Below are 461,373 nucleotides of genomic sequence, written 5' to 3' on the forward strand. Positions count from 1 at the left end.
TATGCTTGTCGGGGCAGAGCGAGTCGCTTCCACTTTTCAAATGTCTAGTTTCAGCGACTTGCCCCTCGAGTCATAAGTCAAATCTCATGAAAGTTAAAAAGCAACTTTCACTGATCTTCATCTTATGCTTGTCGGGGCAGAGCGAGTCGCTTCCACTTTTCAAATGTCTAGTTTCGGCTCCTAGCTCCTCGAGGTCATAAGCCAAGGACCATTAAAGGTAAAAAGCACCTTTATTGCTCCTTGTCTTATGCTTGTCGGAGCTGACCAGTCGCCTCCACATTTCAAATGTCTAGTTCCAGCGACTTGCCCCTCGAGTCATAAGTCAAATCTCATGAAAGTTAAAAAGCAACTTTCACTGATCTTCGTCTTATGCTTGTCGGGGCAGAGCGAGTCGCTTCCACTTTTCAAAATAGGCTATTCCCTTTTTTTATTTGATTGGAAAATGACAGACAATTATTGTGCTTTTGCATAGTATACAGTAAAAACGTATGAGCCACGACGGATGTAGAAGGAGGTTAAAGAGGATGACAAAGAAAAAACAACCTAAATATAACGTAGATGATATTGTCGTGATAACGTTATATGGGACTGTCGGTAAGATTACAAATATCAAACTGATGGACGGCATATTTGTTTACGAAGTGAATAATCATGATGGTTTGTATGTTGAAAATACTCTTCAGCTTCTGAATGAATATGATGGCAAAAAACTTGAAAAAGAGTGGATTGAGGTAAATTATTCATTTTCTTTTGGGGATTTAGTTCAGGTGAATGGATATGAAAAAGAGATTTTTCGTATTGTTGGTTATCGTACAGAGGTTTGGCGTTATAAAAATGATGCTTGGGAAGACACAATTTATGAACTTGCCCGTATAACAGATGGTGAATGGTTAGAGGCAGATGAGACTGATTTAACCTTAATTGCGACAGCACAAACTGCTAATACAATTCTAAAAAAACTTAGAAATGATAAAAATGGCATTACAAAATTAGACTTAGAAAAGCTTCGTTCAATGAATGATTTTAATAAAAATAGAAATAAGACGACGAAATTAGAAATTATAGATGGGCTATTAGATATATATAATGATTATGCTGTTCTATATTCTATTTTTCAAGATGAAGAATATAAAATCGTGATGGATCTTGTTTTAAAAAATTTAAATAAATTTTCAGAAAAGAAAACAAATTGAGAGAGGATATTCTACAATAATTGTAGAATTATATGAATCATAAAAGGTATGCCTAACCCTATTAAAATGAAAAAGATAACAGAAGTAAATTTTTCTACAGTTGCTTCAAATAATTCTTCATTAAACATTAGTTCTTTCATTTTTAAGCTTGAGTTTGATTGCTTGTCCACTTTTAACATTGAAATCATTCTCCTTTAACATGTTTTATTTGAATATATGCTTGTCTTTGTTGTATTATGCTAAAGGTTACATATTAATAATTTAAGTGCTTGGAAAGGTTTTTTTCATATTTTCTCATTTTGAACATATTAACTAGTAAGGGGTGATGCTAGTGAAAGAAATTGAAGTAGTGATTGATACGGAAGAAATTGCAGAATTTTTCTATCAACAGCTCATTCAGCGAGGATATGTGCCTGAAGAAGAGGAAATTGAAGAATTGGCCGATATTACTTTTGAATACTTATTGGAAAAATGTATGATTGATGAAATTGACGAAGAAGATGAATAGTCATGAAAGTGGCGACGGGTGCTCTCGTCGTTTTTCTCTATGTATTCAATAGTACAAGCGGGTGACCTATCTATTTTTAAGTCGGGGGAGTTTATGAAAAAAAATAATTGGATAACCGTTTTTACTGCAATTTTGTTATTTGTTTTGTTAGGATTGATTTATAAAACAAGTATGGTCAAAACAATCGACGATGCATTTTTTGACTTTTTTGTTTCGGTGCGTTCAGATGCCCTAGATTCATTTTGTTTATTTTTAAGAGACTTTGGTTCTTCTAAAATGTATCTAAGTTTTGCTGTAGTTTTATTAATTTTTTCTATTATTCGTAAACGTATTTGGACAGGGATTTACTTATTAATCACTTTGCTTACTGCTAGATTAGTAGTTCAAATCGTCAAAGGTATCTATGAACGACCACGACCAGCAGCAATGTATTATGTAGAAGACGGATTTAGTTTTCCAAGTGGTCATGCTGTAATGGCAACAAGCTTTTTTTTAACATTAAGTTTCATCTTGATCATCTTAGATACTAATTTATTAAAACAAAGAAAAATCATTCAAGTAACTGCTTTAGCCATTATTTTATTAATTTCATTTAGTAGAATTTATTTACATGTTCACCATTTTTCGGATATTGTCGCTGGATGGTTAGTCGGCTATGTATGGTATAGCATTTGTAAAAATGTATTTATCTTTTTACATGAACGTAAACAAATTTAAATTTTAAACACCTTATTTGTTATATAGTTTATCTATATTCCAACTAGGGTGTTTTTTTAATTGATTATACAAAACATAAATTTTATAAAGATCTTTTATGGATAACATCCAAAAGGACAATATCCTTGTTGTAAAAATAATGTATATCTAATCGTCGCGTCAGTTGCTTTATCAAACTCTCTAGAACGATATCCAAATGTTATGACGACATGCACTTCATAAGGTGATTTGATTCGAGCGTATGTATCAACTGTCGTTCTAAAGAACATGGCCTTCTTGGTCGGAAAATCCATAATCTGTACCACTTAAAACAGAATTTGCTTTGTAAATTTTATATGGGTATGTTTTAAAGACTCGAGTAATCGTTCTACCGCCTGTTATTTTTTCTGGAAATCTAACAACATCTTCTATCATGTTTAGCATATTACACCACCTCAAGTGATGTATATGCATCTATTCAAGTCCAAATTGCCTATAATCATGTAAAAAAACCTGCACTTACGATAAGAGCAGGTTTTTTAGGTAATTTCTATTCCTATTTTACTGAATTACTCGAATTTCGTTAAAAATTCTTCAACTTGTTCTGGCGTTTTAGCATTGGCACTATGTAAGTGACCAATTTTTTCTCCATTTTGATAAACAAGTAAGCTAGGAATTCCCATAACTTGTTGTTCACTAGCGATTTCTGGGAACTCATCTCGATCCATCGTATACCATTCAAACGATGGATGCTCTTCAATTACTTCTCCAACAAACGCATCAAGACGTGAACAATCTGGGCACCATGTAGCATAGAATTTTACGACTACTGGTTTTTCACTACTAATAACTTCCTCATATTTTTTTACATCAATAATTTTTTCCATAAAGGCCTCCCTAGAGTCTAATAATTATATTTTGAATGATATCTTATAGTATTTCAATTATTTTGACCACTATAATCCATTTTTTAAACTTCAAATGAAAAAAGCATACAAACGTTCGTATGTTGATGTAAAATAGAGTAAACTAGAAGTTCAAATGAGGTGTAAAAAATGAAATTTATTCATACAGCGGATTGGCACCTTGGAAAAATTGTTCATGGTGTTCATATGACAGAAGATCAACGTTATATTTTAAAAGAATTTATTAATATCATTGAAGAAGAAAATCCAGATGCAGTAATCATTGCTGGCGATTTATATGATAAGAGTATATCTCCAACTGAAGCCATTGAATTATTAAACGAAGTATTACATCAAATTGTTATAGAATTAAACACACCAATACTAGCTATTGCTGGGAATCATGATAGTGCAGAAAGAGTTGAATTTGGAAGCAGTTTTATGGAAAAAGAAGGCCTTCATATTGTAGGGAAATTTCAAACCCCTTTTAAGAAGGTCATAATGAACGATGAATTTGGAGAAGTTCATTTTTATTTAATTCCTTATGTAGAACCAAGTATTGTAGGTTATGTATTACAAAATGATGATATCCACTCACATGATGATGCGATGAAAGCAATCATTAATAAAATTAGAGATGAAGAATTAGATTCTTCAGCAAGAAATGTTTTTGTCGGACATGCATTTGTCACGAATAATGGACAGCCATCTGATGAAGAAACTGAAGGCGAACGTACTTTAGCAATTGGTGGTGCTGAATACGTATCTCACCATAATTTCCAACATTTCAATTACACAGCATTGGGTCACTTACATCGTGCGCATTATGTTGGAAATCAATCTATTCGATATTCAGGATCTCCTTTAAAGTACTCTCTTTCTGAGGAAAACCATAAAAAAGGATGTTTAATTGTTGAGTTAGATGCTGAAGGTGAAGTATCTGTAACCAAAAGAGACTTTAATCCTAAGCGTGATTTGAGAACTGTTGAAGGAACGATTGAAGAAATAAGGAAGCATCCAATCAATGAAGATTATGTTTTCGTAAAATTGACCGATGAGCATATGGTGGTACAACCGATGGAACAAATCCGAACGGTTTACCCAAATGCTATGCATGTCAGTAGAAAAAGAATTAATGCTGAGAGCACGATAGAAAGTAAAAAATACGTTGAAAAACAATCAAAAAATCAACTTGAGCTATATCAATCATTTTATAAAGAAATGACAAATGATGAATTAAGTGAAGAAAATGAAGAATTTATGAAAGAAATACTACATGATATTTTTGTAAAGGGAGAATTAGAATGAGACCATTAGAAGTTATTTTACATGCATTTGGTCCATACAAGGACAAAATCCATGTAGATTTTAATCAATTAAATGAAAAAGGGTTATTTGCGATAACTGGTCCGACCGGAGCAGGTAAAACTACAATCTTTGATGGTATTTGTTTTGCACTATATGGTGAAGCGAGTGGCGAAAACCGAAACGACCAAACTTTATTACGAAGCCATTTTGCAGATGATGAAGTATATACAAGTGTTGACTTAACATTTGAACTGAAAGGAAAGCACTACAATATCTTTAGGCAAAAAGGTCATCAAAAGAAACAAAATAAAGGTATTACAGGTGACAAAATAGAGTTTTATAAAATCGAAAATAGTGAAAAAGTTCCATACTGTCAAGAATTTAATAAAACTACGATTGTTAATAAAAAGGTTGAGGAATTACTGGGGATTAATGCAGATCAATTTAAACAAATTGTTCTACTCCCTCAAGGTGAATTTCGGAAATTATTAGTTTCTGATACGAAGGAAAAAGAAGAGATTTTACGTAAAATCTTTAAAACAGAATTATTCGATAAAGTGAAAGATACAATTGGAATTGCAAGATCTAAAATGGAATCAAATTTTAGAAATCTAAAGCAAAAAATTGTCATTAAATTAGAAACGATAGAAGATTTGCTATTAGATAAAGGTATTAATATTACTGAGGATGCTCAAATAAACATTCATATCGTTAATGAAATTTTAGGTGAACATATTTCAACAATTGACGAAGAAATAAAGCAACTTGAAGAGAAAGAAAAAATACAAAAAGCTCAAAAAGAAGTTCTCCAACAAAAATTATATGCCGCTGAAACGCATAACAAAAACATTTACAGATTGCAAGAGTTAAATGAATTGATCACATTATTAAATGATCAACAAGAAGGAATTAAACAAAAGAAATCAAAATTATCAATGGCTACTAGAGCAGAAAAGGTACTGCCACAAAAGAATGAACTTGCCAAGCTGAACGATTTGATTGTACAAGCTAAAGAAAAATTACAAAAAGAACATCATTCGTTAACCGAAATCCTTCAATTAATCGAAACGATTTCATTAAAAGTTGATACACTTCCTGAAAAAAATAAAGAGTTATCAAATTTTGAACATCGTTATAGTCAATTATTAGAACTGAAAGATAGTATAGTGAACTATCAAAAACTTGAAGAGATTTATGTAATGAAAACCAAACAGTTAAAGCAACTTGAATTAGATGGACAAAAACTTCGAGATCAAATAACGAAAGAAAATGAAGAGCTTTATCAATTAAAAAATGAGTTTATTAAATTTGAAGGTATATATGAACAGTGGAATCAAATCACTCTATTGAAACAGCAAGTACATCAAAAAGGTGGCTTCGCAAAAAGAATTGTCTTTGCAAAAAACGATTTAGATGGAAAGTTAAAAGATTATGACGTTAATGATGCCATTTTAAAAGAACATGTAAATAAATTAAATAGTTTAGAAATGAACATGTTACAACAAAGAGCAGCATATTTAGCAAAGGATTTAAAAGATCAAGAAGAATGTCCAGTTTGTGGAAGTACCCACCACCCTTCAATTGCAAAATTTGCAGGCGATGTAAATGAACATGAAGTTGAGGTATTAAAAGCTAAAGTAACTACATTACAAAACCAATTAGCAACAAAACATGGTGAAATTAAAAATTTAGAAAATACAATCCAACTTGATCAACAATCGTTTATCGAGGAATATGGATTTTTTGAATTTTCAAATGAAGGTCTACGTTTATTAGCTAATGAATTTAAAGAGATTGATGCGAACTTATCAAGTATTTCAGAACGAAAAGAATCCTTTGAAAAAATTCAAAAAGCTTTAAAAGAAAAAGAGCAATTTATAGAAAGTTTAACAATAAAGGCAACTGAATTAGGTAATGTAGTATCAGAGTGCTCAACAAAAATCAATGAACTAAAAGTTGAAAAAGTTCAAATTGAGACGATGTTACCTGAAACGACTAGAACTTATGAAGCATGGAATCAAGATGTACAAAAATACGAAAAAAATATACAGGTACTTCAATCAGAAATACTAGAAATTGAAGGAAGTTACAAACGACTTTCAGAACAAAAAACAATTAAAGAAACAACTTGTTCTCATCTTGAACATGAAATAAATCGCCTAACTTCTGAAATCAAAATTTCACAAAATTCCTATAAAGAAAAATTGAGTGAGTATCAGTTTAGTCATGAAGAAGAGTTTTTGATTGCCATTGAATTAATTCAGTTTATTGATGAATATCAAAATGACATTTCAAAGTATGAAGAAAATAGCCAGAGATTAATAACTGAAAGAGACATTCTCGAAAAACAAGTGCAATCAAAAGAAAAAATCGATGAGAATGAATTAAGGCAATCGTTGCAAGTAATCGCCCAACAAGCCGATCATATTTTAAATGATATCATTCGAATTCAAGAATTATCTAAACGATTATCACAATTACGTATAGACTTACAAACATATCAGGAAGAGTACGTGAAAACAGAAAAGAAATTGGCTGGATTAAATGATCTTTATAAAGTTACTAAAGGTGATAATGAAAAAATGATTTCATTTGAACGTTATGTACTTTTAGACTACTTTGAGCAAATTATTGAGTCTGCCAATGTACGCTTGGATCATCTGTCAAATGGACAATTCCAATTACAAAGAAAAGATTCAGTTGAAAAAGGAAGAAAACAAAGTGGATTAGGACTAGAAGTGTATGATTCATATACTGGTCTTGCAAGAGATGTTAAAACCTTATCAGGGGGCGAACAGTTTAATGCTTCACTTTGTTTAGCACTTGGTATGGCGGATATTATCCAGGCTCATAAAGGTGGCGTTTCAATTGATACGTTGTTTATTGACGAAGGTTTCGGTTCATTGGACGATGAGTTACTTGCAAAAGCAATTGACACACTCATCCAACTCCAAAAGTCTGGTCGATTAATTGGTGTTATTTCACACGTTCAAGATGTAAAAGACGCAATGCCAGCGGTTATTGAAGTTCATAAGACAAATCATGGATACTCTGAAATATCTATTGTCGTTAAATGAGTTTAATATGAGTTGGGTTGTCCGAATAAGCGGATTTTTCACTTTTAATGAGATAAGTAACGAATATTATATTTTTTCGTTCATTAAAGGACCTTGTTAATTCAAAAAAGAATTAACAAGGTTTTTTTTGTGGTAAGGCATTTCTTTATAGTCTAACAGCTTATAAAACATGGTGTAATTTGGACACTCTTGCTTAAATATGATGCAACTTAAGTCTAAGTTGACTGAATCGAGCAAGGAGTCAACATTTTCATATAATATCAGTTTAACAACATCTTAATATCATTCTCCTCAACAGTAATCAACATATCACTACAACAACACATGATGACGCATCACTATTGACACACCGTTCGATATTCCCCCGAATTTTAATTTTAAATTCAAAAATCTAAAATATTTTTCCTGTTAATAACTTGAAATTCGATTTTATTATTGTTTTATTGACGATTTTTTTAACGAAAATTTTCAATATATAAGTCTATCTAACTATCTTTAATCACCCAATTTACAGTGAATTATGGTGTATGTACAATTCAATTAGTATTTATTTACTCAGAATGGTTAGTAAAATGACATTTTATTAAATTACTAATCTCATAAAAGTAGTGAAATAAATATAAAACTTAATCAAATAAAAAAGGAGCAATGTTAATGACCAAGAGTAAACTGAAGGCATTTAAAGTGATGACTACTGCAGCTGTAACATCCTTACTTCTTTCAACATTCACAGTTTTTGCGGAAACGAAGGATACTTTAACCGAATCATTAAATACAGACGATGTAGCAGTACAAACTTTCATTAAGCAAGCGAGTGAAAAAAGTTGGTTAAAGAATCAAAAGACTGAAAAAACGCAGTCGGATGTAGACCAAGCCCACAAGCCAGTTGATACTCAATATGCTCCAAATGATATGGTCCGAGTGATTGTGGAAATGACAGGAGAACCTGTACCCATAGCCAAAGGAAATGCAACTGAAAAGAAAAAATTAAAGCAAGATCAGCAATCATTGATAAAAGACTTTAAAGAAACGAAAAAGTGGAAAGTGAAAGAACGGCATCACTTTGTGACAGGTATTAATGGTTTCAGTATGGATACAGAGTTCAAACATATCAAAGAAATTGAAAAATTACCTGAAGTGGCGCGTGTTAAAATTGCACAAACCTATCAACAAACGATGAGTTCTAGCCAATCCATGGTACAAGCAAAAAAAGTATGGGAAGAATTAGGCTATCATGGTGAAGGAATGCTAGTTGCAGTTGTCGACACGGGAGTAGATTATCGCCATCAAGATTTAACGATGTCTGACAATGGAAAAAAGAAAGCCAAATGGACTTCTTCAACTATAGAAGCAAAATTAGCCGAAACAGCAGTAAATGATCGCTGGTATACAGATAAAGTACCAGCTGGTTACGATTGGGCTGACCGAGATCAGGATGTTCTCCCATATGCTTCATCACATGGAATGCATGTTGCAGGAACAATTGGAGCCAATGGGACAGATGAAGTAGATGGAGTAAAAGGAATTGCACCTGATGTTCAGATCTTAGCTGAAAAAGTTTTTTCTGATGTTAATTGGGAGGGGGCATATGCAGACGATATTATAGCCGGAATCAATCATGCTATTGAAATGAATGCTGATGTCATTAACTTAAGCTTAGGGACTGACGGTGCGTTTGTGGATGAAGAAGCTCCGATTCAAAAGGCAGTTCGTACTGCTACAGAGCAAGGGGTATTAGTGGTAGCAGCAGGTGGGAACGCATTCTACAGTACCAAAAGTGGTTCCTCCCAATATAATCATTCCCCCTTTGCTCAAAATCCTGATATTGGAGTAGTAGGAGCACCTGGTTCTAGTCCATATGCTTTCCAAGTAGCTTCTTATGAAAATGATCAAGTTCATATGGACACTCTTGCTCTTTCAGATGGGAAATCACTTATTTACCAACGTCATCCAGGTCTTCATTTGGCAGATGTTTTTGCTCAAGAGGAAGAGATTGAGTTAGTTTATGTAGGTTATGGTCGATATGAGGATTTCGAAGGAAAAGATGTAACAGGCAAAATCGTGGTTGCCGAACCAGAATATGATGGTAGTGAATCCTCCATACAAGTGAATGCTTACTATAGGGGAGCAAAAGGAGTGATTGTGGTTCCTTTAGCGGAAAAAGGAGATTATGCTAGATTACAATTTTATCCTTTTGCCATCCCAGCAGCTACTATACAGATCGGCGAAGGCAATTCTTTGATTCAGCGATTGAAAAATGGTGAAAAGATTACGGTTCGCGCGGGTAAGGGAACGAGAATTGATAATAAAAACAAAGGGACAATGTCTGGATTCTCATCGTATGGAGCACCGCATACTCTTGATTTTAAGCCTGAAATCACCGCACCTGGTGGTAAGATTTATTCTACTGTTTATGATAACAATTATGATACATATAGCGGAACTTCGATGGCTTCACCACATGTTGCAGGTGCAGGAGCTTTGGTACTACAGTCACTCTATGAAAAAGGCGTCACCAAAGGTTCACATGCGGTCTATCAAGCGAAAACAGCTTTGATGAATACAGCTCAAATCGTAATGGATCCTTCAACAGACGGGAAAATTCCATATTCGCCACGTAAACAAGGCGCAGGGATGATGCAGATAGCTAATGCACTGCAAACACCTGTTTTAGTAAAAGATAAGTTTGCTAAACCAGAAAATGCAGCTGCAGTGGAGTTAAAAGAGATTAAGCAAGATAAAATGAAATTTAGCCTTGAGATTGAAGCGTTAGCTGGAAAATCTTCTCCTGACGAGATGATCTATGATGTGTATTTAGATCTTTTAACAGATGATACAAAACAACAAGAAGTAGATATAAATCGTGATGGGGAAAACGATAAGACGATGGAAGTATTAAAGCTAAACAGTAAGCGGATCGAAGGAGCAACAGCGAAGATTAACGGAAAAGATTTTAGCCATACAAAACCTGCCACCTTTACAGTGAAAAAAGGTCATCTGCAAGATTTAGCGGTGGATATTAAACTACCAGATGGATTGAAGAAAAATATTTTTGTTGAGGGATTTGTTCGCTTTGTTCCGAAAAATGGTAAACAAGCTTCGATTCCGTCTTTATCAATTCCATATATGGGATTTTATGGTGACTGGGATCAACCTCAGAACTTAGATGCACCGATGTGGAACCAAAATGCATTTTTACAAGAAACAGCTCTATTTACGGACTATGGTGATAACTGGCTTGGTAATCCAGAGAAACCACTTGGTTTTGATTATGTGACTAAATCATTCATAGAAGAAAGAATGGCCAACTCACCATATGCAGCGAATCAAGGTGTTTACTCAATTTTTACTGCTTTGCGCAATGTAAAACGGGTAAACATGTACATTGAAGATGCATCAGGGAATCGAGTTCGTGAACTTGGAGATTACAGCGAATTTACTGAAACAGGAGAACCATGGAAATTTCGTAAAAATGTAATGTCTAACAGCGAGTTTTATTATGGTGGTTATACATGGGATTTGAAATCAGAAGATGGAAAAGTGGTTCCAGACGGAAAGTATCAATATATTATTGAGAGCACATTAGATTATGAAGGAGCTAGGCCGCAAAAGATTAAGTACCCGATTAATATAGATTCTATTGCTCCAAAAACAGAAAATATTCAAGTAAACAAAACACTAGAAAATAAGTATCAGATTAGTTGGGACATGTCGGATAATACAGGGGGAAGCGGCTTAACAAAATCTTATGTTTGGATCGATGACAATTATGAAGCTATTTCTGCAACACAAACGTCACTAACCGTTAATGCCGAACCGAAAAGTGTAATCATAATGGCAATTGACTGGGCTGGCAATGTCAGTTATGAATTTTACGGTGACCGCTCTAATGTAAAAGAGGAATTATTCCTATCAGTATTGGATGTTTGGCAAAGACCGATATCGTCACAAGAACCAGGATATATTTTAGGAGTAGGAATTAAAAAATTAAACTGGACCTTTACAATCCAAGATCCTCAAGGAAAAGTAATCGAAACCTGGTCAGAAAAAAATACAGAGTCTGTATTAAAAGAATGGACTCCTTCTCCTGATTTACCTAGCGGTAATTATAAAGTAACCTGTGAAATGGAAGATGAAACGGGTCTAAAGATCAATGCTACTCCACGTTATTTGAATGTGGTACAACAACCTTAAATACAAAACCATAAGATAAACCTCAATCCTTTATGAAGATTAAAGGATTGAGGTTTTTTATTATTCGAATCTGGGAAATTGGCCGCACTTTAGAGGCTCTAAATCTATTCTTTTTAAGAATACGGAACAATTGTTTTTTAATAAAAGTACATGTAAGAGTGTTCTTTTTATTTTGGTGAAATTTATCGGTAAATTTTTGCTTTAAAATATTTTAAATATTCTAATTGTATTTATTGTTATAATTTATTATAATACAAGACATAACAAATAAAGTTTTTTCGGAAAGGGTATGAAAATATGAATTATTGAACTTTTAAGTATCTACCAGTAAACCCATTTAAAAGCTTGGCCAAGAAAAACGAAAAACTTTTAACTTAACTTCATAACAATTCTTCGATCCTTACAATACGGCAACCAATTTTGAAATTTATATTAGATTATACGAGATTACTAGTCTTGTAATTTAAATTGGGAGGAACTCAATATGAGTAAAGGCACGCTCACACGAAAGCTGGGTTTTTGGTCTGCTTTAGCTATTGCTGTTGGAACAACTGTAGGTTCAGGTATTTTTGTCTCGTCTGGAGATGTTGCAAAAGCTTCCGGAACACCTTCAATCGCTATTTTAGCTTGGATCATCGGTGGAATTATTGCAATTCCTCAAGTTATGGTATTAGCTGAATTATCGACAGCTTATCCTGAAAACGGAAGTGGTTACGTGTATTTGAATAAAGCGGGTTGGAGACCGTTAGCTTTCCTTTATGGTTGGGCGGCATTTTGGGCCCTGGATCCACCTTCAATTGCCATTATGGCTTTAGCGATTGTTTCTTATGTTTCTACCTTTTTTCCATTTTTCTCTGGAATGGCAGGTAAATTATTAGGAATAGCTATTATTCTCATCATTACTTCTATTCATTATCGAAGTGTAAAGGTAGCGGGTATTTTTCAAGTAATCATCACTGCGATTAAAATCATTCCTTTTTTAATTGTTATTTTTTTAGGATTTATGTACATGAATACTGGAAACTATTTTTATACGCCAACAACTGGAGAAGTGGAAACAAGTTTAATCGGTGGCGTGTCTGCGACTACTTGGGCTTACACAGGAATGGCGGCTATATGTTTTATGGCTGGAGAATTTAAAAATCCAGGTAAAGTTCTACCTCGCGCTTTAATTAGTTCTGTATTCATTGTCATGATTTTGTATACACTTCTTGCTGTTTGTATTATTGGCTTAATGCCTTTTGAAAATTTAATGAGCACAAACGCAGCTGTCTCAGAGGCAATTAAGTATATCCCTGGTTTATCTGATATTGCATCGTCATTTGTAGCTGTAACAGCAATCATAGTTATTTTAGGATCATTAAGCTCTTGCATTATGTTTCAGCCTCGATTGGAATATGCAATGGCAAAGGACGGGCTATTTTTTAAACGTTTTGCTCAGGTTCATCCAAAATATGAAACGCCAAACTTTTCAATCATCGTTCAAGTACTATATGCCTGTATTCTTGTGTGTTCTAGTAATTTAACTGCATTACTCGGATATTTCACACTTACTCAATTAATGATTAATATTATGGATTTTGTAGCGGTATACAAATGCCGTAAGAGAGAAGATTATAAACCAATTTATCGTATGCCGGTTTGGAGAGTTACGACAATATTGGCTATTCTTGGCGCATCATGGCTTGCTTGGGGAACTTTTACTTGGGCACCTATACAAGGTATGATCGCGGCATTTATTGTCATCGCAACAGGTCTACCAGTCTATTTTTACTGGGAAAAAAAATATGGAGTAAATGTTAAAAATCATAAGGATCATACGATAAACGATTCAATTTAAGGAGGAAAAGCTTATGTTAAAATTTGATGAAGAGTTATTTGTAAAGGTGGTAGAAAAAGAAGGTCTATCATTTCAAAGCCAAATAGAAGAAATTGTTGATCACATTTGTCATAAAGGTTACAGTAATATTTTCTTGATTGGTGCCGGCGGAACAATCGCTATGATGTATCCTTATGAATACATATTAAAATCGCAGTCTACTATTCATGTTCATGCGGAAATTGCTGCAGAATTTATCGTAATGAACCATCAACATTTAAGTGAAGATTCTGTTTGTATTTTTACATCAGTATCTGGAACAACTGAAGATACGATTGCGGCTGTTGAGTATTGTCGTAAAAAGGGTGCTACTACGATTGCTTTAGTAGCTGAGCCAAATACTCCATTAACAAAAATGGTGGATTTTTGCATCACAACAGGTTCAGAGAAACATTCTTTTGATACATTCTTCATGCTTCTCTATATGTTTGTTTTTCGCTTTATGTATAACAATAATGAGTTTCCTCAATATGAACAATTTACGAAAGAAGTATCTTTGCTCCCGCAAGCGATTCTAAGCGCAGTTAAGTCATTCGATCAAAAAGCAGAGGAGTTTGCAATCAAATATAAAGACACAGAATACCATATGATGGTTGGTTCAGGAAACTTATGGGGAAACACTTATTCATATGCGATGTGTATATTAGAAGAAATGCAATGGATCCATGCAAAGTCAATTCATGCCGCCGAGTTTTTCCATGGAACGCTTGAACTAGTTGTGGAAGATACCAGTGTAATTTTATTAAAAGGAGAAGATGAAACAAGGCCATTAGTAGATCGAGTAGAGAGATTTGCTGAAAAAATTACAAACAACTTAACGATTATAGATACAAAGGACTTTACTCTTGATGGGATTAGTGAAGAATTTAGAAAACATTTTGCCGTGAGTATCAACTGGGCGGTTTTGAGCCGAATAAGTGTTTATCTTGAGCGGGAAAGAAATCATCCATTAGAGCTAAGAAGATATTATCGTAAAGTTGAATATTAATAGATGACAAAACTGGCAACTACGTAAACTTAAAAAGTTTCACTTTATCTAAAATAGTAATAATGCAAAACAGACTATACCAATATTGGGTATGGTCTGTTTGTTTTATTACAAGAGATTTCACCAGAATTGCAAAGATATAAGCTGTTTTTTGTAGGGAGTGCAAGACGCCTATCACCAAACGTAAGTCTTTGGATGGGTAAAAACCTCTCTTGCACAGATTGAAGGAAATTAAACGCTCGCATATTAGTAGGTTAGCAAAGATGTATATAAATTAAAATGCTTTTTTAACAGAGCATATTTCAAGTAATTTAAAATTAAATATCTTTGTTCATGAAGAGTTCATAATAATTTTATAGTATGAAAGTATCGAACAATCAAAGGGGAATATTGCATGAAATCTAAAAAAAGCTGGTGGGTTTTACTCATCGTATCTATTGGGGGTATGATCCCTTTTATAACACCTTATTTAACAATAAATTCTACTAATAGTAGAATGCCTACTATTTGTTAAATGGTTTTTCTTTGCCAGGGGAAAGAGAGCAAATGGTAGAAGAAGTGTTAAATGTAAATATTTGGGTAGGTTTAATCATAAATGTAATCATCATAGAATGGGTTATATTAAATAAAAAAACGAATGAAAACAAATAAACTAGAACACTATGAAAACAAGAAAAGCCCCCTCAAAATAATGTTTGAAGGGGCTTAAGATTTATAATTGCTTACACTTTAGTAAGATTAACTTGCCTTACTCTTTTGTTCATTTTTATAATTGCTTTTTAATTTAAAATAAACTGGTAAACCAATAATTGCGATACCAATTGAAATCAGTGCATCTACTGGTGAGTTAATTAAAGTACTAACAATTATATAAAGTGTACCAACGATTGCAACGATTGGCGTTAAAGGATATAAAGGTACTTTATATAAAGTTTTATCATTATTCACTTTTTTACGTAAAATGAAAATAGCACTAAATGCCAGACCATAAAATAAAAATACTGCGAAAATTGCCATATCAGATAAACGGTCAGGATTCCAAAAAATCATCATTGCTAAAGCGATTATAATTTGTATGATTGTTGATCCAACAGGTGTATTAAATTTAGGATGAATGCTTGATAAAAACTTTGCACCCGGAATCATTTTTCTCTCAGCCATAGCAAAAGTAATACGTGGGAATGTAAGAATTTTACCATTTAAACATCCAAAGATTGATACTAAAATACCAATTGCAAGAAGTTTACCACCAAAATTACCAAATACTGATGTTGCTGCTGCAGTTGCGGCATTCGGACCTAATTCAACAATTTCTTTGGCAGGTAATAAATGAAGCATCGCTATATTTACAGATAAGTAAGCTATAATAACAATCAGAATTCCAGAAATAATTGCTCTAGGCAAAGTTTTTGATGGATTCTTCATTTCGCCAGCCATAAACCCAACGTTCATCCAACCATCATATGCCCATAGTGTTGCTAATACAGCTGCACCCATACTAATCGTTTGCGTAGTACTGCCGCTGTCAGCATTAAAGACAGTTACATCTCCTTGGAAAATACCAAATACAGCAATAAGAATAATCGGTACAAGTTTTCCTACTGTGGAAATTGTTTGGATGAATCCACCAAAATGTGTACCAAGTAAATTTAATGATCCTAATAAAATAATCGTTAGAATACCAATAAGAACTTTACTACTATCGTCAAATCCTAAGAAATCTGCAAGTAACGATCCAAAATATAGGCTAAGTGCGCCCATTACTGCAGGACCATATATTAGCGTTTGAACCCAACCACATAAAAAGCCCCACATCTCGCCATATACTTCTTCAATATAGGCGTATAATCCACCCGTTTTTGGAATTTTTACACTTACTTCAGCGATTGTTAGACCACTAGCGAGTGTAATAATTCCACCAATAATCCAAGCTAAAAGAGCCATTGTGGAATTAGCTGTTGATGACAGTACCACTCCTGGTTTCATGAAAATACCAGAACCAATAACTGTGCCGATTACTAGAGATGTTGATACGAAAAAGCCAATATTTTTCTTCAAATTTACTTCCTTTTCCACTTGCTCCACCAACTTTCAAAACAAATTTTAAAAATTAGAAAAATTATACCACATTAATTTTCTGTAGCTTTTTTTTCAGAAAAGTTAAAAATTTATTTGATACTTTTCAACTATTGTTGTTCAATTAATTAAAAGAACTATAGTCTATTAACTTTTGAGATTTTGTTTAATGAAAGAGTAAATAGTGCAGTGAAACTAACAAAAGTTGCTAATTTATGAAGGATAAAAAAAGGCTAATTTAATCTGTTTATTAATATAGTAATAACTTTATATCATGATAGATTTAATCGTAACCGAGTATTTTACACCTAAACCTAAGTAATTTAACAGGAGGATGAATCTAATGTTCCCAGGAGACTATATTTTTCTAATTCTTATTTATTTAAAGCCACTATTATTTATTGCCATTATTATTTGGTTGTTTTTTGAAAATAGAAAGAAAAAGTTTGAAATACAACGTTTAGAAGCTAAAATAGATAAAATATTGGAGACATTGAACAGGAAGGATTGAGGATATCAATGCAATGTAAGACAACTAGGATATACTGGCTGGCAAACTAACAAAGGTCTATTTCTTTTTGAAAAAGACCAAGTAAATTATTCTCATCATTACTGACATTTAAAAGGCCATATCCCTATTATTGGGGATTGGTCATTTTTTAGTTTAAGCTTGGCGAACCGATAAAAAGTAAGCTTAAACTAAAAATTTTACATTTCATCTTTTGAAAATTTGAAGTAATAAGGAAAGTTTTAGTAAAATGTATTAAATATATTAATGACCTTTTTAGGGGTGTGTAAATGGACAGTAAAAAACTAGCTGGTGAAAAGGCGGTTGAATTTGTTGAAGATGATATGATAGTTGGGCTAGGAACTGGTTCAACTGTTTATTGGACCATTTTAAAACTTGCAGAACGAATAAAAGAAGGATTAAAAATTAATGGCGTACCTACTTCAAAAGATACTGAACAACTTGCAATTAAATTAGGAATACCTTTAGTGGATCTTTCCGTGTTAAGTAAAGTAGATCTAGCGATTGATGGTGCTGATGAAGTGAATCCTAATTTAGCATTGATCAAAGGTGGAGGTGGAGCTTTATTACGTGAGAAAATGATCGCGTCCATTTCTGAGAAATTTATTATTGTTGCAGATGGATCAAAGTTTGTTCAGTCACTTGGTACATTCCCTTTACCGATAGAAGTTATACCATTTGGATGGGAATTGACAAAAAAACAGATTGAAAAAATAGGACCAATCAATCCAATTCTTCGTTTGAAAAATAATACCCCTTTTATTACAGATAATGGAAATTATATTTTAGACTGCTATATGAAAAGTATTGAAAAACCAGAGGACTTAACAGTTCAATTAAATATGATTCCCGGTGTGGTTGAGAATGGTCTTTTTGTTAATATGTGTGACTTTGCTATTATTGCTGGGAACAATGACACAATCGAGATTAAATATGGTTGTTAGATAACCTAATTTTATAAAAGAAAGCTGTAAAAAAAGAGTAAACACATTCTATGTTTGCTCTTTTAATTTTGTCTCAATTAGAGAATAATGTTGAAATTTTCCTTTTCAAATAACAGGTAGTAGATCCGATTACTGTAGATGTTTAAACAAAATACTTACGGTATGTTCAATCTTAAAATATCTAATGATAAAGACCTATTTCCCCCAAGTTTATATAAACTCTAAAATATACATCTTAATTAAATCATTCTAAAAGGTGAAATTTCATAGGGATTTCTACTTAAATAAATAATGAATGTCATATTTCGACAGAATTACCATGCCAATTATAGTAGCTTTTCAAGATAATTCCCCCAATTTACTGTCATACAGTAGACAAGTAAAATATGAATATGTAAAACTACTTGATTTACATAATATTGAACATTTCCTATCCCCTTCAATGATTACATCAAACATTCTTCTCATATACTATTATTTTTTCCTTATAGTGCTCATTTTACTGCTTAAAGACGAATTCAAAAGTATAAGGCAAGAGCACTTTCTCACTATCATTCATTCAGCTTTTGTAGTTTTACTGTTCTATTGAGTAATACATTGCTACAGATGATTCTGGAGCACAATTTTAACTGCATATTCGAGAGGAGAGGAATGAATGAAGCACTTTAAAAACAAGTCCTTAAAGGTACTTGCTACTGCTACTTTGACATCTATGATATTCTCACCATTTACTGTTATTGCTGAAAGCCCTGAAAACAACACTGTATCATCACCAACTATCGAAGAAATTGTTAAACAAGGGAGGCAAATACTTTTAGATAAAGCAAAAGCTTCCACTGGTAATGATAAGGATAAATTAGGTTACAAAGACCTAAAAGAAAAAGGATTAATTAAAGCCTATAAGCCGAATGAAAAAGTCCGAGTAATTGTAGAAATCGAAGAACCTTCAGCTGATGAAAAATCAACAAAAAGTAAAAAAGAATTATTCAAACAAAAACAGGATCAAGTCATGAATCAAATACCAACTGGAAAATCAAAATCTCCAAATAAGCTTAAGCAACGATTTTACGAAGGGTTTAATGGTTTCAGCTTAGAAACAGAGTTTCAGAAAGTCAGTGAAATACAGTCAATTCCTGGTGTATTAAATGTACATATTGCAAGAACATTTAAACCTTCTATGGGAGCAAGTAAGGAATTAGTACAAGCTCAAAAAGTGTGGAATCAATATGGATATGAGGGTGAAGGTTTACTAGTTGCAATTATTGACTCTGGGATTGATTATACGCATAAAGATATGAAATTGACTGATAAAGGCAAACAAAAAGTGAAATTAACTCAAGATGGCTTAAAAGAAAAATTTTCTGAAACAGCTGTTAACGATGTTTGGTATAGCGACAAAGTTCCAACAGGATATGATTGGGCTGATGGTGATACAGATGTCATTCCAGGTGGTTCTGGTAGTTCCCATGGTACGCATGTAGCTGGTACTGTTGGAGCAAATGGTGATGAGGCAAATGATGGAGTCCAAGGTATTGCACCGGGTGTTCAATTATTAGCAGAAAAAGTATTTTCTGATTATAGTAGTGCTGCATACGAGGATGATATCATCGCAGGAATTGAACATGCGGTCACTATGGGTGCAGACGTCATCAACATGAGTTTAGGTACTGATGCAGGCTATGTTGGAGAAGAAAATGACCCAATTCAAAAAACAATTCGTCAAGCAACTGAGCAAGGTTCACTTGTTGTAGTTGCTAGTGGTAACGCATCATATAGTTCAAAAAATAATATTATCCCTTCATCTTTGAAACCATATGCAGAAAATCCTGACATCGGGATCGTTGGTGAACCATCTGTAAGTCCTTATGCTATTTCAGTTGCATCTTACGAAAACTCAAAAATTCATTTAAATACTTTAGCAGAAACAAATGGTATTCAGTTACCGTTTCAAGATCAAACTCAATTTCCATCATCTTATAACTTTAAATTATCTAAGTCATTAACACCTGGAGAAGATTATGAAATGGTCTACGTAGGAGAAGGAACGAGTGCTTCTGATTATCAAGGTAAAGACGTAAATGGTAAAATAGTAGTAGCGAAGCTTTTAGATACATATAGCTATTATTCTTCTATGCAATATGATGCCCAGCGAAAAGGTGCCAAAGCACTAATCATCATTCCACCTAGTAACAATAATGATATGGCCGATTATCCTTACTTAGGGTTAAGTCCATACTCAATCCCAGTAGCAACTACTGGTAAGGTTCCTGGAGACGCATTAGTTAGTAAGTTGACAAGTGGACAAGTTGTAAAAATGCATTTATCAAAAGGGACTTGGGTAGATAATTCAAATAAAAATTCAATGTCTGAATTTTCATCGATTGGATCACCACATACATTAGATTTTAAACCAGAACTTTCCGCACCTGGAGGTAGTATTTACTCGACAGTGCCAGGAAACGATTATGAGATTATGAGTGGTACTTCAATGGCATCACCTCATGTAGCTGGTGGTTCAACATTATTACTACAAGCTTTATATGAAAAAGGATTTTCTCATTCAAAAAATACAGCATTGAAAGCAAAATTAGCTTTAATGAATACTGCAAACGTAGTTATGGATCCACGAACAAACAACCAAGTACCTTATTCGCCACGAGTTCAAGGGTCTGGTTTAATGCAGATTCAAAATGCTATTAATACACCTGCGATCATTACTAGAAAAGATACCCCACTTGAACAAGCAGGAGCAGTTGCTTTAAAAGAAATTTCGAATGGAAAAGCAAGCTTCAAATTAAATTTAGAAGCTTTTGATAATCCTAAAGACAAAGACAAAGATAAAAAAGATCTAGAATATAAAGTATTTGTTGATATTATGACAGATCAAACTGAAGTGAAAGATTTTGATTTAGATAATGATGGTAAATTGGATTCCAAAGAATATTTAACATTAACTAGTAAACATGTTAAAGGTGCCGAAGTGAAAGTAAATGATAATAAAGTGTCTAACACAGATGGGACTATTATAAAAATTAAACCAGGTCAAACTAAAAGCATTACTGTAGATTTATCATTGCCACATACATTAAAGAAAAATAGTTTTGTAGAAGGGTTTGTAAGACTTGTTCCAACAGATAAAGGTAAAGCAGTAACTTTAACAGTTCCATACATGGGCTTTAACGGAGAATGGGATGATCCTCAAAATATTGACCCAGCTGCATGGGAAAAGGATGCATTTTTAGGCTATACGGCACTTTGGGATGAATTGTCTGAACGTTACCCTATGGGATACGACCCATCTACAGGAAGATTTGATGTTAACCATATAGCTGTGTCACCGAACATGTATATAAATGGTGCTTATGCTACGTTCACTACATTACGTAATTTACAAAAAACAGAAATGTATATAGAAGATAAAAATGAAAATAAGATTCAATATCTAGGTGACTTTAGTGAATACACAGGCAAGCCATGGAAATTCCGAAAAAACATTATGGTATATGGAGACTATATGTACGGCGGATATATGTGGGATATGAAAGATCAAAATGGCAATATTGTACCTGATGGAGATTACAAATATGTTATTAAGACTACTTTAGATTATAAAAATGCTAAACCTCAGGAAGTAAAATTGCCGATAAAAGTAGATTCGATTGCTCCAACAGTATCTGATATTCAAGTAAAACCAAAAGATGGGAAATATGAAATTTCCTTCAAAGCAGAAGATACAACAAACGGAAGTGGTTATAATGTTGGGATTATTTGGTGCAATGGTCAGTTTATTGAACTACAAAGAGGGGAAACATCAATCATTGTAGATGATGAACCGAAGAGTGTAGTGGTGCTGGGTGCTGACTACGCTTATAATCAGGGTTACACAGTTTGGGGAGATCCATCTTATATCAATGAATATATGGTTATCTCATTTTCATATGTAGATCCAGTAACCGAAGTGAACAAAGACAACCCAGCAAATATTATTAGTTATGCTTATAACCGAGTAGACTGGACGATCAATATTAAAAATAGTAATGGGGATTTGATCGATTCGTTTGAAGTGAAAAATGAGCATTCCCTTCGAACTCAATGGGCACCTAAGACCGATCTCCCAGACGGGACATATTATATTTCACTTGATGTTGTCACAAAGAGCGGTCTAAAAGTCACAACAACTCCTGAAGCAGTTACTGTTCGTCAATAACAATATAAATAAAGTATTCTCTAATAGTTCTTTAATCGACTTACATTAGTAGCTGGTTGGTGAAGAAAACCTTGGGTTATTTACTCACACGTATAGTGTGTTTTGAATTTCTCCAAGGTTTTTTTATTTAAAAAGCAGTACAAATGTAAAAATCATTGAATTTTAAACAATCAATCTAGCAATACATTAAAAGCAGGAAGCAGAGAATTATTTGTCGAAGTAAGTTTAAATATGAAGAAGATATTTAGAGAAAATATCTTAGCAAGATTTACTAATGAAAATCGGAGAGTGAATCTATATGAATATATCAGTTTTAGGTTGCGGCCGTTGGGGTACTTTTATAGCATGGTATATCAATAAAGTTGGTCATCAGGTTATGTTGTGGGGTAGAGAAAACTCTAGAAATTATCATTCACTAAAAGAAAATCGAAAAAATGATTACCTTTCTTTACCAGATACAATTGAATTGAACAATTCATTAGAAACAGCAGTTTCATTCGCGGACACAATTATCATATCGATTAGTGCACAAGAATTACGTTCATTTGCAAAACAATTACATGCTTTAAGTGGTATTCAAGGAAAAACGGTTATTTTATGTATGAAAGGCATCGAAGCAAATAGTGGAAAAAGATTAACTCAAGTTTTTAGTGAAGAAGTCGGAAAACACGTGAATGTTGCTATATGGGTAGGCCCAGGACATGTGCAGGATTTTGTGAATGATATACCGAATTGTATGGTCATTAGCTCAGAGAATATTGAAGTAACAAAAGAGATTGTTAATGCTTTTAATAGTGATTTAATTCGATTTTATTATGGACAAGACCTTATTGGAAATGAAATTGGAGCGGCTACAAAAAATGTTATGGGGATCGCAGCAGGCATGTTAGATGGACTACATTATAGTAGTTTAAAAGGCTCACTTATGGCTCGAGGTACCAGAGAAATTTCTCGCCTTGTCAGAGCAATGGGAGGAAATGATATTACCATTTACGGGTTAAGTCATCTCGGAGACTATGAAGCTACATTGTTTTCAGATCATAGTCATAATCGTAAATTTGGTCAAGCCTACGCTCAAGGTGAAAAATTTGAGAAATTAGCAGAAGGTGTTTCAACAGTAAAAGCTTTAAAAGAGTTATCCGTTAAATATGACGTTGAACTCCCTATTAGTTCTGCTTTATATGAAATATTATTTGAAGAAAAAGATGCTAAAGAAACATTAGTGAATTTATTTTTAAGACCAGTAAAATTTGAGTTTTAATCCAATTATTAAATAGGATACTAGAATACGGAAACGGCTGTACCTTTTTGGACAGTCGTTTTTACTATGATTCTTTAATTGAGATCTATTAAGGTAAATAAATTGTGTAAGTTTATTTGTGATGCTACCTCAATCGATGAAGGATACGTACATCCTGAAACCTTACTAGAGAAGGTCAAAATAAAAGGTAGAGGTGGTACAATCCTTCAACCTGGTATTGATATGATTGAAAGTGCAAAAGATTTAGGTGCAAGACTACCATTTATCCCGCGCGGTGAAGTTTTTAGAATGAAATAATAAAGCAAATTTACTATTCTATTTTTCTAAAGCAGTTCTTAAAGAACTGCTTTTTTGTATGTATATACTATTAATATAGTAGGGTTTAACAATCTTTGACATGGTATTGCATAAATAAACAAGAACAGATATAATTATTTAAAGTCTAAATATAGTAAATATTCTATATATTTAATTAAATCGGTAAATTTATAAAAGATAGTATTACATAGGGGGAATTTAAATGAAGAACTTTAAAAAAATGTCATTTGCTTTTGCTGTTTCAACGGCACTGATTCTATCTGCTTGCGGAAAAGATTCAAAAACAAGTGGTACTGAAAATCAAAAACCTTTAAGAGTTGTTACAGATGCGGCTTATGCACCATTTGAATATCTTGATAAAGGTAAAATCGTCGGATTCGATGTTGATTTTACAAATGCAGTTGCAAAAGAAGCTGGGTTGAAAATTGATATTGTAAACGTTGGTTGGGACCCATTATTCGCAGAAGTTGGAGACAAGCTAGCTGATATTGGTATGTCCTCTATTACAATCAATGATGATCGTAAAATTAAATATGATTTTACTGTTCCTTACTTCCTTTCAACAAATAAGATTTTAGTACCTGAAGGCAGTGATATTAAATCTGCAGAAGATCTAAAAGGGAAAGTCGTAGCAGTGCAAAATGGAACAACTGGTCAAGAAGCAGTTGAATCATTATTAGGTAAAAACAGTAAGGATGTTAAAAAATTCGAAAATAATAATCTAGCAATTCTTGAATTAAAAAGTGGCGGAGCAGATGCTGTAGTTGCTGATAATGCAGTAGTAGAAACATATGCAAAAAATAATCCGAATGAAAAATTAGTCGTAATTGAAGATAAAGATAGCTTTGCTGCAGAGTTTTACGGCTTAATGTTACCTAAAGGAAGTAAATATAAAGAGAAATTAGATAAAGCAGTAAAAGAAGTTGTTGAGAATGGAACTTATGAAGATATTTATAAAGAACATTTTGGTACTGAACCTGATCTTGAAACGTTAAAAGCTGAACAAAATAAATAGAAGTCTAAAAATTGCGTAACCTCACCAGTGTTACGCAATTTTAGATAATTGGGGGAAGAATTTAGATGGGATTTAATTGGGATGTAATCGTAGAATATTTGCCATTTTTCTGGGAAGGCACATTGTTAACAATTGCCCTATCTTTAGCGGGAATCGTATTAGGTACAATTATTGGTTTATTTATCGGATTAGGAAAAATGCAATCGAATAAATGGTTAGCTTTACCGTTTGTATGGTATATCAATTTCTTCCGAGGAACACCATTATTCGTTCAAATTCTATTAATTCATTTTGGGGTAGTACCTTACTTTATAGGAGAGACGAATCCAATTGCCGCTGCAATTATCGCATTATCATTAAACGCTGCAGCGTATATTGCGGAAATTTTCCGCGCAGGAATACAGTCAATTGATAAGGGACAAATGGAAGCTTCTAGATCACTTGGTATGACACATGTACAAGCTATGAGATATGTAATATTACCTCAAGCGATTAAAAGAATGATTCCACCACTTGGTAATGAATTTGTTGTATTAATCAAAGAGTCTTCTATTGCTGCAATTATCGCAACACCAGAAATCATGTATTGGAGCCGTGCGATGAATGGTCAATACTATATTGTTTGGGAGCCATATTTAATGGCAGCATTCATTTACTTAATATTAACGTTATCGTTAAGCGCAGTATTAAATCGTATTGAAAGAAGGCTGACAACAGGATGATAAAAGTAGAAAAATTAAAAAAATCATTTGGTGCGTTAGAAGTTTTAAAAGATATAAATATTACGATTAATCATAAAGAAGTTGTCGTTGTCATAGGGCCTTCTGGTTCTGGTAAATCAACATTTCTACGATGTTTAAATATGTTAGAGACGATTACTGATGGTAGTGTTTTAATTGAAGGTGTTGATATTACAGATAAGAAAACGAATATAAACAATATTCGTACAGAAGTTGGTATGGTATTCCAACACTTTAATTTATTTCCGCATCTTACAGTATTAGAAAATATTATGTTAGCACCAACAAAAGTTCGAAATACTTCAAAGGAAGATGCAAAAGAAAAAGCTTTGGAACTATTAAAGAAAGTTGGACTAGCAGATAAAGCTAGCATTTATCCAGATTCATTATCAGGTGGTCAAAAACAGCGTGTTGCGATTGCAAGAGCTCTTGCTATGGAACCAAAAATTATGTTGTTTGATGAACCTACTTCAGCACTTGATCCAGAAATGGTAGGCGAAGTATTAGAAGTAATGAAGCAGCTAGCAAAAGAAGGTATGACGATGGTTATCGTTACGCATGAAATGGGATTCGCTCGTGAAGTCGGAGATCGAGTCATATTTATGGATCAAGGCTATATTGTTGAAGAAAACGAACCAGTACAAATTTTCGATTTTCCAAGGCATGAACGCACGAAGAGTTTCCTAAGTAAAGTTTTATAATTATTAATTTTAAAAGATTATTAGTTTAAGGGAGGCCACAAAAGTGGTCTTCTTTTTTTGAACCCAAATGTTAGAAAATATATTAATAGCAGTTACACATAAGAATTCCCTTCATTTTCATAATTTACTAGAATCGTAATATCATAAAATTCCATTTTCTCACCTATATTAAAGGAAGAGTATTTGAAACAAGACTTTGTATCTGCAGTCATTAGAAGTAGTGTAATAGGGCTGTTTTTAATTCAAAATTTCTAATATAGGAGTAGATACTATTGAAGCTTCCACAATCTGTCGTTTTAAATGAGATTGGACCAAGATTACAATTACAAAATAACCTACATTTATCCAATGAACAAAAACTCAATTGGATTCATTTGCTTGCCGAAAGTGGTGTACCTAATATTGAAGTGTCTTCCTTTGTAAGGACTAATCAAAAAAAAGATTTCAATGATGCAGCGGAATTAGTTTTAAAGTTAAAAAAGAAAGAAAGCTGCCATTACAGCGTCTTAATACCTAATAAGCGCGGATTGACAAGAGCTTTTGTTGTTGATGCAGATCAAGTAAATATGTTTATCTCTAGTAGTGAAACTTATAATCAATTTACGAAAGAAGCGACTATTCAACAAACTGTGCAAGAAATAAAGAAAATGGTAAATGAGTGTAAAGATCATGGGAAAAGTACTAGAGTCTATATTACAACCGTATTTGGTTGCCCATTTGAAGGGAATATAAGTATTCAAAAAACAATTAAATTAGCTAATCAACTTATAGACATTGCTATAGATGAAATCTCCTTTGTAGATTCCGTTGGTAAGGCCACTCCTCCACAAATTCAACTATTCTTAGAAGATTTATTGAAAACAGTTCCATCAGATCGTTGTTCAATGCAGTTTTATAATACTTACGGTCGTGCAATTTCAAATGTTTATACATCTTTGGCATATGGAATTCATCGCTTCGATTCGTCAAATGGAGGTTATGGGGGACTATTTCCTTCAAATGAAAAAAATCAGATGGTCGCAACAGAGGATATTTTATCATTATTGACTCAACTAGGGATCTATACGTCAATTGATGAACAAAGTCTTCAACATGCTACTCAGTACATCGTGAACGAATTAACAGTAGATCCAACTAGTAAACTTTTTTCAGTCATGAAAAACAAAAAGCATCCGAAATGATGCTTTTTTGTAGGGAATTAATCATTAATATGTGTACAAAATAACTGAGTTTTGGACAAGATTACTTAATTTCAGCATATACTTTACTAGTTTAGTTGAAAGGGGAAACGTAAATGTCTAGTATTGAAGCATTTATTTTAGGAATTATCCAAGGACTTACTGAATTTCTTCCAATCAGTAGTACAGGTCATTTGTATATTGGGCGACATTTATTTGGACTTGATGAAGCGGGGTTATTATTAGATACACTTATGCATATTGGTACGTTATTAGCGGTGTTTGTATTTTATCAAAATGAATGGAAGCAATTAATCAAAAAACCATTTTCTAAATTAACTTTATTGTTAGTTGTCGGTACATTACCTGCTGTAGTCGTTGGTTTATTATTTAAAGACTTCTTTGATGCAATTTCAGTTTCTGGAAAAACAATAGGCTGGGAATTTATTTTTACTGGCATTATTTTGTTTATTGCAGATAAAAAACGAAAGGGTACAAAAACAATGGAAGAGTTAACTTGGAAAGATGCACTATTTATCGGTTCATTCCAAGCACTTGCCATTTTTCCAGCAGTATCACGCTCCGGTCTTACAATTGCCGCTGCATTGTTTAAAGGAATGGAGCGGAAAAGTGCAGCATATTTTTCGTTTTTACTTTCAACTCCAGCAATTCTTGGTGGCATCATTTTACAAGGTAAAGATGTATTAGGAGGCAAGGTAGAGCAAATCTCATTTTTTCCACTTTTTATTGGTACATTAGCTTCAGCTTTATTTGGTTATCTTGCAATTAACTGGATGATCAACTTATTAAAGAAACAATCACTTAATGTATTTGGTTATTATGTTGTCATCCTTGGCGTTAGTATAGTGATTCTCCAATATTTACATGTGTTTTAATCAATTTCATTTTTCAATTGAATAAACTCAGTTACATGATGGCGAATATAATTACTGATCGAGCTTGTTGTTTGTTGTGATAGCTTTTGAGCTGCATTAAATGAAGATACGACCATTGACTGCAAAACAAGATCTTTCTTTAAAAGTGAAAGTGATGGATTTTCACCATCTATATCCCATGATTGTATATGAGAGATAAACTGTTCTAAATGGTGAATCATTGCTTGATCGTTAAAGAATTGTAAAGCCTTTTTAAGCTCTGTCCATGCCTTTCTAAACATTAATAAATGTACTGTCCACCAATAAAACTCTTCTTTAGATCTTAATGCATGCTTAAAATAAACGGTATACATAAATAGTGCTTGTTGTCCTTTGGAAAGATTTCTATAATGAGACTCTGTAAAGTCTATTCCTTTAGATTGTTTATAAGCAAGGATAGAAGGTTCTATACAAGCCCAACATAAATCAGCATCACTTAATGAATTGAATTTAATTTTAGATAACGTAACTAACATGAAACCACACTCCTCAATGCATATTGTACTGTAATCATAGATATGGAATGATATGTTTTTCCTACATACGATAAAATTGAGTTACATAAAGTAGAAAAAGATGCTTAGAGCACATGACCTCTAAGCATCTTTTTAAGTTTATAATTTCTTAACTTTTTCCTCATCACCAGTCAATGCGTTTACATAAATATCATAAGTATCATTGTCTAAAGTACCAATAAATTCATAACATAGTACTTCTTTATTAAAGTCATTTAGAAGGATCGCTAATCTTTCCTCTTGTACTTTTACATTTGGATTAACTTTTTTGCGTGCCTGTACTTTTGTTAATTTAGGTGTTGGTATGTTGCGTTTATGATTTGAAACTACGTAAGATTTCGCATTAAAACCGATAACTTTCCCATTATCCAACGCAACTTTTAGTTGGATTGATTCAGGGTATATACGAACATCATTAACAGTTTTAACAAATTGAAATACGCCAATTGTATCGTATTGAGAGCTATCGTATATTTCCATATCCGTATATTTTTGTTTCTTTAAGTAATTTGCGCCACTTTTACCAGCATCTTCAAGACTAATTTGCTGCTTTTTAATATCTCTATTCGTAATAAAAAATAATGGGTGACCACCCGTTTCAGTTATTTCCATATAAGAATCAGCCTTTGGATTTTTATGCTCCATTGAAACAGAATAGAAGGGCTCACTGCTACCATCTAAACTCTTATTTACAGCAATATCTTTATAATTTTTAATAGGGAAGTAAGATTTTGCGATTTTTTTCGCTTCACTCTCTGAAATTTTATCACCTGTAAGTTTCTTTAACTCTTTTGACTGCTCAGGTCCAGTAGTGAAGGTAGGTCCAAAATCTTGATCAACTGTCGATTTGGTTTGCTCAACATGTTTAAAACCATTGATAATCACATTATCTCTTGGCGCTTCTTTTTGAGCGGATACAGTCTGTACATCAATCCAACTTAGGTTTTTATCAATAATATCCGACTGAACATTACGAAGACCATTTTGAACACTTTCTGATTTTTTATAGATGGCTTTAAGGGTGTTATATTCTTCATCAGTTAACGGTTCTTTTTCTAAGTCCCGAACTGCTGTTCTGTAACTGAAATTTGCTATTTTCGTTAAAAAAGCTTGTGTTTTATCAAAGGGTAAAAATTTCAATGGTAATTGTGCGATATCTGATTTGGACTCAATTGATAATCTCCATACATCTGCAAGTGCAGGGGATAGGGAGGCTTTAGAATTCATCGCAAGTGTAGCACCAATCTTATCATGTAATAAATCAACATCATATGTTAATTCATTATAGGCCCTTTGGTAACTATTTTCTGCTTGATTATGCATTTCTTGAAGGTCACGATGTTTTGTATATCCCCAATAGCCTGTACCAATTAAGGCGACAGACAAAGCTCCAATTATGATAGCGTTTTTCATATTCACACCTCAATTTAGTTTATTTGCAAAAAATATGTTCACCAATCGTTAAGATTTTAGGACGTTTTCGAATCCATTTATTTGTTGCAGTTTTAGGATTATAATAATAAATACATCCAGTAGTTGGATCCCAGCCATTGATAGCATCAAGTACCGCTTTTTTAGCGTTAGCATTGGGTGTTAAGTTAATTTGACCATCTGCAACTGCTGTGAATGCACCAGGCTGATAAATGATACCTGAAATTGAATTTGGGAAAGATGAACTGCTTAGGCGATTTAAAATAACCGCTGCTACTGCGACTTGACCAATATAAGGTTCGCCACGAGATTCACCATAAACAGCATTTGCCATCAATTTTATATCATTGTTCGTATAACCATTCGGCGCGTTTTCCACTTGTTTCTTATTATTATTTTTATTTGAGCTATTACTCGTTTTCGTTATTTTACTGACGATATTGTTAGATTTCTTAGTATTCGTATTGGATGCTGTGCCCGAAGCTTTATAATTCTTTGTAGCCTTTACTAATTTTTCTTTTAGCTTAGGTCCAGCAACACCATCAACCTTCATTCCAAATTCCTTCTGGAAAGTCCTTAATGACCAATAAGTACCCCAGCCAAACACACCATCAACTTTACCTTTAAAGAAACCGATAAATTTTAAACGTGACTGAAGCTCTTTTACATCCTGTCCAGTGGATCCTCTAGTCAGTACTTGGCTAGTAAAAGCGTTTACTTCATCTTTAGGTAAATACGTGTTTACCATTAAAAATGACAAGCATATTATGCAAAAGATTATGAAAGTTGCTTTGATTTTATATTTTTTTTGCAAAATAAGTCCTCCTTAAAAAGCATTTAAACTTACTATTTGTAAAAAATTTCTTTTTATTAACAGAAACAGTAAAAAATGATATTTTTTGTCGTAGAGATCAGTGAATAGTTTAGATAGAGCGGTCGAATAGTATGGAAAAGAGAAGAGGAGGAGATCTGATGAAAAAAGCATTTAAACTTATCCTTATTTTTTCAGTTTTATTTTCAATCTTTATGAAATTGTCTCCTGCACATGCAGCACCTGTATATGAACCTCCATATGCAAAATGGGGGAAAATTGCTGTAGAGAAGACAAAAGAGCAATATCCACAAGCCGATATAATTGATTATTTACATATAGGTAGAGAATGGAAATCAACAAATGTAGCGGTAGAGAAATTTAAATTATGGTTAAGGGTAAAGAGCGGGACTAGAGAATTTGGGGTATTTGTGAATGTTGAATTTGAACCAAGTACAGACCGATATTTAGGGATTTCTTATAGAGAGACTGATCGTTAATTGTAGTACAGCATACTTACAATTTGTTTTACAAAAAAATGAATGCAAAAGATCAATATGTAACGTAAATCTTGAATCGAAACTAAATAAACTGTTAATAAAATATGCACGAACGAATTAAGATTTAATAGAATTAGGATCCATAGATAGTAAACCAGCTTTAATGATTGGAATTATAAAAATTAAATTCGAAGGCAGTTAAAAATCACTAAAAATTTTAGATTAACTAAATTTAGTAAAAAAATTTAAAATCACTTAAAAATTTCTAATCCGTCTCAAAACTCTAAGAATACTTATGAATTGAGACGGATTTTCTTGTTTTATCATTAACTTCCTATAATATATATTATGTAAACTAGAAATAACTTATATGGAACAAGGGGTTTCTTATTTAGTTCCGATAATATCCGTTATTAGTCGCCTTCTACCGATAAGTTCCTCGATAAGGATTATGATGAACTTATTATGTAGTTTCATCTTTCGGATAAGTTTTTGAATTCGTTGGTTTTTGTCTAATGTTTGATGAGTTTAATTTGAGGATAAATAATTTAATTGGAGTTGATCTATCTATGTTGGTTATTCAAGCGATTGATGAGTTTTTGCTGTATCTTGATATTGAAAAGAAATGTTCTCCTAATACCATTCAGGGTTACACTAAAGATTTGCTTCTTTTCAATGAATATTTAAAAGAATTTCGGCAAGATCTAGATATTGCAAACATTACACGTGCTACTGTTCGGCGTTTTGTTCAATATCAAATGGTCCATAAACATAGTAGTTCCAGATCTATGAACCGTCGTATTTCATCACTTCGTTCATTTACTAAATTTTGTTTACTTGAGAAGTATATAAGTGATGATTTTATGGCTACTATTGAACGTCCTAAAATAAATACTCCGCTTCCTATTTATATGAATCTACAAGAATTACAACAATTATTCCTAAGTTTAGAACATGAAGCCTTTGGAGGTAGTTATCTTAGTATTCGAAATCATTTTCTGTTTAAATTCATTGCACTTACAGGAACAAGACGACAAGAAGTTTGTGATCTTACCTGGAAACAATTTGATTTAATGAATCAGACTGTAAGAATACGTGGTAAAGGAAATAAAGAACGATTATTACCTCTCCACCCTACTCTACTACCGCTGATTCATGCTTATAAGGACGTTTTAAAGCCGTTTTTAACACATTCTAATTTAAATGTATTTTATAATCATCATTACCATTCAATTGACCCTAGAGGCTTACATAAAGTGTTTAAAGAAGTTTTAAAGAAAGCCGGGTTAGATCCTAAACGTTTCTCTCTCCATCATTTACGTCATACCTTTGCGACATTAATGTTACAAGAAAATGGTGAGAATATTGATTTGAGAGTCCTTCAGGATTTTTTAGGTCATGAGAGCCTTGCAACAACATCGATCTATACACATGTTGATTTTAAACAAAAGCAAAAGGCAATTAATACCTTTTTAAGTTCAAAAACTTGAACTAATTTAAAATTTGATTTGAGAAGATGTTAAAAACAATTTTTAATTAATAACACTAAAATAAAGATAAAAAAGAGACCAGGTTTTCATTCTCTGGTCTTTTTTGTATATTTTTATATTCATTAAATTCTTCTACTATTACTGGACATTTATGTAAAACTACTCTAATTTAAGTGGTGTTGAATTCTAATATTGCTAACTCAACATTTAAAATTTATGTGGTTTGTCAAATTCTACAATATGACATTCGTAAGAATATTCATAATTCTATCCCATTATCAGTTTTTATTACAACTTAATAATCATTAAAGAAATTATTCACTATTTCCTATCAGTAGGTTCTTCTATTTTTGTTTTATTTTTTTGTTGCTGCAATTGTAATCTTGGATCAAATTTAATACCAACTAAATCACAAATCCTCTGCTTTTCTGCGCGGTTTACTTCTACCATATATAAATATCTTCTTACTATTGATTGAAGAATTTGAACTGCGATTTTATTATGATAGTTATTCTTTATGAAATCAGATAACTCTTGGTAAGGAAACTGATCATAATATTCAATTTTAATATACAAGTTTATTAATTCAACAGAATTATATGGAAGTTTTTGTTTTACTCTGTTAAATGTTCGATCTAAGTCTTGGGTTCCAATTGTCATTCCAATTTTTTCAATCATGCCTTGTGCTACAAAACCACCAATACTATAAAGTAATCTTTTAGCCATTCTCTCTGCTCGATCAGGATGTTCAATACCCTTCTCAATTATAATTGAAGATATGTAATGTACTAGATTCTCGTTCTGATTGCTTAAGTCTTCAATAAAACTATAACTGATTCTTAGTCCTAAAAGGTAATGTTCTTCGCAAAGATTTTGTTTGTCAATTCCACTCATAGAGCCGTAGTAATTTCTAAGTATTTGGCCAATGATTTCAAGCATTTTGAATCCTTTATTCATCATATCAATTTGTTCCATAACTTCACTGATGTCATCTAACTCTTCATCATCAGTAAAATCAGTTGCAGCAATTTGTTCCAATGCAGAATCTAATGAGAATTGTTTCTCTTTATTACGATCAAGTTCATCAAGTTGTTGATTTATTTTTTTTCGATGTTCTCGAACATTAACATCCTGTAAAACAATTGGTGATAAATCATCGCATAATTCATTAATAATGCTTACGTCTCCCTCTATTTTTAAAGGGGCAGATTTAATGAAAATTTGTTTAGCAGCACTTAAAACTTCATCCTTAATAAATTCGTCCTTTGACAAGTGGGTTAAAAACATAATTATATTTGCATTTTCTGTAACATGAAGTTTTTTACAGAGTTCAGAAATTTCTTCTCTGACTTTGACTCTATTAATATTCCTAGCAAAATATTGTGCTATAAAAAAGTAAAAGACATAAGGGTAATAAAATTCATAACTTGAATGTTTATTCCGAATAACCTTTTCTTTTTCTAATTTTGATTGGATCTCTCTAAAAACTAATTGGTCCTCGTTCATATCGTAATAATTTAAATGAGAATTATGGAAATCTCTCCACTCCTGAGTGGTTAAAGAATTTTTGGATTTTTGTAGCATTTCATATGCTAACTCAGTCAAATATTGATAAATCTTATCTGTTTCATTATTTTCGATTTCAATAGATGCTAATGAGTCCTTAATTAATATTTCAAAGTAATAACCGTTTGAACTTTTTTCTAGGTTATGAGGGGTTCCACTTTCTATGGTCTTTAAGATTATTAATAAATATAAAGGGAACTTAGGGACAAAACTTTGCATAATTACTGGCTGTATCAATCTTTTTAGTCTATCAATTTCTTTAATGAGTTCATTGCTTTCTATTGTTTCAGTTTGGCCTAAAGATACCCATTTTTCAATAAATTCATCACGTTTTACATGACCAAATTCATTTATAGTAAAATGTCTGAAATTATATTGATCATCTTTAGATGTAAGTTCTATAGTGTTGGTTACATTATCGTTGATCTCAGAGAAAAAAATGACTTGTTTAAAGTATTTGCTTACCTCTGATAAGAATCTTGTTTTATTTTGACTATTTAATTTCGTACGATGCCAGTCATCAACAATTAGTATTCTGTCATTTCTTGATAATTGAAGATAGATTTCTAACTGTTCTTCCGCATAAACGTTTTGTATATTTTTCGATATTAAAAGCGCTGTATTTCTAGATAATGAAGGTGTGATTGTTTCACCATCAATATATAATGGATAGCAACATTCATTTCTAAAATGACGAAAAAGCATTTTTGCTAATGTAGTTTTTCCAGAATCTTTATCTCCGGTGAATAATAAATGTGCCTCTCTCTCGCTTTTAAGTAATTCAGGCACATCTTTATGTCCCATTAGGACTTCGGATTCTTCTTGATAAATGATTTCTTCAACATTAGGGAAAACATAAATATCTTGTAAAGAAAGATTTGCAATTCTTGGATGAGAAATTGGGATTGAAATATCATCAAGAAACTCTTCAAAACTATCATTAACTTGTAAAAATTTTGGATTATTCGATTTTACAGTTGTTCCTTTCAACAAGGATTTCCAATCATCAGTTGTTATTTCTGAACCATAGTAAGATGATTTCCAAATAATATTTTTAACTTGAAATAATTCCTTTTTCAAATCAAATTTTATTACATTGTAACCACTTTTGTCAGGGGAACCTAGTTCCTGCAATGCATTTCCTTCAATAAAATGTATTTCTCTTTGATTCCAATCAGTTAAGGTTACTTTTGTTGGTACATGTTCATGACCTGATAATATGAAATCAGAAGTAAGTTGCAATAGTGATTCGACTTCCCTTTTATTGTTAGGTTCCAACCAATGAGTAGGATGATGTAAAACAGATATATTTACATCGCCAATTAAATCGGGACTCGAATTAATATATTCGCTTGGAAAATACATTTGACCAGGTTTTTCATTGAGAGTTGAAATCCACGAAGTATTAAATAAATTAATAATTAGAGTTTTATCGTTAATATTGACTCTTATTTTATTAATTAATTCGTTAGATTCAAGAAGTTCGCACATTTCCCAATCATCATGAAAGATACTAATAAACTCCGAATAATGATTCTGAGTTATGATACTGCGTAAAAACTTTGGATTATTTGCTTTATCGGGGTTGCTAATAACTGCGCTAATTAAATCATCACGTACCTCCATTTCATTTTTATCACTAAAGTCACAGTCATGATTACCAGGAATAAATAATAAATCACAAGGAATGTGTGGTAGTTCTTCTTTTAATGCTGATTTTAGATCAGCAAAGAATGGTAATGCTATTTCGAGATATTCGTATTCCACACCAAAATTAGCAGTATCACCAGTGACACATATAATAATGTGACTTGAGTCTCTTGCTTCAGATATAACTGATTTAAAAAATGATTCTTTTTTTTTCAGAATATCATTCTCATATATTTTAGAAAAATGAATATCTGAAAGGTGGAATATTGATAACATATTATCATTAGCCACTCCTTTCCATAATTTGTAATTTTTTGTCAGTTATAATTATACAGTAATTTAAGGGAATATTTAGATTATTTTTTACTCTTTAAAAAACAAATATTATTTTGTGAACAAAAACCTAAAATAGATATATTTTTATATAAATCTTTTATAGATACATTTTATAAATTCAAATAAAAAAAGACCTAAATGGTCTTTTTTTAAGTAAAATTTTTGATAAATATTTAAAAATCCACAAAACGATAATCATAATCCATATTTATTAATAGTATTGTTTCTCTCTGTTGATACCCCTTTAGATGGAAATTCATACTCGTTTAAAACATTTGAATCCTGTAATGGTACACTATTTAAAGTTTGAAAATTCCATTCATTATTTATGTAGTTATTATTTAAATTCATATTATCCATATTTTCTTGTTTTAAATAACCCTCACTCTCATGTGTTATATAATTTTGATTTCTATTAAAATCTCTAGAAAAATCAAAACGATTGTTATAAGGGTTAGGTTGATAAGATTGTCCAAAATGACCAGATACCATTTGTTCATTAGTATTAGGATAATTAACTGCATTATTAAAATCTAAATTGTTTCTTATTATATTACTCTTAGCATAATAATCAGGTTTACTTCCAGGGAAAGCATTATGAAAAATACTAGAAATAGAATGTCTTCTATACTCAATATAAGAAAATTTATTTAAGAAATATACCATATCTTTTAAATATAATTTTAACTTATGTACCCAAATTTGATTGGAGTGATTTTCAATACTTTCAACATCATTAATAGATGCAATTACTTGTGAAAGGATATCTTTTTCATAAGTAAATATCCAAGATTTTAAAATTTCTTGTTTAAATTGAGTGTCTTTTACATAACGTTTTGTAACTGATTTACTCTCATTATGGCCCAAAAGGAATGCTAAAGTACTTTCATCATTTAATGACAATTGAAAGTGAGTACTTATTGAGTATCTAAACCCATGTGGGGTAAAAGAATCATTCAAATTCCAACCTAATTGAATACATATTTTATTAACAATACTATTGATATTCTTTTCACCTAATGGATTATTGTGTTCATTATAGAACAGCGGATCATTTCCACTAATATTTCTGTTTTGAATATGAAAATTAAGTACACTTAACAGAAATGGTGGAAGTGGAATAGTATTCACAACATGTTTTGCATTAACAGTTCGTACAATTCTTCGTAATTGTCCTCTTTGAAAGTCTATATCGTTTACCTTCAAATTTATCATATTAGTGCAACGTAAACCTGTTAGCATTTGTGTCAAAACAATTGCTAATGTGTCTCTTTTTTCCATACTATCTAATTTTAATGCTTGGGATAATACTTTCCCTAACTCAATAACATTTAGACTGCGACTATGGGATGACGACGGATCTAAATTAACCCGAATATGTTTAAATGGGTTACCTTCTATTATCCCAGCATTTACAAAAACATTAAATAATGATTTTAAACTATCAATCATTCTTTTTATTGTGCTCGCAGAATAGAGATTGTTAATACTCATTTCCTCTTTCCACTTCTTCATCGTTTCAAAATTTACATTTTCAAGTGTAGGATTAATTCCAATTTCATTTAGAAAATATAATAGTTTTTCCAGATCTTTCGAATATGCCTTTACTGTATTATCTTTCCAACTCATCCTCTCTCTCAACTGTTCAAATGCTTCAATAATCAAACTGTTTGAGTTAATAATTTTACCTAATGGAATTTGTTTATAATCTTCCTTATTAAATTGGTGGCCTTTAAACATCTTGTACTACTCCCTACTTCTTATATTTTGAAGTAAATAAATCTTGTTGTATTAATCTACTGGTAGAGTAACAGCATTTAATGTGTCGGTTTTTCAAAAAGAATATAAAATCTAAAATAAAAGAAAAAAGATTGGAGAAAATTAATATCTCCAATCTTTTTTCTTTTTATCTACTATTCTCTCAAGTTATCCACATTGTTCGACTTTTTCCGTCATAGATTGAAATTGAAGTTATAAATATATATACTTAGTTCACACTTGGAAAATAATACAAAAAATACAAAAAAAATTCTCCATTTTTGTATCACATGTAAATTTCCCTGTTAACCTATATAAAACTGATTCTTTAAGAATCTCAAAAAATTATTCGAAAGGAGCGTGAGGACAATGGCAGAAAAAATGTATCGTAAACATGTTGAATCAATTCTATTAGATGCTAAAAAAGATCGTACATTAGATGTGTTTTTTGCTTTAGTTGAAATGGCTAACCAATTCAATTTACCAAAGGCTAATCCTCACGCTCCACAGGAGTATCTATTTACTGTAGAATCTGAAGTTCAAAGTCTATATAGTCTTTGCCAAGCAATCTGTAATCAAGTAGACCATTTTGATTTTGATAATAACCGCTCAACGATCCATTATGCTTTAAAAGATTTGGAAGACTTGGGTATTTTAGCATGCCATGAAGAACATGGCTACTACATGAAGGATATGGAAGAAATGGTTAAGACAGGTAGCAAAGGTTATGTATACCTTCGACCAGTTTTCTTTACAGAGCATTTCTTTAAGATGAAAGTTACTCACCGTCGTTTATTCACTTACATGTGCTACGTATTAGATACAGGTGATGCAAACGCAAAATTCTTCAAAGAATATGGTGTTGACATCATTATCAATCTAGCAAAACAAGATAAATCTAAGAAATTAAACTGGCTATCAGTTTTACATACTGAAAATGTATATTATGCAAGAGCAGTTATTGCAGAGTTAATTGATACATATAAGCACACTTTTGTATTAGATGAATCAAATGCTAGACGTGCAGATAAATTCACCCACAGAAAATCTCGTCATATCAAATCATACTTTGCATTCTTAGTATATCCAATTCTTAAGAAAGAGCGTGTAACGGCTGAACAAAAGATGAAGGATCTAAAAGAACGTCATATGACTCTTGCAAATATGATTGAGGTATATGAAAAGGATTATAAACTAAAAATGCCAACCGGAGTATTTAATATCCTAGTTAGCAAACTAGCAAAATATAGTCGTGCTGTTCATGAGCGTGTTATCCATACAATGTTCAATAAACTACATTCGGAAGATATCAAACCATATCTAAATGTAGCAGGATTAGAATGGGCTTTACCAAATTGGGCACCATTTATTACTTCAATTATCCGAACGAAAGTAGCAGAAATGTAACCTTAAGTCCCTATTTTTAAAAATAGAGCGATTTTAAGGTTATTCGAGTTTGTGTAAAATCCTATTCAAATATCTCAAGTGATCACCTTATGAGTCTCCAGTAACAGGAGGCTCTTTTTTTTTTGAAGTCATTGTGTGAATGTGTGAAAAGATTTGTAATAACACCTTGATAATTTGATCATTTTTCAAAATTCACTCCAATTTTAGCAACCATCCGTTCGACATTGTTATATTTGGTGTGCGAGATTGTTTAATTAGTAGTTTTAGATTCTTTAATAAGGGGATAAGGTACGTGTGAGATTCTTTATTATGTGAATAAAGCACGTAGTAGATTGTTAAAATCAAGAGTCCTCCAATTCCGCATGGTTGTAAGGTGGATCTCGATTTTCAAATTCCCATGTATGTTGGTCTTTTTATATGTATGTTAGTCATTTATTATGTATGTTAATTTACTATGTATATAAGTCATATAAGGATAGACGCACTTTGAGGACTTTAGAAGAAAAGTGTAAAAATGTAGTTAATTCATTCTAACAGGATACAGTCGTCTTGCAAATAAAAAAACACCTATCATAATTATATAAAAAAGTAAGTAGATCATTTTAATTTTACGAATTGTTTATTATTTAAATAAATATTGTTAATATAATATCTATAGTTTAATACCTCTAATCATTTCAGTACAATAATGATAGACATCTTATGAATGGAGCGATTACATGCCCGAAATTCAATTTGGTAATACAACAATTGAATACACCTTAAATATAGTTAAAAACGATGGACAATTCCCCTCTGATGAGATCAGTATTGTCGTTGAATGGTTAGATGGAGTTACTGTTACTACCACAGATAGATTAACTATCAATGAAATTGAAAGTATGTTGTATAAAAAGGCAAAGTGGATTTTAGATAAATGGGAAGCGGTTAATGAGATTGTTGAAGCACCTCCCCACCGAGAATTTATTTCAGGTGAGAAACTTCCTTACTGTGGTAAAAATTATAAAATAAAAGTTTTACAAAATAACAAATTAAATTCTATTTCAATTAATTTTTTACAAGGAAAATTTCTTATAGAAACGCCATTTAATCCAAAAACTACTGAACACAATGAACAGGTCAAAGAAAGAATTATTAAATGGTATATAACTCATGCCCAGTCGAAAGCAATTGATAGAGCAAATTATTATTCACAATTGATGGGCGTTACTCCAAAAAGTATCAAAGTTAAAACGCAGCATATGCGTTGGGGTACATGTACTCCTAGTGGTAATATTTATCTTAATTGGAGATTATTCATGGCCCCTATTTCAGTCATTGATTATGTTATCGTTCATGAATTAGCACATCTTAAATACCCTAATCATTCAAAAGATTATTGGAGTTTTGTTCAAACTATATTACCTAATTACGAAGAGAAAAAAGATTGGTTAAGAAAGAATGGTCCATTACTAACGTTATAAAAGAAGTAGAGATAGAAGTAACAACTTCTATCTCTACTTCTTTTATTTTTCTCTGTTAATTATAGTCAACTCTAATATCTGTTGTGCCAATAGATCTAATTTCTCACGAGGTGCCTTCGCTTTACGCAATATGCCCTTTATTTCTGCTCTTGCTTGTCGTTTAAGGTCTTCCTTGTCAGAAATCCCTTCATCTATTAAGTATTCTGATAAAGACTCATTAATTGTATCAGTAGTTTCTTTAACTTTTTCATTGTCTTCATAAGAGTTGGTCCATTCTAATTGTAAAAGTTGAAATATAGGACGCGTTTTACTAGTTAATCCATCTGATTCTTTATCACTATTTTGCTTACGAACTTCTTCAATTACTTGTTCTAGTTCCCAAGCCAATTGTGCATCATTAATACGTTTTTCTCGATGCCTATTAATTAACTCTTCTAATCTTTCTTTTAGTGATGAATAAAAGACTGGGTTTTCTTTCATTTTCACTTTTATTTCATGGCGAATAGCATGTTCCATTTCAGAAGCCTTCGCTTGATCATTAGTCATGCCTTTAACCTTGTAGTCAAAGTTCTTTTCAAAGATACTAATAGGTTTGTGTAAGGACTCTACATCTATACTAATAATATAATCCTCTATTAACTTACGTACCTTTTCTCCGCAATCAGAAATATCAAGTTTTTCATCCCGGTAACGATTTTTGGCGTATTGTCTTAGTTTTCCCAGAAATTTCAAATCTTCTCGATATGGAGCAGCAACTGGATTTGGCATAATCATATCCATACTTTCAGAAAATCGCTTAAAATGTTTCTCAAATTGATGACGAACATCTTCAGGCTCAAGTATCTTAATACAATCCTCAATGTTATTCTTGTTCACCTTATCAAAGAAACGCATTGCTGAACAATGTCTTGTCTCAAGTCTTGGTATTTCTGCTGAGATATTTGTAAGTGCTCCTTCAACATCAGTTGAAGTGAAGATTGCTAATGCTTTCTTTAAGAATAATGAAACTCCATAATAATCAACAATTAATCCATAAGTCTTTTTATCATAGGTCCTGTTGGTACGTGCAATCGCTTGAAGTAGATTATGTTCTTTTAATGGCTTATCTAAATACATTACTTGTTCAATTGGTGCATCGAAGCCTGTTAAGAGCATGTCACATACAATAATAAATGACAATCCATCTTCTTTTAGTGGTTTTTTAAATCGTTCAATAAAGGCTTTTTGTTGTTCTTTAGTAGTATGATATTTTTTCATTTTTTCCGAATCATTGTTGTTGCCTGAAAAGATCACAACCGATTCCGGACCATTTAATTCATCAAGTATCTCTTTATATAACACAGCAGTTTCTCGATTTATTGCTACTATCTGGGCCTTAAAGCCGTTCGGTTGAATATAATTTTCATAGTGCTGAATAATATCTAAACACACCTGACGAATTCGTTGTGATGAACCTATAATTGACTCTTCGTTTGCATAACGTTTCTTAATACGTTCTCTGTCTTCTTCTGAATAGTCAATGAATACTCGGTCAAAAATAGCATCAAGACTCTCACCTTCAACCCTTAGTTCCGGTAAGCGAGATTCATAGAATATAGGTAATGTAGCACCATCATCTACCGCCTGTTGGATACTGTAGGTATCTATATAAGGTCCGAATGTTTGTAATGTAGAACGATCTTCTTTGTCAATTGGTGTACCAGTAAACCCTAAATATATAGCGTTAGGTAAAGCAGTTCGCATGTTCATTGCAAGACCAGCATATTGTGTTCGATGTGATTCATCGACCATTACAATAATATTAGAAGCATCATTTAAAACTTCAAGTCCAAGTTCTTCTGCACTTTCTTGAAACTTTTGGACAGTTGTCATAATCGTGTCACCATTAGCATGAGTTAGAAAATCTCTTAATTGAACAACTTTTGATGCTTGTTTAGGATTAGGAAATCCACATCTTCTAAATGTCTTTGTAATTTGATCATCTAGATCAGTTCGATCTGTAACAATTACTATTGATGGTTTGTTTAACTGTTTAAGTCGGCGAATTTTCGTAGCAAGATAAACCATTGTTAAAGACTTACCGCTGCCTTGAGTTGCCCAGATAACTCCACCTTTATCTTCATTAAGAATTCGATTAATTGTCTTATTTGTTGCTCGAAATTGTTGATAACGAGACACCTTTTTGATTGTGCGTCCATTTTCAACTTCATATACAACAAAATTTCGAATCATATCAAGCAGGTTTTCTTTCGTCAACATGCCTGCAACAAGGATATCTTGAGGAGTTGAATTACTACCCACATCATTTTTCAGTAATGGATAAGTATCTTTCCATTCCCCATAGTGACGAGCCTTTGATCCGATCGAACCAAATTTTGCTTGGACATCACAACATGCGATCATTACATGGTTGTACCAAAATAATTTTTCAACATCTCTTTGATACCGGGTTAACTGACTTATTGCACGACTGATTGGTTCAGTTACTGTTGCACTTTTACATTCGATTACAGCAATCGGTAAACCATTAATAAAAACAATAACATCAGGTATGATAGTTTCTGATGGACCATTTATATGAAATTGATTTACTACCAGGAATTCATTGTTAGCAATATCTTCAAAATCAATTAAACGAACAGTTTGATTTTTCTTTCCTTGACCTAAATCCTGTGGGACAGATATTGCATTTACTAGATATCCAAATAATGCCTCATTATTTTCCATCAAACTTGGTGCATCTAAGTGAGTAATAGAACGTATTACTTTATGAATGTTATTATCATCGATCCATGGATTTAATCGTTTCACTGATTGACCTAATCTTTTTTCCAAAACTACATCACTTTTTGAAGTACGCTCACTTTCAAGAGAACCCCCGTGGAGATAGGTGTATCCATAAGACTCTAGTTGATGTATTATTTTATATTCAACTGGGCGTTCCTTTGCCCATTCTAGTGTCATTACTTAAACACCCCCTCTTGTTCTACAATGTTTACCCTAACTTTTCCGGTTAGCAAATCCTTCATGAGTCCTTTTTTTATTAATATTAATTGACTTAAATATTGTTGTTCAAAATCTAACTTATCAACAATACTATCTAAAATAGTTACAATCTTAGATTGTTCCTCTATAGGAGGGATTGGCAACTTCATCTCACGTAATATTGGCATACCTACTATATTCTTTATTGTCGAGCCATGTGACATATCTAATAATTTGGATTGATAAGAATCAGAAATTAATAAGTAGTTTAAATATTCAGGTGTAATTATTTTTTGATCGCACCTAATTCTAAGTAATGCTTGATTTATTATCCCTTCTGGTGCATTAAAAGGTACAATTGCCACTCTACCAACAGTTCCAGAACAACTAATAAGCAGATCTTTAGGTTTAATCTTAAAGTTTTCCATCTCATTAAATTTTTCCTCTGAAATGAAATACCTAAATTTATTGAAATCATTGTAAATAGCATGTTGTTGTTCGTATATGGAATAGCCAGTTTGGACGAAAATCTCTTTCTTAAGGGCACCACCAAATGGTCCTCTTCTTAAACCTTCTTTCGGTAATGTAATATTTTGCAAACTATCTACTTCCCAATTTTTAGGTATTTCACCAATCTCTGTTTTCTTAAACTTTGTTTGGCTAATACCTTTTGTGAATAATACCTGCATCATACTTTTTTTAACCGTTTCAGTTTGAGCAATTATGGCCTCTGTATACTCAATGGCTTGATCTACAGTTGAAAGAATTGCGGCAATTTTTCTTTGGTTTTTTAAATCTGGAACCCATAATTCTAATTCATTTAATTGCTCTAATCTTATTCCTTTTACGGTTGTTCCTGATGATATACTCTCTAGAAAACTTTTGCTTTTAATAATTGAATATAACAAAAACATTGGATCTACTTTATCATTTGGAATTAGTGCTTTTAAATCTTGATTAATTGCCATATCAACTTTATTCAAAAACGCCCTTCCTACACCAATTCTAGTAGCAATTATTACGTTACCTTTAGGAATAATATTAGTGGAACTATTTTTAACGGCTATATTTGTAATATATTCTTGAGTTTCTACCAATACATTTGAATTCATATCTTTCACTGTTGCCCAAGGTATGTCGCCGTTATAATAGGAATCGTTCTCCCTTGATGGAGTACCTCCTCCAATTATCTTTTTAACTAAATCCTTTACCTTTTTCCACTCACTCATAATAACCTAACTCCTTCATGAAGCCAGACAAGACTAATTCAATATCAATTCGTTTTTTTTCAAGATCCTTAAGTTCTTTTATTGCTTCAGTAACATCAATTTCTTCTAATTCTTCGGATGAATCTATATATATAGAAATGTTTAAATTGAATTCATTATTTTTAATTTCTTCCATCGATACTAAACGACAGAACTTATCTTCCATTTCATAATTATCAAATGCTTGAATAATTTTTGTAATATCATCTTTGCGTAGCGTATTTTGATTCTTTCCTTCTTGATACCCTTTTGATGCATCTATGAACAACACTTTTCCTTTTCGTTCCTCAACTTTGTTACGATTTATTATTATGATACATGCAGGAATACTCGTCCCGTAGAAAAGATTTGATGGTAATCCAATTATTGCTTCGATTAAATCTTTTTCAAGTATGCACTGACGTATTTTCCCTTCAGCACCACTACGGAATAATACACCATGAGGCATTACAACACCCGCTATACCATTTCCGTTTAGTGTAGCAATCATGTGCTGAATAAAAGCAAAATCCCCTGCATTTTTAGGAGGTAGACCAAATCCAAAACGTCCATATGAATCACTTTCAGCCTCTTCACGTCCCCAATTTTTTAAAGAAAATGGAGGATTTGCTATCACTCTATCATATAAATTTAATTCACCATTTTCATCTAGCAATTTAGGTTCCCGAATTGTATCTCCACGTTCTAAGCGATGATCAAATAATCCATGTAATAATAGGTTCATCTTTGCTATAGCCCAGGTGTTTAAATTCTTTTCTTGTCCATGAAGTGTTATACGAACTGGACGGTTATCATTCTCTTGACGCTTTGATTTTACGTAATCTACAGATTGAATTAACATCCCCGCTGAACCGACAGTTGGATCGCATACTCGCATTCCTTCCTGGGGCTTAATTAATTGAACTAATAAATTTACTACCTCAGTTGGCGTATAAAATTCGCCACCTTTTTTACCTGCATCATCTGCAAACATCTTAATTAAATATTCATATGCTCGTCCCATTAAATCAGGCTCTGATAGATTTTCATTCATTAAATTTAGTTGGTTGTAGTGTGAAATTAACTGAAGTAATACATGATCAGGTAATCGTTCCTTATCATTAAAATCAATACTTGAAAGCACCCCTTCTAATTTAAGCGGGTTTTCTTCTTCAATTGACTCAAATGCGGTATTTAACGCATTGCCTATATCACTTGTTAATTTATTTAAATGTTCCCATCTAGCACGTTCAGGAATCCAAATAGAATGCACATCACGATCGGACCAACCATAATCGTCATCTTCTTCTTTTTCAATTCTTAATGCTGTTTCCACAAATACATCATTCATTCTTTTTAAAAATAACATACCAAATATATAGTTTTTATAGTCGCTGCTATCTATTGACCCGCGAAGAATATCAGCACTCTTCCAAAGATGACCCTCTAATTCTTGTAATGTTAACTTGCTCATTATTTCTCCTCCAATAATTCTATACACAAAAATATGAAGTAAATATTTTTTATTACCTAATTATTATAGCCTTATTCTTCATGAGAGTATATTCATCTCTTATACAATTGACTAAAAAACACTATCTGATCATAATTATTTTTTACTTATTCAGAAATAAGGCTGTAAAAGAATCAAATCTATAAAGTTTAACTAAATGTACATTTTATTTCTTTATCCTTATATGACTTGTATAATTATGTTAGGAAATTTCAGTAAATTCTTATGATAAGGGAGAAAAAAATGAGCCAGTTACTTTTAGTTGAAGAAATAGATGAAATTAAAAAAAATATAACTCAATTTAATCAAGATATAGTATCGAATGATAATTTAAGAAAGAAACTTGCTCAATTTGCTCAATGGTATTATATCGAACAATTAGATATGTTCGCTCCTAGTAAGTACATTGGTTATAAAGATATGACAGCAGAGGTTTATCTTGAGAGTGATTTTTTAGAGTATGCGGATGGTAGGTCTACAGAACATAAATTAGATAAATGGTTTGTTAAAAAAGACATACCTTCTTTATTAGATAAGTTAAGAAGAACTCTTGGTTTGTATGGCCGAATACGAGTTAATGCTGAAGTTCATATTTTAAAATCAGAGATATATAGTTTTGAAGATGAAATTTTATATAATTACGGGATATTCTATGAAAATGATGAAGATAGGGTTGGTGTACCGGCAATAAGAGTTTTACCTATGTCAAGTCAGGACCCTGCTTTCGCTAATAAATCAATTATAGAGACTCAAGAGTGGTTTTTATATAATTTGCCAAATAGACATTATCAATATAAAAATGGATTAAACACACCAAGCGGTTCGTTATTTTTATTTCAATATCAAAGTCATATAATAGCAGCGGCTAAACTCTTACATAAAGAAAGGTATGAACAAGTAGCAGATGGTGGGTATAAAGGTTATTATTTATTTAATCCATCAACTATTTGCATCTTTAACCCACTCACAATTGATGACATGAAGTTAATTTGGGATGGAATAGGTCCTCTAAAGAACGCGCAGCACAACCTAAATAAAGATAAATATGAAGACTTTATGAATCTTATTTATTCTAAAGACATTCGCTTCGCTTTAGATAATGATATGGATGAGGAAACTTTTCAAAGCGAGGTTGAAAGAGTAGTCATTATTGATACTGAACCAATAGTAGATGAGCCTAAAGAAAAGTATAATTCTTCTTCTACAACTACATGCAAAAGTAATAGAAATCGAACTGTGTCAAAAAGGGCAATTAAAGTAGCAAATTACTTGTGTGAAGTAAGTGACTCCCATAAGTTCTTTATTTCAAAAGGAACAGGTGAAAACTATGTTGAAGCCCACCATTTAATACCAATGGAATTCGAAGAAGAATTTGAACATAATCTGGATGTTGAAGCGAACGTTACATCGTTATGTCCTTTATGTCATAAAAAGATTCATCATGCTACTTACGAAGAAATAACTCAAATTATCACACCTTTATATGAAGAAAGAAAAGAAAGATTAAGAAGATGCGGATTAAACATTAGTCTTGAGCAACTCCTAGAATATTATAAATAACCGTTACATTTAAATTTAAATTTAAATTGTTTTCCTATAAAAAAACCACTACTTATGTGGCCTATACGTATGAATTATCTAATCTTAGTCTCTCGTGCGCTTAATCATTTTTATGTGATTAAGCGCACTTGCTTCATTCGACTGACTAATTTTATATCTGAAATTTGAAGATCCGTAAGACTTAATTTTTCAGTTTAAAATCACTGTCGTACCTCGATTCGATTATATCTTCACAAGTCTTACATTTTATACGATTACTAGTTAATTTTATTTTAATTCACGCCTTTTTGTGCTCGAATGTAATCATAAAGGACGGTTCTCGATACACCTGTGGCTTCACATATTTCTTTAATCGTTAAAGACTTCCCCTCATATAGTTTCACAGCCTTTTTAAGTACTTTTTCATCAGTACGCTTTCTGCCACCAAGTCTACCTCTTGCTCTTGCAGAAGCCAAACCAAATTTTGTACGTTCACTAATTAAATCTCGTTCAAATTGTGCAATAACAGCCAACATTCCAAACATTGCTGTGCCTGTAGGGGTAGTTGTATCAATCCTGTCTTTTAAAGAGACTAACTGTACTCCTTTCGCTTTAAGTATTTCAAAGATTTCGATTAAGTCTTTAGTTGATCTTCCTAATCGAGATAATGACTCAATTACGATTGTATCTCCATTTTCAACATGATTAAGGAGTTCCATCAGTTGTGGACGGTCTTTTTTTGTACCAGTGATTTTTTCACTGAATATGTGGATTGGACGAATACCATAATCAATTAATTGATTTATGTATTTATCTAAATTTTGTTCGTCTGTAGAAACTCTGCAATAACCAAATGTAACTGGTTCTCTTTTTTCTTCAGTCAATTTTACCAAATCCTTTTTTTTCTTTAAAGTGTACTAAAACTCATATTTATTTTCAATATTTCGTACATAGTTTTTAGAATGAGTTTTAGTACTGAAAATGAATTAAAAATACCTTAAAATTTACTTACTTAAAAAGTACACGAAAAACGAACGTTTTTAGTTCTATTTCAACTTTAAAAAATGCGATAATATAAAAGTCATAAAAACTATAAAACTTGTAAAATATGTAAAAATATAAATCTATTTAATGGAAACGAGCGTGTGGAGAAATTTGTGGCTTGATTTTCAAGTCCTTAAAATGAATACTACAAAAAAAACCAGCCTATTACTGACTGGTTTTTTTAGAGTAAAGCAAGGGGAATTTTTTTGTAATATCTTTTAATTGTTTCATTAATTCATAATGTTTATACTTTTTATTTTTTAAAACAAATCTTCATCCTCATATTTATCTGCAAGGTAATCTAGCATACCCTTATCTAAGTCTGGCTGCTCATTCAATGCTTTAATAACATCTTGTGCTCTATCATCAGATATAGAAAATAGTGTATCTCCAGGTAACGGTCTGATATCTAATCCAACCTCTTTAAATTGTACACCAGGTTTTGGACCAACAATCCACACTAAATCGATTGAGTAAGGCCATCTATCTACATCTACTTTCTTAATTGAAGAAATAACTTTTGTTAATCCAATGATTTTCTTTTCTGGTGAGGTTGCATAGATAAACATATATTGACCAACTTCAATTTTTTCAGCAACAGTTCTTCTATTTTTCGGAAAAGCCGCTCTTGGCTTATCTTTACTACGATAAATGCCTGGATAGACAACTTTGATCATATACTTTGAAACAGAATTTCGTTTCCAATGTGGAACTTCTTTAAAAATTTCTTCAACTGGTTGTTGATTTGTTTGTTGCAGTAAATTCACTTTCACATTTAATTGCTCTACCACATTTTCTAATACTTCTAATCGTTTTAACATTTCATTCATGACAATCCCTCCATAGTTGTTAGTGAGTCACGTATACTTAATAGTTCACTTGTATTAAGTGAATACTTAATTTATATTGTCACTTATCTTGTTTTATTCTTATATTAAAAAATTTTCGAACGATATTCACTTCAACATTCAGTCCGTTTTACAAAGTGATAGGATTTTAATACTTTGATTACTTCCTCCAGTGTCATGATACCCATTCTTTTCCTCTCATGTTTTATCAAATTTTGTTCAGTTTTTTCTCATTTTATCTGATTTTGTTCAATTTTTACGACTTTTTACAAAAAAAATCTGTTTATATTCGATTTTATCAATTTTTTTCGAGTTTTTACGGATTTTGTTCAGTTTTATCAGATTTTTTCGGATTTTGTTCAAGATGGGTAAGATTGCCCTTAAAAAACCCCCTAAAAACCGCAATATCCGACCGTATAGGCGCAATATAGTGCCAAAAAGTGGGTTTAATTCCGTTTCAAGCGCTCTGAATCGCTCTAGGCGTGTTTCAAGCGTTTTTGTTGCACTTGACCAACTTTTTCTCACCTGTGTTTCCTTCTTATCTATCTATATAGTAATAGGAAAGAGATGCAGTTGATGATTTCAGAAGGAATAACTGGTACTGATACGAAAAATAAGAATATATAGGAAAATGGTAGAGGAAGTGAATCGTGCCATATAGAGGATTGTCAGTAAAAATGCACTATGGTATGGTAATGATTGTTGTTAATCAATATTAATACAGTAAATTGGTGTTTGGAATCCTCGTGTGGAAAGCGCAGGATTCTCTTTTTTCACCAAAAAAGCAGCCACTCATGAATAGTCACGAATGGCTAGCGTTTTATTATTCTTTGATTGTTGTCACTACTCCATCATCAAAATAGATGTAACGATCAAAACTACTAGTTTATTGATATAGAAGTTCTTTAATAACTAAGATGCCAGTTCAAAAATACGTTTTTGTGTTCTAAGATAACTCTGTAATTTAATTACTGGATTGTCAGATAGTGAATGTATATCTTTTTCTATTATAGTTAGTTCAATCGAATTATTTGCTGCAAGTAGTTTTGTATACTCAAAACTACAATTCAAAAGCAAATTAATCTCTTCAAACGAAAAAATGTTTATTTTTTCAAAGTTAGGTAGTGTTTTAAAATCATCTAAGCGTTTCATAAATTCTTCAACTATTCCCAATGTAAGAGAGTCGTTTTCCAGAGCATTTCGATAGATCTTTAGAGACTTTTTAAGTTTATTACAAATATCATGTTTATGTTTTTTAATTTTTGCTAGTGTTATACTTAACTTAGTTCCTGCCCAAACGGTATCTCTGTGGTTCCATGCTAAACGTAAAGCCTTTACCGCAAGTGCTCCTGGCTTAATTTCAATAGAGTTAACAGGGTCATACATTTTTGCTATTTGTCCCTTTTGCTTACCTGTATTATGCCGTATGACCCCACCACTTCTGCTTAACTCTCCAGTTTCACACTTACTAGCAACATCATCCTCAATTATATATGTATCTTGGAAAACTCTCATTTTTTCATCTCCTGTTATCTATCTCACTAGTTAACTTTCTAACTTTATACTCTTATATTAAACGGTATTTATTAAAATATCTAACGGGAATTAGAATTATGTAACATATTCAGTGAAATTTACATATGTTCCTTTAGGAAAAGAGGGGTTTTTGTTTTCCATTCATTTTTTCTCCGTTCAAACCTTCCTATTTCCACGTAGAGCGGATTAAGTGGGGTTTTCGGCAGTATATCGTACCAATTCAGTCGGTTATTGCACCTCTAGCGGTAAGATATTGACTTCTATTTCCTGTAAGGAAAGTGATTCTTGAATCGCATTCCCATTGTTGTTTTCAATTATCCTGTTTCTACATACACTTTCTTCTATATATATTTGCCTGGGTTCTTAAGGTAACGTTTATTAAATTATTCATACTTAAAAAAATACAGAAATGAAAAAACTACTTTTTCTTTAATATTCATTCATTAATTTTAATCGAGATATTTAGAAAAGATCTTCCGAAATAATACAGAAACTTTTTAGAATAAATGAGAGTTTTAAGATATAAATATTTTTTTATTTTTTGAAGGAAACTTCTTGGAGAATTCTCTCATAGTCTTCCTTAAACATCCATTTGTATCCAACAGCAGTTTCTCTTTTTCCATAACAACATTCTGAAATCATTGAACGTTTAGATATGTTTTGGGCGCGTGCTGCTTCAGAGATACTTGCATATTCTGTAATAATCTCACCATTTAAAGATAATTGAATTATTTGTTTTGAAATGTGAAAATAAGGAACATAATTACATAACGATAATGAGTCTCCATTTTTCAAGTAATTATGTATGGTATTTTTTGATAAACCAAATATTTTTCCAATCTCTTCTTTGTCTTTAATACCTTCATTCCACAGTTCGCAAGCGGATATAACTAAACTATTACATGCAAATTCATGGCATTCGTTCCAATTTATATTCGAGAGATCAAAATAACTGTTTAGACTACTATTTAATATGCTATTCTTTATCCAATTAAGTTCGGAGTGCCTACAGTCAATAACTATATATATTTCAATTCCATTTTCTTTTGCTAATTTTTCTTTTAATATATCATTTTCTAATTCTTCAACTAGCCTTCTTCCGCCAAATCTCTCAAAACTTGGGTAAAAATGTTGTAACCCATGAATTTCAATTATCATTTTCATATTTTGAATATAGTTATCATATCTTTTAGTTCCACTTAAACTAGAGTTATGATAAATGATATTTTTCGACCAATTAAAAATTTTTTGCGTTTCAAAATCAACATTTAAAGCCTTTAATAGTTTAAATATAAACTTTTCCCCGTAAGGTATACCATCTCCACATATTGAACAAGTAAAACCCTTATTTGCCATACTATAAATTGTTTTCAATTGTTCATGCGCACAATTTGGACATATAAAACATTCTTTTTTAGAACTACCAGATGTTAATTCATAGCCTTTTTGAGGATCTTTTAAGTGTTTAGCAATATGAGGACTTGTAGTCCAAAGACAATTTGTATGGTTTACTTTTCTACTATTACAATATGGACAATTTCTACTACGTCTACGCTCTGGCGTCATTTTATATTCACTTTTGCATTTTTGACATTCCCATAAATAAAGAGTTTTGGAACCATAATTTATTTCACATGGTTTCTTTTTATTTTTATTACTAAATTCAATCATTAAAAATTCTTTTCCATTTATTTTGGCCCAATATTCCAATGATTTCTCATATAAAACATCAACATTATTCTTTTGAACAAATACTCTCCTTTTAGTTGCACATTTAAAACATCTATCCTTACCATCCCCTCTTTCTCTACTAAGATGAATTTTAAAATAAGGAAGATTTTTAGTTTTTTTACCGCATTCATCACAAACTTTAGTTAATTTTTTTTGACTAAATTTGGGTAAATCATTTATTAATACTAATATTTTTGTTCCTTTCCTTATTACCATTTTGTTTTTTGACCCATCAAATGTACGAGGTATTCTATATCCTAAATTTTCGTAGTGTTCAAATGTATTAGAACTTAAAGTTACCCAAATTTTTTCCTCTAATATCGACATCTAGATTCCCTCAAGAGTTCAAATTTTTTTTATAGTTTTCCATATTTTCCTAAAATTATTTATGGTTTTTACTAAATGGTGAGTGTACATTTACCCAATTGTATACCTTGTAATTTATAATTTTGTGAGATAAATAAATTCCCTATAATAATTTTCTGCTAATTTAAATTTTTTCTCCAAATTATTTATTTTATTATTTTATTTTTTCCATAAGTATTTTCATTTCTAGAATTTATAATAACGTTATATCCAAAAATTTTATTTTTAAACCAAGTTTTTATACAAATCTATTAATCTATGCGCGAAACATTTGTTTCGCGCATAGATTGAAAAAAATAACGAGTCTCTATTTTTTATATTTAAAAAGTCACTACCTTTTTTTAGATAGTGACTTTGAACTTCTTTATATACCTTATTTACTTTCTTATACTCTTTTTAATTTTTGAGGTAAGAAGTTGAGAAGTTTAATAAGTGAATTATAAACTTGTAATTATCATAGAATATTTTAAAAAAAGAACTACCTTCTGAAAAAGTAGTTCTTTTTTACTTATAACCTAATTTTTAGGATAATGAAATAACATCACTGCTAAATCTAATTCTTTATTCGGATCTCCTTATAGATGGAACTTGAATTGATACCATCCATCCCCTTGATGACCCTTGTAATCAAGGTTTCTTTTCACCGTTGTAATTTGTTTTGACCTTGGCAACTCGCTGCTTGTGTTCTGCGTATAGAAATATACCAACTGCTGCTAATTCGATATGTCAAAAAATAGAACGATCATATTTAATTAGTATTAATTATTAAAAAGTACAAAGAATTTTCAAAAAAATTATATGATTTTTCTTAATTCATATTTGAAGATAAAATTAGTTTGAACACAGTCAATAAAGTATTCTAGCATATAATCGAAATTTTCATCTATACATTCTTCCCAAATTAAGTTAATAAAATGAACTAAACTGGACAAATTCTTTGAAACCTCTGCACATTCGAATGGTGGTACTATTCCACTAGTCATTTTATTATAAAAATCTAAAAAATTTTCTATTGGCATTTTTTTTGATTTTATATTTTTAACTTTTATTTTTAGATTTTCTTCTGTAAGATTGTTATCTGTATATAAATTAATAATTTCATAGAGTTCATTATAAAAATACAAAAATTCTGTATAAACTTTTTCCGTAATTTCCAAATAATTTTCTTTTAAGATTTGTTTAGTCTCTATTCTTCTAGCAAAATACTCATGCCCTATAACCCATTGTATTAATATATCATCAATTTTTTCGTTAACATCTATTATTCCCCAATAATTTTCTTTTGATTGCTTTATCTTCCAAAGCGTTCTACAAAAAGGTATTCCAAAAACCGATTGCTGTATGTCAGAAAAATAATCAATCCATATTTGATCACTTTTGTATTTATTTCTTAAATTTTCATTGATATACTTGATTGCAATTCTCATTGCATCTTTACTAGAAGCCAAAGTTTTATCTATACTAATTTTAATTCTAGTAAGATTTATATTTTCATCATTTTCTATTCTTCTCTCTTTTAATAATAAAAAATATTGCTCAGCAATTTTTGCTTTTCTAAAATTTATTATTTCATTAATTCCTGTTGAAGATATTTCAGTTAGTTGATTATAGAAATGATCTTCATGAATTATGAGATTATCTTTAGGAATTTTTATTCTTACTTTAGAAGCATTTAGCCTCCATGTTGGGTTTTCACGTTCTAAAGTTTCATAAATATACTTTTGTACAAAGAGCCAATATGCTTGACCTCCACTAGTGTTGTCGTCATATAAAAAAATAAGTACAGGTACTTCACAAATATCACAAAAATTTAAGAACTTTACTGGACAATCGTAGATTACTTCCCCAAGTTCTTCTTTAATATCGATATCTTTAGTAGATTTTAATTGTACTTTTATGAACTTTGCTGTTGTTATTCTTTCTTTAAAAATTTCTATTTCTACATCTATATCGTTATCGTTTTCAGTTTTTCTAAACTTCCATCCCTTTTTTACAAAAAAACTCTCTACATAGTTTCTCGATATATCTTCTCGTTGTTGATTTTCTGTATATTGAGAAAGTAGAGTATCGCTCTTTGACATATTTAATTTACCCCTTTTTAACATGACTTTGTGATTCTTAACTTTTTACGACTTATTTTATAAATTTTCGATAAATTTTGTCAATATTAACTTTAGATAGTGCTTTAAATCACACATGATAGTTCTTTTGAAGATTAGTTCTTCTGAGTTAAATGTTTGTATTAGTTTAATTCATTCAATAACTAATCCCTATTGTAAAAGATAGTTTTTGAATGTACAGTTATGAATATATAACTAGTTTAGAAGAGGAAGATGAATAACATGTATACAGATTATTCAAAAAAAATACAAAGTAATATTATATATTTACATCAGTTAAGAGTCGAAGGAATAAAAAATGCAAAAAAAATTATTGGTAAATCTCTCTTTTTAGAGGATATATATTTTTTAAGTTTAGTAGACAAGTGTCTTAGATTAACTGATGGTTTCTTAAAAATGATTGAATCGAGAAATTTGACTTGCTCTGGATTCATGTTAAGAATACAGTTAGATATTTGTATGAGAACTTACGCTATTTTCATCGCTGAGGATAAAGATAAAGTTCAAAAAAGTATTTTTTCAAATAAATATCAACTTAATAAACTTAAAAGCGAAGAAGGAGTAAAAATGACAGATGGTTACTTAAGTGGAAGACTAAATGAAATAGATCCTACATTTAAGGAAGTCTATAAAAATACTTCTGGATATATCCATCATTCTGAGCAAGCGTTTTATTCAATAAATCGTTCCGATACGGTATTTTCAAATCAAATAGCATTTGATATTGGACACGAACTTCCTCATTCTTTTGACAAAATTCTAAATGAATGTATTGAGGCTTTTAATTATTTTGTAGAGTTTTTTTACAAATTACTAGACCCAGTTATAAAATCCAAAGAAAAATTTGATAATGAAAACCAATAAAATTAATCCTGCGATAAACCACTAGGCAATCATTTTGAATACTTGAGTCTATATTAAACTTATTGCTAAATATTAGCATGTTTTAATCGTTAAACGAATCCCTAAAAATATATATTTCACATAAGACATTGATCTTGTAAGTTGTAAATAAAAAAGATAGCTAAACTTAAAGTTTAGCTATCTTTAATTTATTTCGCGATAGGGTGAAACACAATATAAATCGTTATTTTATACGATACCACTTAAAGATATGTAATTCTGTGTTTGAACAAGACTATATTAGTAATTGGTATATTTTTGTTGAATATCAGCAAATTTTATTTGGCAGTAACTCCAATTAAATCTGTCATACAGCATAATCTCTTCATTTAACTTTTGCTTTAGATTAATATACGATTTTCTCAATTTTATATGATATTCTTCATTTAGAACTTGCTTATTTAGCCATCCAATTTCATTAATAATGGAATGGAAATATGAAAAATGCTGATAATCAATAATATTTTGTGAGTCTTCAAGAAAATTATATAACTGATCAATTTTATTAATTAGTAGTTCTACAGACATTGAGCCATTTTGTAATTCAAATCTATTCAGATTCATAATAGGTATTTTCAAGACTAGTTGAATTAGTTTATTCTTTAATATATATATTTGGATAAAACTATTAATCTTCTCATCATAATGCTCAAATGCGTCTAAAATCTCACTATTATTTTGATGGATATTAATAATTTTTGTTTTTATTAAATTATAAATATCATTAAATAACTCAATTGAATTAATAGAATTAGTAAGTTCTTTCTTTTTATTGTCTTCCAATAAAAGACTTATTAGTAATTCATTCATTACCTTTAAAGATGTTATTTTTTCGAATGATTCTTTTAAACTTCCATGATTATACTGATTCTCTTCAAATAAATATAACCAACAGACCATATGCAAATAACCTGTTACATCTAAGATTATTTGTAGTTCTATGTTTTCTAGATAGTATAATGAAGTTGATTTTTCATTGTTATTCAAAAATTCAATATTTGATTCTTGTAACAATAAACTAGTTCTTTCAAGAAAATCAGGATATTTCACAATAGGGTTTCTATTTTGATTCCCTATTAACTCAAATATTTGGGCTAATGTAATTTTATTTTCATTTGTCAAATCCACTGTTATATCAGAGAAAGTTTTTATTCTACGAGTTAAAATATTTGGACTTACTTTTTCTTGTGAATAATTTATGGCTACTAGCATTTCTGTAAGTTTAGTATAATTCCAATGTTCACTTTTTATTTCCTCCATCGAATCTAATTCTTCTAATAATTCCTCATTTTTAGTTTTAATTTTTGAGAATATGTCAGATGATATTTTATCTGAATAAATTAGTTTGTTATAAAATTCATATTCCCTACTTTTTAAAATTTGCTGAGTTTCATAAATTAAGATTTTACTTGTTTCTCTAAAAAATGACTTTAAAAATATATCAGTATTATTGTCTACAAAAAGACCTATATCGCCTGATTTAACAATCTTTTCGTAGATCTCTTTGAATATTACTTTAAAGATATTTAATTTAAAGATTAGTAAATTAATATTTATAACATCATTTTCTAAATCAAAATTCGAACTACTACTGTTAAAGTTATTTTCAACAAAAATGAAACTCTCTCTAACTCCTGAGACGATTTTTTTTATGTATCTTGGATTACTAAGTTTACTGTTAAAATCTTTCAATTGCTCATTAATCTTATTGATGTCATCTGATAATACTTGATAAATTACTTCTTTTTTGTCAATTTTCTCTAACTTCTTTTTATCTTTTTCGATTCCTTCTTTTATATTGGTTGAAATAACTTCCAAATAATCTTTATATGACGACTTTAATTTCTGGAGTTCACTCAAAATAAAGGTATCTTTAAATTCTGGAAAAAGAGTTTCAAAATAATGTTTAAATATTTCATCATTTTCAATTTTTTTTAATTCAAATTTGGTATTAATAAACTTCTCTAAGTAAGCAACCGAAATTCTTTCAGATACAATTTTTTCATAATCGACAATTAATAAAACAATTACTCCTTTTAAATCAACAATTTCTTTAATAAATGTTAAGGTACTATAAATAGTCTCTTCTTCAACTCTGTCTAAATCATCTATAATAATAATAATTCTCTTTTGTAAATCAAGCAATTTTTGAATATTAATCTCTAAATTTTCCTTAAATTCCCGTAAATCCTCTTTTTTATCTTCTGGAAATAAGTCAAAAAAATTTACAATGTTATTAATGTTTTTATTACCTACTAATTTAAGTAATAAATTAAAGTAATTCTGGTATGGACTCCCTTTACCAGTATAAATTTCATTTTGATTCATTATTGTTTCTAATTGACCGAAAACATAGTTTATCAATTTCTCTCTCGTATCTATTATCATTGGCTGTACAAAGATTACTTCGTTACTATCTTCTTTTAAATTTTCAATTAAAGCATTTACAAAACTTGTCTTCCCTTCTCCCCATTCTGCACTAATTGCTAATGCATAAGGATCATATATATCCAAATCATTCAAAAAACCATAAATCCTATTAAACTCTTTTTTTCTTGTAGGGAATAACTCATCTAATGACCTGACTGGTAAATCGGAAAGTTCCGTATGTTTAGAAATAATTTCAACTTGTTCATCAAATGCATAGAATATCCATACGATTATTAACGCCAAGAAAATAAATAGAATAGATTCTATTTTACTTTGTAGTATAATTGACAGTGTTAATGACACTAACAATAAGAAATATATAAAATTTAAGTAATTTTTTATTACCTGTTTAACGGTTTTTCTATAAAAAAATAATTCTCTAAAAAAGATTAACGTCATTAAAGTAAATAGAATCAATCCTATTTTTGCAAAATAAGAAAGAGTAATTCCTGTAAATAAAGTACTTGCAATACCTCTAAAAACTATACCATTAAAGATCGCTAAAACTAGATAAAATATAAAACTAATAATTTTTTTTCTTTCAATATTACTTTCCATTTTCCATACCTCAAACTTTTTAAATTTAATTCTTTTAGACTAAAATTAATTAAATATTATTTGCAATTTCTACCTTTTAAATATATCACCAATTGTATATTTCAAGTAGAATTACTTTATTATTAGATAAATCAAGAAAAATATAAATACTACACAAATTTAATATGTCTCCCCCTAGCGATTATTGTTCTATTTTAAGTTGAGATGTTGTTGTGCCATCCCTTTACGGATTTTATAATTTGTACCGGGCTCATGCCCGTTTAATTTTGTTTTTTATCTCTAAAAATAACCTTACCCAAAAGTGAAAAAGAGACTGATCCATCAGTCTCCTTAACAACAATTCTTCCTTTAGAAAAACATCTAGCACAAAACATAGTATTAATTACATTCAAAAATATTGAAAAAATATCAACCCTAGATTAATATATGATTATCCTCATAATATACTATACAATCATCATAATTAATAAATTTTCAAATAAATTTTGTAATCTTCCGATAAGTTTCCATATTCTTCGGCTTACTATATATTATGTAAACTAGAAAAAGTGAAGCGTACCAATAACTACAGTTACTCACTTCCGATAATTTTCGTTATTAGGTAGTTCTTGGTATCACTTTCACAATAAGTAACGGATATTACCCATAATCTTTAAGGTCATTACATTAAGTATTTGGTTCGGTACATAATTCTCGGCTGCATCCTTATAACCAAAATATTAGGAGGTTTTTTGCAAATGAATATTCAACATACTGTTGATGAATTTTTATCTTACATTAAAATTGAGAAAAATTTATCAAACAATACTTTCAACTCATATGAGAATGATTTGCACTGTTTTATTCAGTTTCTAAAGAAACATAATGGATCACTCGTTCTTTATGAAGTTACATTATCTACTTTATGATGATGAAGAAGTAAAATTATATCTTTCTAAACAACTACTCTTAATGCATTTAGACGATGAATCAATAAGGATTACTTATTAATTACGACTCTTTTTATTATGTTTATTAAAACAGGTATAAGGAAAAAACAGGGTATCTTTTCCTGAATCCTAAACCCTATTTCTTCTTATCCTGCACTATTAGTTTTTATAAATAAAGTAATCAAAATCGGCATGAAGATTCTGTCCAGTTGTATCCTGACATTGCATACCAACAAATGCACCTGTAAAGAATCCTCCGCCTTGAATATAATCATCAGAAAGCTTATAAGAGTAGAAAGTTACTGGTAGAACTGTCCAGTTTTCACCGTCAAATGAATAAGAATATTGGTAAATATTCGTTTTCACATCAACTCGTAGATATACATACTCAACATGCTCTGGAATTACGATTTCATTTCCTTGAAGAGGTTGATCAAACGTGAAATTATCACATGAAACAAACTCTAAAATTCGACCTTTGCTTTCATTCCAAGTAATTTGGCATGAAGACCAGTTTTGCGTATTATAATAGTTTACTAGTCCCGCAGATTGATGGAATGTATTAGGATAAAACGCAACTTTTGTCTCAGCCGTAAAATTAAAATGCTGCCAGCGTCTTGCTACGAATGCTTGAGTGAATTTAGATGTCAATGATTCCTTACCGTATAAACGTAAATGGCCTGGGTTATCCTTTAGTGAAACTACGTTTTCACCAAGAGGAATTCTTAATTTTTGAAAATGCATGTTTAAGATTTCTGAGTTAAAGTCGTCTTTTTCCGGATAATCACGTTCCCACTTTACTTCTTCAATACTTGGTCCTTCTATTTCAAGTGAAGGATGATTTCCTCCAACTACATATGGCCAGTCGTTTTTCCACTCTAGTCTTTGAATAGCAGTCTCTCTTCCAAGTGGACAAAAGCCTCTTGGATCTAATAATGGTTGCCCTTCTCTTGGTAAAGGTCTTCCAGTTAAATGAACAAGAAACCATTCATCTGTATGGGTTTGGACAATTGATGCATGACCCGCTTTTTGCAGTGGAATTCTTGGTGAATGGAATGACGAAATTAATGGATTTTCTGGATGAACCTCATACGGTCCCTTTAATTGTTTGGATCGTGCAATTGTAGCTTGGTGATCATATTTCGTACCACCCTCAGCTGTTAATAAATAGTAGTAACCATTCATTTTATATAAGTGTGGTGCTTCTGTTAGCTTAATATCCGTTCCTTTAAAGATCACTTCCGATTTACCGATCAGTTTCTTTTCTTCAACACTATATTCTTGTAAAGAAATACCATAAAAATTATGATTTCCTAAACGATGGTCCCAAACCATATTAACTAAATACTTCTTACCATCTTCATCATGAAATAGAGAAGGGTCAAACCCTGTACTGTTTAAATAAATTGGATCAGACCATTCACCATCGATTGTCTCGCAAGTTGCAAGGTAATTATGACAATCCTTCCATTGTCCTTCAACTACTTTTACATCCGTATAAATTAACCAAAACTGTCCGTCACGATAAGATAATGCAGGGGCCCAAATACCGCCTGAATCGGGATTTCCCGTCATATTTAATTGACTCAAACGATTTAATGGTCTAGAGATTAGACGCCAATTTTTTAAATCCTTTGAATGATAAATTCCAACACCTGGAAACCATTCAAAAGTAGAAACTGCAATATAATAGTCTTCCCCTACTCGACAAATACTTGGATCCGGATTGAATCCCGGTAAAATCGGATTACGAATGATAGCCATTTTACACCCTCCATGTTTATCTATTTATTTCATGCCATTATTAATTTTTACTGCCGTGTCAAAAAAGTTCACACTACTTTCTAAATTCAAAAAGCTGCTGATTTAGCTCTTTTGTTTGTAAATAGACCTGTTTATAGATGATGTAGAGCTTTTCATACATTTTTACATTCTCTAAAACTGGCTTATATTCATTAACTGGTTTAATAAATTCCTCTGCACAATTCTCTAATGAATCAAACCAGTTGCATCCGTATGCGGCAATCATTGCAGCGCCCATTCCTGGACCTTGCTCACTTGATAGCTTAATAATTGTCGCGTTAAATATATCTGCCTGCATTTGTAGCCAAACTGGATTTTTTGCTCCGCCACCAATTGAAATGATTGAATCAATCTTTTTACCATTCTTTCGAAAAATTTCAATTGATTCATTTAATGAGAATGTAATTCCTTCCATTACTGCTCGTGCAAAATCACATCTTTTATGTGATGCGTCCATTCCAATAAAACTTCCTCTAATACTAAAATCAGCATGTGGAGTTCTTTCTCCAACTAAGTAGGGAGTGAATAATAAACCATTTGAACCAATTGAAACTTGGTCAACATCCTCTAGTAGCTGTTGAAAACTTTCATTTTCAGCGAATGTATCCTTAAACCAGCTTAATGAAAATCCAGCCGCCAACGTAACACCCATCGAGTAATAGGCATCTTCTTTTCCATGATTGAAATAGTGAACTTTTCCTTTAAAGTCTTGATCTCCATGTTCTTCGTAGGAAAGGACAACACCAGAAGTACCGATACTACATAATGTATTACCTTCAGTTAAGATTCCGGAACCAATAGCCCCACATGCATTATCTGCGCCACCTGCGAACACTTTAACTTCTGGACTTAAACCTGTTTGATTTGATACTTCCTTTGTAATCGTTCCAATAAAGTCGTGTGACTCTACTAAAGGCGGACAAATCTCTAAGGAAATGCCTAACTTATTACAAATTTCCTCGCTCCATTGCTTATCCTTCACATTTAATAGTAATGTACCTGCTGCATCAGAAAATTCAGTGTGTATTCTTCCAGTTAAGCGATAACGAAGATAATCTTTTGGAAGTAAGAAAACTGCTGTCTGATTAAATAGTCCTGGTTCATTTTCCTTTACCCATAAAAGCTTTGGTAAAGTAAATCCTTCTAACGCAGGGTTTTTCGTTATTTCAAGTAAACGATTCTTTCCTACTACTTCATTGATAAATTCACATTGTTTTGTTGTTCTTGTATCATTCCATAAAATAGCATTTCGAAGATACTTATTTTCTTTATCTAGCAGAACCAATCCATGCATTTGTCCTGAGAAGCTAATGCCTTCAATATCATTTATATCTCCATCAAATCCACTGATTAAAGCAGATAGTCCATCAATCGTTTTTTCAACCCACTCTTCCGGATTTTGCTCACTATACCCGGATCTCTCTTGTATCAGTGGGTAGGCACGTGTAACCTCTTGACATACTTCTCCAGATTGATTAACTAATAAGATTTTTACTGCACTTGTACCTAAATCAATACCTAAAACGTATTTCATTCCACTCATCCTTTTGTCGTTTTTGAGAGTACAGTATGAGAAAAATGTGCTGGAAACATTGAAATTCCCAACACATTATATGGCAATCCTCGATGTTCTTAGACTGTAGCGAATTCAGAAATCACTTCTAGTAAATATTGGTTTAATACTGATTTTAAGCGTTCTTCTCTGCCAGATTTGTTTTGGATTTCTCCTAAATTTAAAGCATAAGCTTCAAGGGAATTGAAATTAGCTTTGTTCTCTACAATTTCTTTACCAATACCATAAGTAAAGCTGTTATAGCGATCCTCGATAAAGTTTTCAAATACTTTATCTTCAATTAGCTTATTCGCTACTAATGTTCCAATCGCAAAGCTATCCATTCCTGCAATATGTGCATGGTACAGATCTTCCACGTCGAATGATCCTCTTCTTACTTTTGCATCGAAGTTTAGACCACCTCTACCTAAACCTCCATTTTTTAAGATTTCATACATTGCTAATGTTGTAGAGTAAAGATCTGTAGGGAACTCATCTGTATCCCAACCGATTAGCTTATCACCTTGGTTTGCATCGACTGACCCTAGCATTCCATTAATACGAGCAACACGTAATTCGTGTTCAAACGTATGTCCCGCAAGTGTTGCATGGTTTGCTTCAATATTAAATTTGAAATGTTTATCTAGGTTATTTGCTTGTAAAAACGCTAGACCTGTTGCTACATCAAAATCATATTGATGCTTAGTTGGTTCCTTTGGTTTTGGTTCAATTAAGAATTGACCATCAAATTCAATTTCTTTTGCATAATCTACTGCCATGTGGAAGAAGCGGGCTAAGTTATCTTGCTCAAGCTTCATATCTGTATTCATAAGCGTGTCATATCCTTCACGACCACCCCAGAATACATAGTTTATTGCACCAAGTTCTTTTGCAATTTCTAATCCTTTTTTCACTTTTGCTGCTGAATATGCAAATACATCTGCATTATTAGAAGTAGCTGCACCATTTACATAACGAGGATGAGTAAACATATTAGCTGTATTCCAGAGTAATTTAGTTTTGCTTGTTTTCATATAATCTTTTATCATTTCAACAATGATATCTAGGTTTTTGTATGTTTCACCTAGTGTATTTCCTTCTGGAGCTACATCTGAATCGTGGAAACAGAAAAACGGGACGTCTAATTTCTCATAGAACTCGAATGAAGCTTCTACACGTGCTTTAGCAAGATCCATACCTGTTAAATGCTTCCATGGACGTTGCATTGTTCCAGCTCCAAACGGGTCTGATCCATCTGCTGTAAATGTATGCCAATATGCAACAGAGAATCGTAGTAAATCTTCCATTTTTTGACCGTTAATGATTCTTTGTGGATCATAATACTTAAAAGAAAGTACATTTTTTGACTTTGGACCTTCAAATTTAATTTTATTAATGTTAGAAAAATAACTCATGTTTATTTCCTCCTAAAATAGTAGTTTTGGAATCTAACTTTTTATGTGAAACAACAATCCATGTACGCACTATTTTCTTATCTCCTGGCTCAATCCCTTGAATACCCGTCAATTCTGCTTTTACATTAAGGTTTGGTGCATTTGTTACCCATGTATAGGGTTCTGGACATAAGAATCCACTTTTTCCATCTTTGTTATAAACAACCCAATGTTTAAAGCTTTGATCAACGGTATAGTTAATTTCAATTCCTGATGAACCATATAATAGTTGAGCAGTTTGCAATCCCTTGTTGTTAGGATTAGATAAGAAAACATCATCTAACTTCATACCACTCAAACTCATCCCTTTGTTTAATTCATCACGGAATGAAATGTCTTCTAGTTCTCCCGTCGGTAAAAATCGTTCATTTAACTTCCAACGTTTATCGACTGAAAGCTTGAACAATGAGGTCTCTACAGGGAATAAGAAGCTAGTATGATAGCCAAATCCAAATGGGAGAACTTCACTACTTTTATTCATAATTTCTGCTTTTTTAGCAAATAAATTATCGTTTAATATATAGCTCATTCGTATAATAAAATGATGTGGAAATTGGACCATTACATCCTCATGCTTACTTGAATCAAATTTAGTTATAATGGAAATCGTTTCTTCATTTACCTCAATTTTAGAGACATCCCATTTTCTTGTATGAACAAAACCATGAATATGATTTTGTTTGTCTTGCTCATTAATATCAAATTGGTATGTTCTTTCACCAAAATGAAACTTACCCTTATCAATTCGATTAGGTGGGAATAAAATAGGTGTTCCAAACAGAACTGGGTATTCCCAAAATTCCGCTGAAGAGGAAGGAACTCTTAATAGCTCTGTATTTGTTTTTTTATCAACCATCGATATCAAATTTGATCCCCATCCAGGAACAATGATGATCTCTAATTGTTCATTCCCAGCTTTGATGGCCGCCTCTTCTAAAAAAGAGATTTCCTCGACATAGTTTTTCATCAATCTTCCTCTCCCAACTTTTCGTTCAAAAAACTCATACTTTACTAATCTTATTTTGCTTTATTCCAATTCGATTAAAGCTATACATTCCACAAAACATTAGAATCCATGCTACTGATACCATACTAAAAAATGGAATAAAGCCTGGTTGATAGACTAGTAAAAATAGAATCGCTAGTAAACTAATCAGCATAAGTAAGGTTATATGAAAGTGAAAAATGCTTAAAAACAACGCATTTTTCACATAATCCATCAGTTTAAATTCGTAATGGACATAAATCGGGAAAATGTAAAGTGTAATCATAAGATAAATAGCTGTAATGATTAATAGTGGTACGATCAATACGAATTGGACTGTTCCTTCAATCATTCGTATGAAAAAAACATCAAATAATATAAAGGCTCCGCTAAAAATGAGTAGCATTCCTAGTTTATTGGAGTTTTTAAATTCCTTGCGATAAACAGTAAGAAATGTTCTCCAAATTGGAAAATCTGTTTCTTTTAGTATCCACTTACGAACGATTGTAAAAAGCGCTACTGTAGCTGGGAAAATTCCAAGGACGATTAAACCTGCTATAGAAAACAGGAACCATAGTAAATTGACGTATGCAAACCTCATAATCCATTCACATATCGTAAACAGTTTCCCCATTGTTTTACCAAATAGCATCAAATCATCCCCTTTTTCTTAACTCATTAATCGCTTTATCTTTTGTCTTACCCTTTTACAGAGCCAGATGCGATCCCTTCAACAATTCGATTACTTAAAATAAAGAAAGCAATTAGTATTGGTAGGATACTAATGACTAAGGTTGCGCCTATAGCTCCCCAATCTGTCGTATATTGCCCAATAAAGTTTTGTATACCAACTGTTAGCGTTTTAAATTGATCTGAGCTAATGAATGTGTTTACAAAAACAAATTCATTCCAGTTGTAAATCATATTAATAATTGCCGCTGTAGCAATTACTGGTGATGTCATTGGCAACGTAATCTTAAAAAAGATATGGTTAATTGATGCCCCATCCATGATTGCCGCTTCCTCAACCTCCCTTGGAAGTGCCTCATAAAAACCAATTAGAATCATGATTGTGATTGGTAAGTTAAAGGCTGTATATGCAAGAATGACCGAAAGTGGGTTATCAATTAAGTTTATTTTTGTAAATGTATTAAATAATGGTATCAGCGTTGAATGAACTGGAATCATTAAACCGACCATAAATAATCCAAGGACAAGCTTACTTGCTTTCCAATTCATTCTTGTAATCGCAAAGGTTACCATGCTCGCTAAAACAACTGTCAAAACTACTGCTGCAATTGTATAAGTTACACTGTTAAAGAAATAGAGACTAATGTTTCCTTCAGTCCAAACCTTTGTGTAGTTCTCCCATTTGGGATTCTCTGGTAAAGAAAAAGGAGACATGTTGAATACTTCTTGGTTATTTTTTAATGAAAAAAGAAATAGCCAGATGATCGGAAAAATTTGAAATACCGCTACGACTATAAGGAAAAGATACATAAGCCCATATGCAATTCGACTCAGCGTACTACTTTTGTCTAGACTTGTTTTCTTTTCTGATACAATGGCTTGAGATCCTGTAGCTTTTACCGTATCCACCTAAAATCCCCCTTTCTTTTAATAAATGTCATCATTCGATTCAGTAAATTTACGTATAACCCAAGTAGCAACTAAACAGATAACTAATAAGAAGAATCCAATTGCACTTGCATAACCAAAGTCAAATCCTTTAAATGCTTTTTGATACATATAGGAAGCCATTACTTCACTAGAACCATTTGGACCTCCACCAGTCATTACGTAAATTAAGTCAAAGTATTTAAGTGATCCTACAACAGCAAGAACAATTGTTACTTTTACGACGTTCATTATTAAAGGTAATTTTATTTTTAAGGCAATTTGTATTGGGGTTGCCCCATCTATTCTCGCAGCTTCAATCAGTGAATCTGGGATGTTTTTAAGTGCTGCATAGTAAATAAGAATGTAGAACCCAGCATACTGCCAAATAATCGGAATAATGATCGCATATAAAGCTAAATTTGTTTCCGCTAACCATGCAGGCGGATTATCTACTCCAAGAGATACAAGGAGACTATTTAATATTCCATTTGTTGGGTGATAAATCTTTAGCCAAAGCTGAGCAATTGCAACAGAGGCAAGTAGCATTGGAATTAAATAAATTTTTCTCAGCAGGTCTGCACCTTTAATTTTTCCAGCAAGTATAAATGAGATGAACAAGTATCCTATTAAACTAACTGCCGAAAATACTGCTAATAAAAATGAGTGGAAGGCACTTTGCCAAAAAAGAGGATCATATAATAAGTGGGAATAATTCTTTAAGCCAATGAATTCCTTTTCCCCAATCCCATTCCATTTCATTAAGCCAAAATATCCCGTTTGTGCGATTGGAACATAAATCAAAGCAAGGATTAGAAAAAGAGCTGGTGCAATATAAAGAGCAATTATTTTTTTATTAGACATAGCTTTATTCATTTCGTTTCAACTCCTTCCCCTGTATTTGAAGAAAAAGGGACATACCAAAACGTAATCGATATGCCCTATTTAAGTAATAACTGCTTTCTTAACTTTGTTACCATTTAGGAAGTATGTTCGTTTTTTTCCACTCCAGTATGCTCGTTTTCCTTGGGGAGGGCTAAGCTACCTCGGCGTTTAGCTCCTGGGAGGATTCACAGGAGTCTCGCCCCTTACGCTACGATCAACGATTCATATTAAAATCAGAAATTATTTTTCTTCAGCTTTTAATGCTTCCTCATGTTGTTTTGCAAAATCTTTTGGTTTTACTTCATTTCCAAATAGGGATTGAATTAAGTTTAAATGTGTTTCTGCAACTGATGCGCTCATCTGAACGTCAGCAAATAGTGTTAAGTTACTTGCGTTATTTAATTCGTTTAATACATCAATATAAAGTGGTGGTAAATCAACTTTTGAAGTATCAACCTTTGTAGCTGGGATTACACCTGCTTTTTCAACAGATTGTTCTCCCCATTTTTCAACAAAGAATTTTACAAAGTCTTTTGCTTCATCTTTTACTTTTGAATGTTCTGCTACGAATAAACCAACACCAGGTCCGCCTACCCAGCTATTTACGTTACCTTTTCCACCTTCATAAGTAGGGAATTTAAAGAATCCTACATTATCACGGAAATCTTTTGGAATTTCTTCATTCGTTGTAAAGTTTGGAAGCTCCCATGTTCCCATTAAGTACATCGCAGCATTTCCATTTAAGAACTCAGATTTTCCTTCATCATTAGATAACCCATTGAATCCTTTATTAAACGCATCTTTTTTCACTAGGGTTTGAACTTCTTGTGCAGCCGATACAAGTGCTGGATCTTCAAACGATCCTGTACGATTAATTGCTTTGTTTAATACTTCAGCTCCACCAATTCGGTCAGCTAAGTACATATACCATAATGAACCTGTCCAACGATCCTTGTTTCCAAGGGCAATTGGAGCAACTCCATTTTTTTCTAACGTTTTTACAACATTTTGGAACTCGCTATAAGTTTGAGGCACTTCAAGATTGTATTTTTCAAAAATAGCTTTATTGTAATAAATTGGAGCGATGTTCAATTCTAGAGGTAAGCCATATGTTTTACCGTCTAGTGCGTAAGCTTCAGTCGTACCACTTACAAAAGAATCTTTTAAACCGTCATTTAACACATCATCTAAATCTGCAAAAAGACCACCTTGAACAAAAGGAGTCATATATCCTGCTGCCCATGTAAACCCGACATCAGGAAGTTCGTTAGAAGAAGAAAGTACTTTAATTTTGTTCTTGTATTGTTCATTTTCAAGAACCTCTACTTCAATTTTTACATCCTTGTGTTCTGCTTCATATTGCTTAATAATGTCTGATACAATTAAATTTTGCTGTTTAGAACTGCCAGCTGGCCAAAGGTGCATAAACTTAATCACTTTTTTGGAATCGCTTTCAGTAGAGGCATTATTAGAACTGCCACAGCCAGTTAAAACAGCCGTCAAAACTAGAACAAGTGCAAGCATTAATGAATACGCTTTCTTAAACATGTCAAACCCCCATTTTTTTAGATTTTCGTTACAATTAAATTCTAGCATTAAAAAAAAATCGCAGTAAGGTAACCGCGATTGGATAAAATTCCACTATTTTTGGATTAAAGGTTCATCAAGCTCTGTAATCTTTCTAAATTTACTTGGAGTAATTCCCTCGTAATCTTTAAAGATTTTGATAAAATATTTAGCTGTTTGATACCCTACTTCTAGAGCAATCTCTTCAATTTGCAGGTCAGTTGTTAATAAACGATTTTTTGCAAGTTGAAGTCTTTTTCTTGTCAAATATTCACTAAATGTAAGACCGATTTGCTCTTTAAATAAAACACTAAAATAGCTTGCATTTAAATGCACTGCTTCTGAAACTTCTTTTAACGAAATTTGTTTATTAATATTTTCATTGATAAAATTCTTTGCTTCTTTAATTGAATTTGATTGGTTCTCTGAACGATCAATTTTTAATAATTTTTGATCAGCTACCTTTTCCATATATTCAATACGTTCAATACTTGCTTCTCTTTCCAAAGCCTGCTCTATTGCTTCAATTAACTTTTGCTTACTGACTGGTTTTAATAGATAATTTACAACTCCGAGCCGTATGGCTTCCTGTGCATATTCAAAATCAGGATGACCCGAAATAATAATCGATACAAATTTATGACCTTTATTTTTAAGGGTTTCTAAGAGCTTTAGGCCATCCATTTCAGGCATGCAAATATCCGTAACTAGTAAATGAATTTTTGTTTTGCTCATCAAATCAAATGTATCTTGACCATTTGCAGCACTTAAAATTTCATATGTACCACTAGACCATTTTTCTAAAGTTTTCTTTAGACCTTGTCTAGTAGCTTGTTCATCATCAACAATCAGAATCGTCTTGGAATCCATTTTTACTCGCCACCTTTATCCGGAATCTCAAATATAACCATTGTTCCCTTTCCTACTTCACTTTTTAATCGAATACCTTTTAGGTCATAATGATCGTAATAGAGCTTAATTCTTTTATTTACATTCGTAAGTGCCATTCCCATTCCCTTAAAAGATGACACATTATCATTTTTAATTGCTAGATTAAGAGTTTCTAGTGTATCTTGTTCTATTCCTGGCCCATTATCTTCAACAGTGACCAGGATGTTTGAGGTATTTGCGATTCTTTGAATTTTTACAATCACACTACCCTGTCCTCGATTATTTTCGATTCCATGCATAATTGCATTTTCAACTAAAGGTTGAATTAGTAATTTAGGAATTTTAATGTCTAAAAGGTCAGGAGTGACTATTATTTCCGACATTAATCGTTTTCCAAGTCTCATTTTCATAATTTGTAAATATCGTTCAATATGCTCTAATGCTGCTTTAATCGTTACCCATTCGCCACTTTTTTCGTTTCCGATTGTATAACGGAATAAGCCTGACATTGCAATGACAATTTCCGCTAATTCCTCTTCACCTTTTTCATCTAATGACCAATAAAGTGCATTTAATGTATTGTAAAGAAAATGAGGATCTATTTGAGCTTGCAATGCTTTTAACTCAGTCTGACTACGTAATAATTCTTTCTCGTACACTACTTGAATTAAATGATTCGTATTTTCTACCATCTGATTATACGTTTTATTTAATTCAATAATTTCTAATGAAGAAGCGCTTTCTGTATTAATCTTTAGCTCGTCCATTTTTGCATTCTTCATAGTATTTGTTAGTTTTTTGATTGGTCGGGTAATCATCGTTGCTAGAATGATAGAGAAGACAAGAAAGATAATGAAACCAATTGCACCAGAGAATAGTGTCGCCTGTCTTACTGTTGAAACTCGCTCTTTTAAAAAGCTAGTAGGCTTCAATATAACAAGCGTCCAACCCGTTTTTGATGATGGTTGTTTAACAATCATATAGTCGGTTTTGTTTACCTTTATTGTTTCATACCCTTCAAGTAGAATATTCTGAATATTTATTCCGTAATGATCCGTTATAGGTGTTAAATCGCGATCAAGTAGCATCATATAACCCTTCTCATCTGGATTAAAATTACTTTCTTCTACTTGAAAATAACTATTCGCTATTTTTACAACTAAGTAGCCACCGTTTGAAAACCATCGATCCATTAAGCTAACTCTTCTTATTGCATAAGAATAATTACTATTTTTGGGATCCTTTCCTACCCAAACCAATTTTCCCTTTTCAGATTCCGCTAGATTTACCCACTTTTTATCTATTACAGTAGATAGTTTCTTATCTCCAAATGGATAAATTCTTTCACCTTCTGACGAATATAGTTCAAACGAAGAAATACCATTTGAATAAGCAAGGAAATTGTTTATCACTCTTATTAGCGATTGTCTTTTTGAAAAATCAACACTCTCACCATTCTTCAGTCCAAGTAATATTTGTTGTACTGTCCCATTTGTCATTAATTGATTAGATAATGTATCAATCTGCTTATAAAGAGTTTCCATTCTCCCGTTTGCCTCGATCGCAGTTTGTTTGATTTGCTTCTCTGTCGTATCTTTCATCAAAGTCCCAACTTGGTTATATACCATGATTGAAACAATTGATAATACGATCATCATGACAAACAAGAAAACGGCAAATATTTGATTTCGTAATGTGTTTAAGCTTTTTAACCGTAATTTGATGTTGACGATCGTTATCACCTTTTTCAATTTTAATTAATGTAAGGGTTTTCTTTGTTTTTATCATACTATATATTCCGAAAAATTAAATAACAAAAAACCTATCTGCTAATAACTTACAGCGATAGACTCTTTCTCAAAACGAATAGTTAATTAGTAATAGGCTCTTTAGGGTACTGATTAGAAATAAAAAATCCTGTCATTATTAAGGACAGGATTTTTACTAGTATAAATTTCTCATTAAGCTAGTTTATTTTAGTCATCCACCCTCTCTTTTTTAACATTATAAAAACACGAACCTTTTTGTGAATCATTTCACTTAAACTATACTGCCATTTAGTTTAAATGACAAACTTCACATTATAAAGTCACCACAGATACTTACTTGAAATCATATAACCACTTACCTTTTTCATTAAATCTGGTCATTCATTATTTGATTGTTCATTCCATAAGGAAAATGCACAATGACAAATTTATTACTTACTATGTCTATACTTAATACTTCTAATTTTACTTCAATAAAATAGGATGTATTTAAGTGTCCATCATGGTCAATTGAATACATCCTATTTATAATCGTTAATTCTACTCATTAAATGATTTGGGATTTTTTCTATTTTAAATAATCAATGATCCCAGCAACGATTGAATTTGTTGTGTTTGTTTGAAATTCATCTGAAGTCATACGCGCTTCATCAGTTGAATTTGAAATATAACCAAGTTCCAATAAGATTGATGGTCTTGAGTTTTCTCTTAAAACATAGTAGTCTCCTAAACTTACACCACGATCTCTAGCATCTAAGCCATTTTTAAAAATATAATCAAGAATTAATGCTGCTAATGGCTCGTCCGAATTTTTATTATAGTAACTTGTTATACCTTCAACTTCTTTCGTAAAAAAAGCATCGAAGTGAATACTAAGAAATAGATCTGCATTACTTTCTTCAGCAATATTCACTCGATCAGTAAGCGATATTTTCACATCATCATCACGGGTTAAGATAACATTAGCACCAGTTCGATTCATTAATTCATTTTGTATATTTTTAGCCATTGTTAATGTTAGGTCTTTTTCAATTGCTCCCCTTTGTCCACTTGCACCTATATCTTTTCCACCATGACCTGCATCAAGGACAATTGTTTTACCAGTTAATATCTTTTCAGAGGATGTATTTCTTTTATTTCTATTTTTAGTCGATGCGTGAGCTGAATTTTCTTTATTATTTATTAGTCCATTATCTTTAAGTTTAACGATTAAACCTACTATCATAATTGATAAGATTATAAATAAGAAGTTTCTAGACTTCTTTTTTTTCTTACGATTCATAGAATTTTCCCCCCAAGTTTTCTATCTTTTAGATATTAAATAGTGTAATTCTTATTAATGAAGACAAAATCAACTTTAGATAAAGATGAAATGAAAATTTAAAGTTCAAAGACGTCGATCATTCCAAAAATTTAATGAAAAGTGTTCGTTCTGGTTATATACCTTAAATGCATATCCTTTTGCTCTTAAATAGCTAATAATTTCAGGAAGTGCATCCAAGGTTGCCTGTTTTTCGTGTAGTAAAATGACTTCATTATTTTTGGTTGCTTGCTTCTTCACTTCATTAATAACTGTCGAAGCGTTAGCAGTGTTCTCCCAATCATGTGTATCTACATTCCAATCCCAAATTTTCAATCCAGCGTTAGCCGAATCATGACGAAGTTTTAAACTCAAACCTGGTCTCGACCCATAAGGAGCACGAACTAATCGAGTATTTTCTCCAGTCAAATGATTGATAATTGATAATGTTTGTTCCATTTCTGACACAAAAAAACCTTGTTTGTATAATCGGTTATAGTTATGAGTCATACTGTGAGCGCCGATATAATTCCCTTCTTGAACCGCCCTTTTTACAGCCTGCTGATGGTCATACAAGTTTTTACCAATCATAAAGAAAGTCGCATGTATTTTTTCCCTGTTAAGTACATCAAGGATTTGGTTTGTCAACGCACTCGGTCCATCATCAAATGTCAGATAGACTACTTTCTGATCTTGATTAATTTGTTGCTTGTTATTTGATTGATTGTTTTTATTTTGTTGCTCTTGAAGATTTGTCTTTTGACCATTTTGTTTTGGTTTAATTAGTTCCCCGACCTCTGATTTCTTAGCAGTTGATTGTTTAACACTGTTTTTAGAGGTCTTTATTTGTACCTGTTCGCTTACTGCACTTTTTGCTACATTCTCAACTGCAAATTCTTTCAATTTACCAATTAAATAGTAAATGAGTGAGAATATAAGAAAGACCGCACATAAACTTACAATCGCTCTTTTTATCATCCTTTTTTTCTTTCTTTTACGGGATTTCATCTCTCTTTCACCGCACTCTCCACTCCTTGAATATCATTACAATAAAGATAACGGTTCAAAATAAAGATGAGATGAAGATGAGATGAAGTATCAATTAAGATTGATATAAAATGAAAAAAAGACCAAAAATCTGGTTTTTACTATTTTTGGACATACAAAAAGAGACCATTTTTGAATGGTCACCAAAAGTTTTTTCTACTCGTTTAATAAGGTTATTACTCTGTTCTGTATAATTTCTACGTATCAAAAAAGCTTGGTGTTTCCAATGAAGTTTTTTTAAAAAAATGATGAAATTTTAAACTAAATAAAGTGTGGTTAATTCAAGGGATGTTAGCTTGAAATAAAAAATCGCCCTTTTAACAAGGGCAATCCAACAAAAGAATAGTATAGGTAATTTTCCCAAACACATTTTCATTATTTTTTATTTAAATAAAAGTAAAATAATACGCCATCCGATGTATTCATGACCCCGTACTGCGCACCATGTAGTTCTAATATATTTTTCGAAATGGCAAGCCCTAACCCAGTACTTCCTTCTGAACGATGTCGAGACGTATCACCGCGATAAAAACGGTCCCAAACCTTATCTAATTGCTCATTTGGAATATGTGATCCTTTATTTTCGACGCAAACTTTCACTAGTTCATCGTCTATTGTCGTTGATATATAAATATGTTCATGATTTGAAGTATAACGGATCGCATTTGTCATATAGTTCGTAATGACTTGTTCAATTCGATGTTGATTTGCGAATACTTCGATTGATACTAAATCTTTATGAATGGTAAGTTCCTTTTTTTCAATTTCTAAAGATAATTGACTACAGATCAGATTAATTACTATATCAATAAAAAATGTTTCCATTTTCATTTTATACGTTCCAGACTCGTATTTTGCTAGTTCAAGCATATCGACAATTAATAAATTCATCTTGTCGACTTCTTTTTCCATCGCTTCAAAATAGTAGTCCTTCTTATGACTAGCAACACCATCTTTTAAGATTGAAATACAGCTTTTCATAATACTGAGCGGGGTCTTCAATTCATGTGAAACACCTGAAATGAATTCTTTTCTTGTATTTTCCAATTGTTTTTCTTTCTCAATATCTTGCTTTAGTTGTGAGATATGAGAATGTAGTGTATTTGAAAGTAAATTTATATTCTGAGATAAATCGCCTATTTCATCTTTCGAATGATATTCTATTCGTTCCGAAAAATCTAAGTGCGCAATTTTTCTAGTTGTATCGTTAATTCTTAATAATGGTCTCGCAATTTTAAATGAATAGTAAATGGACGCTAAAATTGTAAGAAGTAAAACAAACGCAATTATATAGACAAAATAATCTTTTACCATTTGTACTGCCTCGTCTACTGGTTGTAAGGAGGCCATTGAAAAAATATAATTTGTTTCACCATTTTGATTTTTGATTGGATCGATAAAAAGTTTATATTTAATGCCATTTTGTTCATAATCAAGCGTTTTGAATGTTGTGTATTTGTTTTCTTCTTCAAATAATAAGCTCGATTGGAATTCATTAATACGATCCATTAATAAACTATTACTATATATGATGCTTGAAACATCATTCCGATTAGGAATTCTTACATCTTGTATAATTCCTTTTAATCGATTGATTTGGAAATTAGTTTTATATTTTTGAGTTAACTCCATTTTCTGTTTTAGATTAAATTTTTTACTATCAGATTGAATCTCCTTATCAATGTTAGTCCAAATAAGCTGATTTACCCAATATGTATCAGTCTGTAAAGAATATAGATAGAATGGAATCATTTTATTATTTTTTTTAATCGTAAAAAGATCAACAGACTCACCTTTTGAAATGGTAGGAGGATCTTTTAACATATCTTCGGTTTCTATTAAATGATAAAGCGGTATCTTTAATATTTGATTTGTATTCTTTTTATCTCCTTCTATCTTAATTTCTGCATAATAATCATTTGCGGTTTTTATATTCCCATTTTGATCTAATGTAGTAATCCATGTGTTTTGTGCACGATAAAAGTCTTGCTCTAATTGTTGGATTGCTTGAACATTACCTTCGCTTTTAAGGTATTGTTTCTCAAATGATTTGATACTTGATTTCAGATCATTTACTTTTCTATTCGCATAGTATTGTTTAAAAAAGATTGTTTGACCAATATAAATAGATCCTGTAATTAACAAGCATAAAGTTGTTGTTAATAAAAACAGTTTTAAAACTATCCCAAATTTCATACACTTTCCTCAAACTTATAACCTGTTCGAATGATCGTTGAAATCAGTTTTGATTTACTACCTAATTTCGTCCGTAAATTACGTATATGTGTGTTAATTGTTCGATCATCACCGTTGTAGTCATAGCCCCAAACCTTTTGCACGAGTTGTTCCCTTGTAATCACGATCCCTTGGTTCTGCATTAAATAGGTTAATATTTCAAATTCAGTATGGGTTAAATTAATATTTTCACCATCTACTTGGACTTTTCGTGAAGAAAAATCGACTGATATTCCATGTTTAGATAATGTATCTTTTAAGGTCTCATTCTTTTTATATCGACTTTCAAGCAAACGTTTAAGTCTTGCCAGCAAAATTGGAGGACTATAAGGTTTTGTAACATAATCATCGGCACCTAACTCAAATCCAAGTAATGTATCATCTTCATCCACCCGTGCTGTTAACATGATGATTGGTACATTTGAAGTTTTACGTATTCTTCTACAAACTGCCCATCCATCGACTTTTGGCAACATGATATCAAGAATAATGAGATGAAATTCTTGTTCTTGAAACAATTCCAATGCTTGTTCACCATCGATCGCTTCAATTACTTCGTGACCTTCATTTACTAAATAATCTTTCACTATTTCACGTAAAATCGTTTCATCTTCTACGATTAAGATTTTATATTTCATGGTATTTACACGCTCACTTTCTATGCTCTCCCATACTTATATTTTATCCAACATGGAATTTTATTAATTAGTGATGTATCTATTAATCCTTGGCTCCTGATAACTGTATTCCTTTGATTAAATATTTTTTTGTGAATCCAAATATTAATAACATTGGCGCCATATAGAGAATAGATGCTGCGAAACCAATACCTCTTGTCTCTTCTATTATTTGAGATAAATAAAGTGACAATGGAAATTTAGAAGGATCATCTAGAAAAATAAGTGGTTGTTCAACCATGTTCCAATAATCGGCGAATAATAAAACGACTAGCGCAGCAAGTCCTGGTCGAATGAGTGGCAATATGATCTTCATAAATATGGAAAAGTGACTTGCCCCATCTATTTTTGCAGCCTCGATATAAGAATAAGGAATCGTCATGACGAATTGTCTAAGCATAAATACACCAAACGCTCCAAATACTCCAGGGAAGATGATCGCGCCAAAGCTATTTAAGAGCCCTAACTTGTCCGCTATCAGATAATTCGGTACAAGTGTTACTTGAAAAGGCATCAGCATGGTTACCATATACACCAAAAATAACGTATCCCTTCCTTTGAACTTTAGTTTTCCAAAGACATATGCCGCAAGTGATGCAACAATCAGTTGACCAAGTATGATTGGGAATACCATTAATACTGAATTCCCATAAAATTTCATATTTGATTGTTCTTTGTCTATGAATGATTGTTTCTTGTCAAAAAAGGCTTTATATTGTTCAAACGAGAACTTTTCAGGGAACAGCTTCAAATGGCCGAACGACTCTTTGTGTGCAATGTTATCTTGTTGAATTTCACGATCAGATGGATAGTTTTGACTAATTTCATTCTCTGTCATAAAAGAATTTGATAATGTAAAAACGACTGGAAAAACCATCATTGCTGCCATAAGCAATAAAAAAAAGGTTAAAACCCATTTACGAATTAAAGTATTTCTTTTCACCTTCTTCACCTCTCTTCTTAACTCATAAACCTTCGATATCGACGTTCAATTGCGAAGAACACAAACACTAGCATTAAAATACATAAGACCATTAATGACGCAGCAGCAGTCAGTTTTTGAACATTCAAAGATGCAAACATATTGTTCATATAGTGCTGAATCATATAAATTCGATCAAAAGGATAATCTCCTGCAATTAGATAAGTTTCACGAAATACTTTAAAGGAGTTAATAATGCTCATTAAAAGTACAAAAAACATTGTTGGAGTTAAGTATACTAACGTTATCTGTCTAAATTTAAAGAAACGACCTGCGCCTTCCATGTCGGCTATCTCATAGTAATCTTTTGGTATATTTTGAAGGCCAGCCAAGAATATGATCATGTTGTAACCAATGTTTTTCCATAAATAAACAACTGATACAACAGCGATCGACCAATCTGATTTCATCCAATCGATTTGAGAAAAGCCTAAATTCACCAACCAAGAATTAAGAGTGCCGTTCCAATCAAATAATATTTGCCATAACATCACAATTGAAGCGACTGGGACAACAATTGGTAAGATGAATGAACTGATAATCACATTTTTAAACAGTACTGTTTGATGTAAGCAAAGTACCAGTAGTAAAGAAATGCCGATTACAAGTGGGACATTGATCGCTTTAAACCAAAATGTATTTGACGCTGCCTTTAAAAATGAGCTACTTGTTAATAGCTCTTTATAATTGAAAAATCCAACAAATGAACCACCAACCGCTCCATCTTTAAATGAATAGATCGTACCTATTACAAATGGAATCAGATAGAAAAGGGAAAAACCTATCAAACTAGGTAATAAGAAAAATGCTGCAACCCTACCGTCGTTATTTAATCGTTTATGCATGTTCATGTACTCACTTCTTTCTATTACTGAGTATTTATAATTTGAGAAATAATTCTGCTCGGAAAGAAGTATATCCTAATGAGATAAAGATGAGATAAAGATGAAATAAAGATTTGGCGAAATGTATTTAAGCAACAAAAATAAAAGCTAACAAATTGTTAGCTTTTTAAACTTTATTTTTTATTTTTTTATATCTAATGTTTTTCGCTATCTGATTCAAATATAGGCATATCACTTCAATAAAAATAACAATTTTTATTATCTACATAGGTCTACTTACTAAACATATCTATATAATATAAATTTGCGCTTATTACTTTCTTTGAATGGCTAGCAGATCAAAAACTATGCAATCCTAATGTAACTAATATAACTCTTGGAGAATTAGATGTTCTCTCTACAACATAAAAAAAGATCCTTCTTAAAAGAAGGATCTTTTTTATGTTAATTATTACAATTACTTCATCTTAAACCGTTACTGACTGGTTTGTTACATATTTTACAATATTACTTGAGACTTTATCTCGCAATAATTATTCAAACAAAGCTTTATTTAATTAGGTTTAACTATAACAGGAATAATTATTTTAATTCCTTCATATTCCGCAAATATCACAGCCGCTCCTTCTGATTTCGCTACTATCCTATGATCAGCGGTCACTTCTGCTACTTCCGGACTAGACGTACTCCATGTAACTTCAGCCGTAACTTCTTTAATCGTTCCATCACTAGACATAGCATGAATAGCTACCTCATTTGTTGAGCCTATTGAATTTACGATATAACCCGGCGAAGAACTTATTCCTAAAGTAAATGTAGGATACTTTTCTACGACTTCCACATTAATTGTTGTTGAAACACCATAAAAGGTAGCAGTTATCGTAGTTTTTCCAACAGCATGCCCAATGATATGTCCATCTGCTGAAATCGTTGCAACTGATTCGTCCGAAAATGTCCATTTTACTTGGTTAGTAACCTCAAAAAGGTTAACGCCAATTCGTGGAACAAAACCAAAAAAAGCATATATAGCTACATCCTTTGATTTATTAGGTTCTAACATTACATTTGGAGAATTTGAAAATAAAAGATTAGGCTTAACGTTTCTTATCCAAACAGAATCTTTCAAACCTCCATAATTGAAATAGATGTATGCTTGACCAGGACCTACCCATGTAACGACCCCGTTTTGATCAACAGTTGCTACGCTCTCATCGGAAGATTCCCACTTACCTTCTAAATCAACCTGAGTTATATTATGATCTGTATATTCCGCATAAGCGTTCACATCTACTACAGGAGCACCTGCCTCAGGCTGATTATCTACTCATTAATTTTTTATAATCTTTATGGTTTAACGATAACAGGTATAATTATTTTAGAACCATCATATTCCGCAATGATTACAGCGGCTCCTTCAGACTTCGTTTGGATCTTATGATCAGCGGTCACTTCCGCTACTTCCGGATTGGAACTAAACCATTTTACATCAGCTGTAACGTCTTTTATCGTTCCATCGCTTGACATAGCATTAATGACTATATCATTTTTTGAACCTGCTGAATTTACGATATAACCAGGCGAGGAACTTATACCCCTAGTAAATGTAGGATACTTTGCTACAACTTCAACATCAATTGTCTTTGACATTCCATAAACAGTAGCAGTTATTGTCGTTTTTCCTACAGAGTGAGCAATGATATGTCCATCTGCAGAAATCGTTGCAACCGATTCGTCCGCCACCGTAAATTTTGCTTTGCTATTAAGATTATAACAATCACAATTTCCATCTCTGCCATGATGACCAAAGAAGCCATTAATTGAGATGTCAGTGGACTTATTAGGTTCTAACATTACATTTCTAGTTGTCCATTTATTGTTTTCAGCCCAATATAAATCTACAGGTATAGTGTTTCTTACCCAAATAGCATCTCTCAAACCATAATAATTGAACCAGATGTATGCTTCACCAACGCCGACCCATGTAATGACTCCGTTCTGGTCAACAGTTGCTACACTTTCGTCGGAAGATTCCCATTTCCCTTCTGTATCAACCTGAACGATATTCTGATCTGTATATTCAGCAAACGCGTTCGCATCAATAGTTCCTTCTTCAGGGTGTAATATCATCCCATTGCTACTATTAGTTATCGCTTCTACTATATTTCCTGCTTCAGGCTGTATTATCATCCCCGCGCTAACAATTCCTACTAAATTTACTGGTCCAGCTTGATCTTGTACTTTTACTGGAATTTTAATAGAAGAGAAACCTGCAATTGTTGCACTAACCGTCGTTTTTCCAGTATTCATTCCAATAAATTTCCCGTCGTTAACACTTACAACTGTAGGATCCTCTGTTGTCCATTGAATTGACTTCGTTATTTCTTTTTGAGTTCCATCATTGTATTGAGCAAAAACATGTACTGGATATAGCTTATCTTTTTGAACAACAATATCCAATGAGGAAGCAAGCAAGGACTCAATTTTTAAATCTTTTATTGACGCATCATTCCCAGAAAGAATTGAAACATTCAAGATTTTTGTGCTTGTTCCGTAATCGATAAGTACCTGAGTTGTTCCTGCTGCTACTGCTGTAAGGACCCCATTCTTAACTGTAACTTTGTCCGGGTCTAATGTTGTGAATCTTGAGTCTGATGTAACGTCAGCAGTTGAACCATCCTTATATTTTGCTTTTACAGAGAACGAATGCGTGTGCTCAGATAAACTAAAGGTAATATCATTTTCACTAGGAATAAGATCAACAATTTTATTTGCAAAATCTTTAGAAGGTTCATTTGAAACGACAATTGAAACCTGCTTTGAGTATCCAGAGCTATCTACGGTAATGTTTGTTGTACCAGTGCCTACAGCTGTAAGCAGGCCATCCTTATTTACTTTAACAACATCAGGATTAGATGATTTATATACCGCATATGAAGTCGAATTTGATCTGTCTGAATAGGTCGTTTTTACCTCTAATTGCTGCTGTTGATTTACTACCATATTTTTCATATCTGGTGTAACAGAAATTGATTCAGGGTTTGGAGCCTGCTTCTGACCGTCTTTATCCGTGACTGCCACCGGGATATCTACAAAGTAACGAAAATCATTATAGATAGCATGCAAGACAGTTGTGCCACTTAATTGACCAATAACTTTTGATACACCACCATATTTTCGGGAAACTGAAGCTACGTGGAAATTGTCGCAGTACAATTCAACGGAATCTGTTACATCCTCAGTACTCCCATCACTATAAATCGCATTTATTTTAATAGGCGTTTCTTCACCTATTCCTAAAGAGAGGTTTGGTTGAGAAGCTGTCAAACCAATAACTCTAGGAGTTGTAAGCTTATTGGTGACAGTAACCTCAATTTTAACTGGAGGAAGAACATCTGAACGATAGGAAGCTGTCACAAACGTTTTACCTGTCTTACCTCCAATGATATATCCTGAATCAGTAACCGTTGCAATGCTGTTATCTTCGACTGTCCATTTGACATCATTAGGATTTACATTTTCAACTAAAGTCATACCACCTTCTGATATTCCATTAGTGAATACTTCGGTTAAATTAATAGGCCAATTTTGTCCTGGCATTAGTTCAACTGTAGGTTCATCAGCTATAAGCTTTGTAGGCTTAACAACATTAACAAGTACAGCACCAACCAACTTATCATATTTAAAATAAATATAAGCTTGGCCGATTCCAACTGGGGTTATTTGACCATCTTTACTTACCGTAGCTACATTTCGATCTGTCGTTGTCCAACTTCCTAAAGAAGTAACCTCTTTATTCCCCTCCCAGGGGTTCTTTGTACTGGCACCTACTTGAACCGACTTATCAGAGGTTTCTAACCTCAACATGTCAGCCGACATGTACAACGCCGTTACATTTTCAGGAATATCTCTTATCGAAGCAAAGAAATTTATTTGTGGAAAATTTGCGTAAGTTACTTTCATTGAAACATTACCTGGTGAAATTCCTTTTAATACACCTTTTTCAACCAATGCAATTGAAGGATCTCTTGATTCCCATTTAGCTAATTTCGTTACGTCTTCCATCGAGCCATCGCTATAAAGCGCTTTCAATGAAATAGGGCGCTCTTTCCCTTCATCTATGTATGTAACTTGATTCGCCTCTAAAACAAGCGATACAATTTTTTTACTTTCTGAAGGATTTGACAATTGACTTAAAACTTGAGCATTTTTCGTAACATTTACTTCTATGTTTAAGACTGCATTACCAAGACTGAATTGTAAATTTGTAGACCCAACATTTACTGCTGTTAGTCTTCCAGTTTCAACAGTTACAACTTTTTCATCTAGTGATGTCCATTTTCCTAACGCTGTAACATCTGCTTTACTACCATCCTTATACTCTGATTCAACTTTTAAATCGTGGTGACCTTGAGAAAGAGAGAGCGAGACTGTTGATTCACTCGGAATGAGTTTTACAATCTCCTTCGTTGGTGGGCTATTAGTTGCTCCAGCTGCCTTTTCAGTTGAGGCGAAAACCAAACTACTAAATAGAGACATGAATAAGGTTAGTACGAGTGTTAATGAAGTAATTCGTTTTGTCATCTTTGTTCTCATTTGTTAACCTCCAAATTTTTTTTATATTGGTCAACCTGTAAATACTGGCTGATAATATTCATAGTACGAATCATTAACTTGTGTTTGCTGCTGTATTGTTTCTATTTTTCAGCATAATCTAACGAAAAAAATTATACTATTCAAAATGTTAAGGTAATTATATGGTGATATATTTTTTTAGTAAATGACATTATCGTTATCATAATGATTCATTTCAGTTATCAATAAAGGAGAATAGGACGAGATTAATGGAGGAAAAATCCATATAAGTCTAAGCTTTTAAGTTTCTTTGACTACAAACCAATTTAATTTGTACAATGTTTTAGTAGCTTGGGTAGTTAGCTATTTAATAAAAAATAGATAATTTGTCACATGTTGCTTCAATTTAGTTTTAATAAAAAAACCACCTTTCTCAGGTGGTTTTAAATATACTTCCAATCGATATTCTTCCCATCGTAACTTAAAAGCACTGACTTCCCTTGAATATTCGTCTCCAAATTAACGCCTCTACTCGATAACTGATGAATATATGGCAATACTTTTCAACATATTTCGCATCTGGCTCAGTTTTCAATTTACGGGGTTTCGAAAACTTTCTTCTTTTAAAACCTCGTAGAATGCTTGTCAAAATGTGTAAATAAAATGCAAAGATAATGATTTAAATACTCTCACCATGATCAAGCTTCCTTTTTTGCCACAATAACTTGCTTGACCATCTTTTTATTATTTAAGAAACGTGATAATCCAAAAGTTGTAATACTTGCAAACACAACACTTAACGCACTGAACCATGTAATTGAAGATAATGATATTTGCCCCACAATTACACCACCTAAACCTGCACCAACCGCAAATCCTAATTGCATCATCGATTGGTTCAGACCTAGCAACACATCTGAGGATTCAGGTGATATCGTTGCTAGATTATATTGCTGAGTTGCACCTATTGACCAGCCTGCAAATGACCAGACTGTCAAGATAATAATTACTGCAATAATTGAATGAGAAATGAATGAAAGCACGACTATAGACGCTAAGTTTACAAGTAAGCCTCTTTTTAATGTAAAAATTATGCCTCTTTTATCTGCACTTATGCCACCTAATTTTGAACCAAATAAGCTTGCAACTCCAAGAACAAGTAAAGTAATGCTTAAAAGATGATCACTCATACCTACTGTATTTACAAGGAATGGAGATAAATAAGTAAAAATAATCCCGTACCCTGTCATCGAGAAGAAGGTGATAGACAATGCTAAAGCAATTTTTGGTTTTTTGAACATTGCAATTTGTCTCGTTAAAGGGACTGATGCATCACCATTCATTTTTGGTATTGTATTTAAAACAATTAATATGACAATTAAAACTAATAATGCGATACCAATAAATACAAATTTCCATCCATAAGTAGATGTAATAAAACGTCCAATAGGAACACCAATGATTAATGATGCGGTAAACCCCATGACAACTGTTGCAATTGAACTTGCTTTTTTATTAGCAGGTGCTATCTTTGCTGCGATACTTAAAACTGTAACGATAACTACTCCTGTACTTAAAGCCATAATAATGCGAGCAATCATAAATAATCCATAGCTTGGAACAATTACCGAAAGAAAATTCCCTATAATAAAAACAAACAACATATAAATCAGTAATTTACGTCTTTCCATTTTAGCCGTTAATACCATTAATATAGGTGTACCGATTGCATAGGCTAATGAAAAGACTGTTATTAATTGGCCGGCCGCTCCAATTGACACTCCTAGAACATCTGCCATTTTATCCAAGTTACCTGAGATGTTGTACTGTGATGTACCAACTAAAAAACTTATTAATGATAAAATATAAATCTTTGCTGTATTTGACATGTGAAATTTTCTCCTCAATAACGTATTAATTTCTGTATTTCTATAAACACTGAAATAAAGTGTGAAATAAAAGAAGCTATATAAGCTTCTTTCTATTCTAGAGCTTTAAATTAATGTATTAAGATGCTTTTTAACATCGTATTCTACTATTTTTTTCCCATTTTTTAAACGATGTATAAAATCAGGATTAGAAATTAATGGACGACCGAAAGCAGCAACATCAATTATTCCTTCTTCAATCGCCTGATTCGCCATTTCTGGATTTAATGTGCCTACCCCAATAATCACACCATCCCAGTATTTTCGAACTAATTGATGCATCGTTTTTCCATTTGCAAGCACTCGATCAAAATGCATAATCGAAGGGTGAATCATCGTTGCACCCGCTTCTTTAAATGCTTTAACAAATGTACGAATAGCCATTTCTGGATCTTCCCACATGTAATTTGGTATATCTGCTTTATGAGCAGAGAATCGAATCATTGTTCGGTCTGTACCGATTGCGGCGATAACTGCTTTAATTACTTCCTTCATGAACGTTAATCTTTGATTAAGGTCTCCACCATATTTGTCTGTACGATGATTTGTTATATCTGAATTAAATTGGTCAATTAAGTATCCGTGGGCACCGTGAATTTCCACACCGTCAAAACCTGCTGCTATTGCATTTTTCGCAGCTTGTGCATATTGATTAATTACTTCATTAATATCTTCAAGTGTCATTTCTTCTGGAACATCATATGGCTTACGGAAACGAGAGACAAGACCTTCAGCTGGAATAATTGATGGTGCTTGAGGTGGCAGATTTCCAGCAAGCTCGTGATGAGATAAACGACCAACATGCCATATTTGAGCGATCATTGTTCCTCCCTCTTTATGCACAGCTTCAGTTACTTTTTTCCATCCCTTAATTTGTTCGTCTGAATAAATGCCTGGAACTCCAGGATAACCTTTACCACGAGGACTAATGACCGTTCCTTCTGAAATGATTAAACCAACTCCATCGGCAGCACGTTTTCGGTAATATTCAACAATATCATCTCCTACTACGCCCGTCTGATCATCTGCAAAAGTTCTTGTTAAAGGGGCCATTGCGATTCGAGAGCGTAAATTCCAAGCACCGATTTTTATCGGTTCAAACAATTTACTTTCTAAACCATCTTTTAAATAACCCCAAGTATTTGTTTCTTTGCTAATTTGACTCATATTTTTTCCTCCGTTCATTTTAATTATTCTGTATTTCTACAAATACTGAAATAGAAATTAAAATAATTCCGCTTTAACATTAAAGTAAAGCGGGGGCGTATTGTGCAAGGACCTCTCGTTGTAAACTGTAATATCTGAAGGTTCCCTCTCTGCGAACTACTAATAATCCGCAATCGAGTAATGGTTTTAAATGATGCGTTAATGTTGAATTGGCAGGACCATTTAATTGATTTGCCATTTCCAGGCAAGCTAACTCTGATTGCCCTGCAAGTAATTTAACGATTTGTAAACGAGTTGATTCACCTAGTGCCTTGTAGACTTTTACTGCAATATCATCATTCACCGTTAAAAACCTCCTTTCATCATTTATTATTTCAGTATTTCTAGAAATATTGTATTTAATTCGAGATAATATGTCAAGAGAGTGGTTTATAATTTACCTACTTTCTTTTTTCAATTTATATCAAAATCCCCTTTTGTTCTTAACTATATTTTAAATTGCACTCGATTATTGAGATAAATACACCCTGTTAATGGTATTTTTGTAAATATACATCATTTTCACTAAGTTAGTTGATGAACTAATTAAGAAATTATATACAAAATTATTATTCAATATTTAATTAAATGTCCCTGTTCTTATTCAACTATCCTGCCAGATAGTTTCATAAAAAATGTTTCTTTACGTTCAGAGTTTAATAAAGAAATTTCAACACACCAACTTAGACACTGTAGCTATTAGCTGATTTTATTGAAGAACGATAAACAAATATCTAAAATAATTGTAAAACCTATTGCACCAGACTTTGAGTTAGGTTTTATTTATATCTTCTAATAAATGCTAAAGTAAACTACTCCCCTTGCTTAACAATTTGGTCCAATCGTGGATAAACGTGCTTGAATTTAGGTTATACAATATAAAGATACGATTCAACTTGTGAATGTTCTCACTTAAACTAAACTGCCATTAGTTTAAGTGTAATTCTTCATAATATAATACTAAATTAATAATCAATTTCTGTTTAATAAGAAAAAGATTTTTTGCAAAATAAAAAACAACTTGCTAAGATTTCGATACCTAACAAGCTGTTTAATACAGACTATATTCAAAGTGCAGTTTCATCTTTATTTGTCATATACAATTTATTCTTTAACTACTCTCAATGTTACTTCAAGCATTTTTTGAAGCATATTTTTGCCAACAGTATCTTGAAGCATATCTTTGCAAAAGCGGCAAAATTGATTCAAATTACATTTGCTTGACTTTCAATAAAATTATACCAGCAACTAGGGAAAGCCTCTCTTTGAAAATGAGTTAAACTGCCGCCGAGTGCAACAACTCATTTTTAACATAGATGAAAAAAACACCCTTCCATTTAGTGTATCTAAAACACTTCAAATATTTCAGTTAACCTTCAGAGAGTGGAACTTACCCTCTCCATTAGGATGCTAAATCACCTTCCAGGTTTTACCTCTTCAACTTTTTTTTGAACCTTAATATTTTATGACTACCTATGGCGCGTGTTTAATACTAAACATATCTAAGGCCTATTTTATTATTAAATATTTGGTTTTTATTTTTAAAGATAAATGATCCGTTTAAATAATCTATTACTAATTGATTATCATACACTTCTTCAAAGTCATTATTAACTAAAAATTCAATGTTATCTACTGTTAAAATTTTTTCATATGCGTCATTTGGTCTTTTGTTAATAACTTTCATTTCGTAAATATTATTTACTATGTCACAGCTTCCACGATCAAATGACAATTGAATAAATTGATTCTCATCCATTTTATTGCTCAATACTTCCTTTGCAGAATCAGTTATTTGAAAATCCACTTATAACCCCTCCTTACGTAAGGATATTGTTCTAACAACAAACCATAATAACACTATTCATATCCATACGATTTAGCTTGCTTAATTAATTCACCATTTAAATACTCTATAATAAAACCTGGTTACTTCTTGTACTTTTTCTCTTAGTACTTGGGGTTACGATCACCTCTTATTTACTTTACAATCATTACAGCACAATTCGCATGCTGGACCACTTTATGGCTTACACTTCCCAAGAGCAGTTCTGAAAAGAGGCTAAGTCCCCTGCTACCCATTACGATAATATCGTAATCTCCCTCTTTTGCCTTCTTGCATATCATTTCTGCAGGATCTCCAATATGGTATTCGCTATCATATTGTATAGATGACCCTGAAAGGACTTGTGCGGATTCATCTAAAATCCTCCTAACTTCCTCTACTTGCAATTGTTCAATATCAATATCCACTCCGAAAGCAACTGTATTGATATTGTTACTAGGAATGATATGAAGAAGCGTTATTCGGGCATTTATCCCCATGTTTTGCGCCAACCTTTTTGCCGATTTCAATGCATGTTTAGAGTGTTCGGATCCGTCAACTGGAACCAAAAATCGTTCATACATATTGTCACTCCCCTTATTATAAAATCTTATTAAACCCATGAAGGTGATTATCTTTTTTATTAATCAGATCTGATCCTCCGCTTTGATGACAAAACTTGATGGCGATCGTTAATAACATATTTTAATTTGATGCTTTTTAATAGAATCCCTCAAAGATTTTCCATTGTATGCGCAACTTTTTCATTGATCGCGAAATCATAGGGGAGATTCTCCTTTCTATAAAACCATATTTGCAGTTGCTTTAATCGTAACTAATAGCTGAAGACCCAACTTGAGAACGTTCATTCTCAAATATCCAAATAAAAATTAATGGTTTGTTTGCATTCCCCCTCTCCGTTCATTATTACATATCATCTTGAAGCTCCTTTATTTGGAACTGTTGTACTATATGTCTCACGTTTAAATCTAACTGAATACAACAATACATAAACAACAATCAAGGAAGAAAACAGATTTAGCACGATAAGAGAAATGTTTAAACTGTAAATTTGTGTAAGTGCTCCAACAACAACTGGAGGCACAATGAATCCTATATACGCACATATCCAGAAAGCCGAAATCACACGTGGTTTAGCTTCAGGTTCAGGCAGTTGCCCTGCAAAAAATAATGCATTTTGGAAAGTCCACCCAGCACCAAGTGCTTGTATGAATATACTGATCCATAATAATGGTAAACTTGCTGTAAAACCAGATGTAACAATCAACCAAGAACCAATACCTAAAAGCAAGATCCCCCATCTAATACGTGTAACCGGTTGAGAAGGTTTAGGAATAAACTGTGCGAATGCACCACCACCTAATAGAATTAAAAAGATCAAACCAGAAATAAATAAATTAGATGTATGAATAACATTTTTCACGAAAGTAGGAATTAGAGCAAGAGCTGTTCCTTGAATCGTAAATACTGTAAAAATAGATAGTCCAGACATCGACCAAAAGTGAGAACGTATTTTTTTTGGAACCCCAAGAGATATCTTATGTTTTGCAAGCTTTTGTTCTTTCGAAACTACATCCTTTGGTAGAGATTCTAGTATGATAATCGAGAAAATTAATAATGCAATTAATATCCAAAATGGTAATCTAAGTGGTTGAATAGGGAAATATTGTAACATAAAAGCCGCAATAGCTGGTCCAAGTCCAAAGCCAACAAGTACAGTAACTCCTGAATATTTAATAGCTTTACCTATTTTTTTGGGATCTGATTGTCTAATTAGAAAAGCTACAGACGTACCAGTAAACGAACCATACGCAATTCCCTCTAAACTTCTTCCAACATATATCATCCACGCTTCTGTACTACCAATCATGAGCAAAGTTGAAACTATTGAAATCAAAATACTAATGCCAAGAACTTTTTTCAGTCCCCAAGCACTACCTTTTGCCCCCACAACAAGAAGAGTCGGTAACAGGAATGCTGCATAGATAGCAAACAAAATCGTAATTTGCAAACTGTTTAATTGATAATATTCACTATACAGCGGAAATAATGGAGTTACAAAAGTTGCTCCACAAGACATCAATAATATAACTAATAACATTCTTTTCACATTCATTTTCCTTTCTAATGCTTAATTTTAATTCTTATCTTTTTTAACAATTTTCTTACTCTATAGCTATTCGTTCCTCTTTTGAGAATGTTCGTTCTCAAATATACAAACCTCCACAACTCCGCGATTAACAAAGGATATACTAACGTTTCGGTAATATTACGATTTGTGAAAGTTCGCAGTTTTCATTAATATAAAAATTTCAGGCTGAATTCGTGATCCAATAATTGTATTTTTAATTAAACAATTATTAACTCCCTTCGACGTTTATATTTATAACATATAGAGAACGAATGGTAAAGAATTATTTTTTACCGTTCGTTCTCTAATGACTATTAAAAATAAATAGCAACAAAAAAAGTTAACTGATTTTAGTTAACTATTTTTCATTCACAATTAAAGATAGAAATCCAGTCCTATTATATTGAATTTAATTATTTTTCAATTGTATACTATACCCCCTTCAGTTATTTTAAAAAAAGACCTTTAAGGTAAATTCGATCAATTTTAAATAATTAATCTAATACAGAGAGTGTCGTATCAATAATATTTTTAAGTTTATTTTTATCGTTAGTTGTTTTGACTAAAACTCGTAAACCTACAAAAGAATTATGAATAAACTGTGATAATTTTTCTATATCATGGTGTTTAGGAATTTCTCCTGAATTTTGTCCACGTAATAGTAATTCAAGTATAATTTTTTCTGTCTTAGAAAAATTTTGTTCAATTTTTTCTGCTACTTCTTGATCATGTAAAGTCAACTCAACTGCACTATTAATTGTCAAACAACCAACTGTTTTTTCGTTATCTTGGGAAATGGCCATTTCTAATATACTTCTAATAGCATCTTTCGCAGTTGATGAATTCTTTACTTGTATATCCATATTTTTCTTCATATTGTTATCATAATGTTCCAACGCTTTTAAAAATAATGAATGTTTGTCACCAAATGTATCATATAAACTTCTTCTGTGAATCCCCATATGAGAAACAAGATCTTGCAATGAGGTTTTTTCGTAACCTTGATACCTAAATAGTTCCGTTGCTTTTTGTAAAACTTCTTTTTCATCATATTCCTTATGTCTGGCCACGCTAGTACCTCCTTTTGAAAGATTATAGCATATTTAAAAATAAAATTTGAATAATCAGTAATACACTTTTTAAAAGGAGTGTGACAGATAAAGGTTTCTTATTTCTTATTTGTTGCTGTATTATTGGGAAATCTAGAAAAATTATTACTATTTCTTTAAAAAGATAACTACCATTGTTTTTGAATTTGTTCTTTTGCTATACGGAATATTTTTTCTTGTGGTGTGCCCTTTTGAACAATTACTTTGGTTTGATAATTCTTCCCTTTATATTTAAGGTTCACTGTTACTTCTAGCATTTTTTTCACCCCTTTAGTATAAAAATCGTATATGGTCAACAAAAATTAAAGTTTGGTCTGGCAGTGTTGTTGTTTTTTATAATCTTATTTACTATACGTAATATAAAAAATAAAAGTTAACCACACTATTGTTTAAATACAATTAAATTTATTTTGAACTCAAGATATTCATATTTCGAATTATAACTGCAATTGATTCCTTTTTATAAAAAAGTACTTAAAGCAGTTTTCATTTTGAATTATTTTATCTTTAATTCGAGATAAATATACTATGCGATATTTTATCAGTCAAATAGCAGTTTTTTCCTATATCCTTTTTTTAACACAAGCCTTAGCCCCGAAACTCCTGCATAAAACTCTATATTTAGTTGAGAATTATTTATCATTGCAGATATATGACTGATATCCGCTGTCTTTTAACATCTAAGTTTCTCCATTTCATCTAAGGGATAGATATTATAAGGAATTGAATTATTTTTTTTAAAAACATTTTCATTAATGGTTGCAAAGAGAGTGTTGAGAAGAATTACTATTTCCTTAATAAAACTCCTGAGTTGTTGTTTCTATGTTCAATAGTTTATTATGGGAATGACCAGTCTTTTATTTAGTTTTTCTCTTAATAATAAATTAGTACATTAAATAAAATCATCTAGAATAGAGAGAAGTGAAATCATGGAATTAAGGGAATTGGAATACTTTATAGCTATTTGTGAGGAATTACATTTTACAAGGGCAGCAGAGAAATTAGGAATTTCACAACCTGCTTTAAGTCGTCAAATGAAAGCGCTTGAAGATAGATTAGGGGTTCGTTTATTTGATCGTTTAGGTAAAAAAATTGCCATTACGGAAGCTGGTAAAATTCTAAAAGAAGAATCCGAAAAAATATTCTCCAATTTACAATTAATCTATGAACAAATCGGAGAGCTCCAAAAGGTAAAAAGAGGAAAACTGATTATTGGTACAATGTCGGAAGAGTTGAGCCAACTTGCATCTGTAGTTTTTCAAGAACTTCATCGAAAGTTTCCAAATGTTCAATTAAAGATCATTCAGTCAGATGATATTGAAGATAAAGTTATTCAAAATGAAGTCGATATAGCTCTGACAATGCCTTTAGCGAATGAACAGTTAACAAATATTCCTTTATTTAATGAAGAATTTTATTTAGCTGTACCATTTGATCATCCTTTGGCTGAAAGGGATAAGGTTGATTTTGAAGAGATTAAAGACCTACCACTAGTATTAAGTCCTTTAAGCCACAATTGCCGAAAAGTAATAGATATTGCCGCTAATTCTTTGGGATTTGTCATTCAACCAATCATAGAATTATCTGATGTAAAATCTATTTTGAGTTTAGTGAAAGCAAGTATTGGAGCAACCATTCTACCAAGTACACTACTCGCTTCAAAGGATGCTGAGACCCTCAATATAATTAAAATAGTAAACCCTGTAATTTGTAAGGAAATTGCTATTGTGCATCATAAAGATAAATATATTGGAAATGCTGCTAGAAATTTTATAGAATTGTTGTTTAATTATGTGAAAGAGACAAGTCTTTATGTAGAGGATACTGAAAAAACTTTTATTAATTCCTGATTGATTATATAAAAAAACTCCCCCATTCAAAGAAGCGGAATGGGGAAGTTTTTTTAATGTTGTTTTTTAGCTAATTTCATTCGGTGTACACTGCCACCCTGTGTTCCGACAAATAAATATTCTTCGTCGGGAGAAAGTTCAATTGCAGTAGCATTTCTATTCTCGAGAGCCCCGGATATATTGGTCCATGTTTTTCCTCCATCCACACTTTTTAACACACCGCGACCTCCCTTAAGTAAGCCATATTCATAAAAGGAACCCGTGGCTGCATAAACGATATTATGGTTATTAGGAGAAACTATCATATCATTTACATATATGTTGAGCTCATCAACACCCGCACCTTTTGCTGTTTCTAATGTTTTACCACCGTCAGTGCTAATATATAAATGATTTCCACCGACCACTAAATGACTAGGATTGTATGAGTCAATAGCAATACTGCTTACGGGTACATTTTGAATTTTTTGGAATGATTGACCCATATCGTTGGACAAGAATAGACCCTCATTTCCACCTGCCCAAATCCGGTTTGGATTGTTAGGATCAGCGGATGCTAAAGTTATAAATTTGTGTTCTAGCTTAATATTTTTCCAATTCTCCCCAGAATCTTTACTAATATAGATACCTGATTCACTAGTTCCTGGAATATAATAAGTGATCATAATTTGCTTGGAGTCGGCTGGGTTAATTAGCATATCAGATGGGACTCCTCTATCTTCAAATTTTAATTCCCATTTTTCACCGCCATCGTTGCTTCGGTATACATTAGTATTCCCAACCGCACTATAGCGTAGTTTGTAAACAACATTATGTTCTATTGGAGAAGTAGCAATCTGATACACTTGTTCTCCTACTCTTCCTTCACCTTCCGCTGCTCCCCATTCTAATGTTGTGGAATCAACCTTGTTTTGAATTGGTAACGCAGTCATGTAAGTGTTTGAGTCAGTCCCGGCAAGTAACTGATATCCTTTAGAATTCCGCGAAATAGCCATGTCGTAAACCGTTGCTCCAGGAATACCGATTCGTTTATATGATTCGCTGCTATCCTGTGTACCATATATCCCTGCCTGTTCAGAAGATACATAAATTGGTCGAATCCCTTTAGGAGAAGATTTTGGTCCAATGGCGAAATCGACTTCATAGGAGTTAGACCCAGGAAGAGGTTTTTTCCAAGTTTCCCAAGTTTTTCCTTTGTCGTGACTCACCATTATTCCATCATACCCAGTGCCTACATAAATATCCCCATCTAGAATCTCTAAATGAGATACATTATTAAATGGTATTTGAGAGTGAGTAAGTTCTTTCCAGTCTTTACCTTCGTTATATGAAGCGTACAATCCGCCACCAAAAGTGCCAACAACTAGCATACTTTCATTGCCTTCAATTTCTTTTGTACTTCTAAAAGGAAAAGGTGGCTGATATAATAGTTCAGATTTAGCTGATCCAGAGAATACATCTTTAAATAAGTAAACACCATCATAACCTGCTGAAATATATAGGTCGTTATTCAGAAGAATTGCATTATTAAGAAATCCCCACCATCCAGGTAGCATCTCCCAACTAATTCCTCTGTCCAAGCTGATATAAACTTCGTTACTCGAAATAGCAACCAGTTTTTTCCCACTTTTATCAATTACTAAATCAGTTATCTCTTTGTTCGGAAAAGATAAAGTGTTCCATGTTTTTCCACCGTCTTTGCTAGCTAATATCTTTCCAATATAAGTTGGATCATTATTTTTAGAATTAATAGCCACATACATATTTTTTTCATCGGTAGGATCAGCCACTAGTTCAGCAGCTACTCCTCCTGCTACAGGGAAATTTCTAGACTCATGCCAAGTTTCAGCCCTATCTTCAGTACGGAACAATGATAGAGTCGATGAAGGTAAAACTGTCATGTCCTTAGAATTTTTTAAGTCAAAATTCATCAGTCCTGCATTAGAGTATGGGCCAATAGATTTCCATGTTGAAGCATGTTCATTATCTGTAGGTAATTTTTCCAGATAACCAGAACCTATAATTGTAGATTCCACATTAGATGAATTTTTGACTGTAGTACTTGCATCGATACGATATATTCCCGCTTCATTTGTCTGAACCTGCAATTTCCACCATCGATCATGATCTAATACAGCAGTCACTTCATTTGTTTTTCCACTTGGAGTTCGTACGGTTACTTTAGGAGCTTGTGTCAGATTAACCGGGCTATAAATAAAGGCACTTGTTTCACTCACTGTTGCTGTTATTGGATCAGGTGATGCAGTAATGCGGAAATGCCTTGCAATTAACTTGTATGGCACGCGTAAGTGCTGCGATTCTTTTGCAGATTGAATATTTCCTTCTACCCAGCCCAAGATATCGATATCCTGATCCGGTCGAGTCATGTTAATATTTACTTCAACATTAACCTGTTTACCTGGTTCAATATGAATATGGGAAGGATTCACAGTAACGGTTGCCCCGGATTTTTTATCTTCTTTAATAGTAAAATCCATATCAACTGGTACATCGCCTTGATTGTTCAAAGATAATGAAGCGTTTCTATGAATCTCCGAATCTTTTAAATCAGCTAATCCTAAATTTAGTACATTGGGAGAGGCTATAACATTTGTTTCCGCTGCAGCCTTTACATCCAATCTGCCTGTCCCTTGTGTAAGCACATCATATGATGACAGTGGTTTAGCAGTTTCTTTTAAAGCGCTGGAAATCTCGCTAGCATTCCATGACGGTTTAAGTTGTTTCAGAAGTGCAGCTGCACCCGCCACATGAGGAGCAGCCATGCTAGTCCCACTTAATTTTGTATATCCTGTATCATTACTCTCATTCTTAACGAACGTCGAGTTGATTTCAACGCCTGGCGCGACTAAATCAGGCTTTGCTCGAAATTCGGAATGTCCACGCGAACTAAAGTTTGCAATTTGATCCGTTATGTCTTTTCCTGTAATCGTAATTTTAACAGGTCCTTTATCCAAGTAAGACTTTAATTCCCCAGCTTTACTTGCACCAATTTTCATAGCGACTAACGATTCTAACTGGCTATTTACATTAGAACCTGTTAAGAATTGATGTTGTGATTCTAACTCTGAATAAGGGTTGGATGTAAATTGAGATGGAATAGTATCTCCTATTTTAAAAGAAGGTCCGGGTTGCTCAGGCACGAAAAATATCGCAGCGTCTGCCCCTTTTTCTTGTGCTGTAATCGCCTCTGCACGTCCATCTGAACCTACTGGTGGTTGAATTAGGACAATCTTTCCTTTTACATCTAATCCATTGTAGCTTTCCATTCCACCTTCTCCAACGTCTACCAGATCTTGGGTAATTGCAGTATCATGGGGATTAGCTGAAAAACCTAGACGGGTAACGGTTAAATTCTCTACAAGTGGGGCAACCATTTTCGCGTCGGGTACTTTGATACCGCTTACACTTGCTCCAACAGCAAGTACTCCCTCAGCAATTGCTGGAGCACCAATCGTACCGTAACTAGGGCCTTCATTCCCGGCTGCCGCAACAACAACAACTCCTGCATCTACCGCATTTTGGGCAGCTTTGGAGATGGGATCAGTACCATCACCAGGACCACTCAGACTCATATTAATGACATCTGCTGGGAATGGGTTGTCCGGTGAAATAGAAGCTTCTATAGCTGCCATGATATCGGATGTTGTCCCCATACCATCTTGATTCAAGACCTTATAAGCTGTAATCGAAGCGTCAGGTGCCACCCCCTTCAAATTTCCATGTGCTCCAATGATTCCAGCAACATGAGTACCATGGCCATTGTCATCCATAGGATCATTATCATTATTGACAAAATCATATCCCCCAACTACTTTATGCCCTGAGCCTAGCGCCCCGCCAAGGTCAGGGTGATCATAGTCTACACCAGTGTCAATCACGGCGACTGTGACTCCTTTGCCAGTAACTGCTTGATTTTCATTGTCGTGCTTTGACCAGACATCTGGAGCACCTATCAAGGGAACGCTTTTGTCTAATTTTGCGTGATATTCTTGATCGGGATATATAGCCTTTACTCCTGGAAGTGAACGTAATTCATCCAATTTGTTTTTAGGTACTTGTAATGAAACTCCGTTAAATATGTACGTATATTCATTAGACTTTTTGAATGGAATCTTCTTTTCTATTATTTCTTGTATTACTTTCAAGTGAGATTTTTTCAAATTCTCAGTTTGATCTTTTATCATTCTTCTTAATGTTTTGGAAACGGCTTCAACATGTACTGAATGAGGCATGGTTTGAATGGCAGGAGTTCCTTCCATTTCAACCACAACACGTGTCATCGCATCATCGGGACCAGATCCTTGCGCCTTACTTAATGGAGTATCAAAAATAAATTTAGCATTAGAGATTACTAGGGCTGTAGCAACCATATAAGTCGCAGTTCTTCCCTTATACCACTTCGTTCGTTTTTTCATCTTTTGCATCACCTCTACCACAAATTTCATTTAAGGACAGCGGAATTAACCTATTAAAAACAGATAAATAAGACTATTCTAAATGTTAAGGTTATTATATGGTGATATATTTTTCTGGTAAATGACATTATTGTTATCATAATGATTCATTTTAGTTATTAATAAAGAGGAATGAAATATAAAACTATAGCAGGAAAACAAATATAACTCTATGCACATTATTAAGATGAGAGTTAGATCCTTTCTAAAAACGAATTCTAAGAAAATCAAAAAACCTGCTCCGATTTGAGAACAGGTTTTTTCTTAAGATAGTTTAGCTTTTTAATTACTCATATTATTATTAGTCGTTTCAAGTGTAGTAAGGTAATCTCTTAAGAAGCCAATAGACCGATTTATATAAATGGTGTCATCATATAGCTTTGTCATCATTAGAGATCCTTCAATTGTCGATATAAATATTGTTGTAAACGTTTCAGAATCTATCGTAGGAATGATTTCTACTTTTTTTATCCCATCTCGAAATATTCGAAGGATCATTGAATATAAATCATTCATGGCCATTACTGTCGCCTCCCGTAAATCGGGATGTGCATCATCTGACTCTATTGCTGCATTTAAGATCGGACATCCTCCAGGAATAGGCTTTCCTTCTACTAGAAACAAAAAAACATCAAGTATAGCGTTCAACTTTTCAACAGTAGTATTTTGGTTTTCAATTGCTTTTTGAAAAGTCATGGACATTGTATTAATTGCGTAAGAAAATGCATCCAATGAAAGTTCTGCTTTACTTTTAAAATGATTATATATTCCTCCTTTTTCCATCCCGGTTTTTTCCATGATAGAAGTTATAGGAGTACACATATAACCTTGTGTATTTAATAGTCCTGAGGCTTTTTCAATAATCATTTGCTTAGTTCTTTCGCCTTTGCGCATTTTTTTGTCCTCATTTCTGACTAATTTTTCAAACTGAGTAGTCTGTTAAATTTAGTATAACGTTATCAGTCCTCAAAATCACATTATTTTTATCTGAACATTTCGATTATATTGACAAATCATGTCTCCGATAATATATAATAAAAACAGACCGTTTTGTATTTTTTATAATGGAGGGATGTTAAAATGAGTAAAAAAGTTTATCTGCAAAAATTTATGAATGGTGAGTTTCCACCTCCGCCCATTGCAAGGTTAATTGGAGCGGAACTTGTAAATGTCGAAGAAGGAAAAGCAGTTTTTGAATTACAATGTGATACAGAAAAACATGCAAATCCTATGGGTACAATCCACGGTGGGATTTTATGCGATATTGCAGATATGGCGATGGGTGTAGCCTTTGTTAGTACATTAGAAATTAATGAATCATTTACAACCGTTGAACTTAAAATTAACTATTTAAAACCCGTCTGGAACGAAAAAATTATAGCAAAAGCAGAGGTTATGAAAAGAGGAAATACGATAGGTTTGATTAAGTGTGATGTTTTTGATGAAGGAGGTTCTTTAGTCGCCCATGCTTTAAGTACGTGTATGATTCTTAGAGGTGAAAAATCAGCAGGAAGATAGGAGCACAATTTTAGCTAATCGAATAACGAACCTTATTAGTGACAGAATTCAATAACCATACGTGTAAAATATTTGATATTTAGTAATTTATGATACTTACTTTAATAAAAAGAGGGAATATAGTTCCCTCTTTTTTGGCAACACAAATCGCTACATTTAAATATACTTTTTCAACAAAATAGCTGAATTGTGGCCCCTATACCAAATGAGTTTGATATACCAATGTTCAATTCTTTCTTACTTCCCCCTTCCGATACATAGTCTAAATCACATTCTGAATTAGGATGAGTTAAATTGATGGTTGGAGGAATAATGCCTTCCTGTAGACTTTTCAATAAGGCAATTGTCTCTACACCCCTGCTGCACCAAGCATCGATTTATAGTTTTTATATCAATTTAAAGTTAATGAAAAAATGCCAGCTCGTAGAATAAGAGACTGGCATTTTTTCATTCTATTATTGTACTACAGTAACAGTTTGTGGAGTTGTCGTAACTTTAAAGCCTTGTTTATTTACAACGTCTGCTGAAACAAAATACGTACCATTTGGAACATCTGACTCAGGCGTCCAGTTCAAATGGATTTCAGTTTCATTTTCAACTTTCATAGAATCAATTACTATTCCATTAATATCTTTTATATTGATTGTCCAATTTACATTGTTACTAGCAAATGCATTGATTCCTGCAGGTGTACTTGCAGAAATATTTTCATTTGGCCATACACTAAAGTAACTGACCAGCATTTCCTCATTAATATATGAAGGGTCTCCCCAAACTGAGTATCCATGATTATAAGCATAATCATAGCCCAATACGACTACGCTCTTCGGCTCTTCTTCCACAAGGACTGAGGTATGTCCAATCTTTAATGGCATATATTGACCGTTAAACCAAATAATTGCCCCTTTAAATCCACTACCATGTTTGTTGTCAACTGCTTTGAAAGAGATTTCAAATTTTCCATCTTTCGGTTGTACTTTAATATCCGAAACAACTGGAGCAACAGAATCCACTTGGATAGGTAGTTTTACAATTTGTGGTTTAGCATCCTTATAATCTAGTGTTGTTTTTATGACATAATTATAATTACCATCATTGACTACCTGCCCATTTTGATCTTTTACATCCCACCAATATCCACCATTCATATAGTTTTGATAAGACATAATATTTTTACGGAATTTCCATGGCTTACCAGTATATTCACTAAAGTCACCAAGATATTGAATCCTTTCACCATTTTCATTCTCAACATACATTTCAGTCTTTTGTAAGTTTCTTAGTGTCGTAAAAGTTGAGAATACTTTTTTTAAGTATGCATTTGGAGAAATAACCATTCGACTTTTGTTAAATGTTCCAGTCTGCGGATCATACCCTAATGGGAAGGTACCTTCTGAACCTAGTTCATCATTCCAAAGAACTGTGTAACCTAAGAAAGCATTTTTATCCCATGCCACAGGGTCAATATTTTGTGGTTGTTCCCATTTTCCGTAGTAGCCCATATATGGTATAGAAATTGAAACAGCTAAATCTGCGTTTTGACCTGTTGGAACTAGTCGTACATATCCCTCAACAAAAATTCCTTTCTTTAAATTAGTTGGTAATTCAATTTGAATATCGAGATTCTTATTTTGCCCTGACTTAATTTTTATTATATTCCCACGAGAGTTACTTACTTTTTCTCCGTTCACAGAAGCTATAGCACCTTGTATTCGCTCATTTTTTAATGTTAAATAATCTTTTGAATCTAATGTACCATCATTGTCTAAGTCAAATTCTTTCGTTTCTTTGCCATCTTTTAGGACATCTACATAAACTCTATATTCAAATTCTTCTTTATCTTTATCTTTATCTTTATCTTTATTGTTTAAAAGTGCTTCTAAATTCAATTTAAATTGGACATTATTGCTATTAATCTCTTTTAATGCAACTGATCCTGCTTGTTCTAGAGGAGTTTGTTCTCTTGTCACGAGTACAGGTGTTTTAATTGCATTTTGTATTTGCATCAAACCGGACCCTTGAATTCGTGGTGAGTAAGGAACTTCAGAATTTGTCCGTGGATCTTGTATAATTTTAGACGTGTTCATTAATGCAATTTTAGCTTTTAAAGCTGTTTTCTTTGAATGAGCTAAACCTTTTTCATATAAGGATTGTAATAATAGTGCAGAGCCACCTGCTACGTGTGGAGTTGCCATTGATGTTCCGCTCATAATCTCATACTCATTGCCTGGAACAGTTGAATAAATATTACCACCAGGTGCTGATAACTCAGGTTTAAAGTCTAATGTATGTGGTGTTCCGTAAGATGAGAAATATGACATTGTATCTTTATTTGGATTATCAATATAAATTCCTTTTGATAATTTCATTTTAACGATATAACCACTTGTTAACTTAGATATTAAAGTATTACCAATTGCTTTGCCTGTTGTTGCCGCTGTTGCATAATAAGGGCTAAAGTAGACAAATGGATAGTCAACATCTGTATTCGATGGTACTAAAATAACCGCTTTAGCACCCTTTCTACTTGCTTCGTATTGAATATGACTGTATGATCCATATATTTGGTCTGGTTTTGCAATAACAATTTTATCTGTGACATCTTTATTATTAAAATCTTCAGTTCTACCTTCACCTACATAAATCATCTCGTAACTTTCAAATGGAGATAAAACTTTAGAAAACTTAAAGTTAAACTGGGTTTGATCTTGATATGGAAGCTGATTTCCATTTTCTTCTTCAAGGGTGTTCATATGAATTTTCGAATTTTCATATGAAGCTACAGAAATTGCATATGGACTAATACCTGGTTCACCCACTGTACCAATATCTGGATTTTCAGCATAAGGTTGTAAAGAAGATTGCAGTAGTTCATTTTTGGTACTGTAAGCAGAGTTCCCACCAGCAACTACTACAAGTGTGCCATTCTCTGTTGCTACGTGAATTGCTTTCTGCATCGGATCGTTGTCACCAACAAAGCCAGCATCAGTTCCTAAACTCATGTTAATAACATCTGCTCCCAATGATACTGCGTGCTCAATACCGGCGATAATGTCATCTTCATAAGCTCCTCCACCATTGTCAGAAAACACTTTTTCAGCTAAAAGTTGCACACCAGGCGCAATCCCTTGTGCACCATCATTTGTTTCGTCACCATTTGCTCCTACTGTACCTGCTACATGTGTACCATGAGGGCTTCCATATTCACCATGAGGAATTACATCACTATCATCATCCGCCCAATCATAACCTGTAGGTACTTTATCACTATACCATTTCTCATTTACTGCAGTTTCAGTAAACTTATTTTGGATATTCGTCTCTGTCCATTTTTCATTTTTTTTACCTTTTGCAGTAAGTGTCATATCTTTATGAGTATAATCAATTCCAGAATCTATAACCCCAACAAGTAACCCTTCACCTTCATAACCATATTGATGCCAGACATTTTGAGCTTGTACCAATTCTTTGCTTGCACCCATAGATGGTTCAAAAGTTCTTGCAATATGTACATTATCAACCCCAGGTGTGTTTTGTATTTCTTTAACATTACGAAATTCAGTTTCAACACTAAACCCATTAAAGCCTTCAAAAAAACGATTTTTTACCTTGGAAACAGATCTTTGCATTGAAATTTTTGCTATAACGTTATCTTGCTTTTGTTTTTGTTGCTTCTTTTTTTCTTTAGGAGAAATATCAATAGATTCTGGTTGTTCTACCTCAACTATTAATCGTACTTGTTCATTTGGGTTATAAGCTTTAACAATACCATTTTCACTTAAATCCTTATAATCTAGTTCATCTACTTGATCCTCATTTAAATGTTTCTCTTCATCTAAGAAAATTTTTTGACCTTTTTTTACAATGTCCTCAATACTTGGAGCTGTATCCGTGTTACTTTCTGTTTCTTCTGCAAAACCCGTTGACGTTAACAATATTGCTGCTAAAGTTGCTGTAGTAATTACTTTGAAATGAATACCATTTTTCTTCCTCATCATCCACTTACCTCCTACTTAACTCATCTAGAATTTGACCTAAAACAAGTGCGTCTTTAGTAATATTTATTTAACGTTTAAAACAGCAGTTCCAAGATTAAATTCTACATGTGTAGACCATACTTACACTGCACTAAACTGTTACAACTTTCTCTTCTAGTAAAGTCCATTTTTACTTCTGCAGAGAACGATCCTTATCATGTGTTTCCCCCTTTAAATTGTAGTGACTTTTGAGAATGGGAGTGCGAGACTGGTGATTCAATTGGGAGGGTTCTATGATGCTTTTAGTGAATTTTTAATTGAGGCAAAAAACTAACTACTAAATTGAAGAATTGAATAAGGTTAGAACATGTGCAAATGAAGTAATTCGTTTTGTCATCTTTGTTCTCATTTGTTAACCTCCATATTTTTTATATTGAACAACCTGTAAATACTGGCTGATAATATCAACAGAACGAATCAATAACTTAGTGTTTGCTGCTGTTTGTTTCTATTTTTCAGATAATCTAATGTTTTCTAAAGCATGAGCTCTAACATAAATTGCATTTTGGGATAGTGGAATTAAATCATTAATAAATAAAGGGGAATTTAGACTATTCAAAATATTAAGGTTATTATATGGTGATATTTTTTTTTAGTAAATGACATTCTCGTTATCATAATGATTCATTTCAGTTATCAATAAAGAAGAATGAGAGAAGATTATAGGAGGAAAATCAGTCAGTATTCAGAAAAACGAACAATACTTTATTTTAAATGATAGTGATTGATATTTTAGATGATAATAAATTAATATTTTTGTAAAATAGTATAGAATCAATAAGGTTAAATCCAATCTTAGAGCTAATAGGTTTAATACTTATTTGATTTAAAAATTAGTTTATTTTCTATCTTTGAGATTTCTTTTTACTCATTTATTTTATTTAAAAGTTGATTTTAACTGATATATAAAAGTAACATTTCAGCTTTTCAAAATACTATTTACGTGTGTAAATACTTCAATCGATTCCCTAGCTGAGCGACCGATTGAAAAAAGAAAAAAGGAACTTCTCATGAAACGAAGTTCCTTTTTTCTTAAGTAACTTAGGCATGCGTTAGTTACTTAAGTTTTTTCTATTAATCCAACGATTTCTCTTTGTCCTTGTTCTATTGCAAAAGTTAACGCGTTGTATATCTATTCCAATCTCAAATAGTTTTTTTACTATAGCGAGTTGTCCCCTTGAAGATGCAAAATGAAGCCATGTACCAAAAGGAGTCATTTTTTGTACTTTGAATTATACTATTTTGTAATTAATTAATAAGCTATTTTAATAGAATAAAACAATATAGTAGTTATATTTGTTCTCGCTTATATTCAGGAAGATTTAAAAATTCTAAGTAAAAACAAAAATAAAACTGCTTTTGAATTTGAAAGGTAAAAGTTGTAGCCTCCTAATGGTTTTTATAGTATGAAAGCAGAACTTACATTTTCTGCAAAAACATTTTCATTGAATTCCTAGATGTTCATACTACTGTTATGTCCTTCATAATTCATGAACAATTAATTAAAATATAATCCTTTTCCAACAGGTTGCACAGTTTCTAATACAGTGTTTACCATATCTTCACCTACTAAGGTTCTAATAATCCAAGCTGAAAGTTCCTGAGCAGCGAAGCAACCAGCAGCAGTTGAAACATTTCCATTATTAACAAAACTTTGTTCAATAACTTCTACATCAAATTTTTTAAGTTGTTCAACTACCGTTGGATAAGTAGTAGCCTTTAGACCTTTTAACAACCCTTTGGCTCCTAAAATTAAAGATCCAGAACACATGGACCCAATCAATTGACTTTTTGGGTCGAAGTTTATTTTGTTTAAATACTGTTGATTTTGAAATAAATGCTGAACACCTATACCACTTGCAAATATTACAGCATCAGCTGATGGAATCTCAGATATATTCCCTGTCATTGGAATTCTTAATCCTGCCATAGAAAAATGTGTTTTATCAGTTCCTAGAAGTTGGACATCCCAATCACTAATACCACCAACCAAACGTACACGATTTAACAAATCCCAAGGTAAAAATACATCAATATCTGTAAAATTATCAAAACAGACAATAGCAATTTTCAAATTTAACTCCTCCATTTAAGCGAATTAACTTTTCAAATTTATTCTTGATTAGGATAGCTCCAATTTATTTACTCATATTATTTTTAGCAATTTCTGGATTATAAATGGAATAATGATCCAATTTTATATTTTGATTCTTTAAAGGAAAAACAAATTTAAGCATATTGGAACTAATGGAATAAGTTATTATTTTTTCGTTATTTGAAGTAATATACTCTGAACTTGGAGATCCAAAATGATTTTTTATATCATTAATAGATAAATATTTCAAACGTGGATCAAAAGATCGTAATTCAAATATTTTATGGCCTTTTTCATATCCAAATACTACGTTTTTCTTAAGATAAGTGCTATATGTTCCTTTAGCAGCAGCAACATAAGCACTACTATCTTCTTTTCCCCATTTATTCCAAATTGTTTCTATATTTGTATTCATTACATTAAATTCTGCATTTATGATTTTTCCGTCTTTAGCCTTAGTTGCAATATTCTTTTTAAGAGTGATTTGTATATTACTAGTTTTATTGTTATTAGCAATAGTTTGTTTAATTTGTTTATTTAAACTCATAACATTCACAGGTGGTACATTATTATTATTCAGTTTATATTTTTGTTTTAAAGATAGAATCTTATATACACTTTTATTTATTTTATCCTCTGATATTGTGTGATTTTGAACTGCTTTGTATAAACTGTTGTAAACTGATCTTACATTTTGGTTTCCATGCCCAATTAAAATAATATTACTACCAGCATTTATAGACCTTACTGCCGCATTGTTTAAGGTATAGTGTTTTGCAATAGCTCCCATTGACATATCGTCAGTTATAATTACTCCATTAAACCCATATTGCTTTCGTAAAAGATCAGTAATGACTGTTTTTGACATTGAAGCTGGATACTTAGAATCTATTTTCTTTACTAATATATGTGCTACCATCACCATATCTGCATGATTCTTTATTGCATTGCTGAAAGGAATTAATTCGAATTTTTTTAAACTTAATAAATCTTTATTAACTATAGGAAGTTCTAAATGTGAGTCTACGGAAGTATTTCCGTGCCCAGGAAAATGTTTAATAACAGGAATCGTATTGCCTTTACGAATTCCCTCCATCATACTCTCACCCATTTTAGAAACAACACTTGAACTTGAACCAAACGAACGATCTCCAATTACTGTATTCTTAGGATTACTTTGTATATCCAATACTGGTGAAAAATCAGTATTGAATCCAAATGAGGATAGCTCTTTTGAAATCATATTCCCTATATTAAATGCGTATTTTTCATTATTTTTATTTCCAATTGTTCTTGCAGAAGGAGTATTTAAAACCGTTGAAGGCATTCGATTTACCCTGCCGCCTTCCTGATCGACAGAGACAAACAAAGGAACCTTGTTATTTTTATTAAATGTTTTTATTTCATTTGTTAAATTTACTAATTGACTTGTACTTTTTACATTAGGTCCAAAGAATATAACGCCTCCTAATTTATAATTTTTTATAAGATCCTTTGCATTACTTGATGTTGTTCCATCAAATCCAGCAATAATCATTTGTCCTATTTTTTCTTTAAGTGTTAATTTATTAACTTCATCCTGTATTGAGTCTAATTTAGAAGTAATATTGCTTTGTTTTCTATATGCTGATGTATTCTTAAGATTTACATTGTCCTTACTTTCATTTTTAGCGTTAACTTCTATACAACCAGATAATAGTAAGAAACTGCTAATGGCAATCATCGATAATTTTCTAATGTTTTTTTTCAAAACTTCACCTCTAAATTCTAAATGGTTTAAAAGTCTTGATGATATTAACCTCGAAAAAATAATAGCAAAGAGATGTTTCAAAAATATAAACATTTTGTAATTTTTTAATTAGATTGTTTTAAAAGGTCAAATACAAGAAATTAAAGTTATCAATAATCATTAAATCTAGATAGTTAGTAGCTTTGTACGCAATTAAGAAGCTTTCATTAGACTGGATGAATGCCCTATTTTTTTGAATACTTTTTTATGACGATAAAATACAAAAGTTGCAAGTATAATACTGACTATCGCAATGATAATATCTAACCAGAATACAGCGGATACACCGATATTTTTTGCTATTAACCCTGTAATATAAGGTATTACTATGAATGCAGAACTTGATGCAGTGCTAACATATGCCGATTTTGTCGCTTTATTTTTAGGGAAGAATTCTACTATTACTGTAATACATAATTGAAATAAACCAGCAGTTGAAAAACCTATAAGAAAAGAACTTATTATTAACAAAATTGGTTGATGGCAAAATAATAAAATCAATACAGATAAAGAAGTTAAAAAAGGATACAAAATTAAAATTACTATTGGACTTACAAACCGATTTATAACGATTGCTAGTATTAAAACGGAAATAAGAGATCCAATGTTGAAAAAACTCAATAACTGAATGGAATCAGTTTTACTCATACCAAGTATATTAAGTCCATATGTTGGGAGCCAAACTTGAACGACCATAAATAAAGTAGTGGTAGTAAATCCCATAAAAATAGTAGCTAAGCCTTCAAGCCAGATGATAGGTTTTGTTTTGAATCGAAGCGCTTCATAAATGGTATCTTGATCACTATAATTAGAATTTTTTGGAAAACGAACTATAGATAAGAAACTTCCGTTAATAAAAAACATAAAAGCAAGTATAAAAAAAGAATATCCATAAAAAATATTATGATTCATAATATATGAAATTATGATTGGTAAAATCATAGCCCCAATTGATATAAATGCTTTTATTAGTACTGTAGATATCCCTGTATTTTTAGGAAATGCTTCAATAAGTGCAGGATATGATCCTGAGTCTAATATTGAATTACTTACCCCAGCAATAATGGCAATAATAAACGCTATTTTATAAGTAGGTGCTAATGGTATTCCAATCAAAAAAATAAGATATAGAAATGAAGCTGTTAACACAAGTGGCTTTCTGCCAAATTTATCTGAAAGCCTACCAGACACACTTAAAGTGATTAATTTTCCAATCCCTATACCTGAAACTAAGAAACTTATACCTGTATTATCTGTATTTAATTGTGTTGTTAGAAAACTCATATTTGATGTAAAAATGATATTAATCATACCTAAAAGGAAGTAATTAATATATAACCCTATTGTCATTCCAAAATGTTGAGTTTTCATTTAAATCCCCCCATCTAATTTACTTTTTCTATTAATTACTACAAGACAATTTTTCATAATTTAGTATTTAGTATGATATTTTCATACCTATTTAAATATTATCTCGAATTCGAGATAATATTAATACTTATCAACCCTTGAAGTCAATATTATTTATATTTTTATAATATAGAAATATTTTTTGAATTTTCGCATTTTTCATTAGAAGCTATTTACAGATAAGCTTTTAAGTCTTTTCTTCTTCAATTAAGTTCGTAGTATCGCCAATAACCCTAATTTTAAAAGTATTCTGAAAAATATGTGATACAGAGTTTTAGATAATAATATTTCGATAATTTTCAACCATATTAACAGACCACAATTTAATTTTGATTCTGGCGTCCATCCTTCAAAAGCAAAAAAACACCCCCTTTTTTATAATGGAGATGCGTCTTTGATTTAATATTTTTAATGTCGTGCCAGAATTCTAAAGTCCAACCTTCTTTAGATCTAGGTAACCAATGTTATCCTTTCTTGTGCCACTGTTTGTTACAATAATTTCCCTATTATCACATTTTCTATATGGTCTTCTTATTTAATCCCATTGGATAATTACATATTCTTACTACTAAATATACTTCAGAACCATTTCACAAAACTGGGACTTGATTTAGCCTTATTCCAACAGCTCTTCAAACTATTGAAAATTTAGACATGGATTTCATAATTTCCCTTATCGTCTTTATAAACCATTATTTGTGGAAAAAAGTTCCTGTGAAACTATATGTTTGGCGGTCATGAAGGTAAATAATTAGATTAAGAAAAATTTACCATTATGGTTATACCTTGTTAAGTAGTTACAAAAATATGCAGCCTTTACGCCAATCACTATTGGACTTAGGTTGCATATTTTTATGTAATTCTATAAACAGTAATACACTTCCATATTAATCGGTATTGATGTTTTATATATTTAAATTAGTAATTTCTTTTCAGATATATCTTTAATTAAAGATAAAATAATTATCAACCTTATTGTCAATTACTACCATTTATCAGTTTACTCCTTATTTTCTTTTATTTAATTTTTTATAGGTTTTTTTATTGCTATCCCCTCACCTAACTATAATTTTCCTTTTTGGTAACATTTTATTAGCCAAAATTGTTTCTGCAAAGGGATAGTATTAATATTGGGATCAATAAATAAACACTTTTTAAAATTTTCTTTATTCTTTTCTTCCTCTATCTGTAAGTGTAACCTTTACTTTTATTGTGCCAAGAGATTTTGGTGTTAGAAGAAATTTATTTTTTTTAGTAATTGATTTCCAAGATTTATAGTTATTTCTATATAAATCTTCTTCTAAATGAAATACATCTAACTTTTTATTTATTCCTTCCAAATAGGTCGTACTAATTTCCTTTTTTATTTTCTTTTTAACTTCCCTTATTAATACTTTATTGCTGACTTGGGAATTTAACTGAGTTATAGTCGCTTGCACTTTTATATCCATATTAAATTTTGGAACACCTGATTTGCTAACCATAGAATGAATCTTAACATCTGGATTTTCAATTGGAAGCAATGCTTTTATTTTTCCGTTTTTTTCGTTAAGAGATAGAGGTGTACGTTCAGTATTCTGATCAACCCAACGCAATCCTATTAAATCATTTTTGGATATCCATTGTGGTTTTTTCGCTTTATAAAACAAAAATGCTCCATTTACATTCATCATTGGCATATTTTTGTCATCTTTTTTCCACAGTTTATCATCTAAACCAAGTGTAGGTACGATAATTGAAGCACTGGGTTCATTTATAAGTGCAGCGAATTCAACTAATTTCATCGGTGATATTAATGAATGTTGTTCATAGTTTCCATTCGGTAAATGTAATAAAGTCATAATTGGTGAATTAGGTAACATAGGTTCTACTGCAAAAATTTTATCAATCGGTTCTTTTGTTGTATAAATCCAAGGTGTGAGTCTTGCATCTACGAATCGCTCTAAAGTATCCAAGGATTCTTCTACTTGTTTTTTACCTAAGGCTGATTCTTTAAATACGATTGAACTAATTTGACCAAATAGTGTCCTTTGTTGGGTGCTATTGTATAAGTCGTTCCAAGCATTTGCAAAAGTCGGACCTTTTCCTTTACCAATCCAAATGTTAGGCCCTTCAGTTCCACTACTTCCTTGTTCTGATTTACCTATTTTGGATATATCCAATACTTGTACATATAAAACATATTCATTATTTACATAATCTACTCCTAAAGCTGAAACATATGTTAATTGATTTAATTGTTTTATATCCCAGCAACCGGTTAAAAGTAAAATAGGAGCAATTAGTAGTATTAGCCTCCGGTTCAATTTGACTTATCCCCCTGTTTTCGTCCAAGTTTCGTATATAAAAATTTTGGAGTCTTTTTCGTGAATGTTTTCGGAAGCTGAATTAAACCTTTTATGTAGTCACTGTCACTTGGATTAAAAAATGAAGACATGTATGGCACTCCAAAAGATTTTAACGTTGAGATATATATTAATATTAGAAAAAGAGCAAGCATTAAACCTGGCAAACCTAGAATACACGCCATTATTATACTTATAACTCTCATTAAAATAACAGCACTTCCAAAAGACTGGTTTACAATTAGGAACTGAGATATCAATGTAATTGCAACAAGGACAACTACATTCGGAGAAGTAAGTCCTGATCGAATCATAGTTTCTCCAACTATTAACGCTCCTACCACTGTAACTGTTTGACCCGTTGATTTCGGCAATCGCAAACCTGCTTCGTACAGAATTTCAAATAGAATAGTCATTATGATTACCTCCATCCCTGGAGAAAATGGTATCCCTGTAGTATTTAGTGAGATTGTTGCAAGGGCTGGAAAAGGTATCTGGTCTTGATGAAAAGATACCATTGCAATGTATAACCCAGGAAGTAAGACCGAAATTAATAAACCTAAATATCTTAATATTCTTTCAAGTGTCACAAAATAATAAGGCATGTACAAATCTTCAGCAGATTTTAATAAAAATTGTAAATTAATTGGAGCTATTAATGCTGCTGGAGCACCATCTATTAATATACAAAAGCGTCCTCGTTGCAGTGACTCAACCACCATATCCGGCCTAGTATTATAAGTTAAAGAAACGATAATCGAATAAGGTGAATCTGATAGTAACTCCTCAAGAGGAGAAACCCCATTTAGAATGTCTACATCTACTGAATTAAGTCTTTTTCTTGCTTCCTCAATAATACCCTCATTTATTACATCTGAAAGGTAGAGTAATGAAACGCTAGTTTGACTTCGTTTACCAATCGTAAATATTTCATTGCATAATGTCGTACTACGTACTCGTTTTCTAATCAATGCCACATTTGTTTCTAGAGATTCTGTAAACCCGTCACGAGCACCTTTAATTGAAACCTCATAAGTGGACTCCTCAGGTTGACGTTGTGGAATTTTTGATATATTTAATGAACAAAGTTCACCAGTTTCTTCAAATAATAATATTAATTCACCAGAAAAAACTTTCAATATGATTTGTTGATCAGTATCTTTTTCGTTACTAATTACTGGTATTAATTGTAAAGTATTATTTTGGAGATTAGGTAAAACAAACTGATTCATATGAATAGTATCAATCATTCCACTAGAATAGACAAATAGCACTCGTTCATTTTTCGAATCATTGTATAAGTTATGAACTTTTATTTGCACATCTGCACAGGTGCTGAAGAGTTTTCTTATTTTTTGTTCGTTTATTTTTGAAATGAGAATCACCCCACTTTTGGTTTTACCTTAAATTTTATAACAAAGAGTACTAATAAGATCGATATGAAAAAGATAACTGGTACAAATATAGGGAAATAATTATTTTTAATAAATGAATGAAGCTTTAAATTCGTAATTGGTATACAGGCGACTACAAATAACGCAAAACTTATAGACCATAACAAATTTTTTTGGTTACGTTTTGATTTAATATTTAAAATATCTATAGATAAGTATATAGTTAAAGCAATTCTAATAAAGGAACATGACATAAATTGATAAACAGAGATAAAGTCTACATGTTGAATGAATTGACCAATTCCGAGAAGTCGCCATTGCTCATAAACTGGGAACCTCATTTTTTCAGATAATTGGGGTCCAAATAAAGAGATTGAATAAAACAATGGAAAAAGTGATGAAAGTAATATCAAACTTCCTAAAAATAATAATTGCCAGAATTTAACTCGCTTTTTGATATTGTGTTGAACTAGTAATATAAACAAGAGTTCAATATAACCTCCTGCAATGTAAAAGCTTCCTTTTAAAATAGGGTTCCAACCATTTTGTAACATCGGTTTCATCCAAGTTATGTGCATAAATTGGATATTTGCTCCATCAAGAAAAAGCTCAAAAAATAGAATAAAAGGAAAAAGAAATACCGATATAACAGCTAGGGATGTTATGCCGGCAAAAGCACAATAAGTACAGATAATTAATAAACAAACTTCAATAACCATTTGTGGCGTTTTAGGTAAATAAGTTATCGCAATCCAAGATGAAATACTTTTTAAAGCAATGTATGAATTTATCAATAAAAAAGCTAATAATGGAATTACAATTATATAATATGCTATATTTCCATATCGCTGTTTTATCAGTAAGGTAATAGATTTTTGTTCTGTTTTTTTCATGATATAGTATAAAATACAAAGCCAGACTAATAGAGCTGGAAAAGCAATTACTACCGATATCCACGCATCTCGACCCACTATGTCAAATAGTGCTGGAATCATTAGAAAATGGTTCATAAGTATACTGGAAAGTAGTACGAGGATTAATGCTGCACTAATGAAAATTTTTTCATTATTCATTTTCGAATAATACCTCCCAATATCTACTAGTGATTTATTTCATTAATATGAATATATTTTCCATTGATACACTAACCTATTCATCAACAAAGCTTTCCCAAATAGTGAAATAGGAGCCGATTATGAAGTGAACTCAAAAAGTTAGACAAATAGTTTTTATGAAGCTAAAGAGGAGTGGACTCTGTAACTTCTCAATAAACTGATCCATACTGCTAAATTCCTCATCATATTTACACTACACTGCCAATTTGCACAATAAAAGGCTGCTAAGCAGCCTTTCTTGTAATACAACTAACATATTCTCCATCATAAAATAATTGAGTAATAACCTTGTTGAAATGGTATTAAATTTGAGAATTATTTAATCCTAAATTCTGTTAAAAGTAATTTTTCCGTTTGAAGTATTGATATACCTAAATGCCAACATCCCATTCCGGCCAAGCCATATTTTTTGGCTAAACGAAATTTTGAAAGTAAGCTTCTTGGATCTTCAAACCATACTTCGTGTTGAATGCCATTTTTATCGATATAACGAAAAGCAGGTGAAGATGCATTTTGATCAAAGTATACTTGGCTTTCATATTTTTTATACATTTCAATTGCATTTTGCGTAGAATAGGCACTCCCTTTTCGATTTTCACCAGTAATTGGCCAATCATATGCGTATTGAGGTATTCCTAATAGTAACTTGGATCTTGGTACTACTGAAACTGCATATTGTAAAGTTGTATTTATTTTATCTAATGGAGCAATTGGACCAGGAGGACCACTTGGCCAATGCCAGTTATAAGTCATTAAAAACATTTTATCTACATATTTACCAATTGTTTTGTAATCGTAACCATTATAGTAATCCGGAATTCGATCCCCTTCTTTTGGCGGCATTGCAATTAACACTTCCATTTTTGAACGATGTAACTTTGTAGACAATTCTTTTATAAATAGGTTTAAGTAATTTCGATCAGTTGGTTTTACCATCTCAAAATCTATACTTACGCCTTTATAATCATTACGATCTAATAATGCATATATATTATTTATAAATTTCTTACGTAAAGTTATATTACTTATTAATTTATGAATTAAATTTGGATCAAAGCCTTTATAACTAAGATTCGTTAATGTTGCATATGGAATAATTCCTTTTTTCCATGCAAGCTTATTCGATTCCTTCTCATTTACTTGAATTAAATTTGCATTAGTAGTTGGATGGTATTCAAAAACGAAAATTCCAGTAACCGCATTTTTAGAATGCTCGAGTATCCAATTATTGTAATGTTTATCCTTTGGAACGAAATATGTGCCTGTCCAAATAGTTTTTTTCGGAGACGAAGGGATTATTAATTTTTGCCCAGGTATTAGGGTGTCGTTCGTCATTTTATTTCTATCCTTTAATTTGCTTGTGCTTAATGAATGGCGATAAGCGATGTCCCATAAAGTTTCACCACTTTTTACATAATACGTTGTACCTGGTAATAACAGGGCCTGTCCAATTACAAGTTTATCGTCTCGTTTTAGACCATTGAGTTTAGAAATATCCTTAGAATTTCCCTTATATTGTTTTGAAATTTTATTTAAACTATCACCTTGTTTTACTTCATAAATTACTAATGCCTGAGCTGAAAATAAAGGAATAAAAAAAACAAAAAGCATTGTGAAAAATAAAATACATTTATGTTTCAATATGAAATACCTCCTAATTTTATGGAGATGTTCGTAATCCTGACTTTTATTTTCTTAGCTTTCACCAAAGATAAAAAATTCATTAAAAAAAGTGGCTTGCCAAATGAAGATGACGTTCTCTATTGGAGTGCTCGAAACTATAAAATCAGGTAAAATGTAAGTATAATATCATTAAATAAGCAGTGGGTCGATCATCATCGACTCCTGAATTTGTTCAACTATCGCATGCGTAAGTTGAATAAGAATTATTTAGTTATAAATTAAGTTTTATTATTGATGGTCCACTTGAAATAATATCTCTTGTTCCTAATTCTATTCATGGAAACTTTATCAGTGTCCAAACAATTGAAAAGATTAAGATACCATTAATCCAAAAACGACAAATTTAATTCTATAATTTTATTTAATTTTTCTCTATCCGATGTCGTCTTTGCCTTCACCTGAAGTCCTATTATTGAATTATATAAAATCATAGACATATCTTTCGCGTCTAGCAACTTGGAAAATTCTCCTGATTGTTGGCCATCCAGAATAAGTTCACATATTAATTGTTCTGCAAAATCCCAGCTCCGCTGAACCCACTGTCTGGATTCAGCATCATCTTTTGCCAACTCAACTGCTGTGTTGACTATTAAGCAGCCCAAGGGAAAGTCTTCTTCTTGTTCGATTGCCCAATTGAAAATGAATCGGATGGCTTCCTTTGCAGAATTGGTTTCAGTTATTCCTTTTTCAATTATTTGTTGGCCCATTTCGAAATAATGTTCCAATGAGTTTACGTACAATGTATGTTTATCACCAAAGGTATCATACATGCTCCCTTTATGAACGCCCATTTGTGAAACAAGTTCTTTCATAGACGTCTTCTCATAACCTTGCTCCCAGAATAACAACATTGCTTTATGTAAAGCGTCGTTTACATCGAATTCCTTTTTCCTTGCCATCTAAAAAATCCCTCCTTGAAAACAAATTTAACACTATATAAACAAACGAAAATCATTTTTGAACAAACGTTCTTAATATGAGAGGTTTTATTATATCTCAACCTCATATTTAAGTCCAATTATATGCAAGTTATCTATTATGAATTTTTTTTGCATAAAAAAGTCTCCTTGCTGTACTATCAAATAATCATTATCAAGGGTTGAACGGAATCAATGCGTACTGTTAAAATAGAATCATTTTATTGTCCAAAAAAAAGAGAATCTACCCTAAAAACGGATAGATTCTCTTCTATTATACCCAACAACAAAAAATGGTTTTGCAACTTATAGAATTGTCTCTTTGTATCTTACAAAAGATTATTTTCTCTTTCTTTGATTTCTTGAAGTAATTTTCTCAATTTTTCGTGTTTCTTTACGATTTTTAGGTCTATTTCATCTAAAGCATTTTGATCATTATTAATCATTTTTTTATTTTCTTCTATTAATTCATAAAATGTCTTCTTTTTAAGTCTTCCCATAATACCCTCGCTTCCTCTACTTTACTTTTAAATTGATTGTCTAATGGCTGTTTGAATCAATTTAAAATTGCAACATAAAAAACTAAATAAAATGCAGCCCCAATTATTATTGAGGCTGCATTATTCTCTTAACGTTCAAATCGAATAAAAGCTTTGGTTCACTTAGTGGATCAAATTTTACTTCGATTAGCGTAGCTTCTTAAACGCTGTGCGTAGTTCTGAAGTAATGTGTTCTGGTTGCTCCCAAGCAGCGAAGTGTCCACCCTTAGGTAGTTTGTTGTAATGAATTAGATTTGGGTATGCTTTTTCTGCCCAGCTCTTCGGTGCTTCGTATAGCTCATCTGGAAAAACGCTTACAGCAACTGGAATTTTTACACCTTTGACGCCGAAGAATGAGATTCCAGCAACTGTGTTCTCCCAGTAAATACGAGACGTCGAAACTCCAGTATTCGTAAACCAGAACAACGAGATATTATCTAGAATGTCATCGATTGTTATGCCTTCTTCAATTCCAGCAATAGATCTCGACTTCATAGCAAGACTCTTCCAATCATGGTCAAGTAGGAAGGCTGCTAATCCGACAGGCGAATCAACCAATCCTGTCATCGTCTGTGGACGCGTTCCCAATATAGCTGCGAATGCGAATTTATTTTCTCCAACTTGTGCAGCAGCTTTTTTCTCTTCGTCTGAAAGACCAGATGGTAATGGATTACCAGTCCAAATAGCCGCATCAACTTCTGGTGGAATTACGCCAGCCATGTTAGTGTGAATTCCGATTAGTCCTTCTGGCTCCTGAACTCCCATGAAGTCAACAACAATCGCACCCCAGTCACCGCCTTGTGCAGCATATTTCGTATATCCAAGTCTAGTCATTAGCTCACTATAAGCACTAGCGATGCGTTTAGGATTCCAGCCCGTAGTTGTCGGTTTGCCAGAGAAACCATAGCCTGGCATAGATGGAATAACCACATGGAAAGCATCTGAAGCACTTCCTCCATATGCAGTTGGATTAGTAAGTGGTTCAATTAACTTCATCTGTTCGATGATTGACCCAGGCCATCCGTGTGCAATGATAAGCGGCAAAGCATCTTCATGCTTCGAACGAACGTGAATAAAGTGAATATCCAAGTCATCGATTTCTGTAATGTAATTTGGATAGGAGTTTAATTTTGCCTCCATTTTGCGCCAGTCATATTCATTCGCCCAATAATGAGCTAGTTTTTGAATTGTCTCTAACTGTACACCTTGTGATTGATCCGTTACCGTTTCCTTCTCAGGCCATCTAGTTGCGTTAATTCGTCTACGTAATTCGATTAATTCCTCTTCAGCGATATTTACATGAAACGGGCGAATTGCTTTTTTGTCAGTCATAGTTGTCATTTTTAAATCTCCTTTAATCACATTTTTTTGTTTTTTACTTAAAGTTTCACGGTTTACCGTATTTTCAATCAGTAGATAATGATAAGTTTTTTGTTCATAGAAAGGTCGAATTCTCAGGGCGTAATTATGCTTGTATTTTCTGTTTTGCAGTAACCTTTAGTTCCAATCTATTTATTTCAAGATTTTGGCTAGATGCTTTCCTTAATTTCAAACAAATATTGATTGTATCCTTGTCAGAATAAGTATGTCCCCATGAAACGATTATTCTGATTTTTCTGATAACTAAACTTACAATACCAATATTTTATATACAAGGCTTGATTATCTAATAAGGTATATTCTATTTACTAAAATTGATCCACCTATTATAGGCTTGTCCTTAGCATTGGGTATTTTTCTACCCTGTTCGCGGAATAAATGAATGAATGTTTTACAAACAAACATTTAATACTGAGCTCCCTACTTCTTATCAACTATATGTTTGTCACCTCCTTGTGAAATAAATATAGCATATTCAAGAACGAGCGGTCAAGAATTATCTTGACCAATCGTTCTTGAATTTATCAAACTCTAAAATAGCTGTTGTTATGAAGCTAAGTTTGATCTAAAACACCTAATAGCCCTTATCTCAATGGAAAATAAAAAGAATCCATTTTGAGTACAAGATGTTCAAAATGGATTCTTCAATAGCAGTTTTTTTAGTTTCAGTTTTATAAAAAAATTTAATCATTTATTCTAAATCATGTACATACCCATAGTTATTTATGAGCTGAGCTGTATAGAGCCATGTGGAATTTATCGCCTATTAAATATTCCATTAAGGAAATCTAGAGCATCTTTTTATCACTAAATAATACTACAGGTATCTCCGGTTTGCTCTCGCTCTCCCTTTAATTCCTCACGAATGACACACCAAAGCGGTTCCAAAATTGGATCTTGAAATTCGCTTTGTATCTCCTCAAGCGTTCCAATTCCTCTTGATAGCCCATTTAACCTAGCTGCTAAGGTTGATTGAACAAGTGATTCTTCCCCAAAATGAAGCTGGCACCACTTTTTATAAACTGGTTTCCACCGTTGAAGATAATATTTTTGATGCCTAGTTACTTCTTCGTAAAATTGCTCAAGTGGCTCTACAGCAGTATAGATAACTCCATACTTTTGTAGCATTTCCTCTACTTTTTGATACATTTTCTCTTTCTGTTCTTCGTTTTGATAAAATAAAACAGATCGATACTTATTAGAATACGGTGCTCTTGTCGAGTTATGCTGTTCAAAAAATTGAGTTAGTAATTGATCTAGACTTAGTAGCTCTGGATCATATTGGATTTGCAAAACCTCAGTAAAATCTAATGTGTTTTTCGACGTAGGTTGACCTTCTTTTCCACCTGCATACCCAACTCTGGTTTTGACAACACCAGGTAGATAACCAAAGCGTGCTTCCGGTCCCCAAAAACAGCCCATTCCAAATGTAATAGTATCCAATAAAATCACTCCTATAAAAATTCAAATTAAAGTAAATAAAAAATGCCTGATTTGTTTGTAGATAAGTGTATAGTCAAGTTTTTGCTAGTTTAAAAAAAGTCCTTGGTGAAATCACCAAGAACTTTACTATATTTATTTAAAAAGATAAGGTACTCGTTACAGCCACCTTCTTTTAGCTTCTCTTTTGGTTTTCTCGAATAAATTGTGCTCTTCCGGAACCTTCCTTGTAAAGTTTATAGTGGAAGGAATTTTTTTTATAATATTGTTGATGATTTTCTTCAGCTGGATAAAACATAGACGCTTCTTTGATTTCGGTTACAATTGGCTTATTATATTTATTACTATCTTCTAATATTAGCTTAGATTCTTCTGCCATACGTTTTTGCTCCTTATTATGATAGAAGATAGCTGTTCTATAAGACTCGCCTCGATCATTAAACTGACCAAAAGCATCAGTTGGATCAATTTGTATCCAGAAAAGCTCTAATAACTTTTCATACTCAAAAATGTTCGGATCGTATGTGATTTGGACTGCTTCATAGTGGCCAGTTGTATTAGAGCATACTTCATTATAAGTCGGATTATCCTTATGTCCTCCTGTATAGCCAGAAACTACCTTAATAATGCCAGGTAACTCATCAAATGGTTGAACCATACACCAAAAACATCCACCAGCAAAAGTAGCTACTTCATAATTTGTTACCATAAATATATACCTCCCTATCAGTTAATAACAGAATGAATCACCAAGGAATATTCTTAAAGGAATTGCACCTTTGTCATTTCCTCCTAAGTCTTTCTACTTATATACAATAACGTCCTCACACCTTTGGTGCGCCTCCACCAAAAGGGTTCGAGCCCAATGTTCTAATTAAGTTTGCACTTCATTTATTTTTAAATTTTTTTTTCACCAAATTGCGCAGCATAAGCGCCATATCCTCTATTTTCAAGATCTGCTTTCGGAATAAATTCCATTGCTGCAGAGTTCATACAGTATCGCAGTCCTCCTGTTGGTTCTGGCCCATCTGCGAACACGTCACCTAAGAAGGAATCAGCTTTCTGGCTTCTTACCTCGGCCCCCAACAAAAATCCTTTACGTTTAAGAACAATATTTTTTTGATCAATAGGTTTTGTAAAACTTGGCCAACCTGTACCCGCATCATACTTGTCCTTCGAGCTAAACAATGGCTCACCTGAAACAATATCAACGTAGATACCTTCTTTTGTGTTATCCCAGTATTCATTATGAAACGGTGCCTCGTCCATGCCATTCTGAGTTACGTTATATTGGATATTCGTCAGCTTCTTCAGCTTTTCTTCCCTGTTAAAATCTTTATTGAAGTCTTGCTTTGAACTATGTTTCATATTGATAACACTCCCCCAAATATTTTTTCAAAAAATAACCGTAACCCAATCGGTTTATCTAAGAAATCTGAACGGTTATCCTTTCGAAACAAATTTACCACATTCAAGAACGTTCGGTCAAGAATTATTTAATACCGATCATTCTTAAATGTGTAAATGTGTGTACCCATAAATTCATCTTATTGCAGTTGTCGAATTATGAATCCCTGATAAACAAAGTCTGCTGAGGTAAACGACCCATTAAGCAACAAAAGAGCATATACAGCTTGTTCCACGCCAGCAGTCATTTTCATGCTTCATCATTCTTTTTTATGATTGTTTTTTCTGTTCTTTTTTCAATTTTTCAGGTGTAACATCATTACCTAAAGGGTCTAATATTGTTAACCCTGTAACTGTGCTGATTACTTGTCCACGAATAATTTGAAGATAGTCTTTCCGTAATGATTGCCGCTCCTTTAATTCTATTTGTGTTAAACCATCTTCTTTTTGTTTTTTAGCTAATATGTTAATACGATTTAAAATTTCAATCATTTCTTTCTCCGCCTTTCTTTTTATAAAAGTTCTTGTGCAAGTAATCGATAAGACTGTAGTCTTGCTTCATGACTATGACTGATTGTCCCAATCACTGCTTCATTAATACCAAAATTTTCATCATGTGCACGTAAAGTATTTGCAACATTTTTTGCACTCCCCACTAAGAATCGTTTACGGTTATTCTGTATATGCATCTTATCCATTTCGGTATAAGAATAATTTAAAGCTTCCTCAGGAGATACTACTTGAAAAGGCATCCTTTTATCTAAGAATAATAAGTTTAAATCTAAACTAGCTGCATGATATTCAGCTTCTTCATCTGTTTCTGCCGCCATTACGAAATAACCAACATTAATTTGAGGGTTTTGCATAAACTCTGATGGAATAAAATTAGAACGATAAGACTCCAATGTTTCGGCAGATAATTGTCCACTAATGAATTGAGCAAACGAATATCCAATACCGAATCGTCCTGCTTGTACAGCGCTGTCGCCACTTGATCCTAATAACCAAACTTCAGGTAATGGAGCACCCAATGGAGCTGCCAGAGTACGATTATATAGATGGTCAATAGGCATCGTTTCTGACATAAACATCATCGTTTCTACTAATTTATCGTACTGGTTGAACAGGTTCGGTTGTTTTCCTTCATGTAATGCAAGAGTAGAAAATTGGTCACCACCGGGTGCACGGCCAACACCGAAATCAATTCTATTAGGGTATATTGTCGTTAATGATTTAAATATTTCTGCCATTTTTAATGGTGAGTAATGCATCAGCATGATTCCACCAGAACCAACACGAATTTGCTTTGTTACTGATGCAATATGGGCAATCAATATTTCAGGTGAAGCACTAGCTAAGTTTGCAGATCCATGATGTTCGGAATACCATACCCTTTGATATCCTAAACCATCTACTAATTGAGCTAATTCAATTGTATTTTGTATAGTTTCATGAGCAGACTGCCCATTTGAAACTGGAGTTTGATCCAATACGCTTAATCTCATAAAAAAACCTTCTTTCGTAACTAATTTAGATACTTAATATCGATAATTAGTAATTATTTTCATTTCATATTGATTTAATAAAAGTTTTTATAGAGCCTGTGATTAAAAACATATTTTTGATTGCGCATTTAGTGTCAGGGGAATCTCTTTATCGGTGGTGTCCCCCTGCTATAGTAAATATATTGTAAAATAGTGATGTTTAAAGTTTTCCATTCCAGTAAGTTACTTCATTAACATCTAATCTTTCCGTTGGGGATCCTACTACTCTTGATTTACCAACAGCATTCATTAAGTTAATAACTAAATTTTCTTTCCAACCGCTCTGAAATCATTAATTAATCCACTGAACAATATCCTTCATGTCTCTTCTTCCTCTAGGGAATAATGTAGAATCATTTGCTCGGTATCCAAATGCGACCATAGCCGAAACAGCTAGGTAACCATCCTCTAGTAAGTTTTCTTCGGCAAGGAGTTTTTCTACCTTATCGATATAAAACCCTTCTATAGGACAAGAGTCAATTCCAAGTAACGCTGCTACAGTCATCATATTGGCAAATGGAAGAAAAGTTTGTCTTTTATTCCAATCCAACGCTTTTTGCTCATTTTCTAACACATTTAGTTGGTTTACTTGGAAATTTCTTATACTCTCTATTACTTGATCCGACATTTCTGCTGGGAAACCCGTAACATTAAGCACTTGATTTTTTACATATTCTGAGTCGTACCTAGTATCCTTACTTGTTCTTGAAAGAATGATAACGAAATGGCTCGCAGTTGGCAGATGACCTTGTGCGCCTGGAGAAATTTCTTTTAGCTTTTCTCTGAATTCCTGATTTTGGACAATGAGGAATTTCCAAGGTTCAAGACCACATGAGCTTGGTGAAAGACGGGCTGCTTCTAATATGACATTAAAGTCTTCCTCTGAGATTTTTTTTGTTGGATCAAAAGTTTTTATTGCACGTCTAAAATTAAACGCATCAAGAATTTCTTGTCTTTTTACTACTTTTTGTGTCATGTTGAAACACTTCCTTTTCTTAAAATATTTATAATGGATTCTTCCATCGCTATTCCCAACAAGTTTATGATCAGAATTCTCTTCGCAAGATAGAACTTAAACAACACGTGTTGTATAATTGATTCTAAAATAGAATTCATCTAGTCTCAATCATCAATGTTGGTGTTTTATTGCTTAAGCAACAAATAAAGAAAAACGTTGTGGATGTATAGAAAGAGAGGTATTAATATGAAAGATAAAAAAGTAGATCCTCGTAGTATTAGAACAAGAAGACTATTAATAGAGGCCTTTTTAAGATTAACTACAAAAAAAGATTTCAAGGAAATTACGATAAAGGACATTACAGATGAAGCAACCGTTAATCGTGCTACTTTTTATTCTCATTTTCTAGATAAATACGACTTAATGGATGCTGGCATTATTGAAGATATAATAGAGAACGTTGTGAAAAATTTGAGCCAATACGATCAGTTAAATGAAGAGTCTATTATAAATATCTTTGTTACATTGACTAAGTTTCACACAGACCTAGCTACACAATTTGACACACAATGTAGAAGAAGTTATGCATCTTTTAGTTCAATCATTGAACAAAAATTAAAGAAAGAATTGGAAAAAGTATTTTATTCTCTCTTTTTAAAACAACAGTCTAAGCTAGATTTGAAAGACTTAAAAATTGGTGCCGCTGTGATAGGTTGGGGAATATACGGAGCCTCAGTGGATTGGAAAGATAATAGTTCCTTATCAGCTGAACAATATATTAATATAGCCTTACCTTTTATAGTAACGGAAGTAAATCATTTTAAAAGATGATTATTGACGATGTATTTTTTTACAATAACCATTTATCATAGTAAACGTTACAAACGATTGGACGCTTTTCTTTAATAAGAAGGCATACTTGAATATACTGGTAAAATGTATTTATGTGCAGAAATGTATTCGATATCTTATTGTCAAAATCACCTACCACAATTATTAATGCACATAAGAAAAAGGTACAATCCACTACTATTTTAGTAGAGATTGTACCTTTTCCAATTTATCTAACACTTTCGATAACCTTACAAAGAGTGGTTTTTCTCACCTTCGTTGTTACTGGGATAACATTTTTTTGTAAGCTGTGATGATTCCAAAATGTAATCCTTCATGATACAAATTATAACTGAGTAATTCCATTGGACTATGCAAATCTAGTCCCGTTGACGTTGTAAGAGCAGGTGTGCTTTCGTTCATACGTCCAGTCAGTAACTTGCGAAGTCGCTCATACTGTTTCTTTAAAAGGTTATCTAGCTCTGGTAATGTAGGCATTGGGACCATTTTGTCAAGATCGTCCAATGGCGATGTACCGGTTATAAAACGCTTCATAAACCCTTCCGTTAGTTTCATAGGAAGCTTTAATTAGAAAAACGCCAATAATTCAGTAGCAGTAAAGATGTGTCTTAGTTGCCAACGGATATTATTGCGGAAATTTGCAGGAATTCGATCTGCTAACTCCTCCGTTACACCCTCCATAGCTTTTAGTGTTTAAGTTCTGATGATTGCTAATTGGTAAAACAGATTTAGATCGTCCTTTTCATCAAACTCTTCCATAATTTTAGACATTTCTCCCAATGATCTTCCTGGCTAGCTTGTTGATACAAGTATTGCTCATAATACATAGTTAATTCGGTCATTTCGCTTGTAGTAAAAAGAGAATCTATATATTTTGCATAATTTCTTAGTGTTTCGTTTTCGTTTCGCTTTAATCCATAACGAGCTAATTGACGTAATAATGTTAGGTAAGCTGATTCTAGTCTATTTTCCTTCTTACTAAAACGGTAAATTAACATGAAATAGTACGGTAGCCATTTTCTACGATTTAGATATATGATACCTACAATGGTAATGATTAATCCTAAATAAAGAATCATCTTTTTCCAATCACTTTTAATTGAGAGTTTAATCTTATTCCAGAGACTAGAAAAGACATTTGTTTTTTCAATTTTCTTTGATTCTTCACCAGCTACTTCTAGGTCAGGCTTCGGTTTATTTTTAATTGCATTTGTAGGTAATTCTTGCTGTTCGGTAGTTGATGAGTTATCGCTGCTGGTATTGATAATGGGTTCATTCGAAAAGCCTTTAGTTGGTTCAAATGCCACCCATCCTTGATTTGGTAAAAATACCTCAACCCATGAGTGAGCATTGTTCACAGTCACTTCGTAAATTTGTTTTGATGAGTCTTCTTTACTGTTGTTAGCAAAATTCCCGCCAGTGAATCCTTTAACCCAACGTGTCGGTATCCCTAGTGTTCTAAGCATAACTGCCATCGATGATGAAAAATTATTACAATAACCAGTTTTTGTGTCAAATAAAAATTGGTCGACATAATCAACATTCGGACCTGGAAAAGCTACATTCTTTTGAGTATATTTGTAGTCTTCTTTATCAAAGTAATTCTCTATTGCTTTCGCTTTGTCATACCAATTTGTTTTTCCTTTTGTTATTTGCTGCGCCAACTCACCTATTCTCTTAGGTAAATTTGCTGGTAATTGAGTATAATTTTGGTAAAAGACAGCATTAATCAAATCTGAATCAAGTTTTACTGTTTTAATTAAATCTTCTAATTTATATCTAGGTATTTCATATTCTACTTCAAGCTTGGCTGGAATTTCTGGAATGCTATCTTTTTTGAAATAGCTTATTCTGTCAATAGTTGTATCAACTTTGAAAACATTTATACCGGATTCATATGGTAGGATGTTTACTACTTTATTAATTCCTTCTGGATACATAATATAGTTATATTGGTAGTTATCATCGATTGTGATTTTTGCTGTTTCAATTTTTGTTTCAATCGCATCAGAATAACTATTTAACATGACAAAATCTTCTTTTTGCATAGGACGCTGCGTCGATGCAGAATCAACCCAACCTCGACCTGTATATGTATCTTTAGTTTCCATTTTCCAGTATGTTCTTTGATTAGATTCATATTGAAAAACTGGGTCATCATTACTTTTTACTGGCCCACCTAGTATTGAATCATCGGTGTCGTACCCAACCGACTTTGTTCCTCCTCCAGAACCACCCTTGGCATCCTGTTTTGATCCTGGGAAAGACCAATTTGAGAAAGTTTTGATTGGAGAATGCTTAGGCGCCAAAGAGCCAATAAGGACAAAAAGAATAATTATACTAACGAGTGGAATCATCCATTTTTTTACATATTCTGAATAATAATGAACTCGTCCCTTATCCAATAGATTGTCAAAAGTTAAAAGTCCCATAATTGTAAAAGCAAGTAAAACAGTTCGAACAATAGCAAATTTGGCTTCGTAGGCAGTAAACGAATCTAATATAGAAATATATATAACAGTCAAAAGTAATAAGTAAAATAACCAATTGCGATTTAAAAAGAAATTGATGGAATAGGCGATTATAGAAAGAAAAAGTAAGAATAAAAATGTCTTAAATTCATAAGTCAATTCATTTAATTGGCCAGTTACAAGCCAAATCATGTTTTCAACTATATGCGAAATGAAAATGAATATCCATTTAAATTGAAAGAAACCTAAATCGTAATGGAATCGATTAACAAAGACTAAAACTAAAAATAAGTTTATAAGCCATTGTAGGATTTTTTTTACTTTAAAAAAAGATAATGTAAAAACGATTAACATGTAAAACATGAAAATTTTCATATGATAAGTAGTGGTTAATTGTTCAATAGGCCTTACCCATTCCAATAACAGCAAACAGCCATATGTATACAACAAAAATAAGGTGAAATTACTTTTTATCATCGTAAATCTCCCCCTGTAAAGGCTGCATTAAAATTACCTTCACGTACAATGATTGTTCTCACCCCGCGTGCATTGGCGATTGAAATGAGTGATTTTTCACTTTCTGATACGACCATAGACTCTGCCTTAATGACAAACATTGTAAATGAGCCTTCTCTATTTTTAATAAAACTAGCTTTTTCGACCAAATTTTTTGATATATTGGTGGTTATTAAGATATAAGATACATTTTGTTGAATGAAACGAAGGTCTTTTTCTAAAACCATCTCAATTGGTGAAGTATTATTTGCCTCTATTTTTGCAAGATGGTATAAAAGCTTTTGGAAATGGCCTTCACCCCCTCTAATTGGAAAGGAATCTCGTTTTTTGTTATTTGTTAAAAGTCCAACTTGAATACCTTTTTTCAGTACAGTATGCAGGAAAGATGCAGTAAACGAGACAATTGATTCAAAAAGTTCATTTTGAGTACAATCCATTATGACAAACAGGTCGTTTGATTGTAATTCTTCAAATTCTTTTGTCATCATCTCATTTCGTTTTGCTGAAGCTTTCCAATTAATCCAGGAAAACCGGTCTCCAGAGCGATATTCTCTTATTCCAACAGCCATTGATATATCCCGCTGGTAGTGATGACTTGAAATTGTCGATCCTTGATTATTCTGATGCTCAAGTGCACGATAATAAAGCTCCGAATACTGAGGAAATACTACGAACCTATTAACAATATTGAATTTTATTTTCGATTCAAAAATACCAAGAGGGTCACCAATCTTTATTGTTAAGGAATGAATAAAGTATTCTCCTCGTGGTAATTTTGGAATTATATAATCAAAGGAACATTCCTTTTTAAAGCCAGTTAATATTAACTCCTTTGTAAATCCTTGCTGATCAGTAGTATGTAAATTATTTGAGAAATTTTCTTCTATTAAAAAATAAAATACTGGTAAAAAAAATGATTTTTTTACGGTTACAATAACTTTTATCGGATCACCGACCTTGAAAACGTTTTTAGGGAGCTCTCTAGTCACTTTCAGATTTTCCAAAGGATAAAATGATAACGCTACACAGTATAAGATAAACGGTAGACAACTATAGAATAAAAACCAACTTACAAATCCTCCTTGAAACAAGGCATACAAAAATAGTAATGGTATTAGAAATATCAATAGATATTTCCTAGCTTTATTGAGGACACGTAATTGCATTTTCATTATAATTTCACTTTCCTTTGAACAGGTACAGAAATATTTTTAACAATATTTTTAATAATTCTTTCAGCAGTAATTCCTTCAAATTTTGATTCTGAATTTAAAATAATTCTGTGGGACAATACAAATGGTGCAAGATATTGAATATCATCAGGTAAAACGTAATCACGTCCGTACATGAATGCATATGCTTGTCCCGCTTTCATTAGCGCGAGTGAACCTCTTGGGCTTGCACCCAAATACACATTTCCATCCTGTCTCGTACTATTAACAATACTCACAATATAATGCTTAATGGATTCATCGATAAAAACATTCTTCATTTCCCTTTGAAGTGATAATAAATCGTCAATATCAATGACAGGTTTTAACTGATCAATTGGAGGGATATTTTGGTACCTATTTAATATTTCTAATTCTTCATCTATAGTCGGATATCCCATTGTAATCTTTAACAAAAATCGATCTAGCTGTGCTTCAGGAAGAGGATATGTACCTTCATATTCAATTGGATTTTGTGTCGCCATAACAAAAAAGGGCTTCGGTAGTTCATAGGTTATCCCATCAATTGTTATACTTGCTTCCTCCAATCCTTCTAATAGTGCAGACTGAGTTTTTGGAGATGTTCGGTTAATTTCATCAGCCAGGATAATATTCCCCATTAATGGTCCTGGATGGAACTGAAACTCCATCTCTTTTGGATTATAAATAGAAACCCCCGTTACATCTGAAGGCAACAAGTCTGGGGTAAATTGAATTCTACGGAAATTTGCATTAACGGATTTGGCAAGTGATTTTACCATCATTGTTTTCCCAACACCCGGAACATCTTCCAGTAAAACATGCCCCCCTGTAAGAAGGGCTACCAAACTTAGTTCGACTACATTTCTTTTACCAATCATAACTTTTTCCATATTTGTAATGATATTTTCGATTTCAGGATGCATTTTTTCGTTGACCACTTTTTTACTCCTCCTTAAAGTTTAGTAGATTGTTAGAATAGTAAATTTTGATTTCGTCGTTCGATTCCGACTAGGGATATGTTCAAGGAGTATTTAAATATAATAAATAGTTACTTTAAATTCTTCTTCGTTGACAGACTCATTTAATAAAAATTGTAATGAATACAAATTGAATTGTAAGTGGTTAGAAGCAAAATAATCACTAAACTTCAGTTTTACAATACAAGGTAATTTAAAAGTACACTTTTCATCCTCCATATAATGAACATGCTGACTATTGGAATCATTATCAATAGTATAGTATAATTTTAAAAAAATTTCGATAATTAAAAATACTTTTTTGGTAAATAATTCCATTTTATTGATATTTTTTAGAGGTTATTAATTGATAGGTAACCTGGCACTAAAAATATTCATTGACAAATAGTTTGGTTCACCGTACATCAGTTTTTTCCTTTCAAAATCATTTGTTAACCCACTTACATGTATTAATATTTAAAATAATATTCAACGAATAACCAAACATTTGAATAAAAAAGCGGAGATCAAAAACTTGATCACCGCTTCATAACCATTAATTTAGGTTTTATTTAATATTCGCCTTTAATGACAAAATATGAGCCACGAATTGTTCCAGCTAGTTTAGATTTCTGTCTAGCAAACTTAAACTTTTCTTCTAGCTCCTTTGGTACTTCCATCCCCTCAGAAAGCTTAAAGCCAACAGCACGCTTCTTTGGGTCATCAACCGTATACATGACATTAATCGCAAGACCGTCTTCATAAAAGACATAAGCAAATTTAATATTTTCTACTTGAAAACGTGACGTTTCTAAAGGTTTAGCTGCAAACTCGATATCGCGCTCTTTTAATATTTGGTTTACATAATCAAGTGTATCTTGACTTTCGCTAGCTGGTACAACCGTAAATTCATGTTTGTATTTGGTCATAAAGTATCGTGCTTCGTGAGCACGTAAGCCAGCAAGTGCTTCTACAACAGGTGATGACTCTAAACCAATTGTGGACACATTTTTAAAATCAACGATATATGACATTTACATCTCTCCATTCAATTTTTTAAAACTTCATAAATTGATAACTAATCTAACAAAATAAGATTCAAGTGACAATCCCAAAAACAGATGTATGTTAGAAACCATTTTTTCTTGTTCATGATATTTGTCTCTCGCTAAGAATATGTCTTCTATATCATTCTAGGCTTATATTGAAGAACCCTTCTAATTGAACCGTTTTTACAGTTGATTCAATAAAAAAGTTCAAGATTTCTTACTCCAAAGAAGAACGTTCCATAATTGTCTGTATTCTAGGCTCTTGTAAAACTCTTTTGTACAAAATTGTTTATGCATTATTTAATTCATAAACTTCATATCCTATTGTTAAAAAACATTATGTTTTCCTTGATGTTATTGCCATTCGAAACAATCCAACGCACGTATAGATCGTATAAAATATCAAATAATAAGGTTTGTCAAATTATGCCTACCATTTTTGTATTTGGAAATTTAGAATTGATCAGTTTGTATATTAAAACCCTTTGTCAAAACGACGATTAGATTATAAGCTAATGACTCATTTAAAGTGAGGGTGTTAAATGGATAAATCAACTAAGCGAAGACTACAAATCATTAATATTTTAAGTAGTAACGATAAGTGGTACACATCAGAGGAATTGGCAAGTGAATTATCTTGTACTGAAAAAACGATACGGAATGATATACAATCAATAAACTTAGATTTACCAAATGGATGGGAAATTGAAACAATTAAAGGTAAAGGGATTTATATAAAAAAACCTATTTCGGCATCAATCAATGAAATTCGCTCATTATTTGTAAGAAATTCAGTAACATTTAGAGCAATACTGTACATTCAATTTAAACAAATAAAAAATATAAGTGGCTTAGCATCAGCTCTTTATGCCCAAGAACAAGCTATTTATAAGTTACTAGGACGTGTTGAAGCTTTACTTAATTCTTATAGTTTGCAACTGAAGCGTGGACCACTTCAAATAATCGGAAGAGAATTTGATATACGATTATTATGCTGTGATATGTTAGATGTATTAAATGATCACACTGCCCACACCTTAGATAATTGGCCATTCGAGAACATCTCATTTTCAAAGTTGAAAGAAATTGTTACAACTACGACTGATAAATATAAATTATTTATATATCCTGCGACAACAAACAAATATATATATTTCCTTGCTACGATGTTATACCGGATCAAAAAAGAAATTGATCTAAACTTAAATAGTGAAACAAGAAAAAGAATTGCTGATTCTCATTTCTTTAAAATCTCAGATGAAATTTGTAACGAAATAGAAAATGTTTTTAATGTTAATATTTCATTAAATGAAAGAATTGCATTTACATTATCTATTACTACATTACCTTATTATAGCTTTGATGAAACCGAAAAATCTGAATTTTTAACACTATTTTATAATAAAAAAACGTCTTACTATAATGACATGTATCAGCTTGTAGAAAGACTAGAAAAAAATTTAGGAATACCATTACTTAATGATGAAGATTTTCTTTATACATTTCAAAGTCAATTTAAAAGATACTCACTAGTTTTATACTCAATTGAAAAAATAGAGCCCTCTTATCCATTGGATCGATATACTAATGAGAATTATCCTGAATTATTTAATCAAGTAAGAAACATTTTGTTCGAATGGACAAATGAAAGGTCATATCCTGAACTTACAAAAGACGGTGTTGCTAAAGTAACATTGAATATCCAAGCAACAAAAATTAAATATGATATGGTGAAACAAAATATATTATTACTAACAAGTAATGGTCCGGGAGTTTATCGATATATTTCCACAAAACTGATAAAGGAATTCGGCCATAAAATGAATATTCTTCAGCCTAAACAAGGTGATTTTGAGCCACAAAACTTAGATAAACTTCCTATTGAATTTATCATTGCAGACTTTCAATTAGATATTAATACAGTCCATCCAGTTATTATTATTGATCCAACTCTCACACAACGGGATATAAACCAAATTTCTATTTTATTTCATTCAAGTATCGATCATAAAAAAAATAGGCACATATAATGTGCCTTTAGAATGACTCTCGTTAGCTTACGTTCTTTCGCCTGCTTAGTTATACATATACTTTTAAAAAGTAACTTCGTGTCTCATCAGATTTCCTTCCACTAAAAGCCGAGCGTTATCGAAGTGGCTGCCATTTCTAATTTTTAATATGTGACACAGAATAGTTTATTTTACCTTTCAAGTTTATTTATCTATTTTTACCTCTTCTTGAATCTGATCATCATCAAATTCTATAAAATTGAATTCATCACAGATATAATTAAAGTTATCCATTCATTGTAACTCTCCTTATTACATACTCGTATATTTTTACCTTGTTTTTATTGAGAAATAAACATTTGTGTCCATGCATTTGAACGTGAATCAAATCCAACTCCAATTTGATCTAAATTACTGTTTAAAATATTTGCTCGATGTCCTGAACTATTCATCCATGCTTTTACGACTTCTTCCGGTGTTTTCTGACCCTTAGCGATGTTCTCTGCCGCAGTTTTATATGAAATACCAAATTTTTTCATCATATCGAATGGAGAACCATATGTTGGACTGTTATGATCAAAATAATTTTTATCTGTCATATCTTGTGATTTGATACGAGATACTTTTGATAATTCATTATTTATATTAAATGGTTTTAGGCCTGCTTTTGAACGTTCAACATTTGTTAGCTCAACAACTTTCGTTTCAAATGCTGATAATGTAGATGAGTTTGTATTTGAACTTGATTGTTTATTAGTTGGAATTGTTTGAGTTGTTGGTTTAGTTGTTGGTGTTGAAGTAGACGATTTTTTTATATACTTAACCATAGCCCAACCTTTTGTTTTACCGGATGTAATATATACCCACTGAGTTGATTTACGTGTCACCTTTACTGTTTTACCTTTTGATAAGGTACCAACAACTTTATATTTTGAACTAATCCCTGAACGAACTTTTAACGTTTTTGCAGTAACCTTTCCTTTATAGTTTACATTTGTGTAATTACTTTTAGTTTTTGATGCTGCATCAACTGCTCCAACGTTAGTTCCTAATAGAAGTGATCCAACCAAAACGGATAAAGTCATTAATTTTTTCATTTATATATTCCCCCATTAATTTAATTAATTTACTTTTGTTTTGCACTTGGTTCAACACATTATTTGTTTGTGTGTCCCGCTGAACACTTACTAATTTAGCATGATATCAGAATCTCTACACTAGCACTTTTCACCTTTGCCAACGGTAAATGTATTCCTTGTGAAATGAATCACATTAATATAGAAAGCATATTAAACAAAATGAATGTAGATATTTATTAAGAAAGCCAAAAAATTTTACATTAAGCTTAATCGAATTTATGAATGTCGTAATTCTACATAGCTTTTTTCAATGGGAAAATTTTGTTTAGAATTAAATCGTTCAATTTAGTCGTTTTAGTTGCATGCTTAAAAATTATAGAAATACCTTTTACTGAATATTGTTATGATCGAAAAAAACTCCCCTGCCTTAGGCTGAGGAGTTTTGAAAAGGTTTATGGAGCATCAATTAAAGTCCAATTGATATCTGTAGTATAGGTTCCAATCGTTACTTCAGTCATATCAGGTTTCAATAAAATCCCTTTATCTGCATCCCACTTTACAGGAGTAACTGGGATCGTATCCGTAACGTGTTCAAATACTTTTAATGGTGACTGGCTTAAAGGAACCGTCCCATTTTGATCAACGTACACAATTGCATTTGTTAACACTTTTGACGGATCATCAACTTTAGTTAAAGGTTTTTCTATTGAAGCGGTTAGAATCCATTTTCTACCAGGTAGGTCCGATGATACTTTCATATTCCAAATAGCCTCATTCCTTTGAATTAAGGTTTCGTTTGACTTAATTGTTGATGTCTGAAAACTAATTGTTTCAGGTACGGTTTGAAACGATAGAAAGCCTTTTGTATATTGTGATATTTGTCCGGAGAAAGTTGTAATTGCTTGTCCGATTGTTAATGTTGTATTCCATGTTAGTTTATTATCTCCTGGAGAACTCCAAGTAATTTGGTTATTTTCATACCTCCCAGTTCCATAGCTCCAGGTTAAACCAGGTGTACTACCATCAGGATTTTTTAAGTAATAGGTGGTAGGTATTCTGATCGTCCCTTGACTTAACACTACTTTTTGGTCAGATAGATTACATAAAGTTAAATTCAATAAATCAACTAATGGACTAGTATCATTAATTTTATTACTGGCCAAATTTAAATCCTTTAGATTGATTAATCCTGATAATGGACTTACATCGCTTATCTGATTTTGCGATAAATTTGCACTTTTTAGGTTGGTCAAATATTCCACACCACTTAAATTTTCAATGTTCTTACCACTAGCATGATCTAAATTTATAATCGATGCTAAGTGTTCCTCACTTACTCTACTTGTTACTTGTAAACCTAAATAATTGGCAATAACAAGTGATAAATTTGGATCAGGAAAAATTTCTTGAATCGTTTTTTTTATAGACTTTACACTCACTCCTCTAATTTCAAGAGTACGTATATCACCATTACTAGTAAATGAACTTGTTGGTTTGAATCCCATAGTTACATAAGTTGTTGATGTCGTAGCTTTGAATTGAAAAGTTATAGTGCCTGTTTCAGTGCTTGCAATAGCCTTTTTATTATTCGCTAGGATTACTTGATTTGAGTCAAATATTCCCCATTCAATTTCCTGAGTTTCTCCACCCTTTTCATTTAGAATGGTATGCTTATATGGTAATGTAACTTGATAAGTTTCACCTATAACTGTTGAAATAGGAGTTGCTGCACCTACAGAACTATTAACAGATCCTGTAAAAGCATCCCAGAAATTAAACAAATAATCTCTTCCATTTTCTACAGTAACAAAGCAATAAGAGCCTATTATAGGTAGATATGCATAACCACTATTTGGTGTTAACATTGAATGGCCAGCAAATGCTGCTAATAAGAGTGAATTTGCATAAGTTACATTCGTAAATGTTCTTTTACCATTAGGTGTATCGACATAATATGCATCTCTTATTAATTCTTCCCCTTTTAATGGTATTAGCGTTTGAACTAGTTTATTATTCACTCCCTTTAGGTTTGTTTCGGCTAATGAATGTGAGGGTATTAAATGATTCGAAGTGATAAGAATTATCGTGATGATTAATTTGAAAGTTAGATTTCTTGGCTTTAGATTTTTTATTTTCATTAATATCATTTTAACGCTTCTCCTAGATACTGAAAAATTAAGTTATGTCTATTAGATGATTTTTAAGGATCTATTCTTTTCTTTCCTTCTTCCTTTTCTTTGCAATAAAGAAAAAAAGGATGCTTAGGACTAAAGTTAAAAAGATCCCGACACTAAAATACAACCAGAAATAATTTTGCTTTACTTCAACTGCTTTATCATTTAATTCTTTTGCTTCGTTTCCAATTTTAAACACTTCATCCCATACCCACATCTGATCTCCAATGATTGCTTTCATTTTTAAACGATATATTCCAGGTTGAATTTGATTATTTTTTAAATCAATCGCATAATCAAAATTTGAATTTGGCGCCATACTTAATCCTGTTTTATTCGAACTATATAAAATTTTATTTGAACCATCTTTAAAAATTTTTGAATCGATTTTCATACCTTGAACAATAGTTGGTTCACTATTTTGGATTTTGGCTATAATTGCAGTATGATAATTGACTAATTTGGGCTTGATTTTTATAAGATGCAACTCTGGCTTTACTTTTTTTATTGTTTCAGTCAATTTGACACCAATAACATAAGCGTATTGATTATTAATTTGAATCGTTTCTGATGATTTTTTAGTTTCAATTTTATCAATCTTCTTTTTAAAATGGATTGATCCTAAAAGTACTCCATTAAATTTTTGTTTAGGCATTTTAAAAGTGAATGTAACAGTTCTTGATTTACCCGGAGGAATGACAATTTCTTTATGAGGTTCATTTACAAGGTCTACAATTGGAAATTTTAAACTTTGATCTGCTTTTTTAACACTTTTAGGAGAATAATCAATTAGACCATTATCATTTGTTGTTGCAAAAGTGACATCTGCAATAAATGTTTCAATTTTCGTACGGTTGTTATTAAAAACGTCAATCTCTACAACTTGAATTTGTCCAGGATTCATTTTTAAATCAAAATAAGATTTCGTCTTATCAATTTGATTTTCTGGTATCTTAGCTTGAACTGAAAAATCGACTATATTTGACGAAGCTTGAACGGATGTCGGAAATAAGGAAACGATTATGGCAGCTGATAATAAGAATAGTACGATTTCAAGTTTCGTGTTCATATTTCTACCCCTTTTATATATAGTTAAAAAACAGAGGGTCTTTTTATAGGCCCTCTTCATTTGATTTTTATTAATAAATAATAAATAAGAATACTTTTCTCTCTACACTCCTGGTGCGTCTGTTAAAGTCCATGTAATCGTAGCTTCATGATTTCCAACGGTTGCAGAACCCGCTGGTATTGTTAGTGTTACATTGTTATTTAGTTCTCCGTCTTTTACATCTGGATTTATACCAAGCCAACTCGTTAACCAAGTTCCTAATCCAGTACCTGTAGATGCTGATACAACTGATGACGCAGTACTTCCATCAGTACTTAAGGCAACTGTTTGTACTGCTGACGGTGAATTTCCTGTTCCGATTGAATTGACTGTAGCATTTTTAAATGATAAAACTGCTCCTGGTAATGTTTCAATTGTTCCATTTGTAAACTTACTAGCTTTTGCAATAACTGACCATCCTGCACCTGTTCCTCTTCGATCAGATACTTGAATAAATGGTTTTTTTGATGTAGCTGAATATGCTACAGTTGTATTTGAGATTTCATGTGATCCAAACTCTACTGATGAAACATAGTCTAAAGTTAAAGGACCAGTATTACCAGTTGGTACGTCAGTTGGGTCAGTTGGGCCTCCTGGAAATAATGGATTTGTTGGATTCGTTGGGTTACTTGGTTCTACCGGTCCTGATCCGGCAGTAAATGTAATGGCAGCCTTTGAACTACCTGCTGATTCTTCTCCTGCGGCATAAGAGTGATTTACTCCTACCAAACTTGAAAATGCAAATACAGTGATGAAGGTAAGTCTCGTAATTTTCATAATTAATGCTCCTTTAAAGATTTATTGTGATAGCACAAAACTGATTATAACGTGACAAAACATTTATTAGTTATTACTTCGTTTACCGTTGGCTTAGGTAAAAAGAAAAATATTGTTGACATTAATTGTTCACAAAATACAATTTATTTTTTTGTAGAATATGATAATGAAGTTGAATGGAATGACCCGTGGGAGTAAAAATACTTACATAATTAATACGGATTAAAAAGGACAAATAGTGTACAAATAGCAATTCCTTAAAAATTTAATGCTAGAAGTTAGCTAATTTCTTCTTTACGATTTTTAAAAACTGGATATTTAAATCAACTTAAACGCTATGTTTTTTTAGTTTGGAACAAAAAAAAGAACCGTCCTAATATGGACGGTCCTTTTTCTATTTATCATCTAGATTTAGTAAGAACATAATGAAAAAACTTTTGAGGTGTTCCATAACGCATGATGTCTTGGATTAATTCAGTATCTTCCTCTGAAATTGTATTTATTACTGGACCATTGTCTTCTTGAATTGAAACTGGAATTAAATTTCCATTAATATAGTCAAAATTAATAACTTTACCTATACTCTTTCCTTTTACACTTAAGCTAATTCCCTCATTTAACATTGCATATCCAACGATTTCATACTTTTTACTAAAGACTTCTTCAATTGCATCAAAAGAAATAAATTCTTTTTCTCCGTCATTGTAGACTGTATCTTTATCAAATGTAACCTGTATTCCTACTGGTTCTGAACCTCCTTTTGCATCATTTCCATAGACGATTTCATTGAGGGTTCCAGAATGATAAAGTGGTTCTTCATGATTAATACAATATTGATCACTTCTCAAAATAATTTCTACACGTTCACCTTCATTTACTTCTAGCTCTTTTTTATTGCCAAAAACATTATAGTATTCCACTTTCTAGCCTCCAAGATTAAAGTAGTGAATGTAATTCGCTAGTAAAAATATTACCCTCATTAGAATTTGAATAAAGATTGTATTCCATACAAAAAATAAACTCAACCATTAAACTGGATGAGTTTACTTACTATCTATTTGGTCATTCTCGTAATGACACTTTTGTTATATTGTAACTACACTGTTTGATTCGGCGGCTTCAATAATACCTAAAATTACTTTAAGTGAAGAAAGGGCATCTTCACCTGTCACAAGTGGGTCCTCATCAAGCTGTATACATTTAATAAAAGCATCAATTACACCACTTGTTGTTTGGTTATCATTTGTTTGAATATTTTCTAGTTGATAAAATACCTTCTCGCCATCTTTTGTAATGACCTCAATTTGATATTCATTAGTATTGTATATTTTAATAATCCCTTTTTCGCAGTAGATAATTGTACTATTGTCTTCTTCTCCATAATAAGTCCATGAGAATGAAGCTGTACCTAAACGTCCTTTTTTTGTTTTTAAACTGCAAACAATATTATCGCAAACCTCAATTGGTTCTCCGTTTTCATTGACTTTATCTAGTGACCCTTGAAATGCACTTACAGATGCGATTTCATCATCAAGTAAGTAATGTATTAAATCAACTTTATGGATTCCTAAATCTCCAGCAACTCCAAGCCCTGAACGCTCTTTTTTAAAGAACCATGTAGAATTTGATTTATTTACACCCCAATGTTCCGGTCCTGCGTGTCCAAAAGTCGTTCTAAAGGTTAAAACTTTTCCTAGTTCTTTAGTGAGGATGATTTCTTTTGCTTTTTGATGTGCACGTGTAAAACGTTGATTATGATCTACCATCAATTTTTTCCCAGATAACTTTTGGGCGTCTACTATTTCTTTAGCATGTTCAATTGTAAGTGATATCGGCTTTTCACATAAAACATGCTTTCCACTTAGTAGAGCTTTTGTAGTAATTAAATGATGCTGTTCATTGGAGGAACAATCACTGATCATATCTATAGAAGGATCCGCTAATAATTCTTCTATAGAAGGAGCTGTCTGTCCGTCAAACATGTCCGCTAAATTCCTTGCTCGTTCGATATTTCGGTCGTAAAATACGATTTCATTCACAAATTTATTGGCTTTATATTCTGGGGCATGACGAAATTTAGCAATTGAACCACATCCGATAATGCCTACTTTCATATTTAGCTACGCCTCCTACTCTTTCTTTTGAAATACAACTGCAATGATGATGATTAATCCTTTTACAAATCCTTGAAGATGCGGAGAGACGTTCATTAAATTCATCATATTATTTAAGATACCTAAAATTAAAACACCAAAAAATGTTCCAATAATCTTCCCTCGGCCACCTGTCATTCTTGTTCCACCAATGATAACTGCAGTGATTGCATCTAATTCATATTGAACCCCCGTACTTGAAGAAGAAACAGAATTTAATCTAGATGCTTCAATGATTGCGGCTACACTGACTAATAAGCCTGCAAAACTATAAACGCCAATTTTAACGCGATCGACTCTAATAGCAGACAGAAGCGCAGCTTTTTCGTTACTTCCGATTGCATACACATATCTTCCAAATCGAGTCTTGTGCATTAATATATAAACAAGTGCGGTCATAACGAAGAAAATGATAATCGGGTAATCAATCATACCTAAATTATTATTTGCGATTGCTGTAAATCCAGTTACTTTTCCAGAAATACTACCGCCCTCAGTTATATATAAGGCGATTGAACGAGCTGCCGCCATCATCCCCAATGTAGCAATGAACGAGGCAATTCTTCCTTTTGCAACCATTAATCCATTTAAAAATCCAGCGAATGAACCTACTAAAAGTGCAGTTACGATTGCTACAAATATGCTACCAGTTGCATTTAAAGCTAACACCGTGCAAACACCGACTAATACTAGTACTGAGCCAACAGATAAGTCGATTCCTCCTGAAAGCATGACAATCGTCATTCCTAATGCAACAATTCCTATGATTGAAACTTGCATTAAAATATTGAGTTGGTTATTCATATCAATAAATCTAGGATTCATAATTAATGCTGCGATAAAAATAATTAAAAAAGCAATAATGACGCTATACTCTGACCAAAGCCAAGAGAGGCGATTTTTTGTATTTGAAGTTTGTGGATTATTTTCATTTAATACGACATTAGCCAATTTTTTCGACCTCCCTTTTCGATCCAGTTGCATAACTCATAATTTCATCTTCAGTAGCTTCTTCTCCATTGAATCTAGCAGTTATTTCTCCTTGATACATTACATTAATGTTATGACAAATCTTTAATACCTCTGGGGCTTCTGAAGAAAGAATGACAACAGCTTTACCTTGTTCTGCTAGTGAAACGATATGTTGATAAATCTCTTGTTTTGCTCCTACATCAATCCCTTGAGTTGGGTTATCAAAAATGATAATATCTGTATTTACTTCAAGCCATTTAGCAATAATCACTTTTTGTTGATTCCCACCACTTAATTTGTCAATTGTAATTCGTGGGTTGTGTACTTTGATGTTTAATTGATTTTTATAAAAATCGAATTTCTCCTTCTCAAGCTTTTCTTGGATGAACCCTGCATTTTCAAAATGCCCTATTGAAGAAAGACTCATATTATGAATGACACTTAAATCTTTTATAATCGCATTTTCTTTTCGATCTTTTGGAACAAGTCCCATACCAGCTTCTAATGCTTTACGTGGATGATCTATTTTTACCGACTGGTTATTGATTCGAATCTCACCAGTGTATTTTTTTCGATAACCAAATAAGCTTTCAAAAAGTTCAGTTCTACCATCTCCAGCTAAACCAGTAAAACCAACAATTTCTCCCTTACGAACTGAAAAATTGATATCATTAAATAATCTTTGACTGGTTAAGTTTTTAACTTCTAATAATACAGGACCAAATGTCCCTTTTTGAACGATTCGATCTTCTGAAATAGATTTTCCTACCATAAGTTTTGTTATTGAATCTAAGTTTTCATTTTCTATACTTCCAGTTCCAACAACTTCACCATCACGTAATACAGTATAACTGTCGCAGATTTCTTTTATTTCTTTAAGCTTGTGAGAAATATAAATAATTGAAACACCAGAATTTTTTAGGTTTTTCATTAGTTCAAATAACCGATTTACTTCATGTTCTGCTAAGGATGCTGTAGGTTCATCCATAATAATAAGCGTGGATTTATGTAATAGTGCTTTTGATATTTCTATCAATTGTTTATAAGAGGTATCAAGATTTCTAACATATTCTTTAGGATTGATGTCAACGCCTAGTTTTGCTAATATCTCACTAGTTTTGCTACACATCTCTTCTACTTTTAAAAAACCTATTTTGTTGCGAAGTTCAGAACCTAAAAACATATTTTCATAGACTCTTAGATCGGAGACTACATTTAATTCTTGGTGAATAAAGCTAATTCCATGTTCCTGCGATACTCTTGGATTCAGCATTTTACTATCGATTCCATTGATCTGAATTGATCCGTGATCAGGTTGATGAACGCCACCAAGAATATTCATTAATGTCGATTTTCCCGCTCCATTTTCTCCTAATAATGCATGAATTTCACCTTTCTCAACTTGAATTGAAACATTTTTTAATACCTGGTTACCGTTAAATGATTTTTCAATATTGTTCATTGTCATTAAAGGATTCGTAGACAAGGCTTGATCCCTCCTTTATAGGAAAATAGGAAATACAATATCTGTATCGACAATTATTGTATTTCCTCTCGATTATTTAGAATTTAGAATCTGGGTTATAGTACTCTTCAACATTATCTTTTGTAACTTGAGTTGCTTCTTTTACAATCATATTTTCTTCTGGTTCATTACCTTGGGCGATTTCTGCTGCAATTTTTACTGCATCAGCGACCATCGTTGGCGAATATAAGAATGTTGCTGTAATTAAACCGTCTTCCTTCATGTTATCAAATACAGCCTTACCACCGCCGGCACCTGTGATGAATTTGATATCTTTACGTCCAGCTTCTTTAATTGCTTGGAGTACACCAAGTGCCATGCCATCATCCTGAGTGAAAACTGCATCAATATGAGGGTGCGCTTGTAAAATATTTTGCATAACTTCTAATGATTTTTCAGTAGAAAAATCGCCACTTTGTGAAGCGATTACGTCAATACCAACAGCAGCTTCCATTGCTTCTTTGAAACCAGAACCTCGTTGCTCTGTAACAGAACTTGGTGGACCTGTAATTTCAACTACTTTCCCTTTGCCATTTAATTTTTCTACAAAATATTTACCAGCATTAACGCCAATGCCCTCATTGTCTCCTTTTACAACTACAGTAGCAGCATCATTTTCTAACTCGCGATCTACTATGACTAAAGGAATACCAGCATCTTTTATCTTTTGACCAACTGGAGTAAGTGCAGCAGACTCAATTGGAAGCATGACAATAACATCTACATCTTGTGCAATTAAATCATCAACATCGTTTGCTTGCTTGTTTGGATCTGTTGCATTGGTCATTACATACTCAATACCATCACTCTCTTTTAATTCCTTTGCTTGTTTTTCAGCACTATCAATTAATGCACCCATCCAACCATGTGTTGCAGATGGTAAAGAAATACCGATTTTCAACTTATCATCTTCTTTTCCACCAACACTACTGCCTTTATCATTACAAGCTACCAACCCAAATACTGTTACTAAAGACATTCCAGCCACTAGTAATTTTCTCAAAACCATTCACCCCTTAGTATTTGTTTAATAAACTCCCCTTTTATGTAATCGATTACATTTAAGGTCAGCGCTCTACTATTAACCTCTTTTAATAACAGAGCGCTGACCTTACATCGATTTAACCTGAAGTAGACTCTCGAATGACTAATTCATGATCTAATATGATACTTTCAACCTTTTCACCTTTAATCTGATCAATTAACATTTTCGCTGCAATGGTTCCCATCTTATGCATTGGTTGTGCAATCGTTGTAAGAGTAGGGTTTGTCATATTTGAAAAATCAATTTTATCAAAACCAACTACTGCAATATCATTTGGAACATGTAGTCCATTGCTATTGATTTCTTTTAATGCGCCAATTGCTAAAAGGTCAGATACAGCAAAGACCGCTGTTGGTCGATCTTCTATGTTTAATATTTTTTTCATTGCCTGCTGTCCGTACTCGAATCCTAAATGTTGAGTATGAATGATATATTCATCCTTTACGGCAATCCCGTGCTCTTCTAATGCTTTTTGATAGCCTTTTTTTCGTTGTCTTGCATATAAATATTTTTCATCAGAGTTCATTAGGGCAATTTTTGAGTGACCAATTTTAATTAAATGTTTCACTGCTCGATAAGAAGCTTCCTCATTATCAATCGTTACATAAGGAATACCACTGTCCTCTCCATATTCACTACATTGAATTATTGCATGATTTTCTGCTAGCTTTTTTAATGTGTCTACATTTACTGCAGGATCCATTGAAATAATCCCATCTGCCATCTTTTTTCTGACTAGATCAAAATAAATATTCTCTTTCTCAGGATTTGAATCCGTCTCACAAAGTAAAATATTATAATTTTGGCTGATTGCAATATTTTCAATACCTTTGATAATGTCCAAATAAAATGGGTTAGAGATCGTAGGAATTAAAATTAAGATAATTCTACTTTCGGAGTTTCTTAAATTCCTCCCTAACATACTTGGTTCATAATTTAATTTATGAATGGCTTCTTCTACTTTAATTCTTGTTTTAGAGGAAACTGTGTTTTGTCCGTTTAATACTCTTGAAACTGTTGCTACAGAAACTCCTGCTTGTTTAGCAACCTGTTGGATGTTTGCCATCTTTTTATCCTACTTTCTGTAAAATCACTGTATGTAACCTTCTGAAATCGATTACATTTTTATGTTAATATGTTCTGAATTATCTGTCAATAAAATATTTTAATCTAAATAAAACTATTGATTTACGTGAAAAATTTCTATATGTTAGAAATGTAATGGATTACATAACAGTATATTCTGACAATTATTGTTAAGGAGGGAATTTGCATTGAAATTAGGTGTCTTTACAGTTTTATTCTCCGATCGAAGTTTTGATGACATGTTGAGCTATGTTTCTTCTAAAGGTGTAGAGGCTATTGAGCTAGGCACTGGGGGTTACCCTGGTGATGCTCATTGTCAAATTGATGAGCTATTAAACAATGAATCTAATATAAAAAAGTTTAAGCAAAAAATAACTGATCATGGATTAATAATTAGTGCTTTAAGTTGTCATGCAAACCCCCTTCACCCACAGAAAAAAATTGCAAAGCCAGCTGACGATCTTTTAGAGAAAACAATACGTCTTGCTTCCGCATTAGAAGTCCCTGTTGTAAATACATTTTCTGGATGTCCCGGTGATCACGAAAATGCGCTTTACCCTAACTGGCCAGTAACTGCATGGCCACATGATTTCCAAGAAATTTTGAAATGGCAATGGGAAGAAAAATTAATACCATATTGGAAAGAAAAAAATGATTTAGCAATAGCGCACAATGTAAAAATCGGTTTAGAGCTACATGGAGGATTTTCCGTTCATACACCAGCGACAATGTTACGATTAAGAGAAGCTTGCGGTCCTGCAATTGGGGCTAATCTTGATCCTAGTCATATGTGGTGGCAAGGAATTGATCCAATTGAAGCAATAAAAATTCTCGGTCGTGAAAATGCCATCCACCATTTCCATGCAAAAGATACGATAATTGACCAGCAAAACATGAATCGAAATGGACTCACAGACATGACAGACTATTCAGAAATGCGCGATCGTGCCTGGTATTTTAGAACAGTTGGCTTTGGTCATGATCAAAAAACTTGGGCAGATATAATAAGTACTCTTCGTCTCTATGGTTATGACTATGTTGTTAGCATCGAACATGAAGATGGATTAATGTCTATTAATGAAGGATTTACAAAGGCAGTCGAAAATTTAAAACCGCTTATTGTAAAAGAATCTGTCGGTCAAATGTGGTGGACATAGTTTTTAGTCTCCGTTTCTCGCAATGATTAAGAAAAAGCTAATGAAAGTAATGTTAGCTTTTTCTTTCATTTATTTGTGTGAATCCATCTTAAGTCTTCCCCTATCGTTTCTTGATGATCAGTAACGGATAAAGAATGTGAATTCCTTATACATTCATTATTTTTTATAACTGATAATACTTTTAAAGTATTCTACTTCTGATTTTTCTAGTTTTCTAAAATCTATTATATTTTCACCGTTATTCACCCCAATTATCACAGTATTATCATTAAACCAAATCATAGAATTAAGTATCCTCGTTCCTTGTCTGGGACTGTTGATGATTAAAACAGCATCCGGATGATTATGATCAACATTTGGACTAGTAATACGATTTGACCCCCAAAAGATTCCTTCAATATAATCAACCGCATTTTGATCATCTTCATCTGTAATAATCTTATTGAACTCAATCTGATCCATATTGTTCGAAATCAGATACCCTATTTGAATTTGCCTTGATGGTATTGGATTTTGGACTTTTTTATAAATAAATACTGTCGTGAAGCTGGTGATCAGTATAATTACTAGGATATAAAGAATAATAGCTTTTTTCATATTCTCCCCCAATACTTAAAAAAATGAATGTTCATTTTACCCTCTCAATCTATTAAAAATAGCCTCTGCTTTCCTCTTTTTAAAATATATATGTTATTTCATTAGTTCGAATTTGTCATACTTGACAGTAATATAAATAACTTTAGAAGGAAGGTAAGAATCTAAAATAATCAGAGTTCAAGTAAAATGTGCCTAGTTTTCATCATTAAAACGATAGCTACTTGATTAATTATTTAGTCTTTTGCCAGTATGATTTCAATTTACTGAAATGAGGAGGAATAAATTTGAAGGCTATTGTATGTAAGAAATATGGTTCACCTGACGTTCTTGAACTTTCAGAAGTAGAAAAACCAATTCCAAAATCCAATCAAGTACTAGTAAAAATAAAAGCAACTTCCATAAATTATGGAAATCTTGTACTTTTAAAAGGCGAACCTTTTTTAGCTCGTATTGCTTTTGGTATTCTCAAACCAAAATACGTAATACCTGGTGGAGATATAGCAGGTTTAGTTGAAGCTGTCGGTAAAGATGTTAAGCACTTCCAACCAGGCGATGAAGTGTTTGGAGACTTATCATCTTGTGGTTGGGGTGGTTTTGCAGAATACGTAACTGTACCCGAAAATGCTTTGGCATTCAAACCAGTAAATTTGTCTTTTGAGGAAGCAGCAGCTGTTCCTATGGCAGGAGTTACAGCATTACAGGCTATTAGAAACAAAGGTAAAATTCAGTCGGGACAGAAGGTATTAATAAATGGTGCTTCAGGTGGTGTAGGTACTTTTGCAGTACAGATTGCGAAAGCATTTGGAGCTGAAGTAACTGGTGTGTGTAGTACAAGAAATATAGATATTTTACAATCAATCGGTGCAGACCATACAATTGACTATAAATTGAAAGATCTTAAAGAATTAAAAGAGAGTTACGATCTAATCATTGCTGTTAACGGCTACCAATCAATATCAACTTATAAGCGAGCACTTAATCCCAATGGCAATTATGTAATGGTAGGAGGTTCTGGGGCTCAATTAACCGAAGCGATGTTGTTCGGTCCTTTGATTTCACTAACTGGGAATAAGAAAATGTGTAGCATGTTACAAAGGGCAAACCAAAAAGATTTAATTTTTTTGAAAGAACTTATTGAAGAAGACAAAATAAAACCCATAATTGATCGCTGTTATAAATTAAGTGAAGTACCTGAGGCTTTCAGGTATTTTGAACAAGGTCACGCTCAAGGTAAAGTTATCATTACTGTATAAATAACTCTCATATGGTATATGTACATAAAAAAGGCTGAGGTTCAGCCTTTTTAAATTTTTTGTATTGTCGTATTAGCAAATGCTTGTTGAAGGTCGTCCACAATATCCTCCCATGCTTCTAAACCGACTGACATACGAATCATATTATCTGTAATCCCCATTTTTTGCTGTAATTTTTTTGGCACAACAGAATGTGTCATTGTAGCTGGATGTTGAATTAATGTCTCTGTATCACCAAGACTTACTGCAATTTTAATCATCTTTAGGTGATTGAGGATCTCTTGTGTTTCCTCCTTCGAACCATGCACCGTAAAAGCGATGACGCCTCCACCTTTTCTCATTTGCTTTTTAGAAATGTAGTAGTCCGGATGATTCGAATCTCCCGGATAGTACACTTCTTTCACAATTGGATGAGAGTGTAAAAATGCAAATACTTTTTCTGCATTATCACAATGGCGTTCCATTCGAACTGCTAAAGTTTTTAATCCACGAAGTAATAACCATGCATCAAACGGAGACATTATTCCACCAGTGTCCTTCCTAACAGGTAACATAGCATCAGCCAGTTCTTTTGTTTTACACACAACGATTCCTGCGATGACATCCCCATGTCCGCCAATATATTTCGTTGCACTATGCAACACAATATCACAGCCAAGACTTAAAGGATTTTGTAAATATGGTGAACAAAATGTATTATCTACGACTACTATAATGTTCTTTTTCTTCGCTACTGCTACTACCTTCTCAATATCAATGAGTTTCATAGTAGGGTTAATTGGGGTCTCAATAAAAATAACCTTTGTATTTTCTTGGATTACTTCATATAGCTCTTCTTCAGTGGACATATTGCAAAAATCATGTTGTACACCAAACCGATTTTCTAACATTTCTAATAATCCAAATGTACATCCGTATATTCCTTTTGAGCATACAATATGATCTCCAGCTCTGATTAATGAAAACAAAGTAGTCGAAACAGCGGCCATACCAGACCCAAAAGCAAGTGCAGCTTCTCCTTCTTCCAAAGTAGCCATTCGTTCCTCTAAAATATGAACTGTTGGATTCCCTAGTCTTGAATAAATATAACCATTACTCTCCCCACTAAAACTTTGTTCACCGTGTTGTGCAGTAGGAAAAGTAAAAGTGGATGTCTGAAATAACGGTGGTGTTAAACTACCTTGGTACTCACTTGATTCATAACCTTCATGAATTAGCATCGTCTCAATCTGTTTTTTCTTCATATAAATTAGCCCCTCTCCATTTGCGTTCTTTTTTTCATAAATGAGCATGCATGCTTTGGATGTTATTGAATTTGATGAGGTTCTAGCAGATTTTTAGTAATATCTATTCAAAAAAATAAATGGTTTTGAGAAATAGATAATGCTAAACCTTACTCAAAGATTGTAAATGCAATTTTAAAATATATGTAAGCGCTTTACTATTTATATTTTATTAGCCTATTTTGATGGAAATACATATTTTCAATAATAAAATGAGTAGCTATTAAAGAAATCCTTAATTTATTCGTAATGGTAGTTTAAATAAAAAAAAGAACTACCCTAGTAGTCCTTTTTTTTATCATATGTATGTGTTTTTGTATCTTGGCATTTCATTCTTTATTTGAAATAGGTGAATCTCCTTTTTCTAAATATAAAATTGCAATTCTATGATGATAAAGCACCAATGATGATTGAATTACTTTTCATATTTAAAACATTTGATCGTTATGTATGTGGACCCTGTAAAAAGTTGATTTGCTTGTTCTAGTTTCAATTATATGTAGAAGTTAACAAAATGATTTTCTTTCGTAGCCTAAAAAAAGATGTAGCTCTTGCTACAGTACTACTTTTACAAACTATATTCTTCAGTTGGTATTTTGCCCGTAAGTATATCATATTCAGCTTTCATTTCACCGAATTTTTGAGGATTCCCTTCATTTAAGGCATAATCTGGATGCCACAATTTTGTATATTGTCTCATATGCTTCTTCCAAACTTCTGCACCATCTTTAGGATTGAAGTATTTAAATTGATATGTATGATTTTCTTTAATTGTAAATGAATAGTCTCTAAAATAACGTTCCCATTCTTTTGCCCAATCATCTAGTTTTTTCTTAAATCTTTCGGCTTGCATACTGTTTTTCATCTTCTCTTCGTTCTTCCAATATTCCATTCTTTGGTTAAATTCATCTAACCCAGTATTAGCGTTCTTCCAGCGTTGCTCATCATCTTTTAGTTCTTGGTCTAATTCTTGATCTAAAGAGGTTTCATTTACCTTATCATCACTAAAAATCTGTTTTACACCTGTATTACTTAAATGAATGGCGTACTTTTCGTTGATCATTTGTTCCAACAGTTCTGCCATAGTTGTACCAGTTAGTTGGGAAAGCTGATCTAACTTATTCATACTTTCTTGATGTAGTTTATGTGTAACATACACTTTTTTAGGTTTCTTTTTCAACCAACTCAACTCCTTAACTAAATGTTACTATACAAGAATGTAGCAAACCATTAAAATATGGAGTCAATCTTGTTACAAAATATCATCAAATCACTAAAAAATTGGTAAATGAATCAATTGGAGTATTGTTTTTAAAATCATTGTTCCTGAGTGTTCAAATTATCATTATACAAAAAACACTTTAACTAATTGTTAAAGTGTTCAAATTAACTGATCTGTTTAAGCATTGTTTTCAAATGGTACGCTGTAATCTGCTTTTTGTCTATATACAACTTTGCCTACTTGGGTTTTCCCTTTTACGTCGGCGGTTGCTTTTACACCTACTAGTTTTACATGTTTCGTTAAATCCTTTTTGGAAACCATTTTTTTCACGTCTTTGAAATCAATATATCTTGTCATTTAGAACCACCTCCAAATAGATAATCGATTGTACTCATTAGTCTTGAGTTCGCTACTATTAAAAGATCTAGTTCCTCATCTTTTAATTCTGCTTCATCATCAGTAGCGGTGATTGTCACCGTTAGAACGCCCTCTGTTCCCATAGGATAACATATTAAATAACTTTTATACAAGTTATCTCTTGTTAACAAGAACAGTATATTGCTCTTCAAATAACTATCTACTACTAGAATTCGATCCCCAGAATCTTCCTCGATACCATCATTCACATTAAACTCATGAAATTGTTTACTTGGTATTTCTCCAATAATATGTCTTAATCCTTCTGAACCTTCCCTTTTCCAAAAACCAATATCGGTTAGTTCGAATCCTCTTGGAACACCATACTTTGGCTTTAGGGTTTCAACTATGTATTCATGAATATGTTCAGGACTTGTTTTCATCAGTTTTATTGCGATGTCTGCAGAAAATTTTGAAGCTACGTTTAATGCACTGATCCTAAGAGTTGCTTGTTCATAAAGCTCTTTATAGTCAACAAATGGACCGGTTTGTTGAATGATTTCAGCAATTTCACCGCAGGCTACTCTTACTGCTGCTTTATTGTTAACTATATCTCTTATTTCATAAGTAAGATGATTTATGCCAACTAAATCAGAAAGGAAATGAAAATCTAACAGTTTCAGTTCTTCTTCGACTTGAATTTTCTTTGTTTTATTTGGGATTAAAAAAAATACTCGACCTCTACGTAGTTTCCCCCAAAACAAGCCCATTTCAAACAAAGTATTATCTCGAGTAATTAAACATTTATTGCCTCGAATAGTAATGACATCATCAGGAGAACATATAAAGACGCCATAATCATTTTGATCTAGTTGTTTTTCTAAGTCTTCCATCGTATATTTATTAGTCGTAAAGGCAGAATTCCAAGGTGTAACTTCTGCAACATAACTTAGATGATATTGTACTGCATCAACATATGGCATGGCTTCCCTAGATGAACCAATAAAAACTCTAGATCTTCTCTCTTCCATAAAACCTCCAACTTAATTAGTAAATATTACCACAGATTATATCATAAAATTCTAATAATTTGATTGCGAACATTAAATATAAACGAAAATGGTTCAAAGTACCTTGACAAGTTTGAAAAATGATATCATAGGCTCTTTTATTTAGGATATTTCGTATTATTTTATTGCGAATTAAGCAAGAGTTTTTAATTCTAGCTCAAGATTGCTACCATTCCGTAGGTAATCAAAAAAAGCTAACAATATGTTAGCTTTTTATAATAGATTTAAGCTGAAAATACAGATTTTAATGCTTCGAGTCCATCTTGGTAAATCCCATTAAATAATGATGTAACCTCTTCCTCAGTCACCCCAATTGGAGTAAAGCTACCAGACCACTCAACTAAGGCTTCTTTACTACCATTATGTTCACGAACACGTAAAGTTGATTGATAGTTAGTTACTGGAAATGGTGCTTTCATAATTGAGTAAGTGTAGAATTGATCTTTGTCATTGAACGCTTCAAGACGTTCCACTATTACATCTCCATCAGGATTTGCAAGATGTCTTACGCGTCCACCTTCACTTAATTCACTGTTAGGGATATAGGGTAGCCAATCTGGAAGTGAATTAAAGCCACCGATTAATTTCCATACTTTTTCAGGTGATGCAGGAATGATCATTGTTACTGTTGTGTTTGCCATTTTCATATCTCCTTTTTAGCGTCTGTTGGAAGTGGTGCGTTTTCCGCCACTAGTTTTTGTTCGCGCATTTCCATCCAAAACTCAGCAGGAATTACTTCATTTAATGCAGCTTGATCCTCGATAATTCGCTCTGGACGACTTGCTCCTGGAATAACAGCAGTAACCGCTGGATTGGCTAACGAAAATTGTAGAGCAGCTGCCTTTACGCTAATATTGTGGCGTGTTGCAATACCCTTGATTTTTTCAACTTTTGAAATAATATCAGGCGATGCTTTCTGATACTCGAAATGAGTACCACCGGCTAGGATCCCTGAACTGTATGGACCACCAACAACAATATCAACGTTTTCCATAGCTGCAGTTGGCATTAATCGTTGAAGAGCGCGATCATGATCTAATAATGTGTAACGGCCTGCTAATAAGCTAATGTTTGGCTTTGTTTCGCCAAGTTCTAAAGCAAGTTCAATTGGCTCTACTTTATTCACGCCAAGACCCCAAGCTTTAATGACCCCTTCTTCACGTAATTGTGTCAAAACGCGAAATGCTCCAGTTCGAGCAATTTCAAATTGTGATAGCCATTCGTCTCCATAGAAGTCCTGTGCAATATCATGTACATATACAATGTCTAAGCGATCAGTTTTTAAACGGTTCAAACTTTGCTCGATTGAACGTAACGTCGCGTCTGCACTGTAGTCATTTATCATCTTATTTTTACGTCCGAATTCGAATAATCCACCTTTTTCACCTAAATCACGTGTTGATGGGTCCTCTAGTTCGTCCAAAATTAAGCGACCCACTTTCGTGCTTAATACGAATTCATCTCGATTATATTTTGACAATGCTTCACCTAGTCTAATCTCAGCTAGTCCTGCTCCATAAAATGGAGCTGTATCAAAATATCGTATTCCATTGTTCCAAGCTGCATCTACAGTCGCAAGTGCTTCTTCTTCTGGAATATTTCGGAACATATTCCCAAGTGGTGCAGTACCAAAACCTAATTTTCCTTCAAACATATTTTTCATCATAATCCTCCTATAAAATATATTACAAGTCTTTATAGACTTAATAAGTTATTTCATTAATGTTTATAGTGAGATCTCACTTGTCTTCTATTACGTATTTCTTAAAAGTGATTACTCTCTATATTGGTATTATGAAATAATGTGAAAAAGAAAAGAAGGACGTACTTTCAAGTGCGGTAGTAACCCTACTGTTCTTAAGGCACTTTTTAGTTACTTAAGAACTAAATAGGTATAAATAATAATATCGATTGTTTATTATCATATTTAGAATCAATTGAATGATAAAATTAAGCGTTTAAAAGTAAAATCTATTTAAAAAAATTTTGAATTATTTTTAGGAACCCTAGCCGTATAAAAGAAAAAAGGTAGGGAATCCCTACCTTCTGTACTATTCATTAAGAATACTTACTTCTAATACATCATCTTTATTTCCGTATTTTTTTATGATATGACTTTCTCCCCATACACATAATGAATGTAAGATTTCATTCAAGCTGACTCCATAGTCTGATAAAGAATATTCAACTTTAGGCGGTATTTGATTATATACAGTACGATTTATGATTCCGTCTTCTTCAAGTTCTCTAAGTTGTTGTGTGAGCATTTTTTGAGTTATACCAGGCATTGCTCGTTTTAATTCACTTGTTCTCCGTGTCCCTAGCTTTAGATGGCACAATATCACGACTTTCCATTTCCCGCCAATTACCTCTAATGCTGCTTCAACCGGTATGTTATATTTCTTCATTAACAGATCTCCTTAAAAACAATATAGAAGTTCTAATAAATAATCCTCACTAAATAGCGAGGATTATCATACTTCTATTTTTATATATGTATCCAAGTTTATTATTTTCCTTTCATGAATTAATCATTCGTAGGAAAATAGCTTAATTTGGCATATAACTTTGATTACTAATTATTTTAAAATCCTGTAGTGTATTGTCTTGGAATAATTGTCTCCTTATTTAACTTAGAAGCAGCTTCTAATGTCCAATAAGGATTTCTCAACATCCCTCTACCTACTGCAACTAAGTCAGCGTCATCATTACCAACTACAGCATTCGCAAGGCTTGGCTCGTCTAATCTTCCAACTGCAATGACAGGCACATTAAGAGCTTGTTTAATTTCTCTTGCAAGAGGTACTTGATATGCTACATGTGTGCCAGGTCTGCCGTGAGCTGCAATTTGCCCTTCACCACCAGAGCTTACATGGAAAATATCTACTCCTGCATTTTGATATTCTTTAGAAAAATCAATACTATGATCAATTCCATATCCACCTTCAACATATTCAATGGCAGAAATACGCATAATTAAAGGCATTTCTTCTGGCATCACACTTTTTGCAGCCTGAATGACTTCTTTACCGAAAAGAGTTAAATCCTTTCCGTACTCATCTGATCTACGATTTGTTAATGGAGATTGAAATTGATGGATTAAGTAACCATGTGCACCATGTAATTCAATCGTGTCTACCCCGATTTTGACTGCACGTTCTACAGCTAAACGGAACTTTTCAACCATATCCTTCACTTCTTGTGTTGTCAGTTCTCTTGGAGTTTTTGATTTTTCATCGAAAGGAATTGCAGATGAAGATACAGGAACTTGTGCATCTACAGCTTTACGTCCTGCATGAGCAATTTGAATACCGACTTTTGCTCCGTGTTGCTTGCATGCTTCAACAATTCGTTTTAAAGCTGGAATTTGATCATCTGACCATAATCCTAAATCAAAATCTGAAATTCGACCATCTGGTTCTACATCAGTCATTTCAATAATGATTAACCCAGCTCCGCCTATTGCTCTACTTACATAATGAGTGTAATGCCAATCAGTTGCAATCCCATCTTTGTTTGTAACTGAATATTGACACATTGGAGGCATAACTACTCTATTTTTTAATTCTAACCCTTTTATTTTAAATGGTGTAAATAAATGATTCATTCTCATTACCTTCCTTTTGGTTTCCCATTATTTTAATGTAAATTTACTTCATTCCTAAACTGAATAAAAGTTTTTTGCTTATAAAGAAAATTTACGACTGGAAAATACTCTCATTTCTTCGTATCAAAACAATGGAAAAAAGCTGTTAAATCAACAAATAAAAGTATTTCCTAAAACTGCAAAAAAAAAATACAGTAAATTAATTTACCGTACAGATTTAGAATATGTTGGACAAAAAAGTAGTTATTAGAATGTTAACTAAGACTAAGTACTAAAAAATTCTAAAAAAAATCATAGAAAAAGCCTTGTATTTTATACAAGACTTCACTTAATTAACTATATCTATATTACTTTTAACTTAATTTTTAATGTTCTTCCTCATCACTTGTAAATGTATTTTTAATAAATTCTAAAATTTTTTGTTCGTATTCTATTGGTTCTTCTTGATATGAAGTTATATGACCATAGTCTGTCAACCAAATTGTTTTGTCACTTTCTTTTGGAATTTGCGCTAAAATTAATTGGCTACTAGTAAATGGTACGCGTTCGTCATTTTTACCGTGTATAAGCAAGTAGCTTGTGTTGTGACCTTTTTGGACTTCTAGGATCGGAGAAACTGTTTTCGGGTCTATACGTAATAAGTGTTTCATCGATTGTATGATAATTGGTGTAAATGGCTTTTTCGGAAGTTTTGACCAAACATTTAAATTCTCTTCCAAATAAGTTTGTAAATCATGAAACGGACTGTCAGCTATAACACCTTTAACAAAAGGATGTCGACTTCCAACGAGTAAACTTGTAGCAGCACCCATACTCCAACCTAACAAAATAACTGATGATTGCCCTTTTGATTTTAGTACAAAATCAACTGCAGCTGATAAGTCATGTTGCTCGTAATAACCTATTCCTGTACTACGGCCACCTGATTTTCCACTATTTCGAAAATCAAACATAAGTACATTAACGTTAGTGTCATGTAGTTTTTGAATAAGACGTAACGATTGAATCGTTTTTTGACTCCGCTCATCAGTATAACCATGTGCAGTTATGACCGTATTTGTAGTAGGTATTTTAGAAGGAATCCACCATCCTCTTAGTGTAACCGCTTGAAAATCACTTTTAAATTCAACCTCATCGTAGGCTAATCCATAATCAGCAGGTGTTTCCTCAGTTTTCCTTCTTTTGGGATGTGTTAAGATCAAGCCAACTAATATTGGTAAGATGAAGATGACAAAAGGTGTAAACATTAATGCCCAGATTACAGTTTTTTTGATATTATGTCTTTTCATCTGGTACACACTCCTTTCAATCTAAATCAACATGATCTATTTTCAAAAAATTATTTCAGATGATTCAAGATTATTTTCTCTGTTCATATTCTATTTATGAAGGATTTCTGACTTATGTTCAAGTGAATTTTTATAAAAGCCCAATATTTTTATATAAAATTCTTTTTAAATTTTTTAATTATTATTTTATTTAATACAAATAATAAAACCCAACTACATAAGTAATTGGGTTTTAATAAATTTATCAATTATGAAGCTTGAGCAATTCCCTTAACATGTTTAAGATTGATATCCTGAGGACCTTGCTTAAATGTCACTACTAAAAGTGTAATGATTGCAATTAAATATAATAATAGCATTGTGCAGAATCCAATAATTAAGAACATATAATTACCACCTTTTACTTTGATGAGCTTCGTTCTTACAAGAACAATGTAACATATTAAATTCATAAAACACTCTCTACTTCGTGAACATTTTGTGAAGTTTTTCACAAATGATTTTGAAAAATAAAAAGTAAGCATAAAAAACTGCTCACTTTTTTGGTTATATCTTGTTTTTGGGAATTTATTTTAAGATTCCACTTGTTTATCATTATATAAATTGCTAACATCTTTTTCTTTCTTTCCATAACGAGACCAAATGACAACAGGAATTAATAAAAGTGATAGCGTACCACCGGCTAAAGCAAGTGTTGCATAACTTGAATTTGCGACAACCATGCCTGACATTGCCCCTCCCGTAGCTCCTGCTAATGCAATAAAAACATCAATCAACCCTTGCGTTTTTGCACGAGTTGAAGAGTTTGTTGAATCAATGATCTGTGCAGTACCGCTAATTAATCCAAAGTTCCATCCTAAACCTAATAAAGATAGTGCAATAATTAAGAATACCATAGAATCACTTGGTGCCATTGCGGCTAATAAACCTGCAAATAGTAAGGTAATTCCAGCGGCGATTGACATGGCAATTCTTCCAATCTTATCTACAAGAATCCCAGTTACAAGTGATGGAAGATACATCGAACCAATGTGGAAACCAATGACTACACCAACATCACTTAAATTATGTCCATGATGCTTCATATGTACTGGGGTCATAGTCATGATTGCAACCATCACAATCTGAGTTAATACCATAATAGAAGCACCAACAACTATTCCTCGTTTATTATTTGATTCTAATGCGTGCGACTTGTTGTCTTCTATAACTTCATTTTCCCGCTTATTAGATTCTATGAATCTTGCAAAAATGAGCGGATCAGGTCGGAGCATGATGTAAACAACTAAACCAGCTAATATAAATGCGATTGACGAGAGAATGAAAGGTCCGGCAAGTGCAGGCACTCCTATTGAATTTGCAAAATTGCCCATAACACCGACTAAACTTGGTCCTGCTACCGCACCAAATGTTGTTGAAACCATTGCAATACTGATTGCAGTCGCTCTCTGGTTCTTATCAGCTAAGTCAGTACCAGCATATCGAGCTTGCAAGTTGGTTGCAGTTCCTGCTCCGTAAACTAGTAATGAAGGTAATAATATAAAAATATTATTTGTAATTGCTGCGATCACAACTCCGATTGCCCCAAAACCACCAGTGATAAAACCTGCAGTAAGACCTATACGACGACCAAAACGCTGGGAAAGCCTGCCTACTAATAATGCTGCGATTGCTGAACCTAAAGTAAATAATGCAGCTGGTAAACCTGTAACTGAATCAGATCCGAGCATTTGCTGTGCAAGAAGTGCACCAACTGTAACACCAGCAGCAAGACCAGCACCGCCAAATATTTGTGAGATACATACGATAATTAGTGTTCTTTTATAGATTTTTTTTTGATTTTCTGCTGAATCTACTTCTTCGTTCATTACATCAATTGCTTTACTTGCCATTTATTCACCTTCTTCAAGAATTGGTTACTCAAAATTACTATTATCATATTGATTTGTAACATATTTTAAGAATTAATAAAAGACAGTCGAAAGTTTTGGAATGAAAAAAAAGCTTTTTTTTCATCATACTTTAATAGAATTTTTGCATGGTATGATAGCTTTTATCGTTCCTTCTATCCTTCATTCTTGCTTCAAAATAGATTTTTCTTTTTTAAAAAAGTAATTGAAATTTTCAGCATATTATAATAAGATAGTTTGATATCAAAGAAAGAATGTTTCTTTCGGTCAAAAATGTTTATTTTTTGAAAGAAATTATTTTTCGATGATACTTATAAAACTTCATAGAAAAACGGAGGTATATCATGGACATTCAAGTAATTATATCAATCTCTATTTATTTTATTTTTATGCTAGCAATTGGAGTTTACGCTTACAAAAAGTCCACTGATAGTTTATCAGAGTACATGCTTGGTGACCGCGGACTTGGACCAGCTGTAACTGCACTCTCAGCAGGTGCAGCAGATATGAGCGGTTGGATGTTAATGGGGTTACCAGGAGCGATGTATGCAACTGGGATTTCTTCTGCTTGGATCGCGATTGGTCTTACAATCGGAGCTTATTTAAACTATTTACTGTTAGCACCTCGTTTAAGAGTTTTTACTGAGGTAGCGGATAACTCAATCACGATTCCAAATTATTTTGAAAAAAGATTCCAAGATACTAGTAGAATCTTAAGAATTGTTTCAGCAATTGTTATTATCATTTTCTTTACATTGTATTGCTCAGCAGGTTTTGTATCTGGGGGAACATTATTCGAATCTGCTTTTGGAATTGATTATAAAGTTGGACTATTTGTTACTGCTGGCGTTGTTATTGCTTATACACTATTTGGTGGGTTTTTAGCAGTAAGTTTAACTGACTTTGTTCAAGGTCTGATTATGTTTATTGCGCTTATATTAGTACCACTAGTTGCCTTTATAGATGTTGGTGGTGTTAAGCCTGTATTCGATGAAATTAAAAGTATCGACCCGAAACTATTAAATATTTTTACTGGTACTTCTTTTATTGGAATCGTTTCATTGCTTGCATGGGGCTTAGGTTATTTTGGGCAACCTCATATTATTGTTCGATTTATGGCAATTTCGACTGTAAAAGAATTAAAACCTGCTCGTCGAATTGGAATGAGTTGGATGATTTTTACGATCGTTGGTGCAATTTTTACAGGATTAATAGGAATTGCTTATATTTCAGTTAACAATTTAACTTTAGAAGATCCTGAAACAATTTTTATTTATTTCTCTGAAGTGTTATTCCATCCATTAATTACCGGATTCTTGTTATCTGCAATTCTTGCTGCGATTATGAGTACGATTTCTTCACAGCTTTTAGTAACAGCAAGTGCATTAACTGAAGATCTATATCGTATTTTTGGTAAAAAGAATGCTAGTGATAAAGACCTTGTTCGTATTGGTAGATTTGCAGTATTAATCGTTGCAATCGTATCACTTCTATTATCATTAACTCCAAATGACACAATTCTAAATCTTGTTGGAAATGCATGGGCAGGCTTTGGAGCAGCATTTGGACCTGCGATTCTATTAAGCTTATTCTGGAAACGAATGACTCGTTGGGGCGCACTTGCAGGTATGATTGTTGGTGCTTTAACAGTTATGATTTGGATTAGTGTAGATGCGATTAAAGAAGCAATCAATTTATACGAAATGGTACCTGGCTTCTTCTTTAGCTTAATTGCTGTTATTATCGTTAGTCTCCTTACTTCAAACCATAGTAGAAAAATTGAAGAACAGTTTGATGAAATGGAAAAACGTCTTGCGTAAAAATAAATAAAAAACGGAGTGTGAGATTGTCACACTCCGTTTTTTTTATAAAAGTATTAAGAAAGTATGGCTCTTGCCTCTTCAAGAATTTCTTCTATTATTTCCTCAGCACTCTGTCCACTAGTAAGCATTCTTAATCCTTGTCCTGCCCATAAAGACATATAATCTGTATTATTTTGCAAAGCAGCTGCATTTCTTATATCTCTTGTCATTGTATTTTGGATCGGAAACGGTTGTGGTTTGATATCTATATTTTCCCAGTGCGCTATAAATTCATTTTTAATTCCCCTAGCTGGACGACCTGAAAATGAATTTGTGATAACAGTACTTTCTTCTGTACTTTGCAAAAGTTTTTCTTGATAGGAACTATGCGCACCAGATTCGTTTGAGGTTAAAAAACGAGTGCCCAATTGAACACCTTGTGCCCCAAGAACAAGTGCAGCAACTAAACCACGTCCATCCATAACTCCACCTGAAGCAATAACAGGAATGTTTACTTGGTCAACGATTTGCGGAACTAATGCAATTGTACCGATATTGTTTCCCATTGGTTTGTCATTAACGTTAAAGGTTCCTCTATGTCCGCCTGCCTCTGTCCCCTGCGCCACTATTGCATCGCAACCTGCTTGTTCTGCAAGAAGTGCTTCTTGAACAGATGTTACCATTGATACTATTTGAATCCCTAATGATTTTGCTTGTTCGATCATGTTTTTTGAAAGTAATCCAAAAGCAGTACTAATAACAGGTACTTTTTCATCTACTAATATGGCAAACTGCTCATCAAAATGAGAAGTTGATGTTATACCCTCCTCTTTTGCTAATGGAATGCCCAGTACTTTTCTGAATTTATTTAGTTCACTTTGTACTTCATTCATTTCAGCAGCATAATCAGAATTACTGGTGGCAAATAAATTAACAGCAAAAGGATGTTTTGTTAATTTGCGGATCTCATAAATTGCAGCTCTTATATCATTCGGTTCCATGTAAGCAGCTCCAATAGTTCCAAGACCACCTGCATTAGAAACTGCTGCAGCTAATTTTACAGTGCCAGGTCCACCTGCCATTCCTGCTAAGAAAATAGGATAACGAATGTTGAATAACTGACAAAGTTTCGTATTAAGATGGATATTCACAGTGAAACCTCCTATTAGTAAGTACTTAGTGATTCATATACATATTCTAAAGGAATCTAAATCCTAACTTCTACTAAAAAGACCTTCTCATCAAGAAGGTCATTACGGACTTATGTGATTCATCATTTATTTAATAGTAATTGAATGTCTTCTGGTAAATCAGTAAATTTCCCATTACTACTTACTGGGAATTCAACAACTTTAATGACAGCATCCAAGTTTAATGGTCCATAGATATGAGGATATAGCTTACCAGATTGAATTAAATCTTCATAAACGTATTTCGATTCTAACTTAGCTGGGTCGATACAAAGTATAAGTAAATTTTTAAACCCCTCAAAGAAAAGATTAGCAACTTCAATTGATTGTTCAAATGTAGAACAGTGAATAAATCCCTCAACTTTTAAACTCGGTGGCATATAAATACCTAATTCTTTAGCTTTGAACCATTCTTCATTTTCAATAATATGTAAAATCATTCAGTAGTCTCCTATCAATATGTTAATGATATCTATAAACAGTAACACGAATTACATTATTTTGAAATCAAAAAACCAACATTCATTAGTTGGTTTTTTTGATAATATTTATGAATTCATAATTTCAAGGTCATAAATACACTATTTGGATCATCGATATAATCAGCAAATGGCCCACAATATTGAAATCCGAAGTTTGAATAAAGTTTTCTTGCAGGTGCAAATGCATCCATTGAACCAGTTTCTAAACTAACACGCTTATACCCTCTGTTCTTTGCTTCGTTAATGATAAATTCAAGTACACTCTTTGCAACACCTTTGCGTAAGTGTAATGATGATGTACGCATAGACTTGATTTCTCCATGAGATTGATCTAGTTCTTTCAGTGCTCCACACCCTAGTAATTGCCCTTTTTCCCATGCACTCCAAAAAGTAATTTCAGGTTTTTTTAATCCCTCAATGTTTAATGCATGAATACTTTCAGGTGGTGAATTTTGGGCCATTCCTTGAAGATGTTCACCAATTAATTGAATAACTTCTTTACCAGTTAAGTCATCTCTCTTGATTTGCATTATATTTTCCCCCCGCAATACTTTCATAATATATGAATTATTATACTTAATTTCAAATTTTTTGAAAGTTAATAAAAAAGCGATTTTCAATTTAATATTGAAAAATCGCTTATAAGCATGATTAAGACGATGAATATGATCGTCGAGAATATGAATGTGAATGTGAGTGTCTATTATGATGGCGATGATGATGGTTTGAAGTCGATGAATGATGACGATGACGTCGATGTTTGCGATGATGACGATTTGAACTGCTTCCAAATAATTTTCGGAAGATACCGAATTGAAGCGTAGTCGTTTCAGTACCAAATCTTCCTACATCCACGATCCGAATTTCGCCATTATTCGTTAACATGATATTGTGATTATGTAAATCGAATGCATCAAGTCCAACCAGATGTGCATCAATCATTGCTTCTTGTATTTCATTTTCATATCGAATTCGTAGCTCATCATCATGTCCTACCAGTTGATAAAAAGTATCACCGTAAATTCGTTCACTTACCATAAAGTCATTTGTATATGCTTCAACTTGTGGATAATAAATACTGTTTTCAAGGCGATGTAGCTTCATTCCATCATCACTACTTTTGCCATCTTCTTTAAACACTTTGATCACAAAGTCGTCACGAGTATAAACATTACCATCTTTACCACTTGCTAAATACTCAAAATGATCTGCATGCTCTCCCCATAATGAAAACTCATGTATTTCTTGCAATAAAGATTCTTTCAATCAATTCATCTCCTCTCATCATACCTATATTTTACAATATATATGTTACTTTTTAAAATTTGAGCTATGAACGTTTAATAAATTGAAATAAAAAAAGATTGAGTTGTAACGACTCAATCTTTTTAAAATTTATATTAAATCTCTTAATAAGCAGTCCAACCTGCATCTGCTGTAATAACTGTTCCATTTACAAAACTTGATTCATCAGAAGCAAGGAATAATGCAACATTTGCGATTTCCTCTGATTTACCCATTCTTGGATTTACTGCTAGACCCGCTTGTGTGCGCCCTATTCCAAAATGATTAATATTGGTCATAGATGCACCGATATTTGTTTCAACTCCACCTGGTGCGATTGCATTACAACGAATACCATTTGGTGCATACATAAAGCCAGTATTTTTTGTAAAACCAACAACGGCGTGTTTAGAAGCTGTATATGATGCACCAGCACGAGCTCCATTTAAACCACCAGCGGACGCAATATTTATTATGACACCCTTTTGTTTTTCTAAAAATATTGGTAATGCCTTGCGTGTTGCACGCATTACACTCGTAGTATTGATTGCAAATACTCTTTCCCAATTATCATCTTCTATATCAGCAGCAGGTTCAAAATTGTCCATAATTCCTGCATTATTAACTAAAATATCAAGTGTTCCATAAGTATTGACAGTCGTATCAATTAAATTTTGTATGTCTTCTTCTTTTGCGACATTTGCCATAATCGCTATCGCAGTTCCCCCATTGGATGTAATGTCTTCAACAGTTTTATTCGCCGCATCCAAATTAATATCTGAAACAACTACTTTAGCTCCTTCTTTTGCATATAAGTTAGCGATTGCTTTCCCCATACCTGAAGCAGCTCCTGTTACGATTGCTACTTTATCTTGAAGTCTCATCATCATTTCCTCCAATTGTAAATTAATTTGTATGCGCATACTAGAAAAGTTAATGAACATTTGTTTATTAACGTCCTATGTGTATATTATAATTAATAATTAGTAGACTAAACAATCGGCAAATACAGAGTGATTTGTTCGTTAATGAACAATTAACATCTAATCCGATGATTAATTTTATTTAGTAAACATAGGAGAACACAAATGACTAATAAAAATAACAATATAGATAGAAGAATTTCTAAATCTAAACATGCTTTAAAGGATGCTTTATTGGATTTAATGAAGAAGAAAGATTTCAAAAAAATCTCAATCACGGATATCGTTCAACTTGCAGATTTAAATCGAGGTACTTTTTATAAGCATTACCAATATAAAGAAGATATTTTAGAAGAAATTATTGATGATGTCATTACGGATTTAATTGCATCTTACCGAGAACCTTATAAGGGAAGTGAATCATTTGATGTAAGTAAACTCACTCCATCAGCAATCAAAGTTTTTGACCATGTATGGAAATACGCTAATTTCTATACCCTTATCGTACAATCTAATGCATTATTAGGATTTCAAAATAGATTTTGTAATGTATTAAAAACATTAGCACTACAAGAGCTAAGTGATCAAATGTCTAATCAAAAAATTAATCGTGAATTACACGCAAGCTATCAAGCTTATGCAATTTTAGGAATGATCATAGAATTAGTTAATGAAGGATTTAAATACAGCTCTAGTTATATGGCTGAGCAATTGTTAGAGATCATCATGAATAGTAAAACGAATACGATCGTTAAACCGAATATTGTAGGTAATTGAAAAAGAACCGTTAAATGGAATACGCCTCCAATTGTTAGTTGTATCTAACAGTTGGGGTGCAGTCCAAACAGTCCTTTTGTTGAATTTAACTTTCTGAAAGAGATCTGATTTTTCTAAGTGAAGGAAATAAAAACATCCAAAGTCCGGCTACGATTACTGTACCGATGCCCCCTATTAAAGCAGCTGGTACTGCCCCCATTAAGCCTGCTAAAGTTCCTGATTCAAATTCACCAAGTTGATTGGATGTTCCAATAAAGAGAGAATTCACCGCGTTTACTCTTCCCCTCATTTCATCAGGCGTTTGCAGCTGAACAAGTGAAGATCGAATGACCACACTGACTACGTCCGATGCCCCAATTACCAATAATGCAAATAATGATAAATAAAGATTTGTTGAAAGTGCAAATAACATGGTAACCAATCCAAAGACTCCTAAAGCGGCAAAAAGCTTTGGTCCTATTGCTTTTTTTAATGGGAAATTAGCTAATACAATCGACATAAGTAATGCGCCAACTGCAGGTGCTGTTCTCATTAGTCCCAATCCGAAAGGTCCAGTTTTAAGGATATCTTGTGCAAAGATTGGTAAAAGTGCAGTTGCTCCTCCAAGAAGTACTGCGAATAAATCAAGCGAAATTGTACCTAATATGATTGGATGTTGGCGTACAAAAACCAGACCTGAAAAAATAGAACTTAGTGTTACAGGTTCAGAAGTTCTCTCAATTTTCTTAGACTGAATTGACCAAGTAAGTATAGTGGCAACAAGTAAAGATGCTGTTGCAGTACTGTAAACATATGTAGGACCTAATGCATATAGTAATCCACCAATTGATGGTCCTAATATTTGAGCTGTTTGTCCAGCTGATGTACTAAGTGCAATTGCTTTTTGCAAAATAGATTTTGGTACTAATTGTGGTAAAAGTGCAGCAGACGATGGACCTTCAAATGCACGGCATGCACCTAGGACCATTGCAGCTAGCAAAATTTGTTCTCGGCCAAGCCAACCAAAAAGATTACCATATAGGAGAAGTCCTGCAACACAGGCTTCTATGATTTGACATAAATAAACGATTCTTCTACGATCAAAGCGGTCTGCAACTTGACCGACAACTAAAGTTAGTAATACCATTGGAACGAATTGAGCCAGTCCAACTAACCCAAGACTAAATGCATCATGAGTTAAAGAATACATTTGCCATCCAATTGCAACAGATAACATTTGAAAAGATGATGAAGACAGCATTCGTGATCCCCAAAACTTCACGAACGATGGCTGTCTTAGTAGTGCTCTCCTTGAATCTCCCAAAACAAACCCCACGCCCTTTTTTCTATAACAAATTTTATGTAATCTTTAAAATATACCACTGATATATTATACTAAAATTTCACCAAATTTGTTGAAAATTTGTACTAAAAAGTATATTATATTTTATCGTAGTATAATTTTATTTTGAAAATTTACTTAATGATGACGGAAACAATATAAAAATTTTATATTTCAATTTTACGTCAAACAACTATTGAATGGGAGAAGAAATATAAAATGAAATGGTTAATCGTATTTGGTCCTCTTTTAGAATTAGCGATTACTGCTGGAGTTGCGAAATTCTGGGCAGATGATTTTAAAGAAATCGCGCCAATTATTATCCTTCAATTTTTACTTTACACATTTTTAATTACACCAATACTTTTATGGGGCTTTTTCTTCAGATAGTAAATATTGTTAAATGAATTGTTAATTTACGTAAGTATTGGTATATTACAAACTAAAAAAGATGACATCATAAAGTCATCTTTTTTTAGTACATTATATTGGATTGTTATTCATTACTATTTATTTTTCTAATATGTATTTTATGATTCTGGAAAGATCTCCTTTAATGAACTCTTCATCTCTGGTTTAAATTTAATTGTTGGACGAATTGAGCGAACCATTTCTTCCGCTTCTTCAATTGTTTGCGCCTGACCTAAAGCAAGTAATGTACCGATTGCAACAGTTCCTGCACGCGTATTTCCCCCACCACAATGAAAATACACTTTTTTATTGTTTTCATATGCATCTTTCACTTGATGTAAAGCATTCTTTAAAGACTCGGCTTGATGTTCTTGTTCATCAACAATTGGCGTATGTACACGATTAATATTTGAGTCAACATCATATTCTTTTACTCGTAAATCAAACACTACATCTGCCTTTTCATTTTCCATCATTTCAGTTACATCATTTGCACCGCCGAAATATATACGGTTTTTAATTAATTCTTGGTATTTTTTCTCCAAACTAACTGCCTCCTTTATTCTGTCATTTAATTTTACTATATTTTTACTATTTTTTTTAATTAACAAACGTTGATTACTTGAAAATAGTTAAAAAAGCTCCTTCAGTTTGTTTCCACTTACAAAGACTATGAGAATCAGACTGTTAATGGTTCATTGTACGCTTTAATGCGCCGGGCTTATTGTATACGCCTATTGACTCAATAATTGACTTACTTGATCCATTTAATCCAATTATTTTTGTATTAATTCCGTTTTCATGTAGCTTTAATATAATTTTATCTATCGCAGACACTCCAGATTCATCCCAAACATGTGCATGAGATAAATCAATTTCAACAGTTTCTACATCATCTTTATAATCAATTGCGCTAACAAAATCTGTTACAGATGCAAAAAATAGTTGACCTTCTACAGAATAAATACGTGTATTGCTTAAATTTATCTTCTTTGATGTCACTTTTACTTTTGAAATTTTAGCTGCAAAGAAAATTGCACTTAATAAAATACCAACAATTACACCAATCGCTAAATTATGAGTTGAGACCACAACTCCTACTGTAATGACCATAACAGCAGCATCTGTTTTAGGTAATTTTAATACATTTTTTAATGATGACCAATCAAACGTACTAATTGAAACAAATACCATAACTGATACAAGTGCAGCTAAAGGTATTTGAACGACTAACTTATTTAATACGATAATCAAAAACATCAAAAAACTTCCTGCGATAAAAGTTGATAATCTACCACGGCCACCTGATCTGACATTAATGACAGATTGTCCGATCATTGCACATCCAGCCATACCACCAAATAATCCATTTACAATATTTGCAATACCTTGACCCTTGCTCTCTTGATTTTTATTACTTGAAGTATCTGTCAGATCATCTAGAATTTGTGCTGTAAGCAATGATTCAATTAGTCCAACTAAAGCAAGTGATATTGCGTATGGTAAGATGATTGAAATTGTTTCAAATGAAATCGGTACATTAGGTAAGATGAAACTTGGTAAAGCACCTTTTATATCTCCCATATCTCCTACTGTTCGTACGTCGCTTCCAGTAGTGATTGCAATGACACTTATAATGAGAATTGCTACTAATGAAGACGGAATGGCCTTTGATATTTTTGGAAATAAATAGATTATAACTAATCCTCCTACTACCATTGCGTACATCTGCCAAGATTCACCAACGAAATATGGTAATTGTGCAGTGAATACTAAGATCGAAAGAGAATTTACAAATCCAGTCATCACTGAACGTGGTATAAATTTTACTAATTTTCCAATTCCTAAAAATCCTAATAAAATTTGAATTACACCAGTTAAGATCGTAGCTGCAAGCATATATTCTATTCCATGCTTTCTTACTAGCCCAACTAAAACTAATGCCATTGCCCCAGTGGCAGCTGAAATCATTGCCGGTCGACCTCCAACAAATGAAATGACTACGGCAATACAAACCGATGCATATAAACCCACCATTGGACTAACTCCAGCAATGATTGAAAACCCAATTGACTCTGGAATTAATGCTAATGCAATAACAATTCCTGAAAGAACATCGCCTCGTACGTTCGAGAACCACTGTTGCTTAAAATAAGCTTCCATATTTAGTACCTCACTTACTATATTCTTTTCAAAGTTCATTGATATCTCGCAAAATGGATATCGTCCCGACTTCATAAAAACCATTATATCTGCCTAACTCTATGTTAATCAATGAATTTATTATCTACTTTTATTTCTTGTGAAAATAAAATAACCGCTCAGGAACAAATCGAGCGGTTGTAACAATTATTAAATAGAATTTTCTGAATCGAGAAAATATAAAGAGCTAAAACTTATAAATATATTCAGTATTTAATACCTAACAAATACGGATCCAATTGTTTTGAACAGCTTTAATGACAGCGTTTAAACGATCTTGAACTTGCATTTTATGAATAATGTTTGAAACATGGTTTTTAACTGTTTTATTTGAAATAAATAGTTCACTACCAATTTGTATATTAGAATAACCTTTTCCTAACAGTTTTAAAATTTCAATTTCTCTTTTTGTTAACATCTTTTTCAGAGAATTTTCATCTAATGGTACACCTTGATTCGTTTTTTCAATTAAACGGATGTTTTCTTGAATGACATCATGAGTCAGGCGATGATCTAAAAAGAAATGTCCATTACGTACTTGAGTCACTACTTGAATCAAATAATGCTCATCAATGTCAGTTAAACAAATGCCATTTACACCAATGTGTAATAATCGCACAATTTCTTTATATTCTAAATTATTTTTGATAATAATAATATTTGTAGCATTGTCTCTAAGTTTAATATTTTGAGCCCTTTTTTCCATTTCTTCATTTTTAACATGACAAATAGAAATTGTATCATTTTGATCTAGTAAATATAAATGGTCTAACTCTTCCTTTTTAACGCTCATTTGGTGATGTTCTAAAATAGTGCATATACCGGAAACAAAAAGTGAATTCTCCACAAAAATAATTGTTTTATTCTTTTGATTATTATTTACTTTATTTGCTAACAATTTTTTCATTCCCATCTTAGTTGTATTCAATCTTCTCTGTATTTGAAAGGGATGTATACATATATATTAAACTTACTTTAATTTGCTGAACATTTATTATTGTACATTGTTTTTTTAATAAAATATATTTAGCGATTGTAATTTTAGTATTAAGTAATACTTAAAATACATGTTTTTGTTTCAAAAATTAAACACTTTTTACTATTATCAAAGATTTTATGATAAAGTTTTAGAGTAATAAAGTTGAAAAATGACAAAAACTGTTTAAAATTTAAACACAGGGGGAAAAAATGAATTTCGAACAATTGGAATATATTGTAAGTGTTGCAGATGAGAAATCAATTACAAGAGCAGCGGATAAATTACATATCTCACCTTCGGGAATTAGCCAAAGCGTGTCTCAATTAGAAAAAGAGCTTGGTATTTCGATATTTAATCGTTCACGAATTGGAGTCACTCTAACTACAGAAGGATTTGTCGTATATGAAAAATCGATTGATATTCTCAATAATTTAAAGGAACTAAAAGATGATTTAACAACAATAAAAAGATTGAATAAGAAACATTTAAAAATTACTTGTGCTCCAACATTTACTTATGTTTTACACGATGTTCTTAAAAAATTTTCTAATGAAAATAATGAAGTAACTTTTCAAATAGAAGAACAAAATTCAGTCAGTTTACTAAAAAATTTTAATAAAGATCGATATGATTTAGCATTTTTGCCTGCCCTTAAAAGTGAATTTGACAAGGAAACAAAAATTGAAATAGATTTTTTGCATAAAGGATATGCCTGTATTCTTGTAGGTAAAGACTCTCCCCTTTTTGATTTAGATTATGTAAATGCAAATCATTTATTAAATCAAAAAGTAGTTTTGTATAGTCTAACGAATAAACATTTTAGTGAAATGGTTAAGCGATATAAAAATGAAATCATATTAAAATCGAATAGAACTTTGACTCTAATTGAAATGATTAGAGAAAGTCAAGTTTTCACATATATACATGATATTACGATTAGAGATTACCCAGAGGTATTAAGTGGACAATTAAGAATAATCCCTATTAAGGATCCGGATTTTATTTATACTGACTTTTGGGTAATTTACTCTGCTTCAAATAAATTATCAAGTTCGGCTAAGAGTTTTATTAATGAGGTTAAACATCATATCAATAAATAAAAAAGTAGGATCTTTCAGGATCCTACTTTTTATATTGTCTGAGTCAAGCAACTAATCATGCAGTGAACGTTTTCATTTTTTTTTCGGTTATCATCTTTGCCGAATGTTAGAAAAAAAAGAATCCTCCCACAACACCAGTTAAAACAACTATCCAGGGAGCTAATTTCAAATATGAAATCATACTAAACAAAATTGTAGCAAATACAAAGTCCATTGGATTTAAAATGGTGCTTGTCCAAATTGGTTCATAAAATGATGCTATTAAGATCCCTACTACTGCAGCATTTATGCCAATTAATGCGCTTGAAATTCTATTATTTCTCCTTAATGTATTCCAAAATGGTAAAGAACCTAAAATAAGTAGAAAAGCTGGGAGAAATATTGCGAAAGTTGCTATTAATCCACCCTTCCATCCATTTAATACAGCTCCTAAATATGCTGCAAATGTAAATAATGGTCCAGGGACAGCTTGCGTTGCGCCATATCCTGCTAAAAAGGTTTCTTTATTAATCAGTCCTTGTTGTACAAACTCCTGCTGAAGTAACGGTAAAACAACATGCCCTCCACCAAATACTAAACCTCCTGTTCGATAAAAACGATCGAACAGATCAACCCAAGTTAATGTAGTAGATTTATTTAGTATAGGTAAAAGTAAGAATAATAGAAAAAATAAAGTTAAACAAACTAGAGCAAAACGTTTTGAGACTTTTATATTCATGTTTGTATTGTTTTCAGATGGACTTTTTTTGAATAAAAATAAACCAATGATTCCAGACAGTAAGATGATCACGATTTGAGAGAATTCCGAAGTCCAAAGAAGTGTAACAATTATTGAAAACAAAGCAACTGATTTCGTTTTTAAATCTGGTGTTAGTTTTTCCGACATACCTAAAATTGCATGAGCAACGATTGAGACTGCTACAATTTTTAATCCATGTATCCAACCAGTATGAATGAGCGCAGAATGCTGCATAAATTTCGCAAAAAAGATTAGTAATATGACAGATGGAAAGGTAAATCCAATAAATGAAACAATTCCTCCAAAAATCCCAGCTCGTATAACACCAATTCCAATCCCAACTTGACTACTTGCTGGACCAGGTAAAAATTGACTAAGTGCAATTAAATCTGCATACGATTGTTCATCCAACCACTTTTTTTTACGCACATATTCTTCATGAAAGTAAGCTAAATGCGCAACGGGTCCTCCAAATGAAGTAAGGCCTAACTTGGTTGAAACAAGAAATAATTCTATTAATAATATAAAATTGTTTTTTATTTTCATATCATTCATTAAGTACCTTCTAAAAAATTTTTAGTTTGCTTTATTAATTTTAGCTTAAACAATACGTTAATCTAAAAATATTACATATTTTTTATATAAAATTTACAATTCTGGTGGCAATTTATATATTACATTTCCTTTTTCATCTAAAAATTCCATACATGGAACATCAAATTCATCTATTGCTAATCGTATACGTGGATTTCCAATACGATCCATTAATTTTACAGATACTTCACCATTTTTACTTTTCCCCATAAATGCACGTTCGACATTACCGCTCCAAAGGTTTTCAATTACTCCTTCTTTATTTTTTTCATCCATTACTTTATTTTGGATTTCTTTATGTTTTTCTATCATTTCTGGAAGTGGGGTACTAGGTCGATCGTATACCGAAAAACCGTATTGCTTATCACCGTTATGATCAGTGTAATGCATTTGTACAACTTGATCTTGTTTATATTGATCAAAAGTAAGTGAAGCTATTGCCTGATAATTCCCCTCTTCATCAACTTCATTTCCATATATTAGACCACCAACCTCATCGCCATCATTGTTATAAAACATCATTCCAGAGCAAGGATCATTTTTTCTATGATTTAAAAAGACTTTGTTATTCATGATTCCAGGTGGTATGTGGTCATTATTAAAAAGTGACAACTTTACATTACCATTTTTATCAACGATATTTAATTTTTCAACTTCTAAGCTATCGATTTTGATGTGTTTATTATTCATCATTAAACTCCTTAAATAGTTTTTCTTTATAGTTTCTAGGATTTTACAAACTTTTCCTGTTAACAAATAAAAAAACAAAGCTATAAACTACTAACTTTGTTTTTTCTATTTATTTACATTAAATTTGATTGAGTATTTTCTACAGCTAGTTCTCTTAAACGAAACTTTTGAATTTTTCCTGATGCTGTCATTGGGTATGTATCAACAAAATCTATATATTTAGGTATTTTATGTTTTGAGATTTTCCCTTTGCAATAAGCTTGGATTTCTTCTTTGCTAATGGATACTCCTTCTTTTGGAATAATCCATGCCATAACCTCTTCACCATACACTTGATCTGGTACTCCAACTACTTGGACATCTAGAACTGACGGATGAGTGTATAAAAATTCCTCAATTTCACGAGGATAAATATTTTCTCCGCCACGGATAATCATGTCTTTTAATCGGCCAGTAACTTTGCAGTAACCATTTTCATCCATAATTGCTAAATCACCTGTATGTAACCAACCTTCTGCATCTATCGCTTCTTTTGTTGCACTTTCATTTTTATAATAGCCTTTCATCACATGATAACCTCTAGTGCATAATTCACCTTGTACTCCCCTTGGAACTTCATTTGTAGTCCCAGGCTCAACAATTTTGACTTCAACATTAGGAAGTGCTCTCCCTACAGACTCTACCTTTAATTCAATTGGATCATCTGTACGCGTTTGTGTGATGACTGGTGAGGATTCTGTTTGACCATATGCGATTGTTATTTCAGTGGCACCCATTTTTTCGATTACAGCCTTCATAACCTCTATTGGACAATTTGATCCAGCCATGATACCAGTTCTTAAACTAGATAAGTCATAGCTAGAAAAGTCTGGCTCATTTAATTCTGCGATAAACATAGTCGGAACACCGTGTAAGCCAGTACATTTTTCGTCCTGAACGGTTTGAAGTACTTTCTTTGGATGAAACTCTTGAACTGGTACCATTGTCGCACCAACAGAGACACAAGCCATCGTTCCTAAAACACATCCAAAACAATGAAAGAATGGAACTGGAATACAAAGGCGATCTTCTTTCATTAGCTTCATACAATTTGCAATATTAAATCCGTTATTGACAATATTTGAATGTGTTAGCATTACGCCTTTCGGGAAGCCTGTTGTGCCCGAGGTATATTGCATATTAATAACATCATGAGGATGTAAAGAATCCATTCTTTCGTTCAATTCATGATCAGACACGAATTTTGCTTGTTCCATTATGTCTTCCCAGGAGAATGTACCAGGATATTTTTCAATTCCTAATACAATTACATTTCTTAAAAATGGAAGACGAGTACTATTCAATTCACCAGGAATCGAATTCTTTAATTCTGGTACAATTTCGTATAGCATATTGATATAGGAAGAATCTTTAAATTGGTCCATTAAAATGATAGTTGTCGAATCGGATTGTTTCAATAAATATTCTAATTCAGATGTACGGTAATTTGTATTGACTGTAACAAGTACAGCACCCATTTTTCCTGTCGCAAATTGTGTTGTTAACCATTCAGGAGTATTTGATGACCAAACTGCAATATGATCACCTTTCTGAATGCCAAGATTCATTAGACCTTTCGCTACTTTTCGACAATGGTTATCAAATTGTTTATAACTCATTCTTAATCCTCTGTCAGCATAAACCACTGCTTCATGTTCAGGATGCAAGTTTGCTTTTTCCTCTAAAAGTTTACCGATTGTTACATCTAATAAATTTGTCATCTTATCCTCCTTATAAGTTAGCATTTACATGAAAGTATCCGCTTTCAAAATTAGATAAAAAGTATAAGTAAGAATATTCTATATATTTGAGGTATAACCTTCTTTAACTAAAAAAAAGATGTAAAAGAATGACCTTTTACATCTTTCTTGCAATCCAATTTAGTTAAATTTAATCGTTTGTAGCATTTCGATCATCTGTGGCGTTATCCCCTCTGAAGCTTCTTTGTTTTCAAAATGTATTGTGAATCTCACTAGTTTTCCATCCACTCTTTTTACGACAATATTTTGTTGGAATTTTGCATTATGAGCGTGTAAGAAGAAGTACGCATTTTTATAAAATGGGATCCCCACATCTGTTTTTATTTCCGTCACTTTTCCAGTAGATGAAAGATACAGTTTTGAATTTGCTTTTACATCACTTATTTTCGAATTGGCATCTAATACTTCAATTCGTGTAAAATAATATCCGTTTTTATTATATAGCAAAATGTATTTACCAGGTTCCTCTAGTCCGAAAGAAAAGCCAGTTTTTGTCTGTAGATTGACTTTCACCTTCATTGCATCGTAATTTAAATCCTTACTAATGATGAGAGTTTTACCAGCATATATTTTGTCTGATTTTAGTCTATTTAATTTCTTTAGTGCAGCGATGGTAGTCTGATATTTTTTTGCAATTGAATATAAAGTATCTCCTTTTTTAATTTTATACGTAATCGTTGCGGCATGTGTTGTTTGATTAAATCCGAGCATAGCGGTTAGACCTAATGTTAAAGCTGCAGTTTTTAATAAACTACGTTTCATTAAAAAGCCCCCTATATCTCTATTTTTTTGAATGACTCTATGAAGCATAGAATCATGATTCAAACTTGTATTCCGCACATTATTATGAATAAACTAAAAAAATCAATGCGCATTTACAGTTATATTCAATTTTCCCAACGTTTTTTCCTTCAAATTATTTAAAAGTCAAATTTTCGTGAGGTTTGTATATTGACTGATCTTCTTTGAACAATTACTGATTCAAAAAAAAGAAGAAGCTTCGATGAGCTTCTTCTTTTTTGTAAACTATTTTATGCAATTTTCTTTGCGTTTTCTGAATTAGGAGTAAATTCCCCTTCCCATTTCGCAATTACGACAGCTGCTAATGAGTTACCAACAACGTTTACTGCTGTTCTTGCCATATCAAGAATACGGTCAATACCCGCAATAAATGCTAAGCCCTCTACTGGAATGCCTACAGTTCCTAATGTAGCTAATAGTACGACAAATGATACGCCAGGAACACCTGCAATACCCTTTGAAGTAACCATAAGTACTAGCATTAGTGAAATTTGTTCAGTAATTGACAATTGGATACCATACATTTGTGCGATAAATACAGCAGCTAATGCTTGGTATAAGGTAGATCCGTCTAAATTAAATGAATACCCTGTTGGGATAACGAAAGAAGAAATCGCTTTTGGTACACCAAACTTTTCAACTTTTTCCATAATTCTAGGTAATACTGTTTCAGAACTTGCAGTTGAATATGCTAAAAGTAATTCGTCTTTAATCAACTTCATAAAGTTGAAAATATTTACACCAACCATTTTAGCAATTAATCCTAGTACAACTACAATGAAAAATGCCATCGTCCCATAAACAGTAATGACTAATTTCCCAAGTGGAATTAGCGATTCTAATCCAAATTTAGAAACAGTTACACCTATTAATGCAAATACTCCAAATGGAGCAAACTTCATGATTTGATTCGTAATATAAAACATTGTATCTGCTGTACCTTGGAAAAATGCAAGAACTGGTTTTCCTCTTTCACCTACTGCAGTTAATCCAAGACCAAATAAAACTGAGAAGAAAATAATAGCTAACATATTTCCTTCAACGAATGCAGCAAAAATATTGCTTGGTACAATATTTACAAACGTATCGGCAAACCCATGACTTTTTACTTCAGATGCAGTTTCAACATAGCTATTAATATCCGTTTTTTGAAGTGCACCCATGTCCACTCCAGAACCAGGATGGAATATATTTGCAACGAATAGTCCAATAATAATAGCGATTGTTGTAATAATTTCAAAATAGATGATTGTTTTACCGCCAAGGCGACCAAGTTTTTTTGTATCTCCTACACTTGCGACACCAACAATAATACTAGAAATGACAATCGGTATAACGATCATTTTAATTAATCTAAGAAAAATGTCTCCGATTGGTTGTAAGTAACTAGCTACATTTGGGTTACCAAAAAATATGGCACCTACGATAATCCCTAATACTAGTCCAATTAAAATTTGCCAAGCTAATCCAATTTTTTTCATTTTTAAAAGTCCCCCTTTTTTACAAGATTTTAGTCATAGAGTGGATACCAAGAAATAAAACCAATGAAGTTTTCCTTCTTAATGGTATTTGGCATTCTGCAATGGCTTCCTCTGTAAACGATGGAACTTTAAATTACCCATCACTCACAATGAATTGAAAATTGTTAAAAATGCATTAGAAAAAGTTATATAAAAAATAGTATAACAGAAATCATTACGATTTCAACTTTGAAGCATTTACCAATAAAATGGAAATGATTAATTCTATAACCCTTATCATATCTAGAATTAATCCATTTATCATAATTTATTATTTCTTCATGATTGTTCAAAAATTTTCCAATGTTCATTTTTATGAAATAATATTAAGCCTTTTATATCATGAAATTAAGCTGCTTTATCTGGAATAATAATTCAATAAAAATAGGGAAAATAAGGAATTCACCCTGTTTACGTTTGAACATGTATTGTTTATGATTAATTTAGGAAAATAAGCAAAATTATTTATTTTTTGATAATCAATTTTGTTTTTAGTTAAAATATGACAATTTTTTATGTAGAATTCTTGTCATTTGAATAATCACTATTGATTATTACAAAAATAAGTTAGTAATTTATGTTTAAGAAGTGAGGTAAAATCATTGAAAAGTACAGAAAATCGTCCTAAAGCTGTAATCGTTATTTTTGGTGCAACTGGAGATCTTGCAAAAAGAAAATTATTTATTTCTATTTATAGACTGTTTTTGAGTCAAAAAATTGATGAAGATTTTGCTGTAGTTGGTGTTGGGCGAAGACCTTGGTCAAATCATGAATTTCGTGAAACAGTAATGAAATCAATTCAATCTTCTGATCAAAGTCAAAATGATATAAATAGCTTCCTTTCTCATTTTTACTATCATCAATTTGATGTTTTAGAACCATCTTCTTACTTAGAACTAGGCACTCTATTAACGAATATGGATGAACATTATTCTATTCCAGGGAATCGAATTTTCTATTTAGCAATGGCACCAGAGTTCTTTGGAACAATTGCCAAACAGCTAAAAGAACAAGGTTTAACGAATACTAATGGTTGGAGTAGACTTGTAATTGAGAAACCTTTCGGCCATGATTTACCTAGTGCAATTGAATTAAACAAAGAAATTAGAGAAGCATTTACAGAGAATCAAATTTATCGAATTGATCATTATTTAGGTAAGGAAATGGTTCAAAATATTGAAGTCATCCGTTTTGCAAATGCAATGTTTGAACCGCTTTGGAATAATCGTTTTATATCCAATATACAAATTACGTCAAGTGAAGTTTTAGGTGTTGAAGATCGAGGAAGATACTACGAAAACTCGGGTGCTTTAAAGGATATGCTGCAAAATCATATGTTGCAAATCGTATCATTACTTGCAATGGAGCCACCAATCAAACTAACTACAGAGGAAATCCGTAGTGAAAAAGTAAAGGTTTTTAAAGCACTTCGTAAAATTGATGAAAATGAAATTAAAAATTACTTTGTTCGCGGTCAATATGTTGAAGGTACAGTACAAGGTAATCAAGTTCCTTCATATCGAGATGAGGATAATGTCGATCCGAACTCTCAGACTGAAACATTTGTAGCTGGTAAACTTTTCATTGATAATTTCAGGTGGGCTGGTGTCCCTTTTTATATCAGAACTGGAAAACGTATGGCACTAAAATCTACTAAAATTATCGTACAGTTTTCTGATATTCCTATGAATTTGTACTATAATACGAAAGAGCAAATGACACCAAATCTACTGATCATACATATACAACCAGACGAAGGCATTACACTACAATTAAATGCAAAGAGATCGGATGCCGAAAGTTATACAAAACCAATACAATTAACTTTTAATAATAATTGTGTTGACTGTATCAATACCCCTGAAGCATATGAAAGACTAATATATGATTGTATGCTAGGTGATGGAACGAACTTTACCCATTGGGATGAAGTAAAATATTCTTGGAGTTTTGTTGATGTCATTTCTCAAGCGTGGACGAATAATCTTGCCCCATTAACAACTTATGAATCCGGATCAATGGGTCCAAAAGAATCTGATTCTTTATTAGCAACAGATGGACATAATTGGTGGCCAGTTTCAGATCTTTTAAATGATAATAAAGATAGATAAACTAAAAACCCTTGTAAAATTACAAGGGTTTCAATCTGCCCGCAAACGCTCGAATTCTTTGTTGCTTCGCCTGATTGCGGTGCTCATACCTTCAAGGTAACTCCGCTTCTCATTTGGCTTTGCGTCTCGAATGACAAGCGCTATATTTTGTACTTTGTATACAAACCGAACCCTTGTAATGATACAAGGGTTTAATTTGTAATTCAATCTGATTGATTATGTCCACTGAGTATGGAATTTTCCTTCTTTATCTGTGCGTTCGTAAGTATGTGCACCGAAGTAATCACGTTGTGCTTGAATTAGATTTGCTGGTAAATCAGCTGTACGATAGCTATCATAATATGCTAATGCAGCCGAGAAACAAGGAATTGCTACACCTGCTTCAATCGCAACCACACTAATTTTACGTAAAGCTACTTGGTAACTTTCAACAATTTCTTTAAAATACGGGTCAAGCATTAGATTTGCTAATTTGCCATCAAGATCGTATGCTTCTTTAATTTTTTGTAGGAAAGCAGCTCTAATGATACATCCACCGCGGAAGATCATCGCGATTTCACCGTATTGTAAGTCCCAATTATACTCATCAGAAGCAGCTCTTAATTGAGCGAATCCTTGTGCATAAGAACAAATCTTGCTCATATAAAGTGCTTTTCTTACATCCTCGATTAATTGTTCTCTATCACCGCTAAATTTGTAATTGGAAGGCCCAGATAATAGTTCGCTCGCCTTCACTCTCTCTTCTTTCATCGCAGAAATAAAACGAGCAAATACTGATTCAGTAATAATGGATAATGGTACTCCTAAATCTAATGTGCTTTGACTTGTCCATTTTCCGGTACCTTTTTGCCCTGCTTTATCAAGGATAACATCAACTAATGGCTTTCCAGTTTCGTCATCTGTTTTTGTGAAGATGTCAGCAGTAATTTCGATTAAATAACTATCTAATTCGCCTTTATTCCAATCACTAAATACATTGTGTAGCTCTTTTGCTGTTAGACCTAGAACATTTTTTAATAAAAAGTAAGCTTCTGAGATTAATTGCATATCTCCGTATTCGATTCCATTGTGAACCATTTTAACGTAATGGCCTGCTCCGTCTGGACCAATATATGTCGTACAAGGTTCATTATTTACTTTTGCAGATATTGCTTCAAAGATTGGCTTTACAAGTTCAAAGGCTTCCTTTTGTCCACCTGGCATGATTGATGGGCCTCTTAATGCACCCTCTTCTCCGCCAGAAACACCTGTTCCAATAAAATGAATGCCACTATCTGATAATTTTTTATTTCGTCTTTGTGTATCTTTATAATATGTATTTCCACCATCAATTAAAATATCGCCTTTTTCAAGATGAGGAAGTAATGCATCAATCGTTGAATCTGTTGGCGAACCAGCTTTAACCATAATTAAAATTTTACGAGGAACTTCTAATGACTGTACGAACTCTTCGATTGAAAAAGCTCCTACGACTTTTTTGCCTTCTGCTTCTTTTAAGAACTCTTCTGTTTTTTCTGCTGATCGATTATACACAGAAATAGAAAAACCACGGCTTTCGATATTAAGCGCTAGATTTTTCCCCATTACTGCTAAACCAATCACACCAATTTGTTGTTTAGCCACCTGAATTAGTCCTTTCCTATTAAATTATGCAAGGTTTTAGTACATAAAGTAACGATGATGCCTTTCATTAATATAACCTTACACGGTTAACACTATCCTTTTCAATTGATTACACAATTTTTAAGGATATTATGAATAAGTATACAATCTATTATTGGTTATACATAATATTTTTTTCTTGCATACTAAGAAATTAAGGTCAATAATGATAGTTATATAATAATAAAGTCTTAAAAAACCATACAATTACTCAACATTAAAATTTAATAAAATGAAAAGAAGTGATTCTTATGATTGTACAAACATTATTTCAAAGAAAATGGACGCTATTTTTAGCTACATTCATGATTGCGATCATTGGTGGTTTATTATTTAAATTGATACATCTCCCTATTCCGTGGCTACTTGGTCCGATGTTTTTTGTTTTTATCTGGGCAAAATTTTTCAAAGAAAAACTTTATTGGCCAAGTAAACTTCGAGATTCGGCAATGATTATCGTAGGATATACAATCGGACTTTCTTTTACTAGTGCCACTTTTGTTCAAATTGGTCAACAGATAACTTCTATGATTTTAATGACTCTCCTTTTATTACTTTTTACATTGATCATATCAATCGTCATTTCAAAGCTATCGGGTATACCATTTCCAACCATTTTAATAGGTAGTATACCAGGTGGATTAAGTCAGATGATAACTTTGGCTGAAGAATTAGAAGATGTTGATATTACGATTGTAACGTTTCTACAAATATCTAGATTAATGATGATTATCTTTACAGTCCCTTTATTTATATTTAGCCCTTTATTTGATATTCATAGAGATAGTTCTCTTACTAGCACCGTTCAAAATTCTGCTAACCTAAGTGATTTATTTCCAAATATTATTGTATTTGCAGTTGTTTGTACTCTTTTTGCAATTTTAGGTAAACGTATTAATTTTCCTACTGCTTTTTTATTGGGACCAATGCTTGCTACTATCATATTAAATTTATCAGGAATTCATGGTCATTCTCTCCCATCATTCATTCTTTATTGTTCTCAATTAATGATAGGTGGATATATTGGGCTTTTACTGAAACCTGAAAATATGAAAAATAAATTAAAAATATCAATTTTAGCAATTGGTAGTGGTATTGTCTTATTGTCATTTTCCTTTGGATTAAGCATTTTATTAACGCATTTACATTCTATGAATACTGTCACTTCTATGCTAAGTCTTTCTCCTGGTGGAATGGATCAAATGGCGATCATTGCAAAAGAAGCACACGGTGATATGTCAGTTATAATGTGTTATCAACTATTTAGAACATTATTTATTTTTATTGCAGTTCCTTATTTATTAAAGTTTATCTTTAATCGTATGAATGTGAGAGTTGCAGATAAAATGTAATTGATAAAAGCAGAGTTGAAGTTTAATGTGTAAAGGGGCGTCAATAATACGCCCCTTTTTTGCAAACATTGATATTCTGATTCAATTTAAATATATATTCTATTTTAATAATAAGGTGGAATCTCCTATTACTTCTTGAACTCTCACTTTTTAAAGATAAGTCTTCCCTTTTTAATATGCTTAAGGGAAATTCTCCATCGTTTTTATCATTTTTAAATAAAAACGATTTATTACGAAGAAACTGATTCAAATTAATTCATAAGTATAGTTTATACAACATAAAACAATAATATTGTTATGCACTTTTACATATTTTTAGATGAGGTGAAAATAAATGGTTGTATTATTTACATCAAAAGCCACAACTTCCGGTGGTCGTGAAGGACATGTGAAATCTGAAGATGGATTAATTGATTTACAGCTTACAACGCCATCAGCTCTAAATAAGAAAACTGGTTCAAACCCAGAACAATTATTTGCCGCTGGATACTCTGCATGTTTTGATGGGGCTCTCAATTTCATTGCGAAGAAAAATAAGCATAAAATTGAATCATCAATCACTGCAGAAGTTAGTCTATTAAAAGATGAAACAGAAAGTCCTTTTTCTTTAGCTGTTACATTAAACGCGCATATTAAAGGTGTGCCTCAAGATGTTGCTGTGGAGCTAGTCAAAGAAGCACATGGTTTTTGTCCATATTCAAAAGCTTTACGAAATAATGTTGATGTAAAATTAAAGGTTTCGGTTGAATAATGAAAGTTTGTAAGTACGTAAAAAGACTGTTAATACATATTAACAGTCTTTTTTATATTCAATATGAACCCTCTTTTTGCCAAATAAATTATATTTGTATTCTTATTTTTTCAGATCATAATAAGAGGAGTTATAAAAATTTATTGATCAAACTTTTTAAAAACAAGTACAGCATTATGTCCACCAAAACCGAAGCCATTTGAAATTGCATAGTTTACTTCAGCTTGTATAACTTTATTTGGTACATAGTCTAGATCACATTCCTCATCTGGAAACTCATAATTGATCGTCGGTGGAATGATATTTTCCAGTATGCTCTTTAGGGTAATAATTGCTTCTATTCCCCCAGCTGCACCAAACAGATGGCCAGTCATCGACTTTGTTGAGCTTACTTTTAGATGATATGCATGTTCACCAAACACACTCTTAATTGCTTTTGTTTCTGATTTATCTCCTTCAGGGGTACTCGTTCCATGTGCGTTGATATAATCTATCTTAGTTGGGTCAATTTGAGCTAATTCTAACGCTAGCTTCATTGCGCGTTCTGCACCGTGAAAATCAGGTGACGTAATATGGAAAGCATCAGTTGTTGAACCATATCCAACGATTTCTCCTAGAATGGTTGCTCCTCTTTTTTTAGCATGCTCATATTCTTCTAATAACAAAATACCGGAGCCTTCAGACATGACAAAGCCGTCTCGATTTTTATCAAAAGGTCGACTAGCTTTCATTGGTTCATCATTATTTGTTGACATTGCTCTCATTCTTGAAAATCCTGCATAAGCTAATGGATTAATCGATGCTTCTGATCCCCCTGCTAAAATAGCATCTGAGTAACCATGACGAATATTTAAAAAAGCTTCTCCAATTGCGTGATTACCAGTTGCACAAGCAGAAACTGGAGAAAAGCTTGTACCTTTAAAACCAGTTTTAATAGAAATAATCCCTACAGCCATGTTGATAATCATCATAGGTACCATAAACGGTGATACTTTTCTAGGTCCTTTATCCAAAAGTGTTTGATGATTTTCTAATACAGTATCAATACCACCGATACCTGAACCAATAAAAATACCTAATCTATTAGGATCTAGTTTTTCGATATCTAAATTTGCCTGATCTAAAGCTTGTCTAGATGCTGCATATGCATATTGTACAAATTTATCGTATTTTCCTAATTCCTTCTTTTCAAAGTAATTTTCGGGTGAGAAATCTTTGATAGCTCCACCAATTTTTGTATTAATGTCTTCATATCCTTCAAATTCAACTTTATTAATACCTGATTTTGATGCTTTAATATGATCCCATAAAGTGTCCACATCATTACCTAAAGGTGAAACAACTCCATAACCAGTAACTACGACTCTTTTGCTCATATGAATCCTCCTTCAAATACAAAATATGATAAATAAAGAATAGTTAATAGTAATTAAAATAACATCTTTTTTAACTGCTTAATAATCATATCCAAATACTTCTTGTCTCTGTTTAATCGACTTAAGGCTAACGAACCTTCTAATGAAGAAAGAATAAAGACCGCCATTTCTTCTGGATGAATATCTTTATTAATTTCATTACGAACTTGTCCTTGTTGAATAATGTTTGTAATTAACTGGATTAACCCATTAAATCCATCTTTAATTGTATCTTCAAATTCAATCATTGAATCATCTGCTTCAATCGCAGCATTCATTAAAGGGCATCCACCTCGGATGAATTGATCGTGTAATAATGTGCTAAATACATTAATAAATTCATCAAATTGTTCACATGCAGTATTTTTTTCAGACACCGCATGAATATAATGTTCCTTTAATGTATTCATTGAGTGTAAAAATGAAGCTTCAGCCAAAGATTCCTTGTTTTCAAAATGATTATAGATTCCACCTTTTTTTAAACCGGTAGCATTCATGATGTCTGAAATAGAGGTTGTTTTATACCCTTGCATATTAAAAAGAGAAGATGATTGTTCAATTATATAATTCTTTGTTCGTTCACCTTTGTTCACATGCATTCACCTCTTTCTTTTTAAAAAAAGAACAATCGGTCTTTTTTATTAAACAATTTTCTATTTGGTTTGTCAACTGACTTGTCCATTAAGACTATTCTTCATAAATCATTTTTCGTGTCATACCACCATCAACGATGATATTTTGACCATTTATAAAATTGTTATCGGGATCTGCTAAATATAGACATGCTTTTGCAATGTCTTCGGGTTTTCCAACACGATTAGACCAATGTTGTACATGATCTTTTTCTTTTAAGTCATCATAATTATTAAACTCTATCCAACCTGGACTGATACAATTCACTGTAATATTATTGGTCTGAAGTGAAGCGGCTAAGGAATGAGTTAGTGATACAATTCCACCTTTTGAAGCAGCATAAGACTCTGAGTTTGGTTCAGACATTATTGCTCTTGTAGATGCCATATTAATAATACTACCTCCATTAGTCATTACTTTTGCGGCCTCTCTGGAAGCAATAAATACACTTCTTAAGTTTGTATGTATTACATCATCAAATTCTTGGGTACTTAATTCAAATAATGGTTTGAACATAGCGATTCCTGCATTATTAATTAAAATATCAATCTTCCCATATGTATTCATAACATATTTGATGAGATTTTTTAGATCTTCTTCTTGCTTAACATTCGTATTAAAAAATGAAGCTTTTCCCCCATCCATTTCTATTTGTTGTTGTACATACTTCCCTTTTTCAACATCAAGATCGGCGATACAAACAATCGCACCTTGTTGTCCGAACGCTTTTGCAATCCCTTCGCCTATACCATTTGCGCCACCAGTGATAATAACTACTTTATCAATAAATTTAGCTGTCATCGTTTCAAATCCTTTCATCTATCTTTGTTTCTATTAGTTTTGTTCACGCTAGTACAAAAAAATTAAACAGTCTTCTTGATATCAATTCATTATACTTAATATACGCTATTAAACAAAAAAACTGCCAGAAGGCAGTTTTTATAATACAGACTAATTAGTTCGAATATATCATTTTTTGTTTATGAAATTTCATTTCTAAGTGAACTTAAATATCCTGGTTCAGTCCCATTTTTTTCAATAGATATATGAGCATTTCTTTTTCTGTCTTATTGATATGAGAAAACAATTGATCAATCATTTGTTCATGCTCAGGGAAAATGGAACTAATTAAATGACGACCTTCATCAGTTAAAACTGCGTAAGTTACTCTTCGATCTTTTGGACAAGGCAATCGTTTTATAAATCCCTTGGCCTCTAATTTATCAAGAACATATGTCATATTTCCACTTGAAATTAATATTCTTTTACCAATATGTTGAATTGGAGTATCACCTTTATGAAAGAGTAATTCTAAAACTGCAAATTCTGTTAAATTCAAACCAAATAACTTAATATGTTCAATAGCAGCATCTGTTATATATCTATTTGTTTTACAAATCTCAGAGAATAATTGTAGCGATCGGCTTTGATTATACTGATCATTCAACATATATTTCACCTCTCATTACAAAATCTTTAATTCGAGATTATTTTAAAATATTTTCATTGTAAAGTCAATAAGAATGGGATTTTTGCTGCTCTGCGATTAAAAAATCAAAGCATCAATTGCATAAGAACCAGGACCTGTTAGAGCTACCCCAATTACAACTGCTAAAATAATTAAGTTTAATTCATATCCATTTTGAGTTGACCAAAAACCGTTTGGACCATGCACTTTTACAATCGCTACGAACATTGCACCAGCAATTAATAATGATGCTAATGGTGTTAATAAACCTGTTGCAAATAAAATACCACCTATTAATTCACTTACCCCAGCGAAAAATGCCATTTGTACCCCTGGTTTTAAGCCAATCGAATCCATCCATTGACCAGTACCTTTTAAACCATACCCACCAAACATTCCAAATAATTTCTGTGCACCGTGACCAATAAAAGAAACCCCTATCACTAAACGGATGATTAATAATCCTAAACCTACTAACATAATTTTCATTCTCCTCTTTTGTTTTAGTTTTAATTAAAGTATCTCTAATTCGAGATAACGTGTTAAAAAAAATTTGAAACCACTACTTCTTAATTATGATTGCACAATATAAGTTTCATCTATTTTATTAATTTTCACCTCACTCAATTTATCTTTACTTCGAGATAATATTAATCTAAATTTATCTCTTTGTCAACAGAGTTATTGAAAAAAATAAAAAAGATGAACAAAACGTTCATCTCAATTTTCTCTTATTACATGTAGCCCTATTCTATTGTTGAATATCTGGTTTTTATTTTTGAATACAAAAGAACCATTTACATAATCAATGACTAACTGATTTTCGTAAACATCTTCAAAATGTAAGTTAACCATAAATTCAATACCGTCACCCGTGATTAATTTTTCATTAGGTCCGCATGGTCTTTTATTGATCACTTGGATTTGATAAATGTTATTTACAACGTCACAACTACCACGATCAAATTCTAATAATAATATTTGATGGTCTTCTATATTCTTTAACTTTTCTTTTGCAGAATCAGTAATTTTAAAATCCATTTTATAACCTGCCTTATTATTTAGTAACATGAAGGAATTTTACACAAACAGGTTCTGGTACAAGTACATCTGAATGAATGACTGTTAATTTTCCTGTGTGCTGATCCCTAGTAAAAAGTACAAGATTGCCAGAGATTTCATTTGAAGCAATAACATAATTTTCAGTAGGATCTAATACAAAATCACGTGGCCAGTTCCCTTCTGATGAAACAATTTCAACTAATTCTAGCTTACCATTGTCTTGATTTACACTAAACACAGCTATACTATTATGTCCACGGTTTCCTGCATAGACAAATTGGCCATCATTTGAAATATGAATAGCGCTACCTTGGTTATTTTCAGTGAAATCAGTTGGTATAGTCGAAATATATTGTAGTTCAGTAAAGCTACCGTCTTCCTTGTTATATGATAATACAATTACTTCTGAACTTAACTCAGTCATTACATAAGCATATTGACCATTTGGATGGAATGTTAAATGTCTTGGGCCACTTCCTGGTTTTACGTTTAAAGTAGTAGATTTTGTTAAAGTACTGTTATCTAATTTGTATGTATTAATTTCATCTGTTCCTAAGTCTACCGCAAGTACAAATTTTTCATCTGGTGAAAATCCTGAATAATGAGCATGTGGTTTTTCTTGTCTTGATTGATTAGGTCCAGTACCAATATGCTGCATTGTTGAAGTAACTGGATTTACATGTCCGTTAACTTCAAAGGATTCAATTGTACCTTTGTGGTAGTTAGCTGTTACGACAACATGATTTTCTTCATTAACGCTTACATGACATGGAGATGCGCCTTCTGAGAATTGTGAATTAATTTTTACAAGATCCCCGCTATCCTCATGAATTGAAAATGCAGTTACGCCACCTTTATCTCCTTCTTTCACGACTGAATAAAGGTTTTTATTGTCTTTACTTATTGTTACATATGTAGGATTTTCCAATGTAGCGACTGGTGCAACATCTATAATTCTTTCTGCGTTCGTATCGAGTGTAAAACGATAAATCCCTTTACTTTCCCCTTTAGTATAGGTCCCAATATAACCTAGAAATTTACTGTTAGTTGTTTGCATTTCTACTCCTCCTCAAAATGTTGTATTTTCATTTTATGGAAATGGTTAATCTATTTTAAAAACCCCCTTAATCATAGCTACAGCCTAAAACAGTATCACAGACAAAGGGGGTCTTTTATAATTGATTTATTTATTTGTTACTTAATCAGCTTAGTAAGCTTTGCGATTAAAGTTTAGGTGCTTTTTCCCAATCTGCAGCGAATTTTTCAATTCCTTGATCAGTTAATGGGTGTTTAGAAAGTTGCTCAATTACGCTATATGGAATTGTAGCGATATGTGCACCTGCCAATGCAACACGAGTAACGTGATCTGGGTGACGTACTGATGCTGCGATGATTTGAGTATCTAAGTTATGAACACGGAATAACTCAGCAATTTTAGCAACTAATAATACACCATCTTCAGAGATATCGTCTAAGCGACCTAAGAATGGAGATACGTAAGTTGCACCAGCTCTAGCAGCTAATAATGCTTGGTTTACAGTGAAAATTAATGTAACGTTTGTTTTTACACCTTTTTTAGTTAAGTAACGGCAAGCTTCTAATCCAGCAAGTGTCATCGGAAGTTTGATTGTGATGTTTTTATCTCCACCGTTAATTTTGATTAATTCATCTGCTTCAGCCATCATTTCTTCAGCAGATACAGCATGCGGTGTAACCTCAGCAGATACTGATTCTACTTCCGGAACTAATTTTAAAATTTCTTCAATTCGATCTTCAAATTTCACGCCTTCTTTTGCTACTAATGAAGGGTTTGTTGTAACTCCAGATAATACGCCCATTTTATAAGCTTTTTGAATATCAACTACGTTAGCTGTATCGATAAAAAATTTCATGTTTGTCTTCCTCCAAAAAATAATTATTTTTTATATTTATATTGTAACGCTTATTTATTTCTTTTCAACTGCGTGGCCACCAAATTCATTACGAAGAGCTGCAACAACTTTACCAGTGAATGTATCATTGTCTAATGAACGGTAACGCATTAATAATGACATTGCAATAACTGGAGTAGCTGCTTGTAAATCTAATGCAGTTTCAATTGTCCATTTACCTTCACCTGAAGAATGCATAACCCCTCTAATCTCATCTAACTTAGCATCTTTAGAGAATGCATTTTCAGTTAATTCCATTAACCATGAACGAATAACTGAACCATTGTTCCAAACTTTCGCTACTTTTTCATAATCGTAGTCGAAGTCACTTTTCTCTAATACTTCAAAACCTTCACCGATTGCAGCCATCATTCCGTATTCAATTCCGTTATGAACCATTTTTAAGAAATGACCACTTCCAACTTTACCAGCATATAAGTAACCATTTTCTACAGCAGTATCTTTGAAGATTGGTTCTACGATATCCCAAGCATCTTGATCTCCACCAATCATATAGCAAGCACCATTACGAGCTCCTTCCATACCGCCTGAAGTACCTGCATCCATGAAACGGATACCGAATTCTTTTAATTCATCGTAACGTCTGATTGATTCTTTATAATGAGAGTTACCAGCTTCAATCACAATATCGCCTTCACTTAAGAAAGGTTTTACTTCATTAATAACTGAATCAACTACAGCATGTGGAACCATGATCCAAAGAATTCTTGGAGTATCTAAATTTTTCACTAAATCCTCTAAGCTTGTTACGCCTGTAGCACCAAGTTTATTCATTTCTTCTACAGCACTAGCATTTACGTCAAAAGCAACGACTTCATGGTTGTTGTCCATTAAATTTTGACCTAAGTTTAAACCCATTTTCCCTAATCCAACTAATCCTACTTTCATTACGATATCCTCCTAAATCATCCATGTATCTATATATGTTTTTCTCTAAGTAAATAATTTTATGACAAAAGTATCAAAATACTTTTTTGATTGCATTAGATCAAGAATTTAATAAACTTTTACTAATATTTACAACATTTTTTGTACTGAAACCAAATAGTTCCATTACTTCATTTCCAGTACCTGATGCACCAAATGTTTCAATTGAGATTTTTTTGCCTTTGAAACCAACAAATCGTTCCCATCCTAGAGAAATTCCCATTTCAATTGAAATACGATTTGTATTGTCTGAAGGAAGTACAGATTCTTTATATTCATCAGATTGTTTTTCAAATAATTCCCAACTTGGCATTGCAACGATTCTAACTGATATATTTTCTTTTTCTAACTCAGTTTTGCTATCAACTGCAAGTGCTACTTCTGAACCTGTTGCAATTAAAATTAAGTCAGGTTTGTTATTTGTTTCAGTTAAAACATAAGCACCTTTTGAAAGATTATCAATATTTTTAGCTGTTTCTTCAAATACTGGTAAGTTTTGACGACTTAAGACTAATGCGATTGGTCCTTCAGTATTTTGTAATGCATATGCCCATGCATTTGATGTTTCATTTGCATCCGATGGACGAATGACTGTTAAACCTGGGATTGCACGTAATGCTGCTAAATGTTCAACAGGCTCATGTGTTGGACCATCTTCTCCAACTGCAATTGAATCATGCGTAAATACATACGTTACAGGTAATTTTTGTAATGCTGCTAAACGAATTGATGGACGTAAATAATCATTAAATACAAAGAATGTACTTACGAAAGGTTTTACAGCGCCATGTAAAGCCATACCATTTGCAGCTGCACCCATTGCATGCTCACGAACACCAAAGTAAATATTGCGACCTGCATAAGATTCAACAGCAAATTTACTCTCATCTTTAATATCTGTCATAGTAGAGTGAGATAAGTCTGCGCTTCCTCCAAAAATTTCAGGTACTGATTTTATGTAGTGATTAATTGCTTCACCACTTGCTACACGTGTAGAAACCGTTTTTTGAGGATCAAACGTTAATATTCCATCAGCATCGATCAAAACTTCTCCATTAATTGCTTTCTCTAATTCAGTAGCTAATTCTGGATAAGCCTCACGATATTGATTAAATAATTGATTCCATTCAGATTCTAACTGACTACCTTTAATTTGTATCTCGCTAAAATGCTGTTTAACTTCTTCTGGAACATAAAAATCTTCATCATAGTTCCATCCATAAGCTTTCTTCGTTTCTTTCGCTTCTTCGATACCAAGTGGAGCACCATGTGCTTTATTAGTACCAGCAACTTTTGGACTACCGAAACCGATAATCGTTCTGATTTCAATAATAGTTGGTTGACTAGTGTTTTGTTTCGCAAGCTCAATTGCTTTTGAAATCTCTTCTTGATCGTTACCATTCTCAACACGTAAGTAGTGCCAATTAAATGATTCTGCTCTTTTTTGCATATCTTCTGAGTAAGAAAGATTTAATGTACCATCTAAAGAAATATCATTTGAATCATAAAGCACTACTAATTTACCAAGCTTCATATGACCCGCAAGTGACATTGCTTCATAAGCAACACCTTCCATTAAATCCCCATCACCAACTAGTGCATAAGTATGATGATCAATAATTGAATGGCTATCCTTGTTAAATTTAGCAGCTAAATGAGCTTCTGCCATTGCCATACCAACAGCTGTTGCAATACCTTGTCCTAATGGACCTGTTGTAGCTTCAACACCATCAGTATGTCCAAATTCAGGATGACCAGGTGTTTTACTATTTAGTTTACGGAAGTCTTTTAAATCTTGGATCGATACATCATAACCTGCTACGTGTAGCAAGCTGTATAACATACTAGAACCATGTCCTGCTGAAAGTACGAAACGGTCGCGGTCAAACCATTTAGAACTCTTTGGATTGTGTTTTAAATGGTTTGCCCAAAGAGCATATGCCATTGGTGCTGCACCCATAGGTAGTCCAGGGTGTCCTGAGTTTGCTGCGTTAATCGCATCGATTGATAATGTTCGAATTGTGTTAATTGCTAAAGTATCAATAGTTGTATTCATTTTTAGATACTCCTTTTTAGTTTCTTATTTTCACTAAGATCAGATTCTTCTGAATCCGAGTCAAGCCACCATTTAAATCCATCTTCGGCCAATAATTGACTAGATGCATCGGGGCCAAATAAACCAGCTTTATATGAATGAAGTGGTGTTAAATTTTCTTCAAATGCCTCTAGAATTGGTTGGACAAATTGCCAAGCTAATTCTACTTCTTTCCAGTGTGCAAAAAACTTCGCATCTCCGCGAATTGCATCATGTACTAGTAATTCGTAAGCTTCTGGTTGGTCAGCGGCATTTGCTAAATAATCTGCACGAACAGGTTCAATTTTCCCATCAATGTTTTTGCTATTTAAATAGAAGGAAACTCTTTCGCTTGGATTAATCTCAATTACTAAAAGATTTGGTCCAACTAATTCATTTCTCTTTTTATATAGATCATCTTGCATTGGGTTTTTAAATTCAAACACAATACGCGTCGATTTTTCTTTTAAACGTTTACCTGTACGAATATAAAATGGTATACCCTTCCAAAATGAGTTATCAATCCATAATCGAGCAGCTACAAACGTATCATTCTGAGATGAAATGTCAATTCCAGGCTCTTGTTTGTATCCTAAAAGCTTTTTACCATTTTGTTCCCCTGCTGCATATTGACCACGAACAACATGAGATGTGACTTCATCTTTTGTCATCGGTCTAAGTGCTTCTAAAACTTTACGTTTTTCTGTACGCACTTCATCTGTTGTAACATTTTTTGGTAAGTGCATTGCAGTCATCATTAATAACTGAAGCATATGATTTTGGAACATATCACGAATTGCACCGGCATTATCATAATAACCAGCTCTTTCTTCCACCCCAACAGTTTCACTTGCAGTGATTTGGACATTTGCAATAAATTGATTATTCCACAATGCCTGAAGGACTGGGTTCGCTAATTCTAAAGCTTCTAAATTTTGAACCATTGGTTTACCTAAGTAATGGTCAATTCTATATATTTCATCTTCGTTAAAAGATTTACTTAATTTCTCATTTAAATCTCTTGCAGATTTAAGGTCTCGTCCAAACGGTTTTTCGATAATTAGACGTTTCCATCCTTTAGTAGTGCCTAAGCCACTATCTTTAATGTTAAATGCGATTGTTTCAAATAATTCAGGGGCTACAGATAAGTAAAATAATCTGTTTTCTGGAATATTTAATTCAAGTTCGCGTTTTTTCACAAGGTTTAACAAATCAAGAAATCCTTCTTTTTTTGTAATATCTAATTGATGATAACGGATTGATTCGAGAAAAGCCTGAGTTTTTTCGTCACTTTCTAATGCACGTCTAGAAAATGTCTGAAGTGATTGTTTCACTTGTAGCTGAAACTCTTTATCTGAAATCTCTTTTCGACCGAGTCCAATTATTGAAAATGATTTTGGCATTTTCTGATCAATAAATAAATTATATAAAGCAGGATAAATTTTTCGTTTTGCTAAATCACCTGTACCTCCAAATAATACAAATGACATAGAATCCATTACTAAACCCCCTAAGTTCGAACCTTTTAATCTATTTATCTATTATCTTTTTAAAGACATAAAAAGTTCGGTTGTATATTAAATTGTAAAATGTATCTGAAATTCTTTGATTAAAAGTACTGAAAAATCCTATTTTAATGAAGGGTTGATCCGTTTAATTTAGTCAGAAGGATTTCAATGTAAATATATATCTTTGAGAAAGGTATTTGTCATTTATTCTCGAAAAATATTTTTTCACACTCACTATAATACAAGAAAAAAATTTTAGTTACCAATAAAATGCTTAAAATTCAAGAATTTGGTTAAAATTTTTTCGACATATATCAAAAAAGCCTTGAATAACTATGTAAAGTTACCCTAGGCTTTAAAATGATTTGGTTTAAAATAAAGTACTTCGACCAAATGTCTCACTAGAAGGTCATTTGAAGATGATTTGAATTGTAGATAAAATAATCCCAATTAAAAACCCACATACTGCTCCATTTACACGAATCCAAGTAATATCTTTTCCGATCTTGTTTTCTAATAAATCTGTAATTTCTTCTGTAGATAATTTTTCTATATTCATTCGGACTAGTTCGCCAATTTTATAGTGATATTTTTCAATTAATTGATATAAGATTTTTTTAAAGCTAATGTCTATTTTATTTACCCAACCAGATTTTTTAATAAAATCAAGTAAACGGAGCAATGTATTCAAAATATATGTACGATCCGCTAATTTATTTTGAATCCAATTTGTAACTTCTTGTATTGCATAGGTAGCCCCACTATTTTTCCATTCATCTAATTGTCTTATAACATTTTCATTTGTTTTACTTTTCTCAGCTTCAATTCGAATAAATGAAAGGATTGTTTTACGTCGATCACTTTCTGGATTTTTTAATTCAATTAATAAATCAAGTAATCCATTATGAATAAATTCAATAATCTTTTCTTCGCCAATCATTGGTAGAAAAGCTTTAATCATAAAGAATTTTCTTTCAATAAATTGAATGATTTCTCTTCCAATCAGTTCTTTTATATGTGGCATTTTTACATAATCTTCAATTTTATCAATTAAAAATTCATATGTTTTTTCATCCCACTCGTTCTGGAAAATCTTATCGATCACATTGCTCCAAATTTTTTCGCTTGATATAGATTTAAGGGTTGTATGTAATGAATCTTGAATGATTTTTTCTATTGATTTCTTTTGAATTGAAGAGCCAAATTCTTGTATGGAAGATATGATTTTTTCTTTAGACTCTTCATCATTTAGCATATTTTCAAAAGAATCTACACCTTTTTCAATCCATTTTTGTTCATTTACTTTTTCAATTAAACTTTCTTTACTAAGCCATTGATTATTCAGTGAAGACAAAATACCTTCAGTAATTTTAGCTCTATTTTTAGGAAGTAAAGCTGTATGTGGGATCGGTATATTAAGTGGGTGTCTAAACATTGCTGTAACAGCGAACCAATCGGCAAGTCCCCCTACTAGTGCAGCTTCAAACCCTCCTGATAATATTTGAATGAATTTTGCTTGAAACGGCATTGTTGCGACAAATCCAGTTGATGCAACCAACAAAGATAGATTTGCAAGCCGTTTTGAATTTTTTTCAACCATTTCTTTATTGCCTCCTATTGCTGTTTGAAATTAGTATATCACTGATTGATGACAATACTAAATTTAGGGAAAATCGTTATGACTGTATGCAGAATATATAAAAATTGCTTAAAATAACTAATCATTCAATATTCTTTTGAAAATGATGACATGTAATATCTAAACCATTCTTAAGGTAAAAACGGTGTGCATCAAATCTATTTACACCTGAATCTAAATGGAATTGTTTACATCCTTTTTTCGATGCTTCTTCAATTAACCAATTCCATAATAATTGAGCATATCCATTTTTACGGCTGCTTTCGTTTGTAATTAAATCATCAACATATAAGTATTGATCCCATGCTAATGATTCAGTTAATCTATAACCTGCCACAGCCATTACTTCATGTTCATCAACGACCGCTATTAATGTATAATCATGTCTTTCCATTAAGCGTCTGATTTTAGTAACGTATTCAGTTTGATTTAAGTGAGGTCTTAGTTGTTTAACTGTATGAAAAGTAAGCATGATTTCTTCATCACTTTGCATAATCTTTACTTCCGGCATCATGATACAACTCCATTCTAAAAATGTTATAAGTAAGAAATTAAAATATGTCTAACTTAAAAATACCAAATTTTAGTGATTTTAAGAAAGGATTTTCTATAAATTAATAGAATGTATCAATTTAATATTCTGCGGATAGAAAGGGTTTGAAAAATGGGTAGAAAAATAATTTATATCATTGCATCTGTTATATTCATTTTATCAATTTTTATCTATTTCAATTTTTTCCGGGGCATCACTCAAGATACAAATTTTTTATTGATTAATAAAGTTGAAGTTTCTGAGAATGTAATTAATCTTCATGCATCAAACCCTAAGAGCGGAATCATGATTAGTGGCATAGACAAAACTTATAAAGATCATATTGTTTATCTCAAATTCCGAGGAGCCCTAGTTAATGAATATGGTAAATCGATTAAAGATGGAAAAATTAGTATAAATGGAAATTATAAAGATATAAATAAAGTAGTGATATTAGGGAACAATTATCAAAAAAAGCAGATTTGGGAAAGATAACAAAAACAGACCTAGAGTATATTGGTCTGTTTTTGTTTGTTGACTCTTTTCATATGAAGATTAATAAGTTATTTTAGATAAGGTTTTTATGCTAAAATTTCAATTTACTTCTAAGGAACATATTTAAACAGATTTATATTGTTGTTCCATTTTTAAGAGCATCTTCTTCATAGCTAATCCACCTCGATAGCCGGTAAGTGTACCATTCTTACCAATTACACGATGACATGGAATCATAATCAATAATGGATTTTTACCGATTGCAGTTCCAACTGCACGAACTGCTTTTGGATTGTTGATCATATCGGCTATATCTTTGTATGTTTTTGTCTCACCATATTGAATGTTGTTTAAAGCGTTCCATACTTCCAGTTGAAATTGTGTACCTTGAAAGTCCATTGGAATTGAAAATTGTTGTCGATCCCCTTTTAAAAATTCTATAATTTCTTCTGAATAGCTTTGTAAAACACCATTATTCTCAATCAATTCTACGTTGCTAAAACGCTTTTTTGCCCATTCTTTCAGTTCATCAAAGGATTGATTTAAAGACCCAACAAAACATAATCCTGCTTCTGTTGCCGCTATATATATTTTCCAGTCTCTATGTGTCAATAATGTCCAGTAAATTTTATGATTCATTTTGTTAACCTCCTAATGCTCATTAAGAAATTGATTGAATCTTTTTTAACAGTCCGCATTTAACTTCCAAAATTTCGAAATCATCCATTCCAATCAATTACTTTAACCTGTCTTTATATTATAACCTCTAAGTCATTTAAGAAGTTGAAACTATGAATGAAAGAGCAACATATCGATAATAATCTGTTATCTTTCATCAAAAAAACCAATAGCAATCTTTTGCTACTGGTTCTTATTATTGCATCATTTATCTTTAAATTGGATTTCTGCCACTAACTTCTCTGCAGCGCTCTTATATAAATTGCTAATATTTACAAATGAAGCTATACATAATAATTGCTCAAAATATTCTAAGTCTTTCTGGTCAGATTCATTTAAAAGACTACTAACATCATTAACTCTTGATTGTAAATCGGTTTTGAAGTTTGTAACATTTCTTTCGTTAATTTCTAAAAAGCTATTATATAAATCATCTATATTTAAATCGTCTTCTTCATGTATTTTTTTGTTAAGTCCATTTAATGTATCTTTTATGTCATTAATTGATAATGCACCTTTTAAATGATAGATCAAACTAATTAAAATGATATGTTTCTTCGTGTACTTCTTATTTTTAATTGGAAAAAGTAACTTTGCTTTAGCATAATTATTAATCATCGTTTTGGTTAGGATTTTTTCGTCTGAATCTGTTTTCGCAAACTTATTATCAAATAGTTGAATAACTTGATCCATATATAGATCAATTTCAGGTATATCTTCCAGTTCTATTTTTTTATCTAAATCTAGTTTTTCTATTAAGTCATTAATTTTTATCATAGTAACCTCTGTTTATTTCGTTTATTTTCATATGTAAGTATATTTTAACATAAAAATTTTCCAATTCAAACACTTGACTACGTTATGTAATCAGTGATAATGTAGTATGTAGTTATCAATACTACGTAACATAGTTGGAGGAGAAAAATATGGAGAATTATATGCGTGAACCAATCAATTCCCTAACTCATTTAGTTGGGGCTGTCCTGTCACTTTGTGGATTAATTGCAATGTTATTCAAAACCATTTTTACTGGGGGAACTGTTTTACATATATCAGCAGTTGTAGTTTTTGGTGTAAGCATGATTCTCTTATACGCGGCATCCACAACTTATCATATGGTACTAGCGAACGATAAGGTGATTGCCTTCCTAAGACGTATGGATCACTCTATGATTTTTGTATTAATTGCAGGTACGTACGCACCTTTTTGTTTAATTAGTTTAAACGGTTTAACAGGTTGGATTATGTTTTCAATCGTGGTCTTTATTGCATTATGTGGGATCTTATTTAAGTTAATTTGGTTTAACTGCCCAAGATGGTTGTCTACTTCATTATATATTGCTTTAGGATGGGTAATAATTATCGCTTCAGTGCCCCTAGCTGATGCAATTAGTTTTAAAGGGTTAGCGGTACTCATTTTAGGCGGGATTTTCTATACAGTAGGTGGTGTAATTTATGGTCTAAAACCTAAATTTTTATCATTTAAAAATTGGGGATTCCATGAAATATTTCATATATTTATTATGCTTGGTAGTTTGGCGCATTTTTTATGTGTTTATATATTTGTTATTTGATGAATCTACTGTCGGTGGATAAAAAAAATCCTTCTTAATTAGAAGGATTTTTTTCGTTTAATTACCCATACTTTTCTGTTCATCATTACAATAATTGATGCCATACTGCCAATCAAAATACTCACTACTTCTTATGTAAACAATGATTAATTGATTGTGATTTTTCATTATCTTCCAGAATGCGATGTTAATATATCAACTATTATAAAATCACTTTTTCATAATCCTCCGGAAAAACATACACTGACTTTTACAGATAATAGAAAAGGGCTACAAAAATGTAGCCCTTACTTATATAACTAACGCTCTCGTTAGTTATACAAGATTATTAGATATCACATAGATAGTTTATTTCACTATTTTCTTCACTTATAATGGTTTAAACTTTGTCAATTCTTCTTCAATTCGGTTCATAATGTCAAACGCTCCTGCTGACTTATTTGAGCATACAACAACTTTGAAAGATGAGTTAGGAAAATAAGCAGAATGAAAGCTAACTCCAGGATCATAGCCCATTACATGGTACTTAACGATGCCATTTTCATTTTTATTAATCCATATACCGTAACCATAAAAACTACCTTCTTTAACTTGGTTGTGAGCTGTTAATAACTGATTGGTAAGTGCTTCATTTAGTAACTTGTGGTTAATTAGTGCTTCCCATAGTCTCACCATATCTTTAGCTGTAACATATGCTCCACCATCCGGGCCACCTTTAACTGGTAATGAATAAATATTTGATTTCCATGTTCCGTCTGAATTATCAATATAACCTATTGCTGTACTTTCAGGAAGAGCATCAAACGCAAAATACCCTGAATCCACCATACCAGCTTTTTTAAAAATATTTGCTTCAACGTAATCAGTAAATGAAAGCCCACTAAATTGCTCTACAACTAAACCTAGTAATATATACCCTGCATTATTATAGTGAAATCGCTCTCCCAATTTTGATTTCATGTGCTCGTTTTGAAAAAGTGGTAAGAAGTCTCTCGAACACCTAATGTGATACATAGGGTGGTTGATCCATAGTTCCTCAAAATCATCCATGACTTCTTCATCAAAATAATCTGGTATTCCGGAAGTATGCGTCAGTAAATGATGAATAGTTATCTTTTCATCCCAATTTGCAAAATTTATATCAAGACATTCACTTAAAGTAGAATCAAAGGAAAGTAATCCTTTTTCCACAAGCTGACATATTGATATTGCAGTGAAGAGCTTACATCCCGAGGCTATGCCATATCTGGTTGATGTTAGGTTTTTTAAGCGTTCGGAACGATTGGCATAGCCAAAACTTATATCCAACAAAATATTTTCATTATCTTTAACCAATGCTGTACCTGAGAAATTATTATTATTTTGGATATTTGAAATGCTTTGTGAAATATTTATGTTCATTTGCATCTAATTCCTTTAATTTATTTGTTTTATTAATGGTATTAATTTCCATTCATACTATTTATTCCACAATAAATGATAGAAACCTTTATTTCTCACCAATTGCTGCTAATTGCTTGCTTTAATAAAAAAAGAACAGCCAAAGGCTGCTCTCAATCTTCAACTAACGGGCTTGTTAGTTAAAAAGAAAAACACTAAATTACTTTTACTTAATTAATATTACAACCACTTGTTCTATTTACTTCAATCTCATCTTTAACTTTTTCAAATATAAATATTGATACTAAAAACTACCTTCCCATATTTCGTTTTCGACTAGAACGCCGTCTTTCATATATGTAACTGATAATTTTGCATGTGTAAGTTTCGCCTCATTTTGTAGAAAAGTCAATATTTCATTAAATAACCTTATATCATCCTCTTTTTTCTTTCGTGGGATTTCAATATCAATTGAAGGGGTTGCATCGTAATTTTTATAACTACTTGGCTGGTTTGGATCCACTTGATAAACGTAACCAACTGATTCATCAAACTTAATATAAATTTTATCTATTTTCTTTAACTTTTGTTTTATATATCCTTTTATATTTTTTCTTAATTCATTCTCCCATTTCTTTGCAACATAACTGTCTTCCATTCGTTGAGACCTATCATTAAAATAAATAAAAAACTCCGTTTGATCTTTAGTGTTTTTTGCATTAGCAGCATATTCAAAGGGGAAAACTCCACCATCGTCAAAATAACTACCTTTTAATTCTACATTTTCTCGATTTGTGTCAATTATATATTCTTCTGCTAATGAGACAGCAATTTCCATTTCTTGTGGATCCGCAATCCAGGTACTAACGATAAACCAAATAAAACAGTATATTGCTATTACTCCAGTTCCAATAACAACTAGCAACAATTTGAGAAAAATATTTATTTTCCTTTTAAATAACTTAACCAATAAGTACCCAATGCCAATAATCAAGAGAAATAGTATAAGTGGAAACAATACATTTAATATCATATTAATCCTCATTAATTTACTTTATATATAAATTTACCATAATTATCCAATTTTGTTTCAAGAATTTTTTATGACTTCTCTCATTATTTACATCAAAAAAAGAGTCACAACTGTGACTCTTGCATTCAACAAACGCGCTAGTTAGTTGAATATGGTATTAAGAAATTCTAAGTTTATGGAAATAAAAAATAGTGACGATTTTTTTGATCGTCACCGTTGCATCAGTAGTTCCTATTTAGAAATGTTTTTGAGTATCTTAATGTTTTGATCTCTTTCACCACCATCGGACAACTCTTCTGAAAATTCATGTTCTGCCTTCTTACCTAACAGAATTTCAGATGACTTGATTGTATTAGATGATAAATTATTATTTGGTGCAGCCTGTTCATTCCATTTTCCCATCAAAATCACCTCTTTTTTATTAGTATAGGAATTTTGCCATGATTATATTTAGTAAACACAAATAAAAAACACCAAACGTTCATCACTTACAAAAACAAAATTTTCCTTTGTTAAGTATTTTCTTTTATTTCCTTATTCTCGCTGTTCAACTAACGCATGCGTTAGTTCAAGTTAGGATTTATTTATTTCAGTAATGATTTCAAATCCTAGGACGATTATTACTATATGTATTTATTGAATTTCTTCATTCATTATATCTTTGTTACTTATAACGGGCGCTGTTGGTGAAATCGTACTTTTTAAAATGGTCCAATATTATTCGAATTATTTGGATTTGTCGTATCTCTCCCAATTTCTTCACTCATTGTTTGATTATCACTTTTATTTGGTGCGCCAGTTCCAAACTTCTTTTCCATAAAAAAACCAAATGCAATCACAGTTAAAATACCTCCAGCAATCCATACCACGTTTAATTCATCCTCTCGTATTATGATACCTGTTCATAATATTACCTGTATTATATTCCATTTAATTCCAAAAAGTCCTTTACTTATTGAACTATATTACCATTCGGTTAATAAGAATATACTAGAAATGCGAAAGACATTTTTACAATCAATCTCTTTTTGTTTTTTAATTGAATAGGTAATATAGATTGTTTTTAGAATATTACTTGATTCGATGTTCAATATTCGTATAATGTATTTTTTTAAGTTCATTTAGCAATGACCTATCTACATATAAAGTTGATTCTTTTCCATTATATTTATCAATATCATACAAGCTATTTATTACGTATAATTCATTAAAACGCAAATAAATTTTAATTGAATTTTCTTTAGGATTTTTATAAATATTATTTTGATTTTTAAGTATTAATTTACACAATAAGTAGGCATTATTGTGATCAATTCCAAAAGTATGTCCTGGAGAGTATACGACGATTTTTTCTACACTCATTTCATTGCCTTCTATAGCTAAATAATTCCAATCGTTTGTCTTCATGGATATTGGCTCTCGAATATTGTCAACTTTGTCGAAATAACCTTTATTTTCTAATTGAATGCTCCCCACAAAACACACTAATATTATCAACGTTATCAATATTACTTTTTTATAGTTAATCCTATTCCCCTTCTTTCAATAACAAATCTTCAAATATTCTATATTACTTCAATTTAAATTTTAGCATATCAACTAAAACCTTTCTTATTTAAGTAAACTGCCAGGTAGCTATAAAAAAAAGACCGACAAAATTGTCGATCTTTTTTAATGCGCTCGTTAGTTGAATAATTTTCAAGTTCAGTTTTCAAATCTCTGGGTAGTATTTCATAATCTACTAAAGCCATATTAATGCGAATTATCGGAAGTAAGATAGCATATTCCAGGAATTAGCAATAATTTCTTACATTCTGTATTAACGTATCCTCCCCAAAAAGATTTATTATTCACCACAACATCGGAATGTGAATGATTCATCCGAAATATAATGCAAAATAAAGATCGTTTTATCTCTTCGGCCCATCTCACGTAAAGCTGTTGCCAGGCGGTTTTGTCTTGAATAAAAACCGGCCAAGATTCTGAAGTAACGTATTGTGTTTGTGGATAATTTTAATAGTAATGAAAGTGAGGTATAGTCCAATGAATTCTTCATTAGTTAATTTCTAAATTTATCAAAGGGGTGAGACCAATGATAAGATAACACTTTCACACAAATAACTTTTGGAATGTTCAATACATTTTTCGAGGTGAAAGTGATGAATTTTAAACAAAAATACTCTATGAATGAAAAAAATATAATTACTTGGTCTATTCAGCCGAAGTGCACACCATTAGTTCTAAGGAACTGTAATAAATGCGGAAAAAAAAAGGAATTTTATTGTAGTGAACTTTTTAGAATGAATGCGAATAAACAAAAAGTAGATGTATGGTTAATTTATAAATGTAATCAATGTGATACTACATGGAACTTAACTATCTTTTCTCGCATTAACCCGGTAGATATAGATAAAAGCTTATTTGACAAAATGTCGAGAAATGATAAGGAAACTGCATGGAAATATGCCTTCGATATGGAAACACTTAGAAGTAATCAAGCGGAAGCAATTTTTAACATTGATTATTTTGCAGAAGGCGAAAACATTGATTTATATAAAAACCTTTCGAAAGAAATTTTTATTAACATTGAGTCACAATATAGCTTTAATCTTCGCCTAGACAAGTTTCTTAAAGAGAAATTAAACGTTTCAAGAAAAATGCTTTGGAAGATGATAGAATACGGTTTTATACACACAATCCCCGAAGTTAATATAAGAAAGCATAAAATAAAAGAAAAACAAATCAAAATTATTATGACTAACAATGCACTACAAATGATTAATTCAACTTTCGCATTTGAAAATCACCATTAAACATCCCTTTTTTTGATTGTGGGGGGCGTTGATTATTATTATTGTCTTTAGGTTTATCTTGAAATTGAGTATTCCACTAAAGTGCGCTTTATTGATATAACTAAAGCCTAATTTCTCACTTATAATACCGAGAAATTAGGCTTTTTTATATTTGGTTTTCGTTAACGTTGTATATCCGCATTTTCGTGCTTGTATCTATGGATTAAACTGATCCAACTATTTTTACTTAAAACTCTCTAATTGAACTAACGCGCCCGTTAGTTGAATTAGTGATTCTATAAAGATTCAATAATTATAACGATATCTCTTATTTTTTACGTTCAAATCATATAGTAAAATATTCTAATATCCTAAAAGATTTAATTTTATTAAATCATGTCATGATTTTAAGTAGTTTAATATATTCAAGTATTTTAAGGAGATTTCAATATGAAGTTATATAAAAAACTTTCTTTTATTACCATTTTATTTTTAATATTAACTGGTTGTGAGTTTAGTCTTAATTCCGGTAAGTCTTTAGATACCTCTGATTTAGAATTTAATTCAATGTCTGCAGGTACAGTGTACAGTAGTTAAGTTAAAAGGACTTGATAAGAAAGTTATGATATATGGTCAAAATCCACTTAGAGTTGCTGATGGAAAAAGGTATAGATATTTAGGCTGTTTCTATCCCGAAGGATATACTTCAGACGACGAAAATGTTTTTTTGGGTCCAAAACAGATTGAAAAAGTCTACCATTTAGGTTACAAAAAAAAATAAAAAAGTCCATTGTTGTATAAAGTTTAAGATAATACAACAATGGACTTTTTAAAATTGAAACATGCTATTTCTTGGGATTTGCGAAGTTGATTCAAGGCAATTACATAAAAAAGAACAATAGAAGAAGTCCCATGTTGTACAACTAACGCATGCATTAGTTGTACAAGGGATTTTAAAATTTTAGTTTAATTTACTTTTGCATAGATGCAGGTATCAGTTAGTGTTTTACCGTCAGCTGAAAGATCTTCATTACGTAATATCCCTTCTAGCTCAAAACCTAGTTTTTCAGGGATCTTACGACTTTTAGTATTTTTAGATTCACATCGTATTTCAATCCTTCTAAATTTGAGTAGCTGAAAGCCAAGTTTTGTTAACTCACTTACTGCTTCTGTCATATATCCATTGCCACTAAATTTCGTGTTAATCCAATATCCAATTTCACATTTAGAAATCTTCCAATTAATTGCGTGAAGGCTAGCAGTTCCTAAAAATTCATTAGTACCCTTATGATAGATAAGATAGCGAAAGCTTTCTCTTTTCAAAAAATCAATATGGGCATTTCTCAGGAGAATTTCCATTTCTTCAACAGTAGGAATTGACTGGAATAATTGTAACCATTGCTTTAACTCACTAATTGAATCCTCAATAGCTGGGTTTACTACATTCCCCTCACCAGCTTGAAGTGGTGCTCGAATAATTAGTCTGTCTGTTTCTATTTGTAACGGAACATCTAATAAAATAGGATTCATATAATTTCCCCTCTCGAAAACTTTAAATTATGACCTAATGAAACTTATATAATAAAAAAAGCTTCATTATTGGTTAACCCTGTCGCTACAATTTCACAATTACACTGCGGAAGTTTATTAATCGTTGCTCCTCCTAATGCATGCCAGGTATATCCAGAATCACAACATTTTCTTACAACGAAGGAATCATTTACTTGATATACAGCTATACAGAAAAGCTAAGGAACCTCCCCATAATGGTGAATAATAAATATATATTCAATTAATTATCTAGAAAACCTTTTAAAATTAAAACTAAACTGCCAGTTAGTAAAAAAATTGGCTACCAAAGCAGCCATCTAATTGTTCAACTAACGCGCCAGTTAGTTGAAGAAGAAGATAACACTATCATTCTGAGTGTTATTGTTTCCATATAATTAGTAAAATGCGGTTAATTAAGAATACCATTCCAAGAATAATGGCTAAGATTGTTTTATCCGCAACATACAAAGCGGATGAGGTAACTCCGAAGATTATTAATTCCAGAATAAACCTGTACGGTTCAGGCATTTTCAACGATGCCTTTGGTGCAATAAATGTCCCCCATAATAACGCTAAAAGTAGTGGTGATCCAATACCAAATACAAGTTTTGTATAGAATCTGTTACCAACTTGAAAGCCCCAATAACCTAGCGATATAAGAGCACATATTTCTAGAAGAAATCTGATTACTAAATTTACAGACCTTAAGAGCACTTAAAGAACACTCCTTTTAACACATTTGATTATAAATTAAGTATTAACTATAACAGAGCCAAAAAATTAAAAACTAAAGTATACCTTCTAAATATTAGTTAACTTATTATTTTATTCCACTTAATGCCAACAAGTCCATTTCTTATTAAATTATCCAGTCCACAAGCACAAAAAAATAGACTGCTGTAACAGCCTTTGTTATACAACTAATGCGCCAGTAGTTGAATAACAAATTTCTACATTAATTCACTTTAAGGATGTTCAAATGTTTCGTTGTAGAAATTAAATCTATTTTCTTATTTCCTTTTGTGTATAAAACTGAGGCACCTTCTCTTTTTCCCTTTTTCCATCCATTAGCTTTAAGGACTAATTCATATCCAAAAGGTATACCATTTTCTTCTGATGCTGCTGACCAATCGTAACTTATCTCTTCTTCATTTTCCTTAATTAATTCAGCATTCCGAGGGACAGGGAAGTTATATAAATCTTCTGATGGTAGATATAGAAATTGCAAAATGAAATAGTAAATAACTCCTCCGAACAAGAGCGTAGCTAAGGCTATTGTCCAATTAACCATTTTCTTCCTAACTTGGTTTGTCATAGCAGCCTCCAGTTAAATGTTCTGTTATTTACTTATTCTTCCTGCTTTATAGTAATTCCTTGTTCAACTAAACTGCCATTTAGCAAAATAGAGGATGATCGAATAATGATCATCCTCTATTTGTTGTACAACTAATGCATGCGTTAGTTGAAGTGGAAAACCAAAGTATACTCTCCATAAGATTATCTCTATAAGATTATCTCTCTATTTTACTACCAGTTCTGTTAAACACTGATTCTTAGTTAATAATCTGATTAAGAGAAAAATTATAATTAAATATTAGTATTTTGAGGTCAAATTTTATATGAGGAAATCAATTTGTATTTAAGGCATAAATTAAAACGCAACCTTATAATAACGACATAAAGTTGCGTTTAATAAAATGGATTGGACCAAGAGTTTTTAAGTTCTACACTTTTCACTTCCTACCAAATACCTTAAATTTCTACTAGGAAATAGAAAAATTAATTAGTAAATAATATGGAAACTATAGCTAAAATAGCAGGTAACCCTTGTTTAAATAAAATTCCTATATTAGCTGTAATAGCCCCGAACACGGCAGCGATTAAAACGCAAATTAAGAAAAATAACTGAATCGTAGTATTAAATGGGGCAGGGAAAAAATATAACCCAAAAAACAAACCTACTGCTAAGAAGCCATTATATAGCCCCTGATTAGCAAATAATATTTTAACCCTTGGATTTTGAAGGAAATCTTCAGTCATTTTAAATGTTTTTTGTGCTACTTTAGTTGTTGAAAAAAACATTTCTAAAAACATAATATATATGTGTTCAACTGCCACAAATAAAGTAAAAAACGTTGCTAATACTTTCATATATATCATCCTTATCAAATAAACATTTTTTTATTTTAACTATTTTGAACTTAATGTTATTATCGATTAATCTATAAGAAAAATTAATTTAATTGTTGAGTAGTTAGTTAATCTTTTAAAAGGCGACCATCAAATATTTTTATTTTAAGTGGCGCCACAAAATAATCCTTTGCTTTGGTAACAAAAGATGTGAAATGCTCACTTTTATTATGACTTTCAACCGCTACCATATCTTCCCATACTTCTACCATGGTAAATATATTATCTTTTTCTATTTCTTTATACAAATTGTAAGAGATATTTCCATTTTCTTTTCTTGAATTTTTAACAAGATCACTTATATCTTTTAAAAAATTTTCTTCCTTTGTTTTGTTTAAATGAAATTCAGCATGAATAATAATCAAAATAATAACCCTCAACTTTCAATATAATATCAAATTAGTGACAACGTTGATTTCAATTAAAATCAACGTTGTCATTCATCTAATTAAATTACTTCCAATGTGCAATCTTGTTTATTGGAAGTCGAACGGATTTATAGCCACTATCAGCAGCTTTTCCAATTGAAACAAGCATAACTGGTACATAACGGTCTTTATCTAAACCAAACGCTTCTGCAATTTTATCTTTTTCAAAACCACCGATTGGACAAGTGTCATATCCATGAGCGCGTGCCACTAGCATTAATTGCATAGCTACTAGCCCACCATCAATTAAGACAGTTTCTTTATTAACTTGGGAATCTAATGTTGAAAAATGATCTGTAAGAGCACTCATTTGTCTTTCTTTAACTTCTTTAGGCATATAACCAAGTTCAACGGCTTTGCTGTAAATTTCCTCACCATATTCAAAATTGTTTAAATCGCCAAATAAAGCAATCACTGCTGAAGATGTTTCTACTTGAGAATTATTGAAACGCGCAAGTGGTGCTAGTTTTTCTTTTCCTTGATCACTTTCAATGACAAGAAAACGCCATGGTTGCATATTAACTGAAGAAGGCGCTAGTGATGCTTCTGTAAGAATTTCTGTCATTTCTTCTTTGCTTATTTTTACTGAGGCGTCATAGTTACGAATTGCACGACGTCCAGTTAAGATTTCTTTAAAGTCATTTGTTAATTGTGTTGTAATCATAGTTGATTTACTCCATTTATCTTATTTTAGTTAGTCCACTTTTTAAATCTCTTTTATGTTGAACTGAATACGATTTAGCATTCCAATTATTGTTTCCATTTCCTCTTCGCTAAATTCGTTTAGCATTGAAGCAACGAAAAGGTCTTTTTCTTCTTGATACGAGCTTATTTTTTGACGTCCATAATCTGTAAGCTGTACAAGAGTGACTCTGTTGTCACTTGTTTTTTTACGTCTTATGATCATTTCACTCGCTTCAAGTTGTTTTAAATGCCGAGTAATTGCAGCATTATCAACATCTAACTCTTTTTGAAGCTCTTGTTGACTCAATTCCTCTACTTGATAAAGCTGATGCAACAGTTCTAGTCTTGTTTGACTAACGCCTGTACATCCAGAAAATTTAGAATTAATTTCTTTGTTAAGAAAATGCAATTTATATAAAATTAACGAACCCATAGAGCACGAATTAACCAATAAGTTACCCCCTTTTATATATTATAAAAATGTTTGATGTATCAATCATTGATATATCAAACATTATAATGCTATAAAAAATTAAATTCAACTATTTTATTTTTATGAGGTTAAACACCTTGTTCTCTTTAATATTATTCTTCATTTTTTTAAAACCATTAAAAAAAGAGGAAATGAAATTTTTATTGATGCAACAAAACAGCAATGTTATTAATTTGTAACAAGTATAATGAATAGTTGGTTTCCAAAAATAGCCCCATAATGGGGTAGCGTCAGGAAAATGCGGATTTACAACGTTAAGGAAATTACAATATTAAAAAGCCCAATTTCTCAGCATTAAAATTGAGAAATTGGACTTTTTTCGTTACTCCGGAAAAGCGCCCTTTATTTTAGGAACTAAAGTTCTTTATTCATTGAAACAACTTTAATATTTATACCATTTGGTTTATGTACAACTTCTTCATCGTATACAGCATAACCTAAGGAACTACTCAATGGCTCCCGTGTTATGAAATTAAAATTGATCCAAAGTTTAGACTGGATATCCTCCGGTTGGTGGTGGCCAAGCTCTAAATAATCTGCGTATTAGCACGATTTCACCTAAATGATAGGAGTTGTGAGATGCAATATTACGTAGTACACCACCTGGTGATTCGCCTGGCCATTTCTCCAATGATTTGTCCAATTGAACAGTTTGTGCAATCGAACATGCCTGTTCTATCCCTTGAAGAAAATTCTGAATAACCTGTTTCCACTCTTCCTCATTATTTGGCCCATCTTCAACAGGCCAGCTTTCTTTTACATCGGAAGGTAATTCAGGCTTATCTCCTTGTGCGAACAATAAGAGAAATTCTTGCCAGTATGTCATGTGTTTGACTAATTGATAAATAGTATAAGGTAGCTCTTCTATTCTTTTCCCCGCAAGATCCATTTTTATATCCAACAAAGCATTCTTGATAGGAAGATGACCTCGTTCTCCTCTTAACGATTTTATTAATGTGTCACTAAACGCTTTATTTGATTGCTCCATAAAACCGACTCCCAACATTTTTATTCTAATTTACTATATTCAAATTGAATTTTTCATCTAAACCATAAGTTGATAAAGGACCCCATCTTTAAATAATTACAGTACATCTTTATTTTTTTATTATACTGATTAGAGTAAACTCTAAGTCAATAGATAAATGAATGATAAATCTTTTACTCCTTCTTTATCTAATCTGCCATTTAGCGCATTAAAAAAATGGACTAAATAGTCGATCATAATGTTCAACTAACGCACTTGTTAGTTATACGAAAATTTATCATGTTAAGTTATTAATAGCTACAATGACAATTAGAACAATAATTAGTTCCCCGAACCCGTTTATTCTCTTTTTGACATTTTGGACATGTGACTGTACGTGAATCATATTCAGCTGACTTCATTGTACTAGCCATAATTTGTGTTTGAATCCAATCAGTTCTAAAAAACGCATAAGCTAACACAATAAGCGTTATTCCAAGAATAATTACTGTAATCATTAAGAAAAGATCCTCCAAATCGCTTTATTTGTTAAATTATACCATTTTTACTTTTATTAAAATTAGATATTAGTTTTTAATAATGTATTTCTCCCAACTGACGCTCTTAATCTCTTCATCTGTTGGTGTAGTAACACGATTAGCGTTATTTTCCGTTCTTGTTGTAAAAGATTTAACCTCTGATGGTTGATTCCACTCATTTTCGTATTCATCACACATTACAAAAAGTTCATTGGTTTCAACATCTTTTACTATCTCTACCCAACCTTGATCACAAATAGGACACCAAGCTACTTTTTTATAGTTCACTATTAAATCATCCTTTAGTTATTTTAAGTAATTGTTCAACTATCGCGCCAGTTAGTTGAATAAGGATGGGCTATGATTTTCCTTATAAACTCTTCTTTGATCGTTTTCCATTTATCCTTTTACGTAAGATTAATACAACAATACTCGTTATCAGCAATAATATTGGAATTGCTTGAATAAATAAAAATCCAAATAAAAACCCTTGCCACATTTCTGCATCGTTCGTAGCGCTATCTGTTCCCATGACCCCGATAAAGTAAGCCAATGGAATTGTAAGTATATTAAATACAATGCTCATCCAAAAAAAGGATTTGCTATATGACATCGTTCTAAATATTTTATTTTTACTATCCAATATGAATCTTCCTTTTCAATACATTTTTACTACTTAAATTATAACAGTTCTTATGCAACTAATTTGCCATTTTGCGCATAAAAACGACTATACAGTCGATCATTTTTGTTGAACTAACGCGCCAGTTAGTTCAATAAGTGAATTAGTTTATTCATTGATTGGTTTACGGTTTGCAACTAATATCTCATATAATTCATTAAATATTTGTGAATGTTTATCAGCTAACTTATAGATGTTTTTACCAACTTTTAAATAACCTTGGTCATTAATATCTAATATGTAAAATTCAAGATTTTTTTCTTTTACAAACACATACATTGATAAAAGCTTCCCGTCATTTCTTATATTTCTATTTCCAGGGATCCTCGTATATCGAGTGTTATTAAATATATTTACTATCTGATTAATTTCTTTTGTATTTTTAAATCTTACATTGTAGTTATTCATTTTACCATTTACATAAAAACCGAAATCAATTATTTTAATTTCTCCATTATGAAAAACTGTATTAGCTTTTAAGGGAATCTTATAGTATGTAATGGTGCTAGCAATTAAAATAATCACAATTAAACCAATCCAAAGAGACTTCTTACTTTTCTTCACCTTATCCCCCTATTTGATTACATATTAATATTTACTACTTAATTAATATTCCATTTGATTCTAATAAGTCCTTTTTGTATTGATTTAGACTGCCAACTACTAAAAGTAAAAAGCAGCCAATGGCTGCCTTGAACTTCAACTAATGCATCCGTTAGTTAAATAAAGAATATAAAATTTAAAGGTAGAGCATTCCCATTTTAAATAGAGATACATAATGTCTAAATTGATTAAACTCCAGACCAACCTCCATATTTATAAGTAAAGGTATATTGTCTTTTAACAAACTGTTTTGAAGAATCTCTTGTTACTACAATAAAAGTGTATTTTCGTTCTTCAATACCTGACATATCTCCTTCATCCCAAGAACCTTTTCTACTTATTGGCTTACTATTTTTAATTTCCCCCTCAAGTCCAGTATCCATTTTAAATCGTTTTAAAGAACGTTTCTCTAATTCTATTGTTGTTTGTTCGTTAAAGTAGAGTTTTTGCTCAATAGGTTTATATAATTTCTCAACACCTACAATAATCCCAATAAAACCTATCATCGTAAAAACAAAGGCAATAACGGCTCCCATTTTAGAGATTTTATTGAGTTTTGAAAGAATAAAAAAATATAAAGCATATGGTGAGCAAAAAACTGCAACAGGAATAAAAAACGTAAAAATTGCTATAAGCAAATAACCATAAAATAGATCAAGTGAATTTAATATGTCGAATCCAAAGGCCGCAATAACAGTTAAAATAAATGGTAAAGAATACAAAATTGTTGCTTTAAATGATATTTTCATTTGAATACACTCCAGAAGTTTAATAATTATACTTTAATTTAAATCTTAATATTAAGAAATTTCAAGACAAATCGTAATAAACACACCACATGAAGTGGTGCGCCAATTGAATCTTATCAGCTTAAATATGAAAAAAGAGTTGCTGTCGCAACTCGATGTAATTGAACTAACGCGCCAGTTAGTTGAATAAGAATTCCGAATAAAAACCTACATATGATTTAACGCATCCATATATTTTCTAGCTTTCTTAGATAAACTTCAGGATCATCTTCATCGAAAATCTCTATCCCATTGTCCTCAATTATTCCATTCTTAATTAAATCTGTAACTACTTTGTCAGTAACTTCAGTATATTCTTCATACAAAGATGCATCTTCCCAAGTGGCAAAAGATATTTCATCACCAATATTTTGAAGAAGATACCATGTAGTAATTGCAGATGTTACTGGATTCCCTGTTAATTCTCTTGCTTTACTTGCTGGTAAATGAGCATATATTATTTGTTCTTTTTTACTCTTATTAATTAATTTAAATTCTTGTCCCATAATTAGCCACCACCTTTAAAAATACATATTCAAGTAAGGTAATGGAAAACCCTTTCCATGTTCAACAAAACTGTCTAATAGTGAAATAGGAGCTGATCACTCGTTCATCAGCTCCCAAATTTTATATAACTATCGCATGCGTTAGTTGAATAAGTACTATTTAGTTAGAAAACGTATCATAAATAGTTAGTAATATGATGAGAAAACTAATTGAACACAATAAAATTTGCATTTTCCGATTAGGTTTTGAATTTGTTTTTTTATTTTTCCCCATAAAAAAGTAGTAAATAAGAGGACCTATTCCAATTGATAAATAACTTATTTTTAAAATCATTTCCAATACTTATTCCCCTCCAATAATTTAGTAACCTTTAGTTAATTATACACTTCATATGCCTTGCGTAATTTGGGGGAATTTTGTATTTCACTTTAAAAAGTTATATTGGTCTAATCTGCCAAATAGCAAAATAAAAAGGCTGCAAAACAGCCTTCGGTGATCTTCAACTAACTTGCCAGTTAGTTACATATCAATCTATTTTGGTATTTAATAGTAATGTGTTCTCATTTACCATTCAATAGGAATTTCCAAATATTATACAAAATACCTAAAAATTCAAATGGTCTATATGCAATAAACAACAATAAATAGATACTAATGAGACTTAATAATACTCTTACAATAATTCGTTTCAAATTATGACTCCTTAAATATTTGTTTACTTCATGATCTTCAACTAACGCGCCAGTTAGTTATATAAGAAAATTATAGATACGAAACTTGATTACTTAAATAATCTTTTCGGCAATAGATTATTCCATCGATTTTAGGTCTAGTCGTATAATAAAAATATTCTTATTGTCATGCCAGAATTCCAAAGTCCAATCTTTTTTATGATCTACATAACCAATGATATCCGTTCCTTGTTCTACTCGTTTGTAATAAGTGTCCCCGTAGGTTTTAATTGCTTTGTCAATAGAATCATTTAAATGTATACCCTTTGAAGTTTTCGTTTCCTCACTACTGAATGTAATTCGGGTAATTTTATGATTTTTCTTATCTACAGCAATCATTTTATTTTTGATACTGTAATAAGTATGTTGGTCAGTTTCCATATGTATTACAGAATCACCATGTTTTTCTATAAATTTGTCATCCATTATTTCATCTAGCTTTATACCTTCCACTTGCTCATATGATAAATCAGTATTCTTCTCGTGCTTAAAATAGTAAGAACGTTCACACGATGTTACTAATGATTGAAAAATGAAACATATAATTAGGATATTAAAAGATTTTTTCATGTTTACCTCCAAAATTCAAATGGATACTTTGAAAAAACCTTCTGATTATTACCCATTTTGTTTACCAAATTTTAACATATATTTATTTTTCTTGTTTAACTAATTTTCAATTTAGCACTATAAAAAATGGACTACCGAAGTAGTCCATCGTTTGGGCAACTAACGCGCCAGTTAGTTACATAAGAAAAAAGATATTTCATTATTAAAGGATAAATTTCCAAGGACTTTTTAAAATATTGTTGAAAGTTCAATACACTTGTTAATTGCTGAAGTTAAATTCGTCTCATCCAATTTCTGTCCTAATATCAATTGAGATTCTACTAAATGCTGATATCCATTTCTTTTTTCTTTTTGAGTTGGACAAATAATATAACCTTCATCTTCATCCCAAGTTAAAACTATTAATTTTTTATTTTTTGTAGCCTGACTGTAATTTTTTTTATTTAACATTATAGCTAATGATGAAGATTTTGCTGGAATTGGTGGAATCCTTGAATAACACTGCTCAAGGCAGTTATTTATCTTGTTATATAGTTCTGAATCCTGAAAAGGAACAGTTACTTTTTCTATATTTTCAATCTCAATAATACCAAGACCAACCAATCTTCCAGTAGAAATAATGACTAAATCGCTTTGTACTATATCATAATACAAATTTATTTGCTTAAAAGTATGATCCAATTTCCCGCCTCATTTTTATGTTATTTTTTATTGAACAACATTGAATACAAGTAACATTCTAGATGAACTTTATATAATCCTTCTTTAACTAATCTGCCATTTAGCGCAATAAAAAAATCGACTATACAGTCGATCGTAGTTCAACTAACCCGCCAGTTAGTTGAATAAGCTAACGAAATAATTTTTTTAAAAACTCTTCAAAGGTGTCTGCAATTTTGAAATATTCCCAATCTGTTGTTTCATTAGATGAAGCTGAGAAATCTTCCTCTATATACAAAATGGGAGGATTATCTTTTCTATTTCGATAATCCAACACTAGCCAACAATGAAAATCAGTCCATAATACAATAAGCTCTTTAGAAAGTCCATCAACTTCTTTTAAAAGTTCTAAAGATGACAAAATACTAATGTCATCTTTTTCAAAATGTATTGGTTCTATAGAATGAATACTTCCTGTAACTCCGCTTGGTAAAATAAAATATCGATAATTTATTTCCCCTCCATTTTGAATCTTCATTAAATCTATTAACGACTGAGGGAATTTAATAGATAAAATATCCTCTGCTCTTTTTATTATTTCATCGTTTATCGGATATTCAATACGTTTATATTTTGTTTTTTCATTCCAAAAATCCTGACCATTATAATAATTCCTTTTCAAACACTTCACCTCCTATATATAATTCATTTAACATTAGTATAATTCATATGCCTTGTTCAACTATATTGCCATTAGCACAATAAAAAGGCTCTACTTCGTTATTGAAGTAAAGCGCCAGTTAGTTCAATAAGAAAAAACTATTAATCCTTTTCATAATAATAAGCTTCTGTCCAACTATACTCTTTTCCATTATCTGCACACCATTGTACAAATCCTTCAGATTCCACCTTTTTAAAATCTATCCAATCACTCAGTAAATTCTTATAGTAAATTAGATTATCATTTAAATTCTTTTTAAATTGTTCATTGTCCACTTTTGATATTAGATCTTCGATTTGGACAATTAAACTCTTATCTTCATTGATATCTCCAAGATAAAAATCTTCAGAAATATGATGAAATGAATACCATAAAGAATAAAAATAAAGTTCGATTAACTGTAATAACGCATTCTGTTCTTTATCCCTTCCAATTTCAATTGCTATTTTCAAGTATTTAATTCGATATTCTGTATTCAAAAAAAGACCATGCCATCTAAATGGTCTTGAATCTTTTGGTGTTGAAATCATCCATTGATTAAGGAGAGGCTTCAATAAATTCTCCTCCAGTGGATGCACAAGTACATGATGTATTTCTTCTGTATTTTCAAATACATCAAAAAGCCAGCAAGCAAACTCTTTTTGGGCATTTGCATCCCATTTTTTTAAGTCATTAATAAAGGTATTTAAAGACTTAAAAGCTTCCTTCCTCAAACCTTTTTCTTTTAGGATACAGAATTCTTTAAATAGCTTATATTTATCGGAATGTTCATTTTTAATGATGTATGTTAGTACATTTTCCAATTTTCCACCTATACCTTATATAATTTTTATACACTTTAAATCTCAACTAACGCGCCAGTTAGTTACTTAAGGAATTTTAATCTACTCGCGCAATTATTTTTCTATCCAGCCATCTTTCGAATGAACTTGTATTATCTTGCTTTTACTTATAAACTCAACTGTTTTCCCATCTACTTTGTACTTTATTATAGTGAATTTTATTTTAACCAAATCATATTCGGGATGTTCTGTCATAATAGAATAGTTTTCATACATTGAGTCTAATCCATCAACTATTTCTTTCCATAACCAATCTGTTTTCCACCATCCCCTTTCATTCTTGTTATAACTATAAGTCAGTTTTAATTGGTTAGATTGGAGCTCGAAAATTTCATTTGTCGTTAAAGTTTTCGTCACAACTTGCTCGTTTTTCGTGTTATGAACGATATATTTAATATACGCACCTTGAATTTTCGTGAAATTCCCAGCGATCACCAAACCCAAAATAATGAATATGATAATAAGCCTTATTTTAAGTTTCCTTTTTCTTTCAGTTTCATCAATCAATCATAACACTCCTCAAAATAAGCTTTTATTTATAAGAGATTAGAGGTGCAAGATGAATATTCCTTTTTACGAAATAAAATAATTTCAACCTTATTCAACTAAACTTCCAAATGGTGAAATAGGAGCTGAATGTCAGCTCCTAAGACTTATACAACTAACGCGCCAGTTAGTTGTACAAGGTTTTAAATACATTGGTACATAAAGTATAGAACAAAATCAGAAATACTCAGTAACAAATTTATATCTTCAATTGAAATAGTTATTATTTACAGATCCATTAGTAGATTGTTTTTCAAAGCATGTAAATACAAAATAACCTGCTGCTATTCCAATTGTTGCAATTAGTGTAGATGTTGAATTTCCAAAATACCCTCCCATAATGTATTTGATAAGGGTAAATTTCATAGAAATTATTTGTTTTAAAAATAAGTACGGGGTAATAACAAAGTATAAAGTGGGAATTCCTAGTACAATAAATCTAACCCAATTGAATTTCCAAGCTCCCTGTTTGAGGAAGTTTTTAATATTATAAGGAATCGACAATATTGCTCCAATAATTAAAGGAAACAAAGTTTGAAATTTATAATAATCAAATAAATCATAGGTAATACCACTTTGCTTATAAAGATTACTCTGATGCTTTAAACCCACTGAGATTACTACACCTAATATAATCAAATATAATAAATACCCTATTATACTTTTAATTTTATCTCCCACACAAATCCCCCTCGGTCTTAATTAATAGAGAGCTAACTAAAATATTAAACAATTGAATCCATTTTCCCTTTATTCGATTAAAAATATGTTAGGCAATTATATAGTAGTACATTAATAAATTTTTCTTCTTCTAAATATGTCTGATTGAAAATAAAGGTTGATAACTAGGAACATAAAAAGTCTGTCTAAAATTAGACAGACTTTTACTACCTTGTTTAACTAACGCGCCAGTTAGTTGCATAACTAATTTCTTCAAATCAAACAATTACTAGCGGATGTCTCCTTCTTCAACCATTAACATTAATAATTCAAGCTTTTCTATAATTTCATCCTTATCTTTCGAATTAATTGATTCTAGAGGCTTTTCCCATTCATAATTCTTGATTAATTCTATTCCAAAATTACCTTTAGGATCACCTTCTGGGTACCACCCTAAATCAATTAGTATATTTCTACTCTTATGAATTGCTTGGAATAAACTTTCAGTAAAAATCATGAACCACTCTTCATCTTGTTTTATATTTGAAGGGTCTATTTCTAAAAATGTATTATATGTTACTTCCCAACCAGACGGTATTCTTAATGGTTGAAGTTTTAGTTTGTTCTTCAAATTTTGTCTCCTTGGTTATCTATTTTATGTAGATGTCTTTCGATTACTATTCCTATTCAACTAAAGCGCCAGTTAGTTAAATAAAAAACTTATTTATTATTTTCTAAATCACTAATTCTTTGTTCTAACTCTTTAATTTTAATGAATCGTTTTTTACTCATGTTTTTGATTAACATAATTACACTAAAAATAGCTAATCCAAAAATAACTAATGCAATAAATAATGGGATAATAGTGTTCATTTAATCCTCCAATGCTAATTTAAATCTGACAAAAGTTTTCCAGTCAACTTTATATCTAAATTCAGATAAACCTATTCTAACAGAAATTTAATTCTTTATGTCTATAAAATTCTCATTAAACTATCCTGTCAAATACTTAACTAAAAAAGCAGCCATTGGCTGCTACTGTTGTTCAACTAACGCGCCAGTTAGTTGTATAACAACTTTTGTTTAATTCTCTAGTCGATTTTTCTTTTACATCTCTTTTAGTGCATCTGGTTCAGGGATGTTATTAAACATCTTTATTAGTTCATCTATACACATATCACTTGTAAAGCCTCCATTACCGCCTTTTACGATTTCTATATTAGCGGCTGTAATCATTAAAAAGGTTTTAGCACCTGACTCATCTAAAGCAATGATTTTTTCTCTTATTTTGTCTAAATCCATCATAAAATTATCTCCCTTGATTTGTTTGAATGATAGTAAATTCGCTATGAGAAAATGACTTCCTTCTTTAACTATACTACCATTTAGCGCAATAAAAAAAATCGACTATACAGCCGATCATGTTGTTCAACTAAAGCGCCAGTTAGTTGAATAAGAAAATTTTATTTCGTTCAAAAATATACGACTATCATATATAGATTTGAGATATAAATTTCACAATCATCCATAGTTTTTGAGGCTAATAATTCATCAGGATATTCTTCCCATTTAGATGCGATATGATTGAGCATTGTTTTCAAATTTGTTTGAGTGAACTCTTCAGCCTCAAGTGAAACGGAGTACATTTCATCTATTTTCCAATATTTTTCTATGTTTATAACAGAAAAACTACAACCTTGTGTATCTGCAAACTTATGAAAATCATCTAAAAATTTTTTAGTTTCTTCTAGATTTTTTGCCTCAATAAATAATGAAAATTTCATAATATTCTCCTACAATATAAACTAATTTTTCATACATACTCACCAGCGATTTTGTTCAACTAACGCGCCAGTTAGTTTAATAAGATTTTGTTCTTGTCACTTTCTTTAGAACTAAAAAAATTAATACACTCGGCAATATAAGCAAGACAATGCCTGCTACAATTAAATTAAAGGGACTGTATTTCCATCCGGCATACTCACCTTTTCTAATAGCTTTTATATATTTACCATCATCTTCTACTGCTATTGCTATTTTCGTACTAATACCTTTTATAGAATAATATTTTGTACCCTTTTTATAAACATTGGAAAAGTTACCATAATAATTACCTTCAACATCTGAATACTTTGTAACGGTTCCTATTTCTCTATCAATTTCTGTTACATTTTCATCGCTAATAACATAAGTGAAATCATTAAAAACCACAAACTTATATGCCCAATCCGCTAAAGTATTGTTTGGGTATAAAAATGAACTTATTAATGCCATAAATATGATAAAGACAGTCAAGTGCTTTCCCCTCACACTATCCCTCCTATCAGTTAATTAATTTGATTGGAAAAAAGAATATTTTGTACTTAAACTAACGCACACATTAGTTCAATAGCAAGTCTTAATGAAGTTGGGTACTGTTGCTCATTTTTATTTCATTTTAGTTTTTTTCTTTGCCATAAACGCAAATGATATTGCAGCAAAAATTGAAGCTGTAGCTACTAATATTTCAATTACTACCATTTTAAATCCATTCTTTTTATTTAAAGTTTATACAAACTATATTTATAAAATTATCTATTTTAAGTATTCCATTTTAACCTTAAATATCCCTTTTATTTATTGAATTATACGGCCATAGTGCAACAAAAAATAGACCACCGAAGTAGTCTATGGTTGTTCAACTAACGCGCCAGTTAGTTGAATAACACTTTACAATTTTTATGTATATGGAATTACAACTGCTTTACACGTTTTTTCATAAAATTCTATTGGTCCTGCTCCACCGATTATGGCATACTCATAACCAATCTCTTTCATTTCTTTTAAACAATGATGAAGTAAAGAATAGCCAATTCCATTAATTCTCTTAGTTATTGAGACTCCCATTGGTCCAAAATAACATTTTTTATTTTTATATACATCATAACAAGCGAAACCGAGAACTTCTCCATTATTATCTAAAGCAATAAATATCGAAGGGTCAATTTGTAAGAACGCATCTTTTATTGTTTGTATCCAATCACTTGAAAAGTTATTATCTACAAAATTAAATAGACTGGTATAATCGTTTCTATTTATTTTTCGAACTATTATTTGCTTAGTTGTTTCTGGAAATGTGTAATTACCAAGATGAGTGATCATATCACGAGAGGTTGTACCGAGGGTTAGAATAGTTTGCTTTTGATCTTCCGTTAAAAAGGTATCAGCTACATTTATATTAATTAATGCTTTTAGTAAATGACCTACATTTAGATATACTTGTTTGTATTTTTTCATATATTCAATGGCAAGTTCCATTACTGCCAATACATCATTGGATACAGATACATTAAAAAATTCACTCATCGAATTTTGAATTTGAACACTATCCATTTTATAGTTCAAAGTTCTTAAAGAATTTAATTTTATATCACATTTCAAAGAAATTTCGCCAAGCACACCTGTATTTTCTTGAAAACAAGCTAATAGTAAGTGTTCTGGTCTTAAGACCTCATTTTTTGAAGATTTAACTTCGTTTTCTGCGTTTCTTATAATTCTTAGAACTCTATCAGTGAGATTAATATTTGATCTAGTCAATATTACTCCTCCTTTTTAAGCGATTTTATCATTTTTGATTACAATAATCTCTTACAACTTATTAAAATTTCTTCATTTTCCCATAAAAAAACGAGCTGCCTTAAAATTATTGCAACTCATATTATTGAAGTAACGCGCCAGTTAGTTGAATAAGAAAGATCTTCTATTAGTTTGTTTAGTTCTATAAATAATTAATACATATGCTACTACTTTGACTCTTAATATCGTACGCTGAACTGACACTTCCCCATTTATATTTAAAAACTACATAATTATTTGACTTTAAATTCCTTCTTCCTAACCATTTGGTTATTAGATTATCATGGAACTCTTTTCTTTTTAGTTCTTTTTCTAATGACCAATCTGACCATGATAATTCTTCATTATTCTTTTCACTAACATAAACTAAGCTTGTTAGCTTAAGCCTATCATTAAGGAAATATAATTTAATTATGAAACTATGTTTGTCTATTTTTACGTTTTTAATTGTGTAATTTTTATGGCCATTATCATGGTCAATGAAACCACCAACATTATTAAATAATTCCGTTTTCTTAAATTCGTCTACTTTTAAATTACTATTGATTATTCCTAGTGAGGTTGTAATATTCCCAATTTCCTTTTGTATCATATGTCCTCCAAATTAAAGTTCGTTTACCTTTTTAATCGACTAAAGTGCTCTATAATTGAACAAAAAAAAGAGTTACCATGTAACTCTTGCTAAAGAACTAACGCGCCAGTTAGTACAATAAGATTTAACACGGTAAACATATTCTTAATATCATATTAGTTTATCTAACTTTAATAGCTTAAGAGCCGTTGACCGTATATTGATATATCCTAAATACAAACAAGAAAAAAAGAAGAGAATGCGCTACTAGGTTAATTACAATTATAGAATTACTTGATTGTTTTATTTTAAAGAAAGTTATAATCATTAATAAAATAATACAATGTATTATTAACAAAATGATCGAATGGGTGAAAAATATTTTAATTTCTTCAGCCTGGGTAAGCATATAATTCCTAGACTCATCTAGTCTATAAAATGAAACAATAAATTCCGAAATCCACGTAGCAATCCATAAGAAGACCGTATTTAGGACAAAAAATAATACCATTTTTTTATTGTGATGATTATTCAAAAAACTGCACTCCTTAATTATTCATGTCAGAAAGAATAGTACACTAGAAATAATTTAAGTGATTCCTAAATTTATGGTGTTAAATAGAGCGCCAGTTAGTTGCTTAGAAATTTTTATACTTATTCTTTTCTGGAAAAACCTTAAGATATGTGATGAAAAGTACTATTACGAATAGTAATATTAAAAAAATTTCTACTGGTGGATTAGGATAAAAGTACTCCGAGATCCTATCTATAATTTTAAATTCTAAGTAAACAATTGCTATGAATGCAAAACACCTTATAATCAATAAAAATAGTCCTCTATTCTTTTTAATTTTCTTAATTTTATTATAACATTACTTTTTCCACTATATTGCCATATACTTCAAAAAAAATAGAGTAGCTTTTAGCTACTCTCGATCTTCAACTATCGCGCCAGTTAGTTCAATAAGAATTTTGTTTATTTAAAATTTTAAATAATTAATTCAATAAAATTTTTCAAGTAGAAAGTTCATTATAACATCTAAAAAATAAAAGTACTCTGAGAGTAATATTAATCCTGCAAACATGAGGCCTATTCCCACTAAAATAAAAAATCCAACCCCATAATAGTTACCGAACGATAATTCAAGTCCTTCTTTTAAAACAAATTCTTTGTCTCTAAATTTTGCTTTAATTGTTTTATATGCATAGTTCGAAGATAGCACCATAGTAATTAATCCAATTAAAAAAAACGTAAATCCTATCAACATTATTGATTACTCCTGGTTATTTTTTTTATTTCTATTTTTAACTTCGGTTATTTATAAAAAAATGTTAAATCCCTCGTCCAACTTAACTGTGAAATCTATTTATAAAAAGCTGCTCGTAAGCAGCTTATACTATTAAACTAACGCGCCAGTTAGTTACATAAGACTTTTTCCAATATCTCAACAATTTCTCTTTGTCCTTGTTCCTTTGCAAAAGCTAATGCGTCCATTTCTTTCATACTTTCACCATTATATTTCACCTTAATGTTTATTCCATTTTCGATAAGTCGATTTGCAACCTCAACCTGACCATTACTTATTGCTCCAAATAAAGGATTTCTTACAGGATCACTAACATCCATTTCAACTCCTATGGACAATAAATAATTCACTACATCGAGATGGCCCCACGTAGCAGCAAGGTTTAGTGCATTTCCACCATGTGGTCCACCATCAGTATTAATATCTATCCCAATTTCAACTAGTTTTTTCACAATAATAAGTTGTCCTTTTGAAGCAGCTACGTGAAGCCACGTACCAAAAGGAGTCATCACATGTAAAGATTGAGGATTTGAAGAGATTAAATCAATCACTTTTTCAATTTCACCGTTCTTTATTGCTGATCTAATTTCCTTTGCTATTTGTTTATCATCCATTTTTCAATTTTACTCCTTGTTTTATTATGACTTCATAGTTGTAGCAAACTTTATTAATCTATCCTGCTATTTATTCCAGTAAAAAATCGACTATATAGTCGATCATGTTGTATAACTAACGCGCCAGTTAGTTGAAGTAGATTTTTAGTTTAATACCCACTGTGCTTATTTCATTAAATCATTCTTTTTAACCAATTATAAAAATAAAGACATGCGTCCTGTTCTCCATTAAAAGTATTTAAACTTGATTTGTTCCCACGTTCACTGTAATAAACTTCCCATATTCCATTGTTTATTCCAATGCAGTAGGCTTCATTAGGTAGTCCTCCTATTAAGGAATATGCACTTGGATCAACATTTTCAGCTATAAGTTTAGATTTTAATTGAGCAATATTCAATTACTACACCTCAGTTCTTAAACTAACGCGCCAGTTAGTTGTATTAGTTTCAAGTTCAGTTTCCAAATCTCCGAGTAGTATTTTATATTCTACGACTGCCATATTAATGCGAATTATCGGAAGTAAGAACTTGATTATATTCTGTATCTCTTTTTTTTCAGTTCTTTTAATCGATTCTCTAGTTTCTTCTTTTTCGATTCTATCTTGGGAACCTTACCTAAAGTGAAAAAAGATAGGATACGAATGAAAATATAGTATTCACGAGTGATACCGTCACCATCTTGCGGATCATTAATAATTTTTCCCATAACTTCTTCACTCCAGATTCTTTAGTTCACATAACATGACTTATCACTATTAAAAAAAGTGTTCTAATTTATAGATACTTTTTGGTTCTTAGTTATATAACGAATATAAAATTATGAAAATCATAAAAACTCCAATACATATGAACAAAATTCTTGTAAACCAATAATCATTAATAAAAGGAAATAGATCAATTTTATTCTCATTAAACTCTTTATAATGTATATAAAATTTATCAAAATAAAATAAACCGACCCCTAAGAATATAATCCCAGTTATAAAAACAAAGATTGCTCCTATGACTTCTTTCATTTTCAATTCCTTTCTTAATTTAAAATAAAATCAGACAAAAATATTATAAATAAAGATGCTACGGTAAAAGTTAGCCATCCTCTTTTCTTAGATACTGTTTTCTGGAGGAATTTGATTTTTGATACTATATACATAACTAAAGGAATTATTATAATTATAGAGATGTATTTAAGCCAAAAAGAGATTCCTATTTTTTCAAAATAAAAAGAAATCAAAGTTAGTACAATTACTATAGCAATACCTTGTGCAACGTTTTCCCATTTTTTCATTTACTCTATCCACCTTATAACGTCAAGTGCTGATCTTATTTCTATCATAAGGAATATATTAAAATGTACAATGGAAATTTATCCCTTTATTAATTTGATATTCAATTATCTAGCCATAGAGTGAAACAGAGGATGATCGATTAACGATCATCCTCTGTTTGTTGTTGAACTAAAGCGCCAATTAGTTATATAAGAAATCATACATCTTTATGAAAAACGGAATACATCCGTCGGGTTCAATTAAAAAAACAGAACAATTAGTTCTGTTTAATTTAAAGTAAAAGCTTAATTATTCCACCAGTTAATAATAGTACAGTGCCTGATAAAAGAGCAATTTGAGTTGAGCGATTAGATTTATGAAAAAGTTTAATTAACATTTTCTCACCCCACTATATTTTTTTATAAAGTAGTTCTCTTATTATTTATTATATTTCTTTGATAAAATAGAGATACCTTCGTACAAATTTATTTTAACATATGATAATTTGCTTGTTCAATTTTACATATAACTAACGCGCCAGTTAGTTGTAGAAGATTTCGATTAGCGAGTGCGAATCAATTATAGATTCCCCACTCAAACAAAAAGTAATGGTTTTCGGATTGTCCGAATATGTAATCATAAATATACCCTTTTTTCACTTGTATTGTTTCAACATGTTCTAATCTTTTTAAAAGTTCTCTTATAGCTGTTTTTGGGGCATTAACCGCAACTAAATCATTTTTAAACCTACGTATAAAATCATCTTTCTTTATTGTCTCTATGCAAATACTTGCACTCGGATAATATGTATTAATCCATACATTTTTAAGTGCCGTTTTCCATTCTTCATCTGAAGGCCTTGGCTCATCATTAATATCCCATTCCTCTACATCGAACAATTCCTTTTTAAATAATGCAGAAAATGCCGTTTGAACATTATTAAATTTACCTTTTTCTGTGAAAATCAAGTTTACTTGCATTGCGTTTTCTTTAAATTCATATACATCAAACAATAAATTTGTCATGCTTACATTTGCGATTTGTTCAGCAAATAAATTGAGATCATCAAACAATTCATGAATTTCTTTTTTCATAATTTCCAACCTCTTACTATTTGGTCATTTCTCTATAATTATTTAAATCTCTTTATACAACTAACGCGCCAGTTAGTTGAAAAAGAACAGTTAAAAATTTAGATGATGGATTTTAAACTAAATACACAATTAAACATAAGCCAGTTATAACTGAAATAATAATTCCAGCTTTAAAATTCTTTTTTAATCCATGTTTTTTAGAATGAAAAATTGAAATAAAACTTATTATGAACGATAGTAATATCATTACTAAATATACTACTTCCATTTTCATATGAGCGCTCCTTTTTAAAATTTATGCAGTCCATCAATCACACTGAAAGATTGAACTGTCTTACCAATTTGTCCAATGAAAAAGACCGACTACTCGTCGATCATGTTGTTCAACTAACGAAATCGTTAATTAAATTAGGATTTCTCCTTTTTATGAAACCAATGAAAAAAAAGAACGACCTCTATCAACAAATATATAACTGCTATCCAAATTAATAAATACATTTTATTTGTATCAATGGGTATTTTTTTATTAACATTCTATTTTGATAATAAAAAAATAAGACCGCAGAAGCAGTCCACCTTGTGTAAATGTCGCGCCAGTTAGTTTAAGTAGAATACTTCACAGACAACAGTATTTTAAAACAAAATTATCATAGTATTTATCCCTAGCCGTAATTCTTATTGATATAAATCTTTAATTCCTAGCTTTATGTATGATTAGAATCACTTCTTTTGAATCATTGATAATCCAATGTTTAGCATATCGGTCTATTCGAATACTTGGCGAAGTTCAATCTGTCCTTCTCCAAGACCATGTGGATCTGGCGCGCGCATCGCCCATTTGATGGCTTCCTCACGAGATTCCACATTTATGAACCAGTATCCTGCAATCAACTCATTGACTTCAGGGAATGGCCCCTCTGTAATGGTCGGCGGTTCTCCAGGAACAGGGTAAGTAATACGAATACCGTTAGAGCTTGGATGGAGTCCACCAACTGATACCAGAACTCCGGATTTCTTCAGTTCTTCATTATATTTCTTCATCGCAGCAAACATCAGATCCATCTGTTCACTTGGCATTGTCCCTGCTTCAGAATCCTTTGAAGCCTTTACAACCATCATAAATTTCATAAGTAACTACCTCCTCTAGGTTATGGCTTTCTACGGTTAATCTTTTCTTTAACATTGTTCAACTAACGCGCCAGTTAGTTGTATAAAGTATTGAAAATTGACACCTATATAAAATTAAGGTGCTACCAGTTCTACCTTAATTCTATCTGGGTCTTCAAAGAAAACAGCATAATACTCATCTCCACCTGCAAATGGATGCTTGTCTGGATAGAGGATATCAATGCCTTTTGCCTTTAATTTATTTGTCATTTCATCGACGTGTAGACGTGAGCTCGAATGAAATGCTAAATGATTAAGACCTACTCGGCACCTGTGGTAAGAAACATCTAAAAAGCGTTCTTCTGTTTGTACGAAAACTATGTAAGTATCCTCAATTTTCCAACTTTGCCCACTTTCCCATTTTTGATAAGGACTATACCCTAATTCTTCAAGAAACCATCCCCAAAACTCTATTGACCTTTTTAAATCAGAAACATATATTTCAATATGGTGAATTAATCCTTTGCCCAACATATATCCTCCTTTTTATTAAACCTTTATTTTATTAATCTACTCCACACTTTAGTACCAATTATTTCAAAACTTATTATTTAACACAATTCCTTGTTACATAAAAAATGCGCTATCCTTATGTCGGTAATGCGCTAGTTAGTTCAACAACAATTAGATTAATTTTCTAGTTTTTAGAAATTCCTTTAGTAACCTTTGTTGTTACTTTGTTTAAAATATTTACACATACTGCAAGTACTGTATAAATTACAATGATTTTAATAATTATTCTTAAAATAAAACTTGAAAAGAAACCTGCCAACCAATTCCCACCGTAATATATACATACAAATGCTAAACCCGCGGTAATAATATAAGAGATTAATAAACCTATTATTTGGAGTATAGTTAGCTCTTTTAATAAGTTTCTATTTTTAAATAATATATAAATCGTTATCACAACGAACATAACTAGCATAAATATATCTTTCATAATTACCCTCCTTTTGGTCTAATTCTAACATAATGGTTATTGAATTATCCTGCCAATAGTGTAATAAAATAGTGCTGCTTTAAGCAGCACTTTTTGTGTAACTAACGCACCAGTTAGTTGAATAAGATATTTTCAAGTAAAGAAATAAGTAAGTTAATATTTACATTTTATAGGTAAACACAAACTAATCGCTTGTTAAAATTAATTTTCGTGTTTGGGAGTCATATATTTTATAACTAATTTCAAACATATGGTCTTTTGTAACTGTCACTTCGCAAAAATAAGGGATGGACTTTCCATAAGCATCTAATTCAGGAATATCTCTGAAGGTAAAAATATCATCGGTATCGAGAAAATTAAAATCCGCTTCAGACGAACGACCGGATGAATCTATGTCAATCACACATTTACCACTGACAACATCATATTCCTTGAGCAGAACATATTTTAGGCTTGGAAGGGTTATCCATAATAGTGAGACTCCCAATAAAAATATTCCAAGACTTTTACCAACATTTGATAATGGATACTCTTTTTCAACATACATAGTTATAAAGAAAAATACTGCACCTATTACCATTAAAATTCCTAGTGTGAGCATAAAATAATACATGAACATTTATTTCACTTCCTATATTAATTAAATCGTATACAAGTAGATTTTTTAAAATTCAACAAGCAACTAGTGATATGCGTTTTTCCGATTAGAATTCTAGTTGTTCAGGCTTTTAAAGATACCATTTTAGATAAAATTATCTTTTCTTAAGTCCTTTTTTTATCGCTAAATTACAAACCAAATAAATTATATAAACAGCCGCCATAATTGCCACATAAATAATAAAGTTCTCCTTTTTGCCATCTGACCGATAAATAATTAACCATAGCAAGTACGAATATATAATAAAAACTGAACATTTTATTACAATTTGTAAAGCTTTTAATTTCCTTGTCAAAAAGAATTCCTCCCGTATTATCAATGGTGTATTTTGCTAGTTAATCCTTCCGATAGTTTAACATGTAACTAAATTAATAAATAGATTCCTTACTGTCATTTCAAAGCAAAAAAAAATCGACTAAATAGTCGATCATGTTGTTCAACTAATGCGCCAGTTAGTTAAATAATAAAAGTATGTATGAATTTAAATAATCCACATTTTATCAGAAAAATAAAATTCCAAGAGGACCGACACTCAATGGTATTAAGAATAACTGTGCTACAAATATTGACCAAGTTATTTTGTCGTTCTTATTCTTATCACATAATAATGGTCTAAAAATAAGATTTAAAAAATATGAACCTAAAATACTAATAAATATAGAATAAAGAATAAATATAAAATCCACTGAAGCATTTGGGTCGTCTGTAAGAAATGTTAGAAATGCATACAACGGAATACTTACAGGAAATATGACTAAAAAGGAGCATAAATAAATTATTGTGGTTATTATTCTGTATTTTTTCTTTTTTATCAAACCAAACACCCTTTTATTATATTTTCAAACGTTTCTTTATTAAACAAAAAGCAACAAAGATTATTGAATATATAAAGACAATAATACGGTCAAATTTTATTACTTTATAAGACCAATTCAGATATTCATACTTATCGTAAAAATAAGTACTAATTATACTGTAGTTACCACCAGATGTACTCATAATTGCATATTCAACATTAGAATCTACTAACCACAAAGCAAAAGTGTAAAATAGGATAAACGTTAAAAATATCAATAAATATCTCTTTCTCATGATGCAAACCTCATTATTAGTTATTTGAATTTTTTAAACATTTTTTATTACTATCATATTTTAACATAAATCAATTAAATTACTGATGTTTCTTATTAAGCTAAACCATTTACTCCATTAAAAAAGAACCGCCGAAGCAGTCCATGTTGTTCAACTAACGCGCTAATTAGTTACATAAGGAATTTTAATTTACTTATAAATTATTTATCTTTCCAACCACTTTCTGAATGTACTTGAATTATCTTTCCGTTAGTCAAGAAAGCTACTGTTTTACCATCAATTGTATACTTAACTAATGAAAATTGAATTTTCGCTGAATCGTATTCTGGGTTATGGCTTAAATATGCGGTGTGATCTATCATCGCTCTTGCTCCATCATGGATTTCATCATGTAACCATTCAGTTTTTCTAATATCATATTTTTTTGAAAGTTGGATTTGAGAACTTTCTAGTGATATCAATTGGTTTAAATTCAAGTTTTTTATAATAGTAGACACTTCTTTTGTTTTTTGAGCACTTCTTTGGCTATAAAAATTTTGTATTTTAGGAAGGTTTACAGCTAGAATAATAACCCCAATAACCAACAATATTATAAGACCCTTAAAACTTTTCCGTTTTTCCCTTTCAACTACAGCCATAACTATATACACTCCTTACAAATATAGTCCTAAAATAAATATATTAAATGTAAAGGTTGTATAATCCTTTATATGAGAAATCCTTTTTTGGACGAAACTGCCAGTTATAATAAAAAAGTCGCAATTTGCGACTCATGATCTTATTTTACTAACGCGCCAGTTAGTTCAAAAAATATTTAGAGTCATTATAATATGTACGAACCGATTATGCGATCAAGCTTCCTAATATCAATCTGTTTGTCTAAATTTAATTTAAAATGACCTGCTTTTGTCCAAAGTTCCAGCTCTGCATTAAAGTCTAATAATCCACCTGCATTTTCACTTGAATACATAATAATACTCTTAAATGGGATTGTGTAAACTTCGACTTTCTTTCCAGTAATTCCTTGCTTATCCGCTATAATAAGACGTTTATTAGTAACAACAGCTGTGTCTCTAATTGTCTTATAAGCAACTTCAGCTACTTCTCCTTCAACTAATATCTCTTTGACTTCACTTGGTACTTCTGTTTCTGAAATAAATGTCCATGCCTTTAGTGTACTAATTGCCATAAAAATCACTCCTATCCCATTTTTTTTAGATTTTACTTCCTTCATGCTTTAATTCAAGATTACCTTTTTGACTTTTTATACTCCTTCCTTGTTCGAAAGAAAAGGATTAACATACCCAATATTAAATACAAAGGTTGTATATCAAAGTCATTTTCAATAACTAAGTTCTTAAAAAAAACAAAGCCACCATACAATATCCAAAAAGAATGTAAAATACATAGCAAACCACCAAACTCGTGTATACATACCCAACCTCTTTTTTATCTATCATAACATTTATAGCGTGAAAGAATGTTAAATTTTGGAAATTTCATTTACATTCTTGTACAACTATCCTCTATTTAGCATAATAAAAAGACTGCTGAAGCAGTCTTAGTGATATTCAACTAACGCGCTAGTTAGTTGAAGAAGAAAATTTTCATAAAGTCTTTATTTAACTACAAGCTCCCTTTTTATAGACAACTAATCTTGTTATTTTATTTTTATTATTTAGCAAACCTACATAAACTTCATCTACTGAATCTTTCTTTATCAATAACGAAAGTTTCTCTAACGTATAGCCTGAATCCACCATCAGTTCTTGAGAAAACTGGACTACCTTTTCACTTGAACGATAGGAAAGATGTTCACCTGTAAAATTAATTCCTATGAAACCAGGTAAATTCATTTTTTGGGCAATTTTGGACTTCCCGCACTGTCCAAGATCCCTCGATGATACACCAGTATCAGTTGGCCCAACCCAATATTGCGGTATAGTAGTTTGTTCGTTCCAATCGGCATCGTTTTTAACTTGCTCCTTGCTGCATCCAATTAAAATGAAAAGTAACGCGAATCTCAAAAACATCCAACTAATTTTCTTCAAGAGTAACCTCCTGGCATTAAATTTGAAAAACTAGCTTTTTACCAATCATGGAATGGGTTTAATAAATTTCCCCCAATCTCCTCTATGGTTTCCTCAATTACTTTTCTAATCTTCTTATCCATATCCTTTTTTATAATTAAGGATTCTTTTGCCAATTCGAAGCATTTTTCTAATCCAAAACTTATAATAAAATAAGTTATATTATCTACATCATCAAAATTGTCGGTATTCCACAAATTACAAAGAATTGAATCTATCCTCTTTCTAATTTCATTGTTTAATAATTTATGAGTATAGGTTTGCCTATCATTCAACTCAAATATTGCTTCAAAAAAATAATATTTATCAATTTTTTTAAAATTATAAGCTTCTATTATTTCTATAAACAACAAATCTAATTTATCTGATGGAATACTAATTGGTAATTCACTAAAACTATCCTGACATTTAGAGCAAAAAAAGGCTGCGTAACAGGCTTTGAAGTTATACAACTACGCGCCAGTTAGTTCAATAACAATCTAATATTTTTTTAATAATCCATAGAGAAATATAAGTATTACTATAACCCCATAATATAAATACATTTTTTTAGCTTTCTTATAATAATCTGCTTTTAGTACTTTATTAGTCTTTTTTTCTTTAAAATATTTATTGAAGTGTTTATAAGTTTTAACGGCTTCATATAGGGCTAACACTCCAAAAATAATAAGTAATATTAAACTAATAGATTTTAAAACCATTAATACCACTTAACTAAAACCCCCTAAAATACAATACTTCTTTCATTCAATTTTATATTATTTTCACACTTGGAATAAGGAAAATTTTATTGGAATATCCTGACAGTTGGCTCAATAAAAATAGGACTGATTAACAGCCCTTGGATCTTCAACTAACGCGCCAGTTAGTTTAAGATTATTTATTTAAGAAATATCTAGTTTCCTAAAATTGTGATAAACTCATGATTCTTACATTGAGTTCTAATCCATGATTGAAATTCATCAATAAGAACTATTAAATCACTAATATTTTGGTTAATATTTTCCTTAAATTTTGATTCTGTATCTTCCCACAAAAAGCCAACCATTGTTTGTATTTCTTCTTCTTTAGGTTCGTCAGTTAAAAAAAGCTTCATATTTTCTAATTGTTCTATAATTAATTCCCATGTATTTTTATCTATTTCACTAACTCCCCAAAGTCCCCAAGGGCTATAGTCTTTAAACTCCTTCTCAATAGCACGAGACAAGTATGTAATAGTTTCCTCTGATAAGTAAATAGATTCTTTATTCCAATGATTACCTGTATTTTTTCCAGGTTTAATTTCTACACATGTACATTTTAGAGTCTCTACATTATAAAAAATTTTAATTGGAGGTAATTTTAATGATTCTATCGCATTTTGCATTATATACAAAAGAAAATCCCCAAAATCCTCTGCAACTATTTCTATCTCTCCCCAGTCTTCGTCTATATTAAACGAAACAACTGCTGGTTCACCTTCTTCATTGAGGTTATTTAAATCCAAACAATATATGATGTCATATAAATAGTCAATAATAGTAATGAAGTTATTAGGTAATTTATTCTCTTTTCTTTTCGACAACGTGAACCTAATGGCATCAGGATTATCTGGAGTGTATGATTCTAAAAAGTTTTCATTTGTTATACCTAAAATTTCCCATGTTCCAAAAACACCGGCACCATACTTTCCAATAAAATGACGATAGATTTTTGGGAAATTCAAACCTAAAGCTAATTCTGCTTTCTCAATTAAAAGTTCGGAACATTCACCAATATAATCACATTCAACATCGTTTTCTTCCAATAGCGCTAAAGCTATTTCATAATTTGACCAACTCATTAACTCTCCCCTTAGATGCTATTTATTATAAAGATACCATAAAAATTTCTGTTACTTCTCATTAAACTAACTTTCATATGTGAAAAAAAGGATGATCAATTATTGATCACCCTTTTTTTATTGCACAACTAAAGCGCCATTTAGTTTAATAAAATAACATAATTAATATTATTTAAATCTGCAAGTGGTTCAATATAAGCAATTTGAGTAAGTCCACTCGATTCTGTTTTTATATCTTTAACTTTCCCTATTTCAAGCTCTGGCAAGTATACTCCACCTAATCCTGAAGTAATAATAATATCACCATGTTTTAAATTCGTATCTTTTTTATTAAGTGTCATCAATAGTAGCCTTGTTTTTTGATCATATTCTTTTATTAAACCAGTTATCTTCTTATTCTTTTTAGACATTGTTGAAATATATGTTGAATAGTTTTGATTACTAATTAAATTAACTTTTGAGGTGTATTCATTTACTTTAGTAACTTTTCCAATCATTCCCTGTGTAGTAATTACGTTTGTGTTAACTTTAACACCATCTTTTGATCCTTTATTAATTTCAATATAATTTGACCAACTATCCCACTCTCTTTTTAAAACTATTGCAGAAATAGTTTCATATTTATTATTTAAATTTTTAATTCTTTCACTTATTTCCCTAAGCTCTTTGTTATCGTTTTTTAACATATCGGATTTTGCTTCAAGATATGTCATGTTATCCATCTTTTTGCTTAGATAATCATTCTCTTCTTTCATTTTGAAAAGATCCGATATATTTTTAGTATGGGCTTGGACAATTTGATTCTTATAAAGATAATATCCACCGGTAGCAATAATTAAAATTAAAATTAAGATAAAAAAATATTTTTTCATTGAAATAACCATTCAATGTCGCAAGACTCTTTAATTTTCTTTTTCACAAAACTTCCCCCTAATGTAATATTTTTCCAGTAGTTACATTAGTAGTATAATATATAAAAAATTGTTTTTAAGTTTATCGAATTTTAAATCATTTTTTAAAAGATATTTGTAATAACAGTTCATTTTTAGGAAAAGAGATTGCATAAATTGTACCTAAAACTCATTTAATGGATAATGGTGCACCTCTTGAAGTAATCCAAAGTTTATTAGGTCATGAAAAAGTGAAACAACACGTATTTATGCTGAACTAAGTGGAAAGCAACGTCATGAGCATTATAGTAAATTCTTTTAAAATAGGACCTAAAAATTGTCCTTTTTTACTTACAAAATATATTATTCAATTATCAAACACGACCCAATTTGTGAATCTTTTCACTTAAACTATACTGCCATTTAGCAATAAAAAAAGCCGCATTAGCGACTCTTGATCTTGTAAACTAACACGCCAGTTAGTTACATAAAAATTTAAAAATTATATTATATTTTCGATAACTGAATTGCATCTCTCACCGCTTTAGCTAATTCACCTTTCATTAACTCTAAACCTAAATTTATTCTATACTTTTTTAAGTGTGCATACCCTTTACGAGGTAATTTTTCAGTTGGTGTAATGTAGTAACCCTCATCTATATTCCAATTTAATACTATAAGCTTCTTATCTTTTACAGCCTTTGCATATCCTTTTACTCCTAAAAATTTTTCTATAGGAGTTAAACTAGTATCTTCTTCATTAGGATTAAGGGAAAAACATAGACTTAAAGCATCTTTTAGTAGTTCTTCTATTTGATTATCAGTATATGGAGAATCAAGAGATCGAATTTTATCTATTTCCATTGATGCACCACCATATTTTTCAGATATACCATTTGGTACAGTAAATAGGTTATCCTTGCTATCTACATAAATTGTTACTGCTTTAAAAGCATAATCCATATTTTCCTCCTTAAAATTTGAAACTCAATTCTTTTATTTAGTTATAATTTCAATATAATCGCATTTCTTCCTGCTATAAGAAGTAATGCCCGAAGAAAAGATTAATAGGTTTTCAAATTGCACTAAACAGCCAATAAGCACAATAAAAAGGCTGCAAAACAGCCTTTCATGTCCTCAACCCAGTTGTTCAATAAGAGTTTTACTACCTCATCTAATTACAATAATTATTATTCTATATTGTTCATAATTCCTTGTTGAACCATTCCGCCTATTACATAAATAAAAAAGCAGCCAATGGCTGCTTTTGATCTCCAACTAACGCGCCAGTTAGTTATATAGGAGATTCAATCTACAAACTATTGCTTTTTTTAGTTTATTGTACTTTTGGAAAACTAACACTTGGGTTAAGTTTAATGTGAACTCTTGTTTACTCTCTCGTACTGTATTATGCGTAAGCCTAAATGTCTTTTTCTAGTAATTGATTCATCAGAACTTTTTTGAGTTGACTGCGGCGACTTGATTCTACAAAAAGGTATTTTCCTTTACACATTTGCATTAAGAAAAGCAAAAGAATTTTTAAAAATTGCATTGAATAACGTTTATTTCATTTGGATATTTTATGGAAGTATCATAAATTCAGGAGGTAACACATGAAAGCAGTCACGTACCAAGGTATTAAAAATATGCAGGTTAAAAATTGGACAAGCTCCCGTGATACACCTTATACCTATATTATTTGAGAAAATTACATCTGGAGAATTTGATCCAACCGAAATTGTAAGCCATCAAATCTTCTGGATCAGGCAAGTGAAGCTTATCGGATTTTTAACGACCATCAGGATGAATGTATCAAGGTCATTCTAAAACCATAATAAAAACAAGAAGAAAAGCCGTACTCTTCGGAATACGGCTTTTTCCATATGATATATATAAGGAAGTGTAATTACATATATGAAAGTACTTTCAATGATTCAACCTTGGGCCAGCCTTTTCCTTTTTAATGAAGCACAATACGAAACAAGAACATGGAAAACTAAATATCGTGGTCCATTGGCGATTCACACAAGTAAAAAAATAGATAGTAATGTTTGTCATAACAATGCAATTCAGCATTTGCTTAGTAAGCACGAGTTGAATAGGAGCAATCTACCAACCGGCATGATTATTGGTGTCTGTAATCTTATTAATTGTTTAAAAGTAATAGAAGATAATCAAGAAAGTGCAGTATTGGAAGATGGACGTATTGTATCAGGAAATGACTACTTCTTAGGAGATTTTAGAGTAGGGAATTATATTTGGGAAGTTTCCAATAAAGAAATGTTAATCGATTTTATACCAGCTAAAGGAAAATTAGGTTTATGGGAATACGATATAAATTAGTTGTTTACTTCTGGAAAAAAACACTAATAATGCGTTAGCGCTTAACAGTGAATATTTTCAGTATGAAATTTTATTAATTGTATTGTATAAATTAAACAAATCTTCTTTGCCGACCAACCCACTATATAGTGAAAAAGAGGATGATTGATTCATGATCATCCCTTTTGTTCTTCAACTAAAGAGCCAGTTAGTTCAATGTGTTATCTATAGTTATCTTTCTTTTCCTCCATTTAATAATAGCAATGATAATTAGACCAATTAACATTATAAGTGTTGGTATTCCTTCAATATAAAACAATCCAGCCCAATAGGCCCACCATGGACCATAAGGGTCATCGGTTGCCATTCCACCTATAAAGAAAGCCATAGGAAATGCAAGAGCGAATAGTACTGCTCCTGAAATAAGTATACCTTTCCCAACTTCCATTATATCTCTACTCCTTTTTTCACCAACAAGAAGTTAGTTATTTCTTTTCACTATTTCGTTTTAATTATAACACTTTCTTATTCCCCTGAACTGCTCTTCGTGCAATAAAAAAGAACCGCTGCAGCAGTCCATCTTTGTTCAACTAACGCGCCAGTTAATTGAATAAGAAATTCTTATATAGTGTTCCAATATTGATGGCTTACTTCTGCAAGTTTACTAATTGAAATTTCTTGCTTTTCTTGATCATAAATTTTTATGGTTTCTGTTTGTATATAGAAATTACCACCAGTATTTAACTTACTTAAACACTTTAAAACTACTTTATTATCTATTTCTTCTGCTTCTATGATTTCCAACTCATACTTTTTCAGTAACTCTGAATCAATTACAGTAAAATCATTCTCTTCCCAAAATTTGAAGTTAATTTCTTCGTAATTTATAAACTCACATATAAAAGATGTAAAATTTTTATTAATTAACTTAGCTAAATACTCGATCTCGATTTCCATTGATATCGTTTTAGTACGTTCTATAAGTTGAGTAATAGTGCCATCGTGAAACATATTAAGTACATTGATTTGTTCTATATTTTTCAAGTTTCCACCTTCTTATAGATACTTGTGATATGTAACTAACGCGCCAGTTAGTTTAATAACGATAATAAAAAATATTCTTTTATAATTGCAGTTTTTGTAAAGGCTTGTAGTTTAAAAAAGCCTTATACCTCTTAAACCTTTTCAAATCGTACTAATGTATGTTCGTAAATATTAATCTCATTTACGTTAAAATGATTTAACTTTAGCGTTAATTCGCCAATACGTTTTTCGTCTTCTTCTCCAACCCAACAACTATATAATTCAAAATAATCACCTTTTTCTAGGTAATTATCTAGGATTTTACAAAGTTCAGTTAATTTATTTTTTGACTCTAAATTCCTTTTACTTTTTGAATACTTTAGTATTTCTATTCCCCAATGACTAGATACTTCATATACATAAGGAGTTGAAAATTGAAACTTTCTAACATTTATTTTGTTGTGATCATCAGAAAAACAATCACCAATGATTATTAAATCCTCAGAATCTTCATCACTCAGTGGAATTTCAATATTTGTACCTATATATGTTGCTAAACTCATTTCAAATCAATCCTTATAATTTATTTGGAATCTTCTCTACTTAATAACTCCAATAATAAACTAATCTTTAATTTTTAATAACTACTTACTTAAATTTTTTTTGAACTATACTGCCAAATACATAAATAAAAAAGCAGCCAATGGCTGCTCTCGAACTTCAACTAACGCGCCAGTTAGTTCAACAAGAAAATTTAAAATTTATATCCGTAACCATTCAGCATGGTTTTTGTATTTTCTATTTTCGTTAGTACAATATGATTGAGAAAGTTAGTGTCATTAGATTCAATTGCTTTTTTTAATTCATTTAATTCCTTAAGTTCACTGTTTAAGAAAATTTGAAATTTATCTTCACTATCAAACTCACTTCTATGGTTATCAATAATAGCTGAGATATTCTGATTTATATATGCTTCTACTACTTTTAATGCACCTTCATAATTTTTAAATTTTAAAAATAAATGTAGTTTTTCATCACTCATATATCTTATTTCCCCATAATTTTGCAGATCAGAATCAATTTCGAATTTCAAAAAATCTTCTTCGGTTTGTACACTTTCAAAAATTGGTAAAATCTCTTTTTTGAATTGATATTTACATTTTTCAAGTTCTTCTTGAATACTTTTTATGCTCAAAGGATTATAACGAAACTCACCAGAATCGTAATCTCCGAAATCATACAATCTAAATGAACCTTCTTTTAATAGACTTTTATCGTTATCCCTAGAAAATGGGAAGATGCCGATATTAAGTGTAAAATCAAATGGAGATTTTTTAAAGATATTAATCGTTTGTATAATCTCATTGTTTGTCACCCTAATAAACAATGAACCTTTTATAATAAACCCTAAGGGTAACAAAATCTCTTTAAAGTTTTCTTTATATTTTTGTGTAAGATTAGAAGTTAATTTCATTTTTGTAGACCTTCCTCATATGAAAAAACTTGGATAAAATACTTGAATTTCATAGGTATATTTAATCCGATTATATCATTTTCTTATTCAACTAGCCTGCCAATTACAAAGGAGTCGATCATCATCGACTCCTGGATTTTGAACTAACGCGCCAGTTAGTTATATAAGGGACAGTTGTAAATTAAATCTTAAATTTTAAATAGTCATAAAACACATTCCTACAAAAGCTAATCCAAATATAAATAGCAATATTTTTAGAATATACCAAGGTATAAAGGCAAATATTTCGTAAATAATATCACCAATCAAACTACCATTATATCCTCCACCTGCTTCATTTCTTTTTCCTAATTTTTCATGATTAGATTTTTTGTAAAAAATACCCCAGACAATAAAACAAAGTCCTATTATTAACTGGATATAAGCTTGTGTTTCAACTATTTTATTAAACATTTTGACTGCTCCTATTTCTTCTTGATTCAAGCTATTATTCTATATATACCATTATTTTTATAGAACTAATCTGCATGATAGCATAAAAAATAAAAAAATAGACTGCCATAGCAGCCTTTAGATATTCAACTATCACGCCAGTTATAATGGGTTGCAACTGTAACAATGAAAGAAATAACAATAGAAATAATGATAGAAACAGAAGAAGAGATAGAGTTTTTACGTTTAATGCGAAAATCACGATTGATAAAGATGAGTTCTGTGTGCAGTAGATCGTTGCGACGATGACAGACGCGATATTTTCGGTCGTCGTATTTGTGACAGAGGTAGTTGGTGGTAAGTTAAAAAAGCAGAAAAACATAGTTATGTAAACTAGCATTGTACCAAAAATTTAAAATAAAAAACTCTTCCCTAATTCGTGAAGGAAGAGCTTTGTAATTTTTAATTGGTTGAAATTCCGCGAGCTGCCCAGATTGAATCAATTTGAGCTCCGTGCGCCCCGCCGTAAAGCAGTACATCAGCTTGTTTAATAGCTCTAGCTCCATCACTGAATGTTGCATTTGGAGTCAAAGAAAAGTGAGACTGCAAGATGATCTTGGTCGCAATATCGCGTCCAAACGCTTGCGCCATGTCATACTCCCCTTGAGACCAGATTTCACCATCCGCATGCACTTCCCCTGCCCAATCACGAGGATAGACTTTATTATTGTCTAGTCGACGTAGGCAAGGAGGATTGCTTGATGAATATGAAGTAGCATCCCATTCACCAATGCATCCTTTACCATACCCATTTGTTGACAGAGAATCTTCATAAGTAGCACCTAGGAAATCCCCGAAGCCCTCTCCCATTGCGCCTCCTTCAGCGGAGTTGCCAAAGCCAGGAACTTGGTTATCTTGGATCGAGTGTCCATATTCATGTGCGATAATTCCTGCATCCTCAGCATCATCTACTCCACCAGATCCAAACGTCAACTCTTTTGTGGATGGAGAGTAGAAAGAGTTATCTTTAGTATAAGTATTTACATTGGCTTTAATCGAACGATTATTAATATTCTGAAAACCTATTGACTGGATATAACGTTGTAACGTGTCAATATGATAATAGGTGTTCACATCCTCAAAGCTATCATTTGATCGGGTAAAGTTGAACGTATTCGATGATGAGAAGGTTTTTGCTTTCGAGTAAATGTTTACATAGCTACCTTTTAAGTAGCCAGATCCATCAAGTCCTAATAGACTGACCGCTTTTAATTGATTGTTCAGTGAAGTGGAGTCTGCATCTCTGTTATCAGTGATACCTGTAGTAGAGCCAAGCGTTGCCACTGGATTGGGCATGAATACTTTTCCTGTTCCAGTCGCACGTTGGTTTAGATTTCTTTTCTTTAATAGTTTTCCGTTTTCAGCATGAATGTACGATTCCCAAGCACCAAACGGCTCATCCGTATGTACAACAACGCGATAAATTGGAATAGCTACACCATCTTCAACCATATAACCAAATTCTTTAGAGTTTTTTGCCCAATTGCCATTGTCTTTTGCACCGATGTGTTTAAGCGCTTTTGATTCTGCATCCTCTTTTGACATTTTATTTTTTATTTTTTCAACTGATTTGTACGGCACATAATCGGAAACAACAAGCAGAACTTTTCCTGTTTGATCCAAAGTAACCGTAACTTGATTGGAGAATACTGGTGCTCCCTCTATTGTTTGCTGATAGCGTACATAAGTACCGTTTTCTGAATTAATTACGGTTTCAACATTCAAATCGGAGAGGTCTTCTTTGAGGTTATACTTGTCAGCGTGTTCCCTTAGATACTGATCCGCAGCCGTTCTGACATCGGACGTTTCGATTACTGCTGCTTGTGAGTGAGCACCTCTTTCTGCCATGACAGTTGGAACCGTCATCGTTAATAAAATTGATGCGGCTACGATAATACTCTTGCGTTTCTTCATTGCTTTTCCTCCCATTCTTCTAAGAAATTTTAATGTTCAGAATTATTTTATAATTTACTCCTTGAATTAACAATGTTTACTTTTTATTAAATTACGTCAAGTTTCGCAGACTGAAATTGGGAAATACACCTTGATATAACTTGGAAGTCCCGTAATCCATTCCTGTAGTTACTTAACAACATGGTATACTTTTACGGACTAAAGAAAGGATTTTTATACGTTGATATTGATAATTGCTAATGGGATGAGTCTGTCTTTGTTTATATATTCATAAATCATTTTCGGTGCGTATGAAAATTTAGTAGCAGAGCTGGTCCAGTAAGTTGAATACTTGGTCCCCTTGAAATCTAGTTTCGTTTCCACAAATAAAGAAAGAGCGTAATTTGAACAAGATTGTTCAAATCACGCTCTTAATAAATTCAAATAGAGTATTCTAGTTTGAATTTACTATTTAGTTTGTGAAGTATTACACTTAAACTATACTGCCATTTCGTATTATAAGGTTAGCCAGATTTTTCTGGTTGACCTATTTTTATTAGGTTTTATGATTACAGTAGCCAGGGTAGAACGTAGCTGCCATTGGGACATTGATCTCGTCAACTAAACTGTTCTCCCTCTACTTATAGAAACATGTTTGAGGTTGGTTGGGACCTAGATCTCGTATAACAAGCGAAGCTATGAAACTATAAGAAGAGCTAGAGGTTACTGGTGAAAATTAAATTAAGGAGTGAAATAAATGAATCCAGTAATTGGTCTGGATGTTTCAAAAGGAGAAAGTGAAGTACAAGCCTTTTTAAATAAAGGTATTCCTTACGGAAAAAGCTTTAAAATTTATCACACTAGTGAAGGATTAATTTCTTTTTTACATTTTCTAAATGATTTAGAAAACAAGAGCTTAGTTAAACCTACTGTCATTCGTGAATCAACAGGACATTATCAAGCACCTATCATACAATTCTTAGAGAAATACAATTACTTGTATATCGTTATTAACCCAATCCTGTCACATCAGTCTAAAAAAACAAGCTTAAGAAAAGTAAAAACTGATGCCATGGATGCCTTTCACCTATGCGAATTGTTTTATAAAGAAGAATTAGAGCCCTATAAAAAACGAGGTATTAATCTCTTAAATCTTCGCCATTTAACAAGACAACACGAGGCTATAACTGGTCTGTATGTTCAAGCTAAACTACAATTTCACACAATGTTAGATCAAATATTCCCTGAATATAGACATGTATTTGGTGATTTATTTTCAAAGGTTTCTTTAAATCTATTAAATGAATTTCCTACTTCTGAAACAGTTTTAGAAGTAAGTGAAGTAACTTTAGCTGATAAGATTCATTCTCTATGCAAAACTCGTTCATACCAATGGGCATTAAAAAAAGCAGCAAAATTAAATGAAGCTGCCAAAAATAATCCATTTGAGAATATTGTGTATCAAAGCCATTTAGTTAGTTTAAAAATGTTTATTAAAATGCTTCTTCAATATCAAGAGCATCTATCAATCTTAGACGAACAAATAGATACTCTCGCTAGAGACATTGAAGAATATGAGATAATCCAGTCTATTCCAGGAATCGGAGAAAAAATCGCTGCAACGATTATCTCCGAAATCGGTGAAATAGAACGGTTTAATCATCCTAAAAAATTAGTAGCCTACGCCGGTATAGATCCTAGTGTGCATCAGTCTGGCAAATTTACAGCCACTATTAATCGTATTACCAAAAGAGGGTCAAGTAGACTTCGTCACGTCCTATACATGGCTGTTCTTTGTGGTATAAGAAGTTCAAGAAATAAACGATTAAAGGAATTTTACGATAGAAAACGTGAAGAAGGAAAACCTTCAAAAGTCGCAATAATCGCTTGTGTAAACAAATTACTTCATTGGATATATACCCTAATGAAAAGAAAAGAAACTTTCCTTGATTTAAGCTAAATACCAAAATTACGAAGTAATAACACAACCTTCCAATTAGGTGATGGAAGGCTATTTGGTATGCACATTTTTAGTATAGCATGTGACTATTAAGTTGTTTATTGAAAAATATTGACATCCTATTAGCTGGTTTAGTTGAAGAAGGAATAACAAAAAAAGAGCCACGACTGTGACTCAGGCTATTCAACTAATACATACATTAGCTAAAATTGTAATACTCTTTAATTCCTTTAATTAAATACCGTATGCCAACAAACAGGAATACTATACTGACTATTAACGGAATAAATGAATTGTTAAATAATGCTGTTCCAATTAAATATAACGATTGATCGTTTCCTCGCTCTACTCCACTCAACGAAATTACTGTTGATGGAATAACTGTCATTCCGAATAAAATAATACTCATTAAGATTCCGATACCGCCAATTATATGGTTATTCATAATATCTTCTCCCTTACAAACTATAAATTCATTATACATAATTCTAGTTTTAGTATAAATAAACTATTAACAACACTAAGAAAATGTCATTTAAAATATAGACAATTCATATTCTAAAAAAAGGACAAGTAAAGGGTGTGAACTGTTTGAACATTGTAGAAATAACTTTAATAATGTTAATTTTACTTATGATCATCATTATAGGTCTTACTCTTGTTTCAAAATACAAAAAACAAGCAGTTAAAATTTATACAATTGAGAGTTTCTTAAATGGACATCATTTGATCGAAAATGAAGATCAGAAGAAAAATCTGATAGATCGAATAAATGATATCTTTGATGATAGTAAAGACAGTGCTGGGTACGGCGAAAGTGACGATGGTGATGATGGCGGTGATGGAGGAGAATAATAGTCTTAGTCTCACATTGAGTACTTAACGTTTAATCGCATCAACTATTAGCGAAGGAAAACCAAGTTGATCACCTTGATTTCTAGCATCATACCTTTTTGAACGGTAAATCACACCATCATTCGCATCCCACTCACTATAGTAAAATTTTCCGCTTTCATCACAATATTCAAGTAATATAACTTCAAATCCAGCATTTTCAAACATTTGAGTTAATGTTATATAGTTATGAACGATTTTATGACTTGCAGCAGGATGGTCTATCGGTCCAGGTCCCCCGACTTTCACGATATTTTGATAGGTTTCATCAGGAAAAAATGCATCTGGGACAGCACAACGAATATGACCCGATGATTTCAAAAATTTATAGCAAATTTTAGCTGCTTCAACACCTTGCTCAAAAGTAAGATGCTCCCAAACATGCTCAGCCAAGATTGCTGATATTGAGTTATGCTTAAACTTATTTTCCCAAGTAGATTCATCTAATAAGTTAAGTTCATCTTCCTGAGTTTGTATCCAACCAGGATTATTGTTAAATGCACCAGCCCCTACTACTACTTTCAATTCATTTTGATGAATAACGAACACCTCCAACTCTTAACTAATTTTTTACTTATGTGAACTTTCAATTAGTAACATTTAATACAAGTTTTTTAAAGTCGGAAACCATTTCAATGAATTGTTCTTTTTCTTCTATAAATGGTAAGTGATTACTGCGCTCATAAATATATAGTTTTGATTCTATTAAGTTCTCATTTATTTCTTCAGAAAAATATAATGGGCATTGTGCATCATACCTTCCACAATAAACAAAAATAGGCACTTTAACTTTAGTAAGTTCAGTTAATATGTCATATTTCGGTAAATCATAAAAAGAATAATAATCTAATCTTTTTTGTACAACTTTACCGCTACTCGGTTTTGAAAAATATTCCTCACGCTTTTCAACATTATATAAAGACAGATCAGTCCATTCTTTGTTAGCCTGTCTGTTTTCTTCAATTGTAGAATTGGCAGATTTTAAAACGGCGAATATTTCTTTTAATTTACTATTTAATGGACTTTTAGGGCAATACATACTTTTCTCATGGTCCATATATTTATTAGTAGCAGTAGCTCCTCCTACTAATAATTTTGAAAGAGAACTAGGAAACAAGGTTACGTAATACAAACCGAGCATACCACCTGTTGAATGACCCGCATAACTCCATCTTTCAAGGCCAAGCGCAATTCTAATAGCTTCTAAATCTAAACAAGTTTCTCGCATGCTTAATTCTTCGTCCTTCATTACCTTGCATGAATTACCTGCTTCTTTTAAATTGATTAAGTAAACTGTAAATTCTTCAATGAATACGTCTGCAAAATAATTACCTAATTCATTAAATTCACTATATAAATGAGTAATACATATTGGTTCCCCACTACCTTTTGTAAAAATCTCAAACGCTCCTCGACTTGTTTTTACAATCTGCTTCTCCCACATAAGAAATTCACCCCAAAATTGCTAATCATTTATTATTTAATTTTAATTCAATAGAATTCTGATGATTCCTTTAAGCAAAAAAAGAACGGACTACCGAAGTAGACCATCGAAATTCATTTCGAATATGAAAATTTCATGTCACATTGCTTGAGATTAAAGAACAATCTTAACTATACCACCAACTAGTATTAGAATAGACACTGTCAAAAGAGTAATTTTAGTGGACCGGTTAGATTTATGAAAAAGTTTTATTAACATGTTCTACACCTCAATTTCTAATATTTCCTACTACAATTTTTATGAAAACGTGTTTAATAAGATACCAGTATGATAGTAATTATTATTTGTATCCTTTTAACGCCTTTCCTAACTGATTATCTGATTAAACAGACAAATTATGTTACAAAATTATGATGTAGCTTGAAATCATTAGAGTATCAATAGATTAACCGTTTAAGTAAAACTATTATTTTTTAACTTTTGGTAAGAAAGGTCTTTCTCCTTACCCACATTTCTATGGTATATTGAAAAAAGTGGGAGTTGATAATATGTTTTTAGAACTGTTCGATCAGTTGCCTGTAAGAATTTTAACTGCGGCACTGCTGATTATATTCACAGTATATTTAATCCGAAAATCGATCAAGCTTTTCTTTGATAAAACGAGTTTGTTGGATGAAAAGCGTGAAGAGACAATTATGCATTTCGCTAAACAGGTGACAAAAGTATTAGGATGGGTATTATTCTTACTTTATGTAATAAGTGAAAGTGATTTCATTGATCTCGGCAATTTTATTGCTGGTTCTGTCGTTGTGGCAGGTGCCGTAGCATTAATACTACAGCATATCATTAGGGATTATATTATGGGGCTAACTTATTTGCTTGAGCGACAAATTCATCTCGGTGACTATGTGATCATAAACGGAAACCGTCAGGGGAAAATTGAGGAAATTAGTATGCGCTTCTTGAAAATCCGCCAATATGATGGTTATCTATATACTGTCTCTTATAGTAATATCACGGAGCTTCAAAACGGGAACCGCGGGATGCGACGTGTGAACGAGAGTCTTGTCCTCAATTATAAGCAAAATCCTGACGACGCATTCAAGGTGCTAGAGGAAGTTGCAAAAACTTGTAATGAAAAATATGGTGAATTCCTGTTACGGGATGAAACCGGAGTTCCTGTTGAGAGTTTCAGATTCAACCAAATTACTGAACTAAATGTGGATTTCAGAGGTAACCGATTCTCTTTATCTGGTCTTGTGAACGAATCGAACTATGTTGAAGCCGGAAAAAAAGTTAGGTATGAATTGGCAAAGGCTGCCCACCAATACGATTTGATGATGGCAGAGAGTCTAAATACAAGCCATTAAAAAAAGCAATAGTTCATTACTCTTGCTTTTTATTTATTTAAAACTTTTATCATGCTAAATATGACACCGAGATGTTCGGAAACATGTGATACATTATAAATGAGTAAATCTTCAATTGTATTTGCTTCTAGAAAATTCTTTTTAACATCAGTATCAAGTTTACCATTCAAAGCTTCGTGGATATAATCAAGTTGTTCTTTCAATTGTTCAATTAATAAATCACAAGTAGGCGGTTCTTCTTTCCAATCAAGTGGTTTTGTACCATATGCAAAAAATATTTGATAGCTTTCTGGTAGAACCTTTTTTTGTTCAGAAAGCCGAAGTACATGGTTTTCAGTAGAATAAAGAATATGACCTAGTTGCCAATGAATACTATTTTTAAAACCTTCAGGTACAACATTTCTCTTATTTTCAGGACATTTCTTAATCAAATCAAACAATTTATTATATTTTTTATTTAATAGTTTAAAAACATAAGATGAATCATTCATTATTGTCCCCCTGATTTTACTTGCGATAAATATGTATCAAAAAAGGAATTTCAAAAGTGAAATTCCTTCTTTACATAGATTTTATTATGTTTTTGCTATTACATCAAATTAAGCCTTTGTAGTAGTGTAGTTTTCTTCTAATGTTTTCTTTAGAAACGAAGCTAATTCAAGCATACCATATTTTCCAGCTTTTGCTTCAGCATCAGAATTATAGTTCGTGTTTGTATTGATATCGTAAGTAAATATTGTTCCTTCAGCATTTCTGATAAATTCAATTCCAGCTACTTGAATATTATTATTAACTAAAACGTCTTTATATTTATTTAATATTTCATCTTCAAATCCTTCAATAATTTGGAACTTAGGTTTCTCTTCTACTTCTTCTCCAACCGGGCAGAATAGATCGCCAATTTGGCATACGTCCGCTGGGCAAAGTTCAAAACCTTCCGAAGTATCAACCTTAACAGCATATACAAAGTTTCCTCCGACAAACTCACAACGAGTTATATAGCTTTCAGGAGACAGTATGTATTCTTGAATAAGGGTAATGCCATCGACTGGTTCTTCGAAAGTAGTTCCTTCCACATAAGTTTTTAATGCTTCAATACTATGAAATAATTGAACACCTAATCCTTTACCTGCTCGATTATGCTTCGTAATAAATGACTGTCCTGCAAAACTTTCAGCTGCCTTCAAAATGTTTTCTTTTCCAACCGCTGCAATTGTTTTTGGCGTCTTAACACCATACTTGTTTAATTCTAAGTATTGCAAAACCTTACTAACTTCTAGTTTTAGTGCATTCGTTCCATTTAACACCGTACGTCCATGAGCTTCAAGCCAAGCTAATACTTGCGCAGTAAATTCAGCCGCAAAACGATGATCACGTGTGTGAGAAGAAGCACTCATTCTGCTATAAAAAATACCTTCTGGTGGTTCGGTGGATAAATCTAAAGTTCCTTCGTCTAAATGCCATTCTTCATAAGGAACACCAAGTTCCTCCAATCTTTTTGTTAAATGGACTGTCCACTCACTATTTTCATGAATTACATATACTTTACTCATTTTTACGACCCCTTTCTAGTTCTTTATTAAACTACGTTTTTGTTCAACTAATGGCATAACCTGTTTTGAAAATCGTTCCATTTCCTCAAGTTGAGGAGAAAATTGTAATAATAATAAGTCTAAGCCAGATTCTTCATATTGTAAAATTCGATTTGCAATTTGCTCTGGAGTTCCTACTAAATTTGGGCGTAGACCTCGGTTAGACACCGAGTAATCCTGTAATTGAATTTGTTGCTCCAATTGTGACTTTGTAGTGAAGTCTTTAAATCCAGCATATCCGCTTGAATCCTTCACATTTGTGATTTTTTCAAGCTCAGCTTGTGCCTCTTCTTCAGTATCACGGCATATAACATACGCAGCCATTCCAAAAGAACTGAATGGTGCATTATCAGTTTGTTCACGACGTGCTTTCATATCTGCAATTTTTCGTTCAATCTCTTCAACAGTTCCACCATGCATTACATATGCATCACATTTTTCTGCAATGGTTTGCTTGCCTTTTTCACTTTCACCACCTGCATATAGAATCGGGTTAGGTCTCTGAACAGGCTTTGGAGCAAGCTTCGTTTCTTTCAGGTCGTAAAATTGGCCAGAATAATTGAAGGTTTCTTCTCTCCATAAACCTTTTAGTACATCAATAAACTCTTCGGTACGAGCATAACGTTCATCATGTTCTGTAAAAATACCGCCATATTGACGCGCCTCGTCTGCCCACCAAGCAGAAACAACATTTAACGTAAATCGTCCGTTACTGATTCGATCAATATTTGCTGCCATTTTTGCTGCTACAGCTGGATTATGAAACCCAGGCCGAATCGCCGTCATAATTTCTATTTTTTCTGTCACCGCTGCAAGTGCTGCTGCTGTAGACCAAGCTTCAAGAGAGTCATGCTCTGGTCCCTTAATATCATTTAAATTTAATTCAGCTATTAAAGTAGTTGAGTAGCCCCATTTTTCAGCTGATTGAATAACATCTTTTGCATATTCATAAGTTGGCGGCATATTTTCATCATCGACATTTCGTAACCATCCTCCAAAAATCGGTAACCAAAAACCATATTTCATTTAGACACTCTCCCTTATTTTCACTTTCACCAAGTTTACCTATCTACTAAGTTGGAATTGTACTTAAAATAAAAAACTCTCCTCCAAAAGAAGAGAGTTTAAAACTCTCTTCTCATCTTTCAAGCATGTGCTTGTTGGAATTGGCACAGTATTCATAAGAACCTGCTGCCGAGGCTTCAAAGGGCCAGTCCCTCCACCTCTCTAGATAAGAAGAAAAATATAAATTCAAACTTTTTTATTAATAAAGTGATAATAGTTTAAATTTTTTTAATTGTCAATTAATTCACTCTAATGTTAACCTGTTTTTTAAACTGATAGATGATAGCTACTTTAAAACAGTACTTTGTCTAAATTTCCTGTTTTATTAAACTACAATAGTCACAAAAATCTGGAGTTTTTCTCCCTTATATTTTGCGAACGTAGATGTAGATCAATCATTTCATTACTAATTTAACACATATAAAAATTACTTCAAAAAAAGAGCAGCCATTGGCTACTCTACAAAATAATAGTTATTCGATAGTATTTGTTCCATCAGACTTGCTATTTTCTATACTTTGTTCAGGTAAAACAGTGACAGCGCCTTGATTTATATAGCCATTCGTCTTGGATGCATATGACTTGATCAATTCAGCTATATCAATACCTGTCATTTCTTTTAATGGCTCTTGCATTTCGACCATTGTTTTTGTAATGCTCTTTCCGAATGATGGGATCCCTTGACCGTTACCTGAATCAATAATTTTAACTGATTCAATATTATTAAGTGGTTGAGCAATTTTTTCTGCAAAAATAGGGAGCATTTCAATTAACTTTTCTGTGATGATGACCTCACCATGTTTTTCCATCGCTTCAGCTAATAACTTACGTGCTTCCGCTTCTGCCTTACCACGTTCACGAATAACGTCCGCCTCAGCTGAACCTTCTGCCTTACGAATTTTGGCTTTTGCTTCCCCATCAATCTCAGCTTTACGTGCCTCAGCTTCAGCTTTACGAGTTGTTTCATAATATTCTGCATCTGCTTTTGTTTTACGTACTTTACTTTCCTCTTCTTCTAGTCTAACTGCTCGTTCACGCTCTAGGAATTTAAGTGATAATTCTTCTTCTTTTACTTCTTTAGCTAATTTGGCTTTTTCAAGTTCATAAGACTGTTCTGATTTTGCACGAGCACGTTCGGTTTCTTCCATGAAGGCTGCGTCTTTTATATCTTTTTCCTTTTTCGATTCTGCGATTGCAATTTGACGTTTATATTCTTCTTCTTTTGCCTCTTGATCGGTTTGTGCTTTATGTATACGAGTTTCACGCTCACTATTTGCTTCAGCGATTTCTGCCAATTTACGAACTTCAGCGATTCGTGGTCTACCTAAGTTTTCTAAGTATCCATTCTCCTCATCAGCGTCACGTAAATCTGTTAGACCTAATGATGTAATTTTAAATCCCATTAAATCAAGTTGCTTTTGTGCGACTTCAGATACATCTTGATTAAATTTTTCACGGTTACTATTAATATCTTCTACCGTCATTTTAGAAAGAATCGCACGAAGATTACTTCCAAGAACCTCAATAATTTCTGCTTCAATTTCTTCTTGTTTCTTACCTAAAAATTGTTCTGCATAGTTTGCGATCCCATTTAAAGTATCCGCTACCTTAACCATTGCTACTGCATCAGCAACAATTGGTACACCACCATTTGTATAGACTCTTGGCGTTGATAACTTTAATTGAAAGGATGTCAGATTAACAGGTGTTGATGTTTGGAAACGTCTTAGACGGTATCCACCACCTCGAATAATTTTCATTGATCGACCTTCTTGGTCTGTAAAGATATTTGTTTCTTTCTCAGGATCACCTAATTTCGGACCTGTAATAATTAAAGCTTGATTTGATTTAGCAGTTCGATAACGATACCTGATCCAAAAAAAATAGGCTACACCACCAATTGCAGCTATGATCAGTACTGGAATTAAAAACAAAAGTCCTCCTAAAAAACTTAGCATTGCATTTCCTCCTTCTAAAATTTCCAAAATATTACATTTATTGTATTATTCGACATAAATGATTAAATCCCTTGTTAAAAAACCTCCGTTTACTTATCCATTTTTGCAAGTAAAGTACGCGTTAGTTGATTACAACTACTGTCTTAAGAGATTCTAATTCTATAAGTAACAATCTTTATAAAGAATCTAAAAATAATAAACGGACTACCGAAGCAGCCCATTATTTTTTCTATAAAGAATGCGTTAGATGTTTGGTAATTTAATAGAATAATTGATTTAAGATAGATTTCTTAATTAGTTATGGTTATATGCCATTCCACAAGAGCAACGATTTCTTCCAATTAGCAGGTGATAGGATGCGGGTAATTCCTGATTGACTTGTTGAACTGCAATAGCAAATTCATTACTATCACTAGGTACCTGAGTTAGTGCGTCCGCTTTTTCTTGAGAATCAATAACTGCTCCAGGTGGCACAAATGTATTTGCTGGAATTGTGACACCGTTTGTAACTACGGCGTTATAGGAAATAAATGCTCCTCTTCCGACAATCGCGGTATAAACAATTGCATTAAACCCAACAAATACTTTGTCGGCGATATAACATGGCCCATGAATAAGAGCACCATGGGCTATACTCACTTCATTACCAATGAAGATAGAAAATTTTCTTCCTACAACTGAAATTTTTTTATTTGCTAAACCATGCAGAATGACTCGATCCTGGATATTTGTGTGAGAACCTATATAAAAAGGTGTTCCTTCATCAGCACGTATTGTTACATTAGGAGCTACATACACATTGTTTCTAAGCGTTACATCACCTATAACACTCGTAAACTGACTTACAAATGCAGTTTGATCAATAGTAGGATAATGTTGAATAAGATTATATGAAGTTATGGGGTTTGGACTTATGAAAGGTTCAAAACAGCAAGAAGGATTATTAGAATAGGAGTTTGATTCTTTATTATCTCTCACGTTATCACCTCATTTACAATTTATTTTTTTAATCACGTTTTATGCCTTAATAAAATATAGATTCGTTTGCTGAAAGCGGTATTTAAAAATATAAAAAAAGCTGCTATTTAGGCAGCTTTTGATTTTTAACTATATTTTGTCTATGTAAAATACTCATGCTAGTTTTATGTTGAAAAAGTAGAATATTAAATCTTAATAAATCCTTTTTGCGAATGGATGATTTTCTGAAAACTGTATTAAATCCCACAAATTTCCGTATAAATCCTTAAATACTGCTACAGTACCGTAATCTTGTGTTTTGGGTTCTCTTACAAATTCGATTCCTCTTGAAGTCATTTCGTTATAATCTCTCCAAAAATCATCTGTACCTAGAAAGAGAAAAACTCTTCCTCCTGCTTGGTTCCCTATAAAAGACTCTTGCTCTGTTTTAGATGCTTTTGCTAGTAATATTGTAGTACCATTTGAACCCGGAGGTGATACAACTACCCATCTCTTATCTTGTTCAGGCTGGTATGTATCTTCTAACAATTGAAAATTTAGTTTATTAGTATAAAAATTTATAGCTTCTTCATAATCTTTTACAACTAGCGCTATATGTACAATTGATTGAATCATTTTAGTTTCTCCTAACTAGCTTATTGCTACTATTGCTTAACGACAAATGCAAATGTATTTAAAAAAAAGACTCTATGAATGACAATGAGGATTATTATTGATCGTTTAAATCAACATCATTCAAAAAGCTTCCAATCACTCTTAAATACTCTTCCGGTTCTTCTAAGTAAGGCATATGTGCACTCTGCTCAAATACATGGAACTTTCCATTTGGTGTAAGCGTACTGAAATATTTAGTTGATTCAGGAGTTGCTTCATCAAAACGACCACAAGTATATATCGTTGGAACATGAATATCTTTTAATTTCGAAGTACAGTCAAAATCCTTTAAATTTCCGGTCACGTGAAACTCAGAAGGTCCCCACATAATATTGTATACTTCCCTATTTCTTAAATGTGCACCATTTTTTATAAATTCCGGGTTCGGCTCGAGTCTATAAACGAAATGATTATTAAATACCGCTGTAGCATTCTTGTACTCTTCAGAATCAGTTGTTCCATTTTCTTCACAATTTTTTAAAGTTTGTTGAACCTCAAGAGGAAGCAGTTTTCGATTTTTATCTTGATCCTCAGCCCAAAGTGGAGCACTCAAACAAGGACTTGAAAAGATGATACTCTTCACACCGTCTGGTTTGGATAAATAATATGCTGCAGCAAGGGTCGTCCCCCAAGAATGTCCTAAAATGTGAAATTCATCAAGGGAAAGTGCCTCACGGATTTGCCCTAATTCTTCAACAAACCGATCAATATTCCATAAAGTAGTATCAATTGGACGGTCAGACTTGCCACATCCCAACTGATCATAAAATATAACTGGACGATCCTCTACTAGTTTTTGCAATCCCTGTAATGAATAATGTGAAGAACCTGGCCCACCATGTAAAACAATTACTGGTGTGGAATTTGTGTTTTTTTCATGGATCTGATACCAAACCTTCCCCCCAGTTACGTCAATAAAACCTTCTTTTATACTCATTTATTTCTCTCCTTAACGCTTTTTAATTAGAATCAAAACTGTTGAACTATGTAAAAGTGATGCATAACTTTATTAAACTATCTCACGCGTTAATTAAACAAGTTATTTTTAATTTTTAATAGGGCCTACTCAAGGGAATCTGCTAATTCTTTTAACTTATTATATGTAGTACTATTTTGAAAGTCTAATCCTATTATATCTAAACTTTCACACGCAAAAAATAAGTGTTCACACCAATCGGCGTCATTTTCTTTGACTGCTTTTTCGCATTCTATTTCTATATATTTAGTACTAATTTCATTACCTAAATCCCTAAATACTTCAATCCCATCTAAAGCCCCGGGCCAGTTTCGATCCTGTAATTGTTCTGCTAATTTTGGTAAAGCTTTTTCATTTCTTGGATAGCCTATTTTCTTAATAACAGCTACTGCATTTTCCCAACAAGCCTTACTATATTTAGGTATAAGTAGATCAACCTTATCTGGTGGAAGATGGAAAAGAATATCCATACTCTCTAATTGTATATCTTTTGGTAGATGCCAATTTAGTTCATAAACATAAGTAAGTATATGTTCATCATCATAAAATTCATATGAAGAATAATTTGTCATAACGATTACTCCTTTAACTCTAAACTAATAAAATTTATTTATTTATCCAACTCTTATTAGTATTAGATTTCTAAATATTCAGATGATACTATTTTTCTCCAATCCCATAAGCAAGTAGAAATATAAGAATTATTGAGCAAATTGAAAAAAAAGTTAAGTATGATTGGTACCCATTTTAAGGTACCCTTCTTCCCTTTAAATCCTATTAAAAAACCAATAATGGGCATTAACATTATTGTAAGATTTGCATTCTACCAGAGTGACCAAATTCTCCTGGAGGACTACTTATAAGAAAGTATGCCAATAGGATAAAAATACCTAAAAATATAAAAGAAAATATACTATATCTATTCATATTTTTTCTTGCCTCTCCTTTTAATATTTCTATTATGATCGTAAAACAATTTTGGCATATTTCTATATTACTATTTTACTCATAGGATCCGTTCAAAAACAAAGAGCCCCCAAATACATCGGAGACTCAAATAAATTAATATTGATCGGTAAAAATCTGTTGGCCCAAGATGCCGTGGAAAAATTGTTCAAGAACTGGGACGTCTTCTGTCATAATACCAAGTTTTTGTACCCAATGTTCAGGATGTTTAATATCATCCCTGCAAATCAACACCATGCGTTCGCTTTGAATAGAAACAACCATGGCTTTTCCTAGAAAATTCCCTGAAAAGATAATCGCAAAGTCGTATCGATGACTTTCAGTAGCGATACAGTAATAATGAATATTTTGAGTTTCTTTCTCTTCCGATAAAATGTGAAAATTCATCTTTACCACTCCTTTTTGTAATTTGCTTCTTTAAGCAACCTATGTTGAAAGGTTAAGTGATTTCAAGAATAAAGAAATTCTATAAAAACTGCCTTTATATTAAATTAAATATAAATATACGATTTCCCTTTATTTTTCGCTAAATATTTTAATTGACTTCAAATGTTTAGCCTAAAGTCCTACTTCATTATTCCAAATTTGAACTTTACAAAAGCGAATTTGAGACATTTAAAATCTTCTCAATTAGTATATACTTATTAAATTTTTTAAAGTTACTCAACATGATAAAAGCTTTTTATAAAGTTTAATAACGGTTAAATGCATTCCTTCGTGATATAAATTAAACGTTAGAAATTCTTTTGGTGTCTCCAATTTCATTCCTGCCGAAGTGGTATACGGTGGGATTATTTTTTCGTCTATTCGATCTGAAAGTGTTTCTTGAATTCGAACTTGTTGAGCTTTAAGAAGTTCTTCTAACTCCGATAGAGTAGGTACTCGATATTCGTGGGTATTTAAAGGTGACGTACCGTATTCAAATTGTTCCTTGAAACCTTCTGGTAAATTTTGTGGAAGCCCTAAGTATTGAAACGCAAATCTTTCTACAACAACATAGATATGCCCTACATTCCAACGAATTGTATTTCTGAATCCCTCAGGAATTCGATCAGCCATTTCTTCTGAAACTCCGTCTAGTAGGTTCAAAGTTTGATTTCTTACAAAAGCTAACTGATTGAATAAAAATTGTTCCATTTACCTCAACTCCTAAATTGTTTATAGTTCCCCATGACATCGTTTAAGTGCCTTACTGATACTCAACTTTAAATGAAGCAATTCATTTTAATAAGCATCAACAAACTTAAAGCAACCTAAATAAAAAATATAGTCGCTTTAAAAAAGGCTATGATTACCATAATATATTAATTCTCTCCCATGCATGATATTCCCTCTATAGTGATTTTTGAAGTTTACTATACGCTACTAAAAAACAATTAGTTGAACAAACATAAAAAGTAGGAATCATTAATTTTTAATGATTCCTACTTTTTAATGGTAGATTATATATATTAAAATCAAAACTCTGACTTTATTATTTCTGCTTTCTTTGCATTTCTTGCTTTAGCTTATAATTACGCATTCTTTTCATATTTTCGGGTGCGTCCATCGAATCCTCAATGATCATTTCGATAACACATAGTCTTTCAGCACGTTCTATATCTGCTTGGTTTATAGCTTGTTCAAGCTCCCCATTTGTTCGAACAATAGTAGTAAACGCATTCCCTCCAAAGGTTTCAACCAGTTTTGTGTAAGACCACTGAGGTATTTTGTTGTACTTCTGATTTTTTGTTTTCACATTTAAATATTTTTCAATGGTATAACCATTATTGTTCAAGACGAAGATAATGGGTTTACAGCCGTAATAAAGCATAGAGCTAATTTCTTGGGCAGTTAGCTGTAGTGAGCCATCTCCTGTAAACAGTAATACCCGGCGTTCTGGTGCTGCGATGCTGGCACCAAAAGTCGATGGGGTTGCATAACCGATAGACCCCCAACCACCTTGACCAATATATATAACATTGCTCGGTAGTCTTACCTCCGCCATCCCATTATAAAACGTACCGGTCTCGACGATTAGGATATCGTCTTTTTTCAGCATCTGTTGAAAAATGGGGTAATATCCAGTTGCCATAAGAAGTTCATCCGTATTTGTTTTGCACTGATTATAAGGGAAATCCACTTTTTTTAATAATCCTTGACCTTTGTATCCTAAACTTTTCAAAGCATTAAGCATATCTTCAGCAAGTACGTTCGGATACACCGCTTCACCGACCTTAACAAAGTCCGGTTGAATATTGACGGTCTTTAATGAATTCAGTTTTGCTGTATAACTCGCGGTGTTGACGTCTGCCCATACTAATCCTATAGCAATGATACAATCTGCATTTTCTATAATACTTTGCACTTCAGTAGATCCAAAAGAGCCTAAGTACATACCAATATAATTTGGATGGGTTTCATCAAATGCCCCTTTTCCGAACAGCATTGACGCAACGGGAATATTCATTGTGTCCGCCAGCTGTTGAACTGCAGTTTGAAGACCAAAACGCATTGATTTTACATCCACCAGAATCACTGGACTATTAGAATGCTCTAGTAGTTGACGGACATGATCCACCGCAGCTTGAAGAGTTAGCTTGACGGAGGTTCTTGGTTGCTGTACTGGCACTTCTCGGAACATAATCGGCTTCGCTACTAAATCATCTGCCACTACGAGGTATACTGGTTGTTTCTTTTCTTTAGCAATTCGAATAGCAGCTGGAATCTCAATCATTGCATTTTCTGGTGTGAGTACTACACTATAGGCTGTTATCTGCTCATACATCTTACGAAAAACATCAAAATTCCCATCCATTAATGTGTGGTGCATTAGCTTGTGCTCTTTTTGATCTTTTTCTGGAGGCGAACCAACAATGTGAATAATCGGAACATGTTCACTGTTGGCACCCGCTATCGGATTACACGCGCTTAGCTCTCCAACCCCAAAGGTTGTAATGAGTGCTGAAATTCCTTTGATTCTTGCGTAGCCATCTGAAGCATAACCCGAGTTTAGTTCGTTCCGTCCTTCAATAAACTTAATACCGTTATATCTCTCCAAAGTGTCCAGCAATGTAAAATTATAGTCTCCTGCGACGCCGAAAATTTCTGTAATCCCCTCCCACTTTAAGCAATCAAACAAATACTGCCCGACTGTTTTTGGGGCCATATCATAATTAGAGTCTGTACTGACCCTACTTTTCATCTTATCCATTTTCACACTAACTCCTTATCCAATTTTTGGATTTATTCAGTTTACTAGTATCCCTTTTATTCGTACCCTATCATTGAATAGGTTATACGATGCTTTATGAATGTTTGAATCGCTTTTTAACGACAAAAAGAAGAGTTCTTTTTTAAAGATCTCTTCGAAAAGTAATTTTTTATTCAGATTGCTTAGTTAACCTCTCAAGCTCTTCTTCTATCTTAAGAGGATCTATTCTTTCAAATAAGGGTTCAACATTTGACAAATATTGCGATTTAACTAGAAATGGTCTCCAATCTGTTACTGATGTTGAATTGATCATTCCCTTGACCTTACTACTTGAAAAAGGTAGGAACGGATTTAGAATATGTGATAAATTGGCAATTAAATAGATACAATTTGCAAGCGTTACTTTACAAGACTCCGTATCTTCCTTTACCTGTTTCCAAGGTTGTTGGTCATCAAAGTATTTATTAGAGAATCTAATTAACTCGAAAATTTTTTCTAATGCTTGTTTGAATGTAGTAGTTTCAATACAATGACCTACTTCATGGTACAAAAGATTAACTTGATCTTGAATAGTAGAAGAAATGACTTTTTCAGGAATCATACCATTAAATGATTTTTCAATAAATTTTAGTGTACGATTTACAAAGTTGCCATACGCACCTAATAATTCACCATTATGACTATAAATAAACTCTTTCCAAGAAAAATCGGCATCACGACTTTCTGGTGCGTTGATTGATAAGAAATAGCGTATTGAATCTGGATCGTACTTTTCTAAAATATCTGGAACCCAAACAGCCCAATTTTTACTCGTAGACAATTTCTTTTTTTCTAAAGTCAAATACTCGTTTGAAACAATATGTGTTGGTAATGATTCTTTTCCAAGACCGGAAAGAATTCCAGGCCATACTATAGAATGAAACGGTATATTATCTTTTCCGTGAACGTAATAGGATGTAACAGAAGAATTCCAAAATGTTGAGTCGTCATTCTTTGTTTCTTTTGCCCATAACTTACTTGCTGTGTAATATCCAGAAACCGCCTCAATCCAAACATAGATTTTTTTATCTTCATATCCTGCCACTGGAATACTGACACCAATAGGCAGGTCTCTCGAAACTGCACGATCCATCAAACCTTCCTTTAAGTATCGCTTAGTAAGTGAGATTGCATTCTCTCTCCAAAGATTCCTATTTTCAGCATTTTGAGTATAGTTTTCCAATACCGATTGGAATGAGCTTAATGCGAAGTAAAAATGCTCTGTCAAACGTTTTATCGGAGGCTGGCTACAAATTTTACACTTTCTTTCAAGCAATTCAAGCGGTTCTAACACTGTTGAACAGTAATCACACTGATCTCCACGTGCTTTTGCCCCGCAATTAGGACATATACCTTCTACATATCGATCCGGTAAAAATTGTTGATCATATTCACAATATGTTTGTTCAATTTCTTTTTTGTAAATAAGTCCCTTCTCAAGTAAATCTAGAAATAATTGTTGAACGATTTCATGATGATGTTTTGTATCTGTTCTTGTATAGATATCATAAGAGAATCCTAATTTTGTAAAACACTCTAAAAATTCATGGTGATAACGATCCGCGATTTCTTTGGGAGAAACCCCATCCTGTTTTGCTCTGATTGTAATAGGTGTACCATTGCAATCACTTCCTGATACATACAAAACTTTTTCTCCTTTGATACGGTAATATCTCGCTAGAATATCTCCAGGTAACAAACTAGAAATATGTCCAAGATGTAATGAGCCGTTTGCATAAGCCCAAGCACCTCCGATAAAAATACTCATAAATAAAACCTCCTAAAATTAATCTAATTTTAAAAACAAAAAAACCTCACCCTTAACTGTAATAGTTAAGGACGAGGTTTGAATTTCCACGCGGTACCACCTTATTTTACAAATGGTTCACACCATTTGCCTTATGCAAGTACGGAGTAATAAATGCTACTCTTATACTGTGAATTTGATAACGAGTGTCAAAACTCGCCGTAGCCTACTAATACCAAAAGTATGTTCAGTACGAAGCTCAGAGACCATTGTTCAAATGTGTGTTTTCTCTTCTTTTCAGCTACCGAAGCTCTCTGTATAAAACAACTTCATTTTACTTTTTCTCTTCATTGCCTGTAATTTATAATTAATATTTAGTATATTCAATAATTTTCATAAAATCAATATCAAAATATATTTTATATTATGATATATTTTGCAATTAAATTTGTCTATTAAATCCAATCAATATGTCGTGTGTCCATTTTGTATGAGGTCATAGAGGTCATTTGGATTGATGACTAAGTCATTTCCGCCAATTAATGCAACATGAACGCCTTCATTTGTACCGAACGCATACTTTCCTTCAAGATGCGCCTGTTCAAATCGATCATTTGGAAAGTGCGCATGTGTGAATTCGATGCGCTGTCGTTCCATAAAACCCTTTCGTTGGTCTACTTTATAAATAGACATATGGACATTTTCAAACTGCGCACTATGAGGCAAAATGCCATTTCCAACCCAATAAGAAGGAGAAAAATTTCTCGCATTGTCATCAAAAATCGGCGCACCCGGATGTGTCGTGAAAATACTAATATTTTTATTTAAAGTTGCTTGCCAGATGTGATGCTGGTCACCAAACGTTCCTGGATAATAGTTTTGTGCTGTTGATAGAATATAGTTGGTTGTCCGATATGTATATGAGTTCACCTTTTGGATCGCGACACCGTTTGATACTGGATTTAATATTTTTGTTATGAATGGTAATAAAAAATCAAGTGATTTTATATCTAGCATCTATAGATCCTTCAAAAAATCATTTGCCTTCATATTGTAGGCTCGGAACATTCTCATTGTTTCACGAATCGCTTGAGGATTTGTAAAACTTTCCATTGCCCATTGAATATAGCCTGCTGTCTCTTCGCCTTTTTCGGCACGGAATTGCTCAAGTTCCTCCAAATCATGTCCCATACTTGTTTTAATGACGCCTAGTTCTGTGTCGTTCGCAATTTCAAATATGACTTTAGGTAACTGATAATTTTTGCATAAAAAAAGATTGGCACTTATGCGAGAATAATCTAATTCTCGCGTATAACGGTTTCCAAATAAAAACTCATTAATTTCAAGCACATCTTGTGTTAACGGTTCGCGTTTTTGGACTTCATAACAACGGCCACTTGTAACTGAAAACAATCCTTTATACAAATGCATCGCCATATCTGCTAAAATTAAATCCATTATTATTGTCGATTTACTTTTGATTTCTTCATCACCAAAATCAATGAGTAATGCTAAAGGTGCAATATCTTCTTCATAATATGTGTTTGAGTGCCATTCAATAAAACCGTGCTCAAATCGGTGTTTCAACCAAATTAAAATTTTCTCCCTAAACTTCTCACTCAGCTGTGCACCTGTTAAACCTGAATTCCTAAATAGTTCATGATCGTAGTAACGCCCTGCTACATATGCACAAGTAAAAAACAGTAACTGATGATTTTCGGACCAATAACACATCGAGTCATCACCAGGTTCATCCATCCAATACTTGAATGATAAAATAGTAGTTTCCATCTCTTTTAAGGTGTTATCCGACAAAAGTGATGAATAAGTATAACGTTCTTAAAAAAGTGATCATCCTAAAGTCAGCACAGTCAAGACGATAATCAATAAACTTCAATAGCTCTAGTAGTCCAGTCTCGTCAATGTGCTTCCCTTCATCTAAATCTTTATAATTTCTTTAAATGACTTCGGCCCCATTTTCACACTCATCGGAATATCTCTGTCCATAATTCCCCTCATTCCTATCCGTTTGTAACTCGTTTACAAACAACCTTTTTAAATGGTCGTTTAAGAACATCCCATTTGGATCAAGTTGTTGACGAAACTTTTTAAAGTCTTCTATTTTCGGATAAAGTGCATTAACATGATCTGCTTGAAGTGTATGAAGTTTTCCCCAATGTGGTCGTCCATTGTAGCGCCGAAAAATTGCTTCTACATCTGCAAAATATTTTTCATGCTCCATCCCTTTATACATATGGATAGCAATATACGCTGAGTCACGACCGTTTGCTGGACTAAGCCAAATATCGTCATCCTTTACATAACGACATTCAATAGGGAAATGAACCTGATAGTTGTTTTTCTCGACAAGCCGATGGATTTCACGTACAACAGTTTCCATTAATTCAGATGGAACACTATATTCCATTTCGTTAAAACGTACGAGACGAGATGTTGTAAATAATTGATGTGTATAACCAATATCCTTACCTGTATCAACAAATTTGGCTGACAAACGACTGATTGATTTACTTAAACTTGGAAATGTACGACATACTCGTGAAAGTGCGCCAAATAATGCATTTTCCATTATCATTTGATTTAAATCACGCCAAAATCTATTACCAGGTACTTGGTTCGTTGCTACATTCATTAATTTAGCTTGAATTGTATCAGTGTGCGGAAACCAGTAAAATTCAAAGTTGCGGTAATGATCTCTAAACTCCGCTAACTGGTTAAAACATTCATCTAATGATAACCGTTTACTTTCATATGTAAGGACTGTAGCTGGAATGACACGCAACGTTACTTTCACAATAATTCCGAGCATCCCAAGTGATACTTGCAAAGCCTTAAATAGATCTGGGTGGTTTTCATCATTACATGTAAGTACTTCACCAAAAGAAGTCACAATTTGGATTTCAACTGCTTGCGTCGAAATACTACCAAGTTTACTTCCTGTTCCATGTGTTCCCGTACTAATTGCACCAGCAATCGATTGTTTATCAATATCACCAAGATTTTCTTGGGCCCATCCTTGTTCGTGTAGAGCTGCACTTAGATCGCTTAATTTCGTTCCTGCCCATACGCCCACTGTATGAGTCGTTTGATCGACTTTTTCAACTCCTGCTAGTTGGTCAAGTGAAACAAGTACATCGTTTGTATGTACAACTGGCGTAAATGAATGACCAGATCCGACAACACGAATTTTACGCCCTTCTTTATTACAACGTTTTACTAACGAAACAACATCTTCAACACTAGTTGGATATACGATATGTGACGGTTTACTTTGAACAATACCAGACCAGTTTTGCCAAATTTTTTGATTTTCCTTTAAAGAAAGCATAGTCCATCCCCCCGATAAGTTGTTACTTTATTAACAATTTCACCATTAGAAACACAATATAGATAATTAAACCGCTCGCATAGCTCACCAGCTTTTGCATGTCTTAAAAATATTGGATCACCGAGCATTAACGTATTTGTCCCTCGGTAAACAATCGGTGTCTGCACTTCTCCCGCTCCTTCAAGCGACATTAATTGAGCGTTTTCTGGTAAATATGGCTTTGGTAACTTATCTGTTCCAACTGCTCCTGATGCGATATATCCTCCTCCAGCACATGTATATAGATGGGCATCCGGTTTGCGAACAATTTCAATCGCAAAACCCGCAGCTGGTTTGTACTGAAAATCTCGATAGTTGTCAAATAACCCTGGAGAGAAAAAACCTGAGCCGACAGTTACTTCTGTTACCACATTCTCATTCGTTGTTGAATGTAAACTTCCAGTCCCGCCACCATTCACAAATTGAAGCGAAATCCCGAAGTTTTCAATCATTTGAATCGTCGCCGCTCGTTTTTCAGCAAGTTGCTTTATTGATTGCTTTTTTAGTATTGTAATAATCTTATTTTTTGCAGTTTTCTTAGGATATTGGTCTCCAACCCCAGCAATTTGTGCCTCATATCCCATCACACCTACTAAACTTACTGACGAGGACGACATAATTTCCTCAACAACTACTTTTGCACCTTCTACAGTCCGAACAGGTGAACGCCATACACCGAAATGAAGACCTGGAACATCAAGTGACATATCGATGTCTAGACATAGAGGGAGTGTAACGTTATACAATTGAGCAATTTTGTTAAGGTGCTTTACATGTTCGACAGAGTCAATCATTAACGTAATCATTTTTCCTTGTTGATTTAACTGACAAATTTTCGCAACAGCTTCTGAATCCCAAATTGGATAGCCGATTAATATATCTTCAATTCCTTCGTTCAACAAATACATTGCTTCGTTCGCCGTAAAACACATCACACCTTGAAACAATTCATGTTTCTTCATAATATATTTAATGATAAAAACACTTCGAATCGATTTCGTCGCAATTCGAATGTTTTTATGTGATGCTGCTGAAACAATCCTTTCAATGTTTTCATCTAATAAATCAAAATCAACATACCCAAATGGCTTTGCTGTATTCTCAAATATTTTCTTGTAATATTGATAATCTTGTTCCATTCCATCAATCCTTTCTTTTTAATTCATCCTGTTAAATCACCTTCATATGCAATTTTCACAAAATTCAGATAATTACTTTTATAAAGATCCATAGATTTGTCAATTTAAGTTAAGTCATCTTAGGGACTTTTTACTTGGATAGGTTCAGCAATTAATTTATGTAACTGCATCATTTCATTAAAACTATAAATTCACATACTACAAGGTTGGGTTTCATAAATGGAATACCACTATATCCATGGGTAAATTTCCTCATACTAATATATTTATCTACATTCATTATTTATCCTGCATTTCGAAAAAAAAAATGAGCCACATTTCGCGACTCGGGTTCGATTAGTTAACACATACCATTTGCTCTATTCTTTTTTATACTTTTTCTTCATGTTGTTTAATTAACTAGTTAGTTACATAAATTCGATTAATATTACAGATATAATTGCTGATAAACATGCTGGAATTGACAACAAAGTTTTCCTTCGTTTTCCTATTGCTTTAAAAAATTCATAGTATTTAAAGTCGATAGCTCCGAAAAGAATATAAATGGGAGAAAGAATTAATATTGTTATTAAATCTACATATGTAAACGGACTACTTATGTATGGTTCCGAGATATAATTTATTAGAATGAATGTATAGAAAATTAAATATTGATAAATAAAATATTTAATCATGTGGTTGTCTCCTAGTTGTATATAAATTTAATTCGGATCTTACTCATTACTTTTTGTGAGCTTAAACCAAATCCCCAAATTTTTTATTGCTGAAACTTCTATTTCTTCATTATCTTCTTTGTAAAATGTATAAGAATATGGTGTTGTAATCAACTAAAGCACTCTATATAAATCGGAAAAAACCTTCTTTTAAGTGTAGTTCCATCTACACAAAAGTAAGGTTTTTCATCATTCAATTTAATTGTTTTTTGTTTTCTTCAACTCGAAATACGAATTGCTTTTGACAGATATAGTTTGTGATTGTGTAAATCGCGGTACTTAATAAGATTGCAAGATCTGTTTGAAAAGAAATTGCATAGTCCATTTCTTTCATCGACCAATCCACTAAAAGTGTTCCTAAGTGATAGGAAATAAAATAACAACATAGTATTACGAGCAAAAACTTAATGATACTTTTTTGTATGTAACCATTACTTTTAAAGGTAAAGCTTCGATTTAAAATAAAGCTAACGACAGCACCGACAGAATTTCCGATAAAAGTGGATAACCAATAAGATTGATTTGCTAAATGATATAGTACATACATAATCGTTAATCCTACAAGTGTATTAATGAGTCCAACAATCAAAAATCGCACAAAAGTAAAGTTCATTATTTACTCCTCTTTATTTCCACTTTTCTTATGAGATTTTGTGACTCGGAAACAAGATTACTGTTAATCGCATATCTAGGTCGCTTTTTAATTTCATTATGTATTCGATCTATATATACATTCAAATTAGGTTTGCGATAACTCATATTAGCTTCATTTTTAGAATAGATATCTTTTTCAATTGCGTATTTCGGTCGTCTTTTCACTTCTTGATAGATTTTACCGATATATTCTCCAATAATTCCAATACCCAATAATTGAATCCCACCTACAAACCATATTGAAATCATTAATGAAGTCCAACCTGATTTTGTATTTCCTAAAATAGCTTGTACAAAAGAATATCCACCTGCCATCGCACTGATAATTAAAGATAAAAAACCGATGAATGTAACAAAACGAATTGGTGTAACACTGAATGATGTGATACCGTCAAAAGCAAATGATAGCATTTTTTTTAGAGGATATTTAGATTCTCCAGCAAAACGTTCCTTCCGATCATAATAAACAATGCTAGACTGAAAACCAATCAATGGAATTAAACCTCTCAAAAATAAGTTTGTTTCCTTAAATTTCAATAACTCATTAAGAGCACGTTTACTTAATAATCGATAATCTGCATGATTAGGTACTAATTTTATCCCTATCCTTTCCATAAAACGGTAAAATCCGAGTGCAGTTGTTCTTTTGAAATAGGTATCTGTATTTCTACAATCTCTAACCCCATAAACAATATCATTGCCTTCTTTAAATTTTTCAAGAAAGATACGTATTATAGAAATATCATCTTGTAAATCGGCGTCAATTGATACAACACAATCCGATTGTTTACTTGCAACTTCAAGTCCAGCTAATAATGCATTTTGATGACCTACATTTCTAGCTAATTTTAAACCTTTAACAATAGGATTTAGTTTGTTTTCAGATAAAATTAAATTCCAAGTGTGATCCTTACTTCCATCATCTACAAAAAGGATACTACTTCTATTTGAAATTTCATTTTGAGTGACTAAACTTTTTAGAAGAGTTGACAATTGAAAAGCTGTTTCAGAAAAGACTTCCTCTTCATTAAAACAAGGAACTACAATTGTCAAAACTGGTTTCATCATATAAAACACTTCCTTCGTAGCTGTTAAATTACTTCATAGAGGTAAATTTTCCAAGCAGATTGTTGATCATCGAATGTTTTCATTAATTTCATCCCATTTTGTGTCGCATTTTTGATTGGTACTGCTGAAAAGATATATTTTCCACCCATATTTTTAAACACTTTAGTATTGAGTTGTAGATTCTTAACTTCTTTATTTGAGTCTTTTTCATAATCATATTTTTTTCCTAGTTCAGCTACAAAAATATAACATCTTCCACCCCATTGATCGAAGTATCTTTCTAGTTTTGGATTCTTATCTAATTCTGTAGCAATGATGTTTCTAAATTGATGTTTATATTTTAAAGGATAAAAATTATTGTATGTATCAATTGTATAAAACCCATTATATTGTGAAATTGCAGGATGTAGCCCAATACTAGCTACTCTGTAATCTGCTTTCGGTTTTCCAATATACTCCTCTATTTTTTTAAATTGTTTTTCAGCATAGAATTGTTTAAAATTTGGTGAACCATAAACACGATAAACGATCTCTTCATTGGATGTGATTACTACAATCATCTGTACTAGCAAACAAAGCTTTACAAAACTTTGACTAAACTTCCCTTTTTGCCATAACAAATAGCAACCAGTAGCAAACATTAGATAGATAACCATTGGTCTGAGAAAATGAAATCTTGCAAAATTGAATGTATTTAGTAATTGAAATTGTTCTTTTAACGGTTCCCATCCTTTAAAAAACCAAAAGGCATACCATACTGATAACAAGATATTAAGAACAAATAAAAACATAAATTTTTTTGCATATCCACTTTTCTTATCTCCTCTAATCATAATGAGTACAATAAATGAAAGCGGAAGTATAACAAGCGTATGTAGAGCTAATACATGAGTATGGCCAATTATGTAGTTCTTAAAGACTAATCGAATCGTTCGGCGAAATCCTAGAACCGAACTGAAAAATTCATTTCTACTTGTAGGTTCATCAGGAAAAAGTAACGAATAGACGAGACGGTATTCGATTGCTAAATAGATGAATGTCATGCATACGATACTAGCTAAAAACGTCCAATTTATCCTCTTTTTAATGAATAAATCTCTTACCCATAATAAACTTACTGCTACTAAGAAAAAGAAAAAACCTAAAACAAAGCTTGAATAAAATGGTAATAAGATAATTGTTAGCCATTCTTTATACGTATTTTTGCCTCTTCTAATATTTAAAAATGCCCAAAGTGCTAACGGCATTCCAAGTGTACTCAGCATTCCTGATGGCCAAAATGGTGTGAGTGCAAATGCTAGTGATACCCAGACTCGGATTAAATACCCATCCTTTGAAGGGATAAAGTGATCAACTAGTAGTTTATACATCCCAATGAATGCAAAAATTCTCGAAATTGTTTGAGATAAAGCATAAGCAAACATTGAAGGGAATATGGCATGAAGCCATTGAATCCCACTAAACTCTGTTCCATAAGCATTTCTTGGAAGACCATTGATAACTTGTGGAACGACGTCATTAATATTTCCAAATAAAGTACCACTGTTATTTAATGTTTTATACCAGGCAATATTGGAATCTAAATTATCATGAATTCTTATATGAGCATTTTCACCTAATATAAAAAGAGGTGATACAAATAAAATTAATAGAGTTATCGCCAAAAAGATATGCCGCTTTTCAACACTCCATTGCTTCCAAAAATTCATCAGTATTCACCACACAAACTTTAACATTAATATGAAAAAATCTTTTATAAAACTACTTAAATGTATGTAAAAAGCATTTTATTTCTGTTATCTTTCCCAAGATTACTTCCAATCATTACTAATTTTTAGTTTCAAAAGCTCTGAAAATAAAAAACATCTTGAATGCATTGTGCAAACAAGATGATGTCATTAGATTCGATCAAATTTCTCAATCGTTCCTCTTTTCTTAAATCGTTTCACTTTTGGATGTTCAACCTTATGAACTAAATTTTGTAAGTATTTTAGTAATGGCCTATTCAAGTCTTTATGGCGCATCGCAAATTCAATATTCGTTGTAATAAAGCCAAATATTTCCCCTACATCATATCGAGTTCCATGAAATTCATAGGCGTAAATATCTTGTATCGTAATTAACCTTTGAAGTGCGTCAGTTAATTGAATTTCGCCATTTGTCCCCTCTTCTAAGTTTTCTAAAAAGCCGAATATTTCAGGGGTTAAAACATAACGTCCCATAATTGCTAAATTTGAAGGTGCATGACCTGGAAATGGTTTTTCAATTAAATTTTTTATTTTAATTAATTCATTTTCTTTCCGTGATGGATCTATTATTCCGTATCGGTATGTTTCAGATGCAGCTACAGGTTTTACACCTATAATAGAGGAACCAACTTGTTGAAACTGATCTATTAATTGTTTAATACAAGGAGTAGTTGACTCAACAATATCGTCACCTAATAATACCGCGAACGGTTCATCCCCTATGAACTTTCTAGCACACCATACTGCATGGCCTAATCCCTTAGGTTCTTTTTGGCGAATATAATGTATATCTGCCATTTTTGATGACTTAAGTACTTGTTGAAGTAAACCATCCTTTCCTTTGTCAAACAGATTTTGTTCTAATTCGAACACATGGTCAAAATGATCTTCTATCGCCCTTTTTCCTTTTCCAGTTACTATGATAATGTCTTCAATTCCTGCCTCAATCGCTTCTTCAACTATATATTGTATGGTTGGTCTATTGACAATTGGAAGCATTTCTTTTGGCATTGCCTTTGTTGCAGGTAGAAACCGAGTTCCAAACCCAGCAGCTGGTATGATCGCTTTTTTGACCTTTTTCATTTTCATTTCTCCTTTTACCAAACTAAATTATGACCCGTTTCACGAAAGAAGTAATGAGTTTCAAATTCTTCTATTTGATGTCATCGTTTATTAGATTATTAACATAGTATTAAATTTTATATTTTTTTATGTCCCATATTTGCTGGAACTGTATCCATTCGCTTTCATTAAACAAAGTTGATTTATAGAATTCTATGAAATTTAAGGCATAAAATGAAGTACGAAACTTAAATTAGACCCTGTATATCCGAATGGGAGTGTTCAACATGATAATTTTTGATGAAAAAGAAAAACAGTTTCATTTAACGAATGGTCAAATAAGCTATATATTTTTTGTGCTGAAAAATGGACATCTTGGTTCTATTTATTTTGGCGAGGCGCTCAATGAATGTACTAATTTATCGAATATCAATCATCATTTATATCCAAACACCTATTCCTCTTATATTGAAGGAGACCGTGCATTTAGTTTAGAAACATTGAGACAGGAATACCCTGTTTACGGAACGACAGATTATCGTGAACCAGCTTTGAGTATTATTGGGGAAAATGGAAGTCATATTTCAAACTTTATTTATAAATACCATATTATTACAAAAGGTAAACCTATCTTGGAGGGATTACCTTCAACGTATACAGACAATGAAGAAGATGCAGAAACCATTCAAATTATCCTTGAGGATACTGTTTTAGCGGCCGAGCTAATTCTTTCCTATACAATCTTTACAGACTTACGAGTGATTATAAGGAGTGCTTATATTTGCAATAAGGGTAAGAATCCGTTTTTTTTGGAACGGTTCATGAGTACTTCAGTAGACTTTCCAGATAAAGACTTTAGCATGGTTCAGTTAAGTGGAGCTTGGGCAAGGGAACGCTATGTAAAAGAACGACGTTTAGAAACTGGCATTCAATCAATCTCTAGCTTACGGGGAGCAAGTTCCCATCAACATAACCCTTTTCTTGCATTTGTAAGACCTGATGCAAATGAAACACAAGGGGAAGTTTTTAGTTTCAATTTTATATATAGTTCAAATTTTATTGCCCAAGCTGAGGTTGATCAATTTGATTGTTTAAGGGTTACGATGGGGATTCACCCATTTCGTTTTAAATGGAAGCTATGTTCGAATGAGCATTTTCAATCACCAGAAGTTGTAATGGTTCATTCAAATAGTGGATTAAATGGCATGAGTCAAACTTATCATGATTTATATCGAAAACATTTAATTCGAGGTGTTTGGAAGGAAGTTAGTCGGCCGATTTTACTAAACAATTGGGAAGCGACTTATTTTCATTTTAATGAGAAAAAACTTCTTGAAATTGCAGAGGCATCAAAAGAGTTAGGAATTGAATTATTTGTACTAGATGATGGATGGTTTGGAAATCGGAATGATGCGACTTCTTCATTAGGAGATTGGTTTACGAATAAAAGTAAATTCCCAAACGGTATACAGCATTTTATTAGCGAATTAAATCGTTTAGGATTACAGTTTGGTTTATGGTTTGAACCAGAGATGATTAGTCCTAAAAGTGAGTTATATAATAATCAACCTAATTGGGCTATCAACACACCAAACCGCCCTACCTCATTAGGAAGGAATCAGCTTGTTTTAGATTTTTCAAGAAAAGAGATTGTAGATGCTATATATTATCAAATCGCTAGTATCATTGAAGAAGCAAATTTATCATATATTAAATGGGACATGAATCGAAATATTACAGAAGCTTATTCATTACATTTGGCTTATGATCAGCAAGATGAGTTTTTTCACAGATATATACTTGGTGTTTATGATTTATATGAACGTTTACATACGAATTTTCCGCATATATTGATTGAATCCTGTGCAGGCGGCGGTGGAAGATTCGATGCCGGGTTATTAAATTACGCACCTCAAGCTTGGGCTAGTGATGACACGGATCCAATAGAAAGACTAAAGATTCAATATGGTAGTTCTTTTGCTTATCCGCTCAGTAGTATAGGTTCTCATGTTTCAACTAGTCCAAATCATCAAACTTTACGTCATTCTTCTTTGAAAACTCGGGGAAATGTAGCGTTCTTTGGTACTTTTGGTTATGAATTAGATCCAACTACATTAAGTGAACTAGAAAAAACTACTATTAAGAATCAAATACAATTCTATAAAAGACATCAGTCACTTATCCAATATGGTGATTTTTATCGAATAGCAAGTCCTTTTAAAGGAAATGAAACCGCATGGATGATCGTTAGTAAAGAAAGAGATGAAGCATTAGTTGGCTGGTATAAAGTATTAGCCACTCCTAATCCCAAAAAATATCAATATTTAAAATTAACTGGCTTAGAAAAAAACTATCTTTATTATGTTGAGCATTTTGACCGTTTTTTTTATGGAGATGAACTAATGTATCATGGCATTCCATTGCCACCAGAATTTAACGGGCCAAATAAAAAAATTGCCAAACGAAAAGGTGATTTTCAATCTGAGGTTTTTTATCTAAAACAGAAGAAATAGCCCATTCAGACTGTTGAAAACCGCTCGCTTTCTCCTTGCTTCGCCTGCTTGCGGTGCGCTAATTATCGTCAAAGGTAACTCCGCTCCTCATCCGGCTTTGCGTCTTGATAGACAAGGTTTTCAATCAGTCTGAATCTCTTAGTTTTTTATTTTGTTTACGAACTGATAGAAAAAGCATCCACAATTGTGAATGCTTTTTAGCATTAGTAATTTAGAGCCATATTCTACAGTTTCTGTGTCTACGAATGTTATTACTATTATTATTGTTATTTGAAGTACCGTTGTTGCTATTACTATTGTTTTCAGATTCAACTCTTCGACAATTGTTTGAATTTAAATCACTTCCGCAGTCGTAATTTTCCACAACTGTTTCATTTACATCAGAATTATATACTGGATAATAATTTTCATTACGAATAACTGTTCTATTGATATTTTCAACTTCTGTTGGATGAATGTTTCTTACAGTTCTATAATTCGTATTTGTATTTGCTACTCTTAGTGTAGGATTCATGATTACTTCGTCTTGACTTGGAGATACAGAATTCGATCCATTTTGATACTGAGCCCCAACCTCTATTCCTTCTTGAATTATTATTGTTACATCCCATAATATCTATTTCCTCTCTTTTTTAAAATTTTGCAAGCTACCTGTAATAGATATGTCTTTTTGAGAAGACTTGTCTTAGGTGATGACACAAAATCAAATAAATGAATAATAACACTATTTAAATTATTAAGAAGGATGAACTTTCGTAATATTTAAAATGAAAATCGCTTTATTGAGATTTCATTAATATACAAATAAGTAAACACTCAATAAATGAGTGCTTACTTATTAATGTACTTTATACTTTCTAAAGAAAAGTTTAGAGACTTTACATGATAATCTAATTTGATTAATTTTTTGGTTTAATTAAGTAAGCTTTTATTCAATAATTCCCGAACTAGTTATCTCCACTTTTATATTTGGTTTGATGGTAATTTTAGGATAAGCCTTTTCCCAATCTAATGATTTCCATACTTTTGGATGAAATGCAATTAATTCCCTTCCAATTCCAAAAGCGTCACAATTTGCTAATTGTAGTGTTTTAATTAATTTTTCAGCTTTTTTCGTTAACTGTTTAGAAATTTCTTTATTCAATCTTTTAATCTCTTTTTGATCTGCAAGATTATCTTTCGGATATTCAAGTGCTTCTACTTTTATATTTAGATTAAACTCAGCTGTAATGTCTTTATTTTTATTGATCTTTATTTCTTTTTTCACTTTATTACTTTTCACCTGAACTGAGATAAAACGATTTCTCTCATCTTTTTCTTTTGGATTTACCTCTAAAGTGAATTTTGCATACTTTTTCATTTCATTCTTCATCATTAATAATAATGTAGGTTCTTCATCATAAAGATTGTAACCAGTATATTTTCGTCCATTAAATAAAGCTATGCCATATACATCAATCATTTTATCATTCGATTTGCCTAAATAAGGTAGTGTGATATCTTCACCAGGATCAAACAATGTAGGGCAAATAGATTGAACATTTTCCTCAGGAACTAGGGTAGAAGTTTCAGCGGTTGTTACAATTTCTAGTATTTCTTCACTTATTAGAGATTCTTCGACTACTCTTAGATTTAATATATCGGCTGCTTTGTCTTTACTAATCACTACTTTAGCTCCTAAAGAGCTTCTAGGGTCACGATAAATAATATCTAATACAGGATATAAGTCTTCCTTTGCTAAATCTTCATGAAATAATAATACTCTAGCTTTACTCGTAGCATATTCTCCTGAGATTTTCTTCATAATTTTTGTTCTTGAATCGGAAAATGTATTTGCTAAAGAACTGACGATTACATTAGTCAAAACTGGTTCACTTGTTCCTTTACTTGCTTGAGCGATTGTTTGGATAACAGCTGTTACCAATAATTTCCCATCTTTTTCGAGGTCAGCTCCAACACCGTAAACAAGCTTAGATTGACTTAACAATCTTTGATCCCAACAACTAGTCAAAAATAAGAGACAACAAAGAAATAATATGCACAATTTAATTTTCATATAGTTGGCTCTGCCCCTTCTTTTTTCGAATAATCGACACAATCAATAATATTAAAGGAATAATAGCAATAAAAATATAACTAGAATATGAGACGATTATGTTAAATTTATCTATTATTTGATCTTCTTGTGGGATAAAAACAGAAATGATCATAATAAGGATCCCTAAAACTAAAGTTACTTTTTTATGATTGGACTGTTTAAAAATTTTTTCCATCCCAACACTCGCAATATGTAAATAAGTAACAAATGACGTTATGATTGGAACGACCCAAATTGATAGAAATATTAAGTCTAGTCGTTCTACTACTTCATATGATAATGCCTTTAACATATATAAAATAGGTTCAGATACAATCTTTATTTCTTCTGGACTAAAAACAACAAAGCTAGTTATTAAAAAAAATGTATATAAAACTGTTACAAATGTAATTGCGATTGTTGAATTTTTTAATATGTCTTTAGCATTACCTTTCACAAATGGATAGATAACTAATAATGATTCAAAACCTAACATAGCAGTTAAGGAATCGTGAGATCCAATCATGATATTTTTAAAACCAGCTTGTCCAACAGGTAACAAATATTTATAATTTGCATCTTTGTATGAAAGTAATTCTAAAAAGACTAAAAAAAGAATTAGGATAGATACAAAAGTAAAAAATCTACCGATTACTTTCAAGTTTTCCCTCGCTAAATACACACCAGTACCAACTATACAAAGAATAATGACAAATGGAGGTGTAAACGTTAAAATCCATTTCTTTAAAATACTAACTGTAATGGTCACTACAAATATAGAAATGATAAAAAAATTAAGTGCATAAAAGAATGAAATGACTGTCCCTAGATACTTCCCTACAATTTTATTTGAATACTCGTATATTGTATCGTCCGGAAATCGTTTGCCTAATGCCCACATGATGAACAAGAAAACAAATACGATCATACCCGCAATTATGACTGATATCCAACCATCATTTTTCGCATGCAAATGAACCATATATGGGAGCGAAAGCAGACCAACCCCAATTTGGGATTGTAAAATAAAAAACATAAGTTGTGATTTAGAAAGTAATTTTTTATTATTCATTCTGTTTCCAACCTCTTGGATTTTTTGCACTTCTTAATTTTTTTGGCAATGCAGAGCGTGGTCGATCTGTCATTTTCCACATTGGCACCCTGTAAATTGTATCCTTTAAATCTTTTCGTCTAAGTGGAGCTAAAGGTGCAAAATATGGAGTTCCAAATGATTCAAGCTTACACAGATGAATTAAAATAATCATCAATCCAAATACAATCCCTATTAAACCAATAGTTGCAGCTGCAAACATTAACGGAAAACCTAATAATCTAACTGAAGTACCCATTTCACTATCAGGTGCTGCAAATGATGAAATAGCAGTTATTGAAATAACAACAAGCATAGTATTAGAAATCAAATTAGCTTCAACGACTGCAGTACCAATTACTAGTCCACCTACTACTCCAAGTGTTTGTGAAATAGGACTAGGTAAACGAATGGCTGACTCTCTTAGTAATTCGAGCGTTATTTGCATACTCAACGCCTCAATTAAAGGTGGAAAAGGAATATATTCTAATGAACTCTTTACATTAGAAACTAGTTCAATCGGTATGATTTCAAAATGGTAGGAAACTAAAGCGATATAAAGGGCTGGCAAAGAGATTGAAATGATAAAGCTCAGCATCCTCATCAATCGAAAAAAAGATACCATCATCCATCGACTGTTATAATCATCAGTTGTCTGATAAAAAGAAAAGAAGGTGATCGGCATTACAAGAACAGATGGGCTACCATCAGTTATAATCGCTACCCTTCCATCCATTAAATTTGCTGAGACACGGTCTGGTCTTGATGTCGTTAACATTTGGGGAAATGGAGAGAATGAATTATCTTCAATATACTCCTCGATATTACTGACATAATCAACATCAATATAAGAAATTCTCCGCTCAACTTCTTTTACTAAATCATCGTTTGCAATTGAATCAACATAAACGATTGCTAAACTAGTATCAGATTCCCTCCCAAGAGTTACATATTTTACAACTAAATTTGGATTGTTTATTCTTCTTCTCAAAAGGTTAATATTTGTTTCTAAAGTCTCAATAAACCCATCCTGTGCGCCACGTAAAACTTGTTCAGTATCAGGTTGCTCTATCGAACGACCTTCCAACAATGCAATGTTTAATATAATAGCGGTACCTTCATTATCAGTAAAAATGACAGCATTACCTTTTACAAGTGCTACGACAATTTCATCAAAAGAACTTGAGGTTTTAATATCTTTAATTGAAACAGTTTCCTCAATTGTTTTTTTAGGATTCTGGATGATTTGTTGGATGATTTGAGACTCAAGTACCTCACCCTTAATAAGGGTATCAATAAAAACGATCCCTATTTTTCTATTCGCAAACTCTAAATTTCTAACGATCAAATCACTAGAATGTAAAAGTGATTTTTTAACATTATCAATATTTTCTTCAAGCTTGATTGAAATATTTTTATGACCCATATGAGAGCCAGATCGGTTTACAGGATTGTTATTATTTCCGCTCATAAATGAATGACTCCTCATTGAAACCTCAAATACAGTAAATATATTTTATGTTAAATAGAATGTATTATACATTCGAGACTTCGTACAATCCAACTAATTTTGTATAAAAAAACGATTCTACCTAAATGATAGAATCGTTTTTCTTTTCTTTATCATATTCTTTTTGGTTAGTCTTGTTGCTAATTGAGTAGTGCCTATTAAATTCTCATTTTCGATTAACAGTCCTTATATTCAATTTCTAAATCAACCTAATTTTGTTCAACTTTCTTTTTCCAAATACCAAGAATTAGAGCTGTGACCACTGAACCGATCAAAATAGCTAATAAATACATGAAAGGTTTATTAACTAAAGGAATGACAAAAGCCCCACCATGTGGTGCTGGTAAAGTAATACCAAATGCCATAGCTAGACCACCAGCAATCGATGAACCGATTATAGAACTGACAATCACTCTAATCGGATCTGCGGCTGCGAATGGGATTGCTCCTTCTGTAATGAATGATATACCCATGATATAGTTAGTCACTCCAGATTTACGTTCTAATTCTGTAAACTTAGATTTAAAAATTGTTGTTGCTAAAGCGATCCCTAATGGTGGTACCATACCGCCTGCCATAACTGCAGCATGTGGTCCGAAATTTTGTGCAGAAATTGCAGCAATTCCGAATGTAAATGCGGCTTTGTTGATTGGTCCACCCATATCAACTGCCATCATTCCACCTAAAATTAAACCTAGTAAAATAGCATTTCCACCACTTAAACTACTTAACCAATCTGTTAAAGCAGTATTTAAAAATGTAACTGGTGGATTTACAACAAGCTCCATTAATACACCTGTGATTAGTAATCCAAACACTGGATAAAGTAAAACTGGTTTCATACCTTCGAGTGTTTCTGGTAGCTTTGAAAATAGTTTACGTAATCCAATAACAACATAACCTGCCAGGAAACCAGCAACTAAACCACCTAAGAATCCAGCACCAGCATTAGCTGCTAAAAATCCTCCAACAACACCAGGTGCAAACCCTGGACGATCAGCAATCGAGCTTGCAATAAAACCAGCAAGAATTGGTACTAAGAAACTGAATGCGCCTGCCCCACCAATTTTCATTAATAATTCTGCAATAGGTCCTTTTGTATGAATTCCACCAAATGCAAAAGCTAGTGCAATCAGAATTCCACCACTTACTACAAATGGTAGCATATTACTAACACCATTCATTAAGTGTTTGTAAATTCCTGATCCCTTTTCCATAGAAGATTCGTCACTTTTTCCTTTATCTGTTCCTTTGAAAATTGGTGCATCTTGTTTCATTGCACGTTCAATCAATTCTTTCGGCTTACGAATCCCTTCTGCTACAGGTACTTGAATAACATGTTTACCTTCAAAGCGATTGACATCAACATTTTTATCAGCTGCGATAATAATCGCAGTCGCTTTTCTAATTTCATCTGAAGTTAATTCATTTTTCACACCTGTAGATCCATTTGTTTCAACCTTGATATCTACATTTAATTCTCTTCCTTTTGCTTTTAGTGCATCTGCTGCCATATAGGTATGTGCGATACCAGTAGGACAAGCAGTTACTGCAAGAATAAGCGGTTTTTTAGAATGAGAGGAAATCACCTCTTCATCCTTATTAATCGCATCTTCTTTCTCATTAATTAAGGCAATGACTTCCTCTGCGTCTGCTGCACCTAATAATGAACTTCGCATTGCTTCATCCATTAATAATGTAGATAAACGTGATAAAGTTTCTAAATGTGCATTATTTGCACCTTCACTTGCCGCAATCATAAAAAACAAATGTGCAGGTTGACCATCTAATGAATCATAATCAATACCAGAGTTTGAGCGACCAAATACAATTGCCGGTGTTTTAACTGCAGAAGTCTTAGCATGTGGAATTGCAATTCCTTCACCAATACCAGTTGTACTTTGAGCTTCACGAGTTAAAATTGCTTCTATGAATTGTTCTTTATCATGTAAACGGTTCGTTTCATATAATACATCTGCTAATTCATTTATGACTGATGCTTTATTTGCAGATTGTAAATTGATAACAACCGTATCAATTTTTAATAAATCTGTTATTCTCATTATCTCTCCACCTTATCTCTTTTCGATCATCACCTGATCGATTAGTTCTTCAATTTTTTTTCTACTTGTTAAATCTGATGAAAAGGCCGTTGCACTTCCTGCAGCAACTGCTGTTTTAAAGGCTGTCACTTTATCGTTCGTTTTAACGTAAGTCCCGATAAAACCAGCAACTAGTGAGTCTCCAGCACCAACAGAATTAATAACTTCTCCTTTTGGAACATTTGATACAAATATATCTTTTTCTGTCATGAGAATAGCGCCCATACCAGCTAGAGATATACCTACATTTTTTGCACCTAACTCAAGGAGTTTTTGACCATATGGAATTGCTTCTTCAACAGTTGATATTGTAACGTCAAATAATTCTCCAAGTTCGTGATGATTTGGTTTGATAAAAAATGGCTTATGTTTTACGACATCTAATAGTGCTTTACCACTTGCATCAACAACTATATTTACACCTTTTTCATTTCCCCATTTTGCAATTTTTTCATATAGATTAGATTCTAATGAACTCGGTATGTTTCCGGCTAGAATTAAATAGTCTCCTGGTTGTATCTGTTCTAATTTTTTGAAGAAATCAGTTGAATTTTGCTCTGATATTGTGGGACCTTGACCATTTATTTCGGTTTCATATTGCGACTTCAATTTAATATTGATCCGAGAGTCTCCTGCTACTCTTACAAAATCTGATAATACACTTTCACTCTTTAATACATTTTCAATAAAATCACCAGTAAACCCACCGATAAATCCAAAAGCAATACTAGTTACATCAAGTCTTTTTAAAACTCTAGATACATTAATTCCTTTCCCACCAGGGAACTTTTGGTCACTGATCATACGATTGATTGAATCAATTTGAAAATTATCAACATTTACGATGTAATCAATTGATGGATTAAGTGTTACAGTATAAATCATTTAATTCACTACCTTTATTAATGTTGTAAATTTTTCATATGTGCTAGTTAGTTCTTCATCTAGTTCATCCGTGATCAGAATTGCTTCATGAATATCGGCGATTTTTGCGAATGAAGTTTCTGAAAACTTACTATAATCAGCTAGTATATACTTTTTTTCTGAATAAGAAATGGCCGTTTTCTTCACAAATGCCTCTTCTGGATCTGGTGTTGTGTAACCGTACTTCGGATGAACGCCATTTGTTCCAATAAAACATTTATCAAAACGAAAACTTTGAAGATTCTCAGCGGCCATATTACCGATCAATGCTTTTGTATGCCCTTTCATTTTTCCACCTAAAAGATAGGCTGTTACTTCATTTTCAAATAAAGCTTCGACATGCATTAAACCATTTGTGACTACAGTAACATCTAAGCCTTTAAGCAAAGGGATCATTTCAAATGTAGTACTTCCTGCATCCAAATAAATGCAATCACCTTCATTTATTTGTGAAATTGCTAATGATGCAATTAATTTTTTATTTTGAACGTTTTTGGTTGTTTTTTCTGTCATGCTTAACTCAGTTGCTTTACTATTTAAAGATGCTGCTCCACCATGTACTCTTTTTAATAAGTGTAAGGATTCAAGTTCAATTAAATCACGACGGATGGTTGATTCTGAAGTATTTGTAGCTTCAACAATATCTCTCAACTTTACGACTCCGTGTTCCTTCACCATCTCAATAATTAGCTGCTGTCTTTCAGGTGTTAACATATGAATCATCCTTTCGATATGTTTAGTATAAAGTAGCATCATCAAAAATTCAATCAAAATCTATCAAAAACTATCATTTTCATTCAAAAGCGTTCAAGTTTGAAAATTGTCTAAAATTTTCATAATATATTCGTGGTAAATAAAGTATTTTATGACATTCTTTGACAAAATTTATAGAGTAGGCTTGTTAAGATTTATATAGGTTTATTCTAAATTCGAACACTTCAAGTCCGTTTGTTACTATTAAGACGATTTATCTCTCAGATCGAATTCATTCATATAAAACAAAGTTTAATGTAAAATCGTTCAACAATGAAATCGCTTAATATATTTTGAAACAAACGTGCATATAGAAGTAAAGATGAATGTATTTGGTTTATTTTTATCTGTTCTAATTTTTAGATTTATTGATTCTTAATAAATGAAATGAGGGTATAACAATGAAAGAAAATATTCAAATTCGAAACGAACTTTTTGAGGCTGTTAGAGATTTATCAAATGATCAGTTAAATAAAAAAGTGAATGAGGATCAATGGTCAATTATGCAAGTATTAGATCATTTATATCTAATGGAAGCTGGATTAGTAAAAATGATGACAAAAACATTTAACACAGCACCTTCTGAAGAAATTTCAGAAAAACCAATCCATTTAACCTTAGATCGAACGCTTAAATTTAATGCTCCAAACTATTTCGTGCCAACTAACGAATTTGTGACTTTAGAAGAAATGCAGCAAAAATTATCGAATTCAAGAAGTGCATTACATACTTTTGTAGAAGAAACAAAGGATCATCATCTTGAGGACAAAGGATTTCCTCACCCTGCTTTTGGTCAAGTGAATTTAAAGCAATGGATTCCTTTTATTGGGTTACATGAAAAACGCCATCTTGAACAAATTAACGACATCAAAAATCAATTATAAAATAAAAAGATGTTTACAAAAATTGTAAACATCTTTTTTAATGACTTAGCTGATCTAATTCATCTTTATAAAGTTTTAAAATTTGCTCTTTATGTACATCCAATTGATTGGTAACTTGTGAAATCGAGTATCCAATAAATAATGGAGAAACGACAAAACGCGGAATAACTTTACAAATAATTTTCCCATTCCATTTATAAAAAAATAAATTATAACTATTTAAACCATTATAAAAATTGTTTAATAAATAATGTGTAACGATTTGTAAGAGCACAGCCATTTCAGATAAATAAGAACGATCTTCAATAATGATATTAAATTCTCTAAAACCCATCATTGGATGAGTAGAAATATTTAATTCCACGCCCTCTTTTGAAAAAATTTCGATTCCTTCAAAATAGATATCCGTAATCTTTTTCTTATAATCAATGTTTTTTAAACCAACAATTTGCATATGAGGATGATTTAATGTACCACCAGATAAAGGACCATGATTTTTATAAAAAATGACAGATTTAAATTCTTCTGTTTTCTCCATTTCTTCCCATTTTTGAACAGCAAAATTTAAAAGCTCTTTCATATGACTTTGCGTATATTTAGAAATATCTCCATCACAATCATCAGTTTCAATGATCACTGTTTGTAATGTATCCTCTAGTGTTGGGAATTTATTTTTTAGATAAATGATTGACCCAGTAGTATCTAATATATCTGTTAAATTTTCTCGATCACAAAATGGACATTTCACGGTTTTATTCACAATATTCTCTGGTTTTTTAATACCTATATCCATTTTAAATTGAAGTAATTCATTTTGAATATCCATCTCATTCCCCCCTTTTTTACAAACTTATTAAATTAATCCTACTAAATTTTATCCTCTTTTCACATACTTAACTATATAATATTTAAATATTATTCATTTTCTATTAATAATAAATTTATTGTTAAAATCTGATTTCAAACAAAGTATATCCTATTACATATTATAAATTGGAAATGCTTTTTTCAATTTTTACGCTCACCAATTGTTTTTTATTAGTCAATACAAAATAACTGCAAACATCTAAATGTTTCTATTATAAGATTTGAAACTTCTTCGTTACTTTCTGCATTAATTTGTAAATAAATCAAATACTAATGATGATATTCATTAGAATATTAGAGATATCCAATACTTCATTAGAGGTGAATCAAACATGACATTAAAAAATCATTTGGATCCACAATCTCAGAAGTTCTACCATAACTGGACAAGACCTAAGCATGCGAAGTCTCAAGTTAATGGACATACGATGATTTCACAAAATACAATCATCTTAAAAAGTAATGCTAAGGCCCACAGATGGTAATGGATAAATCGAAAAAAGAAGACTATTTTTAGTCTTCTTTTTTATTAAGATTATTATGTTCAAATACTTTTTTTGATCAACATCCTTATGGTTCATGCAAGTAAAAAACCATGACTATTATGTCATGGTTGGAGTTTATGTACAAAATATAAAAGTTAAGAGATTCAGACTAATTGAAAACGCATGTCTTAAGAGGCTCAGTAGCCTGATGAAAAGCGGAGTTACCTTTGACAGTAATGAGCACCGCAAGTAGGCGAAGCAACGAAGAAAGTGAGCGTTTTCAACAGTCCTTTAGATTATTTATTTGTTCCGTGTTGTTTAGTTGGTAACTTCTCATTAGGTGTACCATTACCTTGATGTTCTTTATTTTTTTGGTCTTTCTTTTGTCTTTCATGGAGTTTTTCAACAAACTCATGTGTATCTTCCATTTCATAACCTCCTTACTAGCATCTAAAGATTACTTTAACCAAACGAAAGGAAAACAATTCACGGCTAAATCTCTTTATGCTTTATGCTATTTGTAAAGTATTTAAAGATACTTCAATAGGAATATAACAGTTTTAACAATTAATATACACTGAGCAATACCAAATAATATGCCAGTGATGATTCTTAAACTATTATTACTTTCCCTCCACTTCCATTTTTGCGTAAAACCATCAATAAGTAATGGAATCATTAGTAATGGAATTAACCACCACTTTAAATAATGTGATTGTAAAAATAATAAAGGTAGAAATAAATAGCCTATAACTATGCCAGAGCATCTCGCACAAAGTGGGAATGTATAATTGGATATTTTGATTGAACGATCTATTCTACGATGACATGGTATCCATTGGAATAAAATCATTATATCACCCCACTAATTTGAACAATCCGGACTACAGTCGCAATCTGGAGTACAGTCTAAACCGCCTTTGCGAAAGTTGCAATCTAAAAAATCGCAGTCAGGAATAAAAGCATCACTACAATCACAATCTCTCTTATACTTATGTTTTCGTTTACTTTTACGTACATAATACACAATCGTAAAAATTAAGAAAATAATACTACCAATTAAAAATAGTATTCCTTTTAAAATCAATCCTTTTACCAATAAAAGAATACCTAATATAAAAAGGATTAAAAAGATACTAAATAAGAAAAAAACCAATATATCCCTACTTTCTGTACTTCCTAAAGACATAATAGTATTTCGATTGTACATACTTAATAGTTAATCTAATGTACTGGCTTTTATTTGGACTTTTGTAGGAATGCGCCAATTAGGATAAATACTGCAGACAGCACATGTAAAATCCAACCAAGACCAGGAATCCATGCTAAACAAGAAGTAATGATCCCAAAAATATTCCCATATGCCGTTAAACCAGCTTTTTTTGCTAATACTAACGTAATTATATGAATGATTAATGCTATTACAAGTGGAAACCAACCAAATCCAATTACGATTGAAGCACCAAGGATCGGTATCCCTAAAATAGCTTCAAAACCACCAGATATAAATTTAAATGTTCTTACGTTTGAATTCATTAAGATTCTCCTTTAATAGAAATTTGTAAAATTTATCCAATTATAACTTTAATTGTAGTGTAAAACGAACTTTGTGAATAGAGTTATCTAACAATAAATCATAGAACATATTTATCAACTAAAAAAGATCAAAGAGTTGTTTAACCTCCCGTTTGATCTATTTCGTAATTTTTTTAAAATTGAAATCCAAATTTCGCTTTTAAATGTTGGTGAAGTAATATTTTTTTGCTCATTCCATAAAATCTCTGGGCCTTCAGTTTGTTCAAAGTTGGAAGTTAAAAATATAATTTTATCAATAAAAAATGACAACTAAATTAGTTGCCATTTTAATTGTTAATAAATCTTTTAATGCTTAATTATATTGTTGTAAGAAAGCTCTTAAAGTAGATGCTACTGAATGTGCATCTTTTAGCTGAGTGTTTGTAAATGTTAGTGCAGTTTTCTTTTCGTCTAAGCCTAGAGATTCTTGTAATAAACCAGCCAAACCGCGGTGTGAACCTGCTTTGTCTACAGCAACTCTCATGAATAAACCATCTTTATTCGGTTCGATCATGCACTCGATTTCATCAAAGCGCCATTCTCTTTTCGAGTTTGGAACGAATTCCCATTCTTGATAGAAACGTCCATCCTGTGCTTCTACTTCCACTTGGCGTAATCTAAAGCCTAACAATTTAAATGCTTCAACAAAATTTGATAACTCTTCATGTGCATTTATTTTTAAATAGTCGACATCTGTAGGATCAAAACTTAGATCAATATCTAAATCCGTTTCAATCCATACTTGCCCATGTCCAATTGTAATTGGTGCATAGTATGGTAGTTGAAATGAAAATGGAATTGATTTTTGTTCATTTGCTTCTATTGTTAATTTTCCACTAACACGTTCTTCATGTAATTGAATCTTTACTGAAACTTCACCATCTCCACTTTTCTTTTTTGCGTAAGCTTTTAATTTAAGTGCGATATGATTAATCTCTTGAGCTACTGATCCACCATTGATTTCTACTGTTCCTTCAACTTGTTTACCTGGATATAAATCCTTTGTATGTATAATTGTATTTACTGTTGCAGCGCCAATCCCAAGTCTTGCTAATACTTTTTTAAACATCGTATCCCTCCATATTTTAGATGACTACATTCTCATTATATATTACTATGTTAATATTTAATATTCTTTAAATAGTAAACATGTAAAAATATAATATTTCATGTAGACATGCATATTTTACTTTTTTAATGGCTCTATAAAAAAAGAATGTTGATTTCCATTCCAGGTACTTCGCTTTCCATGGGGCATGACCCTGAGCCTCCTCGGCAAGCCTCCGGGGTCTCAAGTTTCCCGCATCTCCCATAGAAGTAGTCTTCGCACCTTCCATTCCAATTACACTTGAACAGGCTATTCTCTTTTCATACTCTTAATATATTAAGGTAAAATCAACAATTTATATTAACAGAGACTTTTTATTAGACAAGTTCTCCATCCCTTGAGCATATTCTATTAAAAAGAATTGATTAGGGGGAACTATTATGCATTTTGTTGTCATTAAGAAAAAATGGCTTCTTTTTAGCTTTGTTTTCATTGTAATAGGTCTAAGTGCCTTGTATTATTTATTCCCTAAATCCGCAGAAACTACAGCTAAAGAAAAACCATTAGAAACTGTTGAAATACATATGGTTACAGGTGAATTTTCTACCAAACTTGATAATGGTTCAGAGATTGAGGCTTATCGCTGGGATCCTGGGACGATCAATGTTGAGGAGAATCAAAGAGTTGTTTTAAAATTACATGGAATTAATGGTATGGAACATCATTTTCATATAGAAGGTACTAATGTTTCTGGTGTTGTAAAGAAAGGCGAAACAACAGAAGTTGAGGTACAGTTTAAAAAAGAAGGAACTTATCGATTAATTTGTGACACTCACTCAACAACTGCAGACTCTGCTCCGATGATTGCTTATATAGTTGTAGATTAATAGTAAATGTAAAAGATAGTATCAAATTACTATCTTTTTTTCTTTTTATTCATACTTACATTTCATGCTCATATTAATGAGTTGAATCAAAAAAATAATAAACCATTTTTATTTTTCTCTAATTCACCAAGGTTTACCTCATTAGAAGGGAATGATTTAAGTGCTGGAATGGGCGAGTATTATATTAACAGTACTATTATCTAGTTATGTCATCATTGTCTCAACTAAAAAGAAAAATAAACTTTTATGTACGGTAGGTAAAATGGTTAGTATGACGAATTCGATGATGGCTAGTGTTACAATTGGTACAGTCTTAGGAATCATGCTTCGATCAACAGATTTGTCCATTCCTACTATAATTTCAGTCATGATTGGCATGTCAATCGGATTTTTAACTGGAAGGCCAATTTCACAAATGGCAGCTCTAGAAGGTATTACTGCAGGAATTATGGGTGGAATGATGGGAGCTATGTTAGGTATGATGTTACAAACAACCTATATGGAACTCATGATGTATTTTCTTGATGTAATCTATGTGATTGTTATGATTTTATTATTAAAAGTAATTGATAAGGAAGCTCATAAACAAGATGATGCAATGAAATCTTATAAAACGATATAATAGATATAAAAAGCACCACTATTTATTTTTTTACGGGCTTGTTTTTGAAGCACAAAAACACAATAAGCAACTGAAATCATAATCAAATTTGCACCTAGATTGACAATAAAATTAACACAATAAATAGGCAAAAACTGCTCTTGGCAAAAATGCAATGAGCAGTTTTTATATTTATCTGCGAACTTATGTTAGATGATTAAATAAATACCACTTAATTACCTTCCGCTAAGTAATACGGTATTTCATAACCATCGCAGCCTAATATAGAGTATTTTTTTTCTTCAACTAAAATTTTCTCACATTCAAATGTTTTAATTTCTCCATCTCCGTACTCATCTCTAGTATTATCCCTTGTAACTTTTAGCTGTTCCCCGTTAATTGTTAAATCAGTTAGTATCGGGTCTCCTTCTTTTGTGTAACCAACAACACGAATACTATCCGTTTGCCCTGTTTCTGTGTTTTCAATAAACTCTTTTAGCCTTATTTCGTTTACGATATCACCATTATTTCTACTTACAATATCTGTTTTAGATGGCGTGTAGTTCATTGAATTTTTATTTGCATTGGTACACCCATAAAGAAATAAAAACATTATGCAAATAGTTTATAAAACTTAAATACCGTGCCATAAATTTCCCCCTTTATTTAAATGGCAATAATATTTCTATATAACCTTCCATTTGCCAATAACCCAGGTTATATTAATAAAAAGAAGCAGTCCATTTAAGTTGATAATTGGACTGCTAATTGATTTGTTGCTTACTGTTTTGTACTCGCAAACCGAACCCGTTATTTATTATTAGGGGTGTTTTTAAAATACTTGCTTTCTTGTAAATGAGCCGTGTCGCAAAGTAATTTAAGGTTTAAATGCTCGTTTTCAACATCTATTTCTAAATGGGTTAAACAAGTACCATGTACAAATGGGATATCCCATAGTTTTTCAATAGGCGAGTTTTTAAAGTATGCAATAATAGTCGCAACGATGACTGCGTGAGTAACGATTAAAACATTTCCGTCTTTATTTGTTTCTATAATGTTTTTTAATACTTCTTCAACTCTATTTCTTACATTCTTTAGGCTTTCTCCATTATGAGGTAGGTGATTATACGCACTTGGAGATTCCCATAGTGATGAAAACTCATTTTCAAATCGTTCATTAATTTCAGATTTTGTTTTCCCTTCCCACTCACCAAAATTTATTTCTCTTAAATTTTCATCTAGGAAGATTGGAATATCATTTACTCCCGATAAGATTTTTGCAGTATTCAAAGCCCTCATACTTGGACTTGAATAAATAGACTGAAAACGAATTCCTGAGATTTTTTGACTCAGTGCCTTCGCATCATTGATTCCCTTTGATGTTAAAGGAGAATCCTTCCATCCTTGTAATCGATTTTGAATATTCCACTCTGTTTCTCCATGTCTTGTTAAATAAATATGTAACAAATTTATATCCCCCGAACATTAAAAACTATCGATTAACCTATACGGACTATTTTATTAGCTATTAGTAAAATTAGTTATGATTTCTTTGTTCATTCCAATTCATCGCATCTTTTACACCTTCTTCTATTGATAAAGACGCAGACCAATTTAATAGTTTATTTACTTTTTCAACATTTGCAAATGCCCCAGCAACGTCACCTAATCTAGGTTCAGTTTCAATTTTGTCGATTATTTTTCCGTATACATTTTCAAAAATAGAAATAAATTCCTTTACCGTTATCCCTTCGCCTTTTCCAATATTTAAGACGAGATACGGTTTTTGAGGTTCATCTGATAGTTCAAATGCATTCTCAAAGTTTTCAACAGCTTTTACATGAGCCATCGCTAAATCCCAAATATGAATATAGTCTCTTATGCCTGTACCATCTTTTGTTGGCCAATTTGTACCCGTAATCTTAAATACTTCCCCTTCTTCTGATACGGATTTTAATAACTTACCTAGTAAATGAGAAGGAAATTTGATCGTTGCACCAGTACGCATTTTCGGATCTGCACCAATTGGGTTGAAATATCGCAATGACATCCCTCTTAGACCATATGCATAACAAAAGTCTTCGAGAATCATCTCAGTCATATACTTAGTTCTAGCATAAGGACTTCTTGGGTTTAATGGTGATTCTTCTGTTACGACTAAATCAATTGGATCGTCATAAATAGATGCAGAAGAGCTATAAACGATTTTGTGATACCCAAATTCTTTTAAGTTTGTAAATAAAGCAATTGATTTTGTCACATTTTCTGTATAATATTCACTTGGGTCCTTAACAGAATCAGGAACAACCGTCATCGCTGCTAGATGAATTGTAAAATCTATATCTGGATGTTCTGTAATGATTTTCTTCAGTAACTCCTTATCTGAAATATCTCCTTGATAAAAAACTTTGTCAAAAGTAAAATCCGAGCGATCATTTTTGTCTAAAATGACTGGAATATGTCCGTTATCAATTAATGCATAACACACAGTACTTCCTATATAACCAGTTCCGCCAGTAACTAATATTTTCATATGTATTTCTCCTAATTTTTGTATAGAATGATCATTTTATGGTATTACTTCTCCAAATTTCTACGCTCAAATAACAATCCTACAATTATTCCTAATAATATATTTGTAATAAATATTGGTTGAAATGGATCGGTTTTTGAAAATATAAAAGTTAATACACCTGCTATTACTCCCCATAAAATCGGCATAAAATTATCTCCCCACTAAAATTGTTTTTAATTTGAGCAGACCTGAATAATATCCATCGCTTTATAATTAAGACTCAAATAGTTATAAGTAAATCAGTTTGTACCCATCTTTGTTCACATTTTACTCAAACAGATAAAGAATGCAAATCTTCACCATATTTTACCATGAAAACATTATTCTTTAACTTTTTATTCCTTTAAAAAAATGACTTTTACTTTCTTATCTTAAATTGATTGTATTAATGGCATATATGGCAAGTTTCTTTTTATTTCGGCAATAGTGGTTGAGATATCTTTTATAGTCGTCAGCCTCTTACGTTACATCAATATAATTACGTATAAATATAATGAATAATAAATTAAAAAAACGATTCCAATTAAGAATCGTCTCTTTTAATTTATTGAAGGAACTGCAAAGTATTTTAATGGCTCTTTATCATCTTCTGAAATTGTTCCAAGTGCACGCAACACTTCTTCAGCAAATTTTAAATAATTTGAGCCTGTTGCTGTAATAACATTTTGATCTATCACAAGATAATCTTCCCGTTTATTTGTCCAATTTAACACGTCTGTGTACTCTCTATCTTCTTTGGAAAGAGAAGCTGTGTAGCTTATTTCATTTAAAATGCCCGCTGCTCCTAATAATGCTGGACCACCACATATTGCACCAATCATTTTATTGTTAGTATAAAAATCTCTTATTAACGAAAGTAGTAATTCATTTTCTAATAAAGGATATGGTGAGCCTCCTGGTATTAATAAAGCTTCATAATCATTACTATTAATATTTTTAATCGAATGGTCTGCTAAAATTTTTAAATTCCCTGCAGAAATAATCGGTATATCATTAGTATTTATTGAAAAAGTTTCTAATTGTATTCCTTTGCCCCTTAAACATGTAATTAATATTGAGATTTCAAACTCTGCAAAAGAGTCATAAACAAACAATAATACTTTTTTCATTATTCTACTCTCCTAAAATATAAATATTTTTTATTAAATTAATACTACAAATAATAATAATAATAATAATAATAATAAACATAAAATATTCATTTTTCTAATTAATCAGATTTCTGAACAACATAAACATGTCACGCGTAAATTACAGATAGTTTTTTTACTTTGAGAAATAAGTCATTCTCGTTTTTATTAATCTTTTCTCAGCAAAAAATAGAATCATTAAAAGTAAGATTACTGAGATTAAAAATAATAAAATTGAAGAGACGATGACGATTTTTTGTAATGAAATACTATTTGTTAAGGACCCAAATAAGATTGTAAAAATTATGATGAAAAATGCTTGTAATAATCCAAATAGACTACCCACTCGACCCATTATTTCAACAGGTATTTGTTTTTGGTAATACGTATCAAATCCAGTATTTGCAAAAGATAGCGCAAATGATAGTAAAAAGAATCCTAACGAAGCAATTTTAAAATCATTAGAAAATGCATAAATGAGGTAACCAAAGGATAAAAATATAGATCCATAACCTATTAATTTGCTAGAGTCGAATCGATGGGCAAAAACTGAATTAACAACAGACCCAATTACAAATCCTACTCCAGCTATACTTACTAGGAAGCCGTACTTTGTATTTGATAGATTCAACACTTCTTTAGAAAAGGCTACTTCAAGTGAATCAACTGTTGTTGTCATGATGATTATAAAGTAAAAAAGTATAAATATGTACATCATTTTTATTTGTGATTTGCAATATGTAATAACTAGATGCCAATCTTTTCTTAGTATTTTGAACCCAAATTTTGTATTCGAGAAATCTTGCTTTTCTTCCTCCTCAATATTTGGTAAGAAGATAGTTAATACGCCAGACAAAATTAATGCCACACCATTTATGATAATTGCAAATGCTGGTGAACCCATCATAAAGAGTAAACCTGCAACTGATGGACCAAGTACAAATGCACCAGAACCTACTAAACTACGTAATGAGTTAAATCGTTGCCTCTTTTCTTCTGGTACAAGCTTGGTCAAATAAATCATCGACGCTTGATAAAAAATGTCACCAGCCATATTAATAAAAAAAACAATAATAAAAATAAGCCACAAGGATGAAATCAAAGGTAAGATTATGATCAATAGTGCTCTAACAATATCTAGGGCAATCATGATACTTCGTTTATTTATTCGATCAATCATGCTACCGCTCCAAAAATTAGTAAATAAAGTAGCTAATGGTTTTATAATATATAATAATGACACAGCAAATGCTGAAGAAGTTGTATCAAGAATAATTAAATTAAGTGCGATGAAATAAATCCATGCACCTATATTTGACAGTCCAATGCTTGATAACAAAATAAAAATGGACCTCTGTTTATTGAAATAATTACTTTTAAACATCATGTACCCCCCTGACTTAATTTGTAAAAGAATGAAAACTTCCCAACAAAAAAAATCTCACCTCCAAGACCGTTGTCTTGGGGACGAGATTTGAAAGTCGCGGTACCACCCCAGTTTGTCAATATGTCACCATATTAACCTCTTTAGGTATTTTAATATATACCTACGCTCTTTAACAGGAGCACCTGTCACATTATCCTCTAGAAATTCTGATTCCAATGTGAAGCTCAGAGTCTTGCTTCAATAAATCTTTCTTACTCCTTTTCAGCTTACGGAGCTCTCTGCAAAGAAATCATTTATCTACTCTTCTCTTCATCGCAAAATAATTTTTTCAATATTAACATTAATTTGTTTAATAGTAAATGATAATTTTTTAAAAAATTTCGTATAGTGAATAGTAAATTTGTATATTTTGTAGGATTTTGGAAAAAACAACGATGGGAATATTTGTCGATTTTACGACCTCTATTCTGTCTTTTTCATAAAAATGAAAGTGCTCATCATATTATTTAGATTGGTTACGTATAAACGTTTCTAATAAATTAAACTTTTCAAAAGGAGAATATCATGAAAAAAACATTAGTTTCAGCTTCAATCGTAGCTGCATTTGCCGTTGGGTCTCTTGCAGGAATTAATATTAGTAGAGCGGATTTACAAAAAAGTACACAAGAACACTTAGTAATGGCTACAAACTGGTTCCAAACATCTGCAGAAAATAAGGCATTGCAAATTCAAACGTACAATGTAGCTAAAGAAGAGCTTGCAGAAACAATGGTTAAGAAGATTGCTAAGGATAAGAAAAATAAGAAAAAAGCTAAACCTGCTGCAGTTGTATTAGATATCGATGAAACAGTATTAGACAACTCACCTCACACTGCATGGACAATTAAAAATAATGTTGCATATCCAGAAGGTTGGGATGAATGGATTCATATGGCTAAAGCGGAATTGATTCCAGGAGCGAAGGATTTCTTATTAGCTGCTAAAAAATTAAAAGTAGATATTTATTACATTTCTAACCGTACAGAAGCAGAACGTGCTGACACTGTTAAAAATATGAAATTACATGGTTTACCTAATCTAGATGAAAAGCACTTATTATTAAAATCAACAACATCTCAAAAAGGACCAAGACAACAAGAGATTGAGAAAACGCATGAAATTGTAATGTTAATTGGTGACAATGCAAACGATCTTTCTGATATTTTCTATAAAGCAGATTTAAATACTCGTTACAATAACGTTGATAAAATTGCAAAAGATTTAGGTGTTAAATATATTCAGCTTCCTAATCCGATGTATGGTGACTTTGAAGGTGCTATTTATAACTATGACTTTAAAAAGACTGAAGATCAAAAAGCAGCTGATCGTTACAACGCTTTAAAAACAATGAAATAAATACTTCCAAAGGGTTAGTGAGGCTTAATGCTCCACTACCCTTTTTTGTTTCATTATTTCCTCCATTCACCTTTTACTTTAGGCATTATCTATTTTCATTCGTAATAAATTATGAATGAATAGAAAATGAATATAATTCGAATTATGGGGGTCATTTCATGCCTTATATTGAAATTAACGCCAATACGAAACTACATTATGAAGGGTTTGGAGAAGGTCAACCAGTCATTTTTATACATGGTGTGATGATGAGTAGTAAATTTTTCTATAAACAAGTACCCTATTTTAAAGAAAATTATCGTGTCATTACACTAGATTTACGTGCTCACGGACAGTCAACACATGTTATGGATGGTCACACTGTAGCTCAATATGCTAGGGATCTTAAATACTTTATTGATAAATTACAATTAAAAGACGTTATTTTAGTTGGATGGTCGATGGGTGCGTTTGTTCTTTGGGATTATGTAAATCAGTTTGGAACAAATCAAATTAAAGCTTTAACGATTGTTGACCAATCTGCGTCAGATTTTATATGGCCAGATTGGGAATTTGGAGCTTTTGATTTCAATATTTTAAAAAATGTAATGCAATCTATTCAAGAAGATCAACATACCTTTAATAGTGAATTTATATACGGGATGTTTAAAGAAAAACCTGATCCGAATGATCATAAATGGATTTTAGAAGAAATGAACCGATTGCCTGCTGCAATTGCAAGTACAATCGTATTTAATCAAACTGCAGTAGATTATCGTGAAACACTGTCAAATGTAAATGTCCCAACTTTAATTTGCTTTGGTAGCGCTGGCTTCTTTCCATTAGCTGCAGGTGAATATATACAAAGTAAAATAAAAGACGCTAAGTTTGTCCCTTTTTACAATAGTAGTCATTTATTATTCTTAGAAGAAACGGATAAATTTAATGCTGAACTAGATATATTTTTTAAAAGTTTACAATAATAATGTTGAAAACAAAAAAAGCGATTCTTAATTGAATCGCTTCATTGTGTATACAAAGTATAAAAGTATAGATAGTCAGACTGTTCGATAACTCAGTTTGTCGGGCAGTCCGACATTATTTAAACCAACCTTTTTCTTTTGATTGTTTAATGGCTTCAATTCTATTTTTAACTTCTAATTTATCTAAAATCATTGATATATAGTTTCGTACGGTGCCAGTTTTCAAGCTTAATTCATCAGCAATTTCCTTAGTGTTTTTTCCGTCTGCTACAAGGTTTAATACCTCTATCTCGCGTTCAGTTAAAGGATTCTCCTCACTATAAACATCGTCCATTAATTCAGGAGCATAAATTCGTTTCCCATTCATAATACTACGAATTGAGCTTGCTAATTCTTCGCTTGGACTATCTTTCAGCAAATAACCTTTTACACCAGCTTTTAATGCTCTTTGAAAATACCCAGAACGGGCAAAAGTTGTTAATATAATGACTTTGCAATCAAATTTTTTTAATTCTTCAGCTGCTTCAAGTCCAGTTTTATTTGGCATTTCAATATCCATAATGCAAATATCAGGTTGCAATTGATTTACAAGTGAAATGGCTTGTTCTCCATCAGATGCTTTCCCAACAACTTCCATATCATCTTCTAAATTTAGCAAAGAACCTAAGGCCCCTAACAGCATTCGCTGATCTTCAGCTATCACTATTCGAATCATTTAAGTTACTCCTTTTCAATCTGTTTTACATCAATTGGTACTTTCATTATAATAGTTGTCCCATTTTGATTTATTACATCTAGAGAACCGTTTACAAATTCAAGTCTTTCTCTCATTCCAATCAGACCATAGCCTTTTGTGAAATTCTCTTTTGGTGTGCATCCAATTCCATTATCCTTAACGTTGATTATTAGTTCATGGTTAGTTTGATGAAAAGAAATTGAACAGGTTGTTGCTTTACTATGTTTCACAACATTTGTAACAGCTTCTTTTAAACACATACTCACAATATTTTCAGTTAAAAGTGATACATTCGTAAGCGTTAACTCTTGATCACATTCAAATTCGATTTGAGCTGCTAATAAAATCTGCTTCACTCTTATGATCTCATCTTTAATTCGAATACCTCGCATTTGAGATACTATTTTCCGAACTTCATTTAATGCTGTTCTTGCAGTTTGTTGTACATCCCTTATTTCGTTTTGTGCTTGTTCAGGATCTTTTGTAATCAATTTGCGTGCTAAATCACTTTTAAGTCCTATTAAGGAAAGTCGCTGACCAAGAGTGTCATGTAAATCTCTCGCGATTCTTTGTCTCTCCTCTAACTTTACGAGATCAGAAATTCTTTTATTGGCATCTACCAGTTTTTCTTCTAATTGCCCTCTTTCATTTCGACTATGAATACTAAAAGGTAATAAAATAACACTGATCCAAGTGATGACAACAAATGGTAATTGTTTAATCATAAAATCTTCTTGAAATATAATCGTGAGGTTGATAGAAATTGTTGTGATTACTAGGTGAATAATATATAAAGTTAAAAAAGTAACGCGGTTTTTCTTATTACCGATTAAATAAGCGTTAAAAAAAGCAAAGTATACATAACTAAATTGAATCGTCATTATGATTGAAATACTAATCAGAATGCTTGACCATAAATAAATTGACCAGCCTTTTGAAATATATGCGATTCTATATAAAACAAAAAATGATACGGTAAGTATGACGCCAAAGACAATTTCAATTGTCGAGGGAGATGAAAGAAATATAAAATAAAATGGCAAGATACTTAAAACAGTCCAAATATATGGAGAAATTCCAGTACTTTTTAAGAAAATGAAATATCTTTTTAACATGAAGTTGTCCTCTTTTTTTAGAAATAAAAATTTGAATCATTTTTAATTTTACCATAATTCCAGACTGTTCGTTTTGTTTATGTTTATTGATTGGAAGACATAAATCAAAAGCTCAGACAGAGTCTGAACTTTCGCGATTTACATTATACATTGCTTTTAATTCTTTAAAGCTAATGAATTTTTTATTTTCTTGATCCCATAATCGGAACTTTAACGATGATAGACTTGTTTTAAGGGTAATCGTTGGAACGTTTTGTAATGGTAATGTGTTATTATGAACATCTTCTAAATGATAATTTGGAACTCTAGGACTTAAATGATGTACATGGTGATAACCAATATTTCCTGTTAACCATTGCAATAATTTCGGAAGCTTATAAAATGAACTTCCTTCAACTGCTGCTTTAACATAATCCCAATTTTCGTCTTCTTCGAAATATGAATCCTCGAATTGATGCTGTACATAGAATAACCATATTCCAAGTGCTGCACTTACGAAAAAGATTGGCCCTTGAATGATTAAAAAGTTTTCCCATCCGATTTGCCAACAAAATAACGCCGATAATCCTACGATGGCAATATTTGTTATATAAGTGTTTAATCTCTCTTTTAATTTTGCATTTTTTGCGTTAAAACGATTTGAAATGAGTACGATATAAATTGGTCCAAATCCAAACATAATCAATGGATTACGATATAGTCTATATGCAAGCTTCTTCCAAACAGATGCTGAAACATACTCCTCTACAGTTAAAACCCACATATCACCAACGCCTCGTTTATCTAAGTTACTACTCGTTGCATGATGAATTGAATGACTATGCTTCCATTGACTAAAAGGAAATAAAGTAACAATTCCCGTAATGGTTCCTAAAATTTTATTAGCTGTCTTGTTTTTAAAGAATGATTGATGACAACAATCATGAAAAATAATAAAGATTCTAATTAAAAATAAGGCTGCAGCTAAATCAAAAATTAATGTTAAAAAAATTGAAGTGGATAAACTTTTATAAGCAAGTATCCATAAAATAATAAATGGTACAAAGGTGTTAATCATTTGCCATACACTAGCTTTTAAATTTGATTTTTCATAAGGGATAATTTGTTTTCGCAAATTCTTTTGATTTTGTTGTTGTGACATTTACTATTTCCTTTCTTAATTTCAATACTTAGTTTTAAGATGTAATCCTAATTATAAATAGTTAGAATATACATTGGTAGTAGCAGGCGTCATGTGTTATATATGACAAATGTCATATAGCTCGTAATCGTTTACAACTTTTATTCATTTAGTGACACAATATAATTTTTATTTTTTTCCTCATATTTATGCTATTAAATTAAAATTAAAAAGTGCATATCAAAAAATAATGGATATAAAAAAGCAATACTTTAAAAAAGTATTGCCACATGTTGATCATGATTTATTCATTTCCAATTTCTTATTCTTTTTAATTTTACCAAATGGTTTAAAGTACGTAACAATCGTCATAACAGTCATGCAAATTAAGTTAAATATGCCTGTAACAATAATAGATAACCAAGATGTCTTAAACTCATTAGATGATAATGCATCAATTCCAAGCTGATTAGCGTATTTAATTAATAGTGCAAACCAATCATTTATAAAAAATATTCCTAAAAGGATAATTAAAATCGTTAAAACAAGTTTAATCACGACCCAATAATATTTAACCAGTCCCCACTGGGTCCAAATAGATAATAATATTCCAGTAATGAGTGTAGCAAGCGCAGGAAATTTTAATAATGTTTCATCGATGATATGCATGCTTGATAATGTATAGATTAATTGATTTCCGTTTTCTGCATTTTTTAAGTAAAAGCTTAGTAAAATAAGACTCAATGTTGCTCCGAACCAAGCGCAAAATGCAATTACGTGTATACTTACTAAAATATTTTTTTTAGTTAAATTTATTTTCTTTTTAGTCATCTTTATTCCTCCATTAACAATTCTTTATGTTTCAAATCATAATCAATAAATATAAAACAACTATTATTAAATCCTTAAATTTTTCTTAAATAAACTCAGATACTTTCATATCTGTATAAAATATAATTTAATATAAAAAAAACCGCCAAACTCTATAGTTTAGCGGTTTTACATATTTGATTTGAACCGATATCCTGCACCCCAAACGGTTTCAATATAATCTGGATTTGAAGGATCATTTTCAATTTTTTCACGTATCTTTCGAATATGTACAGTCACTGTTGAATTATCACCAATCGAATCAAACCCCCAGATCCGGTCAAATAAATGATCTTTACTAAACACTTGATTCGGATTTGAAGCAAGAAACGTTAGTAAATTGAATTCTTTTGTCGTAAAGATTTTTTCTTCACCTTCAACGAAAATTTTTCGTGACTGTTGATTGATCAATAATCCCCCAACCTGTAATTGGTTGTCATTTTGATCTTTTTGGACTAAACGATTATATCTTGATAGATGAGCCTTTACTCTCGCTACTAACTCACTTGGACTAAATGGTTTCACAATAAAGTCATCAGCACCTAAACCAAAGCCTCGTATTTTATCAATATCATCAGTTTTAGCAGAAACCATTAAAATTGGAATCTCTTTACTTTCACGAATTTTTTTACATATTTCATACCCGTTTATATCTGGTAGCATGATGTCTAATAATATAAGGTCAAACTGTTCATGAAGGGCTTTATTTAAACCTAATTGACCATTTGTCTCTATTTCAACTATCATTCCGCCAATTTCTAAATAATCTCTTTGAAGTTCAGCAATACTTTGGTCATCTTCTATGATTAAAATTCTGTTCATACTATCTCCTTATTACCAGTGACCTTATTTAATGTAAGATAAATACTTGTATAAACCCCTTCTTCACTTTCTGCCCACACTTGTCCACCATGTTCTTCAATTATTCGTTTTACAATTGCAAGTCCAAGTCCGGATCCACCACTCATTGCATTTCTAGACTGATCAACACGATAAAATTGATCAAATATATAAGGTAAAACTTCTTTAGAAATTCCTTTTCCATTGTCCGTACATTCAATAATCACTTTTTCATTTTCTTCAATTAATTTTATCGATATATTTTTTTCTGACTTATCCATATATTTTAAACTATTTTGGATGACATTAGTAAATACTCGCTTAAATTGTTCTCTTTCCATAATCACGAATATGTCATTTTGTTTGCTAACATTTTCATAAGTAATCATGACTTGAATATTGTCTAAATCAAACTGTAACTCTTCAATACGATCTAATAAATAATGATGTATATTTACATCTTCAAAATGAAATGGTACTCGCTTTAAATCTAATTTCGAATATAAGAAAAGTTCATCAATTAAATGATCCATGTGTAAAGTTTTAGTATGAATAGTTTGGATATACCTTTCCATTTTCTCTGGTGTATTCGCTATTCCATCTTGAATTCCTTCTACATATCCTTTAATTGAAGTCATGGGCGTTTTAAGATCATGTGATATATTTGCTATTAATTCTTTTCGATTTTGTTCATACTTTTGTTGTAATTCGGAGGATTCTTTTAGGCTTTTTCTCATTAATTCAAAACTTTGTGCAAGTTGACCGATTTCATCCTTACGATAAGGCTTCATTTGAAAATCTAGATTACCTTCTCGAATTTTTCTTGCAGCATCATTTAAGCCTCTAATTGGTTTAATGATACTTCTTGATACAAAATAAGACAGTAAAGCATTCGTAATGGCAAAGATTGGGATAATGATACCAAAACGGAAAAAATAAAATGCATGTGTGCGTTGCCCACTGTCTGTTGGATCAAAAGAATTGAAGAAAAACATGTCCAGGATTATTTGTAAAAGAATAAAAGTTATAATTGGGATAACAATCATTGCAATATTTGAAAATATTAAGCGTTTACGTATTGACAATTTACAACCAACTTTCATGTTTAAATATTTTACGAGTAAATGTCTTATAACTATTGTAAATTTTAATCATAAAAAATTAAATGGACCTTATATAAATCTTAAGTAATTCTTAAATCTGCTCACATTTAAATTAAAATAACAATTAAATAGGCACTTAAAAAGAGGCTGTGACAAAGTCAATTTGACATGAGGAGCCTCTTTATTTTAGCGTATATATTTCTAACTTTTTTGTTTTAGAGATTATTGTGTTGATTTCCACTCCAGGCTGCTCGCTTTCCGTGGGGCTAAGCTTGAGCCTCCTCGGCACGCCGGGGTCTCAGACTTCCCGCTATTCCCACAGGAGTCGAGCAGCCTTCCGTTCCAATCATATTCTTAATCATCAGTGCACTCAAATAAAAATTTATCAAAACTGCTCAATGATTGTTGGAATTTCTAATAAATCATCAATCATAAATTCAGCAAAAAAGTCTTCCCAGTAAGTATCTTTTTTCCAAATCACTTTCATACCAGCATTTTTAGCACCATTGTAATCATTTTCAGGATGATCACCAATATAAACTGCCTCTTCTGGTAGTACTTCAAAAAATGCAAGCGCACGATGAAACAAGTTTGGATTTGGTTTGCTTAATCCTTCTTTTTCTGAAATTAAAATGATTGGAAAAAGAGATTCTAACCCTAATACCTTCACATTATCCATTTGAAACTGTTCTTTTCCATTTGTAATGAGTCCTAATCTATATGATTTTTGCTTTAATTCATGTAACATTTCAAAAAGATTCGGAAATGGTTCACAGAAATGTTGAAAATTATGTATGTAATCTTCTAATAAATCTTCAAACTTTACACCTTTAATATCGAATTCTTCTATTAATTGTTTATATACTTGATCTTTCCATACATAGCCTCTATCATCTAATTCAATAAATCTTGTACGATATTTATCTATTGAAATATGTGAAAAATATTTTTTAAACCTTTCATATTGATCATTAATAAATTGGATAAGTGATGCTTGACGATTTAGAAGTGTACCATCTAAATCAAATAGAACTACTTTAATCATTGAATTTTACCTCCATAAATTGATTTAACTCAAAAGTTTCATTGACTAATAACTGATATCTTCATTGTAATCAAATTTATTTTCAATAATTAGTTATTTTTTACGAATATGAATTTAAAACATAGTTATTTAACCATTCGCCCAAACAATCACACCCAATTTCTCATACTTTATAAAGATTGATAACGAAGGAGTTGATATGAATGGATTATTATCCACATTATAGAGTGTTTCCTGGTCAACCAGGTGGGTTCCCTGGTCAACCAGGTGGGTTTCCAGGCCAACCAGGCGGGTTTCCAGGCCAACCAGGTGGGTTTCCAGGTCAGCCGGGCGGCGGGCAACATGGTGCACCAACATCCCCTCCACCATCTTTTGTACCTCAACAAACAAGTGCAAGTTTATTTGCTGTAGATCCGGGAGCAATTGCAGGTTGTCGATTTAGATATACTTATGTATGGCTAAATAATGGCGAAGCTTTTTGGTTTTATCCGACATTTGTAGGACGTAGGTCAGTTGCAGGTTTTAGATGGTTCGGATTTTTCTGGTCATACTTTGGAATTGATACAAACCGTATTAGATCGTTTACTTGTTTCTAAAAACTATAAAAAATCCTTGTGCTTATAGCTCACAAGGATTTTTTTTTTAGTATTAAATAAATATTTCATTGTCGATATGATAAAAATGAACTTGATTTCTTCCATTTAATTTAGCTGTATACAATGCTTTATCTGCGTAATCAACTGCATCTTCCATTTTAATCGATAAGTTAGGAACCAATGACATGACACCTATACTAATTGTAACGAATTGATTAACACCTGAGTTCATATTTGGAAGTTTAAGGTCTAATACACTTTTCCGTATCTTTTCAGCAATAATACATGCTCCCTTTTCATCGGTATCACATATTCCGATGAATTCTTCACCGCCAAATCGTGCACAGAAATCTGAAGTTATATCTAATGTTTTAGAGACTGTATTCGCAACAATTTTTAAACACTTATCTCCTTCTAAATGACCATATGAATCATTAAACTTTTTAAAAAAGTCTATATCAAAAATGATTAGAGATAATGGTTTTTGTGATGCTTGTGCTTCTTCCCATTTTAATTTATACATCTCTTCAAAATAACGTCTGTTAGGTATCCCTGTTAAACCATCGGAAATAGAAAGTTGATGAAGTAATTTATTAGCTTGTTGTAGTTTTCTTTCTGTGTTTTTTTGCTCAGATATATCTCTAAATACGACCATCGTAGCTTCTTTAGTTTCATAAATAATATTAGACTCGGAGAATGATAGATCCACTGCTTTTCCATCAAGACGGGTATAGTTATTATCTTTTTGTACAATAGTATCTCGAAAATGACTAAATATTTCAAAGCTATCAAATGATTTTGATTTTAAATTCGGATCTAATAAATGAAATATGTTTAGACCGATTAAATCTTTTGATTTTTCAGTACCTAATAATGTTCCTGCTTTTTCATTCGCTAACATGATGATACCGTTTTTATGAACAAAAATCCCATCTGGTGATGTTTCAATTAAACTTCTATATCTTTCTTCACTTTCTTTTAAGGCAAGCTTTATTTCTTCATTTCTATTTAAAAAGCTGATAAACACCGCTATAAATAGACCACCCATTAAAATAAAACTTTCACATATTGGCATAATAGGGAAAAGTTGATGTGAATATTTTATATGCTGATAAAAGAAGAACGAACTACTTAGAATCATTACACATAGAATCATATAAATCCATTTAAACCAGTAATTTTTTACTAACTTCGAAATGAAGCCACTCACGATCACATTAATGGAAATAGTAATGAATGCAAAAATCGACCCTTCATTAATTCCGAAGTATGACAGACGAAAAGCTACTATAATCATACCGGTGATGATAGCTGCTCTAAAGCCACCGAAATACGCTGCTGAAATAATAGCGAGCTGTCTAAAATCTAAGATGTTAATTTCAAACACATGAATTCCAAACAAAATTAAGATAATGCCGAAAATACCATGTATCATACCTACTACAATTTGAAACTTATTTGGCAATTTTTGGCGTAATATATTTTGAAGTCGATGAAAGCCAAACAAGAAAAATATGAATAACGAAAAATTTAAAAATAAATCTTTTATCATCTTTAGCACCTATTTACATTTAATATAGCTGTTCAAGGACATTGTTCCTATTGGAAAATTCATTAGCTGATGAAATCTCCAATATAGCAACAATCTCTTCTCTAAAATGCTTTAATAATAAATACAAGTTGGACGAAATTAAGTACAAACAATCATTTTATTTATAGAAACAATCCCATTAAGACAGTATGATAGTATCGTCCATCAATAAATGTATCTTCTTTTATTATTCCTTCAATCTCAAAACCTAGTTTTTTATATAAACGAATGGCTTTTGTATTATCTTCATTACAAGTCAATTGAATTTTCCTCGTGATGGTATTTTGTTTTGACCAATCAATAAGGTATTCCATTAAACTATTTCCTAATTGTAATCCCCAATATTCCTTTTTTATAACAATGCCTAATGTTCCAACATGCTTGGTACGTGCTGCTTGACTAGAATGAATCGAGGCAATGCTGATGATTTGTTCATTTAATGTAACTAATAGAATGATCGTATTCAGTTGTTCTTTTGAATTCGTTAAAGATGTTTTATATTCTTCAAGATCTCTTTTAAATTCATTTTCGCCAAAAGATAGAAAATTTGTTTCTCCTCCGACAATATTATAAAAATCAATGATCGATTGTGCGTCATCCTTAGAAGCTTCCCGTACAGTTACAATCAGATCGTTTTTTAACTTTATTTTGAACATGTCAATGACTCCTTTTCAAACAAAAAAGAGCCGCATTTGCAGCTCACTACTTCGTATTTTAATAAATAATTTATTTTTCATTATTCATCATATCATATTGCAAATGATTTTCCATTTTATTCTCTATCAATTTTTTCTTTTCGCTTGTAATGACTACTAAGGCAGCACCAAGTAAAACAATTGCACCACCAACTAATTGTAATAATTTCATGTTTTCGTTTAAAAGAATAGTAGAAAAAATAATCGTAATAACTGGTTCCACCATACTTAATATTGCACTTTTTGTAGGTCCTATTAATTTTATACCTGCAAAAAAAGATGCCATTGAAATGACGCTAGAAATGATTGAAATGCAAAGAATTGATAACCATCCAACAAAACTAAAATGAAATTGAAGTGTATTAGTAGTCAAACCCACAATTAAAAAGGAAATTGCGGCAAACAACGCTATAAACGCACTTGTCACTAAAGGTGGCACTTGTAATGTCACTCTACCACCTACAATAATATAAATTGAGTAAACAATTGCAGCACCCAATGCTAGTGAAATGCCAAATATATTCATATGGTCTGTTGGAGTTCCTAAAACTAAAAGAATACCAAAAAGTGAAATAATCATAGAAATAACCATAAATTTTGTTAGTTTTTCTTTATTAACAAAAAATGATAGGATTGCAACAAAAACAGGATATAAGTATAAAATCAATGCAGCTAAAGATGCAGGTATGTACTTAATCGAACTAAAATAAAAACTAGATTGTAAAGTATACAGGATGCTACCTAGAAGAAAAAATGTGATAAATTGTTTCTTCGTGATCGAAACAAATCCTTTCTTCATAAATAGATAACTAAAAAAGATGATCGAAGCAAATGAGAATCGTAGAAATAACAATGTATTTACACTAACTTGATGGTCATAGGCATAAATTGCAAAAATAGGCATCAAACCAAATGCTGTCGCTGACAAAAGTATTAAAAAATATCCTAAATACATCGATATTCCTCCTAGATTACGTATTCTCTGAAAAGTATTTTGAATTTTAAATTAATTAAAGTGTAACATACATACCTCTATTTACAATTCAAATTTTCAACATATTGCACTTTGTATTCATTTCTAAATTAAGGTTTACTTCAAACAGCATAAGATCGCATTAGCAATTCAACATGACAAAGCGTAAAATAAGAATATAAATTCATAAAGGACTGATGAAGATGGAATTATTGGGAATACATCATGTATCATTACTTACTGGAAAAGCAGAAAAAAACTTTGAATTTTATACAAAAGTTTTAGGTATGAGACTTGTTAAAAAGACTGTAAATCAAGATAATACGTCTAGCTATCACTTGTTTTATGGAGACGCCAAAGGAAATCCAGGGACAGAAATAACCTTTTTTGACATTCCTGGATTAGGTAATACATATCATGGTCATTCTAGTATTTCAACAACATCATTACGCGTACAGTCAACAGAATCATTACATTTTTGGAAGAGTCGATTCAATCAGTTAGGGATTCGTCATGAAGAAATCAGTAAAAGAGCAAATCGTGATACTCTAGCCTTTCAAGATTATGAAGGAACAAGATTAATTTTAGTTGCAGATAATGGAGAATCAGGTGTACCAGCTGGAATTCCATGGATTCAAACAGATATCCCGCTCGAGCATGGAATCGTAGGTTTAGGACCTGTAACCTTAACAGTCAAAGATGCTGCACCTACATTAAAGACGTTAACCGAAGTTTTAGGTTTCAGACATATTGGTACATATCCATCTCCTTCTGAAAATCAACCTAATATTGACGTATTGGCAACTGGAATTGGTGGTTCTGGCGCAGAAGTACATGTAGAAAGTCGCCCAGATTTACCTAGAGAAAGGCCTGGACGAGGTAGTGTTCATCATGTTGCATTTCGCGTGCCAAATGAAGAAGAATTTAATAAGTGGGCTGAAAAGATTACATCATTAGGTTACATAAATTCTGGAAAAGTCGAAAGATATTACTTTAAAGCACTATATTTTAGAGAACCAAATCATATTTTATTTGAATTATCAACTGATACTCCTGGATTTGCAGTTGATGAATCAATTGAATCTTTAGGAGAACAGCTAGCTCTTCCTCCATTTTTAGAGCCAAAAAGAGCTGAAATCGAAGCTAGTTTACGTCCATTAGAAATTTAGGATCAGTTAGTAAAAGAGAAGACACTTCAGTATCCAATGTCTTCTCTTAATCATTTAATCCCAATATTTCTCCATTAATTCAGTTGACCAATTTGGTTGTTTTATTTCTCCTTTTGGAAGAAATTCTTTCATTATTGGTTTTATATCAATAATTGGTGTTCCATTGATTGCATCCAATCCTCTGACTGTAATTGTACGCTCATTATGACTCAATAGTTCAACTGACGTTAAGCCTAATTTATTTGGACGGTTTTTCCCTCTTTGAGAAAAAATCCCAACTTTCGGATAGCTTGGATTATTCCTTGGATGTCTAGCATTATATTGAATTTTATCATCAGAGACTTTATCAAAATAAAAAATTATCTCTAAGTGTGAAAAATCGGTAATCCCACTTAAAGCTAATTCACTAACCTCTTCAACTAACTCAATTTCAGAAATGATAGAACCCCAATGATCGTCTTCTATTTCTTGTCTAGAATTTTTGACATAAGCAATTGGTTTAATTGTAAATGACATAATCGATTCTCCTATTGTTTAGTATAATTTGATTATACAGAAAATTAACGGAATTAGTAAAATTGATACTATCCTTTATGTATCAACCGAGAATTTTATTTATATGATAGAATCCTATTCTTCTATGTAATATCGTAATTTGAATAAGAAAAAGTATGCCTTAATTGGCATACTTTTTTAGTTTTACTCTCTACTTTTCATTTTTAATGGTGCATTTTTCATCATTGGGAATGTTAAGGACTGTAGTATCATTCCAACAATACCTAAAATAGTAAATATCATTAATACATTATTTTCTAAGATCCAACCAAAGATTGTTGGAATATATCCAGTAATTGAAGATAAAGTAATAATGATACTGATACCTACTAGTAAAATTAGAAAATTTAATACACCTAATCTTCTGATCAAAACTGCAATTAGAGATGATATCCCAAGAATGAAAAATCCAATCATTAAATCAATCCAATAATATGAGAAAAAATGATAATTTGTTGAATACCATTCACCAGCATGAAAAAAATGAAATTTATTAATACCTTTATCAAATAAAAAGTTCATTATTAAATATAAAAGATTTAAAAATGTAATACTAGCTACAACCATAAGAGAAGCCATCACATTATATGACTTTAAAAATTGTACCCTTGTACTACCTAGTCCGATAGCAACCTGAATTGGAATCACTAAACCCGCGACAGCAAATGTACAAATCCCTCCAAAAGTTGGCCCAAATAAAGCAGCTTCAGTTCCTGATGGAATATTAAACATAAAGCTAATTAAGAGATAAATGACCGATAATCCTAATGTAATTGTGGAAAATAACATAAAATACCAACGTAAGTCATCAAATATTAATTGATAAGTACCCTTAATTGAACTCATGATTTCACCTCAATCTTTCTATCCGTAACATTAATTAAATAATCTTGTAAACTAGCTTTTTCAATTGTTAAATCATGTTCCGAAGCGATTGATTTCCAGTGATTAGAATAATTTTCATCGAGCATCACTTTTAGTGTTGAACTGATTTTAGATGTTTCGATTATGCTTGTATTAGAAGTAACCTGTTCGATCAATTCACTATTACCTGATAAAATAACACCTTTTTCTCTCATAACTTCCATTTGTTCATGAAATAAAACTACTCCATCTTGGATCACAATGAGTGATTCACAAAGTGGTTGAATTTCTTCAATATGATGAGTAGAGATTAAAAATAAGCGTGGTTGTTCTTCATAACTCTCTAATAATGCATCATAAAATATTTTTCGCTTTACTGCATCCAACCCATTTGTTGGCTCATCAAGAATTGTAATTTGTGCATTACTTGCTAAACCTAATATGATTTGTGTAGCAGTTTTCATTCCTTTAGAAAATTTAGTGATTTTTTTCTTATAAGGTAGCTCAAATAAATCGATTAGTTTTTCAGCAAACTCTTGGTTCCAATTCGGATGAAAATAGCGACCAAATTTACATACGTCTTCAATTTTCCAATTTTGACCAAAAGGATGATTTTCTTGAATATAACAAATTTTTTCTAATGCGGATAAATTATTATAAGGTTCTTGACCTAATACATTTAATTGACCTTCTAATGGTTTATAGTGTCCCGCAAGTAAACTCATTAAAGTTGTCTTCCCAGATCCATTTCTCCCCCATAGACCAATAATGTTTGGTTCCGTTTCGTGTAAATTAAATTTTGATAAAACCGGTGTTTGTTGATAACCATAAGTCAAATTCTTAATCTGGATCAATCGTTACTCCCCCTATTTTGAATCCATTTTTGTTTTTATCAATTCAATAACCATTTGTTCATCAAGATGTATTCGATTTGCTTCCTTTAATAAAGGAGCGACATATTCTTCATAAAATTGCTCTTTTCGCTGAATGATTAATTTCTCTTTTGCGCCTTTAGAAACAAACATTCCAACACCTCTTTGTTTATAAATAATTTCCTTGTCAACCAAAGCTTGGAGTCCTTTTCTAGCTGTTGCAGGATTAATATTATAAAAACGTGATAATTCATTTGTTGAAGGAACTTGCTCCTCCTCCTTAATTCTACCGTCAATAATTTCATCCATAATTAAAACGGCAATTTGGTGAAATATTGGCTGAGATTCATCTAATGTTGGTTTCATTAGCAGCTTCCTTTACTTGTTAGTTATTTAGTTAGTTACTTGTGTAACTAACTATACTACCTAATAAATGATATGTAAAGTATATCTAAAAAGTACGCCTAAATATAAAAATCTATTTTCAAGTAGAAAATAGATTTATTAGACAACCAGGCAAACGTACGCTTTTTTTTGTTTTGCCTGCTTGTGGTGCTATTTAAAAAGATAAAAGCCCTAATTCAAAAAGAAGTAGGGCCTAATTTTATTAAAAATATATACGAATAAGAATCTCTAAAGTGGATTGATAACTTTCAAGATCATAGTTAGAATTATTGACAACTTCCTTTTTTAAACTTAGTTCTTCTAAAATGTTAACTTCGAGCTGTTTTCTTGCCTCAAGAATTTTTATTGTTCCCTCTAATCCGTTAAAATCATGTTCACTTCCAAATGCTTGATTTACATAATAATTTACAAATCCATCAAACCATTCTTTTGGTCTTTCATTTATAGTCTTATGGAATGAAAATTTTAAATCATCTTGACTAACATAAAGTAACAGTGGATTTAGAGCTTCAACTGCATTTTCTAACGATTTTATATATTGGATCACTTTTTCTTTACTTGCATTATATTTAATCATTCCAACTGTTATTGGATTTTGAATAAAACAGCATTCAAAAATAGTTACTTTATCACTTTTTTTGGCTTGTTCAGCAAAAGCTTGCCATCTTTTTTCGATTAAATATTGATTTTGTTCAAGTGGTAATTCATATATATCCTTTTTCATCAATGAATCTAATAATTCAGGTGATAGTTTTAAACCTAATTTGTGATGTAGTTTTTGATATGGAATTAAAAAACCAGATTCATATTCTTCCATATGTTGTTTTATCATTTCACTTTGTAGCTCATGTTTTAAAAATAATTGTTCCATTTCTGACTTCGTAAAAAACGCTACTCCTTCAAAGTCAGCAGGATGATTTACATCACCTTCTAAGAACAATTCAGCTGCTACATTCTGTTCTTTTAAAATGTTATATACTAATCTAGCAGTCGTTGATTTACCAAAACCAGGTAATCCCTCAACTAATATTAAATTTGGTTTTGTACTCAATACAGTGTCCTCACTTTAACTTTTATAATTTTTTTATTTCAAGCTCGTATACTCCACTGTATTCACCTCAAATTTATTTAATATACTACTAGTATACTAGAAATTACACCCATTAATAAATACAATTTATATTTAGAATGTGTTTTTCACTTTCACTTTCACTTACTTCAAATTCAGATTTAATTCAATATTAACTAATTCATTTTTTATAATCGGAAGGATCGATTCTAAACAACCTTTTTCAAATGGAGAAATCAGGTTGGACTCTTCTAATATCGTTAAAAACGAATTGCTACCTCCAGCTTTACAAATTGTAAGAAATTTAGAAAAGGCTTTATCCTCATTTGCTTTAAATCGTTTCCAAAATTGGAAGGCACAAACTTGAGCTAATGCATAATCAATAAAGTAAAAAGGTGTTTTATATATAAGTGTCTGTTGTTGCCAATACCCACCTTTTTCTAAATAATCATTTCCTTCATAATTGCGAAAAGGTAAATATTCTTTTTCAATATTCCTCCACTTTTCTTTTCGTTCATTTGGAGTCAGTTCTGGATTTTCATAAACAATATGTTGAAACTCGTCAACAGCAACACAATATACTAACCAGTCGAGTGCTTCATGCAGGTGTAGATATTTATATTTATTTGTTTCTTCACCAAAAATACGATTAAGCGATTTCCATCCAAACAACTCCATACTCATTGAAAAAATTTCACACGCTTCATAAGTGGGATAATGATAGTCAACTAATTCTAAATTTCGACTAGCATAAAGTTGAAATGCATGACCAGCTTCATGAAGAAATACCCGAACATCATCGGAAGTTCCGTTGAAATTTGCAAAAATATAAGGGGATTTATATTCAGCAATATATGTACAAAAGCCCGCTCTCGCTTTATCATTTCTTGTCTCTACATCTAAAAGATTATTTGATACCATGAATTGATAAAATTCCGCTGTTTCAGGTGAAATCTCCTTAAACACATGTTGAAATTCATTTAGTATCCATTTGACATTTCCTTTAGGTTCTGGGTTTCCATCATCAAACAGAATATCTAAATCATAATAAAGTAACGTTTCAATGTTTAAACGATTTCTCTGATTTTCTTTCAATTCTATTAATAAAGGAACGATTACATCTTTAACTTGCTTTCTAAAAATACGAATCATTTCTGAACCATAACCAATCCTTAGCATGCGTGCATAACCTAATTCTACAAATTTTTTGTATCCTAGCTTTTGTGCAATTTCTGTTCTTTTTTTAACTAAATTATGAAAAATTTGATCTAGTTCTTCTTCATGCTCCTCATAAAATCCATACCTAGCATTAACTGCTTGTTTTCTTAATTCTCTATTTTTATTTTGTGAATATGCTCTTACTTGAGTTAAATTCATCTCTTTCGAAAGGAAGTTAATTCTTGCAGAAGAAATAAGTTTCGTATATTGACTTACTAATTTATTTTCCATCACTAAATCTTCAATAATATTTGCAGAGATTGTTTTGGTTTGTAGTTCTGCAAGGGAAAAGAATTGTTTACCCCACATTTCTTCTAATTGGTTTCTATATTCACAGTTCACAAGATTCCTAAAATATTCGTTTATCAAATTTTGATATTTAGGATTAGATTCATCAAAAAATTTTTGTTCCGCTGAATAAAATGAATCGCTTGTATTTCTCATAAATTGTAAATAAGCAAGATTCATCATACTTTCGAAGTTTGATCTTAACTGATTTATTTTGCTAATTATATTACTTAATTCTTCAATATCTTTTGACTGCTTAAATTGATTAAGGAGATGGATTAGATCCTGCTCCAATTTATCAATATTAGGTCTCTTATAATTAAATTTCTCGAATTTCATAAATTTCACTACCTTCTGTTATTTTATAGGCCGTATTCTAATTCATTCATTCACGAATTCCTCTTCCAATCACCTTAAATGTTTCAGCGTCAACATAAACCACAATATCGCCTAATATTTCTTCATTTTTTGTACTATATGTCACTTTAAAAACTTCATTTCCATCATATTGATCGTTTACTAATCTAGCAGTATCCTTTGATACGAATGTTTTCAGAACGTTTCCTTTCGCATCATCATTCGTTAAATCTTTCCTTTCATGACTTGTTAAATCAGCATTTGCTATTATTTCTGCTTTTACAGCTTCTGGAGAAATTTCTGGTATCGCACATTTTGTTCTTTTCATATGTTGACCACATTTATTTTGATGAAAACCACGTGTATTAAATTCAATAAATCCAATAACTAAAAGGATTAAACTAACGATGAATATAGATTTTAATTTCATTTAGTCCTCCATCTATCTAACTTGATTTTATAAATTATTTCTTCCATATGACATGTAATATTACCTTTTAATTGGAAGCAAGTCTTTCATTTACGAACAATTTGGACATAATGAAGGTACTATAACTTTTTTACTATGTTGTTTCATCGAGAGAGTAATTCTTGTATAATAGAAAAGATGTGAAATAATTAACTTACTATTTTTGTTTTTAGAAAGGACTTTATAATAGATGGCAAATAAAGATTTAATCAACCAAGTTGCTAAGCGCCGTATTTTTGGAATCATTTCTCACCCGGATGCTGGTAAAACAACGTTAACTGAAAAATTACTTTTACATGGTGGAGCAATTCGTGAAGCTGGTACTGTAAAAGCACAAAAAAACTCTAAATATGCAAAATCTGACTGGATGGAAATTGAAAAACAACGTGGGATTTCTGTTACTTCTTCAGTTATGCAATTTGAATACGATGAAAAAATGGTCTCAATTATGGATACACCAGGTCATAATGATTTCGGTGAGGATACATACCGTGTACTAACTTCTGTTGATAGTGCAGTGATGGTAATTGATGCTGCTAAAGGTATCGAGGCGCAAACGAAAAAACTTTTCCAAGTATGTCGTATGCGTGGAATTCCGATTTTTACATTCATGAACAAATTAGATCGACAAGCAAAGGATCCATTAGAATTAATGGAGGAACTTGAAGAAGTTCTTGGAATGCCTTCAGTAGCTGTAACATGGCCAATTGGTAGTGGTATGCAATTTGAGGGTGTATATGATCGTCTTGAAAATGAAGTTCATCTATTCAGAAAAGATGAAGTCATTAAGCTTGGAAAAGATGGTGTTCATGGACCTGAATTAGAAGCCCATTTAGAATCGACAAACCTAGAAAACTTAAGAGATGAAGTTGATCTTTTAGAAGGTGCTGGGAATGAATTTAATATTGAATTGGTACAATCTGGTGAATTAACACCTGTATTTTTTGGAACTGCATTAGTTGATTTTGGTGTTACACCATTTTTAAATCATTTCTTAGATATGTCACCTGCTCCTGGTCCACGTAAAACGATCAATAGTGAAGTGAATCCAACAGATGAAACGTTTAGTGGCTTTATTTTTAAAATCCAAGCTAATATGAATCCGGCCCACCGTGACCGAATTGCATTTGTACGTATTTGTTCTGGTGTATTCGAACGTGGAATGAACGTAATGCTCTCTCGTACTGGTAAACAAATCAAACTAAGTCAATCTACTCAATTAATGGCAAATGATCGTGAGACTGTTGATAAAGCATATGCTGGGGATGTAATTGGTATTTATGATTCGGGGACATATCAAATTGGTGACACAATTACGGCTGGCAAACAAAAAATATTCTTTGAGCCATTACCTACCTTCCCACCAGAATTATTCTTACGCGTAAGCCCGGTAAACTCATTAAAATCTAAGCACTTCCATAAAGGTGTCGAACAATTAGCCCAAGAAGGTGCTATTCAAGTTTATAAAAATGAATTTAATGAAGTTATACTTGGTGCAGTTGGTCAACTTCAATTTGAAGTATTTGAGTACAGATTAAAAAATGAGTATGGTTCTGACATTCGTAAAGATCATGTTGATTATAATATTGCACGTTGGGTAAAAACAGATGATGTAAAAGGCTTAAAAAAATATCAGGATATGCGTAACATGCTTGTATTTGACCGCTTTGAACGTCCGTTATTCCTATTTGCAAATGAATTTACTTTTAATCGATTCCAAGAACGACATGAAGAGCTTGAACTTGTAGAAGCACTTGATGTTAATAATGAAATCGCTCCAGAATAATAAAAAAAAGTGGCTGAATCATTCAGCCGCTTTTTTTATGCCTTTTTCGAAGAATAATTTATAGTTGATAGATTTTTTGGCTCCTTTATTGATAAATAAACAGCTAATATGATTAATAAACTGCCTACATAAAATGAAGTTTTTATTGATTCATTCAATAAGAAAAAGCCAAAAACTGTCCCAATAAGTGGTTGGAAAAAGAAAAACAATGAGCCCGTAGATGTATCTATGAATTCAAATCCTTTATTCCACAAATAAAATGCCCCTGCTGTAGAAATTGTTCCTAAAAATATTACTCCCATCCAAATCCAAAAATTAAGCGATAATGAACTAGGATTTTGAATTTGTTCAACTACTGTAAAAGGAATTGTAAAAATTACCCCAAAAACAGTTGCCCAAGTTGTAACGGTTAAAGAAGAATATTTTTTCGTTTGTGCTTTACTTAAAACTGTGTATAAAGCCCACGTTATTGCAGCTCCAAATAAAATGATATTACCATAATAAGCACCGTAATCTGTATTTCCTGTTGGTATTCCAATCACTACGATCACACCTATAGTCGCTAACACTAATGAAATGATTTTACGATTATTTATTTTCTCTTTTAAAATGAGAAATGCAAAAAATGAAATCAATGCAGGTGAAGCTGAAGTTATTAAAGATCCCATAGCCGCTCCTGAAAGCTTTGTACCGATAAATTGAAGACCAATTGAACCTGAGTAGCCAACTAAACCAATCATTGCAATTGTTAATAAGTCCTTCTTATCTATCTTCCATGATTTTTGAATGATACAAATAATTCCTAAGGCAATTAGCGCTAATAAAAACCTCATTTCCAGTAAAAGCCATGGAGAAATATGATCTAATACGACTTTACTTACAACATACGTCATTCCCCATATACTGGCAGCTAAAGATAAATATACTGCACCTTTAAAAAAATTCATTGTTACTTCTCATCTCCTACCCTACCCAATCATCTTTTGTCAATTCGAAGACAAACTCATTCACTATTTGACCTTTAAAAGGACTATTTTCTATTTTTTTCACCTGACGAAATCCTATTCTTTTTAAAAGTTTGATTGAGGAGTCATTTTGTTCAACAGCAATCGCTTGAATTTTTTCTTTATGTAAAACGTTAAATGCATGATTTACAAGTCCATTTAGTGCTTCTGTTGCATAGCCTTGTTTTTGAAATTGTGGATCTAATGTGAAACCAATCTCAATTGAATTTAGCGGTAACTCTAGCGTATGGATACCAAAATCTCCTATTAGTCTTCCATGATCTTTAAGTTCAATCGCAACTTGTACCCATGTGTCTGGAATGTTTGCGATCGCAATTTTTTGTTTTTCAATAAATGAAATTGCTTGTTCGTATGAATAGTCCTGCCACCCTTGATATTTTGCGACATCAGGATTAGCTCGATATTGATAAAAGTATTCCAAATCTTCATCTTTAAATCTTCTTAATTTTAATCGTTCGGTTTCAAATTCTATAAAATTATGTACCATGTAATCACCTCTAATGTTAAAAATCAATTAATCCTGGCTTTTTTATTATACTTTGAAAATTCAAAATAAGTATATCGAATTTTTTCATCTTCAAATAGTACTTTAAAAAGTATGGTTTATAATGATAAAATTCTCGACATCATCCTGATGGAACTATTCACCCTCTAACTATTACTTCGAATTAGACCTCGCCGTGATTTTATCTCAAATTATTATCAATATGGATCAATGCACAAAAAAATACTGACCATTAATTGATCAGTATCTTTAAGTTAATAATTTGTTACTTTATTAAATGGCGTTTGAATAATAATTGGTTTTTTAGCTGGATCTAGCCATTTTAAGATAGAAATAACATTTGTTTTTGAAGTTGCAGTACAACCAGCTGTATATCCAGAAGTACCGGCTATGTGAAAGAATATAGCACTTCCTTTACCAGGTGTTCTTGATACATTGTAGTTGATCACAAATCCATAATCATAAAGAGAAATATTCATCTTTTCAGCACTATTCCATCTTCCATTGTTTTTAGAAGCTGATTGCCAAGTATTATAAAGTGTACTTTTGGAATCATCTACCCACACATCATCAGCTGTTATTTTTCGATAAGGTAATTTTGTTCCTGGATTAACCTGTCTACCAAAGGCTGTCGTTATCGTATATTTTCCTTCTGGCGTTTCGTAATCACCTTCATGTTTACTAGAAATCATACCGTTTTTCCCAATAACGCCTGCAAATGTATTACGTTTTTTCCAACCGCTATCGTATTTTTCGAACGTCTCAATCACAACATTTCTAGTACTTTCATTATCTGCAGTTACAATAATTAGTTGCTTAGAAGTACCAATCGTTTTCATATTATTTACGGTTGATGATGCAATTCTACTTGTGGACTTTCTGATATATTTGCTTGAAACCCACCCTGTTTTCGTACCAACAGTTATTTTATACCAGCCTGTCTTACTACTTGTGATGCTTACTGTTTCACCTTTTTTAATTGTGGCAACGACCCTATAATTTGTGCTAGGTCCACTTCTGATATTTAAAGTAGTTGCAGTTACAGTACCTTTAATAGTAGCCGCCTCAACAGTTTGAATACTAGAAGGTATCATATTTACGTTTAATAACCCACCAGTAAAAATTGATAATGCTAATGATGCTTTCAATATTCGTTTTTTCATACGATCGCTCCAATATGTATATGATCTTAGTTGTAGAGCTTTCATTATACATAATTAATGTTTACAAAATGAGGTCATTTTCATTACAAATTCATTTTCTATAAATTACATGTTTTAGTTCAATATAAAAAAACAGAAGCTCGTATAAGCTTCTGTTTATAATATTAATTAATGTCCAACCATCATGCTTGATTTTGCTTCTTCATCAAGTTCACCTTGATCAATATCACTCACTACTGGTTTACGTAAAATAATTGATAGTACAGCACCTGCTAAAGCAATTCCTGCTGCTAGTAAGAATGTATCTCCGTATGCAGAAATCATCGCTTCTAAAGGATTTGCGATTTTAGTCATATAATCCTTTGTACTTGAAGTTAAGAATCCAGCCATACCTGCTACTGCAAAAGATACCATTACTTGTTGTGCTGCTGATGTTAAAGATGTAACGCGACTTACTAAATGTCTTGGAGCAGATTGTAATACGTGAGTATTGATTGCCATCATTGAAATACCCATTCCAGCACCCATCATTGCAAGTGTAAGAATAATAAAGACATTTGTTGAATCAAGTGTAATTGTTGAGAATAAATATAGAGCACCTGTTATAACTGTTAATCCAACTAATGCAAGTGGTCTTGCACCAACTTTATCATATAATTTCCCACCGATTGGCATCATTAAAGCAGATGCAACAGCTTGTGGAAGCATAATTAAACCTGTTTCAAAAGCGCCATAGCCTTTTACAGTTTGTAAATATAAAGGAACAATTAAGAATGAACCAAATAATGCGATTTGCATGATCCATGTAATTAAGATACTTCTAGTAAAATCAGAAGACTTAAACACTCTTAGTTCAAGTAGTGGTTGTTTTTGTCTTAATTCAACAACGATAAATAATAATAAGGCTACTCCACCTACAATTAAACCTGTTAATGTCTCTTTAGATGTCCAGCTTGTAGAGCTTTCACTAACACCATAAGCTAACATTGAAAATGCAATTGGAGCAAGGATAATACCAAATTTATCAAGTGAAGGAACAGTTTTCGTTTCGAAATTTGGTAAATATTTCATACCAACGATTAACGCAATAATTCCTATTGGTAAATTAATTAAGAAAATCCAGTGCCAAGTTGAGAATTCAACAAACCAACCTGAAATAACTGGTCCTAAGGCTGGAGCTAATAGCATTGGAATACCAAGCATTCCCATGATTGAACCCATTTTATCTGGAGGAGCTAAACGGAAAATAATAGCCATCCCAATTGGTGCAACCATACCTCCACCTAGTCCTTGAATGATACGATAAATAATTAATTGTTCAGGCGACTGTGCTACTGAACATAACACTGAACCGATTGTAAAGAATAAAATTGTGATTAAGAAGATTCGCTTTGCGCCGAAGCGATCTGACATCCATCCTGCTAATGGAATAACTGCAGATAGTGCTAATGTATAACCAGTGATCGTCCATTGCATTGTATCCAAATCAGATTTGAAATACTCTACAATACCTGGCATAGCTACGTTTACTACAGTACTATCTAATATAACCATGATCATACCAATAATTACAGCCATAACTGGACCGATAATTGTTTTGATATTAAAAGGCGTTTCTACAGCCTCATTTTGCTTACTCATATGCCAACCCCATTTCCCCTAATATAATTGCTAAAAAATAATGACTCATAACAGTTCTGAAGTACTTTACCATAAATTTATGAATTGAATATGAACTGTTGTTTTCTAAATATGCAAAACAGAAAAATAATCATACAAAATTAAACGGTAAAAGTAAACAACAAAAAGTGTTCTCGAACAAAGTACAGTATATAAGAATAGTTAGTTTTGTTCAAGTTTATTTTTTGTAAATTTAAATAATTAATAAAGTCATTATTTTTTATTACTTGAAGGATGTTTCCCTTATAGTATTTTCATTAAAAAAATAAAAAGCCCCTGTAAAAAATTACAGGGCTATTGTTTACTATATTATCTTTTATAAGAAATATTATTTATTTTTTACGTATTTAATCATTAAATTTGCAATTGTATGTTGCTCTTGTTCATCAGCAACTGTCCATAAATCCTTAAGCACTTGCTCTTCTGGATTTTTAGGATCTACTTCATTTGCCAAATAATCTCCTAGGCGATAAGCCATTTCAGAAACAGCTCCGTCAGCTAGACCTTTTTCATTTGAAGCATCTAAACGATTTCCTAAAAAATCTTTCCATTGATCCCAATTATCTAAAATTGACATTCTTTTTCACCCCATCAAATCGTATTTGTAAAGATTACATAAATACTATTTACTTTTTTTAAGGTAAATATGTATGAATTATTGTCCGGGGAATATTTTCAGAATATTGGCAATACTTTCGACAAAAACCAACCAATTTCATTTAAGTTCAACGAAATTGGCCATTTGCATATACTTTTATGTTAGTTATTGTCTGAATTCATGAAAAATATTGCTAACGTTCCTGGGCCAGCATGTGCTCCAACTGCCGAACCAATCGAATGGATAATAAAATCTTTACATCCAAACATCTCACTCATAGCATTCTTTAATTCAGTTGCTCTTTCAATGTCATCACCATGGGAAATACCAATCAATTGATTTGATAAATTTACGCCTCTAGACTCCATTATTTCAAGCATTCTTTTTAAGACCTTTTTTGATCCTCTTATTTTTTCTAATGGAATTAATTTCCCATCTTCAACATGAAGGATCGGTTTGATATTTAATAAATTACCAACAAAACCAGCAACTTTACTTACTCGTCCACCACGTACTAAATATTGTAAGTCATCTACAGTAAAAATGTGTTCAATATGGTTGATAGAGTGATGAATTTGAGTCATTATTTCCTCTTTAGTCTTACCTTCATTTGCAAGGATTGCAGCCTTAACTGCAGCTAAGCCCTGACCTATTGATGCACATTTTGTATCAACGATATCTAAATCAAATTCGGGAAATTCTTCAACAATTTCATTTTTCACCATAACTGTTGATTGATATGTACCTGATAGTTCAGAAGAGAAGGCTAAATAAATACAAGGAACATTCTCTTTTGCATATTTAATAAATGTACTATGTATACGATCGTATGATGGCAAAGATGTTTTAAATACTTTTCCATTACGCATTTCTGAAAATAAAGTCGATGAATTTAACGTCTCACCATCTAAATATTCTTTTTCATCCTCAGAATAAACACGTAACGGTATCACATCAATTTGATATTGTTCTAATACTTCTTTAGGCAAATCAGCCGCACTATCAGTTATTATTTTTACATTCATACTTTTTACCTCTGTTTTCTTTTAATAATTTTATTTTCTCATAAAATTGCTTAAATGAATAAAAAAATGTTTTTTTATTTAAAGTAAAACATTTAAAGGTATTCCTAACAAGTATTAACTTTCAAATTTTCTATATTTATTGTTACATTTCTCATTATTTCTTAACCCATATTATTTTGGGTAATAACCATAACGAGCAGTCTTAGTTTCCTCTTCTGACTCAATTGAATTGTTTACAGCAATAACGATTAGAATTGATCCTAAAACTTGTACCCAACTACCAAAAAATAAAAGTTGTTCTCCAATAGCAATATTTTGATTTAGAAGTGCTACATTCCCTATACCATCAATCATAGCACCTATTGCAATTAATTCATTTCCGAAAACTTCAAATTTAACTAATACACCTTCTTCTTGTCTAGCACCATTTGCTTCAAATGAAGCACCTATTGATTGAATCACACTCCCTAAAGCGTTTAATTTTTCCCCTTGTTCCATTGATCCACTTATTTCTAGTTCTGTTGCAAGTGTATTTGTTGCATTTCCTGCAGCTTGAATCCAACTTCCTAACATAATTGTAAGTAAATGATCATTATTACTACTTTCACTTTTTATTAATTTTTCCCTACCAACTGACTGAATTGAATTTCCAAATGCCTCGATTGCATTTCCTTTCGCAAACAGTTTCTTTCCAAAGTTCGTGCCAATAATATGTTTACCTGTAACGCCTACAGCTGAGGTCACTGTTCCAAATAACAAAAACCATGCGCCTGTTATAATTAGCTCCTCGCCTACGTTACTCATTTTTTCACCTCCAAATATATGTAGATATTTATCTTATTCATCATAAAATTTAATTGACAATATTTAATGTTTTAATTATTATAAAAAAAATTAATATTTTCAATAAGGCTATGATGAGAAAAGTAATATAGAATTGTCACTTACAGAGACCTCCGGTTGCTGAAATGGAGGATTGACAATCTAATTGAAAAAAGACTTTGAGCCTCGTATTGAACTAAGTTAGAAAGCTTCGATCTTAGGGATGGTACGACGGGATCTCCCGTTATAGAGATAGGGTATAAGCATTTTTGCCGTACCTAAATGAGGTTGATATGGCAACATATTAACAAACTGAGGTGGTACCACGAAGTTAACAACTCTCGTCCTCAAGATGAATAATCTTGGGGGTGGGAGTTTTTTTATTTACTTTTTTAATCATATAAATATTGAAAATTGAGGTGGTTTTATGCATTGGGCATATAAAATTGCAACTGAATTGATTAATAAATATCCAAATAAAGAAACATTCGTTTGTGCTTCTGGTATAAGTCCTTCTGGTTCTGTTCACATCGGGAATTTCCGAGAAGTAATAACTACTTATTTTGTGGTGAAAGCTTTACAAGATTTAGGAAAAAAGACAAGATTCATTTTTTCTTGGGATGATTTTGATCGATTTAGAAAAGTCCCTAATAACGTAGACGCTGAGTTTCAGCAATATATTGGTAAATCATATGATAATATCCCCGATCCGTTTGGATGTCATCATTCTTACGCAGAGCACTTTGAAGCCGAATTTGAGGATTCATTAAAAGTTTTTGGTATAGAAATTGAATTTATTTATCAACATAGCGCTTACACTTCAGGGAAATATAATAAACAAATCCTTCATGCATTGAAACAAAGAAAAGAAATTTACGATATTCTAATGGAATTTAAAACTAGTCAGTCTTCTAATCACGATAGGGATGCTTTTTACCCTTTAACAATTTATTGTAAAAAATGCGGTAAAGATGATACAAAAATAATTCTTTTTGAAGAAGAACAAGAAGAAATTAAGTATGAATGTTTATGTGGTTTTCAACATCAAATAAAAATTATGGAAGCAAACAATATTAAATTGAATTGGAAAGTAGATTGGCCAATGAGATGGATGATGGAGGATGTTATATTTGAGCCCGGTGGTAGAGATCATTCTTCGGAGACGGGTAGCTATAATGTTTCAAAAGAAATAGCTAAAAGGATTTTTCATTTCGAAGCACCAGATTATACTCCATATGAATTCATTGGTATTAAAGGCCATAATGGAAAAATGTCCAGTTCTACTGGAAATAACATAACACCTAATGAATTATTAAACATCTATATACCAGAAATCATTCTGTTTATGTTTGCAAAGTATAAACCTTCTACTGCTTTTAATATAGGGACAGATGAAGATGTTCTTAAAAACTATACAGAATATGAACGATATATTGTGAATAATCTAAATCGATCACTAGAAGATGAAGATATAAAATACGCCTTAGAGCTATCTCATTCTAATAAAACATTGAGTCGTCTTCCAAAATTTAGTCTAATAGCAAGTGTACTCCCATTAGTAAATTATAATGTTCAATTACTTCAAAAAATCCTAGAAAAAAATGGAGAGAAATACGATATTCAAACGATAAAAAAAATTAGTAATAGAGCTGAATATTGGATTAAACATTGCTACCCTATTAAAAATATTGTTGTTAATCAAAATAAAGCTTCTGACTTATTCCAAACTTTAAATGATGAACAAAGAAATTGGATTTATCAACTGCAGGAATATATTGCACTTACTAATAATTCAGACTCGCAATTGATGCAAAAAATATACGCTATTTGTCAACATCACGACAAAAAAATAATGAAAGCAAACCAAAAACAGTTCTTTACTTTGGTATATAAACTTATATTAAACAGTCCAAGTGGTCCACCTTTCCCAATTTTAATTCAAGCCATTGGAAAAGATAAAACCCTGGATTTATTGGACTTTCAATAAATCTTTTCATACAAACAAAAATTGAACTCTAATCTTTTTTAGAGTTCAATTTCATATTTACTGAATTCGGTTTTTAAACGCTTCTTCAGTTACAATATAGTCTTCTTCACGATCTTCGTGTTTACGATCCTCTGGTTCTACAAGTGAACCTTGTGGTTGTGTAGGTTCATGACCTTTTTTCTTATGATTAAAATGTTTCCCTCGTGCCATTATTTATTTCCTCCCTCTACATCAATAAATCATTAATAATATGGTTTAATAGTTAATATTTTATTGATGGTAAATGTTTCAATGAATTGAAGTCAAATTAATCAAGATTATTTAGTAAATACTGGAATACAAACTTTTCTAAATATGATTGTATTGATAAAATGAAAAGATAAAAATAGATCGAGGTATTTGTATGGATAAACAATTTGCATTGCATATCGCTAACCAAATCGATGATTGGATGAAATCAAATCAATCATTATATGAAATCCAAAAAATTGAAACGAATTTGAATACATTAATGAATTTTCAGCAATGGGCTAATGGCAAGCCTGTTATTGCAGCATATCATTTGCAAAAAATTGAGGAAGAAAATTATTATTTATTATTGATTGATTGGCATCGGAATGATCAGTTTTATCTTGTCATTTACGTTGGAAATAAATCAACGACTGCGGCCGAAATTAGAGAGGTAAAAAATATGAATGGGAAAGACCATTTAGTTTGGAAGTATAATCCTCTTAAACGTGATGGTAAAAACGCTGAACGAAAAGCTTATTTCAAACAAGTTTTTGGTTCCCTTTTCGTTGAAATTCCATTACCTGAAACAAAAGAAAATGTTGAGGTTTTCTTTCAACAAATTTATCAATTATGTAGAAATCGACATAAAGCTGATCGCATTACTGATGTTTTTGACTTTAAATAAATAGACTCTGTTAAAAAAGTAAGTTGATTTCCATTCCAGGTACTTCGCTTTCCATGGGGCGAGACCCTGAGCCTCCTCGGCAAGCCTCCGGGGTCTTAAGTTTCCCGCATCTCCCATAGGAGTCTTCGCACCTTCCATTCCAATTACTCTAGAACCGGCTATACTCTTTTCATACACTTATTGTATTTATCAAAAATCAAACATTAATATTAACAGAGCCAATAAAAATAAAAACAAATGAGTTAAATAATTCATTAACCCATTTGTTTTTTTGATTAATATTTAGTCTTTTTTAAGTTTATACATTCAACGAATGCTTAAATGTCGAAGTTTTATTTAATAGAAATGGTGAAATCATAAACCCTATTACCATACCAGCTAAATGTCCTGTTAAGCTAGATGAAGGAATAATAAATGAAGAAATTAAACCGATTGCAATAAATGTTAAGATAAATTTTCGGTCATCAAGTAAGAGCATGTTCTTACGAAATAAAATGATGAAAAGATAAATTCCTAAAAATCCATATCCAACACCTGAGGATCCTGAACTGACAATATTGGATGAATAGACTAAATGAAGAATGATACCTGTTAACAAAGCTGCTACCATATAAAAGAATAAAAATTTAACAGAGCCTAGAGCACTTTCTAATGGCCTTCCAAGAATAATCATGAAGGTCATATTCATAAAAAAATGAGTGTAGTTTCCATGCATAAAGGCATATGTTAATAGTCTCCAAAATTCACCTTGTTGTACTAAATCGTATTGATATCCACCAAATTTCAATATATTTTCCGTAGTATATCCTCCGGCCGCTGTAGTTAGTAATGCTAATATTGAACAGATACTAACCATAATCGTAATGATTGGATATTTTTTTATAAACGTTTTAAAATCTTCTCTCACTAAAAACATTTGAAGTCATCCTTTCAAAGAACAATTCAACATTTGGCTTAATTTTTTTATTTTAGATTTAATTCGACATTTATGATGTAAATTCCTATTTCCAATATCTGCATAAAAAATTAGTTTACTATATCTTCAATTAAAACTAACTTGTCTTTTTCTTATTGCTGAAAATATTTCCGGTATAACTTCAAAGGTATAAATGAGTCAATATACTTTGCGCAACTAAACACAACCACTAATTTTTGCTTGGGTGAAACGATAATATATTGCCCTCCATATCCCATTGCAAAAAAGATTGGAGGATTATTTATTTTTAGTTCATCGTTTAATAAAGCCCACCAATGATATCCATATGAACCAACATGATCATACGTATGATATTTCGCATTAGTTGATTGCTCTACCCATTCACTAGAAACCAATTGTTTGCCTAACCAAACACCTTTTTGTATCATTAAAATCCCAATTTTTAACATATCTTTTGTTGCCAAACTTAATCCAAATCCACCAATATTAATGCCTTTTGAATCTTCATGCCAAAGATATTCATGAATCCCTAAAGGCTTAAATAGCATGTTCTCTGCAAAAACCGATAGTTTACTTTTAGTCGCTTTTTGTAAAATTGCACTTAAAAGTTGAGAGGCCCCTGAATCATAGTTCATTTTTTCGCCGGGTTTAGCAACGATATTTTTCTCTAAAATATAATTAACCCAGTCCGTACTATTGATCATTGGAAATGGTCTTCCATTCCATGCTCCCCATTCGGGCCATTCATAACCAGCAGTCATAGTTAATAAATGTTCAATCGTAATATCCTTTTTAATTTGATCAATCGTAGGGAAATATACGGAAATCGGTGTTTGAACACTCTCAATGATACCTTTATCAATTGCGATCCCAATTAATATTGATAAAATACTTTTTGTAACAGAATTAATTTTAAATAACTTAGACTCACTCTTTATATTTTTATAGTATTGAAATGAAATTTCACTTTCCTTATAAACGATACATGATGAAATTCGTTCTTTTTTAATTTCATTTTCTAATTCTTTAAATATTAACGTATGACTATTCAAATTCTGTCTCCTTTTAATCAAATACGGTTTCTTTATTTGGATCCCTCAAATATTCAAAGAGTAAATGAATTTGAGATTCTGTTACTCTACTTAATGATAGTTTTGGTAATGCATGTTCAGCAAAAAAGTCTATTTCTTGTGTTTCAATCCCTATTTTTGATTCTCCACCTATTATGTCACATTGAATGAATATTTTATAGTAATGATAGGCTTGCGGTGGATGTGGATGTTTATTCATATCAAGTATTGCAAGCAATTTTTTTGCTTTTACTTCATATCCTGATTCTTCTTTTATTTCTTTTACAATGTTTTCAGAAGATGATAAACCAACATCACAAAATCCACCAGGTAAGGACCATTTATTGTCATTTTTTTCTCGAACTAGTAAGATTTGATTGTCTTTAAATACAACACCTCTCACATCTACTTTTGGCGTTTGGTATCCCTTTTCTTGATGAAATAAATTTAATACTGATTCCATTTCCAACTCACTATATTCAGACAAAATTTCAGCACTCAGTTTTTGTAATTGCTCGTATCGCTCAATATCAAATACATCCTTAGAGAAAGCTAATCCATTTTTTGAAATCGATTGAATTTTCATTGCCCATTCTATCCATTTATAACTCATTTTTAGACCACCTTATCGTTAACTTCGATATGTTTGTAGTTTTTCCTTGTTATTTTGCAAGACTTACTATTAATTGGCCCTTATAAAAAGTTTTGTTGAAACCCCACAACTAGATGTTAGCTTTTTAGTGGGGAGTGTAATTTTCTACTTGAGCCATTTTTTAATACAACACTAGAGCCACTAAATAAAAAAAGCTCTATATAAAATATGAGCTTTCCTTTAAATTGTACAGCTTATTTAATTAGTTGATCGTCTAAAGTTAATATAATTGGACAATGATCACTACCCATTATATTTGAATGTATTTCTGAATTAAGTAAATTAGTTTGAAGTCTATTCGAAATGATGAAGTAATCAATTCGCCAACCAATGTTTCTTTCTCTAACCTTATTCATATATGACCACCAAGTAAATGATCCTTCTTTTGTTGGATTTATATATCTGAATGAATCAGTAAAGCCATTTTCTAGTAGTGATGTCATTTTACCGCGTTCTTCTTGTGTGAAACCAGAATTTTTACTATTAGATTTTGGGTTGGCAAGATCAATTTCATGATGTGCAACATTCAGATCACCACATAATATCACAGGTTTATGAGCATCGAGTTTTTTTAAATATCCACTAAACTCATCTTCCCAGTTTAAACGAAAAGGTAGTCGAGCTAAATCTCTTTGAGAATTAGGTGTGTAAACATTTACCATATAAAAAGTATCGAACTCTAACGTTAATACACGTCCTTCAATGTCTTCTTCTTTTCCATTAAAACCATAAGATACATTTACAGGTTTGTGCTTGGAAAAAATTGCAGTTCCAGAATATCCTTTTTTAACTGCGGAATGCCAATATTGATAATACCCTTCAAAATCAAGTGTAATCTGATCTTCTTGGCATTTCGTTTCTTGAATACAAAATATATCAGCATCTTGTTCTTTAAAGTAATCTAGAAATCCTTTTTGTACACAAGCTCTAATTCCATTTACGTTCCAAGATATAAATTTCATACTTTCTTCTCCAATTTGCGTTTCTTCGGTTTCACTAGTGATGATCTATATTCGAATCGGTTAATAAGCCCAAAATATATATTCGTTTTTTCATATAAATCTTCTAAGCTAATTATTTCATTTCTCTTCGTAAGATGTAGGAAAATTCTTGCACAAGCTTCTGCATCGGCTAAAGCATGGTGATGGTTTTCTAACATAATCCCAAATTGATTAGATAATACATCTAATGAATATCGACTTTGTTTCGGTAAAACTTTTTTAGCTAATTGTAGTGAGCATAATAAATTATTTTCAACGGACGGAATACCATATCGAGATAAATTATCCTTTAATGCATATCCATCAAATGGTAAGTTATGGGCTACTAACGTTTTTCCTGACAGTTTATCTTGTATTGAACGATAAAATTCTGGGAAAGTAGGAGCATCTTCTACATCATGTGGACGGATTCCATGAATTGAAATATTCATAGAATAAAATTCTTCTTCAGGATTTATTAAGGAGTAGATTTGATCAACAATTACCCCGTTTTCTACAAATACAAAACCCGCCGCACAAATACTATGACGATTATAATTGGCTGTTTCAAAATCAAAAGCGACAAAAGAATTCATTTTTACAACTTCCCTTATATTTTTTAATAAATCTATTATAAACCGTTTTTAGAAATCATGCATTTTTTGTGAAAACAACTCTAAATTGTTACAATTCCATGTCTTTTAATGTACAATATATAGATTATTATTTTCATAGAACAAATTAGGCAAAAAAGGATGTTGAATATGAAATATGCTTATATAATCGTTCAAATCGCTTTCCTTTACTGTTTAAACTTTATCGGAATCACTATACAAAACAAATTTCATTTAATGATCCCCGGTAGCATAATTGGCATGTTTATTTTATTTTGCTTATTGAATATCCCTATTTTTAAAGATAAATGGGTTCGAGAAGGAAGTAATTTTTTAAATAAGCATTTAACGTTATTTTTCATTCCAGCCACAGTAGGTATCATTCAATATTCTTCTTTATTAAATGGTTCAGGACTCATTTCAATAGTGATTGTCTTAATCAGTACAATTGTAACGATGTTTTTTTCCACTACATTAAGTTTCTTTCTTTCTTCTCGAAAAGAGCAGAATAAGGAACAGCTAGTAAGGAGTGAATTTGATGGCAAATAGTATACTGTTTATCGCGATCACGATCATTTTGTACTTATTAGCAAAAAAACTATATTCACATGTTTCTTTTCCTTTACTTGTCCCTATTACGACATCTACTTTTGTCATTATTCTTATTTTAAGTAGTTTTCACGTTTCATATGAAAGTTATATGAATGGTGGTAAATGGATTAATATAATGCTAGGACCTGCGGTCGTTTCATTTGCGTATCCATTATTCGAGCATAAAGAGCGTTTAAAGACTCATTTTTTATCTATTTTTATCAGTGTACTTTCTGGAACATTTATTGGTTTCATTTCTGGTGTTTGTTTGTCGATCTGGTTAGGGTTAAAGCAAAGTGTCATTTTATCTTTAGCAGCTAAGTCTGTCACGACACCAGTTGCAATGGGCATTACTTCAATTATTGGCGGAATTCCTTCCCTCACTGTTGTGTATGTCATGATTGCAGGAATCTCAGGGGCTATATTTGGACCTTATCTGCTGTCACTTCTTAAAATTGATCACCCAATAGCGATCGGAGTAGGATACGGCCTAGCCTCACACGGGATTGGTACAGCAAAAGCAGCCGAATATGGAGAGGTTGAACAAGCAATCAGTTCAATCACAATGACATTGAGTGCAATTTTTGCTTCATTAATGAGTCCTTTTTTTATCCATATTTTAATAAAATAAAGAAACATAATAAAAAATGCCACAGCAATGTGGCATTTACTTTTTTTTCGTTTACCAAGGTCTTCCCCAATATCCCCATCTAGGTCTTCCCCAGTAACCCCAAGGACGATAATATGGATAGCCCCAAGGCCCCCACCAACCCCATGGTCTAAATGCCCCAAAAGCTGCAGCGCCAAGTAAAAATGGAAAGAAAAAGAATCTTTCATCTTGATGTTGTAGATGTGTTGCTGTTGGACCATATGTTTGTTCAAAATTATATCGATTTTGATACATAATATTTCACCTCCATACTATTTAGTGTACGAAGTGAAGGATTATTATGAGCAAGTTCAACTAACTAGGCAAACATACAATTACGATCACTAGCCTTTTTCTTTCCTATACTAATCTCTTATACATTTCATATTGAGCCAATTTTTCTTTTTGAAAACCTAATGATGTTAAAAAACCTTCTAAATGACTATTGTTTGGAAAACCAGTTGAGAATGCTTTACATTCTAAATGTAAAAATGCTGTTTGTAATAGTTTCGTAGCAATTTTTTGATTTCTATAATTTTGATCTACATATAAGAAACTGATTTTACCACTAGCATGCACAGCTATGGCACCTATAATTTGCTGGTCAATATACGCCTCGAAGTAAGTAACATTAGGTGCTTTTTCTAAATATTCAACATCATTTTGCCAATTAATATGATAGTTCCATTTGTTAACAATTTGAGTAAATGAATTGAATTCAATTTGATGAACTTCACACTCTGAAGTTGGATTTAATTGTTCAAAATCTGATAAATCTTTTTTACTAAAATAAGAAATATCATAGATTTTTTCATAACCTAAATTCTTATAAAATTGTATTGCTCGATCATTCCCTACAATTACTTCAAGGAATAATTGTTTGCATCCATGTTTTTTAGCTTCAGTTTTATGTAAATCAAATAACTTTTGACTTACACCTTTTCCTCGATAATTAGGACTTATAGCAAGTGTACCACATCTCATTGTTTTCATATTTTCATATTCTTTGATACCACCCAAAATGACCCCAACAGCTTCGTTTTCATGAATCGCAACAAAAGAATGTTCTAAATGATTGCCTTCTGGGCCAAAAAAATTGGCAACAAATTGTTCCTTTGTTAATTCGAACTTTACGATATAATCAGAAAATCCGATTGTAAAAGCTTTGTATACAAAATCAATATCTACTTCGGAGCATCTGATGTACTTAATATTTTCTAAATCAGTCTTTGTTAAATCATTCTTAATATTTGTTTCCATTTAAAGAGCACCCCTAATTTCAGATTTTATTTACTAATAACTAGTTCAACCTCTTGTTTTAGTTTAGGATCATGATCAAAGTGAAACATTTTTCTTGAAAATAGAATAATCGAGATAACTAGAATAATCATAATCATACTTCCATGAAATAACCACACAAGATGAGGCATTGTTAAAACTTTTAATAATAGAGAAGATGCCACAAATCCAAGTGTAAATCCTAGTCTATTTAATAGATTCGTTACGCCAAATATTCTTCCTCTTATTTTGTTTTCAGTTTGTTGAATCATTGATGAAAAGTACGTCCCTGCTGCAGCATCAAACAGTCCTGTGAAGAAAGCAAAAAATAAGATAAATGCTAGTAACTTTGTAGATAAAAATAAGATAAATCCTGTAGACATTAAAATCGAAGTACCAAAGTAGATAACTAGAAAGTGTTTTTTTAGCCAAACAAATTTAGGGATTAACCAAGTTGAAATGATCCCACCGATCCCCCAAATGCCCCAAATTAAACCTTGGTATAAAGTAATATGGTCTGCACTTAGCTCTTCAGCCAAGATCGGTACACCAACATTATGAGAGCTAGCTGTAAACGTTTGACATAAGAAAACAATAAAAATTAATAAGAGTAGTGGTCTTAAAAATACATAGTTTTTAACTTCCTTCAAATCGATTATCCATTGCTTCCAATTTGAATTTCCGCTATTTTTTACACTATTTTCCCATTTAAATAAAAATAGAACATATGCTGATAAGAAATAGGAAAAAGCATCAATCCCAATGATAACTCTGTAATCTACAACAGTAGACAATAATGCAGATCCTAAAAATCCAATTACCATACTAATTGCAGCCAATCTAGAAATAAAAGCATTTACTTGTAATATTTTTTCTTCGCCAAATATTTGTGGGATTTCAGCACTGAAACTAACTGTGAAGAAACTTCCCAAAGCTCCTAATGTAAATGCAATCACTGCAAACATGGTAGGTGAAGGAAAAAAGCAAAGAATTAAAATGCATATTCCTCTTGTAATATCACTAAATATCATCAATTTCCGTCTATTATATCGATCAGCTATTACCCCTGAAAATAAGCTTGTGATGATTCCACCACATACTCGAAGTGCTAAGATTGCTGCCAACCATGTAGTACTTTTGGTCATAGAATAAATGACAGCATTCATCACAACTAATTCCATCATATTTCCAATATCTGAAAAGGCCTTCGTGTATAAAAAATATACTTTTTTTCCCATTGTATCTCCTTCACCCTTATCAAATACTTATATAATTAACAATGTAATGCTAAATAAATTAATTTTATTTGAACCGAATTCATATAGATCGCCTCCTTTTAAATAAAACTGACTGTTAAGTTTATTTTATCTAATAAACATTGTATGTCAAATAATAAATTTTAACATACTAAATTTTCAGTTTTCTTTATTTTATTTTTTAGGTAGCAAAGTTAAAACTTCACTACCTAAATATTACTTATTTCGTTAATATATAGTTCATAATCATTTCTTCAGTTTGTTTAAATTGTTGCTTATACAATTCATCTTCTTCAACAACTGAATAATGGAGACAAATTCCATCGATATATGCCCAAAAAATGCTGGAAACAAGTTCAGCTTGGATTTCTTTTTTAAATTCTCCTGATTTCTTACCTTGTTCTATAATTTCATTCATAAATTGTAAATATTGTTTTTTATATCGATCAAGCATAATGTTCTGAAGATTTTCATGCCTTGCAGAATTGATCCAAAACTCCATGTGCACTCGAATTAAATGACGCCATTCTTCAGTCAGAGTTATTTCACGATACATCTTGAAAAGCTCTCTCATTTTTTCAGTTGCCGTTTCACAGTTTTTAAAATGCTCATTAATTCTTTCAAATGTAAGTTTTGTACGTTCTTGCATTAATTCTAAATATAGTTCTTCTTTACTCTTAAAATAGTTATAAATAAGACCTTTACTTGTTTTAGAATATGCAACTATATCATCCATTGTTGTTGAATGGAAGCCTTTCTCTCCAAAGCATTTTAAGGCGCTTTCTAATAAACTTTCTCTTTTGCGTTCTTTGTAATCATCAGAAACCTTAGGCATTAAATCTAGCTCCTTACATTTTTATGAATTAAACTGACTATTTAGTTTAGTTTAACGGTTCATACTTTAATTTTCAATAGGTCAAATTTATTAGAATAATTTAATCTAAAAAAGTGACTTTACAAATTTAGGTTGTAAAGTCACTTTTTTGATTAATTTTGATCAAGTTTAGCTTGTACAGATGCTAACTTACCTTCCATTGTACTCTTTTTGTCTCTTCGATCATCGATTCGGATTGTAGTAGCAACTCGTGAAATACCATTTTCAAAAGGTACTTCATGCATCTCTTGAACAACTTGAAGAAGCAATGGTAAATCTCCTTCAATAATCGTATTCATCGGAGTTAATTGATATTTAACCTCACCATTATACTTTTCTAAAACCTTATGAATATTTGCCACATAAGCACTAACACTTGGCGTTTCTGTGCCAATAGGAACAATCGAAACATCTATAATTGCCATTTTCTTCTATCTCCTTTCAGGGTAAACATCTTGATGCATTCATATATTACCATGATTTGATAAAAATGGAAAAATTAATAACCTTTATCAATGACGACTTTATTTTTTACAGCCTCTCCATTTTCTAGTTTTGATAATGTATCAACAAAACATTTTACACCATCGATTGGGAGTGTTACCGCTGAAATATGTGGCGTAATTGTTACATTCGGCATTTCCCATAATTCTGATGATGTTGGTAATGGTTCAATACTAAAAACATCTAAAATAGCCTTTCTTACATTTCCACTCTGTAAGGCATTCAATAGATCAACATCAGATACTGTAGCTCCTCTTCCAACATTAATGAATCCCACTCCATTTAAATTCATAAAAGTAGATTCATTTATGATACTTTGTGTTTCATTAGTAGATGGAAGAACTCCAATTACCCAATCCGTTTGATCTAAAATCGTATGAGCATTATGTAAAGTCACAACTTTTTCAAAATATGGTTTTTGTTCCCCACTCATCGATACACCATACACTTTCATACCTAAAGAGGATAATGTTTTCCCAATATATCCACCAATTTCACCTGTACCATAAATGACAACTTTTTGTTCTTCTAATGATTTAGGTATATGAAACTCCCATTTACGTTCTCTTTGTAGATTAGAAAACTGTTCATGTAATTGAGCATCTTGTAATATGTAACTTAAACAATACTGACTCATTTTCGGACCAAAAACATCAATCGTTCGAGTAAGTAATAAATCTTTATTCCAGTCTAGTTTCATAAAACTATCAACACCAGCTGCTAAAGAGTGAACCCATTTAATATTTCCAAATTCAAAGTTAGGAGTTGGTCTAAATCCAACAAATGTATCAGCCCATTCATAGTCTTCTTTCGAAACCTGATCTTCAGGTAAAAAACGAAACTCTTTTGGTATATCAAAAGATTCTATTAACGTCTTTAATTTATGATGTAATTTACTCGTTACCAATATTTTTTGTATTTCCATTTCGCCAACTCCTTCTCTCTCTTTTTACTTATTGTTAATTTTAACATAATTTTTTGAAAAGAATAAAAAAAGAACCCTTTTATGGAAAAGAGTTCTTTTACTGGATAAATATACTAATTTGAATATACAAACCCGGTATTTTTTGGAAGTATATTCATTGATATGTATTATTATACTTCTAAATCATTACCTTCTTCTATGATGTGGAATAATAAATGTACTAAATGATGTATAGAATTTGACTCTTCTAGTTCAACTTCTTCTTGATCTTCTGTTTCATCAATGAATTCTAAATCATTTAAATAAAGTGCCATAAATTCATAATAATCCTTCATTGCAAACGAATAACAAGCTACTGGCTCCTCTTCTTCTTCTTCAAACTGAAGAAGTAAGTGTGATACATTGCCATCTTTATCTTCTGCATCAAAAAACACAAAAAAGCCAATATTTGTATCGATTTCAAATAAATGTCTAGTGCCACCTACAGTTGCACTATGGTATTCTTCATCATTCAGTTTTTGGATTTGCATATTGTCTACATTGTCTTCTTTGTGAAAAGTTACATTAAATGATTTCATTTTTTTTATCTCCTTATGTACACAAATTTATATATTTTAAAGCCTTCTATATGTAACATACCCTTTTTACTAGTAATTATTTCCACAAGTTTAAAAATGAATAAAGGGCAAAATATAAAAAAAGGAGTGAACGAATATGAGTAGAAGAAATAAAATTTTAGTGCCAGAATCAAGAAAAGCACTAGATTCACTAAAAGCTAAAGTAATGAATACAACTAGTCCTGAAAATGCTAAATTTGAAGCTGCCAAAGAAGTTGGGGTTCCTTTAGTTAATGGTTATAACGGTAATCTAACTTCCGAACAAAACGGCAAAGTTGGTGGCCGAATTGGTGGAAACATGGTTAAAGAGTTAGTCAGAATGGCTCAAGAAAATTTAAATAAGAAACAATAAGATTGATACTTTCTTAAATCATTAGTCTTCATCTTTAATATCTGGATCTTCAGGTATTGGTTCGTTATAATAATCTGCAATCATTTTTTTCATTTTTTCTACTTGATCTAAATGATTATTAAATTGTTCTTTATAAATTAAAAATTGTTCACCATCATGAACTGCTCTTATTTTCTTGGCTTGAATTAATTGTTTAATATAAGCTACATCAAGAGATAAATATTCTGCAGTTTCTTCAATTGTTAAATACATTGGAATTCTCCTTTTAAAACAGTGTTCACTTTATTTTACCATAAATTGACTTGTTAACATGAATATAACGGTACAAATAACAGAGAAAATCTATCATATGTACTAAAGGAAAAGACATTGAATATAGAAATACCAATGTCTTTTTTACTTGTTTAGCAAGTTATCATTTAGTTTTATTATTAGAGATATTTTTCTAATCGACTATATTAAATGATTCAAGGGATTCTTTTATTCGCCATCCTCTCTTTCTATTTAAATAAAAAGAGACAGATATACCGTCCCTTTTAGCATGATTATACTATTTCTTTCGTCTTAAATGTTTCTTCATATCGCTTTGATAACATGTAATAGTGATAACCTCTTGAATTTGAAATTAAATGAGATAATAATGTTTTCGCTTCTTCAAGTTTGTTTTCCTTCAGTAATAGTTCGAACTCAAGTACATTTTTAAATTTCTGTGATCGCATTGAAGCTTTTGTTACTTTTGCTTTCTCTAATTCATTTTCTTCAATATATAGAAGTGTTTTGTAATATGAATTCCACTCAGGTACTTTAATGAAATCAATTCTTTCCTTAACAAGTTGCATATCTTTTTTTGCAAAGCCGTAAACAACTTGATAAATGGCTTTTTTTGAGGGGTTCATTTGCTTCTTCATTATATAATGATACGACTGTTCGATCTCATCGTGCATATGGTTTGTAACTGAGTAAAGAAAATAAAGGATTGATTTTTTGGATTGTTTGCTTAGATAACGTTCAATACTTGTTAGGTTTTTTGAAAAATAAAACGGATAATATATAGTCCAAAAAAATGAGAGAAAAACTCCAGCATAAAAGATTCCAAATACATAAGATGGTGCATCATATAGACCTAAACAAAAAGCACCGATAAACAGTGAGATAATAAATATAGTTTTTTTCATAAAGCCTCCGTGATTTACTACTAGATGTAACTAAATTATAACATCTGTATTTATTATTAGGTCTTTTATTTAAACTAGACAAAACTATTCAATTTACTTAGAAACAGTAAAAAAAGCTTAGAGTAAATAAATTACTTTGTTGCTAAATCTCATCAGATTAATCCTCAATTTTTGCATTCCTCAAAACAAAAAAAAGCTGCATTTTAGCAGCTCACGATTTTAAATGTTTCATGCGTTATTTGCATAAGAAATTTATATACTCTTTAACCAAATACTGATAAAGGAGCTAATTAATCAATCAGCTCCTAAGCGTGTTGAACTTACTTATTTGCTAGGTTTATAAAAACTCCTAAAATGATCATTTTTTGTATAACAATAAATGAAAAGCCTTACCTATATTAAATAGATAAGACTTTTCTAGAAAGCTTATTAAAATATATCCACGGATTTTAATTAGTTTTATCTTTTAACGGACGATGCCTCGAACACTTAAAAACATTAATAGATTCTTAATGGCTTTTTGAGCAGTAAGTAAGGCCTGATCTGCGTGAGAATGAATAGTTCTAACAAAGGCGATTCTAGAATAGGAGCTTTTCAATTTACTAACATGAATTCCATCTGAAATGAGCTGACTAAATTCAGCAACCCCTTCCATATTTTTAATTTCGTCTTTATTTTGAATCGTTTCAAGGACTCCATCAAAATTAACAAAAGAATACCAAATTGCCGATGTTTTCCTTTCCTCATTCACTGAATCTAAGTGATTCACTAACTTTTCTTTTATTGATATTCCTGCTTCTTGTTCCACTAAATATTGAATGCAATCAATTCCTATAGAATCATAGATTAATTCTGGCAATTTATCACTAGGTGGTCTTAATTGTGTTTCAATGATTTTAGGACCATCAATGGTATAAATGATATCTGTGTGTGTAATACCATATTCAATATTTAATGCATCTAAAAATTTAAATGTATATTCCTTAATTTTATTTTCGATATGAATTGGTAAATCCGCTGGAAAAACATGACCAATCTCAACTTTGCTATCTTGGTCTACATGCTTTTCTACAATACCAATCATAAAATGTTCACCATTTTCCGAAATTACCTCAACGCTAAATTCTTGTCCAACTAAAAGGGGTTCTACCATTAGAGTCGAATAATCAAGACGAGGAGCTGCAGCTGATTCAGAAAACACCATTGCTTCCTCTATGTCGTCTTCCGTATAAATAACGGAAATACCTGTACTTGCTTTCCCTTTTGAAGGCTTTAAGATTAATGGATAACCTACCTTACTAGCAAATGTTTTAATTTCCTCTACAGATTGGATAAGTTCACAAGGGATCTCTTCAAACTGTAAAGCCTCTAATCTTTTTCTCATTTTATATTTATTATTTACCCAATCAATTGTGCTTGGCTGATGAAATTGAATATTAAGTGCTGATGCAATTGCACATGCTTTATCTTGATCTAATTCTTCAAATGAGGAAACATGGTGAATTGGATTTAAACTATGAAGATTCTTTGCATATTCTATCCACATTTCTGGGGTTGAATCATCCTTCATCACAATAATTGACTCATGACAATGTGCTCTATGTAAAAACGGTAACTCAGATGCCCTACAAATTACACTTGTTCGAATAGTAGATTGTATCTCACTTAATTTAGAGGAATAATTAGATGTACCTATTATTAGTATATGTTTTTTTGCTTCGACTAAATTTTCCATTAAAAATCCTCCTTCGTAAAACAAATTAGATACTGAATATTTAATCATATTAATCTATTTATATACGTTTCAACCCAAAATATTATGAATATTGACGAAAAAACGATATTTTTGTAGAAAAATATACAAATAGCTCATGACTTTTATTAATAATTAGACTAAAATAGAATTAAATTTCTGTAAATTGGGGTTTTGGAGTGGAATATATGTTCGATAAAGGATCAATTATTCAATATTTTCGTCAAAAAAAAGGACTCACACAAGAAGAACTTGGTCATGGAATCTGTTCGAAGACTCATTTAAGTAAAATTGAAAGAGGTCTTACTGAAGTTTCTGATGAAACTATTTCCCTACTTTGCGCTCGAATGGGATTTGATATTGATGAAGAAGTTAAGAAGCTAAATAATGTCCAAAAATTGATAGAATCCTTGCAAAAACAGCTTATTTTTCAAGATTTAGAAAAAATTGAGGAGCTAATATTTGAAATAGAAATAGTAGATTTTGATTTTATTATCCCATTGTTTATCAGATATAATTTATTAAAAGCCAGGTATTTGTTATTAATAAATAAAATTGAAGATAGTAAAAAAATACTATTTTCTAAATTAAAAAAAATTGAAAAAATACCCCAACCTGAAGAAGATTTACTTAATCACGTACTTGGTATATATTATATTCAGACTAACGAACTACATAAATCAATAAAATTCTTAAAGAATGTGTCTTTGGAATCTTATTACAATCAAGAAATCCACTATCATCTTGCAATGGCGTATTACTATTCTGAAGCATACATTTCAGCTTACTATCATTGTCATAAAGCTAAAGAGTTTTTTGTTAAAACAAACAACTACGAAAGAGTACTCGATACTGAATCGATTATTTTAATGTTATTAGAGGAAGAAAATCAGTTAGATTTTTCAGAAATAAATGACAGATATGAAAATTTAATCGATATAGCTGACAAGTTGAAGGATAATAATCGTAAACACTTATTAGTTCACAACTTTGCATACCAATTATATTTTAGAGGATTTTTTGAGAGATCTAGTCAAATGTATTTACTTGCAATGGAACTTAAGCCTGGTTCTTATTATAATTTAATAACCTCAAAATTCGGTTATATGAGATGCTTATTCGATGGAAGTTTAATTGAAAGAACTTCTCTTTTAGAACTAATTATTGAAGGAAAAAACGAGGCTAAAAAAGCAAATTTATATCAATATGAGTATTTATTTGAGTTATATGAATTAAAGCTTGCGGGGAATGAGGAACAATATTTTAGTTTCTTAGAAAATACCTTACTACCTTATTTAAATGAGATTTCTCATACGAATTACTTTAATCATTATTTAAAAGACCTCAAAGATTTTTATGTATCACAAAAAGATGGGGATAAAATTCTTAACTTTATTAAGAGTTATTCTATAAATTTAGTATTGGGAGATGAAAAAAAATGAAAAAACTATTAGTAGTATTTGGCTTAATTCTTATCGTAACTCTAAACTTTACATCTCAAGAAACTACTTCCAATGATGTTTCTCTAAGTGAAACTTCTGGCGAATTTCAAATGATTCAATTAAGTAATAAAGTTTTACCAGGAATATAAAAAAAAACACGAATCAATCGATTCGTGTTTTTTCTTTTTAATATGCCTTACCCCAATAAACCATTGTTTCTGCTTTCTTACCGCAGCATACACACTCTTCAGCGATTTGCTCTTGTTCAAATGGCATACATCTTGAAGTTAAGCCAGCCTCTTCTTTAATTTTTTCTTCACATGCTAAATCTTTACACCACATTGCTTTAATGAAGCCTTGTTTGTCATCGCTTAATTGTTTTAGTTCGTTAAATGTTGATGCTTTGTATGTTTTTTCAGTTCGATTTTTTAGTGCTTTTTCATATAAAGATTGTTGGATTTCTTCTAATATTGTTGTGATTGTTTCTTCTAAAGAATCTAATGATACGAATATTTTTTCACGTGTATCTCTTCTTACTATTACCGCTTGGTTTTTTTCGATATCTTTTGGTCCAATTTCAACGCGAACTGGGATCCCTTTCATTTCATATTCATTAAATTTCCAACCTGGCATTTTATCAGAAATATCGATTTTCACGCGTGCAACTTTGGAAATTCGTTTTTGTAGCTCTTTCGCTTTTTCTATTACGCCATCTTTATGTTGTGCGATTGGAATAACCATTACTTGTGTTGGTGCTACTTTTGGTGGTAAAACTAATCCACTGTTATCACCATGTACCATGATCAGTGCACCGATTACCCTAGTAGTCATCCCCCATGAAGTTTGGTGAACATATTGTCTTTTAGAATTTTTATCTGTGTATTGGATGTTAAATGCTTTTGCAAATCCATCTCCAAAGTTATGTGATGTACCACTTTGAAGTGCTTTTCCGTCATGCATTAAACTCTCAATTGTATATGTTGCCTTTGCTCCTGCAAATTTTTCTTTTTCTGTTTTTTGGCCTTTTATAACTGGAATAGCTAAAAAGTTTTCTAAGAAATCTGCATAAACGTTTAGCATTTGAATTGTTTCTTCTTGTGCTTCCTCAGCAGTTGCATGAGCTGTATGGCCTTCTTGCCATAAAAACTCAGTTGTTCTTAAGAATGGTCTTGTTGTCTTTTCCCAACGTACCACAGAACACCATTGGTTATATAGTTTTGGAAGATCATTATAGCTCTCAATGACCTTCGAATAATGTTCACAAAATAATGTTTCTGAGGTTGGACGAACCGCAAGTGGCTCTGCTAATTCATCATGTCCACCATGTGTAACCCAAGCTAATTCTGGTGCAAAACCTTCGACATGATCAGCCTCTTTTTGTAATAATGACTTTGGTATAAACATTGGCATATATACATTTTCGTGATCAGTTTGTTTAAATTGTGTATCTAATTCTTTTTGGATGTTCTCCCATATCGCATAACCGTATGGTCTTAAAATCATACACCCTTTTACGCTTGAATAGTCTACTAATTCGGCTTTTTTTACGATGTCTGTATACCATTGTGAAAAATCAACATCCATATCTGTAATCGCTTCTACAAATTTTTTTGTACTCATGTTTTCTACCCCTTATCAAATTTTTTATACAAAAAAACACCGAGAATAATCGAAAGGGACCATTCTCGGCGTTACCACCCTAATTATTATGTAGAAATGTAAATGATAAGTAAGATAAATAAAAAACGCCATGAATGACCTAAAGGGACCATCCATGGCGTTACCACCCTACTTATTATGTAAATTGCTACATAATCTCTTAACATCTTTAACGGGAAAACCGCTGTAGCCTACTCTAGTTCGGTACAGAGACTCCAAGGCTGGTTCAGTTTACATACTTTAGGAATTTTCACCACCCATTCCCTCTCTAAAAAAGCTGTTAAACTTACTATTCCTTTTCTAAGTCGTTTATTAATTTAAAAATATAATACGTTAAGTTAAAACATCTGTCAATGAGGTCAATACCCATTTTTACATTTTTTTCTACATTTCTTTATAAATTGCTTCTTCTTTTACATTTTTCGCTCGTTTTGGCATCGGAATTTCAGATAATAACATACCACCAACAATAAATGTTCCACCAATTAGTGTATGAGAAGTTAAAGTTTCTCCTCCAAATACTACTGCAGTAATAGCAGCAAAAACAGGTTCTAATATGAAAATAAGTGCTGCTTTTGTAGATGAGATATGTTTTTGTGCAAACATTTGAACCCAAAACGCGATACTTGTACAGAAAATAGCAGTTACGATTACCGCGAATATAAATGTTGAGTTTGTAAATAGATCCTTTGATAATGGTGCTTTAGGAAGTTCAAAGATAAATGCTGAGATTGTACTAAAAATACCAACTGTTGCTAGTTGAATCGTTGTAAATGTTAGTGCATCCATTTGTTTTGTAAATTTACCAGTTAGAATGATATGAATGGCAAATGCAATTGCACCAAAAAGTGTTAAAACATCACCGATATTAACTGACAAACGATTACCTAATGTTAAAAAGCTTAATCCAAAAAGAGCAATGAAACATGCGAGAACCGTCGCCCAATTCGAACGTTCGCGATAAAATACATATAAAAATACTGGAACTAATACAACACATAAGCCTGTAATAAACCCTGATTTAGAAGATGTTGTATAAATAAGTCCAAAAGTTTGTAGTAAATAACCAGAAAACAACATAAATCCTATTCCACTAGTGATAAGAACCTGTTTTAATGTGATACCATTCTTTTGTTTTCTTCTTAATAGAAAAGGTAATAGGATTAAAGTTGCTAAGATGAAACGAAATGCATTAAATGTGAACGGTTCTACAAACTCAATTGCATTTTGTACGACAACAAATGTTGTCCCCCAGAGTAGTGTTACTATGATTAGTGAAATGGTAGCAATTCTTTCAATTTTCAATCTCTCATACCCCTTTTCTTTGACTTACTTCCCCCAATTACAGAAAAAAGAGATGTGACATAACACATCTCAGTAATTATGATTGCAAATAGACGTCTCAATTAATTATATACTCTATTTTACCATAATGTGAGGGCTTTTTGTCTTAATGAATTAAATTTCGTTTGTTTTACAAATAGGTTAATTCACTTATGTAAATTCGCACTATCTTCACATTGACTGAAGTGAGTCACCTATCTATACTTAAATACAGAATAAAGAAAAAGGTGATCTTATTGGATTTTGAAATAACATTTCTATCATTTTATGTAGTAACAGTTGAAGGTAAAGGAGATCAATCTGATAAACGCTATAAACATTTTCAAACAATAGATGAGAATATGTATGAAGAAAGTGCCTTAAAAGGCTTTTTAGACGGGGAGCTTGCTCGAATCGTTAATCGAAAAGTTGAAAGACACGCTAAAAATGATACAGTACCGACTAAATTAGGACATTTTATCGTAGAAGAAAATCATTCGCTAGATTCGAATCCGAATTATAATTTATTTCAAAGAATACGTCATGCAAAAACTACTGAAGAATTTAAGGCTGCCAATGAGACATTAGTTATTAATTATGTAGATACGAGTGCAGTTCGTGGTGGAGCGTTCTTAGTGATACAAGCAAAATTAAGAAAGTATTACGATGATCCGATTGTTTTTGTATTAAAATGCGATTTTGAACCAAAAGTTGCTTCTATTTCAGATGAATCTACTTTAATCAAAACGGTAGAAATGGCGATTACAACGAAAAATATGAAATCGATTCAATATCCATACATGGAAGAATTAGGTTTATTATCTGAAAGTGAATTAAAAATTCATCAAGCATCACACGCTCGTTATTTTGAGGACTTCTTAAAATTTGTTTCATACGCTGAATCTATGCCAGAAATCGTAAAATCACAAGTTATGACGATGGTTTATGACCGAATCGACGAGGTATTTGAAGAAGAAAGCGAAGAAAGACAACAATTTGAAGCTGCAATGGAGGTTTGGGCAGCAAGCCCTAAGCGAGAAATTCAGGAGCATTTCTCTTCCGAAGAAGTTATAGAAGCGGCAGCACAAATCGTAGAACATACACCTGAAATTGAATTAGCATTTAAGGCTGATCATTTTTCAATAAAAGGAATGCTAGCAGACTTTGGAGAAAATTTACACATCGCAAAAGTAAATGGTCGCTATGTTGTTATGTTAGAAGCCGATACTCTACAATTTGAAAAGGGCTTCTCCCCTATTGAATTTTTAAAACCCGATGAAATTCATCATGTGATCGAGAAAATTAAACAAAAGTAATAATAGGAAAAGAGCCTAATCGGCTCTTTTTTAAATTTATTTAATAAATGTATCAATGAAAGATGAAACAAAAATAACTAATATAAAATATCTAAATCTCACAGGTTTATTTAATTTACCTAATAACTTTACTAGATAACCATGACTTATTCTTAATATTGTAATGCCAACTAGTACTTTTATAATTATAAAAATAATATCAATATACCAAATCGGAGATATCCTCTCACTAAATACTTGAAGAAGTGAGTAAAATATACTAAATAATATTAAATAACTTACATCCATTTCTTTTTGACTCTGAAATAACCAGCTAAAATAACGTTTTATATAAAATATAATTTCCACCACCAAATCTAAATGAATTATTGTAATTCCTTAAATATAACTTCCTTTAAAAATACTTTATTAAACATCTGCATATTTAAAAAATTCTTTAATATAAAATAGGAAAAGTTCGCTTAGGCATTAGCCGTTTCCTTCCGCATTTTGCCTACATATTGTATTTTGTATTACCGAAAAAGGAAGGAGCGACTTTTATATGTATCAGTATCCTAATTACTATCCGTATAATCAGCAGACAGTTTATCAACAACCTCAATATAATCAATACTCACATGCAACTTGGGAAGATCAATATGATATAGAAAGACAACCACAGCAAATTCAAAATCTTACTAGACGCGTTAATGAATTAGAAAGACGTGTAAATCAATTAAATCAAACTGTTAATCGACTTCAACAAACTTCAGAGCGTCATACATTCCGTTTAAATAGGTTGAATCAACGTTTACGTCGAGTTGAGCAAAGATTAAACATACCATTTGCTGCAAGTGACGATGGATTTTAGAAAACTAAAAATTATAAAAAAGAGAGTGACATACTCTCTTTTTTTTATGTTTTTATTTACTCATCTATTAAAATACTTTGCATTAGCATAATGACTTTATCAATATCTTCTTTCGTAACCCAGTAATGTGTTGCAAATCTCATATTCCCATTTTCATCAGGTGCAAAGATCGTAATATCATTTTCTTTAAATATTTGTTCGATTTCCTCTGGGGTTCTATTCGTTTTTTCAATTTGAAAGAAAACTAAATTAATATGATTGTTTGTTGAATCTACTTTAATGCCTGGAATTTCTTTTAATTCATTTGCTAAATAAAGAGCATTTTCATGATCTTCATGTAGTCTAGTCGTCATTTTCACTAGCGCTATGATTCCAGCTGCAGCTAAAAAGCCAGATTGTCTCCACCCGCCGCCTAATAATTTTCGCTTTTTCTTCGCTTTTTCAATAAATTCAGTACTTCCTGCTAATATTGACCCTACTGGAGCACATAAACCTTTCGATAAACAAAACATTACACTGTCACTATACTGGGTGATTTCTTTCACATCAGTGCGCAAATATGTTGCCGCATTAAAAACTCTTGCACCATCTAAATGGATTGGTATATTTTTTTCTTTGGCAATACAATATACTTCTTGCATATAATCAATATCAACTACACCACCATTGGAGTATGCATTTTCTAAACAAATTAAAGAAGTTTCGGGAAAATGCAAATCTTCAGGACGAATTGACTGTTTTATTTTTTGAAGGTCCATTTTACCTGAAACTGTTTGAAGAGTTCGTAAATGTACACCCGCAATAATTGAAGCCGCCCCTACTTCATGTTCGAATATATGACAGTCCTCACCTAATATTACCTCAGTTCCACGATCGCAATGTGTAAATAAAGCCAATTGATTTCCAAATGTACCACTAGGGACAAAAAGTGCTGCCTCTTTACCAATCATGGATGCCGCTAGTATTTCTAGTTTTTGAACAGTTGGATCATCACCATAAACATCATCTCCAACCTCTGCATGAAACATTGCCTGTCTCATTTCATCAGTAGGTTGTGAAACCGTATCACTTCTTAAGTCAATTACACGTGATTTCATATATTATCTCCTAACTCGATAAATTTCAGAATAATCTAAAACGACCTATCAGACGCATCGAAAATGATTTTAACGTAATATCATACATTCATTTCTCTATTATAATACACTTATTAAAAGTCTAGTTTTTTTTCATATTCAGCTAAACCTATACGAATCAATTTTTCTGTGACCTCTTCAATTCCTAACTGGTGATTTATAGCAATTTGCTTTATTTTCACTTTCATAGAATCTTCTACAAATGTGGTCAATTGTTCTTGATTACTTGAAAAAATAATTAATCCTGGTCTAGAAGATAATTTCCCATCCAGCAAACAGTTTTGCAGGATTTCAAAATCTTGCTCTAGACGATCAGGTTGATATTGTAATTTAACCGGTTTTAACTCTGCAATAATTGTGTTCCCATCAATATATAGATTCATATTTTGAATCCCAATTTTTTGATAAAATGTATCGATTAAACTAAAAATAGGCGCATTGATTGATTGAGGAAAAGGAAAACGAAAAACGATATTTCCCCTCTTTGTACTATGTTTAACTTGCTTCAGCTCATACGCTCTATAAAAGCCACGTTCTACAAGCTCCTCTTGGTTTAGAAATTCACCCATATTTGTTTTTGCTACACAAGCTCCAGTTTCATTTAATTCGATGATTCTTGCTTTTTCATTTGAATCCCTTTTAATATATAACCCAAATAAACAGTATGCTAGATTCTTCGAAAAGTATGTTTTTCTATTTTGATTACTTAGAAATGTAGCTTTAAGTTTATGAACCTCGTCAGATGGGATAAAAGACGTATTTCTACCCTTAATAAATACTTTTTCCGATGATAATTTCCCAGATTTTATATATTGATGGATCGTTGCCTTTGATACACCTAGTTGATTAGCTGCCTCTAATACTGTAATTCCTGTTGGTCTTTCTGCAGTAGACTGCAATCTATCAATCTCATCACGATAAAATTTCATCGTACCATCTATTTGCCAATCCTCATAAACTAGTTTCAGTTTACCATTTTTCACATAATTATATATTGTTTGCTTAGACAAACCAAGTATTTCTACAGCTTCATTTGTCGTCAAAACTTCTCTTTCGAATTGTACATTTTCAGACATGGTATGTACCTTCCTTTTATCCATTTACAGCTTATTTTCTTTTATTATATCATATATATTTAACAAATTATCACTTAGTTGTTCCCAATCATTACATTCCGTATATATATTTATTAATATTAAATTATACATAGTTTTATTTAAATAGAATAATATTGTATTTTTCTATTTAAAAGAAAAAGTATATAATATAATTAATAAAAAATAAGACTGGATTTCTAACTGATAAAATAATTTCAAATACATACTAACTTTAAGATTCTATATAACTATTAGGAGGTGCATGTCATGTTACCTGTTAATCCTTCCATTAATACAGCAGTTCTTACTACTACAAATGACAACACGTACATAATAGATCAATTGTTAGATGAAACGCACCATCTTGCTCTTTTACAAGCAAAATTTGATAATGAAAAACAGAACCGCTCATTTTTTGATGGTTTTTCTGATTTAGAAATGATCTACTATTACGTTCATCAACGGAAAGATATCCAAACCTCAAAGCAAAGAAAACAAAGTACGAAAATGGAATATATAAGAGAATTAATCCAATTTTATAATTATCTAAAACAAAGTGAAGATTTTATTCGAAACGATGTAGAGATTTACCATGAAACTTCCCTGTTTATGAATTTAAAGCAAAGACATATTGAAGCTTATCAACAGTGGCTTTCAACCTATCAATATGGTCAAAAGAAACAAGTATATCGAGTAACTACTTTATCCAGAAAACTAGTTATTTTAAAAAGTTTTTTTAGATTTTTATTTGATTCAAATTATATTCAAGAAGCACTATATACTCGAATTTTAGATGCGAAAATTACAAAAGATGATTTACCAAATCGCGATTTAGAAGAATCTGAAGTAAAGGCTTTGTTGGACTTTTATAAGAGTAATATATTGAAATCTACTTTAATTAAACTTTTAGCCACTACTGGGATGAGGATTCGGGAACTTGCTGAAGCAAAATGGGGTAATGTTTCAAAAGATACAAATGGATATTGGTTACAAATTATTGGAAAAGGAAATAAAAAGCGCGAAGTGAAAATACTAAATCATGTTTATCTAGATTTATGTAGATTAAGATATCGTCGAGGCTTATCAAATCAAATCAGTAAAACAGATTCCAGTCCCCTTTTTCCAAATAAAATGAATCAACATTACTCTTTTAAATACTTATCAAATTTTGTAGTTGATATGGTGAAAAGTTCAGATCTGCCATTTGTTACAGAACGGAACGGCACGAATAATATAAGCCCTCACTTTTTCAGACATCATTACGCATGTCGTTCAATTGAAAAAGGGGCAAGCATTTATCAAGTTAGTCGTAGTCTTGGTCATGAAAGTATTCAAACGACTGAATTATATTTATCGAAAATGATGAATCGAAATCAACATGCAAGTAATGTGTGGGATGAAGATGAATATTAATTGTTGTCGTTTTTCTTTAAAAATTCCTTTAAAAGTTTGAAAGCCTAGGAAATTCCCTAGGCTTCTACTTTGGAACACTATAACCTCTTTAAACTTGAAAAAGCGAATCAGATTATTTCTACCTTTGTATCTTTTGTAATACCCGCTGCATTTCCTTCATCAACATCTACATGCATCTCAAGTGCAAATTGTTCATTTACTCTAACAAGTACGTTTTCAAAAATTAATCCACGTTCGCCTTCTACTTTCACTTTTACAATATCTTTATCAGAAACTCCAAACTCTGCTGCGTCTTTCGTATGCATATGGATATGCCTTGCTGCTACGATTAAACCTTTTTCAATTGTTACTTCACCCTTTGGTCCAACTATTTTACATCCCGCAGTATTCGCAATATCACCTGAGTTTCTTAAAGGAACTTTTACACCCAGTTTGAATGAATCTGTAATAGACACTTCAATTTGCGTTTCATTTCTTACTGGTCCTAAAACCCGTACACCAGATAATGTACCTTTATTTCCTACAACATCAACCTTTTCCTCTGCTGCATATTGTCCAGGCTGCGATAGGTCTTTCCACACATTTAATTCATAGCCTTCTCCAAATAAAATATGTAAGTGTTCTTTTGTTAGATGTATGTGTCTATTTGAGACACCGACTGGGATTTTTTTATTAGTCATGATACCCTCCTTATTTCTTCTTCTAGACATTCATCATTCTATAAGGCTTACTTATGACAGTTTTAACCACCTAAAATATTTCTAAACATTTTCATCATATCACTAATTAGTTTACATAATATGATTATTTGTGTGTTTTCACTAACAATTTCCATCGATTTCAGAATAATATTCTAATATACGGAAAAATACAGGCAAAATCCTTTAATGAGGTGAAAAATTGACGATTCGGATAAACGCTTCATCAATTCAGATTGTTCCTTGGACAAGCTCTGATCTACATTTACTCTATTTATTAAATACACCTAATATGATGAAATATCTCGGAGGACCTGAATCCAATGAGCATATTTTATCACGACACAATCTTTATCTTGAGTTAGGTGCACAAAAAAAAGGCCAAATGTTTACCATTATGATTCAACCGCTTCAATTAAAAGTCGGAAGTGTTGGTTATTGGGAAAAAGTATGGCGAAACGAAACCATATATGAAATGGGATGGAATGTTCTACCAGAATATCAAGGTAATGGAATTGCAACCTTAGCAGTTGAAAAAGCAATGGCCGTCCTTAAACGGAATTCAAAACATCACTTTCTACATGCATTTCCGTCAACACACAATTTTGCATCAAATGCTGTTTGTAGAAAACTTCATTTCTCTTTGATTGGTCAGTGTGACTTTGAATATCCACGTGGAAGATGGATGAAGAGTAATAACTGGAGATATAAACTGAAATGATGAATGTATAAAGAAGTTAATTCAAAATATATTAACTTCAAACTGGCTGCCAAACGCTCGCTTTCTTAGTTGCTTCGCCTGCTTGCGGTTCTCATTACCGTTAAAGATAAATACGTTCCTCATCCGGCTTTACTCCTCGTAAGGCAAGCGTTTTCAATCAGTCTGAATCTCTTATTTTTTATTTTTTATTTTTTGTCTACAAACTAAATTAACTTATCTTACTTTTTTAAAAGATAGGTTTAATTTTTATAGTTTTCTTACTTTTTATAATATAATGTGTTTACATGACTACTTTTCTACACATAAAAAAAGCTAAACCAATATAAATTGGCTCAGCTGATCTTCTTTAGTTATTCAAAATAAAATAAAGCATCGTGAGAAGTATTTGTTTGATAATAGTTCATTAATTCTTCTACTGATATACCTCTTACTTCAGCTATATCATTAAAACTCATATCATAATGATAAGAGAGTTCATGAAGAGATAATGCAGGGTCATTTGTCAAATTTAAATAATCAGGGGTATTATTATCAAATTGTTGAGACATACTCATCACTTCCTTTAACAGTTTCTTACTATCCTTCCCAAAAATAGACATTGTTAGTCAATAAATAACAAAGTATTCAATTTCTAATGAACAGTTCTGTTAATACAGTGCTAAATAAATAAGTAGGTGATTACATGATACAAACGATTTTACATGGGGTATTGTTAGCATTTGGGTTAATTCTACCATTGGGCGTTCAGAATGTATTTATTTTTCAACAAGGTGCAAGTAGTAAGAAATTTATCAATGCCTTACCAGTAGTAATTACTGCCTCGATTTGTGACACAATTTTAATTACGCTGTCTGTAACTGGGGTATCTGTATTAATTTTAGCATCACCCTATTTAAAAACTGCCTTACTTGTATTTGGAATCTTATTTTTACTTTATATGGGATGGCAAACTTGGAAAAGTAAGCCGAATACGATCGAGTCAAATCAGGCTTCGTTTCCAATCAGAAAACAAATTCTTTTTGCTACCTCAGTTTCACTTTTAAATCCACATGCCATACTGGATACAATTGGGATCATTGGTACAAATTCATTACAATATGAAGGAACAGAAAAATTCATATTTGCTTTCACATGTATTATTGTATCTTGGATTTGGTTTACTTCGCTTGCTATTGCAGGAAGAATAGTCGGCAAAATAGATCAAACAGGTAAAATCATGGTAATGATTAATAAAATATCTGCAATCATTATTTGGGCTATTGCGATCTACTTATTGAGTTCACTTTTTTATACATAAAAAGACAAATCCCCCACTCTTATATTGTGGGGGATTTTTATTAATCGAATTGAATTTGTTCAGCTACCCGAACTTCAAGTATATCAATCAATTCTTCATCCATAAATTGATAAACATCAGGAATATCAAGATTCACGATTTGTTTACCATCTAATAAATTTCCGAATTTATCTCTAATTCTTCTCATATGCTTCTTTTCCATGACAAAGATGATGTCTGCCCAACCGATTGGCCTTTAAGTTATTTTAACTCTTGCTCCATTTTCAGTTCCAGCAGACCTTGCTTCAAAATCATTTCGAAGATGAAATATTTTCTCTGCAGTAGGACTTCTCCACTTGTTTTTACTACAAATAAACAATAACTTAATAACAATTCACACCTTAACAAATATTAAATAGTTTGGTTTTAGATCTTTTAATTTTATATTTTGAATTAATTTTAGGTTCTTTTTACGATCTTTATATGGCCTAAATGATGCTTACTATGCCACGCATATAATGCAACTAGATAGTCTACACTCATTGTTATTTTACTTTCAGGATGATAAACTGTTCGTTTGAATTGATCTTCCGTTAAAGATTCAATCAAATTTACATAGCGTTTGTGTACACCTTCAAGAATTTTAAGGGAACTTTCTACCTCAATATTTGAATCACTTAGCGTAATCCAAGCATTTTCATCATAAGGCTTTATCGTAGGGTTTTCTTCAGTCAAAGCTAACTTTATACGAATGATACTATTCATATGACTATCAGCAACATGATGAATGATTTGTTTTGGATTCCAACCACCATCACGATATGGTGTATTTAGTTCCTCAGTTGTAAGAGTATAAATAAGGTCTGCAAATTCTTTCGGTGCATTTTTTAAGATTTCAATACATTCTAACCGAATTTCCTTTGTATAGTCTGTTGGTTCTGAAAATCTTCCAATCGGATACTGTAGTTTCTCCATCGTTCTTCCCCCTATTTCGTTAAAGAGTTTTAAGTATTCTTTTTCTTGCTTAAGTATTTATTAACAAAAAGTAGTACATGAAAATAAAGTAGTGATGCAGGCACAGAAATGAAAAGTGTTGAAAGTGCTGACTGAGGATTAAAATCTTTTATGTTTGCTAATAGATCTAAAACAATTGCTGCCACTACATACATTAAAAATTGAAATACATATTTAGTATTAATTCTCAAAACCTTTACTAACAAATCAACTAAATATGACCAACTGATCCCAAGTACTATATAAACGATACTGCTAATATATAAAGCAATCATATAAACTGGAGCAAATAATAAGCTAAATAAAAGTGCAGATATAAGTGCTGCAATTATTTTATGAAATAAATTCTTCATGGATGTACTTACCTCTAAAAGTTAAAGTTCGATAATTATAAAAACAACAAAGCCCACAAAAGACTTTGTTGTTAATAATTAAAGAGTATTAAATGTATCAGTTAACACTGGTACGATTTGTTTTTTACGAGATACAACACCTTTTAATAGAGCTGTATTATTTTCTAATGTAACATTGTAAGCTTTTTCTACCGCATTTGTTGCAGTACCTTTTACAACTGCAATTGAATCATTTGTTAAGATATCAGTTACGACAAATAAGAATAAATCTAAACCTTTGTTAGATACAATGCCTTCAAGTACAGTTTCTAATTCTTGTTGGCGAGCAAGTACATCATTAGTATCAACTGCATTTACTTGAGCAATTTCTACTTTATAATTACCCATTTGGAATTCTTTAGAATCTAAAGATACTAATGTCTCGATTGATTTGTCTGCAAGGTTAGCACCTGCTTTTAACATTTCTAAACCGTATTCTTCTGCATTAACTCCAGCAATTTCAGCTAATTCTTTTGCTGCAGCAATATCTTGATCTGTACAAGTTGGTGATTTGAATAATAAAGTATCAGAAATGATAGCAGAAAGCATTAATCCTGCAACTTCTTTCTTAATTGATACATTATTTTCTTTATACAATTTATTTAAAATTGTCGCAGTACAACCAACTGGTTCGCAACGATAGTAAAGTGGATCGCTTGTTTCAAAATTTGCAATACGGTGATGATCGATTACTTCAAGAACACGAACTTGTTCGATATCATCAGCACTTTGTTGACGCTCGTTATGGTCGACTAAGATAACTTGGTTCGTTTCTGTAGCCACTTTTTCTACTAAACGAGGCGCATCTGATTTAAATGTATCTAGAGCATATTGAGTTTCAGCACTTACAACGCCTAAACGGATTGCTTCTGCATCTACACCTAATGCTTTTTTTAACTCAGCATAAGCAATTGCTGAGCAAATTGTATCTGTATCTGGGTTTTTATGTCCGAAAACAAGAACTTTTTCCATCGAAATTCTCCTACCTTATTCATAATATTATGTTGGATTATTCACTATTTTTATGTACGTATGTAATACCAAAGCATCAATTCGTAAAAACTGTATAGAAATATTTGGGTATTACTTAAAACGCTTCAATAATAATACCATATCAATAAAAAAAAGAATAGCCAAATTGACTATTCTATACTAGATATTACTCTGAATTTTTATATGACATTGTTTTCGTAATTGGCTCATCTTTTGGTAGCCATTCAATCGGAATATCGTCCGCTGTATTAAGATCCTCAAGCAAAAGTTCATCTAAATTTTGATGACTATTTACTTCACTTTTTGCTGATTTAGATTTTTTCATTTACCTTTCTCCTTTATCTATTTAGGCTTTGGAATCCTTAATAGTTTATGGAAAGGTAGTCATTCTATTAAATTATTTTACATTTTTTATAATGATTTCAGGGATTGCAATGTTTTTACGTGGTTTAATATTATCCATAATAATTTCAGCAATATCGTCTGGATTCATCATTTTAGATGTTTTATCTTGATCAAAAATTCCTGACCAAAAATCTGTATTCATTCCACCCATATATGCAGCAAAAACAGAAATAGGTGTCCCAGTTAATTCAACAACTAAACTTTCTGTGAATCCCTTTACGCCAAATTTGCTAGCGCAATAAACTGATTCTGTCGCCTTTCCAATTAAACCTGCTGTTGAAACGATATTGACAATCGTACCACTATTTTGTTTTTTCATTTGTTTAAGAACTTCCTGTGAACAAAAGATCGTTCCTTTTAAATTTGTATCAATCATATTATGTATATCTTCTTCACTTAATTCTTCTGCTAAATCAAATGAACCTACTCCAGCATTGTTAAATAATAAATCAATTTGTCCATACGTTTGAGTGATTGAATCAAATACTCTTTTTACATCACTTAATTTTGAAATATCAACTGTATGAATCGAATAATTGTTTGGTAATTCTCTTCCTATATCTTTTAATTTATTTTCAGTACGCCCTAATAAACAAATATGTGCGCCAATTTCAGAATATTTTTTTGCAAGTGAAGCACCTAGTCCACTTCCTGCTCCAGTAATAACGATTACTTGATTTTTCAATTCAATTCCAACTTTCTGTTCAAAGTTAATTTATAAACAAGATTTACTTATAGCAATTAAACCAAAACATGATACAATTGTAAAAGTGTTTGTTTAGGAGGTCGATCAAATGAATACGACAAAAAAGGGAAAAATATCTCACTTTTTCACACTACTACTCCCAATCCTTGTAACTCAAGTGACATTATTTTCGATGTCATTTTTTGATACGATTATGTCTGGTAATAGTAGCCCACAAGATTTAGCTGGCGTTGCAATAGGTGTTAGTATTTGGGCTCCGATTAGTACTGGACTTACTGGAATATTAGTCGCTGTCACTACAATGGTAGCTAATTTGAATGGTGCAAAAGAAGACAAAAAAATTGCTCCACTCGTTATGCAAGCTCTTTATTTAGCAGGATTTCTTGCAATTTTCATTATTATCGTTGGAATGTTTTCAATTCAACCAATCTTAAATCATATGAATCTAGAACCGAAAGTTCATCGAGTTGCACTTCATTTTATATTTTCTTTATCATTTGGAATTTTACCGTTATTTTTATACACTGTTCTTCGTCAATTTATTGATGGCTTAGGTAATACGAGAACAACTATGATTATTACGATTGTGTCTGTTCCGATTAATGTCATTTTAAATTATTTCCTCATTTTTGGTAAAGCTGGGTTACCACGACTCGGTGGTGTTGGCTCTGGTGTTGCATCTGCAATTACGTATTGGATTATTTTTGGTTTAGCTACTTATATTGTTCAATCAAAAGAACCTTTTAAATCCTTCCGTATTTTTAAGAATTTTGTTCCAGTTTCAATTGCCACTTGGAAAAGTATTTTAAAGCTTGGCGTACCAATTGGTTTAAGTATCTTTTTTGAAGTAAGTGTATTTGCAGTTGTTACATTATTATTAAGTGAATTTGATACAGAAACAATTGCTGCGCACACCGTAGCAATGAATTTTGCCAGTATGTTGTATATGGTCCCACTTAGTATCTCAATGGCATTAACAATAGCGGTGGGATATGAGGTCGGTGCAAAGCAATTTCAAAATGCTAAGGAATACAGTAAAATCGGTTTAGTCATGGCTTTATTAATTGCATCACTCTTTGGTATTATTATCTACTTCTTTAGATATGATGTAGCTGGTTTATATACAAATGATTCGTCAGTTCAAGCGTTGGCTGGTGGTTTCTTAATATTTGCGATTATGTTCCAATTATTTGATGCATTCGCTGCGCCAATTCAAGGTGCATTAAGAGGTTATAAAGATGTGAATGTAACATTGTTAATGATGATTTTAGCGTATTGGATCATTGCCCTTCCGGTTGGTTATGTATTAAAAAACACTGAATTAGGCGCAAAAGGATACTGGGTCGGGCTAATTGTTGGTTTATCAGTATCGGCAATTACATTAACTTACCGCTTAATTCAATTACAAAATCAAAAGATTAAACTTGCAAAAGATATAGCGTAAGCAAAATAAGACGTTTAATTCTCGATTGAATTGGACGTCTTATTTTTTATTTAATTTGAAAGGAAGTATTCATTAATGAAGAAAATATTTCTCCGATGGATCATCGTTCTGACCGGATTGTATACCTTATGCCATATATTATTCGGTTTTAATGAAACAAAATTAACTAGCAGTATGATCAGTGCAATTGAAGCTGGCTTTTTTTTCAGCATACTTCTCTATTTTATCTTAAAGGAAAAAGAGAATTTGAATAATTAACTTCCTTATTAAAAAATTTAGTAGAAGCAAAAAGGATAGCCACTATTAGCTATCCTTCATTTCGTAATATGATTATGTATTATCTTGCTCGGTGAACCGTTAAGTTGACTTTTTTGGTTTCACAAACAAAAGTAGAAAGATGCACTGGTTCATCATTTGAATCAAAAGCAATCTTTACTATTTTATAAAGATTAGAACCAATATCGCAATCTAAAAATTTAGCATACTCTGTTGTTGCACCGATTACATCAATTATTTTATCGTTCGCAACGATTTCTGTTTGATATTCATTTGATAGAATTTTATATGTAGATTCATCTTTCGCAATTTTCTGTTCTAAATTTGGAAAACGAAGTAAGGAATAGTACGCAATATCATAAAAAAGCGGATGATCATTTACATACATTAACCTTTCTAATTCTAATACAGGACTACCCTCTTCTATGCTTAGGCGATTCGCTACCTCATAAGATGCTTCAATGATTTCACTTTTCAGAATTCGTGAATTTGGGATCATACCTAATTGATGGCTAAACTCTGAAAATCCACTTACAGAAATCAATTCATTATGAAATTTCTGATTTGTCACAAAAGTCCCCCTGCGAGGAATACGGGTCAAAGAACCTTCTCTTACTAATTCTTCAATTGCTTTTCTGATTGTAATACGACTCACATTATAAAATTCACAAAGCTCAGCTTCTGTAGGAATTTGTTCTTCTGGTTTATACTTGCCTTCCTTTATATCATCTTGGAGCATCTGTCTAATCTGCATATATAAAGGCTGGGTAGTTGAAGAATTTAATTTCATTTATCTTCATCCTTTTCCAATCTATTCATTTATAGATTGATTATACATCGATAACTTGTTCTCGTCACCATGCACCAAAATAGCTGATTGTTTTTGCGGCTGTTTCTGATCCAATTTGTAAACATTCATTCATTTCATTTCCTTTTAAACGACCAAAAAGGAATCCTGAAATAAATGAATCTCCCGCTCCCATTGTATCGACCACATTTCCTTTAACGACATCGCTTTTATAAAACTGTTTACCATCATAGGCTAAAGAGCCATTTTCCCCTAAAGTAGCTACAACAACTTTTGACCCTAAATTGAAAACTTCTTTTAAAAACTCTCTTATATAAGAATCGTCATTCGTATATGAGAAAAATGAATAATCAACAAAGCGTGGTAATGTTTTAACTAGTTCATGATGTAACTGATCGGAGAAATCGAATGAAGTTTGTAATCCTCTTTCCTTAAAAGTTGAAAAAAACGGATCTACATGCCCCCATATACCTGCATGTACTAGTTGGAATGTTTCTATATAATCAATCTCTTCTGCTGTTAGCGTAAAATCTGCCATAACTCCTTCATCATATTTTCCAAACTGACGGTCATTATTAACTAATTCAACAAATGTTATCGCTGTATTACCTTCTTTTTTAGAAACAAATGAAGCATCCACACCTCTACTTTGAATTGCTTTTATCATTTTATCACCATAAGCATCACTACCTACCCAGCCTATATATGATGAATCTACACCTAAATCCTTTAAATACACGCTTACATTAACTGGATTTCCTCCAGGGTAAGCCTCACCTCTATTTTGATATACGTCCATACAATTATCTCCAATGGTTACGATTCTCACAGTTTTCCCCACTTCCATATTGTATTTTTAAATTTGCTCATAAATTGATAATATTGCAATTGGAGTTCTCTAAAATTTAATTTGTTATGCCTTGTATTGTAACAATATATCACATTATTCACAATCATTTTTTAACAAAATTTTCTGATTAAATCCTCCTTCATTTTTACCCTGCTTTTGATTATCTAGAGCGAATCAAGTTTTTTTCCAATAAAAATAGGAAGTCAGATCATATTAAACTCTGACTTCCAGGATCAAAAATTTGGGTAAGATTTAAACTAAGAGAATTTAATTCAATTCAATGCATTTTATAAACTTATTTATTAATCGATATATTGTTTAATTGTCTGTTCGAAGATTACTTTAGCTAATTCTTTTTCAACATCAAACCTACTATTGTTTAGTAGGCTAAAACTTGCTCCATTTAATATAAAGATAATCCCAAATTTCTTTTCTTCATTCCAATATAGATTACTAATCAGACCATATGCCTCACCAGCATGACCAATCATTTCATTATAATCAGATAAGAAGTCATGACTGATATGAAAACCTAAACCCATCTTCGAGAAAAAGTGGTTCTCATCTTCTCTCATCCAGTGAACTGATTTCATCTCATTCAACGTTTCTTCCTTAAGCAAACTTGTTCCATTATATACTCCATTCATTAGAGCTCGTAAAAACTTACTTAACTCAAATGCAGAAGTACGTAACCCTCCCTGGGGTTCAAATAAACCACCATGCGTTCCAGGTATATAATTTTTAAAAGAATCCTTATTAAATTTAGTTTCATTTGCGTCTTGTATTGTAACCATATATTTTTTTGTATTTTCATCTAATTCATATAAATTGCCGTATTCATGGACTTTTTTCATTCCAGCATAAGAAAATGCAACATTTTCCATACCTAGTCGTTTAAATATATTTTGCTGAATAAAAGAATCGAATCGTATTCCTGAAACTTGTTCAATAATTGCTCCACATATGATCGCACCAATATTAGAATATACCCAATTTGAAGAAGTCCCCGGCTGCCAATCTCCCCAAATTTGAGTAGTATAGTATTTTCCTCCTGGTACTAAAAGTTCTTTAAGACTTACACTAGGACTTGACTGACCATCCTTAATGAATTTTGCATAAATACTGTTAGATTCTTCGTCTGACGTAAGTGAAGACGTGTGAGTTAGTAGTTGTTTTAACGTTATGATTGAATTTGGATGCTTTGGATTTCTTACTTCAAAACCTAGATAGTCACTAATATCAGTATCCAATGTTAATTGTTGTCTTTCAAAAAGTTGCATGATCGCAGTTACAGTAAATAACTTTGAGATAGATGCAATTCTAAACATCGTATTTTCTGAAACTGATAGCTTCTTTTCGAAGTCCCGATCACCAAAGGAATCAGACCAAATAACTTGTTCTTTATATACAGACACTGCTTGACAGCCAATAATTTTATATCGTTTCATAATTGCATCTATTTCTTGATAAAAAACTGTTGAAAGATCATTTTTGTTTGTTATATTACTCATTTTCGCTCTCTCCTGTTCAAATAAAAATTGTATGTTTAACCGTTAATTTGCAGTTATTTTCTCTGACGAAAAATATTTTTAAAATGAAGCGTTTTCAAAACTATTTTAATATTGTAATAGAAACTTCATGTTGTTAAAATGATTCTTATGAAATTGTTTGTTAGGGGATAGAGGAGAATGATTTTAATCGAGGTTTTTGTATATGCAGGAATTATAGCGGCTAGTATCTCTGGTACTTTAGTCGGAATTCAAAAGAAATTGGATTTATTTGGTGTTGTTTTTTTAGCTGCATGTACAGCTTTAGGTGGAGGATTAATTCGAGATATCATTTTAGGTCAATCCGTGCCTAACGTATTCGTAAAGCCTCAATATTTTATTGTAAGTACTATCATTTCTATTTTAACATGGTTATTTTATCAACGTACATTACAGTTTCAAACTACTTTAATATTAACAGATGCAATTGGACTTGGTGTATTTACAGCGGTCGGTGCGTATTCTGCAATTGACCATGGATTAAAAGGAGCATTCTTAATTGTTTCAATGGGTTTAATCACTGGAATCGGTGGTGGAATTATGAGAGATGTGTTCGCAAGGGAAATACCGCTTGTTTTCCAAAAAGAAATCTATGCAATTGCAGCAATTGTAGGCTCTGTATCCATTTTGTTAACGAGTGAAATTTTCTCAAAATTATCATCACTTTATATTTGTTTTGTAATTACAACGCTTATAAGAATTATAGCGGTTCGTTATAAAGTAAATTTCCCAATTCGCAATGTAAATGATAAATCTTTCAATATGGAATAACTACTATATTATAATGAATGGCCCTAAACTAGTGTTGACTAGTAGAGGGCCATTTTTATTAGAAGCTTTTTGATTCTAAAAATTCTTTGTATAAAATTTCTTTTTGTACATATTCTTTTAATTCATCAATCACTTCAGTAACTTTTGTAAAGGCATCCTCTTTCACTGAAATATCATTTTCAATGAAATCAACTGGATCTAAAACTAGATGTTTTGGAATTGCATTTCCATAAACACCTCTTACAACTGTTCTTGCATTATTAAGCGCATTAATGCCACCTTTTCCTCCACCAGCAACTGCCAATAAAGCAATCGGCTTTTTCTTAAAAGGTTCAGATCCAAATAGCTCGATTAAATTTTTTAATGCGCCGCTCATTGCATTATTATACTCAGGTGTACATAGCACAATTCCATCTGCTTGAATTAATGTATTTCGAATTGATTTAACAACATCTAATTCTTTTTGTTCAGCTTCACCATTATATAAAGGTAATTCACCTAAAGCTAAATCTACTAATGAAAAATTAAAAACATCAACAAGTTGTTTTGCTAATACACCAGTTCTTCCAATTGCTCTTGGTGAACCATTTACTACGACAATATTCAATATAATTCTCCTCACTGTATTATGATGATGTACAAGATTATGTTTCGACAACTTTTCTTAAAATCCTTCTAGGAATCTTATATTAATATTATAAAAGAAGATTTTTGAATTACCATGTTTTTCTATTTTAAAATAAGATACTTAGTCATGATATTAGTTGAATTTAAATAATATGAAGGTTGTTTAAATATCATTATTGAATATAGATTGTTAAAGATGGAAAAAAATGGAGGAATCAAATGAAGAAGCATTTAGGAAAACTTTCAATTCTTTTTCTTTTAGCAGACATACTTTTCGTACTTTCCATACAAGGCAAGTATATAAATCATGCATTTGCATATATAACAATATTTATCTTATATCTACTTTCTGTACTATCTGCGCTTTATAGTGAAGGTGTTTGGAAAAAAATCTCTTTAACACTACTCTCCATTATATTTCTCGTGATCATAGGATATTTCGTATTAGGTGTGCTTGCATTTTTATAAAATAAGATTCGAACAAAAACAAGGAGCTACTTTTTTATAATTGATACTTCGTCATATTTTCTATTATACTTATTTGACAGAATATTAAAATTAAGAAGGTGATGTTATGACAAAACAAGAGGTCAACAATAAAGCAACGATTAGTATTATCATCGCAATGGCTATTTTTGGAACTATTGGATTTATTGCCCCAAAAACGGGACTTAAAGCAATTGATTTAGTATTTATACGATGTATATTTGCCAGTATTTTTTTATTTTTAGTTTGGTTTTTAACTGGCTTATATAAAAACGAAGTCTATCATAAAAAAGATATTTTTCTATCACTATTTAGTGGAGTCTTATTAGTTTGTAATTGGGTTTTCCTATTTAAATCATTTGAAAATTTATCAGTGACGATTTCGATCTCTATCTATTATTTAGCACCTGTCATATTATTCTTAGTGGGAAGCCTTATTTTTAAAGAAAAGATAACTATGATACCACTACTTGGTGTTTTTAGTAGTTTTATTGGTTCAATCCTACTATCAGGGATCAACTCAGATTTTACTTTTAAAACACTTCTTTCTTCTGGTGTAATATGGGCATTTCTTGCTGCAATTTTTTATGGCTTTTTAATGATTGTTAATAAAGGGATCACTCAAACAAGTGCATATTTTACGACACTTTTACAGACTACACTAGGCTTCATTTTACTTCTTCCTTTTGTAAAATTTAGTGCTTTCCATAACCTACATATGGAAAATTGGACTTTTATATTAATTATTGGCTTCGTACATACTGGCGTGATTTATGCTTTATTTTTTGGGAATATTCGATTTCTACCTGCAAATACAATTGCTGTCCTTACTTTTTTAGATCCTGCAGTAGCAATTGTACTAGATACTATGATAACTGGCTTTAAGCCAACCCCTCTTCAAATCGTAGGAATTTTCCTTACGTTTTTAGGGATCGCATTAATCATGTTGCTCAATTCTACTAAAAAAGAAGTTAGTAATTCATCAAAGAAGATTGCAAATTGATCAGAATTAAGTAAAAAGAAAGACAAGTTCATTGTCAAATTATACTAAAAGTACTATAATATAATCATTAAGAATATACTAAAAAGAGATGTGCTGCATACACATCTCCTTCCGAGTAGTAATTGTAAAGTTGCTTCCTCGGACCTAGTGAATATAGCCACCACATCCATTCGAGGGGTAGGGTGGTTATTTTCTTTTATTCAAAGAAACGACGATACCGATTACACTTAAGATTACAGTTGATGTTATTCCAATACTTTGGATAATTAGTGTTGCAATCTCATAACCAGTCACCATATCACCTCCCTTCAACCGAAGAAAGGCACCTACCACAACTCTACTCTACCTAATTTTACCATAAAGAATAATAGAATACCAGAATATATGTTCTGTTTTTTGCATAATAAAATTTTAAAGGTTTCATAAATGACTAGTCTGATAATATTTCAATTGGACTGTTCTTAAATAAATCAGTATTTAACATTTTCATCAGTTAATGTTTATATAATTCCCCCTATGCCATATCCCTATTTAAAACACTCTATCTATTTAAAATGAATAGTAGCTTGTAAGCATTTTTGATGTTAAGTCGATTTTGAATCCCTCCTTTCCAAACTAATATTCCCTGGATAAAGAAATCACGATTTGAAATTTAATTTCTAAATATTTTCTAAATTATTGAAATTTTATTACAATTTTGTATAGACAATACTTTCCAGTTTTGGTAGCTTTATATTATGTAAGCGCTACTAATTTAATAGAAAGCTAGGTGGATTACTTATGAAAAGAAGAAAGATTGGGAAATATGTACTTGCACTAACAGTCGGAACATCATTATTACTACCAAATTTTCCAACTGTGAAGGCGGAAACACTTTCACAGTACATGGTACCTCCTAAACATGAACTACGTGCTGCTTGGATTGCCTCAGTTACAAATATTGATTGGCCTTCTAAAACAGGTTTATCTGTTATGCAGCAAAAATCGGAGTTTATTAAGCTATTAGATGATGTTGAAAAAATGGGAATGAACTCTGTTGTTGTCCAAATTAAACCAACAGCTGATGCATTTTATCCTTCCCAATATGGACCTTGGTCAAAATATTTAACAGGAACACAAGGTAAGGATCCAGGTTATGATCCGCTTGCATTTATGGTTGAAGAAGCACATAAGCGAAATATTGAATTTCATGCATGGTTTAATCCGTATCGAATTACAATGCCCCGTACTACCCCAGGTAACGCAACTTTAGAAGATTTAAATACTTTAGCAGAGTCTCATCCTGCTAGAAAACATCCAGATTGGGTTATCCCTTATGGTACCCAGTTGTATTTTGATCCAGGTATTCCTGAAGCTCGTCAGTTTATTGAAGATGGGATCATGGAGGTTGTTAGGAATTACGATATTGATGCAGTCCATATGGACGATTATTTTTATCCATATCGCATAGCAGGTCAGGAATTTCCAGACCATTTAAGTTATGAAAAATATGGTAAAGATTTATTTACAGATAAAGATGATTGGCGACGTGACAATGTGGATCAGTTTGTAAAAGAGGTTAATGAAAGCATAAAGCAAGTAAAACCTTATGTTAAATTCGGTATCAGTCCATTTGGAGTATGGCGTAATATCGCTAAAGACCCAACAGGTTCAAATACAACTGCAGGTCAAACGAATTATGACGATTTGTTCGCAGATACAAGAGAATGGATAAATAAAGAGTATATAGATTATATTACCCCTCAAATTTACTGGAATATTGGGTTTGAACCAGCAGCTTATGATATTTTAGCAGATTGGTGGACGAAGGAAGTTGAAGGAAAAAATGTCGATTTGTATATTGGACAAGCTGCATACAAAATTAATGCTAATAATGAAGCATGGGCTCTGCCAAATGAACTGCCAAATCAAATCGCATTAAATCGCCAAATTCCACAAATAAAAGGAAGTATGCATTTTTCAATAAAAAGCTTAAATAATAATCCACTAGGTATTAAAGATCGTTTAAGCCAAGTTGAATATCGAACAAAAGCTTTAATCCCTTCTATGCCATGGATTGATAATCAAGCTCCAAAGAAACCAAAATTTAAAAAAGCAACTAGAATCGCTGAAGGAAATTTACTTACGATTCAAAATAACCCAAGTGATAAAGATGTCGCTTATTATGTCGTCTATCGTTTTGAAGGTAAAAATGCAGATAATATAAACGATGCAAGAAATATTTTAACTACTGTTCGTAAATCTGTAAAAAAAGAAACAACTTATCTTGATAGTACAATATCACAGGATAAAGACTATACTTACGTAATTACAGCAGTTGATCGAAATCACAATGAAAGTAAAGAGACTAAAAAAATAATTGTAAAAGCAAATAAACTTTAACATCTCCCTTTACTTAAATAAAAAGAGCTTCCAATAGTGGAAGCTCTTTTTTGTTTAAATTTATTGGACTTAACTTTAAATTCCAGCCTTCATAATTGCCGCTTTGATCATGAAATAACTAATATCAGCATTAAGCTCTTCTTTGATTGGTTTTAGCTTTTCGCTTCCTACCAATTTAATCGCAGCATTTATTTCTTCCTCTATATCATTTGGTAAAATTTCGCCCCATTCAAAAGTCGTATCCTCCACTGCACCTTGAAGAATATGGCTTTCAATCGTTACTGGATTTAATCCTCTTTGTTTAGCGATTTCTTTAATATTTAAACCTTCTTTATATAAATCATATGAAATTTCATGTGAAGGAATCTTCTCCTTCATTGAAGAAATGATAGGTTTAACTGATTGTTCAATTTGGTTTGCTGCCTTATATGCCTGAATTAATTCGATAAATTGCTTACCAAATCGTTGCTGCTTTTGAAGCCCTACTCCTTTAGCTTCTAAAAATTCTTCGTCTGTTTCAGGCAGTAACTTACATAAATCTCGCAAAGTGCTATCAGAAAAAACAACAAATGGTGGAACACCTAATTCTGTGGCAATCTCTTTACGCAATGCACGTAATTGTTCAAATAACTCACTGTTTGTAGAAGTTGCTTCAACAATAATTTCTTCTTTTTTCATTACCTGAACTTTATTTAAAAGTACTTCTCTTCCTTTATTTGTTACATTTAATAAGGGGAATTTCCCATCGGTTACACCTATATATTGTTCTGATGTTAAAAAGTCAATTAAGTCTCCTACATTCTTTAACGTACGATTTTTTAACAGTCCATAAGTTGATAATGTCTGGAAGTTAAAGTCTAGCAATTTTTTATTTGACGAGCCAGTTAATACTGAAGCAACCATTGTTTTCCCAAATCGTTCACCCATTCTTATAATACATGATAAAACGATTTGAGCGTCTTTTGTAATATCAATAGAAGAACGTTGATCGATACAATTACTACATTTTCCACAGTTTTGATTCGTTTGATCTCCAAAATAGTGAAGTATAAAAGCTTGTAAACATGTTTCTAGGTAACTGTAATCCTTCATTGATTGTAGTTTTTGAATTTCTTGTTTTTCTCTATTAAAATCATGAGTTGACTGCTCAATTAAAAATCTTTGGATTTGTACATCTTGTGCATTAAAAAGTAAAATACACTCACTTTCTAATCCATCTCGCCCTGCTCTTCCTGCCTCTTGATAGTAACTTTCCATGTTTTTAGGCATTTGATAATGAATTACGTATCTCACATTTGATTTATCAATACCCATCCCAAACGCATTTGTTGCTACAATGACATTTATATCATCCTGAAGAAATGCATCTTGTTGTCTTGTTCTTTCGGCATCACTTAAACCTGCATGATATCTACCAACTGACACACCAAGTTTTTTCAATTGTTCTGTTACTTTATCAACTTCTTTTCTAGTTGCAGCATAAATAATTCCAGCTTCATTTTTATTCTTTTTTACATAATTAGAAATATAGTCAAGTCTATTTTGTCCTCTAATGACTTTAAATGACAGATTTTCTCTTCCAAATCCTGTTATAATTGCACTTTCCTCATCAATGCCTAATTGACTACAAATATCAGATTTTACTTGTGGGGTAGCCGTTGCAGTTAGTGCAAGTATTGTTGGATTAGACGGTAATTCAGAAATTAAATCTTTAATTCTTAAATAACTTGGTCTAAAATCGTGCCCCCATGATGATATACAATGTGCTTCATCTACTGCCACTAGTTTAATAGGCAATTGCTTTAACTGATCGATAAAACTTTCAGATTCAAGTCGTTCTGGTGCAATATAAAGAATTTTATATTCTCCAATGCTTAAATCCATCAATCTTTCATTTACCTCATGATATGAAAGTGAACTATTGATAAAAGTGGATGGTATTCCTACTTGGTGTAGGGAATCAACTTGGTCTTTCATTAAAGAGATTAGTGGAGAAATGACGAGGGTAACTCCTTGGAGTATTGTCGCTGGAATTTGGTAACAAATTGATTTCCCTCCACCCGTCGGCATTATGCCAGCCGTGTGTTGACCAGATAAAACTCTTTCGATAATTTGTTCTTGTCCTTTTCTAAAATGGTCATATCCGAAATATTCCTTTAAGTTCTTCCTTGCTATAGTTAACATGCGTTCCTCCTCTTTTGTAGATTTTATTCCTTCACTTTATTGTACTACATTGTAATCGTCGTTAAAATTTTTCTTAAACCAATTTCAAAGTTTGTATTATCTTCTTTTTGACGTTTCTTAGGTCCTTTAACTCTTCCACCTGCATTACGAATTTTCTTTGAAACATAACGTGAATGAAGGAGAGAATCAATGTTTTCATTCGTATATTGATGACCATTTTGATTTAATACATATGCTTGCTTTGATAAAACCATAGCAGCAAGTCCATAATCTTGCGTAATAACTATATCACCTTTTGTTACTCTATTAACTAACGCAAAATCAACCGCATCTGCACCTTGAGAAATGATGATTGTTTCTGCCCCTTCTCTTTGCATAATATGCGCAGTATCACATAATAAAAGTACTGGGACATTAAACTCTTTTGCAATTTGTATCGTTTCATTTACAACTGGACATCCATCTGCATCAATTAAGATTTTCATTCATTTCTTCCTCTTTCAATTGATTTATAAGCATTTTTAATTCTAAATCTGATAGAGATCTCCATTTTCCAACTTCTAGATTCTCTAAATGAATGTTCATAATTCGAATTCTCTTCAGTTTTACTACTTTATATCCGAAATACTTAGCCATTTTACGAATTTGACGATTTAACCCTTGTGTTAAAACAATACGAAATGTACATTCATCCACCCTCGTCACTACACACTTTTTTGTTATGACATCACCTATTGGCACCCCATCAGACATACCTGTTAAAAATTCTTGATCAAATGGCTTATCAACCGTTACGATATATTCCTTTTCATGCCCGTTTTCACTATGAAGGATTTTATGAGCTATAGGTCCATCGTTTGTAAGGATAATTAGACCCTCTGAATCTTTATCGAGCCTTCCAACCGGAAACAATCTTTTCGGATAATTTACAAATTCTATTATATTTCCTTCTACAGTATGTAAACCAGTACATGTGATACCAACTGGTTTGTTTAATATGATATAATCCTTTTCGTTTGATAATTGGAGCACTTCGCCATTTATTTCCACGATATCTTGATGATCAACCATACTATTTTTTTCTGCAAGAACACCATTTATTTTAACATCACCAGCTGCAACAAGCCTTTCTGCTGCGCGTCTTGAACAATATCCTGATGCACTAATAAAAACATTTATTCTCAAAACAATTCCTCTTTTACATAACTTTTATATCATCATAACAAAAAGTGTTGTGACAATACAGCAATCACAACACTTTTTGTTTATTAACTCATTTATAAACAGAAATTTGATTTTTTTAAAATCCACATACAACAAAGGCTATTTTTTAGTTAACCGCTTGTGATAAATAATGAATAAATTCAGTAAGATTACGTTCTTCTGCAATTTGGAAAGGTGTATTACCAGCATTGCTTTTATATATTTTTGCACCATTTTCTATTAACAGTTTTGCTATTGAGATATTTCCTTCGAACGCGGCGATATGTAAAGGAGTATGTCCTTCACTATCTTTGATATTACAATCTGCTCCGTTTAATAGTAGATACTCTATCGTATCAATTGATTTAGCCCCAGCAATTGCGGCGTGTAGTGCCGTATTTTGAGGGATGAATGAAATTTTCGAATGTGAAATTGCATTGATATCTGCACCATGTGACAATAAATTTTTTACAACTTCAATTTGTCCAAAATGAGCTGCGATGCCTAATAGTGTTAAACCACTTTCATTTTCCTTATTCACTAAAATTGGTTGCTCACTTAATAGCTTGTCTACTAATTGATGGTCTCCAGTCTCAGCGGCAAGAAATAAAGTTGTTAATATTTCTATCATGAAGATCTCTCCTTTATTATGTTTTGCCTATCTAATAATAAATGCTTTAGAAATCTTTCATACTCAATATTTCGATTTCTCGCACTCTCTATATCTATTGCAACTAATTTTATGTAATCGCCTTGCTTTGCTTGAGATAAAATTGTTAAATCAGAGTGAATAATCGTACCTAATGTCACATATCCACCAGTCGTTTGACAATCTGCGAGTAGAATGATTGGTTGCCCGCTCGGTAAGATTTGAATTGTTCCAAAAGTCGTACCCTCTGAAAGTATATTGGCATTAAATTCTTGATTGATCTTTTCATTCGTACTTAAATACATGCCCATTCTATTACTTGTTCCTATTAATAAATTAGTAGACAATTCATTGATTAAATCAGCTGGTAGCAAGTTAAAATGACTACTCTTAATATAGTGAACCACTTTTCTATTTGAGTAGTTTGGTTGCCATTCATAATTTAGGCCGATTAAATCCCGTTTTTCATTATGGTACCCATGAATTATCATACCTTTAAGAATGACAGTACCTAACTTTGCAAGTACATAAGAAGATTGGCTCTCAAAATCTACTTTACTACAAATACCATCTGGTACTACAATATAAGCGTAAACGCCACTTTTAGCGCCATGAAAAGTTAAGATATCATTTTGTTTCAATCGAATCACTCGATACATAGGAATTTTTTGACCATTAATTGTAGGTGATAAATCCGCTCCTGTAATAACGACATCCACATCATGACAAACTTTTAAAATCGTACCACCCATGGCAACTTCAATACTCGCAACATCACGTTTGTTTCCAAGCAATATATTACCAATTTGATAAGCTAATTGATCCATAGCTCCAGAAACTGGTATGCCCATATGTCTAAAATTCTTTCTGCCCATATCTTGGATTGTAACTAGTACTCCGACCTTTAACACTTCAAATAAAGAAATCAATATCATTACTCTCCAACTGTTTTGACAGCAATTTGATGTTGATGAAAACTCTTTCGCAATTCAGCTGCTAACTCGGCCCCGATAACTGAATCACTATGTAAGCAAATTGTATCAGCATTTAATGTGATTATTTTTCCTGAAATTGTTGTAACTGTATTCGTAGTAATAATTTGAATTGCTTGTTCTACTGCCTCTTTCGTACTCCTATGCACAGACAATGGCAGACTCCGATCGACAAGTAACCCATCTTCTTGATATGTACGATCTGCAAATACTTCAGAAGCATATGGGATATTCATTTCAATTGCTGCTTCTATTAATTTACTATTTGAAAGTCCATATAAAATTAAAGAAGAATCAAAAGTTTTTATCGCTTTTGTAATAGCTAATGCTAGTTTACTATTTTTTGCTGCCATATTGTATAAAGCCCCATGAGGCTTTACATGATGTAAATCCATTTTATGAGCTTTACAAACTGAATACAAAGCACCTATTTGATAAAGTACTAGTTTATAAACCTCATCTTCTGTAAAATTCATTTCTCTGCGTCCAAAACCAAGTAAATCTGGAAAACTTGGATGTGCCCCAATTGAAATATTATATTTTTTTGCAAGCTTAACCGTTTCATACATAGTAAATGGATCTCCGGCATGAAAGCCACATGCAATATTTGCTGATGAAATATGAGGCATGATCCCTTCATCATCTATTTGATACCGTCCAAAACTTTCACCAATATCGCTATTTAAATCAATTCTCATCAACTTCGAGCACTTCCTTCTTGAGCGAAAATGAACCTTCTTTAATAGATTTTTCTATTTCTGCATATTCGATTTCATTAATTGATTTGAATCGTAAGAAACTACCTGATTGAAACAATACCGTATCATCACGATTATTTGAAAAGATAGTGACTGGGGTTTGACCAATAATATTCCAACCCCCGGGCGATTCAAACGGATAAATTCCTGTTTGGTCCCCTGCAATTCCAACAGCCCCTTGCCGAACAAGTTTAGGCTTTTTCAACCTAGGCGTAGCTAATTTTCGGTTTAATCCTCCGAGATATGGAAACCCAGGCAAAAACCCAATCATATAAATTCGATATAAGCTTTCCTGATGCATCTGAATCACTTCATTCATTGAAATATGATGATGATTCATGACATTCTCGATATCAGGACCATATTGCAATCCATAACAAACAGGAATTTCATATATTGTTTTCTTCTGTTTAAGATTTATAGTTTGCAAATTAAGTATTTGCGTTTCAACTTCTTTCTTTAATTCGAAAAATGAATATGTAATCGAGTCATAAAACATGGTAACTGAATGATAAGAAGGAACAACTCCAGTAAATTTATGCCCCATTTTATTTATAATGTGGCGTGAGATAACTTGTACCAAATCATTTGTTTCGTCTGAAATTGAATCCCCTACATAACATACAATACCAGAACATCCAACAGGATGAATTGATACATTAATTTTCTTCATTTGTATTAATAACTTTTAACGCTAGCTTGATTGCATTTACTAAATCAGATTGTGACCAGCTAGGTAAGTTTTTCTGTAAAACTGCTAATTCATGTGAAGCTGGAATATGAATAAAGCCACTTGGAATTGAGATTTCTTTATTCTTTAATTCATTCAGCATTTGATACATAACGTTATTGCATAAATAGGTTCCAGCTGAATTCGAAACTTCTGCTGGAAATTTATTTTCATTTAAATGATCAACAATTGCTTGTACAGGTAATGTTGAAAATAAGCCATCTGGCCCTTCTTCATCGATTTTTTTACCAATAAATTTATTTCCTTGATTGTCTGCTGCACCATCATTGCAATTAATAGCAATTCGTTCAGGTGTAACTTTAAAACGGCCACCAGCTAAGCCCAAAGATACGACTGCATTTGGATTGATTTCATGATAAAACTTAATGAGAAGATCTCCAGCAGATTGAAAATCTACAGGTAATATTTTACCAATAATTTTATACTGACCAATAGATTGTCCATCCAGTTCTTTCACAATATCTTCCGTTGGATTGATCGGAAAGTTTAAAAAAGGTTCAAATCCTGTTAAAAGTAAAGTCTTCAATTTTATCAAAACCTTTCAAAAAAATGTATTGTTGCAATATTCTACAAAAGAAATGTATTTCCCTTTCAATCATTAATAAATACAGTTTTCATTCTATATAACTTAGATATTAATCTTTTTTAATCGCGTAAAGAGTTAACAATATTTAACATTTTTAAAAAACTGTAACAGAGACAACTTCTTCAAACATAGGATTAAATGATCATCATCATTAAGTTCTATGGGGAGGAAGGCGATTGATTAGAAAATTTTTTACGTTGTTGATTTTGACTTGTTTAATATTCTTTAGCATAGGAATAAAATCTAGTAAAGCTGCTGGAAGTCAATTTGTAATCATTAATAAATCAACAAATCAGCTTGCATATTATGAAAACGGGAAATTCATTAAAGTATTTAAAGTAGCCACTGGTAGAAAACCATCCTACACTCCTGAAGGAAAGTTTAAAATTGTAAATAAAATTGTAAATAGGCCGTACTATAAAGAAGGTATTCCGGGCGGCGATCCTCGAAATCCACTTGGTAACCGTTGGCTTGGGTTAAATGCTCGAGGAACATGGGGTACAACATATGCTATTCATGGAAACAATAATCCTAGTTCAATTGGGAAATATGTTAGCTCTGGTTGTATTCGGATGTATGATAATGAAGTAGAATGGCTATTTGCTAGAATTAAAGTAAATACGCCTGTTGTAATAACAACATCTACAAAAGCCTTTAACACAATTGCAAAAGCAAATGGTTATAAGGTAACTGGTACTAACACAAATCCTTCTTTACCCTCTACAAATGTAGGAATATTAAAATTGGGGAATCGTGGAACAGCCGTAAAATCCCTACAGAAAAAACTAACATCTCTCGGGTACAGTACAAAAGGAATTGATGGTATATTTGGATATCATACAGACCAAGCCGTACGCAGATTTCAAAAAGATCATCATTTAAAAGTAGATGGGATTGTTGGTGCTGCAACAATAAAAGCTCTTGGAGGATTATAAAGTTAGCACGTATTAGAGGAGAAACCTCTATTTTTTTTGTAAAAAAAAGAGCTGCTCGTAGCAACTCTTAAATTTAAAATATTAATTTAAAGTTGGGAAGTTTCCGTTAGAAATTTGGTAAATGCCTCAACGATCAATCCATGGTCTTCTTCTTGGGACAAGCCAGAAACCGTTATAACGCCAATGACACCTGTTCCTTCAATCGTAATTGGAAATGCCCCACCATGTATAGCATAGTCAAACGGACTAACAGAATAAAATTCAAAATATGATCTGTTTTTCATCTCGTTATAAAATCGCATATAATATGAACTGTGATGGTGACGGAGTACAACATTTGTTTTCTTCTTAATCCATTCATCTTGGTCCGGAGTTGTACCATCCATAGCGTGATGGAAAATGGTTTGCCCATTCTTCACGATATTAATTGATACAGCTTTATTGATTTTTTTAGTAGCTTCAATGATCGATAAGCCGATTTCTAGTGCATCTTCATTAGAAAAACGCTTAAAAACTAGTTTTTCTTCCTGCTTTTTAATGAGGTCAAGTTTCTCTTGAATATTGGTATTTTCCAAAGTAAACGCTCCTTGAAGAACAATTTAATCTAAATAGATTGCTTTCTTTTCTAAACTACTTTTTTGGGCAGCCTCAATAATTTTTATTACTAATAAACCTTCTTGTCCAGAAACTGGTACACTTTTTCCATCATTAATGCTTTCGGCAATTTTTTTATAGTACGTTAAATAAGAACCATGTACGGTTTCAATTGTTTCCGATTTCACTTTTTCTCCGTCAATTGTATTGAGGTTACCGTAAAATTGAGGATCATCCGCTCCCCATGAATCATTTATAGGCTTTTTACCAGATTTAAGTGCATCTTCTTGTCCATCAAGCCCGTACTTAATAAAGCTTCCTTTGCTTCCATGAACCTGGAAACGCGGTCCATTACTCGGAACGATTGATCCAGAATGTAAAATAACTCTTAGCTTCTCATATCCTAAAGTAAGATGGAAATAATCATCCGTTTCGCCATTTTCTCTTTGAGCAAATACATCTGCTAATATAAATTTTGGCATTCCAAATAGCTGTAAGGCTTGATCTATTAAATGTGAACCTAAATCATACAATGTACCTGATCCAGGACCTTGCTTTTCTCTCCATCTATCCCTTACCTCTGGTCGGAAGCGATCAAAATGAACCTGGTATGTATTAATCTCTCCAAGCACACCTTCACTCACTAGCTTCTTCACCGTTAAATAATCATTATCCCATCTTCTGTTATGATAAACGCTTAAAAGTAGATTCTTTTCTTCGGCAATTTTGATTAGATCCTCTGCCTCCTGAGTTTCTACTACCATTGGCTTCTCCAAAATAACATGTTTACCGGCTATTAAACTCTGTTTAGCCATTTCATAATGCAAACCACTTGGTGTTGTAATTACGACTAAATCAATCGCTTGATCCTCGAGAACCTCATCTAAACTTTTCACTACTTCAACGTCGCTCAAATCTTGTAGAACTTTTTCCTTATTAGAACTAACAACTTTTAACACTTTGAATTCCTCTAAAACACTTAACAATGGTGCATGAAAAGTAGCTCCTGAAAGGCCATACCCAACTAAACCAACATTAATTTTTTTCATCTGATTCACTCTCTCCTTCTTCTTCGGTAACAATTAAATGTATATTATTTTCAATTATCTTTTTCATCACAGCATCATCCGGTTGCGTATCTGTAATAATGACATCAAAATCTGTAATATCACAAACCTTATGTAGAAATGTTTTTTCAAACTTTGAACGATCAGCTAGTAAAATAACTTGTCGTGCACGGCTAATCATTTTCTTCTTTAAGAAAGCTTCTTCCTCATCAGGTGATGTTGCTCCTTCAGAGCTAATACCACAAGCACCGATAAATAGCTGATCAACCATAAAGTCATTCAGTGTTTCAATCGTTCTAGGTCCAGTTAGATTTCTGTTTTTTCGATTGAATTTTCCAGGAAGTAAAAAAGTTGGAATATCAGTATACTCCCCTAACAAATCAACAATATCAATAGAATTAGTAATCACATTAACTTGCTTGTTTTCCATGAATTTAGCCATAAGTGCACCAGTTGAAGATGCATCAATCAATAAATCATAATGATCGTTTATTAGAAAAGAAGCGCTCTGAGCAATTCGCTCTTTACTTGCTGTCACTTTTCGTTCTTTATAATCCATTAAATTCTTATTAGCTGATGGAAGTGTCGCTCCACCTTTGATTCTGATTATTTCTTCGCGTTCCTCGAGTTTAACAAGATCTCTTCTGGCTGTATCCTTTGAAACACTAAGCATTTCGCATATCTCTTCTAATGAAATACTTTTATGAGAAGACAAATACTTTTTTATCAAAGTTAACCGTTGTTCTTGATACATAGACTACTGCCCCTTTAAAAATTTCATTACTAATTTCTAAGCTTGCTTTCTATTATATAAGATGAATCAAGATATATCCACAATAAAACTTAAGTAACTTAAGTTTTATAAGTTTTTTAAGTTATACTACTTAATCATAACATTAGATTTTAGGTTCATATCCTAAATAAATCACAGAAATAAGGCCAATTCACAGTATACAAAAACTGCTCAAGTGAATTTATTTATGAATTTAGTTTTTTAGTTATCATGTTATGAAGTCAAAAGTTTCAAGATTAATTGGAAATATATGTTAAAATATAAAAAGGAAAGTGGCTTATTATCGGAATTCAGGATTTGAATATTTAATAGATTCGGAGGTGTTATTATTAAAAAGTTTGGAATGATTATAGTAATCGTATGCTTTTCATTATTAGTAGCCTGTTCTAACAATCAATCTTTTGAAGACTTTTTTCAGAAGAAAATGGAGGAAAATAAAAAAGATTATGATGAAGATGTTAATTATTCTTACTCTCTTATTCATCATGATCTAAATGTCGTACATCCAGACGATGCTATTGCCATATTTCTTGAGAATAACCTCCAAGGAGAACAAATATTCATTGCTTACTTTGAGAAAATAAATGGTCATTGGAACTGGAAACAAACTAGAGGATCAGAATGGGATACTACTCAAAAATGGTCTTCTATGAATAATGTACCCTATATATATTCTGGTGCGATAAGTGATGAAACGATTAAAGAAGTTTATGCAGGGAAAGAACAAGCTAAAATCATTCATGTTAAAGGCAATAATAGGTTTTGGTATGCGATTAGTAATAACAAGGATGTAACTGTTAAATACGTTAAGGAAGATGGAACTGAGGAATTAATAGAAGAAATAGATGAAGAGATGTTTAAGGATTGAAAAGTCAATAAGAACAAATAGAAACTGTAGAACACTATAATAATAGAATGATAATCATACATAAATAAAGCTCAGAGTTATTTAGAAACTCTGAGCTTTTATTTTATCTTTTAATTAGTTCATTCACAAAAATTCGGCAACTTACTTTACAATTCCCCTTTTATATTTAGAAGACTATGAAAATAATAATTTGCATCATTGTATGAGTTATATAAATCATAAAATGTATTCACAGAATATAAAAGAGTGATACTAATTAAACAAATGAAAAATAACTTTGGACCAGAAGGAATCAGTTTATACTTTCTTTTTCCCAAGATTATACTAACGATAATCAAAACTAAATAAGAAATACTAAGAATAAATTCTAATTTTTGCAAACTTAGATCATTAACCGTTCTTCTAAAACGATCTAAATAATCATCATTTTCTTTACTCTCTACGATGAAAAACACATTTTCTTTGTGACCTATTTTCCATTTATATTCTTTTTGTTCCTGTGTAATTTGATATTGATATCCACCTGCTTTTTCTTCGCGTAATATGACAGTTGAGCTTGCCAGTATACTCTGGACATTCGTAAGTAACAAAATACACACGATTAATACAAAAATCACTCTTTCTCTCTTCATAAACCTCACCTAATACTATATAAATATCTATTCAACCTAGCCAAGTACACTTTTACAATTGACTACCAATTTTTCTAAATCAGCTTCATCAACTTAACTTTCGTTATGTGTTAACCTGAATCAAACATAACAATTGTGTCATCAATTGGCGCGACTAGAACTTTGAATATGTAAAAAATCCTCGATTTGCTTTTTATGATGCTGATCATGCTCACTAAAATCTTCAATTAAGTAGTAAAACGTAAAATGCTGATCTGTATTTGGAATATGTGTTTTACCATTCATGCTAATTTCTTTTTGTGCAAATTCCTGATAATCATTAAAACATTTTACGAGATTTTCTCTAGTTTTTATCGCTTGAGTTATGACTTCTTCGATACCTTTTTCTGATACTAGTTTTGCAGATTCATGATTATAGTCATGAAAATTTGGAAAATCTATTTTGCCACTTTCTATAATTGAAGGAATACCAACGTTCAGTAAAAATTCATCCCATCTATAAAGATGAGCAATATTTTCTTTCACTGAGAATTTTCCTTCAGCAATTGGTTTATTCATTAACTCTAAATCATTCAAGGACAATGATTTATACCAATTGATTAAACTATTTAATTGATACAATTGTTCGTTCATTTCAATCTCCCTTTTCCATAAGGTATATTCAACTATTTCCAAAACACAAGTTGCTGTTCAATATTTTCTCTGGTCACATAATTTTTTTGCATCGCAAATGGACAGCCCAAATTATATTGTTTGATTTCATAGTTCACTTCATTTATTAATTTTGAAATAATCGAAGAGTGTTCTTCTGACTTAATCTGCGAAACAATATGTTCAAGCTTATCAAATATTTTTTTCTGCTTAGATAACCAATCTGGCTTATATCCTGACCTTTTAATGACAGTTGTTAATAAGTCATCCTTTAAATGTTCTTTTGGTAAAGGTTTTCCAATACCAGGTAAATTGTCAAATCCACCTTCTTTTTCATGACGCTTCACAATTTCATCTAACCAGTCTACATATTTTTCATTATCACTCATATAATGATCACCTCGATTAGTTAATACTGTACTATATTCGGTTTATTTCTATTATTTTCCTTTTTATCTAATTTGCTAATCTAGTTTACAGCATAATTTTTTGTCATTTTTGTGAACAAACCAATAGAGTAAATATCATTGGGCATTAAGTTCATGTCTGATTGAAAAAATATAGAAAAAAAAGATTCTTCCAAATTGAAGAACCTTAAGTCTGCTTATTATTCAAAATGAATGAAAGACTAAACCTTGTATTCACTGCTTAGGAATTCTAGATTCATGGATTGCTAAAGCATGCGTCAGTTCAATGAGTCTAGTCTATTCTTTTCGATTTTTGTTCTGATAATTTATCCAACTTATCTTCTATACGTTTTAATTGGTTGTTACGTTTCTTTAAGGAACGTACAAATAACACAATAGCGACGATAAAAAAAATAAGAACAAGCATTACAAATAACTGATAGATTATATCCCCAATCAAAATATATACCTCACACTTTTTTCTTTATTATACCATTTTAATACTATTCTAATCATTGCAATTTGTTTTTCAAAAAATGTAGCATTTGTTAAGTATGTACTTGTTCAATTAAGGCTTTCTTTAGTTTCATTAAATAGTTAATTCTATCAAATTTCCTTCTGGGTCTTCTATTACACTCTCAAAGTATCCATCTCCAGTAACACGTGGACCGTTCACAATAGAGTAACCATCGTTTTTTAATCTTGCTGTCATATGATTAACAGAGTCCATACTGCCTAAAGAAATAGCTATATGAGCCCAACCCAATTGATTATGTTTATTTGATTGAATAATACCTACTTTACGCATAATTTCTAATCTTGCACCTGACTTAAAAGTTAGAAAATAGGATTCAAACTTCTTTTCAATATTGTGATACTTATTGTTTGACTTACAATCAAAATATGTTTCATAAAACGACTTCATACGATCCAAATCATTTACCCAAATAGCTATATGTTCGATTCGCATTCATTTTCACTCCAATCAATTTTAGAAATCGTTTTCGTTGTTGTTCGAAAGCAGACATTAGATTAAATAGAAAGATTTTTTTATTAAAGGAGAATTATTAATATCCCCAAGAATCAACTTGCCATTTATCATTTTTGCTATCCCTAATTAGAGTCCAGCTCCAATCAGACTGAGTTGAATTTGGCTCGAAACTTCCATCACCACCTGAAGAATCAACCGTAAAATTAGATAGCAAAACAATTACATTTTTTTCTTTTACACCATTTTCAGAACCTCTACCATATTTCATATAATCTTCGGTTATAGCGTTTGATTCTTTCTCTGAATACCAAATATCTGTAAGCTGGCATCCCTTAAAATACTTAAATCTTTCCTTCACAGTTTTTACTGATTTGATTTTTCAATTCTTACCTCTACTTTATCGGTTAGATGTTTATATAGAAAACTTGAAAATACAACAACTATTAATAGACAAAAAAAGAAAATTAATTTCTGATTCTTCATAAAAAGGGCTCCTATTTTTTATTCAATATCCATTTCAATGATGATTATTATTTATTAATTTCTATTAAATTAGTTAAAATTCCTTGTTCTTGTAAAACTGGCGGTTAGCAAAAAAAACGACCAAACGTCAACCAAATCCACCTTTGAGGAAGAAAATCTGCCTTTTTTTGAATAGATATTTTAGTAATTACTTGATTGACTGCTTTGGTATTCTTATAACATTATTTTTTTAAAAAATAACTTTGAGTTAACAAAAAAAGAGCTGCCGAAGCAACTCATATTGTCCAACATACGCATGCGTAAGTTCAAAGAGTAGAAAATTAAGACAATTTAGTAGGTTAATTAATTTTTTGTTAACTGTTAAAGAATAGATTTCTATATGATATCAAGCCAAATTTTCAATGCCGTTGCAAAAATTAATAACGCTAGAATAACTTGTAATATTTTTGTATTTACTTTTTTCCCTGCCATTGCTCCAAGTGGAGAAGCAATCAAACTCGCAATGACCATAATTGCTGCTGGACCATAATCAATTTGACCAGTTGTAATCTTGCCTATAGTTGCTCCAATCGAAGAAATAAATGTGATTGCTAGAGATGATGCAATTGTCATCCGTGTTGGTATTTTCAGAACAACCAGCATTATTGGTACTAGTAAGAAGGCTCCTGCTGCACCTACAATTCCTGCACCAATACCGACAATTAATGCTAAAATCGCAGCAAGCCATTTGTTAAAGGTCACTTGATCTAGTGGAATATCATCGATTCCTTTTTTGGGGATAAACATCATAACAGCGGCAATTAAAGCTAAAATTCCATAAATAAGATTAATGCCTCCTTCAGACATTAATTTCGATCCAAACCCGCCAATAAAACTCCCTATTAATATACTGCCTCCCATATAGGCGATTAATGTCTTATTTAAAAAACCACCCTTTCGATAAGCCCAAACTCCTCCAATCGTTGCAAAAAACACTTGGATTGCACTGATTCCCGAAACTTCATGTGCACTAAATGCAGCTAGCCCAAATAATGGCGGAATATATAATAACATTGGATATTTTATAATCGAACCCCCAATTCCGAGCATGCCTGAAATATATGACCCAATAAATCCGATTAAAAATATTGTAATAATAAATCCTATTCCCATAGATTCTCCCTCCTGTTTAGGAAAGGGAACCATTTAGGTTCCCTTCTTAGTTCAGCCTTTTCTGATCCAAAACTTTAAAATATTATCATCGTCTACTTCATGCTTAATTAACTCATGGCCACTTGATTTTGACCAAGCAGCTAGATCATTTTTAGCTCCTTTATCTGTTGCATGGATTTCTAATATTTCCCCTGATTTTAACTCATTGATTTCTTTTTTAGTTTTAACGATTGGCATTGGGCATGCTAATCCTTTTGCATCTAATACTTTTTTTGATTCCATCTTTTTAATCCTCCTAATAGTCTTTTTAATTAACGAACCGCACAACGATTTGGTCCGATTTCCATTTCACGTTTTCTTTCCTCATCTGGTGTGATTTTCCCCATATTTGTTTCACGAATTTCTTGATATGCATTTGGTTGAGGTGGTAAATTTTCTGTAACAAGCTTTCTAAATTCTTTTTCGTCTTTGATATTTAATCCATGATTTTTTGAAAATAAAGCACCTAATTTTTTGGCAACACTTCCGTCATCATTTAACTCATCAATGATCATAAAATGGGCTGGTAAAACAATTAAATCCTCTGAAAGTTCTCTATAACGTGAATATAGACTTTCTCTCAAATCCGTTACCCAATCTTCAGCCATTCCTGCAAGATCTGGTCTACCTATTGAATCAATAAATAGAATATCTCCAGACAGTAAGTAAGCTGAGTCAACAATAAATGAGGTTGAACCAATTGTATGACCTGGTGAATAAATAGCATGAATGTCAATTGCAGTTCTTCCAATTTTGACTGAATTACCACCTTCTAGCGGTTGATACTCAAATGTTACTTCTGTTGCATCTTTTGGAGGTAACCAATAAGATGCACCTGTACTAGCCGCAATCTCTCGACCACCTGAAATATGATCAGCATGAAGGTGAGTATCAAATACATGCTTAATTGTGACATCCAACTCTTTTGCAAAGTTTAAATAGGTCGATGTCATTCTAGTTGCATCAATAATTGCAGCTTCTCCGTTTGACACAACCATATAGGATAGACAACCTTTTCCAATACGGACAAACTGATATAGTTCACCTCCACCTCTTAAATCGCCAATTTTCACTGGCTCTAAATACTCACTCCAGGACTTCATTCCACCTTCTAAATATGAAACATTTAGCCCGTGTTCAGATAGCATCTCTGCTACCATAATAGAAGAACCTTCTTTTGCACAAACAACTAATACTTCTTTATCTGAAGGTATCTTACCTAAAATATCTTCAACACCGTCAAGTAGTTCAAAGTATGGGATATTCAGATAAGCAAAATTTTCACCTTCAATCTTCCAATCTTGAAAGTCACTTTCATTACGGACATCTAATATAAATAACGCTTCTTTTTGAAATACTTTTCTAGTCACTTCTTTTGAATTCATTAATTTAACTGCCACTTTAATTACCCCCTATGGTATATTTTAGTTTAAAAAAATAATTCTTTGTTAAAAAGTATGTGTTTTAACTACATCATTTGCCAATGTTAATTCTGCAATCGATCCTTCACTTAAAGATTGAAAGTATTCGTTTTACCTGACCAGGCACTCATACCGGGCACCACATTATAAACCTTTGTGAAGCCATTCTCAGCTAATGTTTGAGAAGCGAGATCACTACGATTACCTGTTCGACACACAACATAAATCTCGCTGTCTTTTTGTAATTCAGATATACGCTGATTCAATTCACCGAATGGAATCGAAATTGCTGTTGGAATATGATTAAAAGCATATTCTGCTGATTCTCTTACATCTAGAACAATGATATTTTCTCCTTCTTCTATTTTTTTCTGAAGCCTTTCGTTACTAGTTACATTAGGATGTTTTCTTTCCATTTCTTCTTCATTTGAGGATTTTCGTAAGTAATGCTTAAGAATTCCCCCATGTTCAAGTGTACCAAGGTACTGGTGACCGGAACTTTTCGCCCATGCTTTTATATCTGCCTTAGAACCTTTATCCGTTGCTTGCACCTCAATTACTTGGCCTTTTTCAATTTCATTCATTGCTTTTTTTGTTCTTACAATTGGCATTGGACATGCTAATCCTTTTGCATCAACTAATAAATCTATTTTAATTAAGCTCATTCATTACGCCTCCATTTACCCTCTTGGGTATTTTAATTGATAAAAAATTAGTTTATTTCGCCTTCCCATTCCAACATGCCACCAGTCATGTTGATCACATTAAATCCATGACTATCCAATAACTGACAGGCACGACCACTTCTACCACCTGATCGACATACAAGAATATATTCTTTTGATTTATCAAGTTCGTGCATACGGAAATCCAATAAACCAAGTGGAATATTTAATGTCCCTCGTATTTTACCTGACTGCAATTCTTCTACTTCTCTTACATCAACAATATTTAATCTTTCGCCTTTAATTAATAATTTCTCTACTTCTTTTGTTGTTATTTGTTTCATCTTAAATCTCCTCCCACTATCTCCATGAATTCATTCCGCCTTTTACGTTTGTAATCTTTTTAAAGCCCATTTTTTTTAGCATTTTGCATGCTTTTTGACTTCTTATTCCACTTTGACAAATTACTACTACTTCTTTATTTTTTGATAATTCAATTTCAGCTTTCTGATTAAGCTGATGAAGCGGAATATTTTTGAATTCTTTTATCCGATTTGCCTTATATTCCCCTGAAGTTCGAACATCAATAAACTGCTTATTTCTATCTTTTAGTTCACTTAATAATTCATTTGCAGAAATATGTCTAAGTCCTTTTACAGGAATGAACCGCTTTATAATAAGAAATATGGTTGTTCCAATGACTAAATATTTGATGATTTCCAACGAAGATTCTCCTTTCATTCACTTTTGTTCCAGTTTTAGATAAATAAATTTACATTTCCTTCTTCGGCATCTGCAAGGTAAGCAGCTACTCCTGCAAATTCAATATTATCTAATAACTCGTTTTGCTGAAGACCTAGTAGATCCATTGTCATTGTACACGCAACTAGTTTTACATTTTGTTCTTGAGCCATTTCAATTAAATTTATAAGTGGTATTGCATTATGTTTCTTCATAACATCCTTAATCATTTTAGGCCCAAATCCTGCAAAGTTCATTTTGGATAATCCCATCTTTTCTGCGCCTCTTGGCATCATTTTTCCAAACATTTTTTCCATAAAGCTTTTTTTCACTTGAATATCTTCGTCTTTTCTTAATGCGTTTAATCCCCAAAATGTATGAAAGATTGTCACTTCATGATCATACGCAGCTGCACCATTTGCGATTATATATGCTGCCATCGCTTTGTCGTAATCACCACTGAATAACACTATTGTTGTCCTTTTTATATCTGTCATATATACTTCTCCTCTTTTTACCCCGTAGGGTATTTTTAAGTGTAAATCTTTAACCTTTTAAATAGAAAATTTAAAGATCAATCTTTTTAGAATTACGGTTACCCCTATGGGTATACAAAAGAATAAATAAAAGAGCGTGATCACCCTTTTTTTATCGACTCTTTACAAGTAAATTTACTGCTTCTTTAACTAATTCCTCTGTACTTCGTTCACCAGTTTCTTCAGCATGTCGAACACATTCTACTAAATTTGAACTAACGACTACTCCAATTGTTCGATCAATTGCAGTTCTTGCTGCAGACAACTGTGTAATGACTTCCTTACAGTCTTTGTTTTCTTCCATCATCCTTAAAATTCCTCTAAGCTGACCCTCAATACGCTTTACTCTATTTTTCATTTGATCATTAAATTCCAATTCTTATATCCCTCCTTTGTTGGTAATATTTCCTTCATAGAATATTCTATCAAAGAAATTACTACCCATACTAAAAAGATAAACCAAATACAAGTGATTTAAGGTTTCCTATTTTATTGATTAGCTAGGAACAACTTACAAATACATCATATACCATGAGGGGTATATAGTCAACATAATAAGTTTTTACTCGTTCTTTAATTATATTAGATGATTTCTCGCACGCACTTGCTTAAATGTTCAACTTAGAATTTATCGCTTGAAATCGTTTATAACGTCATGCACCAACATAAAGGATCACTTCCACCACAATGGGGGCAAGAACCTCCTGAATATGAAATTCTAATTTCATCTGAATGAAGTACATAATAATCAATAATTGGTTTGACGTCAGTGTTTGTTTTCCCGACTGGAATCTCCGGCAATTTAACCTCCCGCACAGTCATATCCGACCACTTACCGCTCCAGGAACAATTAGTGCACTTTAATAGCTCTTCCGAAAAAGTCGGAGCATTTTTGATGACTTTCATACATTCTCCACTATAAGTATTACACTTAGGACAATCGTGTGCTTTCACGAATCTCAACCTCTCATAAAATGTAATTTTTCACGCACCTTTTTTTATAATTCTTTTTTACAGTCAAATAGTCCTTTTTAATAAAAAAGAGGACTATCAAATGATAATCCTCTAAATGTTATACAACAATCACTTAGTAAAGAACTATTTTATCTAAGGACTCTTAGATGATTTTTTCTTTTTATCCTTTTCTCTTAATTCGCGCAATTCTTTAACTACTTTATCAGACAAAATCCCTTGGTTTGAGTAGTCTTCAAGTTCTTTGTCAGTGAACCAATTTTTCTCCATGATTTACCTCTCTTACTGTTAATATTTTATAGTATTCCCTAAATTATTTAAGTATTTCTAGATATTTTGAATTTAATACAGTGATAAAAAGATTTTGCAATAAAATTCCTACTACTTAATACTGACGACAAAGCTACAACTTTTTGGAACAAACTTAATAAAAAGAATCAAAAAAACAGCGAATAATCGCTGTTTTTTACTTAGATAATATATAAGAAGATTTGTCTTCCTTCATTAAATCCGTTTTTTCTTCACTTTTGTTAACAAAATCGAAATCACTCAATGAATCATATTCCATAATAGCATCATGTTTTAATTTTTTAGATGGTGTTGGTTGTTTATGAATAATCCTTTCAATACCTAATTTAATTAAATTAAAAGCAAATATCGTTAAGATAAATGCGATACTTGGACCAATAATGACCCACGGATCAATTGATAGTTCAAAGAAATTACTTCCAATCATTGCTGCCCATTCATTCGCCTTTGACATATTTCTTCCATCGCCATCGTCTATAAATAATGTAACAGCTCCACCAATAAACAATCTAAAAACACCTAATTGTGTTAATAAGAATAGTACTTGAATCGTTTGTTGGACGAAAAGTAATAAGATTCTTGTACGAAGAAATGGAAATACATGCTTTCTTCTTAACCACATATTACCCGCACCAATAACTTTTGAGCTTAAGATAAAATCATTTTTCAAAAATTCCTTTACCTCGTCACCGATCGTACTAGTTAAAATCGGTATCGCAATAAAAGATATTAATAATATTTGAAGGGAGATTATTTTAAACTGATTTCCACCTATTCCAGATTGTAGCATTTGAAAAATTGGAAGAACGATTATTACTGCAGGTACGAATCGAAATGCGTTGATGAATGGATTAACGATTGTTTCAAATTTCTTTCCTGTAAATCCATAAAATATTCCAAATAAAATACCGAATAAAACACGTATAAAGGCTACGACTAATGCAATTGCAATTGTATATTTTGCACCGTCTACTACCATCCAAAATACATCTCTACCAAAACGATCAACGCCAAATGGATAGGTTAAACTTGGCGGATATCCGTATGTACCAATCATTTTCCCCTCATCATTGTAAAGAAATGTTGGTGGTGGATTCAATGTATCTTTAATAAAGTAAGTATATATAAAACTAAATGCGATTAAGCCGATAATCATAAAACAACCAATCAAAATTGGTAAGTTATGTTTCAAATTTTTCATATAAACTCACTTACTCCTCTCAATCGATTAACGATATATTTAAAGATTAAGTCTAATATAAAGAAAGGAATAAAAAGTAAAACAAGTGACATAAAAAATATTTCTGGGGAGCTCGTATTTTTAAATAAAAATGAAAAATACCCTTTCATGTTTAATAAAAACTCAACAATAAATAAATTAGAAATAATCACCCAAAAAATTAATTTCGTATTAGTTAATAAAGTAATTGTTACGTTTCGTAATATATGTCTTACTAAAACCCAAGATTTCGATAAACCTTTTGCTCTTGCATACTCTACATATTCTCTTATTTCCTCTTCATTAATTGATAAGTAAATCATTTGAAATAATTGAATTGTTGGAATGATAGAAACTACGAAAATAGGCAGTATATAAACGTTACTTTCAAGGCCTGCTATTGGATCAATAATCATGACACCTGTTTTATTGAAAATCCAAAATAAAACTATTTGTAAGCCTGCAATCATCACAACATCTGGGACTGATTGAAGGAAAAATAGTAAACTATGAATTATTTTTTTCACAACCTTAGGTGCCATGTATGTAATATAAGAAAGTAGTAAAGCAGCAATGATTGAACAAATAAACGCAGCAAATAAGATTGTTAAAGAATAGACATAAGGCTCCTTCAAAACTGTATAAAATGGTACATAGATCAACTCTTGTACATTCATAATTACTTCTAAATCTTTAAAATAAAAAAAGCTCCAGAAAAATATTTGTAATTGATTCCATAACTCCGATAGCCGCTCACCTTTAGGTAAAAAAAGACTAAATGATAAAGCAGTGATGAATCCAATTCCTACAATCGTTAACAAAAATTGAATGATATGTTTTGTTATTAATTTACTAGTTTGTATCATATTCGTTTACACAATCTATTTATAAAGGTTGTGCATCTACCCTCCTATTTCTATTTTTAGAGGTTTTTCATCAAAGTAAACATCTCCTCCTTTAAGGAGACTGCCATACTTTATAAAAGTCCCATATAACTTTATATAAGAATAGTTTTCATGATCCTTTTTTTCTATTTGATATCCAAAAGCATTGTTTCTAATATTTTGACCATATTTACCATATATCGATTGAATATCTTTTGTTTGTTTTTCAGGTTTATAAAGGATCAGACCTTCTAAATTTTGCTTACCAACAACAAAAGCTATTCTTTTATCGACGGCGCCTTTTTCGTCCGTAACTAAAGTAGTTTCATAAACTGATTTTTTACTATCTTGATCTTTGATGATAAAATCTAATTTTGCATTTTTTGGAAGAGAAGAAGTTACTTGAAAAGTAAATGTTTTCTCATCAAATGCTCCACTTGCTTGAATTTGTAAATTTTTAGGTGGCTTTTTAATTGTACATGCAGTAAGTCCCAATATCGCAATCGACATGATCAGTATAATACTAAATTTCTTGTTCATATGGTAACTAACTCCTTTCTAACAAACTTTAAATATATGATAAATTGTTACAATTCTGAAACAGATACCTTTAATTTTACCAAAATTATGACAATAGTTGCACAAAAAGTTATTTTAATTTTCTATTTTATCGAATAATTTTACACAGGCTGTCCATTTATTAAAGTATAATAGACTCGTAAGAATACATTTTTGAGGAGGAAATTTGATGGAAAAAACATTAGAAAAACGCCTTAATCGTTCAGAAGTACCTACAGAAATGACCTGGAAGCTTGAAGATTTATTCCAAACGCGTTTGGAATGGCTTGATGCATTAGAAGACATAGAGAAAGATTTAGTTGAAATAACTGCTTTTAAAGGATCAGTTATTTCATCAGCAAATAGTTTGGTTAATTCGCTATTAGCATATGAATCTATTATGCTTAAATTAGTAAGAACAGGTACTTATGTAAGTCTCCGTCAGTCTGAGGATGGTACAAATTCTCAAAACCAATCAGACAGCCTTCAATATTCTGCATTAAACACAAAAGTAAATACGGCCTTAACATTTATTCAATCAGAACTTTTACATTTAGATAAGGCATTATTTGAGACATACTTAAATGAAGAAAAAGAATTAGAAGTTTTCAAATTAGCTGTTGAGGAAATTCTAGAGTCAAAACCACATCAATTACTTCCTGAAACAGAAGAAGCATTAGCTGCACTAGGCGAAGTTACTTCTGCACCATACCGTATTTATCAAACAAGCAAAGCAGCAGACTTAACTTTTGATTCTTTTGTAGATGAAAATGGTAAAGAATTAGAAAACTCCTTTGCTATGTTTGAAAATTTATATGAATTTTCTCCAAATCATACTGTACGAAAAGAAGCGTATCAATCTTTCACAAAAACATTAAACAAATATAAAAATACATATGCAGCTGTATATGCTACAGAAGTAAAGAAACAAGTTGCTTTAAGTAAGTTACGCAAATATGAGAGCGTAACTCATATGTTATTAAAATCCCATAAAATAACTTTAGAAATGTATCAAAACCAATTATCTGTTATTTTCAATGAATTAGCCCCTCATATGCGTAAACTCGCAAATTTAAAGAAAAAACAACTTGGACTTGATACTTTACATTTTTATGATTTAAAAGCGCCTTTAGATGTAGATTTTAATCCAAATACTACATATGAAGATGCAAAAGAAACCATTCTAAAATCTTTAGAAGTTATGGGTCCAGAATATTTATCTATTATGGAAAAAGCATTTGTTGAGCGCTGGATTGATTATTCCGATAATGTTGGGAAATCTACAGGTGCATTTTGCTCTAGCCCATATGGTGTTCATCCATACATTTTAATAAGCTGGCAAGATCATATGCGTAATGCGTTTGTGTTAGCTCATGAACTTGGTCACGCGGGACACTTTTATTATGCAAATAAATATCAAAGAGTAGTAAATACACGCCCTTCTATGTATTTTATTGAAGCACCTTCTACATTTAATGAAATGTTATTAGGACAGTATTTACTTAAAAATACTAATGATCCACAAATGAAACGTTGGGTCATCCTACAATTACTAGGTACTTACTATCATAATTTTGTTACGCATCTGTTGGAGGGTGAATTCCAAAGACGAATTTATGAACTCGCTGAAAAAGGCACTCCTTTAACTGCTAATACATTCTGTGAAATAAAAGGAAATGTGTTAAAAGAATTCTGGGGTGACTCTGTCGTCATTGATGAAGGGGCAAGTTTAACTTGGATGCGTCAACCTCATTATTATATGGGATTATATCCTTACACATATTCAGCGGGATTAACTGCATCTACTGCAATTTCTAGAAGAATTGCTAGTGAAGGCAAACCTGTCATTGATGCATGGATTGAAGTCTTAAAAGCTGGTGGATCTAAAAAACCTGAAGAGTTATTAAAAATGGCAGGTGTAGATTTAACAACTAGTGCCCCAATTAAAGAAGCGGTTGAATATGTTGGTTCATTAGTAGATGAACTAGATTCTTTGTTATAATGCAATCAAAAAACACCCAAATTAATAACTAATTTGGGTGTTTTTTCTAATTCTTATTTTTTACTTTTAGCTAAATTTCCATTTCTATATAAAATAAATCCAATGCAGCCAAATAGTACAGGACCTAATACAATTGGTAAATATTCTAATAATGTCGTACCAGGTGCAGGAATTAACGTTAATAAAATTGTACCTACAACCGATAGCATCCCAACTAAAGCAACAGTAATAGCAACTTTGTTGTTTTTTATTTTAAATGGTCTTTCAATATTTTTTTCTGTCATTCTAAGCTTGATATATGCACTGATTAAGAACACATAAGGAATAAAGAATGCTAGAGTTGACATTAAAATTAACATATTTAATGCAGAAGATACACTAGGTACAAATGCCGATAGTAATAAGATCAGCGTTACTGCAATCGCCTGACCCTTCACTAGAGTGGCTGGCATTCCATCTTTATTTTTTTTCAATAGATTTTTTGATAAAACTTCCTTCGCACTTTCTGCAATCATTACACTTGGATTTAATATTAAAAATGAAAGTGACCCGACAAATGCTAAAACAAAACAAATACCTAAAATCTGAGATAATGAGAAACTAAGTCCAAATTGATTCGTGATCTTATCAGCGAATAAATACAATGCCGTAGCAGTTTGGTCTGATGAAATTGTAATGACAAATTGGAAAGCGATTGTTGCAAGTATATAAACTGTCGCAATAATAATTGATGTAATCAAGATTGCTCTAGGAAATGTTTTTTGAGGATTTTTTACATTACCTGCAATTGTTCCTAACATTTCTGCGCCAGAAAAACCAAACATTAATGTAGATAAAAACATGATTGTACCAAATGATAAATTGTTTGGCATAATTGATTCACTTGTAAAGTTAGTCGCACTTGTTTCCCCGCTGAGCATACTGTAAATTCCGAATCCGAAAATTAAAATAGCTGGAACTAATACACCTAATGGTGCTCCGATTGAAGCTAGTCTCCCACTCATCTTAGTCCCTTTTAATGTAAGTAATGTGACAATCCAAAATATAATACTTGATATGATTGCTGTTTTCATAGGATTATTTGCGATGCCTGGTTGATTGATTCCATATGCAATTGCAATTGTAGTAGTTAATAAAAGTGATGGATAGTACGTAAAATTTGCGATCCAAAAGAACCATGAACATAAAAATGAAGCTTTTTCCCCAAAAGCTTTACGAACCCATACTCCCATTCCACCTTGATTTGGATATGTAGTTGATAATTCTGCAACAATTAAACCAAGTGGTATAAAGTAGATTATTGCTGCAATAATCCAATAAAACATGGCAGATGGTCCAATTGTCGAAGCAAATGCAATATTACGTAACCCAAGTATTGAATTTATGCTTAGAAATGATAAGGCTAGTACACCTAATTTTTTTGATTGACCCATGCTGTTAACACCTTTCGAATAACAAAATCTATAATTTTATATTTCACTCGAATTATTATACATATGTGTAAATATAAATTCAATTGTAATATTATTCCAAAATATCGTTTTCTTTGTATTTGATATAGAAAAACAACAAAAAAAAGAGAAGAATTCATCTTCTCTTTAAATAATATAAATATTTATTCAACATAACGAATAATATCAGATACTTCTTTACGTGCTAATTTTTTAGCAGCTTCAGAAGGATAACCTAGTGAGATGACCATATTTATTTCACGATCTTCTGGAATATCTAAATAATCTCTTAGCTTATCTTGTGCTAATAAAACTGGACCTGTCATTGGGCAAGTGCCTAATCCTAATGCATGAGCTGCTAGCATTAAATTTTGTGATGCTAAACAACTACTTTTAATACCTTCTTCCGTCCAAACCTCTGGTTCAACAAATCCAATAGGATCAAAGATTTTTGTACGGAACTTAGACTCGTATGGTGTTGCTAAACAAATAATTAAAACTGGTGCTTCACGAAACGCTGTTGCATAAGGACCAAAAGAACGAACTAATAGCTTCCCTTCTTTTTCTAATCCTTTTTCCTTCGCTTTTTCAGCGACTTCATGCAAAGAATCCCATGTCATTTCTTCAATCTTTTTAATTTTATCAGTGTTTTTAATAATAATAAATTCCCATGTTTGTGAGTTTGTGTCACTTGGAGCATAGCGTGCACAATCAATAATTTCTTCAATGATTTCATTTGAAACTGGCTGATCAGTATATTTACGAATACTTCTTCTACCGTGAATAATTTCTTTAAATGAATTGTAGTCCATATTTCCACCCTTTATTGTATATGCTGATCTTCATTCATCCCTTGATGATTCACTAATTCATAGTAAAATCCTTGTTGATTTAGTAATTCGTCATGTGTCCCTCTCTCTACACACATTCCGTCTTGTAAAACTAGAATTTGATTAGCATTTTTTATAGTATTTAATCGATGTGCAATTACAAAGCTAGTTCGACCTTCCATTAATCTTAGCAATGCTTCTTGAATTTTAATTTCTGTAATTGTATCAATACTACTTGTCGCTTCATCTAAAATTAAAATTGCAGGATTTGCTAATATGGCTCTTGCAATAGAGAGAAGTTGCTTTTGCCCTTGACTAATTTGTCCGTCATCTTGCTGTAAAATTGTATCATATCCATTAGGAGTTTTGGTGATAAAATTATGGGCATTTGCTAGTTTTGCAGCTTCTTCTACTTCCTTATCTGAAGCATCTAGGCGACCATATCGAATATTTTCACGAATAGTACCCTTAAATAAAAATGAGTCTTGAAGAACAAACGCCATTTGTTCACGCAAATTCTTCCTTGAATAATTTTCAATTTTCACACCATCTATGAGTATATCACCACTATTGATTGTATAAAAGCGCGAAAGTAAGTTTACGATCGTTGTTTTTCCAGCACCAGTAGGTCCAATTAAGGCAATTGACTCTCCTGAGTTCGCTTTAAATGAGACTTCTGTTAAAGTATTACTATCTTTTCCATAAGAAAAACAAACATTCTTAAACTCAACATCACCTTTAATTATTTTACGATGATCTATAATATTTGTTTCATCGATTGCTTCAACATCCTCATCAAGAATTGAAAATACACGTTCTGCTCCTGCAATTGCAGAAAGTAGCGTATTAAATTGGTTCGATAAATCATTTAAAGGTCTCGTGAATTGTCTTGAATACTCAGTAAAAATAACAATAGTTCCGATTGAAATAATGTCTTTGAATGCAAAATATCCACCAATACCTGCTATTATTGCAAAGCTTGCATTATTTAATACATTCATGAACTTTGGAATGAAACCTGCAAAAATCAACGCCCAAAATCCTGACGTTTTTAGTTTTTCATTTTTAACTAGGAAATCACGAATCATTTTATCTTCTTGAGAGAAGGTTTTAATAATTCTCTGACCAGAAATGGTTTCTTCGATAAACCCGTTCATTTCACCTAAATTTCTTTGTTGAATCTTATATAATTGTCCAGTTCGATTTGTAATCCATTTAATTCCGACTACTAATATAGGTACAATTGATAGTGTTAATAAAGTTAAGAGCGGACTGTAATAAATCATTACTGAAACTGTACCAACTAAAGTCAGTACACTGGAGAAAATTTGAATTACAGAACTGTTTAAAGTTGAGCTTACATTCTCTAAGTCATTTGTTACGCGACTCATTAATTCCCCATGCTGTCTTTTTTCAAAAAATGATATTGGTAATTTATGAAATTGTTTAAATAGCTCTGTTCTCATTTTATTAACTGTATTTTGAGCAATTTCAATCATCCAATAGTTTTGAAGAAATAAAGATGCTGAATATCCAAGATAAATAAAAATAAGCGAAACAATCAACATACTTAAACCATGTAAATTATTTTTAATGATGAAATGATCGATTGCATATCCAACTAATACCGGTCCAAGTAAACCTAATACAGAGCTTATTAAAACTAATAACAAAACTAGGCTTAGTTTTGCCTTCATAAATGATAAATAGCTCCATATTCGTTTTAATGTAGCAGAAACATTTCTTGCTCTCGACTTTTCCTTTTCATTTTTCTTTAGTTGTAAGGGTATATGTTTATATCGGAAAGGTTTAGTTAGCTCCTTTAGCATTAGGAATTTCCTCCCTTCCGTATTGTGAATAATAAATTGCTTTATACAGCTTAGACGATTCCAGCAGTGAATCATGCGTACCTTCTTCAACTAAGCATCCATCATCAATAATCAATATTTTATCTGCATTTATAGCGGAACTGATTTTTTGGGTGATGATAAATATAGTACAATCATATTCCTTTAATGATTGAATTAATTTTGCTTCTGTTTTTAAATCTAACGCACTAGTACTATCATCGAGTAATAGAATACTAGGTTTTCTTAATAATGCTCTTGCAATAGCAAGTCTTTGCTTTTGTCCACCAGATAAATTAACACCCTTTTGTCCAATTTTGCTTTCATAACCATTAGGGAATGAAAGAATTGTTTCATGTATTTGAGCGTGTTTTGCAGCGGTATAAACATCCTCATCTGAAGCATTTTCTCTACCCATTAATAAATTCTCTTTAATCGTTCCTGTAAATAATAATGCTTCTTGAGGAACATAACCAATTTGACCGCGTAGCTCCTTACTATTCATTTTACGAATATCTTGATCATCAATTAAAATTGTCCCTTCGCTTACATCATATAAACGCGGAATTAATTGAAATAATGAAGTTTTTCCAGCTCCTGTAGAACCTAGAATTGCAATTGATGTTTTCGGATATGCAACAAAAGAGATATCTTGTAATACATCATTTTCTGTATTTGGGTATTGAAATGAAACATCATGAAATTGGACTTTTCCTTCAATTCGATTTCTTAGCTTATTCCCTTCATTCTTTTCAATAAAGTCTTCTTCGATTGTAAGTACTTCTTCAATTCGCTCTGAAGATGCTCTAGCTCTTGAAAAAGCCATGATGATAAAAGAAAATACAGAAAATGTAGAAGTAATTCTTGATATATAGTTAACGATCGCAACAATCTCACCAATATTAGATTGATTAGAATGAACTTTACTATTTCCATACCACAGTACGACTAAAATTGAAGCATTCATAAAAAGTAATAGTACAGGCATTGTCACTTCCATTGTTTTAAGTGCAGTTGCAGTTTTTCTTTTTAAATTATTGTTAATCACTTGAAATCTTTCGTCTTCAAAATCATTTCGTACAAATGCTTTGATTAGCTTCATTCCCATTAAATTTTCTCGTAGTACACTATTTACTGAATCTACGTTTTCTTGTACTCTCTTAAACAGTTCTCTACCTTTTTGAACCATCCAATTTAAAAAGAAAAATAACAATGGCAATATGAAAAATAAAACAAACGAAAGTTTCCAATCTAATATAAGTGCCATTACAACACTACCCACTACCATGAGCGGGGCTCTTAGGATGATTCTTAAACTCATAAACACAGTATTCTGTAGCTGTGTTACATCATTTGTGAGTCTTGTAATTAAGGAAGATGTCGGTAAAAAATTAAAGGTTGTAAATGAAAAAGTTTGGACCTTTTCAAATAATGACTTACGTAGTCCAAACGCAAAGCTTTGACTAACATGTGTTGAATAAAATGTATTCAACACGCCGCCTATAAACGCGACAACAGATAGTACAAGCATGACCAATCCCCATTTTGTTACATAGGACAAGTCATTGTTTAAGATCCCTTTATCAATAATTTTCGATAGAATATATGGTTGATATAGTTCTACAATTAATTCGACTAGTAGAAAAAATATCGCGGCCCCCATTGTTAGGCGATATGGTTTTAAAAACGTTAAACTTTTCATCATTAGTCACTCCCTGACTAAAGAGGCAAACATTAAAACCCCTCCGTGTTTTCTTATCTATTTTTAATAAAAGCAATATAAACAGGAAAAGAACTCGTAATAAAACGAGTTCTCTTCTCCAAAAAGATATCATTTAAGTAAGGGATAAGAATTCTTCTACGTCTTTCAATGAAAGTTTTACTGCACTTTCCCAGAAATCGCGTTTTGTTAAATCCACACCTAAATGTTTTTGTGCTAATTCTTCAACTGTCATAGAAGCTGTATCTTTTAAAAGAGCGATATATTTCTGTTCGTAGTTTTTACCTTCTTCTAACGCCTTCGCATAAATACCTAATGAGAATAAGTATCCAAACGTATAAGGGAAGTTATAGAATGGTACGCCAGTAATATAGAAATGAAGCTTTGATGCCCAGAAATGTGGATGGTATTCTTCTAAAGCTCCGCAATATGCCTCTTTTTGTGCTTCTTCCATTAATTCATTGATTCTATTTTTGCTAACAATGCCATTTTTACGTTCTTCATAAAAACGTGTTTCAAATAAGAAACGTGCGTGAATATTCATATAGAATGCAACACTACGTTGTACTTTATCTTCTAATAATGCTAAGCGTTCCTCGTTAGTTCCTGCATTTTTTACTGCTGCATCAGCAACAATCATCTCTGCAAAAGTTGACGCTGTTTCTGCTACATTCATCGCATAGTATCTATTAAGTGTATGAACGTCCCTCATCGCATATGAATGGAATGCGTGACCAAGTTCATGTGCTAAAGTTGAAACATTTGAAGCAGTACCAGAGAACGTCATAAAAATACGAGATTGACTGCTCTCAGGGAATCCAGTACAGAATCCGCCTGGACGTTTTCCAGAACGGTCTTCAGCTTCGATCCATGAATCTTCAAAAGCCATTTTCGTAAAATCAGTTAATTCATCACCGAAATGTTTGAATTGATCTAAAATAAATTCTGCCCCTTCAGAATAAGAAACGCTAGAATCTGTATCTGCTACTGGAGCATCTAAATCATACCAGCTTAATTTCTCTACACCTAATAATTTTGCTTTTCGTTGTAAATATTCAACAAATGGAGCTTTATTGTCAATAATCGCGCCCCACATTGCATCAAGTGTTTCTTGGCTCATGCGATTAATTGAAAGTGGCTCTCTTAAAACATTATCCCATCCTCTTTGTCCGTAAACGCTTAAACGGAATCCGGCTAAATGGTTTAAGATTTTTGCAAAGTAATCTGCTTCGCTACCCCATGTTTCTTCCCATTTACCAAAAATCTCTTGTCGAACATTTCGATCTTTAGCTGAAAACAGATTTGATGCTTGACCAACAGATAATGTTTTACCATCATGCTCGATTTGCATTTTTCCAACTACAGTATCGTACATTTGACCCCAACCATGGTAACCATCTACTGAAAGTGCAGTAATTAACGACTCCTGTTCTACCGTTAATAATTCTTTTGCGTTTTGACGACGTTCGTTTAATACAAATGAAATTTCTTTAAAATCGTCACTTTCTAAAATTTCAGTCCATACAGTATCATTTACTTTTGTTAATTGATCATGGAACGTAGTTAATGTTGTAGAGAACTTCGCAAATAATGCAGTTAAAGTTCCACGAAGCAAATTCGCTTTTTGATCGGCCATGTTTTGTGCTTGTAAGCAACTTACGAAACCGCTAGCTTGTGATAATTTCTTTCCAACTGCTTGAATATTAACAATAATATTATGTAATTCTTCAACTTCATTACTACTTTTTGGTGCTATAAATTGCGTAACTTGGTGTTCAAGATTTTCTAATAAACTACTAATCTCTTCTATGTATTGTGCAAATTCTGGAGACTCGCTCCCGCCTTTAAAAAATACATCTAAATCCCACGTTAATGAATACGTATTCGTTGACATGCTATCCCACCTTTATTGATTATGTATTTACATTCTACATTATACATTATTCTAAATATTTAGTCTAATCATCCAACTCGTAATAATTATTTGATTTATTTTATCCAGTATGTCGAATCAGTAAGGCTATTGACACTCTCTTCCATTTATTTCTAATATGTCAAAAGTAACATAATTGTAATATAATCTAAAAACTATTGAAATCTCACTGTCACATTTCCATGGTAAAGTATGAAACATAGAAATAGACAGGAGCGAAAAATATGAAAAAAATGATAACATGTTTTGTTACTACTGTTTTTCTAACAATGGGATTTACAAATCATACATATGCTTACTCTTACAAGGTTAAGTCTGGTGATACTTTATCGCAAATTTCAAAAAAGCATAAGGTAACTGTTTCTCAATTAAAATATTGGAACAAATTGAAATCAGACCGTATAAATGTTAATCAAGTACTACAAATTAAACCAGCTAAGAAAAGTACAACTACGAAAAAAACTTCAACAACTGCAAAACCTGTTAAAGTGTTAAAAATGAAAGCGTCTGCTTATACAGGCAACTGTAAAGGTTGCAGTGGTAAAACAGCAACAGGATTAAATTTAAAAAAGAATCCTGATTTAAAAGTTATATCTGTTGACCCTAAAGTTATTCCATTAGGCTCAAAGGTTTATGTTGAAGGCTACGGTTACGCTATTGCAGGCGATACTGGTGGCGCACTTAAAGGAAACAAAATCGACGTATTTATCCCAAATCAGAAAAAAGCCCTTAATTGGGGAGTTAAAACAGTAACGGTAAAAGTATATAAGAAATAATAAAAAAACGAGCCACTAGTATTGGCTCGTTTTTCTTGTTCTTAATCCATTTTTATTCAGATCAAACAACTTGCGATCTAGTTCATTCAAAAATTCAATCCGTTTTTCTTCATTTGCAAGAATTTCATTCATATTACATTTTAGAATGTAAGTTCGAATACTTTTCCTTTGAGCCATTTCAACCGTATAAATTTTATATGGTTCAAACCATGATTCAGCTTCAAGTACAGCTATTCGTCCTAAAACTAACTCTTCATTTTTATTTTTAATTGGACAACCAAGCTTCTCAAATAATTTTCCAAACAGTTTTTCAAATAAATAGTAGAAAATGAATTCAATTAGTATCTCTGCTATGAATCTAAAGATCATTCCAATCACAAATCCGCAAACTCTAAGTAGCACTTCGAACATGAAAACAACCTCGATTTTATTTATATAAATATATATCTATCTTATCATTTTCATTTAAAGTTGCTAGTAATATTTCATTGATTTGAACATGATATGTATGTTTTAATTCTGCAATTAACCAACTTGAATCCTTGTTCATTTTTGTCAAAACTTCTTGTTCAATTGTACCATCTTTAATAATCGGTTGAATAAAGTGAAATGGTTTCTCTTTTATTTGAAGCTCTTCTCTTGTTGGGTGCTCATATTTCGGATATAAAAATGTTGAAATAAAACCACCAGCTTCCCAGAATGCCAATGCAACCTTTTTCGGATCATCAATTTTTTCCTTTCTGAGCTCTGAAAGTAATTCATCAATGGTAATTCGTGCTTTTTTTAAATTCTGATATTGAATCTTTCCATTAGAAATTAGATGCAGTGGATGAGGATTCACAAAATGTTTAAACTTATTTGATCTAAAAGTTAAATAATTACAAATTAAATATAAGACGACTAAAACACCAATTGAAATAAAAGAATCTGTTAATGATAAATGTTCATCTGATAATGGATGTGCAATGATATTGCCTACGATAAGGACAACAACAAAATCCAGTAGTCTCATTTGCGAAATCGTTCTTTGCCCTAATATTTTCAAACTTATTAACATAAAAATAAATCCTACAGCTGCTCTTAACATCCAGTCAAAAAAAGTTAAAGAATGATCACTAAATAAAAAAGACAATTTTCTACCTCCGATGGATTAATCAACTATAGTATCAGAATAATTATTCAAACTATACTACATAATAAACTGAATACATCTAATGTTTGGAGCTGATTTTAGTGGAAGATAAGAAATTAACGATAGCTGGAACTGATATTGAAGAGGTAAAAAAACAAAATGCAAATTCAGGATTAACATATAATCAAGTGAAACAATTACTAGCTGATCAATATAATAAGAAGCAAAACAAATAAAACCACTCATTTATGTGTACTGCACCTTACTGTTAGTTGACTACAGATGGGTTGCAATGCATAAATGAGTGGTTTTATTATTTCACATGGATAGAATGTTCTACCTTTGCACCGATATTTTCAACAGTTATTTCGCTTACTTCATAGTTCGGGAATAAATTTTCAAAAAATTCTTTGGCATTTTGACAATATTCTTTATCTACAAATGCTAGTATTGTCGGTCCGGCACCACTTAACACATGACCATAAACATATTGTGGAAGTTTATGGTTTTTTAATATTTCTAATTCTTTTACGATTTTACTGCGATATGGTTCGTGAAATAAATCCCGTTTCATCATATCTCCTGCAAGCTTCCAATTTTCACTTAACAATGCAGCAACGAGTAAATTACTAAAGCTACTTGATAAAATTGCATCTTTATGTGGGATTTCTTTCGGTAAAATATTTCTAGCATGTTTAGTTTCTAATTCATAGGTCGGGATAATTGCAATGACTGAAACATTATTTATTGTTGAATGTTGAATATAAGCCTTTTCATCAATATAAGTTCCAATTACCAATCCACCATAAATTGATGCACCAACATTGTCCATATGCCCTTCCATCGATGTTGCAATTGAAAGTTGCTCATCTAAGCCTAAGTTTAGATGGCATAATTCATTCGCTAATAAAATACCACCGACAATAGCTGAAGCACTACTCCCAAGACCTCTTGTTAGTGGAATATTACTCTTAAGCTTTAAATGACAAGCAGGTAAATCTTTATGATATTGTTTTGCTACATCAAATGCAGTCTGAAAAATCAAATTGGATTCATCAGTCGGAATACCTGTTAAATAGTCACCGTCCGCCTCACAGCTGACCGAATCATGTTCATAAACTTCAATATTTAAAAATCTACCCAAAGCTATTCCAATTGAATCAAATCCAGGCCCTACATTCGCTGTACTAGCAGGGACTGTGATGTCAAAAAGTTTTTTCATACTGTTACCACACCTTGTAAATGCTCTGATACTATTTTTTGGTCATTTGGTAATAAAATTGGTTCAATTTGATTCGATTGGATCGCAATATCAGGATCTTTTAATCCATTTCCTGTTAAAATTGCAACTACTTTTGATCCACGTTTAATAAATCCATTTTGAAGATGTTTATAAACACCAGCTATACTTGCACATGAACCAGGTTCAGCAAAAACGCCTTCTTTAGAAGCAATCAATTTATAAGCTTCAAGTATTTCATCGTCTGAAACGCTATCGATTTTTCCATCCGACTGATTGATCGCATTGACAGCTTGCTTCCAACTCGCTGGATTTCCAATTCGGATTGCTGTGGCGATTGTTTCAGGATTTTCAACTTTTTGATTATTAACAATTGGTGCTGCTCCTTCTGCTTGGAACCCATGCATTTTTGGTAAAGAGTACCCTTTTGCTTGATTGTATTCAAGGAAACCTTTCCAATAAGCAGTAATATTCCCCGCATTTCCAACCGGAATAGCTAAAACATCTGGCGCAGCCTCTAATTGTTCACATAATTCAAATGCTGCGGTTTTTTGTCCCTCAATTCGATATGGATTTACAGAATTAACTAATGTAATTGGTTCAGTTTCACTTATTTTTCGGACCATCTGTAATGCATGATCAAAATTTCCATCAATACTAATAATATGTGCTCCATACATGACAGCTTGCGCTAATTTTCCATAAGCAATTTTACCATTTGGAATAATAACGATACATTTCATACCCGCTCTTGCTGCATAAGCTGCAGCTGCTGCTGAAGTATTACCAGTAGATGCACAAATAATTGCAGTACTACCCTCTTCCTTTGCTTTTGCGACTGCCATTACCATACCGCGATCTTTGAATGATCCAGTCGGATTTAACCCTTCTAATTTTACATAAAGCTCAATACCCCATTCATTTGATAAAGTAGGTAAATAAAGTAATGGTGTATTTCCTTCATTTAAAGTTAGTTGTGGTGTATTTTCACTTACTGGTAAAAAATCTGTATATCGATTGATTAACCCTTTATACATCTCATTCTTCACCTGCAATTCGATAATAACTTCGAACTTCATCTACAACATCTGATGCTTCTAAATCACGAATTACTTTTTTGAATGCAGCACTTGAAGCTTGATGAGTCACTAAAATAATTTCGGCTAATCCTTGATGTTTTAAAGGAACTTGAATGATTTTCTCAAAACTAATATCACACTCAGTAAATAAAGAAGTTATTTTTGCAAACGATCCTAACTGATCCTGAACTGTAAATCGGAAAAATGATTTAAAGTGAATTTCATGATCATCTTTTAATTCTTTAGGATATTGCGGTAAAACAGCGCTTGTTCCATTTACACCTAAACGCATATTTTTCATTACAGCAACTAAGTCAGATACGATTGCAGTTGCAGTTGGTAAACTTCCTGCGCCTGGTCCGTAAAACATCGTTTCTCCTACAGCTTCTCCATATACATAAACTGCATTAAATTCATTACTAACTGATGCTAATGGATGACTATGAGAGATTAAAGTAGGTCCAACACTAACTTCAATTCTATTTTCGCTTCTTTTTGCATAACCGATTAACTTCATTGTATATCCAAAATATCTTGCATAATCAATATCCTCTGCAGATACTGAACTAATTCCTCTAACTTGAACATCTTCAAGCTCAACATCCATTGAGAAACCGAGCTTCGAAAGAATTGTCATTTTCCTTGCTGCATCAAGTCCTTCAACATCAGAAGTTGGATCTGATTCTGCAAAGCCAAGTTCTTGTGCTTCTTTTAATACATCTTCGTATGGTCTACCTTCATTGCTCATTTTTGTTAAAATGAAGTTAGTCGTACCATTTACGATCCCCATTAGCTTCGTCACACGGTCCGCTGCTAATCCATCTACTAAACTACGGATAATCGGAATACCACCTGCTACGCTTGCTTCATAAAATAGATCACATTTATTTTCGTTTGCTACACGTAATAACTCAGTGCCATATAAAGCCATTAAGTCTTTATTTGCCGTTACAACATGTTTTTTATTTCGAAGAGCATGGAGAATGTATCTTCTAGCGTCTTCGATCCCACCCATTACTTCAACGACAACATCAACATCAGCATCATCTAATATTTCTGTCGCATCTGTCGTTAGTAAGTCTTTATGAATCGTAATTGCGCGTTCCTTCTCAAGATTCTTTACTAATACTTTTTTAACCTCGACAGAACAACCAATTTGATGAGCTAAGCGATCTTGGTGGGCTTCAACAATTTTGACAACCCCACTACCAACAGTTCCTAGTCCTAATAAACCGATAGAAATACAGTTCTTCATGATAACTCCTCCGTTTTAATTTTAGATATAATTACCATTATGGTAATGTTTTATGAAAATAGCAATGATAATTTTAAATTTTCTAATAATTTTACTTTTTATTTGAAATTTTTGTGAAAGATTTAATTAAATTACAATGAATATGGCGTTTCCTGATAAACATAGTAGTTTAACCAATTTGAGAATAATAGATTACCATGACTTCTCCAACGGACAATTGGTGGGTTTGTAGGGTCGTCATTTTCGTAATAATTTTTAGGGACTTGTATTGCCAACCCTCTTTTTCTATCTCTTTCATATTCATTTTTCAATGTGTTCTCACAGTACTCACTATGGCCAGTTGCAAATATTTGTTTTCCATCCTCACTTGAAACTAAATGAACACCAGCTTCATTAGACATACTTAAAATCTTTAATCCACTTACTCGATCAATATCCTCTCTTTTAATTTCAGTATGACGGGAATGCGGAACATAGTACTGGTCATCAAATCCTCGTACAAGTTTTACAAATCGGTCTTCTAAAGTATGTGGAAATACACCAAACATCTTCTGCTCTAAATCGTATTTAGGTATGCCATAATGATGATACAAACCGGCTTGTGCTCCCCAACAAATATGTAAAGTTGAGGTGACATTTTCCTTTGTATAATCCATAATTTCTTTTAATTCAGACCAATAGTCAACTTCTTCAAATTCTAAGGTTTCAACTGGAGCACCGGTTATGATAAACCCGTCATATTTCGTATCTTGAACTTGCGAAAGTGTTTTATAAAAACTTGTGACATGTTCCTCTGAAATATTTTTAGGCTTGTATGATTCTGTACCAATTAATTCAACATCTACTTGTAATGGGGAGTTTGCGATTAACCGTAATATTTGCGTTTCAGTTTCTATTTTTGTTGGCATTAAGTTTAAGATACCAATATTTAAAGGACGGATATCTTGAGTTTCAGCGCGTTCTTTCGTCATATAAAATACATTCTCTTTAGATAACACTTCAGTAGCAGGTAAATCCTTATTTATAATAATTGGCATTTTTAATCGCTCCTAATGTAGAATACATAAATATTTGGCAGAAATAGATATCAAATCATTTCTATTCACTGCCAAATGATCATGTTTTATGGTGCATATTACAGTATTCTATTTTGTTACACTGAGAAGTATCTTCCGTCTTTATGTGAGAATACCATTGCTGTTACTGATGCTTCAGGTAGCATCATAAAGCCTTCCGTCAGATTAATACCGATTTCATTTGGATTAATTAACTTAAATAATTTCTCTTGATCCTCTAAATTTGGACAAGCTGGATATCCAAACGAAACTCTGATTCCTTGATATTTTGCTTTAAAACGTTCCTGCATTGTAAAATCAGCTGCATCTGGGAAGCCCCATTTTTCTCTCATTAACATATGCGTTTTTTCTGCAAGTCCTTCTGCTAGCTCTAAAGCTAGGGAAAATAAAACATGACTTTTTAAATATTCTCCTTCTTCTTTCCATCTTTCAGCAATATTTCTCACCCTCGGACCTGATGTAACAGAGAAAAATCCAACATAGTCCATTTTTTCACCGACAGGGTTTAAGAAGTCACTAATACAAAGACCTGGCTCTTTTCTTTGTCGAGGAAATTGAAAACGTTCAATCGGTTTTGAAGTAATAGAATCATAAATTACCACATCATTTCCTTCACTTTGCGCAGGGAAGAATTGATAGATTACTTGACAGTCAAAATATTCATTTCCATCTCTTAATAATTCCTGAACTAATTCATATAATTCCTGACCTCTTTCTTGTTTTTCCCATTTACCTTTCACACCTAAGTGGTGCCCAATTAACATTTGGTAGTTAATAAATGGAGCAACTTGTGAGACCGGAATATTTTTAATGACAGTTTTCTTTAATGACGAAGGAACTAGACAATCAGACGGCTGAATGTTTGATCTAGTTGTATTGATTTCTACTTGCGGTAATTCAATGAATTGATTTTCATTATTTATTACCTTTTTATTTTCTATTAAATTTTGACGCTCAATTGGATTTACGATTTTATTTGCTAAATCTAATCCAGTCATCGCATCATTCGAATAAACAACTAAACCATCATAGATTGGTTGAATACGATTATCTGTAAACTTTCTAGTTAGTGCTGCACCGCCTACTAAAATAGGAGTATCGATACCGGCATTTTTTAAATCCCCTGCAGTAATCACCATTTGTTGCGCAGATTTGACTAATAAACCTGATAAACCGATAATATCTGGTTCATTTTTACGAATTTGGGTTATTAAATCATCAGGTCGAATGTTGATTCCTAAATTGATGACCTCAAACCCATTGTTCGTTAAAATAATATCTACTAAATTCTTCCCAATATCATGAACGTCACCTTTAACAGTTGCCAGTATCACTTTACCTTTACGAGAACTCTCAGTTACTTCCATAAATTGTTCCAGATATGTTACAGAAGCCTTCATAACTTCAGCACTTTGTAGTACTTCAGCAACGATTAGTTCATTATTGTTAAATAGTCTTCCAACTTCGTCCATACCTTTCATTAATGGTCCATTGATAATATTTAATGGTGAATCACCACGATCAATACAAAATTGTAAATCATCAATTAATCCTTGCTTCGAACCTTCTATAATACATGCTGCAAGTCTTTCTTCAACAGGTAATTGTTCCTTAGGTTTTTCTTCCTTCTTAACTGAAAGACGAAAATGTTCTACAAATCGATCTAATGTTTCTTGAGAAGTATTAAATAGTAATTCTTCTGCTAAATCACGTTCGACTTGCGGTATTGATGCAAATCTTTCTAATTTTTCGGTGTTCACAATGGCATAGTCTAACCCAGCTTTCGTTGAATGGTACAGAAAGACTGCGTTTAATACTTCACGTCCACTATTTGGAAGACCAAATGAGATATTACTTAATCCTAAAATGGTTAAACACTCAGGTAGTGCTTCTTTAATTAGACGTATTCCTTCAATCGTCGCTTTTGCAGAACCGATGTATTGAACATCTCCAGTTCCTACTGGAAAAACAAGTGGATCAAAAATGATATCTGAAGGTCGAATATGATACTTTTCAGTTAATAATTGATAACTACGTTTTGCGATTTCCAATTTACGTTCCGCTGTTACTGCCATTCCATCTTCATCAATCGTTCCGACGACAACTGCAGCACCATACTTATGGATTAAAGGACAGATTTTTTCAAATCGTTCTTCAGCATCTTCTAGATTAATAGAGTTTATAATTGCTTTACCTTGTATATACGTTAATGCGAGTTCAATTACTTTTTCATCAGTCGAGTCAATCATAATTGGAACCTTTATTTTATTCACCAGTTGTTTTAGAAAATTCTCCATATCATCTAATTCTTCACGGTCAGGATCAGCCATACAAACATCGATGACATGTGCACCTTTTTTAACTTGTGCTCTTGCGATTTCAGCTGCTTCCTCATATTTTCCATCAGCTATTAAATTCTTAAATTTTCTTGAGCCAATAACATTCGTTCTTTCACCAACGAATAATGGTCTCATACTATCATCATAAATAAGAGATTCTAAACCACTTACTGCATGATCTGTTCTCTTTTTTAATTGACGAGGTTTGATTCCTGTAATAGCTTCTTTCATTGCTTTAATGTGTTCAGGTGTTGTGCCACAACAACCACCTAAAATATTGACCCAGCCTTGTTCGGCAAAATCACGTACTTTGTATGCTAATGATTCCGGTGACTCATGATAATGTCCATCCTCATCAGGTAGACCTGCATTAGGATAACAAGATACATATGTTTCAGATAACTCAGATAATGACCTCACATGGTCTCGCATAAATTCAGGACCAGTTGCACAGTTTAACCCAATAGAAATTGGCGAGATGTGCTCAATCGCTAAATAAAACGCATCGATTGTTTGACCAGCAAGTGTTGTACCCATCGGTTCGATAGTGCCTGAAATCATTACTGGAATTGTTTTGTTTAACTCTTTAAAAGCATTACTTATTCCTATACACGCAGCTTTAACATTTCTCATATCCTGACATGTTTCAACTAATAATAAGTCGACACCACCATTTAATAGTCCAATCGCCTGACGGAAATATGCAGTAATTAATTCCTCAAACGTAACGCCGCCAGTGACACTAATTGCTTTTGTCGTTGGGCCCATTGCACCAGCTACAAACACATTTTTCCCAGAAGAATCTACTGCAGCTTTCGCAATTTTTGCAGCTTTTTCATTTAATTCGATATCTAAATGCTGTAAATTGTAATCAGATAAAACAATATTTGTAGCACCGAATGTGTTTGTCTCAATAATATCTGAACCAGCTAGTATATATTCTTCATGGATTTCTTGAATGATATCTGGACGAGTGACAACTAAATATTCATTACAACCTTCTAGTTCTTCACCACCAAAATCTTCAGCTTGTAAATTTCTTTGTTGAATCATCGTTCCCATTGCTCCATCTAGGAGTAGAATACGTTCTTTTAATGCTGCCTCTAATGCTTTCATAATTGAATCTCCTCTTTTTTACGAGTTTTAGTGTATTGGATTAGTTCTTCAGTAATTTCATATTTTAAGAATGGAGTAATCAAATAGATTCCATTAAATTTATCAATTGCATAATCTACAATTTCTTTTGCGATGTTTTTGCCTTCTTCAATTGCTAATAAAGGATCATTGATGTCAATTCGATTTCTAACTTCATCTGTTAAGGTAATTCCTGGTACTTCATAGTGAATAAAGTCAGCATTCTTTTTACTAATTAGTGGCATGATGCCAATAAATATTGGCTGATTGATATGTCTCGTAGATTCATACAAACGATCGATTGTTTCTAAATCATAGACAGGCTGGGTTAAAAAGTAATCTGCCCCCGCTTCAACCTTCTTTTCTAGTCTTTTAATAGCAGCATCCATTTTCCTAACATTTGGATTAAATGCAGCGGCTACAGAAAATCTTGTACCGTTTCCTAAACTTTTTCCGGAATACAGTCTACCTTCATTCATTTCTTTGATCATGCGAATAAGTTCAAACGAGGCAACATCATATACCGATGTAGCACCAGGGAAGTCACCTACTCTTGCAGGGTCACCAGTAATAGCTAATACTTCATTTAAACCTAAAGTCGATAGTCCCATTAAATGTGATTGAAGACCAATCATATTTCGATCTCGGCAAGTTAAATGTGTAAGAACAGGAATATTTAATCGTTGTAACATTGACGCTATGGCTACATTTGAAATCCTTGGTGAAGCTAACGGGTTATCTGCTAATGTGATTGCATCTGCTCCTGCGTTATTTAAAGCCTTTGCGCCTTCAAAAAATCGTCTAGTTTGTAATGTTTTCGGTGGATCCAGCTCAGCAATAATAGTAGTTCTCTGCTTTGCTTTCTCTGCTAGCGTTACATTTTTTTGTTCCGGCTGCTTTGGTATTTTTATTGTAATCGTTCGATTGTTGACTTCTTTTTTTGTGACAGGCTCTAAATTATCTATTTTATTGCGTAATGCGGCAATGTGTGCGGGTGTTGTACCACAACAACCACCAATTAAACGAACGCCTTGTTCAATAAAAGGTTTTGCCATATCTTCAAAATATTCTGGATTCGATTTATATACGTATTTACCTTCTTCATACAAAGGAAGACCTGAGTTTGGAAATGCGGATAAAAATCCTTTTTTCGGTAAAGCAACCGTATTTAAAGATTCAATCATATGAAGTGGACCTAAATGACAATTGATTCCGACTACATCCGCTCCTAAATCTACTAATTTAGGGAGGATTTTTTCAATATATTGACCGCTTTGCATCACACCGATTTCTTGTAAAGTCACTTGTGCAATGATTGGAATGTCTGTGCGCTCTCTAAGTAAGGTAACAGCATCATATAATTCATGTTCATCATAAAAGGTCTCAAGCATGATTCCATCAACACCTTCTTCAAGTAAGGCAGATGCCTGCTCTAACAACATGATTTCTCTTTCTAACGGTGTTGCAAAGGTTGACCCAATGTATTTCATACCACCAATACCACCTAGTATGAGTGCTCTTCCTTTAGATGCTTCTCTTGCATTTCTGACGGCCATTTGATTGATTTGTTTAACTAATTTTTCCAATCCATGCTGTCTTAGTTTCCCAGCATTAGCTCCGTATGAATTTGTTTGAATGACCTCTGCACCAGCATTAATATATTGTTCATGAATATGGATAATTCGATCTCGTTCAGTAATGTTTAGTTCTTCAAAACAACTATGTAATCCCCCAGAATATAACAGAGTCCCCATAGCTCCATCACCTAATACAATTCCATTATTTAATTTTTCCAACAGTCCCAATTGATCACTTCCCTTACATACAAAAATAAAAACGCCATTCTTTCTAAAATGAAAGAATGACGTTATCTACAATCCACGCCTTATCTCTCATGTTAAAAACATGCTGGATTTAGCACTTTTTAGCTAAAGCTAAAGTTGCCGGGTTTCAAAGGGCCAGTCCCTCCACCACTCTCGATAAGGAATATTCAGTTATTTTTAATATGACTAGTGTACTATACTTAGCCAATTAAAGAAACATATTTTATGAAAATTTGAAAAATGGACATAATTTATTATTTTTCGAATCACTTAGTTTACATAATAATATTATTTTATAAAAAAATGAAACTATACATAATAAAATTATTTTTGAACATAATGCGCTAATGCGAGTAATGGATATATATGTTGATAACTATGATAATGAATATAAAAACCACCCGGTAAACCTAGACCTGTTGGATACATTACTTCTTTTTTTGTTTTATCTTTTTGAGCCAGTAAATATTGGATCCCTCTATTTATCACTTCATCATCTTTATCTACAATCGTTAATAAGGCATCAACAGCCCATGCTGTTTGACTAGGAGTACTATACTTTAGCGGTACATAGCTTTTCTTTACAGCCGAATAACCAGACTCTCCCCAACCTCCATCATCATTTTGCACACTGATAAGCCATTTAGCAGCCTTTTGAATTGCTTCATGATTCTTTGGGATTCCGATTGATCGTAGTCCAGTGATAGCCGCCCATGTTCCATAAATATAACAAATTCCCCATCTGCCATACCAGCTACCATTTTTTTCTTGATGCTCTAAAATCCATTCGATCGCCTTTTTAACTTGTTCATCTTTTCCATCAATTGTTGTATAGTTCCCAATAAACTCTAAAACACGACCTGTTAAATCTGCCGTCGATGGGTCAATGATAGCATCCTTGGCATTTTCAATCGGTAAATAAGTTAACCATTTATTTGTTACATCTTTTTCAAATGCGCCCCAACCACCATCATGATTTTGCAAACCCAATAAAAACTGAATCCCTTTTTGCCATTTTTCAAGTTGGGTTGAGTCTGAGATTGCACTTCTTGTTAATGCCCTTAATGCTGCACTTGTATCATCATTATCTGGAATAAATGAATTTACTTCCGAAAATCCCCAACCTCCAGGACTGATTTTTTTTGCATGCTTCGACCAATCACCTTTTAAGATTTGCTGTTTTTTATTTAAATAATCAACGGATTTTTTAATTAATGTATCTGTCGGGAAAACGCCTGCTTCTTGTAATGCATAAGAAAGTAACGCTGTATCCCAAACCTGTGAGGGAGAATTTTGAATGTGAATACCGTCTTCGGTTTCAAATGAATATGAGATTAAACCACTTAATGCTTGTTGAATTTCATTTGAGCTAGTTTCATAGCCAAGAGCTAATAATGCATAAATCATATAAAATGTTGAAGTAGCGTAGCTATAAAATGTACCGTTTGTTTCAATTCTTTCTAATATAAATTTTTCTGCTTTTTCATATCCTTTATCATGAAAATATAGCGGATATGAGGCAAGCTTCTTACCCTCTTCTACTAAAAAGTGAAAAAATGAATCTCTCTCATCGTCAAACCACTCGATCTCTTTAGTAGCATGTAAATGATCTAGATTAATTGGATGATTAGATTTAATATTATATCGTTTATTAATACATAAAATCATTGGAATTAAATGAACTCGGGCATAACTACATAGTTCAAATAAACTGAGAGGAAAATTGTTTGGGAGTAGAAAGTAGCTCATCGGAAAATGAAAGAATGTTGGATATTGAATGAATCCATGTATCGCTAGTATCATTTTTGTCATAAAATGTACTTTTCCCAGTCCACCATTGGAAAGTATAAATTTTTCAGCTTTCTTCATATTAAGATGGTCTTTTTCTAATGTGTTAGAAACTAATAATGCAACATATGCTTGAACAGTCGCAGATAGATTCCCATTTTCTTCATCTTCATATAATTTCCATGAGCCATTTTCTTCTTGTAACTTGATCAAGCGTTTTGCAATTTTTTCACATAACTCTTTTTCTTTATCTAATAATGCTAAATCATTTAACAGAATTAACATAAAGCAATCTGTCATAATCGACCCTTCAAAACAATATTCCCAGGACCCATCTGCTTTCTGATCTTTTCTTAATATATTAATGCGCTCATTTAAATTTTGAATAACTTCTTCCTCGAGGTTCAACATTTTCACCTCAAATCCTTCAAGATTTAAGTATGATGGTATTTATCCATCCTACTTTTCTTTTCACTAGATTCACCTTCAATGTCAACCAATCTCTTATTCTTTACTTTAATTTCAGAAACCAAGCTTAAAATAAATACAAAAAGACTCAAAGGGAAGACAATGATTTTATAGCCAAACAAGGTAAAAGCAGGAAGAATATCCAGAAAATAACCTAATGAAAATAAAAATATAACTAGTAATATATTAACCCCTATTACTGTGAGTAAAGCTTTAAATGCTGATTTTGAGCTAATTGAATACTTCAAAATGATCACACTCCATTACAAATCTATGTTAATCATAGAAAAATCATGAATGGAAAAACCATTTTCGTTAGGAATATGTGAACGTTTGTTAGACATAATAAAAAACTCGTAAACAATTTTAATTGTTTACGAGCTTTATTTATCGATTCAATTTAACTTTTTCAACAAGAAAATTTAATATGACATGTGCGGCAATCCGACTTGTCATATCACGGAAATCAATTGTAGGGTCTAATTCTACAATATCCATCCCACAAACTTTTGGATGAGATGCTAGATAACATATTCCATCAATTAATGTCTGACTATCCATTCCACCAGGGCCAATTGCTGGACAGCCTGGTGCAAAAGCCTGATCTAACACATCCATATCCAGACTAATATAAATTGCATCAACTTCCTGTGATAAACGATTTAAACTATCAATAATAATTTTTTGTATACCCAATTCACGTACATCACGCATTGTATAAATTGTGACACCATGATTGATTCCAAACTCAGTATAAGGCGCACTATTTGAAAAATTGCGCAAACCAATTTGAATTAAATGTTCACCATTTAATATACCTTCATCTATTAAACTACGAAATGGCGTTCCGTTTGACCTGCCACCATCATTTATATTTCTTAAATCGTGATGTGCATCAAACTGAATGACCCCAATTTTCCCCCTAGCTTCTGTAAAAGCAGCGATGCTTGGAAAGCTAATCCCGTGATCCCCGCCTAAAATAATCGGCATAGTATCTTTAAATTGGTTCAATAATTCAGCAATCGTCGATTTAATACGATTTCTAGATTCCTCAAAATCAGTGACATGCATCGTGATATCACCAAAATCTGTAACACGTAACGTTTTCAAGTCAATTCCATCCTCAATATGATACGTACTATAGCTACTTAACATTTTACGTATAGATGCAGGTGCAAAGCTAGCTCCCGAATGACTAATTGATGTTTTAGATAATGGAACGCCTATGAGTGAAAAATTAGATGCATCTTTTCCATCCCAAGCAGTGACTATTTCATTAGCTTTTGTAACAGATGAATCAACGAAAACTGCATCTCCTGATTTTTTAAGATGTGATAGAGACATCAAATACACCTCTATTTACGACTAACTTTCCATTCTTAAAAACTGATTCTACATGATTTACACCAAAATGATATGGTACATACGTATAATTAGGTGCATTCCAAATAACAACATCAGCTTTACGTCCAACTTTTAGCTTACCAGCTTGTTCACCACGATTAATCGCATATGAAGAATTTATCGTTACCGCATTCCATATCTCTTCAGGTGTCATTTTTAACTTTAACATAGCAATGGTCATGATTAATTGTAAATTCTCTGTCGGACAGCTACCTGGGTTAAAATCTGTAGCCAATGAAACAGCAGCATTTTGATCGATCATTGCTCTAGCTGGTGCAAATTCAGGTTTGTTTAAATAGAAAGTTGTACCTGGTAAAATAACTGCAATCGTATTACTATCACCAAGCATTTCTACACCTTTAGATGATGCGCCACATAAATGATCAGCTGAAGTCGCCCCAATTTCTGTTGCCATTTCTGTTCCGCCAAGTGGATCAATTTCATCTGCATGAATTTTGACTAAGAATCCTTTTTCTTTTGCTTTTAAAAGAAATTCTCTTGATTGTTCAACAGAAAAAACGCCAGTTTCTGCGAAAATATCAACGAACTCTGCCAGTTCTTCTTCTTTAATTTGATCTAGTAGAGATAACATCTTCTCTAAAAATGCTTCTTCATTTCCTTTATAATCCTTTGGTACTGCATGAGCACCTAAAAACGTAGAAACAATATCCATAACATGCTCAGATTGTAACTCTTTCGCAACCTTTAATTGTTTAAATTCAGTTTCCTCATCAAGACCATAACCACTTTTTGCTTCAACAGTCGTAACACCGTAGGAAAGCATACGATTTAAATGTTGAATTGTTTTTTGTTTCAGTTCTTCATGAGTTGCCAACTTTGTTTGACTAACAGTCGAGTGAATACCTCCACCCATTTCCAATATTTCTAAGTAAGATGCACCTTGTAATTTTAAGCTTACTTCATGCTCACGTGATCCTCCAAAGACCACGTGAGTATGAGGATCAACTAATCCAGGCGTTACTAATTTACCTTGACAATCAATTACTTCATTAGCATCAATTTTAGTTTCATTCATTTGACCAATATAAATAATTTGACCATCTTTCCAAGCAATTTCTGCGTTCTCTATTACGGGTAAAACATTCATCTCTTTACCACGAACTGGTCCATCACCGTGATCCATTGTCACAAGCTGACCAATATTAGTTAATAATATATCTGCTTTCATTCTTTACACCTACTTCATCATTGGGATATTAACGCCTTTTTCTTTCGCCGTTTCAACTGCTAAATCATAACCAGCATCAACGTGACGAACAACACCCATTCCTGGATCTGATGTTAATACTCTTTCGATACGTTTTGCAGCTGCATCTGTTCCATCTGCAACTATAACCATACCAGCATGTAAAGAGTAACCCATTCCAACACCACCACCGTGATGTACACTTACCCAGCTAGCGCCATTTACTCCATTAATTAGAGCATTTAGAATTGGCCAGTCAGCTACAGCGTCACTGCCGTCTTTCATGCTTTCAGTTTCACGGTTTGGAGAAGCTACTGAACCACAGTCTAAGTGGTCACGACCAATTACGATAGGCGCTTTTAACTCACCATTTTTAACCATTTCATTAATGATTTTTCCGAATTTAGCACGCTCACCGTATCCTAACCAACAAATACGAGATGGTAAACCTTGGAATGCAACCTTTTCACGCGCCATACGAATCCAGTTACATAAGTGTTCGTTATCTGCAAACTCACGAAGAATGACTTCATCTGTTTTGTAAATATCTTCTGGATCTCCAGAAAGAGCTACCCAACGGAAAGGTCCTTTTCCTTCACAAAATAATGGACGAATAAATGCAGGTACAAAGCCTGGGAAATCAAATGCATTTTTAACGCCTTCATCAAATGCAACCTGACGGATATTATTACCATAATCAAAAGTAATTGCTCCACGTTGTTGCATTGCTAACATTGCTTCAACATGTACAGCCATACTATGTTTAGCTTGTTTAATCAATTCATCTGGATTTTCCATACGAAGTGTTTTTGCTTCTTCCATCGTCATTCCAATTGGTAAATAACCATTTAATGGATCATGAGCTGAAGTTTGGTCAGTAATTAAATCTGGTACAAAGTTACGTGCTACTAATTCTGGTAAAATTTCAGCTGCATTACCAACTAAACCGATTGCAAGAGCTTTACCTTCATTTTTAGCGTCAGTTGCAAGTTGTAAAGCCTCTTCTAATGAATGAGTTAAAACATCACAATATCTTGTATCGATACGACGTTGAATTCTCGTTTCATCAACATCAATACCAATGACAACTCCACCATTCATTGTTACTGCTAGTGGTTGTGCTCCGCCCATACCACCAAGTCCAGCAGTTAATGTGATTGTACCTTTTAAGCTTCCACCGAAATGTTGTTTTGCTGCTTCTCCAAATGTCTCGTAAGTTCCTTGAAGAATTCCTTGTGTTCCAATGTAAATCCAGCTTCCTGCTGTCATTTGGCCATACATCATTAATCCTTTTTCATCTAATTCACGGAAATGCTCCCAAGTAGCCCATTTTGGTACTAAATTTGAATTAGCTAATAATACACGTGGTGCATCTTCATGTGATTTAAAAATTGCGACTGGTTTACCAGATTGAACTAGTAAAGTTTCATCGTTCTCTAATTTTTTTAATGACTCAACAATTGCATCGAAGCTTTCCCAGTTTCTTGCTGCTTTCCCAATACCACCATAAACAACTAAATCTTCTGGTCTTTCTGCTACTTCCTCATCTAAGTTATTTAATAACATGCGAAGTGCTGCTTCTTGAACCCAACCTTTTGTATTTAATTCAGTTCCTGTTGGTGCTTTTAGTGCTCCTTTAATCAGTTCCATTTGATTACCCACCTTTTTTTATATTTGTTTTTGTCCTACAAAACGATCTGAGACGAAATTTTCTTTTAAATAACTAGTTAATTTTTCAATATCAGTTGAAAACACACGATCCTTCGTAATTGAAGGTACTGTTTTACGTGCATCTTCCATAAATCTACGTGTGATGACAGACATTTTTTCAACGCCTTTATACTCAACGCCTTGCATTGCACAAATACATTCAATTGCTAATACTCTTCTTGCATTTTGCAGAATTTGATAAGCGTGACGTGCCCCAATAGTTCCCATACTTACATGGTCTTCTTGGTTAGCTGATGAAGGAATTGAATCTACACTTGCAGGATGAGCTAACGTTTTATTTTCAGAAACTAAAGCAGCTGCTACATACTGCATGATCATTGCTCCAGATTGTAAACCTGGCTCTGGACTTAAAAATGCAGGTAAATCGTTTAACTGAGGATTAACTAATCTCTCAATTCTACGTTCAGAGATATTAGCTAATTCTGCGATACCTAGTTTGAAGAAGTCCATTGCAAATGCGATTGGCTGACCGTGGAAGTTCCCACCTGAAAACACATCATCACCAAATAATAATGGATTATCAGTAGCCGCATTCATTTCTATTTCTAATTTTTCTTTCACATAATTAAGTACTTGCCAGCTTGCTCCATGAACTTGAGGAATACACCTTAATGTATACGCATCTTGCACACGAATTTCACCTTGTTTTGTCGTTAACTGACTAGTCGATAAAATGTTTCGATAGCGCTCTGCTACTTGGATTTGTTCCTTAAATCCACGAGCAAAATGAATTCTTTCATCAAATACATCTGTAATTCCTTGTAAGGCTTCAAAAGTAATCGAAGAAATTAATTCACTTTGGTAAGCAAGTTCTTCACCTTCGATATACGTTAAAATGCCCATCGCTGTCATTGCTTGCGTACCATTAATTAGAGCTAACCCTTCTTTAGCTTCTAAAGTAATCGGTAAAATTCCTTCTTTTGCTAATGCTTCTTTTGTTTCCATTCGGTTACCTTTATAGAAAACCTCACCTTCACCAAGTAAAACTAGTGCTAAGTGTGATAATGGTGCTAAATCTCCACTAGCTCCAAGAGATCCTTGAGATGGAATTACAGGATGAATATGAGCATTAATTAATGAAAGTAATTTTTCAACAACAATTAAACGCACACCAGAATGGCCTTTTAACATTGTATTTGCACGAAGAACTAACATCGCTCTTGAAACTAACTCAGGGAATGGTTCACCAACTCCACAAGCATGTGATGCGATCAAATTATATTGAAGAGCAGAAACGTTTTCCTTTGCAATAAATACATCACTAAATTTACCGAAACCAGTTGTAATTCCATAAACAACCTCGCCATTATCAACGATTTGTTCTACTTTTTCTCTGCATTTTTTTACAGCATGTAAGCTGTCATCACTTGCTTGCACATAAACATTTTCAAATAAAATTCGTTTCATCTGATCCATTGTTAAACTATTACCAGTTAACGTTACCATTCTTAGCACCTCCAAATTTGGTTAAAAAACGCAGAAAGAGGCTATGCAACGTAAATAATCATTTACGAAACATAGCCCCCTATAATCTCTAATAAACTATGGGCATTTAAATATGATTGATACCAAGACCGGCAGATTCATGCTCAGATCCCTTGATCGGCGCACCGATTGTACCGTATAAAGCGACAGCAATCCAGTCACCTTCATTCGCATTTTTATAAGGTTTTCCTCTAACGACAGCAAATCGAAGACCAACTGTTCTGAGTACGCCACCTAACTGCAAATGACCTCTTGTGACACCTTGAATTGCTTCTAAAATTGCATGATATAACGAATGAACTTCTCTATACAAAGCCCCATTTATTACACCATTCTGTTTGGCAGCGGTTTCAATTGCAGCTACAATTTTTTGTGAATCCATTGTACCAACCTTACCAACACACCAAACGACATTTTCATTAAGATTAATTAGTTCTTCTTCTTCAGTCAAAGCAAGCATCATTGCTGTTCGACCAATTCGTAGACTTTGCTCTGCCATGTGCTATTACCTCTTATGCTTAATCTCTAATAAACTATTATCTATTTCAAGTATATGCTAATAATTACTAAACTTCAATATTTTCAGATTATTATTCTAAAAAAAATCGCAGATTCATTATATCTGCGATTTTCAATCAGCATTATCGAAGGTTTCTTTTTAAAATTTTTCCTGTACTATTTTTAGGTAACTCATTTATAAAATAGATTTGCTTTGGAACTTTATAATGGATTAAATATTTCTGACAGAAGTTTTTAATCTCTACCTCTTTTATCTCTTGATTCACTACGAGATACGCGCAAACAATTTCCCCTACTACTAAATCAGGCTTGCCGACAACGGCTGCTTCAATAATATTAGGATGCTTATATAATTGTTCTTCAATTTCTCTTGGATATACATTATATCCATTCGTTATAATTACGTCTTTTTTTCGATCTAATAAAAATAAATATCCATCTTCATCTTTCTTACCTAGATCGCCTGTTTTGAACCATCCATTTGTAAAAGCTTTTTCAGTTTCTTCTATCTTATTGTAATAACCCATCATTACATTTGGTCCTTTTGCTACTACCTCTCCAATTTCACCAACTAAAACTTCCTCGCCTTTTTCGTTGAGGATTTTTGTTTTTACACTCGGTAAATCAACTCCAACTGAACCAGGCTTACAAAGTCCGCCATAAGGATTAAATGTTAAAACGGGTGATGTTTCTGATAAACCATATCCTTCTAACATATTTAACTTAAATTTATCTTGTAATAATTGAAGTAACTCAATCGGAATTGATGAACCACCTGAAATACACGCTCTTAAACTTGTAAAATCTACAGATGAGACATTAGATAATTGATTTATATAATTATAAATTGTTGGTACAGCTGCAATTAACGTGGCCTTTTCTTTTTTAATGATGTCAACTAATTCAATTGGATTGAATTTTGGCACGATGATTGTAGTCGCTCCATTTAACAAAATCATGTTTACACAAATAGTTAAGCAAAAAGAGTGAAACATAGGAAGTACCGCAATCATTTTATCAGATTCATCTAAATCGATCATCGAAGAAAAATCATTCATATTTTCTATAATATTACGATGGGTAATGACTGCCCCCTTCGGATTTCCAGTTGTCCCCGAAGTATACAAAATAACAGCAGGATCATTTTCACTTAAAATAGGACTAATATATGAATCATTACTAATTATTTGTTGGTCTACTTGTTCAATTGCAATGACATGCTCACATATTGGACAAGAACTCTTTACGCTCAATAATTTATCTTGTTGATCTTCTTTTGTAATAACAAGCTTAACATTCGCATCATTTAAAATATAAATTAATTCATGCTCAGTAAATGCAGGATTTAAAGGTATCGCAATTGCCCCAAGCTTTAAAACTGCTAAATAAGCCTGAATGAACTCTGGTGAGTTTCCAAGTAGAATAGCAACCTTGTCATCTTTATTAATATTTCTATTTAATTCCTTAGCAAAACGATTCGTTTGCAAAATTAATTCATCATAAGTTGAACTCACGCCTTCATAAACATATGCTATATTTTTAGATTGTCTACTATTGGCAATGCTTTCAATCATATTGTAAATATTCATTTTCAGTTCATTCCTTATTATGTTTTCGTAGATAGTTTATGCTTAAGCTAGTTTATCATTTTTTTAGAAAATGAAAAAGTTAGATTAGTTGAATTGAATTTTTGTAGAGCAATTTTATTTCTATTACGATATATTCTTCCCAAAAACAAGCACTAATTTTTATTGATTACATAAAAAAAAGACTACATTTAGGTAGTCCTTTCTTGATCAGCTAACGCATGGTTTAGTTGTCAATATAATATTTTTTTATTTCGTTCATGAAATCCTCAATCTCTTCATAATTCTATATTTCATTATGATATTGTTCATCAAATATAATAGGCTTTTCTTTTAAGTAAATTGTAAGGGCGCAACAAATGAAAAGCAGAATCAAAATGAAATAAACTGAATGAATCCAAGTAGAGTGATCCCCTTTCACAATTTGCATTGCCGCAATGACAATGACTGCACCAAGATTCCCGGCCATTAATAAAAGACTTGTCGCTGCGCCAGATTGTTTCTCGCCTACTAACTCTTCTGTAATTGAAAGTAATAATGCAAAAGCAGGTAAGAGAAAGAATCCTAGCAAACTACCAAGTATCAGAAGGATCGGTAAATGACCACTTGTACAAAGAGGATAAATTAGAAGTAATGGAAAAATGATTGTAAATAATATGAATGGTTTTCTCTTACCAACTAGATCTGAGAGTATCGGTATTATAATCGATCCGATGATTCCACCAATAATTAATGAACCACCTACTAAACCGGCTTGTTCAGAAGAAACACCATATGGTTTTAAAATTTGTTCAATCCACGAGGTTAACCCATTAAAAACACCTAAACCCAAAAATGAAATGATATTTAGTAGAATAAACTGCTTATTTTTAAACAATGTGAATTGGTCATGAAAACTAGGTATGATATCAGTTTCTTGTACGGTAGTATCTTTTGGAATGCCAATAAAGAAGAAAATGAGTGTTGAAATGATGGTAAGAACTGCCATAATGATTAATGTTTGTTGAAATCCAAATTGCTCTACTAAATAAGGTGTAGTAGCTAATGCGATTGCCATTCCAATAAACATTCCTACAGTCCCTATCCCTGTAGCAGTAGCTTGTTGATTTTTAGGAAACCAATCAACAACTAACCTCGAAATCGCATTTAGTATGTATGGCTGTCCGATTGCAATTCCAATTTGTCCTATTAGCAAAATTGAAAAACTAGAATCGAAAACGCGTAGACATGCAAAAACTGACATAAAGATTCCACCAATTAATATACTGTACCTATATCCCCTACGATCAATTACTTTGCCTGAATGGATCGAGAGTAATATATAAATAAGAGGAAACACAGTTAGGAGCCAATTAATATCTGATTCTGATACATTATAATGAGACTTTAAATATGATATTAAAGGGGCAAAATTCAGCCAAAGCATTTGACTAATTCCAGCTAGTGAAGCAAATGCCAATAATACCGTCCAACGATTAGATACTGGTTTAAGTAATTTAATAGGATTCAAACTAAACACATCCTCATGGTATTTATATTCATAGTAGAATATATGACGTGATACATCTTGAATAAAACCTTTTAAACTATTATTTTATTTATGACGAAAATGGAGAAACAAATAAATTTGGAGTCTCTTTGATTTACTTAATCCCCTCATTTTTATGATACTTATTCAATAAAAATAGACTTACTTCCTCATTAATTGAAGTATTGCTTAAATTGTGTTCATGTTATTTTTATCATCAATAGAAACATCGATAAATTAAAACCGCTCTAACGAATATATTAGCGAAGAGCGGCTTTGTATAAATATAATTATCTTTTGGAGATTCTCTTTTAAACTTCTTATTTTTCTTCATACTCTATGAAAGAATCGAAACCTGCTTTTTTTAATTCCTCTACTCTTTTTTCCGCATTTGCTTTTTCTTCGAATGAGCCTGTAACAACTTGATAATAACCTGTTTTTGTGTCTGTTGATGTTTTCTTTTTTAATTTCAATGCTTTTGCAATGCCTTCCGCTGTTGCGATCGCTAATCTTTTTAGATTCTCATCACTTTTTAACCAATACGCATCTTCTTTGTTATCAATGAATAAATTTTCAAGTAAGATTGCGGGCATATTTGTTTCTCTAAGTACCGCAAAATTAGCTTCCTTCTTTCCTCGGTCATAAAATCCTACCTGTGAAATAATTTCATCATGAATAATAGTGCGATAATTAATCGTATTGCTTGAGACATTCCCATTGTAAATATAACTTTCGAAACCATGTCCTCCACCTGCATTTACATGAATTGAAACAAAATAATTTGCACCCCAATCATTAGCTAAGTCCGCTCTTTTATTTAATTCAACAAATACGTCTGAGTCTCTTGTCATTTGTATACTTACATTTTCATAGTCGTTTATCAGGATAGACTTTAGTTTCTTTGCTACATTTAAGACAATATCTTTTTCTTTTAATCCGTTCGCAGTTGCTCCCGAATCGCTCCCACCATGCCCTGGATCAATCGTAATTTTCATTTAATTCCCCCTATGGATAATTAATTAAGAGTAATGCTTGCCTTCAACTAGTTTCTTATTATGTCATTAAGTTGTTTGTAGCATTATTTACAAGCCTTGTCTCAAAGAATATTTATTCGTCTCATTTTAATTTACTGTTTGCTGAATCCAAACATTGATAAGAATCGCTTGTCTACTCATTTTATGTTTGTCCGATTCTTGAGGTGAGTGGTATTTATAAATATTGTGGTTCTAAGGTAATGGAACTGGAAGTTGCAATAAGAGGCTTGATGTGCTGATGTTTGGTCCTTCTTAAACTAAACTGAAATTTAACGCAAAAAAATCGACAATATAGTCGATCAGGTTGTACAGCTAACGAACTTGCTAACTTCCACTGTTAAATTTTAATCTAGAATTCAGAAGGGAAGCAATTAATAAAGTCCACTGTTTAATCAGTGGACTTTATTAGATTTATTGTTGTTTGGTTTCATGATGAAGTGGTGGTGGAACTAGCCAGCCTTTATCTTTCATCATTTGTAATAGTACTGCACCATCTTTGGCTTTTTTTGCGCCCATTTGTCCATATAATAAACCAACATCTTCACGAATTGATTGACTCATCCCTTGACTACTTGCTACAACTCCGGCTGCAATGTCAGCAGCTACCATATATGCTATTTGAGCATCTTGAAATCTTGCTCCAACAGGGATTTGTTCTAGATCAGCTTCAGGTCGTTCTGCTGGAGTTGGTGGAACCGCAATATCATTATGTAATAATACTTCTTCTAGTTCTTTGATTGATGGCTTAATTGATGTTTCAATCACTTGTTTTAAAAAAGCTTTTAATTCCTGATCACCAGTATGGTTTATATAGACCTGATACCCATCAAGTGCTCCTTTTGCAACTGATAACGCGCTCCATAATCCAAATACTTCTCCATAATGTAAAGGCTCATCTTGAGGATTACCACTTAAAATTCCCATTAAAATCTGACTTCCCTTCGTTATTAGATTCATACTATTCTCCTTTTTTGGAAGAGGTACTAATACTATTATTTAACAAAATATGTGAATTATACTTAATCGATTTGTTATTGGATTAATTTGCCATGAATTATTTTAAACAATTATCTAAAAATATAATTGCAATTACTCTACATCAAAGGTGGTGATATAAATGAAAAAGTTATGTTTGGTTTTCTTATCTTTATTATTATCGCTATCATTTTTAACTAATAATGCTTCAGCAGACAGCAATAGGTACTCAAACAATAATATGAATAACCGATACAACCCAACGCCTGTTACTAATCCTGCTAATGTAGACGATGATGACGATACTGATTGGGGTTGGATTGGATTGTTAGGATTAGCTGGATTATTAGGATTAAGAAGAAGAGATCGTGACGACCGAAAGTAATAGTAGAATTTTAAATCTAACTATATGTTAACTTTCCCTGAGTAATATAGATTAGATTCCAAAAGAAAAATCCTCTTTAACAGAGGATTTTTTTTAATATGAATGATTTCTACCAATCAAGACAACTTCTTTTAGACTGGTTGCCAATTAGTTAAGTAAAAATAACAAAATTTGATACTGTTGATAAGCTACTAACGTGTGCATTAGTTGAATTTAGAAATATAAAAATGTAAATATATTTCACAAAAAATAAAGAAAGATTTAGTATGCTCTAAATATCAAGTTTACGCGTACCAATCCACTTCACCATTTCAGGATCCCTATGTGAAAAGAACAAGCTCTCTTTCGTATCTAACTTGGCAATTTGGTCCATATCCTCTTGGCTTAAATCAAAGTCAAAGATATTGAAGTTTTCGTTGATTCTTTCCTTTCGTACTGACTTCGGAATTGCAACAACTCCTCTACCGGTTGTATTAAGTCCATTTTTCCCCTTGCTTTTGAATAAATATCAGAACATAGTGAGTCCAACTGATAATTTTGACATCATCTTCACCTATCCAATATATAAAAGAGGCATAATAAAATTATAGGATTAATGTACTCTGTACATTAGATAAAACTGGTTTGCAATATATACTGAACTATATTGAAGACCATTCTTAATCCACCATAAGATGATACCCGCCAAAATTCTGTTCTAGCATTTCCCCTTCTTGTTCCTACTAATTGTCTTAATACTAGAAAACAAATACTACCCTCGCCTGTCAATTTTAATGAATATTTAGTAATCACTTTGGAAAATTAAGTTAAAAAGGATGATTATATGCAACTTGACATTGTTTGTAAAGCAGTGCTAATTATTATCATGGGAACACTTTTATTAAGAATAGCTGGAAGAAGCTCTATTTCTAAATTGACGATTTCAGAACTTGTTTTAATGAGTACAATTGGTCCATTACTAAGTCGTCCAATTGAAAATAAGGGTATTTGGACAAGTTTTGGTGTTGCTTCTATACTTATCCTTACAGTATTTGTGTTTCAGTTTCTTAATTTAAAATTCAATTCAATAGAATTATTACTAAATGGCAAACCAATTATCGTTATTGAAGATGGGATCTTAAATATAGGAAATATGAAGAAGGCTCGTATTACGACAGATAATCTAAAAATGCGTTTACACCAGTTAGGTATAACCTCAATTGACGATGTAGCTTGGGCGTCATTAGAAGCGAATGGGCAAATTGGATATAAATTGAAGTCAACCTCACAGCCTGCAACTAAGCAGGACATTCAAAATTTGATACGACTAATTGAGACAAAATTACTTAAATCAGAATAAGGCTATGTAAAATCATTATTTCGCTTTATAAATAAAAAGTTCTCATTTAACTTTTAAACGATAATTATTATTCAAATTTTATAGTACTATATACAAAAAAGGTCTGTGAAAACAGACCTTCAAATATAATTTTCATCTTTTTATGAATTTCTAATTTACCACCACTTTTATCATATTGCTTGGCCGCTATAACAGGACTAATTGAAAGGCCTGTTTTATTTTGGTAATAATTCACAATTTTATTAATGACAACTCTGAAAAGCGTTATATATTTAAAGTTTGATTCCACTATCTTTTTTTAGGAAGGTCAGTTACAAAAGATTGATTTTATCGAAATAAGCGCTCGTTAGTTGTATAAGGAAATTAAAACCTAGTACTCATCTTCCTAATTTTCTTTATGGAACTTTATAATTTGTTTGTAATATTTGAGATATGGAATTATTCCAACTATAACAAGTAACAATCCTAGTCCCGTAAGAAATTCAGGACCATTAAAATCATCAAAATAAGTTAAAGTAACAATTAATAGACCAAACGAAATATACAATGCGGAAATTAAATGTTTCAAACTATTTCTCCTCCTACTTTTGAACAATTCTAATTTATACAAAATAATTTATCATTATTACTATTAATCTTATGGAACTTAACTTCCTTTTAATGCAATAAAAAAAGACTACCAAAGTAGTCTATCGTTGTTGAACTAACGCTCTCGTTAGTTACATAAGAAACTTGTTACAGATTCATATTCTTTATAATTTCTTAATTCGTTTTCATTAATTAACCGTATTTTTTAAAATGTGAAAAAAGGTTTTTTTCTATTTATGATTAGCAAATTTGGAAAGTTACGATTGATACTATCTATTATAACTAAAAGATAACATCAAAATGGCTTTCAACAGCCTGAAATCAGCTTATTTTAGAAGTTTTAATGTCGCATTATTGACTTTGAAAAATTCTTGTAGTCTATCTGGTGTTAAAATTGTGCCATTCTGAAAAAGTTTATCTTTGTTAATACTTACGTAAAGATACCCATTTGGATAAATATCAGATAATCCTTCTTTATCCATTGAATCAGCAAACTTATCTTTAAACGTTACACCGTTCAAAGAAAACTCATATGGAACATCAGACTCTCCAATATTAGCTCTAACAATTGTATATTTTTCAGCTTCTAAGAAAACTTCCCACGAAACTTTATTTAAATCAATACTTTTTGACTGTGCTTCAATAGTAGTTTTATAGTCACTGCTCGATACTATTTTTAGTGGGAATTTATTAGATTTTAATAACTCTTTATCCATCGAATCAGAAATTATTAAGGTTAATTCGACTACTTTACCCTCATTTAAAATTCCTTTAGGAATATTTACTTTTAGGTTTTTCTCATCTATCACTGTCGTTTTAAGACCTTTATTTCCAAGATAAGCTTTAGTAAATGAACTGAAGTTTTCACCCTGAAGTAGTAATTGTTGATTGTCTAAATCTTTAGACACAACACTCGGAAATACCTTATTAATTTTTAATGGTTCAGAACCAAAGTAAAAGTCTTCATTTTTATTTAATAACTTATTCTTATCAAAAAATTTGCTACCAAATAATATGTCATATTGAAGTAACTTGTATTGATCAATCCATTTTTGATTTTGATTTTCCTTTTTCGCAAAAGAAGGGATTGTAGTTACTGCTTGTCTATGTTGTCTCATATCACTCATAAAGGAATAGAATCTATCATTGTTTAAATTTACTAGATCTAAAACATATGATGGTAACATATTTGCACTTAAACGAAAATCTTTTTGTTTTGGTAAGAAGTTTGACCATACAATCGCAGGAACACTGTGCATTTTATTATATCCCTTATATGTAGATACATCTTTATAGAATTCCATTTCTTTATAAACTTGAAAATCTTGACCTAACATAGGTAAGTGGTCTCCGTAAAAAACAAGAATTGTTGGTTCATCAATTTCTTTTAGTTTGTCTATAAGTAATTTAAGAGCTTTATCAACATCCGAAAGTGTTTGTGTATAAGTTTCCAATGTATCCTTTGATTCTTTAGATAATTCTTTATTAACTTTAATTGCATTTTCATTAATTTTATCTAAAGGATATGGTCCGTGATTTTCCATTGAGACCGCATAGATATAATCTCTACTATTTGATAATTTGATTTCCTTTGCAATTCGATTAGACAACTCATTATCTACAATAAATTCTCTACGATGCTCAGGATTCAAGAAGAACTCTTGTCCAATAAAATTATTAAACCCAAGATCTTTATACACTTCATTCCTTCTATAGAACCAAGAATTATAGGTGTGAATACCAGTAGTTTTATATCCAATTTGATTTAAAACAGTTGGAACTGAATAGACAGGCTGATGAACATATTGTGCAAAAGCAATTGCTCCGCTTGGTAGTAATTGAGTAGATAACCCAGTTATTGCTTCAAATTCAGTGTTTACCGTTCCTCCACCATATACTGGAGATATCATTGTACCACTTGTAGCTGTTTTTTGAAGTGAATGAAAATACGGAATTGGGTCTTTACTAAAATATTCTTTCCCCATCAGAGTAGGGTCCCAAAATGCTTCACTTTGTAAAAAAATAATATTGGGTTTCTTTTCAACCTGACCATTCGTTTTATTTTCATATTTATTTAATATTTTTTCTACGTTATTTTTCGAATAATGAGATGGTTCTTTTATATTCAACCATCTAGCATCTAGTGCAAAACCCAAAACATAACCATTTTGATTTGAATGCATTTTTTGATCCCATGTAATGGTTTCAATTCCTAGTTTTTCCGTAATTGGAATAGGTCTATCATATATAATCGCAAGCAAAGTAATAATAGAAAATATTGTTATACCAAGTCTTTTTGGTACATTATATTTTTCGTTCCTTACCATAATAGTTAACACAATTCCAATTAATAATATTGCTCCGAACGTTGATAAGACTGTGTATAGATTTTCGATATTCAAGTATTTTGTAATATCTGTCGCCTCTCTCCCAAGAGAAAAATCAGTTGGTAATAAAGGTTCACCCCTAATATCCACCTTAACACCACTTACATAACCAACCAAGGAGGTAATTAGAATTGTTAAAAAACCCAAAAATACATAAGCCTTTTTATTTAAAAAGTAAAATAGATTTGTGATCCCAAATAGTAAAAAATAATTTAGAATCCCTTCCTTTGGTCTGTTAATTAACCAATTAGAAAATTCAACTAAACTCTCTCTAAATAATGCTTCTCCTAATATAAAACCTAATAAAGGAAGCAAGAAGACTAAGTACAAATCATTATAATTCACGATTTTCATAGCAATACTAGGCTTCTTTTCTAATTTTTGTTCATATATTTCCAAAGTATTTTCACCCTACTTTTCCCGATTACTTTAAACGAATTTAATAATTATTTGGTTTTGTATGTTTACTATTATAATATGGCAATTATTTACAGCAAGTTTTAAAAATCGGCATGTTATTACAAATTTCAACATAAAATCTTAAAAATTCCCATAAGCGCTGATAATAGGGATTAGTTCTATATTTTAATTGTTCATTGAATATGTATTAGATTGCCAGTGTTTAGAGCTTGGTTTTTTATTGGATTTCCAACCTATTTTTTGAAGTTCTTTCGCAATTAATATATTAAAAAATCCATGTCCTATTAAAACAATATTATTGTGCTCTTGTGCAAATTTAATTAAAATCTTTGAAGCCCTTTCTGCTCTAATTTTAGCAGCACTTAGAGATTCGCATTCCCTTGAATAACCAACTAACCATATGCATCGCAATATCACTGCCCATATTTTAGGTTTCAATTTTAGTCCCAAGAAGTTTATGTTAGGAAATGGTACCTCTGTTTCACGAAACAACTGATCTAAATATGTTACGCAATTTGGTTTTAAAAACTCTGCTGATTTTATTGACCTTTCTAAATCACTTGTAATGATTACTTTAGCTATGGTTATCTTTTTTATAGTTGCAGTCGGATATATCTCCTCTTCAAATACGCCATTCAAATCATATTTTAGAACCCAATCTTTAAACTCTTTACAGGTAATTGCTTTATTTTCAGCCCATATTGATTTCCCGTGTCTTACCAAAGAAATTTCCATAATAATACTCCTATACATTCTATTCTAATCAATAAAAACAAAAAGTTTCTATGATTCTATTAGTCAATTCATTCTAATAATAATAATACTGTTCAACTCACCTTCAACAGTTACTTTATATTCTTCTATCATTTCAGTTTGGCATTGATGACAAATCCTTCTTATTTCATTCACTTCTATAATATTGATCGATTCATTTATCTATTAAACTTATTTCGACAAAAAAGTTTCACTTTCCTCGTTCAACAATATGGCCATTTAATCAAAGTAACCCATTGATAAATATAACAAATAAATTAATGGCTATATTGTTCATCTTCATATTGATAGAACCATTTTTGTTTACCATCTGGATCTTGAATTTGACGTAAAGTCAAAACAACTAATTCACTCGTAAGTTCAAAAAGAAAAAAAGAATCTTCCACTAAGATCCTTTTTTGTCTGTATCTCTATATGTTTCATTATTCTTCGTTTTCGCGCTTTTTAATTTGTAAAAGCGTATCTGTGATGGTTTTTAGTTCCTCTTTCAGACGGATGGTCTCATTTGCTACTTGTTCGGATGAAGTTTCTTTAATTGTCTTGTTTAGTACATCTACCACTTTACGTAACTTTACGATGGATTGTTCAAGTTGAACAGTTGATGTGGTTTTCATCATTTCCACTCCTTGATCGGTTTTAGCTTTAGCATACCACAGTTTATTTTATAGTAAATCATACCATTTATCAGACCCTTTTATAAAGAAAGAAAATAAAAATAGCCCTCAATATTATAGAGGGCTATTTGTTTTACCTACTACTAGTTACTCCATGTGTATGATTATTAGTGCTCTTCTGACTAAACGCAACAATAATAAAACTAACAATGACTAGTAAAAACCAAGAACTAATTTTACCAACGTGGACGATTTGCCAATGGGCATGTTGATCCGGGTATTTCCATGCTCCAAAAAATGTGGCTATATTTTCAGCAATCCAAATGAATAATCCTATTAAGAAAAACGAGAGGACTAAATGCATTCGTAATATGGTCGTTTTCACTTTAAATTGCACCGTCGTTTTGAAAAATACAAATGGTAGAATTAGAATGAAAAGCCATCTCAGATCGTAAAAATAATGATGGGTAAAAAAGTTTAAATATATTAGGCTGCCAAATAATAAAACGACGATCGGGTTTGGATAATTTATTAATTGAATATGCATCCTTTTCCAAGCCTGGCAAATATAACTTCCAACACTTGCATACATAAATCCACTATAAATCGGAACATCCATAATTTTTAAATACGAATGCTCTGGATATGACCAAGATCCCATTCGTACTTTAAAGATTTCAAGTATTAATCCAATTAGATGGAAAATACAAATCATCAAAAATTCCTTTTTCGTTTCAAATTTTGTCATGATAAACGCAATTTGTATCAATAGGCAAACGATAAAAATAAAATCATATCTTGGTAAATATGGAATTGATACAAGCTTTGATATTGCTAATGTAGCAAAAATTAGTACAGGAAACAGACAAGATAGTGCTTCTTGAACAGTAAATTCTATTAATAGTAAAAAGTAATTTAAAAATCTAGTTTTAGTTTTCATGAAAGAATCCCTATTTTCTTTTAATTTAACAATTTTTTAATATATAATGTTATAATTTTAAAAAAATAATATCTTATGATGTTAGAAGGTGAAGTGTTGTATGTCACAACCAATTATTAGTCAAAAAACGAAAAAGAATGCTGCTAAAATTGGAATTGTACTCGCTTTTATCGGTGCAAAATTAAAACTGATTTTGCCCTTATTAAAAGCTGCTAAGTTTATGTCGTTTATAAGCATGATTTTCTTTCTATTTACTTATGGATTAACATTTGGTTGGTATTTTGCATTTGCGATATTATATTTGTTAATTTGTCATGAAGGTGGGCATTTAATTGCCGCTAAAAGAAAGGGTTTACCAACTTCCCCTGCCTTTTTTATTCCTTTCGTAGGGGCAGTTATTTCCTTAAAGGAAATGCCAAAGGATGCAGTTACAGAAAGTTATGTTGCTTTTGGTGGACCACTGTTTGGTCTGATTTCAATTCTTCCTGCAATTCCTTTATATCATTACACACATAATGAGTTCTTTGGTTTGGTTATTGCACTTGGTTGTATTCTGAACCTATTTAATTTAATTCCAATTTCACCACTTGATGGAGGAAGAATTTTAAGTGTATTACCTCCAATATTTTGGTTCATTGGTATTATGTTGATGTTTGTATATGTGTTTTACTACCCTAACTTTATCGCATTTTATATTATTTTCTTAGGCATCATGACGTTTATTAAACGCATAAGAGAATCTTTTACATTAAAAGTGATAAACGAAAAAATAAAGCTATACGAACATACGATTAAACAATTTCAATTTGGAATATTTAATTATCAATATGATATTCACGTAAAAGACAGCTTTTTCTTTCCTATTTTTGAAGATCAGAAAAAATTAGAACATGAACTTCATAAAGAAAGATACTATATCAACAATTTAATTGGGTCAATTGATATAAAAATCGACCATACAGATAGTGAGTGGCGTAGTCATATTGATCAAAAAATTGATGAAATAAGAATAAATAAAATCCAACCTTTGCTAAAGGAAAAAGAATCGCTTGAAACTTATTACGTAACAAGTAATCGTAAAAAATGGCAAATATTTATTTCTTATATCTTACTTGCTAGTTGTTTATCCCTTTTAGGATTTTGGGGTTATGGTTTAATTGAGAACGTAATAATGTAAATATATAATTTTATTTCTCTTATGAAACGCTTGGATAATAATATGATCCAAGCGTTTTAAATTTGTGTTGCAACGATAAACACTCTAAATTGAAAAATAAGTTATCCTAGAAGCGTAAATTCTAAGTATTTTCAGAATTCTCTTCAGTTTGATACTCTAAAATATCCCCTGGCTGACATTCTAATGCTTTGCAAATTGCTTCTAAAGTTGAAAATCGAATTGCTTTCGCCTTACCGTTTTTCAATATAGAAAGATTCGCCATCGTAATTCCAACTCTGTCTGCAAGTTCTGTAACACTCATTTTCCTCTTAGCCAGCATCACATCGATATTGATTATAATTGCCATATTATTCACCTCAGACTATTAGGTCATTTTCAGATTTTATATCGATGGCTTCTTGTAAAAGCCTTTGAAGAACTGCTGCAAATACTGCAATCACCATAGAAGCAAATATAATGACCAATCCAATTAATATGATACCTGGTGCATCGTCTTTCTCAGCGATGAGATAGTAGATTGGCATTCCTAATGCAATGATCGTACTAATTGCGATTGCACAAGATTTTATATTTTTTAATGCACGTACAGATAATTCCGAGAACGCTTTGTTCTTATCAATATAAATTAACAATTTAAAAGCTTGAACGAGAGCAAAGTAAAAAGGAATCGCGCCAACATACAAATCTATAAAAACGAGATATTTGAGATAAGACATGTTTGGATACAATTCAACTGCAAATTTTGCAATTTCTGGCACCACAAATATACATAAAGCAAGAACTGGAATACCAATAAGAACTACCGCTATCTTTAAAAAGAGCGTTGACACTTGTTTCATAAAAGCACCTCACTTATTTATTTTCATTTTGAATTTACCATATCATTTATCGTTTTTCAATAAATATTTATTTATATTTATAACATTTTTATTGTTTGGAAAGCAAATCGATTTGTTTTTGCATCTTCATAAGTTTAAAGAAGGTGCCTCATTGTCATAAAATTGACTAATGAGACACCTTCTTTTTGTGATTATCTTTGATTCGTTTTAATCCAAATAATATTTAGAGTATAACTCTTTAAATACAAAAATTGCTTTATAAAAATGTTCATTATAAGTACCTTCATCTTCCAAACTCCAGCAAGTAGATAAAACTGCATGAGCAAATCCCCATAATAAAAGTCTTTTTTTATCTAATGCCAATTGATCAACAAGTAAATCAACTCTTTTATCGATAACAGTAAGGATATCTTTGTTTTCTAGGTTATTTAATAAAAATTGAATTGTATCGTATTCTCTTTCTCCAAATAAACCTTTTGGATCAATTGCTAACCATGTATCTTTACTTGTATGTAAGATATTATAATGATGTAAATCACCATGTAGTAAGTAAAGATCGGTTTGAGTATTCGCTAGCTCTTTGAATATATCTACAGCTTCCTGAATTGTTCCGATCATAATCGGACCGATTCCCTCTGGATTTTGCTGTGAAATCCTCATTAAGCTATTTAGACGATGAATAATTGACTGCAAATTACTGTTTTTTGGAGCTGGTCTCCATAACTTTTTCATAATACTTGATGCAATTAAAACTGCTTCGTCTTCATTTTTTATTGAAACCAAAGTTTCACCAGGAATCAATCTTTCTAAAATAAGTACTCCCTTTTCAAGATCGCTATCGATTAATGATACCATTCCATTGCCATTAAATTCCTTCAATGCAGAAACTTCCGAAAGAAATTCTTCATTTGGAACAGTAAGCTTAATAACTAGATCTTTACCATCATCAGCTTTAGCAGGTGCAACAAAGTTATACGATAAATCAAAAGGCGGCATAATTTTCATCTTCCATCGTTCTTCACAATGAGCAATTAAAACATCAAAATTTGCTAACCACTCCTCTCCTTTTTCCTTATGTATATCAGTAATTGTTTTGACAAATTTTGAAGGTAATTGAATCATACGATCTCCTTTTTCGATTTGATGCAATGCATGATTAATGACCAGTGCTTTCATAATGTTTTACACCAAAATTCCAAAACTTATATGCTACAACAAAACTAGTAATTGCGACCAAAGGTGTGACAATTGCTAAAATGGAAACGCCATGCGCATCTAAAAAGTAATTTGCAGGATAAAACGCTGTAAATCCATATGGTATGATCCATGTAATCACTAATGTAATTGATTTATGATAGATCGTTACTGGGTAACGCGCAAATTCACTTAATCCGAAAACTGATACAACAATTGGCAAACTATCAACCATCCAAAACGAAAAAGTTATAAAAAATAAATTAATTGCTACAAATATCATTCCACTTGAAATGATAAATAGGATTAGCATACCGATTTCAGTTATCCCCCAATTTATTCCTATATGGCTAGTAGAATAAAGTAATATAATGATTCCAATTATAAATTGACCAAAACCGTCTTGTTGAAACCGCTCTGAAATAACTTGAAATAATGGATTGACTGGTCTTAGTAAAAGTCTTTCGAAGTTACCAGAACGTATATATTGCCAACCTAATGTCCATAAATTATCAAAAAAGATGTGATGAATCGATCTCCCTAAAAATGCGATCGCAAATATAAATAGGATTTCATAAAAAGTCCACCCTTTTAATACTTGAATATTGCTAAATATAATTTTCAAAAATATTATGCTAATTCCTTGTTGGATAATCGTCGAAAACATGCCGATTAAAAAATCTACTCGGTATTCAAGCATTACTTTTATATGTTTACTAGCATAATGGAGATATAGTTTGATATATCGTATAAAGTTTTTCATGACTAACCTCCAAATATTGTAATTTTACGAATGGCAATTGACCATAGGAATCGAAGCAGTGCATACATGCTAATTAACCAAAAAATTTGAAGTCCAATAGAAGATATGATTTGATTTGTATCATGAATTTGACCAGTAAAAATAGCCGTAGGGATATATACCATTGCTTGAAATGGCAAGAATTGACTTACATCTTGGAACCAATTTGGAAATAAGCTTAACGGAATTAATGCCCCAGAGAAAAACTTAATAATTGCTTCCCTTAGGACTCTGACGCCCCAAACATTTACTGTCCAAAAGGCGACAATTCCAATCATTAAATCAATTTGAGCTCCTATTAATACACCTAGTGCAAAACTGATGATGAAGTATAAATAAATTACTATATTAGTAGGAAATGATAGCGATAAAAATAAGAAAGCGATTGCAATTATTGGCAATGTTGCACGGAAAAATGAACTGATTTTTGAACCTATATCTAATGCAATCATTTTATTTAACATGTGATATGGTTTTAATAGCTCCAGTACAATACTTCCATCTTTTATTTGTCGTGCCAGACCATCTCCAACACCTGATACATATTGTTCGATAATCATTGCTACGACGATATAGGTTAGCATTGACTGAAAACCGATTCCTTTAATTGAATCATTATTTTCATAGACTGCAAGCCAAAAATAATAAGTGATTAAAAGTCGTAAAATTGCCGAACAAGTTTCAGCCCAGTACCAAGCTGTATAGGCAGAATCTACCTTCATTTGCGATTTCGCTAGTTCCCAGTATTTGACCATGAACTAGCACCTCTTTCATATATCTCTTTCACAATTGCTTCAATCCCAGGTTCTGTTAATGTAAAATCCTGAATCGTATAATGTGACATGATTTCTTGAATAATATCTGTTGCGGATACGTTTGCACTGTTGAATGCTAGAAGAAAACTATTTTGTTGTCCTTCAATTTTTTCTACCTTTATATGATTTGATAAATTACTTGGGAGTTGGAAATTTTGTTGTTTATCAATTTCGATTTGAATCATTCGGTTATAAGTAACACCTTTTTTCAATTCTTCTAACAGACCATCAAACATGATCGTCCCTTGATCGATCACAATAATTCGATTACAAAGCTCTTCAATATCTTGCATATCATGTGTCGTTAAAATAATGGTCGTTTTATATACACGGTTCATATCTTTAATAAACTGACGAATTTTTTCCTTCACAACAACATCTAATCCAATAGTAGGCTCATCAAGATATACTATTTTCGGGTTATGTAAAAAGGCAGCCGCTAATTCACAACGCATTTTTTGACCTAAAGAGAGTTGTCTAACAGGAATATGTAATAATGGTTCTAAATCTAAGATTTCCTTAAATAATGCGATATTATTCTGGTAATCTTGTTCAGGTATCTCATAAACATGTTTTAATAACTCAAATGACTCTTGCACGGGAATATCCCAATATAGCTGTGTTCGTTGACCAAATACTGCACCAATTGTATAAGCGTTATTCATACGATCTTTATAAGGTACAATTCCATTTACAGTGATTGACCCTTCATCAGGTGTAAGCACACCACTAATCATTTTAATGGTTGTTGATTTCCCGGCCCCGTTTGAACCAATATAGCCAACGATTTCCCCTTCGCTAATATGGAAATTAATATCTTTTACAGCTGTTTTTATTTCATAAACAGGTTTAAACAAAGCTTTGATGAACCCTCTTAAACCAGGGTCTCTCTTTAGAATCCGGTAATGCTTCTTTAAATCCTTTACTTCAATCATACTGTCACCTACTTACCTTCTTGATTTTGTAAATCTATTAAATTAGTTGTTCCTTTAAAGCATATTCCTCGATTAGTCGATTATTAACATATTGTCCTTTTGCATAATCAATAATTAATTCTTTGATATTTGGAAATAAAACAATATCGTTTAATTCAGATAAAGGAACCCATCGCACGCCTGATTGATTTGGGTCAGGATTAATTGGCATCGTAGGTATTGATCCCTCTTTCAAATAACATCTGAACATTAAACTTAATCCGTGAGGTTCATGTGTTCGACCTGTCATATGTGGAGCATTTTCTGATACAAAAACAAGCTCGCCTACTTCAACTTCGACGCCAGCTTCCTCGAATGCTTCTCTTTTTACAGCGTCTACGATAGTTTCACCTGGTTCAGCTCCTCCAGCAGGCAAATTAAAGTGAACCCCATCTTCGTCAGTAAACTCAATTAATAAAACTGAATCCTTTTCAATGATTAAAGCACAAGCTCTTACTCGAATATGATACATTTTCATCCCTCCAAATACAGTAGTTATTCCATTATGTTTGAATCTGGTAAAATTTTCAATATATTTTTACACAGACATAAAAAAAGGCTTGTATTGGCCTGAATGAGCCTTTACAAAGCCTTTTTATTTATATAACCTGTTCTTTATTTAGACTAAATTGAGCCATAACTTCTTTCATATAGTAAACTGCTTCGTCTATTTCCTCGTGGGAAATTGTTAAAGGCGGCAATAATCTTAGCGTGTTTGGCCCTGCTGTTCCAACAATTAGTCCCTTCGCTAATAGCTGATCGACAAGTAGACTAACATTTTGATTGCATTCGATCCCAATCATTAATCCTTTTCCACGTAATTCCTCTACAATTGGAAACTGTTCTTTGATTTCAGTTAACTTATTTTTTAAATAGTCACCTTTTTCTTTTACAGTCGCCAAAAACTCTTTTTGATTGATAATATTTACTGTCTCATATGCACTTGTCATTGCTAAATAGTTACCACCGAATGTCGATCCGTGTGACCCATATGAAAATGCAGATGCTAATTTTTTATCACCAATTAAAGCACCGACTGGAATCCCATTCCCTAATCCTTTTGCTAACGTAATGATATCAGGCTTTAATGGTGTTTGTTCATAGGCAAACATTGTCCCTGTTCTGCCAATTCCGGTTTGTACTTCATCAACAATGAGTAATAGTTCATACTTTTCACAAAGAGCTGTAATGCCTTCAAAAAAGCCTTCTTCACCAACGATTACACCACCTTCACCTTGAATGACTTCTAAAATGATTGCACCTGTATTTTCAGTTATTTCCGCTTGAAGTTCCTCTAAATCATTAAATTGTACATAACTAAATCCATTCAACATTTCTCCGTAGCCTTCGTGAATTTTTGACTGACCAGTTGCAGCCATCGAACCGAAAGTCCTTCCATGGAAGCTTTGTTTAAAGCTTATGATATGTGATTTCCCTGTATATTTTCGTGCTAATTTAATAGCAGCTTCATTTGCTTCAGTACCGCTATTACAAAAAAACGCTAGACCATTTTCAAAGGATTTACAAAGTATTTTAGCTACTTCTTCTTGTTTTTTGATTGTAAAAAGGTTTGAAACATGCCAAAGTGATTCGATTTGATTATGTAATGCACTTACTATTTTTGGGTGACAATGCCCTAAATTACAAACAGCAATTCCACTTAAAAAATCTAGATAATGTTTATTTTGATCATCAATTAAATAGGAACCATTTCCTTTTACAAAATGAATATCTTTTCTTTGGTAGGTTGGAAATAAATTACTCACTAAAAACAACTCCTTTTGTAAACACAGTTCCATTCATTGATCCATCTTCATTTAGGAAGTTTTCTCCCACAATCGCCACTGATTGCACTTCATCCAATGCGTCTAATGCACTTTGCACTTTCGGAATCATCCCATCAGTAATTGTTTTACTTTCAATTAAAGCTTGAACTTGATCTTTCGTAATCTTTTCTATACTTTTACCTTCACTATTTAAAACGCCATTTGTATTCGTTACATAGCAAAGTACTTCAGCATTTAATGCTTTTGCAATACTTTTCGCTGCTAAATCCGCATTAATATTATACTTTTGACCAATCTTATCTACACCAATTGGAGAGATGACAGGAAGATAATCATTCGTAAGTAGTAATTCTAGTAAACTTGTATTTACATTCTCTACTTCTCCAACCCAACCTAATTTTCCTTTATCATATAATGAAGCTTCTAAAAGAAGATTGTCACAACCTGAAAGCCCGATTGCAGATAAATTAAATTGATTACACATAATGACTAAATCTTTATTTGTTTTCCCATTCAACGCATATTCAACTACTTCTAAAACTTCATTTGATGTTTTACGAAGCCCGTCTTCCATCTCAACAGGAATTGAAAATTTTAATAGTAAATTATTAATTAACGGACCACCACCGTGTACAATGATTACTTTTTTACCATTTCGTTGTAGTAGATTAATATGTTCAAAGAAAGTATTTGATAAACCTTGTATTAAACTCCCACCTAGTTTGATGACAACAATCCCCATATTCTTCCTCCTTATGTTCGATAACTAGCGTTTATTTTGACATAGTCGTATGTTAAGTCGCAGCCCCATGCTGTTCCACTTGCATTACCATCATGTAAGTGAACATCTATATAGACAATTTCTGATTGTAAAGCAGCCTTGGCTTCAGCTTCATTAAACGCTACAGGTTTGCTATTATATAAAACTGTTACGCCATTTATTGAAATATCAATCTGATTATATTCCCCTTTTAGTCCACTATAACCAATTGCACCAATTATTCTTCCCCAATTTGCGTCTTCACCATAAACAGCCGTTTTAACTAAATTGGATCCTACAATTGTTTTTGCAATGATATTGGCCATTTTTGTGTTTGAAGCGCCATTTACATTTACCTCAATTAGTTTTGTTGCCCCTTCACCATCTCTAGCGATTTTTTTTGCTAAATCCTCACAAACTAGTTGAAAAGCTGCTTCAAAGTTTTCCCAATCTGAATGATCTTCTGTTAATGGAGCATGTTGGGTAGCACCATTGGCTAAAACTAGAACCATATCATTTGTAGACGTATCGCCATCTACTGTAATTTGATTAAACGTTTTATCAGTTACTTTTTTTAATAAACTTTGTAATACTTCTGAATTAATCGTTGCGTCCGTCGTAATAAACCCTAGCATAGTGGCCATGTTAGGATGAATCATTCCAGAGCCTTTTGCCGTACCAGCAATCGTAACAGTTTTCCCGTTCACAAGAACTTCATAGCAAGTATGCTTTGAGACTGTATCAGTTGTTAATATTGCATTACCAAAGTTTTCACCATCTTCAGTTTGATTACCAATTGATAGTTTTTTGATGCCATTATTCATTTTTTCCATACTTAGGAATTCTCCAATTACACCTGTTGAAGCGATCCCAACTAAATGTTCTGGTAAATCAAAATGCTCGGCGCACCATAATCTCATTTGATAAGCATCATCTTCACCTTTTTTACCAGTACATGCATTTGCACAACCACTATTCACTAGCACCGCTTGAAGTGTATTGTTATACGCAATGCTTTGTTTCGTAATAGAAATCGGAGCAGCTGGGAATAAATTTTGTGTATATACAGCAGCAACTGACGATGGTTTATCAGAATATATGACGCCTAAATCCATTCTTTTATAACGAAATCCTGCATGAACACCAGAGGCAAAAAAACCTTTTGGCGTTGTGATTGTACCGTTAATTTTTTTTATTTTTTTCTCTTTAGTTATCAATTCTACTCGCTCCTTATGGGAATATAGGCGTAAACGTTAAACCAGTTTCTTCTGGTAAACCAAGCATAATGTTCATATTTTGAATCGCCTGCCCTGCCGCTCCCTTTATTAAATTATCAATAACAGAAATTACAGTGATTCTGTTCGTTCGCTCATCAAATGCTGGATAAATATCACAAAGATTAGATCCATAAACATCCTTTGTACATGGAATTGAATCTCTTATTCTAATAAAATATGAATCTTTATACATTTCTTTATACAACTCTTGTAATTCCTCATTAGTAATCATTTCTCTTGCAGTTGAATATACGGTAGCCATTATTCCCCTAGTCATTGGGGCTAAATGGGGAGTGAACGTTATATAATTTTCTTTCGGATTGATCATTGATAAGAATTGTTCAATTTCAGGAATGTGTTGATGATCATGAATTTTATATGCTGCGAAATTATCATTTCTATTTGTAAAATGAGTAACTTCATTCGAACCTTTTCCAGCCCCTGATATGCCTGATTTCGCATCAATAATAATTGAATTTTCAACAATTAGGTTTTCCTTTAAAAGAGGAGCAATTGCTAATATTGAAGCAGTTGGATAACATCCTGGATTGGCGATAAAATTTGATGTTTTTATCTCTTCTTTATTCCATTCTGCCAACCCATATGTAAAATTAGATGTTTTAGAAAAACAAGGATGATTCGATTTATACCATTTATTGTATTTCTGCTCTTCTTTCAAGCGAAAATCACCTGAAAGATCAATAATTTTCACATTTTCATCACTTATATTCATAACAATTTCACTACTAACGCCATGTGGAGTGGCTAAAAAAATGATATGATTCTCGTTTATCGATTGATCTGCGACCCATTTCTGTATTGGCCCTTTCACGATCGATTTTAAATGAGGGTAAATATCAGATATGTCATTAGCATTACTTGTTAATGCATAAAAATTCAATCCATCTATAATAGGATGCATATTTAGCATACGAATCAATTCAAGACCACTATAACCACTTGCACCTACAATACCTACTTTCATCTTTTTTCCCCTTTGATTTAAATTTATATTTTTCATTATAATTATGAATAAATATAAAATCAATTGAATTTTTATTAATTTTAAAAAATAAAAAAGATTAACCATTTTAAATGATTAATCAATTAGTATTATTTTTATATATTCAATTATGTGATATAAAGAACATTTCAAAATAAAATTTTCATTTTTATAAATAAAACTCAACTATATTCGCTATTCGTTCCTTCATACGGTCTTTCCAGGATCTGTTATTTAGATATGCCTCAGTGATTTGGAATGATTGATTAAATTCATTTAGTAGTTTTGGTTCAACTGATTTAATAAATTCTTGATCATAAATATAACAATTTATTTCATCTGTTAAATGAAATGAGCGAGAATCAAAATTTGTCGTTCCAATCATAAGTAGAGAATTATCAATTTTCATTACCTTACCGTGGAATATGCCTGGTTTATACCCATAAACTTGAATACCTTGCTTGATTGCTTGTCTGATATATTTTATTGCTGCTTGCTCAACTAAGATCGCATCAGATTTATGGGAATATAAAATTTTGATATCTACTCCTCTTTTTGACGCTTCGAGTAAAGCATCCCAAATCACTTTATTATTTGGGATAAAGTAAGGAGAGTATATCGTAATCGATTGTTTAGCATTTTTAAATAGTTTTACATATTCTTCTTGAATGCCAAGTTTCGTATATGAAACGAATTGGTGTTCACTTTTACCGATTGTAGATGTTATATTCATTGGGCTGATTTTTTGAGGTGAGTTCCTTCTCCAATCAGTGACGAATTGATCCTCCAACCCTTTCACACCGTTACCAACAAGACGAAGCTGTACATCTTCCCAATGCTTTAGTTTCTTATTTTCACTGATATACTTCTTCCCAATATTGAAGCCACCAATATAACCGATTTCACCATCAATAATTGTCATTCTACGATGGTTTCTATGATTGATTGATGAAAAAAAGTAACTAAGTGTCGGTTCATTAAAATATGTAAAGTGGACACCATGTGCCTTTAATTCTTTTTTTTCTTTGTTGGATAATAGTAATCCACCTAATCGATCGACACCATAGTAAACTGGTATCCCTTCATCACTTTTCTCTTTTAAAATATCTAAAAATTGATGAGAGATTGCATCATTGGAAACTGAAAAAAAGTATATATGTACAGCTTGTTTTGCATTCTGAATATCTGTAAATAATTGTCTATAAAATTTTTTACCATTCGTATAAATTGATAAATCACTATTACCAATTGGATACTTTACTGGTTTGTCTACATTTATATTTTTCTTCATTGCGAAATGCATTTCAATTTCATGTAATGCCAGTAATATGATTAGTAAACTAAAAATTGTTAACAATAAAACTTTCAAAAATCTAAATAACTTTTTCATCAAATTCCTCTAATCTTTTACAGGATATAGAGTATTTTTTGAAAAAATTGGTTATATTATCCAAAGATTTTTATTTCTTTCTAATGTTTACTTCGGTTGCATTCTAATTGCACCATCTAGTCTGATTACTTCACCATTTAACATTGGATTTTCAATGATACTTTTCGCTAAATGAGCATATTCCGATGGTTTACCAAGACGCGAAGGAAATGGAACCATATTACCTAATGATTCTCTTGCTTTTTCTGGTAAAACATCAAACATTGGTGTTTCAAATATACCAGGTGCAATACTCATAACTCTTATGCCATATCTTGCTAATTCCCTAGCAATAGGTAAAGTCATACCAACAACACCTGCTTTTGATGCACTGTAAGCTGCCTGACCAATTTGTCCATCAAATGCTGCAACAGAGGCTGTATTAATAATAATACCTCTTTCACCAAATTCATTTGGCTCGTTTTGGTTCATATAATCACTTACTAATCGGATTGCATTAAATGTTCCGACTAAGTTAACATTGATGATTTTTTGAAATGAATCAAGTGCATGAATTCCCTCTTTTTTGATGACCTTTTCACCAATTACAATACCTGCACAATTTACTAATGTATTAACTGGGCCAAAATCACTTTGGATTTTCTCGATGGCTGCTCGAATACTTTCCTCTGAAGTGACGTCTGTTTTTACAAATAAAACATGATCCGCACCCAATTTTTCAATCAACTGATTTGCTCTTTCCTCAGATAAATCAAAAATAACAGCTTTACCACCATTTTCTACAATTGTTGTGACAGTTGCCTCACCTAAACCAGAAGCTCCACCAGTCACAATTGCTCGACAGTCTTGTATTTTCATTTCATTTCCTCCATTCTATTAATCTAATCTTTCAATAATTGTTGCATTTGCCATTCCGTGACCTTCACAAATTGCTTGTAGGCCAAATCTACCACCTGTTTTTTCAAGTGCATTACATAAAGTAACCATTACCCTTGCTCCACTCGCACCTAATGGATGTCCTAGTGCAATTGCGCCTCCAAACACATTTAGCTTTTCAAATGGAACATTGAATTCCTTTTGCCACACTAATGGCACTGTCGCAAATGCTTCGTTTATTTCAAATAGATCAATTTGATCGATTGTTAAACCACTTTTTTGAAGCACCTTACTTGTAGCCTGTATTGGTCCAGTTAACATTAAAGCTGGATCTGACCCTACAACAGATCTGCCAATAATTCTAAATTTAGGTTTAAGCCCTAACGCCAATGCTTTTTCTTTACTCATAAGTAATAAACCTGCAGCGCCATCACTAATTTGACTCGCGTTACCAGCAGTAATAGATCCATCTTCTTTGAATACCGGTTTTAAAGTTCCGAGTTTTTCAACTGAAGAGTTTTCTCTTGGACCTTCATCTTTCATAACTGTAACCATTTCATTTTCTTTATCTTTTACATCAACAGGAATTATTTCACTTTCAAAATAGCCTTTATTTTGTGCTTTCAAGGCTCTTTGATGACTATTAAAAGCAAATTCATCCTGTTCTTCGCGACTTACATTCCATTTCTCATTCATTCTTTCAGCAGAAATTCCTTGATTGAATACACCAAACTTCTCTTCTAATTTTTCATTCCATTTTGAACCTTTTAAATTAGAAAACATCGGTACACGAGTCATACTTTCAACACCAGCTGCGATGACGATATCCATATCACCACTTAAAATTGCTTGTGATGCAAAGTGCACCGCTTGTTGACTTGATCCACATTGACGATCAATCGTTACACCTGGAACTTCAATCGGTAGACCTGCTACTAATGATGCGACTCTCGCTATATCCCCAGCTTGTTCGCCAACTTGCGTAACGCAACCCATAATTACATCATCTATTTCTTTTTGATTAAATTCGTTTCTAGTTACAAGCTCTTTCAATACTAATGCAGCTAAATCATCAGATCTTGTTTCACTAAAAATCCCGCCTCTTTTTCCAATTGGTGTTCTCAGTGCATCAACAATCACTACTTCTCTCATCATTTTTCTCCTTTATATCGTAATGTTTAGTTTAATCCCATATTTTTTGCGATGATCGTTTTCATTATTTCATTTGTTCCAGCGTAAATAGACATAACTTGAATGTCTCTAAAACGTCTAGCAATCTCGTATTCTTCCATATAACCATATCCACCATGTAATTGTAGGCATTCTGAAGCAACTTTTTTGCCTAAATCAGTGATCCACCACTTTGCCATGGATACTTGCTTCACAATATCTTTACCTTCCATATGTTCCATAATAAGACGCTCAATAAAAGTCCGACCGATTTCAATTTCAGTTGCTAGCTCTACTAGCTTAAATTGCGTGTTTTGAAATTGTCCGATTGACTTTCCAAATGCTTTTCTATTTTTAACATACTCAGTAGTAACTTTCACCATTTCTTCGGATGAAACTAAAGCTTCTAGTGCTACAACTAAACGTTCCTGCTGTAATTTATCCATTAGATAATAAAAACCTTTGCCTTCTTCACCTAAAAGATTTTTAACTGGAACTTTTGCATCTTGGAAAATTAATTCTGCAGTGTCTTGACTATGAAGTCCTACTTTATTTAATTTTTTACCTCTTGAAAATCCAATAGTATCCTTTTCGACTACTAGTAAGCTGATTCCTTTATATGCAGGCTGAATTGAAGTATCTGTTTTTACTGCAATAATAACTAAATCCGAATGAATCCCATTTGTGATAAATGTTTTTTCACCATTAACTATATAGTGATCACCTTGTTTAATGGCAGTCGTTTTTATATTAGCTAAGTCAGATCCAGCTCCTGGTTCTGTCATCGCTATTGCAGTTATATATTCCCCTGAAATACATTTTGGAAGCCATTCCTTTTTTTGTTGGTCTTTACCATACGCGTCGATATAAGGAACAACAATATCATTATGAAGAGAAACGCCAACTAAACTTGATCCGACCTTTTCCAGTTCTTCGATAATGATTACGGAGTAGCCAAAGTCAGTGTTTAAACCACCATATTCTTCATCAATATATGGACAAAGGAAACCTTCATTACCTAATTTTAGCCAGAATTCCCTTGGGACTATCCGATTTGCTTCCCACTCTTCGTAATATGGTACCGCTTCTTTTTGTAAAAATTTTCTAAGAGACGTGCGAAAGATTTCATGCTCTCTTGTTAAGTAAAATTGTTTCATAAATAGCCTCCTATTCAAAAGTAAAAGTAAAACGCTTACATTACACAAAATACTAAATATTACAAATTCTAAATTTGTTAATATCTTATGACTGAGTATTCATTTAATGAATGTACTATAAAAAAAGAACTGAAAATGATTCAGTTCTTTTTTTAAATTTATAAAGAGAACTCAATAGCAATTTTACCAAATTGATGACCTTCACCCATATGTATTAAAGCTTTCTGTAAATCCGAGAAAGAATATACGGAGTCAATTACTGGTTTTATATTATGTTTTTCAAAAAATGCTAACATCTGTTCAAATTCTCTTGGACTCCCCATTGTTGTGCCTCTAATATCCATATTTTTAAAGAATATTTTAGGCAACACAGTATTGGGTACAACACCGTTCGTTGCACCATAACTTACAATTCTTCCACCTTGAGCTGTGACATCAATTAATCGATTAAAAGATTCGCCACCTACACCATCAATTGTTAAATTTACCATTCCTATTTCTTTTCTTAATTTTTTGAACCAATCTTGATCCTTATAATTAAATCCCGCTACTGCGCCAAGTTTTTTTGCTTTTTCGATTTTCTCATCACTACTAGAGGTTATAATCACTTTCGCTCCAAGTGAAGATGCAATTTGTAAAGCATATAATGCCACACCACTACCGATTCCCGGGATTAAAACTGTATCTGTTTCTGTTAATCCACCCCGTGTAAATAATGCACGATAAGCCGTTAAAGCTGCAAGAGGAATAGCTGCCGCTTCAGACCAACTCAAATAACTTGGTTTTTTCTTCACATTTTCTTTATGTACAATAATGAATTCTGCAAATGTTCCATTTTGAGGCATTCCAAGCACATTAAATTGCTCTGAACAAATATCATCTCGTTCACCCCAATTTAGACTTGGATTTATAATGACTTCATCACCCACAGATAGTTCATTTACTTCTTCGCCAACTTCGACAATTTCTCCTGCTCCATCAGAACCTAAAATTGAAGGTAAGCTCATACCAGGATACATGCCATGTGTAATAAAAAAGTCTCGTCTATTTAAAGAAGCTGCTTTAACTTTAATACAAACTTCATTTGGTTTGATTGTTCCTAGATCAAAATCTTCTAATTTTAATGACTCTGGACCATTCGTCTCTCTCAATACGTATGCTTTCAATACAATCACTCCTATGAGTTTTATTTTTTATTAATCAACTATATTTCAAAATTAAACCAAAACAGGCCAATAAAAAAAGATGATAAAGAATTAGTTTTCTTTACCATCTTATCAAATAGTTGGACGAAAGTTTCATGCAAAGTCTTTATTTAAGAAAAAAACGGCAAGGGTTCCAGGCCCTGCATGTGCACCCACTGTTGCGCCAATTGTTGTAATGACAAATTCCTCGCAACCATAACGTTGATTAATCATATCCTTCAACAAGTTTGCACCTTCAATATTATTACCGTGAGTAATCCCGATTAATTGATTTTGCAGATCACTGCCTCTTTCTTCCATAATTGAGACAAGTCGTTCCATTGCTTTTTTTGTACCTCTTGCTTTTTCAATCGGTGTTAGGATTCCGTCTTTTAAATGTAAAATCGGTTTAATATTTAAAAGGCCACCTATAAATCCTTGAAACTTACTAACACGACCACCTCTTACAAAATATTGAAGATCTTCAACTGTTACAATATGTTCCATATGTCTAGAAGCCATTATTGCATAATCAATAATCGCATGTTTTGTTGCATTTTCTTGAGCCATTTTTGCAACCTCAATCACGACCAAACCTTGACCTAATGCACCACACTTTGTATCGATAATATCAATATCCCATTCTGGATATTCTTCTAACAATTCATTTTTTACTAACACCATTGATTGATGGGTTCCTGATAGTTCAGAAGTTAAAGATAGATGTACTACTGGAATATTTAATTTTGCATACTTTTCAAAAGTTGTACGAATTGATTCATATGACGGTAACGAGGTTTTAAAAACTTTTCCTTCTTTCATATCATTTAAAAGCTTCTCCGGTTCTAATGTCACACCGTCAAAGTATTCATTACCCTCTTCATCAAATACTCTAATGGGAATGACATCGATGTCATATCGCTCGTAAAGCTCTTTCGTTAAATCCGCAGCACTATCAGTAATAATCTTTACTTTCATTATAGAACCCCTTTAACATATTATTTATACCTTATATTATTACATGGTACTAAAAGTGTTGCAAACTTATTTTGGTTTTAATTTAATTCATCTATTTACGGTAATTGAAATTTCTAATTTCGTCATAAAAAAATGCTCAAATATAGAATGAGCATTGGTTACAGTAAATGAAATTTTAAAACAGAATTTAGTATTTTAAAAATTAGTAAAATACTATTTTGATAAAAAGAATATCCCTAAAGCACTTGGGCCAGTATGTACCCCGACTGCAGAGCCTACTGAATTGATCATTAGCTTCTGGTTACCGATTGTTTTCTGTAATTGTTCTATAAAATTTAATACTAACTCATCCTGATCTCCATAAACAATACCGACGGCTTCATCTTGCTGGTCACTTTTTCGAAGTTTCATAATTTCAATGATTCGATTAAGTGCTTTTTTCCGTCCACGTACTTTTTCTAACGGTTTAAATTTCCCTTCTGCTACTTCCATGATTGGGTTTATATTTAACATTCCACCAAAGAAACCAGCAAACTTTCCAATTCTTCCGCCTCTTATTAGGTACTGCAAATCCTTCTAATGTGAAAACATGATTTATTTTTTGAATCTTTTCATGTAATTTTTGAATGAGTTCATCGAGGGTATCTCCATTGTGAATATTTTTTAGCAAATCAACTACTAAAACCCCGATTCCTAATGAAACCGATCGGGTATCAATTATTTCTATTATTGCATTTGGATACTTTTCTAGAATATCTAATTTTACTAACTGGGCAAAATTATAAGTTCCTGATAAATCACTAGAACAAGCTAAATAGAAAGTTGCATTCCCATCTTTACAATTTCGAATCAAAGCATCGTATATTGCATCATAAGAGGGTAATGAAGACGTAAAGCGCTCTCCATTTTTCATTCGCGATAATAGTTCCGTAGGATTTAAAGTGATCCGATCAGTATACTCCTTTTCCAATTCATCGTAGATTCTCAGTGGAATGACTGCAATATCATTTTGTTGTGCCAATTCATCTGGTAAATCTGCCGAACTATCAACAATAACATGAATGTTCATTGTAAACTCCTCTCATTAAAACATTAATTTTATTAAACTATTATTTACTTTTTAAGAATGTCTTACATATTACACTACCTAAGTAATCATCAACTAAATATGAAAATATATCATCATAATTCTTTTCAGATGTAGGATAATCCTTCTTTTTACATTCTATTAAAGTAATTTGTAAATTTGCTCCTCATACCATTTAACATAAAAAATATTTTCCAAATCCCCCTCCTGTTACTTAAATAAAACGGTAAAAAAAAGACAAAACACTTTCCTAAGAAAATGTTTTGCCTTTAACTTATACTCTTACTGATTCATATTGTTCAATTTTATCTTCATATTGCATTGTAATGGCAATATCATCTAATCCATTAAGTAATTTATCTTTCCAAACGGAATCAATTGTAAATTCATAGTCCCCAAATGGCGTTTTTACTAGCTGATGTTCTAGGTCAATTTCAATTTCTTGGTCACCTTTTAGTGTGACTAGTTTTTGACGAATTGTATCTTCTAATACAATTGGAAGCATGCCATTTTTAATACAATTATTATAAAAAATATCTGCAAAGCTTCCAGCAATAACAATGGTAAAACCGTAATCATGCAAAGCCCAAGGTGCGTGTTCCCTAGAAGATCCACAACCGAAGTTATGTCCACTAATTAATATGGTAGCATTCTTTCTTTCTTCATTATTTAATACAAATGATTGATTAGGACTACGATCGTCATGATATCGCCATTCGTCAAACAAGAATTCTCCAAATCCTGTCCGCTCAATTCGCTTTAAGTATTGTTTTGGGATAATTTGGTCAGTATCGATATTATCTAACATTATTGATACAGTGCTTCCTTTATGCGTACGTAACGGTTTCATTTGTTTGCTCCTTTCGAATGTCGATAAAATGACCATGTACTGCCGCTGCTGCAGCCATTACTGGACTAACTAAGTGTGTTCTAGCACCTTTTCCTTGTCTTCCTTCAAAATTACGATTCGATGTAGAAGCACAGTGCTCTCCTGCAGGTACTTGGTCTGGATTCATTGCTAAACACATGGAACAACCAGCTTCTCTCCACTCAAATCCTGCTTCAATAAAGATTGTATGCAAACCTTGCTTCATTGCTGCGTTTCGTACTTGTTTAGATCCAGGTACGACAAGAGCTCGGACGTTTGAATTAACCTTTTTACCTTTAATATAAGCAGCCGCTTCTTCTAAATCTGATAATCTTGAATTTGTACAAGAACCAATAAAGACATGTTGTACTGGAATCTCTTTTGGTGTAATTTCAGGTTGTAAGCCCATATATTCATATGCTCTTTCATCATTTTCATCTTTAATTGTAGGAAGAGCTTCATCAATTCTTACACCCATACCAGGATTTGTTCCCCATGTTACATAAGGTGCAAGAGTGGATACATCAACAAAGATTTCTTTATCAAAATTTGCGCCTTTGTCAGTATATAGTTTTTTCCATTCAACTAATCTTTCATTATATGAATTAACTGTATACCTTCTATCTTTTAAATACTCAAATGTCTTTTGATCTGGTGCAACAAGTCCTGCCTTCGCTCCACCTTCAATTGCCATGTTACATATTGTCATTCTCTCTTCCATTGACATATTGGAAATTGTTTCTCCATAAAACTCAATTACATGCCCTGTTCCCATTGATACACCGTAAGTAGCTAATAAGTGTAAGATGATGTCTTTCGCGTAAACACCTTTTGGAAGATTCCCTTCTAAGCAAACACCCATCGATTTAGGTTTAACTTGCCATAAAGTTTGGGTAGCTAAAACATGCTCTACTTCACTAGTACCAATACCAAAAGCAAGTGCGCCAAATGCACCATGGGTTGAAGTATGGCTATCACCACATACAATTGTTTTTCCTGGCTGTGTTAATCCAAGCTCAGGGCCAATTACGTGGACAATTCCTTGCTCTTCATCAGTAATATCTGCTAAAGGAATATTAAATTCTTGGCAATTATTACGCAATGTATCCATTTGCTGCTTTGCGATCATATCAGTTATGACTAATTGATTTTCTGTTGGGACATTATGATCCATCGTTGCAAATGTTAAATCAGGTCTTCTAACTTTACGGTTTGATAATCTTAACCCTTCGAATGCTTGGGGAGAAGTTACTTCATGTACTAAATGTAAATCGATATAAAGGAGTTGTGGTTTTCCTTCATCTCCAGTAACGATATGCTGTTCCCATAGCTTATCAAATAACGTCTTTTTCATCGGTTAACTCCTCCTACTGCAAATGCTTCAATGTATGAATTAACATGCTTTGTAAATTCAGTTGTAGTTGTATCTCCGCCTAAATCACTAGTCAAATAGCCATTATTAAAAGTTTTTACAATTGCTGATTCAATAGATTTTGATTCTTCATGTAAGTTAAAATCACGTAACATCATAGATACAGATTTTAACATTGCAATCGGATTCGCCTTATTTAATCCGGCAATATCTGGAGCTGATCCGTGGATTGGCTCATATAACGAAGGACCGTTTCCTGAACGACTTGCTGATGGTAGCATTCCTAAGGAACCAGTAATCATCGACGCTTCATCACTTAAAATATCACCAAATAAATTTTCAGTAACAATCACATCGAAACGCCTTGGATTACGTATGATTTCCATTGCTGCGGCATCTACTAAAACGTGTTCAACTTCGACTTCTGGGTGTTTTTTATTCATCTCATTGACAATTTTTCGCCAAAGTTTACTAGATTCTAAAACATTTGCCTTATCTACAGATGTTAATTTTCCTTTTCTAGTTTTTGCTAAACTAAAAGCATACTCTACGATTCTTTCAATTTCTTCTCTTGAGTAAGATAACGTATCAGTCGCCTCATTTTCAGTATGAAAACGTGGTTCTGAAAAATAAATTCCACCTGTTAACTCACGTACGACTACAAAGCTTACATCCTTTACTCGATCCGACTTTAAAGGCGAATAATTAATCAGCTCGTCATACACATCTACTGGACGAATGTTTGCAAATAAGTTTAGTTCTTTTCTTAAACGAAGTAATCCACTTTCAGGGCGTTCAACTCCATGATCCCATTTAGGGCCGCCGACAGCTGCAAGTAGTACAGCGTCTGCAGCTAGGCAATTTTGTAATGTTTCATTCGGTAATGCAGTTCCTGTTTCATCAATTGCATGACCACCAAATAAATTATGAGAAAATGTAAATTGATGATAAAAAATTTCTGCAATTGTATTTAACACCTCAATTGCTGAAGCCATAATTTCTGGACCTATTCCATCACCTTCAAGACACGCAATGTTTACATTCATTTTAAAACCTCCTTATCGCTCCATTTACTAATAATCCTCATTAAATCTTCATCGGTAATGTCTTTCTTTTTATCTGTTAATGCTTTAAATTGAATGAATGCTTCGTTAATAATCTCAGTGGAAAATTCGTATCCAAGACCATTTAATCGATCAGTAAATGCATGACGACCCGAATGTTTTCCTAATACTAATGAATTTGTTGAAAGTCCTATAAGAGCTGGTGGGATAATTTCATAGGTTGTTGGTTCTTTTAATACGCCATCTTGATGAATGCCTGATTCATGTGCAAATGCATTAGAACCAACAATTGCTTTATTTTTCTGGACAACCATACCAGTTAGACGACTAACAAGTTCACTTGTTTTCGTAATTTCATGTAAACGTAAATTGGTATTTTTTCGATATACATCTTCTCGAATATGTAGCGCGACTGCAATTTCTTCTAATGCAGCATTTCCTGCTCTTTCTCCAATTCCGTTTACAGTACATTCTACTTGTTCAACGCCAGCCTGTATTGCAGCTAGAGAGTTTGCAACTGCCATACCAAGATCGTCATGACAATGACATGAGAAGATTGCTTTGTCATATGAAGGTACATTTTCTTGTAAAAATTTAAATAAATCGTAGTATTCAGACGGATTGATATATCCCACCGTATCTGGAATATTGATTACATCTGCACCTGCCTGAATTGCTGTTTCAACAAATTCAGCAAGAAAAGCGCGATCACTACGACAGGCATCCTCTGCGGAAATTTGTACTTTTGGAAAGAAAGATTTTGCAAGTTGGACACAATGTTTAGCAGTCTCCAAAACTTCGCTTCTAGTTAAATTCAATTTATGTTTCATATGAATATCACTTGTCGCTAGGAAAATATGAAGTCTTGGTTCTGCAGCCTTTTTTAGGGCATCCCATGCTGTTCGAATATCGGAATCCTTAGCTCGAGAAAGGCTTGAGATGGAGACAGATCGAATCTGTCTCGCAATCTCTTGTACTCCTAAAAAATCACCTTCCGATGAAGCAGCAAAACCAGCCTCAATGATATCAACACCTAAAGCCTCGAGCTGTCTCGCAATTTCGAGCTTTTCAAATCGATTTAAATTAACCCCAGGAGATTGTTCGCCATCACGTAATGTTGTATCAAGAAACTGAATTTTACTCATAATAGTTATTTCACCTCGACTTTTTCTTTTCTTTGGATAAATGGCATCATTGCACGTAATTTTTCGCCCACTTCTTCTAATTGATGATGCTTTTCGCTTTCATTCACTTTATTAAATACTGGTCTACCATTTTTATTTTCATTAATCCATCCTTTTGCAAATGTTCCATCTTGGATTTCTGCAAGAATGTCTTTCATTGCTGCTTTTGACTCATCCGCTACTACTCTTGGTCCAGAAACAAAGTCACCCCACTGTGCTGTATCTGAGATTGAGTAACGCATATAGCTCATTCCGCCTTCGTACATTAAGTCAACAATTAGTTTTAATTCATGTAAACACTCGAAATATGCAACCTCTGGCTGATATCCTGCTTCAACTAATGTTTCAAATCCAGATTTTACAAGCGACGTTACACCACCACAAAGAACTGCTTGTTCACCGAAAAGGTCTGTTTCTGTTTCTTCTTTAAATGTCGTTTCTAATACACCCGCTCTAGTTGATCCAATGCCATCAGCATAAGAAAGTGCAACTTCTTTTGCTTCTCCAGTTACATCTTGATAAACAGCAAATAATGCTGGAACTGCTGCACCGTCAACAAAAGTGCGTCGTACTAAATGTCCAGGTCCTTTAGGAGCAACTAGGAATACATCTACATCTGCTGGTGGGACAATTTGATCAAAATGTACGTTGAACCCATGGGCAAAAGCTAATGCATTACCACTTTGTAGATATGGAGCAATTTCATTTTCATAGACTGCTGGTTGATGCTCATCTGGTAATAAAACCATTACTACATCAGCTACTTTTGCAGCCTCTGAAACTGTCGTAACATGTAAACCGTCATTTACTGCAGCATCCCAAGACTTTCCAGGTCTACAACCAACTACTACTTTATGTCCATTTTCATGTAAATTTAATGCATGCGCATGACCTTGTGATCCATATCCAATTACTGCAACTGTTTTACCTACTAATACGTTTTGTTTTACATCCTCACCATAATAAACTTTAGCCATTTTCCATTACCTCCAAATAATTTTTTAGTTTTTTAATTTTTATTTTTAATAAGAGAGTAGCTTTTGAGCATGCTCCTTATGTTTAGCAGATCTAGTAAATGCTGTAACACCAGTTCGGGCGATTTCCTTCACCTCAAACGGTCTTAATAGCTCAATTAATGCTTCAACTTTTTCAGAATTCCCTGTAACTTGAACAACAATTTGATCTCGACTCACATCAATAACTGAGGCGCGAAACGGTTCAATTAAGCTATAAATCTCGTTTCTTGTATTAGCATTTGTACTGACTTTAATTAATGCTAATTCTCTAGCAATCACTGAATCTTCAGTTATATCAGCTACTTTTATCACATCAATTTGCTTATGAAGCTGCTTAATTAACTGTTCGACTTGCTGTAAATCTTCAACATGTACAACAAATGTAATTCTTGAAATATGATCTTGCTCTGTATGACCTACAGAAATGCTTTCAATATTAAATCTTCTTCGTGATATAACACCTGTAATACGATTTAAAACACCACTGTTGTTTAGAACAGTTGAAGTAATAACACGTTTCATTATTTCACCCCTTCCATCTCATGAATCCCTTTACCTGGTGGAACCATCGGTGTAACAATTTCTCCTTGATGGATTCGACAATCAATTAAAACCGGACCATCGTATTCGATCGCTTCTTTTAATTGTGTTTCCAATAAATCAGGCTTCGTAATTGTGATTCCTTTAATTCCATATGCCTCGGCAAGTTTCGCAAAATCAGGTTGACAGTCAATTAGAGAACTAGAGAAGCGTTCATTATAAAAGGCAGATTGCCACTGTCTAACCATACCTAGTGCAGCATTATTTAGAATTAGGACTTTCACTGGTAAATTGTGTTCCTTCATAATACTTAGCTCTTGCAATGTCATTTGAAATCCAGCATCACCAACAATGGCAACAACCAATTCTTCTGGGTGGGCGAATTGTGCACCAATCGCTGCTGGTAATCCAAATCCCATGGTTCCAAGACCACCTGATGTAATCCATTTATGAGGTTTTTCTAATGGGTAATATTGTGCTGCCCACATTTGATGTTGACCTACATCCGTTGAAATGATTGCATTTCCGTTTGTCATTTTGTGTAAGTGTGATAAGACAGTTTGCGGTTTGATTAATTCATCACTCTCTTCAAAATGGTAAGGAAATGCTTCTTTTCTATTTTTTAGTAAGTTCAACCAATCACTATGATTCTCTTTGCCACCTTTTTGCTTCAATAAAACCTTCAAGACCTCTTTCGCACAACCTACAATTGGGATGTTAGTATGGATTACTTTATTGATTTCAGCAGGATCTATATCAATATGGGCAACTACCGCATTTTTGGCAAAATGATCTAAATTCCCAGTTAAACGGTCATCAAATCTAGCTCCAATATTGATGAGTAAGTCACTTTCATACATTGCCATATTTGCTGTATACGTTCCGTGCATTCCACCCATCCCTAAAAATAACTCTTCATTCGCTGGGTATCCGCCAAGTCCAAGTAATGTATGAACGACTGGTAGATTATATTTTTTTATGAATTCAGTAAATTCTTTCGATGCATCAGCATGTAAAACTCCTGCTCCAGCTAAAACGACTGGTTTTTCTGCCACTTCAATTGCTTGTAGTAATTTTGTAATTTGAATAAAATTCGGCTCGTATGTTGGCTGATATCCTGGTAAATTGACTTCAACTTTTTCTTTCATTGAGCCTAACTCAACCATCATGTTTTTTGGTAAGTCAACAACGACTGGACCAGTTCTTCCTGTTGAAGCGATATGAAATGCTTCTTTTACGATTTGAGGTATATCTTCAACATTTCTAATTTGATAATTATGTTTTGTAACTGGCATTGTTATACCAATTACATCTGCTTCTTGAAAGGCATCAGTACCGATTACACTTGTTGCAACTTGACCAGTAAATACGACTAGCGGTAAAGAATCCATCATCGCATCTGCTAATCCTGTTACGACATTCGTTGCTCCAGGACCACTAGTTGCAATCACCACTCCAACTCGACCACTTACTCTTGCAAATCCTTCAGCTGCATGAATTGCACCTTGTTCATGTCTTGCTAATATATGCACAATGTCAGCGTCATAAAGTGCATCATATAAAGGTAAAACTGCCCCTCCCGGATAACCAAAAATTAGTTCCACATTTTCTTCTTTAAGAGCTTGAATTAATAAATTTGCACCGGAAATTTGTTTCGGTAGAGTTTTCATCGAATGATGACTCATTTTCTTTTTCCCCTCCTATTTTTACCTCTGTTTTTTCCAATAAAAAAAAGCCATGACTCCACACTTCAGCAGATGCTGAAGGGGCGAAAGACTTTTCGCGGTACCACCCTTCTTCTTAGGTTAAAAAACCTAACTTTGGGATTTTGGATAACCAAAATCTGGCGATAACGTTGCCAACGTCCAGACTTACTTAAAAATATTTCAGTCTGGCACTCAAGAGTGAGTTTCATTAGACAAGGTCATCGGTTCTCACCAGCCACCGACTCTCTGAAGATCCTTGACATAACTACTTTTCTCTTTCATTGCTTTCATTATATTTTTAAAATTCCACCTGTATTAGCGGAAGTAACAAGCTTTGCATATCTTGCTAAATATCCCGTTTTAACTTTTGGTTCTGGGAGGATGAATGAATTCTTTCTTTCATCTAATTCTTCACTTGAAACCGATAAAGTAATACTTCTTGATAATAAATCGATGATGATTTCATCGCCGTCTTTAACATAAGCAATTGGACCACCTTCTGCTGCTTCCGGTGAAATATGACCAATTGCAATTCCTCGTGTTGCGCCTGAAAATCTTCCATCAGTAATTAATGCTACACTTGTGCCAAGTCCTCTTCCTACAATTGATGAAGTCGGAGCAAGCATTTCTGGCATTCCTGGACCACCTTTTGGTCCTTCATATCGAATAACGACTACATGACCTTCTTTTACTAGACCTTGATCAATTGCATCAACCGCTTCATCATGAGAATCGAAACAAATCGCTTCTCCAATAAAAACTTGAATTGAAGGATCGACGCCACCAACCTTTATAACTGATCCATCTGGTGCTAAATTTCCATGTAAGATTGATAATCCACCATTTTGACTATATGGATTTTCCTTTTTTCGGATAACTTCACTATTTAAAATGAAAGCATCTTCTACATTTTCAAATAATGATTTACCTGTGATTGTGATTCTTTCACTATGAATCGCACCAGGTATTGTCGTTAACTCTTTGATAATTGCTGGTACACCGCCAGCTAAGTGAACATCATGCATTGAGTAATGCGATGCTGGACTTATTTTTGATAAATACGGTACTCTCCTAGCAACCTCATTAATATCCTTCATGTCGTACTCAATGCCAGCTTCGTTCGCGATTGCCA

The 461,373-nt window shown here is 32.0% G+C and carries 443 protein-coding genes, 11 pseudogenes, 2 riboswitches and 5 other annotated features (1 of these 461 only partly in view); of the genes and pseudogenes, 85 read left to right on the forward strand and 369 right to left on the reverse strand.

Features of this window, described 5'->3' with window-relative positions:
* The first annotated feature begins 524 nt into the window (after positions 1-524).
* Complete coding sequence (gene yodN / locus CAB05_RS00005; protein ID WP_087997713.1) at positions 525-1,193, forward strand: germination protein YodN; 669 nt, start codon at positions 525-527, stop codon at positions 1,191-1,193.
* A gap of 11 nt (positions 1,194-1,204) precedes the next feature.
* Here the strand turns inward: yodN and CAB05_RS21930 are convergent, their stop codons facing one another.
* Positions 1,205-1,372: a hypothetical protein gene (locus tag CAB05_RS21930; protein WP_158093123.1), complete on the reverse strand. Its 168-nt coding sequence runs from the start codon at positions 1,370-1,372 to the stop codon at positions 1,205-1,207.
* A gap of 152 nt (positions 1,373-1,524) precedes the next feature.
* Here CAB05_RS21930 and CAB05_RS00010 point away from each other — a divergent pair, with 152 nt between their 5' ends.
* Both CAB05_RS00010 and CAB05_RS00015 read left to right on the forward strand, forming a co-directional pair.
* A complete protein-coding gene (locus tag CAB05_RS00010) occupies positions 1,525-1,701 on the forward strand; it encodes a YozD family protein (protein ID WP_087997714.1) in 177 nt (58 codons plus the stop codon).
* Positions 1,702-1,794: 93 nt separating this feature from the next.
* On the forward strand, positions 1,795-2,418 hold the full coding sequence (locus tag CAB05_RS00015; protein ID WP_158093124.1) for a phosphatase PAP2 family protein: 624 nt from the start codon (positions 1,795-1,797) through the stop codon (positions 2,416-2,418).
* 95 nt (positions 2,419-2,513) lie between these two features.
* Here CAB05_RS00015 and CAB05_RS21935 read toward each other — a convergent pair whose 3' ends face one another.
* From CAB05_RS21935 to CAB05_RS00020, 3 genes are all read right to left on the reverse strand, one after another.
* Entirely contained in the window at positions 2,514-2,711 is a 198-nt protein-coding gene (locus CAB05_RS21935) for a hypothetical protein (protein WP_158093125.1), read from the reverse strand.
* Positions 2,677-2,841 carry a hypothetical protein gene (locus CAB05_RS21940; RefSeq protein WP_158093126.1) on the reverse strand — a complete coding sequence of 55 codons (165 nt, stop codon included), beginning with the start codon at positions 2,839-2,841 and terminating at the stop codon, positions 2,677-2,679. The genes CAB05_RS21935 and CAB05_RS21940 overlap by 35 nt, the downstream gene beginning before the upstream one ends.
* A gap of 125 nt (positions 2,842-2,966) precedes the next feature.
* On the reverse strand, positions 2,967-3,284 hold the full coding sequence (locus CAB05_RS00020; protein WP_087997716.1) for a thioredoxin family protein: 318 nt from the start codon (positions 3,282-3,284) through the stop codon (positions 2,967-2,969).
* A gap of 168 nt (positions 3,285-3,452) precedes the next feature.
* On the opposite strand from CAB05_RS00020, the gene CAB05_RS00025 reads away from it, so the two are divergent.
* The 5 genes from CAB05_RS00025 (at position 3,453) to CAB05_RS00045 (ending at position 14,748) form a co-directional block, all read left to right on the forward strand.
* Complete coding sequence (locus CAB05_RS00025) at positions 3,453-4,610, forward strand: exonuclease SbcCD subunit D (RefSeq protein WP_087997717.1); 1,158 nt, start codon at positions 3,453-3,455, stop codon at positions 4,608-4,610.
* Positions 4,607-7,687: an AAA family ATPase gene (locus CAB05_RS00030; protein ID WP_087997718.1), complete on the forward strand. Its 3,081-nt coding sequence runs from the start codon at positions 4,607-4,609 to the stop codon at positions 7,685-7,687. The genes CAB05_RS00025 and CAB05_RS00030 overlap by 4 nt, the downstream gene beginning before the upstream one ends.
* Before the next feature lie 654 nt (positions 7,688-8,341).
* On the forward strand, positions 8,342-11,881 hold the full coding sequence (locus CAB05_RS00035; protein WP_158093127.1) for a S8 family serine peptidase: 3,540 nt from the start codon (positions 8,342-8,344) through the stop codon (positions 11,879-11,881).
* 484 nt (positions 11,882-12,365) lie between these two features.
* Entirely contained in the window at positions 12,366-13,721 is a 1,356-nt protein-coding gene (locus CAB05_RS00040) for an amino acid permease (protein WP_087997720.1), read from the forward strand.
* A gap of 13 nt (positions 13,722-13,734) precedes the next feature.
* Positions 13,735-14,748, forward strand: coding sequence for an SIS domain-containing protein (locus tag CAB05_RS00045; RefSeq protein ID WP_087997721.1), 1,014 nt, complete (start codon positions 13,735-13,737; stop codon positions 14,746-14,748).
* Positions 14,749-15,486: 738 nt separating this feature from the next.
* Here the strand turns inward: CAB05_RS00045 and CAB05_RS00050 are convergent.
* Complete coding sequence (locus CAB05_RS00050) at positions 15,487-16,824, reverse strand: APC family permease (protein WP_087997722.1); 1,338 nt, start codon at positions 16,822-16,824, stop codon at positions 15,487-15,489.
* A 343-nt stretch (positions 16,825-17,167) separates the two neighbouring features.
* On the opposite strand from CAB05_RS00050, the gene CAB05_RS21945 reads away from it, so the two are divergent.
* The 10 genes from CAB05_RS21945 (at position 17,168) to CAB05_RS00095 (ending at position 28,613) form a co-directional block, all read left to right on the forward strand.
* On the forward strand, positions 17,168-17,335 hold the full coding sequence (locus tag CAB05_RS21945; protein ID WP_158093128.1) for a hypothetical protein: 168 nt from the start codon (positions 17,168-17,170) through the stop codon (positions 17,333-17,335).
* A 287-nt stretch (positions 17,336-17,622) separates the two neighbouring features.
* Positions 17,623-18,297 carry a ribose-5-phosphate isomerase RpiA gene (gene rpiA, locus CAB05_RS00055; RefSeq protein ID WP_087997723.1) on the forward strand — a complete coding sequence of 225 codons (675 nt, stop codon included), beginning with the start codon at positions 17,623-17,625 and terminating at the stop codon, positions 18,295-18,297.
* Between the two features lie 655 nt (positions 18,298-18,952).
* On the forward strand, positions 18,953-22,504 hold the full coding sequence (locus CAB05_RS00060; RefSeq protein WP_087997724.1) for a S8 family serine peptidase: 3,552 nt from the start codon (positions 18,953-18,955) through the stop codon (positions 22,502-22,504).
* A 298-nt stretch (positions 22,505-22,802) separates the two neighbouring features.
* On the forward strand, positions 22,803-23,765 hold the full coding sequence (locus tag CAB05_RS00065) for an NAD(P)H-dependent glycerol-3-phosphate dehydrogenase (RefSeq protein ID WP_087997725.1): 963 nt from the start codon (positions 22,803-22,805) through the stop codon (positions 23,763-23,765).
* Between the two features lie 78 nt (positions 23,766-23,843).
* Positions 23,844-24,062, forward strand: a complete 219-nt coding sequence (locus CAB05_RS00070; protein WP_142283027.1) for a hypothetical protein — start codon at positions 23,844-23,846, stop codon at positions 24,060-24,062.
* 223 nt (positions 24,063-24,285) lie between these two features.
* Entirely contained in the window at positions 24,286-25,098 is an 813-nt protein-coding gene (locus tag CAB05_RS00075) for a basic amino acid ABC transporter substrate-binding protein (RefSeq protein WP_087997727.1), read from the forward strand.
* Positions 25,099-25,163: 65 nt separating this feature from the next.
* Positions 25,164-25,820 carry an amino acid ABC transporter permease gene (locus CAB05_RS00080; protein ID WP_087997728.1) on the forward strand — a complete coding sequence of 219 codons (657 nt, stop codon included), beginning with the start codon at positions 25,164-25,166 and terminating at the stop codon, positions 25,818-25,820.
* On the forward strand, positions 25,817-26,539 hold the full coding sequence (locus CAB05_RS00085; RefSeq protein WP_087997729.1) for an amino acid ABC transporter ATP-binding protein: 723 nt from the start codon (positions 25,817-25,819) through the stop codon (positions 26,537-26,539). The genes CAB05_RS00080 and CAB05_RS00085 overlap by 4 nt, the downstream gene beginning before the upstream one ends.
* Positions 26,540-26,811: 272 nt before the next feature.
* Entirely contained in the window at positions 26,812-27,720 is a 909-nt protein-coding gene (locus CAB05_RS00090) for a hydroxymethylglutaryl-CoA lyase (RefSeq protein WP_158093129.1), read from the forward strand.
* Between the two features lie 113 nt (positions 27,721-27,833).
* Positions 27,834-28,613, forward strand: coding sequence for an undecaprenyl-diphosphate phosphatase (locus CAB05_RS00095; protein ID WP_087997731.1), 780 nt, complete (start codon positions 27,834-27,836; stop codon positions 28,611-28,613).
* Here the strand turns inward: CAB05_RS00095 and CAB05_RS00100 are convergent.
* The 3 genes from CAB05_RS00100 to sleB all read right to left on the reverse strand — a co-directional run bounded on the left by CAB05_RS00100 (position 28,610) and on the right by sleB (position 31,346).
* Entirely contained in the window at positions 28,610-29,128 is a 519-nt protein-coding gene (locus CAB05_RS00100) for a hypothetical protein (protein ID WP_087997732.1), read from the reverse strand. The genes CAB05_RS00095 and CAB05_RS00100 overlap by 4 nt on opposite strands.
* Positions 29,129-29,266: 138 nt before the next feature.
* Positions 29,267-30,580, reverse strand: a complete 1,314-nt coding sequence (ypeB, locus tag CAB05_RS00105) for a germination protein YpeB (protein ID WP_087997733.1) — start codon at positions 30,578-30,580, stop codon at positions 29,267-29,269.
* A gap of 19 nt (positions 30,581-30,599) precedes the next feature.
* Positions 30,600-31,346, reverse strand: a complete 747-nt coding sequence (gene sleB / locus CAB05_RS00110; protein WP_087998579.1) for a spore cortex-lytic enzyme — start codon at positions 31,344-31,346, stop codon at positions 30,600-30,602.
* 224 nt (positions 31,347-31,570) lie between these two features.
* Between sleB and CAB05_RS00115 the strand changes: the two genes are divergently transcribed.
* Together CAB05_RS00115 and CAB05_RS00120 are read left to right on the forward strand one after the other, a co-directional pair.
* Positions 31,571-31,909: a DUF3889 domain-containing protein gene (locus CAB05_RS00115; protein ID WP_087997734.1), complete on the forward strand. Its 339-nt coding sequence runs from the start codon at positions 31,571-31,573 to the stop codon at positions 31,907-31,909.
* Between the two features lie 569 nt (positions 31,910-32,478).
* Positions 32,479-33,399: a tyrosine-type recombinase/integrase gene (locus CAB05_RS00120; RefSeq protein ID WP_087997735.1), complete on the forward strand. Its 921-nt coding sequence runs from the start codon at positions 32,479-32,481 to the stop codon at positions 33,397-33,399.
* Positions 33,400-33,720: 321 nt separating this feature from the next.
* On the opposite strand, the gene CAB05_RS00125 is transcribed toward CAB05_RS00120, so the two are convergent.
* On the reverse strand, positions 33,721-36,891 hold the full coding sequence (locus tag CAB05_RS00125; protein ID WP_087997736.1) for an anti-phage protein: 3,171 nt from the start codon (positions 36,889-36,891) through the stop codon (positions 33,721-33,723).
* Between the two features lie 255 nt (positions 36,892-37,146).
* The gene (locus CAB05_RS00130) at positions 37,147-38,691 is read right to left on the reverse strand and encodes a tyrosine-type recombinase/integrase (protein WP_087997737.1); all 1,545 of its coding nucleotides are present in this window, start codon (positions 38,689-38,691) and stop codon (positions 37,147-37,149) included.
* A gap of 387 nt (positions 38,692-39,078) precedes the next feature.
* Here CAB05_RS00130 and CAB05_RS00135 point away from each other — a divergent pair, with 387 nt between their 5' ends.
* Both CAB05_RS00135 and CAB05_RS00140 read left to right on the forward strand, forming a co-directional pair.
* Positions 39,079-40,116: a hypothetical protein gene (locus CAB05_RS00135; RefSeq protein WP_087997738.1), complete on the forward strand. Its 1,038-nt coding sequence runs from the start codon at positions 39,079-39,081 to the stop codon at positions 40,114-40,116.
* A 719-nt stretch (positions 40,117-40,835) separates the two neighbouring features.
* On the forward strand, positions 40,836-41,579 hold the full coding sequence (locus CAB05_RS00140) for a M48 family metallopeptidase (protein ID WP_087997739.1): 744 nt from the start codon (positions 40,836-40,838) through the stop codon (positions 41,577-41,579).
* A 42-nt stretch (positions 41,580-41,621) separates the two neighbouring features.
* Here CAB05_RS00140 and CAB05_RS00145 read toward each other — a convergent pair whose 3' ends face one another.
* From CAB05_RS00145 to CAB05_RS00155, 3 genes are read right to left on the reverse strand one after another with little or no spacing between them, the layout of a single operon-like run.
* Positions 41,622-44,543 (reverse strand): type I restriction endonuclease subunit R, encoded by a 2,922-nt coding sequence (locus CAB05_RS00145; RefSeq protein ID WP_087997740.1) that lies wholly within the window; start codon positions 44,541-44,543, stop codon positions 41,622-41,624.
* Positions 44,543-45,793: a restriction endonuclease subunit S gene (locus CAB05_RS00150; RefSeq protein ID WP_087997741.1), complete on the reverse strand. Its 1,251-nt coding sequence runs from the start codon at positions 45,791-45,793 to the stop codon at positions 44,543-44,545. Before CAB05_RS00150 ends, CAB05_RS00145 begins: the two co-directional genes overlap by 1 nt.
* Positions 45,786-47,285 (reverse strand): type I restriction-modification system subunit M, encoded by a 1,500-nt coding sequence (locus CAB05_RS00155; RefSeq protein WP_087997742.1) that lies wholly within the window; start codon positions 47,283-47,285, stop codon positions 45,786-45,788. Before CAB05_RS00155 ends, CAB05_RS00150 begins: the two co-directional genes overlap by 8 nt.
* 282 nt (positions 47,286-47,567) lie before the next feature.
* On the opposite strand from CAB05_RS00155, the gene CAB05_RS00160 reads away from it, so the two are divergent.
* Positions 47,568-48,884 carry an HNH endonuclease gene (locus CAB05_RS00160; protein WP_087997743.1) on the forward strand — a complete coding sequence of 439 codons (1,317 nt, stop codon included), beginning with the start codon at positions 47,568-47,570 and terminating at the stop codon, positions 48,882-48,884.
* A 181-nt stretch (positions 48,885-49,065) separates the two neighbouring features.
* Here the strand turns inward: CAB05_RS00160 and CAB05_RS22765 are convergent, their stop codons facing one another.
* The 6 genes from CAB05_RS22765 to CAB05_RS00190 form a co-directional block, all read right to left on the reverse strand.
* Positions 49,066-49,161: a DUF7695 domain-containing protein gene (locus tag CAB05_RS22765; protein WP_442903101.1), complete on the reverse strand. Its 96-nt coding sequence runs from the start codon at positions 49,159-49,161 to the stop codon at positions 49,066-49,068.
* Positions 49,157-49,747, reverse strand: coding sequence for a recombinase family protein (locus tag CAB05_RS00165; RefSeq protein ID WP_213087722.1), 591 nt, complete (start codon positions 49,745-49,747; stop codon positions 49,157-49,159). Before CAB05_RS00165 ends, CAB05_RS22765 begins: the two co-directional genes overlap by 5 nt.
* A gap of 420 nt (positions 49,748-50,167) precedes the next feature.
* Positions 50,168-50,737 carry a hypothetical protein gene (locus tag CAB05_RS00170; RefSeq protein ID WP_087997745.1) on the reverse strand — a complete coding sequence of 190 codons (570 nt, stop codon included), beginning with the start codon at positions 50,735-50,737 and terminating at the stop codon, positions 50,168-50,170.
* Positions 50,738-51,667: 930 nt separating this feature from the next.
* Positions 51,668-52,270: a hypothetical protein gene (locus CAB05_RS00180; RefSeq protein WP_087997747.1), complete on the reverse strand. Its 603-nt coding sequence runs from the start codon at positions 52,268-52,270 to the stop codon at positions 51,668-51,670.
* Positions 52,271-52,825: 555 nt separating this feature from the next.
* Positions 52,826-54,349, reverse strand: coding sequence for a zinc-ribbon domain-containing protein (locus tag CAB05_RS00185; RefSeq protein WP_087997748.1), 1,524 nt, complete (start codon positions 54,347-54,349; stop codon positions 52,826-52,828).
* Positions 54,350-55,182: 833 nt separating this feature from the next.
* Positions 55,183-56,469: a DUF4365 domain-containing protein gene (locus CAB05_RS00190; protein WP_158093130.1), complete on the reverse strand. Its 1,287-nt coding sequence runs from the start codon at positions 56,467-56,469 to the stop codon at positions 55,183-55,185.
* Between the two features lie 261 nt (positions 56,470-56,730).
* On the opposite strand from CAB05_RS00190, the gene CAB05_RS00195 reads away from it, so the two are divergent.
* Entirely contained in the window at positions 56,731-57,372 is a 642-nt protein-coding gene (locus CAB05_RS00195) for a hypothetical protein (protein ID WP_087997750.1), read from the forward strand.
* A gap of 279 nt (positions 57,373-57,651) precedes the next feature.
* Here CAB05_RS00195 and CAB05_RS00200 read toward each other — a convergent pair whose 3' ends face one another.
* On the reverse strand, positions 57,652-60,399 hold the full coding sequence (locus CAB05_RS00200; protein WP_087997751.1) for a P-loop NTPase fold protein: 2,748 nt from the start codon (positions 60,397-60,399) through the stop codon (positions 57,652-57,654).
* Between the two features lie 737 nt (positions 60,400-61,136).
* Between CAB05_RS00200 and CAB05_RS00205 the strand changes: the two genes are divergently transcribed.
* Positions 61,137-61,307 carry a site-specific integrase gene (locus CAB05_RS00205; RefSeq protein ID WP_087997752.1) on the forward strand — a complete coding sequence of 57 codons (171 nt, stop codon included), beginning with the start codon at positions 61,137-61,139 and terminating at the stop codon, positions 61,305-61,307.
* Positions 61,308-61,487: 180 nt separating this feature from the next.
* On the opposite strand, the gene CAB05_RS00210 is transcribed toward CAB05_RS00205, so the two are convergent.
* The 27 genes from CAB05_RS00210 to CAB05_RS00335 form a co-directional block, all read right to left on the reverse strand.
* The gene (locus CAB05_RS00210; protein ID WP_087997753.1) at positions 61,488-63,092 is read right to left on the reverse strand and encodes a glycoside hydrolase family 43 protein; all 1,605 of its coding nucleotides are present in this window, start codon (positions 63,090-63,092) and stop codon (positions 61,488-61,490) included.
* 73 nt (positions 63,093-63,165) lie between these two features.
* Positions 63,166-64,665 carry a xylulokinase gene (gene xylB, locus CAB05_RS00215; RefSeq protein ID WP_087997754.1) on the reverse strand — a complete coding sequence of 500 codons (1,500 nt, stop codon included), beginning with the start codon at positions 64,663-64,665 and terminating at the stop codon, positions 63,166-63,168.
* Positions 64,666-64,763: 98 nt separating this feature from the next.
* A complete protein-coding gene (gene xylA / locus CAB05_RS00220) occupies positions 64,764-66,098 on the reverse strand; it encodes a xylose isomerase (RefSeq protein ID WP_087997755.1) in 1,335 nt (444 codons plus the stop codon).
* Positions 66,082-67,104 (reverse strand): aldose 1-epimerase, encoded by a 1,023-nt coding sequence (locus CAB05_RS00225; protein ID WP_087997756.1) that lies wholly within the window; start codon positions 67,102-67,104, stop codon positions 66,082-66,084. The genes xylA and CAB05_RS00225 overlap by 17 nt, the downstream gene beginning before the upstream one ends.
* A 34-nt stretch (positions 67,105-67,138) precedes the next feature.
* Positions 67,139-67,774 carry a YesL family protein gene (locus tag CAB05_RS00230; RefSeq protein ID WP_087997757.1) on the reverse strand — a complete coding sequence of 212 codons (636 nt, stop codon included), beginning with the start codon at positions 67,772-67,774 and terminating at the stop codon, positions 67,139-67,141.
* A gap of 47 nt (positions 67,775-67,821) precedes the next feature.
* Positions 67,822-68,721 (reverse strand): carbohydrate ABC transporter permease, encoded by a 900-nt coding sequence (locus CAB05_RS00235; RefSeq protein ID WP_371870373.1) that lies wholly within the window; start codon positions 68,719-68,721, stop codon positions 67,822-67,824.
* A gap of 18 nt (positions 68,722-68,739) precedes the next feature.
* Positions 68,740-69,615, reverse strand: a complete 876-nt coding sequence (locus CAB05_RS00240; protein ID WP_087997758.1) for a carbohydrate ABC transporter permease — start codon at positions 69,613-69,615, stop codon at positions 68,740-68,742.
* Positions 69,616-69,864: 249 nt separating this feature from the next.
* Entirely contained in the window at positions 69,865-71,172 is a 1,308-nt protein-coding gene (locus tag CAB05_RS00245) for an extracellular solute-binding protein (protein WP_087997759.1), read from the reverse strand.
* A gap of 93 nt (positions 71,173-71,265) precedes the next feature.
* Positions 71,266-72,060 (reverse strand): response regulator transcription factor, encoded by a 795-nt coding sequence (locus CAB05_RS00250; RefSeq protein WP_087997760.1) that lies wholly within the window; start codon positions 72,058-72,060, stop codon positions 71,266-71,268.
* Positions 72,061-72,062: 2 nt separating this feature from the next.
* On the reverse strand, positions 72,063-73,823 hold the full coding sequence (locus CAB05_RS00255; RefSeq protein WP_235821358.1) for a sensor histidine kinase: 1,761 nt from the start codon (positions 73,821-73,823) through the stop codon (positions 72,063-72,065).
* A 394-nt stretch (positions 73,824-74,217) separates the two neighbouring features.
* On the reverse strand, positions 74,218-74,370 hold the full coding sequence (locus tag CAB05_RS21950) for a hypothetical protein (RefSeq protein WP_158093131.1): 153 nt from the start codon (positions 74,368-74,370) through the stop codon (positions 74,218-74,220).
* A gap of 48 nt (positions 74,371-74,418) precedes the next feature.
* Positions 74,419-75,132, reverse strand: a complete 714-nt coding sequence (locus tag CAB05_RS00260) for an N-acetylmuramoyl-L-alanine amidase family protein (RefSeq protein WP_235821325.1) — start codon at positions 75,130-75,132, stop codon at positions 74,419-74,421.
* A 105-nt stretch (positions 75,133-75,237) separates the two neighbouring features.
* Positions 75,238-76,158 carry a polysaccharide deacetylase family protein gene (locus tag CAB05_RS00265; protein ID WP_235821326.1) on the reverse strand — a complete coding sequence of 307 codons (921 nt, stop codon included), beginning with the start codon at positions 76,156-76,158 and terminating at the stop codon, positions 75,238-75,240.
* Positions 76,159-76,572: 414 nt separating this feature from the next.
* Complete coding sequence (locus CAB05_RS00270) at positions 76,573-78,393, reverse strand: sensor histidine kinase (RefSeq protein WP_087997762.1); 1,821 nt, start codon at positions 78,391-78,393, stop codon at positions 76,573-76,575.
* Positions 78,390-79,070, reverse strand: a complete 681-nt coding sequence (locus CAB05_RS00275; RefSeq protein ID WP_087997763.1) for a response regulator transcription factor — start codon at positions 79,068-79,070, stop codon at positions 78,390-78,392. The genes CAB05_RS00270 and CAB05_RS00275 overlap by 4 nt, the downstream gene beginning before the upstream one ends.
* A gap of 82 nt (positions 79,071-79,152) precedes the next feature.
* Positions 79,153-80,052: a carbohydrate ABC transporter permease gene (locus CAB05_RS00280; RefSeq protein WP_087997764.1), complete on the reverse strand. Its 900-nt coding sequence runs from the start codon at positions 80,050-80,052 to the stop codon at positions 79,153-79,155.
* A gap of 17 nt (positions 80,053-80,069) precedes the next feature.
* Positions 80,070-80,936: a carbohydrate ABC transporter permease gene (locus tag CAB05_RS00285; RefSeq protein ID WP_087998583.1), complete on the reverse strand. Its 867-nt coding sequence runs from the start codon at positions 80,934-80,936 to the stop codon at positions 80,070-80,072.
* Positions 80,937-81,489: 553 nt separating this feature from the next.
* Positions 81,490-82,221 (reverse strand): Ig-like domain-containing protein, encoded by a 732-nt coding sequence (locus tag CAB05_RS00290; protein ID WP_087997765.1) that lies wholly within the window; start codon positions 82,219-82,221, stop codon positions 81,490-81,492.
* Between the two features lie 59 nt (positions 82,222-82,280).
* Entirely contained in the window at positions 82,281-85,529 is a 3,249-nt protein-coding gene (locus tag CAB05_RS00295) for an Ig-like domain-containing protein (protein ID WP_087997766.1), read from the reverse strand.
* A 677-nt stretch (positions 85,530-86,206) separates the two neighbouring features.
* The gene (locus CAB05_RS00300; protein ID WP_087997767.1) at positions 86,207-87,397 is read right to left on the reverse strand and encodes an MFS transporter; all 1,191 of its coding nucleotides are present in this window, start codon (positions 87,395-87,397) and stop codon (positions 86,207-86,209) included.
* Between the two features lie 105 nt (positions 87,398-87,502).
* The gene (locus CAB05_RS00305; RefSeq protein WP_087997768.1) at positions 87,503-88,603 is read right to left on the reverse strand and encodes an alkene reductase; all 1,101 of its coding nucleotides are present in this window, start codon (positions 88,601-88,603) and stop codon (positions 87,503-87,505) included.
* Between the two features lie 79 nt (positions 88,604-88,682).
* Entirely contained in the window at positions 88,683-88,946 is a 264-nt protein-coding gene (locus CAB05_RS00310) for an ArsR/SmtB family transcription factor (RefSeq protein ID WP_087997769.1), read from the reverse strand.
* Between the two features lie 1,188 nt (positions 88,947-90,134).
* The gene (locus CAB05_RS00315) at positions 90,135-90,449 is read right to left on the reverse strand and encodes an iron-sulfur cluster biosynthesis family protein (RefSeq protein WP_087997770.1); all 315 of its coding nucleotides are present in this window, start codon (positions 90,447-90,449) and stop codon (positions 90,135-90,137) included.
* Between the two features lie 173 nt (positions 90,450-90,622).
* Positions 90,623-91,051: a universal stress protein gene (locus tag CAB05_RS00320; protein WP_158093132.1), complete on the reverse strand. Its 429-nt coding sequence runs from the start codon at positions 91,049-91,051 to the stop codon at positions 90,623-90,625.
* A gap of 350 nt (positions 91,052-91,401) precedes the next feature.
* A complete protein-coding gene (locus tag CAB05_RS00325; RefSeq protein WP_235821328.1) occupies positions 91,402-92,589 on the reverse strand; it encodes an MFS transporter in 1,188 nt (395 codons plus the stop codon).
* Between the two features lie 524 nt (positions 92,590-93,113).
* Positions 93,114-93,689: a TetR/AcrR family transcriptional regulator gene (locus tag CAB05_RS00330; protein WP_087997773.1), complete on the reverse strand. Its 576-nt coding sequence runs from the start codon at positions 93,687-93,689 to the stop codon at positions 93,114-93,116.
* A 167-nt stretch (positions 93,690-93,856) separates the two neighbouring features.
* On the reverse strand, positions 93,857-93,985 hold the full coding sequence (locus CAB05_RS00335) for a BA3454 family stress response protein (protein WP_087997774.1): 129 nt from the start codon (positions 93,983-93,985) through the stop codon (positions 93,857-93,859).
* A gap of 672 nt (positions 93,986-94,657) precedes the next feature.
* Between CAB05_RS00335 and CAB05_RS00340 the strand changes: the two genes are divergently transcribed.
* Positions 94,658-95,578, forward strand: coding sequence for a LysR family transcriptional regulator (locus tag CAB05_RS00340; protein WP_087997775.1), 921 nt, complete (start codon positions 94,658-94,660; stop codon positions 95,576-95,578).
* A 53-nt stretch (positions 95,579-95,631) separates the two neighbouring features.
* On the opposite strand, the gene CAB05_RS22640 is transcribed toward CAB05_RS00340, so the two are convergent.
* Positions 95,632-100,014 (reverse strand): S8 family serine peptidase, encoded by a 4,383-nt coding sequence (locus CAB05_RS22640; RefSeq protein WP_158093133.1) that lies wholly within the window; start codon positions 100,012-100,014, stop codon positions 95,632-95,634.
* Between the two features lie 321 nt (positions 100,015-100,335).
* Positions 100,336-100,947 carry a TetR/AcrR family transcriptional regulator gene (locus CAB05_RS00350; protein WP_087997777.1) on the reverse strand — a complete coding sequence of 204 codons (612 nt, stop codon included), beginning with the start codon at positions 100,945-100,947 and terminating at the stop codon, positions 100,336-100,338.
* A 186-nt stretch (positions 100,948-101,133) separates the two neighbouring features.
* Here CAB05_RS00350 and CAB05_RS00355 point away from each other — a divergent pair, with 186 nt between their 5' ends.
* Positions 101,134-101,571: a PaaI family thioesterase gene (locus tag CAB05_RS00355; RefSeq protein ID WP_087997778.1), complete on the forward strand. Its 438-nt coding sequence runs from the start codon at positions 101,134-101,136 to the stop codon at positions 101,569-101,571.
* Positions 101,572-101,727: 156 nt separating this feature from the next.
* Here the strand turns inward: CAB05_RS00355 and CAB05_RS22375 are convergent.
* The 18 genes and pseudogenes from CAB05_RS22375 to CAB05_RS00440 form a co-directional block, all read right to left on the reverse strand.
* Positions 101,728-101,927, reverse strand: a pseudogene (locus CAB05_RS22375) (beta-ketoacyl-[acyl-carrier-protein] synthase II); the annotation flags it as partial.
* Between the two features lie 99 nt (positions 101,928-102,026).
* A complete protein-coding gene (locus CAB05_RS00365) occupies positions 102,027-105,569 on the reverse strand; it encodes a S8 family serine peptidase (RefSeq protein ID WP_280527173.1) in 3,543 nt (1,180 codons plus the stop codon).
* Positions 105,570-107,106: 1,537 nt separating this feature from the next.
* Positions 107,107-107,682, reverse strand: coding sequence for a DJ-1/PfpI family protein (locus CAB05_RS00370; RefSeq protein WP_087997779.1), 576 nt, complete (start codon positions 107,680-107,682; stop codon positions 107,107-107,109).
* 64 nt (positions 107,683-107,746) lie between these two features.
* Complete coding sequence (gene nagZ / locus CAB05_RS00375) at positions 107,747-109,453, reverse strand: beta-N-acetylhexosaminidase (RefSeq protein ID WP_158093134.1); 1,707 nt, start codon at positions 109,451-109,453, stop codon at positions 107,747-107,749.
* Between the two features lie 192 nt (positions 109,454-109,645).
* Positions 109,646-110,863: an MFS transporter gene (locus tag CAB05_RS00380; RefSeq protein WP_087997781.1), complete on the reverse strand. Its 1,218-nt coding sequence runs from the start codon at positions 110,861-110,863 to the stop codon at positions 109,646-109,648.
* 1,205 nt (positions 110,864-112,068) lie between these two features.
* On the reverse strand, positions 112,069-113,208 hold the full coding sequence (locus tag CAB05_RS00385) for a Ger(x)C family spore germination protein (protein WP_087997782.1): 1,140 nt from the start codon (positions 113,206-113,208) through the stop codon (positions 112,069-112,071).
* Positions 113,205-114,632: a spore germination protein gene (locus CAB05_RS00390; protein WP_087997783.1), complete on the reverse strand. Its 1,428-nt coding sequence runs from the start codon at positions 114,630-114,632 to the stop codon at positions 113,205-113,207. The genes CAB05_RS00385 and CAB05_RS00390 overlap by 4 nt, the downstream gene beginning before the upstream one ends.
* Complete coding sequence (locus CAB05_RS00395) at positions 114,629-115,714, reverse strand: GerAB/ArcD/ProY family transporter (RefSeq protein ID WP_087997784.1); 1,086 nt, start codon at positions 115,712-115,714, stop codon at positions 114,629-114,631. The genes CAB05_RS00390 and CAB05_RS00395 overlap by 4 nt, the downstream gene beginning before the upstream one ends.
* A 357-nt stretch (positions 115,715-116,071) precedes the next feature.
* The gene (locus CAB05_RS00400; protein ID WP_235821329.1) at positions 116,072-117,397 is read right to left on the reverse strand and encodes a glycoside hydrolase family 18 protein; all 1,326 of its coding nucleotides are present in this window, start codon (positions 117,395-117,397) and stop codon (positions 116,072-116,074) included.
* 365 nt (positions 117,398-117,762) lie between these two features.
* Positions 117,763-118,338 carry a TetR/AcrR family transcriptional regulator gene (locus CAB05_RS00405; RefSeq protein ID WP_087997785.1) on the reverse strand — a complete coding sequence of 192 codons (576 nt, stop codon included), beginning with the start codon at positions 118,336-118,338 and terminating at the stop codon, positions 117,763-117,765.
* Between the two features lie 347 nt (positions 118,339-118,685).
* On the reverse strand, positions 118,686-118,856 hold the full coding sequence (locus CAB05_RS21820; RefSeq protein ID WP_142283029.1) for an FbpB family small basic protein: 171 nt from the start codon (positions 118,854-118,856) through the stop codon (positions 118,686-118,688).
* Positions 118,857-119,042: 186 nt separating this feature from the next.
* Positions 119,043-120,236, reverse strand: coding sequence for an epoxide hydrolase family protein (locus CAB05_RS00410; RefSeq protein WP_087997786.1), 1,194 nt, complete (start codon positions 120,234-120,236; stop codon positions 119,043-119,045).
* Positions 120,237-121,082: 846 nt separating this feature from the next.
* Positions 121,083-121,718, reverse strand: a complete 636-nt coding sequence (locus CAB05_RS00415; protein ID WP_087997787.1) for a peptide-methionine (S)-S-oxide reductase MsrA — start codon at positions 121,716-121,718, stop codon at positions 121,083-121,085.
* A gap of 181 nt (positions 121,719-121,899) precedes the next feature.
* Positions 121,900-122,424 (reverse strand): annotated as a pseudogene (gene msrA / locus CAB05_RS00420) (peptide-methionine (S)-S-oxide reductase MsrA); the annotation flags it as partial.
* Between the two features lie 188 nt (positions 122,425-122,612).
* Positions 122,613-123,083 carry a peptide-methionine (R)-S-oxide reductase MsrB gene (gene msrB, locus CAB05_RS00425; protein ID WP_087997789.1) on the reverse strand — a complete coding sequence of 157 codons (471 nt, stop codon included), beginning with the start codon at positions 123,081-123,083 and terminating at the stop codon, positions 122,613-122,615.
* Positions 123,084-123,392: 309 nt separating this feature from the next.
* Positions 123,393-123,614 carry a DUF896 domain-containing protein gene (locus CAB05_RS00430; RefSeq protein WP_087997790.1) on the reverse strand — a complete coding sequence of 74 codons (222 nt, stop codon included), beginning with the start codon at positions 123,612-123,614 and terminating at the stop codon, positions 123,393-123,395.
* A gap of 20 nt (positions 123,615-123,634) precedes the next feature.
* Positions 123,635-124,627, reverse strand: a complete 993-nt coding sequence (locus CAB05_RS00435) for an LLM class flavin-dependent oxidoreductase (protein WP_087997791.1) — start codon at positions 124,625-124,627, stop codon at positions 123,635-123,637.
* A 331-nt stretch (positions 124,628-124,958) separates the two neighbouring features.
* Positions 124,959-125,642, reverse strand: a complete 684-nt coding sequence (locus CAB05_RS00440) for an NAD(P)H-dependent oxidoreductase (protein WP_087997792.1) — start codon at positions 125,640-125,642, stop codon at positions 124,959-124,961.
* 228 nt (positions 125,643-125,870) lie between these two features.
* Between CAB05_RS00440 and CAB05_RS00445 the strand changes: the two genes are divergently transcribed.
* Positions 125,871-126,455 (forward strand): TetR/AcrR family transcriptional regulator, encoded by a 585-nt coding sequence (locus CAB05_RS00445; RefSeq protein WP_087997793.1) that lies wholly within the window; start codon positions 125,871-125,873, stop codon positions 126,453-126,455.
* A 282-nt stretch (positions 126,456-126,737) separates the two neighbouring features.
* Here CAB05_RS00445 and CAB05_RS00450 read toward each other — a convergent pair whose 3' ends face one another.
* From CAB05_RS00450 to CAB05_RS00475, 6 genes are all read right to left on the reverse strand, one after another.
* Entirely contained in the window at positions 126,738-127,010 is a 273-nt protein-coding gene (locus CAB05_RS00450) for a DinB family protein (RefSeq protein ID WP_087997794.1), read from the reverse strand.
* Positions 127,011-127,043: 33 nt separating this feature from the next.
* Positions 127,044-127,157, reverse strand: coding sequence for a DinB family protein (locus CAB05_RS00455; protein WP_087997795.1), 114 nt, complete (start codon positions 127,155-127,157; stop codon positions 127,044-127,046).
* A gap of 47 nt (positions 127,158-127,204) precedes the next feature.
* Positions 127,205-129,424 carry a DUF4129 domain-containing transglutaminase family protein gene (locus CAB05_RS00460; protein WP_087997796.1) on the reverse strand — a complete coding sequence of 740 codons (2,220 nt, stop codon included), beginning with the start codon at positions 129,422-129,424 and terminating at the stop codon, positions 127,205-127,207.
* Positions 129,421-130,467 (reverse strand): DUF58 domain-containing protein, encoded by a 1,047-nt coding sequence (locus CAB05_RS00465; RefSeq protein ID WP_235821330.1) that lies wholly within the window; start codon positions 130,465-130,467, stop codon positions 129,421-129,423. Before CAB05_RS00465 ends, CAB05_RS00460 begins: the two co-directional genes overlap by 4 nt.
* Positions 130,468-130,634: 167 nt before the next feature.
* Positions 130,635-131,579, reverse strand: coding sequence for an AAA family ATPase (locus tag CAB05_RS00470; protein ID WP_087998586.1), 945 nt, complete (start codon positions 131,577-131,579; stop codon positions 130,635-130,637).
* 605 nt (positions 131,580-132,184) lie between these two features.
* Entirely contained in the window at positions 132,185-132,646 is a 462-nt protein-coding gene (locus CAB05_RS00475; protein WP_087997800.1) for a DUF8821 family protein, read from the reverse strand.
* Between the two features lie 557 nt (positions 132,647-133,203).
* Here CAB05_RS00475 and CAB05_RS00480 point away from each other — a divergent pair.
* Positions 133,204-134,691, forward strand: coding sequence for a BglG family transcription antiterminator (locus tag CAB05_RS00480; RefSeq protein ID WP_087997801.1), 1,488 nt, complete (start codon positions 133,204-133,206; stop codon positions 134,689-134,691).
* Positions 134,692-135,011: 320 nt separating this feature from the next.
* On the opposite strand, the gene CAB05_RS21955 is transcribed toward CAB05_RS00480, so the two are convergent.
* From CAB05_RS21955 to CAB05_RS00500, 4 genes are all read right to left on the reverse strand, one after another.
* The gene (locus CAB05_RS21955) at positions 135,012-135,767 is read right to left on the reverse strand and encodes a CAP domain-containing protein (RefSeq protein WP_158093137.1); all 756 of its coding nucleotides are present in this window, start codon (positions 135,765-135,767) and stop codon (positions 135,012-135,014) included.
* 434 nt (positions 135,768-136,201) lie between these two features.
* The gene (locus CAB05_RS00490; protein WP_158093138.1) at positions 136,202-137,767 is read right to left on the reverse strand and encodes a leucine-rich repeat domain-containing protein; all 1,566 of its coding nucleotides are present in this window, start codon (positions 137,765-137,767) and stop codon (positions 136,202-136,204) included.
* A 190-nt stretch (positions 137,768-137,957) separates the two neighbouring features.
* Positions 137,958-138,992 carry a WxLIP family cell surface protein gene (locus tag CAB05_RS00495; RefSeq protein WP_158093139.1) on the reverse strand — a complete coding sequence of 345 codons (1,035 nt, stop codon included), beginning with the start codon at positions 138,990-138,992 and terminating at the stop codon, positions 137,958-137,960.
* A gap of 102 nt (positions 138,993-139,094) precedes the next feature.
* Positions 139,095-139,808 carry a WxL domain-containing protein gene (locus CAB05_RS00500; protein WP_087997805.1) on the reverse strand — a complete coding sequence of 238 codons (714 nt, stop codon included), beginning with the start codon at positions 139,806-139,808 and terminating at the stop codon, positions 139,095-139,097.
* Between the two features lie 51 nt (positions 139,809-139,859).
* Here CAB05_RS00500 and CAB05_RS21960 point away from each other — a divergent pair, with 51 nt between their 5' ends.
* Complete coding sequence (locus CAB05_RS21960) at positions 139,860-140,006, forward strand: hypothetical protein (RefSeq protein WP_158093140.1); 147 nt, start codon at positions 139,860-139,862, stop codon at positions 140,004-140,006.
* 203 nt (positions 140,007-140,209) lie between these two features.
* On the opposite strand, the gene CAB05_RS00505 is transcribed toward CAB05_RS21960, so the two are convergent.
* The 6 genes from CAB05_RS00505 to CAB05_RS00530 form a co-directional block, all read right to left on the reverse strand.
* Positions 140,210-140,728 (reverse strand): hypothetical protein, encoded by a 519-nt coding sequence (locus CAB05_RS00505; RefSeq protein WP_087997806.1) that lies wholly within the window; start codon positions 140,726-140,728, stop codon positions 140,210-140,212.
* A gap of 165 nt (positions 140,729-140,893) precedes the next feature.
* Positions 140,894-141,922 carry a Gfo/Idh/MocA family protein gene (locus CAB05_RS00510; RefSeq protein ID WP_087997807.1) on the reverse strand — a complete coding sequence of 343 codons (1,029 nt, stop codon included), beginning with the start codon at positions 141,920-141,922 and terminating at the stop codon, positions 140,894-140,896.
* 15 nt (positions 141,923-141,937) lie between these two features.
* Entirely contained in the window at positions 141,938-142,912 is a 975-nt protein-coding gene (locus tag CAB05_RS00515) for an ABC transporter permease (RefSeq protein ID WP_087997808.1), read from the reverse strand.
* Complete coding sequence (locus CAB05_RS00520; protein WP_087997809.1) at positions 142,905-144,419, reverse strand: sugar ABC transporter ATP-binding protein; 1,515 nt, start codon at positions 144,417-144,419, stop codon at positions 142,905-142,907. The genes CAB05_RS00515 and CAB05_RS00520 overlap by 8 nt, the downstream gene beginning before the upstream one ends.
* 76 nt (positions 144,420-144,495) lie before the next feature.
* The gene (locus CAB05_RS00525) at positions 144,496-145,467 is read right to left on the reverse strand and encodes a substrate-binding domain-containing protein (protein ID WP_371870374.1); all 972 of its coding nucleotides are present in this window, start codon (positions 145,465-145,467) and stop codon (positions 144,496-144,498) included.
* Positions 145,468-145,579: 112 nt separating this feature from the next.
* On the reverse strand, positions 145,580-146,569 hold the full coding sequence (locus CAB05_RS00530) for a LacI family DNA-binding transcriptional regulator (RefSeq protein ID WP_087997811.1): 990 nt from the start codon (positions 146,567-146,569) through the stop codon (positions 145,580-145,582).
* A gap of 208 nt (positions 146,570-146,777) precedes the next feature.
* Between CAB05_RS00530 and CAB05_RS00535 the strand changes: the two genes are divergently transcribed.
* Entirely contained in the window at positions 146,778-147,746 is a 969-nt protein-coding gene (locus CAB05_RS00535) for a sugar phosphate isomerase/epimerase family protein (RefSeq protein ID WP_087997812.1), read from the forward strand.
* Positions 147,747-147,902: 156 nt separating this feature from the next.
* On the opposite strand, the gene CAB05_RS00540 is transcribed toward CAB05_RS00535, so the two are convergent.
* Entirely contained in the window at positions 147,903-148,208 is a 306-nt protein-coding gene (locus CAB05_RS00540) for a hypothetical protein (RefSeq protein WP_142283030.1), read from the reverse strand.
* A 419-nt stretch (positions 148,209-148,627) separates the two neighbouring features.
* Here CAB05_RS00540 and CAB05_RS00545 point away from each other — a divergent pair, with 419 nt between their 5' ends.
* A complete protein-coding gene (locus CAB05_RS00545; protein ID WP_087997815.1) occupies positions 148,628-149,596 on the forward strand; it encodes an NAD(P)-dependent alcohol dehydrogenase in 969 nt (322 codons plus the stop codon).
* Between the two features lie 50 nt (positions 149,597-149,646).
* Here CAB05_RS00545 and megL read toward each other — a convergent pair whose 3' ends face one another.
* The 11 genes from megL to CAB05_RS00595 all read right to left on the reverse strand — a co-directional run bounded on the left by megL (position 149,647) and on the right by CAB05_RS00595 (position 160,316).
* Positions 149,647-150,840, reverse strand: coding sequence for a methionine gamma-lyase (gene megL, locus CAB05_RS00550; protein WP_087997817.1), 1,194 nt, complete (start codon positions 150,838-150,840; stop codon positions 149,647-149,649).
* A gap of 607 nt (positions 150,841-151,447) precedes the next feature.
* Positions 151,448-152,059, reverse strand: a complete 612-nt coding sequence (locus CAB05_RS00555; protein ID WP_087997819.1) for a hypothetical protein — start codon at positions 152,057-152,059, stop codon at positions 151,448-151,450.
* Between the two features lie 219 nt (positions 152,060-152,278).
* Positions 152,279-152,458: a hypothetical protein gene (locus tag CAB05_RS00560; protein WP_087997820.1), complete on the reverse strand. Its 180-nt coding sequence runs from the start codon at positions 152,456-152,458 to the stop codon at positions 152,279-152,281.
* The gene (locus tag CAB05_RS00565) at positions 152,455-153,489 is read right to left on the reverse strand and encodes a TIR domain-containing protein (RefSeq protein WP_087997822.1); all 1,035 of its coding nucleotides are present in this window, start codon (positions 153,487-153,489) and stop codon (positions 152,455-152,457) included. The genes CAB05_RS00560 and CAB05_RS00565 overlap by 4 nt, the downstream gene beginning before the upstream one ends.
* A 263-nt stretch (positions 153,490-153,752) precedes the next feature.
* Complete coding sequence (locus tag CAB05_RS00570) at positions 153,753-154,169, reverse strand: SRPBCC family protein (RefSeq protein WP_087997823.1); 417 nt, start codon at positions 154,167-154,169, stop codon at positions 153,753-153,755.
* Positions 154,170-154,171: 2 nt separating this feature from the next.
* The gene (locus CAB05_RS00575; RefSeq protein ID WP_087997824.1) at positions 154,172-155,191 is read right to left on the reverse strand and encodes an aldo/keto reductase; all 1,020 of its coding nucleotides are present in this window, start codon (positions 155,189-155,191) and stop codon (positions 154,172-154,174) included.
* Positions 155,192-155,579: 388 nt separating this feature from the next.
* Entirely contained in the window at positions 155,580-155,942 is a 363-nt protein-coding gene (locus tag CAB05_RS00580) for a winged helix-turn-helix transcriptional regulator (protein WP_087997825.1), read from the reverse strand.
* Between the two features lie 170 nt (positions 155,943-156,112).
* Positions 156,113-157,135, reverse strand: coding sequence for an NADH:flavin oxidoreductase/NADH oxidase (locus tag CAB05_RS00585; protein ID WP_087997826.1), 1,023 nt, complete (start codon positions 157,133-157,135; stop codon positions 156,113-156,115).
* A 365-nt stretch (positions 157,136-157,500) separates the two neighbouring features.
* A complete protein-coding gene (locus CAB05_RS00590) occupies positions 157,501-158,424 on the reverse strand; it encodes an alpha/beta hydrolase (RefSeq protein WP_087997827.1) in 924 nt (307 codons plus the stop codon).
* Positions 158,425-158,672: 248 nt separating this feature from the next.
* A complete protein-coding gene (locus CAB05_RS21825) occupies positions 158,673-158,876 on the reverse strand; it encodes a hypothetical protein (RefSeq protein ID WP_142283031.1) in 204 nt (67 codons plus the stop codon).
* A 120-nt stretch (positions 158,877-158,996) separates the two neighbouring features.
* Positions 158,997-160,316, reverse strand: a complete 1,320-nt coding sequence (locus CAB05_RS00595; RefSeq protein WP_087997828.1) for an MFS transporter — start codon at positions 160,314-160,316, stop codon at positions 158,997-158,999.
* Positions 160,317-160,678: 362 nt separating this feature from the next.
* Between CAB05_RS00595 and putP the strand changes: the two genes are divergently transcribed.
* Positions 160,679-162,154 carry a sodium/proline symporter PutP gene (gene putP / locus CAB05_RS00600; protein ID WP_087997830.1) on the forward strand — a complete coding sequence of 492 codons (1,476 nt, stop codon included), beginning with the start codon at positions 160,679-160,681 and terminating at the stop codon, positions 162,152-162,154.
* A 56-nt stretch (positions 162,155-162,210) separates the two neighbouring features.
* On the opposite strand, the gene CAB05_RS00605 is transcribed toward putP, so the two are convergent.
* The 5 genes from CAB05_RS00605 to CAB05_RS00625 form a co-directional block, all read right to left on the reverse strand.
* A complete protein-coding gene (locus CAB05_RS00605; protein WP_087997832.1) occupies positions 162,211-163,287 on the reverse strand; it encodes an NAD(P)H-dependent flavin oxidoreductase in 1,077 nt (358 codons plus the stop codon).
* 122 nt (positions 163,288-163,409) lie between these two features.
* Positions 163,410-163,766 carry a DUF952 domain-containing protein gene (locus CAB05_RS00610; protein ID WP_087997834.1) on the reverse strand — a complete coding sequence of 119 codons (357 nt, stop codon included), beginning with the start codon at positions 163,764-163,766 and terminating at the stop codon, positions 163,410-163,412.
* A 116-nt stretch (positions 163,767-163,882) separates the two neighbouring features.
* Positions 163,883-164,338 (reverse strand): GNAT family N-acetyltransferase, encoded by a 456-nt coding sequence (locus CAB05_RS00615; protein ID WP_087997835.1) that lies wholly within the window; start codon positions 164,336-164,338, stop codon positions 163,883-163,885.
* 121 nt (positions 164,339-164,459) lie between these two features.
* Positions 164,460-165,074 (reverse strand): serine/threonine-protein kinase, encoded by a 615-nt coding sequence (locus CAB05_RS00620; protein ID WP_087997837.1) that lies wholly within the window; start codon positions 165,072-165,074, stop codon positions 164,460-164,462.
* A 143-nt stretch (positions 165,075-165,217) separates the two neighbouring features.
* Positions 165,218-165,976 carry an SDR family oxidoreductase gene (locus CAB05_RS00625; protein ID WP_087997838.1) on the reverse strand — a complete coding sequence of 253 codons (759 nt, stop codon included), beginning with the start codon at positions 165,974-165,976 and terminating at the stop codon, positions 165,218-165,220.
* Positions 165,977-166,180: 204 nt separating this feature from the next.
* On the opposite strand from CAB05_RS00625, the gene CAB05_RS00630 reads away from it, so the two are divergent.
* Positions 166,181-166,792 (forward strand): TetR/AcrR family transcriptional regulator, encoded by a 612-nt coding sequence (locus tag CAB05_RS00630; protein WP_087997840.1) that lies wholly within the window; start codon positions 166,181-166,183, stop codon positions 166,790-166,792.
* An 85-nt stretch (positions 166,793-166,877) separates the two neighbouring features.
* Here the strand turns inward: CAB05_RS00630 and CAB05_RS00635 are convergent, their stop codons facing one another.
* On the reverse strand, positions 166,878-168,107 hold the full coding sequence (locus CAB05_RS00635) for an MFS transporter (protein ID WP_268876365.1): 1,230 nt from the start codon (positions 168,105-168,107) through the stop codon (positions 166,878-166,880).
* A gap of 225 nt (positions 168,108-168,332) precedes the next feature.
* Here CAB05_RS00635 and CAB05_RS21965 point away from each other — a divergent pair, with 225 nt between their 5' ends.
* Positions 168,333-168,503 carry a hypothetical protein gene (locus CAB05_RS21965; protein WP_158093141.1) on the forward strand — a complete coding sequence of 57 codons (171 nt, stop codon included), beginning with the start codon at positions 168,333-168,335 and terminating at the stop codon, positions 168,501-168,503.
* Positions 168,504-168,643: 140 nt separating this feature from the next.
* Here CAB05_RS21965 and CAB05_RS00640 read toward each other — a convergent pair whose 3' ends face one another.
* From CAB05_RS00640 to CAB05_RS00650, 3 genes are all read right to left on the reverse strand, one after another.
* Positions 168,644-169,069 (reverse strand): protein-tyrosine phosphatase family protein, encoded by a 426-nt coding sequence (locus tag CAB05_RS00640; protein WP_087997842.1) that lies wholly within the window; start codon positions 169,067-169,069, stop codon positions 168,644-168,646.
* Positions 169,070-169,211: 142 nt separating this feature from the next.
* Positions 169,212-170,687, reverse strand: coding sequence for a SulP family inorganic anion transporter (locus CAB05_RS00645; RefSeq protein ID WP_087997844.1), 1,476 nt, complete (start codon positions 170,685-170,687; stop codon positions 169,212-169,214).
* Positions 170,688-170,946: 259 nt separating this feature from the next.
* A complete protein-coding gene (locus CAB05_RS00650) occupies positions 170,947-171,633 on the reverse strand; it encodes a response regulator transcription factor (RefSeq protein WP_158093142.1) in 687 nt (228 codons plus the stop codon).
* A gap of 281 nt (positions 171,634-171,914) precedes the next feature.
* On the opposite strand from CAB05_RS00650, the gene CAB05_RS00655 reads away from it, so the two are divergent.
* Positions 171,915-172,805, forward strand: coding sequence for a LysR family transcriptional regulator (locus tag CAB05_RS00655; protein WP_087997846.1), 891 nt, complete (start codon positions 171,915-171,917; stop codon positions 172,803-172,805).
* A gap of 106 nt (positions 172,806-172,911) precedes the next feature.
* Here CAB05_RS00655 and CAB05_RS00660 read toward each other — a convergent pair whose 3' ends face one another.
* The 5 genes from CAB05_RS00660 to CAB05_RS00680 all read right to left on the reverse strand — a co-directional run bounded on the left by CAB05_RS00660 (position 172,912) and on the right by CAB05_RS00680 (position 178,909).
* Positions 172,912-174,099, reverse strand: a complete 1,188-nt coding sequence (locus CAB05_RS00660) for a chromate transporter (protein ID WP_087997848.1) — start codon at positions 174,097-174,099, stop codon at positions 172,912-172,914.
* Positions 174,100-174,192: 93 nt separating this feature from the next.
* Positions 174,193-174,828 carry a hypothetical protein gene (locus CAB05_RS00665; RefSeq protein ID WP_235821332.1) on the reverse strand — a complete coding sequence of 212 codons (636 nt, stop codon included), beginning with the start codon at positions 174,826-174,828 and terminating at the stop codon, positions 174,193-174,195.
* 113 nt (positions 174,829-174,941) lie between these two features.
* Positions 174,942-176,588, reverse strand: a complete 1,647-nt coding sequence (locus CAB05_RS00670) for an AMP-binding protein (RefSeq protein ID WP_087997851.1) — start codon at positions 176,586-176,588, stop codon at positions 174,942-174,944.
* A 159-nt stretch (positions 176,589-176,747) separates the two neighbouring features.
* On the reverse strand, positions 176,748-177,389 hold the full coding sequence (locus CAB05_RS00675) for a LysM peptidoglycan-binding domain-containing protein (RefSeq protein ID WP_235821333.1): 642 nt from the start codon (positions 177,387-177,389) through the stop codon (positions 176,748-176,750).
* Between the two features lie 269 nt (positions 177,390-177,658).
* Entirely contained in the window at positions 177,659-178,909 is a 1,251-nt protein-coding gene (locus CAB05_RS00680; protein WP_087997853.1) for a cation:dicarboxylate symporter family transporter, read from the reverse strand.
* A 641-nt stretch (positions 178,910-179,550) separates the two neighbouring features.
* Between CAB05_RS00680 and zwf (CAB05_RS00685) the strand changes: the two genes are divergently transcribed.
* The gene (gene zwf / locus CAB05_RS00685) at positions 179,551-181,059 is read left to right on the forward strand and encodes a glucose-6-phosphate dehydrogenase (protein WP_087997854.1); all 1,509 of its coding nucleotides are present in this window, start codon (positions 179,551-179,553) and stop codon (positions 181,057-181,059) included.
* A 216-nt stretch (positions 181,060-181,275) separates the two neighbouring features.
* Here the strand turns inward: zwf (CAB05_RS00685) and gnd (CAB05_RS00690) are convergent, their stop codons facing one another.
* A complete protein-coding gene (gnd, locus tag CAB05_RS00690; protein ID WP_087997856.1) occupies positions 181,276-182,682 on the reverse strand; it encodes an NADP-dependent phosphogluconate dehydrogenase in 1,407 nt (468 codons plus the stop codon).
* A 290-nt stretch (positions 182,683-182,972) separates the two neighbouring features.
* On the opposite strand from gnd (CAB05_RS00690), the gene CAB05_RS00695 reads away from it, so the two are divergent.
* Both CAB05_RS00695 and CAB05_RS00700 read left to right on the forward strand, forming a co-directional pair.
* Positions 182,973-184,073: an AbrB family transcriptional regulator gene (locus CAB05_RS00695; protein ID WP_087997857.1), complete on the forward strand. Its 1,101-nt coding sequence runs from the start codon at positions 182,973-182,975 to the stop codon at positions 184,071-184,073.
* A 334-nt stretch (positions 184,074-184,407) separates the two neighbouring features.
* Complete coding sequence (locus tag CAB05_RS00700; RefSeq protein WP_087997858.1) at positions 184,408-184,824, forward strand: organic hydroperoxide resistance protein; 417 nt, start codon at positions 184,408-184,410, stop codon at positions 184,822-184,824.
* 140 nt (positions 184,825-184,964) lie between these two features.
* Here the strand turns inward: CAB05_RS00700 and fabF are convergent, their stop codons facing one another.
* The 13 genes from fabF to CAB05_RS00765 all read right to left on the reverse strand — a co-directional run bounded on the left by fabF (position 184,965) and on the right by CAB05_RS00765 (position 198,013).
* Entirely contained in the window at positions 184,965-186,200 is a 1,236-nt protein-coding gene (gene fabF, locus CAB05_RS00705) for a beta-ketoacyl-ACP synthase II (protein WP_087997860.1), read from the reverse strand.
* Positions 186,201-186,253: 53 nt separating this feature from the next.
* Positions 186,254-186,832, reverse strand: coding sequence for a TetR/AcrR family transcriptional regulator (locus CAB05_RS00710; protein ID WP_188483329.1), 579 nt, complete (start codon positions 186,830-186,832; stop codon positions 186,254-186,256).
* A 94-nt stretch (positions 186,833-186,926) separates the two neighbouring features.
* Positions 186,927-187,691 carry an SDR family NAD(P)-dependent oxidoreductase gene (locus CAB05_RS00715; RefSeq protein ID WP_235821334.1) on the reverse strand — a complete coding sequence of 255 codons (765 nt, stop codon included), beginning with the start codon at positions 187,689-187,691 and terminating at the stop codon, positions 186,927-186,929.
* 187 nt (positions 187,692-187,878) lie between these two features.
* Positions 187,879-188,322: a MarR family winged helix-turn-helix transcriptional regulator gene (locus CAB05_RS00720; RefSeq protein ID WP_087997863.1), complete on the reverse strand. Its 444-nt coding sequence runs from the start codon at positions 188,320-188,322 to the stop codon at positions 187,879-187,881.
* 96 nt (positions 188,323-188,418) lie between these two features.
* On the reverse strand, positions 188,419-188,820 hold the full coding sequence (locus CAB05_RS00725) for a DoxX family protein (RefSeq protein ID WP_087997865.1): 402 nt from the start codon (positions 188,818-188,820) through the stop codon (positions 188,419-188,421).
* Positions 188,821-189,060: 240 nt separating this feature from the next.
* Positions 189,061-189,381, reverse strand: coding sequence for an iron-sulfur cluster biosynthesis family protein (locus CAB05_RS00730; RefSeq protein WP_087998589.1), 321 nt, complete (start codon positions 189,379-189,381; stop codon positions 189,061-189,063).
* A gap of 16 nt (positions 189,382-189,397) precedes the next feature.
* Positions 189,398-190,459 (reverse strand): lactonase family protein, encoded by a 1,062-nt coding sequence (locus tag CAB05_RS00735; RefSeq protein ID WP_087997866.1) that lies wholly within the window; start codon positions 190,457-190,459, stop codon positions 189,398-189,400.
* 166 nt (positions 190,460-190,625) lie between these two features.
* Positions 190,626-191,294, reverse strand: a complete 669-nt coding sequence (fsa, locus tag CAB05_RS00740; RefSeq protein ID WP_087997867.1) for a fructose-6-phosphate aldolase — start codon at positions 191,292-191,294, stop codon at positions 190,626-190,628.
* A 54-nt stretch (positions 191,295-191,348) separates the two neighbouring features.
* Positions 191,349-192,242 carry a phosphogluconate dehydrogenase (NAD(+)-dependent, decarboxylating) gene (gnd, locus tag CAB05_RS00745; protein WP_087997869.1) on the reverse strand — a complete coding sequence of 298 codons (894 nt, stop codon included), beginning with the start codon at positions 192,240-192,242 and terminating at the stop codon, positions 191,349-191,351.
* A gap of 100 nt (positions 192,243-192,342) precedes the next feature.
* Positions 192,343-194,337, reverse strand: coding sequence for a transketolase (gene tkt / locus CAB05_RS00750; protein ID WP_087997871.1), 1,995 nt, complete (start codon positions 194,335-194,337; stop codon positions 192,343-192,345).
* A 2-nt stretch (positions 194,338-194,339) separates the two neighbouring features.
* Positions 194,340-195,854: a glucose-6-phosphate dehydrogenase gene (gene zwf, locus CAB05_RS00755; RefSeq protein ID WP_087997873.1), complete on the reverse strand. Its 1,515-nt coding sequence runs from the start codon at positions 195,852-195,854 to the stop codon at positions 194,340-194,342.
* A 418-nt stretch (positions 195,855-196,272) separates the two neighbouring features.
* Positions 196,273-197,463: a DUF445 domain-containing protein gene (locus CAB05_RS00760; protein ID WP_087997874.1), complete on the reverse strand. Its 1,191-nt coding sequence runs from the start codon at positions 197,461-197,463 to the stop codon at positions 196,273-196,275.
* Positions 197,464-197,584: 121 nt separating this feature from the next.
* Positions 197,585-198,013: a GNAT family N-acetyltransferase gene (locus CAB05_RS00765; RefSeq protein ID WP_235821335.1), complete on the reverse strand. Its 429-nt coding sequence runs from the start codon at positions 198,011-198,013 to the stop codon at positions 197,585-197,587.
* Positions 198,014-198,166: 153 nt separating this feature from the next.
* Here CAB05_RS00765 and CAB05_RS00770 point away from each other — a divergent pair, with 153 nt between their 5' ends.
* The gene (locus CAB05_RS00770; RefSeq protein WP_087997877.1) at positions 198,167-198,529 is read left to right on the forward strand and encodes a hypothetical protein; all 363 of its coding nucleotides are present in this window, start codon (positions 198,167-198,169) and stop codon (positions 198,527-198,529) included.
* 123 nt (positions 198,530-198,652) lie between these two features.
* On the opposite strand, the gene CAB05_RS00775 is transcribed toward CAB05_RS00770, so the two are convergent.
* Positions 198,653-199,168, reverse strand: a complete 516-nt coding sequence (locus CAB05_RS00775; RefSeq protein ID WP_087997878.1) for a methylated-DNA--[protein]-cysteine S-methyltransferase — start codon at positions 199,166-199,168, stop codon at positions 198,653-198,655.
* Positions 199,169-199,411: 243 nt separating this feature from the next.
* The gene (locus tag CAB05_RS00780) at positions 199,412-199,984 is read right to left on the reverse strand and encodes a DUF1836 domain-containing protein (RefSeq protein WP_087997880.1); all 573 of its coding nucleotides are present in this window, start codon (positions 199,982-199,984) and stop codon (positions 199,412-199,414) included.
* A 149-nt stretch (positions 199,985-200,133) separates the two neighbouring features.
* On the opposite strand from CAB05_RS00780, the gene trhA reads away from it, so the two are divergent.
* Positions 200,134-200,781, forward strand: a complete 648-nt coding sequence (trhA, locus tag CAB05_RS00785; RefSeq protein ID WP_087997882.1) for a PAQR family membrane homeostasis protein TrhA — start codon at positions 200,134-200,136, stop codon at positions 200,779-200,781.
* A gap of 369 nt (positions 200,782-201,150) precedes the next feature.
* Here trhA and CAB05_RS00790 read toward each other — a convergent pair whose 3' ends face one another.
* The 6 genes and pseudogenes from CAB05_RS00790 to CAB05_RS22715 form a co-directional block, all read right to left on the reverse strand.
* On the reverse strand, positions 201,151-202,182 hold the full coding sequence (locus CAB05_RS00790) for a serine hydrolase domain-containing protein (protein WP_087997884.1): 1,032 nt from the start codon (positions 202,180-202,182) through the stop codon (positions 201,151-201,153).
* Between the two features lie 283 nt (positions 202,183-202,465).
* The gene (locus CAB05_RS00795; protein WP_158093143.1) at positions 202,466-203,086 is read right to left on the reverse strand and encodes a hypothetical protein; all 621 of its coding nucleotides are present in this window, start codon (positions 203,084-203,086) and stop codon (positions 202,466-202,468) included.
* Between the two features lie 339 nt (positions 203,087-203,425).
* On the reverse strand, positions 203,426-203,596 hold the full coding sequence (locus CAB05_RS22270; protein WP_167374451.1) for a hypothetical protein: 171 nt from the start codon (positions 203,594-203,596) through the stop codon (positions 203,426-203,428).
* Between the two features lie 299 nt (positions 203,597-203,895).
* Entirely contained in the window at positions 203,896-204,063 is a 168-nt protein-coding gene (locus tag CAB05_RS21970; protein ID WP_158093144.1) for a hypothetical protein, read from the reverse strand.
* Between the two features lie 202 nt (positions 204,064-204,265).
* Positions 204,266-204,691: a hypothetical protein gene (locus CAB05_RS00800; protein WP_142283033.1), complete on the reverse strand. Its 426-nt coding sequence runs from the start codon at positions 204,689-204,691 to the stop codon at positions 204,266-204,268.
* 376 nt (positions 204,692-205,067) lie between these two features.
* Positions 205,068-205,166 (reverse strand): annotated as a pseudogene (locus CAB05_RS22715) (Tn3 family transposase); the annotation flags it as partial.
* A 187-nt stretch (positions 205,167-205,353) separates the two neighbouring features.
* On the opposite strand from CAB05_RS22715, the gene CAB05_RS00810 reads away from it, so the two are divergent.
* Both CAB05_RS00810 and CAB05_RS22720 read left to right on the forward strand, forming a co-directional pair.
* A complete protein-coding gene (locus CAB05_RS00810; RefSeq protein ID WP_158093145.1) occupies positions 205,354-206,007 on the forward strand; it encodes a DUF1062 domain-containing protein in 654 nt (217 codons plus the stop codon).
* Positions 206,008-206,557: 550 nt separating this feature from the next.
* The gene (locus CAB05_RS22720; RefSeq protein ID WP_371870392.1) at positions 206,558-206,767 is read left to right on the forward strand and encodes a DUF4176 domain-containing protein; all 210 of its coding nucleotides are present in this window, start codon (positions 206,558-206,560) and stop codon (positions 206,765-206,767) included.
* A gap of 185 nt (positions 206,768-206,952) precedes the next feature.
* Here CAB05_RS22720 and CAB05_RS00820 read toward each other — a convergent pair whose 3' ends face one another.
* The 44 genes from CAB05_RS00820 to mreC all read right to left on the reverse strand — a co-directional run bounded on the left by CAB05_RS00820 (position 206,953) and on the right by mreC (position 237,258).
* The gene (locus tag CAB05_RS00820; protein WP_087997892.1) at positions 206,953-207,516 is read right to left on the reverse strand and encodes a GNAT family N-acetyltransferase; all 564 of its coding nucleotides are present in this window, start codon (positions 207,514-207,516) and stop codon (positions 206,953-206,955) included.
* Positions 207,517-207,915: 399 nt separating this feature from the next.
* A complete protein-coding gene (locus tag CAB05_RS00825; RefSeq protein WP_087997894.1) occupies positions 207,916-208,251 on the reverse strand; it encodes a YrdB family protein in 336 nt (111 codons plus the stop codon).
* 241 nt (positions 208,252-208,492) lie between these two features.
* The gene (locus tag CAB05_RS00830) at positions 208,493-208,852 is read right to left on the reverse strand and encodes a hypothetical protein (protein WP_087997896.1); all 360 of its coding nucleotides are present in this window, start codon (positions 208,850-208,852) and stop codon (positions 208,493-208,495) included.
* A gap of 464 nt (positions 208,853-209,316) precedes the next feature.
* The gene (locus tag CAB05_RS00835) at positions 209,317-209,688 is read right to left on the reverse strand and encodes a DUF1304 domain-containing protein (protein ID WP_087997898.1); all 372 of its coding nucleotides are present in this window, start codon (positions 209,686-209,688) and stop codon (positions 209,317-209,319) included.
* A 107-nt stretch (positions 209,689-209,795) separates the two neighbouring features.
* Positions 209,796-210,092 carry a putative quinol monooxygenase gene (locus tag CAB05_RS00840; RefSeq protein ID WP_087997899.1) on the reverse strand — a complete coding sequence of 99 codons (297 nt, stop codon included), beginning with the start codon at positions 210,090-210,092 and terminating at the stop codon, positions 209,796-209,798.
* A gap of 88 nt (positions 210,093-210,180) precedes the next feature.
* Positions 210,181-210,819 carry a nitroreductase family protein gene (locus tag CAB05_RS00845; RefSeq protein WP_087997901.1) on the reverse strand — a complete coding sequence of 213 codons (639 nt, stop codon included), beginning with the start codon at positions 210,817-210,819 and terminating at the stop codon, positions 210,181-210,183.
* Positions 210,820-210,861: 42 nt separating this feature from the next.
* Positions 210,862-211,290 carry a MarR family transcriptional regulator gene (locus tag CAB05_RS00850; protein ID WP_087997903.1) on the reverse strand — a complete coding sequence of 143 codons (429 nt, stop codon included), beginning with the start codon at positions 211,288-211,290 and terminating at the stop codon, positions 210,862-210,864.
* 532 nt (positions 211,291-211,822) lie between these two features.
* A complete protein-coding gene (locus CAB05_RS00860) occupies positions 211,823-212,320 on the reverse strand; it encodes a DinB family protein (RefSeq protein WP_087997904.1) in 498 nt (165 codons plus the stop codon).
* A 566-nt stretch (positions 212,321-212,886) separates the two neighbouring features.
* Positions 212,887-213,126, reverse strand: coding sequence for a hypothetical protein (locus tag CAB05_RS00870; protein WP_087997908.1), 240 nt, complete (start codon positions 213,124-213,126; stop codon positions 212,887-212,889).
* 82 nt (positions 213,127-213,208) lie between these two features.
* Positions 213,209-213,481, reverse strand: a complete 273-nt coding sequence (locus CAB05_RS00875) for a hypothetical protein (protein WP_087997910.1) — start codon at positions 213,479-213,481, stop codon at positions 213,209-213,211.
* A 147-nt stretch (positions 213,482-213,628) separates the two neighbouring features.
* On the reverse strand, positions 213,629-214,084 hold the full coding sequence (locus CAB05_RS00880) for a hypothetical protein (RefSeq protein ID WP_087997912.1): 456 nt from the start codon (positions 214,082-214,084) through the stop codon (positions 213,629-213,631).
* Positions 214,085-214,311: 227 nt separating this feature from the next.
* Positions 214,312-214,872, reverse strand: coding sequence for a hypothetical protein (locus CAB05_RS00885; RefSeq protein WP_087997914.1), 561 nt, complete (start codon positions 214,870-214,872; stop codon positions 214,312-214,314).
* 218 nt (positions 214,873-215,090) lie between these two features.
* Positions 215,091-215,417, reverse strand: a complete 327-nt coding sequence (locus tag CAB05_RS00890; protein WP_087997916.1) for a hypothetical protein — start codon at positions 215,415-215,417, stop codon at positions 215,091-215,093.
* Between the two features lie 810 nt (positions 215,418-216,227).
* Complete coding sequence (locus CAB05_RS00900; RefSeq protein WP_087997919.1) at positions 216,228-216,719, reverse strand: hypothetical protein; 492 nt, start codon at positions 216,717-216,719, stop codon at positions 216,228-216,230.
* A gap of 228 nt (positions 216,720-216,947) precedes the next feature.
* Positions 216,948-217,400 carry a hypothetical protein gene (locus tag CAB05_RS00905; protein ID WP_087997920.1) on the reverse strand — a complete coding sequence of 151 codons (453 nt, stop codon included), beginning with the start codon at positions 217,398-217,400 and terminating at the stop codon, positions 216,948-216,950.
* 169 nt (positions 217,401-217,569) lie between these two features.
* Positions 217,570-218,070 (reverse strand): SMI1/KNR4 family protein, encoded by a 501-nt coding sequence (locus CAB05_RS00910; protein ID WP_235821337.1) that lies wholly within the window; start codon positions 218,068-218,070, stop codon positions 217,570-217,572.
* A 131-nt stretch (positions 218,071-218,201) separates the two neighbouring features.
* Positions 218,202-218,903, reverse strand: a complete 702-nt coding sequence (locus CAB05_RS00915; RefSeq protein WP_087997924.1) for a hypothetical protein — start codon at positions 218,901-218,903, stop codon at positions 218,202-218,204.
* A gap of 93 nt (positions 218,904-218,996) precedes the next feature.
* Positions 218,997-219,449: a hypothetical protein gene (locus CAB05_RS00920; RefSeq protein WP_087997926.1), complete on the reverse strand. Its 453-nt coding sequence runs from the start codon at positions 219,447-219,449 to the stop codon at positions 218,997-218,999.
* Positions 219,450-219,695: 246 nt separating this feature from the next.
* Positions 219,696-220,169 carry a hypothetical protein gene (locus CAB05_RS00925; protein ID WP_087997928.1) on the reverse strand — a complete coding sequence of 158 codons (474 nt, stop codon included), beginning with the start codon at positions 220,167-220,169 and terminating at the stop codon, positions 219,696-219,698.
* A 268-nt stretch (positions 220,170-220,437) separates the two neighbouring features.
* The gene (locus CAB05_RS00930) at positions 220,438-220,779 is read right to left on the reverse strand and encodes a hypothetical protein (RefSeq protein ID WP_087997930.1); all 342 of its coding nucleotides are present in this window, start codon (positions 220,777-220,779) and stop codon (positions 220,438-220,440) included.
* A gap of 89 nt (positions 220,780-220,868) precedes the next feature.
* Complete coding sequence (locus tag CAB05_RS21975; protein WP_158093146.1) at positions 220,869-221,021, reverse strand: hypothetical protein; 153 nt, start codon at positions 221,019-221,021, stop codon at positions 220,869-220,871.
* A 234-nt stretch (positions 221,022-221,255) separates the two neighbouring features.
* Positions 221,256-221,453, reverse strand: a complete 198-nt coding sequence (locus CAB05_RS00935; RefSeq protein ID WP_087997931.1) for a hypothetical protein — start codon at positions 221,451-221,453, stop codon at positions 221,256-221,258.
* A 167-nt stretch (positions 221,454-221,620) separates the two neighbouring features.
* Positions 221,621-221,932: a hypothetical protein gene (locus CAB05_RS00940; RefSeq protein ID WP_087997932.1), complete on the reverse strand. Its 312-nt coding sequence runs from the start codon at positions 221,930-221,932 to the stop codon at positions 221,621-221,623.
* A 76-nt stretch (positions 221,933-222,008) separates the two neighbouring features.
* A complete protein-coding gene (locus CAB05_RS00945) occupies positions 222,009-222,422 on the reverse strand; it encodes a hypothetical protein (protein ID WP_235821338.1) in 414 nt (137 codons plus the stop codon).
* Between the two features lie 444 nt (positions 222,423-222,866).
* Positions 222,867-223,724: a GNAT family N-acetyltransferase gene (locus tag CAB05_RS00950; protein WP_235821339.1), complete on the reverse strand. Its 858-nt coding sequence runs from the start codon at positions 223,722-223,724 to the stop codon at positions 222,867-222,869.
* Positions 223,725-223,905: 181 nt separating this feature from the next.
* Positions 223,906-224,355 (reverse strand): hypothetical protein, encoded by a 450-nt coding sequence (locus tag CAB05_RS00955; protein WP_087997934.1) that lies wholly within the window; start codon positions 224,353-224,355, stop codon positions 223,906-223,908.
* Between the two features lie 980 nt (positions 224,356-225,335).
* Entirely contained in the window at positions 225,336-225,602 is a 267-nt protein-coding gene (locus tag CAB05_RS00965) for a hypothetical protein (protein WP_087997937.1), read from the reverse strand.
* A 149-nt stretch (positions 225,603-225,751) separates the two neighbouring features.
* A complete protein-coding gene (locus CAB05_RS00970; protein ID WP_087997939.1) occupies positions 225,752-226,255 on the reverse strand; it encodes an ankyrin repeat domain-containing protein in 504 nt (167 codons plus the stop codon).
* A gap of 173 nt (positions 226,256-226,428) precedes the next feature.
* Complete coding sequence (locus tag CAB05_RS00975) at positions 226,429-226,653, reverse strand: hypothetical protein (RefSeq protein WP_087997940.1); 225 nt, start codon at positions 226,651-226,653, stop codon at positions 226,429-226,431.
* A gap of 134 nt (positions 226,654-226,787) precedes the next feature.
* Entirely contained in the window at positions 226,788-226,961 is a 174-nt protein-coding gene (locus tag CAB05_RS21980) for a hypothetical protein (RefSeq protein WP_158093147.1), read from the reverse strand.
* 324 nt (positions 226,962-227,285) lie between these two features.
* Positions 227,286-227,540, reverse strand: coding sequence for a hypothetical protein (locus tag CAB05_RS00985; RefSeq protein ID WP_087997942.1), 255 nt, complete (start codon positions 227,538-227,540; stop codon positions 227,286-227,288).
* Positions 227,541-228,095: 555 nt separating this feature from the next.
* Complete coding sequence (locus CAB05_RS00990) at positions 228,096-228,614, reverse strand: hypothetical protein (protein WP_167374452.1); 519 nt, start codon at positions 228,612-228,614, stop codon at positions 228,096-228,098.
* A 112-nt stretch (positions 228,615-228,726) separates the two neighbouring features.
* Entirely contained in the window at positions 228,727-228,888 is a 162-nt protein-coding gene (locus tag CAB05_RS21985; protein ID WP_158093148.1) for a hypothetical protein, read from the reverse strand.
* A gap of 491 nt (positions 228,889-229,379) precedes the next feature.
* A complete protein-coding gene (locus CAB05_RS00995) occupies positions 229,380-229,742 on the reverse strand; it encodes a YciI family protein (protein WP_087997943.1) in 363 nt (120 codons plus the stop codon).
* Positions 229,743-229,856: 114 nt separating this feature from the next.
* Positions 229,857-230,252 (reverse strand): VOC family protein, encoded by a 396-nt coding sequence (locus tag CAB05_RS01000; RefSeq protein WP_087997944.1) that lies wholly within the window; start codon positions 230,250-230,252, stop codon positions 229,857-229,859.
* A 166-nt stretch (positions 230,253-230,418) separates the two neighbouring features.
* On the reverse strand, positions 230,419-230,724 hold the full coding sequence (locus tag CAB05_RS01005; protein WP_087997945.1) for a hypothetical protein: 306 nt from the start codon (positions 230,722-230,724) through the stop codon (positions 230,419-230,421).
* 184 nt (positions 230,725-230,908) lie between these two features.
* Complete coding sequence (locus CAB05_RS01010) at positions 230,909-231,343, reverse strand: hypothetical protein (RefSeq protein WP_087997946.1); 435 nt, start codon at positions 231,341-231,343, stop codon at positions 230,909-230,911.
* Positions 231,344-232,674: 1,331 nt separating this feature from the next.
* Positions 232,675-233,112 (reverse strand): hypothetical protein, encoded by a 438-nt coding sequence (locus CAB05_RS01030; RefSeq protein ID WP_087997950.1) that lies wholly within the window; start codon positions 233,110-233,112, stop codon positions 232,675-232,677.
* 185 nt (positions 233,113-233,297) lie between these two features.
* Positions 233,298-233,663 carry a PH domain-containing protein gene (locus CAB05_RS01035; protein WP_087997951.1) on the reverse strand — a complete coding sequence of 122 codons (366 nt, stop codon included), beginning with the start codon at positions 233,661-233,663 and terminating at the stop codon, positions 233,298-233,300.
* A 433-nt stretch (positions 233,664-234,096) separates the two neighbouring features.
* Positions 234,097-234,525 (reverse strand): hypothetical protein, encoded by a 429-nt coding sequence (locus tag CAB05_RS01040; protein WP_087997952.1) that lies wholly within the window; start codon positions 234,523-234,525, stop codon positions 234,097-234,099.
* A gap of 38 nt (positions 234,526-234,563) precedes the next feature.
* Positions 234,564-235,016: a hypothetical protein gene (locus CAB05_RS01045; RefSeq protein ID WP_087997953.1), complete on the reverse strand. Its 453-nt coding sequence runs from the start codon at positions 235,014-235,016 to the stop codon at positions 234,564-234,566.
* 27 nt (positions 235,017-235,043) lie between these two features.
* Positions 235,044-235,274 carry a hypothetical protein gene (locus tag CAB05_RS01050; protein WP_087997954.1) on the reverse strand — a complete coding sequence of 77 codons (231 nt, stop codon included), beginning with the start codon at positions 235,272-235,274 and terminating at the stop codon, positions 235,044-235,046.
* 185 nt (positions 235,275-235,459) lie between these two features.
* Positions 235,460-236,386: an SMI1/KNR4 family protein gene (locus CAB05_RS01055; protein ID WP_087997955.1), complete on the reverse strand. Its 927-nt coding sequence runs from the start codon at positions 236,384-236,386 to the stop codon at positions 235,460-235,462.
* A gap of 140 nt (positions 236,387-236,526) precedes the next feature.
* Positions 236,527-237,258, reverse strand: a complete 732-nt coding sequence (mreC, locus tag CAB05_RS01060; protein ID WP_158093149.1) for a rod shape-determining protein MreC — start codon at positions 237,256-237,258, stop codon at positions 236,527-236,529.
* 206 nt (positions 237,259-237,464) lie between these two features.
* Between mreC and CAB05_RS22385 the strand changes: the two are divergent.
* Positions 237,465-237,598 (forward strand): annotated as a pseudogene (locus tag CAB05_RS22385) (tyrosine-type recombinase/integrase); the annotation flags it as partial.
* A gap of 185 nt (positions 237,599-237,783) precedes the next feature.
* Here the strand turns inward: CAB05_RS22385 and CAB05_RS01070 are convergent.
* Complete coding sequence (locus CAB05_RS01070) at positions 237,784-238,239, reverse strand: hypothetical protein (protein ID WP_087997957.1); 456 nt, start codon at positions 238,237-238,239, stop codon at positions 237,784-237,786.
* Between the two features lie 690 nt (positions 238,240-238,929).
* Here CAB05_RS01070 and CAB05_RS22395 point away from each other — a divergent pair.
* Together CAB05_RS22395 and CAB05_RS01080 are read left to right on the forward strand one after the other, a co-directional pair.
* Positions 238,930-239,111 (forward strand): annotated as a pseudogene (locus CAB05_RS22395) (glutathione-dependent formaldehyde dehydrogenase); the annotation flags it as partial.
* A gap of 79 nt (positions 239,112-239,190) precedes the next feature.
* The gene (locus tag CAB05_RS01080; RefSeq protein ID WP_087997959.1) at positions 239,191-239,619 is read left to right on the forward strand and encodes an ASCH domain-containing protein; all 429 of its coding nucleotides are present in this window, start codon (positions 239,191-239,193) and stop codon (positions 239,617-239,619) included.
* Between the two features lie 187 nt (positions 239,620-239,806).
* Here CAB05_RS01080 and CAB05_RS01085 read toward each other — a convergent pair whose 3' ends face one another.
* From CAB05_RS01085 to CAB05_RS01110, 6 genes are all read right to left on the reverse strand, one after another.
* A complete protein-coding gene (locus CAB05_RS01085; protein ID WP_087997960.1) occupies positions 239,807-240,046 on the reverse strand; it encodes a hypothetical protein in 240 nt (79 codons plus the stop codon).
* A gap of 173 nt (positions 240,047-240,219) precedes the next feature.
* Positions 240,220-240,642, reverse strand: a complete 423-nt coding sequence (locus tag CAB05_RS01090; RefSeq protein ID WP_087997961.1) for a hypothetical protein — start codon at positions 240,640-240,642, stop codon at positions 240,220-240,222.
* Between the two features lie 131 nt (positions 240,643-240,773).
* Complete coding sequence (locus tag CAB05_RS01095; protein WP_087997962.1) at positions 240,774-241,184, reverse strand: hypothetical protein; 411 nt, start codon at positions 241,182-241,184, stop codon at positions 240,774-240,776.
* A 191-nt stretch (positions 241,185-241,375) separates the two neighbouring features.
* Complete coding sequence (locus CAB05_RS01100; protein WP_087997963.1) at positions 241,376-242,095, reverse strand: hypothetical protein; 720 nt, start codon at positions 242,093-242,095, stop codon at positions 241,376-241,378.
* A gap of 195 nt (positions 242,096-242,290) precedes the next feature.
* Positions 242,291-242,578, reverse strand: a complete 288-nt coding sequence (locus tag CAB05_RS01105; RefSeq protein ID WP_142283036.1) for a hypothetical protein — start codon at positions 242,576-242,578, stop codon at positions 242,291-242,293.
* Positions 242,579-242,989: 411 nt separating this feature from the next.
* The gene (locus CAB05_RS01110) at positions 242,990-244,501 is read right to left on the reverse strand and encodes a M36 family metallopeptidase (protein WP_087997965.1); all 1,512 of its coding nucleotides are present in this window, start codon (positions 244,499-244,501) and stop codon (positions 242,990-242,992) included.
* Between the two features lie 736 nt (positions 244,502-245,237).
* On the opposite strand from CAB05_RS01110, the gene CAB05_RS01115 reads away from it, so the two are divergent.
* Positions 245,238-246,440 (forward strand): IS110 family RNA-guided transposase, encoded by a 1,203-nt coding sequence (locus tag CAB05_RS01115; RefSeq protein WP_087997966.1) that lies wholly within the window; start codon positions 245,238-245,240, stop codon positions 246,438-246,440.
* Positions 246,441-246,639: 199 nt separating this feature from the next.
* On the opposite strand, the gene CAB05_RS01120 is transcribed toward CAB05_RS01115, so the two are convergent.
* Complete coding sequence (locus CAB05_RS01120; RefSeq protein ID WP_087997967.1) at positions 246,640-246,885, reverse strand: hypothetical protein; 246 nt, start codon at positions 246,883-246,885, stop codon at positions 246,640-246,642.
* 146 nt (positions 246,886-247,031) lie between these two features.
* Here CAB05_RS01120 and CAB05_RS01125 point away from each other — a divergent pair, with 146 nt between their 5' ends.
* Positions 247,032-247,295 (forward strand): hypothetical protein, encoded by a 264-nt coding sequence (locus CAB05_RS01125; RefSeq protein ID WP_087997968.1) that lies wholly within the window; start codon positions 247,032-247,034, stop codon positions 247,293-247,295.
* Between the two features lie 24 nt (positions 247,296-247,319).
* Here CAB05_RS01125 and CAB05_RS01130 read toward each other — a convergent pair whose 3' ends face one another.
* Positions 247,320-247,883 (reverse strand): class I SAM-dependent methyltransferase, encoded by a 564-nt coding sequence (locus CAB05_RS01130; protein ID WP_087997969.1) that lies wholly within the window; start codon positions 247,881-247,883, stop codon positions 247,320-247,322.
* 37 nt (positions 247,884-247,920) lie between these two features.
* On the reverse strand, positions 247,921-248,778 hold the full coding sequence (locus CAB05_RS01135) for an alpha/beta fold hydrolase (RefSeq protein ID WP_087997970.1): 858 nt from the start codon (positions 248,776-248,778) through the stop codon (positions 247,921-247,923).
* Positions 248,779-249,326: 548 nt separating this feature from the next.
* Between CAB05_RS01135 and CAB05_RS01140 the strand changes: the two genes are divergently transcribed.
* Positions 249,327-250,148, forward strand: coding sequence for a mechanosensitive ion channel family protein (locus tag CAB05_RS01140; protein ID WP_087997971.1), 822 nt, complete (start codon positions 249,327-249,329; stop codon positions 250,146-250,148).
* A 29-nt stretch (positions 250,149-250,177) separates the two neighbouring features.
* Here CAB05_RS01140 and CAB05_RS01145 read toward each other — a convergent pair whose 3' ends face one another.
* The 20 genes and pseudogenes from CAB05_RS01145 to galU form a co-directional block, all read right to left on the reverse strand.
* Positions 250,178-250,639, reverse strand: coding sequence for a DinB family protein (locus CAB05_RS01145; RefSeq protein ID WP_087997972.1), 462 nt, complete (start codon positions 250,637-250,639; stop codon positions 250,178-250,180).
* Between the two features lie 108 nt (positions 250,640-250,747).
* Positions 250,748-251,701, reverse strand: a complete 954-nt coding sequence (locus CAB05_RS01150; protein WP_087997973.1) for an ATP-grasp domain-containing protein — start codon at positions 251,699-251,701, stop codon at positions 250,748-250,750.
* Positions 251,702-251,716: 15 nt separating this feature from the next.
* Complete coding sequence (locus CAB05_RS01155; RefSeq protein WP_087997974.1) at positions 251,717-252,766, reverse strand: LLM class flavin-dependent oxidoreductase; 1,050 nt, start codon at positions 252,764-252,766, stop codon at positions 251,717-251,719.
* 109 nt (positions 252,767-252,875) lie between these two features.
* Positions 252,876-252,978, reverse strand: a riboswitch (SAM riboswitch).
* A gap of 300 nt (positions 252,979-253,278) precedes the next feature.
* The gene (locus CAB05_RS01160; protein ID WP_087997975.1) at positions 253,279-254,763 is read right to left on the reverse strand and encodes a flotillin family protein; all 1,485 of its coding nucleotides are present in this window, start codon (positions 254,761-254,763) and stop codon (positions 253,279-253,281) included.
* Positions 254,764-255,057: 294 nt separating this feature from the next.
* Complete coding sequence (locus CAB05_RS01165; protein ID WP_087997976.1) at positions 255,058-255,741, reverse strand: LbetaH domain-containing protein; 684 nt, start codon at positions 255,739-255,741, stop codon at positions 255,058-255,060.
* Between the two features lie 192 nt (positions 255,742-255,933).
* Entirely contained in the window at positions 255,934-256,356 is a 423-nt protein-coding gene (locus tag CAB05_RS01170; RefSeq protein ID WP_087997977.1) for a VOC family protein, read from the reverse strand.
* 94 nt (positions 256,357-256,450) lie between these two features.
* Entirely contained in the window at positions 256,451-257,332 is an 882-nt protein-coding gene (locus CAB05_RS01175; RefSeq protein WP_087997978.1) for a proline iminopeptidase-family hydrolase, read from the reverse strand.
* A gap of 125 nt (positions 257,333-257,457) precedes the next feature.
* The gene (locus CAB05_RS01180) at positions 257,458-257,943 is read right to left on the reverse strand and encodes a hypothetical protein (RefSeq protein WP_087997979.1); all 486 of its coding nucleotides are present in this window, start codon (positions 257,941-257,943) and stop codon (positions 257,458-257,460) included.
* A 490-nt stretch (positions 257,944-258,433) separates the two neighbouring features.
* Positions 258,434-258,724 (reverse strand): SAV0927 family protein, encoded by a 291-nt coding sequence (locus CAB05_RS01185; RefSeq protein WP_087997980.1) that lies wholly within the window; start codon positions 258,722-258,724, stop codon positions 258,434-258,436.
* A gap of 276 nt (positions 258,725-259,000) precedes the next feature.
* Positions 259,001-259,474 carry a DinB family protein gene (locus tag CAB05_RS01190; protein ID WP_087997981.1) on the reverse strand — a complete coding sequence of 158 codons (474 nt, stop codon included), beginning with the start codon at positions 259,472-259,474 and terminating at the stop codon, positions 259,001-259,003.
* Positions 259,475-259,811: 337 nt separating this feature from the next.
* Positions 259,812-261,530, reverse strand: a complete 1,719-nt coding sequence (locus tag CAB05_RS01195; RefSeq protein WP_087997982.1) for an alpha-keto acid decarboxylase family protein — start codon at positions 261,528-261,530, stop codon at positions 259,812-259,814.
* Positions 261,531-261,699: 169 nt separating this feature from the next.
* A complete protein-coding gene (gene metG / locus CAB05_RS01200) occupies positions 261,700-263,337 on the reverse strand; it encodes a methionine--tRNA ligase (protein WP_087997983.1) in 1,638 nt (545 codons plus the stop codon).
* Between the two features lie 64 nt (positions 263,338-263,401).
* Positions 263,402-263,676 (reverse strand) — a binding site (T-box leader).
* 105 nt (positions 263,677-263,781) lie between these two features.
* A complete protein-coding gene (locus CAB05_RS01205) occupies positions 263,782-264,333 on the reverse strand; it encodes a hypothetical protein (RefSeq protein WP_087997984.1) in 552 nt (183 codons plus the stop codon).
* Positions 264,334-265,107, reverse strand: a complete 774-nt coding sequence (locus CAB05_RS01210; RefSeq protein WP_142283038.1) for a hypothetical protein — start codon at positions 265,105-265,107, stop codon at positions 264,334-264,336.
* Between the two features lie 166 nt (positions 265,108-265,273).
* Positions 265,274-266,665 carry a D-arabinono-1,4-lactone oxidase gene (locus CAB05_RS01215; protein WP_087997986.1) on the reverse strand — a complete coding sequence of 464 codons (1,392 nt, stop codon included), beginning with the start codon at positions 266,663-266,665 and terminating at the stop codon, positions 265,274-265,276.
* Positions 266,653-267,843 carry an amino acid deaminase/aldolase gene (locus CAB05_RS01220; protein WP_087997987.1) on the reverse strand — a complete coding sequence of 397 codons (1,191 nt, stop codon included), beginning with the start codon at positions 267,841-267,843 and terminating at the stop codon, positions 266,653-266,655. Before CAB05_RS01220 ends, CAB05_RS01215 begins: the two co-directional genes overlap by 13 nt.
* Positions 267,844-268,749: 906 nt before the next feature.
* Complete coding sequence (locus tag CAB05_RS01230) at positions 268,750-269,169, reverse strand: GtrA family protein (RefSeq protein WP_087997989.1); 420 nt, start codon at positions 269,167-269,169, stop codon at positions 268,750-268,752.
* Between the two features lie 161 nt (positions 269,170-269,330).
* A pseudogene (locus tag CAB05_RS01235) lies at positions 269,331-270,278 on the reverse strand (glycosyltransferase family 2 protein); the annotation flags it as partial.
* 23 nt (positions 270,279-270,301) lie between these two features.
* Positions 270,302-271,987, reverse strand: a complete 1,686-nt coding sequence (locus tag CAB05_RS01240; protein ID WP_087997991.1) for a DUF6044 family protein — start codon at positions 271,985-271,987, stop codon at positions 270,302-270,304.
* 189 nt (positions 271,988-272,176) lie between these two features.
* Positions 272,177-273,109, reverse strand: a complete 933-nt coding sequence (gene galU / locus CAB05_RS01245; RefSeq protein ID WP_087997992.1) for a UTP--glucose-1-phosphate uridylyltransferase GalU — start codon at positions 273,107-273,109, stop codon at positions 272,177-272,179.
* 266 nt (positions 273,110-273,375) lie between these two features.
* Here galU and CAB05_RS01250 point away from each other — a divergent pair, with 266 nt between their 5' ends.
* Positions 273,376-275,601: an alpha-galactosidase gene (locus tag CAB05_RS01250; protein WP_235821340.1), complete on the forward strand. Its 2,226-nt coding sequence runs from the start codon at positions 273,376-273,378 to the stop codon at positions 275,599-275,601.
* A gap of 211 nt (positions 275,602-275,812) precedes the next feature.
* Here CAB05_RS01250 and CAB05_RS01255 read toward each other — a convergent pair whose 3' ends face one another.
* The 7 genes from CAB05_RS01255 to CAB05_RS01285 form a co-directional block, all read right to left on the reverse strand.
* Positions 275,813-276,115, reverse strand: a complete 303-nt coding sequence (locus tag CAB05_RS01255; RefSeq protein WP_087997994.1) for a CotD family spore coat protein — start codon at positions 276,113-276,115, stop codon at positions 275,813-275,815.
* A 414-nt stretch (positions 276,116-276,529) separates the two neighbouring features.
* Positions 276,530-277,657: a Ger(x)C family spore germination protein gene (locus CAB05_RS01260; protein WP_087997995.1), complete on the reverse strand. Its 1,128-nt coding sequence runs from the start codon at positions 277,655-277,657 to the stop codon at positions 276,530-276,532.
* Positions 277,647-278,750, reverse strand: coding sequence for a GerAB/ArcD/ProY family transporter (locus CAB05_RS01265; RefSeq protein WP_087997996.1), 1,104 nt, complete (start codon positions 278,748-278,750; stop codon positions 277,647-277,649). Before CAB05_RS01265 ends, CAB05_RS01260 begins: the two co-directional genes overlap by 11 nt.
* Entirely contained in the window at positions 278,743-280,239 is a 1,497-nt protein-coding gene (locus CAB05_RS01270) for a spore germination protein (RefSeq protein ID WP_158093150.1), read from the reverse strand. The genes CAB05_RS01265 and CAB05_RS01270 overlap by 8 nt, the downstream gene beginning before the upstream one ends.
* Positions 280,240-280,487: 248 nt before the next feature.
* Positions 280,488-282,341: a PTS fructose transporter subunit IIABC gene (locus CAB05_RS01275; RefSeq protein WP_087997998.1), complete on the reverse strand. Its 1,854-nt coding sequence runs from the start codon at positions 282,339-282,341 to the stop codon at positions 280,488-280,490.
* Positions 282,342-282,353: 12 nt separating this feature from the next.
* Positions 282,354-283,265: a 1-phosphofructokinase gene (gene pfkB, locus CAB05_RS01280; RefSeq protein ID WP_087997999.1), complete on the reverse strand. Its 912-nt coding sequence runs from the start codon at positions 283,263-283,265 to the stop codon at positions 282,354-282,356.
* On the reverse strand, positions 283,266-284,018 hold the full coding sequence (locus CAB05_RS01285) for a DeoR/GlpR family DNA-binding transcription regulator (protein WP_087998000.1): 753 nt from the start codon (positions 284,016-284,018) through the stop codon (positions 283,266-283,268). It abuts the gene before it with no gap.
* 440 nt (positions 284,019-284,458) lie between these two features.
* Between CAB05_RS01285 and CAB05_RS01290 the strand changes: the two genes are divergently transcribed.
* On the forward strand, positions 284,459-284,941 hold the full coding sequence (locus tag CAB05_RS01290; protein WP_087998001.1) for a DinB family protein: 483 nt from the start codon (positions 284,459-284,461) through the stop codon (positions 284,939-284,941).
* 37 nt (positions 284,942-284,978) lie between these two features.
* Here the strand turns inward: CAB05_RS01290 and CAB05_RS01295 are convergent, their stop codons facing one another.
* Positions 284,979-285,761, reverse strand: coding sequence for a DUF4931 domain-containing protein (locus CAB05_RS01295; RefSeq protein ID WP_371870393.1), 783 nt, complete (start codon positions 285,759-285,761; stop codon positions 284,979-284,981).
* Between the two features lie 379 nt (positions 285,762-286,140).
* Here CAB05_RS01295 and CAB05_RS01300 point away from each other — a divergent pair, with 379 nt between their 5' ends.
* Positions 286,141-286,293 (forward strand): YpzG family protein, encoded by a 153-nt coding sequence (locus CAB05_RS01300; RefSeq protein WP_087998003.1) that lies wholly within the window; start codon positions 286,141-286,143, stop codon positions 286,291-286,293.
* 296 nt (positions 286,294-286,589) lie between these two features.
* On the opposite strand, the gene CAB05_RS01305 is transcribed toward CAB05_RS01300, so the two are convergent.
* The 5 genes and pseudogenes from CAB05_RS01305 to CAB05_RS01325 form a co-directional block, all read right to left on the reverse strand.
* A complete protein-coding gene (locus CAB05_RS01305) occupies positions 286,590-286,721 on the reverse strand; it encodes a DUF4023 domain-containing protein (protein WP_087998004.1) in 132 nt (43 codons plus the stop codon).
* A gap of 101 nt (positions 286,722-286,822) precedes the next feature.
* Positions 286,823-287,146: a DUF2085 domain-containing protein gene (locus CAB05_RS01310; protein WP_087998005.1), complete on the reverse strand. Its 324-nt coding sequence runs from the start codon at positions 287,144-287,146 to the stop codon at positions 286,823-286,825.
* A 386-nt stretch (positions 287,147-287,532) separates the two neighbouring features.
* Positions 287,533-287,829, reverse strand: coding sequence for a hypothetical protein (locus CAB05_RS01315; protein ID WP_087998006.1), 297 nt, complete (start codon positions 287,827-287,829; stop codon positions 287,533-287,535).
* A 114-nt stretch (positions 287,830-287,943) separates the two neighbouring features.
* Positions 287,944-288,111, reverse strand: a pseudogene (locus CAB05_RS22400) (hypothetical protein); the annotation flags it as partial.
* 70 nt (positions 288,112-288,181) lie between these two features.
* The gene (locus CAB05_RS01325) at positions 288,182-288,937 is read right to left on the reverse strand and encodes a sporulation protein (protein WP_087998008.1); all 756 of its coding nucleotides are present in this window, start codon (positions 288,935-288,937) and stop codon (positions 288,182-288,184) included.
* A gap of 419 nt (positions 288,938-289,356) precedes the next feature.
* On the opposite strand from CAB05_RS01325, the gene CAB05_RS01335 reads away from it, so the two are divergent.
* Both CAB05_RS01335 and CAB05_RS01340 read left to right on the forward strand, forming a co-directional pair.
* Entirely contained in the window at positions 289,357-289,803 is a 447-nt protein-coding gene (locus tag CAB05_RS01335; protein ID WP_087998010.1) for a cupredoxin domain-containing protein, read from the forward strand.
* 160 nt (positions 289,804-289,963) lie between these two features.
* On the forward strand, positions 289,964-290,425 hold the full coding sequence (locus tag CAB05_RS01340; RefSeq protein WP_087998011.1) for a hypothetical protein: 462 nt from the start codon (positions 289,964-289,966) through the stop codon (positions 290,423-290,425).
* Positions 290,426-290,636: 211 nt separating this feature from the next.
* Here CAB05_RS01340 and CAB05_RS01345 read toward each other — a convergent pair whose 3' ends face one another.
* The 6 genes from CAB05_RS01345 to CAB05_RS01365 form a co-directional block, all read right to left on the reverse strand.
* A complete protein-coding gene (locus CAB05_RS01345; protein WP_087998012.1) occupies positions 290,637-291,017 on the reverse strand; it encodes a DUF4362 domain-containing protein in 381 nt (126 codons plus the stop codon).
* A 197-nt stretch (positions 291,018-291,214) separates the two neighbouring features.
* On the reverse strand, positions 291,215-291,871 hold the full coding sequence (locus tag CAB05_RS01350) for a histidine phosphatase family protein (RefSeq protein WP_158093151.1): 657 nt from the start codon (positions 291,869-291,871) through the stop codon (positions 291,215-291,217).
* Positions 291,872-291,941: 70 nt separating this feature from the next.
* Positions 291,942-292,937 carry a UDP-glucose 4-epimerase GalE gene (gene galE / locus CAB05_RS01355; RefSeq protein ID WP_087998014.1) on the reverse strand — a complete coding sequence of 332 codons (996 nt, stop codon included), beginning with the start codon at positions 292,935-292,937 and terminating at the stop codon, positions 291,942-291,944.
* Between the two features lie 44 nt (positions 292,938-292,981).
* On the reverse strand, positions 292,982-293,125 hold the full coding sequence (locus tag CAB05_RS21990; RefSeq protein ID WP_158093152.1) for a hypothetical protein: 144 nt from the start codon (positions 293,123-293,125) through the stop codon (positions 292,982-292,984).
* Positions 293,126-293,518: 393 nt separating this feature from the next.
* Positions 293,519-294,088 (reverse strand): DJ-1/PfpI family protein, encoded by a 570-nt coding sequence (locus tag CAB05_RS01360; protein WP_087998015.1) that lies wholly within the window; start codon positions 294,086-294,088, stop codon positions 293,519-293,521.
* 157 nt (positions 294,089-294,245) lie between these two features.
* On the reverse strand, positions 294,246-295,493 hold the full coding sequence (locus CAB05_RS01365; protein ID WP_087998016.1) for an MFS transporter: 1,248 nt from the start codon (positions 295,491-295,493) through the stop codon (positions 294,246-294,248).
* 76 nt (positions 295,494-295,569) lie between these two features.
* Positions 295,570-295,818 (reverse strand) — a binding site (T-box leader).
* Positions 295,819-296,060: 242 nt separating this feature from the next.
* Here CAB05_RS01365 and CAB05_RS01370 point away from each other — a divergent pair.
* Positions 296,061-296,891, forward strand: coding sequence for a 5'-nucleotidase, lipoprotein e(P4) family (locus CAB05_RS01370; RefSeq protein WP_087998017.1), 831 nt, complete (start codon positions 296,061-296,063; stop codon positions 296,889-296,891).
* Between the two features lie 158 nt (positions 296,892-297,049).
* Positions 297,050-297,853, forward strand: a complete 804-nt coding sequence (locus tag CAB05_RS01375) for an alpha/beta fold hydrolase (RefSeq protein WP_087998018.1) — start codon at positions 297,050-297,052, stop codon at positions 297,851-297,853.
* Positions 297,854-297,968: 115 nt separating this feature from the next.
* Here the strand turns inward: CAB05_RS01375 and CAB05_RS01380 are convergent, their stop codons facing one another.
* The 7 genes and pseudogenes from CAB05_RS01380 to CAB05_RS01410 form a co-directional block, all read right to left on the reverse strand.
* Positions 297,969-298,568, reverse strand: coding sequence for a response regulator transcription factor (locus CAB05_RS01380; RefSeq protein ID WP_087998019.1), 600 nt, complete (start codon positions 298,566-298,568; stop codon positions 297,969-297,971).
* A gap of 5 nt (positions 298,569-298,573) precedes the next feature.
* Positions 298,574-299,704 (reverse strand): sensor histidine kinase, encoded by a 1,131-nt coding sequence (locus CAB05_RS01385; protein ID WP_087998020.1) that lies wholly within the window; start codon positions 299,702-299,704, stop codon positions 298,574-298,576.
* Between the two features lie 112 nt (positions 299,705-299,816).
* Positions 299,817-300,845, reverse strand: coding sequence for a Delta(5) desaturase DesA (desA, locus tag CAB05_RS01390; protein ID WP_087998021.1), 1,029 nt, complete (start codon positions 300,843-300,845; stop codon positions 299,817-299,819).
* A gap of 276 nt (positions 300,846-301,121) precedes the next feature.
* Positions 301,122-301,655, reverse strand: a complete 534-nt coding sequence (locus CAB05_RS01395; protein WP_087998022.1) for a hypothetical protein — start codon at positions 301,653-301,655, stop codon at positions 301,122-301,124.
* A gap of 168 nt (positions 301,656-301,823) precedes the next feature.
* A complete protein-coding gene (locus tag CAB05_RS01400; protein WP_087998023.1) occupies positions 301,824-302,516 on the reverse strand; it encodes a response regulator transcription factor in 693 nt (230 codons plus the stop codon).
* Positions 302,513-303,421: pseudogene (locus CAB05_RS01405) on the reverse strand (sensor histidine kinase); the annotation flags it as partial. The gene CAB05_RS01400 and the pseudogene CAB05_RS01405, both read right to left, overlap by 4 nt.
* A 601-nt stretch (positions 303,422-304,022) precedes the next feature.
* On the reverse strand, positions 304,023-304,682 hold the full coding sequence (locus tag CAB05_RS01410) for an HAD family hydrolase (protein ID WP_087998025.1): 660 nt from the start codon (positions 304,680-304,682) through the stop codon (positions 304,023-304,025).
* Between the two features lie 203 nt (positions 304,683-304,885).
* Between CAB05_RS01410 and CAB05_RS01415 the strand changes: the two genes are divergently transcribed.
* Complete coding sequence (locus tag CAB05_RS01415; protein ID WP_087998026.1) at positions 304,886-305,278, forward strand: transporter; 393 nt, start codon at positions 304,886-304,888, stop codon at positions 305,276-305,278.
* 52 nt (positions 305,279-305,330) lie between these two features.
* On the opposite strand, the gene CAB05_RS01420 is transcribed toward CAB05_RS01415, so the two are convergent.
* The 3 genes from CAB05_RS01420 to CAB05_RS01430 form a co-directional block, all read right to left on the reverse strand.
* The gene (locus tag CAB05_RS01420; RefSeq protein WP_087998027.1) at positions 305,331-306,830 is read right to left on the reverse strand and encodes a diguanylate cyclase; all 1,500 of its coding nucleotides are present in this window, start codon (positions 306,828-306,830) and stop codon (positions 305,331-305,333) included.
* 161 nt (positions 306,831-306,991) lie between these two features.
* Positions 306,992-307,525 (reverse strand): GNAT family N-acetyltransferase, encoded by a 534-nt coding sequence (locus CAB05_RS01425; protein ID WP_087998028.1) that lies wholly within the window; start codon positions 307,523-307,525, stop codon positions 306,992-306,994.
* A gap of 70 nt (positions 307,526-307,595) precedes the next feature.
* Complete coding sequence (locus CAB05_RS01430; RefSeq protein WP_087998029.1) at positions 307,596-308,519, reverse strand: DMT family transporter; 924 nt, start codon at positions 308,517-308,519, stop codon at positions 307,596-307,598.
* Between the two features lie 221 nt (positions 308,520-308,740).
* Here CAB05_RS01430 and CAB05_RS01435 point away from each other — a divergent pair, with 221 nt between their 5' ends.
* Positions 308,741-309,706 (forward strand): ring-cleaving dioxygenase, encoded by a 966-nt coding sequence (locus CAB05_RS01435; protein ID WP_087998030.1) that lies wholly within the window; start codon positions 308,741-308,743, stop codon positions 309,704-309,706.
* A gap of 54 nt (positions 309,707-309,760) precedes the next feature.
* Here the strand turns inward: CAB05_RS01435 and CAB05_RS01440 are convergent, their stop codons facing one another.
* From CAB05_RS01440 to CAB05_RS01470, 7 genes are all read right to left on the reverse strand, one after another.
* The gene (locus tag CAB05_RS01440) at positions 309,761-310,222 is read right to left on the reverse strand and encodes an SAM-dependent methyltransferase (RefSeq protein WP_087998031.1); all 462 of its coding nucleotides are present in this window, start codon (positions 310,220-310,222) and stop codon (positions 309,761-309,763) included.
* Positions 310,223-310,405: 183 nt separating this feature from the next.
* A complete protein-coding gene (locus tag CAB05_RS01445; RefSeq protein WP_087998032.1) occupies positions 310,406-311,107 on the reverse strand; it encodes a hypothetical protein in 702 nt (233 codons plus the stop codon).
* A complete protein-coding gene (locus tag CAB05_RS01450) occupies positions 311,104-311,979 on the reverse strand; it encodes an ATP-binding cassette domain-containing protein (protein WP_087998033.1) in 876 nt (291 codons plus the stop codon). Before CAB05_RS01450 ends, CAB05_RS01445 begins: the two co-directional genes overlap by 4 nt.
* A 12-nt stretch (positions 311,980-311,991) precedes the next feature.
* Positions 311,992-312,363: a GntR family transcriptional regulator gene (locus tag CAB05_RS01455; protein WP_087998034.1), complete on the reverse strand. Its 372-nt coding sequence runs from the start codon at positions 312,361-312,363 to the stop codon at positions 311,992-311,994.
* Between the two features lie 241 nt (positions 312,364-312,604).
* The gene (locus tag CAB05_RS01460; protein WP_087998035.1) at positions 312,605-313,453 is read right to left on the reverse strand and encodes a P-loop NTPase family protein; all 849 of its coding nucleotides are present in this window, start codon (positions 313,451-313,453) and stop codon (positions 312,605-312,607) included.
* Between the two features lie 162 nt (positions 313,454-313,615).
* Positions 313,616-315,316, reverse strand: coding sequence for a M3 family oligoendopeptidase (locus tag CAB05_RS01465; RefSeq protein WP_087998036.1), 1,701 nt, complete (start codon positions 315,314-315,316; stop codon positions 313,616-313,618).
* A 46-nt stretch (positions 315,317-315,362) separates the two neighbouring features.
* Complete coding sequence (locus CAB05_RS01470) at positions 315,363-315,764, reverse strand: hypothetical protein (RefSeq protein ID WP_087998037.1); 402 nt, start codon at positions 315,762-315,764, stop codon at positions 315,363-315,365.
* A 229-nt stretch (positions 315,765-315,993) separates the two neighbouring features.
* Between CAB05_RS01470 and CAB05_RS01475 the strand changes: the two genes are divergently transcribed.
* A complete protein-coding gene (locus CAB05_RS01475; protein WP_087998038.1) occupies positions 315,994-317,589 on the forward strand; it encodes a peptide chain release factor 3 in 1,596 nt (531 codons plus the stop codon).
* Positions 317,590-317,624: 35 nt separating this feature from the next.
* Here CAB05_RS01475 and CAB05_RS01480 read toward each other — a convergent pair whose 3' ends face one another.
* The 7 genes from CAB05_RS01480 to CAB05_RS01510 all read right to left on the reverse strand — a co-directional run bounded on the left by CAB05_RS01480 (position 317,625) and on the right by CAB05_RS01510 (position 324,389).
* Positions 317,625-318,536 carry a DMT family transporter gene (locus CAB05_RS01480; RefSeq protein ID WP_087998039.1) on the reverse strand — a complete coding sequence of 304 codons (912 nt, stop codon included), beginning with the start codon at positions 318,534-318,536 and terminating at the stop codon, positions 317,625-317,627.
* Positions 318,537-318,552: 16 nt separating this feature from the next.
* Positions 318,553-319,101: a GNAT family N-acetyltransferase gene (locus tag CAB05_RS01485; RefSeq protein ID WP_087998040.1), complete on the reverse strand. Its 549-nt coding sequence runs from the start codon at positions 319,099-319,101 to the stop codon at positions 318,553-318,555.
* A 272-nt stretch (positions 319,102-319,373) separates the two neighbouring features.
* Entirely contained in the window at positions 319,374-320,282 is a 909-nt protein-coding gene (locus tag CAB05_RS01490; RefSeq protein ID WP_087998041.1) for an SH3 domain-containing protein, read from the reverse strand.
* A gap of 168 nt (positions 320,283-320,450) precedes the next feature.
* The gene (locus CAB05_RS01495) at positions 320,451-321,923 is read right to left on the reverse strand and encodes a DHA2 family efflux MFS transporter permease subunit (protein WP_087998042.1); all 1,473 of its coding nucleotides are present in this window, start codon (positions 321,921-321,923) and stop codon (positions 320,451-320,453) included.
* Positions 321,924-322,290: 367 nt separating this feature from the next.
* Positions 322,291-322,539, reverse strand: a complete 249-nt coding sequence (locus CAB05_RS01500) for a DUF3243 domain-containing protein (RefSeq protein ID WP_087998043.1) — start codon at positions 322,537-322,539, stop codon at positions 322,291-322,293.
* A gap of 182 nt (positions 322,540-322,721) precedes the next feature.
* Entirely contained in the window at positions 322,722-323,585 is an 864-nt protein-coding gene (locus CAB05_RS01505; RefSeq protein ID WP_087998044.1) for a DegV family protein, read from the reverse strand.
* A 171-nt stretch (positions 323,586-323,756) separates the two neighbouring features.
* Positions 323,757-324,389 (reverse strand): DUF6944 family repetitive protein, encoded by a 633-nt coding sequence (locus CAB05_RS01510; protein ID WP_087998045.1) that lies wholly within the window; start codon positions 324,387-324,389, stop codon positions 323,757-323,759.
* A 101-nt stretch (positions 324,390-324,490) separates the two neighbouring features.
* Positions 324,491-324,759 (forward strand) — a binding site (T-box leader).
* 75 nt (positions 324,760-324,834) lie between these two features.
* Here CAB05_RS01510 and lysS point away from each other — a divergent pair.
* A complete protein-coding gene (lysS, locus tag CAB05_RS01515; protein ID WP_087998046.1) occupies positions 324,835-326,394 on the forward strand; it encodes a lysine--tRNA ligase in 1,560 nt (519 codons plus the stop codon).
* Between the two features lie 57 nt (positions 326,395-326,451).
* Here the strand turns inward: lysS and CAB05_RS22275 are convergent, their stop codons facing one another.
* On the reverse strand, positions 326,452-326,604 hold the full coding sequence (locus CAB05_RS22275) for a hypothetical protein (RefSeq protein ID WP_167374453.1): 153 nt from the start codon (positions 326,602-326,604) through the stop codon (positions 326,452-326,454).
* A gap of 193 nt (positions 326,605-326,797) precedes the next feature.
* On the opposite strand from CAB05_RS22275, the gene CAB05_RS01520 reads away from it, so the two are divergent.
* Positions 326,798-327,310 (forward strand): hypothetical protein, encoded by a 513-nt coding sequence (locus CAB05_RS01520; RefSeq protein ID WP_087998047.1) that lies wholly within the window; start codon positions 326,798-326,800, stop codon positions 327,308-327,310.
* 298 nt (positions 327,311-327,608) lie between these two features.
* Here CAB05_RS01520 and CAB05_RS01525 read toward each other — a convergent pair whose 3' ends face one another.
* The 5 genes from CAB05_RS01525 to CAB05_RS01545 all read right to left on the reverse strand — a co-directional run bounded on the left by CAB05_RS01525 (position 327,609) and on the right by CAB05_RS01545 (position 331,545).
* Complete coding sequence (locus tag CAB05_RS01525; RefSeq protein WP_087998048.1) at positions 327,609-328,226, reverse strand: rhomboid family intramembrane serine protease; 618 nt, start codon at positions 328,224-328,226, stop codon at positions 327,609-327,611.
* Between the two features lie 152 nt (positions 328,227-328,378).
* Positions 328,379-329,299, reverse strand: a complete 921-nt coding sequence (locus tag CAB05_RS01530) for a serine hydrolase domain-containing protein (protein ID WP_087998049.1) — start codon at positions 329,297-329,299, stop codon at positions 328,379-328,381.
* Positions 329,300-329,312: 13 nt separating this feature from the next.
* Complete coding sequence (locus CAB05_RS01535) at positions 329,313-329,930, reverse strand: NUDIX hydrolase (protein ID WP_087998050.1); 618 nt, start codon at positions 329,928-329,930, stop codon at positions 329,313-329,315.
* 233 nt (positions 329,931-330,163) lie between these two features.
* On the reverse strand, positions 330,164-330,931 hold the full coding sequence (locus tag CAB05_RS01540) for an exodeoxyribonuclease III (protein ID WP_087998051.1): 768 nt from the start codon (positions 330,929-330,931) through the stop codon (positions 330,164-330,166).
* Positions 330,928-331,545, reverse strand: a complete 618-nt coding sequence (locus CAB05_RS01545; protein ID WP_087998052.1) for a 3'-5' exonuclease — start codon at positions 331,543-331,545, stop codon at positions 330,928-330,930. Before CAB05_RS01545 ends, CAB05_RS01540 begins: the two co-directional genes overlap by 4 nt.
* 168 nt (positions 331,546-331,713) lie before the next feature.
* Here CAB05_RS01545 and CAB05_RS01550 point away from each other — a divergent pair, with 168 nt between their 5' ends.
* The gene (locus CAB05_RS01550; RefSeq protein ID WP_158093154.1) at positions 331,714-332,112 is read left to right on the forward strand and encodes a CidA/LrgA family protein; all 399 of its coding nucleotides are present in this window, start codon (positions 331,714-331,716) and stop codon (positions 332,110-332,112) included.
* Positions 332,102-332,785: an LrgB family protein gene (locus tag CAB05_RS01555; protein ID WP_087998054.1), complete on the forward strand. Its 684-nt coding sequence runs from the start codon at positions 332,102-332,104 to the stop codon at positions 332,783-332,785. The genes CAB05_RS01550 and CAB05_RS01555 overlap by 11 nt, the downstream gene beginning before the upstream one ends.
* Positions 332,786-332,836: 51 nt before the next feature.
* Here CAB05_RS01555 and CAB05_RS22320 read toward each other — a convergent pair whose 3' ends face one another.
* From CAB05_RS22320 to CAB05_RS01590, 7 genes are all read right to left on the reverse strand, one after another.
* Entirely contained in the window at positions 332,837-333,058 is a 222-nt protein-coding gene (locus tag CAB05_RS22320; protein WP_087998055.1) for a hypothetical protein, read from the reverse strand.
* 105 nt (positions 333,059-333,163) lie between these two features.
* A complete protein-coding gene (locus CAB05_RS01565; protein WP_087998056.1) occupies positions 333,164-334,063 on the reverse strand; it encodes a GNAT family N-acetyltransferase in 900 nt (299 codons plus the stop codon).
* Positions 334,064-334,089: 26 nt separating this feature from the next.
* The gene (locus CAB05_RS01570) at positions 334,090-335,319 is read right to left on the reverse strand and encodes an MFS transporter (protein WP_087998057.1); all 1,230 of its coding nucleotides are present in this window, start codon (positions 335,317-335,319) and stop codon (positions 334,090-334,092) included.
* A 238-nt stretch (positions 335,320-335,557) separates the two neighbouring features.
* Positions 335,558-336,172: a TetR/AcrR family transcriptional regulator gene (locus tag CAB05_RS01575; protein ID WP_087998058.1), complete on the reverse strand. Its 615-nt coding sequence runs from the start codon at positions 336,170-336,172 to the stop codon at positions 335,558-335,560.
* A gap of 152 nt (positions 336,173-336,324) precedes the next feature.
* Entirely contained in the window at positions 336,325-336,636 is a 312-nt protein-coding gene (locus tag CAB05_RS01580; RefSeq protein WP_087998059.1) for an MTH1187 family thiamine-binding protein, read from the reverse strand.
* 74 nt (positions 336,637-336,710) lie between these two features.
* Positions 336,711-337,640, reverse strand: a complete 930-nt coding sequence (locus tag CAB05_RS01585; protein WP_087998060.1) for a D-2-hydroxyacid dehydrogenase — start codon at positions 337,638-337,640, stop codon at positions 336,711-336,713.
* Positions 337,641-337,810: 170 nt separating this feature from the next.
* Positions 337,811-338,218 carry a cytosolic protein gene (locus CAB05_RS01590; protein ID WP_087998061.1) on the reverse strand — a complete coding sequence of 136 codons (408 nt, stop codon included), beginning with the start codon at positions 338,216-338,218 and terminating at the stop codon, positions 337,811-337,813.
* A gap of 136 nt (positions 338,219-338,354) precedes the next feature.
* Here CAB05_RS01590 and CAB05_RS01595 point away from each other — a divergent pair, with 136 nt between their 5' ends.
* Positions 338,355-338,609, forward strand: a complete 255-nt coding sequence (locus tag CAB05_RS01595) for an alpha/beta-type small acid-soluble spore protein (RefSeq protein ID WP_087998062.1) — start codon at positions 338,355-338,357, stop codon at positions 338,607-338,609.
* Positions 338,610-338,630: 21 nt separating this feature from the next.
* Here the strand turns inward: CAB05_RS01595 and CAB05_RS01600 are convergent, their stop codons facing one another.
* The 3 genes from CAB05_RS01600 to CAB05_RS01610 form a co-directional block, all read right to left on the reverse strand.
* Entirely contained in the window at positions 338,631-338,861 is a 231-nt protein-coding gene (locus CAB05_RS01600) for an excisionase family DNA-binding protein (protein ID WP_087998063.1), read from the reverse strand.
* A 293-nt stretch (positions 338,862-339,154) separates the two neighbouring features.
* Positions 339,155-339,784, reverse strand: a complete 630-nt coding sequence (locus CAB05_RS01605; RefSeq protein ID WP_087998064.1) for a hypothetical protein — start codon at positions 339,782-339,784, stop codon at positions 339,155-339,157.
* A gap of 466 nt (positions 339,785-340,250) precedes the next feature.
* Positions 340,251-341,519: an ATP-grasp domain-containing protein gene (locus CAB05_RS01610; protein ID WP_158093155.1), complete on the reverse strand. Its 1,269-nt coding sequence runs from the start codon at positions 341,517-341,519 to the stop codon at positions 340,251-340,253.
* Positions 341,520-341,725: 206 nt separating this feature from the next.
* Between CAB05_RS01610 and CAB05_RS01615 the strand changes: the two genes are divergently transcribed.
* Both CAB05_RS01615 and CAB05_RS21995 read left to right on the forward strand, forming a co-directional pair.
* Entirely contained in the window at positions 341,726-342,979 is a 1,254-nt protein-coding gene (locus tag CAB05_RS01615; RefSeq protein WP_087998066.1) for a helix-turn-helix domain-containing protein, read from the forward strand.
* On the forward strand, positions 342,976-343,128 hold the full coding sequence (locus CAB05_RS21995) for a hypothetical protein (RefSeq protein WP_158093156.1): 153 nt from the start codon (positions 342,976-342,978) through the stop codon (positions 343,126-343,128). The genes CAB05_RS01615 and CAB05_RS21995 overlap by 4 nt, the downstream gene beginning before the upstream one ends.
* Before the next feature lie 37 nt (positions 343,129-343,165).
* Here CAB05_RS21995 and proS read toward each other — a convergent pair whose 3' ends face one another.
* Complete coding sequence (proS, locus tag CAB05_RS01620) at positions 343,166-344,599, reverse strand: proline--tRNA ligase (RefSeq protein WP_087998067.1); 1,434 nt, start codon at positions 344,597-344,599, stop codon at positions 343,166-343,168.
* A gap of 140 nt (positions 344,600-344,739) precedes the next feature.
* Positions 344,740-344,950 (reverse strand) — a binding site (T-box leader).
* 72 nt (positions 344,951-345,022) lie between these two features.
* On the reverse strand, positions 345,023-345,943 hold the full coding sequence (locus tag CAB05_RS01625; RefSeq protein WP_087998068.1) for a DMT family transporter: 921 nt from the start codon (positions 345,941-345,943) through the stop codon (positions 345,023-345,025).
* 275 nt (positions 345,944-346,218) lie between these two features.
* On the opposite strand from CAB05_RS01625, the gene CAB05_RS01630 reads away from it, so the two are divergent.
* Complete coding sequence (locus tag CAB05_RS01630) at positions 346,219-347,277, forward strand: DUF3900 domain-containing protein (RefSeq protein ID WP_087998069.1); 1,059 nt, start codon at positions 346,219-346,221, stop codon at positions 347,275-347,277.
* A 541-nt stretch (positions 347,278-347,818) separates the two neighbouring features.
* Positions 347,819-348,127: a hypothetical protein gene (locus CAB05_RS01640; protein WP_087998071.1), complete on the forward strand. Its 309-nt coding sequence runs from the start codon at positions 347,819-347,821 to the stop codon at positions 348,125-348,127.
* A 56-nt stretch (positions 348,128-348,183) separates the two neighbouring features.
* Here CAB05_RS01640 and ltaE read toward each other — a convergent pair whose 3' ends face one another.
* A complete protein-coding gene (gene ltaE / locus CAB05_RS01645; protein WP_087998072.1) occupies positions 348,184-349,224 on the reverse strand; it encodes a low-specificity L-threonine aldolase in 1,041 nt (346 codons plus the stop codon).
* Positions 349,225-349,337: 113 nt separating this feature from the next.
* Positions 349,338-350,339, reverse strand: coding sequence for a helix-turn-helix domain-containing protein (locus CAB05_RS01650; RefSeq protein ID WP_158093157.1), 1,002 nt, complete (start codon positions 350,337-350,339; stop codon positions 349,338-349,340).
* 288 nt (positions 350,340-350,627) lie between these two features.
* Between CAB05_RS01650 and CAB05_RS01655 the strand changes: the two genes are divergently transcribed.
* Positions 350,628-351,773, forward strand: coding sequence for a tyrosine-type recombinase/integrase (locus tag CAB05_RS01655; protein ID WP_087998074.1), 1,146 nt, complete (start codon positions 350,628-350,630; stop codon positions 351,771-351,773).
* A 107-nt stretch (positions 351,774-351,880) separates the two neighbouring features.
* Here CAB05_RS01655 and pduL read toward each other — a convergent pair whose 3' ends face one another.
* Positions 351,881-352,453, reverse strand: coding sequence for a phosphate propanoyltransferase (gene pduL, locus CAB05_RS01660; protein WP_087998075.1), 573 nt, complete (start codon positions 352,451-352,453; stop codon positions 351,881-351,883).
* Between the two features lie 220 nt (positions 352,454-352,673).
* Between pduL and CAB05_RS01665 the strand changes: the two genes are divergently transcribed.
* Entirely contained in the window at positions 352,674-353,192 is a 519-nt protein-coding gene (locus CAB05_RS01665) for a GNAT family N-acetyltransferase (RefSeq protein ID WP_087998076.1), read from the forward strand.
* Between the two features lie 350 nt (positions 353,193-353,542).
* Here CAB05_RS01665 and CAB05_RS01670 read toward each other — a convergent pair whose 3' ends face one another.
* On the reverse strand, positions 353,543-353,791 hold the full coding sequence (locus tag CAB05_RS01670; protein WP_142283040.1) for a hypothetical protein: 249 nt from the start codon (positions 353,789-353,791) through the stop codon (positions 353,543-353,545).
* 83 nt (positions 353,792-353,874) lie between these two features.
* Here CAB05_RS01670 and CAB05_RS01675 point away from each other — a divergent pair, with 83 nt between their 5' ends.
* Positions 353,875-354,489, forward strand: a complete 615-nt coding sequence (locus CAB05_RS01675) for a LysE/ArgO family amino acid transporter (protein WP_087998078.1) — start codon at positions 353,875-353,877, stop codon at positions 354,487-354,489.
* 40 nt (positions 354,490-354,529) lie between these two features.
* On the opposite strand, the gene CAB05_RS22645 is transcribed toward CAB05_RS01675, so the two are convergent.
* The 7 genes from CAB05_RS22645 to CAB05_RS01700 form a co-directional block, all read right to left on the reverse strand.
* A complete protein-coding gene (locus tag CAB05_RS22645; protein ID WP_308464598.1) occupies positions 354,530-354,691 on the reverse strand; it encodes a hypothetical protein in 162 nt (53 codons plus the stop codon).
* 33 nt (positions 354,692-354,724) lie between these two features.
* Positions 354,725-354,847, reverse strand: coding sequence for an arsenate reductase/protein-tyrosine-phosphatase family protein (locus CAB05_RS22650; protein WP_308464599.1), 123 nt, complete (start codon positions 354,845-354,847; stop codon positions 354,725-354,727).
* Between the two features lie 80 nt (positions 354,848-354,927).
* Positions 354,928-355,443: a YfiT family bacillithiol transferase gene (locus CAB05_RS01685; protein ID WP_087998079.1), complete on the reverse strand. Its 516-nt coding sequence runs from the start codon at positions 355,441-355,443 to the stop codon at positions 354,928-354,930.
* Between the two features lie 29 nt (positions 355,444-355,472).
* Positions 355,473-355,835, reverse strand: coding sequence for a hypothetical protein (locus CAB05_RS01690; protein ID WP_087998080.1), 363 nt, complete (start codon positions 355,833-355,835; stop codon positions 355,473-355,475).
* Positions 355,836-355,913: 78 nt separating this feature from the next.
* Positions 355,914-356,846, reverse strand: a complete 933-nt coding sequence (locus tag CAB05_RS01695) for a manganese-dependent inorganic pyrophosphatase (RefSeq protein WP_087998081.1) — start codon at positions 356,844-356,846, stop codon at positions 355,914-355,916.
* 187 nt (positions 356,847-357,033) lie between these two features.
* Positions 357,034-357,192 carry a hypothetical protein gene (locus CAB05_RS22000; RefSeq protein WP_158093158.1) on the reverse strand — a complete coding sequence of 53 codons (159 nt, stop codon included), beginning with the start codon at positions 357,190-357,192 and terminating at the stop codon, positions 357,034-357,036.
* Between the two features lie 72 nt (positions 357,193-357,264).
* Positions 357,265-357,957 carry an SDR family oxidoreductase gene (locus tag CAB05_RS01700; protein WP_087998082.1) on the reverse strand — a complete coding sequence of 231 codons (693 nt, stop codon included), beginning with the start codon at positions 357,955-357,957 and terminating at the stop codon, positions 357,265-357,267.
* Between the two features lie 109 nt (positions 357,958-358,066).
* Between CAB05_RS01700 and CAB05_RS01705 the strand changes: the two genes are divergently transcribed.
* Positions 358,067-359,422: an MATE family efflux transporter gene (locus CAB05_RS01705; protein ID WP_087998083.1), complete on the forward strand. Its 1,356-nt coding sequence runs from the start codon at positions 358,067-358,069 to the stop codon at positions 359,420-359,422.
* 75 nt (positions 359,423-359,497) lie between these two features.
* Positions 359,498-359,680, forward strand: a complete 183-nt coding sequence (locus CAB05_RS01710) for a hypothetical protein (protein ID WP_087998084.1) — start codon at positions 359,498-359,500, stop codon at positions 359,678-359,680.
* 79 nt (positions 359,681-359,759) lie between these two features.
* On the opposite strand, the gene CAB05_RS01715 is transcribed toward CAB05_RS01710, so the two are convergent.
* From CAB05_RS01715 to CAB05_RS01725, 3 genes are all read right to left on the reverse strand, one after another.
* The gene (locus CAB05_RS01715; RefSeq protein ID WP_087998085.1) at positions 359,760-360,488 is read right to left on the reverse strand and encodes a GntR family transcriptional regulator; all 729 of its coding nucleotides are present in this window, start codon (positions 360,486-360,488) and stop codon (positions 359,760-359,762) included.
* Positions 360,489-360,552: 64 nt separating this feature from the next.
* The gene (frlD, locus tag CAB05_RS01720; RefSeq protein ID WP_087998086.1) at positions 360,553-361,335 is read right to left on the reverse strand and encodes a fructoselysine 6-kinase; all 783 of its coding nucleotides are present in this window, start codon (positions 361,333-361,335) and stop codon (positions 360,553-360,555) included.
* Positions 361,336-361,658: 323 nt separating this feature from the next.
* A complete protein-coding gene (locus tag CAB05_RS01725) occupies positions 361,659-362,867 on the reverse strand; it encodes a serine hydrolase domain-containing protein (protein WP_087998087.1) in 1,209 nt (402 codons plus the stop codon).
* Positions 362,868-363,044: 177 nt separating this feature from the next.
* On the opposite strand from CAB05_RS01725, the gene CAB05_RS01730 reads away from it, so the two are divergent.
* Positions 363,045-363,674 carry a trimeric intracellular cation channel family protein gene (locus CAB05_RS01730; protein WP_087998088.1) on the forward strand — a complete coding sequence of 210 codons (630 nt, stop codon included), beginning with the start codon at positions 363,045-363,047 and terminating at the stop codon, positions 363,672-363,674.
* Between the two features lie 58 nt (positions 363,675-363,732).
* Here CAB05_RS01730 and CAB05_RS01735 read toward each other — a convergent pair whose 3' ends face one another.
* Complete coding sequence (locus tag CAB05_RS01735; RefSeq protein WP_087998089.1) at positions 363,733-364,281, reverse strand: NADPH-dependent FMN reductase; 549 nt, start codon at positions 364,279-364,281, stop codon at positions 363,733-363,735.
* Between the two features lie 239 nt (positions 364,282-364,520).
* Here CAB05_RS01735 and CAB05_RS01740 point away from each other — a divergent pair, with 239 nt between their 5' ends.
* The 3 genes from CAB05_RS01740 (at position 364,521) to CAB05_RS01750 (ending at position 368,172) form a co-directional block, all read left to right on the forward strand.
* Positions 364,521-364,769, forward strand: coding sequence for a hypothetical protein (locus CAB05_RS01740; protein ID WP_087998090.1), 249 nt, complete (start codon positions 364,521-364,523; stop codon positions 364,767-364,769).
* A 106-nt stretch (positions 364,770-364,875) separates the two neighbouring features.
* Positions 364,876-365,790, forward strand: coding sequence for a DMT family transporter (locus tag CAB05_RS01745; protein WP_087998091.1), 915 nt, complete (start codon positions 364,876-364,878; stop codon positions 365,788-365,790).
* A gap of 780 nt (positions 365,791-366,570) precedes the next feature.
* Positions 366,571-368,172, forward strand: a complete 1,602-nt coding sequence (locus tag CAB05_RS01750) for a glycoside hydrolase family 10-like protein (RefSeq protein WP_371870375.1) — start codon at positions 366,571-366,573, stop codon at positions 368,170-368,172.
* 75 nt (positions 368,173-368,247) lie between these two features.
* Here the strand turns inward: CAB05_RS01750 and recQ are convergent, their stop codons facing one another.
* The 8 genes from recQ to CAB05_RS01790 form a co-directional block, all read right to left on the reverse strand.
* On the reverse strand, positions 368,248-370,356 hold the full coding sequence (gene recQ, locus CAB05_RS01755) for a DNA helicase RecQ (protein ID WP_087998092.1): 2,109 nt from the start codon (positions 370,354-370,356) through the stop codon (positions 368,248-368,250).
* Positions 370,357-370,400: 44 nt separating this feature from the next.
* Positions 370,401-370,841 carry a YaiI/YqxD family protein gene (locus tag CAB05_RS01760; protein ID WP_087998093.1) on the reverse strand — a complete coding sequence of 147 codons (441 nt, stop codon included), beginning with the start codon at positions 370,839-370,841 and terminating at the stop codon, positions 370,401-370,403.
* A complete protein-coding gene (locus tag CAB05_RS01765) occupies positions 370,825-371,541 on the reverse strand; it encodes a pseudouridine synthase (protein WP_087998094.1) in 717 nt (238 codons plus the stop codon). The genes CAB05_RS01760 and CAB05_RS01765 overlap by 17 nt, the downstream gene beginning before the upstream one ends.
* A gap of 145 nt (positions 371,542-371,686) precedes the next feature.
* Positions 371,687-372,190 carry an ankyrin repeat domain-containing protein gene (locus CAB05_RS01770; protein WP_087998095.1) on the reverse strand — a complete coding sequence of 168 codons (504 nt, stop codon included), beginning with the start codon at positions 372,188-372,190 and terminating at the stop codon, positions 371,687-371,689.
* Positions 372,187-373,137 carry a 5-oxoprolinase subunit C family protein gene (locus CAB05_RS01775; protein ID WP_158093159.1) on the reverse strand — a complete coding sequence of 317 codons (951 nt, stop codon included), beginning with the start codon at positions 373,135-373,137 and terminating at the stop codon, positions 372,187-372,189. The genes CAB05_RS01770 and CAB05_RS01775 overlap by 4 nt, the downstream gene beginning before the upstream one ends.
* Positions 373,138-373,142: 5 nt before the next feature.
* The gene (locus CAB05_RS01780; RefSeq protein WP_087998097.1) at positions 373,143-373,898 is read right to left on the reverse strand and encodes a 5-oxoprolinase subunit PxpA; all 756 of its coding nucleotides are present in this window, start codon (positions 373,896-373,898) and stop codon (positions 373,143-373,145) included.
* Positions 373,888-374,631, reverse strand: coding sequence for a 5-oxoprolinase subunit PxpB (gene pxpB, locus CAB05_RS01785; protein ID WP_087998098.1), 744 nt, complete (start codon positions 374,629-374,631; stop codon positions 373,888-373,890). The genes CAB05_RS01780 and pxpB overlap by 11 nt, the downstream gene beginning before the upstream one ends.
* The gene (locus CAB05_RS01790) at positions 374,618-375,235 is read right to left on the reverse strand and encodes a pyroglutamyl-peptidase I (RefSeq protein ID WP_087998099.1); all 618 of its coding nucleotides are present in this window, start codon (positions 375,233-375,235) and stop codon (positions 374,618-374,620) included. The genes pxpB and CAB05_RS01790 overlap by 14 nt, the downstream gene beginning before the upstream one ends.
* A gap of 236 nt (positions 375,236-375,471) precedes the next feature.
* Between CAB05_RS01790 and CAB05_RS01795 the strand changes: the two genes are divergently transcribed.
* Complete coding sequence (locus tag CAB05_RS01795) at positions 375,472-376,230, forward strand: L,D-transpeptidase family protein (protein ID WP_087998100.1); 759 nt, start codon at positions 375,472-375,474, stop codon at positions 376,228-376,230.
* Positions 376,231-376,316: 86 nt separating this feature from the next.
* Here CAB05_RS01795 and CAB05_RS01800 read toward each other — a convergent pair whose 3' ends face one another.
* From CAB05_RS01800 to CAB05_RS01810, 3 genes are read right to left on the reverse strand one after another with little or no spacing between them, the layout of a single operon-like run.
* Positions 376,317-376,805 (reverse strand): heme-degrading domain-containing protein, encoded by a 489-nt coding sequence (locus tag CAB05_RS01800; RefSeq protein WP_087998101.1) that lies wholly within the window; start codon positions 376,803-376,805, stop codon positions 376,317-376,319.
* A 24-nt stretch (positions 376,806-376,829) separates the two neighbouring features.
* On the reverse strand, positions 376,830-377,873 hold the full coding sequence (locus CAB05_RS01805) for an oxidoreductase (RefSeq protein ID WP_087998102.1): 1,044 nt from the start codon (positions 377,871-377,873) through the stop codon (positions 376,830-376,832).
* Positions 377,860-378,645, reverse strand: coding sequence for a DeoR/GlpR family DNA-binding transcription regulator (locus CAB05_RS01810; protein ID WP_087998103.1), 786 nt, complete (start codon positions 378,643-378,645; stop codon positions 377,860-377,862). Before CAB05_RS01810 ends, CAB05_RS01805 begins: the two co-directional genes overlap by 14 nt.
* 382 nt (positions 378,646-379,027) lie before the next feature.
* Here CAB05_RS01810 and CAB05_RS01815 point away from each other — a divergent pair, with 382 nt between their 5' ends.
* A complete protein-coding gene (locus tag CAB05_RS01815) occupies positions 379,028-379,552 on the forward strand; it encodes a hypothetical protein (protein WP_235821341.1) in 525 nt (174 codons plus the stop codon).
* A 146-nt stretch (positions 379,553-379,698) separates the two neighbouring features.
* On the opposite strand, the gene CAB05_RS01820 is transcribed toward CAB05_RS01815, so the two are convergent.
* The 19 genes from CAB05_RS01820 to CAB05_RS01905 form a co-directional block, all read right to left on the reverse strand.
* Positions 379,699-380,184, reverse strand: a complete 486-nt coding sequence (locus CAB05_RS01820; protein WP_087998104.1) for a hypothetical protein — start codon at positions 380,182-380,184, stop codon at positions 379,699-379,701.
* A 141-nt stretch (positions 380,185-380,325) separates the two neighbouring features.
* Entirely contained in the window at positions 380,326-380,817 is a 492-nt protein-coding gene (locus CAB05_RS01825) for a DinB family protein (protein WP_087998105.1), read from the reverse strand.
* Between the two features lie 32 nt (positions 380,818-380,849).
* Entirely contained in the window at positions 380,850-381,224 is a 375-nt protein-coding gene (locus CAB05_RS01830; RefSeq protein ID WP_087998106.1) for a DnaJ family domain-containing protein, read from the reverse strand.
* Positions 381,225-381,534: 310 nt separating this feature from the next.
* On the reverse strand, positions 381,535-381,702 hold the full coding sequence (locus CAB05_RS01835; RefSeq protein WP_268876366.1) for a DUF4083 family protein: 168 nt from the start codon (positions 381,700-381,702) through the stop codon (positions 381,535-381,537).
* 129 nt (positions 381,703-381,831) lie between these two features.
* Positions 381,832-382,212 (reverse strand): VOC family protein, encoded by a 381-nt coding sequence (locus CAB05_RS01840; RefSeq protein WP_087998108.1) that lies wholly within the window; start codon positions 382,210-382,212, stop codon positions 381,832-381,834.
* A 97-nt stretch (positions 382,213-382,309) separates the two neighbouring features.
* Positions 382,310-382,591 (reverse strand): DUF4829 domain-containing protein, encoded by a 282-nt coding sequence (locus tag CAB05_RS01845; RefSeq protein WP_087998109.1) that lies wholly within the window; start codon positions 382,589-382,591, stop codon positions 382,310-382,312.
* A 500-nt stretch (positions 382,592-383,091) separates the two neighbouring features.
* A complete protein-coding gene (locus CAB05_RS01850; RefSeq protein WP_087998110.1) occupies positions 383,092-383,868 on the reverse strand; it encodes a sulfite exporter TauE/SafE family protein in 777 nt (258 codons plus the stop codon).
* A 51-nt stretch (positions 383,869-383,919) separates the two neighbouring features.
* Positions 383,920-384,150 carry a sulfurtransferase TusA family protein gene (locus tag CAB05_RS01855; RefSeq protein ID WP_087998111.1) on the reverse strand — a complete coding sequence of 77 codons (231 nt, stop codon included), beginning with the start codon at positions 384,148-384,150 and terminating at the stop codon, positions 383,920-383,922.
* A gap of 29 nt (positions 384,151-384,179) precedes the next feature.
* Positions 384,180-385,292, reverse strand: a complete 1,113-nt coding sequence (locus tag CAB05_RS01860) for an MBL fold metallo-hydrolase (RefSeq protein ID WP_167374458.1) — start codon at positions 385,290-385,292, stop codon at positions 384,180-384,182.
* 125 nt (positions 385,293-385,417) lie between these two features.
* Positions 385,418-385,993, reverse strand: a complete 576-nt coding sequence (locus CAB05_RS01865) for a sulfurtransferase TusA family protein (RefSeq protein WP_087998113.1) — start codon at positions 385,991-385,993, stop codon at positions 385,418-385,420.
* Positions 385,994-386,040: 47 nt separating this feature from the next.
* The gene (locus CAB05_RS01870; protein ID WP_087998114.1) at positions 386,041-386,337 is read right to left on the reverse strand and encodes a rhodanese-like domain-containing protein; all 297 of its coding nucleotides are present in this window, start codon (positions 386,335-386,337) and stop codon (positions 386,041-386,043) included.
* 16 nt (positions 386,338-386,353) lie between these two features.
* A complete protein-coding gene (locus CAB05_RS01875) occupies positions 386,354-386,716 on the reverse strand; it encodes a rhodanese-like domain-containing protein (protein WP_087998115.1) in 363 nt (120 codons plus the stop codon).
* 35 nt (positions 386,717-386,751) lie between these two features.
* Positions 386,752-387,231, reverse strand: a complete 480-nt coding sequence (locus tag CAB05_RS01880) for a DsrE/DsrF/DrsH-like family protein (protein WP_087998116.1) — start codon at positions 387,229-387,231, stop codon at positions 386,752-386,754.
* Between the two features lie 151 nt (positions 387,232-387,382).
* Positions 387,383-387,646 carry a metal-sensitive transcriptional regulator gene (locus tag CAB05_RS01885; protein WP_087998117.1) on the reverse strand — a complete coding sequence of 88 codons (264 nt, stop codon included), beginning with the start codon at positions 387,644-387,646 and terminating at the stop codon, positions 387,383-387,385.
* A 269-nt stretch (positions 387,647-387,915) separates the two neighbouring features.
* Entirely contained in the window at positions 387,916-388,071 is a 156-nt protein-coding gene (locus CAB05_RS22005; RefSeq protein ID WP_158093160.1) for a hypothetical protein, read from the reverse strand.
* A 306-nt stretch (positions 388,072-388,377) separates the two neighbouring features.
* Entirely contained in the window at positions 388,378-388,512 is a 135-nt protein-coding gene (locus CAB05_RS22550) for a hypothetical protein (RefSeq protein ID WP_268876367.1), read from the reverse strand.
* 196 nt (positions 388,513-388,708) lie between these two features.
* Complete coding sequence (locus tag CAB05_RS01895) at positions 388,709-389,752, reverse strand: ABC transporter permease (RefSeq protein WP_087998119.1); 1,044 nt, start codon at positions 389,750-389,752, stop codon at positions 388,709-388,711.
* Positions 389,749-390,636, reverse strand: a complete 888-nt coding sequence (locus CAB05_RS01900; RefSeq protein ID WP_087998120.1) for an ABC transporter permease subunit — start codon at positions 390,634-390,636, stop codon at positions 389,749-389,751. The genes CAB05_RS01895 and CAB05_RS01900 overlap by 4 nt, the downstream gene beginning before the upstream one ends.
* A 36-nt stretch (positions 390,637-390,672) precedes the next feature.
* Positions 390,673-391,194, reverse strand: a complete 522-nt coding sequence (locus tag CAB05_RS01905; RefSeq protein WP_087998121.1) for a hypothetical protein — start codon at positions 391,192-391,194, stop codon at positions 390,673-390,675.
* A gap of 208 nt (positions 391,195-391,402) precedes the next feature.
* Here CAB05_RS01905 and pepF point away from each other — a divergent pair, with 208 nt between their 5' ends.
* Complete coding sequence (gene pepF, locus CAB05_RS01910; RefSeq protein WP_087998122.1) at positions 391,403-393,214, forward strand: oligoendopeptidase F; 1,812 nt, start codon at positions 391,403-391,405, stop codon at positions 393,212-393,214.
* A 53-nt stretch (positions 393,215-393,267) separates the two neighbouring features.
* Here the strand turns inward: pepF and CAB05_RS01915 are convergent, their stop codons facing one another.
* The 5 genes from CAB05_RS01915 to CAB05_RS01935 all read right to left on the reverse strand — a co-directional run bounded on the left by CAB05_RS01915 (position 393,268) and on the right by CAB05_RS01935 (position 400,956).
* Positions 393,268-394,647, reverse strand: a complete 1,380-nt coding sequence (locus CAB05_RS01915; RefSeq protein WP_087998123.1) for an amino acid permease — start codon at positions 394,645-394,647, stop codon at positions 393,268-393,270.
* 182 nt (positions 394,648-394,829) lie between these two features.
* On the reverse strand, positions 394,830-395,477 hold the full coding sequence (locus CAB05_RS01920) for a nitroreductase family protein (protein ID WP_087998124.1): 648 nt from the start codon (positions 395,475-395,477) through the stop codon (positions 394,830-394,832).
* Between the two features lie 11 nt (positions 395,478-395,488).
* Positions 395,489-397,324 (reverse strand): ABC transporter ATP-binding protein, encoded by a 1,836-nt coding sequence (locus CAB05_RS01925; protein WP_087998125.1) that lies wholly within the window; start codon positions 397,322-397,324, stop codon positions 395,489-395,491.
* Positions 397,305-399,047 (reverse strand): ABC transporter ATP-binding protein, encoded by a 1,743-nt coding sequence (locus CAB05_RS01930; protein ID WP_087998126.1) that lies wholly within the window; start codon positions 399,045-399,047, stop codon positions 397,305-397,307. Before CAB05_RS01930 ends, CAB05_RS01925 begins: the two co-directional genes overlap by 20 nt.
* Before the next feature lie 130 nt (positions 399,048-399,177).
* Positions 399,178-400,956 (reverse strand): M3 family oligoendopeptidase, encoded by a 1,779-nt coding sequence (locus CAB05_RS01935; RefSeq protein WP_087998127.1) that lies wholly within the window; start codon positions 400,954-400,956, stop codon positions 399,178-399,180.
* A gap of 263 nt (positions 400,957-401,219) precedes the next feature.
* Here CAB05_RS01935 and CAB05_RS01940 point away from each other — a divergent pair, with 263 nt between their 5' ends.
* Positions 401,220-401,771 (forward strand): 3D domain-containing protein, encoded by a 552-nt coding sequence (locus CAB05_RS01940; RefSeq protein WP_087998128.1) that lies wholly within the window; start codon positions 401,220-401,222, stop codon positions 401,769-401,771.
* A 15-nt stretch (positions 401,772-401,786) separates the two neighbouring features.
* On the opposite strand, the gene CAB05_RS01945 is transcribed toward CAB05_RS01940, so the two are convergent.
* Positions 401,787-402,182: a hypothetical protein gene (locus tag CAB05_RS01945; protein WP_087998129.1), complete on the reverse strand. Its 396-nt coding sequence runs from the start codon at positions 402,180-402,182 to the stop codon at positions 401,787-401,789.
* A 16-nt stretch (positions 402,183-402,198) separates the two neighbouring features.
* Positions 402,199-402,903, reverse strand: coding sequence for a DUF421 domain-containing protein (locus CAB05_RS01950; protein ID WP_235821342.1), 705 nt, complete (start codon positions 402,901-402,903; stop codon positions 402,199-402,201).
* Positions 402,904-403,004: 101 nt separating this feature from the next.
* Here CAB05_RS01950 and CAB05_RS22555 point away from each other — a divergent pair, with 101 nt between their 5' ends.
* A complete protein-coding gene (locus tag CAB05_RS22555; RefSeq protein WP_268876375.1) occupies positions 403,005-403,139 on the forward strand; it encodes a hypothetical protein in 135 nt (44 codons plus the stop codon).
* Between the two features lie 77 nt (positions 403,140-403,216).
* On the opposite strand, the gene thrB is transcribed toward CAB05_RS22555, so the two are convergent.
* From thrB to CAB05_RS02040, 17 genes are all read right to left on the reverse strand, one after another.
* Positions 403,217-404,125: a homoserine kinase gene (gene thrB / locus CAB05_RS01960; RefSeq protein WP_087998130.1), complete on the reverse strand. Its 909-nt coding sequence runs from the start codon at positions 404,123-404,125 to the stop codon at positions 403,217-403,219.
* Positions 404,122-405,180 (reverse strand): threonine synthase, encoded by a 1,059-nt coding sequence (gene thrC / locus CAB05_RS01965; RefSeq protein ID WP_087998131.1) that lies wholly within the window; start codon positions 405,178-405,180, stop codon positions 404,122-404,124. Before thrC ends, thrB begins: the two co-directional genes overlap by 4 nt.
* 1 nt (position 405,181) lies before the next feature.
* Positions 405,182-406,477 carry a homoserine dehydrogenase gene (locus CAB05_RS01970; RefSeq protein WP_087998132.1) on the reverse strand — a complete coding sequence of 432 codons (1,296 nt, stop codon included), beginning with the start codon at positions 406,475-406,477 and terminating at the stop codon, positions 405,182-405,184.
* Positions 406,478-406,608: 131 nt separating this feature from the next.
* Positions 406,609-407,514, reverse strand: coding sequence for a homoserine O-acetyltransferase MetA (gene metA / locus CAB05_RS01975; protein WP_087998133.1), 906 nt, complete (start codon positions 407,512-407,514; stop codon positions 406,609-406,611).
* Between the two features lie 116 nt (positions 407,515-407,630).
* Positions 407,631-411,008, reverse strand: coding sequence for a methionine synthase (gene metH, locus CAB05_RS01980; protein ID WP_087998134.1), 3,378 nt, complete (start codon positions 411,006-411,008; stop codon positions 407,631-407,633).
* Positions 411,005-412,831 carry a bifunctional homocysteine S-methyltransferase/methylenetetrahydrofolate reductase gene (locus CAB05_RS01985; RefSeq protein ID WP_087998135.1) on the reverse strand — a complete coding sequence of 609 codons (1,827 nt, stop codon included), beginning with the start codon at positions 412,829-412,831 and terminating at the stop codon, positions 411,005-411,007. Before CAB05_RS01985 ends, metH begins: the two co-directional genes overlap by 4 nt.
* A 77-nt stretch (positions 412,832-412,908) precedes the next feature.
* A riboswitch (SAM riboswitch) is annotated at positions 412,909-413,012 on the reverse strand.
* A gap of 161 nt (positions 413,013-413,173) precedes the next feature.
* A complete protein-coding gene (gene shc, locus CAB05_RS01990) occupies positions 413,174-415,045 on the reverse strand; it encodes a squalene--hopene cyclase (RefSeq protein WP_371870394.1) in 1,872 nt (623 codons plus the stop codon).
* A 26-nt stretch (positions 415,046-415,071) separates the two neighbouring features.
* Positions 415,072-415,353, reverse strand: a complete 282-nt coding sequence (locus CAB05_RS01995; RefSeq protein ID WP_087998137.1) for a hypothetical protein — start codon at positions 415,351-415,353, stop codon at positions 415,072-415,074.
* A gap of 139 nt (positions 415,354-415,492) precedes the next feature.
* The gene (gene hutG, locus CAB05_RS02000) at positions 415,493-416,449 is read right to left on the reverse strand and encodes a formimidoylglutamase (protein ID WP_087998138.1); all 957 of its coding nucleotides are present in this window, start codon (positions 416,447-416,449) and stop codon (positions 415,493-415,495) included.
* Positions 416,430-417,698: an imidazolonepropionase gene (gene hutI / locus CAB05_RS02005; protein ID WP_087998139.1), complete on the reverse strand. Its 1,269-nt coding sequence runs from the start codon at positions 417,696-417,698 to the stop codon at positions 416,430-416,432. The genes hutG and hutI overlap by 20 nt, the downstream gene beginning before the upstream one ends.
* Positions 417,699-417,707: 9 nt before the next feature.
* Positions 417,708-419,366: a urocanate hydratase gene (gene hutU / locus CAB05_RS02010; RefSeq protein WP_087998140.1), complete on the reverse strand. Its 1,659-nt coding sequence runs from the start codon at positions 419,364-419,366 to the stop codon at positions 417,708-417,710.
* 18 nt (positions 419,367-419,384) lie between these two features.
* Positions 419,385-420,893 carry a histidine ammonia-lyase gene (gene hutH, locus CAB05_RS02015; RefSeq protein WP_087998141.1) on the reverse strand — a complete coding sequence of 503 codons (1,509 nt, stop codon included), beginning with the start codon at positions 420,891-420,893 and terminating at the stop codon, positions 419,385-419,387.
* A 106-nt stretch (positions 420,894-420,999) separates the two neighbouring features.
* Positions 421,000-421,431, reverse strand: coding sequence for a histidine utilization transcription antiterminator HutP (gene hutP, locus CAB05_RS02020; protein WP_087998142.1), 432 nt, complete (start codon positions 421,429-421,431; stop codon positions 421,000-421,002).
* Positions 421,432-421,573: 142 nt separating this feature from the next.
* Positions 421,574-423,040, reverse strand: coding sequence for a long-chain-fatty-acid--CoA ligase (locus tag CAB05_RS02025; RefSeq protein ID WP_087998143.1), 1,467 nt, complete (start codon positions 423,038-423,040; stop codon positions 421,574-421,576).
* 283 nt (positions 423,041-423,323) lie between these two features.
* Entirely contained in the window at positions 423,324-424,547 is a 1,224-nt protein-coding gene (locus CAB05_RS02030) for an MFS transporter (protein ID WP_087998144.1), read from the reverse strand.
* A 338-nt stretch (positions 424,548-424,885) separates the two neighbouring features.
* Positions 424,886-425,560 (reverse strand): N-acetylmuramoyl-L-alanine amidase, encoded by a 675-nt coding sequence (locus CAB05_RS02035; RefSeq protein ID WP_087998145.1) that lies wholly within the window; start codon positions 425,558-425,560, stop codon positions 424,886-424,888.
* A 450-nt stretch (positions 425,561-426,010) separates the two neighbouring features.
* Positions 426,011-426,523, reverse strand: a complete 513-nt coding sequence (locus CAB05_RS02040) for a DUF3231 family protein (RefSeq protein ID WP_087998597.1) — start codon at positions 426,521-426,523, stop codon at positions 426,011-426,013.
* 193 nt (positions 426,524-426,716) lie between these two features.
* Here CAB05_RS02040 and CAB05_RS02045 point away from each other — a divergent pair, with 193 nt between their 5' ends.
* Positions 426,717-426,959, forward strand: a complete 243-nt coding sequence (locus CAB05_RS02045) for a WGxxGxxG family protein (RefSeq protein ID WP_087998146.1) — start codon at positions 426,717-426,719, stop codon at positions 426,957-426,959.
* A 271-nt stretch (positions 426,960-427,230) separates the two neighbouring features.
* Here CAB05_RS02045 and CAB05_RS22405 read toward each other — a convergent pair.
* A pseudogene (locus CAB05_RS22405) lies at positions 427,231-427,428 on the reverse strand (aldo/keto reductase); the annotation flags it as partial.
* Positions 427,429-427,551: 123 nt separating this feature from the next.
* Positions 427,552-427,703: pseudogene (locus tag CAB05_RS22410) on the reverse strand (TetR/AcrR family transcriptional regulator); the annotation flags it as partial.
* A gap of 79 nt (positions 427,704-427,782) precedes the next feature.
* Between CAB05_RS22410 and CAB05_RS02055 the strand changes: the two are divergent.
* Complete coding sequence (locus tag CAB05_RS02055; RefSeq protein WP_087998147.1) at positions 427,783-428,298, forward strand: DUF421 domain-containing protein; 516 nt, start codon at positions 427,783-427,785, stop codon at positions 428,296-428,298.
* A gap of 914 nt (positions 428,299-429,212) precedes the next feature.
* On the opposite strand, the gene CAB05_RS02065 is transcribed toward CAB05_RS02055, so the two are convergent.
* The 5 genes from CAB05_RS02065 to CAB05_RS02080 all read right to left on the reverse strand — a co-directional run bounded on the left by CAB05_RS02065 (position 429,213) and on the right by CAB05_RS02080 (position 434,021).
* Complete coding sequence (locus CAB05_RS02065; protein WP_087998149.1) at positions 429,213-431,672, reverse strand: LTA synthase family protein; 2,460 nt, start codon at positions 431,670-431,672, stop codon at positions 429,213-429,215.
* Positions 431,673-431,858: 186 nt separating this feature from the next.
* On the reverse strand, positions 431,859-432,428 hold the full coding sequence (locus tag CAB05_RS02070; RefSeq protein WP_087998150.1) for a histidine phosphatase family protein: 570 nt from the start codon (positions 432,426-432,428) through the stop codon (positions 431,859-431,861).
* A gap of 296 nt (positions 432,429-432,724) precedes the next feature.
* Positions 432,725-432,853 carry a hypothetical protein gene (locus tag CAB05_RS22560; RefSeq protein ID WP_268876368.1) on the reverse strand — a complete coding sequence of 43 codons (129 nt, stop codon included), beginning with the start codon at positions 432,851-432,853 and terminating at the stop codon, positions 432,725-432,727.
* Positions 432,854-432,889: 36 nt separating this feature from the next.
* Positions 432,890-433,084: a hypothetical protein gene (locus CAB05_RS02075; RefSeq protein WP_142283041.1), complete on the reverse strand. Its 195-nt coding sequence runs from the start codon at positions 433,082-433,084 to the stop codon at positions 432,890-432,892.
* Positions 433,085-433,214: 130 nt separating this feature from the next.
* Entirely contained in the window at positions 433,215-434,021 is an 807-nt protein-coding gene (locus CAB05_RS02080) for a DUF817 domain-containing protein (RefSeq protein WP_087998152.1), read from the reverse strand.
* A 100-nt stretch (positions 434,022-434,121) separates the two neighbouring features.
* On the opposite strand from CAB05_RS02080, the gene CAB05_RS02085 reads away from it, so the two are divergent.
* Positions 434,122-435,198, forward strand: a complete 1,077-nt coding sequence (locus CAB05_RS02085; RefSeq protein ID WP_087998153.1) for a site-2 protease family protein — start codon at positions 434,122-434,124, stop codon at positions 435,196-435,198.
* Positions 435,199-435,319: 121 nt separating this feature from the next.
* Here the strand turns inward: CAB05_RS02085 and CAB05_RS02090 are convergent, their stop codons facing one another.
* From CAB05_RS02090 to ilvD, 27 genes and pseudogenes are all read right to left on the reverse strand, one after another.
* Positions 435,320-435,544, reverse strand: a complete 225-nt coding sequence (locus tag CAB05_RS02090; protein ID WP_087998154.1) for a helix-turn-helix domain-containing protein — start codon at positions 435,542-435,544, stop codon at positions 435,320-435,322.
* Between the two features lie 10 nt (positions 435,545-435,554).
* Complete coding sequence (locus CAB05_RS02095) at positions 435,555-436,037, reverse strand: DUF2975 domain-containing protein (protein WP_087998155.1); 483 nt, start codon at positions 436,035-436,037, stop codon at positions 435,555-435,557.
* Positions 436,038-436,244: 207 nt separating this feature from the next.
* A complete protein-coding gene (locus CAB05_RS02100; protein ID WP_087998156.1) occupies positions 436,245-437,213 on the reverse strand; it encodes an aminoglycoside phosphotransferase family protein in 969 nt (322 codons plus the stop codon).
* Positions 437,194-437,994, reverse strand: a complete 801-nt coding sequence (locus tag CAB05_RS02105; protein WP_087998157.1) for an ABC transporter permease — start codon at positions 437,992-437,994, stop codon at positions 437,194-437,196. The genes CAB05_RS02100 and CAB05_RS02105 overlap by 20 nt, the downstream gene beginning before the upstream one ends.
* A 2-nt stretch (positions 437,995-437,996) precedes the next feature.
* Entirely contained in the window at positions 437,997-438,788 is a 792-nt protein-coding gene (locus CAB05_RS02110; RefSeq protein WP_087998158.1) for an ABC transporter permease, read from the reverse strand.
* A complete protein-coding gene (locus CAB05_RS02115) occupies positions 438,767-439,783 on the reverse strand; it encodes an ABC transporter ATP-binding protein (protein ID WP_087998159.1) in 1,017 nt (338 codons plus the stop codon). Before CAB05_RS02115 ends, CAB05_RS02110 begins: the two co-directional genes overlap by 22 nt.
* A gap of 37 nt (positions 439,784-439,820) precedes the next feature.
* Positions 439,821-440,294: an NUDIX domain-containing protein gene (locus tag CAB05_RS02120; RefSeq protein ID WP_087998160.1), complete on the reverse strand. Its 474-nt coding sequence runs from the start codon at positions 440,292-440,294 to the stop codon at positions 439,821-439,823.
* Between the two features lie 127 nt (positions 440,295-440,421).
* Positions 440,422-441,621 (reverse strand): acetylornithine transaminase, encoded by a 1,200-nt coding sequence (gene argD / locus CAB05_RS02125; RefSeq protein ID WP_087998161.1) that lies wholly within the window; start codon positions 441,619-441,621, stop codon positions 440,422-440,424.
* On the reverse strand, positions 441,581-442,351 hold the full coding sequence (argB, locus tag CAB05_RS02130) for an acetylglutamate kinase (RefSeq protein WP_087998162.1): 771 nt from the start codon (positions 442,349-442,351) through the stop codon (positions 441,581-441,583). Before argB ends, argD begins: the two co-directional genes overlap by 41 nt.
* An 11-nt stretch (positions 442,352-442,362) precedes the next feature.
* Positions 442,363-443,583 (reverse strand): bifunctional ornithine acetyltransferase/N-acetylglutamate synthase, encoded by a 1,221-nt coding sequence (gene argJ / locus CAB05_RS02135; RefSeq protein WP_371870395.1) that lies wholly within the window; start codon positions 443,581-443,583, stop codon positions 442,363-442,365.
* Between the two features lie 16 nt (positions 443,584-443,599).
* A complete protein-coding gene (gene argC / locus CAB05_RS02140; RefSeq protein WP_087998164.1) occupies positions 443,600-444,631 on the reverse strand; it encodes an N-acetyl-gamma-glutamyl-phosphate reductase in 1,032 nt (343 codons plus the stop codon).
* A 187-nt stretch (positions 444,632-444,818) separates the two neighbouring features.
* Positions 444,819-446,039: a phospholipase D-like domain-containing protein gene (locus CAB05_RS02145; protein ID WP_235821343.1), complete on the reverse strand. Its 1,221-nt coding sequence runs from the start codon at positions 446,037-446,039 to the stop codon at positions 444,819-444,821.
* Positions 446,040-446,126: 87 nt separating this feature from the next.
* On the reverse strand, positions 446,127-446,897 hold the full coding sequence (locus tag CAB05_RS02150; protein ID WP_087998165.1) for a 3-hydroxyacyl-CoA dehydrogenase: 771 nt from the start codon (positions 446,895-446,897) through the stop codon (positions 446,127-446,129).
* Positions 446,898-446,915: 18 nt separating this feature from the next.
* Positions 446,916-448,067 carry a thiolase family protein gene (locus tag CAB05_RS02155; protein ID WP_087998166.1) on the reverse strand — a complete coding sequence of 384 codons (1,152 nt, stop codon included), beginning with the start codon at positions 448,065-448,067 and terminating at the stop codon, positions 446,916-446,918.
* 26 nt (positions 448,068-448,093) lie between these two features.
* The gene (locus tag CAB05_RS02160; RefSeq protein ID WP_087998167.1) at positions 448,094-449,242 is read right to left on the reverse strand and encodes an acyl-CoA dehydrogenase family protein; all 1,149 of its coding nucleotides are present in this window, start codon (positions 449,240-449,242) and stop codon (positions 448,094-448,096) included.
* Between the two features lie 158 nt (positions 449,243-449,400).
* A complete protein-coding gene (locus CAB05_RS02165; RefSeq protein WP_087998168.1) occupies positions 449,401-450,408 on the reverse strand; it encodes a zinc-dependent alcohol dehydrogenase family protein in 1,008 nt (335 codons plus the stop codon).
* Positions 450,409-450,540: 132 nt separating this feature from the next.
* Positions 450,541-451,404: a DegV family protein gene (locus CAB05_RS02170; protein WP_087998169.1), complete on the reverse strand. Its 864-nt coding sequence runs from the start codon at positions 451,402-451,404 to the stop codon at positions 450,541-450,543.
* Positions 451,405-451,617: 213 nt separating this feature from the next.
* Complete coding sequence (locus CAB05_RS22565; RefSeq protein ID WP_268876369.1) at positions 451,618-451,917, reverse strand: DegV family protein; 300 nt, start codon at positions 451,915-451,917, stop codon at positions 451,618-451,620.
* Positions 451,871-452,473 (reverse strand): DegV family protein, encoded by a 603-nt coding sequence (locus CAB05_RS02180; protein WP_087998171.1) that lies wholly within the window; start codon positions 452,471-452,473, stop codon positions 451,871-451,873. Before CAB05_RS02180 ends, CAB05_RS22565 begins: the two co-directional genes overlap by 47 nt.
* Before the next feature lie 292 nt (positions 452,474-452,765).
* Positions 452,766-453,341, reverse strand: a complete 576-nt coding sequence (gene leuD / locus CAB05_RS02185; protein ID WP_087998172.1) for a 3-isopropylmalate dehydratase small subunit — start codon at positions 453,339-453,341, stop codon at positions 452,766-452,768.
* Positions 453,319-454,713 (reverse strand): 3-isopropylmalate dehydratase large subunit, encoded by a 1,395-nt coding sequence (gene leuC, locus CAB05_RS02190; RefSeq protein WP_087998173.1) that lies wholly within the window; start codon positions 454,711-454,713, stop codon positions 453,319-453,321. The genes leuD and leuC overlap by 23 nt, the downstream gene beginning before the upstream one ends.
* A complete protein-coding gene (gene leuB, locus CAB05_RS02195) occupies positions 454,710-455,777 on the reverse strand; it encodes a 3-isopropylmalate dehydrogenase (protein ID WP_087998174.1) in 1,068 nt (355 codons plus the stop codon). The genes leuC and leuB overlap by 4 nt, the downstream gene beginning before the upstream one ends.
* Positions 455,778-455,806: 29 nt before the next feature.
* Positions 455,807-456,940 (reverse strand): annotated as a pseudogene (locus CAB05_RS02200) (2-isopropylmalate synthase); the annotation flags it as partial.
* Between the two features lie 5 nt (positions 456,941-456,945).
* Positions 456,946-457,956: a ketol-acid reductoisomerase gene (ilvC, locus tag CAB05_RS02205; RefSeq protein ID WP_087998176.1), complete on the reverse strand. Its 1,011-nt coding sequence runs from the start codon at positions 457,954-457,956 to the stop codon at positions 456,946-456,948.
* A gap of 45 nt (positions 457,957-458,001) precedes the next feature.
* Positions 458,002-458,517 (reverse strand): acetolactate synthase small subunit, encoded by a 516-nt coding sequence (ilvN, locus tag CAB05_RS02210; RefSeq protein WP_087998177.1) that lies wholly within the window; start codon positions 458,515-458,517, stop codon positions 458,002-458,004.
* On the reverse strand, positions 458,517-460,220 hold the full coding sequence (ilvB, locus tag CAB05_RS02215) for an acetolactate synthase large subunit (protein WP_087998178.1): 1,704 nt from the start codon (positions 460,218-460,220) through the stop codon (positions 458,517-458,519). The genes ilvN and ilvB overlap by 1 nt, the downstream gene beginning before the upstream one ends.
* Before the next feature lie 76 nt (positions 460,221-460,296).
* Positions 460,297-460,532: a binding site (T-box leader), on the reverse strand.
* A protein-coding gene (gene ilvD, locus CAB05_RS02220) for a dihydroxy-acid dehydratase (RefSeq protein ID WP_087998179.1) crosses the window boundary here: on the reverse strand, positions 460,532-461,373 show its 3' portion. 826 nt of this gene lie beyond the right edge of the window; the window shows 842 of its 1,668 coding nt (coding positions 827-1,668); the start codon falls outside the window, past its right edge — the gene reads right to left on this strand; the stop codon is at positions 460,532-460,534. Its footprint overlaps the feature before it by 1 nt.

This window comes from Gottfriedia solisilvae, assembly GCF_002128405.1.
GTDB classification, from domain to species: domain Bacteria; phylum Bacillota; class Bacilli; order Bacillales; family Bacillaceae_G; genus Gottfriedia; species Gottfriedia solisilvae.

Bases quoted from the DNA above. Each gene is read 5' to 3' on its own strand.
- CAB05_RS00680 (WP_087997853.1), bottom strand. From the start codon at position 178,909: ATGAAAAAAATTGGATTAGCTTGGCAAATTTTAATTGGACTAGTATTA.
- CAB05_RS01770 (WP_087998095.1), bottom strand. From the start codon at position 372,190: ATGATAGAAATATTAACAACTTTATTTCTTGCCGCTGAGACTGGAGAC.
- CAB05_RS00245 (WP_087997759.1), bottom strand. From the start codon at position 71,172: ATGTTTAAGAAAGCGTATTCATTAATGCTTGCACTTGTTCTAGTTTTG.
- CAB05_RS00495 (WP_158093139.1), bottom strand. From the start codon at position 138,992: ATGAACACGAAACTTGAAATCGTACTATTCTTATTATCAGCTGCCATA.
- CAB05_RS00585 (WP_087997826.1), bottom strand. From the start codon at position 157,135: ATGAATCATTTATTTACACCATTTAAAATAAAAGGGTTAGAATTAAAA.
- putP (WP_087997830.1), top strand. From the start codon at position 160,679: ATGGACATTCAAGTAATTATATCAATCTCTATTTATTTTATTTTTATG.
- CAB05_RS00410 (WP_087997786.1), bottom strand. From the start codon at position 120,236: ATGACAACTATGACTGACAAAAAAGCAATTCGCCCGTTTCATGTAAAT.
- CAB05_RS01285 (WP_087998000.1), bottom strand. From the start codon at position 284,018: ATGTTAACACCTGAAAGACAGCAGCTAATTATTGAGATGGTGAAGGAA.
- CAB05_RS00645 (WP_087997844.1), bottom strand. From the start codon at position 170,687: ATGGAAGCTTATTTTAAGCAACAGTGGTTCTCGAACGTACGAGGCGAT.
- fabF (WP_087997860.1), bottom strand. From the start codon at position 186,200: ATGAGCAAAAGAGTCGTAGTTACTGGTTATGGAGTTGTTTCACCTTTA.
- CAB05_RS00195 (WP_087997750.1), top strand. From the start codon at position 56,731: ATGTATACAGATTATTCAAAAAAAATACAAAGTAATATTATATATTTA.
- CAB05_RS01850 (WP_087998110.1), bottom strand. From the start codon at position 383,868: ATGGGAATAGGATTTATTATTACAATATTTTTAATCGGATTTATTGGG.
- CAB05_RS00145 (WP_087997740.1), bottom strand. From the start codon at position 44,543: ATGACACTAGAATGGGCAAAGGAACGCCCAGTTGAATATAAAATAATA.
- CAB05_RS00675 (WP_235821333.1), bottom strand. From the start codon at position 177,389: ATGAAACGTAGTTTATTAAAAACTGCAGCTTTAACATTAGGTCTAACC.
- CAB05_RS21940 (WP_158093126.1), bottom strand. From the start codon at position 2,841: ATGCTAAACATGATAGAAGATGTTGTTAGATTTCCAGAAAAAATAACA.
- CAB05_RS01595 (WP_087998062.1), top strand. From the start codon at position 338,355: ATGAGTAGAAGAAATAAAATTTTAGTGCCAGAATCAAGAAAAGCACTA.
- CAB05_RS01275 (WP_087997998.1), bottom strand. From the start codon at position 282,341: ATGAGAATAACAGATTTATTAAAAATTGATACGGTTGTTATCAATTTA.
- pduL (WP_087998075.1), bottom strand. From the start codon at position 352,453: ATGACTAATAAAAAAATCCCAGTCGGTGTCTCAAATAGACACATACAT.
- CAB05_RS22550 (WP_268876367.1), bottom strand. From the start codon at position 388,512: ATGGAGAAAAATTGGTTCACTGACAAAGAACTTGAAGACTACTCAAAC.
- CAB05_RS02145 (WP_235821343.1), bottom strand. From the start codon at position 446,039: ATGAAAAAGTTATTTAGATTTTTGAAAGTTTTATTGTTAACAATTTTT.
- CAB05_RS02025 (WP_087998143.1), bottom strand. From the start codon at position 423,040: ATGAATATTTACAATATGATTGAAAGCATTGCCAATAGTAGACAATCT.
- CAB05_RS01120 (WP_087997967.1), bottom strand. From the start codon at position 246,885: ATGAATAACCATATAATTGGCGGTATCGGAATCTTAATGAGTATTATT.
- CAB05_RS00205 (WP_087997752.1), top strand. From the start codon at position 61,137: ATGAATATTCAACATACTGTTGATGAATTTTTATCTTACATTAAAATT.
- CAB05_RS01470 (WP_087998037.1), bottom strand. From the start codon at position 315,764: ATGAAATTAAAATCTATATTCATCGTTAGTTTAATCCTTTTAGTTATT.
- CAB05_RS00230 (WP_087997757.1), bottom strand. From the start codon at position 67,774: ATGCTATTTGGTAAAACAATGGGGAAACTGTTTACGATATGTGAATGG.
- CAB05_RS00075 (WP_087997727.1), top strand. From the start codon at position 24,286: ATGAAGAACTTTAAAAAAATGTCATTTGCTTTTGCTGTTTCAACGGCA.
- CAB05_RS01900 (WP_087998120.1), bottom strand. From the start codon at position 390,636: ATGATACAAACTAGTAAATTAATAACAAAACATATCATTCAATTTTTG.
- CAB05_RS01690 (WP_087998080.1), bottom strand. From the start codon at position 355,835: ATGAAGAATTTATTTCATAAAATAATTGCAGCACTTATATCTGCACTT.
- CAB05_RS01420 (WP_087998027.1), bottom strand. From the start codon at position 306,830: ATGATAAAAGATTTATTTTTAAATTTTTCGTTATTCATATTTTTCTTG.
- CAB05_RS02150 (WP_087998165.1), bottom strand. From the start codon at position 446,897: ATGAAAATACAAGACTGTCGAGCAATTGTGACTGGTGGAGCTTCTGGT.
- CAB05_RS00625 (WP_087997838.1), bottom strand. From the start codon at position 165,976: ATGAGACTTCAAGATAAAGTAGCAATCGTAACAGGAGCTGCTTCAGGT.
- CAB05_RS01805 (WP_087998102.1), bottom strand. From the start codon at position 377,873: ATGAAAAAAATTAATGTTGGTTTAGTTGGGTATGGCCTTTCAGGAGCT.
- CAB05_RS00320 (WP_158093132.1), bottom strand. From the start codon at position 91,051: ATGTATGAACGATTTTTGGTTCCAGTTGACGGATCCGAACACTCTAAA.
- CAB05_RS00810 (WP_158093145.1), top strand. From the start codon at position 205,354: ATGAATTTTAAACAAAAATACTCTATGAATGAAAAAAATATAATTACT.
- CAB05_RS01880 (WP_087998116.1), bottom strand. From the start codon at position 387,231: ATGACAGATATAAAAAGGACAACAATAGTGTTATTCAGTGGTGATTAC.
- CAB05_RS02115 (WP_087998159.1), bottom strand. From the start codon at position 439,783: ATGATTGAAGTAAAGGATTTAAAGAAGCATTACCGGATTCTAAAGAGA.
- CAB05_RS01695 (WP_087998081.1), bottom strand. From the start codon at position 356,846: ATGGAAAAAGTTCTTGTTTTCGGACATAAAAACCCAGATACAGATACA.
- CAB05_RS01855 (WP_087998111.1), bottom strand. From the start codon at position 384,150: ATGGAATCAAAAAAAGTATTAGATGCAAAAGGATTAGCATGCCCAATG.
- CAB05_RS00440 (WP_087997792.1), bottom strand. From the start codon at position 125,642: ATGACACAAAAAGTAGTAAAAAGACAAGAAATTCTTGATGCGTTTAAT.
- CAB05_RS00045 (WP_087997721.1), top strand. From the start codon at position 13,735: ATGTTAAAATTTGATGAAGAGTTATTTGTAAAGGTGGTAGAAAAAGAA.
- CAB05_RS01145 (WP_087997972.1), bottom strand. From the start codon at position 250,639: ATGAATGATTCATCTTATGTTTTTAAACTATTAAATAAAAAATATAAT.
- CAB05_RS00190 (WP_158093130.1), bottom strand. From the start codon at position 56,469: ATGTCAAAGAGCGATACTCTACTTTCTCAATATACAGAAAATCAACAA.
- CAB05_RS21930 (WP_158093123.1), bottom strand. From the start codon at position 1,372: ATGTTAAAAGTGGACAAGCAATCAAACTCAAGCTTAAAAATGAAAGAA.
- CAB05_RS00085 (WP_087997729.1), top strand. From the start codon at position 25,817: ATGATAAAAGTAGAAAAATTAAAAAAATCATTTGGTGCGTTAGAAGTT.
- CAB05_RS01475 (WP_087998038.1), top strand. From the start codon at position 315,994: ATGGCAAATAAAGATTTAATCAACCAAGTTGCTAAGCGCCGTATTTTT.
- CAB05_RS00260 (WP_235821325.1), bottom strand. From the start codon at position 75,132: ATGAATCGTAAGAAAAAAAAGAAGTCTAGAAACTTCTTATTTATAATC.
- CAB05_RS00460 (WP_087997796.1), bottom strand. From the start codon at position 129,424: ATGATAAAAAGTAATTTCACCTTATTTTTGTTGTATACATATGGCTGT.
- CAB05_RS01745 (WP_087998091.1), top strand. From the start codon at position 364,876: ATGACAAAACAAGAGGTCAACAATAAAGCAACGATTAGTATTATCATC.
- CAB05_RS00560 (WP_087997820.1), bottom strand. From the start codon at position 152,458: ATGACAAGATATATTGATTTCAAAGACGTGAAAAAAATGGTTTCCAAA.
- CAB05_RS00890 (WP_087997916.1), bottom strand. From the start codon at position 215,417: ATGGGACAAGAATTTAAATTAATTAATAAGAGTAAAAAAGAACAAATA.
- CAB05_RS01535 (WP_087998050.1), bottom strand. From the start codon at position 329,930: ATGAGTTATAAATGGATAGAATGGGCAATGAAAATTCAATCGATTTCA.
- CAB05_RS01325 (WP_087998008.1), bottom strand. From the start codon at position 288,937: ATGTTTAAAAAAGTATTAGCAAGACTTGGGATTGGCGCTGCAACAGTA.
- CAB05_RS00970 (WP_087997939.1), bottom strand. From the start codon at position 226,255: ATGGATGATAAACAAATAGCAAAGGAAATTAGATCAGCAATAAAGAAC.
- CAB05_RS00595 (WP_087997828.1), bottom strand. From the start codon at position 160,316: ATGGCAAGTAAAGCAATTGATGTAATGAACGAAGAAGTAGATTCAGCA.
- xylA (WP_087997755.1), bottom strand. From the start codon at position 66,098: ATGAGTTATTTTTCTAACATTAATAAAATTAAATTTGAAGGTCCAAAG.
- CAB05_RS00945 (WP_235821338.1), bottom strand. From the start codon at position 222,422: ATGGCATTAATAAGTTCATTTTTATACCCAAACAATACTTTAGCGGAT.
- CAB05_RS01545 (WP_087998052.1), bottom strand. From the start codon at position 331,545: ATGAATTCTTTTGTCGCTTTTGATTTTGAAACAGCCAATTATAATCGT.
- CAB05_RS01380 (WP_087998019.1), bottom strand. From the start codon at position 298,568: ATGATTCGAATAGTGATAGCTGAAGATCAGCGAATGCTGTTAGGGGCC.
- CAB05_RS21990 (WP_158093152.1), bottom strand. From the start codon at position 293,125: ATGCCGATTTTATGGGGAGTAATAGCAGGTGTATTAACTTTTATATTT.
- CAB05_RS01115 (WP_087997966.1), top strand. From the start codon at position 245,238: ATGAATCCAGTAATTGGTCTGGATGTTTCAAAAGGAGAAAGTGAAGTA.
- CAB05_RS00885 (WP_087997914.1), bottom strand. From the start codon at position 214,872: ATGAAAATATCATTTAAAGCAACAATTTTGTATTCTTTACCATTTATT.
- fsa (WP_087997867.1), bottom strand. From the start codon at position 191,294: ATGAAATTTTTTATCGATACAGCTAACGTAGTTGATATTCAAAAAGCT.
- CAB05_RS00730 (WP_087998589.1), bottom strand. From the start codon at position 189,381: ATGGATTTTAAAATTACTGATTCTGCAAAAGAAAAGTTAAAGAATATA.
- CAB05_RS21825 (WP_142283031.1), bottom strand. From the start codon at position 158,876: ATGAATTTAATATGTTACATTGTTCTTGTAAGAACGAAGCTCATCAAA.
- CAB05_RS00095 (WP_087997731.1), top strand. From the start codon at position 27,834: ATGTCTAGTATTGAAGCATTTATTTTAGGAATTATCCAAGGACTTACT.
- CAB05_RS01565 (WP_087998056.1), bottom strand. From the start codon at position 334,063: ATGGAAACAAATATTAAGAATGATTTAACAAAGACTGATTTAGAAAAT.
- CAB05_RS01265 (WP_087997996.1), bottom strand. From the start codon at position 278,750: ATGAATAATAAAAAATTACTTTCTAAATCACAACTTATGTTTTTTATT.
- CAB05_RS01590 (WP_087998061.1), bottom strand. From the start codon at position 338,218: ATGAAATCATTTAATGTAACTTTTCACAAAGAAGACAATGTAGACAAT.
- CAB05_RS00530 (WP_087997811.1), bottom strand. From the start codon at position 146,569: ATGGCAAACATCCAACAGGTTGCTAAACAAGCAGGAGTTTCTGTAGCA.
- rpiA (WP_087997723.1), top strand. From the start codon at position 17,623: ATGGACAGTAAAAAACTAGCTGGTGAAAAGGCGGTTGAATTTGTTGAA.
- CAB05_RS01310 (WP_087998005.1), bottom strand. From the start codon at position 287,146: ATGATTTTATTCCAATGGATACCATGTCATCGTAGAATAGATCGTTCA.
- CAB05_RS01175 (WP_087997978.1), bottom strand. From the start codon at position 257,332: ATGAGTATAAAAGAAGGTTTTATTGACGTAACTGGGGGGAAGGTTTGG.
- recQ (WP_087998092.1), bottom strand. From the start codon at position 370,356: ATGTTAACTATAGCAAGGAAGAACTTAAAGGAATATTTCGGATATGAC.
- CAB05_RS00270 (WP_087997762.1), bottom strand. From the start codon at position 78,393: ATGAAATTTGGGATAGTTTTAAAACTGTTTTTATTAACAACAACTTTA.
- CAB05_RS22000 (WP_158093158.1), bottom strand. From the start codon at position 357,192: ATGAAAAAATCTAAATCAGCAAAAAGTGAAGTAAATAGTCATCAAAAT.
- CAB05_RS00125 (WP_087997736.1), bottom strand. From the start codon at position 36,891: ATGTTATCAATATTCCACCTTTCAGATATTCATTTTTCTAAAATATAT.
- CAB05_RS22320 (WP_087998055.1), bottom strand. From the start codon at position 333,058: ATGTATCAAAATCGATATAATTTTGAACAAACATATGGTCCAACAGCA.
- CAB05_RS02090 (WP_087998154.1), bottom strand. From the start codon at position 435,544: ATGGCAATTATAATCAATATCGATGTGATGCTGGCTAAGAGGAAAATG.
- CAB05_RS01005 (WP_087997945.1), bottom strand. From the start codon at position 230,724: ATGAAAGATATATTTATGCTAGTTATGTTCGTTGTGATAACGATTTAT.
- thrB (WP_087998130.1), bottom strand. From the start codon at position 404,125: ATGAAAAAACTTTTTGACATCACAGTCCCTGCTAGTACAGCGAATGTA.
- ilvB (WP_087998178.1), bottom strand. From the start codon at position 460,220: ATGAGTCATCATTCGATGAAAACTCTACCGAAACAAATTTCCGGTGCA.
- CAB05_RS00080 (WP_087997728.1), top strand. From the start codon at position 25,164: ATGGGATTTAATTGGGATGTAATCGTAGAATATTTGCCATTTTTCTGG.
- CAB05_RS01185 (WP_087997980.1), bottom strand. From the start codon at position 258,724: ATGAATTTTCACATTTTATCGGAAGAGAAAGAAACTCAAAATATTCAT.
- CAB05_RS00830 (WP_087997896.1), bottom strand. From the start codon at position 208,852: ATGACAAACCAAGTTAGGAAGAAAATGGTTAATTGGACAATAGCCTTA.
- CAB05_RS00935 (WP_087997931.1), bottom strand. From the start codon at position 221,453: ATGATGGATTTAGACAAAATAAGAGAAAAAATCATTGCTTTAGATGAG.
- CAB05_RS00700 (WP_087997858.1), top strand. From the start codon at position 184,408: ATGGTTGTATTATTTACATCAAAAGCCACAACTTCCGGTGGTCGTGAA.
- CAB05_RS01830 (WP_087998106.1), bottom strand. From the start codon at position 381,224: ATGAGTGATAATGAAAAATATGTAGACTGGTTAGATGAAATTGTGAAG.
- CAB05_RS01895 (WP_087998119.1), bottom strand. From the start codon at position 389,752: ATGAAAAATTTGAAACATAACTTACCAATTTTGATTGGTTGTTTTATG.
- CAB05_RS00060 (WP_087997724.1), top strand. From the start codon at position 18,953: ATGAAGCACTTTAAAAACAAGTCCTTAAAGGTACTTGCTACTGCTACT.
- CAB05_RS01750 (WP_371870375.1), top strand. From the start codon at position 366,571: ATGAAAAGAAGAAAGATTGGGAAATATGTACTTGCACTAACAGTCGGA.
- CAB05_RS00630 (WP_087997840.1), top strand. From the start codon at position 166,181: ATGACTAATAAAAATAACAATATAGATAGAAGAATTTCTAAATCTAAA.
- CAB05_RS01010 (WP_087997946.1), bottom strand. From the start codon at position 231,343: ATGTTCATGTATTATTTTATGCTCACACTAGGAATTTTAATGGTAATA.
- tkt (WP_087997871.1), bottom strand. From the start codon at position 194,337: ATGAATACAACTATTGATACTTTAGCAATTAACACAATTCGAACATTA.
- CAB05_RS01095 (WP_087997962.1), bottom strand. From the start codon at position 241,184: ATGAGTTTAGCAACATATATAGGTACAAATATTGAAATTCCACTGAGT.
- lysS (WP_087998046.1), top strand. From the start codon at position 324,835: ATGCATTGGGCATATAAAATTGCAACTGAATTGATTAATAAATATCCA.
- CAB05_RS01240 (WP_087997991.1), bottom strand. From the start codon at position 271,987: ATGAATTTTTGGAAGCAATGGAGTGTTGAAAAGCGGCATATCTTTTTG.
- CAB05_RS01070 (WP_087997957.1), bottom strand. From the start codon at position 238,239: ATGGATTATGCTTTTAAAGCAGTAACAATTTATGTAGATAGCAAGGAT.
- CAB05_RS00350 (WP_087997777.1), bottom strand. From the start codon at position 100,947: ATGCGCAAAGGCGAAAGAACTAAGCAAATGATTATTGAAAAAGCCTCA.
- CAB05_RS00065 (WP_087997725.1), top strand. From the start codon at position 22,803: ATGAATATATCAGTTTTAGGTTGCGGCCGTTGGGGTACTTTTATAGCA.
- CAB05_RS01575 (WP_087998058.1), bottom strand. From the start codon at position 336,172: ATGCCTAAGGTTTCTGATGATTACAAAGAACGCAAAAGAGAAAGTTTA.
- CAB05_RS01905 (WP_087998121.1), bottom strand. From the start codon at position 391,194: ATGAACAAGAAATTTAGTATTATACTGATCATGTCGATTGCGATATTG.
- CAB05_RS21945 (WP_158093128.1), top strand. From the start codon at position 17,168: ATGTTCCCAGGAGACTATATTTTTCTAATTCTTATTTATTTAAAGCCA.
- CAB05_RS00540 (WP_142283030.1), bottom strand. From the start codon at position 148,208: ATGGATCAGATTGAGTTCAATAAGATTATTACAGATGAAGATGATCAA.
- gnd (WP_087997869.1), bottom strand. From the start codon at position 192,242: ATGAAAGTAGGATTAGTTGGATTAGGGAAAATGGGTTTAAACTTAGGT.
- CAB05_RS01210 (WP_142283038.1), bottom strand. From the start codon at position 265,107: ATGGAAACTACTATTTTATCATTCAAGTATTGGATGGATGAACCTGGT.
- CAB05_RS01940 (WP_087998128.1), top strand. From the start codon at position 401,220: ATGAAAAAAATGATAACATGTTTTGTTACTACTGTTTTTCTAACAATG.
- CAB05_RS01840 (WP_087998108.1), bottom strand. From the start codon at position 382,212: ATGCGAATCGAACATATAGCTATTTGGGTAAATGATTTGGATCGTATG.
- CAB05_RS00470 (WP_087998586.1), bottom strand. From the start codon at position 131,579: ATGCATCCTGAAATCGAAAATATCATTACAAATATGGAAAAAGTTATG.
- CAB05_RS01585 (WP_087998060.1), bottom strand. From the start codon at position 337,640: ATGGAAATACAAAAAATATTGGTAACGAGTAAATTACATCATAAATTA.
- CAB05_RS01945 (WP_087998129.1), bottom strand. From the start codon at position 402,182: ATGTTCGAAGTGCTACTTAGAGTTTGCGGATTTGTGATTGGAATGATC.
- CAB05_RS01810 (WP_087998103.1), bottom strand. From the start codon at position 378,645: ATGTATCAAGAACAACGGTTAACTTTGATAAAAAAGTATTTGTCTTCT.
- ilvC (WP_087998176.1), bottom strand. From the start codon at position 457,956: ATGGCTAAAGTTTATTATGGTGAGGATGTAAAACAAAACGTATTAGTA.
- leuB (WP_087998174.1), bottom strand. From the start codon at position 455,777: ATGAATGTAAACATTGCGTGTCTTGAAGGTGATGGAATAGGTCCAGAA.
- CAB05_RS00715 (WP_235821334.1), bottom strand. From the start codon at position 187,691: ATGAAAGGATTTGAAACGATGACAGCTAAATTTATTGATAAAGTAGTT.
- CAB05_RS01395 (WP_087998022.1), bottom strand. From the start codon at position 301,655: ATGACTAAAAAGAAAATAAATTTAACTAAAAAAAATATTTTAGTAAGT.
- msrB (WP_087997789.1), bottom strand. From the start codon at position 123,083: ATGAAACATAGTTCAAAGCAAGACTTCAATAAAGATTTTAACAGGGAA.
- CAB05_RS21985 (WP_158093148.1), bottom strand. From the start codon at position 228,888: ATGAAAATGGAAGTAGTATATTTAGTAATGATATTACTATCGTTCATA.
- CAB05_RS01510 (WP_087998045.1), bottom strand. From the start codon at position 324,389: ATGAGTAACGTAGGCGAGGAGCTAATTATAACAGGCGCATGGTTTTTG.
- CAB05_RS01815 (WP_235821341.1), top strand. From the start codon at position 379,028: ATGATTATAGTAATCGTATGCTTTTCATTATTAGTAGCCTGTTCTAAC.
- CAB05_RS00025 (WP_087997717.1), top strand. From the start codon at position 3,453: ATGAAATTTATTCATACAGCGGATTGGCACCTTGGAAAAATTGTTCAT.
- CAB05_RS00525 (WP_371870374.1), bottom strand. From the start codon at position 145,467: ATGGTTTTGAGAAAATTACTAGTGGCTGGAATGTCTTTAGTAACAGTA.
- CAB05_RS01490 (WP_087998041.1), bottom strand. From the start codon at position 320,282: ATGAAAAAACGAATATTGAAAGCATCATTAGCATTATCAATTTTTACT.
- CAB05_RS01500 (WP_087998043.1), bottom strand. From the start codon at position 322,539: ATGTCAATTTTAGATAATTGGGATCAATGGAAAGATTTTTTAGGAAAT.
- CAB05_RS01580 (WP_087998059.1), bottom strand. From the start codon at position 336,636: ATGGCAATTATAGATGTTTCGATTGTTCCTATTGGCACAGAAACGCCA.
- CAB05_RS00130 (WP_087997737.1), bottom strand. From the start codon at position 38,691: ATGTTTAAAGGCCACCAATTTAATAAGGAAGATTATAAACAAATTCCA.
- CAB05_RS00040 (WP_087997720.1), top strand. From the start codon at position 12,366: ATGAGTAAAGGCACGCTCACACGAAAGCTGGGTTTTTGGTCTGCTTTA.
- CAB05_RS01705 (WP_087998083.1), top strand. From the start codon at position 358,067: ATGAATACGACAAAAAAGGGAAAAATATCTCACTTTTTCACACTACTA.
- CAB05_RS00210 (WP_087997753.1), bottom strand. From the start codon at position 63,092: ATGGCTATCATTCGTAATCCGATTTTACCGGGATTCAATCCGGATCCA.
- CAB05_RS00695 (WP_087997857.1), top strand. From the start codon at position 182,973: ATGATTGTACAAACATTATTTCAAAGAAAATGGACGCTATTTTTAGCT.
- CAB05_RS00355 (WP_087997778.1), top strand. From the start codon at position 101,134: ATGAGTAAAAAAGTTTATCTGCAAAAATTTATGAATGGTGAGTTTCCA.
- CAB05_RS00995 (WP_087997943.1), bottom strand. From the start codon at position 229,742: ATGAAATTTATGATGGTTGTAAAGGCTTCAAAGGATTCTGAAGCAGGG.
- CAB05_RS00015 (WP_158093124.1), top strand. From the start codon at position 1,795: ATGAAAAAAAATAATTGGATAACCGTTTTTACTGCAATTTTGTTATTT.
- CAB05_RS01150 (WP_087997973.1), bottom strand. From the start codon at position 251,701: ATGAGTAAAGTATATGTAATTCATGAAAATAGTGAGTGGACAGTCCAT.
- CAB05_RS00790 (WP_087997884.1), bottom strand. From the start codon at position 202,182: ATGAACATAAATATTTCACAAAGCATTTCAAATATCCAAAATAATAAT.
- CAB05_RS01305 (WP_087998004.1), bottom strand. From the start codon at position 286,721: ATGGAAGATACACATGAGTTTGTTGAAAAACTCCATGAAAGACAAAAG.
- hutG (WP_087998138.1), bottom strand. From the start codon at position 416,449: ATGTCTCTATCACATCTTAAAAAATCAGGAGATGCAGTTTTCGTTGAT.
- CAB05_RS02180 (WP_087998171.1), bottom strand. From the start codon at position 452,473: ATGAACATTCATGTTATTGTTGATAGTTCGGCAGATTTACCAGATGAA.
- CAB05_RS01915 (WP_087998123.1), bottom strand. From the start codon at position 394,647: ATGGGTCAATCAAAAAAATTAGGTGTACTAGCCTTATCATTTCTAAGC.
- CAB05_RS01440 (WP_087998031.1), bottom strand. From the start codon at position 310,222: ATGTCATTTACAATTAAACCAATTGCTTATGTCAAAAATTCTAGACAA.
- CAB05_RS00780 (WP_087997880.1), bottom strand. From the start codon at position 199,984: ATGATAAAAATTAATGACTTAATAGAAAAACTAGATTTAGATAAAAAA.
- CAB05_RS01425 (WP_087998028.1), bottom strand. From the start codon at position 307,525: ATGTTCAAAATAAAGTTAAAAAACGATCTGATTGTAACTGTACGGGAA.
- CAB05_RS01930 (WP_087998126.1), bottom strand. From the start codon at position 399,047: ATGATGAAAAGTTTAACGTTTTTAAAACCATATCGCCTAACAATGGGG.
- CAB05_RS01540 (WP_087998051.1), bottom strand. From the start codon at position 330,931: ATGAAATTTATATCTTGGAACGTAAATGGAATTAGAGCTTGTGTACAA.
- CAB05_RS00435 (WP_087997791.1), bottom strand. From the start codon at position 124,627: ATGAGATTAAGCGTATTGGATCAAACTCCAGTTTCAAATGGGCAGTCT.
- CAB05_RS01365 (WP_087998016.1), bottom strand. From the start codon at position 295,493: ATGTTTAAAAGTAATTATTTCAATAAACAGAGGTCCATTTTTATTTTG.
- CAB05_RS01600 (WP_087998063.1), bottom strand. From the start codon at position 338,861: ATGTATTTAACAATTGAAGAAACTGCAGAATATTTATCTCTTGATGTA.
- pepF (WP_087998122.1), top strand. From the start codon at position 391,403: ATGGAAAAAACATTAGAAAAACGCCTTAATCGTTCAGAAGTACCTACA.
- hutI (WP_087998139.1), bottom strand. From the start codon at position 417,698: ATGAAAGCAGATATATTATTAACTAATATTGGTCAGCTTGTGACAATG.
- CAB05_RS01925 (WP_087998125.1), bottom strand. From the start codon at position 397,324: ATGCTAAAGGAGCTAACTAAACCTTTCCGATATAAACATATACCCTTA.
- CAB05_RS00455 (WP_087997795.1), bottom strand. From the start codon at position 127,157: ATGGAGGGTGTAACGGAGGAGTTAGCAGATCGAATTCCTGCAAATTTC.
- mreC (WP_158093149.1), bottom strand. From the start codon at position 237,258: ATGAAAAAATATTTTTTTATCTTAATTTTAATTTTAATTATTGCTACC.
- CAB05_RS01935 (WP_087998127.1), bottom strand. From the start codon at position 400,956: ATGTCAACGAATACGTATTCATTAACGTGGGATTTAGATGTATTTTTT.
- CAB05_RS00155 (WP_087997742.1), bottom strand. From the start codon at position 47,285: ATGAGCAAGTTAACATTACAAGAATTAGAGGGTCATCTTTGGAAGAGT.
- CAB05_RS02155 (WP_087998166.1), bottom strand. From the start codon at position 448,067: ATGAGAGAAGTAGTGATTGTTGATGCACTGAGAACACCAATTGGAAAA.
- CAB05_RS01685 (WP_087998079.1), bottom strand. From the start codon at position 355,443: ATGGAGAAACTACAGTATCCGATTGGAAGATTTTCAGAACCAACAGAC.
- trhA (WP_087997882.1), top strand. From the start codon at position 200,134: ATGGAGAATTATATGCGTGAACCAATCAATTCCCTAACTCATTTAGTT.
- CAB05_RS01080 (WP_087997959.1), top strand. From the start codon at position 239,191: ATGAAAGTACTTTCAATGATTCAACCTTGGGCCAGCCTTTTCCTTTTT.
- CAB05_RS00030 (WP_087997718.1), top strand. From the start codon at position 4,607: ATGAGACCATTAGAAGTTATTTTACATGCATTTGGTCCATACAAGGAC.
- CAB05_RS00940 (WP_087997932.1), bottom strand. From the start codon at position 221,932: ATGAAATTTTCATTATTTATTGAGGCAAAAAATCTAGAAGAAACTAAA.
- argD (WP_087998161.1), bottom strand. From the start codon at position 441,621: ATGGAACTGTGTTTACAAAAGGAGTTGTTTTTAGTGAGTAATTTATTT.
- CAB05_RS01615 (WP_087998066.1), top strand. From the start codon at position 341,726: ATGTTCGATAAAGGATCAATTATTCAATATTTTCGTCAAAAAAAAGGA.
- CAB05_RS00720 (WP_087997863.1), bottom strand. From the start codon at position 188,322: ATGTTGAATGATCAGTATAATCAAAGCCGATCGCTACAATTATTCTCT.
- CAB05_RS01300 (WP_087998003.1), top strand. From the start codon at position 286,141: ATGACATTAAAAAATCATTTGGATCCACAATCTCAGAAGTTCTACCAT.
- CAB05_RS01255 (WP_087997994.1), bottom strand. From the start codon at position 276,115: ATGAATCCTACACTAAGAGTAGCAAATACAAATACGAATTATAGAACT.
- CAB05_RS00265 (WP_235821326.1), bottom strand. From the start codon at position 76,158: ATGAAATCCCGTAAAAGAAAGAAAAAAAGGATGATAAAAAGAGCGATT.
- CAB05_RS00820 (WP_087997892.1), bottom strand. From the start codon at position 207,516: ATGAATCCTATTTTATTAGATGTTCCGTTACAAATAGAAACAGACAGA.
- CAB05_RS00985 (WP_087997942.1), bottom strand. From the start codon at position 227,540: ATGAAAAAATGGGAAAACGTTGCACAAGGTATTGCTATAGTAATTGTA.
- hutU (WP_087998140.1), bottom strand. From the start codon at position 419,366: ATGGAACTGATTAAAGGAGCACTAAAAGCACCAACAGGAACTGAATTA.
- thrC (WP_087998131.1), bottom strand. From the start codon at position 405,180: ATGTATAAAGGGTTAATCAATCGATATACAGATTTTTTACCAGTAAGT.
- CAB05_RS21965 (WP_158093141.1), top strand. From the start codon at position 168,333: ATGAAATGGTTAATCGTATTTGGTCCTCTTTTAGAATTAGCGATTACT.
- CAB05_RS00650 (WP_158093142.1), bottom strand. From the start codon at position 171,633: ATGAAAAAATTGTTAGCAAATAAAGTAAATAATAATCAAAAGAATAAA.
- megL (WP_087997817.1), bottom strand. From the start codon at position 150,840: ATGAAGAAAAAACAGATTGAGACGATGCTAATTCATGAAGGTTATGAA.
- CAB05_RS00365 (WP_280527173.1), bottom strand. From the start codon at position 105,569: ATGATGAGGAAGAAAAATGGTATTCATTTCAAAGTAATTACTACAGCA.
- CAB05_RS01485 (WP_087998040.1), bottom strand. From the start codon at position 319,101: ATGGTACATAATTTTATAGAATTTGAAACCGAACGATTAAAATTAAGA.
- CAB05_RS00445 (WP_087997793.1), top strand. From the start codon at position 125,871: ATGAAAGATAAAAAAGTAGATCCTCGTAGTATTAGAACAAGAAGACTA.
- CAB05_RS01445 (WP_087998032.1), bottom strand. From the start codon at position 311,107: ATGAGTTCAATTAAGGGTACTTATCAATTAATATTTGATGACTTACGT.
- CAB05_RS00835 (WP_087997898.1), bottom strand. From the start codon at position 209,688: ATGAAAGTATTAGCAACGTTTTTTACTTTATTTGTGGCAGTTGAACAC.
- CAB05_RS01370 (WP_087998017.1), top strand. From the start codon at position 296,061: ATGAAAAAAACATTAGTTTCAGCTTCAATCGTAGCTGCATTTGCCGTT.
- desA (WP_087998021.1), bottom strand. From the start codon at position 300,845: ATGTCACAACAACAAAATCAAAAGAATTTGCGAAAACAAATTATCCCT.
- CAB05_RS00500 (WP_087997805.1), bottom strand. From the start codon at position 139,808: ATGAAAATTACGAGACTTACCTTCATCACTGTATTTGCATTTTCAAGT.
- CAB05_RS01415 (WP_087998026.1), top strand. From the start codon at position 304,886: ATGGATTATTATCCACATTATAGAGTGTTTCCTGGTCAACCAGGTGGG.
- CAB05_RS01870 (WP_087998114.1), bottom strand. From the start codon at position 386,337: ATGAAACAAATAACAACAAAAGAAGTAGAGAAATTATTAATTAAAGGC.
- CAB05_RS00240 (WP_087997758.1), bottom strand. From the start codon at position 69,615: ATGAATAAAGCTATGTCTAATAAAAAAATAATTGCTCTTTATATTGCA.
- CAB05_RS00335 (WP_087997774.1), bottom strand. From the start codon at position 93,985: ATGCTAGAAGTAACAGTGAACCTTAAATATAAAGGGAAGAATTATCAA.
- CAB05_RS00305 (WP_087997768.1), bottom strand. From the start codon at position 88,603: ATGAGTCAAATTAGCAAAGAAACAAATACTTGGGGTTATTTAAAAGAT.
- CAB05_RS00990 (WP_167374452.1), bottom strand. From the start codon at position 228,614: ATGAAAAAAGAAATTCATGAATTGTTTGATGATCTCAATTTATTTGCT.
- CAB05_RS01650 (WP_158093157.1), bottom strand. From the start codon at position 350,339: ATGTCTGAAAATGTACAATTCGAAAGAGAAGTTTTGACGACAAATGAA.
- CAB05_RS00775 (WP_087997878.1), bottom strand. From the start codon at position 199,168: ATGAATCATAAAATTTACTGGACATTATTGACACATAGAGACTGGAAA.
- CAB05_RS01195 (WP_087997982.1), bottom strand. From the start codon at position 261,530: ATGGATAAGATGAAAAGTAGGGTCAGTACAGACTCTAATTATGATATG.
- CAB05_RS00100 (WP_087997732.1), bottom strand. From the start codon at position 29,128: ATGTTAGTTACGTTATCTAAAATTAAATTCAATTCATTAAGTGATGCT.
- ypeB (WP_087997733.1), bottom strand. From the start codon at position 30,580: ATGAAAAACGCTATCATAATTGGAGCTTTGTCTGTCGCCTTAATTGGT.
- CAB05_RS00610 (WP_087997834.1), bottom strand. From the start codon at position 163,766: ATGATTTTACATATTATTGAAAATGAAGAATGGTTCAAAGCTAAAGAA.
- CAB05_RS02085 (WP_087998153.1), top strand. From the start codon at position 434,122: ATGTCACAACCAATTATTAGTCAAAAAACGAAAAAGAATGCTGCTAAA.
- CAB05_RS01110 (WP_087997965.1), bottom strand. From the start codon at position 244,501: ATGAAGAAACGCAAGAGTATTATCGTAGCCGCATCAATTTTATTAACG.
- CAB05_RS02100 (WP_087998156.1), bottom strand. From the start codon at position 437,213: ATGAAAGCACTGGTCATTAATCATGCATTGCATCAAATCGAAAAAGGA.
- CAB05_RS02160 (WP_087998167.1), bottom strand. From the start codon at position 449,242: ATGAAACAATTTTACTTAACAAGAGAGCATGAAATCTTTCGCACGTCT.
- CAB05_RS00475 (WP_087997800.1), bottom strand. From the start codon at position 132,646: ATGTCATATATCGTTGATTTTAAAAATGTGTCCACAATTGGTTTAGAG.
- CAB05_RS00135 (WP_087997738.1), top strand. From the start codon at position 39,079: ATGGCAGAAAAAATGTATCGTAAACATGTTGAATCAATTCTATTAGAT.
- CAB05_RS00325 (WP_235821328.1), bottom strand. From the start codon at position 92,589: ATGTTATTAGTTATATTATTGATGTCTTGTGGAGCAACTTTTGTAACT.
- CAB05_RS01435 (WP_087998030.1), top strand. From the start codon at position 308,741: ATGGAATTATTGGGAATACATCATGTATCATTACTTACTGGAAAAGCA.
- CAB05_RS22275 (WP_167374453.1), bottom strand. From the start codon at position 326,604: ATGGCACGAGGGAAACATTTTAATCATAAGAAAAAAGGTCATGAACCT.
- CAB05_RS21820 (WP_142283029.1), bottom strand. From the start codon at position 118,856: ATGGGAAGACTTAAAAAGAAGACATTTTATGAATTAATAGAAGAAAAT.
- CAB05_RS00570 (WP_087997823.1), bottom strand. From the start codon at position 154,169: ATGGCAAACACAACAGTAACAATGATCATTCCTGCATCACCTGAAAAA.
- CAB05_RS00900 (WP_087997919.1), bottom strand. From the start codon at position 216,719: ATGAAAAAATCTTTTAATATCCTAATTATATGTTTCATTTTTCAATCA.
- CAB05_RS02095 (WP_087998155.1), bottom strand. From the start codon at position 436,037: ATGAAACAAGTGTCAACGCTCTTTTTAAAGATAGCGGTAGTTCTTATT.
- CAB05_RS01715 (WP_087998085.1), bottom strand. From the start codon at position 360,488: ATGAAATTAAATTCTTCAACTACCCAGCCTTTATATATGCAGATTAGA.
- CAB05_RS21950 (WP_158093131.1), bottom strand. From the start codon at position 74,370: ATGTATTCAATTGACCATGATGGACACTTAAATACATCCTATTTTATT.
- CAB05_RS01825 (WP_087998105.1), bottom strand. From the start codon at position 380,817: ATGAACGAACAATTGTATCAATTAAATAGTTTAATCAATTGGTATAAA.
- CAB05_RS02110 (WP_087998158.1), bottom strand. From the start codon at position 438,788: ATGGTCAAATACTGGGAACTAGCGAAATCGCAAATGAAGGTAGATTCT.
- CAB05_RS00180 (WP_087997747.1), bottom strand. From the start codon at position 52,270: ATGAGAGTTTTCCAAGATACATATATAATTGAGGATGATGTTGCTAGT.
- CAB05_RS01820 (WP_087998104.1), bottom strand. From the start codon at position 380,184: ATGAAGAGAGAAAGAGTGATTTTTGTATTAATCGTGTGTATTTTGTTA.
- CAB05_RS01400 (WP_087998023.1), bottom strand. From the start codon at position 302,516: ATGAACAGAATTTTAATCATAGAAGATGACCAAAGTATTGCTGAACTT.
- CAB05_RS01570 (WP_087998057.1), bottom strand. From the start codon at position 335,319: ATGGGAAAAAAAGTATATTTTTTATACACGAAGGCCTTTTCAGATATT.
- CAB05_RS01970 (WP_087998132.1), bottom strand. From the start codon at position 406,477: ATGAAGAACTGTATTTCTATCGGTTTATTAGGACTAGGAACTGTTGGT.
- CAB05_RS00340 (WP_087997775.1), top strand. From the start codon at position 94,658: ATGGAATTAAGGGAATTGGAATACTTTATAGCTATTTGTGAGGAATTA.
- CAB05_RS02080 (WP_087998152.1), bottom strand. From the start codon at position 434,021: ATGAAAACTAAAACTAGATTTTTAAATTACTTTTTACTATTAATAGAA.
- yodN (WP_087997713.1), top strand. From the start codon at position 525: ATGACAAAGAAAAAACAACCTAAATATAACGTAGATGATATTGTCGTG.
- CAB05_RS01410 (WP_087998025.1), bottom strand. From the start codon at position 304,682: ATGATTAAAGTAGTTCTATTTGATTTAGATGGTACACTTCTAAATCGT.
- CAB05_RS00725 (WP_087997865.1), bottom strand. From the start codon at position 188,820: ATGTTAGTAGGTTTAGGATTATTAATCATCCGTTTAGTGATAGGGGTT.
- CAB05_RS00655 (WP_087997846.1), top strand. From the start codon at position 171,915: ATGAATTTCGAACAATTGGAATATATTGTAAGTGTTGCAGATGAGAAA.
- CAB05_RS01780 (WP_087998097.1), bottom strand. From the start codon at position 373,898: ATGAGAATTGATTTAAATAGCGATATTGGTGAAAGTTTTGGACGGTAT.
- CAB05_RS01430 (WP_087998029.1), bottom strand. From the start codon at position 308,519: ATGTATTTAGGATATTTTTTAATACTTTTGTCAGCGACAGCATTTGGT.
- CAB05_RS21935 (WP_158093125.1), bottom strand. From the start codon at position 2,711: ATGGATTTTCCGACCAAGAAGGCCATGTTCTTTAGAACGACAGTTGAT.
- CAB05_RS01375 (WP_087998018.1), top strand. From the start codon at position 297,050: ATGCCTTATATTGAAATTAACGCCAATACGAAACTACATTATGAAGGG.
- CAB05_RS00405 (WP_087997785.1), bottom strand. From the start codon at position 118,338: ATGGCAAGGAAAAAGGAATTCGATGTAAACGACGCTTTACATAAAGCA.
- CAB05_RS01675 (WP_087998078.1), top strand. From the start codon at position 353,875: ATGATACAAACGATTTTACATGGGGTATTGTTAGCATTTGGGTTAATT.
- CAB05_RS01345 (WP_087998012.1), bottom strand. From the start codon at position 291,017: ATGTTTTTATTTCTTTATGGGTGTACCAATGCAAATAAAAATTCAATG.
- CAB05_RS21975 (WP_158093146.1), bottom strand. From the start codon at position 221,021: ATGAACACTATTATCCCATTATTTATTGCATTAGTTATTTTTGGATTA.
- CAB05_RS00150 (WP_087997741.1), bottom strand. From the start codon at position 45,793: ATGAGTGAGTGGAAAAAGGTAAAGGATTTAGTTAAAAAGATAATTGGA.
- proS (WP_087998067.1), bottom strand. From the start codon at position 344,599: ATGAGTACAAAAAAATTTGTAGAAGCGATTACAGATATGGATGTTGAT.
- CAB05_RS01550 (WP_158093154.1), top strand. From the start codon at position 331,714: ATGAAATATGCTTATATAATCGTTCAAATCGCTTTCCTTTACTGTTTA.
- CAB05_RS01495 (WP_087998042.1), bottom strand. From the start codon at position 321,923: ATGAGTAAGCAAAATGAGGCTGTAGAAACGCCTTTTAATATCAAAACA.
- galU (WP_087997992.1), bottom strand. From the start codon at position 273,109: ATGAAAAAGGTCAAAAAAGCGATCATACCAGCTGCTGGGTTTGGAACT.
- CAB05_RS01030 (WP_087997950.1), bottom strand. From the start codon at position 233,112: ATGGCTGTAGTTGAAAGGGAAAAACGGAAAAGTTTTAAGGGTCTTATA.
- CAB05_RS00575 (WP_087997824.1), bottom strand. From the start codon at position 155,191: ATGAAAAATATGTTTGAAGGAAAATTAGGTTTTGGTACTGCACCACTT.
- pxpB (WP_087998098.1), bottom strand. From the start codon at position 374,631: ATGAAGAAAATTAATGTATCAATTCATCCTGTTGGATGTTCTGGTATT.
- CAB05_RS00285 (WP_087998583.1), bottom strand. From the start codon at position 80,936: ATGCATAAACGATTAAATAACGACGGTAGGGTTGCAGCATTTTTCTTA.
- CAB05_RS00020 (WP_087997716.1), bottom strand. From the start codon at position 3,284: ATGGAAAAAATTATTGATGTAAAAAAATATGAGGAAGTTATTAGTAGT.
- CAB05_RS02105 (WP_087998157.1), bottom strand. From the start codon at position 437,994: ATGAAAAACTTTATACGATATATCAAACTATATCTCCATTATGCTAGT.
- metA (WP_087998133.1), bottom strand. From the start codon at position 407,514: ATGCCAATTATTATAAATAAGGATTTACCTGCTACTGAAGTGTTATCT.
- CAB05_RS01525 (WP_087998048.1), bottom strand. From the start codon at position 328,226: ATGTTTTTAGTGAGAGAAGATTTTAAAACGTTTATAAAAAAATATCCA.
- CAB05_RS00845 (WP_087997901.1), bottom strand. From the start codon at position 210,819: ATGATTACAACACAATTAACAAATGACTTTAAAGAAATCTTAACTGGA.
- sleB (WP_087998579.1), bottom strand. From the start codon at position 31,346: ATGGTAAACACGTATTTACCTAAAGATGAAGTAAACGCTTTTACTAGC.
- CAB05_RS01260 (WP_087997995.1), bottom strand. From the start codon at position 277,657: ATGAAAATTAAATTGTGCATATTATTTCTTTGTTGTCTCTTATTTTTG.
- CAB05_RS00860 (WP_087997904.1), bottom strand. From the start codon at position 212,320: ATGGAGCAATCAAATAAAGCGTTTAGTGACACATTAATAAAATCGTTA.
- CAB05_RS01710 (WP_087998084.1), top strand. From the start codon at position 359,498: ATGAAGAAAATATTTCTCCGATGGATCATCGTTCTGACCGGATTGTAT.
- CAB05_RS01740 (WP_087998090.1), top strand. From the start codon at position 364,521: ATGAAGAAGCATTTAGGAAAACTTTCAATTCTTTTTCTTTTAGCAGAC.
- CAB05_RS00160 (WP_087997743.1), top strand. From the start codon at position 47,568: ATGAGCCAGTTACTTTTAGTTGAAGAAATAGATGAAATTAAAAAAAAT.
- CAB05_RS00480 (WP_087997801.1), top strand. From the start codon at position 133,204: ATGGATAAATCAACTAAGCGAAGACTACAAATCATTAATATTTTAAGT.
- CAB05_RS01725 (WP_087998087.1), bottom strand. From the start codon at position 362,867: ATGAGTAATATAACAAACAAAAATGATCTTTCAACAGTTTTTTATCAA.
- CAB05_RS00670 (WP_087997851.1), bottom strand. From the start codon at position 176,588: ATGACAAATTTATTAGATGTAACAATCGGTAAACTTTTAGAGGAAAAA.
- CAB05_RS01730 (WP_087998088.1), top strand. From the start codon at position 363,045: ATGATTTTAATCGAGGTTTTTGTATATGCAGGAATTATAGCGGCTAGT.
- CAB05_RS02045 (WP_087998146.1), top strand. From the start codon at position 426,717: ATGAAAAAGTTATGTTTGGTTTTCTTATCTTTATTATTATCGCTATCA.
- CAB05_RS00665 (WP_235821332.1), bottom strand. From the start codon at position 174,828: ATGAATAATAAACACATCAAAATCGATAGCTTAGAAGTTGAAAAATTA.
- CAB05_RS00565 (WP_087997822.1), bottom strand. From the start codon at position 153,489: ATGGAAGAGAGAAGATCTAGAGTTTTTATTGGTTCATCTAGGGAAGCC.
- CAB05_RS00225 (WP_087997756.1), bottom strand. From the start codon at position 67,104: ATGAAAAACTATGTCGAGGAAATCTCTTTTTTAGAAGAGGCGGCCATC.
- CAB05_RS00380 (WP_087997781.1), bottom strand. From the start codon at position 110,863: ATGAAAACTCAACATTTTGGAATGACAATAGGGTTATATATTAATTAC.
- CAB05_RS00140 (WP_087997739.1), top strand. From the start codon at position 40,836: ATGCCCGAAATTCAATTTGGTAATACAACAATTGAATACACCTTAAAT.
- CAB05_RS01180 (WP_087997979.1), bottom strand. From the start codon at position 257,943: ATGACAAATTATTCTTCATATGAATTTTATGATGATGAACATATACTT.
- CAB05_RS01290 (WP_087998001.1), top strand. From the start codon at position 284,459: ATGAAAGAAAATATTCAAATTCGAAACGAACTTTTTGAGGCTGTTAGA.
- ltaE (WP_087998072.1), bottom strand. From the start codon at position 349,224: ATGAAATCACGTGTAATTGACTTAAGAAGTGATACGGTTTCACAACCT.
- zwf (WP_087997873.1), bottom strand. From the start codon at position 195,854: ATGGATTCTATGTCATTTGTATTATTTGGAGGTACAGGTGATTTAGCA.
- CAB05_RS01520 (WP_087998047.1), top strand. From the start codon at position 326,798: ATGGATAAACAATTTGCATTGCATATCGCTAACCAAATCGATGATTGG.
- CAB05_RS01385 (WP_087998020.1), bottom strand. From the start codon at position 299,704: ATGTTAAAAAGATATTTCATTTTCTTAAAAAGTACTGGAATTTCTCCA.
- CAB05_RS02170 (WP_087998169.1), bottom strand. From the start codon at position 451,404: ATGAAAGTAAAGATTATTACTGATAGTGCTGCGGATTTAACGAAAGAG.
- CAB05_RS01605 (WP_087998064.1), bottom strand. From the start codon at position 339,784: ATGAAAAAAACTATATTTATTATCTCACTGTTTATCGGTGCTTTTTGT.
- CAB05_RS22645 (WP_308464598.1), bottom strand. From the start codon at position 354,691: ATGGAAAAGAAGCATATGAGAAGAATTAGAGATAAATTCGGAAATTTA.
- hutP (WP_087998142.1), bottom strand. From the start codon at position 421,431: ATGGCAGAGCAAAGTCTACGAATTGGTCGAACAGCAATGATGCTTGCT.
- CAB05_RS00770 (WP_087997877.1), top strand. From the start codon at position 198,167: ATGGGTAGAAAAATAATTTATATCATTGCATCTGTTATATTCATTTTA.
- CAB05_RS01865 (WP_087998113.1), bottom strand. From the start codon at position 385,993: ATGAGCTTAATTAAAATAGATTTATTAGTTGATGCAAAAGGATTAGCA.
- CAB05_RS02070 (WP_087998150.1), bottom strand. From the start codon at position 432,428: ATGGAAATTTCTTTGGTAAGACACGGGAAATCAATATGGGCTGAAAAT.
- CAB05_RS00115 (WP_087997734.1), top strand. From the start codon at position 31,571: ATGAAAAAAGCATTTAAACTTATCCTTATTTTTTCAGTTTTATTTTCA.
- CAB05_RS01100 (WP_087997963.1), bottom strand. From the start codon at position 242,095: ATGAAATTAACTTCTAATCTTACACAAAAATATAAAGAAAACTTTAAA.
- CAB05_RS00295 (WP_087997766.1), bottom strand. From the start codon at position 85,529: ATGAGAACAAAGATGACAAAACGAATTACTTCATTAACACTCGTACTA.
- CAB05_RS02040 (WP_087998597.1), bottom strand. From the start codon at position 426,523: ATGGGAATTTTAAGTGGTAATCCTCAAGATGAGCCTTTACATTATGGA.
- CAB05_RS01315 (WP_087998006.1), bottom strand. From the start codon at position 287,829: ATGAATTCAAACGTAAGAACATTTAAATTTATATCTGGTGGTTTTGAA.
- pfkB (WP_087997999.1), bottom strand. From the start codon at position 283,265: ATGATTTATACTGTAACACTTAATCCATCAATTGATTACATCGTAAAT.
- CAB05_RS01655 (WP_087998074.1), top strand. From the start codon at position 350,628: ATGTTACCTGTTAATCCTTCCATTAATACAGCAGTTCTTACTACTACA.
- CAB05_RS00450 (WP_087997794.1), bottom strand. From the start codon at position 127,010: ATGAAGCGTTTTATAACCGGTACATCGCCATTGGACGATCTTGACAAA.
- CAB05_RS01335 (WP_087998010.1), top strand. From the start codon at position 289,357: ATGCATTTTGTTGTCATTAAGAAAAAATGGCTTCTTTTTAGCTTTGTT.
- CAB05_RS00275 (WP_087997763.1), bottom strand. From the start codon at position 79,070: ATGAAATATAAAATCTTAATCGTAGAAGATGAAACGATTTTACGTGAA.
- CAB05_RS00660 (WP_087997848.1), bottom strand. From the start codon at position 174,099: ATGAATGATATGAAAATAAAAAACAATTTTATATTATTAATAGAATTA.
- CAB05_RS21955 (WP_158093137.1), bottom strand. From the start codon at position 135,767: ATGAAAAAATTAATGACTTTATCCGTTTTGGTTGGATCACTTCTATTA.
- CAB05_RS22270 (WP_167374451.1), bottom strand. From the start codon at position 203,596: ATGGGAAAATGGAATGAACAGGCTGCACCAAATAATAATTTATCATCT.
- CAB05_RS01610 (WP_158093155.1), bottom strand. From the start codon at position 341,519: ATGGAAAATTTAGTCGAAGCAAAAAAACATATACTAATAATAGGTACA.
- CAB05_RS01205 (WP_087997984.1), bottom strand. From the start codon at position 264,333: ATGCTAGATATAAAATCACTTGATTTTTTATTACCATTCATAACAAAA.
- CAB05_RS22640 (WP_158093133.1), bottom strand. From the start codon at position 100,014: ATGAAAAAACGAACGAAGTGGTATAAGGGAAGAACTGCGACTTATATG.
- CAB05_RS01230 (WP_087997989.1), bottom strand. From the start codon at position 269,169: ATGAACTTTACTTTTGTGCGATTTTTGATTGTTGGACTCATTAATACA.
- CAB05_RS01670 (WP_142283040.1), bottom strand. From the start codon at position 353,791: ATGTCTATTTTTGGGAAGGATAGTAAGAAACTGTTAAAGGAAGTGATG.
- argC (WP_087998164.1), bottom strand. From the start codon at position 444,631: ATGAAAGTAGGTATTGTAGGTGCAAGTGGTTATAGTGGTCTTGAATTG.
- CAB05_RS00200 (WP_087997751.1), bottom strand. From the start codon at position 60,399: ATGGAAAGTAATATTGAAAGAAAAAAAATTATTAGTTTTATATTTTAT.
- CAB05_RS01170 (WP_087997977.1), bottom strand. From the start codon at position 256,356: ATGATTCAATCAATTGTACATATAGCGCTAGTTGTAAAAGATTATGAA.
- galE (WP_087998014.1), bottom strand. From the start codon at position 292,937: ATGAAAATATTAGTTACTGGCGGAACTGGTTATATAGGAAGTACTGTG.
- CAB05_RS00510 (WP_087997807.1), bottom strand. From the start codon at position 141,922: ATGAAAGTAGGCATTATCGGATGTGGTTCAATTGCTAAATTTCGTCAT.
- CAB05_RS00185 (WP_087997748.1), bottom strand. From the start codon at position 54,349: ATGTCGATATTAGAGGAAAAAATTTGGGTAACTTTAAGTTCTAATACA.
- CAB05_RS02035 (WP_087998145.1), bottom strand. From the start codon at position 425,560: ATGAAAATTACGATTGATCCAGGGCATGGTGGGAGCGATTCGGGAGCA.
- CAB05_RS00735 (WP_087997866.1), bottom strand. From the start codon at position 190,459: ATGCAAACAACTAACAGTAAATTTCTAGGTTATATTGGGACCTATACT.
- CAB05_RS00765 (WP_235821335.1), bottom strand. From the start codon at position 198,013: ATGCCGGAAGTAAAGATTATGCAAAGTGATGAAGAAATCATGCTTACT.
- CAB05_RS01135 (WP_087997970.1), bottom strand. From the start codon at position 248,778: ATGTGGGAGAAGCAGATTGTAAAAACAAGTCGAGGAGCGTTTGAGATT.
- ilvN (WP_087998177.1), bottom strand. From the start codon at position 458,517: ATGAAACGTGTTATTACTTCAACTGTTCTAAACAACAGTGGTGTTTTA.
- metH (WP_087998134.1), bottom strand. From the start codon at position 411,008: ATGAAAGCATTAGAGGCAGCATTAAAAGAACGTATTCTACTCCTAGAT.
- CAB05_RS01640 (WP_087998071.1), top strand. From the start codon at position 347,819: ATGTATCAGTATCCTAATTACTATCCGTATAATCAGCAGACAGTTTAT.
- CAB05_RS01160 (WP_087997975.1), bottom strand. From the start codon at position 254,763: ATGCTAAGTTTTTTAGGAGGACTTTTGTTTTTAATTCCAGTACTGATC.
- CAB05_RS00395 (WP_087997784.1), bottom strand. From the start codon at position 115,714: ATGAATAATGAAAAAATTTTCATTAGTGCAGCATTAATCCTCGTACTA.
- CAB05_RS22565 (WP_268876369.1), bottom strand. From the start codon at position 451,917: ATGTTAAATATAAACCCAATCATGGAAGTAGCAGAAGGGAAATTTAAA.
- CAB05_RS00590 (WP_087997827.1), bottom strand. From the start codon at position 158,424: ATGAAAAGACATAATATCAAAAAAACTGTAATCTGGGCATTAATGTTT.
- CAB05_RS00300 (WP_087997767.1), bottom strand. From the start codon at position 87,397: ATGTCAAATACAGCAAAGATTTATATTTTATCATTAATAAGTTTTTTA.
- hutH (WP_087998141.1), bottom strand. From the start codon at position 420,893: ATGGTAACGTTAACTGGTAATAGTTTAACAATGGATCAGATGAAACGA.
- CAB05_RS01035 (WP_087997951.1), bottom strand. From the start codon at position 233,663: ATGGCAATTAGTACACTAAAGGCATGGACATTTATTTCAGAAACAGAA.
- CAB05_RS01085 (WP_087997960.1), bottom strand. From the start codon at position 240,046: ATGGAAGTTGGGAAAGGTATACTTATTTCAGGAGCAGTACTATTCGCT.
- CAB05_RS00955 (WP_087997934.1), bottom strand. From the start codon at position 224,355: ATGATACAAAAGGAAATTGGGAATATTACAACCTCACTAGGAATAATC.
- CAB05_RS01860 (WP_167374458.1), bottom strand. From the start codon at position 385,292: ATGAATTCAAAAGAAGTGACTAGAAAAGTATTTCAAAAAGAAGCGTTA.
- CAB05_RS01920 (WP_087998124.1), bottom strand. From the start codon at position 395,477: ATGGACTACAATTCATTTAAAGAAATTATTCACGGTAGAAGAAGTATT.
- CAB05_RS01455 (WP_087998034.1), bottom strand. From the start codon at position 312,363: ATGAAACCAACATTAGATGAATCTCAGCCAATATTTCACCAAATTGCC.
- CAB05_RS01270 (WP_158093150.1), bottom strand. From the start codon at position 280,239: ATGAGCGGAAATAATAACAATCCTGTAAACCGATCTGGCTCTCATATG.
- CAB05_RS01220 (WP_087997987.1), bottom strand. From the start codon at position 267,843: ATGGAACAAGATTATCAATATTACAAGAAAATATTTGAGAATACAGCA.
- CAB05_RS02120 (WP_087998160.1), bottom strand. From the start codon at position 440,294: ATGTATCATATTCGAGTAAGAGCTTGTGCTTTAATCATTGAAAAGGAT.
- CAB05_RS00430 (WP_087997790.1), bottom strand. From the start codon at position 123,614: ATGATTGAAATTTTAAATCGTATTAACATATTAGCTAAAAAACAAAAA.
- argB (WP_087998162.1), bottom strand. From the start codon at position 442,351: ATGGGGATTGTTGTCATCAAACTAGGTGGGAGTTTAATACAAGGTTTA.
- CAB05_RS02055 (WP_087998147.1), top strand. From the start codon at position 427,783: ATGCAACTTGACATTGTTTGTAAAGCAGTGCTAATTATTATCATGGGA.
- leuD (WP_087998172.1), bottom strand. From the start codon at position 453,341: ATGAAACCGTTACGTACGCATAAAGGAAGCACTGTATCAATAATGTTA.
- CAB05_RS00760 (WP_087997874.1), bottom strand. From the start codon at position 197,463: ATGGTTGAAAAAAATTCAAAACGGCTTGCAAATCTATCTTTGTTGGTT.
- CAB05_RS00965 (WP_087997937.1), bottom strand. From the start codon at position 225,602: ATGTTGATAGGATTTACGTTTTTTTTAATTGGATTAATTACTATGGTG.
- CAB05_RS01155 (WP_087997974.1), bottom strand. From the start codon at position 252,766: ATGAAATATGGTTTTTGGTTACCGATTTTTGGAGGATGGTTACGAAAT.
- CAB05_RS01140 (WP_087997971.1), top strand. From the start codon at position 249,327: ATGTTTTTAGAACTGTTCGATCAGTTGCCTGTAAGAATTTTAACTGCG.
- CAB05_RS00120 (WP_087997735.1), top strand. From the start codon at position 32,479: ATGTTGGTTATTCAAGCGATTGATGAGTTTTTGCTGTATCTTGATATT.
- CAB05_RS01760 (WP_087998093.1), bottom strand. From the start codon at position 370,841: ATGAAAATCTTAATTGATGCAGATGGATGTCCAGTTGTAAATGAAACG.
- CAB05_RS00035 (WP_158093127.1), top strand. From the start codon at position 8,342: ATGACCAAGAGTAAACTGAAGGCATTTAAAGTGATGACTACTGCAGCT.
- CAB05_RS00615 (WP_087997835.1), bottom strand. From the start codon at position 164,338: ATGCAAATCAAGAGAGATGACTTAACTGGTAAAGAAGTTATTCAATTA.
- xylB (WP_087997754.1), bottom strand. From the start codon at position 64,665: ATGAAATACGTTTTAGGTATTGATTTAGGTACAAGTGCAGTAAAAATC.
- CAB05_RS01480 (WP_087998039.1), bottom strand. From the start codon at position 318,536: ATGAATTTTTTTAAAGGTGCAGTATATTTATCTTTAGCTGCCAGTATA.
- CAB05_RS01360 (WP_087998015.1), bottom strand. From the start codon at position 294,088: ATGAAAAAAGTATTATTGTTTGTTTATGACTCTTTTGCAGAGTTTGAA.
- CAB05_RS01215 (WP_087997986.1), bottom strand. From the start codon at position 266,665: ATGCTTTCTTTAAAGGAAAATCAAAAAATTTGGCAAAACTGGTCTGGT.
- CAB05_RS01055 (WP_087997955.1), bottom strand. From the start codon at position 236,386: ATGAGTTGGTCAAATTATGAAATAGCTTTAGCGCTATTGGAAGAAAAC.
- CAB05_RS00250 (WP_087997760.1), bottom strand. From the start codon at position 72,060: ATGGATTCCAAGACGATTCTGATTGTTGATGATGAACAAGCTACTAGA.
- CAB05_RS01505 (WP_087998044.1), bottom strand. From the start codon at position 323,585: ATGAATGTAAAAATAATAACTGATAGTGCGGCTGATTTGCCTAAAGAA.
- leuC (WP_087998173.1), bottom strand. From the start codon at position 454,713: ATGAAAAAGACGTTATTTGATAAGCTATGGGAACAGCATATCGTTACT.
- CAB05_RS01465 (WP_087998036.1), bottom strand. From the start codon at position 315,316: ATGAAATTCGAGAAATTTAATTATAAGAGACCTAATATTGATAAATTG.
- CAB05_RS21995 (WP_158093156.1), top strand. From the start codon at position 342,976: ATGAAAAAACTATTAGTAGTATTTGGCTTAATTCTTATCGTAACTCTA.
- CAB05_RS00170 (WP_087997745.1), bottom strand. From the start codon at position 50,737: ATGAATGAAATGTTAAAACGATTAGAAGTATTAGAAAATGTGGTAGAG.
- CAB05_RS21980 (WP_158093147.1), bottom strand. From the start codon at position 226,961: ATGGGAAAAATTATTAATGATCCGCAAGATGGTGACGGTATCACTCGT.
- CAB05_RS01250 (WP_235821340.1), top strand. From the start codon at position 273,376: ATGATAATTTTTGATGAAAAAGAAAAACAGTTTCATTTAACGAATGGT.
- CAB05_RS01555 (WP_087998054.1), top strand. From the start codon at position 332,102: ATGGCAAATAGTATACTGTTTATCGCGATCACGATCATTTTGTACTTA.
- CAB05_RS01190 (WP_087997981.1), bottom strand. From the start codon at position 259,474: ATGGAACAATTTTTATTCAATCAGTTAGCTTTTGTAAGAAATCAAACT.
- metG (WP_087997983.1), bottom strand. From the start codon at position 263,337: ATGAGTATTTTTATCGGAGGTGCTTGGGCTTATGCAAACGGCTCATTA.
- CAB05_RS02075 (WP_142283041.1), bottom strand. From the start codon at position 433,084: ATGATGAAAACCACATCAACTGTTCAACTTGAACAATCCATCGTAAAG.